We start from the raw sequence: 461,373 nt of genomic DNA, 5'->3' as shown, positions 1-461,373 counted from the left end.
AGGTGGAGAACTTCGAGGGCATGATCGTCTTCGTCCGCACCAAGCAGGCCACCGAGGAGGTCGCCGAGAAGCTGCGGGCCCGCGGCTTCTCCGCCGCGGCGATCAACGGCGAAGTGCCGCAGAACCAGCGCGAGCGTCTGGTGAAGTCGCTGCGTGAGGCCAAGCTGGACATCCTGGTGGCGACCGACGTCGCTGCCCGAGGTCTCGACGTGGAGCGCATCACGCACGTCGTCAACTTCGACATCCCCACCGACACCGAGTCCTACGTGCACCGCATCGGGCGTACGGGCCGCGCGGGCCGCGAGGGCGACGCGATCAGCTTCGTGACGCCCCGCGAGCGTCACCTGCTCCGCATGATCGAGAAGGGCACGCGGCAGTCGATCACCGAGATCGCCATGCCGACCGCCGAGGACGTCAACGACTCGCGCGTCCGCGGCTTCACCGAGGCGATCTCCACGGCGCTGGAGTCGCCGCAGGTGAGCTCCTTCCGCGACCTGATCGCGGCGTACGTGGACGAGCGCGACGTGACACCCGTCGACGTCGCCGCGGCGCTCGCCGTGATGGCACACGACGGTCAGCCGCTGCTCCTCGAGCCCGACCCGCCGCCGGCGCCGAGGGCCAAGCGGGCCGACCGCCCGCCGCGTACGGACCGGGACGACCGGTCGCCCCGGGGAGACAGGGGAGCCAAGGGGTCCAAGCCGCCTCGGCAGGTGCCGTCGGGGCTGGCGCGCTACCGCATCGAGGTCGGCAAGCGTCACCACGTGCAGCCGCGTCAGATCGTCGGCGCGCTGGCCAACGAGGGCGGCCTGGGCCGCAACGACTTCGGGCACATCGACATCCGGGTCTCCTACAGCCTCGTCGAGCTGCCCCGCGACCTGTCGGCGGAGACCGTCGACCGGCTCCGCGGCACGCGCATCTCGGGTCGCCTCATCGAGCTGAAGCCCGACGCCGGGCCGGCACCGCGCCGTGACGGCGACGGCGGGCACCCACACCGCTCCAAGAAACCGCGCCACAAGGACTGAGCGGTCCGGCGAGGGTCATGCTCCGGGCCCTTCCACGCGAGGGTGTCCGGGGCCGTTCCGCCCATTCCGCTGGTCAGGCGCGACCCCGTACGTCACAATGGTCGGACACAACTCCATCACCGCAGGTCCGGACGCCCAGGTGTCCCTCCTCCCGACGAGCCGCTGGGGAAGGCGTTGCTCGACGCCGGGATCAAGGAGGAGCCACTCATGACGCGTACGACCACCAGGGGCGTGCTCTACGTCCACTCCGCGCCGTCTGCGCTGTGCCCGCACGTCGAATGGGCCGCCGGCGGCGTCCTCGGCGTGCACGCACAGCTGTCGTGGACGCCCCAGCCCGCGCAGGTCGGCACCTACCGCACCGAGCTGTCCTGGACGGGCGCCCCGGGCACCGGTGCCGCGCTCGCCTCGGCCCTGCGGGGGTGGGACCGGCTGCGCTACGAGGTGAGCGAGGAGCCGACCAGCTCCACGGAAGGCAGCCGCTACGCCTTCACCCCCGACCTCGGGGTCTTCCACGCGGTGACCGGTCTGCACGGCGACGTGATGGTGCCCGAGGACCGCATCAAGGCGGCCGTGCTGCGCGCGCGTCTCGGTGAGTCCGACCTGACCGCCGAGCTCGACAGGCTGCTCGGCAAGGCGTGGGACGACGAGCTCGAGACCTTCCGGCACGCTGGCGACGGTGCGCCGGTGCGCTGGCTGCACCACGTGGTCTGAGCCGACCTGCGGGTGAGGTCGCCTGCCCAGGCGCGGCACCCCGGCGGAGACTGCGTACGGCACTAGGCTCGGACCGTCCGCGGACGATGGCCCGAGGAGGAGCACGTGCGAGCAGTCCGTTCCGGCGTCGGGATGCGTCGGCGTACGGCGGTCCTCGTGTCGACCCTCCTCGTCGGCGCAGGCGGCCTCGTGGCCGCCGGACCCGACGTCGCGCCCGCCGTCGCCACCGAGACGGATCCGCCGCTGGACGCGCGCTGCGCCGACAGCACCGTCATCGACCTCGCCGACGCGGTCGGGGACCGGCGGCTCCGCCAGGTGGCGAGGGACTTCCCTCGACGTGCCACCGTCAAGGTGCTCACCTTCGCGGACCGGGCGGACGGCATCGACGTCGACCTCGCGCTGCGTGACGCGGCCGACGCCTGCGGGGACTGGGGCTACGAGCCCGGCGAGCGACGCTCTCTGTTCGTGCTCGGCCTCGACACCGCTGCCGGTGCGATCGGCACCGTGTTCGACGGCCGCCTGATCATCCCCTTCGAGGCGACCGAACCCCTCGCCGAGGCCGCCGCGAGCGAGGCCCTCGCGCAAGGACGCGACACAGCAGCGCTGCTGCAGGCGCTCCGCACCTACCGCGACGCGGTGGAACCTCAGGGCGAGTTCCGGGACGGGGAGGGCTCACCGGGACCCGCCGAGCAACCGACCCCGCCTCCCGCGGCGGACGACGGGGCCGAGGACGGCATCGACGCGGCCGCAGCGGACACCGCCGACTCCACGGACTCGGGGTCGATCTGGGGCCCGGTGCTGACGGTGCTGCTGGTGCTGGCCCTCGTCGCTCTCGCCGTGGGCGGACTGCTGATGTCGCGTCGCGCGGCGCGGACGCGTGCGCAGCAGGCGCGCGCCGAGCTGCGCGCAGCCCGCAGCGCGGCCGCCGCCGAGATCTCCTCCCTCGGTGTGGTCGCCCGGGCCACGGCGGACAGGGTCGCCACGCTCCCCGATCACGAGGACCCCGCACTCGAGCAGGTACGCACCGCGCACCGCGCGGCGGTCGCCCAGGTCGAGGCCGTCGACCGCAGCTGGCGTCAGCTCGCGCTCGAGCACCCCGCTGCGCCGGCCGTCGACGCCCCGCCCTCGACGACGGCGACACGGCCACCGGAGGCAGGGCAGCCCACGCCGCAGCAGGTGAGCGCGGCCGCCACGGCGTACGCGACCCTGCGGCTCGACGTCGCCGAGGCCTCGACCGCCCTGGCCGAGGTCGAGCGGCGGGTCGGCGACCTCGACCACGAGGCGGCGATGCTGCCCGAGCGCCTGGCCTCGGTCCGGCGCCGGGCCGACGACCTCACGCAGGACCTGCACGACCTGCGGCAGCGCGGCTACCGCACGGCCGACTTCGACCACGTGCCGGACGCCGTACGAGCCCGGCTCGACACCGCCGCCGACCTGGGCGCCCAGCGCCGGGTGGGAGAGGCGGTCGGTCTGCTGACGTCCGCCGAGCAGGACCTCGTCGAGGCCGACCGCCGGCTGGGCAGCCTCGATGCCGAGCGGGCGGAGCTCGAGCGTGACATCGAGGCGGTGGGCCGCCGCACGCCGGCGCTCGACCGTGACCTCGACGCGGCGTACACGCTGCTGGAGGAGCTCGAGGACTCGCTCGCCCCCGTCGTGACCGAGGGCCTGCGCGCCGGCCTCGACGAGGGGGCCGAGGCGCGCGCGGCCGTGCCTCGCCTGCTGCGAGCGGCCACGCAGGAGTGCTCCGTGGAGGTCCAGCAGCTCGACCGGGCCAGGCGGCACCTCGAGGAGGCCGAGGTGCTCTGCGACACCGCCCGCATCGCCACGAACCAGGTCGCCGCTCGACTCGCGGAGCTGCGGCAGGTCGCCGAGCAGCTGCCGCTCAGCGCCGACCGTGCTGCCGCGCGTGCCCAACGGCTGGCCGAGCGGGTCGAGCAGCAACGTCCCGCGGTCGAGGGAGCGGTCGCGAGCGGGGAGTGGCACGACCCGCACGCCCTCGGCGAACGCGCACGGTCACTGGGCGACGAGGCGCGGGGGCGTACGCCGGACCTGCTCGACGTCGCCGAGCGGCTCGACGGGCTGCGGTCCGAGCTCACCGCCGCCGAGCAGCGGGTCGAGGACCTCGTCACCGCCTACGCCGGCCGCCGGCTCGCCCTCTCAGCCGCGCAGGAGGCGCTCGCCGCCGCCGGGCGCAGCGACGATGCCGACGCGGCCAGCCTCGAGCAGGCCGCCGACCTGCTCAGCCGTGCCGAGCAGGAGCCGGACCACGAGGTCGCGCGGCAGCTGGCCGCTCAGGCCGAGGCGCTCGTGGCGCCGCGCACGTAGCTCTCGACGTCACCGACGCGACGGAACGTACGCACCGCCTCGGTCGGGATGCGCAGACCGTGCTCCTCCTCGAGCATGACCACGATCTCGATCATCGCCAGCGAGTCGACGCCGAGGTCGGCGACGAACTCCTTCTCGGCGGTGACGGTCGAGGGTTCGATCTCGTCCGCGACCTCGCTGACGACACGGCGGATCGAGTCGGTGACCGAGTCGGTGACCGGGTCGGTGGTCGGGTCCTCGGTGGTCACGGATCCTCCGGCGGGCTGGGGAGACGACGATGGCGAGGCCCAGCATGACAGCGGGTGCGACACAGGCCGTCGTCCTCGACACGCAGACGGTTGCGCGGCACCATCGTCACCAGTTGTCCGCCTGCGCGTCACCTGCCGGTGTCGCGCATGCCACACTGAGGTCCAGACAGACCCCAGCATCGCCGTCCGTTCCGAGGGGTACGGACGTCGCACCCCACTGTCAGGAGCGGCGCATGCCCAGCACCTCGCTCGAGCTGCAGCACGTCACGATCCACGGTCATCGTCGCGCCTACGTGAAGGCGGGCTCCGGTCCCGCGCTGCTGCTGCTGCACGGGCTGGCGTGCGACCACACCACCTGGCTCCCCGTCATCGAGCAGCTCGCGAAGAAGTACACGGTGATCGCTCCTGACCTCCTCGGCCACGGGGAGTCCGCGAAGCCGCGCGCCGACTACTCCGTCGGCGGCTACGCCAACGGCATGCGCGACCTCCTGACCGTGCTCGGCATCGAGCAGGCCACCGTCGTGGGGCACAGCCTCGGCGGCGGGGTGGCGATGCAGTTCGGCTACCAGTTCCCCGAGCGCACCTCACGCATGATCCTGGTCGCGCCCGGAGGCATCGGCCCCGAGGTGACCGCAGCGATCAGGCTGCTCACGGTGCCCGGCGCCGAGTCGTTCCTTCGGCTCGCGACGATGCCGGGCGTACGCCACCTCGGGGTGCACGCGATCCGCCGCCTCGCCTCCGTGCGCTCGGCGCACTCGCGTGACCTGGCGGAGGTGGCCGACATCTTCGACTCCTTCAAGGACCGCCACGCCCGGGCGGCCGTCCGGCACGTGATCCGCGCCGCCATCGACTGGCGGGGCCAGGTCATCACCATGGCCGACCGTGCCTACCTCACCTCGGCGATGCCGATGTGTGTCATCTGGGGCGCCGACGACATGGTCATCCCCGTGCGGCACGCGGCCATCGCCCGCGAGATCGCCCCGTCGGCCCAGGTCGAGGTGATTGCCAACGCCGGCCACTTCCCCCACAAGGACCACCCCGAGCGCGTCGTGAAGATCATGAAGGACTTCATCCGCAGCACCGAGCCCGCCGTGCACGAGCGCGAGATGTGGCGCGACCTGCTGCTGCACGGCCCCGGTGCGCCCGCGGTGCGCGAGGGCGCGGGCGACCGCCCGCTGACCCCGGTCAGCCCCATCGCCGCCCGGCGCAGCGGCGTCACCGCCTGACCCCGGAGAGCACCCCTCCCGGCATAGGCTCGGTACGAAGAACGCCCCTCCCGGTCCGAGGACCGGGAGGGGCGTTCTGCTGTGTTGTCAGACGTCAGCCGACGGGCTGCACGTCCGGAATGCCGTTCTCCGGCGGGGCGTCGTTCGCCTGCTCGGACGCGTCGGCCTCGATCGGGGTGCCCTCGCCGAGGTCGGTCGTGAGCACCGGGGTCAGCTCGTTGCTCTCGGTGCCCTCCAGCTCGATCATCCGCATGCCGCCGATGCCGAGGTGGGAGTCGGCGGAGTAGCGGAAGGGCGCCAGCTGCGGCCCCTCGAGGCTGCCTCCGACCTCCTCGAGCGCCGAGACGATGCCCTGACGCGTCAGGTCCTCACCTGCGGCCTGCAGGGCCTGGACGAACGCGTACGCCTGGCTCATGCCGTAGATGCGGTAGTTGGTCAGCTCGCCCTCACCGCCGTGCTCCTCCCACACGCGCTCCCACAGCTGCACCCACGGGTCCTCGGGGGTGTCGACACCGGGGATGTACGCGGTGGTGAGCACGCCGTCCAGGGCGCTCGCGCCCTCGTCGACCGCACCTTCGGAGAAGTTCGCCAGCAGACCGCCGACGAGCGCCGGGTCCGACCCGACGTTGGTGTAGATCCACTGCGGGTCGAACTGCGTCTGCAGAGCCACCAGCTGGCTGAGCGCGGTGTAGGACGGCGTGTTGAACCCGATGACCAGGTCTGCGCCGTCGGACTGCAGCTGGGTGATCTGCGGCGCGACGTCGGTGTTGCCGGAGGTGTAGCGGGCCACCGAGACGATCTGGTCGTCGATGAACTGGCGCAGGCCGATCTCGCCGTCGGCACCCAGGTCGTCGTCCTGCAGGAACAGGCCGACCTGCGCGTCGGGGAAGTTCTCCGCGACGTACTGACCGATGATCTTGCCCTCGATCTCGTAGTCGGGCTGCCACCCGAAGGTGTACGGCTTGGCCTGCGGGTCGTCGCCCCAGGCGATGGAGCCCGAGGACACGAAGAGGTCGGGCACCTCCTGCTCGTTGAGGAAGTCGACGACGGCGCCGTGCGTCGGGGTGCCCAGGCCGCCCATGATGCCGAAGACCTGGTCCTGCTGGACGAACTCACGCACGACGTTCGTCGTGTTCGTGGGGTTGTAGGCGTCGTCCTGCACGGCGTACTCGATCGTGCGGCCGTTGACGCCGCCGTTCTCGTTGACGAAGTCGAAGTAGGCGGCCGAGCCGGTCGGGATCTCGGAGTAGCCCGGTGCGGCGACGCCCGTCAGCGGCATGTGCGTGCCGATGGAGATGGTCGAGTCGGTCACGCCGGTGGTGTCGCCGGCCTCGCCGGAGTCGGTGCCGGAGCCTCCGCCCTCCTCGCGACCGCCGGCGCCGCAGGCGCTCAGCATCAGGCTTCCGGCCAGGAGGCCGGCAGCCACCATGGTCGGACGGGTCGTTCGCTTCATTGTGTCTCCCTTGGTCGCGGCGGCGAGGATCGTCCGCCGTTGGTGGGTTCGGGGGTGGTGGTCAGGCGGTCTTCGGGGTCTCGGCGGCCTTGGCGCGCTTGACGGCTCGGCGTACGGCGCGGCGTCGCAGCACCTCTCCCATCAGGCCCGAGGGCGCGAGCAGGATGACCACGACCATGACGGCGCCGAAGACCAGCGGGGCGATCTCTGCGGCCTTGAGCGAGCTGAGGCCGAGCGCTGCGCCGGCGTCGGTGGCGTAGCCGGGAAGGTAGGTCAGCAGCGCGGCGCCGATCAGAGCACCCGAGAGCGTGCCGAGCCCGCCGAGCACGATGGCGGTCAGGAGCAGCAGGCTGAGCTCGAGGCGGAAGTTGCCCGGTGCCGCGAGGCTGGTCGCGAGGGCGAGGAACGCGCCGGCGATGCCCGCGGCGCCGCAGCTGACGACGAAGGCGACGACGCGGTCCTTGCCGAGGTCGATGCCGACGAGCTCGGCGGCGACCTCGTCGTCGCGGACGGCGGCCCAGCGGCGGCCGACGCGGGAGGACTTGAGGTTCGCCAGCATCACGAAGACCACGATGAGCACGATCCAGGTGAGGTACGCGAGGTACTGGTTCGTGCTGAGCTCGCGGCCCAGGATGAAGAAGTGGACGTCGGCGACCCAGGTCGGCACGTCGACGGAGCCGAGCGTGAGGCCCTGCTCGCCGCCGAGGGACCGGACGGCCAGGGGCACCTGGGTCGCGGCGATCGCGAGGGCGAGGGTGGCACCGGCGATGTAGGGCCCCGACAACCGGGCGGCGGCCACGCCCACGAGGGCGCCCACGACCAGGGTGGTGAGCACCGAGGCGACGAGCACCAGCAGCAGCGGCGTCGCGCGGTCGTCGGTCAGCAACAGCGCCGCGGTGTACGCCCCCACGGCCATGAACGCCCCGTGGCCCAGGGAGAGCTGTCCGTTGATGCCGGTCAGCACCGTCAGTCCGGCCGCGGCGATCGCGTAGTAGCCGAAGCGCGTCATCTCGAAGCTCGCGAAGTCGCTGGTCGACTCGATCACGACGACCACCACGACGAAGGCGGCCAGGGCGAAGATCAGGTGCCGTGCGCCCGTGTGCGCCATGGCGCGCGCCCACAGGGCGCGGCCCCGGTCGGCCACGGACCGGTCGCTGTCACCCGAGGTCTGCTTGCGCTTCTGCTCGGCGCCGGAGACGACGGGCGTCTCCTCGGTGGTGTCCTGGCTGGTGCGCTGGCTCATCAGACCCGCCTCGCCTTGGTCGTGGAGAACAGTCCGCCGGGCTTGAGCGTGAGCACCAGCATCAGGATGACCAGCGCGGTGAGGGCCTGGTAGCTGTCGTTGAGGTAACCGCCGACGAAGCTCAGCGCCATGCCGAGGATCAGTCCACCGACCACGGCGCCGAAGGGGCTGTCGAGTCCGCCCAGCACCGCGGCGACGAAGCCGAAGACCACGATGGCGTCCATGTAGTGCGGGAACACCAGGCCGCCGCCGGCGATGAGGATGCCGGCCAACGAGCCGACCATCGCGGCCAGGGCCCATCCCAGCGTCAGCATCGCGCCGACGCGTACGCCGAGCAGCCTCGCCGTCTCCTGGCTGAAGGCCGAGGCACGCATCCGCAGGCCGATGTCGGTGAAGCGGAAGAGCGCGACGAGCGCGACGAGCACCACCATGACGGCGATGATCGAGAAGATCTGGAACGGGGTGATCGCGATGATCAGGTCACCGGCACGGAATCCCCGGACACCGAACGGGCCGGTCGGGAACGACCGGTAGTCGCTGCCGAAGATCACGCCGGCGAGGGCCGTGAAGGCGATGAAGAGCCCGAGGGTGAGGATCACCGCGTTGATCTCCGGACCGCCCTCGACGTGTCGCACGATCAGCCGCTCGGTCACGGCGCCGATCGCGAGACCGCCGAGGAGGGCGGCGACGAAGGCCAGCCACCACGGCAGGCCCGCGTCGAGCACGACGAACGCCAGGTAGGTGGTGAGCATCGCCATCGGGGCCTGCGCGAAGTTCACGATGCGCGTCGAGCGCCAGATGAGCACCAGGGCGAGGGCGAAGGCGGCGTACACGGCACCCAGCACGATGCCGTTCAGGGACAGGGTCAACAGCTGTTGCACGGGTGTCTCCTCAGAATCCCAGGTAGGCGCGGCGGAGCTGGTCGTCGTCCGCCAGGTCGGCGGCGGGCGCGTCGGCGACGACCTCGCCGAGGTTGAGCACGACCCCGTGGTCGGCGACCGAGAGGGCACTCTTGGCGTTCTGCTCGACGAGCAGCACGCTCAGGCCCTGGTCGTCGACCAGCCCGCGGAGGATGCCGAAGATCTGGCTGACGATGCGCGGCGCGAGGCCGAGCGAGGGCTCGTCGAGCAGGAGGAGAGTGGGGGAGGCCAGGAGGGCGCGCCCGATGACGAGCATCTGCCGCTCACCGCCCGAGAGCGTGTGCGCGGTGTAGCTGCGCCGTTCGCCGAGGATGGGGAACTGCTCGTAGATCTCGTCGAGCGACCGGGCGTCGGCACCCTTGCGGCGGCCCAGGGCTCCGAGCCGGAGGTTCTCCTCGACCGTCAGCTCGGTGATGACGCCACGGCCCTCGGGCACCTGCGAGAGACCCATGCCGGGCAGACGCTCGCTGCTGGTGCGGGTCACGTCCTCGCCGTCGAAGGTGATCTCCCCGGACGCCGGTCGGACGAGGCCGGAGATCGTACGCAGCAGCGTCGTCTTGCCCGCGCCGTTCGCGCCGAGCACCGCCGTGAGCTGACCGGCGGGCACCTCGAGCGAGACGCCCTTGAGAGCGCGGACGGGCCCGTACGCGACGGTCAGGTCGCGCACGTGCAGCGAGCCGGCCGCACCGGTGGCGGCGGATCCGTCTCCCGACGTGTGGGTCGTGGGAGTGCTCATGCGGCCGACTCCCCGAGGTAGGCGGCGATGACGGCGGGGTCCTCGCGGACCTCGTCGGGGGTGCCGGTGGCGATGACCTCACCGAAGTTCAGCACGACGATGCGGTCGCACACGCGCATCACCAGGTCCATGTGGTGCTCCACGAGCATCACCGCGGTGGTCTCCTTGACGGCGAGGATGCGGTCGCCCAGCGCCTCCATCTCGTCGGAGGAGAGGCCCGAGGCCGGCTCGTCGAGCAGCAGCACGTCGGGGTCCGAGACCAGCGCCCGCGCCAGGGCCACCTGCTTGCGCACGGCGTACGGCAGGGAGGGCGGGTACGCCTCGGCGTACGGGAGGATCTCGAGCTGCGCCATCACCCGGTGCGCCCGCTCGCGGAGTGCGGCCTCGTCCGCGCCGCTGCGGGCGAACAGGGAGGACCAGAAGCCCGCCGTGCCGTGACGGTCGGCGCCGAGCGTGACGTTGTCGAGCACGGTCAGGTGGTCGAAGAGGCCGAGGCCCTGCAGGGTGCGGGCGATGCCGTGGCCGGCGAGCTGGTGCGGCTTGACCCCGGTGATCGCGGTCCCGCTGCGGTGCAGGGTGCCGGCGTCGGCGGTGACGAAGCCGCAGGCGACGTTGAACAGGGTCGTCTTGCCGGCGCCGTTGGGGCCGATGATCCCCACCACGGTGCGGTCGGGCACCTCGACGGTCACGCCGTCGAGGGCGGTCACCCCGCCGAAGCGGACGGTGATGTCGCGCAGTGCCAGCGCGGCGGAGTCGGTCGGCACAGAGTTCTCCTGGGTGGGGGAGGAAGAAGACGAGACGACACAAGCCGTGACCGGAGTCACGGCCTGTGGTGCGCCGCACACTACGCAGACGTATGCGTGACGTCCACCTCGCCACGACCGCCCCCGTCAGTCCGCATCGAGTTGCGACACACTCGTGACATGCCACGGCGCGAACGGCGCGGGCGCACCTACCACGACGCACAACGGCACCCCGCCGTCCTGACGGGGTGCCGTGGGGCGGTGTGGACCGGGTCGGTCTCGGTCCGACTCAGGCGTCGGCGCCCTCCTGCTTCACACCCTGCATCGCCGTGGGGTCGTCGATGCGGTACTGCTCGAACGCCTTCACGACCACCTCGCGGTCGATGTCACCCTGGTCGGCGAGCGCGCGGAGCGTACGCACCACGAGGGACTCGGCGTCGATGTGGAACCAGCGCCGCGCCGCCGCACGGGTGTCGGCGAACCCGAAGCCGTCGGCGCCGAGGGCTGCGAACGGGCCCGGCACGTACGGCGCGATCTGCATCGGCACCGCGGTCATGAAGTCGCTGACCGCGACGGCGGGGACGCCCTCGTCGGCGAGTCCCTGCAGCTGGGTCGTGACCCACGGCGTACGCGGCTCCTCGCCGGGGTTCAGCAGGTTCCAGTCGCCGACCTCCTCGGCCTCGCGTCGCAGCTCGTTCCAGGACGTCACCGACCAGATCTCCGCGGCGACCCCCCAGTCCTCGGCGAGCATCTGCTGGGCCTCCCGGGCCCACGGCAGCGCGACACCGGAGGCGAAGAGGGCGGCCCGGGGTGCTGCGCCGTCCCCGTTGCGGGCCTCGACCTGCGGTGCGTCGGCGAAGTGGTACATGCCCTTGAGCAGGGCGTCCACGTCGAGGTCCTCGGGCTCGGCCGGCTGCTGGACCGGCTCGTTGTAGACCGTCATGTAGTAGATGAGGTCCTCGCCCTGCGGGTGCGCGTCGGTGACGGAGTACATGCGCTCCAGGCCCGAGCGCACGATGTGCGCCACCTCGTACGCCGTCGCCGGGTCGTAGTGCACGACCGCCGGGTTCGTTGCCGCCAGCAGGGGGGAGTGCCCGTCGGCGTGCTGCAGGCCCTCGCCGGTCAGCGTGGTGCGGCCCGCGGTGGCGCCGATGAGGAACCCGCGCGACATCTGGTCGGCCATCTGCCAGATCGAGTCGCCGGTGCGCTGGAAGCCGAACATGGAGTAGAAGAAGTAGAACGGGATCATCGGCACGCCGTGGGTGGCGTAGGAGGACCCGGCCGCGATCGTCGAGGCCATCGCCCCGGCCTCGCTGATGCCCTCGTGGAGGAGCTGCCCCTTCTCGGACTGCTTGTAGTTCAGCAGCAGCTTGCGGTCCACGGACTCGTAGCGCTGGCCCTGCGGGTCGTAGATCATCGCCGTCGGGAACAGCGAGTCCATGCCGAAGGTGCGGTACTCGTCGGGTGCGATCGGCACGATGTGCTGACCGAAGTCGTCGGCCTTCAAGAAGTCACGCAGCAGGCGTACGAGCGCCATCGTGGTGGCGACCTTCTGCTTGCCCGACCCCTTCTTCAGGGCGGCGTACGCGTCCTCCTTCGGCAGCGTGAGCAGCTTGGAGACCTTGACGCGGCGCTCGGGCAGCGGCCCGCCGAGGGACCGGCGACGCTCCTTGAGGTACTCGAGCTCCCTGCTGTGCTCGCCCGGGTGGTAGAAGGGCGCGATCGGCGAGTCCTCGATCTGGGCGTCGCTGATCGGCAGCCGCAGCCGGTCGCGGAACTTCTTCAGGTCGTCCTTGCTCAGCTTCTTCATCTGGTGGGTGGCGTTCTTCGCCTCGAGGGCGTCGATCGTCCACCCCTTGACGGTGTGCGCCAGGATCACGCTGGGCTGCCCGACGTGCTTGCTGGCCGCCTTGAACGCGGCGAAGACCTTGCGGTAGTCGTGGCCGCCGCGGGGCAGCGCCTCGAGCTGCTCGTCACTCATGTGCTCGACGAGCTTCTTCAGGCCCGGGGAGTCGAAGAAGTGCTCTCGGATGTAGGAGCCCGACTCGGTGGCGTAGGTCTGGAACTGGCCGTCCGGCGTCGCGTTCATCTTGTTGACGAGCTCGCCGTCGACGTCCTTGGCGAGCAGGTCGTCCCACTCACGGCCCCACACGACCTTGATGACGTGCCAGCCGGCACCGAGGAAGATCGACTCCAGCTCCTGGATGATCTTGCCGTTGCCGTGCACGGGTCCGTCGAGCTGCTGCAGGTTGCAGTTGATGACGAAGGTGAGGTTGTCGAGCTCCTCGCGGGCGGCGAGGTGGATCGCGCCGAGGGTCTCCGGCTCGCTGGTCTCGCCGTCGCCGAGGAACGCCCACACGTGCTGGTCGGAGGTGTCCTTCAGGCCGCGGTTCTGCAGGTAGCGGTTGAAGCGCGCCTGGTAGATCGAGCCGATGGCGCCCAGCCCCATGGAGACGGTGGGGAACTCCCAGAAGTCGGGCATCGATCGCGGGTGCGGGTAGGAGGAGAGTCCCTCGCCCTCACCGTGCTGCTTCTCCTGGCGGAAGCGGCCGATCTGCTCGGTGGTGAGGCGACCCAGCAGCCACGCGCGGGCGTAGATGCCCGGCGACGCGTGGCCCTGGATGTAGACCTGGTCGCCGCCGCCGGGGTCGTCCTTGCCGCGGAAGAAGTGGTTGTAGCCGACCTCGTACAGGCTCGCCGCGGAGGCGTAGGAGGCGATGTGACCGCCGACCTCGAGGCCTTCGCGGTTGGCGGCGGAGACCATGACGGCGGCGTTCCACCGGATGATGCGGCGTACGTTGCGCTCGAGCTCCTCGTCGCCGGGGAACCACGGCTCCTTCTCCGGCGGGATGGAGTTGAGGTAGTCGGTGCTGCGCAGCCCGGGCACCCCGACGCTGCGCTCGCGGGAGCGCTGCAGGAGCTTCAGCATCACGTAGCGGGCCCGCGCCGGACCGCGCTCGTCGACCAGCGCCTCGAGAGCGTCGAGCCACTCCTCGGTCTCCGCGGGGTCGATGTCGGGAAGGCCGGTGGGCAGGCCGCCGGTGATGACCGGGGGGCCGGCGACGAGGTTCTTGCCGGACGAGGACTCGTTCTCGGACAAGGCGAGGTCTCCTAAGCGTGGTCACGAAGGCCTGGGATCACGGTGGTGACGAGGCCGTGTGCGGGCGGGCGAGGTGGCCCGTCGCACCCTCCTTCCTACCCCGTAGGGCCACCTACTGCCCAGTCACAAGCGGGGCAGTCGCGGCCGGTCGGCGGGGCAGGGTTGCCAAGCCGCCGCGACTCCGCTGGACTGGCCGTGCACACGAACGCAGAGCGTGGCCGCATCGCGCGGCCGCTGACGGATCCGGAGGGTGACACGTGAGCGCGACCGCGGGTGGGGACACCACCCACACAGTCGGTGAGAAGCTGGGCCTGAAGAAGGGCATGCTCGTCCAGGAGCTCGGTTGGGACGAGGACGTCGACGACGGCGTACGACGCGAGGTCGAAGACGCGATCGACGCGGACATGATCGACGGCGGCGACGGTTCGGTCGTCGACGTGGTGCTGATGTGGTGGCGTGACGGTGACGGGGACCTGGTCGACGACCTGGTCGACGCGCTCACCGACCTCGGCGAGGGCGGCGCGGTCTGGCTCGTGACCCCCAAGGTCGGGCGGCCCGGCGCGGTCGACCACGCCGACATCACCGAAGCGGCTCCCGTGGCGGGTCTGTCGACGACCTCGACGGTCGTGGTGAGCGACGGCTGGTCGGCGACCTGCCTGGTCGCCCCCAAGCAGGGACGCTGAGGAGCATCCTTCCCGCTGCCCGCTGATCCGTCCGACGTGAGCGCGGATGGTTGCGTACGCGTGGACGGGGCAGTCAGTGGTGCACGGGTGTGCTCCCCGGACGCCCCCGCTGAGTCAGAGCAGTGCGGCGCGGCCGCGTGAGCAGAACAGGAACTCGATGTCGAAGATCAGCGAGACCGTCAAGGTCCAGGTCAACACCCTCGTCTCGCTGGGTCGCGCCGGCGTCGTGCGTCCGTACGGGCCGAAGACGCTGGCCGGCCTGGCCAAGGTGCTCACGCAGCACGGTGTCGGCTTCGCCGGCGGGTTCGGCTCGATGGCGCTGCGCGGATCCGACGAGACGGCGGTCATCGACGAGCTCGGCTCGCTGACCTGGGGCGAGATCGACGAGCGTACGACGCGGCTGGCCAACGGGCTGCTGCGTCATGGGGTGCACGAGGGCGACTCGGTCGCCGTGCTCTGCCGCAACCACCGCGGTTTCATCGACATCTCGGTGGCGCTGGCAAAGATCGGCGCCGACATCCTCTATCTCAACACCGCGTTCGCCGCGCCCCAGATGGGCGAGGTGTGCGCGCGGGAGAAGCCGGTCGCGATCGTCTACGACGAGGAGTTCACCCAGCTCGTCGACGACTCCGGCGTCGAGGTGAAGCGCGTCGTCGCGTGGGTCGACTCCGCCGCCGACGACCTCGACATCCCGACGCTCGAGGGCCTCATCCAGAACGGCTCGACCGACGCCGTGCCGGTGCCCCAGCACACGACCGCGCCGGTCATCCTCACCTCCGGCACCACGGGTACCCCCAAGGGCGCCCCGCGCAGCGAGGCGGGCATGGACGCCGCCGGTGCGATCCTGTCCAAGATCCCGCTCAAGTACGGCTGGACCTGCCACATCGCCGCGCCGCTGTTCCACACCTGGGGTTGGGCGCACCTGAACCTCGCGATGCTGCTCGGCACGACGATGGTGCTCACGCGCAAGTTCGACCCCGAGCACTGCATGGAGCTCGTCGAGCAGCACGAGTGCGACTCGCTCGTGGTCATCCCCGTGATGCTGCAGCGCATGATGCGTCTCGACGACGCCGTGCTCGACAAGCACCCCATGAAGAGCCTCGAGGCGGTCTGCGCGTCCGGGTCGGCGCTGCCGGGCGACTTCGCGATGGCGTGGATGGACCGCTTCGGCGACAACCTCTACAACATCTACGGCTCCACCGAGGTGGCGTGGGCGACGATCGCCCAGCCCTCGGACCTGCGTACGGCACCCGGCACCGCCGGCAAGCCGCCGTACAACACGGTCGTGAAGCTCTTCGACGAGAGCGAGAACGAGGTGCCGCAGGGCGAGGTGGGACGCATCTTCGTGGGCAACTCGATGCTCTTCGCCGGCTACACCGGTGGCACGGAGGAGTCCAAGGAGGTCATCGACGGGCTGATGAGCTCGGGCGACCTCGGGCGCTTCGACGAGCACGGGTTGCTGCACATCGAAGGCCGTGACGACGAGATGATCGTCTCCGGCGGTGAGAACGTGTTCCCCAAGGAGGTCGAGGACACCCTCAGCCGCCACGACGCGGTCGACGACGTGGCCTGCATCGGCGTCGACGACGAGGAGTTCGGCAAGCGGCTGCGGGCGTTCGTCGTACGCAAGGGCGAGGTCGACGAGGACACGCTGAAGAAGCACGTCAAGGACAACCTGGCGCGCTACAAGGTGCCCAGGGACTTCGTGTTCATGGACGAGCTGCCGCGCAACGCCACCGGCAAGATCCTGAAGAAGGACCTCAAGGACCTCGACGAGAACGGCGAGCAGAAGGAAGAGGCGTCGGCCTGAGCTCGCCACCCGAGACCGGCGGACTGCCGCCGGCGGTCGGTGAGCGGGCGCCCGTGCTGGACCTGCGCGACCAGCACGGTCTGGCGCGGTCGCTGGCCGGGCTGTCGGGTCCGGGCGGCCTGCTGCTGGTGTTCGTGCCGTTCGCGTTCTCGCCGATCTGCAGCGACGAGGTGGGCTCGCTGGACGAGCTCGCCCCCGCCGTCGCGGACGACGGCGTCGGCGTCGCGGTGGTCTCCTGCGACTCGACCTTCGTGTGGCGCGCCCAGGCGGACGCACGCGGATGGTCTCTGCCGCTGCTGAGCGACTTCTGGCCGCACGGGGCGGTCAGCGGGGCGTACGGCGTGCTCGACCCGGCGCGGGGCGCACCGCGGCGGTCGTCGTACGCCATCGACCCGGGCGGCACCGTGCGCTGGTCGCTGCACCACGGGGTGGGTCGGCCACGCTCGGTCGAGCAGCACCGCGAGGGAGTCGCGGCCCTGCTGGCGTCGGGCTCGTCCTGAGGCTGTCGTAGGGTGCTGCCGCGTCGGGGCGTATAGCTCAGCGGTAGAGCACCTGCCTTACAAGCAGGTGGTCGCAGGTTCGATCCCTGCTGCGCCCACCGATCTTTTGAACCCTCGGACCTCGGGCGAGCGAGCACAGCGAAGGCGGGCGCCGGACCCACTCCAACGCCCGCCCTGTGCCGCTCGGCGGCGCGACATCCGTCCTGTCAAGCGGTGTCGCGAAGCCGATCGAGCGCTGACCCGACCGGCGACCTGTGAGCGACAACCTATTCCAATACCTGTGGGATCACAAGACCTTTAGCCCGACTTGTCCGATTCGGGACCTTTGGGCATCGATGCGGTCAGACCAGGAGCCGGGCCGTGGTGCGGGTCACATCGATGGGACTAGGGTGAGGTCGTCCGTCGAGTGCCCCTGTCGAATCCTGGCCCCGGGAGGTTCTGTGTTCGTCCCCCTGACCCTGCGTGACTTCCTGCACCGCGCCGAGACCGTGTACGGCGACCGCGTCGGCATCATCGACGAGCCCGACCAGCCGGCCGCACCGCTGCCGGAGATGACGTACGCGGAGGTCGGCCGCCGCGCTCGGGCCCTCGCCGCGAAGCTCGACGAGCTCGGTCTCGAGCCGGGCGACCGGGTGGCGTTCGTGACGCAGAACTCCGCGCGGTTGATCACTGCCTTCCACGGGGTCTGCGGCTGGGGTCGGGTGCTGGTGCCGATCAACTTCAGACTTCGACCCGACGAGGTGCGCTACATCGTCGAGCACAGCGGCGCGCGCGTGCTCTTCGTCGACCCGGAGCTCGACGAGGCGCTGGCCGACGTGACCTGCGAGCACCGCTACGTGCTCGGTCGCGACGAGGACCTCTACCTCGACGACACCGCACCGCGCGACTGGGAGCCGGACGAGAACGCCACCGCCACCATCAACTACACCTCCGGCACCACCGCTCGCCCCAAGGGCGTGCAGCTGACGCATCGCACGCTGTGGGTGAACGCGACGACCTTCGGGCTGCACGTCGCCGGCACCGACCGTGACGTCTACCTGCACACGCTGCCGCAGTTCCACGTCAACGGGTGGGGCTTCCCGTTCGCGGCGGCGGCCTTGGGGATGAAGCAGGTGATGCTGCGCAAGATCGACGGCGCGGAGATACTGCGACGCGTACGCGACCACGGCGTCACGATGATGTTCTGCGCGCCGGCCGTCGTCGCCGCGGTGCTCGAGGCGGCATCCGAGTGGGAAGGCGAGATCCCGGGGCGGGACCGCGTACGCGTCGTCGTCGCCGGCGCCCCGCCCCCCACCAAGACGATCATGCGCGTCGAGGAGGAGCTGGGCTGGGAGCTCATCCAGATCTACGGCCTGACCGAGACCTCGCCGCTGCTGACGGTCAACCGTGCGCGCGCCGAGTGGGACGACCTCGACCCCGAGGAGCGCGCCGGCCTCCTGTCGCGGGCGGGGGCGCCCGCGCTCGGTGTGCAGCTGCGCATCGACGACCACGGCGAGGTGCTCGCGCGGTCGAACGTGGCGCTGGAGGGCTACTGGGACAACCCCGAGGAGTCCGACCGGGCGCTGGCGGGCGGCTGGTTCCACACCGGCGACGGGGGCGAGATCGGTCCCGACGGCTACCTCACCATCAAGGACCGTAAGAAGGACGTGATCATCACCGGCGGTGAGAACGTCTCCTCCATCGAGGTCGAGGACGCGATCTTCTCCCACCCCGCCGTCGCCGAGGTCGCGGTCATCGGGGTGCCCGACGAGAAGTGGGGCGAGACCATCAAGGCTCTCGTGGTGCCGGCGGCGGGGGAGTCGGTGACCGAGGCGGACGTCATCGCGTGGTGCAAGGAGCGGCTCGCGGGCTACAAGGCGCCCACCAGCGTCGAGGTGCGCGAGGAGCTGGCGCGTACGGCGACCGGCAAGCTGCAGAAGTTCAAGCTGCGGGCGCCGTACTGGGAGGGCCACGACCGCCTCGTCAACTGACGCAGCCGGTGGTGGGGGTGCCAGGCGCCGGCCGAGCGTCTCGACACCACACTCGGCATCAGTCGCGCGCGACGGCGTACCGGGTCGAGGTCATGCCGGCGTCGTTCGTCGACGTGCCGAGGTGGACGAGCCGCGCCTCGCGCTCGAGGTCGTGGAACAGCGGCAGGCCTCGACCCAGGATCACGGGCGCACGGTGCAGGTAGAGCTCGTCCAGCAGGTCGGCCTCGAGGAACGCGCTGACGACCCGCCCGCCGTCGACGTACACGTCGGTGGCTCCTGTGTCGTCGAGTGTTGCCACGGCCTCGGACAGCGACCGGACGACCGAGATGCGTGGGTCGTCGTCGCTCATCGTCGTGCTGAGGACGACCACGGCGAACCGGTCGTACGGCCAGGCGGGGAACGAGGCGACCTTCTCGTACGTGCCGCGCCCCATCACCAGGTGGCTGACGGGCGCGGTGAACTCGTCGTAGTCGGCCGGCGGCGTCGGTCCGGCGTGGCCGGCCACATGGCGCGGTTCCGCCGGCGGGTCGGTCAGCCACTCGATGTCGCCGTCGGGCCGGGAGATGAAGCCGTCGAGGCTGGTGGCGATGAAGGTGCGGGCGCGCCAAGCGCGCGTGGTCGTCATGGGGCGATCTTGACCCGTACGTCTGACAGGTCGCTGGTCTCCGCGAGGTGACAGGCGCACGGGCGAAGGCGCCCAACCGCCGAGAGGGCACAAAGTTCCGCCGAGAGGGCACAAAGTTCCGCCGAGAGGGCACAAAGTTCCGCCGAGAGGGCACAAAGTTCCGCCGAGAGGGCACAAAAAGACGCAGTTCTGTGGCCCCGCGGCGGCCGTCGCAGTTCTCGTTCTCGAGCTGGACGACGGGAGATTCGACGAGCTGGCCCGAGGCTCAGAGCCCAGGCGGTGCAGGTGCGATTCGCGGGACGCGGTGCTTGCCCGACTCGGACAGCTCGGCGACGCGCCGCTGCTGCATCTGCAGTTGTGAGGCAACCCGGCGCCGCGTTCGCGACTATCTAGGGCATGGGAGGTCGGGAGCGCGCGGGGTTCGACGCGTGGGTGGACGCGGACCGCGTACGCCTCCAGCGCCTCGCCCGTGCCCTGACGCGCGACGACCACGACGCCGAGGACCTGCTCGCCGAGACGTGGTCCCGGGTGTTCGACGCGTGGGGACGCATCGACGGACGCGGGCCGGGGGCGTACGCGACCACCGTGATGGCGCGCCTCGCTCAGCGGTGGCGGGTGCGGCACGCGATGGGGCAGGTGCGCGTACGCGATCGCGCAGTGCTCGACGGGACCGGCGTGACCGCTGGCGACCGTGAGGACCACCTCGTCGTACGCGCCGGCGTGCGCGACCTGCCGCCGCGCCAGCGCGCCGTGGTGGTGCTGCGCTACCTGTGCGACCAGTCCGTCGAGGACACCGCCGCGGCGTTGGAGATCTCCGCCGGCACCGTCAAGAGCCAGACCAGCAAGGCGCTGCGGACGCTCGCGTCGCAGCTGGCCGCGCTCGATCCTGCGTACGAGAGGGAGCACCGATGAGTTCAGAGGATGCCAGCCTGGCCGAGATCGAGCGGGTCGAGCGCGTGCTACGCGAGGGGGAGTGGGTGCGCCCGGAGACCGGACCCGACACGTACGCGGCCGCCGCCGACGTGAATGCTCTCGACGATCGGCGACGGCCGGCGCGTCTCGCCCTCGCCGCTGCGGCAGCTGCCGTCGCGGTCGTGAGCGGCGGCATCGGTCTGGCACAGATCGTCGGGCCGCAAGACAGCGAGGTAGCCGGGCCGCCGCCGACTTCGACGCAGCGCTCGAACGAAGACAGGGCCGATCGTCCGATGCCGGACGCCGAGCCGGGTCGATCCGGAAAGCTTCTGGTCCGCAACGTGCGTGACGTAGAGCTGGGAAGGGCCATGAACTTCAGCGAGGGGACGCGCAGCATCTCGTTCGGGGCAACTATCGAGAACCGGTCGTCGGAAGCGGTCCAAGGCACGAGCTGCACTACGGACGTCACTCGCGTGGTACGTCCCAGCCAGCGCGGCGGACAGGAGTCGGCAAGGATCGAGAGCAGAAGCGACTGCGCCGAGTTCGAGCCCATGCTGGCGTTCGGGGCGAGCAGTCTCTCTGCGAGTGCGAAAGTGCCCTCGGCGGGGCGGCTTTACGGCTCCTCCATCCAGTGGTCGCTGGCCGATCACCCGGAAGCCACGGTCACGTTCGTGATGTCCACGAGTACGCCGCTTCGCGTGGTCGGGGTGTTGACGGTCGAGGCGCCGCCGACAACAGCGGACGACACGTTCGTTCTCACGTACGAGAACCTCGACGACCGCACCTCGCCGGGTTTCCCTTGCTCGCCGGCTGTCGTGCAGCCGGGCGGCGCTGCCGGACTGGTAGTCGGCGAGGCCTACGTGGACACCCCTCCGAACGCACGATGCTCCGGATCGGCGGTGCGCGCCGGCGGGCTGGACGTCAGCGAGTTCGACCTCGATCTGCCCGACGGCACCGATCGCGTACGCGTCGTCGGTCCTCTCGGCAGCGAGATCACCGTGCCGGTGACACAGCCCGCCGACGAGCAGACGGCGCGCGCCGAGGGCATGGATGCCGGACACGTGGTCTTCGACGACGTCGAGCGGATCTCGGTCGAGCCCGGTCCCGCGACGACCGTCGGCTTCTGGGCCTCGATGCGCAACATCACAGAGCTGCCGATTGCGAGAAGCTCGTGTGCCGACACGACGACCGAGGTCGTGAACATCAACGGGCGCCGGGTCCCGAGCCAGACTCCTCCGCTGGACTTCGCGGGTCGCTGCGGCCTGCTTCCCATCGCCCCCGGAGCCACCTCCGTGTATGCGTTCTTCTCAGCAGACACGGGCCTGTCCCTACCTCGGCTGCTCGGCACCAGCGTCCGTGTCGTCGTCGACACCGACCCCGGGGCGACGGCGACCTTCGTGATGTCTCAAGAGGCCCCCGTGCGCGCCATCGGCGTGCTGACGATCGAACAACTCCCGTCGGCGGGCGACGACTCGTTCGTGCTCGCGTACGAGAACGTGAGCGACATGCCGACCGAGGGCTTCAGCTGCAGGCCGACGGTGCAAGAACCGCCGGACGGCCCCTCGTCACCGGGCGAGGCCTACGTCGACAGCAGCCCGTTCGTCGACTGCGTTCCGACGACCGTCGCGCCCGGCCAGCGGGTGCGTACGCGCTACGACCTGAACCTGCCGCCCGGCGCCGAGCGCGTACGCGTCGTCGGTCCTCGTGGCAGCGAGATCGTCGTGCCACTGGCGTGATGGCAATGCGCGGCACCCGGAGAGCCCTTTCCCGCTGACCAGTGCGGACGGCAGCCTTGACTGGTGCGTACGTCAGCCATGGAGACGCCGTGGCCTGACGTACGCACCAGTCAAGGGCTGCCTCTGCGAGAAGTGACCCCTCGCGAGAAGTGACCCTTCGCGGGGAGTGACCTCTGCGGGAAGTGACCCCTCGCGGGAAGTGACCTCTCGGCGGTGGGGGGCGTGCGGAGGCGTACGCGTAGGTTGCGGCCATGCAGCTGCGTGACGTGCTCCGCCAGATCGAGAGCTGGTACCCGCCGGCCACCGCCCACTCCTGGGACAAGGTGGGCCTCACTGTCGGCGATCCGACCGCGGACGTACGCACGGTCCTCCTCGCGGTCGACCCCGCCCCGGCCGTGGTCGACGAGGCGCTCGCCATGGACGCCGACCTGGTCGTCACCCACCACCCGCTGCTGCTCCGCGGGGTCAACTCGGTCGCCGCGACCGGTCCCAAGGGACGCACCGTCCACCGCCTGATCCAGGGCGGCTGCGCCCTCTACACCGCCCACACCAACGCCGACGTCGCCCCCGGGGGCGTCAACGAGGCCATGGCCCAGGCGCTGGGTCTGACCGACACCACGCTGCTCGACGTCGACGACCCCGCGCCAGGGGACCGTCCCGACAAGCTCGTCGTCCTCGTCCCCGTCCCCGATGCCGAGCGCGTACGCGAGGCCATGGCAGACGCGGGGGCCGGGTCGATCGGCGAGTACGACCGCGCCAGCTTCTCGAGCACCGGCCAAGGACGCTTCCGCCCCTCCGCGGAGGCGGATCCGCACATCGGTCGGGCCGGGGTGACCGAGACCGTCGAGGAGGTCCGCATCGAGGTGCTCGTGCGGCGCCGCGACCGCACCGCCGTCATCGCCGCGCTCCTCGGCGCACACCCGTACGAGGAAGTGGCCTACGACCTCTACGAGCTCGTGCAGCTGCCGTGGCGCGCCGACCGCGGCATCGGACGCGTCGGCGAGCTGCGTACGCCCCTGACCCTGCGCGACTTCACCGCCCATGTCGCAGCCGCCCTCCCGGCCACGCAGCGAGGGGTCGCAGCCGGCGGCGACCCCGACCGGATGATCCGCACGGTCGCCCTCTGCTCGGGCGCGGGCGACTCCCTCCTCGACGTCGCCCGCCGCACCGGTGCCGACGCGTACGTCACCTCCGACCTGCGCCACCACGTCGCCTCGGAGTTCCTCGAGCACCCCGGCGCGCCCGCCCTGCTCGACGTCTCCCACTGGGCTGCGGAGTGGACCTGGCTGCCGGTGCTCGCCGACCGTCTCACCGCTAGGTTGGGGGACTTGGACGTGCGCGTCTCCACGGTGGTCACCGACCCCTGGACGGTGCACGCCGCCTCGCCCTCCCACCCCGCCGCGCGTCCCCATCAGGAGCACTCATGAAGGCCGACCCCGCCGACCAGATGCGGCTGCTGGACCTCCAGGCGCTCGACTCCCGTCTCGACTCGCTCCAGCACAAGCTGGCCTCGCTGCCGGAGTCCGCGCAGCTCGCCGAGCTGGTCAGCCGGCGAGGGGACATCGACGCGCAGGCCCGTGACGCAGCAGTGCTCGCCGACGACCTCGAGCGGGACCGCAAGCGCGCCGACGCCGACGTCGAGCAGGCGCGTACGCGCCGCGAGCGCGACCAGCAGCGGCTCGATGCGGGGTCCGCCTCGCCGAAGGACCTCGAGCGCATCAGCCACGAGATGGTCAGCCTCAAGCGCCGCATCGACGAGCTCGAGGACGCCGAGCTCGAGATCATGGAGCGCCTGGAGGCGGCGACCACGATGCGCGACGACCTGGCGGGTCAGCGCGACGATCTCGACGAGCAGATCGAGGCGCTGCGCCGCAGCCGCGACGAGAAGGCCGGCGAGGTGCAGGTCGAGGCCGGTGCCGTCCAGTCCGAGCGCGCCCGCATGGTCGCTGAGATCCCCGACGACCTGCTCGCCCTCTACGTGAAGCTCCGCGAACGCCACGGCGGCGTCGGCGCCGCGGCCCTGCACCGCCGCGCCTGCGGCGGCTGCCGGCTGACGCTGAACTCCGCCGACCTCGCCGACATCGCCGCCGCAGCCCCCGACCAGGTCGTGCGGTGCGAGGAGTGCGACCGCATCCTGGTGCGTACGCCCGAGTCGGGGATCTGAGCGTGACCACCCCACGCGCTGCGGCCGCCGCGCGCGACGAGCGCGTCGTCGTCGAGGCCGACGGCGGGTCACGGGGCAACCCCGGGGACGCGGCGTACGGAGCAGTGTTGAAGGACGCCTCCGGCACGGTGCTCGCGGAGGCCGCGGAGAGGATCGGGCGCGCGAGCAACAACGTCGCGGAGTACCAGGGCCTCCTCGCGGGCCTGCGTCTCGCCCTCGAGCACGCCCCGGGCGCCGACGTCGAGGTGCGCATGGACTCCAAGCTCGTCGTCGAGCAGATGGAGGGCCGCTGGAAGATCAAGCACCCCGACATGCAGCAGCTCGCCCACGAGGCGCGCGGCCTCGAGAGCGACCTCGCCGGCCGGGTGTCCTACACCTGGGTGCCGCGCGCGGAGAACGCTCACGCCGACCGGCTCGCGAACGCCGCGCTCGACGGCGACTTCGAGGGCGTACGGGTGGCCTCGGGAGCCGACGAGACCCCGCAGACGGCGCAGACTCCCGCTCAGGCTGGGGATCAGACGCCGTCGCGCGGCTGGTCCGACGACACCGACACCGTGCTGACGACGGTGGTCCTCGTACGCCACGGGGTCACCGAGCACACCGCCGAGAAGCGCTTCTCCGGCGGGCTCGGCGGCCTCAACCCCGGGCTGACGGACGACGGCCGCGAGCAGGTGCGCCGCACCGCCCGCTGGCTCTCGCCGATGCTGGGCGACGTCGACGTGCTGCTGACCTCCCCCGTACGTCGGGCCCAGGAGTCCGCCGACATCGTCGCGGCCGTGCTGGGCGGCGAGGTCGACGGCGAGAAGGCGCTGGAGCCCGCGGTCGAGATGGGGCTGGCCGAGACCGAGTTCGGCGCGTGGGACGGGCTGACCTTCGGCGAGGTCGACGACCGCGACCCCGAGGGGATGCGTCGCTGGCTGGCCTCCCCGGACGTGCCCGCTGGCGGCGACGGGGAGTCCTTCGCGACCGTCGCTGACCGCGTACGCGCCGGCCTCGGCCGCATCCTCGCCGTCCACGCCGGCGGCACCGTCGTGGCGGTCAGCCACGTCACCCCCATCAAGATCCTCGTGGCCGAGGCGATGGGACTGGACCCGCTGCGCGGCGATCTGCTGCGACGCATGGAGCTCAGCCCGGCGTCGGTGTGCGTGATGACGTTCGTGACCGACGCAGACCAGCCCGGCACGGTCGTCTCGGGTTCGCTGCGGCTCTTCAACGCGACGCCGCCTGCCTGAGGAACCTGTCGCTGCGCAGAATCTCGACGAGGCGGGCAACCTCTGGCGCCGGTCGCGGCTAGACAGAGCACGTGAGGAAGCACAGCGACGCCATCGAGGCGTACCTCCGAGACGAGGAGGTGCGCTTGCGGCGCCTCGCTCACGCCCTCACACGCAGCCGTGAGGACGCCGAGGACCTGCTGCAGGAGACCGTCGTACGCCTCGGGCAGGCCTGGGACCGCATCGACGATCGGGGCCCCGGGCCGTACGCGACGACCACGATGGTGCGGCTCTCCCAGCGCACCTCGATGCGTACTCTCCGCCGCCGGCACCTGATGGTCGCCCAGGCGGGCGACCCGACTTCGAGTCCTGACGCTGCGATGCGTACGCACGACCACACCGAGTCGCTCGCGCTGCGGGAGGCGGTGCGGGCTCTCCCACCGCGGCAGCGCGCGGTGATCGCGCTGCGCTACCTGTGCGACCAGTCGGTGGAGGACACCGCAGCGACGCTCGAGATTTCCACCGGCACGGTGAAGAGCCAGACCAGCAAGGCACTACGGACGCTCGAGGCGCGGCTCGCGTACCTGCAGGCCGACGGTGGGTCCGCGGCTGATCGGCTGACGACAGAGGGGCAGCGATGAACGACAAGGGGCGAACGCAGGGCCTTGGCGACGATGCGTCGCATCTCGAGGAACTTCTGCGGCTGGGCGACTGGGCGGACCCGGGCGACGGTCGGGTGCCGCTGGAGCATTACCTGGATCGGCCCTCCCCACGCCGAGTCGGCGCGGATTCGACTCGCGAGCGGCGGTGGTCAGCGGCCGTCGCGGTTGCTGCGGTGGTGCTCGGTGTCGTCGGTGTTGCAGGTGTGCTGAGCGACAGCGTCCGCGACCGCCAGGTGGCGGGGCGTGGGGTCGATGGGGACGGTTCCCAGGACGCGGCAACCGGCCTGCTGCCCCCACAACTGTACGGATCCGTCGTGTCGGTCCAGGTGGACGATCGCAGCCCTCGGGCGCTGCAGATACGGCTCGCGCTGGTGAACGAAGGCGATCGCGGCATACGAGTTCCGGGGTGCCTGCGGCTCGTCATGCGGATCGGAGTGCGCCAGTCGCTGAGCAGCGGGACTATCGAGGGCGCGTCGTGCGTCGACCGACAATTCACCGAGCAGGGGCAACGCTCCCGTGTGCTCGCCCCTGGCGAAGAACTCGCGGCCGAGTTCACCGAGCGTGCATTCACCGAGGTCGAGCTGCGTCGCAGCGTGCTGAGCTACCGGCTCGACGGCTTCGATCTGGTCGCCGGGTTGATCGAGCTGGGTGAGGGCGCGGGATGGGTGACTGCTGCAAGCAGCTCGCTCGAGCTGAGCGGTCCCCCGAGCGTGGACGAGGACCGCCTCACTGTCCCGCTCGTTCGGCGCAACCTCACCGAGACCCTGCTGCCCGACTCGGCGTGTGACTGGCGGATTCTGATGCTGGCACCGAATCAGGTGGACGCGGTGCGGCAGGACTGTTCGGAGAGTGAGTCTGTGCCGGCATTCGAGTCTCGCGACGCGTCGATCGACGTAACTCGAGAGCGCGGCACGTGGCCCGACAACGTGCTGGTGAGGTTGCAGAAGAACGGAACCGCGATGCGGATGCCCGTCGCCCGTGATGAGACCGGGCTCGAGGAGTGCCGCGTGCTCGATCTGCGCTCGCTCAACGGCCTCGACCTGACCGTGGCCGGGGACGTGGATGCCTGCGTGGTGAATGCCGATGACGTCGAAGTCGAGTCGAACGGATTCAGCGGTCGGCGTGACCTGGCTCGGCCGGACATCCGAGGCAGTGAGCCGGGCGTGGACGAGGTGCGGCGTGCCGTGCTCACTCCTGGTGGTCGCCCGGTCCCGCTCGCGGTGGAGAGCTCATACGGCTGCGGGAGCGATGACAACCTCGCCCCCCCGATCTACGTGCTGTACGACGGGAGACGCGTACGCCGCCAAGGCTCCAATGTCATCGAGGGTTGCGACCCGACCTTTCGCGGCTTCTACGACTACGTCGACCTGCGGATCGGCGTCGGCGGCCTGAGCATGCCGCCTGAGCCAATGCTCGTCGTCTCAGGCGACAGCACGCTCACCGCCGTGCAGGTCGGAGTGGCCCGCATCGACGACGGCCGTCTGAAGGCCGCCGTGAGCGTACGCAACATCTCCGGCGGCAAAATCACCCTCGGCGGCACCTGTGGAACCTTCTTCGCGGCGCAGCAAGGGGAGACGGTGGTTACGGGTTACAACCCGGCGTGTCGCGGTCCTGCGCGCATCCTGCTGCCCGGCGACACCTACAGCGAGGAGGTCGACCTGATGCTGCCGTCTGGCGGGGAAGAACAACCCGTGGTGCTGCTCGGTCAAGCCGGCGGCGGTATTCGGCTGCCCCTGATTGTGCTCTGAGGCTGCGACGACCACTCCTGCGACCTCGATGCCTGTCGGTAGTCACGCGCAGGGCGGCCGTTTGACGGGTGCGTCAGTCCCTCTCGCATCATAGGTTGAGAGCATGCCGCGCAGACCCCTCGCCGCCCAGCCGGGCACGGCGGCCGAGCGGCTCGCCGCCGGGGTGCGCAGGCTCCGCGAGGAGCAGCGTCTGCCGGACGGGTTCGACCTCGACGTACGCCGCCGTGCGAAGGAAGCTGCCGCCTCACCGCGGATGCCTGACCGCGACCGCACCGACATCCCCTTCTTCACCCTCGACCCCGAGGACACCCGCGACCTGGACCAGGCGATGCACCTCGAGCGCGACGGCGAGGGCTATCTCGTCCGGTACGCCATCGCCGACGTCTCCGCCTTCGTCTCGCCGGGCGACCCGGTGCACGAGGAGGCCTGGCGCCGTGGCACCACCTGCTACGGCGCGACCGAGAAGATCCCGCTGCACCCGCCGGTCATCTCCGAGGACGCGGGCTCGCTGCTGCCCGATCGCGACCGCCCCGCCGTCCTGTGGACCATGCGCCTCGACGCCTGGGGACACCAGATCGCGGTGCACGTCGAGCGTGCCGTGATCCGCAGCCGTCGCGCGTTGTCCTACCCCGAGGCCGAGGACCTTCTCGATGCCGAGGACCACGGACTCCCGTGCGCACCTGACGACGAGATCCTGCGTCCCTGCCTGGACCTGCTGCGCGAGATCGGCCGGATGCGGCTCGCCCACGAGGCGGAACGGCGGGCGATCAGCCTGCCGATCCCGTCGCAGGAGGTCGAGGTGCAGGACGACGGCACCTGGTCGCTGCGCGTACGCCCGGCCCGTCCCGTCGAGCAGTGGAACGCGCAGATCTCCCTGCTCACCGGCATGTCCGCCGCGCAGATCATGATCGAGGGCGGGATCGGGGTGCTGCGTACGCTCCCGCCGCCGGTGCCGCCCGACGTCGACCGGCTGCGGCGTACGGCCCTCGGGCTCGGTCTCGACTGGCCTGCCGACATCGACTACCCGGCCTTCATCCGCACCCTCGACCCCGAGGACCCCGCCTCGAACGCGGTGGTCATCGCGGGCACCCGTCTGCTGCGCGGGGCAGCGTACGCAGCCTTCGACGGCGAGCTGCCCGAGTTGACCGTCCACGCCGCGATCGCCGCGCCGTACGCCCACGCCACCGCCCCGCTGCGCCGCCTGGCCGACCGCTACGTGCTCGAGACCTGTCTCGCCATCCGCGCCGAGGCGCCCGTCCCCGACTGGGTGCGGGACGGCCTGCCCGAGCTGCCCGCCGCGATGGCCGCGGCCGGCCGGCGTGCCGCGGCCTTCGAGAACGCCGTGATCGACCTCGCCGAGTGCCTGGTGCTCGCCGGCCGCGAGGGCGAGGTCTTCACCGGCGTCGTCGTCGAGCGCGACGACGACGCGCCGCACTGCGGACGCGTGCAGGTGCCCGACCCGGCGATCGAGGCGACGATCGAGTGCCCGCCCGGCGCCGAGCTGCCGCTGGGCCGTCGCATCGACGTACGCCTGGTCGAGGTCGACGAGACGCTCCGCCGGGTGCGGTTCGAACGCGCCTGAGGCGTACGCTTCTCCCGCAGAGAGGTGGGCCGGGCGGCCGCGTCCCCTCACCCGCGAGGGGGAGGGGCCGAGGAAGGTCCGGGCTCCACAGGGCGCGGTGGTGGGTAACGCCCACCCGGGGTGACCCGCGGGACAGTGCCACAGAGAACAGACCGCCACCGCAGCTGCGGTGGTGAGGGTGAAACGGTGGTGTAAGAGACCACCAGCACCCCGGGTGACCGGGGTGGCTAGGCAAACCCCACCGGGAGCAAGGTCAAGAAGCCGTCCGCAGCGATGCGGGCGGCGCGCGGATGATCGAGGGCGGCCCGCCCGAGTCCGCGGGTAGACCGCAGGAGACCGCCGGCGACGGCGGTCCGGAGATGGATGGTCGCCGAACCGGGAGCCGCGAGGCCCCGGGGAACAGAACCCGGCCTACAGGCCCACCTCTCTGCACCCCCGTGGTCGGGCCTTCCGGCCCGAGACGGCGACGGCGCTCCGGGCGTACGCTCCCGCCGTGCCGACGGACGCGACCGACTCCGGATCCCACCCCGCCGACGACCACGCGCTGATCCGCGTACGAGGCGCGCGCGAGAACAACCTGCGGGACATCTCGGTGGACCTGGCGAAACGTCGACTGACGGTCTTCACCGGCGTCTCCGGCTCGGGCAAGAGCTCCCTGGTCTTCGGCACGATCGCGGCGGAGTCCCAACGCCTGATCAACGAGACCTACAGCTCGTTCGTGCAGGGCTTCATGCCCTCGGTGGGTCGACCCGACGTCGACCTGCTCGAGGGGCTGACGACCGCGATCGTGGTCGACCAGGAGCGCATGGGCTCCCACCCGCGTTCCACGGTCGGCACCGCCACCGACGCCCACGCGATGCTGCGGATCCTCTTCAGCCGACTCGGTGAGCCCCACGCCGGACCGCCGAACGCGTACTCCTTCAACGTGCCCTCGGTGTCGGCCTCCGGCGCGATCGAGGTCAAGCGGGGCGACCGGACGATCAAGGAGAAGGCCAGCTTCGAGCGGCTCGGCGGCATGTGCCCCACCTGCGAGGGTCGCGGGCAGGTCAGCGACATCGACCTCACCGCGCTCTTCGACGAGGACAAGACGCTCGACGACGGGGCGCTCACGGTCCCCGGCTACTCGATGGACGGGTGGCAGGGGCGTCTCCTGCGCGGCAGCGGCGTCCCCACCGACAAGCCGATCAAGAGCTTCACGAAGAAGCAGCGCCACGACTTCCTCTACAAGGAGCCCACCAAGATCAAGGTCGAGGGCATCAACCTGACCTACGAGGGGCTGGTGCCGAAGATCCAGAAGACGATGCTCGCCAAGGACCCCGAGGCGATGCAGCCGCACATCCGGCGCTTCGTCGACCGGGCGGTGCGGTTCGGGGACTGCACGGACTGCGAGGGCACCCGCCTGGCCCCCGAGGCTCGGGCCTCGCGCATCGACGGCGTCAACATCGCCGACGCGTGCGCCATGCAGATCACCGACCTGGCCGCCTGGGTGCGTACGCTCCACGCCCCGTCGGTGGCGCCCCTGACCGAGGCGCTGCGTGACCACCTCGACGCGTTCGTCCAGATCGGGCTGGGCTACCTCTCGCTCGACCGGCCCTCCGGCACGCTGTCGGGCGGTGAGGCCCAGCGCACCAAGATGATCCGCCACCTCGGGTCGCCGCTCACCGACGTGACCTACGTCTTCGACGAGCCCACGATCGGTCTGCACCCCCACGACATCGGCAACCTCAACGACCTGCTGCTCGCATTGCGGGACAAGGGCAACACGGTGCTGGTCGTGGAGCACAAGCCCGAGACCATCGCGATCGCCGACCACGTCGTCGACCTCGGGCCCGGCGCCGGCACCGACGGCGGGGACGTGGTCTTCTCCGGGACGGTCGACGAGCTGCGCGCCTCGGGCACCGAGACCGGGCGCCACCTGGACCGGCGGGCGACGTTGAAGCCGTCCGTACGCGAGCCCTCGGGTCGACTCGAGGTGCGCGGAGCCTCGGCGCACAACCTCCGTGATGTCGACGTGGACCTGCCCCTCGGTGTGCTCTGCGTGCTCACCGGGGTCGCCGGGTCGGGCAAGAGCTCGCTGGTGCACGGGTCGGTGGAGGGCCGCGAGGGGGTCGTGGTCGTCGACCAGTCGCCGATCAAGGGGTCGCGGCGCAGCAACCCGGCGACGTACACGGGGATGCTCGACGGCATCCGAAAGGCCTTCGCCAAGGCGAACGGGGTGAAGCCGGGCCTGTTCAGCGCGAACTCCGAGGGCGCCTGCGCCGCGTGCAACGGCGCCGGCGTCATCTTCACCGACCTGGTCACGATGGCCGGGGTCGCGACGACGTGCGAGGCGTGTGGCGGGCGACGGTTCCAGGCCGAGGTGCTCGACTTCCTGCTCGCGGGACTCTCGATCGCCGACGTGCTGGAGATGCCGGTCGCCGAGGCCGCCCGCTTCTTCGGCCCGGACCAGGAGCAGGCGGAGGCGCGCATCCCCGCCGTCGCGAAGGTCCTCGGCCGGCTGCTGGACGTGGGCCTGGGGTACGTACGCCTCGGTCAGCCTCTGACCACGCTGTCGGGCGGTGAGCGGCAGCGCCTGAAGCTGGCCGACCAGCTCGGGAAGGAGAGCGGCCTCTACGTGCTCGACGAGCCCACGACCGGCCTGCACCTGGCCGACGTCGAGAACCTGCTCGGCCTCTTCGACCGCATGGTCGACGCGGGAACGTCGCTGCTCGTCATCGAGCACCACCAGGCAGTCATGGCGCACGCGGACTGGGTCGTCGACCTGGGGCCCGGGGCCGGTCAGGACGGTGGCCGCGTGGTCTTCGAGGGCACCCCGGCGCAGCTGGTCGAGGCCGACACACTGACGGGGCAGCACCTGGCGGCGTACGTCGGCCACGGGGTCTGATCAGCACGAGGTCGTGCGTGTCACGACGACCTATGGCTCGTCGTGACACGCACGACCTGTGCGGGGGACCCCGTTCGCGCTGAGATCGTGGGCAAGCTGATCCGGGTAGTCGCGGATCTCGCGCGCGGTGGCCCGCAGCACGATGCGTGTCGGCGTGGTGAGTGCGCGCTGTCGCTGGATGTCGTCCTCCCACTGCTCCGCAGACATGTGGAACGCGCCGTCCACCTCGAGCACGAGCACACGGCCATCCGGCAGGTCCCACTCGCAGTCGGTGTAGCGGAGACGCCCCGCGGCATCACGTCGCCGCGTCTGTCGTCGAGGGCGCGCGAAGCCGAATCGGTCGCAGAGACGCCCGATCTCGACCTCGCTGAGCGACTGCGCGCCCTCGGCCAGCTCGCACACCAGCCGTCGGAACAGGCGGGCGCGACGCAGAGGCGAGAGCCGGTCCAGCTCGCCCGCGAGACGCTCCGGCGTGGTCAGACGCTGCTGGACGCAGGCGGCGAGGAGTCCCTGGGCGGACCTCTCGGACGGAGCCGTGGACGCCCAGAGCAAGGCCGCCGGCTCGACGCGCAGCGTGGGGAGAGACCAGCGCCTCGTGCACAGCGATCGGAGGTCGCGACGGGTCCGGGTCACAAGCACCCCGGGGAGCGCACCGACAGTGCAGGAGGCGTGGTGCACGATCTCGATCTGCTCCCGGTCCCACCCCCGCAGTCCGTGTCTGGCGGTGGCGCTCAGACCCGCCACCGCGGCCGTCGATCCGCCATGGAGGACGGCGAGCCACTCGCGCTGCGGCCGAATGAGCTCCCCGGTGGAGAGTGAGATGACCGTGGGACTCCGAGCGCTCCATCGCCCTGTACGGATGCGGTGGCGGACAGCGTCGGAACTGACGCCGGCCTCTCGGAGCTGTCGGCGCGTCAGAAGTCCGGCTTGGGCAGCGGCCAGGTCCCGAACGTCCATGCGGACACTCTGGGCGATGCCGGGACGGCGCTGCCTCCGTCATCCACAGGGGAGGAGTCAGGGGAGGGTGAGGATCTCCGCACCGTCGTCGGTGATGAGAATCGTGTGCTCGAACTGCGCGGAGCGACGACGGTCCTTCGTCACGACGGTCCAGTCGTCGGACCACATGTCCCACTCGTGGGTGCCGAGGTTCAGCATCGGCTCGATCGTGAACGTCATGCCGGGCTGGATCACGGTGTCGTAGTGCGGGTCGTCGTAGTGCGGCACGACCAGGCCGGAGTGGAAGCTCGGACCGATGCCGTGGCCGGTGAACTCACGGACGACGCCGTAGCCGAAGCGGCGGGCGTACGTCTCGATCACCCGACCGATCACGTTCAGCTGCCGCCCGGGGCGCGCGGCCTTGATGCCACGCATCATCGCCTCGTGGGTGCGCTCGACGAGCAACCGGGACTCCTCGTCCACGTCGCCGGCGAGGAACGTCGCGTTGTTGTCGCCGTGCACCCCGCCGATGTAGCCGGTGATGTCGATGTTGACCAGGTCGCCGTCCTGCACGACGCGGGAGTCGGGGATGCCATGGCAGATCACCTCGTTGGCGCTGGTGCACAGCGACTTCGGGAAGCCGCGGTAGCCCAGCGTGGAGGGGTACGCCCCGTGGTCGCACAGGAACTCGTGCCCGATGCGGTCGAGCTCGTCGTGGGTCACGCCCGGCTGCACGGCCTTGCCGCACTCGGCGAGTGCCTGGGCGGCGATGCGTCCGGCCGTGCGCATCCTCTCGATGGTCTCGGCGTCCTTGACCTCCGGGCCGGGGTCGCCGGTGGGTGCGGGCTTGTCGACGTACTCGGGGCGGACGATGTGCGAGGGCACCGGACGGCGCGGGGAGATCGTCCCCGGCTCGACGGGCGCGGTGGCGGTGCTGGAAGCCATGCCTGCGAGTGTAGGAGCCTCACCGCGCGGGGACGGGGACGGCGAGACGCCCGTCACGGGCACGCGAGAGGAGACGGTCGTGAGCGACGACTACGAGTCGGACAAGAAGTGGTACTACTGCACCAAGCACGGCACCGTCGAGCCCCGCAAGGGCTGCAAGGCCATCCATCGGCTGGGTCCGTACGACACCCGCGAGGAGGCCGCCCGGGCCCTCGAGATCGCCGAGAAGCGCAACGAGGCCTGGGACGACGACCCCGACTGGAACGACGACGTCGCACCCTCGGGTGACGACCCGGGCGACTGAGGTCAGCCCGCCGGCGACGGGCTCGAGGACGGGCTGGGCGAGGGAGTCAGCGACGGTGGTGGCGTCGGCGGGTCCGGGAACGGGTCCACGGTGGGCTGCTCGCGCAGCTGCCCGGTGAACGCGAGCACGAAGACCACCGCGAACCACGCCAGCAGCAACCACGCCGGAGCCAGGAGCACTCGCCGCGGGTGGGTCGTGAACCAGACCGCCCCGCCGGCGCGCATCAGCACCAGCCACACCAGCACCAGCGGGACGACGGCCCACCACGGCACGAACGTCAGCGACGCGAGGATCACGAAGCCGACGGCGGTCAGCAGCGCCATGCCGAGGAACGAACCGCGCAGGCGGCGTACGTTCTCCGGCGTCAGACGGTCGCGTCGCGGGACGCTGCCCGGTTCGTCGTCCTCGGGCCGCCGGGACGGGTCGAGGTCGCTCATCGAGAGCGGCTCACTGGCTGGAGAACGTGTGGTCGGGTCCGGGGAAGGTGCCGGAGCGGACGTCGTCCGCGTACGCGACCGCCGCGTCGCGCAGCACCGAGCGCACGTCGGCGTACTGCTTCACGAAGCGGGGCATGCGACCCGCACGCAGCCCGAAGGCGTCCTGCCAGACCAGCACCTGGCCGTCGCACCCCGCACCGGCGCCGATGCCGATCGTCGGGATCGAGAGCGCAGCCGTCACCTCCGCGGCCACGTCGCCGGGCACCATTTCCATCACGACCGCGAACGCGCCGGCGCCCTCGACCGCCTTCGCGTCCGCCATCAGCTTCTCGGCGCCCGCCCCGCGGCCCTGGATGCGGTAGCCGCCCAGGCTGTGCTCGCTCTGCGGCGTGAAACCGATGTGGGCCATCACCGGGACGCCGCCGTCGACCAGCTTCCGGATCTGCGGAGCCATCTCCGCGCCGCCCTCGAGCTTCACGCAGTGGGCGCCGCCCTCCTTCATGAAGCGGACGGCGGTGTCGTACGCCTGCTCCGGTGAGCCCTGGTAGCTGCCGAAAGGCAGGTCGGCGACGACGAGCGCGTACGTGCTGGCGCGTGCGACCGCCCGTGTCAGCGGGATCAGCTCCTCGACGGTGACGGGGAGGGACGTCTCGTTGCCGAGCACGTTGTTGGACGCGGAGTCTCCGACCAGCAGCACCTCGACGCCGGCCTCGTCGAAGATCTCGGCAGTGAGCATGTCGTAGCTCGTCAACATCGCGAACCGCTCGCCGCGCTGCTTCATCTCGCGCAGGTGGGCGGTGCGGACACGGCGTCGTCTCGGGGTAGCCGTCGCGCCCGCGGGCACCCCCGGGTCGGGCACCGCGTTGCCGCCGTAGGGGGCAGGCTGCTCGCTGCTCATGTCCTCAGACTAGGCCCGCTTGCCGTAGGCGCGAGTGACTGTGGCGACGCGCACGCGGTAGTCGGCGTACCAGTCCTGGCGGCCGCGCTCCTGCGCGAGGAGGTGCGCGGTGACCTGCTTCCAGGCGACGGCCGCGGCGTCGTCGACCCAGTAGGAGCACGTGATGCCCTCGAGGTCGTCACCGCGGGCCGACTCGACGCCGAGGTAGCCGGGCTGCTCGGACGCCAGGATCTCCATGCGCGCCGACATACGGTCGTAGGCCGCCCGCGCGTCGTCGTCGAGATCGCTGCGCAGCCGCGAGGTGAAGACGACCACCGTGTACGGCGGCTCCGGCAGATCGATCGGGCTCACGCAGCCATCCTCGCCTGAGCGTGACCACGCGCCTGACGTGCGAGGATCGTGTCGTGGACTTCACCAACGTGTACGCCCACGGGTTCGCCCGGGTCGCCGCGTGCGCGGTCCCGGTCGCGATCGCCGACCCGGCGACGAACGCCGAGGCGGTGCTGGCGCAGGCGCGCACCCACCACGACGACGGGGTCGCCGTGGCGGTCTTCCCCGAGCTGTGCCTGACGGGCTACGCGATCGACGACCTGGTCCTGCAGGCGACCGTGCTGGACGCCGTCGACGACGCGCTCGACCGCATCGTCGGGGCGTCCGTCGACCTGCGTCCCGTGCTCGTCGTCGGCGCCCCGCTGCGCCACGGGATGCGCCTGCTCAACTGCGCCGTCGTGATCCACCGCGGCGAGGTGCTCGGTGTCGTCCCCAAGAGCGCGCTGCCGACCTATCGCGAGTTCTACGAGCGTCGCCACTACGCGCCGGGCGACGACCGACGCGGGACCACGATCACCGTGGCCGGGCGCGACGTGCCGTGCGGACCGGACCTGCTCTTCGTCGCCGACGACGTGCCCGACCTCGTGCTCGGTGTCGAGATCTGCGAGGACATGTGGGTCCCCGTGCCACCGTCGGCCGAGGCAGCACTCGCCGGGGCGACGGTGCTCGCCAACCTGTCCGGGTCGCCGATCACGGTCGCCCGCGCCGAGGACCGGCGTCTGCTGGTGCGCTCGGCGTCCATGCGGTGCCAGGCGGCGTACGTCTTCGCGGCCGCGGGTGAGGGCGAGTCGACCACCGACCTCGCCTGGGACGGGCAGGCGATGGTCTACGAGTGCGGTGACCTGCTGGGCGAGACCGAGCGGTTCCCCGACGGCCCGCGCGCGACGGTCGTCGACGTCGACCTGGGTCGCATCGCTGCGCAGCGCGTACGCCAGGGCACCCTCGACGACAACCGGCGTACGCACGCGGCGCGCACCGAGGACTTCCGTCGCGTCGGGTTCACGCTCGACCCGCCCGCCGGCGACGTGGGCCTGCGTCGTGACGTGGCGCGGTTCCCGTTCGTGCCCGACGACCCGGCGCGCCTGGCCCAGGACTGCTACGAGGCCTACTCGATCCAGGTCTCGGGACTCACCCAGCGACTCGGCGCGATCGGCGGTCCCGACGTGGTGATCGGCGTCTCCGGCGGCCTGGACTCCACGCACGCCCTGATCGTCGCGGCGCGTGCGATGGACCTGCTCGGGCGGCCGCGCAGCGACATCCACGCCGTGACCATGCCGGGTTTTGCGACGGGAGCGGAGACGAAGGACCGCGCGACCCGGCTGTGCGCAGCGCTCGGGGTGCGCTTCGAGGAGCTCGACATCCGTCCGGCGGCGCAGCAGATGCTCGCGGACCTCGACCACCCCTTCGCGGGCGGCGAGCCGGTCTACGACGTCACCTTCGAGAACGTGCAGGCCGGGTTGCGCACCGACTACCTGTTCCGGATCGCCAACCACCGCGGCGGCATCGTGCTCGGCACCGGCGACCTCTCCGAGCTCGCGCTCGGGTGGGCGACGTACGGGGTGGGCGACCAGATGAGCCACTACGCGGTGAACACCGGCGTGCCCAAGACCCTGATCCAGCACCTGATCCGCTGGGTCGCCGACTCAGGTGAGCTCGGTGCAGCGGCAGGCGACGACGAGGTCGCCGACGTGCTGCGCGAGATCGTCGCGCAGGAGATCACCCCCGAGCTCGTGCCCGCGGGTGAGGACGGCTCGGTGCAGTCCACCGAGCAGCAGATCGGCCCGTACGCCCTGCAGGACTTCACCCTGTGGCACACCCTGCGCGACGGTGCGAAGCCGTCGAAGATCGCCTTTCTCGCCCTGCACGCCTGGGGCGACGCGACCGCGGGCCGGTGGCCTCCGGGCTATCCCGAGGACAAGCGGCAGGCCTACGACCTCGCGGGGATCCGCCGGTGGCTGGAGGTCTTCTGTCGGCGGTTCTTCGGGTTCAGCCAGTTCAAGCGCTCGGCGCTGCCGAACGGCCCGAAGGTCTCACCCGGCGGGTCGCTCAGCCCTCGCGGTGACTGGCGGGCGCCGGCCGACGGCAACGCGAGCGTGTGGCTGGCGGACCTGGACCGTGTGCCCGACGACGCGGGCGTCGAGTGGCACGCGTAGAGGCTCGCTGCTCAGCCGTCCGAGGGTGTCTGGGTGTAGAGCGCCAGGCGCCACGGCCCGGCGCCGGCCGGTGAGGTGCGTACGTACGTGCTGCTCATGCGAGCCGTGAATGTCTCCTCGCCCCGGTGGCCGACACCGAGGTAGACCAGCACGGCGACGTCGGCCCCGGGCGTCACGAGCTTCTCCTCGCTGATCTCGAAGGTGTCCCAGTGGCTGACCTCGCCGAGTGAGCCACGCACCTCCTCGCGGTCCATCACCCGGCCGCCGGCGAGCACCATGAGCCCGTCCTCGGTCATGAGGTCGGCGTAGAAGTGGCCGCCGGAGCCGCCGCACAGGGCCCGCCACCCCCGGTGCTCGAGGTCGCTGATCTGCTCCCAGAGCAGGTCGCGCTCGTGCTCGGTCAGGACCTGTCCACGCTCACCCATGCCGCCACGCTAGGTCGTCGACCGGCCGCCGTCACGCGCCCGCAACCTGCTCGCGATAGCGTCGGGCCGTGCCAGCAGGTGGCACGGCTGTTCCCCTCGTCCGGCGACGGCGCCGGCACCGTCAGGAGGCACCAGATGGGCAAGCAGGAGGACTTCGTCCTGCGGGCGCTGGAGGAGCGCGACGTGCGCTTCGTCCGGCTGTGGTTCACCGACGTGCTCGGTTTCCTCAAGTCGGTCTCGGTGGCGCCCGCCGAGCTCGAGGGCGCGTTCACCGAGGGCATCGGGTTCGACGGGTCGGCGATCGAGGGATTCGCGCGCACCAACGAGTCCGACATGCTCGCCCACCCCGACCCGAGCACCTTCCAGATCCTGCCGTGGCGCGGCGAGGGCCCCTCGACGGCCCGCATGTTCTGCGACATCCGGATGCCCGACGGCTCCCCGTCGTACGCCGACCCGAGGTTCGTGCTCAAGCGCACCCTGGACAAGGCGGCCGAGCAGGGGTTCACCTTCTACACCCACCCCGAGATCGAGTTCTACCTCTTCAAGGACGTGCCGAGCCCCGGTGAGGACCCGCGCCCGGTCGACCGCAGCGGCTTCTTCGACCACACCGCCCAGTCGCGCGGCTCGGACTTCCGCCGCGAGGTCATCACCATGCTGGAGTCGATGGGCATCAGCGTCGAGTTCAGCCACCACGAGGGCGGCCCGGGCCAGCAGGAGATCGACCTGCGCTACGCCGACGCACTCAGCATGGCCGACAACATCATGACCTTCCGCACCGTGGTGCGCGAGGTGGCGCTGGGCCAGGACATCTGGGCCAGCTTCATGCCCAAGCCCTTCACCACGCACCCGGGCTCGGGCATGCACACGCACGTCTCGCTCTTCGAGGGCGACAACAACGCGTTCTTCGCACCGGGGCAGCAGTACTCGCTCTCCGACACCGGGCGCCACTTCATCGCCGGTCTCCTGCACCACGCCAGCGAGATCACCGCGATCACCAACCAGTGGGTCAACTCCTACAAGCGCCTCATCGGCGGTGGCGAGGCCCCGGCGTACATCTGCTGGGGTCACAACAACCGTTCCGCGATGGTGCGGGTGCCGATGTACAAGCCCAACAAGGGGCAGTCCACGCGCGTCGAGGTGCGCACCATCGACCCGGCCTGCAATCCCTACCTCGCTTTCGCGGTGATCCTCGCCGCCGGCCTGAAGGGCATCGAGGGCGAGTACGAGCTGCCGCCGGAGGCCGAGGACGACGTGTGGGCGCTCAGCGAGGGCGAGCGTCGCGCGCTCGGCATCAAGCCGCTGCCGACGAACCTGTCCCAGGCCATCGAGGTGATGGAGGAGTCCGAGCTGCTCGCCGACTGCCTCGGTGAGCGGGTCTACGACTTCTACCTGCGCAACAAGCGCACCGAGTGGAACGAGTTCCGTCAGTTCGTGACCAGCCACGAGCGCGACATGATGCTGCCGGTGATCTGAGGCGGGTCGACGCATGGACGAGGTGCGACCGACGGTCCTCGTGGTCCAGCACGAGGACGCCGTGCCGCTCCGCCTGCTCGGCGACTGGTTGGGCGCGGAGGGGTGCGACCTGGCCGTCGTACGCCCCGACCGTGGCGAGCCGCTCCCGGGTGAGGGGGCTCCCGAGGTCCTCGAGGCGTACGACGCGCTCGTCGTGCTCGGCGGCACGATGGACAGCTGGGACGACGCGGGGCACCCGTGGTTCGCCGGCACCCGCGCGCTGATCCTCGCGGCGGGGCGCCTGACGATCCCCACCCTCGGCGTGTGCCTGGGCCACCAGCTGGCCGTCCAGGCGTACGGCGGGCAGGTCGGCCGCAACCCGCACGGCCCCACGGCCGGCGTCGTGCCCGTCGGGTGGAGCGACGCGGCCACCGACGACGCCCTGCTGGGCCGGATCGCCCGACGGTCGGTCGACGACTCCGCGCAGACCGTGGCCGTGCACCACAACAGCGACGTCGCGACCCGCCTCCCCGACGGCGTCGCCCTGCTGGCAGAGGCCCCGGACGGCAGCCCCGAGGCCGTACGGTTCGCACCGTCGGTGTGGGGTGTGCAGTGCCATCCCGAGGCGGACGCCGGGCTCGTACGCCTCTGGGAACGGGTGCGCGAGGGCGACCCCGACCCGGTCGTCGTCGCCGAGGTGCTGGCCGCCGAGAAGACGCTGGTGGAGACCTGGCGGCCGCTGGCCACCGCGTTGACCGACCTGGCGCACGCCCGGCGTGCCGCTCGCCTCAGCGAGGCGCTCGACCTGCCCGAGCCGCGCCCGTGAGCCCGCTGCGACAGGTCTCGCCGCGCATGGCGCTGACCCGGCTCGGCTTCACCGACACCGAGGCCACCCTGACCGCGATGGAGCGCATCGGCGTCGAGGTCAGCTCACCGCTCGCGCCGATCCTCGGGCTCGCGGCCGACCCGGACCTCGCCGCCCGCCGCCTCGCGGACCTGGCCGACGCGGTCGCGGCGTCGTACGCGGAGATCGACGGCCCCGGGGACACCTCGACCGAGGCCGAGCGCGAGGAGCTGGCCGCGAGGTGCCGGGCCGAGTTCCTCGACGCCGTGGCGGGCGACGAGGGCACGGCGATGCGGCTGAGCGCGGTGCTCGGGGCCTCCGACGCCCTGGGCGAGCACCTGCTCCGCCACCCCTCCCACTGGCGCGAGCTGACCGACCCGACGCTGGGGCGTACGCGGGCCGCCCGCTGGTACCTGCGCGCCTGCCTGCTGCTCGCCGTGGGTGCCGACCCCGACCACGAGTCCGCGATCGCGACCCTGCCGGACGCGGAGGCGGTCGACGCGCTGCGCGTGGAGTACCGCCGGCTGCTGCTGCGCCTGGTCGCCCGCGACCTGGCCCACCAGGTCGCCCTCGACGACGTCGCGGCCGAGATCTCCGACCTGGCCACCGGCACGCTCGAGGCGGCCCTGGCCGTCGCCCGGGCCCGGGTGGCCGAGGGTGCGCACACGTGCCGGCTCGCGGTGATCGCGATGGGCAAGTGCGGGGGACACGAGCTGAACTACGTCTCCGACGTCGACGTCGTCTTCGTGGCCGAGCCCGTCGAGGGACAGCCGGAGCAGGTCGCGATGCGGGCGGCCACCCAGCTGGCGAGCCACCTGATCCGCATCTGCGGGGACCACACGGCCGAGGGCACGATCTGGCCGGTCGATGCCAACCTACGGCCCGAGGGCAAGCACGGCCCGCTGGTGCGCACCCTGGGCTCCTACGTCGGCTACTACGAGAAGTGGGCACGCACCTGGGAGTTCCAGGCGCTGCTGAAGGCGCGGCCGGTCGCGGGGGACGCGGCCCTGGGGCAGGCGTACGTCGACACGCTCCGCCCCCTGGTCTGGAAGGCCTCACGACGGGAGAACTTCGTCCGGGAGACCCAGGCGATGCGCCGTCGCGTGCTCGAGCACATCCCCGCAAAGGAGCGGGACCGCCAGCTCAAGCTCGGCTCCGGTGGACTGCGGGACGTGGAGTTCGCCGTGCAGCTGCTGCAGATGGTGCACGGCGCCGGGGACGAGGACATCCGCGAACCGACGACGCTCTCGGCGCTCGACGCGCTCACCAAGGGCGGCTACGTCGGGCGCGAGGACGGGGCGGCGCTGCACGACGCGTACGCGTTCCTCCGGTCGGTCGAGCACCGGCTGCAGCTGGTGAAGCTGCGCCGCACCGCGCTCATCCCCACCGACACCGACGAGCTGCGCCGCCTCGCGCGGTCGTTGGGGATGCGCCGCGAGCCGGTCGAGCAGCTGACCGAGGCCCTGCGCGAGCAGCGGGTGGTGGTGCGGCGACTGCACGAGAAGCTCTTCTACCGCCCGCTCCTGGACTCGCTCGCCACCGCCGGCCACGACGCGGCGCTGCTGAGCTCGAACGTGGCGACCGACCGGCTCGCGGCGCTGGGGTTCGCCGACCCGGCGGCGGCGATGAGGCACCTCGATGCGATGACCACCGGCTTCTCGCGCAGCGCGAGGATGCGCCGGGCGCTCCTGCCCGCGATGCTCGCGTGGTTCGCCGACACCCCCGACGCCGACGCGGGCCTGCTCGGGTTCCGCTGGCTGTCCGAGGAGCTCGGCGGCTCGCCGTGGTACCTGCGGATGCTGCGCGACGAGGGCGAGGTCGCCCAGCGGCTGGCGCTCGTGCTGGGGTCCTCCCGGTACGCGGGCTCGCTGCTGCGCCGCGAACCCGAGGGCGTACGGCTGCTGTCCGGGCAGGGCCTCGAGCTGCTCGGCCGGGAGACGCTGCAGATCGAGATGCTCGCGACGGTCGGTCGGGCGGGCGACGCCGCAGCCGCGAGCAGCGCCGTCCGCGCGATCCGTCGGCGCGACCTGGTGCGCGTCGCGTGCGCCGACCTGTGCGGCCTCGTGGACGTGGTGGAGGTGGCCGAAGGCCTGACCGACCTGACGCACGCGACGCTGGAGGCGACGCTCGCCGCCGCCACGCGGGCGGTCGAGGCCGAGCGCGGCGAGGAGCTGCCGACTCGCATGGCGCTGGTCTCGATGGGGCGTCTCGGCGGCCACGAGATCGCGTACGGCTCCGACGCCGACGTGATGTTCGTCCACGACCCCCTGCCGGGTGCGGACCCGACGAAGGCGTCGCGCGCGGCGACCGCGGTCGCGAACGAGATGCGCCGCATGCTCGCACAGGCCGGCCCCGACCCGTCCCTGGAGCTGGACGCCGCGTTGCGTCCGGAGGGCAACCAGGGCCCGCTGGTGCGTACGCTCGATTCCTACGCCGCCTACTACGGCAGGTGGTCAGCGGTCTGGGAGGCGCAGGCGCTCCTGCGCGCCGAGGCCGCCGTCGGCGACGCGGACCTGTGTCGCCGGTTCACCGAGCTGGTGGACCCGCTCCGGTGGCCCGCGGCCGGGCTCTCCCCGGCCGAGGCCACCGAGGTGCGACGCATCAAGGCACGCGTCGACAACGAGCGGATGCCCCGCGGCGCCGACCCGAAGATGCACCTGAAGCTCGGCCGCGGCGCGCTCACCGACATCGAGTGGACCGTGCAGCTGCTGCAGATGCAGCACGCCCACGACGTGCCGGGCCTGCGGACCACCCGCACGCTGCCGGCGCTCCGTGCCGCCCGCGAGGCGGAGCTGGTGACCCCGGAGCAGGCCCGCTGCCTGGAGGAGTCCTGGCTGTGGTGCAGCAGGGCCCGCAACGCCGTGGTGCTCGTACGCGGGACCCCCGACGACCAGGTGCCGCGCGAGGTGCGCGACCTCAGCGCCGTCAGCGAGGTGCTCGGCTACGAGCCGGGCGAGTCCGAGGACATGCTCAACGACCTGCGGCGGGCGCTGCGTCAGGCCCGTGGAGCCGTCGAGGAGATCTTCCGGCCTTGACCCGGGTGCCGTACGCCGCGGCGGGTAGTGCCCCTGCATGACGACCACGAACCAGGGGAGCGACGGCGGCGGAGAGATGCCCGCGCGGGGTCTGGTCGCGCGCGAGGTGCGCGTCCACGGCACGGTGCAGGGGGTCTTCTTCCGCGCGACCTGCGTCGAGGAGGCGCAGCGGGCGGGCGTACGCGGATGGGTGCGCAACGAGCCCGACGGCACGGTCAGCGCCCACTTCGAGGGCGCTCCGGACGCGGTGGAGCAGATGGTGCGCTGGTGTCGGGAGGGCTCACCGCAGGCCGAGGTCACCGGGGTGGAGGCGACCCAGGCGACCCCCGAGGGTCTCGAGAACCTCGAGAGCTTCGAGCAGCGGGGATGACTCCGGTGCGGGTGGGGACGGTGAGGACATGACTGAGGCATCGACCCCCGGGACCGAGATCGACCTGTCGGAGACGCACGCCCGCCAGGTGCGCGTCAGCGGCCCGCGGGTCCAAGACGTGCACTTCCGCGAGCACTGTGCCGAGCGTGCCGCTCAGGCCGCGGTGACGGGGTGGGTGTCCAACGAGCTCGACGGCACCGTCGCTGCCCGCTTCGAGGGCACCCGGGGCGCCGTCGAGGATCTCGTGGCCTGGTGCCGCGACGGGTCGCCGGAGGCCGAGGTCGCGGAGGTGTCGGTGGAGACCGTCGAGCCCGAGGGCCTCACCGAGTTCACGGTGCACGACGGCGTGGCCTGAGCTGGCCGGTCACACGACCTGGTTCTCGCCGCCCGTCCGCGCCGCACGGAACGGCCGCCTGGGACGGCCGACCTCCCCGAGCCCGGCACGCCAGCGCACCGTCTCCTCGTCGTCGACGGCGACGAGCACACCGCGCAGCGCCATCAGCAGCGACCCGTACGTCGGCCACAGCAGTCCGGGGAGGTCCTGGGTGGACATGTCCTCGGCCAGCCGGTCGAGGTCGTCGCGTACGGCGGTGACGCTCTCGTCGAGGTCGGCGACGCGTCGTCCCGTCTGGTCCAGGAGCACCAGCCACCGGTCGCGGAAGTCCTCGTCCCACGCCTGGCTGGTGCCGACGCCGCCCGCCACGACGCGCGCGATCGTGCGGGTCTGACCGACGGCGTCCTCGAGGCCGGCGAGCAGGTGGTCGTACACCGCGGGGGCGCCCGCGTGTCCGGAGATCAGACGGCGAGGGTTCAGCGTCTGGGTCTCCCGGGTCCACCGCACCTGCTGCCGGGCTCGGTCGAGGTCGTCGTCGAGCGTCCGCGTCACCTGGCTCCAGTCCGTCGCGGCCTCGTCCTCGGCCGGACCGCTCTCGAGCTCGGCGGCCATGCGGCGGAGAAGTCCGCCGAGGTCCCCGAGGATCCCCTGCAGGGTGCGCCCGGCGGCCCGGTCGTCGAGCGGGGGGAGCAGGACGGCGTTGACCGCCACCCCGATGCCGGTGCCGAGCACGACGGCGCCGAGCCAGCTGATCACGGTGTCGGTGCTCGTCGGGTCGGCGGCGACGAGGATGAAGATCGCGTACGTCGCCACGGCCACGCCCTCGAGCCGCAGCACCGGGACCCGGGAGGCGAGGAGCCCGACGACGACGCCGACAGCCAGTGCAGGGGCACCCGAGAGCGGGGACAGCGCGATGCCCGCGGCGAGCAGGATCCCCAGGGAGGTCGCCACCACGAACTGCGCGCCGCGCACCATCGAGCGGTGCACGGTGGCGTGCACGACGAGCAACGCCGACCAGGCGGCCAGGAACGGCTCCGCGAGGTCGAGCACCGCGGTCGCGACCAGCCATGCGGAGGCCGTCGCGAGCGCGGCCTTGACCACCTGAAGCAGATCGGTGCGCACCTCGGGGAACCGCATCAGGGTCGGCAGCCGCCGCACCGCGGCGCGTGCCCTGCGCGCGGCGTCCCGTACGCGCGCGGACGCCGGGGCACTCATCCGGCCGGGTGCGGCCGGGCCGCCTCGGGGATCTCGTCGAGCAGGTCGGGGTGACCGAGCAGCCCCGGCAGCCCACCGGAGTGCAGCAGCACGACGGGGCCGTCCGGGAGCGTCCCGGCGCGTGCGGCCGCGGCCAGTCCCGCGGCGGCGCGGCCGACGTACGTGCCGTCGACGATGACCCCCTCGGTGCGGGCGAGGAGGCGTACGGCGTCGTGGACGCCGTCGCTCAACCTGCCGTAGCCCTCACCGACCTGGTCCTCCACGAGGCGCAGGTCGTCGGCGTCGACGTGGTGACCGGCGGCATCCAGGAGGCGGTGGACGGCGGCGCGGCCGTCGGAGGTCGCACCGGTGTCGACCCCGACGACGCGCGCGGGGCCGAGCACGGACACGAGCCCGGCCATCGTGCCGCCGGAGCCGACGGCGCACCAGACCTCGGCGAGGTCGCGGCGGGTGGCCAGCAGCTCGTGGGCGCAGATGGCGTAGCCCGCGATCGAGGTGGCGCTCGAGCCGCCGTACGGGACCAGGAACGGCCGCGCGTCCTTGACCGCCAGCGCCGCGACCGCCTCGTCGGCTGCGACCGCGAGCGACCGCTCGCCGGCCCAGAGCACGGTCGCGCCGCAGAGCTCGTCGATGAGGAGGTTGCCGCGGGCCGGGTGCTGCGGGGGGTGCCCCGCCAGCACGAGCACGACGTCGAAGCCGAGGCGCGCGCCGACCGCGGCGGTCGCCCGGGCGTGGTTCGACTGCGCGGCACCGGTGGTGACCAGCGTGCGGGCGCCCGCGGCGGTGGCCTCGGCGCAGAGGACCTCGAGCTTGCGCAGCTTGTTGCCGCCCGCGCCCACCCCGCCGAGGTCGTCGCGCTTCAGCAGCAGCTGGTCGGGGGCGAGCCCGAGCGCGGCCGCCAGCCGGGGGGCCTCCTCCAGCGGTGTCGGGGTGGCCATCAGGCGGACGGGCCCCGGGGTCGTGCCGGGCTGCAGGTCCGTGTCGTTCGTGCCGTTCATGGTCGCGCTCCTACCCGCGTACGGGACGGGGCCGAACGCCCCCCTGCGGGCCCCCGGGCTCGCGTACGCGGCCCCTGAACGCCCGCACCTGCGCGCGTACCCGTGCTCCTGTGGGCCTGCAGTCCCGCAGATGCACTGGAAAGCCCGCATGTGCGGGCGTTCAGGGGGCCGAACCGGGAGGCGGAGGCGAGAGGGAGGGGGGTCCGGGGCGGCGGGGCTCAGGCGTCCTGGATTCGCCGGAAGGGTCGTTCGGCCTCCAGCTCGTACGCCAGCTCCAGCAGGGTGCGCTCGTCGCCGTGCGCGGCCGAGAGGTGTACGCCGATGGGCAGGCCGGTCGTCGTCGCGCCCAGCGGCAGCGAGATGCCGGGTCCGCCGGAGGCGTTGTTGGCCGGGGTGAACGTGGCCCACTGCGTGAGCCGCTCGAGCTGCTGCGCGGCCGGCTGGTCGGGGCCGAGGAAGCCCAGCGGCGGGGCGGGGTGCGCCAACGTGGGGGACAGGATGGCGTCGACCCCGGCGAAGGCCTCGGCGTAGACCGCCGCCGACCGCCGCAGTGCGAGCAGTGTGCCGGGCAGGCAACGCCAGCGGCGGCCCATCTCTGCTGCCAGCGTCGTCGTCAGCTGCTCGGTGGCCCGCGCGTCGAAGCGACGACCGGTCACCACCCGCCCGGCGTGCTGCACCCCCCACGCCAGCATGGCCCAGTAGGTGAGGAAGTGCTCCCGGAAGTCCTCGTCGACGGGCGGGTCGACCTCGACCACCTCGTGCCCCAGGCTCTCGAGCAGGTCGGCGGTCCGCTCGACCGTGGCCCTGGTCTCCGCCTCGGTGGGGTCGCTGGCGGGGGCGTCGAGCACCAGCCCGATGCGGCGGCGGGGGCCCGGTCCCTCGACCAGGCCGACGTCGGGCAGGGTCGCGTCACGCTGTCGACCGTCCAACCAGGCGACCCACGCGGCGGTGTCCCGCACGGTGCGGGTGAGGACGCCGTTGCCGACGATGTCGACCGGCAGGCCCTTCGCGGCGAGGCCTGCTGCCTCGCGGCCGCGGGTGGTCTTCAGGCCGACGAGACCGCAGCACGCCGCGGGGATCCGGATCGACCCGCCGCCGTCGTTGCCGTGCGCCAGAGGCAGCGCACCCGAGGCGACCAGGGCGGCCGACCCGCCCGAGGACCCGCCCGGCGTGTGGTCGAGTTGCCACGGGTTGCGGGTCGCGCCGTGGGCTGACTCGGTGCTCGCGTTGAAGCCGTACTCCGGCAGCGTGCTCTTGGCGAGCACCACGAGCCCGGTCTCGAGCAGCTGGCGTACGACCGGCTCGCTCGCCCGGGCCGGTGCGGCGGTGAACGCGGCCGATCCGTGCTGGGTGGGCACGCCCGCCAGGTCGACGTTGTCCTTCAGCACGGTCGGGACGCCCACGAACGGGCCGTGCCCGCGGTCCCGGCCCGCGGTCGTGGCGCGGTCGATCTCCTCGGCCCGGGCGTACGCGTCGGCGTACGTCGTGAGCACCGTCGCCCCGAGATCGGGCTCGACCGACCGGATGCGGCGTACGGCGGCGTCGACGACCTCGTGGGCGGAGACCTCACCGGCCGCGATCGCGGCGGCGACCCCCGTGGCGTCGTGGTCGCCCAGCGCGTCGTCGGCGACGGCGCAGACCCGTGTCCGCCCCGTGCTACCCGCGCTACCCGTGCTCCGGGTGCTCCCAGTGCCCATCGGCTCAGCGGCGACCCGAGGAGAACGACGAGGCGCTGTGGGAGCCGCCGGAGCCGCTCGTGCTGCGCCGGCGCTGGCCGGACGGGCCGCCCTGCTTGCCCCGACCGCCGGCGCTGCCGCCCTGGCCGCCGCGACCACGCGAGCCCTGCGCGCCACCGGCCGAGCCGGCGCCCGAGCCCGACCCCGAGCGCCGACGCCGTCCCTGGCCGGGCTTGCCCTGCTTCTGCGGCCGCGGCTGCGCCACGGGCTCGACCGGGTCGCCGTAGACCCGCTCGCCGGGCGCGATCTCGGCCAGCAGCGGGTGGGTCACGGTGACCGACGTCGTGGTCGGCTTGATGCCGGCCTTGCGCGTCAGGTCGCGCACATCGCGTCGCTGGGCGTCGGTCATGATCGTGACGACGGTGCCCTCCGAGCCCGCGCGGGCGGTGCGACCGGAACGGTGCAGGTACGCCTTGTGCTCCACCGGCGGGTCGGCGTGCACGACGAGGCCCACGTCGTCGACGTGGATGCCGCGGGCGGCGATGTCGGTCGCGACCAGCGTGCCGGCGGTGCCGTCGGAGAAGGCGGTGAGGTTGCGCGTCCTCGCGTTCTGGCTGAGGTTGCCGTGCAGGTCGACGGCCGGGACGCCGGCCGCGTTCAGCTTGCGGGCCAGCGCCTTCGCGCCGTGCTTGGTGCGGGTGAAGACCACGGTGCGACCGGGGGCGGCCGCGAGGTCCTTGACCACGGCGAAGCGGTCGGCGTCCGCGACGTGCAGCACGTGGTGCGTCATCGTGGTCACCGCCGAGGTGCCCGGGTCCACCGAGTGGGTCACCGGGTCCTTGAGGTACCGCTTGACCAGCACGTCGATCGCGTTGTCGAGCGTGGCGGAGAACAGCATGCGCTGACCGCGCGAGGGCGTCTTGTCCAGGATGCGCTTGACCCCGGGCAGGAAGCCGAGGTCGGCCATGTGGTCGGCCTCGTCGAGCACGGTGACCTCGACGGCGTCCAGGTTCACGTGGCCCTGGCCCATGAGGTCCTCGAGGCGACCGGGGCAGGCGACGAGCACGTCGACGCCGTTGCGCAGCGCCTTGACCTGCGGGTTCTGGCCGACGCCACCGAAGATGGTGAGCGTACGCAGCCCCAGGGCCTCGGCCAGCGGCTTCACGGTCGCATCGATCTGGGTGGCGAGCTCGCGGGTCGGTGCGAGCACGAGGGCGCGCGGCCGGGTGGGCGTACGCCGGGCGCCCGAGGCGCTCAGCCGTGCGACCACGGGGAGCGCGAAGGCGACGGTCTTGCCGGAGCCGGTGCGCCCTCGGCCGAGCACGTCGCGACCGGCGAGCGAGTCGGGCAGCGTGGCGGACTGGATCGGGAAGGCGGTGGTGATGCCGTCGCGGGCCAGCACGTCGGCCAGCGCGGCGGGGACGCCGAGGGAGGTGAAGGTGGGAAGGGTCGCGGAAGAGGGGGATGCAGTCATGGTGGTGGCACCGCGAGTCGCGGCGCGCGTCTCCTGAGGAGTCGAAGGGGTCGTCCTGCCCGGCGCGAGCGGAGCTCGCGGCGCACGGTCCGTGACGAGTCACGCCGGCCCGAGGCAGAACGGATGGGGCCGGCTCGTGAGCACCAGCCTACGGGCTGGGGGCCTCGGTCAGCGAACCGACGAGGCCTTCGGCGGTGTCGCGTGCGGCACGTCCGACGCCGATCAGGGTCGCCGAGGCGGGACCGCACCAGTCGCCGTACCCGAGGAACCAGACGTCGGGGTCCGACGCCGACCGGGTCGGGTACGCGCCGGAGGCCCCGGTCGTCTCCGGTCTGCCGTCCCGGTGGGCCAGGTCGAGGTGGCGCAGATGACGCAGCGCGGGCCGGAAGCCGGTCGCCCACACCACGGTGTCGAGCCGCACCTCCTCGCCGTCGGCGAACCGCGCGCCGTGCGCGGTCAACGCCGTCAGGCCGACGCGGGCGGTCATGCCGAGGTCGTCGCGGGCGTGACGCACCGCGGGCGTCGCCACGATGTCGCCCAGCGAGGCGACACCGCGGGCCTCGCGTCCGGCGGCGCGGTCCGCGAGTGCCTGCGTGGCCGTCTCGAAGAGGACCCGCCCGTCGACGTCGTCGGCGAGGTAGCACGGCGCCCGGGTGGTCACCCAGTGCACGGCGTCGGGCGCGGGGCCGCCCTGCTCGCGTGCGCGCTCCTGCGCCTGCAGGAGGTCGGCGGTCACCTGGGCCCCGGAGTTGCCGCCGCCGACGACGAGCACGGACTCCCCGGCGTACGCGGAGGGGCGCCGGTGGTCCACGACGTGCAGCTGCCGGCCGCCGAAGGAGCCGGCGCCGCGCACGGCCGGCACGAACGGCTGCTCCCAGGTGCCGGTGGCGTTGACGAGATGTCGCGTGGCGAGGGTGCTGCCGTCGTCGAGGTCGAGGCGCAGCACGCCCTCGTCGCGCTTGTCTCGGTGCACCGCGGTGACGCGTACGCCGTGCCTCACGGGCAGGTCGTAGCGACGCTCGTAGTCGGTGAGGTAGTCCACGACGGCCGAGGCGGGAGGGTTCGCCCCGTCCGCACCGCCCGCACCGCCCGCTCCGGATGGCATGCGGTGCCCGGGGAGCGAGGAGAACGCGGCAGGGCTGAACAGCCGCAGGGAGTCCCAGCCGTCCCGCCACGCGCCGCCGGGGTGGTCGCGGGCGTCGAGCAGGACGAGGTCCAGCGGGCGCCGGCCGTGCCTGGAGACGTCCCGGTTGTGGCGCCACAGGTGGTAGCCCAGGGCGAGGCCGGACTGGCCCGCCCCGACGACCACCACGTCGAGAGCCGCTGTCGTCACGTCATCCTGTCCCCGACTGGTCTAGGCGTCTACCGTGGCGGTATGTCGTCGCGCGAGGCCGCCGTGCGCGCGGTCGTGCGCGCGATCACGGTCATCGTGCCATTCCTGCTGCTGGTGGCGGTCGGTGTGGGCTGGTGGCTCAAGGGCGCCCAGCCGCCGTCGCGGGTCGGCGCCCTCGGGGTGCAGGTCAGCGGGCTGCGCGTCGTCACCGTGCCGGACCCCGACGACGAGAGCAGGCTCGAGCGGGCCGCTGCGCGGGTGGCGCCGGGGCTCCGGGACGGGCGGTTCTCCCAGATGGACCACCGCCGCGCCCAGTACGCGGTGGCCCGCGTGACGGTGCCGAAGCGCGCCGAGGTGCCCGAGGGGTCCCACCTGTTCCTGGCGGTGACGCAGCAGGGGACGGCCGACGGGGAGCCCGGGCTGCTGACGTCGTCGTGGACCTGGGTACAGGACGGGGCGAGCGCCGGGACCCCCGGCACGACCATCGGGTGGTCCGACGAGCTGGGGGAGGCCACCGACGCGGTCGGGTGGCTGAGCGCACGGAGCACCCAGGGCACCGCGAGCCCCGCGGCGGTGGAGCTGCACCCGGGCGACGACCTCTTCGTGTACGCCGGCCTCGCCGAGGGCGCCCGCGTCGCGGCCGAGGAGGTCACCGTGGGCCTGGTCTGGCTCGGCCCCGGCGGCGGCCTCTGGGACAGCGCGCCCCTGGCCTGATTCCGTCCCGCCCGCCCCGGCCTGAACGCCCGCGTACGCGGGTCACCCCGTGCTTGCGCGGGTCTGCAAGCCCGCAGAAGCACCCGGATACCCGCGTACGCGGGCGTTCAGGGAGGAGCGGCCTCAGGTGAGCTGCACCGAGCGCTTGGAGTTCGTCAGCTGCGTGCCCTCGATGACGGTGCGCGCCGGGGCGCCGGCGTCGTCGGCCGCACCGAGCGCGACGAAGAGCGGCACGTAGTGCTCGACGGTGCGGTGCGCGTACGCGACCCCCGGTGCCCGCCGGAAGTCGGCGAGGGCGTCCACGTCGCCCGCGTCGAGACCTGCCGCGGCCCAGGCGTCGAACTCGGCGTTGAAGGCAGGCAGCACGTCGAGCGGCGCGCCGGTGGCGAAGCCACCCATCCAGTGGGTGAGGAAGCCCGACCCGACGACGAGGTACCCCTCGGCCCGCAGGGAGCGGAGCCTCCGCCCGAGAGCGAGCAGCTCCTCGGGCCGCAGGCTCGGCATGCTCACCTGCAGCACGGGCACGTCGGCGGCGGGGTACATCGCCATCATCGGGATGAACGCCCCGTGGTCCAGACCCCGGGCGACGTGCTGGTGCACCTCGGTGCCCTGCGGCAGGGCGCCGACCACCCGGCGGGCGAGGTCGCTGCTGTCGGGCGAGGGGTAGCGCAGCCTGTAGTAGGCGGGATGGAACCCGCCGAAGTCGTAGAAGAGCGGAGCCGCCGCGTCCGTCGCGGCGACCGCGAGCGGCGCGTTCTCCCAGTGCGCCGAGACGACCACCACGCCTCGCGGCTTCGGCATCGACAGCGACCAGTCGTGGAGCTGGCGCAGCCACACCGGGTCGTCCAGCAGCGGCGGCGCGCCGTGGGCGAGGTAGAGCGAGGGCGTCGGCCCGTCGGCGGGGGTCCAGGCGCGGTGGGCGGCCGTGAGCGTACGGCGCTCGGCGACCAGGTCGGCGTACGCGCCGGCGGGGACGGCGGGGTTCATCAGGTCGACGGTCATGGTGGTCCTCTCGGCGGTCTCACCAGGGCAACGCTTCACGCGTGAAGTGTATTCCGAGACCCGCGACGGGCGGGAGGAGGCGTACCGTTCTCCCGTGGCCGAAGAACCGCGGTGGCTCGACGACGACCAGCAGGATGCCTGGCTCCCGTTCGTGCAGATGCTGATGCGGCTGCCGGGGGCCCTGGACTCCCAGCTCCAGCAGGGCGCGTCGATGAGCCACTTCGAGTACCTCGTGCTGGCCGTCCTCTCGATGCGCGAGGACCGTCGCTGCCACCTCCGCGACGTCGCGCGTATGGCCGGCAGCTCCCTTCCGCGTCTGTCCAACGTGGTCACCCGGCTCGAGCAGCGGGGCTGGGTGGTGCGCGAGGGCGACCCGGTCGATCGACGCAGCACGTACGCGGTGCTCACCGACCAGGGGGCGGCGCAGCTGGAGGCTGCCGCGCCGGTGCACGTGGCCGGCGTACGCGCCCTGGTCGTCGACCGTCTCACCCCCGCTCAGCTGCGGACGCTGGGCGAGGCGGCCGAGGCGATCCTGGCGGCCGTCGACGGCTCGGTCGATGGGGCCGGCTGAGCCCGGCTGAGCCGGCTCTGCCAGATGAGGCGGCCAGGACCTACGAGGCGCGTGAGCCCGGTGGCTCGCTCAGCACCCGCAGGGCGAGGTCGGTGGTCTCGGGACGGCCGAGGAAGCCCACGACGCGGGCCACGGTGACGGCGTCGAGCGGCAGCAGCCCGGCCGAGCCGGGCACCTCGGGGGTCAGCCCGAGGTCGACGTCGGTGTGCCCGCGCATCAGTGCGTGGTTGAACTCGAAGCGCTCCCGGGCGTCCGGCGCAGCCAGGTGTGAGACGACCGTGCGGCCGGCCCGGGGTCGCCCCAGCTCCGCGCAGAGGTCGTCGACCGCCGCGGCGACGGTCGCGCCGTCGCAGGCGGCGAGGTCGGCCCAGACCTCGGTCATCGGACCGACCGCGGCCACGAGCAGTGCCGCGGTCTTCTCCCCGAGTCCGCGGACGCCCGGCAGGTTGTCGCTGGCGTCACCGCGCAGGGCGGCGTACGTCAGGTAGTGCTCGGCCGGCACGCCGTACATGCTCTGCAGCCGCGGCGGCGTCAGGAGGGGTGAGTTTGCGATGCCGCCGGAGATCACGCGCAGCACGCGGCAGTGGTCGGAGACGTGGGCGAAGGCGTCGCGGTCGGAGGTGACGAGCACGCAGTCCCAGCCCTGGCGCCCGGCCCACACCGCAGCGCTGGCCGAGACGTCGTCGGCCTCGAGTCCCGGCGGGGTGACCGCGTGCAGGCCGAGGGCGCTCAGCAACGCCTGGGCCCGCTCCAGCTGCTCGACCAGGGTGTCGTCCTTCTCGGCACGTCCCGCCTTGTACGCCGGATAGGCGTCCTCGCGCACGGACGCGCGGCGGTCGTCGATGCCGAACACCACGGCGTCGGGAGCGAACCGGTCGAGCACCTCGAGGATCTGCCGCAGCATGCCGTGCAGCGCCCACGCTGGGCGTCCTGCGGTGTCGCGCAGGTCCGAGGAGCGTCGGGCGTGGTGGTTGCGGTGCAGCAGCGAGGGTGCGTCGACGCAGAGCAGGAGCCGTCGACGTGCCGTCGTCCCCCCGCCGTTCACGCGAGCACCGTACGCTCACCGAGCGTGACGGACTCCGCCCGGTCAGAGGTTCCCCAGGTCGTCTTCGCCTGCGTACGCAACGGTGGCCGCTCGGTCATCGGACGGGTGCTGACCGAGCACTACGCGCAGGGTCGGGTCGCGGCCGTCTCCGCCGGGACGCAACCGGGGGAGCACATCCATCCCGAGGTCGCGGACGCCCTCGGGGCGCTGGGTCTCGACACCTCGGCCGAGACGCCGGAGAAGCTCACGCGGGAGACGATCGAGGCCTCGACGGTCGCGATCACGCTCGGGTGCGGCGAGGAGTGCCCGTACGTCCCGGGCGTCCGGTACGTCGACTGGCCCGTCGCCGACCCCGGTGGTCAGGACCCCGCGACCGTGCGTGCGGTGATCGCCGACATCGACGCACGCGTACGCGACCTGCTCGTAGAGCTGGTGCCGGGTCTCGACCTGCCCCGTTCGGTGCTGGGCTGAGGTGACCGGACCGCCTCAGGTGTGCGCGCGTCGTCGCTGATGGGCCGCGCCCTCGAGGCCCGCGGCGACCAGCAGCGCAGCCACGCCGGTGAGCGCGAGAACCATCGGCAGGCCCAGCGGTCCGAGGGCCGCACCGGCCACCGTCGGGGAGGCGATGGACACGATCGCGCCCACCACGAGGGCAGTGGTGAACGACTCCTCGGGCACGTCCGGTGAGGCCTCGGCCGTCCAGACCGACAGCACCGACGAGCCCACCATCAGGGAAATCCCGAACACCACCGCGCCCCCGAGGACGGCCACGAGGGAGTCGCCTCCCCACGACAGGGCCAGCAGGGCGACGCCGCTCAGGGACAGGCTCAGGCTGCCGACACGCCCCGTGCCGAGGCGGCCTGTCAACCGCGCGGTGAGGAGTGCGACGAGTCCGCCGAGACCCACGAGCGCGAAGAGGATCGGCGCTGCCACGGCCGCCAGACCCCCTTGTCGCGCGGCGTCCGCGGCGTAGGTGAGGTAGACGGTGACGGCGGTGAAGAAGGCCGCGGAGAATGCCAGTGGTGCGATGAGACCTCGTCTGCGGACGACGTCCCGGGTGCGTACCGGAGCCCTCGAGCCCGACTCGGCGCCGGCGTCCACGAGATCCTGGGGCGCCGAGGCCGGCCACGGGTCTCCCGGCTTGAGCCGCGGCACGAGGCGCAGGTTCACCAGTGCGCCGACGAACGCCGCCACCGCGATGCCCGCCCAGGTCGCCCGCCAGGACGTGGCGGCCCCGACGAGCCCGAGGCCGGCGACGAGCAGCAGGCCCGCACTGGTGCCCGTGGTGATGACGGCCAACAACGTGTTCTGGTCGCGCCGGGGCGTCGAGCTGGTCACGATGTCGGAGTACGGCGCCCACACCCATCCGGCGGCCGCACCGCTGAGCACGGCCCCGACGCCCAGCACGAGCCCGTTCGGTGCCGTCGCCACCGTCGCGCAGCCGAGCACGGCGCAGCCCGCCCCGATGGTCGTGGGCGCTCGCGGGCCTCTGCGGTGGGCCAGCGGGGGCACCGCGAGGAGCCCGAGCAGGTAGCCGACGAAGGTGCCGCTCGCGATGAGGCCGAGGAGCACCTCGGAGAGGTCGAACTCCTCCCTGAGATCGGGGAGGGTCAGGCCGTACGCGTAGCGCGCCATGCCGAAGGCCACGCCGACGACGGCAGCGCCGCCTACGCCGACCTTGATCGAGTTGCGGTCCACTGGTGCCCCCCTGTCGTCCTTGTGTCTCGGAGCCCGGGTTCCCGGGAGCGGACGTGTCAACCGGTGAGTTCCACGCCGGACCCGCGACTCGCGGGCCGATCGGTCGAGATCTGTCGGTGGTCGGGCGCAGCATGGAACCCATGAGCACCTCACCTCTCGACACCGACCCGGCGATCACCCTCACCGCCGACCTGGCTGCGCTGAGCCGCTGCGAGTGCGTCCTGTGTGACCACTCCGACTCGGCCGCCCACGACGACGCGGCGACGTGGCGGCTCGTCTGGGAGTTCAGTGACGACGCCGGCGACAGCCTCGGCGAAGACACCCTGCTGCTGTGCGAGCACTGCTGCGGCGAGTGGTTGCAGACCCCGGAGACCTTCGGCGGTCAACCGCTGCGGGTGGTCCCGGCATGATGCCTGATTGAGACAGGCAAGTCTCGTGTGAGACATTGGTGTCTCACACGAGAGGAGTCGCCATGTCGCACCGTGACGACGTGCTGTCGGCCTGCCTGCAGGCGCTCAACCGGGACGCGACAGCCTCGATGGCCGACCTGGCCTCTGCAGCGGGCATCAGTCGGGCCACCCTCCACCGGCACGTGGACTCCAGGGACGCCCTGCTCGTCGAGCTCGGCACCCGTTCGCTCGACCGGTGGGAGCAGCGACTCGACACCGTCGGCGTCGAGCAGGTCGCCGCGAGCGGCGACGCCGACACGGTGGTCGCGGCGCTGGAGTCCCTCGTGCTGGCGTACGTCGAGGACGCCGACGACTACGGCTTCGCCCTGACCGACCAGGTGATCCTGGCCAATGCCGACCTCGAGCGCCGCACCCAGCATCTCGCCGATCGTGAGACCGCTCTGTTCCGTGCTGCCCAGGCCGTGGGGGTGCTCCGCGCCGACCTGCCCGCGGCCTGGATGGGCCACGCCGTGTACGGCCTCCTGGTCGCCGTGCGCGAGGCGCGCCGCGTGGGCGACGTCGCCCCGCGCGGCGCCGGTGCCCTGGTGCTCGAGACCTTCCGCCGGGGGGTGGGGGCATGACCAGCCTGCAGCCGGGTCGTCCAGCGGTCGAGGCCGCGGACCCGCGCCGCTGGTGGGCGCTGGCCGTGCTCGCGAGCAGCCTGCTCGTGGTCGTGATGGACATGACGATCCTCAACGTCGCGCTGCCCGCGATGGTGGCCGACCTCCGGCTCGACGCCGTCGCGCAGCTCTGGGTCGTCGACGTCTACGCCCTGACCCTCGCTGCGTTCCTGGTGCCGGTGACGGCACTCGGCGACCGATGGGGACGCCGGCGCATGCTCGTGGCCGGGTACACGGCCTTCGCCGTCGGCTCCCTGGGCATCCTGCTCGCCGACTCCGCTGCTGCCGTCGTCGCCGTGCGTGCCGTGCTGGGCATCGGCGGCGCGATGATCATGCCGTCGACGCTCTCGCTGATCCGGTCGACCTTCGCCGACCCCCGGGAGCGGACGCTCGCCCTGAGCATCTGGGGCGCCACGGCGGCGCTCGGCGCCGCCGTCGGGCCCGTCGTCGGAGGCGCGCTGCTCGCCGCCTTCAGCTGGCACGCGGCGTTCCTGCTGAACGTGCCGCTGATGGTCGTCGCCGCCCTGGGTGCGCTCTGGCTGCTCAGGGAGAACAGGTCGAGCCGTCCCGGGCGCCTGGACCCCGCCGGCATCGTGCTCTCGGCCGGTGGTCTCACGGCCACGGTCTACGCGATCAAGCTGCTCGGCAAGGAGGGTCCGACGCTGCCGGTGCTCACGGTCCTCGCCGTGGGCGCGGCCGCCCTCGCCGTGTTCGCCCGGCGCATGCTCACCTCGCAGCGGCCGATGCTCGACGTACGCCTGTTCGGGTCGCCCGTGCTCCGCGCGGGCGTCATCGCGGCGCTGGCGAGCTCGGCCGCCATGGTCGCGGTGCTCTTCGTGGGTAGCCAGTGGCTGCAGTTCGTGCAGGGCTGGACGCCGCTGCAGGCGGGTCTGGCGCTGCTGCCGTTGGCGGTCGGCGCCCTGGTCGCCTCACCCTTCGCCCCCGCGCTGGCGGCGCGCACGAGCCCACGGCTGGTGCTCACCGGCGGTGTCGTGGTGCTCGCGGTCGGGCTCACCCTGCTCGCGGTCGTGCCCGCGGTGTACGTCTGGGTGGCCGCGGCCTTCGCCGTCATCGGTCTCGGCACGTCGGCGCTCGGCCTCGGCTCGGCGCTGATCATGGGTGCCGCCGACGACGCCCGGGCCGGCACCGCGGCGGCGATGGAGGAGATCACCTACGAGCTCGGCGCGGTGCTGGGCATCACCGTGCTGGGCAGCGTGCTCGGCGTGGTCTACCGGGCGTCGCTGCCCGAGGCCACCGACGCCGCCGTGCGCGAGTCCGTCGCGGGTGCGATCGGCACCCCCGGCTTCGACGCGGCCTCCGACGCGTTCGTGAGCGGCTTCGCTGCCGTGGGGCTCGCGGGGGCGGTGCTGACCGCGGCGGCGGCGTACGCGGTCTGGAGGCTCGTGCCCGCCGACCTGACGATCGACGACGTGCAGCACTGAGCGAGCTCGCTGCCCAGCGGTCGGACCAGCCGGATCAGCCGGGGCCGCACGCGGCCCGTGCCACCACCGTGCCAGGGATCGTCGTGCGTGCCGTCGCCCGCGCGGGGCCGCGGCAGGTCAAGCGGGCCGGCTCGCTCGTGCCCACCACCACCTCGACCTCCACCTCGAGGTGGTCCGCCTCGAGGAGCACGACCGCCGTGCCGGGCACGCGCTGGGACACCTCCCGCACGCTGAGTGCATCGCGTCGGGGCAGGTCGAGCTGCTCGTGGGCGGCGACCAGCGCGGTCTGCACGACGGGCGGCAGTCCCATGCGCCCGCGCAGCCACCGGGTGGCCACCTCGCCGCGTTCGACCGCGGAGACGAGCGCGGGGGAGTCCTCGGGGCGTACGCGGCCGTAGGTCTCGCCCTGCGGCACGACCAGCACGTTCGCGGCGAAGCGGTCGCCCCCGATGTGCGTGGTCTCCCAGACCTGGCCGGGGCGCACCCTGTGCAGGGCCTCGGCCAACGGGCGGCCCCGGATGGCGCAGCAGGCGTCGTGCCGGCCGTGCGTGCAGACGAGGTAGAGGGGCTGGTCGAGGTCTCGCACGTCGTGCCCGGCGGGCACCAGACGTTCCCGGGCGAGGGCCGGATCGGGATCCGCGGCGGCACGCTGGGAGTCCCGCAACGCGCTCAGCGACGGCACGGTCCAGGACCGCACCCGGCCCGTCACGGTGTCGACGACCGCCACGAAGTGGTCGCGGTCCCCGTCGTCCGCGTGACGTCGCGGGCGGCGTACGCCCTGCAGACGCAACCCGGCCGCCGCCGCGAGGTGGTCGATGTCGTCGGCCACCTGCGGGTCCGCCCGGCTCTCCACCAGACCCCGAGGCCCCCAGGGCCCGGGCTGCTCGACCAGCAGCAGACGAGCGTGGGAGAGCGCCGTGCCCGCGAGCGGCTCCTCGCGCAGCTCGGCGACGACCGAGCACCGGTCGGCCGCCTCGCGGGGCACGGGACGCGCGCTCACGCGTGCCCCGCCGGCACGACGAGCCCCTCGCGGAGAAGACGGGCGACGAGCACGCGTGCGTCGGCCTCGTCGAGGCCGGGCACCGAGGCGGGGGTGAGCACGTCGCCGCCGAGCAGGTGGCGGACGCCGTCCTCCACGGCGCCGGGCACACGGAGCGTACGACCTAACGCGCGCACGGCAAGACGTCCGTCGCTCTCGGCAGCCGCGGTCCACCGCAGCCCGGCCCGCACCCTCACCCGGGTGCCCGCCTCGACCGAGGTGCCCGCGCGCAGCTGGGCGAGGGGGCTGATCGGCTCGGGGCGTACGCGGGACGCCACGTGGCGGGCCAGGGCGTCCGCGACCGCGGAGACCTCGAGCCGGTCGACGGCGGCGTGCAGGGCCTCGCGCGTCGCGGCGAGGTCGTCGGCGACCGCAGCGGGGTCGCCGAGGTCCACCCCGGCGGGCAGGGACCGCCGCAGCTCGCGATCCTCGCCGAGCAGGTCGAGCACCTGCGAGGCCACCGTGGCGCGCGTGACGGCCTGCACGCCCACGGTCAGGTGCGCCGACACCTCGCCCAGGGCGGTGGCGGCGTGCAGGTAGCCGCGCGGCAGGTACAGCGCGTCACCCGGCTCCAGCGTCACGTCGAGGAGCGGCTCCTCGGCCGCGCGAGCAGCGACCTCGTCGGCGCGTGCGTCCCACGGCTGGTCGCGGAGCGGGTCCACCAGCACGGGCTCGTGCACGCGCCAGCTCTTGCGCCCCGCGAGCTGCAGCACGAAGACGTCGTGCACGTCGTAGTGCGGCGCGAAGCCCGTGCTCTGCGCCGGCGTGACGTACGCGTTCACCTGCGTCGGGTGCCCCAGCGCCCGGGCGAGTCCGCCCGCGAGGTCGACCACCGGCGGCCACACCCGGTGCAGCCCCTGGAGCACCAGCGTCGCGCCGGACCCGATCTCCGCGAGCACCTTGTCGTCGGCCAGCTGGTCGGCGATCTCGGCGCCCGCTCCGCCACCGCCGGTGAAGCGGGTGGTGGCGAGGACCTGTCCGTCCTTGGCCATACGGGCAAAGGGGGTCCGCAGGCCGCGCATGGAGACGAGCTCGTCGACCGCGTCGAGGTCGAGCAGGTCGGCGAAGCCGACGCCCGGCAGCTCGTGCGCCCGCCGTAGCAGGGGACGCCGCGACCAGGTGGTCGAGGCGAACTCGGCTGTGCTCATGCCGGAGACCCGGAGCAGCGGGTCGACGGGATCACGGGGCGTGCTGGTCATCGTCCTCCTCTGCGGCGCTCGCCCGTCGGTGACGGGGTGGTGCGGGCAACGGAAGGACGGGGCGGCGGACCCGAGTCCGCCGCCCCGTCCGGGCGTGTCGGCGTCAGGCCTTGTCGGCGCCACCGTCCGCGCCACCGTCCTGGACGCCCGGGGTGCCCGAGGCGCCACCGTCGGCGGGACCCTCGGCGCCACCGTCGGCGCCACCGTCCTGGACGCCCGGGGTGCCCGAGGCGCCGCCGTCGGCGGGACCCTCGGCGCCGCCATCGGCGCCACCGTCCTGGACGCCCGGGGTGCCCGAGGCGCCGCCGTCGGCGGGACCCTCGGCCCCGCCGTCGTTGCCGGTCGTCATGTCGTCGTCGTCGAGCATGTCGCTCCTCTGCTGGTCGAGTCTGCTGGTGTGGACGGCGGAGTGCTCCGCCGCCCGGTCGTGCGCTGGCAGGTGAGGGAACCCTAAGTTCCCCTCGTCCTCACGTTGCCCAGCCTCGGGACGAGCCATGCCCGCCCCGCCCGGTCGAGGACGACCAGGGGGACGGGCACGGTCCGGTTGGGGCGGGGCGGCGTCAGCCCAGGTTGACCGCCAGCTCGTTCGGTGCCGCGTCGAGCGTCACCGAGGCGGTGACCTCGCCGGTGGTCAGGTCCACGGCGTGCACCTGGTTGCGGGCGGGGTCACCGACGTACGCCGTGTCGTCGTGCACCGTGAGGCCAGGGTGCGGCACCTGCCAGTCGTCGGGGCCCTCCCAGGCCTCGATGACCGGCCAGGACTCACCGAGCTCGCCGGTGGCGGGGTCCATCACGTGGATGCTGCCGTCGGTGCCGAGCACGAACGCCTGGTCCGCGGGGCCGCGCACCACGCCCCGCCAGGTGTAGGCGACGCCGTCGGGCAGCTCGGCGGTGGAGAAGCTGCCGGACTCGGTGTCGATGAGCGCGACCTCGGTGAGCTCGTAGCCCTCGTAGTCCGGGTCGGCCTGGTAGTCGCCCACGACCAGCGGGCTGGACTCCGAGACGTACGCGTTGCCCATGCGGCCGTACTCGTCCTCGGCCTGCAGCTTCTCGAAGGACCCGTCGCGGTAGAGCAGCGCGCCGTCCTCGCAGCCGAAGACGACCGCCTCGCCCGCGGCGGTGCCCTCACCGTGGACGCCGGGGCACTTCTCGTTGCGAGCGATCTCGCTCCACGAGCCGTCCTGCTCGGCCAGGGCCATGGCACCGGAGCGACTGTCCTCGTCACCGAGGGTGGTCAGCAGGGTGCCGTCCTCCAGGACGATGGACACGCCGTGGTGGGCCTCATCGGCCTGGTAGGTGGCTGCGCCGGCGTCCTGGGCGTCCTCCGGGTCACCGTCGCCCTCCAGGAGGGCATCGGTGTCGAGGATGGTCGTCTCGCCCGTACCGTCCGCGAAGAGCACCGTCCGGTTGGCGTGGCGGACGACGTGGCCCGCCGCGTCGGCCGCGAAGACGGTCTCGGTCAGGGCCGGCTCGACGGTGTCGACGACCTGGAACCCCTGGCTCGTGGTCAGCAGCAGGTGCCGGCCGTCGCCGAAGGCGTTGAGGCGGGTGAACTCCTCGGTGTCGTAGGTCTCGAGCACCTCGAGGGTCTCGCCGTCGAGGATGGCGCCGCCGTCCTCGTAGGTGACCGCGACGCGGGACGGCGTGGCCTCGGTGGCGGAGCTGGTGGTCTCCTCGGCGGACTCCGAACCGGTGCCGGTCTCGTCGGACTGACCGGCGGTCGAGCCGCCTCCGCAGGCGGCCAGCGTCATGCCGAGCGCTGCGCTGACGGCGGCGGCGGCCAGCCCGTGCCGGCGGTGTCGGCTCCGGCGACGTACGGGGGAAGGGGACATGTGCTTCCTTTCGGGTCGGGGCCTCACGGGGCGAGGCCCTGGGTGATGCGTCGGGTGTCGACGCGCTGCATCTGCAGATAGGTGGGGGCGTCGCCGTCGGCGGCGGTCAGCGACTCGGTGAACAGGGGCACGACGTCGACGTCGACGCCCGCCTCGTCCGCGAGCACCTGCACGAGGCGGTCCGGGGAGGAGGACTCGGCGAAGATCGTGGGTACGCCGGCCTCGCGCACCGCCGAGGCGAGACCGTCGAGGTCCGACGCGCTCGGGGAGGCCAGGGTGGTGCCACCGGGGATCACCGCACCGACGACGCTGAAGTCGAACCGCTCGGCGAGGTAGCCGAACACGTGGTGGTTCGTCACGAGGTCACGTCCCTCGTCGGGGATGGACGCGAACGACGTCGTCATCGCCGTGTCGAGGTCCTCGAGCCGTTCCCGGTAGTCGGCGACGGACCGGTCGACGAGGGCGGGGTCGACACCGGGCATCCCGGCGAGCTCGGGAGCGAGGGCGTCGACGACGTCGAGCATGCGCGCCGGGTCCGTCCAGAAGTGCGGGTCGGGCGAGCCCGCGTCGGCGCCGGGTGTCTCGGAGACCTCCGGCCCGTACGCCAGCACGTCGACGTGGTCGCCCGCGACGAACTGCTCCGTACCGGACTCCGCGGCCCGGTCGAGGTTCTGCTGGAGCCCCTCCTCGAGGCCGAGGCCGTTGGAGACCACGAGGTCGGCCTCGGCCATGAGCGCGGCCTCCTGCGCCGAGATCTCGAAGGAGTGCGGGTCGGCGTTCGGGCGCATCAGCACCGTCACGTCCGCGGCGTCGCCGACCAGCTCGCCGACGACGTCGCCGAGGATGTTGGTGGTCACCACGATCTGCGGGTGGTCCGACGTGGGTCCGCCGGCACCGCAGCCGGTGGCGAGCAGCACGAGGGCCGCGGCGAGCACCGCGACGGGCCGGTGGGCGATCATCGTCCGGTCTCCACGACGAAGGCGGGGGAGGTCGGCGTACGCAGCTCACGGGCCACCCGTGCGCCGTCGGCGTAGTCGATCTCCAGCACGAGCCCGCGGCCCGGTGCGTTCAGGTAGGCGCGCTCGCGGTCGACGGTGAGCTGGACCTCTCCGTCACCTCTGCCGCCATCGTCGACCCCGCCTCCCAGCAGCGGTGGGCTCTGACCGACGCGTTCGCCGTCCTCGGCGGAGTACACCCGGACGCGGCCGTCGCGGCCCAGCGCCACGACGTGGCCGTCCTCGTCGTCGGAGGCGACGACCTGGCGCATGGGCTCCTCGACCCGCCGCAGCGCCCACGTGCCCTCGCGGGTGTCGAGCAGCCAGAACGCCCGGGGGCCCGCCAGGGCTGAGACGGTGGGTCGCCCCTTGCGGCCGGTGAACTCGCGGGCGGGCGGGGCGTCCGCCCGCTCGGGGTACGGGATCCGCTCGACGTCCGGGCCGTCCTCGTCCCCGTCGCCGCCCGTCCACAGCAGGGCGCCGTCGGCGCAGCCGACCACCAGGCCGACGACGGTGATGATGGTGCCGGCGGCGTCGCGGCACCGCGTACGGCTGCCCGGCACGGGGTCGCCGTCGGCGTCGAGCCGGCGGACAGCCGCCACGTCCCCGTCCGGGTCGGGGATGCTGACGACGGCTCCGTCGCCGAGTGGCGCCAGCAGTCCGTCGTGCGGGGTCGTGCGGACGCGGAAGCGCTCCTCGATGCGTCCGGCGGCCAGGGCACCGTGGTCGAGCAGCACGGCCTCGCCGGTCCGCCGGAAGAACACCCCCGTGGCCCCTGCGGTCGACAGGGCGGTGTACTCCAGCGTCACGGGACCCTCGCCGGGCAGCGTGCCGACCAGGCGGGGCTGGGCGTCGTAGTAGTGGGAGTGGTCGCCGTGCGACCACGTCCAGGTGCCCGAGTCGAGCACGGTGAGGCCGCCGGGCACGGTGACGAACGCAAAGCGGCCCTCGCTGGAGATGCTGCGCGGCGCCTCGACCGCCTCGAGCCGTCGGGTCTCCTCGGTCAGCAGGTCGAGCAGTCCCACGGACCCGCTCGCGTCGACGCTGAGCAGCTGCAGCTGGGGCTCGGCCACCTCGCGGGCGCCCGCGACGGCGCCGTGGTCCTCGCCCGTCGCGTCCTCGGAGGTCTCCCCGGACGGCTGGGGGGAAGGCGCGGGGGCGGGCGCGGAGGTCGCTCCCGCGGCCGGGGTGCCGGCACCGGGTTCCGAGCACGCCGAGGTGAGGAGGAGGGCTGCGCCGAGGAGCAGGGGGGCGGGGCGGGGGATCACGAGGTCCTCTCGGGAGTGGATGTAGACGTGAGCCGTGCGGCGAGGGCGGAGACCGCAGCGGTCGTGACGGCGGCGTACGCGATCGTCGGTCCCGCCGCGGTGCCGCCGTGCCAGGAGACGAGGAGCCCCACCAGGACGCTCACGGCCCCGAGCGCCGAGGCCAGCGCCATCGTGGTGGGGATGCGGTGCGTCCACTGCCCTGCGGCCACGGCCGGCGCCAGGAGCAGGCCGAGCACCAGCAGCGTGCCGACCGCCTGGTAGGAGGCGACCACGGCGAGCGTGACGAGACCGACGAGTACGGCCTGCGCGAGTCCGGGCCGCAGGCCCAAGGTCGTCGCGACGCGTGCGTCGAAGGCCGCGGCGACGAACGCGCGGTGGAAGACGGTCGTCGCCACGAGCGTGACGACGAGCGCCACGGCCAGCGTCAGCAGGTCACGGCCGCGGACGGCGAGCACGTCGCCGAAGAGCAGGCTGGTGGCGTCGGTGGCGAAGCTCCCCGAACGCGAGACGATGATGACGCCGAGGGACAGCATCGCGACGAAGAGCAGGCCGATGGCGGTGTCGTAGGACAGTCGTCCGCGGCGCGACAGTGCGCCGATCGTGGCGCTCATCAGCACGGCGCTGAGCGCTCCGCCGAGCAGCACGGGAGCGCCGAGGAGGGTCGCGGTGGCGACGCCGGGGAGCATCCCGTGACCGACGGCCTCACCGAGGAAGGCCATCCCGCGGATGACCACCCAGGTGCCGACGACGCCGCAGATGACTGCGACGATCGTCCCGCCCGCGAGGGCGCGCTGCATGAACCCGATGCTCAGCGGGTCCAGCAGCAGGTGGGACAGCCAGGCCATGCCGCTGACGCTAGATGAGATTGATAATCATTCGCAAACTGGCATGATGTCGCCGTGTCCTTCTCCTCCACGCGGCTCCGCGGCCGCGGCCTCTGTTTCGCGCACGGCCATCACGAGGTCCTCCACGGCGTCGACGTGGACGTCGCACCCGGGGCGGTCACGGTGGTGTGCGGTCCCAACGGCGCCGGCAAATCGACGCTCGTCGAGCTCCTCGCCGGGGTGCGTACGCCCCGTGCCGGTCGGGTCGAGCGCGACGGCTCTCTCGCGCTGGTCGTGCAACGACCCACGGTGCCCGACGCGCTCCCGGTGACCGTGCGCGACGTCGTCGCGATGGGCACCTGGTCGCGCTCGACCCGCACGACGCGAGGGCGCCGTAGCGCGCACCGTGCCGCGGACGACGTGCGCCGCACGATCGACCTGGTCGGCCTCGCCGACCTGGCGGACCGCCCCCTCGCCGCCCTGTCGGGCGGCCAGCGTCAGCGTGCGCTGCTGGGTCAGGGGCTGGTGCAGGACGTGGACACACTGCTCCTCGACGAGCCCGCGGCGGGGCTCGACGCCGACAGTCGCGCCACGGTGCGCCGGCTGCTCGCCGAGACGGCCCGCGAACGGGGCACCGCCGTGCTCTGCGTCAGCCACGACGAGCAGAGCATCGCGGCGGCCGACCACGTGGTGCGGATCGTCGACGGGCGGGTGCGCGCGCCCCGGCCGCTCTGACTTAGGCTCGCCTTACCCGCGTCGCGCCTCCTCCGTCCCCGAGGCCTGCCGACGCACCGCCGAGACCGAGGAGCGAGCGTGCCCGACGCGGCCGACCGTCCGTTGCGCGCGCTCTGGGAGCGCCACCGCCGCTACCGTCGACGCTTCGTCGGCGCCGTGACCGCCTCGACCGTCAACAAGGTCGCCGACGTGGTGCCCGAGCTGCTCATCGGCGCGGCCGTCGACGTGGTGGTGCGCGGCGACGACTCCTTCGTCGGCGCGATCCTCGGGGTGGACTCCCGCTTCGCCCAGCTCGCGTGGCTCGCGGTCATCAATGTGGTCGTCTGGATCGTGGAGTCGATCTCGGAGTACGTCGCCGACGTGCTGTGGCGCGGCCTCGCCCAGGGCGTCGAGCACGAGATGCGCGTGGAGGCGTACGACCACGCCCAGCACCTCGACATGGCCTGGCACGAGAGCCGCGGGGGAGGACAGACGCTGGCGACCCTCAACGACGACGTGAACCAGCTCGAGCGGTTCCTCGACGTCGGGTTCCCGAGCATCCTGCAGACCGCGCTCAACGTGGTGCTCGTCGGCGTCGTCTTCGCGGTCGCGTCCTGGCAGCTGCTGCTCTTCGCGTTCCTGCCGATCCCCGTCATCGTGGTCGGGTCGCTGATCTTCCAGCGGCGGCTCGAGCCGCTGTACGACCGGGTGCGGGAGACGGTCGCCGACCTCTCCGAGGCCCTCTCGGCCAACATCGCCGGCGTCGAGACCATCAAGGCGTTCACCGCGGAACGCCGCGAGCGCGACCGCATCGCGAAGGCCTCGACGGCCTACCGCGAGGCCAACCTGGCCGCGATCCGGTCCTCGGCGGCGTTCGTGCCCCTGGTGAGGGTGGCGATCCTCGCCGGGTTCACCGCCACGCTGCTGCTGGGCGGCTTCGCGACGCTGCGGGGAGACCTCGAGGTCGGTCTCTACTCGGTGCTGGTGTTCATGACCCAGAGACTGCTGTGGCCGCTGACCGCGGTGGCCGAGGTGCTGGACCTCTACCAGCGCGGACGCGCCTCGACCGTACGCATCCTGTCGCTGCTCGCCGTGCCCGTCGCGGTCCCGGCGGGTGACCGTGCACTTCCGGCCCCGGTGCGCGGCCGGGTCGAGCTGCGGGGCGTCCGCGCGGGGTACGCGGACGGACCCGACGTGCTGCACGACCTCGACATCACGGTGCCGGCGGGGGAGACCCACGCGATCGTCGGGTCGACCGGGGCGGGCAAGTCCTCGGTGCTGCGGCTGGTGCTGCGGTTCGACGACCCGCGCGCCGGCACTGTGCTGCTCGACGGGGAGGACGTGCGCGACCTGCAGTGGGAGTCCCTGCGCGGGTCGATGGGCTACGTCGCGCAAGACGTCTTCGTCTTCGCCGGCACGATCGGCGAGAACATCGCGTACGGCCGCCCCGAGGCGACGCGCGAGGAGATCCGCGAGGCCGCGCGGGCCGCCGCGGCGCTGGACTTCATCGACGCGCTGCCCGACGACCTCGACGCCCGGGTCGGCGAGCGCGGCGTGACGCTCTCAGGCGGTCAGCGCCAGCGCCTGGCCCTGGCGCGGGCGCTGCTGCGCGACCCCGCCGTGCTGGTGCTCGACGAGGCCACGAGCGCGGTGGACAACGAGACCGAGGCGGCGATCCAGGAGTCGCTGCGCGACGCGGCGGCCACGCGGACGGCGATCGTCGTGGCGCACCGCCTCTCCACCGTGCGCCACGCGCACCGCATCTGGGTGCTCGACGCCGGCCGGGTCGCGGAGGCGGGCACGCACGAGGAGCTGCTGCAGCGCGACGGGGCGTACGCCGCCCTGTGGCGCGTGCAGACCGGCGACGCGCGATCCGAACGCGCCGGCTAGAGACCGGCCGCGGGCACCTCGACCGGGATCGCGAGGATCGAGGCCTCAGTGGCCTCGCGACGCGCGTGCTCGAAGAAGTCCGGCGCGCAGCAGGCGAAGAGCGTACGCCCGTCGTCGCCGCCGAGCGTGCAGGCGAAGACGCCGGTGCCGGGCTGGATCTCGGCCTGGACCTGCCCGTCGACGACCCGGACGAGGCGGCCGTTGACGGCGTCGGCGACCCACCAGCCGCCGGCGGCGTCCAGGGCGCCGCCGTCGGGCGCGAGCACCACCTGGGCGAGGGCCTTCTCGAACTCCCGCTCGGTGGGCGTCGGTGCGAACTCGGCCCAGACACGGTGGTTGCCGAGCGACCCGTCCGCGGCGACGTCGAAGGCGGAGACGCGGTTGCCGACCGTCTCGTTGACGAGAAGCGTGCTGCCGTCGTCGGTGAGGGCCATGCCGTTGGGGAACCAGAGGCCCTCGGCGACCACCGAGACCGAGCCGTCGGGGTCGACGCGTACGAGCGGCGCGAGCTCGATGGGTGCGCCGCCCATCAGGTCGAAGCCGAAGCAGCCGACGTACGCACGCCCCTCGGCGTCGACGACCATGTCGTTGGCGTGACCGCGTACGTGCCCGCTGAGGTCGGCGTGCTCGACGAGGGTGCCGTCGTCCTCGCGGCGCAGCACCAGCTGGTCCCGCATCGAGACGATCAGCAGGCGGCCGTCGGGCAGCCAGCCGAGGCCCGAGGGTTGGTTGTCCACGAGCGCCTCGACGCGGAAGTCGGAGCCGTCGGCGCGCACCGAGGAGACCCGACCGAGGTAGAAATCGGAGAACCACAGCCGACCCTGGTGCCAGCGGGGGCCCTCGGTGAAGGAGTGGTCGGTGACGACAGGCGTGATCTGTGGCATGGGTCACCGTCCAACGCTGTGGCCGTGGTGTCAAACGGGACCTCCCCGTCGGCGTCGCCGCATGATGGGCGTGTGAGAGATGCGTTGAGACCCGCCGCCGGCGACGTGCAGTGGCGCCGCCTCGAGCTGTTGCGGCTCGCATGGGGTGTGGCGATGCTGACCAGACCTGAGCCGGTGCGAAGCGCGGTCGAGACCGGTGGCGACCGCACCATGATCGTGGTGGGCCGCGCCCTCAGTGCGCGTCACCTCACCCAGGCGGTGCTCTCGGGCGCCCGCCCCACCCCCGAGGTGCTGGCCATCGGCGTCTGAACCGACGCGGTGCACGCGCTCTGCGCCGCCGGTCTGGCGGCGGCGTCGCCCAGTCGCACCGGCGCCGGCCTGGCCGACGCCGTGGGCGCGCTGGGGTGAGCTGCCTTCGGCTACCACGACCTGGTCAACCCGCGCTCGGTGGTGCCCAGCAACACACGGCGTCGCGACGCCATGGTTCGCTGGATCCTCGCGACGCTGCCCGGCGGCGGCGCACTGCGCCGTCGGGTGAGCACGAGCGGTCGCGTACGCCGGGGTGACCACCCGGCCGTACGGATGTCCGTGCTCGTCACCGGAGGCTTCGCCGGATCTCTCCAGGGGGAACGCCCGTTCCGCCACGCCGTCGCTGCGCCCGATTTATCCTCATCCCATGGCATCCGGGACGTGGCGCGCCCTGTCGGCCGCCGCGCTCGCAGCCGTCCTCACGGCCTGCTCGTCACTGCCGGGATTCGAGCCGTCGCAGCGTCCGACGAAGCACCTGGACGCGGCGCCGGTCGACGACGTGTCGGTGCCGGCGCGCGGCACCGCGTGGTTCGGGGCCTCGATCGACTGGGGCGAGGACTCCCTGGCTCGCTACTCGCGACGGCTCGGTCACCGACCGGCCATCGCCGTCGCCTTCGCGGGCTTCCCGATGACAGCCCAGGAGCGCGTGTGGACCGATCAGGCCGTCGACCAGGCACGCGAGGAAGGGAGCCGCATCCTCCTCACCCTGGAGCCGCACGACGGCTTGGCAGCGGTCACCGTGGCCCGGGCACGTTCCCTGGCCCGCCAACTGGCGGGCTACAACCGCAGCGGTGTCCCGGTCGTGGTCCGTTTCGCGCACGAGATGAACGGGTCCTGGTACCCGTGGGGACAGCAGCCGGAGACGTACGTCGCGGCCTTCCGTCGGGTCGCAGCGGCCATCCACACGCACGCGGCCGGGACAGCGGTCATGTGGGCTCCCAACTACGGCGGCGGCTACCCCTTCGCGGGCGGCGCCCATCAGGCCGATCCCGGATCCGGCGACGCGATGGCTCTCGACACCGACGGCGATGGCTCGGTCACCGAGGAGGACGACCCGTACGCGCCCTACTGGCCGGGACGCCGGTACGTCGACTGGGTCGGCATGTCCCTCTACCACTGGGGCGCGACCTACCCGTGGGGCGAGAACGAGGTGTCGGAGCAGGGCAAGTTCGTCGACATGCTGCGAGGCACCTATGACGGCACGGCCGGCGACGAGCTGGCGGTCCCGGACTTCTATCGCACCTACGGATCCGCCAAGCGGCTTCCCGTCGCCATCACCGAGACCGCAGCCCTGTACGTCCCGGGCGGAGACGGCGCCGACGAGCTGGAGATCAAGCAGAGCTGGTGGGAGCAGGTGCTGGCGCCCGGCAACGCCGCAGAGCTCCCGTGGCTCCGCATGGTCAACTGGTTCGAGTGGCGAAAGGTCGAGCCCGAGGTCGGTGGGGTCGTCGACTGGACCGCGACCAGCAGGGCGGATGTGCGGGCTGCCTTCACCTCGGCCCTGCCCGACTGGCTGCGCTACGGCCGGCCGCGAGGCTGAGCCTCGCTACACGACGAGAGCGGCCCCCGATCCCGCGTCTCCGCAGGTCAGGGGCCGTTCAACGACTACGACGCTCGCTCAGCCCGGATCCACCACCGTTGATTTGTGGTCGGTGATTCCGGTGGAGCCTTCGCGTCGCTTGGTCTCGGGGCGTGGCTGATCTGCCGGTCGGTGCCGGCTTTTCCACTTCGAGGTCCTCGGTCGCGCCGTCTCTGGCTGGGTGGTCAGGTCGTGACAAGGGCTGGTGGCCCGGACGCGGTCGACCACAACAGTTTCCAGCGCGATGCCCACGGCCAGTGGGTGGGAAGGTGCAGGACGAGGCGCCGGCCGGTGGTCGCGATCCGGCCGGGGATGTTGATGATCCGGGTGCGCAGGGTTGCCCAGCGGGCGGTGCGCATCGAGGCAGCGACCGCGGTAGCGCGGGCGATGTTGAACGCGATCACGGCATGGGAGACCCAGGCGGCGTTGGCCGCGTACTTCCCCGACGGCAGGTGCGCGAGCGGACCATCCTTGAGCTCGGCGATGACCTGCTCGACCAGCGCGTGGTCACGATGACGTTGATCAGCCTCGACGGTCGAAAGTGTGCTGTTGGTGATGAAGGCGTGGTGGCGGTAGGTCGCGAACAGCTCGCCCTGCTCGGTCCCGTCCGATGCCAGGGGCTGGAGTCGCTTGACCCGGCGCACGACCAGACGACACCGGACGTGCTCGCGCTTGCGGCGGCCGGTGAACGCCACGAAGGGAACTTCGGCGACCTCGGCGTCGCTGACCCAGCGTTGCTCGTCCTCGTCGTAGACCGCGTTGGGGTACTCGATCGGCTTCCAGGCACCTGCGTCGATGCTGGTGATCGCCGCGGTCACGCTCGGCGTCATCCGCGCGGTCACCGAGAACCACGTCTTGTGCCGCAGGGCGGTGCCGACGAACGCGTGCCCGTAGTAGGCGGAGTCCGCACGCGCCAGGATCCGACCGGTCACGCCAGCGGCGCGGGCGGTCGTGATCACCTGGGCCAACAACCTGCCGGCGCCCCTCGCGGAAGCGGTGTTGCCCTTGCGGAGCCGGGCGCGGGCGATGACTGGTGCTGCGGTCGGAGTCGAGATCGCCGCCAGCTGGACGTTGAGACCGCGCTGGCCGGTGTACCCGAACGCCGCTCCCTGCTTGGCGTAGCCGTGGACCTCGCGGACGGTGTCGTCGACATCAACGAACGCAATCCCGTCCGCGTCCGAACCGGCGAGCAGGCCGGGCACCCGGGTCGCGAGTCCGGCCAGCAGCCCGGCGTTGATCTTGTCGAGCTGCTGCACGTGCCCGTGGGTGAACGAGCGCAGGAACGTGCCCAGCGTCGACGGTGCCCGGACCCCGGCGAACAGTCGGCCCATCCCACCGTGGCGCAACAGGTCGAGGTCATCGATGGAATCCGCACCGGCGAGCATCCCGCCGACCACCGACGCGGTCTTCGCAGCAGCGTTCGGCGAGGCCACCGTCAGGTCGTCGAGAAGGTCGTAGAGCCCGGCCGACTCGGCCAGCCGCAGCGCCGGGACCAGACCGGCTGCCGACACCAGGTTCGGGTCATCGAACACAGGCCGGATCGTGTGAGAAGGTTTCACTTACGAGGTGCCCCTCTTGAGTGGTTCGGATCGGACGTCGCAATCCAGATCCTCCCTGCTCAGGAGGGCATTCTCGTTCTACGCCACGCTCACGCCACCACTCGACATCGGTGGATCAGGGCTCAGATGTCGTGCTCGGAGCTTCGCTCCTACGACGACATCATCGCTCGCGCCACGAACGAGCAAGCTCGCTCGGGCGCTCGCTCAGATGTCGTAGTTCTGACAATGGACCCGGTCTGACCTGCGCAAAGACTGCAACTCGCGCCGCTGGGGCCGCGCGTGGGCCGCACACCGTCCGCAAAGGGCGGAAGGTGTCGAGGTCAGGTCCAACCATTTCGAAGGTGCGATCCGAACGCTGGGCGGCATGGTGTTGGTCGCGGCGGAGCACCTGGAAGGTGTCAGCGCCATGACGCGAAGCTGGGGGACGACGGCAATTCGTCGGTCCGGTCGCACCTCACCGAGCTGGAGGACCTTCCGATGCCCGACGCGCGCCCTGTCGCCAACCCCGCCGCCAAGGGTGGCTCCCCGGCACGGTCCCCGCACTGCACCTGCGCGCACGAAACCCGGGGATGTCGTGGCAGAGGCCGTGGTGCGATCCAGCGCAGATGCGCGACCGCGCCACAGCACTCGCGGGCAGGCTCGAGTCGGCAGGGGATCAGTAGGTGGTTACGTGAACATGGTCGTAGTGGTTGGCCGTGACAGAGCCGCGGTCCTCCATGAATCGCCAGCCCTCTGAAGCCCGATCCACTGACCAGATCCGCTGCGCGTGGATCACATAGTTGACGCCGAGGTTGGAGAAGTTGGCCCGCACGAAGTCGGCGACTTCCTGTCCCCGGGACCCGCTGACGATGATGTCGACGGCAATACCTTGGGCGTGCTCGCCATCGCCGCGAAAGGTGCCGTACGTCGTGATCTCGGGAAAGTTGGCACACACGGCCTGGTGCACGGCCGCGATGTTGGGGCTGACCCCGCTCGGGAGCAATGATCAGAACCTGTGGATGGCTCTCGGCGGGGTGACGTGAAGCGGGCGCACCTCCCGAGCAAGATCGGAGCCGATGCTCAAGTTCGGATCAGGGTCGGCGTTGGCGCGCCGGCTCGGGAAGGTGCACCCAATGCTCAAGGTAGTTCACGACGCCGCGGCGTCCAATGAGGCGGCCGGTGGGTCGCTGCTTGATGAGATCGTCCGCGACGGCGCCCGGCAGATGCTCGCCGCGGCACTGCGGGCCGAGGTCGCTGCCTATGTCGAGGCGTTCGCCGACGAGGTCGACGAGCACGGCCGGTGTCTGGTGGTCCGTAACGGCCACCACAACGAACGACAGGTGACCACGGCAGCGGGTGCGATCACGGTCCGCGCGCCGAGGGTCAACGACAAGCGCACCGACGAGACCACCGGCGAGCGCAAGCGGTTCGCCTCGGCGATCCTGCCGGCGTGGGCCAGGAAGTCGCCGCGGGTCGCCGAGGTGTTGCCGCTGCTCTACCTGCACGGACTCTCCTCGGGCGACTTCGCCCCGGCGCTGACTCAGTTCCTCGGCTCGGCGCAGGGACTTTCGCCGGCCACGATCACGCGGCTGACGAAGGACTGGCAGGACGAGGCGGTCGCGTTCAACCGACGGTCGATGGGCGGCACCGACTACGTCTACGTGTGGGTCGACGGGGTCCACCTCAAGGTCCGCCTCGAGCAGGACAAGGTGTGCCTGCTGGTGATGATCGGTGTCCGTGCCGACGGTTCGAAGGAGCTGATCGCGCTCGATGACGGACACCGGGAGTCGACCGAGTCGTGGGCCGACCTGCTCCGCGACTGCAAGCGCCGCGGGATGCGGGCACCGGTCCTGGCGATCGGTGACGGAGCGCTGGGGTTCTGGGCCGCCGTGCGCACCGTGTTCCCCGAGACCCGCGAGCAGCGGTGCTGGTTCCACAAGATCGCCAACGTCCTCAACGCGCTCCCGAAATCCGCCCAGCCCGGCGCGAAGGCTGCTCTCACGGAGATCTGGAACGCCGAGGACAAGGATCACGCCACCGCCGCGGTGAAGGCGTTCGCCGCCGACTACGGGGTCAAGTGGCCCAAGGCGGTCGCGAAGATCACCGACGACCTCGACGTGCTGCTGGAGTTCTACGACTACCCGGCCGAGCACTGGGTTCATCTGCGGACCACGAACCCGATCGAGTCGACGTTCGCGACCGTGCGGCTGCGTCAGCGCGTCACCAAGGGCCCCGGCTCGCGCGCCGCGGGTATCGCGATGGCGTTCAAACTCATCGAGTCCGCACAAGCCCGGTGGCGTGCCGTCAACGCACCTCACCTCGTCGCGCTTGTCCGTGCCGGCGCGACGTTCAAGAACGGGGTCCTGGTCGAACGAGACGACGACCCGGCCGCCGAATCAGGAGGTGATCAACAAGTCGCGTGAACACGCCGTCCACAGGTCTTGACTATTGCTCACGACCGGCACCGGTGTCCCGCTTGTGGCTAGTGGCCACCGCGCTGATCCTTCGCTGTTGCTGACGGGGGTAGCCGCCGAGGCTCAAGGCCGTCGACGCCCGAGAAGTCACCGAGTGAAGCACTGACAGATGGAGACGTCAACTATGCGAGGTAGTAGATGCCTCAGGTCTGGCGACTGGTGGCCGATTCCGAGGTCGGGGGAGACGCATCACCGAGTGAGTCATCAGCCGGAAGTGGGAGAGAAATGGTCGACGCACAAGAGGCCGCAACTGAGGGGCGAAAGGGACTTCTGCGCAAGAAGCTGATCGTCGCGATGCTGCTTGTCGCCGTCGTCGGGGGAGCGGCGTACTGGCTCCTGCTCAGGCCGACTCCCGAGGTGGCCCCCGAGCCGGGCGAAGTGGTGGCCTTGGAGCCGATCCAGGTCAACCTGGCGGATGGTCATTACCTGCGAGTGGCGATCGCTCTGCAGGCCACCTTGGACGTCGAGGAGGAGGTCGACGGCAGCCCTGCCCTCGACGCGACCATCGAGGTCTTCTCGGGGCTGCCCGTCGATGAGGTCGCCAACACCAAGTCTCGAGACGCCCTCAAGTCGGAGCTGAAGGAGCGGATCCTGGAGCTGTACGAGGGGGAGCTGATGGACATCTACTTCACCGAGTTCGTCACGCAGTAGCGCCGAGGTGGCCAGCAGGCGCTGAAGACGGCTCCGCTGACGGGAGCCTCCGCTCCCCGGACGGGTCAGCGGTTGCTGACCGATCCTGCCCGCATCTATGGTCAGCGTGTGCTGACCATAGCTTCGAGGGTCGAGGTGATGACTCGTCTAGGGCGAGCCATGGCCGACCCGACACGTGCCCGGATCTTGATGAAGCTCGTGGAGGAGCCGGCTTACCCAGCCCTCCTGGCGGAGCAGCTGAGCCTGACGAGGACCAACGTCTCCAACCATCTGGCGTGCCTGCTGGGATGCGGCCTCCTGCTCGCGGAGCCACAGGGCAGGCGCACGAACTACCGCATCGCGGATCCCCATCTGGGTGAGGCCATCTCGCTGCTGCTCGATGTGGTGGTCGCGGTCGACGACGGTTCCGGGTGCTTGGGCGAGACCTGCCCGCTAGGCTGCTGCAGCCTGGAGGCAGAGGCATGAGCCGCGAGTGCTGCGGACCCGACGAGCCAGCTCGCTCGTCCGACGGGCGTCCGACCCTCTCGCTTCTTGAGACCCCGTCGACCAAAGCGGGGCGCTCCGACGTCGCGTCGGGGCACACGCCGGACGACGACTGCTGCGGGCCGCGGGCGGTCTCACCCGAGGAGCCGCTGACCTACGAGGAGCTCACGCCGTGGTGGCGTGACCGGACGCTCCTGCTTCCCGTCCTGTCCGGCGTGCTGCTCGTAGCCAGCCTGATGGTCGGCCGCCTCGACGCCGAGCGGGTGCAACTGTCTCTCGAGATCGGGTCCCTCGCGGCCGGGGCGTGGACGTTCGTGCCGGGCGCTCTCCGACGGCTGCGGAATCGCCGCCTCGGTGTCGGCCTGCTGATGACGATCGCCGCTGTCGGTGCCGTGGCGCTGGGGCGCTTCGGCGAGGCCGCGGCCCTGGCCTTCCTGTTTTCGATCGCAGAGGCGCTCGAGGAACGTGCCATGGACAAGGCGCAGCACGGCCTCCGCGCACTGCTCGCGCTGATCCCGGACACCGCGAAGATCGAGCGCCGCGGCCACGAGGAGTTTGTGAAGGCCGTCGACCTCGAGATCGGCGACATCCTGGTCGTCGGTGCGGGCGAGCGCGTGTCCACGGACGGTGTCGTTGAGGAGGGCGCCTCGAGCCTCGACACCTCCGCCATCACCGGCGAGTCGATCCCGGTCGCGGTCGGGCCTCGGGATGAGGTGTCCGCCGGATCCGTCAACGGCTCCGGCACGCTCCGGATCCGCGCCACCGCCGCCGGTACGGACAACTCGCTGACGCAGATCGTGCGGCTTGTCGAGCAGGCCCACGCCCGGAAGGGCGACCGAGCGCGCCTGGCCGACCGCATCGCCCGGCCGCTGGTCCCCGGCGTGCTACTCCTGTCGGCGAGCGTCGCGCTCCTCGGTCTGCTGACCGATGCCCCAGGCATGTGGTTGGAGCGGGCGCTGGTCGTGCTGGTGGCGGCGTCGCCGTGCGCCATGGCCATCGCGGTGCCGGTCACCGTGATCTCGGCGATCGGTTCGGCGAGCAGGCTCGGTGTGGTCATCAAGTCCGGACAGGCCTTCGAGCAGCTGGGAACCGTCACGACGGTGGCGCTGGACAAGACGGGTACCCTGACCCGAAACCAGCCCGAGGTCGTCGCCGTGGCCACGGCAAAGGGCTTCTCGCGCGACCGGGTGCTCGGCTACGCCGCGGCGCTCGAGGCGACCAGCACCCACCCGCTCGCCGAGGCGGTCCGTGTTGCCAGCAGCGCGGCCGCGCCGGCGACCGGCGTCGAGGAGCGCGCGGGGCACGGGGTCGTCGGCACCGTCGAGGGCCGGGTCGTACGGGTGGGCAGCCCGCGCTGGGTTGCCCCGACGGGCCTCCAGCAGAACGCCGAGGACATGGCAGCGCAGGGGATGAGCATCGTGGTCGTCGAGGTCGACGACCAGATCGCCGGCGTGATCGGCATCCGCGACGAGCTGCGCCCCGAGGCCGCCGAGGCGGTCTCCATGCTGCGGGAGCGCGGCATCGACGTTCTCATGGTCACCGGCGACAACCAGCGGACCACGGAGGCGCTGGCCCGCGAGGCCGGTATCACCGACGTACGCGCGGAGCAGCTTCCTGCGGACAAGGCGAACGAGGTGGCGGCACGCGCGGAGGGAGTCCCGACTGCCATGATCGGCGACGGCATCAACGACGCCCCGGCCCTGGCTGCCGCCACCGTCGGCATCGCGATGGGCGTCACCGGATCGGCCGCGGCGGTTGAGTCCGCCGACGTGGCGTTCACCGGCCATGACCTGCGACAGATCCCGCTCGCCCTGGACCACGCCCGCCGCGGGCGCCGGATCATGACCGGCAACATCGGCCTCGCCCTCGCGATCATCGTCGTCCTGGTCCCGCTGGCGCTGGTGGGAACCCTCGGGCTCGCCGAGGTCGTCCTGGTCCACGAGCTCGCCGAGGTCCTCGTCATCCTCAACGGCCTGCGCGCGGCCCGGGTACGCCGCGACGCCGCGACGGCCCGCCCGGCGATGCCAACAACACCCGGAGCCCCGCAACCCGCGGCGACCAGTGGAGCGCGGCGATGAGCCGGCCTGACGCCGGCGCTGGCGTGCCACCGCTGGGATTGTGCCTGGCAGCGGCGCTGGCGCAACGCCTCCTCGGACGACCGGCCTCCCGCAGGGGGCGCAGTGCGCGGCGCACAGTGGCGGCTGCCACCACTGTCGCGTCTGCGGGCGTCCTCGTCGCACCGGTGCTGCGGTTCCGTGCGCGGCGCACGACCGTAGACCCGCGCCCCGGCGCCGCACCCTCCGCACTGGTCACCGACGGGCTGAACGGTCGCACCCGCAACCCGATGTACGTCGGGATGGCCGGCGTACTGCTCGCGCACGCGCTGTGGTCGGGTCGAGCGCGCACCATCGTTCCGCTGGTCGGGTTCGTGGCCTGGATGGACCGGGTCCAGGTCCCGGACGAGGAGGCCGCGCTTCGAGCGCGGTTCGGCGCCGACTTCGAGGCCTACGCCTCGCGGGTGCCGCGCTGGTTGGTCACGCGTCGGTAGCCCCCTTGCGACGAGCGCGCCAGCCGGCCGCGAGCAGGCTCGCAATGCCGAGGGCGTAGACAGTGCGCGCCGGCCACGCACCCAGCCGGACAGCGAGCGTGGTACCACTCTCGACGGGTACGGAGGCGACCGCGCCCCCCGACCGCGCCGTGGGAAGGCGAACGATCACACGGCCGTCGGGCGCGATCGCCCCGGAGATCCCGTTCATCGACGACACGACGACCGACCGGCCCAGCTCGATCGCGCGGGCCCGGGTGAGCATCCACTGCTGCTCTGGCTGCGCGGTTCCCAGGAACATGGCGTTGCTGGTCTGGACGACGGCAAGCTGAGCGCCCTGGGCCACCTGCTCGCGCAGGACCTCGTCGTAGGCGACGTCGAAGCACAGCGCTTCGGCCAGCGCCAGGTCATCGACCACGAGCGGCGAGGGCGCGGTGCCGGGCACCATGTCCCGCTCGATCTCGGCCACGCGGGCGGAGATCCGCGTCGCGAGCGGGCGCAGCGGAACGTACTCCCCGAACGGCACGAGGTGCTGCTTGGTGTAGCGACCCGCGGGGCCCTAGCTGGTCCACACAATGGCCTGCTTCAGCGCCGTCGAGGTCGTCGGGCCGTCGACGATCGAACCGGCCAGCACTGGGGCGCCAGAGACCTGCACCGCGGTCAGAAGCGCGTCCCTCGCGGTGCCGTCGGTGGCGGGGTCCACGGCCGTGGCGTTCTCCGGCCACACGACCAGGTCCGGAGCCGGACCGGCTGCGCCCCACGTGCGAGCCAGCCGCCGGGTCTCGAGGAGCATGGTGCTGGTGATCTCCCGGTGATGCGCGGCGACGTCCGTGCCGTCGCCGGGCACCTCTGCCTGGACCACGGCAATGCTGACCGACCTCGGCCGAGATGAGGCAGCCTCGGCGCGCTCCTCCGGAAGCCACGCCACCGACACCAGCAGCAGCACCCCGCCGGCGACGCACCCGACGAGCACCGGCCGAGTCACGACCACGACGGGACGTCGGGCACGGACGGCCTCGACAGTTCCCGCCACGGCGGCGCCGGCCAGAGCCACCACGGCGCTGGTCCCAGCCACGCCCACCAGGGCGAGCGAGACGGCCCAGGGGGTGTCCACGGCGGTGTAGCCCAGCCGCCCCCAACGGCAGGCCACCCCAGGGGACGGCCGACCGGACGCCCTCGACCAGGGTCCAGAGCGCGGCCGCCCAGACCGGCCAGAACGACAAGGGCCGCACTAGTGCCGTCCCCGCCCCCAATGCGGCGAGCCAGGCCGCCTGCAGCAGCACGAGCGCAGCCCACGCCCCGGGCGCGATCGACGCACTCAACCACTACAAGGCCGGACCGACAAACGCCAGGCCGAAGCCGAACCCGGTCACCGCGCCACTGCGAGCACCACGCCCGCTCACCGTGAGGAAGAAGGCGCCCACCCCCAGCGGCGCCACCAGGGGGACCGACCACGGTGGGAAGGCAGCCGCGAGGGTGAGCCCACCGACCACAGCTGCGACCATCGCCTCGCCTCGCGTGACCATTCCACCTCCTGACCCTGCACCTACTATGCCGGATAGTATGTCGGGGTGGAGTCGCAGGAACCGCGTGCATCGGGCGCCCAGGGCGTCGCGGAGCGTCCCCTGCCCAACTCCGACCTGGGTGCCCCGTCGGAGCGGCCGTCCGAACTGGTCGCCTGGGCCCGCTGGACCTGGCGCCGGTTGACCGCCATGCGCACGGCCGTCGTGCTGCTGATCCTGCTCGCCTCGGCCTCGGTCCCTGGGTCGCTTCTGCCGCAGCGCGGAGTGGCCAGCGATCCCTCGGCGGTCCCCAACTACTACCGCGAGCACCCCGACCTGGCGCCGTGGCTAGATCGACTCTCGCTCTTCGACGTCTACAGCGCACCGTGGTTCGCCGCCATCTACGTGCTGCTCCTGATCTCCATGACCGGCTGCGTCGTCCCCCGGTGCGCTCGACTGTGGCGCGAGGTCCGCTCGGCCCCGCCGGCTGCGTCGCGCCGCCTGAGCAAGGAGGACGGATACGCCCGCGGAAAGGTGGACGAGGTCGAGGACGCCCTCGAGGCGGCGGTCCGCCACCTGCGTCGCCGACGGTTCCGGGTGGTGCGCCACGGCGACGAGGTCCGAGCCGAGAAGGGGCAGGTACGCGAGCTGGGCAATCTGGCCTTCCACCTGTCCCTGCTCGTGCTCCTGGTCGGCGTCGCCGGCGGCCGTCTCTTCGGCTACGAGGGGCGCGTCGCGGTGGTCGAGAGGTCCACCTTCGCCAACGTCGCGTCGTCGTACGACGCGCTCACCCCAGCACCGTGGGCCGACCTCACCGCCCTCGAGCCGCTGGAGTTCACTCTCGAGGACTTCGCCGCCGAGTACGAGACCGACGGCCCCCGGTTCGGGGAACCCCGTGGTTTCGACGCCACCGTGTCCTACCGCAGAGCCGAGGCGGGTGAGGGCACCTACGCCGTCCGCCCCAACCGGCCGCTGGACATCGGCGGCACGAAGTTCTTCCTGACCGGCCACGGCTATGCGCCCGAGCTGACCGTGCGGGACGGCAACGGCGACGTGGCCGCGTCGGGACCGACGATCTTCCTCCCGGTGGACCAGACCTTCACCTCCGACGGTGTGGTGAAGGTTCCGGACGCCCGGCCGACCTCGCTGGCGCTCCAAGGACTGTTCCTCCCCACGGGAGTCGAAGGACCGGAGGGGATGGGCGTCTCGGCCTTTCCGGGCCTGGTCAACCCGATCGTCCAGCTCAGCGCCTACACCGCCGACCTGGGCCTCGACGACGGCAGCCCCCAGTCGGTCTTCACCCTCGACTTCACCGACCTCGACCGGGTCGAGCGTGACGGGAAGCCGTGGCGAGTGTCGCTGGCGCCCGGCCAGACCGTGCGGTTGCCCGACGGACTCGGCTCGGTCACGTTCGACGGCGTGTCCCAGTTCGCCAACTTCCAGGTCGCCCGCGATGCGGGCAAGGAGATCTCACTGGTTGCCGCGATCCTGCTGCTCGGTGGTCTGACGACGTCACTGGCGGTACGCCGCAGGCGGGTCTGGGTGCGGCGGGGCGACGACGGCTTGCTCGAGCTGGCCGGGCGTTCGCTGTCCCGCCGGCCGCTTCCCCCCGATGAGCTGGCGGTGCTGGCCACGGCCGTTGGACTGTCGGGCGCCCCAGACAGACGACGAGAAGAGGAGCGATGACGCAGCAACTCGACCTGGCAGGTGCCTCCGATGCCCTGGTCACCTCCGCCCTGGCGGTGCTCTCCCTGGCGCTCGTCCTGTACGCCACAGCCGCGGCCCTCGCGCGGACCTCCGCCGCCCGGGAGTCGCGGGTCCTGGCCGGGGTCGGTGGCGTGCCGAGTGACGCCGATGACACGGGCCGGCCTGCCGGGACGACCTCAGGGCGCGCTGCCAGCACCGGCCGCGCGGCCTTGGCCCTCGTGGTGTTGGGCACGGTCCTGGTGTGCCTCGCGGTCCTGGCACGCGGACTCGCTGCGGGACGGGCGCCGTGGGGCAACATGTACGAGTTCGGGCTCACCGGCTCGGCCGCCGCTGCCGTCGCCTTCCTCCTCTACCAGCGCGGTCGCGACGTTGGCGCGCTCGCGGCGTGGCTCGTCGCCGTCGTGCTGGTACTGCTCGGGGTGTCGGTCACGTCCCTCTACACCCCCGTCGACGACCTGGTGCCCGTGCTGAACTCCCGATGGCTGGTCGTCCACGTGGCAGCGGCGATCATCTCCGGAGCTCTCTTCACCGTCGGAGCCCTCGCCACGGCGGCCCACCTGGTGCGCCGACGGCGTGGTGACGGCGACGATGACCCGTTCGCCGACCTGGCCCACACGGTGCACCTGGTCGCCTTCCCGATCTGGACCTTCGCGGTCATCGCCGGCGCGGTCTGGGCCGAGAACGCCTGGGGACGCTACTGGGGGTGGGATCCAAAGGAGACCTGGGCCTTCATCACCTGGGTTCTCTACGCCGCACACCTCCACGCACTGTCCACGGTGGGTTGGCGTCGCGGGGCGTCACTGCTCGCGGTGGCGGGTTTCCTGGCCTTCCTGTTCAACTTCTTCGGGGTCAACTTGTGGATCCCGGGCCTTCACTCGTACGCAGGGGTGTGACGGATGGACGTCTCCGGGCTCTCGACGATCGTGATCGGCCTCTTCACGCTGGTCGCCACTCTGCTGGCGCTCTACCTGATCTCAAGGGCGCACTGGTGAGCCGCGGGAGAAGGCGCTCGCCGGCCTCGATGACATGGACCGCGATGCTGGCGATGACCTGCGGCGTGCTCACCGTCGTCCTCCTCGGCGCGCCCGCGGCAGCCCACACCGACCTGATCTCGGTGGACCCCGCCGACGGCTTGCGGCTCGACCGGGCGCCGCGCCAGCTCGTCCTGGAGTTCTCCGAGGAGATGAACCCCCGACTCAGCACCGTGACTCTCGCCGTCGACGGTGGCGACCCCACCCAGCTGGAGCTGGCCAACGGCCGCTCGCCCAGCACGCTGGTGGCGACCGTCCCGGCCTCCCAGGCTGCTGAGCCCGGCGACGCTTCGCGATGGCGCGCCGCGTTCCGGGTGGTGTCCACGGACGGCCACCCCGTTGCGGGGGAGACCTCCTTCACGGTGCTCCCCGCCGACAACCCGGACGAACAGGGAGCCAGGCCGACGTCGCCGACCCCGCAAGGTCAAGAAGCCGAGACGATGGAGCAGATCCCGGAGACGGACGAGGAGGACGGCGGCGTCCCATGGCTGTTGGTCGTGGCTCCCGCAGTCGTGCTTGGAGTGCTCCTCCTTGTTGTGATGGCTGCGATGAGGCTCCTCAGACGGGACGAGGAAGATCAGTGAGCACGGCGGACGTGGCCCGTCGGCCGCGGGCAGCGTCGATGGTGGCGCTGGCCTCTCCGGCGTGGGCCATCGGGGTGGCGCTGCTCGCTGCCGGCCTGACCGGTGCCCTGGCTCCCCTGGGCGTCGAGGGTCTGCCCGATCCCGGGGCTGTGACCAGGGTGGGGCTGCCGCTCATCCAGGCGCTGAGGGACGTCTCGGCGATGGCGACCGTCGGATCTCTCGTGCTCGCCGCCACCTGCATCGCCCCGGCCCCCGGCAGCGACGAGAAGAAGCTCACCGGCGCCCGCCTTCGGCTCGTGGCAGGGGCCCAGCTCGCCGCCGCCGTCTGGGCCGTCACCAGCGGCGCGCTGGTGGCACTGGCCTACTCCGACGCCTCCGGCGCCGCGCTGGGCTCTGCCGATTTCCTCGAGCAGGCCACGTACTTCGGCACCAGCTTCGAGCTCGGCCGCTACGCACTCTGGGGAGCCGGCCTTGCCGCCTTGGTGGCGCTCTGCGCTGCCCTCAGCCGTCATCCGTCGGGGTTGGGTCTCACCACTGTCCTCGCGCTGGTCGGGCTGTGGCCGATCGCCCTCACGGGACACGCGGCCGGGACGCTCGACCACGATGCGGCCGTGAACCTGCAGATGTTCCACCTGCTCGCGATCGCCGTCTGGGCGGGCGGCCTGCTGGCGCTGGTCGTGGTACGACGGCAGCTGGGCCAGCAGCTGGGTCCCACCGTCGCGCGGTACTCGACCCTGGCCGGATGGTGCTTGGTCGTCGTGGCTGCCTCGGGTCTGGCGGGGGCCTGGCTGCGGCTGCCCGCGTGGGACTCCGTGGTCTCGTCGTACGGGCTGCTCGTCGGGTTGAAGGTCGCTACGGTGGTGGCCCTCGTCGGGGCCGGGTGGTGGCACCGCCATCGGACGCTGGCGAGCCTCGACGCTGGCGCGCCCGGCGCGTTCTGGCGGCTGGTGGGCGTCGAGCTGGCCGTGCTCTTCGGCGCGGCGGGATTGGGCGTGGCGCTGAGCAGGACTGCCCCCCCTGCACCGCCGGGGAGTCAACGTCCGCTCACCACGGCGGAGTCGTTGCTCGGACGCCCGCTTCCGGGCCCACTGGACGCCAGCGGCTGGTTCACGTCCTGGGAGACCGACACCCTGTTCCTGCCGCTCGGGCTCGCCGGTCTCGGGTGGTACCTCTGGTCGGTCCGGCGGCTGCATCGGCGCGGGGTGGCGTGGCCGTGGTTGCGCACAGCGTGCTGGGTCCTCGGATGCGTGCTGTTCCTGTGGGCGACCAACGGCGCACCGGGGTCCTACGGCCGGGTGCTGTTCAGCATGCACATGGTCCAGCACATGACCATCGCCACCGCCGTGCCCGTCTTCCTCGTCCTGGGCACCCCGGTGACCCTCGCCTTGCGCACGCTGCGCCGTCGCGACGACGGCTCCGACGGACCGCGTGAGTGGGTGCTCCGACTCGTGCACTCGCTGCCGGTCCAGCTCCTCGGTCACCCGATCGTGGCAGCCGGGATGTTCGTGGTGAGCATGGTCGCGTTCTACTACTCCTCGCTGTTCGAGACCTCGCTGGAGTCCCACACCGCCCACGTCCTGATGATCCTGCACTTCCTGTTCGCGGGCTACCTCTTCGCCGAGGTCGTGGTGGGCGCTGACCCCGGTCTGCCGCGGCCGGCCTATCCGCTGCGGGCCCTGCTCCTGATGGTGACCTTCGGGTTCCACGCGCTTTTCGCCGTCAGCCTGATGGCCAGCAACACGGTGTTGGCCGAGGACTGGTTCAGACTCCTCAACGGGGGCGGGGGAGCCGCCCTGCTCGAGGACCAGTACCTCGGAGCGTCGCTGGGATGGGCGCTGGGGGAGTACCCGCTGGCCGTCGTGGCCGCCGCTCTGCTCGTGTCGTGGGTACAGGCGGATGGTCGGGAGCGGCGTCGTTTCGACCGCCGGGAGGCACGAGAGCAGGATCGACAGTTGACGGCGTACAACGAGTATCTACGCGGGCTCGGCAACGCCGATCCCGCGCGACGACCGCCTCCGCCTACGATGGTGCCTCGTAGCCCCATCGACAGCGACGCAGACAGTGGAGAACCGGGAGGCCGCTCGTGAGGCAGCTGGGCCAGCTCGAGGCAGCGGTCATGCAGCACCTGTGGGGGCTGGATCACCCCGCCCTGGTGCGCGAGGTGCTCGAGAACATCAGCCACGACCGCCCTCTGGCCTACACCACGGTGCTGACGGTCCTGGACCACCTGCACTCCAAGGGGCTGGTCCAGCGGGAGAAGGTGGGCAAGGCCTACGCCTACGCGCCGGTCTCCTCGCGTGAGGAGCACACGGCCGCGATGCTGCAGGAGGTGCTGGCCGAGAGCGATGACCGCACTGCGGCGCTCATGCACCTGGTCGGGCGGATGGAGTCCGAGGAGGCGGCCGAGCTGCTCGCCGCGCTGACCGAGCGAGCGGACGAGTCCTCGTGATCGCGGCCCTTCTCCTGGTCGCCTACGCCTCGACGGTCGGCGGTTTCGGTGCCCGATTTCTCCGTCGAGGGTGGTCCTCACGGGCGCCCCGCGCCGCGATCGTGGGCTGGCAGGCGTTGTCCACCTCCGTCGTCCTGGCGATCCTGCTCGCCGCGGTGGCCCTGGCCCTACCGTTCCTGCCAATGAGGTTCTCGCTGGCCTACGTGCTCGACGCCCACACCATCACCGTCGTCGAGCACTACGAGACCCCGCTCGGGATCTGGCCGGGGGTCGCCGGACTTGGCATGGTCGCGGTCTGGGCGGGACTGCTGGCGGTCACGACGGCACGAGCCTTCCGCCGGACGGGCCGGTTGCGGCGATCGCAGCGCGCAGCGCTGCGTCTGGTGGGCAACCGCCATCCCGAAGGGTTCACCGTCGTCGACCACGCCGTCCCGGTGGCCTACTGCCTGCCCGGTGGATCGGGCACCGTCGTACTGTCGACGGCGGCCCTGGAGATCCTCACCGACCATGAACGCGAGCTCGTTCTCGGTCACGAGCACCGACACCTGCGTGCCCGGCACCACCTCGCGCTCGCCTACGCCAACGCGCTCCGGCGGACGTTCCGCTGGGTCCCGCTGTTCGCCGAGGCCCACGACCAGGTGACCGTGCTCCTGGAGATGACCGCCGACGATGCGGCGTCCAGCGTCGACGACCGTCGCTCCTTGGCACATGCCTTGGTGGCCCTCGGCACGGGCGTACGCCCCGAGGCCGCCCTGGCGGCCAGCGACACCGCTGCCCTGCAGCGCGTGCGGCGGCTGACTGCCCCGCCCGAGCGACCGCGCCGGGGGATGGGCCTCCTGGTGGGTGCGGCCGCGGTGGCTGCCCTGTCCGTCCCGGTCGGGCTCGCCCTGGCCCCGGCGATCGAAGCGGCCACGCGGGACTGCTGCTCGCTGGCGGCACCTCCAACTCGGGGCTAAAAGCCTCCTCCGGACGTTCAGGGCGACCGTCGTCCAGGGTCTTACCCGACCCGGTCGACGGGCCCGTGGGAAGAGCGCGCGACGCCGAGGTGGCTCGCGGCTCGAACACGCGTCGGACCGCCGGTGACGAGTCGGCATGGAGTCGAGCCGAGGTAGGGACGGGAGGCTGTCAGCCGCTGTCGGCGGCTCTTCGTCCGAAATGACTCCGCGGTCGAGGCACGGCAGTGCCCACGTGACGGCGTAGGCGACCAGCCCCTCTATGAACTACCCGCGCCACCCGTGCCGCCGGCGAGCAGGATGGGGCCGCGGGCGGTGCGCAGCCCTCGAGAGGTCAACTCGAGGAGCCGTCGGAGGGTGTCGCGGACGACTGGAGCACGTCGTTGACCAGACCACGCAGGGTAGAGCCATCGACCTGCCCCACCACGCGCGCGGCGATGCGACCGTTGCCGTCGAGCACGACCGTCGTCGGCACGGCGGTGGCTGTGAGGGAGCCGCCGAAGGCGAGGATCGCACGAGCACTGTCGTCAGGGTGCACGCTGGGGTAGGGGACCTCGAAAGCCCGCTCGAACGCGCGCGCCGCGTCGGGACTGTCGCGGACGTTGAGCCCCAGGAAGCGGACCCGGCCCTCGAAGTCGCGGGCCACGCGCGCGAGGATCGGCGCCTCGGCCCGGCACGGACCACACCACGAGCCCCAGACGTTGACCACTACGGGTCGACCGCGCAGGTCGTCGCTGTCCAATTCCGTGCCATCCAGCAGTTGCGCGGTGAACGGCGTCAGGGGACGCCGGTTCTGCGGCTCGTACTGCTGCACCACGTCAGTACTGTCGAAGCTTCCGGAGCCGGGGGTGGATGTCTCAGACCGAGACAACGACGTCCACCACACGACCGCGGCGAGAGTGAGGCCGATGGCAGCGAGAAAGATCGCGAATCTCGTGACTGCCTTCATAACGGAGCCTGCCAGCCAGCAACCAGGGTCTGGGCGGCGGCCACGATCTCTGACCAGACGGCGGAGACCTGCAGTACCCCGACGGCGACCAGCAACAGGCCGCCCCCGCGTGTGATCCAGAGGGAGCGGTGTCGCACCCAGGCGAACACGCCCATTGCGCGCGTCAGCGAGAGAGCGGCGAGCAGGAAGGGCACCCCGAGACCCAGGGCGTAGGCGAGGGACAGGACAGCTCCTCTTTCGGCGGTGGCAGACGTCGTGGAGAGAGTCAGCACGGCGGCCAGGGCGGGACCGATGCAGGGCGTCCAGCCGACCGCGAACACCGCGCCCAGCACGGGTGCGCCGGCCAGCCCGAGCCGCGGTGTCAGCCGTGGTCGAACCGTTCGGCCGAGCAGTGGGAGCCGATCCGCGCCAACGGCGAAGAGCAGGCCCAACACGATGGTGATGCCGCCGGCGACCCGCCAGATGGTCTCCTGGTGGGCCAGCAGCAGCGAGCCCAGTGAACCGAACGCCACGCCGTAACTGGTGAACACCACGGCGAACCCCAGCACGAACAGGGCCGCTCCCAGCACCGTCCGGGAACGGCGCGCGGGCTGGCCCCCGCGCAGCTCGCGGGTCACCTCGGACTCCGCGCCGGCCATCCCCGCGACGTAGGAGAGGTAGCCCGGCACCAGCGGCAGAGAGCACGGGGTGAAGAAGGATAGCAGTCCCGCGGCGAGCGCGATGGGCAGCGCGGCCAGCAGGGAGCCGTCGAGGACAGTCCCTTGCAGATCGTCGATCATGATCGGTCCCCAGGCGTCACAGCAGCGTGGACCAGTAGGACCAGAACCGGACCGCGATGAGGACGACCACCAGCAGGTAGGCCGACAGCAAGACCGGCGCGTGCCACTCCCGCACCACGGTGGTCCCACGGGCTGACGCTGCCTTCTGCCCGAACGCCCCGCTCGCGAGGTTGCGCAGCGTCACGTACCAAAACGTCGGGATCACCACCACCCACACGACCATGCAGTAGGGGCACAACGCCCCGATCCGGTACAGGCTCTGGAACACGAGCCACGCCACCAGCCCGAGCGCCGCGGTCACGCCGGCCTGGAGGCCGAGCCAGTACCACCGGGCAAGTCGTCCGCCGGCCAGCAGCGCGGCGCCGGTGGCTACCACCACCGGGAAGGCGGCGACCCCGATCAGCGGGTTTGGGAAGCCGAGCAGCGCGGCTTGCGCCGATTCCATGATCGAACCGCAGCTGATGATCGGGTTGATGCTGCAGGTGGGGACGTACTCGCTGTCCTCGGCCAACCGGATCCGTTCGATCAACAGCACCGCGGAGGCCACCAGACCCACCAGCCCGGCGACGACGAGCCCCGCGGCGAGTCGGCGCTCCTGCCTCACTCCGCGAGCGCCTCGTCGAGAGCGGCCGAGAAGTCGTCCACGGTCTCGGGCTGGAACAGCTCTCCGTCGAGGTAGAAGGTCGGCGTCCCCTGGACACCGAGCGTGGTGCCGTCCTCCAGGTCGCGCGCCACCCGGTCCGCGACCTCCTCGGAGGCGTAGTCAGCGTCGTACTGCTCCATGTCGAGGCCGATCTCCTCGGCGAAGCTGCGGAAGAGCTCGTCGTGCGGCTCCTGGGCCTCGCCCCAGCTCTCCTGCGTCTCGTACATCTTGCTGTACATCGCCTCAAGCTCTCCCTGACGGGCGGCAGACTCCACGGCCCGCGCGGCCCGCTCGGAGTTGAAGTGGCCCGGCAGCGGGAAGTAGCGGATCACGAAGGTCACCTCGCCCGCGTACTTCTGCCGCAGATCTTCCACGATCGGGTACGCCGCGCGGCAGGCCTCGCACTCGAAGTCGAGGAACTCCACGAAGGTGACGTCGCTCGAACCTTCCTCGCCGAGGACGCGGCTGTCCGAGCGGACCAGGGCGCTCTCCTGGGTCGACGTCTCCACCGCGGCTGCGCCGCCGTCGTCCTCACGAGTCTGACCCACGAGCAGCAGGGTTGCCAGCACCGCCACCACGATCGCGCCGGCCCCGAGGGCTCCCTTGGTCTGCTTCCGCACTGGTCTCCGCCTCTCCTTGGTCTACTATGCGCGATAGTAGCAATCCGGTCGGAGTGCGTGGACATCGGCAACTCAATGGCCTTAGCATCGTGGCATGACGATGATGTCGCCAATAGGCGATACTGCAGTTCGGAAGGTGGGCCGGGGGGACTCGGAGGCGTCCGCGGCGCTGTTCCGTGCCCTGGGTGATCCCTCGCGGCTGGCGATATTGGGCCACCTTCACCTGGGCCCCCACCGGGTGGTCGACCTCGTGGACCACCTCGGCCTCGCGCAGTCCACCGCGTCCAAGCATCTGGCGTGCCTGCGCGACTGCGGGCTGGTGCAGTCTCGGCCTCGCGGGCGCGCTTCCGTGTTCTCGCTGACCCCGGGAGTCCCGGTGCGCGACGTGCTGGCGGCCGCCGAACGCGTCCTCGCGGTCACTTTCGAGGCCGCCACCGACTGTCCGACGGCCGGGGATGACCTCTGATGGGCGCCGGGCACGGGCATGGACACGCGGGCGGTCGTCACCGGTGGCGCCTCGCCCTCGCCTTCGGTCTCGTCGCGAGCTTCTTCGTGGCCGAACTGACCGTCGGACTTGTCAGTGGTTCGCTCGCGCTGATCTCCGACGCGGGCCACATGGCCGCGGACGTGGTCGCCTTGGGTGCGGCGCTGGTGGCCACCAAGATTGCCACTCGACCCGATGCGTCGGGACGTCGCACCTACGGCTCCTACCGGGCCGAGGTGTTCGCGTCCGGACTGACCGTCCTGATCATGCTCGGGGTTGCCGCCTACGTCGTGGTGGAGGCGATCAGTCGCATTGGTGAGCTCGTCGAGCCGGCCTTCGGTCCGATGATGATCGTCGGTGCCATCGGTCTCGCGATCAACCTTGCCTGCCTCGTGCTGCTCCGGGGCGGTGCCCAGGAGTCGATCAACGTCAAGGGCGCCTATCTCGAAGTGATGGCTGACGCGGCCGGCAGTGTCGGCGTCCTCGTGGCCGGCGTACTCGTAGGCCTCACCGGCGACGGCCTGTGGGACACCCTGGTTGCCGTGGCGATCGGCGTGTTCGTCGCCGTCCGTGCCGTGATCCTGGGACGTGAGGTCCTGGCTGTCCTGGGCCAGCACGCACCCCACGACGTTGACCTCAAGGCCGTCGTGCACGACCTTGAGAACTTGCCGGGGGTGGCCGAGATCCACGACCTCCATGCTTGGACGCTCACCTCGGGCATGAACGTCGCCACGGCCCACCTCGTGGTGAAGGACAGCGCCGACACCCAGACCGTGCTGAGCGGCGCCCAGGCGGCCCTGCGCGACGGACACGGCATCGAGCATGCGACCCTCCAGGTCGAGGTCGACCCCGCCCGCGAGTGCCACGAAGCGACCTGGTGACCCTCAAGTACGCCGTCGCGAGGGGCAGTGCAGGTGTTCGTGGAGTCCTTCACAAAGTCTGGTGCGGCGGGCCCCGGACCGTAGCGTTGATGAGGTGCTGACTCCGGAGATCGTCCTCGAGACCGTCGTCCAGGCCGCCACGGCGGCCGAACCTGCAGGTCTGCTCCCGGCCCGTCAGCAGATGGCGCTGTCACTGGGTTGGCACATCGTGCTGGCGTGCTTCGGCGTCGCCTTCCCGGCGATGATCTTCGTGATGCACCTGCGGGGAATCCGACGCCAGGACCCGGTCGCGCTCACCCTCGCCCAGCGGTGGGCGAAGGTCTCGGCGGTGCTGTTCGCGATCGGCGCGGTGTCGGGCACGGTCCTCAGCTTCGAGATGGGGCTGTTGTGGCCCGGCCTGATGGGGACCTACGGTGACGTGCTCGGCCTGCCCTTCGCCTTCGAGGGCCTCGCCTTCTTCCTCGAGGCGATCTTCTTGGGCATCTACCTCTACGGCTGGGGCCGCATGCCCCCCAAGCGGCATGTCCTGATGGTGCTGCCGATGGCGGTGACGGGCGTCGTCGGCGCCTACTGCGTCGTCGCGGTCAACGCCTGGATGAACGTGCCGACCGGCTTCCGGCTCGTCGACGGCGAGGTCACTGACGTCCAGCCGTGGGCGGTGCTGTTCAACCAGCACGCGTTCCTCCAGTTCGCCCACATGTGGGTCGGCGCCTACATGGTGGCCGGCTTCAGCGTCGCCGGTGTCTACGCGGTCGGGATGTTGCGTGGTCGTCGCGACACCCACCATCGGCTCGGCTTCCTGGTGCCGTTCGTGTTCGCCTCCGTCGCCGCGCTCACCCAGCCGTTCGTCGGGCACGTGCTCGGCGCAGGTCTCGACGAGCGGCAACCGGCGAAGCTGGCGGCGTTCGAGCTCGCGGAGACGACCGAGAGTCCGTCACCGCTGCGGCTTGGCGGTGTCCTGGTCGACGGCGAGGTCGTGGGCGCGATCGACATCCCGGTCCTGGGCTCGCTGATCGCGATGAACTCGCTCGACGAGCCGGTGCCCGGCCTCGACACCATCCCCGAGGAGGACCGGCCACCGGTCAACATCACCCACCTCGCCTTCCAGACCATGGTCGGGATCGGCACCCTGCTCGCCGCCGGCGTCGCCTGGTTCTGGATGCAGCGACGGCGAGGCCGCGACCTGCTGACGAAGAAGTGGTTCCTGCGGTCCGCGGCGGCCGCGGGGCCGCTGGCCGTGATCGCCCTCGAGGCGGGCTGGGTGGCCACCGAGGTGGGCCGGCAGCCGTGGGTGGTGTACGGCGTGATGCGCACGCCCGAGGCGGTCGGCGACTACAGCTCGTCGCTGTGGTGGCTGCTCGGGATCTCGACGGTCATCTACGCCGCGATGACGATCGGCGCCGTCGTGGTCCTGAGGTCGATGGCACGCCGGTGGCGAGACGGCGAGACCGACCTGCCCAGCCCGTACGCCCCCGAGACAGAGGCGGTCAGTCGATGAGCCTCGAGGTCGCGGTCGCCGCCGCGATGTTCGCCGGCGTCGTCGCCTACGCCGTGCTGGGCGGCGCCGACTTCGGGTCCGGGTTCTTCGACCTGACCGCCGGCGACAGCCGCCGAGGTGCAGAGCTTCGCACGCTGGTGGACCACAGCATCGGCCCGGTGTGGGAGGCCAACCACGTGTGGCTGATCTACGTGCTGGTCATCTGGTGGACCGGGTTCCCGGAGTCCTTCGCCGCCGCGATGTCGACCCTCGTCCTGCCAATGCTGTTCGCGCTGATCGGCATCGTGCTCCGCGGCGCCAGCTTCGCCTTCCGCAAGTACTCCGCCACCCTCGGCCAGGCGCGGCTGTTCGGCGTCGTCTTCGCCGTGTCCTCGATCATCACCCCGTTCTTCCTCGGCACCGTCGCAGGTGCCATCGCCTCCGGCCGGGTGCCCGCGGACGGGTCGGGTGATCGCTGGGCGTCGTGGCTCAACCCGACCTCGCTGTTCGGCGGGGTGATCGCCATCGGGACGTGCGCGTTCCTAGCAGGCGTCTTCCTCGCCGCCGACGCCTATCGCAGCCGTCGAACCCGCCTCACCGAGGACCTGCGGAGACGAGCGCTAGCCGTGGGCGTCGTCACTGGGTCGGTCGTCTTCGCGGCGCTGATGCCGATCCTCCAAGACGCCCCCGTGCTCAGTGACGGGTTGACGGGGCGTGCCGCTCCGCTCGTGGTGCTCTCGGCCATGTCCGGCGCCGCGACGCTGGTGCTGCTGTGGCGCCGGCGCTACGCCGCAGCCCGCTGGCCGGCTGTGGTAGCGGTCGCCTCCGTGGTCTCCGGGTGGGGCGTCGGCCAGTACCCCTGGCTGCTCGTCGGTGAGGTGACCATCGGCGAGGCCGCCGGCGCCCCGGCGACGATGCAGGGACTGCTCGTCGCCGTGGGCCTCGCGATAGTCCTGGTCCTCCCGCCGCTGGCCTACCTGCTGCGCCTCACCCAGAGCGACGCGTGGGCGAACTCGTAACCTGGCAGCCCTCCTGCCGTCCCGCTGAAGAGATTCAGTCAGGAGGCGGCGCGAGCGCGAGTACGAGCAGGATTCCCTCTACCACTGGAAGCCCTCGCGGGGTGTGGACGCAAACGCGATCAGCCGCGCCGACCCCACCAGCGCCGCGTCCGACGGCAGTAGTCGCTGTAGTCCCTCCCGTACAGCCGGGACATGTGCTGCTCCTCCACCGGTATCCATGCCGAGTACGCGAAAGCCAGGACTGCGGTAGAGAGCAGAGCTGCACCGCTGCGCCGGCTCAGACCCGCGCCGGCTAATGCGGCCAGATACCCGAGGTACTGAGGGTTGCGTGAGAACCGGTAGACGCCGGCTGTCAGTAGCGCCTGGTTGCGGGTGCCCGTGAGCTCCTCGACTCCGGCGAACCGCCTCATCCCCGCGATGCAGAGGCCAAACCCCGCCGCGGAAATGGCCGCACCGGCGACCTGAGCCGGTCTCGCAGGGATACGAAGGCGCGCAGGCTGACGGCCCAATGACCATGTGACAAGGGCCGTGTGGGCCGAGTAAGCAGCCCACATGCCAGCCGCTGTCGAGCGGCGCAGTGACCCGTGGTGACTCATGTCATTCGCCATCCTCGCCAGGAGTGGCAAGCGCAAAGCGGGGTTCCCGCCGGGCGTCATGGGGTGTCTCCTTCCTGCAGGGCACAATCAATTGTCCAGGTCCAGCTTCCTGGTGGCGGTCAACGCGCTCCTGTTCAAGCGTCTGCGGTTGAAGGCCGAGTGGCGCGCGCTGGCGATGACGACTAGACCCAGTTCGGCCCTTTCAAGACTCTACCGATGGCGAAGCTCAAGCCGCACGTGCTCAGGCGTCGTCGTCCTTCGCGTCGGGCTCAACGTCGTCCACGAGGTCATCGTCAGGTCCTGCACGGTCTGAGGCGGGCTCCGGCGTACCGTGCCCGAACACGGCGTCGACTGCTCGCTTCGTGCGCTCGGCGCTGTCCTCGACGAGGTGGGTGTAGGTGCGCAGCGTGAAGCCGGGGTCGGCGTGACCGAGGTACTCACTCAGGGCCTTGATCGACTCACCTTCGTGGAGTGCTGTACTGGCGTAGAAGTGCCGCAGGGCGTGGCTGCCGTTTTCCCGCGTCATCGGGACCCCGGCTCGCTTCAACGCGGGCTTCCAGATGAACGTGTTGATGTAGTTCCGTCCCAGCGCCTTCCTCTCGCGGCTGTACAGGAGAAGCGAAAAGGTCGTGGGCTTCCCGTCCGTCCGGTCCCAGGGAAGGGTCACCTCGATCGGCGGGTAGGCGGTCATGTGCGCATTGATCGCCTCCAAGACCGCATCGGGCAGTGGAACGTACCCTTGGTCGTCCTTCGGGCTTGCCGATACTGGGGGCTGTCTTCCCGTCCCAAACCACCCTTGGGCCGCACTGGGGCCGCAGACGAACGAGAAACGACCCCTGACGCTGGAAGACGTTGAAAGGTGTCTTCGCAGGTCAGGGGCCGTTCTCAGGCACTCAGCCGGTGGGCTTGACCCACGCGGGACTAAATGTCGTAGTACAGCTCGAACTCGTGCGGGTGCGGCCGCAGCTGCACCGGGGCGATCTCGTTCTCGCGCTTGTACTCGATCCACGTCTCGATCAGGTCGGGGGTGAACACGTTGCCCTGGGTCAGGAAGTCGTGGTCCTCCTCGAGCGCGTCGAGCACGGCGCCGAGCGAGGTCGGCACCTGGTCGATGTCGGCCATCTCGTCCGGCGGCAGCTCGTAGATGTCCTTGTCGATCGGCGCGGCCGGCTCGATCTTGTTCTTCACGCCGTCCAGGCCCGCGAGCATCAGCGCGGAGAACGCGAGGTAGGGGTTGGCCGACGGGTCCGGGAAGCGGGTCTCGACGCGCTTGGCCTTCGGGTTCGCTCCCGTGATCGGGATACGGACCGAGGCGGACCGGTTGCGGCTGGAGTACACCAGCGAGATCGGGGCCTCGTAGCCCGGCACCAGACGGTGGTAGGAGTTCACCGTCGGGTTGGTGAACGCGAGCACCGCCGGCGCGTGCTTGAGGATGCCGCCGATGTAGTGGCGCGCCATCTCCGAGAGGCCGCCGTAGCCGGTCTCGTCGTAGAACAGCGGCTCGCCGCCCTTCCACAGCGACTGGTGCACGTGCATGCCCGAGCCGTTGTCGCCGAAGAGGGGCTTCGGCATGAAGGTGACGGACTTGCCGGCCTGCCAGGCGGTGTTCTTGATGAGGTACTTGAACTTCATCACGTCGTCCGCGGCCTTGAGCAGCGTGTCGAAGCGGTAGTTGATCTCCGCCTGACCGCCGGTGCCGACCTCGTGGTGGGCGCGCTCGACGAGCAGGCCGCAGGTCTCGAGGTTCTTGACCATGTCCGCGCGCAGGTCGCTCTGGTGGTCGTACGGCTCGACCGGGAAGTAGCCGCCCTTGATCCGGGTCTTGTAGCCCAGGTTGCCGCCCTCCTCCTCGCGGCCGCGGGTCCACCAGCCCTCCTCGGAGTCGAGGAAGAAGAAGCCGTGGTTGGCGTCGGTGGAGTAGCGCACGTCGTCGAAGACGTAGAACTCCGCCTCGGGAGCGAAGAAGGCGGTGTCGGCCACGCCGGTGGAGTCCAGGTGCGCCAGCGCCTTGCGCGCGATGTTGCGCGGGTCGCGGGAGTAGGCCTCGCCCGTGATCGGGTCGTGGATGAAGAAGTTGACGTTCAGCGTCTTGTTCTTGCGGAAGGGGTCGACGTACGCCGTCGTCACGTCCGGGAACAGCGACATGTCGGACTCGTTGATGGCCTGGAAGCCACGGATGGACGAGCCGTCGAAGTTCAGACCGTCCTCGAAGACGGACTCGTCGAACGAGCTCACCGGCACCGTGAAGTGCTGCATCACGCCGGGAAGGTCGCAGAAGCGGACGTCGACCATCTCGACGCCCTCGTCCTTGATGAACTTCAGCAGCTCTTCTGAGTTCTGGAACATTCGTCCTCCTTGGCCGCGCGTGCGACCGTCATTGGGCAAGGCTCGGTGGGCGTGGCGCTCTGCCGGCTGCGGGGAGGACAGCGTCGTGGGCGCCGTGCCCAAGCGCTCTCACGCTAGGCAGGAGCGGTTTCTCGACCGTATCCCGACTGTTTCAGGCATGTAACACGGGTCACCGGCGGCGGCGCAGGTGGGCGGGGTGCCGCTGGCTACCGTGGTGCCATGAGCAGCGCGTACGCCGCCGGCGATCCCCGGGACCCGCGGGACGTCGACCTCTACCCGGGACAGCGTCTGGGTCTGCCGGAGGCGGGCAGCGGTTCCCTCGCGAGCTGGCGACAGCGCATCCTGGCGCTGTTCATCGACTGGGCGGCTGCATCGCTGCTCGCGATCGGTGTCGTCGGCTACGACAACACCGGCTTCTGGCCTCTGGTCATCTACTTCGCCGAGGCGAGCATCCTGACCGCCACCATCGGTGGCTCCTTCGGGCAGTCGATCGTGCGCATCGGGGTCATCAGCGTCGACCGGCGTCCGCTGAACCTGATCGCCTCGCTCGTACGCCACCTGCTGATCTGCCTGGTGATCCCGGCCGTGATCTGGGACCGCGACCGCCGCGGCCTCCAGGACCTCGCGGTGCGCAGCGTGGTCGTGCGCCGCTGAGCGCGAGCCGGAAGACGGCCTCAGCGCTCCATGCGGATCTGGGCGACGTCGAGGTAGCCCGTGCGGAAACCCGCCTCGCAGTAGGCGAGGTAGAACTCCCACATGCGACGGAACTGCTCGTCGAAGCCGAGCGGCGCGATCTGCTCCCAGTTGGCGAGGAACTGCTCGCGCCACAGCCGCAGCGTGTGCGCGTAGTGCTGGCCCATCGAGAAGTTCTCGGTGACCCGCATGGTGGTGTGCTCGCCCAGCACACCGGCGATCGCCTCGGTCGAGGGGAGCAGCCCGCCGGGGAAGATGTACTTGTGGATCCACGTGTAGGTGTTGCGCGTGGCCACCATGCGGTGGTGCTCGAGCAGGATCGCCTGGATCACGACCTTGCCGTCCGGTGCGAGCACCTCGTCGATCTTCGCGAAGTAGGTCGGCCAGTACTTCTCGCCCACGGCCTCGATCATCTCGACGCTCACGACCGCGTCGTACTCGCCGACGACGTCGCGGTAGTCCTGCAGGCGGATGTCGACGAGGTCGGTGACCCCGGCGGCGTCGACGCGCTCCTGCGCGAGCTCGGCCTGGTGCTCGGAGATCGTCACGGTGACGACCCGTGCCCCCCGCTGCGCGGCACGGATCGCGAGCGTGCCCCAGCCGGTGCCGATCTCCAGCACCCGTGAGCCCTCACCTACACCTGCGCGGTCCAGGATCCGGTCGATCTTCTCGGCCTGCGCGGCCTCGAGGTCGGCGAGCGTCGGCGGGGTGCTGAGGGAGTCGAACAGGGCCGAGGAGTACATCATCGACGGGTCCAGGAACTGCGCGAACATGTCGTTGGAGAGGTCGTAGTGCCGGTGGATGTTCTCCCGGGCACCGGTGACCGTGTTCTCCTCGCGGCTGCCGAGCTTCGGCATCACCACGTGCCGCATGCGGTAGAACGTCGGCGGGATCAGCTCGGTGAGCCGAGCGGCGAACGGCGCCAGCACGTCGGCGAGGTCCGACCCGGGCGCAGGGTTCCAGTCGCGCTCCATGTAGGCCTCGCCGAGCCCGATCATCGGGGAGTCGGCCAGCCGCGCGAAGAACTGCCGCGGCTTGAGGATCTGGATCTCCGGCCGGCCGGGTCCGACCGGCCCGAGCGGCTCGCCGCCGGGCAGCGACACGTTGACCGGCACCTTGCGCAGGATGCGCGAGAGCACCTTCTGGGCCAGCGTGCCCTTGATCCCGTACGCGGGAGCGGGCGGCGCGAGCCGGGCGCGAGCAGTCTGCAGAGTGGTCACGTCATGCCTTCCTGGGTGGCGTGGGGGCGGCGGCGGACGACCGGGAGCCGCTTGATCCAGAGCGTGATGCCGTGCCAGCGGATCAGCGCGGCGACCCGGAGGGCCGGGGCCGGGTCCCGCAGCACGGCGCGGAGGGTGTCGAGCCGGGAGCGCACCGGTCGCAGCGCGCCGGCCTCGGAGCCGGTGAAGACGACCTCGCCGTCCTGGCTCAGCGAGATCGCGACCGCGACACGGTCGGAGTCGAGGCGTACGCGGATGTCGTAGCGGCCCTCGACGGTGAAGAACGGGGAGACGTAGAAGTCCTTGTCCACCGCGGCGCGGCCGCGCTGGATCGGCAGGGGATAGGTGTGACGCTCGCCGTAGGTGTTGTGCACCTCGGCGAGCACACCGGTGGGCTCGCCGTCGGCATCGAAGCAGAACCAGACGCTCAACGGGTCGAAGACGTGACCGAGGCTCCGAGCAGCGCACAGCCCGACCACACGGTCGGTCGCCCACCCCAGGCCCTCGGCGGCGACGAAGCGCCGCACCTTCTCCTGCAGCGAGGCGTCACCGTCGCCGAAGTGGTCGCGCGAGCGGATGCGTGCCAGCGGTCGCAGCCACCGGGGGAACGCCGCCTCGGGGTCCGCCGCGTCGACGACCCAGGCGGTCGTGTGGTGGGTGAAGCCGTAGGAGAACGGCTTCGTCCGCCGGTGCGTCACGCGGGTGCGTACCGACGCGGGCAGCGAGGCGGGCAGGGAGACGTACGCGCGCTCCGGGGTGGGCGCCGCCTGAGCCGCGTGGTCGTCCAGCTCGTGGGCCGCGCTCACCAGTCGACCCCCAGGGAGGCGGCCGCCGCGACGCCCGAGCGCGCGCCGTCCTCGTGGAAGCCCCACCCGTGGTAGGCGCCCGCGAACGCCGTCACGCCGTCGCCGAGCTCACCCAGGCGCGCTTGCGCAGCCACCGACTCCGCGGTGTAGGTGGGGTGCTCGTAGGTCATCTCCGCGATGACCTCGGCGGGCGCGTCGTCGGGGTTGAGCGTCACCAGCAGCGGGCTGGACTCGGGGTGCCCCTGCAGGCGGTTCATCCAGTACGTCACCCGCGTGCGGTCCGTCGTCGCGTCGCAGGTGTCGAGGCGGTAGTTCCACGCGGCGCGCGCCCCGGGCACGGACGGCATCGTGGTCATGTCGCGGTGCAGGAAGGTCTGGTTGGTCGAGTAGCCGAAGGCGCCGAGCAGCTCCTTCTCCTTCGGCGTCGGGTCGCTCAGCAGCGCCAGGGAGGTGTCGGCGTGCGTGGCGAGCACGACCTTGTCGAAGCGGCGCGTACGCCCCGAGCCGTCGGTGACCTCGACACCACCGTCGACCCGGGCGACCGCCGTCACGCCGTTGGCGACCTCGACCCCGTGGCCTGCGTCGGAGCGCAGGCGCTGCAGGATCGTCTCGACGTAGGTGCGGGAACCCCCGACGACCGTGTGCCAGGTCGGCGAGCCCGAGACCGACAGGAAGCCGTGGTGGCGCAGGAAGGCGAAGAGGTACGCCGCGGGGTAGCCGCGGGCCTCCTCGTACCCCATCGACCAGACGCACGAGACGACCGGCATGGCGTAGTGGGCCACGAAGTAGTCGCCGAAGCCCTCCTGGGAGAGGAAGTCCCCGTAGGACAGCGGGTGCTCCGCGAGCCCGGTCTCGCCGCCGGCCTCGGCGCCCTCGAGCAGAGCGAGCGCCGTGCGCTGGAAGCGCTTCACGTCCAGCAGGAACCGCAGGAACCGCGGGTCGAGCAGCCGGCGACGCTGGGCGAAGATGCCGGGCAGCTTGCGGCCGCCGGCGAAGGAGAGACCGCAGCCGTCGCAGGTGATGCTCATCGACATCTCCGTGGGCCGGGTGCGCACCCCGAGCTCGGCGAAGAGCCGGTTGACCACGGGGTAGGTGCGGTCGTTCAGCACGATGAAACCGGAGTCGACCGCGGCCGGTGAGCCGTCGGCCAGATCGACGTCGTGGGTGTGGGCGTGTCCGCCCGCCCGGGGCTCGCTCTCGAACAACGTCACGTCGTGGTCCCCGCGCAGCAGGTACGCCGCGGTCAGCCCCGAGATGCCGGCGCCGACGACGGCGACGGAGGGGCGGGCTGCGTCTGAGGAGGTCACGTGGTGGGTTCGCCTCGCTGGGCCTGGCGGATGGGTCCGGGAGGCCCGTGGCGGGCCACCGCACATCCTGACACGCCGCGGTGACCGGTCGATGTCGAGTGTTCCTCCACACCCGGGGTATGCAGGTGCCATGCGTCGACTCCCCGCTGCCCTCACGACCACCACGGCCGCCCTCGCGCTCGCACTGACCGGGTGCGGCTCGGACGGCGACACGGACCCGGCCGCCGGGTCGGGCGACGCCTCGGCGAGCGCCTCGCCCAGCCAGTCCCCGAGCGAGTCCGCCGAGGAGAGCCCGAGCGAGTCCCCGGAGGCCTCAGGGTCCTCGGGCGGCGACAGCGCCGCGCAGCAGGAGTACGTCGACCTGGTGCAGCAGGCAGCCGAGGAGGAGGACACGAGCGTGCGTACGCGCGTCGTCAGCACCGTCGACACGCCCCAGGGGCCGCTGGAGACGGTCGTCCGGGGCGTCACCCAGGTCGAGGACGGCGAGCTCAGCGCCCGGCTCGACACCGAGTTGCCGCAGAGCGCCGGGGGCGGCACGCTGCAGACGCTGATCGTCGACGGGGTCTTCTACGTGCAGGCCCCGGGCATCCCCCAGGGCAAGTACGCCCGGGTCGACCTCGCCGAGGCCGGCGGTCAGATCGGCGAGCAGCTGCAGCAGCAGATCGACCAGATCGACCCCCGCGCGCAGGCCGAGGCCACCATCGCCTCCGTGCAGTCCGTCGAGAAGCTCGGCGAGAGCAGGGTCAACGGCGCGGACGTGACGCGCTTCCGGGTCGTGCAGGACTTCCGCGAGTTCGCCGATGCCCAGCAGAACCCGCTGTACGACCAGCTGCTCGCCTCCGGCGCCGCCCCCGAGCAGCTCACCTCGGTGGTCGCCATCGACGACGACGGGCGCGTACGCCGCACCACGGCCGACCTGGAGGTGCAGGGCACCTCGGTACGCACCGTGGCCGACTTCCTCGCCTACGACGTCGACGTCGACATCACCGCACCGGCGCAGCGCGACGTGGTCGAGCAGCCGACGGGCTGACGGGCGGTCTGGGGCCGTCAGCGCGGGACCGACCGGGAGGTCAGCGGCCCCGCATCTGGCTGCGCATGCCCTTCATCGACGTCGGCAGGGGGCCCTTGGGCAGACCCACCGGCGGACGGTGCGCGTCCAGCGCGCGCAGCCGTGAGAGCACGTCGGTCATCTCGGCGGGCTTGAGGGTGCGCTTCTGCTTGGTGATGCGCTTGCGCAGGTCCGGCAGCGGCACCTCGCCCTCACCCCGACCGACGACGACGGTCGAGAGCGAGACGTCGGCGGAGATGCGCTCGTGGCGCCTCCGCTCGGAGGCCAGCAGCTGCTTGAGCCGGTTGCCGTTGCCCTCGCCGACCAGCACGATGCCGGCCGGTCCCACCACGCGGTGGACGATGTCCTGCTGCTTGGTGAAGGCCACGGCGGTGTCGGTCTTGTAGCCACGCTTCAGCGAGTCCAGCACCGCGGCCGCCGCGCCGGGCTGACCCTCGATCTGGGCGTACGCACCCCGCTCCGCGCGACGTCCGAAGACGATCAGACCCGCGAGCAGACCGGCGAAGACCGCCAGGACGATGCTCACCGCGAGGATGCCGGGCAGCAGGACCCCGAAGACGAGGAAGGTCACCGCGGCGACGCCGACCGCCCAGGCCGCCACGACCAGCGGCATCCTGGGGTCGACCTTGCGGGTCATCGTCCAGCTCTGCCTCAGCTGGGCGATGCGCCCCTGACCCTTCGGCTTCTTCGCCTTCTTCTGCTTCTTCTCGCGCGCCATGACGTCATTGTCCTACAGGGCGCCAGGGGCCGGGCGTACGCCTCAGACGGCAGCGGGCGCGACCGGCGAGGCCGGGCGCTCGATGTCGACCGTCTCACCGCGCGCGGCCATCGCCTGCTGGTAGAGACGCCCCGCCCGGTAGGAGGACCGCACCAGCGGCCCGCTCATCACACCGGAGAACCCGATCGCGTCGGCCTCGTCCTTGAGCTCGACGAACTCCTCCGGCTTCACCCACCGCTCGACGGGGTGGTGGCGCGGCGAGGGGCGGAGGTACTGCGTGATCGTGATCAGCTCGCAGCCCGCCTCGTGGAGGTCGCGCAGCGCCTGGCTGACCTCCTCGCGGGTCTCGCCCATGCCGAGGATGAGGTTGGACTTGGTGACCAGGCCGAAGTCGCGTGCCTGGGTGAGGACCCCGAGGGACCGCTCGTAGGTGAACGCCGGGCGGATGCGCTTGAAGATGCGGGGCACGGTCTCGACGTTGTGCGCGAGCACCTCGGGACGGCTCTCGAAGACCTCGGTCAGCAGGTCGGGCTTGCCGTTGAAGTCGGGGATGAGGTTCTCCACGCCGGTGCCCGGGTTGAGCTCGTGGATCTTGCGGACCGTCTCGGCGTAGAGCCACGCGCCGCCGTCGGGCAGGTCGTCGCGGGCGACGCCGGTGATCGTGGCGTAGCGCAGCTGCATCTGCTGCACCGACTCGGCGACGCGACGCGGCTCGTCGCGGTCGAGCTCGGCGGGCTTGCCGGTGTCGATCTGGCAGAAGTCGCAGCGTCGGGTGCACTGCTCGCCGCCGATGAGGAAGGTGGCCTCCCGGTCTTCCCAGCACTCGAAGATGTTGGGGCAGCCCGCCTCCTGGCACACGGTGTGCAGGCCCTCGCCCTTCACGAGCTGCTGCAGCTCGCGGTACTGCGGACCCATCGTGGCCTTCGTCTTGATCCAGGCCGGCTTCTTCTCGATCGGGGTCTCGGCGTTGCGGACCTCCAGACGGAGGAGCTTGCGGCCGTCAGGTGTGGCTGCCATGGCTCCAGCGTACGCCGCGGGCATGGTGCGGGCGCGGCGCTTCCGGCGGTGACGGATCTGGGCCAGGATGCTGCGGTGCTGACATCTCGGGAGTCCACTCGTCGGTTGCCGACCGCCCTCGCGGTCGGTCTCGTCCTGGTGCTGGGTCTCCTCGCGCCGTCGGCCCTGCCGGCCGCCTCCGCGGCGTCGGGCGAGCCGCGGAGCCCGGTGGCAGCAACGCCGTCTGCCGGGCGTCCGGAAGCCGGCACACGGACCCCGCCGGCCCGGCGTACGCGCATCATCCTCGCCGTGCTCCCGCGCCGCCCCGTCGCCGGTGAGCAGCTGCTCGCCCGCGGCGCCGTCGGCGCCCCCGGCCGCAGACCCGTCCGGCTGCAGCTGCGCGTCACCGACGCCGAGGGCGAGAGGCGCTGGCGGACGGTCGAGAGGGTCCGGTCCTTCCCGGGCGGTCGGTTCCGCGTACGCCTGGTCATGCCCGGCACGCCCACCTCGCTGCGGGCGGTGGCGCCGCGCACCTGGGTCGGGGGTCGACCCGCCCGTCGCGAGGTCAGCCCGGCCAGGAGACTCGTGCCGGTCCCGCAGACGATCGACGCCACGTTCCCGGCCCTGGTCGTCCCCGGGAGCGAGGCCACGATCGCCGGTGCCGCGACGCCCGCCCGGCGGGGTCGGCTCATGGGCCTGCAGCAGCGGACCGTCGGGGGGCCCTGGGAGTTCGTCTCCTTCGACCGTCAGGACCGCCGCGGCAGGTTCGCGCTCGACCTGCCGACCGAGGACGCGGGGCTGGTGGAGGTGCGCGTGGTCGCGGGACGGTTCAACGGTGCGCCGCTGGTCCGCACGGCCCCGAGCGAGGTCGAGATCGGCCGGGAGGGGATCGAGGCGACCCTGCGCGTCACCCGCGGTGCCGAGACCACGACCGACGACGGCCGGCCGGCGCTGAGCGGTCGGCCCGAGGTGGTCGTACGCCCGGCGGAACCGGTCAGCGCCGTGGAGATGTACGTCGACGCCCAGCCGGCCGGCAGCGCGACGGAGACCGAGGACGGCACCTGGGTCTGGACCTGGGACACCGTGCGCCTGGCCGACGGCCCCCACGACGTGGTGGCGAGGCTCGAGAAGGGCGTACGCCGCGGGGTGTCGCAGGCCGTGCGGGTCGACACGCAGCAGCCCGCGTCGCCGGCGGCGTTGACCGGTCTTCCCGAGGGGTTCCGCGCCGAGACGCTGGCCGCCGGCCTGTTCCTGCCCACGACGTTCGAGGTGCTGGACGCACGCCGCGTGCTGGTGGCCGAGAAGAGCGGTCTCGTACGCCTGGTCGAGGACGGCGTCGTGGCCCCGGAGCCGGTCATCGACATCTCCGACCACGTGCTCGCCCGCGACGACGTCGGGCTCATCGCGATGACGCTGGCGCCTGACTTCGACCGGCGTACGACGACCGGCGAGGTCTACCTCGGCTACACCTACCTCGAGGACCCCGCACAGGCGGACCGGTTCGAGCAGACCCACCGCGTGACGCGGGTCGTGCTCCGCGACGGCGTCCAGGCCGGGGCGGAGGAGGTCGTGCTCGGGACACCGGACGTGGCCGCCTGCCCGGTCCCCGAGACCCCCGGCTGCCTGCCGTTCGTCGGCACCGGCCACGCCATGGGCGAGCTGCTCTTCGACGACAGGGGCGCCCTGCTGGTCACCGTCGGCGACGGCGCCCTGTACGCCGGGCAGTCGCCCGAGGCCGTCCGCGCCCAGGACCTCGACGTGCTGGCCGGCAAGGTGCTGCGCGTCGACCCCGACACCGGTCTCGGCCTGCCCGACAACCCCTACTACAGCGGTGCGGGGGCGGCGTCGCAGAACCGCGACCGGATCTGGGCGTACGGGCTGCGCAATCCGTTCCGGCTCGGTGTCGACGCCGAGGGCGACGTCATCCTCGGCGACGTCGGCGAGGACGCCGCGGAGGAGCTGGACCGTCTCGAGCGCGGCGCGAACTACGGCTGGCCGTGCGTCGAGGCCGACCGCCCCGGGCCCTCGTTCCTCAGGGAGGCCGGACGCGAGCCGTCGTGCCCGTCGCTGGCCGAGCCGCCGGAGGTGCCGACCGCGCCGACGCCGCCGATCCACGTCTACCCGCACGACCCGCAGGCGGGCGGGTCCGTCTCCGGCGGTGTCGCGCTCGCCGGGGCCCCGGCGTACCCGGCCGCCTACCGCGACCGCTTCCTCTACAGCGACTACGCGCTGGGGGAGATGCGGCTGATCGACACGGCCTCCCTGGACCCGACCGACGATGCCGCGGAGCGGGCGGCGTACGAGTCCTTCGCGACCCGCGAGGCCGTCGCGACGCCGGTGCGTACACGGATCGGGCCCGACGGCACCGTGTGGTTCCTGACGATCTTCCCCGGTGAGCTGCGGCGGATCGTCCACGACACCGACGGTGCGACGACGTGCGACCTCGGCACCTGGCGTGCTTCGTGGTTCGCCGACGGCGAGCTCACCGGCACCCCTGACGCCGTGACCTGCGAGCAGACCGCCGAGGCCTTTCCCCGACCCCCCGGCATCCCCGACCAGGGCAGCGCGGTGAGCTTCGAGGGCAGGTTCCGCTTCGCCGGCGGGGCGTACGAGTTCGTCGCGACCGGTGCGGGGCCGACGCGCTTCGTGCTCGACGACGAGGTCGTCCTCGACACCTTCGGGGTCGGCGGCGACTCCGGCGAGCGGTTCGTACGCACTCTCGTGCCGGGCATCCACCGCGCGCGGCTGGACTACGTCGACGAGCGCGGGATCGCCGCTTCCCGGGCGACCTGGGAACCCACGACGGCCTTCCCCGAGGTCGCGGTGACGGTGCCCGACGGCACCTTCCACGCGCCCGGCGACGAGGTCTCCTGGCAGGTCACGGCGACGGACGCAGCAGGGGCCGACATCGCCGACTCCGCCACGACGACGCTGCAGATCCTGCACTACCCGGGCGAGGTGCCCCACCTGCACCCGGCGGTGCGCGAGCAGGGGCGTACGGGCTCGGCAAGGCTGACCCAGGATCACGCCGAGGGGCGTACGGCGTACCGGCTCACCGCCTCGGTCACCGACAGCGCGGGGCACCCGGCCACGTCGGCCCCCGTCTACCTGTGCCTGGAGGGCAATGCGGTGGGGGTCTGCTCGTGAGGGCGCCCGGGCGGCTCGCCGTGCTCGCGGTTGCGGCGACGCTCGCACTCCCCGTCGCCGCCGCACCGGCGCAGGCGCGAGTCACGCCGTTCCCGGTGGGCGCGGAGGCGGACTACCAGCTGGGCGGGGCGTACGAGGTGCCCGGGGCGGTCGTCGTGGTGCGCGACCGCACGGCGCCGCCGGCGGACCCCGACGGGAGCGGCGGCGGCTTCGACGTCTGCTATCTCAACGCCTTCCAGACCCAGCCGGGGGCGCTGGGCTGGTGGCGTACGCACCACCCGGGCGCGCTGCTGCGCGACCGCGACGGACGTCTGGTGCGCGACCCGGGATGGCGGCAGGAGGTGCTGCTCGACACGCGTCGCCCTGCGGTCCGTGCGGAGGTCGCCCGGGTGGTCGTGCGGTGGGCCAGGGGCTGCGGCCGGGCCGGCTACGAGGCGGTCGAGCTCGACAACCTCGACTCCTTCCTGCGCTCCGGGCGACAGCTGCGGCGCGCCGACAACCTCGCCCTCGCCCGCCGCATCACCCGCGGCGTCCACCGGGTCGGCCTCGCGGTCGCGCAGAAGAACCTCGCGGGGCTCCGCCCCCGTGCCGTACGCCGGGTCGGGTTCGACTTCGCGGTCGTGGAGGAGTGCCGGCGCTACGACGAGTGCGACCGCTACGCCGCTGCCCACGGGCGGCGCATCGTGCAGATCGAGTACAGGCGCGCCGACTTCGACGCAGCCTGCGCGAGGCACGGCGACCGCTGGTCGGTGCTGCTGCGGGACCGCGCCGTGAGACCCGCCGGGGCGCGAGGGCACGTACGCGCCGAGTGCTGAGGTGCCCTGCCGGGCGGTGGAACCGTTCGACGGCATCCTGCGTCCAAGCACCATGAGACTGCCCACCTGGCACACGACCGTCCTGTCGGTGGTCGTCGTGGCCATCGGCCTGCTCATCGGCCTGTCGGTCGGTCTCGCCGGTGTCGCCACCGCTGCTGCGCACGGTGCCGTGCTGAGTCCTCGCTACGTCGACGCCCGCGTGCCCGTCGACGGGCTGCTGTCGGGACGGGAGGGCGTCGGGGCGAGGCGTACGGACGGCTGTGGCTTCGTCGCACCACCCGGTGGGGCGACCGGGACAGCCGCAGGGCCTCGGGTCAGGGTCCTCACCGGCGAGCCCGCTCGGACGTACGCCGTGTGCGAGAGCGCGCCGACGGGGTCCCCGCCGGTCGGGATGCCCGGGGCCGGCGGTCCCGCGCGCGAGGTGCCGCTCACCAGCTCGCGGTGATCCAGGCGCCGGCGACGTCGAGCACGTCGACGGGCAGCAGGAGGCTCGCGCCTCCGAGGAGACCGACGACGAGGACCGCGGGCGCCGCGCCACCCAGGCGCCGACTCGCGTACGCACCGATCCCCGACGCGAGGGCGGTGAGCAGGCCGACACGGGTGACCTGCAGCAGCGGCACCGCGACGTCGCCGGTCTGACCGCGCGCGAGCAGCGCCACCGCCACGACGACCCAGACCGAGCCCGCGGCGGTGAGACCGACGGCTGCGCCCGCGACCGTCGCCCGCAGCGGCCGGACCGTCCTCCCGAGCACGAGCCCACCGAGGCCCGCCACGGCGGTGAGCAGGAGACCGAGCAGCAGCATGTCGTACGCCGCGACGGAGGCGACCCGCAACGGCGGCCGTCCGAGGTAGGCCGTGGGTGGCGGTGTCATCGCCCCGAGGCAGGCGGCCCGACGACTCGCACCCGAGGTGCTCGCCGGCACCCCGTACGCCACCGGCGCCTGCACGCAGTCCGTCACGGCCGCCTGCAGCTGCGGCGAGGCGATCTCGGTCGACGCGAGCTCGGCCGCCCGCGCGCGTTCAGCGGAGGACGGCGGGCCGGTCCCGGTGACCACCAGTCCGGCGACCAGCGTCGTGACGAGCACCGCACCGAGCGCGAGGAGGACCAGCGCGAGGCGCGCGGCCCACGACAGGTGCCGAGGCGGCGCCTCCGGACCAGCCGGCGTCGTCCGGTCGCTCACGCCCCCGCGGACGGCGCGAGCACCGTGACCGCGGGGCCGAGCGGCTTCGCCGGGTCCGGCCGGGGCTCGTAGTCGGGCGTGCGGTCGTACGGCTGCCAGGCCAGCAGCGCCTGGAGGTGCCGCTCGACGATCGGCAGCACGTCGCTGCACGTCACCTCGCGCCCCAGCTCGGCGCTGAGGGTGGTGACCCCGGCGTCGGCGATGCCGCAGGGCACGAAGCGGTCGTACCAGGCCAGGTCGACGTCGCAGTTGAGGCTGAAGCCGTGCATCGTGACCCCGCGCGAGACCCGGATGCCGATGGCGGCGATCTTGCGCTCGGGGCCGCGGTCGTCGGCGCGCAACCAGACGCCCGAGCGACCCGGCACGCGGGCGGTCGTGACGCCGAGGTCGCGGCAGGTGAGGATCAGCGCCTCCTCGAGCCGGCGCACGTAGTCGACGACGAGCACGTGCTCGGGCAGCCTCACGATCGGGTAGCCGACCAGCTGGCCGGGGCCGTGGAAGGTGATCTTGCCGCCGCGGTCGACGTCGACGACCGGGGTGCCGTCGGTCGGTCGCTCGTGGGGTTCGGTGCGCTTGCCGGCGGTGTAGACGGGAGGGTGCTCGAGCAGCAGCACCTCGTCCGGTGCCCCCTCGGCGACGCCCGCGTGCACCGCGCGCTGCAGCTCCCAGGCGTCCTCGTACGCCACGGCGTCGGCGCCCAGGCCGACGACTCGGATGACGGGGGAGTCCTGGCTGCTCATGCGTCCGAGCCTACGCCCGCCCGCGGGGCCGGCTCAGACGTCGCGGCGCCGGAAGGTGAGCAACGACAGCCCGATCACGACGGCCACCAGGACCACGAGCACGGGGACCGCGTCGGCCTGGGTGATCGTGACGGCCTCCTGGCAGCGCCCGACCGCGCCGAGGCACCGGTCGTAGTCGTAGTAGGTGAAGCTGCCGTTGAGCCAGGCGAAGACGTTGGTCGAGATCGCGTATCGCTGCCCGTCGAACGGCAGCAGGTTCAGCACCAGGTCACCGACCACGGTGTACGCGAACAGCACCCCGAGGGTGGCGACGGTGCTGCGGAGCAGCATCGTCAGGGCGTACGCGCCGAGAGCCGCGAACCCGGCCAGGGCCCCGGCCCGCACGATCTGCCACCCGATGTCGGCCAGCAGGGGACCGCCGACCCCGATGTCGCGCAGCCGGGCCGTGACCAGCACGGCCGTCCACCACCCGGCGAGCGTCACCAGCGTCACCGCGGTCGAGACCACCGTGACGGGGAGGGCCTTGGCGACCCAGAGGCGTACGCGTCCGGGCACGGCCAGCAGCTGGTTAATCAGCGACCCGGAGTTCCAGTCGGCGCCGGCGAACGTCGTGGCCGCGAGGATCAGCGCCATCACCAGCATCGTCGCGACGCCCAGGGCGCCGCCCTGCAGCTGCTCGCGGGGGCGGAGCTCGGGCCGGTAGAGGTACCACTCGGCCGTCGGCAGCACGAACTCCTCGCAGCGTTGCTGCACGTCCGGGTTGTCGGGCCGGATGCCGTAGGTGCGCGGCCGGTTCACGCAGCGCCGCAGCTCACGCTGAATGTACGGCTGCTCGGCCTCGGCGGCCGCCTGCTGCTCGGCGCGCTGGATGTCGGCCCGGTCGAAGGGCCGGGTCTGGAAGATCAGGACCGCGGCGATGACGGCGGTGAGCACGAGGGAGACCACCACCAGGAAGGCGATGGCGCGGCGGGAGCGGTACCGCGTCAGCTCGACACGGCTCAGGCGCAGCAGGCTCATCGGGACTCTCCGCTCGGTCGGCTCGGGTCGGCTCCCCGCGACGGGTCCCCTGTCATGCCGGGGCTCGGACGCCCGGGTCCGGCGCCGGCGGTGAGCTCGAGGAAGACGCCCTCGAGGTCACGGCGCACGGGTGTCAGCTCGCTCGCCCAGATGCCGGCCTCACCGAGCAGCCGGTTGGCCTCACCGGGGTCGACGTCGTCGAGGAGCAGGGCCTCGCCCTCCCGGCGTACGGCGTGCCCGGAGTCGCCCAGCAGCTGTGCCGCGCGAGCCGTGGCCTCGGTGTCGCCCACCACGAGACGGGTCGTCCGCGTCCCGGCGACGAGCTCGGCCACGCTGCCCTCGGCCAGCCGACGGCCTCGCCCGATGATGGTCACGGTGCGGCAGACCTGCTCGACCTCGGCGAGGATGTGCGAGCTCAGCAATACGGTGACGCCCTGCTCGCCGAGGGTGCGGATGAGGTCGCGGATCTCGCGGATGCCCGCCGGGTCGAGCCCGTTCGTCGGCTCGTCGAGGATCAGCAGGTCGGGCTCGGTCAGCAGGGTCGCGGCGATCGCGAGCCGTTGCTTCATGCCGAGCGAGTAGCCCTTGAACCGCTCGGACTCGCGTCCGCTCATGCCGACCTGCTCGAGCGTGCGGTCGACGGCACGGTCGTCGACCCCGTGGGTGCGGGCGAGCAGCTCGAGGTTGCGGCGTCCGGTGAAGGTCGGGGTGAACTTCGGCTGCTCGACGACGGCGCCGATGCGGGGCATGACCGTGGGCAGCTGCCGGGGCACGGGCTCGCCGAAGAGGCGGATCGTGCCGTCGGTGACGGAGGCCAGGCCGAGCATCATGCGGATGCTGGTGGTCTTGCCCGAGCCGTTCGGGCCCAGGAAACCGTGGACGCCGCCGGCCGGCACGGCGAGGTCGAGTCCGTCGACCGCGACGACGGACCGCCCGCGGCGCGTACGGAAGACCTTGCGCAGCCCCTGGGTCTCGATGACCGGTGCTCCTGCAGCCGAGTTCGTGCTCATGTGCCACCTCCGACCGCAGGATGCCGGAGGGATCGAGATCTGCGTGGGCGCCACGCGGAGGCCGTGCGCACCCGCACCTGTGGACAAGGGAGCACCGAGGGGACGTCGAGGCCTCAGGCTGGTCGGATGCGCCCGTCCCTCGTGCTGCTCCTGCCGGTCCTCCTCACGGCCCTGGGCTGCTCGTCACCGCCTGCCGCACCGGCGCCCGCAGCGGCGCCCGGGCCGCCGTCGTCGAACGCAGCGACACCCCGCGCCCTCGCGACGTCCGACGCCGCACCACCCCGAGCCGCGCCGGCTCGCGACGCCCCGGCCACCGCCGTGGTGGCGTGGTGGGACGACCGGCGTGCGCAGGCATGGCGGGGCGGGGACGTCGGCGCGCTGCAGGAGCTCTACCTCCCGGGGTCCCGGGCCGGCGCCGCGGACGTCGCCGCGCTCCGGGCGTACGTCTCGGCCGGGGTCGCCCTGACCGGCTGGCAGACCGCCCGCCGCGCCGTCACCGAGGTGAGGCGTACGTCGGACCGCCTCGTCGTCGACGTGCGCGTGCAGCAGCGCGACACCCGGGCTCGGCTGGCGGCCGTCCGCGACGGCGAGCAGCGCACCCTGCCCGCGTCCGCCCCGCGCGACCTCCGGCTGAGCCTGGACTGGGCCTGGCCGCTGGGCGGCTGGGCCGTGCAAGAGGTACGGGAGGTGCGGCCGATCGCAGGCGCAGGGAGCCTCAGCGTCCGGCGTTGAGGGCGGCGCGCAGCACCGACTCGACCTCGGGGTGGGCGAAGGTGAAGCCTGTGTCGAGCAGAGCCCGGGGGACGGCGCGCACCGATCCGAGCAGCTCGGGGGAGAGTGGTCCGGCCGCCTTGTCGATGACGAAGGCGGGCACCTTGAGGAACGCGGGCCGGTTCAGCAGGTCGGCCAGCGTGGCGGTGAACTCCGCGTTCGTCGTCGGCTCGGGGATGACCGGGTTGACGGGTCCCGCGAGGTCCTCGTTGGTCAACGCCTCCACGACGACCCGCACCCAGTCGTGGGTCGAGACGATCGGGAAGTACTGCTGCCCGGACCCGAGCGGGCCACCGAGCCCGGTCTTGAAGATCGGCAGCATCGCCTTGAGTGCGCCGGAGCGGCGGTCGATCACGGGCGGCGTACGCAGCACCACGACCCGGGCCCCCGCACGGTCGGCGGGCTGCGTGGCGCGCTGCCAGTCACGGGTCACCGAGGTCAGCAGCGCGTCGCCGCGGCTCTCGGTGGTCTCGGTGACCACCTGGTCGCCGTGGTCCCCGTAGTAGGCGATCCCGTTCGCAGCGACGAAGGTCGGAGCGGCTGCGTCACCGTCGGCGCCGGCCACGGACGCGATCGCCTCGGCGAGCGTGGTCGTGGTGTCGACGCGGGACTGGCGCAGCTCGCGGCGGTACTTCTTGCTGTGCGGGTTGCCGATCAGGGGGGAGCCGCCGAGGTTCACGACGGCGTCGGCGCCTCGGACGTCCTCGACGTCGACCTGGCGGGACGAGGGGTCCCACCGACGCTCGTTCGGTGCACCGGGCTCGCGGCGCACGAGCTGGACCACCTCGTGGCCGTCTGCGTCCAGACGTTCACGGAGGCGGGTGCCGAGGAAGCCGGACGCACCGGCGACGAGGACGCGCATGTCTGTGGTGTTGCCCGCCGAACCAGCGCGGCAACCGTCGTGCGGACGGTGGGTCGTGCGGGGAGCGTCACTGGAATAGGGTCGGGTTCGTGAGCCACTACGACCTCGTTGTCCTCGGTGCCGGCCCCGGTGGGTACGTCGCTGCCATCCGCGCCTCCCAGCTCGGCCTGAAGGTCGCTGTGATCGAGAAGAAGTACTGGGGAGGCGTCTGCCTCAACGTGGGCTGCATCCCCTCGAAGTCGCTGCTGCGCAACGCCGAGCTGGCGCACATCCTCGAGCACGAGAAGGACAAGTTCGGCATCACCGGCGACGCCACGATGGACTTCGGCAAGACGCACTCGCGCAGCCGTGAGGTCAGCGACTCCATCGTCAAGGGCGTCCACTTCCTCATGAAGAAGAACAAGATCACCGAGATCGACGGGTGGGGCACCTTCACCGGCCCGAAGACGATCTCGGTCGAGCTCAACGACGGGGGCACCGAGGAGGTCACCGGCGACCACGTCGTCATCGCCGCCGGTGCCACCACCCGTCTGATCCCGGGCACCGAGCTCTCCGAGCGCGTCGTGACCTACGAGGAGCAGATCCTCACCGACGAGCTGCCCGACTCGATCATCATCGCGGGCTCCGGTGCGATCGGCGTCGAGTTCGCGTACGTCATGGCCAACTTCGGCGTCGACGTCACCGTCGTGGAGTTCCTCGACCGCATGGTGCCGACCGAGGACGCGGAGGTCTCCAAGGAGCTCGCGAAGCACTTCAAGAAGCTCGGTGTGAAGGTCATGACCGGCACCAAGGTCGAGTCGATCGACGACTCGGGCGACCAGGTGACCGTCGTGGTCTCCAAGGACGGCGACGAGCAGAAGCTGCAGGCCGACAAGGTCATGCAGGCGATCGGCTTCGCGCCGCGCCTCGAGGGCTACGGGCTCGAGGAGATCGGTGTCGAGACCACCGAGCGTGGCGCCATCGCGGTCGACGCCCGCGGGCGTACGAACGTCGACGGCGTCTGGGCCATCGGCGACGTCACGGGCAAGCTGATGCTGGCCCACACCGCCGAGATGATGGGCATGGTGTGCGCCGAGACGATCGCGGGCGCGGAGACGATGGAGATCGACTTCGACATGATCCCGCGCGCGACGTACTGCCAGCCTCAGATCGCCTCCTTCGGCTACTCCGAGGAGCAGGCGAAGGAGAAGGGCTACGACGTCAAGACCGCCAAGTTCCCCTTCAGCGCCAACGGCAAGGCCAAGGGTCTCGGAGAGACCGCCGGGTTCGTCAAGATCGTCGCCGACGCCACCTACAACGAGATCCTCGGTGCCGCCATGATCGGCCCCGATGTCACCGAGCTCCTGCCGGTGCTGACCCTCGCGCAGAAGTGGGACCTCACCGCCGACGAGGTCTCCCGCAACATCTTCGCCCACCCGACGCTGTCCGAGGTCGTCAAGGAGGCCGTCGAGGGCATCGCCGGGCACATGATCCACATGTGACTCCGCGTCCACCGGTGCGGACGGCACCCGGCGCGCCGATCCCGGGTGCCGTCCGTACCGGTGAGGCAGGCTGACGCACGACGCCCCGGCCCCTCGTGGGGACCGGGGCGCTGCGCTGTGCCCGGGAGGCGCTCAGACGTCCCAGTTGCCGTGCTCGAGCCGCTCCTTGACGTCGGAGAGGAAGCGGGCCGCGTCGGCGCCGTCGACCAGGCGGTGGTCGTAGGTCAGCGCCAGGTAGACCATCTGCCGCACCGCGATCGTCTCGCCGAGGTTCGGGTCGTCCATGACGACGGCCCGCTTGACCACCGAGCCGGTGCCGAGGATGCCGACCTGCGGCTGGTTGATGATCGGGGTGTCGAAGAGCGCGCCGCGGCTGCCGGTGTTGGTCAGCGTGAACGTGCCCCCGGACAGCTCGTCCGGCCCGACCTTGTTGGTGCGGGTGCGCTCCGCGAGGTCGGCGATCTTCTTCGCCAGACCGGCGATCGACAGATCGCCCGCCTCCTTGATCACCGGGGTCAGCAGACCCTTCTCGGTGTCGACCGCGATCGCGAGGTTCTCGTGGTCGTAGTAGGTGATCTCGCCCGACTCCATGTCGATGGAGGCGTTCAGGGAGGCGTGCTCCTTCAGCGCGTCGGTCGCCGCCTTCGCGAAGAACGGCATGAACGACAGCTTGACGCCCTCGCGGCGCTGGAAGTCCGCCTTCTCGCGGTCGCGCAGCCGTGCGATGGCCGTGACGTCGACCTCCACCACCGTCGTGAGCTGCGCCGAGACCTGCAGCGACTGGTGCATGCGCTCGGCGATGACCTTGCGCAGCCGCGACATCTTCTCGGTCTTGCCGCGCACGTCGGCCGGCTTCGGGGCGGCCGGGGCGGGCTTGCCGCTGCCGGAGGGGGCTGATCCGGAACCCGATTCCCTCGCGGCACCGGACTCGGCGGCACCGGACTCAGCGGCGCCGGAGCTCTTGGCCTTCGCCGCGTCGAGCACGTCCTGCTTGCGGATGCGGCCGCCGACCCCGGAGCCCTCGACCGAGGACAGGTCGACGTCGTGCTGCTTGGCGAGCTTGCGCACGAGCGGGGTGACGTACGCGTCGGAGTCCCCGCCCTCGGTGGCGCGCGAGGCGGGCTTGTTGGGGGCCGCGTCGTCGGAGGCCTTGGCGGAGCCGGCGTCCTGCGACGGCTTCTCCTCCTCCTTGGTCGGCTCGGGGGCCTTCTCCTCGGCCTGCTTCTCCTCGACCGGGTCCTCGACCTCCTCGGGCTCCGGCTCGTCGGCGCTGCCGCCGGCGCTGTCGGAGTCGGCGGCGGCGTCGCCGCCGCCGGAGGCCGATCCGTCACCGATGACGCACAGGACGTCGCCGACCTCGATGGTCTCGTCCTCCTCGACGCGGATCTCCTGGAGTGTGCCGGCCACGGGGGAGGGGATCTCGGTGTCGACCTTGTCGGTGGAGACCTCCAGCAGGGGCTCGTCCATCTCGACGGTGTCGCCGACGGACTTCAGCCAGCGCGAGACGGTGCCCTCGGTGACGGACTCGCCGAGCGCCGGGAGCTCCACCTCGGTGCCGCCACCACCGCCACCGCCGCCGCCACCACCGCCACCGCTGCTGCTGCCGCTGTCGGAGGACTGGTTGTCGGCGCCACCCTCGGCGGGCTCGTCCGGGCCGTCCTGCTCGGGCTCCTCCTCGGCGTCGGGCGCTTCGGCGGTCTCCTCCTCGGGCTCCTCGTCGGCGCCCTCGTCGCTGTCGTCGCCGCCGGAGCCGCCGCCCTCGGCCTCGGACTCGTCACCGACGGTGCACAGCACGTCGCCGACCTCGACGGTCTCGTCCTCCTCGGCGTTGATCGACAGGACGGTGCCGGCGACCGGCGAGGGGATCTCGGTGTCGACCTTGTCGGTGGAGACCTCGAGCAGGGGCTCGTCGACCTCGACGGTGTCGCCCACCGACTTCAGCCACCGGGACACGGTGCCCTCGGTGACCGATTCACCGAGTGCCGGGAGTTCGACCTCTGTCGCCATGGGGTTCCTTCGCTCTGAGGAGGGGTCCGTACGTCAGGTGCCGCGCGTCGCGAGGCGCCGTGAGCATCCTTGCACTCCCTGGTCTTGTGTCCACCGACGCGTGGACCATTCCCATGACGCGCCACCGCTTGCCGGAGGACCGCGACCCACGACGGGCGCGCGGATGCGCAGGCTGCTTCAGCCGGTGGGGGACAATGCACGCATGGGCATGTTCGACCGACTCCGACGCCGCGGCTCCTCCAGGAGCGGCGCAGGTGACGGCGGCGGTCTGTCGGTCCGGTCCTCACCGAGCGCGGACGAGGAGCACCTCACCGAGTGGGCGGCGCAGCGACGCGGCGTCGAGGGCTTCGTGGAGCCGCGCACGACGGTCAGCGAGATCACCCTCCTGCTCGTGGCGCACGACGGCGAGTGGACCCGGCGGCGTGTGAGAGACGTGAAGTGGGCGCACGCGTTCTGCAACCGACTCTCGATCCCGTCCTACGACGCCGCCGTCGTCGGCATCCCGCAGCGCATGCGCGACTACAACCGTCGGGTCGCCGCGGAGCAGAAGCAGGCACGGCGCCGCGCCCTCGAGGACTGAGCCCGGCACGGGCCGGCCTGGTGCCGCGTTCGTGCCGGATCGGGTGCCGGGTGGAGGACCCGCCCCGGGTCAGTCCTCCGTCACGCCGTCGACGCCGCGCTCGGCCAGGTCCTCGGCCAGCGCGATCAGGGTCGCGGCGGCGGCCCCGGTGCCGCCGGGCGTCACGTGCCCCCAGGCGGAGCCGTCGTTGAACGACGGCCCGGCGATGTCGAGGTGGCCCCAGGGAACGTCCTCGGCGAACTCCCGCAGGAACGCCGCCGCGTAGAGCGCGCCGCCCCACCGCTCGGTGTTGTGCTGGGCGAGGTCGGCGATCTTGGAGTTGCCCCGCACCTTCTCGGTCATCTCCTCGGGGATGGGCAGCGGCCACATCTGCTCACCCGAGCGACCTGAGGCGTCCAGCACCCGGTCGACGACGCCCGGGTCGCCCATGACTCCGGTGACGCGGTTGCCCAGGGCCACCACGCAGGCACCGGTGAGGGTGGCGACGTCGACGATGAGGTCGGGAGCCGCGGCGACCGCGCGGGTCAGGCCGTCGGCCAGCACCAGTCGCCCCTCCGCGTCGGTGTTGAGCACCTCGACCGTGCGGCCCGAGAGCGTCGTGTAGACGTCCCCGGGGCGGGTCGCGGCGCCCGAGACCATGTTCTCCGCCATCGGTGCGAACGCGGTGACCTGCACCGGCAGACCGAGCTCGGCGATCGCGTACGTCGCGGCGATGACCGCGGCCGCACCGCCCATGTCGGACTTCATCGTCGCCATCGAGCCGGCCGGCTTGATCGACAGACCGCCGGAGTCGAACGTGATGCCCTTGCCGACGAGCGCCAGGTGCGCCACCGGCTTCTTCGGCGTGTAGGCGATCTCGACGAGCCGGGGCCCTGCGGCGCTGCCCTTGCCGACGGTGATGAGTCCGCCGTAGCCGCCCTCGCGCAGCTGGTCGTCGTCGAGCACCGTGACCTCGACGCGGGACCCGCGCCCCGACGGGGCCGCGTCGCGGGCCTCCTCGGCGAAGACCGGGGGGGTGAGGTCGCCGGGAGGGCAGTTCACCCAGTCCCGCGTACGCGCCACGGCAGCGGCGACCACCCTGCCGACCGCCTGGGCCGTGGCGGCCTCCTTCTTGCGTGCGATGGGGCTGAGCACCGTCACCGACGACAGCGCCGAGCCGCTGCCGCCGGCCGGGTCGTCGCTCTTGAAGCGGCGGTAGCGGTAGCCGCCCAGCTCGAAGCCCTCCACGACCGCACGCACGTGGTCCGCGTCCTCCGCGGGCAGCGCGAGCGCGACGGACGTGACGTTGCCCAGATGGCGGGCGGCGACGCCGGCGCCGCGGCGTACGGACTCGGGGTCGAGCGCGTCGGCCGGGCCGAGACCGACCAGGAGCAGCGTGCCGGCCTTGAGCGTCTCGGTGGGCAACCTCGTCGCGGTGCCGGGCTTGCCGGTGACCTCGAAGGAGCTCACCAGCGCGGCGAAGCGCTTCTCCCCGTACGCCGCGACGACCGCCTCGCCGCCCGGGGCGACCCGGGGCCCGTCGTCGGTCTGGACGACCCCGACGACGACGACGTCGGCGCGGGACTTCTCCGGGCTCGTGGTGCTGAGCTGGTGGTCGGTCACGGGGAACGGGTCTCCTCAGGAGTCGCGGGACGGTCGGACGGACGGCCGAGCGGGGCTTGCGCCGACAGGGCCGGGGACGCGTAGGTTGCGGTGCGTGAGCACCTCCGGCGAACCTACCCCGCTGCGGCAGTCACCCCTCCACGACCGGCACGTCGCCCTCGACGCCAAGCTGGCCGAGTTCGGCGGCTGGTCGATGCCCCTGGAGTACGCGGGTGTGGTGGCCGAGCACACCGCGGTGCGTACGTCGGTCGGCGTCTTCGACGTCAGCCACCTCGGCACCGTGCTGGTCCGTGGCGAGGGTGCGGCCGGCGTCGTGGACCGCTGCCTCACCAACGACCTCGGCCGCATCGCGCCCGGGCAGGCCCAGTACACGCTGTGCTGCGACGAGAGCGGTGGCGTCGTGGACGACCTCATCGTCTACCTGCGCTCGCCCGAGGACCTCCTGCTCGTGCCCAACGCCGCGAACGCGGCCGAGGTGGCGCGACGTCTGACGGCCGAGGCCCCCGAGGGGGTCGAGGTGGCCGACGTGCACGCCGACCACGCCGTGCTCGCGGTGCAGGGCCCTGACAGCGACGCGGTGCTCGCGCGGGTCGGACTGCCCACCGGTCACGACTACATGAGCTTCACGGAGACCACGTACGAGGGCGCCGACGTCGTCGTGTGCCGCACGGGATACACCGGCGAGCGCGGCTACGAGCTCGTCGTGCACCCCGCGGCCGCGGCCGGGCCCCTGTGGGACGCGCTCGTCGACCGGACGGCGTCCCCGCCGGCGGCGCCGTGCGGCCTGGGGGCACGCGACACGCTGCGCACCGAGATGGGCTACCCGTTGCACGGACACGAGCTCGGCCCCGACATCACGCCGGTGCAGGCCCGGTCGGGGTGGGCCGTCGGGTGGAGCAAGGAGCAGTTCGTCGGGCGCGAGGCGCTGGCCGCCGAGCGCGAGCGCGGACCCGAGCGGGTGCTGCGAGGGCTCCTCGCGCAGGGACGCGGCATCCCTCGGCCGGGCATGGCGGTGCACGCCGGCGACGAGCCGGTCGGCGAGGTCACCTCGGGCACCTTCTCGCCCACGTTGCGGCAGGGCATCGCGCTGGCCCTCGTACGCCCGTCGGTGGCGGTCGACGACACCGTGGAGGTCGACGTACGCGGTCGGCGCCAGGCCTTCACCGTGGTGACGACCCCCTTCGTGGAGTCGTCGGTCCGCTGAGGTCCAGGACGTCCCCTCCACGACCTCCCCTGCGTACGCTCCTCGCATGACTGCACTGCCAGGACGACCCGACCCCGCCGGCACCTCCGAGGGCCCCGCGGGTGGTGCTGCCGCCGACGCGCCGTGGACGTGGCGTTACGAGACCGCCGACGGTCACGTCACCGGGCACAGCGAGACCTTCGACTCCCAGTCGGACGCGGAGACCTGGCTCGGGACCGAGTTCGAGGACCTGCTCGAGCACGGCGTCGACAAGGTCACCCTGCTGGAGGGCGAGCGGGTCGCGTACGGCATGAGCCTGCACGAGTCCTGACCCCCTCCGTGGGGTCAGTTCTCGCGAGGGGTCAGTTCCCGCGAGGGGTCAGTTCCCGCGAGGGGTCAGTTCCCGCGGATCAGAAGTCGCGGGTGCGGGGCGACGTCGTCTTGGCGGGGTCGGTGATCGTCAGCCCGTCGAAGATCTCGTCGATGCGGTCGAGCACGTCGTCGTCGAGCTCCACCCCGGCGGCGGCGACGTTGTCGGTGACCTGCTCGGGCTTGGAGGCACCGATGATCGCGGCCGAGACGTTCGGGTTCTGCAGCGTCCACGCCACCGCGAGGGCAGCCATCGACAACCCGTGGTCGGCGGCGATCGGCTCGAGCTCCTGCACCGCGGTGAGGATGTCGTCGTCGAGGTAGCGCTTGATCATCTCCGCGCCGCCACCCTTGGTGTCGGTCGCGCGCGATCCCTGGGGGAGGTCGGCGCCGGGCTTGTACTTGCCGGTGAGGACTCCCTGGGCGATGGGGGACCAGACGATCTGGCCGATGCCCAGCTCCTCGCAGGCCGGGACGACGTCGGACTCGATGACGCGCCACAGCATGTTGTACTGCGGCTGGTTCGACACCAGCGGGATGCGCATCTCGGTCGCCAGTGCGTGCGCCCGCCGGATCTGGTCCGCGGTCCACTCCGAGACGCCGATGTAGTGCGCCTTGCCGGCGTGCACGACGTCCGCGAAGGCGGACATCGTCTCCTCCAACGGTGTCTCGTGGTCGAAGCGGTGCGCCTGGTAGAGGTCGACGTAGTCGGTCTGCAGCCGCTGCAGCGACGCGTCGATCGAGTCCATGATGTGCTTGCGGGACAGGCCGTGGTCGTTGTGCTTGCCGGCGTTGGTCGGGAAGTAGACCTTGGTGAAGATCTCCAGGCCCTCGCGGCGTTCACCCGCCAGCGCCTTGCCGAGCACCTTCTCGGCCTTGGTGTTGGCGTAGACGTCGGCGGTGTCGAAGGTCGTGATGCCCTCGTCGAGGGCCTGGCTGACACAGGCGAGGGCGGCGTCCTCCTCGACCTGCGAGCCGTGGGTGAGCCAGTTGCCGTACGCGATCGCCGAGATCTTCAGGCCGCTGCGTCCGAGGTTGCGAATCTCCATGGCCGACCTCTGCCCGCTGGTTGAAGCCTCAACCTCGGATCAGTCCCGGTAGTGCGCCGGCAGCTTCTCGCCGATGGAGTACTGCGGCTTGGGCAGGCGCAGGAACCGCAGCTGCAGCGCACGCAGCAGCAGGTACCCCCACCAGCCCTTGTGGGAGGTCGCGGGGAAGCGCTGACGCAGCTCCTTGCGGACGCTGACCAGCAGCCAGGTGGTGTCGACGATCGTCACGGCCATCGTCGCCAGCCAGATCGTGTTGCCCAGGCTGATCATGGAGTCGTTGGAGGAGTAGGTCAGGAACATGACGACCAGCAGCAGCGGCAGGATGAACTCCGCCGCGGAGATGCGGGTGTCGACGCGGTCGCGGAGGAACCGGCGTACGCCACCCCGGTCGCGCGGCAGCAGGAAGGACTCGTTCCCGGCCTTCATGCCCTCACGGATCTTGCGCCGCTGCTCCTTGCGGGCGGCACGGTCGGCCGCGATGCCGGACGTCTTGCCCTGCGCCACCTTGGCCCGCTGCCTGGCCGCCTCCTGCGCCTCCCTCCGGGTCGGGGTCGGACGCCCCTTGCCCCCGTCGGCCGTCCGTGAGGGGTCCGCGGAGGGCCCGAGGGAGGTGGCCGCGCCGGAGGGATCGGCGGGCGAGGTGGGCTGCTTGGACCGTCCGAACACCGTCGAACCTCCTGAGGTCTGGCTGCGTGCGCGCGGTGGCGCCGGCTCCGTCGCCGTGCCCCAAGACTAGCCGCGGTCGCCCGCCACGCCCGACTCGTAGGATGGTGGGGAGCACACACCCGCCGAGGATCCGCAAGGATCCGCCGAGCATCCGCCGAGGAGCACCGACGATGGGCATGATGAAGCGGCTGAGCATGATCCTGCGCAGCAAGGCAGACAAGGCCCTGGACAAGGCCGAGGACCCGCGCGAGACCTTGGACTACTCCTACAAGCGCCAGGTCGAGATGCTGCAGAAGGTGCGTCGGGGCGTCGCCGACGTCGCCACGAGCCGCAAGCGCGTCGAGCTGCAGATGAACCAGCTGCAGCAGCAGTCCGACAAGCTGCACGGGCAGGCGCAGCAGGCGATCGAGGCGGGCCGCGAGGACCTGGCCCGGGAGGCGCTCACGCGGCGCTCCGGCCTCGCCGGTCAGATCGCGGACCTCAAGACCCAGCACGACGCCCTGGTCGCGGAGGAGGAGAAGCTCACCGTCGCCTCGCAGCGGCTCTCGGCCAAGGTCGAGGCGTTCCGTACGCGCAAGGAGACGCTGAAGGCGACCTACACCGCGGCGCAGGCCCAGACCCAGATCAGCGAGGCGTTCACCGGCCTCTCCGACGAGATGGGCGACATCGGCTCCGCGGTGACCCGGGCCGAGGAGAAGACCGCGCAGATGCAGGCGCGTGCCGGCGCCGTCGACGAGCTCCTCGCCTCCGGCGCGCTCGACGAGCCGGGCTCCCTCGGCGGGGGTGACGACATCGCCCGCGAGCTGGAGGCGATGAGCTCCCAGTCCGACGTCGAGTCCGAGCTCGCAGCACTGAAGGCGAAGTCCACGCCCGAGCTCGGCAGTGGCTCGGGAGACGCCGGCGACGCGGGCGACCCGGGCTCCTCGAAGGGGGTCTGACGCGCCGGTGGCGACCCGCTTTCGCTCCGACGCCGGGCTGACCGCCCGGATGACGCTGACGATGTTCCTGCTCGGCGCGCTGTTCGTCGGGCTCGTCGTCGTGCTGATGTACGCCTTCCCGGGCTTCGCGGTGATCATCGCCGTGGTGGCCGTCGGCATGGCGTTCTTCCAGTGGTACAACTCCGACACCGTGGCGATGAAGGCCATGCACGCGCGCGAGGTGTCGCCGGAGCAGGCGCCCGAGCTGCACGCCATGGTCGACCGGCTCTGCGTCCTGGCCGACATGCCGAAGCCACGCGTGGGCGTCGCCGACACCGACCTGCCGAACGCCTTCGCCACCGGCCGCAGCCCCGACCGCGCGGTCGTCGTGGTGACCACCGGCATCCTGAACCGCCTCACGGTCGAGGAGCTCGAGGGCGTGATGGCGCACGAGCTCTCCCACGTGGCGCACCGCGACGTGCTCGTGATGACGCTGGCGTCCTCGGCGGGCATCATCGCCGGCCTGGTGACCCAGGGATTCCAGTTCGGCGGCCTGCACGCGGTCGGTCGCAGTCGCCGCGACGGAGCCGGGGCCGCCCTGGCGATCGCCCTGGTGGCGAGCATCGTCACCTACGTCATCAGCTTCGTGCTCATCAGGCTGCTCTCGCGCTACCGCGAGCTGTGCGCCGACCGCTCCGCGGCGTACCTGACCGGCCAGCCGGCGGCGCTGGCCTCGGCGCTGCGCAAGATCAGCGGCGAGATGGCGACCATCCCGCAGCGCGACCTGCGCAGCGTGGAGACCATGAACGCCTTCTTCTTCGCCCCGGCCATCCGCAACGTCGACGTCGCGCAGCTGACCTCGACCCACCCCTCGCTCGAGCAGCGTCTCGAGCAGCTCGCACGCATCTCCGCCGATCTCGGGCGTCCGCTGTGAGCGCCCGTCCCGAGCCAGTCGTCTGATGGGGTGGCTGGACGCGCTGCGCGGTCGCCGGACCCCGCCGGCGCCTCGGCTCGACGCTCTCTTCTCGGTCCCGGGCGCCGCGGTCACCCTCGAGGTCGAGGGCTGGAAACCCACCGGCACCGGCGGTGTCTGCTACCGCGCGACCGACGGGCGGGCCTTCGCCGAGCTGCAGGCCGACGTCCGGGCCCTCCTGGACGCCGACGACGGCCCACCGGTCGAGGTGACGCGGGACGAGTTCGGGTTCACCTGGCTCGTGGTGACCGGCGCACCGGACGTCGGCGCGGTGGTGACCGACCTCCACGCGGTGAACGTCAACCTCGCCGAGCACGGCTTCGACAGCGGCCTGCTGTGCACGACGATCGGGTTCTCCGACGGCCGCGGCGGTCGGCTCGCGCTGGTGTACCTCTACAAGCAGGGCACCTTCTACCCGTTCGTCCCCAGCCAGGGCTCGGGCGGCCGGCAGCGGGACAACCTCGCCGAGCTGAGGGTGCGGGACCTCGTGGCGGGCGACGTGCCGTTCGAGACCGATCTGAACCGGTGGATGGCGTTGTACGATGCGCCAGGTTTCTGAGTCGACCCCCGGCCAGAGGCCACTCGGAGGCTCTCGTGGACGGCAACCACGTCTTACGACAACAGGTCGTCGACGCCTACCTCGCCGCTCATCCACCCTGCGAGCCGCTGCCGGGCCACGAGGACCTCGTGGCCCTGGCCGTCCACATCGCCGCCGTCCCGGGTGCCGCGATCAACCTGCTGACCGAGCACGAGCAGGTGGTGGTCGCGAGCTCGTCCCTGGAGGCGGGTGAGACGTTCCCCCTCGAGGACTCCCTGTGCCACCGCGTGGTCGAGGGGGGTCTCGGCGAGACGCAGGTGCCCGACCTCGCCGCCGATGCACGGTTCGCCGACAGCGGCTTCGTCTCCGGCCGCCTCGCCGAGCTGCGGTTCTACGCCGGGTTCCCGCTGCGTACGCCTGGCGGGGTCGACGTCGGCACCCTGTGCGTCTTCGACGAGCAGGAACAGGCTCTCGACTCCGGTCAGGTCGAGGCCCTGACGATGCTGGCGCGACGTGTGGTCGACCTGTACGAGCTGTCGGTGCGCGAGCGTGAGCTCAGCTCGGCCGCCGAGGCCCTCACCGCCCAGGCCGAGGCCCTGAGCCGCACGAACCGGACGCTCGACGCCTTTACCGGCCAGATCGGCCACGACCTCAAGGGGCCGGTGGCCAGCCTGCGGATGTCGCTGGGCATGCTCGCCGAGAACGACGCCGTCCTCTCCGACTCCGATGCCGCCTGGCTCTCCGACACCGCCGTCATCGCTGCCCGGCGACTCGGCACCATGGTGGAGGACTGCCTGGAGTTCGCGCGGCACGGAGGACGGCTCCAGCGTCGGCCCGTCGACCTCGCAGCCCTCGTCGCCGGGGTCGAGAGCGACCTCTCCGCCCAGCTCGACGGCATCGACCTCGTCCGCGGGCAGCTGCCGGTCGTGCACGCCGACGCGTCCCAGCTGGTGCCGCTGGTGCAGAACCTGGTCGCGAATGCGGCGAAGTTCCTCGCCGGTGTCCGCGAGCCCGTCGTGCGGGTCTCCGCGGTCACGACCGGTCGCGACGGCTTCCGGCTCGAGATCGCCGACAACGGCCCCGGCGTGCCGGAGGCCGATCGCGCCAGGGTCTTCGACACGCACTGGCAGGGCAGCCACGAGGTGCCGGGACTCGGCCTGGGTCTGGCCACGTGCCAGCGCATCGCCGAGGCGCACGGAGGTCGCATGACCGTCGGTGCCGCGCCGGAGGGAGGCGCCCTCTTCGCCCTGGTGGTGCCCCCGCGCGCCCGGACCACGGCCCAGGTGCCGAGCCAGCCCACGGGCTGACCGGGAGCGCTCAGTCCTTCGCGGTCCTGCCGGGCAGGTCGAGCATGCGTTGCAGCGCGACCTGAGACCACTGCTGGGTCTCGGCGTCGACCTCGATGACGTTCGGCACGCGGCCGGCCACGAGCTCCTCCAGCGCCCACACGAAGTGGGGGAGGTCGATGCGGTTCATCGTCGAGCAGTAGCAGACCGTCTTGTCGAGGAAGGTGATCTGCTTGTCGGGGTGGGCGTCGGCCAGACGCTTCACGAGGTTGAGCTCCGTGCCGATGGCCCAGGCGGAGCCGGGTGCGGCGGCCTCGATCGTGGCGATGATGAACTCGGTCGACCCCACCTGGTCGGCCTTGGTCACCACCTCGTGGCGGCACTCGGGGTGCACCAGGATGTTGATGCCCGGCACCTCGCGGCGCAGGTCGTCCACGCACTCCGGCGAGAAGCGACCGTGCACCGAGCAGTGGCCCTTCCACAGGATCATCCTCGCGTCCGCCAACTGCTGGGCGGTGAGCCCGCCGTCGGGTCGGTGCGGGTCCCACACGACGCAGTCCTCGAGGGAGAGCCCCAGCTCGAGCACGGCCGTGTTGCGACCGAGGTGCTGGTCGGGGAGGAAGAGCACCTTCGCGCCGCCGTCGACGTCCGGCTTCTGTGCGTACGCCCACTCCAGGGCCACCTCGGCATTCGAAGAGGTGCAGACCGAGCCGCCGTGCCGGCCGCAGAACGCCTTGATGTCCGCCGAGCTGTTCATGTAGGTCACGGGCACGACGGCGTCCGCGATGCCGGCACGCTCGAAGGCGTCCCACGCGTCCTCGACCTGCGGCAGCGCGGCCATGTCCGCCATCGAGCACCCGGCGGCCAGGTCGGGCAGCACGACGCGCTGGTGGTCGGCGGTGAGGATGTCGGCGGACTCGGCCATGAAGTGGACGCCGCAGAAGACGATGAACTCGGCCCCGGGCCTCGCCGCGGCCTCCTTCGCCAGCTTGAAGGAGTCCCCGGTGACGTCGGCGAACTCGATGACCTCGTCGCGCTGGTAGTGGTGGCCGAGCACGAAGAGCCGCTCGCCCAGCGCCGCCTTGGCCGCACGGGCACGCTCCACCAGACCGGGGTCGGAGGCGGGAGGCAGCTCGCCGGGACAGGTGACCCCGCGCTCGGAGCCTTCGTCGGTGCCCGTGCCGAGCACCAGCAGGGGCAGCGAGCTGGCGCCGGGCGGTGCCGCGGCGGGGGAGATGTCGGTGGTGCTCATGGTCCGATCCTCTCACCGGCACCCGAGCCGTCCCGGCGGTGGCGGTGCCCGGGGCCGGAGGCGGGCAGACTGGACCCCATGCGTGTGGTCGTGGCCCCCGACAAGTTCGCCGGCACCCTGACGGCCGTCGAGGCCGCCGGGGCCATCGCCGAGGGGTGGGCGCGCCGTGCCCCCGACGACGAGCTCGTCGTCGTCCCGATGTCCGACGGCGGGCCGGGCTTCCTCGACGTCCTGCACGCCACGCTGGGCGGCGAGGTCGTCGCCTGCACCACCACGGACCCGTACGGACGTGACGTGCCCGGCGCCGTCCTGCTGCACGAGGAGCAGACGCCCTCCGGGACCCGGGTGACGGCGTACGTCGAGAGCGCCCAGGCACTCGGCCTGCACCTGACCCCGGACACGGAGCGCGACGCCGAGCGGGCCGGGTCCGCCGGGCTCGCGACGCTGCTGCTCACGGCCCGCGCCCGGGGCGCCGACCGCGTCGTCGTCGGCCTCGGGGGCAGCGCGGTGAACGACGGCGGCGCAGGACTGCTGCAGGGCCTCGGCGCGGTGGCGTACGACGCCTCGGGCGCCGTGGTCGACGTCGCCGGCGGCCCCCGGTCGCTCCCGTCGGTGCACCGCCTCGATGCCTCCGCGGCCGTCGAGGCCGTGGCGGGACTGGAGCTGGTCGTCGCCTCCGACGTCGACAACCCGCTGCTGGGTCTGTTCGGGGCCACGAAGACGTACGGGCCGCAGAAGGGTCTCGCGGAGGACCGGCTGCCGTGGGTCGAGGGCCGGCTGGTCGACCTGGTCGACGCCGTCGACCGCGGGGCCGGGCCCGAGGCGGCCGACAAGCCCGGCACGCTCTCCTCGCGACGAGAGGGGGCGGGCGCTGCGGGCGGCACAGGGTTCGCGCTCCTGCTGCTCGGAGCCACGCGTACGCCGGGGCTCGACGTCGTCGCCGACGCCGTGGACCTCACCGGGGCGCTGCGGGGCGCCGACCTCGTGGTCACCGGAGAGGGCGCCTTCGACTTCTCCTCGCGGTCGGGCAAGGTCCCCTACGGCGTCGCCCGGGCGGCCGAGGCCGTGCTGGCGCCGTGCATCGCGCTGGCCGGCCAGGTGCTCGTGGGATCGCGCGAGACGCGCGCCCTCGGCATCGATGCGGCGTACGCCCTGGTCGACCTCGTCGGTGAGGAGCGCGCCTTCGACGACCCACGGGCCGCCCTGGCCGACCTCGCCGAGCGGACAGCACGGACGTGGTCGCGGCGTCGATGAGTCTCGATGGGTGCCGATGAGTCCGCAGCCCACGGCAGGTCCACCCTCCGACACCACGCGACCGACGAGGAGCCCCCGATGACCGCGCCCACCCACCCCGCCCACGCCGCCCACGCCGAGCCGAGGCTCCGCACCTGCCTGTGGTTCGCCCGCAAGGACGCGCGGGAGGCAGCCGAGTTCTACGCCTCGGTCTTCCCCGACACCCACGTCGACGGGGTGCAGGACTCGGCCGCCGACAACCCCAGCGTCTCCGCGGGCGAGGAGCTGGTCGTGGAGTTCACCCTGCTGGGGCAGCCGTTCATGGGCCTCAACGGAGGCGACGGCCCCGGTGGCCGACCGAACGAGTCGGTCAGCTTCGTGGTGACCACCGCGGGACAGGCCGAGACCGACCACTACTGGGACGCGCTCGTCGACAGCGGCGGGGCCGAGAGCATGTGCGGGTGGTGCACGGACCGCTGGGGCTTCTCCTGGCAGATCACCCCGGTCGAGCTGCTCGACGGGCTGGCGGACCCCGATCCGGAGGCGGCGCGACGGGTGATGGAGGCGATGCTCGGGATGCGCCGCATCGACGTCGCCGCCGTCGAGGCCGCCCGTCGGGGACCGGCGCCCGACTCCTCGACTCGGGAATAGCAGCAGGAGCGCGTACGCTTGCCCCACCGACAGCATCCGCACCCGAGCAGCCAGGGAGCACCCATGACCGAGCAGGTCGAGACCACCGAGCGCCGCACCGACGGCATCAACCTCTCCGACTTCGCGGCCGAGAAGGTCCGCAGCCTCCTGGAGCAGGAGGGTCGCGACGACCTCTCGCTGCGCATCGCCGTGCAGCCGGGCGGCTGCTCGGGCCTGCGCTACCAGCTGTTCTTCGACGAGCGCAGCCTCGACGGCGACCAGGTCACCGACTTCAACGGTGTGAAGGTCGTCGTCGACCGCATGAGCGTCCCGTACCTCCTGGGCGCCCAGATCGACTTCAAGGACACGATCGAGGCCCAGGGCTTCACGATCGACAACCCGAACGCGACGGGTTCCTGCGCCTGCGGCGACTCCTTCCACTGAGTCGCGGCGCCGGACCCACGACGAGACCCGCATCCCCTGACGGGGGTGCGGGTCTCGTCATGTGCGCGGGTGGTGCGTCGATCAGCCCAGGTGCAGCTCGAGCGCCGCGGCGAGGTGGGCGGTGGCGGCGTCGACGCTGATGTCGCGCTTGGACACCTCGCGGGGGAAGTCCTCGTAGCGCAGGCTCGGCGCCGGCGTGGTGAGGAAGGCCCTCGTCCGCAGCGGCAGGTGCATGGTGCGGGCGACCGCGGCGCAGTCGCCCGCCATCGTGGCGGCGGTGTCGGCGTCGTCGTAGGCCAGCCGTGAGGTGGGACGTGAGGTCTGCATGGTCTCGACGCTAGGGGCTACCGCCGGGTAGGCGAACCGCTACGCGGCGGTAACCTTCGCACGACCCACGACGTTCACACGCGCGACGCTCGCGCACGACCCTGGAGGCCTCGTGGCCCTGCTCGTGACCGGTTCCATCGCCACCGACCACCTGATGACCTACGGCGGCACCTTCGCCGAGTCGCTGGTCGTCGACCAGCTCGACAAGCTGTCGGTGAGCTTCCTGGTCGACGACCTCGAGGTGCGCCGGGGTGGTGTGGCGGCCAACATCGCCTTCGGTCTCGGCGTGCTCGGCCTGCAGCCGGTGCTGCTGGGGTCCGTCGGCGAGGACTTCCGCGACTACCGTTCGTGGCTGCGTCGACACGGCGTCGACTGCGACTCGGTGCACTTCTCCGAGACCAAGCACACTGCGCGGTTCGTGTGCACCACCGACCGCACGATGGCCCAGTTCGCGAGCTTCTACCCGGGCGCCATGTCCGAGGCGCGCGACATCGAGCTGGAGCCGGCGGCCGAGCGGCGGGGCGGTGCGGACTACGTGCTGATCGGGGCGAACGACCCCGAGGCCATGCGACGGCACACGCACGAGTGCCGGCAGCGGGGCTACCGCTTCCTGGCCGACCCGTCCCAGCAGCTCGCCTTCTCCGACGGGGAGCTGATCCGCGACCTCGTCGACGGCGCCCACATCCTGTTCTCCAACGAGTACGAAGCGCACCTGACCGAGCAGAAGACCGGGTGGGACACCACCGAGCTGCTGGGTCGGGTCGGCACCGTGGTCACCACGCTGGGCAAGGACGGCGTACGCGTCTCCCGGGCCGGCGAGGAGCCGATCGTCGTCGCAGCCGTCGCCGACGCCGACGCCGTCGAGCCGACGGGCGTGGGCGACGCCTTCCGCGCCGGCTTCATCGCCGCCCTCACCTGGGACCTCACGCTCAAGCGTGCGGCCCAGTTCGGCTGTCTCGTCGCGGCGTACGCGCTGGAGCAGGTCGGCACCCAGGAGTACGAGCTGCAGCGCGAGGCCGTGCTGACGCGCATGGCGACGGCGTACGGCGCGGACGCCTCCGCCGAGCTCGCCCCGCACCTCGCCGGACTGGCCTGATCCAGCCGTGCCCGAGGGCCACACGATCCACCGCCTGGCGCGGCGGCACTCCCGGCTGGTCGGCCGCGGCACCACGGTCTCGGCGTCCACGCTGCAGGACCGCTTCGCCGCGGGCGCGGCGCGGCTCGACGGGGCGTCGTTCGCGAGGGCGGAGGCGTACGGCAAGCACCTCTTCCACCGGTACACCGCGGCCGACGGTGAGCCCCTGCGTCTGCACGTTCACCTCGGCCTGTACGGCAAGTTCACCGACGGCACGGCGCCGGCTCCACCTGCCCGCGGTGCCCTGCGCCTGCGGCTGCTGACCGAGGAGCGCTGGTTCGACCTGCGTGGTCCGATCGCGTGCGAGCTGGTCACCGACGAGGAGGTCGCTGCCATCGCGGCGCGGCTCGGGCCGGATCCGCTGGCACGGCGCAGGGACCCGGCCCCCTTCCTGGACCGCGTCGCCCGGTCCCGCGCCCCGATCGCTCGTCTGCTCATGGACCAGGCCGTCGTCGCAGGCGTCGGCAACGTCTACCGGGCCGAGGTGCTGTTCCGGCAGCGGGTGCCGCCGATGGCGCCCGGGCGCGACCTGGACGGTGCGACGCGGGAGGCGATCTGGGAGGACCTCGTCGGGCTCCTGGCCGCCGGGGTGCGGTCGGGCCGCATCGTCACGACGCTGCCCGAGCACCGGGCACGTCCCAGCGGCCGGCCCCGGTCGGTCGACGCCCACTACGTCTACCGCCGCGACGGGCAGCCGTGCCGGCTGTGCGGCACGCCGGTGGCCCGCGCGGAGCTGGACCACCGCAACCTCTTCTGGTGCCCCCACTGTCAGGCGGGTTGACGCCGCCGCACGAGGTAGCGCGGTGTGCCGTCCTCGCAGACGTCCTCCCCGACGTACTCGTGCCGCCTCATGCGGCACCAGGCAGGCACGTCGTGCCGGGTCGCGGGATCGGTGGCCGCGACCGCGACGAGGCCGCCGGGCGGCACGTCGTCGATGGCGTTCGCCAGCCTGATCACCGGCAGCGGACAGCGCAGGCCCCGGCAGTCCAGCTCCAGCACCCCGTCATCGGACCGGTCCGCCACCTCAGACCCCCACCCGCGCACGCACCTCGGCGACGACCCCGGGGAGCACGGCGAGGAAGCGGTCCACGTCGGCGTCGCTGACGTCGCGGTCGAGGCTGAGGCGTACGTTGCCGTGCGTGAGCGCGCCCATCGCGGCGAGCACGTGGCTGGGCTCGAGCGTCGAGGCGCTGCAGGCGGAGCCCGAGTCCACCGCGAAGCCGTGCCGGTCCAGAGCGGCGACGAGCGCCTCGCCCTCGGCGTAGAGGCAGCTGAAGGTCACCACGTGGGGCAGGCGGTCGACCGGGTCGCCGACGACGTCGACGTCGTCGACCAGGCGCGGGACCTCCTCGCGGATGCGGGTGATCAGCGCTCGCTGGCGGCGGTCGAGCTCGGCCCGTTCGGCGACGCGGGCCTGGAGGGCTGCCGCCGCGGCCAGCGCGGCGGGCACGTTCTCGAAGCCGGTCGTCCGCGGGTCCGCCCGGTCGTCGGGCACCTCGGGGTCGCGCCAGCGCACGCCCTTGGGGACCACGAGCACGCCCACGCCGGCAGGGCCGCCCCACTTGTGGGCGCTCAGCGCGGCGACCCAGCCACGGGGGAGCGGCTCGCGTCCGGCGGTGGCGCAGGCGTCGGTGAACAGCAGGGGCGCGGGCCGGTCCGCCCGGTCCTCGGCCAGCAGGCGCTGCTCGAGGGCCACCAGCGCCTGGCGCGTGCCCACCTCGTGGTTGGCGGTCTGCAGGGCGACCACGTCGGGCCCGGCGGCGAGCACGCGCTCGACGTCGACGCGACCGGTGGCGTCCACCCCCACCTCGGTGGCCTCGCCGCCGGCGGCGCGGTGGGCGGCGAGGAGGTGGCGTACGCAGGAGTGCTCGACCGCGCCGGCGACCAGGTGCGCGGGACGGCGCCGCCGTCGTTCGTGCGCGAGCAGCAGTCCGCGGAGCCCGCGGTGCACGGCGTGCGTGCCCGAGGGGGTCAGCACCACCTCGTCGGGGCGTACCCCCAGGCTCTGCGCGATCGCCGCGCGGGCGTTGTCGAGCATCAGCCGGGCGTCCCGCCCGGCGCCGTGCAGCCGGCGGGGGTCGCCGTACGCGGGTCCCAGCGCTGCCAGGAGCGTCTCGCGCGCCGCCGGGTGCAGGGTCTCGCCCGAGGCGGCGTCCAGGTGGACGCGCGCGGTTCCCGCCGCGGACGGCGGCGGCTGCGCCGTGTCGGGTGCCTGCTGCGTCACACCCCGACGGTAGCGGGGATCTGAGAGACGCTCAGACGGAGTGGTCCGGTAGTCTCAGGTTGTTCGTGCGGCCCCGACAGAGAGGCTCGAACTCGTGACCAGGCTCCACCTCTTCGGTGCGCGACCGCGGCGCATCGCAGCGGGCGTCTCGTTCGGCGCCCTCGCCCTCCTCCTGGCGGGCTGCTCCGCGGCGGATCAAGAACAGGTCCGTCGCCTGGCGTTGCCGAACAACGTCACCAACGAGTCGCAGATGGTCTACGACCTGTGGATGTGGATGTGGGCGGCGGCAGCCGTCGTCGGCATCGGCGTCTGGGGCCTCATGGCGTACGTCTCGGTCCGCTACCGCCGTCGCAGCGACGACGAGGTGCCGGTGCAGACGCGGTACCACCTGCCGCTCGAGGTCTTCTACACGATCGTCCCCGTCGTGATGGTCGTCGCGATCTTCTACTGGACCGTGAAGTACCAGGACGCGATCCTCGACGACCCGCCGCCGGACGAGACCGTCGAGGTCGTCGGCTTCCAGTGGCAGTGGGCGTTCAACTACGAGAACCCCGAGGACCCCGACACGTTCGTCGTCGACGGCGGCGCCGGCGGCGGGGTCATCCCGACGCTGTGGCTGCCCGTGGACGAGACCGTCCGCATCGACCTCCGCAGCCCCGACGTCATCCACGGGTTCTGGGTGCCTGCGTTCCTCTTCAAGATGGACATCATCCCCGGCAAGGACAACAACTTCACGTTCGTGCCGAACGAGGAGGGGCTGTACGCGGGCAAGTGCACCGAGCTGTGCGGCACGTACCACTCCCGCATGCTCTTCAACGTCAACGTGGTCTCGCGTGCGGAGTACGACGCGCACTTGCAGGACCTCGCTGACCAGGGCAGGGTCACGACCTCGACCTTCGCCGAGTTCAGCGAGACCAGCGCCGGCACCGAGGGCATCGTCGGCACCGGCAACCCCGAGGAGGGTGAGCAGTGAGCACCGCCAGCAGCTCAGACGGCTTCGCGCAGAGGTCGTCCGTCGTCGCTGACCGCAAGCCGATCGGTGAGCAGGTCGTCCGCGTCCTGACCACCACGGACCACAAGCTGATCGGCAAGCTGTACCTCGGCACGTCGTTCGTGTGGTTCCTGCTGGCCGGACTCATGGCGCTCCTGATCCGGGCCGAGCTCGCCTTCCCGGGCACCCAGGTCGTCAACGACGAGACCTACAACCAGCTCTTCACGATGCACGGCACCATCATGCTGCTGCTCTTCGCGACGCCCCTGTTCTTCGGCTTCGCGAACCTCATCATGCCGCTGCAGATCGGAGCGCCCGACGTCGCGTTCCCGCGGCTCAACATGTTCAGTTACTGGCTGTTCCTCTTCGGTGGCCTGATCACCGCCGGTGGCTTCCTGACCCCGAGCGGTGCGGCCAGCTTCGGCTGGTTCGCCTACACCCCGCTCTCGACCGGTGTCTACTCGCCGGGCGTCGGTGGCGACCTGTGGGTCATGGGTCTGTGGATGTCCGGTCTCGGCACCATCCTGGGTGCGGTCAACTTCGTCACGACCATCATCTGCATGCGCGCCCCCGGCATGACGATGTTCCGCATGCCGATCTTCGTCTGGAACGTGCTGGTCACGAGCCTGCTCGTGCTGATCGCGTTCCCGATCTTCGGTGCCGCGCTGCTGAGCCTCGCGGCCGACCGCATGCTGGGCGCGCACGTGTTCGACCCCGCGCACGGCGGCCCGATCATCTGGCAGCACCTGTTCTGGTTCTTCGGTCACCCGGAGGTCTACATCATCGCGCTGCCGTTCTTCGGCATCGCGACCGAGATCCTCCCGGTCTTCAGCCGCAAGCCGATCTTCGGCTACGTCGGTCTGGTCGGGGCGACGCTCGGCATCGCGATCCTCTCGGTCGCGGTGTGGGCGCACCACATGTACGTCACCGGGTCGGTGGACCTCGCGTTCTTCTCGGGCATGACGTTCTTGATCGCCGTCCCGACAGGCGTGAAGTTCTTCAACTGGATCGGCACGATGTGGGGCGGGTCCCTGTCGTTCGAGACACCGATGCTGTGGACGCTGGGCTTCATGACCACGTTCCTCTTCGGTGGTCTGACCGGCGTCATCCTGGCCTCGCCGCCCCTGGACTTCCACCTCTCGGACTCCTACTTCGTGGTCGCGCACTTCCACTACGTCGTCTTCGGCACGGTGGTGTTCGCGATGTTCGCCGGCTTCTACTTCTGGTGGCCGAAGATGACGGGTCGCATGCTCGACGAGCGCCTCGGCAAGATCCACTTCTGGCTGCTCTTCATCGGCTTCCACACCACCTTCCTGGTGCAGCACTGGCTGGGCGTCGAGGGGATGCCGCGCCGGTACGCCGACTACCTGCCGGCCGACGGGTTCACGACGCTGAACCAGATCTCGACCGTCGGGGCCTTCCTGCTGGCTCTCTCGATCCTGCCGTTCCTCTGGAACGTGTACGTCACCGAGAAGTCCGCACCGCAGGTCGAGGTCGACGACCCGTGGGGCTGGGGTCGCTCACTGGAGTGGGCGACGTCCTCCCCGCCGCCGCGTCACAACTTCCACACCCTGCCGCGCATCCGCTCGGAGTCCCCGGCGTTCGACCTCCACCACCCGGAGATCGCCGCGCTGGAGCTCGACCAGAACGAGATCGAGGACGAGAGCACCCCCTCGGACGCTCCGCAGATGTACGGCCGACGCAGCGCCCTGTCCGACCAGTCCCGCCGCAACCACGAGGAGAGCTGAGCGATGAAGGTCGAGGCATGGGTCTTCGGCGTCACGGCCGCGTTCGTCTGGCTGTTCAGCCCGCTGTACTGGTTCCTGTCCGGTGACTGGACGGGCACCACCGCGCTGGTGATGACGGCGCTGCTGGCGTCGATGGGGTTCGGCTACCTGTACTTCCACGCCTCGCGCATGACGCCCCGCCCCGAGGACAAGCTCGACGGCGAGATTGCCGAGGGAGCCGGTGAGCTCGGGTTCTTCCCGCCGTTCAGCTGGTGGCCCCTGTGGTGTGCGGCATGCCTGGGCGTCATGGTGCTCGGCACCGTCTTCGGCTGGTGGCTCTTCGGCGTGGGCTTCATACTCGGCGGCGTGGCCACGGCAGGGCTCGTCTTCGAGTACTACCGCGGGGAGTTCGCCCACTGACGGCTGCTCCACGCCGCCGCGTTTCGTCGCCCGTGAAGTCACGGGTGACCATCGACACCGACCGAGGATTCTCGATCGGTGTCGTGCGTTGCTACTCTCGGTACTGGTCGATCTGAGTAGGAGTGCCATGTCTCGCAGCCCCCGTCCTACCCGCGTGACCCTCGCCGCTGCCGCCTTGACGGCTCTCGGTCTCACTGTCAGCGGTTGCACCGGCGCCACGACGGGCGCCGGCACCGACGGCAGTGCCGCGGACGGCGACGCCACGAGCGCCGGTGCGGAGGGCCAGGCGGCACCCGAGCCGCAGGCTGTCATCTCGGCGAACCTGCCGGAGTCGGGCAGCGTCCCGGTCTCGCGCTTCGTGAAGCTCTCGGTGCAGGACGGCAGCCTCGACCGCGTCGCCGTCCGCGCCAAGGGCGTCAAGGGCGCGAAGGGACTGGTGTCCGGTGCCATGACCGACGACGGTGCCTCCTGGCGCGCCGACGAGCGGCTGGAGGCCGGCACGACGTACGTGATGCGGGCCAAGGCCACCGACCACCAGGGACTCGTCACGACGCAGAAGCGCCGCTTCAGCGCTGACGACCTCGCGCTGTCGGAGCAGACGTACGCCTCGATCGCCCCGCTCGACGGTTCCACCGTCGGCGTGGGCATGCCGGTGATCGTGAAGTACGACATCCCCGTGCAGCGCAAGAAGGCCTTCGAGAAGCGCATGAACGTCGAGAACTCCTCGAACCAGGCCGGCGCCTGGCACTGGCTCAGCGACTACGAGGCCCACTGGCGTCCGAAGACCTACTGGAAGCCCGGCACCACCGTCGACGTGAGCGTCGACGTGAACTCGCTGCCCGCCGGCAACGGCATCTACGGTCAGATGGACCGCGAGGCGTCGTTCACCGTCGGTGACCGCCGCATCATGAAGGTGGACCTGGCGACCAAGCAGCTGACCTACGTCGTCAACGGCACCGTCGAGGCCACCATGCCGTTCTCCGGAGGCAAGCCCGGCTTCGAGACCCGGTCGGGCACCAAGGTCATCATCGAGAAGTTCCGCGAGAAGCGGATGGATGCCGCGACGACCGGCATCTCCGAGGACGACCCGGAGTACTACAACATCGAGGATGTCGAGTACGCGATGCGCCTGACGTACACCGGTGAGTTCATCCACGCGGCCCCGTGGTCGGTCGGTTCGCAGGGCTACAGCAACGTGAGCCACGGGTGCACCGGTCTGTCGACGGAGAACGCGGGCTACCTCTACGACAACACGATCATCGGCGACGTCGTCGAGACCACCGGCTCGAGCCGTCAGATGACGCTGACCAACGGCTACGGCGACTGGAACGTCTCCTTCAAGGAGTGGAAGCAGGGCTCGGCCCTCGCGGGCTGATGTCGCTGCGCGACACCCTCGCAGCTGAGGTCGGTGATCTCCTGGGGCACGAGACGCCCGGAGTCTTCGGGCCCCCGTCGTGCGGAGGTGGCCCTGAGTGGCAGGTGATCTGCTGCGCTCCCACACATGAGCTTCTGCGGCTCCTGCCGTCGGCCTACCGGGACGTCGTGACGTCCTCTTACGGCGAACACCAGCCACCGTGCCTGGATCTCGTCCTAGACGGCCGCGAGGCGCCTGCGGCGATTACGCGTGTCGATCTCGACGTGATGCCGCTGCACGAGGCTGCGCACATGGTCGGCGCGCGCCGCGAGGCGCGAGACCTGCTCAAGGCGCTCGAGAACGGGGCCCCCGAGCTCGTACGCCCCGCGGTGCTCGCCGCGCTCCGAGCAGTCTTCGCCGTCCGCTGAGACCACGAGGGGCCCCGGGCAGAAGCCCGGGGCCCCTCAAAATGGTGAGGCTCCGTGCTCATGCATCGATCGCGACCCACGCCACGTCCTGCGGCGACGGGACCAGTCCCGCGGCCCACTCGGACTCGCCGTCGATTTCAGGACCTCCCGGCTCCGCGATCTCACTGCCCCATGCGGCGCTGGCCAGGTCAATCGGGTCGCTCGTGCCTTGGCGTCGCGACAACGAAGTCAATCGCCATCGTCGACCCAGCACGGGCCCGTCGACCTCAGCTCTCACCAAGACAGTGCACCACTGACCGTCATCGATTCGTGCCGCCACGAACGTTATCTCCGGCGCAATGCAAGGGGTCTCGCTGATGACGTCTTCGAGCGCTTCAACAAGAGTCTGACACCAGCGCGGGTCAAAGGTGACATCGCCCGTATTCATGTCGCAACCATCTCATCTCGGTCGAGGTCGCCACCTCAGGAATACAGAGCGAAGGCAGAGGCGCCGTGTAGCGCACGGGCCCCGACGCGGGGGAGGCTTTAACACGCACGAAGGGCCCCGGGCGGCTGCCCGGGGCCCTGCGTCGCGAGGACGCTGGAGTCAGCCCTTCTTGACGTCGTAGCGGTCGAGCATCATGACCTTGTCCCACACGGCCACGAAGTCGTGCACGAAGCGCTCGTGACCGTCGGAGGCGGCGTACACCTCGGCGACGGCGCGCAGCTGCTGGTTGGAGCCGAAGAGCAGGTCGTTGCGCGAGGCGTCGTACACCTTCTCGCCCGTCTCGCGGTGGTGACCGGTGAAGGTCGTGCCCGCCTCGTTGACCTTCTTCCACTCCAGCTCCGTCGTGGTGACGGCGTCGAAGAAGTCCGTCGACAGGACCCCGACGCGGTCGGTGAAGACGCCGACGCTGGACTCGTCGTGGTTGCAGCCCAGCACGCGCAGACCGCCGGTGAGGGCGACCCACTCCGGCGCCGAGAGGCTCTTCAGGGCCGCGCCGTCGAGGAACATCTGCTCCGGCGCCACGTGCGAGACCTCGGAGAAGTCCGGGATGATGTAGTTGCGGAAGCCGTCGACCACGGGGGCGAGCCACTCGTGCTGCTCGGGGTCCGTCTGGTCCTGGAGGGCATCGACCCGACCCGGCGTGAACGGCACCGACACCTCGACGCCGGCGTCCTTCGCCGCCTTCTCGACCGCGACGCAGCCGCCGAGGACGATGAGGTCGGCGAGGCTGACGTTCGCCGAGGTGGCGTCCTTGATCTCGGTGAGCTTGTCGATCACGTCGCCGGTGCGGACGTTGACCTTCCAGTTCTTCTGGGGCTCCAACGCGATGCGGGCGCCGTTGGCGCCGCCGCGCTTGTCGGAGTCGCGGTAGGTCGCCGCCGAGGAGAACGCGGTGTACGCCAGGTCCGAGACGCTCAGTCCGGAGTCCAGGATCGTCTGCTTCAGCTCGGCGATCTCGCTGTCACCGACCACGGGGCCCTCGTGCTGCGGCAGCGGGTCCTGCCACAGGAAGTCCTTCTCGGAGACCTCGGGACCCAGGTAGCGCGACTTCGGACCCATGTCGCGGTGGGTCAACTTGTACCAGGCCTCCGAGAAGGCCTTGGTGAAGTAGTCGAAGTCGCCGAGGAACTTCTCGCAGATCTCGCGGTAGACCGGGTCGACCTTCAGCGCGATGTCCGAGGTCATCATCATGAGCTCGTCCATCTTGCCGTCGATGTGCGCGTCGGGCGTCTTCGGCGCATCGGGGTCCTTCGGCTTCCACTGGGTGGCGCCGGTCACGGGGTTCTCGATCTTCTCCCAGTCGTACCTGAAGAGGTTCGTGAGGTAGTCGTTGTCCCACTGCGTGGGGTTCGGCGTCCAGGCGCCCTCGATGCCGTTGGTCATCGTGTACTCGGCGAAGCCCTTGCCCTCGGGGTTGTTCCACCCCAGGCCCATGTCCTCCATGGGGGCGATCTCCGGCGGCGGGCCGATCTTGTCGGCCGCGACCTTGCCGTGGCTCTTGCCGAAGGCGTGCCCGCCCGCGATGAGCGCGACGGTCTCCTCGTCGTTCATCGCCATGCGACCGAAGGTGATGCGGATGTCGATCGCGGAGTCCTGGGGGTTGCCGTTCTCGTTCGGGCCCTCGGGGTTGACGTAGATCAGCGCCTGGTGCGACGCGGCGAGAGGCTGCTCGAGCTCGTAGTCGGCGTCGCCGGGCTCGCCGTTCCAGCGGCGGCTGCGCATCACCATGGCGTCGAAGGACTCGGGGTTGGAGTTCTCGATCCACTCCGCACCCCAGTACGTCGCGTCGTCGGCCTCCCACGCGTCACGTCGTCCGCCGGCGAAGCCGGTGGTGGGGAAGCCCATGATCTCCAGGGCGCAGTTGCCGGTGAGGATCATGAGGTCGGCCCAGGAGAGCGCGTTGCCGTACTTCTTCTTGATGGGCCACAGCAGCCGCCGCGACTTGTCGGTGTTGCCGTTGTCCCACCAGGAGCTGACGGGGGCGAAGCGCTGCAGCGCCTGCCCGGCGCCGCCGCGGCCGTCGGCGATGCGGTACGTGCCGGCCGAGTGCCAGGCCATGCGGATCATCTGGGGGCCGTAGTTGCCGTAGTCGCTGGGCCACCAGTCGACCGAGGTGGTGAGGAACTGCTTGATCTCGCCCTTCAGCTCCTCGAGGTCGATCGCGTTGAAGGCGGCCTCGTAGTCGAAGTCGCGCAGCGGGTTCGCCACGGCGCCGTCCGTGTGCAGCTGCTCGACGCGCAGCCGGTCGGGGTACCAGTCCGACAGCGTCGGCTTGGAGGTGTACGCGCCACCGACGTTGTTGCCACCGAAGGGGCACTTCCCTTCGAGCACCTCGGTGTAGTCCTCGTACGCAGTCATGGTCTTCCTCCCGGTCGGATCGCTCGGCACCGACTCCCCGGCACCCCCCATCCTTTAGCCCCCCAGGGGTCTGGCCATGCCTCCCTGGACGCACGAGAGCCCCCGGGGATTCCCCCGGGGGCTCTCGTGCGTGGTCTCAGCCGGTCAGTTCTTCTTCTTCTTGACCGGCACCGACTGCTCCGAGGACGAGCCCGACAGCTGACGTGTCTCGCTCTCGTCGTCGTGGCCGCCCTCGAGCTCGTGACGCAGGTGCTCCTGCGCCTCCTCGAGCTCGGCGCGCGTGGGGGGCTGCACGTTGTCGGCGTACCAGTAGACCGAGAGACGCTCCCGCAGCTTCTGGGCGGGGGAGAGGGGAGCACGCGTCCCGTTCTCGTCCTCCACGGCCTCGGCGCTGTAGATCTTGCCGAGGTCCTGCTCGCGGGCCGTGAGGGTGTAGGCCGACTCCAGGCCGATCGGGAGGTGCCGCTCGCTGTAGGCGCCCTCCGAGGACCGCATGATGACGCCGGACTCGTAGCCGTGCAGCAGCTTCTCCTCGTCGGCACGCTGCAGCGCGATGCACCAGCGCCGGGTGATCCAGAAGGCGATCAGCGGCAGGACGAACACCGCGACCCGGTTGAAGTAGGTGATCTCGTTGATCGACAGGCCGAAGATGACCGCGACGATGTCGTTGCCGCCCGCCATCCACAGGATGCCGTAGAAGGCCATGAAGGCGACCAGCAGCGCGGTGCGCGTCGGGTTGTTGCGCGGCCGCTGCAGCAGGTGGTGCTCACGGTTGTCCTTGGTGATCCACTGCTCGATGAACGGCAGCATCAGGACGGCCGCGAACACGATGCCGGGCAGCACGATGATCGGCAGGAAGATGTTCCAGCTCAGCGTGTAGCCGAACAGCTCGGTCTCGATGCCGGGCATGATCCGCAGCGCGCCGTCCGGCCAGCCCATGTACCAGTCCGGCTGGGAGCCGGCGGTCACCTCGGCCGGGTTGTACGGCCCGTACCGCCAGATCGGGTTGAGCTCGATGATGGCGCTCATCAGGGCCGTGAAGCCGAAGACGATGAAGAAGAAGCCACCGGCCTTGGCCATGTAGACGGGGAGCAGCGGGAAGCCGACCACGTTGTCGTTGGTGCGGCCCGGGCCAGGCCACTGCGTGTGCTTGTGGAAGACCAGCAGCAGCATGTGGGCCGAGATCAGACCGACCAGCAGCGCCGGCAGCAGCAGCACGTGGGCGGTGTAGAGCCGCGAGATGATCGCGTCGCCCGGGAACTCGCCGTCGAAGAGGAAGAACGAGCCGTACGTGCCGATCACCGGGATCGACTTCACGAAGCCGTCGGCGGCGCGGATGCCGGTGCCGGAGAGCAGGTCGTCGGGCAGCGAGTAGCCGGTGAAGCCCTCGAGGATGCCGAGCAGCATCAGCAGCATGCCGATGACCCAGTTGAGCTCACGCGGTTTGCGGAACGCGCCCGTCAGGTAGACGCGCATCATGTGCACGAACATCCCGGCGATGAACAGGTGCGCCGCCCAGTGGTGGATCTGCCGCACGAGCAGACCACCGCGGATGTCGAAGGAGATGTTGAGCGTGGACGCGAACGCCTCGGACATCTCCAGACCGCGGAGCGGCGCGTACGAGCCGTCGTAGACGACCTCGGTCATCGACGGCCTGTACCACAGCGTCAGGAACGTGCCGGTGAGGAGCAGGATGACGAAGCTCCACAGGGCGATCTCGCCCAGCATGAAGGACCAGTGGTCCGGGAAGACCTTGCGGAGCTGCTTCTTGCCGAGGGTGCCGAGGCCGAGACGCTCGTCGGCCCAGTTGGCCGCCTTGCCGGTCGGCGTGGACTTCTGGACCGCGGCTGCTTCGCGTCCGTTGGTGTTCGCGGCTGTCGTCGACATGACGGATCAGCCCCTTTCCCAGTAAGAGGGTCCTACAGGCTCCAGGAAGTCGCTCTGCGCGACGAGGTAGCCCTGCTCGTCGACGGTGATCGGCAGCTGCGGCACGGCGCGGGCAGCGGGTCCGAAGACGACCCGGCCGTTGTCGGCGAGGTCGAAGGTCGACTGGTGGCAGGGGCACAAGAGGTTGTGGGTCTGCTGCTCCCACAGCGAGATCGGGCAGCCCACGTGGGTGCAGATCTTCGAGTAGCACAGGATGCCGTCGACGCCCCAGTTCTCGCGCCCGGGAGCGGGGGTGATCTCGGTCGGGTCCATGCGCACGATGACGATCGCCGCCTTGGCCTTCGCCTGCAGCAGCTCCGCACCGTGGTAGAGCTTCTCGCCGTCGGGCCCCTCGGCGAAGAAGACCGCGGGCTCACCGTTGACGAGCTGGCCGATCTCGATGTCGCTGGGCGTGAGCGGCATGCCGGAGATGTCGTTGACCAGACGCATGCCCCGCCGCCACACCGTCTGCTCGAGCTTGTCGCCGGGCAACGGGCCCAGGTCGCGCAGCAGCACGACCGCGGGCAGACCCAGCGCACCGAGAGCGCCGAGCAGGGAGTTGCGGATCAAGGGGCGGCGGCCGATGCCGGACTCCTCGATGCCGGTGTTGAGCTTGCCCACGGTCTCCTCGCGGTCCGCGTCGGAGGACCGTGCGGGGTGACGCATCTCGACGATCTCGGCGTCGGCCATCAGCTTGCGCGACCACTGCACCGCGCCGGCGCCGATGAGGAGGAGCGCCATGCCCAGGCAGATGCCGAGGAAGAGGTTCGAGGCGTTGAAGCCGAGGACGACGTCGAGGTCTTCGCCGATGTCGAAGAAGAAGTAGGAGAAGACGAAGAGCACGGTGAACACCGTGGACAGGCCGAACATCGTGGCGACCTGACGCTCCGCACGGCGGGCGGCGTCCTCGTCGACGTCGGTGGGTCGCCAGGTGTGCGCCGGCAGACCCGGGTCGTCGACCGCGGACTGGGCGGGAGGATTCGGGTTCGGGTCCTCCGGGTGAGAGAGGGTCACGCCTGCTCCTCCTTCTTCTTGCGGTTGGTGCGGGCGGTGTGCGAGGCGATCCACACGCAGAAGGCGACCAGGCCGCCGATGCCCACGACCCAGGCGGCGAAGCCGTCGGCGACCGGACCGTACGAGCCGAGACCGAAGCCGCCGTAGGACGGCATCTCGTCGGTGTACTTCAGGTAGGCGATGATGTCCTTCTTCTGCTCCGGGGTGATCACCGCGTCGGAGAAGACGGGCATCTGCTGCGGGCCGGTGACCAGGGCCTCGTAGATGTGGACGGGCTCGACGCCGACGAGCGAGGGGGCGTACTTGCCCTCGGGGAGCGCACCGCCGCTGCCCGCGAAGTTGTGGCAGGCGGTGCAGTTGGTGCGGAAGAACTCGCCACCGCGGACGATGGCCTCCTCGCGCTCGGCCTCGGGGATCGTGTTGGGGTCGTACATCTCCTCGGTCGGGATGGCCGGACCGGGGCCGAGCGAGGCGACGTAGGCGGCCAGGGCGCGCGTCTCCTGATCGGTGTAGATCGTCTGCTTGCGCGGTGCCTGCACGCCCGGCTGGGCCATCGGCATGCGACCGGTGCCGACCTGGAAGTCGACTGCGGCGGCACCGACGCCGACCAGCGGCGGACCGTAGTTGTTGCCGGATGCCTGCTCGAGGACGCCTTCGCCGTTCTGCCCGTGGCAGAAGGAGCAGCCGTACAGATACAGCTCACGCCCCTGCTCGATCAGCTCGGTGTCGACGGTGCCCTCCGTGGCCTCGGCGGGCATCACGAACGAGGCGCCGGCGCCTGCCATCACCAGGCCGGCGAGCAGGACGGCCAGCCCGGCCAGCGGGCTGCGACGGCGGCGGGAGAGGCAGCCGGAGATGCGGGTTGCGAGAAGTCGCACTGCGGAGATCCTTTGCGTGGGGAGGTCCGGGGCGCCGGTTGCTGCAGCGCGGCTCTTATTGGATGACGTAGACCGCGGCGAACAGTGCGATCCACACGACGTCGACGAAGTGCCAGTAGTACGAGACTACGACGGCACTCACGATCTGTTCATGGGTGAACTTCTTGGCCAGGACGGTGCGCCCCAGCACGAAGAGGAAGGCGACCAGACCACCGATCACGTGGATGCCGTGGAAGCCCGTGGCGAGGTAGAAGAGCGAGCCGTACGCGGAGGCCTGGATGGTCAGCCCCTCGTGCACCAGCTCGGCGTACTCGAAGGCCTGACCGGCGACGAAGACCGAGCCCATCAGGTAGGTCAGCACGAACCACTCGCGCAGTCCCCACTTGCCCATCTGGAGCATCCCGCCGGAGCGGCCGACCTGGCCGCGCTCGGCGGCGAAGACGCCCAGCTGACAGGTGAGCGAGGAGGCGACCAGGATCGCGGTGTTCGTGGTGGAGAACGGGATGTTCAGCGCCTGGGTCTCCGCGGCCCACAGCTCGGGGGAGACCGAGCGCACCGTGAAGTAGGCAGCGAACAGGGCCGCGAAGAACATCAGCTCGCTGGACAGCCAGATGATGGTGCCCACGCTGACCATGCTCGGACGGTCGTGCTGACCGTGGAGCCTGGATGCCGGAAGGGAAGCCTGTGCAGTCGCCACACGCTCAGTATGACGTGGCTGAGGACCAGACGCACGCCCACCCGGCGCCGCAGTCGGGATCGGCACTGAGTCATCGCCCACACGACCCCCGACGCACTCGGGTGACGGCTGCCCTCGTGCCTACCCTGGGACCGTGCTCGACGTCGTGACAAGCCTCGCAACCGGCCCTGCGCGCGGCCTCGCGCTGGGTCCGCGGCTGCACCCCGGCGACGACCTCGCCCCGCTGCCCCCGCTGGAGGGTGCGCGCTGGCTGACGGGGTGGACCGTCGAGCCCTGGGTCGTGCTGGGGGTCGCCCTGGTCGGCGGCCTCTACCTCCTGGGCGTACGCCGGCTGCGCGCTCGCGGGGACCGGTGGCCGCTGGGCCGCAGCGCCGCCTTCGTCCTCGGCGGACTCGGCCTGTTCGTCGTGGCGACGATGTCGAGCCTGGCGACGTACGACACCACGCTGCTGAGCGTCCACATGATCCAGCACATGATCCTGTCGATGGCCGTGCCGATCTTCCTCGCGCTCGGGGCGCCGGTCACGCTGGCGCTGCGGACGCTGCCGCCCTCACCGCGGCGGCTCCTGCTCACGGTGCTGCACTCGCGGGTCGTGAAGGTGCTGTCCTTCCCGCCCCTGGTCTTCGCGCTGTACGTGCTGAGCCCCTGGGCGCTCTACTTCACCGGCTGGTACGACGCGACGCTGCACTCGGTGCTGGTCCACGAGCTGATGCACATCCACCTCGTGGTGGTCGGCTCGCTGTTCTTCTGGCCGCTGCTGGGCCTGGACCCGGTGCCGGGACGGGTGTCGTACCCCCTGCGCCTGCTGCTCATCTTCCTGACGCTGCCGTTCCACGCCTTCCTCGGCGTGACGATCATGGGTCAGTCGACGCTCGTCGCGGGGCAGTACTACCCGACGCTCCCGATGGCGTGGCTGCCCGACGCGTACGACGACCAGCGCTTCGCCGGCGCCCTGCTGTGGGGGTCGGGCGACCTGGTGGCACTGCTGCTGTTCGCCGTCTTCTTCACCCAGTGGGTGCGGTCGTCCATGGCCGAGGCCCGCCGCGAGGACCGTCGGCTGGACCGGATCGAACGCCGCGAGGCCGCCGCGGCGCGGGGGCCGGGACCGGGAGCGGGGTAGCCCGGTAGCATCCCGCGGGTGAGTAGAGCGCTGCGCATCCTGGTCTACAGCGACGACATGACCGTCCGCGAGGACGTCGTGCTCTCCCTCGGCAAGCGACCCCACCCCGACCTGCCGGAGCTCGAGTTCGTCGAGGTGGCGACCGAGCCCAAGGTGCTCCAGCACATGGACGGCGGGTCGATCGACCTCGCGATCCTCGACGGTGAGGCCGCCCCGACCGGCGGCATGGGGGTCGCGAAGCAGCTGAAGGACGAGATCTTCCGCTGCCCGCCGCTGCTGGTGCTGCTCGGTCGACCGCAGGACGCCTGGCTCGCCACCTGGTCGCGAGCCGACGGCGCCGTCGCGCACCCGATCGACCCGGTCCAGCTCACCGACGCCGTCGTACGCCTGCTGCTGCCCGCCGAGGCCGGCGACGCGCGCGGCAGGCCGACGGCGCGCTGACCGTGGCAGCCGGCCACAGCTGGCCCGACCTGCTCTCGCGGCTCGTCGCCGGCGAGGAGCTCGACGGGGCGAGCACGGCGTGGGCGATGGAGCAGGTGCTGGGCGGCGCCGCGACCCCCTCGCAGATCGCGGGCTTCGTCGTGGCCCTGCGCGCCAAGGGCGAGACCGTCGCCGAGGTCGAGGGTCTCGTCGCCGCGATGATGGGCCACTGCGTGCCGCTCGAGGTGCCGGGGCGCTGTCTCGACGTCGTCGGCACCGGCGGCGACCGCTCGATGTCGGTGAACATCTCCACGATGGCCGCGATCGTCGCCGCCGGCGCGGGCGCGCGGGTCGTGAAGCACGGCAACCGCTCCGCCTCCTCCAAGACCGGCACCGCGGACGTGCTCGAGCACCTGGGCATCGGGCTCGACCTGCCGGCCGCGGCCGTGGGACGGCTGGCGACGGAGGTCGGCATGACCTTCTGCTTCGCCGCGGCGTTCCACCCGGCCATGCGTCACGCAGCGATCCCGCGTCGTGAGCTGGGCATCGCGACGACGATGAACTTCCTGGGGCCCCTGGCCAACCCGGTGCAGCCGGCGGCCCAGGCGATCGGGTGCGCGGACGCGGCGATGGCGCCGGTGATGGCCGGGGTGCTGGCCCGCCGCGGCGTCGACGCCTGGGTGTTCCGCGGCGACGACGGTCTCGACGAGCTGACCACGACCACCACGTCACGCCTGTGGGTCGTCGAGGACGGTGTGGTGAGCGAGACCGTGGTCGACCCGGCCCGCCTCGGCCTGCCACCCGCGACCGCCGAGGACCTCCGCGGCGACGACGTCGCCTTCAACGCCGAGGTCGTCCGCCGACTCGTGGCGGGTGAGCGGGGTCCCGTACGCGACGCGGTCGTGCTCAACGCCGGCGCCGCCCTCGCCGTGCACGCCGCCGATCAGGAGTCGGCCGCGACCCAGGACGTCGAGGAGCGGCTGCGGCACGGCATGGCCAGGGCCGAGAGGTCCCTCGACGACGGAGCCGCCGCGGACCTGCTGGCCCGCTGGATCACCGCGAGCCGCGCCGCCTGAGCCCGTTCGGTCGGGCTGTCAGTCCAGGCCGAGGGAGAAGGCGGCCTCCAGGTCGGTGCGGGAGTACGCGCGGAACGCGATGTGCGTCTCGGTGCGCTCCACGCCGTCGACCTTGTCGAGGTGCTCGGTGATGACCGTGGCGATCTCGTCGTGCTCACGGACCCGCACGATCGCGATCAGGTCGACCCCGCCGGTGACCGAGTAGACCTCCGAGACCCCCTCGATGCCGGCGATCGCCTCGGCCGTCTCCGGGACGCGCCCGGACCGGGCCTGGACGAGGACGATCGCGGTCATCATGGGAGCAACCTAGCGTCCGCCGATCAGCTGTCCGGCCGTGCCGTACCGTCCGAGAGCCTCAGGAACTCCAGGTGGCGCTCGTACTGGTCGAGGACGTCGTCGATGAGCTGCGTGCGGCTGTAGCCCATGACGTCGTAGCCCTGTCCGCCGTCGTGCAGGTGCACCTCCAGCCGCGAGTAGGTGTCGTCGCCGCGCGGCACCATGCCCCCGTAGGAGGGGATCGGTGCCGAGGAGTGCTGCACGGCGTACTCGAAGGGCTGCTCGCCGAGTCCCGCGCGCAGCCGGATCGCCGGCTGGTCGTGCTCGTCGACCACGCTCTCGACGTCGACCTCGACCCCGGTGGCGCGGAGCTCGCTCGCGACCTGCTCCAGAGCGGGCGTGACCGTGCTCGCCAGGAAGTCACCCGCCTCGGCCTGGGTCGGGAAGGACATCGCGCGACGCAGTCGCGTCTGCCACGGGATGCCGGGACGCTCGGGCTCACCGACCACGGTGCTGCGTCCCGACAGGGCGCTGGGCAGCGACCCCGCTCTGCTGTCGGCCATGCGCCCCTCGACCGAGAGCGCCTTCCACAGGCCCCACATCACGCCGAGCATCACGATCGCGAACGGCAGGCCCACGATGATCGTGGCGTACTGCAGCGCGTAGATGCCGCCGACCGACAGGATCGACAGCGTCAGGACGCCGGTCGCCACCGCCCAGAAGATGCGCAGCGGGGGGCCCGAGTCCGTGTTGGCGGTGCGCAGCGTGCTCGACAGGTTCGCCATCACCAGCGCACCGGAGTCCGCGGAGGTGACGTAGAACAGCAGGCCGATGAGGATGAACAGCGCGGCGACCACGCCGGAGGCCGGGTACTGCTCCAGCAGCGACCACAGCGCCGTGTCGGGCCCCGAGGCGTCGTTGACGATGGAGGCGAAGTCGCGGTTGCCGGAGCGCAGCTGCTCCAGTGCCGCGTTGCCGAAGACCGTCACCCACATGACGATGTAGCTGAACGGGATGATCATGGTGCCCGCGACGAACTGCCGGATCGTGCGACCGCGCGAGATGCGTGCCAGGAACAGGCCGACGAAGGCCGCCCAGGCGATCCACCACGCCCAGAAGAACAGGGTCCACAGGCTCATCCAGTCGCCGGTGTCGGTGTAGGCGAACGTCTCGTTGGTGAGTCCGGGGAACATGCGGACGTAGTCGCCGACGTTCGAGACCAGCCCGTTGAGGAGGTAGGCGGTGCGACCGGTGACCAGGATGTAGAGCACCAGGGCGATCGCCAGCAGCACGTTGAACTGCGAGATGCGCTTGATGCCCTTGTCGACGCCGGCGACCGCCGAGACCGTGGCGATCGCGATCGCCAGCACGATCAGGGCGATCTGGGCCGGCAGCCCGACCCCGATGCCGAAGATGACCTCGAGGCCGACGTTGAGGCTCACGACCCCGATGCCGAGGGAGGTCGCGACGCCGAAGATCGTGCCGAGGATGGCGGCGGTGTCCGCAGCCGTGCCGATCGGCCCGTCGATGCGCTTGCCGATGAGCGGGTAGAGCGCGGAGCGCACCGCCAGCGGCAGCCCGACGCGGTAGGCGAAGAACGCGAGGCTCATGCCCATCAGCGAGTACATGCCCCACCCCGAGATCCCGTAGTGGAACAGCGTCCACACGGTCGCCTCGCGGGCCGCCTGTACCGTGCCGCCCTCGATCACCGGCGGGTTGAGGTACTGGTACGCGGGCTCGTACACGGCGTAGAAGATGAGGTCGGTGCCGATGCCGGCAGCGAACAGCATCGCCGCCCAGGCACCCGTGGAGTACTGCGGCCGCGAGTGCTCGGGGCCGAGCCGCACCGAGCCGTACCGGCTGAAGCCCAGGAAGATCACGAACAGCAGCACCGAGGTCGTCAGGGCGATGTAGTACCACCCCAGTCCGCTCGAGACCCAGCCGACGACGGCACCCAGCGTCGACTCGGCGTTGTCGGGAGCGCTGACGCACCAGATCGTGACGGCGAGGGTCACGGCCGCCGCGGCGCCGAAGACCGCGCGGTTCAGGGTCCAGTCGGGGCCGTCGTCCTCGGCCGGGAGACCGCTGAGGGGGGTCTCCTGCGTGGGTGCGCTCATGCTTCCTCCTGGTGGGTCAGCCGATGTGGACGGTGCCGGGTCGTGCGTCGTTGCGCGGGTCGCCCTCGGGCCACAACGGCATGCCCGCGCCGTGGCGGTAGAAGGGCGCGTCGAGCGCCGGGAGCGGGGTGTTGCCCGCGATCAGGTCGGCCGCCTTCTCGGCGAGCATCATCACCGGCGCGTAGATGTTGCCGTTGGTGACGTACGGCATGGAGGACGCGTCGACGACCCGCAGCCCCTCGACGCCGTGGACACGGAGCGAGGCGGGGTCGAGCACGGCGTCCTCACCCGTGCCCATCTTGGCGGTGCAGGACGGGTGCAGTGCGGTCTCGGCGTCCTGGGCGACCCAGTCGAGGATCTCCTGGTCGGTCTCGACCGAGGGACCGGGGGAGATCTCTCCCGCGGAGAACGCGGCGAACGCCGGCTGGGCGAGGATCTCGCGGGCGGCCCGCACCATCTCGATCCACTCCCGGCGGTCGTTCTCCGTGGAGAGGTAGTTGAACTGCATCGCGGGGTGCTCGAAGGGATCGGTCGAGCGGATCCGCAGCCAGCCGCGCACATCGGAGTACATCGGACCGATGTGCACCTGGTAGCCGTGCTCGGCCGCGGGCTGGGACCCGTCGTACCGGATGGCGATCGGCAGGAAGTGGAACATCAGGTTGGGGTACGCCACGTCGTCGTTGCTGCGGATGAATCCGCCCGCCTCGAAGTGGTTGGAGGCGCCGACCCCGCGCCGCGGGAAGAGCCACTCGGCACCGATGCGCGGCTTGTGGTGGTGCTTGAGCCAGGGGGCGATCGAGACCGGCTGCTTCGCGGCGTGCTGGACGTACACCTCGAGGTGGTCCTGCAGGTTCGCGCCGACGCCCGGGAGGTCGGCCTTCACCTCGATGTCGAGGCGCTTGAGCAGCTCGGGGTCACCCACGCCGGAGAGCTGCAGCAGCTGCGGGGAGTTGATCGCGCCGCCGCACAGGACGACCTCGCCGGCCTCGACGCTGCGCTGGACCTTGCCGGCGCGCACGTAGTCCACGCCGGTGACGCGAGGCGCCGGACCGCCCACCGCAGGCCGGTGACCTGGCTGAGCGTGTGGACGGTGAGGTTGCTGCGGCCGCGGACCGGCGCGAGGTACGCCTGGCTCGCCGAGAGCCTGCGACCACGGTGCACGTTGCGGTCGAAGGGTGCGAAGCCCTCCTGGCGGTAGCCGTTCACGTCGTCGGTGAGCGGATGACCCGCCTGCTGGACGGCCTCGAAGAACGCCTGGAACAGCGGGGAGGTGGCCGGTCCCCGCTCGAGGGCGAGGGGTCCGGACCCGCCGCGCCAGGCGTCGGCGCCGGCCAGGCAGCTCTCCATGCGCTTGAAGTACGGCAGGCAGTGCGCGTAGTCCCAGGCCTCCATGCCCGGGTCCGCGGCCCACCGCTCGTAGTCGAGGGGGTTGCCGCGCTGGAAGATCATGCCGTTGATCGAGGAGGACCCGCCGAGCACCTTGCCGCGGGCGTGGTACACGCGTCGGCCGCCCATGTGGGGCTCGGGCTCGGACTCGTACTTCCAGTCGTAGAGCCGGTTGCCGATCGGGTACGGCAGCGCCGCCGGCATGTGGATGAACGGGTCCAGCTTGGTGTCGGGCCGACCCGCCTCCAAAAACGAGCACCGTTGTGCCGGCGTCGGAGGACAACCGGTTGGCCAGGGCGGAGCCGGCGGACCCGCCGCCGACGATCACGTAGTCGTAGCGCTTCACGCGTCCTCCTCCGGTGCCGCTGCGGTGCTCGTCCCGCTCCCGAACCAGCCCGTGGGCGCCGGTCGGGTGTTGTGCCAGACGTGCTTGGTCTCGCGGTACTCCGCGAGCCCGGCCAGGCCGAGCTCGCGGCCGATGCCGCTCTGCCCCATCCCGCCCCACTCGGCCTGCGGGACGTAGGGGTGGTAGTCGTTGATCCAGATCGTGCCGTGGCGCAGCCGGGCCGCGACGCGCTCGGCGCGACCGGCGTCGGAGGTCCCCCCCGCGCCGGCGAGCCCGTACACGGTGTCGTTGGCGATCGCGACGGCCGCGTCCTCGGTGCTCTCGTCGTCGACGCCGGAGAAGGTCTCGACGGTCAGCACGGGGCCGAAGGACTCGTCGTGGACGCAGTCCATCTGCTGGGTGCAGCCGTCGAGCACGGTCGGCCGGTAGAACCAGCCCTTCTCGTACGCCTCGCCGTCGGGGCGGCACCCGCCGGCCCGGAGGGTGGCGCCCTGCTCCAGGGCGCGGGCGACGTACGCCTCGACCTTCGCCCGGTGGTCCTCGCTGATCAGCGGCCCGGTCTCGGCCTGGGTGTCGAAGGGGCCGCCGAGGCGGATGCGGTCGGCGCGCTGCGCCAGCTCGGCCACGAACTCCTCGGCGATGGACTCCTCGACGACGAGGCGGGCGCCGGCGGAGCAGACCTGGCCCGAGTCGAGGAAGATCGCCGTCAGGGCGTTGTCCAGGGCCGCCTCCCGGTCGGCGTCGGCGAAGACGACGTTCGGGTTCTTGCCGCCCAGCTCGAGAGCCACGCGCTTCACGCCCTCGGCGGCCGAGGCCATGATGCGGCGGCCGGTGACGAGGCCGCCGGTGAAGGACACCAGGTCGACGGCCTCGTGACCCGTGAGCGTCGGGCCGACCCGGTCGCCCGCGCCGAGCACGAGGTTGGCCACGCCGTCGGGCAGGCCGCAGTCGGCGAGCGCCCGGACCAGTCAGATGGCCGAGCTCGGGGTGAGCTCGCTCGGCTTGAGCACGAAGCTGTTGCCGGCGGCCAGCGCGGGGGCGACCTTCCAGGAGGTCTGCAGCAGGGGGAAGTTCCACGGCGTGATCAGCGAGCAGACGCCCACGGGCTCGTGGACCACGCGGCTGCGGACGTGGGGCATGCCGGTGTCGACCACGCGGCCGGCGTCGGCCTGCGCGACCGAGGCGAAGTGCCGGAACACCGAGACGACGTCGGCGACGTCGATGCGTCCCTCGGCGAGACGCTTGCCGGTGTCGAGCGACTCCAGGCGGGCGACCTCCTCGGTGTCCGCCTCGAGGCGATCGGCCAGGCGCAGGAGCAGCGCGGCGCGCTCCGGGGTGGGCGTGTGGCGCCACGGTCCGTCGTCGTACGCGGCGCGCGCGGCGCGGACGGCGGCCTCCGCGTCGCTCGGCGACGCCTCTGCGACCACCGCGACGACCTGGTCACGGTCGGCCGGACAGCGGATCTCCCGGGTCTCGCCGTCGGACGCGGCGCGCCACGTCCCGTCGATGCACAGCGTCTCGCTCACACCAGCATCCTGGTGCACTCGTCACCGCAAAGCGAGAGGGTGACGCTTGTCTGCGCCTCACCGGGCCGGCTGGTGGGCGACCGGCAGACGACGTCGCTCGTCGAAGGGCACCAGCTGCTCCTTCGACGCCGCGGCGGCGTCGAGCGAGGCGAGGTGGCGGCCGCCGCCGGTGACCGGGGAGGTCCAGTCGCCGTCGACGGACACGAGGCGTACGCCCTCCTGCTCGAGCCAGCGCAGCAGGCGCTCGCTCTCCTCGGCCGTCGCGGCCGGCGTCGGACCGGGCCCGGGCCGCACGGTCTCGGCGGACGCGCGCAGGTCGTCGACCCAGACCGTCGCGTCGACGGCGCCGCGCATCACGCCGGCCGCGCAGAGGCGCCCGTGGCGTACGACGTGCACCTGCCAGGCCCCGTCGGCCTCGCGCCGGGCGCCCACCAGCTCGGGCAGGCGGGTCAGCGCGACCAGCCGCTGGGCCCGCGAGGTGGCGCGCACGAAGGCGAACAGGCGGTCGCGCTGGGCTGCGGCGTCCTCGAAGCGCTCCTCGGCGGCGAGGTCGCGCATGCGGTGGGTCAGCCGCTCGACCACGGCGTCGCCGCTGGCGGCCAGGGCGGTGCGTACGCCGTCGACGACCTCGGCGTACGCCTCCGGTGACGTCGACCCGTCGCACGGCGACAGGCAGCGTCCCATCTCGGCCAGCACGCACGCCGACCCCGAGGGTCGTCGGGCCAGCCGCCCGGTGCACTGCCGGATCGGGAAGGTCTCGTGCAAGGACCCGGCCACCGCCTCCGCGGCGCGCCGGTTGCGGAACGGGCCGAGGTAGGTGCCGCCGTCCTCGGCGACCGTGCGCACGTACGACAGGCGCGGCCAGGCCTCGTCGGTGAGCTTGAGCCAGGTGACCTTCGTCGGTCGTCGCGACCGCCGGTTGTAGCGCGGCTCGTGGGCGCCGATCAGGCGCAGCTCGCGCACCTCGGCCTCGAGCGCGGTCGCGCACTCGACGTGGTCGACCCGCGAGGCCACCGCGACCATCTCGCCCATGCGGGACCGGGTCTCCGAGGCGGTGAAGTAGCTGCGGACGCGGGTGCGCAGGTCCTTGGAGGTGCCGACGTAGAGCACCTCGTCGCGGGTGTCGCGGAAGAGGTACACCCCCGGGGCGTGGGGGAGGTGCTCGGCGAGGTGCCGCTTGCGGCGCTGGGCGGCGGAGACCTTGGCCGAGAACGTCGAGAGCTCCTCCATCGTGTGCACGCCGAGACCCCCGAGACGGTCGAGCATGCCGTGCAGCACGTCGACGGTCGCGCGGGCGTCGGACAGCGCCCGGTGGTTCGGTGTCGTCTTCGCGCCGAAGTAGCCGGCGAGGGTCGACAGCTTGCAGTTCGGTGTCTCGTCACGATGGAGCACCCGGCGCGCCAGCTTGGCCGTGTCGAGCACCTCGAAGGCCGGCCACGGCAGCTGCTGCACGCCGGCGAAGTGCTTGAGGAACCCGACGTCGAAGGGCGCGTTGTGGGCGACCAGCACGCAGCCCTGCGCGAACTCGAGGAAGGCGGGCAGCACCTGCTCGATCGTCGGCGCCGTCGCGACCATCTCGTCGGTGATGCCGGTGAGGACCGAGATGAACCGGGGGATCGGCTCACCGGGGTCGACGAGGCTCTGGAGCTCGCCGAGCACCTCGCCGCCCCGCACCTTGACGGCACCGATCTCGGTGATCATCGCGCCCTTCGCCGCCGAGCCGCCGGTCGTCTCGAGGTCGACGACGCAGAAGGTCGTCTCGCGCAGGGGGCGCCCGAGCTCGTCGAAGCTGCGCTGCTGGCCCCAGCTGGGGGTGCGGGTCGGTGCGGTGGTGCTCATGGGCCGGGACGCTAGGCGCGGCCACCGACAACCGGGTCCCGCCACGCGGGCCGGGCGGTTCTGTCGGTGGGCGGTGGTCTGCTGCTGCGCGTCCCTGGTTCGCCTTCCCCGACCTCCTGGAGGTACCGATGTCCGTCCACATCGACTGCGACAGCTGTGTCGTCCGCGGGCTCGCCTGCTCCGACTGCGTCGTGAGCGTCCTGCTCGGCATGCCCGACGCCGCCGGCGCGGGCGGCACGGGCGGGACCGGTCCCGACGTGATCGCCGACGACGAGCTGCGGGCGCTCGACGTGCTCGCCGACTCGGGCCTCGTGCCGCCGCTGCGCATGGTGGCGGCCCAGGATCCGCCGCAGGGGCTCCGCGTGGAGTCGGCGTAGGGCGCGGCCGCCTACGATCGACGCCGTGCAGCCGGACAGGACGCGGGCCCCCCTCCTGGTGGGAGTGCTCGCCCTGCTGCTCGTGGTCGTGGCCGCGGGCTGGTGGACGCTGCGCGACCCCGCGACGACGCTCGACGTCGACGCCCTGGATCCCGGCCGGGGCGGTGGCAGCAACGAGGGCGCCGCCGCGACCGGCGACGTCGGTGCCGGTCGCGCCGCGGCGACGACGAGCCTGCTCGAGCGTGTCGAGCAGGCGCTCGAGGACGGCGACGACACCGCGTTGGGCGGACTCGCCGCGGGGTCGTCGCGGTCCCGGGCGGTGCTCGACCGGTGGGCCGACAACGTGGCCGCCATCGGGCTGGAGGACGTACGGCTGCGCTACGTCGCGGCGACGCTCGACGCGCCGAGCCGGTGGACCGCCGAGGTCGAGGTCTCCTACCGCGACCCCTTCGCGGGGGCGCGGCGCGTACGGGTGGCCGCCGCGGTGTCGTTCGCCGACGTGGGTGGGCAGTCGGACGCGGGCGCACCACAGGTCGCGCTGGTCGGAGCGGGCGCCGCGGGCGCACGGACGCCGCTGTGGATGAGCGCCGACCTCGCCGTACGCACCGTGGACCGCGTCTCGGCCCGGGTGGACGAGGCCTCGACGCTCGGCGTGGAGCGCGTGCTCGCCCTGGGGCGCACCGCGGTGCGCGAGGTGACCCGCACGTTGCCGGCATGGGACGGTCCGCTGGTGATCGAGGTGCCCGACGACACCGTCGAGGTCGCGCACGTGCTGGGGGAGCCCGAGGGCGCGTACGACGCGGTCGCCGCGGTGACCACGACCATCGACGGCAGTGCCTCGCCCGGGGCGCCGGTGCACGTCGTGGTCAACCCCGTGGTGCTGGGCACGCTCGGCAACCGTGGTGAGCAGGTGGTGATGACGCACGAGGCCGTGCACGTCGCGACCGACGCGTCGACCTCGCCCGAGCTGCCGCTGTGGCTGATGGAGGGCTACGCCGACTGGGCCGCCCTGCGTGTCACGGACCTTCCGGACGACGTCGCCGCGGGCGCGATCCTCGAACGGGTCCGCGAGCAGGGCCCGCCCGGACGGCTGCCGGGCGAGCTGGAGTTCGACCCGGCGGGTGAGCAGTTCGGCGTCTCCTACGAGGCGGCCTGGCTGGCGGTGCGGCTGATGGCGGAGCGGTACGGGCCCGCAGCGACGATCGCGTTCTACGAGCAGGTCGACGGTGGGGCCCCGGTCGCGCAGGCGTTCTCGACGCTCGGCACCACGGAGCGGCAGTTCACGCGGGCGTGGCAGCGCTACCTGCAGCGGCTCGCCGGAGTGCCGGTGGGCCGGGGGCTCGTCAGCTCGTGAGCACCGCCGGACAGCCCAGGGCACCGGGCAGGGTGCTGGTCGTCACCAACGACTTCCCGACGCGACGCGGCGGCATCGAGACCTTCGTGCTGAACCTGTGCCGCGGCCTCGAGGCGCTCGCGCCGGGGTCCGTCGTGGTGCACACGGCGTCGATGGACGGCGACGCGGCGTACGACGCGCAGCTGCCGTTCCCCGTCGTGCGCGACCCGACGTCGATGCTGGTCCCGAGCCCCGCGGTGCGGCGCCGCGTCGTCGGGACGTTCGAGGCGTACGGCTGCGACCGCGTGCTCTTCGGGGCCGCTGCGCCGCTGGGGCTGCTGGCTGACGCGCTGCGCACGGCCGGGGCGGAGCGGATCGTCGGCATCACCCACGGCCACGAGGTCTGGTGGGCGCGGGTGCCGGGCAGCCGGGCGATGCTGCGACGCATCGGCGCGGGCTGCGACGTGCTCACGTACGTGAGCGAGTGGTGCCGCGAACGGATCGCCGCCGCGCTCGACGACGAGGCCGCGGCCGCGATGCGGGTGCTGCGGCCGGGCGTCGACCTCGACCGGTTCCGCCCGGGCTGCGGCGGGGACGGCGTCCGCGAGAGCCTCGGGCTCGCCCCTGAGGTGCCGGTGGTGGTGTGCACGGCACGGTTCGTGCGGCGCAAGGGGCAGGACCGGCTGGTCGAGGCGTGGCCGGAGGTGCTGCGTACGCACCCCGACGCCGTGCTGCTGCTGGTGGGTGACGGGCCCGACCGCGAGCGCGTCATGGGGCTGGTCGCCGACCGCGGCCTGCAGCGCTCGGTGCTGATGCCCGGCTCCGTGCCGTGGGAGGAGGTGCCGGCGTGGACCGACGCGGGCGACGTCTTCGCGATGCCCTGTCGTACGCGGCGGCTCGGGCTCGAGGCGGAGGCGTTCGGCATCGTCTACCTCGAGGCCGCCGCCTGCGGGCTGCCGGTGGTCGGGGGACCGTCGGGCGGGGCGCCGGAGGCCGTCGAGCTGGCCGGGGGAGTCGTGGCGGTGCCGGGTGAGCTGGCGCGGGTGCTCGTCGAGGAGCTCGGTCGGCGCGGGAGGCGTGAACGGGGTGAGGGCTTCGATCCGCCCACGTGGAGCGGGGCGACGGGGCAGGTCGCGGGACTGCTGGGGCTCGTGAGGGCCTGAGAACGACGAAGGGCCCGTCCGCCGAAGCGAACGGGCCCTTTCGTGAGTCTTGGAATCAGCTGCAGGTGCCGGTGATAGCGGTCGACTGGGTGTCGATGGACGTGCAGGTCGACGAGAAGATGCCCTTGACGAAACCGCCGAAGAGAAAGACGACGGCGACGATCAGCGCCGCGATGCCGGCGACGAGCAGGCCGTACTCCACGGCGGAGGCGCCACGCTCGGACTGGCGGCGGGCGTTGAGCATGTTGAGCTGGATGACGAGAAACTCGAGCATTGGGTGGTCCCCCTCAGGATTCGGTCCGGGGTGGGCTCCCAGACGCTGGTCGGTACAACAAGGGTGCGCGTGACGTAAGGCCTTAAGTCCGTGAACGGACATTCCTTAACCAACGGGCCCGACTCTTTACCGAGCCGGCCGTGACCTCGACGAGGTCACCCGTCACATACCGCCGAAGCTGTCCATGATCGAGATGCCGGCGGGGCCGAGCACGACGATGAACAGGCATGGCAGCACGCAGAAGATCAGCGGCACCATGATCTTGACCGGCACCTTCTGGGCGGCCTCCTCGGCGGCCTGCCGGCGCTTGACGCGGATCTCCTTGCTCTGCACCCGCAGCACGTTGCCGATGGGGATGCCGAAGGCGTCGGCCTGCACCATCGCGGAGACGAACGAGCGCACGTCGTCGGCGTCGACACGTTCAGCCATCGCCCTCAGTGACGCAGAGCGGCCGTTGCCGATCTGCATCTCGTGCAACACGCGCGCGAACTCCTCACCGATGGGTCCGTCGGTATTGCGCGCGACCTGCGCGAGCGCGGCGTCGAAGCCGAGCCCGGACTCCACCGAGATCGTCAGCAGGTCGATCGCGTCGGCGAGCTCGCGCTGCAGCTTGTGCCCGCGGTCGTACGCCAGCTGGTAGAGGTAGAGGTCGACCGCCTGGTAGCCGATGACCGTCGCACCCACGACCAGCACGAGGGTCACCGGAAAGCTCAGCCCCATGAGCCGCGTCAGCAGCAGTGAGACCGTCAGGAAGGCGAACAGCCCGATGACCTTCATCGAGGTCACCCGGTCGACGGTCAGCCCCTCGGGACTGCCGGCCTTCGCCAGCTTGGTGCGGATGCGGTCACCGTGGTCTGCCGGCGTGAGTCGGCGGCCGAGCGCCAGCGACCTGCCCAGCAGCGGCTCCCAGACCCGGTCCTTGAAGCCGGTCTCGGGGTCCTGGCCGGTGGTCGACGTGGCCGACCCGGCCATGCTGTCGACCAGGGAGAGCGTCTTGTCCATCCCGCGGTCGTTCGCGGCGAACCCGCCCTGGGCGATGACCAGCACGAGCAGCGCGCCGAGGAACAGACACAGGAGTCCGACGACCAGTCCGGTCGTGCCGAGGGTCGTCATCACAGCTCCACGTCCACGATCTTGCTCATCCAGAGCATGCCGACGGCCAGCAGCACCACGGCGCCGCCCATCATCAGCCAGCCCAGTTGCTCGGTGAACATGACCGAGACGTACTCGTAGTTGGTCAGGGTCAGGTAGAGCAGGAACACCGGCGGCAGGCCCGCGAGCACGTACATCGAGAGTCGTCCCTCGGCCGAGAGCGCCTTGATGTGCCGGCGCAGGAACTCCCGCTCGCGCAGCGTGCTCGCCACGGTGACGAGCAGCTCGGAGAGGTTGCCGCCGACCTCGCGCTGGATCCGGACGGCCATGACGACCCAGCCGAAGTCCTCGGACTCCATGCGCTCGGCGACCTCCTCCATGGCGTCCTCGATCGCGATGCCCAGGCGGGACGCGACGAGCACCCGGCGGAACTCGGAGGTGATCGGCTCCTGGCCCTCGCGCACGACGGTGTCGATCGACTGCGCCAGCGACTGGCCGGCCTGCAGGCTGCCGGCCATGAGCTGCAGCGTGTCCGCGAGCAGCGCCGAGAAGGCCGCGCGGCGACGTCCGGCCCGCAGGCGCAGGTAGACGGGCGGGGCCACCGCACCGAGCACGCCGAACAGCAAGGCGACGAGGATGCTGAACCCGCCGACGAGGAAGCCCAGGACAGCGGCGACCAGCGCGACGCCGGCGTGCACCAGCACCCACTCCGACGGCTTCAGGCCCGACCCGGCGGCGTCCAGCCGCTGGGCGATGCGGGCCTCGCGGTCCTTGTCGGCCGAGACCGCACGCTGGGCGAACTGCTTCGCCGAGGTCGCGAGGCTCGCGGTCGAGGCAGCGCCGCCGCGACCGGCGGCCGACTCCTGGCTCTCCGGCGCCAGCTGTCCGGCGATGCGTTGCTCGAGGGAGAGGCGACGGCGCCGGGGTCCGCCCGCCGAGGCCAGCACCGGGCTCAGGAACGCCAGCAGGATACCGACGCCGATGGCCGCGACGGCTCCCAGCGCGACCGCCCGCGGCACCTGCCACCCGGCGCCGACCACCTCGTAGGAGGCGGGCCCGGCCGACTCCGGCTCGACGTCGGCGACCGGCCCCTGACGCACCAGCGTGAGGGCGCGGTCCTCGTACGTGGTGCCGTCCGCGACCAGCGACACCTCGACCGAGACCTCCTCGGCGGCCGGGTCGGGGAGCGGAGCGGCCAGGGAGACCTGCTCCCGCAGGGCGTCGCCGCTCGCGGCGAATGCCTCGGCGAGCGAGGAGGGGTCGGCCTCGAGCACCTCACCGGAGCCGGCGCGGGCGAGCTTGCCGAGCAGCGTCGCCGGCTGCTTCTGCTGCGAGGGACCACTGAGCGCGACGACGTCGACGCGTACGTCGTCCGCGTCGAGGCTGGCGAGCAGCTCGCCGACCGGCAGTCCGGTGGTGTCCTTGCCGTCCGAGAGCAGCAGCACCTGCCGCTGGCCGGCCGATCCGACGACCTCCAGCGCCTGCTCGGCGCCCTCGATGAGCCGGGTGTCCCTGGAGAGCTCCAGGTCGGCGACGACCTCGCGTACGCGGTCGGGGTCGGCGACCGGCTCCAGCAGGGTCTCGACGGTGTCCGCGAAGGAGACCACGCCCACCCGCAGGTCGGCCGGCGCGGCGTCGAGGAAGGCGGAGACCGCGTCCACGGCCGCGGCGATCTTCGCGCCACGCATGGAGTTGCTGCTGTCGATGAGGAGCACCGCCGTGCGGCGTACGCCCGGCTCCTCCTCGGCGTCCTCGACCGTGACCTCGACCGGCTCACCGTCGACCTGCACGACGACCGAGTCGGGGTCGACAGCCGCGCCGTCGGTGGAGACGAGCAGACGGACGCCGTCGGGCCCGGCCTCGACGTAGTCGATGAGACCCCCGGCGTCGGGAGTGTCGGCCGCCACCACCACGCCTGCCGGCGCGAGGGCGAGCAGGAGCGTCGTGAGCAGGGCCGCCGGCGCGCGGCGCAGCGAACCGGGCAGGGGCCGCACGGTCAGATCACCGCGTCCGGGGCGAAGGTCGAGGCGTCGACCGTGACGTTGCTGTGGGCCATCTTCTCGAGGAACTTCGGCCTAAGGCCGGTGCTGCGCAGACGGCCCATGCTGCGACCCTGGGCGTCGAAGCCGGCGGAGTGGTCGTAGACGAAGACGTCCTGCAGGGTGATGACGTCGCCCTCCATCCGCTCCACCTCGGTGATGTGGGTGATGTGGCGCGAGCCGTCTTTCAGGCGCGCCTGGTGCACGATCAGGTCGACCGCCGAGGCGACCTGCTCGCGGATGGCGCGCATCGGCAGGTCCATGCCGGCCATCAGCACCATGGTCTCCATGCGCGAGAGCGTGTCGCGGGGCCCGTTGGAGTGCAGCGAGCAGATGGAGCCGTCGTGTCCGGTGTTCATCGCCTGGAGCATGTCGAGCGCCGAGGCGTCGCGCACCTCTCCGACGATGATGCGGTCGGGCCGCATGCGCAGCGAGTTGCGCACCAGATCGCGGATGCTGACCGCGCCCTTGCCCTCGATGTTGGCGGGCCGGGACTCCAGGCGTACGACGTGCTCCTGCTTCAGCTGGAGCTCTGCCGCGTCCTCGATGGTGACGATGCGCTCGTCGGCCGGGATGAAGGAGCTCAGCACGTTCAGCGTTGTGGTCTTGCCGGCACCGGTACCGCCGGAGACGATCATGTTGAGGCGTCCGCGGACGCACGCGGCGAGGAAGTCGGCGGTCGCAGGACTCAGGGAACCGAAGGAGATGAGGTCGTCGACCGTCAGCGGGTCGGCGGCGAACTTGCGGATGGTGAGCGCGGAGCCGTCCAGGGCCAGGGGTGGCACGACCGCGTTGACGCGGCTGCCGTCGGGGAGACGGGCATCGACCATCGGGCTCGACTCGTCGACGCGGCGGCCGATCTGGGAGACGATCTTGTCGATGATGCGGCGCAGGTGCGCCTCGTCCTTGAAGCCGGACTCGACCTGCTCGAGACGGCCCCTGCGCTCGAGCCAGATGCTGCGCGGACCGTTGACCATGACCTCGGAGACCTCGTCGTCGCGCAGGTACTCCTCGATCGGCCCGTAGCCGAGGATGTCGTCGGATATGGCCTGGGTGATGACGGCCCGGTCGTTGCCCGAGAGCGGGGTCTCGGTGCGTCGCATGACGTCGCCGAGCACACTGCGTACGCGACCCTCGAGCTCGGTCTGGTCCATGCCGGCCTCGTAGAGCTCGGGTCCCAGCATCGAGAGCAGCTCGCGGTGCACCTTGTCCTTGATCTCGACGAGCCGGTCCTTGGCCCGGGTCGCAGACGCGCTGGCGCGGGCGGCGGCCGCGTCCTGCTGGGCCGTGGCCTGGGCCGCCTGGGCCGCCTGGGCCGCCTGGGCCGTCCCCTGCGCAGCCGCCTCAGGCGACGCCTGGGCAGGCACCTGGGCCGCGGTCGACCGCTCGGCCGCCTCGACGTCCGCCGTGGTCGCGGTCGCGGCGTCGGGGCTCGTCGGGGACGAGGCGCCGTCGGCTTCCGGGGTCGCGGGGCCGGGACGGCGTGCGGTCGTCCGCGTGGCGGCGGCGATGCGGTCCGAGAGGCTGCTCACCGGCGGCCCCCGAGCAGCTTGCCCCACCGGCTGCGTGCGGTCGGGGTCTCGGTGCCGTCCTGGGTGCCGACCGCGCTGAAGCGTCCGGCCAACGCGCCGAAGGCCGCGGTCACCGGGTGGTCGAGCCGACCGGAGAGGCGGTCGTCGCCCTCGTTGACCGAGCGGACGACGTCGGGGGAGACGGGCACCTCGACGGTGACCGACTGCCCGAGCAGCGCCTCGACCTTGTCCTTGGGGACCCCGTGCAGCTGGTCGGCCTTGTTCAGCACGAGCCACCGGTGTCCCGGCGCGATGTTGAGCAGGTCGAGCGTCTCGAGGGCGACCTTGAGGTTCTTCAGCGCCAGCACGTCCGGGGTGGCGACCAGCAGGCACTCGTCGCAGTCGTCGAGCGCCTGCAGCACCTGCTCGTCGAGCAACGGTCCGGTGTCGACGACGACGAAGTCGAACTGGTCCTTCAGCGTCGAGATCACCCCGGCGACAAGACGCGCGGAGATCTGGTCCTTCGCGTCGAGGCGCGGCGGGGCCGCCAGGACCGCGAGGTGGTCCGAGACCTTGGTCAGCAGCGGCTCGACGAGGTTCCAGTCGACGTGCGCCTCGGCGAGCACGGCGTCGAAGAGAGACCGCGTGGGCAGCTGGCCGAGAGCCAGCGCCACGTCGCCGAAGGACAGGTCGAGGTCGAGCACGACCACCCGCGACCCCGACCCGGCGAGCGCGGTCGCGACACCGGTGGCGGTGGTCGTCTTGCCGACCCCGCCCTTCGGCGAGTAGACGGTGAGGACGCGACCGGACCGTAGAGCGCGCTCGGAGCTCGCGCCGTGCAGGGAGGCCCACAGCGCCCGCGACCGCTCGACGGCCCGTTTGAGACCCGGGACGTCCTCGGTCTCGACGACCTCGCGGATGCCGGACTGCATGGCACCGGCCAGGGTGCTGGTCAGCGCGGACTCACGGACGAGCACCACGCTCAGCGCAGGACGCGAGAGGCGCAGCGAGTCGGCGAACATCATCGCCGCGCCCATCTCCAGGCCCGGCCCGAGCACCACGCAGTACTCGTCGGGCCGCTCCGAGAGCAGCGACAGTGCCGCGTCCAGCTCGTGGAGCACCGGGGCGCCCATCGGGAGGCCGGCGGACAGGGATGCCGCGACCGGCTTGGCGGGTTCGACCAGGATCGGCACGGTTCAGCCCCCCTCGGTCAGGGTCTCGTCGGAGGAGGCCGGGTCCGTGCCGGCGGCCTCGGTGTCGGTGTCGGTGTCCGTGTCGTCCTCGGTGTCGCTCTCCTCGCCCGCGGTGTCGACCGGTCCGAACCTGCCGCTGTCGCGCTTGGAGACCCGGAAGACGTTGTCGGAGTCCACACCCGAACCGGCCTCGACCTCGGAGTCCTCCGCGAGCAACGCGAAGGCCAGCTCGCCCATGCCCTGGGCGAACAGCAGCGTCTCGGCCTGGTCCTGGTCGACCGACAGCGTGAAGAGCGTGCGCGGCAGCTGCTCGGTCGTCGTGGCGCCGGTGCCCTCGGCGGTCACCGTCTGGGAGACCAGGGTGGTGGCGCCGACGGCCACGACCTCGACGTCGGGCAGCAGCAGCCGCGAAAAGCGCTCCCCGGTGTCCTCGGTGCCGGTGAGGAAGACGGCGACGCGGGCGCCGGGGTTCACGAAGCCGGCGACGCGGCCGGTGTCGGAGAGGTTCAACGAGATGGCGACGTGGCCGTCGCTGAGGGCCAGGCCGTTGCTCGTGGCGGCCGTCGTCGCGAACTTCGAGGCGAGGATCTGCTCACCGGGCGCGATCGGCACGACCGCGACCTGCCCCGACAGGGACGTCACGGCGTCCAGCGCGCCCGGGACGACCTGTCCCACGGGCACGGTCGAGCGCTGCACCTTGCCCGCGGTGACGGCGGCGTCGACGCTCTCACCGACGGCGATGGTGTCGACGGCCTTGAGCACCTGCACCTGCTCGAAGCCGGCGGCGGCACGGGCGTCGGCGCCCTTGACGTAGAGGAAGATCAGCAGCGTGCCGGCTCCCGCGATCGTCGCGGCGACGAGCATGAGGATCTTGCGACGGTCCATGGTGGCCTTCGTGGACGGAAGAGACCGACGGGTCTGCCGGTCCGGGACCTCCATGCTGAACGCGGAGCGCTGCGGCCGGGGGGAAACGACCGAATCGCCCCTGGCACGCGGGTAAAGATTCGACGGACCGCTGCCGGGGGCCCGGGTCGGCTCAGGGTGCGAAGAGCGCCTCGACCTCGGCGCCGTGGGCCTGGCTCACCCGCGTACGCCGCAGCTTCTGGCTGGCCGTCAGCTGACCGCCGTCCTCTGACCAGGTCACCGGCAGCACGGTGAAGCGGCGGACGGCCTCGGCCGGGGAGGACTCGGCGTTGAGCTCGTCGATCGCGCGTTGCAGCTCGGCGCGCAGCTCGGGTCGGCGCACCAGGTGTCGACGTCTGGTCGGCAGGTCCCGCTCGCGCGCCCACGCCACCACGGCGGGCTTGTCGAGGGTGAGCAGGGCGCCGAGGTAGGGGCGGCCGTCGCCGACGACCAGGCACTGGTCGACCAGCGGGTGCTGTCGCAGCTGGGACTCGAAGGGCTCGGGGGAGACCTGCTTGCCGCTGGCGAGCACGAGCAGCTCGCGGCGCCGACCGATGATGCGTACGTGCCCCTCGTGGCCGATCTCGGCCAGGTCCCCGGTGTGCAGCCATCCTGAGGACAGCACCGCGGCGGTGGCCTCCTCGTCGTGCCAGTAGCCGGCGAAGACCTGGGGGGCGGCAACGAGGAGCTCGCCGTCCTCGGCGACCCGCACCCTGACGCCCGGCAGAGGTCGGCCCACGGTGCCGATCCGCACGTCGCCCGGCACGTTCGCCGTCACGGCGGCAGCGGTCTCGGTGAGGCCGTACCCCTCGAGCACGGTGATGCCCGCGCCGTCGAGGAAGCGTGTGAGCCGCTCGCCCAGCGGGGCGCCGCCGCACAGCGCCCACCGGAGCCTGCCGCCCAGTGCGTCGCGGAAGCCGCTGAAGACCGCGCGCTCGTACCAGGCCTCGCGCCCGCGCAGCCACAGCGGGACCTCGCCGTCCTCCCGCGCCCGTGAGACGTCGATGGCGACCTGCACACCACGGTCGAAGCGACGCCCGTGACCGTCGGCGGTGGCGCGCTGGGAGACCGTGGTCACCAGGCGCTCGAAGAGGCGCGGGACGCCCAGCAGGAACGTCGGCTGCAGCGTGGCGAGGTCCTCGACGAGGCGGCGCACGTCCGAGAGGTGGGCGACAGGGGTGCCCGTACGCAGGGCGACCAGCTGCACCGTGCGGGCGAACACGTGGGCCAGCGGCAGGGCGATGACCGTCGCGGCCTCCGGGCCGGTGAGCGCCTCGAACTCGGCCGCCTGCACCTGCACCGAGGCGCACAGCTGCCGGTGGGTCAGCACGCACCCCTTGGGCGATCCGGTGGTGCCCGAGGTGAAGATCAGCGTCGCGACGTCCTCGGGGCGTACGGCATCGCGGCGCCGGTCCAGCTCGGCGTCGTCGAGCGGGGTCACCGCGACGTCGCGCTCCAGCCGCCCGGAGTGCCAGGACCAGCGGGAGAAGTCCGGGAGCGCCGAGGCGCCGCCCTCGGCGTCGAGCGTCGCGCTCCGGGAGGGGTCGTCGACGATCACGGCCCGCGCCCCGGTGCTCCTCATCACCGACGCGATCGTCGCGGCGTCCGCGGTGTCGAAGACGGCGACGGAGACGGCGCCGAGGTAGGACAGCGCCAGGTCGGCGACGGCCCAGCCGTAGCTCGCCCGTCCCCAGACCACGACGCGGTCCCCGGCGTCGATCCCGGCTCCGCCCAGCAGGGAGGCCGCCGCACGCACGTCGTCGTGGAAGGCGCGGGCGGTCACCTCGCTCCACCCGCTCGGGGCGGGGCGGCGGTAGAGCACCCGGTCCGGTGTCGCGCCCGCGACCAGCAGCAGGTCGTCGTGCACCCGCGCCCGCTGGTCGACGGCGGCGGTCTGGGGGCTGGCGAACTCGCGCACGCGGGCGCTCCTGGTCAGGTGCGGGGCGGGACGTCGGCCGGTCCGGTGCCGGGCCGGCCCGCCGAGATTAGCGGGTTCGCAGGCCTACGAGCGGGCAGGAAGGCAGGGACGGGCACGAGTTCTGCGTGGCGCCCCGGTGGCGTCCACGCGGCGTCCACGTGGACTAGGCTCCTGCCCCATCGATCAGGCCCGGACTTCACGCCCAGACTGGAGGCAGCACGTGGCTGAGCAGACGACGTCGAGCATCGTCATCGACGCGCCGCCGGAGGCGGTCATGGACGTCATCGCCGACTTCGAGTCCTACCCGCAGTGGGCGCACGGGGTGAAGAAGGCGGAGGTCGTCGAGCCCGGCTCGGACCCCAGCCGCCCCGACCGCGTCTACTTCGAGCTCGACGCGACCGCGGTGAAGGACCAGTACACGCTGTCCTACGACTGGTCCGAGCAGCAGGTCACCTGGCAGCTCGTCGAGGGCAAGATGCTCAAGGCGATGGACGGCGCGTACGTGCTGCGGCCCCGTGGTGAGGGCTCGGCGCAGAGCACCGAGGTGACGTACCGGTTGAAGGTCGACATCTCGATCCCGATGATCGGCATGATGAAGCGCAAGGCCGAGAAGGTCATCGTCGACACCGCTCTGAAGGGTCTGAAGAAGCGCGTCGAGGGGCGCGGCTGACCGGCGTGCGCACCATCCTGTTCACCGGCAAGGGCGGGGTGGGCAAGACCACCGCAGCCGCCGGCGCGGCCGCGCTCGCCGCCGAGCGGGGCAGCCGTACGCTCGTGGTCTCCACCGACGCCGCGCACTCCCTGGGGGATGCGTTCGGCTGCTGCGTGGGCCCGGAGCCGCTGCAGGTGGCGCCGGACCTCTTCGTGCAGCAGATCGATGCGCAGTCACGCTTCGAGCGGTCATGGGCGGAGGTGCAGAAGTACCTGCTCGCCGTGCTCGACGCCGCAGGCGTCGACCGCATCACCGCCGAGGAGCTGACCGTCATCCCGGGCGCCGAGGAGGTGCTGGCGCTGCTGGAGGTGCGTCAGCACGCTGTCTCCGGTGCGTGGGACACCGTCGTCGTCGACTGCGCCCCGACCGCGGAGACCCTGCGCCTGCTCGCGTTGCCCGAGGCGCTCAGCTGGTACATGGACCGGGTCTTCCCCGCCGAGCGCCGCCTGGTCAAGGCGCTGCGCCCGGTGCTGGTGAAGGCCACCGGGGTGCCGATGCCGGAGGACTCGGTCTTCGACGCCCTCGAGCGCCTCCACCGCGACCTGGAGCAGGTGCACGCCCTGCTGACCGGGCCCGACTCGAGCGTACGGCTGGTGCTGACCCCCGAGAGCGTCGTCGTCGCGGAGGCCCGGCGGGCCTTCACCTCGCTCTCGCTGTTCGGCTACCGCGTCGACGGCGTCGTGGCCAACCGCGTCTTCCCCGCCGACGGCGCCGACCCGTGGCGTGCCCGCTGGGTCGACGCGCAGCGCACCGTGCTGGAGGAGGTGCGGCAGTCCTTCGGCGGGCTCCCGCTGTGGAGCAGCCCCTACCTGCAGGCCGAGCCGTTGGGCGCCGAGGCGCTCGCGGACCTCGCACGCACCGTCTACGACGGCGGCGACCCGTTCGTGCCCGCCGGGCCGAGCCCCCTGGGCGTACGCAGGTCCGAGGGCGGCGCGGAGCTGCGCCTGGCCCTGCCCTTCGCCCAGCGCGGCGACGTCGACCTGGCCCGGCACGGCGACGAGCTGGTCGTGACGGTGTCGGGCTACCGGCGCCTGCTGACCCTGCCGGCCTGGTTGTCCAAGCAGCGCATCGTCGGAGCCGGGGTGGAGGGCGGAGCCCTGCGGGTTCGCTTCACCGAGGACGCCGCCGCTCCTCCGCGGGCGGCCGACGAGGGGAGGCCGGCGTGAGCGACGGACCCCCCGGACCGGACGGGACCGAGCACCCCGAGGTCGGCTCGGTCTCCGAGGAGGCCGCCAAGCTGATCGGAGCGCTCGGCGACTGGGCGAAGGACCATGGCAGCACGTACGCCGGTGCCGCGGCGGCGGGCGCCGGAGGCATGGGCGACGCGCTCCGCGAGGTCGACAGGCACCTGGCCACCGGGGCCGAGGAGTGTCGCTACTGCCCTGTCTGCCTCGTCGTCGCCAAGGTGCGCGCGACCTCTCCCGAGGTGCGCGAACACCTCTCCAGCGCCACGACGTCGTTGCTCGCGGCCGTCGCCGGGATGCTCGCCACCCCGGTCCCCGAGGACGCAGGCCGCCGGGGACCGGTGGAGAAGATCGACCTGGGCGGCGACGTCGACGGGAACGACGGGGGCGACGACTCCACAGGCCGTGACGGTGCGCCCTGGTGGGCCTCGCCGGGCACGAGCCCGCACGAGGAGGACGAACCGGGGCGACCGCCCACGCGACGGACGCGTCGAGCCTGCACCGACGAGGAGGAGTCGCCGTGACCGCCATCGGTATCGACGTCGGGGGCACGAAGATCGCCGGTGGCCTCGTCACCGCCGACGGGCAGGTGCTGGCCACGGGCCGCCGCCGCTCGCCGGCCAGTGACGTCAGCGCCATCAGCGACACCATCGCGGACCTGGTCCGCGAGCTGACCGAGCAGACCGAGGACGACGTCGTCGCGGTCGGTGTCGCGGCGGCCGGCTTCGTCGACCGCGACCGCACCACGCTCGTCTTCGCGCCGAACCTCGCCTGGCGGGACGTGCCCCTCAAGCAGGAGATGCAGGACCGGCTCGGGTTGCCCGTGGTGCTGGAGAACGACGCCAACGCCGCGGCCTGGGGCGAGTTCCGCTTCGGTGCCGCCGAGGACGCGGACGACCTGCTGCTGCTCACCGTCGGCACCGGTGTCGGCGGTGGCATCGTGCACGACGGTGTGCTGCTGCGCGGGGCGCGTGGCTTCGGCGCCGAGGTCGGACACGTGCAGGTGGTGCCCGAGGGGCGACCGTGCCCGTGCGGCGTACGCGGCTGCCTCGAGCAGTACGCCAGCGGATCCGCCCTGGTCACCGGGGCTCGCACCCGTGTCGCGGCCGGAGGGGACGGAGCCGCGGAGGTGATGTCCCGGCTCGCTCCCGGCGAGTCGCTGGACGGACCGTTCGTCACGACCCTCGCCCACGAGCGCAACCCGCTCGCGCTGGCGGCCTTCGACGACCTGGGTCACTGGTTGGGCGTCGGTGCCGCGACGATCGCGGCTGTGCTCGACCCGAGCGTCGTCGTGATCGGCGGGGGCGTCGTCGAGGCGGGCGACCTGCTCCTCGACCCGACCCGGCGAGCGCTGGCGTCACACCTGACGGCGTCGGACCACCGACCGGCCATCGAGGTGCGGCCGGCGACCCTGGGCAACGACGCCGGTGTCGTGGGCGCGGCGGACCTGGCCGCACGCAGCACCGACGGCTGAGCCGGGGCCGGGGCCGGGGCCGGCGGCGTCAGTCGATCAGCCGGACGATCGTCGGCAGGCCCGACTGCAGCGGGGCGGTGCCGTAGCGCTCCTCGGGTGCGATGGCGTACGGGCTGAAGATGAACGCCTGGATGCGGTCGATGGAGTTGCAGTTGCCGCCCTTGCCGTTGCAGGCGACGCCGTTGGTGCTGTCGAGGCTCAGCGAGACCGTGGCCCCCAGCGCGCTGACGCCGAGCACCTCGCTGGTGATGAAGGCGGGCACGAAGCGCAGCACCGGCTGCCAACCGTTGGACTTGTCGGGCACGACCGGCATCCAGATGAAGCGCGGTGAGTTCACGATGTCCTGGTCGAGCAGGGCCGGGCTCGCGAGCACGTCGTTCGTCAGCTGCTGCAGCGCGACGCCGTCGCTCAGGGGGTTGCCGTTCAGGTCCAGGCCGGTGAGGTAGCAGGAGAGCAGGTCGTTGTTCAGGGTGTGCCCGCCCAGCACGATGTTGGTGCCGCCGTTGCAGCCTGGTTTGGTGTCGCGCCGGGCCGCGTTGATGCGTCCGGTCAGCGAGCTGCTCCCGAGCAGGCCGTCGGCCACCTTCGGACCGTCGTTGCCGTTGCCGGACTTGTCGCCGGTGATGCAGTTGTTGCCGTCGCGTGGGGTGTCGTCGAGCAGCTCCCCGACGCGCGGGGTGGGCAGGCAGGTGAGGGCCGCGTACGCCGGGCCGAGCGGGTCGATGCGGTGGTCGAGTCCCTCGGAGATGTTGATCGGGAACGCCTTGGGGCCGTTGGACTCGTCGCGGCGGGGAGAGTTGAGCTGGCCGAAGTTGCCCTGGACCTGACCCAGGCAGGAGGTCGGGCGCGGGCTGACCACGAACTCGACGGGGTCGGAGACCGAGAAGGACGCGTTGCTCGCGATCGGGACCACGCGCACCTGCCAGGACCCGGGGACGTCGATGACGTCGCCGCCGGGGACGAGGGTCGCGGCGGGGCCGGTGAAGGGACCGTACTCGCGCACGGTCGCGCCCAGGGTGAAGCGCAGGCGGTAGGCCTGCCCGCCGGTGCCCGAGACCACGGCGACCACGGGCGTGCCGACGCCCTGCAGACCCGTGGGCGGAGTGAGGGAGACCAGGGTGGCGGGGCTCGGAGCGGGGGCGGGCGGGGTGGTCGGGTTCGGGGTCGGGCTGGGGGTCGGGCTGGGCGTGGGGCTCGGGGTGGGTGTCGGTGTGGGACGGGGCGTGGGAGACGGGGTCGGTGTCGGGCTCGGCGTGGGGGTCACCGGGGCGGTCACGGCCAGGGTGGCCGAGGCCATCGGCAGCAGCCCGGGGACACCGAGGTCGGAGACGCGGTAGACGTGCACGTCCCAGACGCCGGCGTTGTCGGTGACACGCCGGGGAACCGCGATCGTCTGCGACTCGCCGTTGTTGCCTCGCGCCTCGTAGGTGTTCGTCGCCGACGGGTAGACGGCGTCGCTGAGCAGTCCGCGTCGCAGGACGATGCGGTAGTTCTCCTTGTTGCCGAGCCCGTCGATGTCGACCTGGACCGAGGGCGTCGACCCCTGAGGCACGGACGCGGGCGTCACCACGACGCTGTCCCCGGCAGCGGCTCGGACGGCCCAGGCGGGCGCCGCCCGGTTGAGCCCGACGCCGACACCCAGACCGTCGCCGAGCCCCCCGAGGATCCCGCCGGCGAGGCCCTGGGCGCCGAAGATCGTCGTGGAGCCGTACCCGCAGCCGTCGGGCACCCAGAACGGCACAAGGGTGTCGCCGGGCGGCACTGCGGCGAAGGCCTGCACGGTGGCGTCGGCGGCGACGTCTGCCCCCGAGGAGCCGGCGACGCGGGCGAAACCGAAGTCGACCCGCGCCTGCGGGCTGCTGACGTGCATGACCTCACCGTTTGCGGTGAACCACACCGCCCCGCGGTCCCGCAGGGCCGTCGTCTGTCCGTTGGTCAGCAGCTCGGCGCCGCTGAGGTCGGTCTGGCCGGTCACGTCGTTCTCTGCGCGCGAGAGGTACTCGGCGACCTTGTTCGCCATCGCCGTGCGGGCGGCCGACGTGCGTGCCGGGAAGACCGCGGGCCGCTGTGCCGCACCCCATCCCGCCGCGGAGATGGCGGCCACGTCCACCTGAGTCTGTGCGCGACTCTGCCGCGACCACATGTTGCCCAGGTCGACCACGAGAGCGGCGACGACGAAGAGCAGCGAGGCCAGGATGGCGACGAACACCGCGACGGCGCCGTGCTCGTCGGAGGCTCGTCGCCCGCGGAGGTGGTCTCTCGCGTGTGCGCGAGCGGTGAGCCGATGGGGCATCAGCAGTTGCCGATCGTCGAGTCTGGCACGTAGTCGACGCGAGCCGAGGCGCGTTGGGTGATGCGGCCCCCGTCGATGAACGGGACGACCGGGATGTTGAGGTCGTGGCTGTCGAAGGCGACCCGGACGACCACGTTCGAACCGGGCTGGGGAGGCACGGTGGAGAAGGTGCGGCTGATCGTCGCGTCCCCGGATGTCAGGCCGTCCAGGTTCGCCGACACCGCGTTCGCGAAGGCGACGCAGGACGTCGGTTGTCCGACGGAGGCCCGGCGGGCGGCTTCGCGAGCCGCGGAGGCGCCCCCCTGCAGCGACCAGAAGTAGAAGCCGTACTGGATCATCCCGAGCACCAGCAGCAGCAGCAGCGGCACGATGAGGGCGAACTCGACCGCGGCCGCACCGGTCTGGTCCGTCCGTCTGCCTGCCCATGTCCCTCGCACACAACCCATCGTCGGAGGCGATTCGTCCGGGAGGCGCGGAAATTTCGATTCTTTACCGGGCATCCCGTGCCGCCGGTCGGCGCTCTGGGAGGGTGAGCCCCGTGAGGAGGGCGGGCGGCGCGGGGAACGGGACCGCGAGCGACGGAGTGGTCGTCGGCGTCGACGTGGGCGGCACCAAGACACTCGCCGCCGTCGTCGAGCCCGACGGACGCGTCGTACGCCGGGTGCGGGTGCCGACCCCGGCACGCGACGGTGACCCGGCCGAGCTCGAGGAGGCCGTCGCCGGTGCGGTCTCCGCCGTACTCGACGGTGAGACGTTGCTCGCGCTGGGGCTGGCGGTGGCGGGATTCGTGGACGCGCAGGGCGAGACGGTCACTTTCGCCCCTCATCTGAGCTGGCGCGACGCCCCGGTGCGGCGCACGTTCGAGCGGCGCTTCGCGGTGCCCGTACGCATGGACAACGACGCCAACGCCGCCCTGTGGGGCGAGCACCGCGTCGGGGCCGCCGCCGACGTCGCCGACGCGGCCCTGGTCGCGCTCGGCACCGGGATCGGCGCCTCCCTGCTGCTGGGCGGCCGTCTGGTGCGGGGTGCGGGTGGCATGGCCGGGGAGCTCGGGCACGTACGACTCGTGCCCGAGGGACGGGCGTGCCCGTGCGGGCTGCGGGGCTGCTGGGAGGAGTACGCGAGTGGTCGCGCCCTGCAGCGCGTGCACGGCGAGCGCACGGGCTTAGCGCTCGAAGGACCCGAGGTGACCGACCTCGCCCTGCGGGGCGACCCGGCTGCGGTCGCGGCGTTCACGGAGATCGGCGAACGCCTGGGTGAGGGCCTCGCGGCGCTCGTGGCCGCGTTCGACCCGGGCCTGCTGGTCATCGGCGGCGGTGTCTCAGCAGCCGGTGAGCTGCTGCTGGAGCCGGCCCGTCGTCGGCTGCAGGAGTTCCTGCCGGGTGCGGCACACCGTTCCCAGCCACGCGTGGTGGCCGGTGGCCTCGGGTCCGAGGCGGGTTGCGTCGGGGCGGGGCTCGGGGCGTACGCGCTGCTCTCCGGGACCTGACCGGTCGGGCTCAGACGCGGGCGCCGTCGTCCCAGCCGTCGCCCGGGTCGTCGCGCATCGTGCCCACGAGGTAGCCGAACGAGCCGATGAACCACAGGAGCAGCAGCAGCCCGCCACCGGAGACCAGGCGTACGTCGAGGATCGTCAGGACCAGGAACAGCAGCGGGACGCCGATCACCCCGACCCACGCGAAGCCCTTGGCCCCGCGAGGCCGGGGCAACGGTGGCGGTTCGGGCGGCACGTAGCGCTCGTCGGACTCGTCGTGCTCGGGCGGGCTGTCGTCCTCGGCCCTGCGGCCGGCGTGCTCATCGGGTCGACCTGTCTCACGACCGGTGTCACGGTCGGGACGGCGCAGGCCCGCGTCGCGGCGCCAGGCACGGCGCGCGTCGTACGTCGGACGGTCGAAGATCGTCAGCCGGTCGGCATCGGCCCCGGGGGTGCCGGAGGCAGCCGGGCCGGCAGGGGGAGTGGGCTCGTCCTGCTCCACCGGGTCGTCCTCGGGGTCGCCGAGCACCCGGTCGCCGTAGCCGGCGACGATGGCGGCCCAGGCGGCGTCCTGGTCGAGGGCCTCGTCGGAGGTGCCGTCGACACCCTCGACGCTGTCGTCGGCGCTGTCCTCAGGACTCATCGCGGGCTCCCGACGGTGCTCGCGCCCCGGTGGGCGTCTCGGTGGGCGTCTCGAGGGGCGTCTCGAGGGGCGTCCCGAGGGGGGAGCCGGTCACGCGGCGTACGAAGTCCAGGCTCTGCTCGAAGATCGTCGGGGCGTCGTGGTCGAGTGTCGCCACGTGGTAGCTGTCGCGCAGCAGCACCTCGCGGGTGTCGTCGCTGCCGACCGACTCCAGGATCAGCCGCGCCGAGCTCGGGTCGACGACGTGGTCCTCCACGGACCTGAACAGCAGCACCGGGCAGGTGACCTCCGGCAGCAGCGCCCGCACCTGCGGCCAGGCCCGCACCATCGAGTCCAACGACCGCAACGGGGTCTTGGCGTACCCGCCCTCGTCGCCGCCGGCCTTGATGTCGTTGCCGATGCCGGGGAAGGCGCGGACGACATGCTTGAGCACCGGAAGGGCCTTCAGCTGCTTGTTCGTCGAGGCGACCGCGGGGTTCACGACGACGACGCCCGCGACCTCGTCGGCCCGGCGAGCAGCGAGCTCGAGGGTCAGGCAGCCGCCCATCGAGAGTCCGCCGACCACCACCACGTCGCACCGGTCCCGCAGGTCCGAGAAGGCCCGGTCGACCTCCTCGCGGTAGTCGTCGTACCGGGTCGGGATCATGTCCTGCCACCGCGTGCCGTGCCCCGGCAGGAGCGGCACCGAGACCGCGAGCCCGGCCGTCGCCAGGTGCTCGGCCCAGGGCCGGATCGAGACGGGTGAGCCCGTGAAGCCGTGGCTGAGCAGGACGCCGACGGTCCTGCCGTCCGCGCCGGGCCGACCGGGACTGGACCAGGCGGAGCGGGCGGAACCGGGGTGGGACGACGTCACCACCTCATCGTCGCACGCGCCCGGTGGAGGGGCTAGGGTCTCCCTCGTCCTGGGTCCGGCCGGTACGGGAGGAGCCGCGTTGTTCTACTGGCTGCTGAAGTTCGTGCTCCTCGGGCCGATGCTCAAAGTGGTCTTCCGACCTCGTGTCGAGGGTCTGGAGAACGTCCCTGGTGAGGGTCCCGCGATCCTCGCGAGCAACCACCTCTCCTACGCCGACTGGCTGTTCGTGCCGCTGAGCCTGCGGCGCCGCGTGACGTACGTGGCGAAGGCCGAGTACTTCACCTCGCCCGGTCTGAAGGGGTGGCTGCAGAAGCAGTTCTTCACCGGCGCCGGTCAGGTGCCCATCGACCGCGGCTCGGCATCGGCGGCGGAGGGGGCGCTGGTCAGCGCGCGGCGCATCCTGGGTGAGGGAGAGCTGTTCGGCATCTACCCCGAGGGCACGCGCAGCCACGACGGCAACCTCTACCGCGGCCGCACCGGCGTCGCACGCCTCGCTCTGGAGACCGGCGCCCCGGTCATCCCGGTCGCCGTGCTGGGCACCGACGACGTCGCGCCGCCCGGCAAGACCTTCGGCCGCGTCGTGCGCCCGGTGGTGCGCTACGGCCGCCCCCTGGACTTCAGCAGGTACGAGGGGATGCAGGACGACCGCTACGTGCTCCGGTCGATCACCGACGAGATCATGTACGAGATCATGACGCTCTCGGACCAGGAGTACGTCGACCTGTACGCCCCCACCGCGAAGGCGCGCGCCGAGGAGACCCGGCGCCGCGAGGGTTCAGCCGGCCCTTCATGACGATCCACGGCGAGCACCCCTTCGCCGACGCAGGCGGCGAGAAGGACCCTGCCCGGCGTCTGCGCGGCCGGCTCGCCGGCAGGGTGACGCTGTGGACCAGCGGCGCCACGGCCCGGTCTCCTGACCGGGCGGGACTGACGATGTCGTCGGTGATGGTGGCCACGGGCGACCCCGCCGAGTTGCTCGGCCTGGTCGACCCCGACTCCGCGCTGGGGGAGTCCCTGGAGGTCGGGAGCCCGCTCGCGGTGACGGTGCTCGACTGGAGCCACCGGCAGCTCGCCGACGCCTTCGCCGGTCTCACCCCCGCCCCCGGTGGGCCGTGGCGGCTCACGAGCTGGCGCGGTGAGGACCACCCGCCGGTGCCGCACGACGCCTCGGCGTACGCCCTGGCCGAGGTCGTCGACCTGCAGGAGGTCGGCTGGTCCACGCTGGTGCGGGCACGGCTGGACCACCTGAGCGTCCGTGAGGACGCCGAGCACGACCCAGCCGAGCTGGTGCACCACCGCGGCCGCTACCGGCGGCTCGCGCCGCCCGGCGGCTCGTGAGCCGAGAGGGTCGCGCGGTGCCGCTGCGTCCGGCGACCCCCGACGACGCAGCGGCACTCACGGAGCTGGAACGGCGCACCAACACCGTCGCTCTCGCCCACGTCTTCGACCCGGCGGACCACCGCTTCCCCGTCCAGGACGTACGCCTGCGCTGGGACCGTCTGCTGCTCGGAGCCGCCGCCGGGGAGGGGGCGGTGGTGCTCGCGCAGACCGCACGCGGCGAGGAGGTGGTCGGCGTGGCCAGCACGGCCGGCGTACGCCTCGGGCACCTGCTCGTCGACCCCCGGCACTGGGGCACCGGCCTCGCGGTCGGGCTGCTGGAGCAGGGCGAGCGAGACCTCGGTGCCGCCGGCGTGCGTCGCGGCGAGCTGACCTGCCTCGTCGCGAACGCCCGGGCACGCGCCTTCTACCGACGGCAGGGCTGGGAGGAGGCCGGGGACGACGGCCGCGCGCCCTGGCCCCCGTACCCGCGTCAGCTGAGGTACGAGAAGGCGCTCGGGAGCTCCTGAGGCCTACTCGCGCGAGCCCGTGGACTCCGCGGTGAAGGGCCCTGCCGGCGTCGGCGCGCCGCGCGGCACGTCCACGACGAGGGTGACCTGCACCGGTTCGAAGACCCTGATGCGCGAGTAGCGTCGGCCGCCCGCGCGGCCCGGCTCCCAGGCGACGACGTGGAGGTCGTCGACCACCGCGGTGCCGCGCTGCACCGAGACCAGCGGGCGGACGGAGTCGGCGCCCTCCGGCGGGATCGTGTCCAGCCGCAGCACGTCGCAGGGACCCCGGGCCGAGCCGAGGGGCACCGAGTCCTCACCGACGACCGTCCCCCCGTCGAGCCACTGCAGGGTCAGGCGACCGGTCAGCGGGCGCTGCTCGGCGTCGACCGCCATCGAGACCGTCATGCCGCGCACGCGGTCGGTCGGGATCGTGCCCGCGGGGAACAGCGTGGCCGGACGGTCGCCCGCGGAGGTCATCCGGACGGCGACCGAGCCCTGACACACACTGTCGGTCTGGTCGGTCTGGTCGGTCTGGTCGGCGCGGACGAGCTCGGCCCCCGGGCTGAGGAACCAGCCGATCGCCCCGTCGGTGGCGGGGTCGGAGTCGATGTCCTCGAAGGTGCCGGTGGGGGTCAGGTCGTAGCCGGCGGTCACCCCCTGCTGGCCTGCGGGCGGCAGCCACCAGCCGCTCTCCAGCTCCAGGGGGGCGCCCTCGTCGTCGACGCGGGCGGGCACGGTGGTCTGGTCCACGGTCCAGGTGTCGAGGCTGACGACGGCCATGTCGTCGGCGAGCACCAGGGGACCGTCGTCGATGTCGGCGGCGGCGATGCGGGAGATCTCCTGGGCCAGCTCGCCGGTGACCATCGAGGGCACGCCGTTGCTCCGTGTCAGGGGCTCGGCGCTCACCGAGACGGCCTGCACGCCGTCGACGTCGGTGCGCAGAAGGAAGCCGTCACGCGTCTGCCACGCGGGATCGTCGGTGAGCAGGTCGCCGAGGCTCTGCACCGCCGTGGCGTTGCCGAAGTCCCAGACCTCCCCGGCGACGTGGGTGCCGCCGCCGACGATCACGGTGGCGCCCGCGCGGACGGCGGCCTTGACCCGGCGGGCGAAGGTGTCGCCGACCGAGCGTGCGTACGGGCGGTCGTCGCGCACGAAGACCACGACCGAGTCCGCGTCGCGACCGGCGGTGCGAATGGCCCGTTGCATGGGTCCCGGGGTGCACGGCGCCGCGCCGGCGCGGTCGCGGGTCGCCGCCCACGGGGCGTCCGCGGCCCCGACCTGGCAGCCGACGTACGCCACGCGCTGCTGACCCGCCTCGATGACGGCCGGTGCCCAGGCCCGCGCCAGGTCCGGGCCGGCGCCGGCCGCGGCGAGGCCCGCCTCGTCGAGGATCTCGAGCGTCGTGGCGACCGCCGGCCGTCCGGCGTCGAGGATGCGGTCGGTGGCGAGGTTGACGACGTCGACACCGGTCGTCGCGAGCGCGTCGGCGAGCCTGCCGGAGCTCGCGTCGCGCTGGTCGCGCCAGGGGTCGGGCAGGAGGGGGCCGGCCAGGGTCACCGCCGAGGCCTCGGCCATCGAGAGCAGGGGCTCGACACCGGCGAGGGCGCCGACGTAGGCCTCGGTGTCCGCCGAGCGGGGCAGCAGCGAGCGGCCCGTACGCACCTCGCCGCCGAAGCGCAGGGTGTCGGCGGTCACGGGCGCGGGGTGCACGGTGACCTGCAGCGGCTCGCTGCCGTGCGCGTCGACCGGGGTGTAGCCGTACGCGCCGGAGGTGGTGACCACCGCGAGCCCGTCCCGCGCGGGACGGTCGAGGACGAAGCGTCCCTCGGCGTCGGAGACGGCGCCCGCCCCGCCCAGGGCCACCCGCGCACCGAAGACGGGATCACCGGACTCGGTGAGGACGGTGCCCATGACCTGGTCGGGCCCGGGCGTCCCCGTCGACGAGCCGGGCGTGCCCGTGGGGGCCTCGTCGGCCGGTCCTTCGCCCAGCAGAGAACACGCCGGCAGACCCAGGAGCAGGGCAGCGCCGAGCACCAGCGCAGGGGCGGAGCGGCGTGGCGGCACGGTGTTCCTCGATCGGTCTGGTCCGCCCGTGGGCCCGGGACGGGGCGAGGGACGGGCGGGACGGGTGAGACGTCGAGGCTACCGACCCGACAGGTGCCGCGTGGCACGGTTCGGCCGGATTGCGCGCGACTCATAGGATGTCGAGGTCGCAGCGTCGGACCCGACGTCGTCCCGAGCGCAGGAGAAACCGTGCCCCTCGTCCCGTCCGGTGTCATCGGAGTCATGGCCGCCGAGCAGTCCTCCGGGGGCCTGGGGCCCTCGGTCGGCACCCCTGTCCTGTGGGGCGGCCTGATCATCGGCGTGATCGTGCTGCTGGCCCTCGACTTCCTCGTCACCCGCAAGCCGCACGAGGTCTCGATGAAGGAGGCGACCTACTGGTCGATCTTCTACATCGCGCTGCCCCTGCTCTTCGGGGTGTTCCTCTGGGTCGACCTCGGCAGCCAGATCGGCCTGGAGTTCCTCACCGGCTACGTGGTCGAGAAGTCGCTGAGCGTCGACAACCTCTTCGTCTTCATCCTGCTGCTCAGCGCCTTCGCGGTCCCGAAGGAGCTGCAGCAGCGGGTGCTGCTCTACGGCATCATCGGTGCGCTCGTGCTGCGCGCGATCTTCATCGCGCTGGGCGCGGCCGCCCTCAGCGCGTTCGACTGGGTCTTCCTGGTCTTCGGCCTCATCCTCGTGGCGACCGCGATCAAGGTGCTGCGCGACGCGATGAGCGATGACGAGGAGGAGGTCGTCGTCGACGAGATGCGGGTGGTCAAGGCCGTCCGCAAGGTGGTGCCGGTGACCTCGGACTACGAGGGGCCGAAGGTCCTCGGCAAGGTCGACGGCAAGCGCGCCATCACTCCCTTCGCGCTCGTGTGCATCGTGGTGCTCGCGACGGACGTGGTCTTCGCCGTGGACTCGGTGCCGGCCGTCTTCGGCATCACCGGCGACGCCTATCTCGTCTTCGCCACCAACGCCTTCGCCCTGTTGGGACTCCGCGCGCTCTACTTCGTGCTCGAGGGTGCGCTGAGCCAGCTGGTGCACCTCGGCTACGGACTCGCCGCGATCCTGGCCTTCATCGGCGTGAAGCTGGTGCTGCACTGGGGCCACCTGGTCAACCCCTCGGTGCCGGAGATCCCGACGCTGGCGTCGCTGCTGGTGGTGGTCGGCATCCTGGTGCTCGTCACCATCACGAGCCTGATGAGCAACAAGCGCCGCGACGCGAAGGTCGAGGAGGGCGAGGCGCTGCCTCGCTGACCTCTCCGCCTGTCCACAGGTGGTTCCGCCGCGTCCGCGACGGTCGGTGCCCGCCCCTACTGTCGTAGCCATGACGACGGACACGGTGCGAGGGACGACCCGGGGCGACGCGCCCCGACTCACCGACGAGCGGGCCGCGGTGGCCCGCCGGCTGGTGCAGTCGATGGCGGGGCCCGAGGCCGAGCTGCGCGAGGACCAGGCGACGGCCGTCGCCGCCCTCGCCGAGGCGGGCGCGAGGGTGTTGGTCGTGCAGGCGACGGGGTGGGGCAAGTCGGCGGTCTACTGGGCGGCCACCGCCGTACGCCGCGCCGAAGGTGCCGGGCCCACGCTGGTGGTCTCCCCGCTGCTGTCCCTGATGCGCGACCAGGTCGCTGCCGCCGGCCGGGCGGGACTGCGAGCGGCCACGTTGAACTCCGGCAACGTCGACGACTGGCAGGCGATCGAGTCCTCGCTGCGCGACGGCGACATCGACGTGCTGCTGGTGAGCCCCGAGCGGCTGGCCAACCCGACCTTCGGGGCGAGGGTGCTCGACGGGCTCTCCGGGCGGCTCGGACTCGTGGTCATCGACGAGGCGCACGCGGTCTCGGACTGGGGTCACGACTTCCGTCCCGACTACCGCCGCGTCTCCGACGTGCTCCAGCGCCTCGACCCCGGCACCCCGGTGCTGGCCACCACGGCGACGGCCAACGCCCGCGTGACCGAGGACGTCGCGGCCCAGCTCGGCGAGGCCACCCTGGTGCTGCGGGGTCCGCTGGCCCGGCGCTCGCTGGCGCTCGCCGTGGTCGACAGCCTCAGCCCGCTCGAGCGGTACGCGTGGGTCGTCGACCACCTCCCGCGCCTGCCTGGCGCCGGCATCGTGTACGCGCTCACCGTCGCCGACGCCCACCGCCTCGCCGACGTGCTCACCGCCGCCCACGGCGAGGAGCTGCGGGTCGCGGCGTACACGGGTCAGCTGTCGGCCGACGAACGCGCCCGCCTCGAGGACGACCTGCGGGAGAACAGGTTGAAGGCCCTGGTCGCGACCTCCGCCCTGGGCATGGGCTACGACAAGCCCGACCTCGGCTTCGTGGTGCACCTGGGGTCCCCGCCCTCGCCGGTGTCGTACTACCAGCAGGTCGGCCGCGCCGGCCGGGCCATCGACCACGCCGTGGCGGTGCTCCTGCCCTCGGGCGCCGACTCGGGGGTGTGGGACTGGTTCGCGACCGCCTCGATCCCCCGGGAGGAGGAGGTGCGCCGGGTGCTCGCCGAGCTGCCGCGCGACCCCGATGCCGCGATGAGCGTGCCGGCGCTGGAGGCCCAGGCCGGGGTGCGGCGCACGCGCGTGGAGCTGCTGCTCAAGCAGCTCGCCGTTGAGGGTGTCACCGAGCGGCTGCCCGGCGGCTGGGTCGCCACGGGGGAGCCGTGGGCGTACGACGCCGAGCACTACGACGGGGTGCTCGCGACCCGGCGGCGCGAGGCCGACTTGATGCGCGACTACGTGGCCGGGCGGCGCTGCCTGATGCAGGTGCTGCAGGAGTCGCTCGACGACCCGGCGGCCGAGCCCTGCGGACGGTGCTCGGTGTGCCGGGAGGCCCTGCCGGACGGGCTGTCCTCGCAGGCCTCGACCGAGACCGTGGCCCGTGTGACCGGAGCGCTGCGCGGCGAGGTCAGCGAGGTCGAGCCGCGCAAGATGTGGCCCGGCGGTGAGTTCGGCACCCGGGGCCGCATCGACCCCGGCGAGATGGTCGAGGTCGGCCGGGCGCTCATCGACCGCGACGCCCCGCAGTGGCGCGAGGAGGTCGCGACGATGGAGCGCGGCGACGCCGAGGTGGCCCCGGCGGTCGCCGAGGGCGCCGTACGCCTGCTCGGGCAGTGGAAGTCGTCCTGGCGGGGGCGTCCCGAGGTCGTGGTCGACCTCCCCGCGGCCGGGCGGTCGCGGCTGGTCCGCAGCCTCGCCGACCACCTCGCCGAGGTCGGGGGTCTCGGGCGTGCCGGCCTGGCGGTGGCCGAGCCGTTGCTCGACACCCGCGAGACCTCGTCGGGCGCCGAAGCGGCGCACTGGCAGGCGCAGGTCCGGCAGAACCCGCCCCCGGAGGTGGCGGGCCGTCGGGTGCTGCTGCTCGTCGACGCCACGTCGAGCCTGTGGCCCGTCACGGTCGCCGGGGCGATGCTCCGCCAGGCCGGCGCGAGCGCCGTGATGCCGCTGGTGGTGCACCGCCGTCCGTGAGGCCCACGGGCGCCCGTAGGCTTGTTCGGTGAGCACCTCGATCCCCGACCTCGCCGCGCTGCACGCGATGGGAGCCAAGCAGCAGCCGACGTATCCGGACACCGAGGCCGTCGACAAGGCCGTCGACACGCTGCGCGCGCTGCCGCCGCTGGTCTTCGCCGGCGAGTGCGACGACCTCACCGCGAAGATCGCGGCCGTGACCCGGGGCGAGGCGTTCCTGCTCCAGGGTGGCGACTGCGCCGAGACGCTCGCCGGGGTGACCGCCGACAACGTCCGCAACAAGCTGCGGGTGCTGCTGCAGATGGCCGTCGTGCTGACGTACGCCTCCTCGGTGCCGGTCGTGAAGCTCGGCCGGCTGGCGGGGCAGTACGCCAAGCCCCGCTCCAGCGACACCGAGACCCGGGCCGGGGTCACGCTGCCCGCCTACCGCGGCGACGCGGTCAACGGCTTCGAGTTCACCGAGGCCTCGCGGGTGCCGGACCCGCAGCGGCTCGTCGACGTCTACAACGCCTCCGCGGCCACGCTGAACCTCGTCCGCGCCTTCGTCACCGGCGGCTACGCCGACCTGCGCCAGGTGCACACCTGGAACACCGACTTCGTGCGCGACAGCCCCGCGGGCGCCCGCTACGAGAAGCTGGCAGGCGAGATCGAGAAGGCGCTGACCTTCATGCGCGCCATCGGTGCCGACCCCGACGAGTTCCACCGTGTGGACTTCCACTCCAGCCACGAGGCGCTGGTGCTGGAGTACGAGCACGCCCTGACCCGCATCGACTCGCGTACGGACCGTCCGTACGACGTCTCCGCGCACTTCCTGTGGATCGGTGAGCGCACCCGTCAGCTCGACGGCGCCCACGTCGACCTGCTCAGCCGCATCGCGAACCCGATCGGCTGCAAGCTCGGCCCGAGCACCTCACCGCAAGACGCGATCGACCTGGCGCGCAAGCTGAACTCCGACAACATTCCCGGCAAGCTGACCTTCATCACCCGCTTCGGGGCGAAGAAGATCCGTGAGGGGCTGCCGCCGGTCGTCGAGGCCGTCCGCGACGCCGGCCTGCAGGTCGCGTGGGTGACCGACCCGATGCACGGCAACACCTTCGAGGCGTCCTCGGGCTACAAGACACGGTCCTTCGACGACGTGCTCGAGGAGGTGCAGGGCTTCTTCGACGTGCACCGCGAGCTCGGCACCTGGCCCGGGGGTCTGCACGTCGAGCTCACCGGCGACGACGTCACCGAGTGTGTCGGCGGCGGCGAGATGCTCGACGAGGAGTCGCTGGCCAACCGCTACGAGTCGGTCTGCGACCCGCGCCTGAACCGGGTGCAGTCGCTCGAGATGGCGTTCCTCGTCGCCGAGATGCTCGGCAAGCACTGACGAGAGGGCACAGAATCACGCCCAGAGGGCACAGATTCACGCCCAGAGGGCACACAATCACCGGACGTGCGGTGATTGTGTGCCCTCTCGCGGTCATTCTGTGCCCTCTCGGCGTGGTAGGGATGGTGGGTGACTTCGTCAACCGATCCTCTGCACGACCTGGCCTCGTACGTCGCGCTGCCGCGACTGTCCGGCCTGGTGCTCTCGCCCGACGGCACCCGTCTCGTCACGGGCGTCTCGGAGCTGAGCCCTGACGGCGCCGCGTACCGCACCGCCCTGTGGCAGGTCGACACCGCGGCCGAGCAGCCAGCCCGTCGACTGACCCGCGGCGCGAAGAGCGAGAGCGCCGCCGCCTTCACCCCCGACGGGGACCTGCTCTTCACCTCGGCCCGCCCCGACCAGACGGCCGAGGCCGCCGACGGCGACACCCCCGCAGCGCTCTGGCGGCTGCCGGCGAGCGGCGAGGCGTACGTCGTGGCCACCCGCCCCGGTGGCGTCGGTGGCATCCGTGTCGCCTCGAGCTCCGGTCGCGTGCTGCTGGCCTCGGACACCTTCCCGGACTCGACCGACGCCGAGCGCGACCAGGAGGTGCGCACCGCCCGCAGCGACCGGAAGATCTCCGCGATCCTGCACGACGCCGCCCCCGTGCGGCACTGGGACCACGACCTCGGCCCGGGCTGGCCGCGGCTGTTCCTCGCCGACAACACCGACGACGCCGACGACTCGGGCGCCCCGGGCACCGACGAACGACTGGACCTGCACGACCTGACGCCGACGGCCGGGCGCGCCTTGCACGAGGGTGGCCACGACGTGAGCCCCGACGGTGCCACGGTGGTGACCACCTGGAACCTGCCGGAGCCGGGCGGGTACCGCACGGTCGTCGTCGCGATCGACACGAGCACGGGGGAGCGCAGGAGCCTCGCGGGTCAGGATGACCCCGAGGTCGAGTACGGCAGTCCGGTCATCAGTCCCGACGGAGCATGGGTCTGCCTGACCGAGCACGTGCGCTCGCGTCCGGACCGCACCTACGACGTGCAGCTCGTGGTCGTGCCGATCGACGGGTCGGCCTCCCCGCGGCGCATCGCGGAGGACTGGGACCGCTGGCCGTCCGGCCCCGTCGCGTGGACTCCCGACGGCTCGGCCCTGCTGGTGCCGTGCGACGAGGACGGTCGCGGCCGCATCCACCGGATCCCCGTCGACGGCGGCGACCCCGTGCGGCTGACCGGTGACGACGCGACGTACACCGACGTCTGCGTCTCGCCCGACGGGCGTACGGCGTACGCGCTGCGGACCTCCTACGCCGCCCCGGCCCACCCGGTGCGGCTCGACACGACCACGCCCGACCAGACCCCGGTCGCCCTGCCCGCACCGCACCCCGACCGTCTCCTGCCCGAGCTCCCGGGCACGCTCACCGAGGTGGAGACGACCGGCGAGGACGGAGCCCGGGTCCGCAGCTGGCTGTGCCTCCCTCACGGTGCGAGCGCCGCGACGCCGGCACCGCTGCTGCTGTGGATCCACGGCGGCCCGGTGGGCTCGTGGAACGCGTGGTCGTGGCGGTGGAACCCGTGGCTCGCGGTCTCCCGCGGGTACGCCGTGCTGTTGCCCGACCCGGCCCTCTCAACCGGGTACGGCCGCGAGTTCGTGCAGCGCGGGTGGGGGCAGTGGGGCGGCGCGTCGTACACGGACCTGATGGCGGCGACCGATGCCGCCCTCGAGCGCGACGACCTCGACGCCGAGCGCACGGCCGCCATGGGCGGCAGCTACGGCGGCTACATGGCCAACTGGGTCGCCGGCCACACCGACCGCTTCGACGCGATCGTCACGCACGCCAGTCTCTGGGCCCTGGACCAGTTCGGTCCGACCACCGATGCGCCCTTCTACTGGCGCCGTGAGATGACCGAGCAGATGGAGCGGGCCAACTCTCCGCACCGCTTCGTCGATGACATCGTCAGCCCGATGCTGGTGATCCACGGCGACAAGGACTACCGCGTCCCGATCGGTGAGGGGCTGCGCCTGTGGGCCGAGCTCGCCGCCCGGGCCGAGCCGGACGGCACGATGCCGCACCGCTTCCTCTACTTCCCCGACGAGAACCACTGGATCCTGACGCCGGGCAACGCGCAGGTCTGGTACGAGTGCGTCTTCGCGTTCCTCGACCAGCACGTCCGCGGGGAGGCGTGGCGTACGCCCGAGCTGCTCGCCTGAGGGGCGCAGTCGACCGGGCCCGCGCGGTCCGCGTGGTCCGTCGTGGACAATGGTCGCGCCGACGACCCTGCAACACCCCGAAACAGGGCCACGACGTCGGCGCCCCCCAGCCCGAGGAGCCTGCGTGAGCCGCGAGACGCCGCGTCGTCCCGACGCCGACCCGGCTCCGCTCGGACCCACGTTCGAGCCCGTCGACGAGCCGCTGCCCACCCGCGCGCGGGAGCGGCGGCAGCTCGGCTTCCTCGGCGCGACGGTCGTCGTGCTGCTGGGCATCGGGGTGCTGCTGACGATTCTCTACCTGGCGACCTCCCCGCCCGTCGACATCCCGCGGCCGCAACCTCCCGCGTTCAGCTCGGACGACGACGACGCCCCCGCGCCGGCCGACGTGCAGTGGCCGCGGCTCGTGCCCGGCGACAGCGGCCGTCCGGTGCGCGCGGCCCAGCTGCTGCTGCGCGCCTCGGGCCAGGAGCTACCGATCACGGGCACGTACGGCAGTGCCACCGGGGCCGCCCTCAACCGGTTCGTGGCGCAGCGAGAGCTCGACACCCGCACCCTCGACGGGACGGTGTGGCCCTTCCTGGCCCAGCCGTTGGGACCGCGGAGCGAGGGTGCCCGGGTCCGTGCGATGCAGGTGCTGCTGCGCGGCAACGGCTTCGACGTGGCGACCGACGGCCAGTTCGGCGGCGCGGTCCGCGGTGCGATACGGCTGTTCCAGGTGCAGAGCGGGCTCCCGGGCTCGGGCATCGCGGGGCGACCGACGTGGAAGCTGCTCGCGGTCTCCGCGGAGCCCTTCGACGCACCTCGGATCGGACGCTGAGGGTCGCTGTTCCTAGGATCGGTCGAATGGTTGCCACGATCGACCTCCGCTCCGACACCCTCACCGCTCCCACCGAGGCGATGCGGCTCGCGATGAGCCGTGCCGAGGTCGGCGACGACGTGTACGGCGAGGACCCCACGGTGCTCGCACTCGAGGAACGCGTCGCGGGTCTGCTGGGGCACGAGGCCGCGCTGTTCACCCCGACGGGGTCGATGGCCAACGTGCTGGCCGTCCGCAGCCTCGTGGGCCCCGGTCAGGAGGTGCTGTGCGAGGCGCGCGCGCACATCGCGCGCGCCGAGCTGGGCGCGCACGCGGCGTACACGGGGCTCACGATGCGTACGTGGAGCCGCGAGGACGGTCTGGTCGACCTCGGCCAGGTCGCCGACATGTACGCCCCCGACATGGGCCCGTTCTTCGTGCCCACCGCGGCGATCTCGGTCGAGAACACCCACAACTTCGCCGGCGGCACCGTCACGCCGCTGGGCGAGCTGCAGGCGCTGCGCTCCTGGGCCGACGAGGTCGGCGTCGGGGTGCACCTCGACGGTGCGAGGCTGTGGAACGCCCACGTCGCCACGGGAACGCCGCTCGCCGCGTACGGCGCGTGCGTCGACGTCGCGGCCGTGTGCCTGTCCAAGGGCCTCGGCGCCCCGATCGGGTCCCTGGTCGTCGGCTCCGCCGAGACCGTCGCCGAGGCACGGGTCTGGCGCAAGCGGATGGGTGGCGGCATGCGACAGGTCGGGGTGCTGGCCGCTGCCGGTCTCCACGCGCTCGACCACCACGTCGACCGCCTGGCCGAGGACCACGACCACGCGCAACGTCTCGCCGGGGCCTGCGGGCTCGACCCGGAGGAGGTGCACACCAACATCGTCGCCGTGCCCCACCGCGACGCCGCCGCTGTGGTCGCCGCGGCGGCCGAGCACGGCGTACGCATCAGCGCGGTCGGTCCGCGCACCGTACGCCTCGTGACGCACCTCGACGTCGGCCCCGAGGAGGTCGCCCGGGCGTGCGAGGTGATGGGACGCGTGCTGGAGCAGGTCCCGGCCGCCTGAGATGCCGGAGCTCTGGGCCCTCGTACGCTGAGGGGGTGTCAGAGCGCCCAGGAGCCCCCGATGGTCACGGGTGCGACCCTGCCGACGTCGACACCCAGGTGGCGGGGCCGTCGGAGCACACCGCCCACGCCGACGCGCTGCACCGCGACCGCTCCGACCCCATGGTCGGCATGGAGGTGCTCGGCTGCCGCCTGCTGGCCCCCGTCGGGTCCGGTGCCTCCGGCACGGTGTTCCGAGCGCGCCAGCTGCGGCTGGACCGCGACGTCGCCGTGAAGCTCGTTCCGGCCTCGTCGGCCGGGGTCGCCACCGTGGAACGGTTCCGTCGTGAGGTGCGCGCGATCGCCGCTCTGGACCATCCCAGCGTGGTACCGGTGCACGACGCGGGGGAGGAGGACGGACTCCTCGTCCTCGTGATGAAGCTGATCGACGGGGTCGACCTCCGTGCCCTGGTCGCTGAACGCGGTGCGGTCGACGCGGGGGCCGCCGTCGCCGTCGTGGCCCAGGTCGCAGATGCCCTCGACGTCGCCCATGCGGCAGGTCTGGTGCACCGGGACGTCAAGCCGGCCAACGTGCTGTTGAGCCGGGGTCGGGACCGCCGTGCCTACCTGGCCGACTTCGGGCTCGCCCGCTCGCAGCACGCCGAGGACACGGTCACGGCCGAGAGCAGCTGGGTGGGCACGCCCGCGTACGCCTCACCGGAGCAGCGGGCGGGGGCCGAGGTCGGGCCGGCCTCGGACCGGTACTCCCTGGCCGGCCTGCTGGCCTTCCTCGTCACGGGGGCCGCTCCCGGCGCCGAGGTCGACCGGGATCTGCTGGACCCGACGGCCGCGGCGGTGCTGCGGGTCGCCGACCGCGGGATGGCCGCAGCGCCCGCCGACCGCTTCGACTCCGCTGCGGCACTGGCCCGGGCGGCGCGCGCGGCGGCGGAGGAGGCAGCGGCAGGGGTCGAGGTCACCAGCACGCTGCCGAGGCCGCACGACGCACATCCCGTGGACGCGACGGACGCGGCGCACGAGGCGCGCGACCAGCGCAGGCTGACTGCTGCGCTCGTCGTCGCCGTCGTCCTGGTCGGTGCGGGGTTCGCCGCCGCGGTCCACGGACTCGTGGCGCCCGACCGCCAGGCCGACGATCCCGCCGGCGACCCGTCGGCGGCGGTGCCGACCGCCTCCGCGAGTGTCTCGTCGGGCCCCTCGCCGGCCCCGGGGTCGGACCCGGGGTCGGACCCGAGGCCGTCGGACAGCACCACCGCTGCCGCGGACGAGTCCCGTCTGCCGCCGGTGGCGGTCGGCGACGAAGGACCGGTCGTACGCGCCGCGCAGCTGCTGCTGCAGGCCCGCGGCCTGCAGGTCGCGGCCACCGGCACCTGGGACGCCGCCTCGGCCGACGGGCTCTCGCGCTTCACAGCGGCCCGGCTCGGCGTGCCGGCGGAGTCGGTCGACGACGCCGCCTGGTCCGAGCTGCTGCTGACGCAGGTGCGCGGTGACACGGGTCCGGCGGTGCAGGCGGTGCAGGAGCTGCTCGTCGCCTCCGGCGCCGCCCTCGAGGTCGATGGCCGCTACTTCGACGCCACCGAGGCGGCCGTGGAGTCCTTCCAGGCAGAACGCTTCCTCGAGACCGACGGCGAGGTCGGCGACAACACCTGGGCGGCGCTGCTGCAGGCGGCCGTCCCGGCCGGGGGATAGTGGGCACCGTGCCGTCCGACGTACCCCCCGCCCCGCTGAGCCCGCGCGAGGGCGCCGCCCTGCTGGCCGCGACGGCGGAGGGAGACCCGTTCGTGGTGTGGCGCGACGGTGACGGGGAGCTGCAGCTCCTCGGTCTCGCCGATCGCCAGGAGCCGCTCACCGTCGGACGGCACGGCGACCTCCCGGTCACCTGGGACTCGTTGGTCTCGCGCGTGCACTGCCAGCTCGTGCCGGTCGGGTCGGAGTGGACCGTGCACGACGACGGCCTCTCCCGCAACGGCACCTTCGTCAACGGCGAGAAGGTCACCACCCGTCGTCGCCTGCGTGACCGGGACGCCCTGCGGGTCGGGGGGACGGTGCTGCAGTTCCGCCGGCCCGAGGCGGGGTCCGGTGAGACCGAGGTCGACGCGGTGGCGGCCCAGGGTCAGGTGGCGGTGACACCCGCGCAGCACGACGTACTGCGGGCCCTGTGTGCCCCGTTCGACATCGCACGCGGGGTGCCACCGGCCAGCAACGAGGACATCGCGGGCGCGCTGTTCCTCTCCGTCGACGCGGTCAAGGCGCACCTGCGACAGCTGTACGCACGCTTCGACCTCACGGAGCTGCCACCACACCAGAAGCGGGACCGCCTCGCCCGCGAGGCGCTGCGCAGGGGGCTGGTCTCGACCGGCTGAGCCCGGGGACCCGGTCCGGGCGACACCTCGGTGTCGTACGCGCTCACCCCGGTGCCGACGACGACACCCGCGGCACCTCGTGGCGCGAGCGGGAGACACGGATGCTGGAGGGGTCAGCCACGTCGAGGAGGCAGCATGTCGTACGGCCGCTTGTCCACCACGAACCGTGCGCTGACGGTCCTGCTCGCCGTGCTGGTGGCGCTGACGATCGGTGCGACAGCGCTGCTCGTCGGTGGCGGGGGCGACGGGAACCGGGCGACCGACCCGCCCCGGACCGGCAGCGAGGGCAGCGCCCCCGTCGAAGCCGCCCGCCCGTCGACTCCTGACCCGGCGCCCCCGGACCCCCCGGACCCCCCGGACCCTCCGGACCCGTCGAGGACGCCGACGTCCTCCTCTGCACCCGAGGAGACCTTCGGTGAGCCGACCTTCGGCCCACGCGCGTACGTCGTCGCGTCGCGCGACGGAGTCGTGCGCCGCGTCGACGGCTCCGACACGACGGTGACGGACGTCGCAGCACGCGTCGCGCACGGCGTCGACGACCTGGTCGCGTACGAGACCGCCTCGTCACCGTCGAGCGACGGTGGGGAGGTGCGCGTGTGGTCGCCGCGCGAGGACCGCCGGGTGGCGCTGCCCGACGACGCCTCGGTGGCGCGCCTGCTCGGCGCCGGCGGCCTCGACGGCCGTCCCGTGGCGCTGGTCGCCGAGGACGTGCCGGGCGAGACCCGTACCGACCTCACCGACCGCCTCGTGGTCATCGACCTGCGCGACGGCGGGCGCGCCGTCCTGGACGAGGGCCGGTCCGCCTTCGAGGCGGGGTGGCTCTCCGCGCACCTGCTCGACGACGGGGACGTCGCGGCCGAGCGGCAGTCATCCGTCGTCACCACGCTGCACCGGCTCGACCCCGGCCGCGGCGAGCTGTGGAGCGTACGCGTCGCCGAGGACCAGGCGTCCACCTTCGCCGCGATCGGCGACCGGCTCGCAGTGGTGATGCCGCAGAGGGGGCCGACCCGGGCCCTCGACCGTCTGCGGGTGCAGACCTACGCCCCCGACGGCAGCCCGAAGAACTCCTCGCGGATCACCCTGGATGCGAGGGTGAGCGCTCGGCTGGAGTGCCCCGACTGGTACGACGCCGACCGGCTCGCGTGCACCACCGGACGAGGCCCCCGAGCGGTCACGGTGCGCGGTGACGACATCGGAGCCCTCGAGCAGCTTCGCGGCCCACCGGACGCGGTGGTGACCGCGGTCGCGACGAGCGGCTGAGCGCTCACCCGGGTGTGGGTGCTCACACCTCGGTGCTGCAGAACGAGCCCGAGGACGCCTGGAGCCGGGCCCGGGTCGCCGGGAGAGTCGAAGACGTCAGACAGACACCCGATGCCCACCTGAGGAGCGACCATGAGCGCCACCCGCACCCGCACCACCAGCACCACCAGCACCCGCACCGCGGCCGTGACCGTGGCCCTGGCCGGCGCGACCGCCGGACTGACCGCCCTGGGTACGTCGCCCGCCGCAGCCGCCGGGAACCCCGCGGCGTTCGTCGGTGACCGCGGCCTCGTCGTCGCCGGCGACCGCCACATCACCGTGCGTGAGCCCGGCGAGGGACGCACCGTGGTCCAGCGGAACGGTGCGAGGGTCGCGTACGCCGCCGGCCAGCGCGTCGTGTGGGAGACCGACGACGGTCGCGTGCTCACGCGCGACCTGGAGAGCACTTTCCGGCTCGAGCCCGGTCGCGGCGTCGACAACCAGAAGCTGCTCGGCCTCGGCCAGGTCGGACGCAGCACCATCGCCGTGTTGGAGGAGGAGCGGGTGCCCACGGACCGGGGCGACGCCGGGGCCTACCGCTCGGACCTGGTCACCTACGACGTGAACACGGACGAGCGCACCGTGCTGCGGCGCGGCCTCTCGTCCTTCGAGGGTGGCTACACGAACGCGCACGTCTTCGACGACGGGTCGGTGGTCGCGAGCAGCTTCCAGTCGGTCGCCATCGTTCTCGAGCGGTACGCCGCAGACGGCGCCGAGCTGTGGACCAAGCGGGTCGGCTCGGACGAGGTCGCCGAGCTGGCCGTGATCCGCGACCGGGTGACCGTCATCCGCACCCGTTCCCGCGGCGGCGACACGTTCCTGCGGATCGTCCGGCTCGACGCCGCCACCGGCGAGCGCCGCAACGCCCGCGGCGTGCGGGTGCCGGACGCGGCTGCCGTGCCGTTCTGCCAGGACTGGCGCACGACGCAGCGACTGCTCTGCCAGAGCGCTGCCGGCCCCGTCGTCATCGACACGATCGGCTCGGACGCCGGCGACGTCGTGAACCGCGTGAGGGCGCCCCGCGGCGCGTTCGCGTCCGTCATCGGCGGGCGCTGACACCAGGGCGCCGCCGGCCGGTCGCCAGGCCGCGTCGAGGGCGTCGCTCAGGCCGCGCGCAGCTGCTGCAGCAGCCGCACCTGGGCGGCCTCCTTGTTGCTGTCGGGCGTCTCCAGCACCAGCGGCACCCCGTCGGTGCTCCGGTGCGCCAACAGCTCGGTGAAGGCTCCGACACCGATGGTGCCCTCGCCGATCCGCTCGTGGCGGTCGCGCATCGAGCCGCGGGGGTCCTTGGAGTCGTTGGCGTGCACCAGGACGAGCGGCACCCGGACTCCGTCGCGTGCGGTGACCTCCCACAGGCGGTCCAGGGTCGCGGTGGTGCCGCCGACCTCGTCGAGCGGTGCGCCCGCGGCGTACACGTGGCAGGTGTCGAGGCAGATGCCGAGCGCGGGGTGGAAGTCGAGCGCCTCGAGGTACGCCCCGAGGTCCTCGACGCCGGCGCACAGCGAGCGGCCCTGGCCGGCGGTCGGCTCCAGCAGCAGGCGGGGGACCCCGGGGGTCCCTGCCGAGGCGTACGCCCCCTCGCGGTCGGCCTGCCCGGCGAGCGTGTCGAGGAGCGGCAGGAGGCCCTCGCGCACCTGCCGCAGCCCGGACTCGAAGCCGCCCTCGGCGACGCTGGAGCCGGTGTGCACGACCAGTCCCTCCGCCCCGATCGCCGCGGTGCGCCCGAGGTTGTGGGCGACCGCACCGACGGACTTCTCGTACGTCGCGGTCGTCGGTGACCCGAGGTTCACCAGGTACGGCGCGTGCACGAAGGTGCGGACGCCCGCCTCCCGGGACGCCTGCGCGTACGCCGCGTCGACCGCCGGGTCCCCGGCGGAGGCCTTCCAGCCGCGAGGGTTGCCCAGGAAGACCTGCACCGCCTCGCAGCCGAGGTCGGCGGCGGTGCGCAACGTGCCCTTGACCAGGCCCGCACCGACGGGGACATGACTGCCGATCGGGTTCCTCACCGGTCCACCCTGACAGCCGGCTCCCTCAGACGAGGACGAGGGTGATCAGCGACCCCCGAGGCGCCATCGAGCCCTCGCCGGGGTCGGTGGAGAGCACGTACTGCAGGCCCACGTAGACCGCGCTGTTGCGGGTCGCCACGCGGAAGCCGGCGGCCTCCATCTCGGCCCGCGCGTCGGCGACCCCGGCGCCGGTCACGTCGGGGACGGCGACCAGCTCGGGCCCGTCGGAGACCACCAGAGCGACCTCGTCGCCGCGGAAGAGCGTGCCGTCGGCAGGGGTCTGGCTGATGACCTGGCCCCGCGGCACGTCGTCGTCGTTCTGGCGGGTGGTCGTGGCGGTGAGGTTCGCGTTGTCGATGCGCCGCTCCGCGCGCTGCTGCGGCAGGCCGGTGACATCGGGGACGTCGATGGGCCGCTGCCCGCGCGAGACCACGAGGTCGACCGCCGACCCGGGGCGCAGCGAGGTCAGGACGACGGGGTCGGAGCTGATGACGACGCCCTCGGCGACACGGCCGGAGAACCGCTCGGTGACCCCGCCGACCTGCAGGTTCGTCTCCTCCAGCAGCGCGGTCGCGTCGGCCTGCTCGAGACCGGAGAGCTCGGGCACGAGGTAGCGCTCGGGGCCCCGGGAGATGACCACCGACACCCTCTCGTCGGACAGGGCGCGGTCGCCGGCGCCCGGTGTCTGGCGCAGCACCTGACCCGCGGGCACGGTCTCGGACCAGTCCCGGCCCGAGACCGTGAAGGACAGCCCGGCCTCCTCCACGCGGTCCTCCGCCGCAGCGGGCGTCAGCGTCACCAGGGCCGGGGTGGTGGTGTAGCGGCCGAGGCCGAACCACCAGGCGAGCCCACCGACGACCATCGCGAGCACGAGCGCGACGGGCAGCAGCGCCCGGCGACGCCGGGAGCGCCGCGCGGCCGAGGTCACGGCCGACGACGCCTGAGGGGTCGTGGGAGAGGTGTGCTCCGCGACCCGGCGTACGTCGCTCGTCGACAGCGTCGTGGTGAGCTCACCGTCGGCCGCGGCGTCGGCCGGAACGCCCTCGGACACCGCGACGACGTACCCCTCACGGGGGAAGCGCGTCGGTCGGTCGGCCTCCTCGAGCTCGTCGGTGGCGTCGGGTCCCTCGAGCGCGTCGCCGAAGCCGTCCTCGACCGGCACGACGTCGCGCACCGGGGAGAGGTCGGCGGTCAGCTCGCTGTCCTCGGCCAGGCCGTGGGCGAGCGCGTTGCGTACGCGACGCAGCTGGTGCAGCAGCACGGACGCGTCCGCCGCCCGGGCGTCGGGGTCGCGCGCGGTGGCCCGGGCGACCAGGGCGTCGACGTAGTCCGGCAGGTCGGGGACGAGCCGGGAGGGGGCGGGGACGTCCTCGTGCACGTGGCGCCACGCCACCTGGATCGGGGAGTCGCCCTGGTGCGGCTTGACGCCGGTCAGCAGCTCGTGGAGGAGGACGCCCGCGGCGTACACGTCGGCACGGGCGTCGCCCTTGCCGTCGGTCAGCAGCTCGGGGGCCAGGTAGGAGACGGTGCCGATGAGCACCGCGCCCGTGGCGGTGTGCTGGGTCTCGCCCGAGACGGTGCGAGAGAGTCCGAAGTCGGCGACCTTGAGCTGGCCGTCGTCGGAGATCAGCACGTTCTCGGGTTTCACGTCGCGGTGCACGACGCCGGCGCGGTGGGCCGCGGCCAGCGCCGAGAGCACGGGCTCCGCCAGGGCCAGGGCCTGCTTCGGACTCTGCGCCCCCTGGCTGCGGATGAGGTCGCGCAGGGTGCGACCCGGCACGTACTCCATGACGAGGAAGAGGGTGCCGTCGTCCTCGCCCTGGTCGAAGACCGCGACGACGTTCGGGTGCACCAGCCGGGCGGCCGAACGGGCCTCGCGGTTGAAGCGGCGTACGTAGTCGGCGTCGTCGGCGAGGCCGGCGTGCATCACCTTGATCGCGACGGGACGGTCCAGGCGCAGGTCCAGGCCCTCGTAGACCGTGGCCATGCCGCCGCGGGCGATGCGCATGCCGACCTCGTAGCGGCCGTCGAGGACACGCCCGGTGACGGGGTCGTCCAGGGTCCGCTCCACGTCGTCTCCTCACCGTCCTCGGCGCCGGCGACCGTGTCCCTCACGCCCCGGGAACGGGACGAGGTGGACAGACCCCGACAGCGCGATCTTAGGTCGGCGTACGCAGCAGGCGGCCCTCCCGGGCCCGGCGTGGCGCGCAGGAACGGCGATGCGCAGGTCGGGAGACGCCTGGCAGAGTGGCGCCGTGAGCGACGCAGCAGACCCCCAGGCAGACCTTCAGGCAGACCCTCAGGCGCACCTGCACGACGGCGAGAACCCGGCCGAGGGTGTGCCGAGTGCCCTCGGGGCCTCGGACGCCGTCGACCCCTCCGCCCGGGGACGTGCCTCGGAGGACCTCGGTGCGCTGGTCGGGCAGTGGTGGACCTGGGGCGACGTCGCCGACGAGCTCGGCATCCCCGCCACCCGCGTACGCCAGCTCGTCAAGGACCACCACCTCGCAGCGGCGGTGCCGGAGGCCGGCGCCGGGCAGCAGGTGCCGGCGCTCCTCATCGACGGCGACGAGATCGTCAAGGGCGTGCCGGGCCTGATCACGATGATGCACGACAACGGGTTCGACGACCGCGAGATCCTGACCTGGCTCTTCACCGACGACGACACCCTGCCCGGTCGCCCGATCGATGCACTGCGGGAGAACCGGGGTCGCGAGGTCAAGCGGCGGGCGCAGGTGATGATGGCGTTCTGAGGTCGGTCCGGGGCCGCTCTGGTGATGGCCGGTCCCGGTCAGCTGGTGCGCTGGGTCGTCGCGACGAGCAGCTCCTCGAGCACCCCGCGCGCTGCATCGCCGATGCGCGGCGATCCGAGCGCTGCGCGCGCCTGGCGGGTGAGGTCGCCGATCATCGCCTCGACGCGGTCGGCGGCGCCGGAGTCCAGCACCACCCGACGCAGCCGCTCGACCTGCTCGGGGGAGAGGGCGGTGCCCAGCCCCGCGTCCAGCGCCGCGGCGTCCTCGGGTCGGGCCTGCGCGATCGCGTACGCCACCAGCACCGTGCGCTTGCCCTCGACGAGGTCGTCCCCGGCGGGCTTCCCGGTCACGGCCGGGTCGCCGAGCACACCGAGCAGGTCGTCGCGCAGCTGGAACGCCTCGCCGGTGGGGAGGCCGTACGCGCTGAGGGCCTCGAGCTGGTCCGGTGTGGCGCCGGCGAGCGCGGCACCGACGTGCAGGGGCCGCTCGACGGAGTACTTCGCGGACTTGAAGCGCACCACCCGCATCGCGGCGCCGAGCGGGTCGGGGTGGTCGCCGCCTTGTGCCTGGGCCGAGACGTCGAGGAACTGGCCGGCGACGACCTCGCTGCGGGTGAGGTCGAAGAGGTCCAGGGCGGCGGCCCCGCGGTCGGCGGGCAGGCCGCAGCGCCGCAGCAGCTCGTCGGCCCAGGTCAGCAGCAGGTCGCCCAGCAGGATCGCAGCGGACGCGCCGTACGTCTCGGGGCTGCCGCGCCAGGCCGCCTCGCGGTGGCGGTCGGCGAAGGCGACGTGCGTGGCGGGGCGACCGCGCCGCGTGGCCGAGGCGTCCATGTAGTCGTCGTGCACCAGGGCGCTCGCGTGCAGCACCTCGAGCGCCGCGCAGGCCCGCAGCAGGCCCGGCTCGTCGGCCGGGTCGACCCCGCCGTGGACGCTGCCGCCGATGCTGCCGCCGACGGAGACGTACCCCCACCAGCAGAACGCCGCCCGCAGCCGCTTGCCGCCCGCGAGCAGGGCCCGCGCCTCGTCCACGAGCAGGGCCACGTCAGGGCCCAGCGGGGCCAGGCGCCCGGCGAACTCGTCGAGGGCCTCCGTCAGCGTCGCAGCGACGCGGTCGCGGAAGGCGGCGGCGTCCCAGCTCGAGGTCACCGGGCGAGCCTACGGCCGGGTCGGGTTCGTCTCATCCGGCGGTCGGGAGGTCCAGTCCGCGGACCGCGCGCCTATCGTGGAGCCCATGACGGTCCTGGATGCCTCGGATCCCACGCGGCCCGCACGGCGCTCGTTCTCCTTCGAGTTCTTCCCCCCGAAGGACGAGGCGGGCGAGGAGCAGCTGTGGACGGCGATCCGTGAGCTCGAGCCGCTGCAGCCCACCTTCGTCTCCGTCACCTACGGCGCCGGTGGCACGACCCGTGACCGCACCGTGGGCGTGACGGCCCGCATCGCGCGCGAGACCTCGCTGACGCCGATGGCGCACCTGACCTGCGTCGGCCACTCCGTCGAGGAGCTGCGCACGATCCTGGGGCAGTACGCCGACGCCGGCGTACGCCACGTGCTCGCCCTGCGCGGCGACCCGCCGGAAGGCCCCGGTGCGGAGTGGGTGGCTCACCCCGAGGGCCTGCAGTACGCCACGGAGCTGGTCGAGCTGGCCAAGGAGGTCGGCGACTTCCACGTGACCGTGGCCGCGTTCCCCGAGAAGCACCCACGCTCGGAGTCCCTCGCGCGCGACGCCGAGGTGCTGGCCGCCAAGGCCCGGGCCGGCGCCGACCTGGCGATCACGCAGTTCTTCTTCCGAGCCCGCGACTACGTCGAGCTGGTCGACCGCGTCCGCGACCAGGGCGTCGACATCCCGATCATCCCGGGCATCATGCCGGTGCTCAGCCTCCGCTCGGTCGAGCGCATGGCCGAGCTCTCGGGCGCCGAGATCCCCGCCGAGGTGCGGGCGCGGCTCGCGCCCCACGAGGACGACCCGAAGGCGCTGCGCGCGGAAGGCATCGCCATCGCCACCGAGCTGTGCGAGGAGCTGCTCGCCGGCGACGTGCCCGGCCTGCACTTCATCACGCTCAACCGCTCGACGGCGACACGCGAGATCTGGTCCGGACTCGGCACGCTGGTCTGAGCGGGTGCCGTCCCCGCGCCGGGGCTTTTCGTACGCGCTCGTGGGTGGAATGGTCGGGAGGACCCCCCGAGGACGACTCGGGCCCGACCGGAGGAGCGACCCAGCATGGCGACCCAGCACGACGAGTCCGTGATGATGGCCGACGTCGAGGGCGTGAACGCCACCGAGCAGCCACAGCGTGATGTCATCCCGTTCGTCGGGGGCCTCGTGCAGGCGCTCGAGCGTGACGGGGCGCTGGAGGAGCTGGACCTGCCGCGCGCCGAGTCCTGAGACCTGCCACGTGAGGTGGCGGGCTGCCCGTTAGGTTGCCCGCATGTCTCGCGTCGTCGTCATCGGGGGCGGGCTGGCAGGGTGCGCCTCCGCCGCGCGGCTGGCGAAGCTGGGTCACGAGGTAGTGCTGCTCGAGCAGTCGCCACGGCTCGGCGGGGCGATCGGCACCGTCGTACGGCCCGGGTTCCGGTGGGAGGCCGGACCGCGGACGACACTGCTGCCCGCGGTGCTGCGCGACCTGTTCCGCAAGTCCGGGCGGCCGTTGGACCGTGAGCTCGAGCTGGTGCCGCTCGATCCGCCACGACGGCACCGAGCCGTCGACGGCACCTGGTTCGAGCTGCCCACCGGCAACCGGTCGGTCCAGCACCAGGCGCTCGCGGGGACGCTCGGGGAGCGGTCGGCCGACGCGTGGCTGGCGTGGACCGCGTCGTACGCCGAGACCTGGGAGCGGCTGCGTGACGCCTGGTTCGAGCACGTCTGGGACCCCGACCACGTCGACCCGGCCACGCGCCGGCTCCTGACCTCCCGGGTCGTGCTCGACCGCGCGACCCGCGGCGCGTTCCGCGACGACCGGTTGCGCGCGTTGGCGCTGTGGTCCTTCGCGATGGACGGCCAGTCCGCCCGCGACGTGCCGGCCTGGTGCGGGCTGCGCGACTACCTCGAGCAGCAGCTGGGCGTGTGGACGGTGCCCTGGTCGGCCGGGGGCTTCGGAGCCCTGGCGGGCGTGCTCGCGGCACGGCTGGAGCAGCGCGGTGTGCAGGTGCGGCTCGGGGAGGTCGTCCGCGACGTCGAGGTGGTGGGCGGGCGGGCGGTCGGCGTACGCACCGACGACGAGGTGGTCGCGGGCGACCACGTGGTGCTGTGCGTGGACCCCCGGTCGATGCCCGCCACGGCGCCCCTGGTCAGACGCACCTCCCCGGTGGTCCCGCCGTTCGTGGTGCACCTCGGCCTCGAGGGCGACGTGCCGGACGTACCGCCCCAGACCGTGCTGCACGGCGACCCGCTGCTGGTCCTCACCCGCGGGCACGCCGCCGGGGAGGACGAGGGCGGCGACCGGCGGGCCTGGACCGTGCAGGCCCGCGGCGCCGGGACGCTCGAGGACGTGCTGCGACGCCTCGACGAGCTCGACCTCGGGGTACGCGAACAGATCGTCACCACCGTCGTGCGGAGTCCGGTGGACCAGGTGCGGGACCTGCGCGGATCGGCGTACGGGGTGCAGTGGCAGGGCCGCGCGACGCTGCGGCACCGGCTGGTCACGCGGACCCCGGTGCCCGGTCTGCTCGCCGCCGGCGCCCATGCCGGTCCGGGGTCGGCGACGCCGTTCGTCGGTCTCGGTGCCGCCCTCGTGGCCCAGGAGATCGGCCGGGCCTGAGGCGCCGACCCAGCCAGTCCCGGCCCAGTCCCGGCCGCCCCAGGCGTCCCTGAACGCCCGCGTATGCGGGCGTTCAAGTGCTCCTGCGGTGCTGCAAGCCCGCGCAAGCACGAGGACGGCCGCACATGCGGGCGTTCCGGGGGGGGCGCGTACGCGGGCGTTCCGGGGGGGCGTACGCGGGTGTCCGGGAGAGGGCGCGGCGTGTCGCGGAGGCGAATCGCCGGAACCCCTGGCGGTTGTCGGTGGGCGGGGTTACGTTCTCCCGTGTTCGAACAGGTGTTCGAACACGGTCCTCCGGGGAGGACCTCTGACACCGACACGAGGAGGGGCCGACAGTGAGACGGTACGACGAACCGGTCGAGGTGCGGAAGAGCGGACTGGGCGAGACCGGTGGCACCGGGCAGCTGGACAGGGTCCCGGGGGTCGGTGGCGAGGCGGCGCCCGCCCAGTTCCTCCTGCGCGGGCGGCTGTGGCAGGTGCGTCAGGTGGTCGCGCACTGGGTGGAGACGGGCGCCTGGTGGCAGGGGGCCGAGGCCCAGCAGGTGCTCGGCCACGACACCGGCCGTGCCGAGGGGCAGGTGCTGGCCCGCGACCTGCTCTGCGAGCAGGAGGTGTGGCGGGTCGAGGCCGTCCGCGGTCGCGCGGCCGCCCTGGCGACGCTGGCCGGCTGCGACGGGCAGGACCCGGGCCTCGGTGTCTTCGATCTCGTCCTCGACCACGGCACCGGGCGCTGGCGCCTGGCCGGCTGCTGGGACTGAGCGCGATGACGACCCCGATCCAGACCTCGAGCCAGACCTCGGCGCCGTCCGGGCTCCTCCGCGACGCCCACGACGTGCTCGAGCGCGCCCGGCTCGAGCCCGGCACCAGCGCGCGGCTGGCGCTGTGCCAGGTCGCCGCGGTGCGTGCGGCCGGGGCGGTGCTCGCCTCGCGTGCCCGCCCCGTCGCCGTCGGCACCCGTCGCCGGCAGCGCAGCGTCTGGGAGGTGCTCGCGCGTCGGGCGCCCGAGCTGGGTGAGTGGGCCGACTACCTGGCCGTGCCCGTCGACCTCGGCGCGGCCGCGGCCGGGGAGGCGTCGCCGGTGCGGGTGGCCGACGACCGGCTCCGTGACGCCGAGCGGTTCCTCGCCGCGGTGGAGCGGGTCGTGGCACGGCAGGCCGGACGCGGTCGGGGCGCCCCGTGAGCGACGCCTTCGTCCACCTCCACGTCGCCTCGGGCTACTCCCTGCAGCACGGCGCCTCCTCGCCCGCCACGCTGGTCGAGCGGGCGGTCGAGCACGGCATGGACACCCTCGCGCTCACCGACCGCGACGGCACCTACGGGGCGGTGAAGTTCGCCAAGGCGTGCCTGGCCGCCGGGGTCCGGCCGGTGCTGGGCGTCGACCTCGCCGTGGCCCGCACGATGCCCTGGGACGCCGAGGGGCGTCGCGTACGCCCCGGCGGCGTGCAGACCGCCCCGGCCCCGGTGCGCGGCGGCGCCTACCGCGACGACCGGCTGCCCCGCGTCACGGTGCTGGCCGCCGGCCGTGCCGGGTGGGGTGCGCTGTGCCGGCTGGTCTCCGCGACCCACCTGACCGGGGAGCGCGGCACCCCCGTCGCGACGCTGGCGACGATCGCCGAGCACGCGGCCGACGGCGACCTGCTGGTGATGGTCGGTCCCGCCTCCGAGGTCGGGGAGGCCGTGACCCGGCGCCGCGCCGACCACGCCGAGGCGGCTCTCTCGCCGTGGCTGGAGGCGCTGCCGCGGGAGTCGGTGCTGGTCGAGGTCGTCTCCCACCGGCTGCGCGGCGACGGGCCGGGGTCGACCACCCACGCCGCCCGCACCCTGTCGCTGGCCCACCGCCTGGAGGTGCCCTCGGTGCTGACCAACGTGGTGCGGCACGCCGACCGCCGCGACGCCCCCACCGTCGACGTGCTCGACGCCGCCCGGCGGCTGGTGGCCCTCGACTCCCGGCACGTCGACCGCGGCAACGCCGAGGGGTTCGTGAAGTCGGGCAAGGAGATGGCCGACGTCGCCGAGGACGTCGCGATCGCGAGCGGGCTGGAGCCGCGGACGACCGCGCAGCGGCTGCTCGCCCGCACCCGGCTGGTCGCCGACCGCTGCGCGCTGGACCCGCGCGCCGACCTCGGGCTGGGTGAGGTGCACTTCCCCGAGTTCGAGCTCGCGGCCGGTCCGCCGTACACCGGCCCGGGCGCTCCGCCGCCGGCCTGGGGCGCTCCCGCCGACGTCGCGCTGCGGCTGCGGTGCGAGGCCGCGGTCGGCGACCGGTACGGCTCGGTGCCCCGGCAGCGCATCTGGAAGCGGCTCGACGACGAGCTGGAGACGATCCGCACGCTGGGGTACGCCTCCTACTTCCTCACCGTCGGCGACGTCACCGACCTGATCCGCGACATGGGGGTGCGGTGCGCCGCGCGCGGGTCGGGTGCCGGGAGCCTGGTCACCTACCTGCTCGGCATCTCCGGTGTGGACCCGCTGCGCCACGGGCTGTTGATGGAGCGCTTCCTCTCCCCGCTGCGCCAGGCGCTGCCCGACATCGACGTCGACGTGGAGTCCGCCCGGCGCACCGAGGTGTACGAGAAGATCCTCGCCCGCTACGGCGGGGAGCGGTGCGTGTGCGTGTCGATGATGGACACCTACCGCGTCCGTCACGCCGTCCGCGACGTCGGCGCCGCGCTGGGCATGCCGCCCGGCGAGGTCGACGCGATCGCCAAGGCGTTCCCGCACGTCCGTGCCCGCGACGCCCGCACCGCGCTGGGGGAGCTGCCCGAGCTGCGTGCCTCCGGTCTGGCCGAGCGTCGCCTCGACCTCTTCTTCGACCTCGTCGAGCGGCTCGACGGGCTGCCCCGCCACGTCGCGGTGCACCCCTGCGGGGTGCTGCTCTCCGACGCCACCCTGTTGTCCCGCACCCCGGTCGAGGCGAGCTACGCGGGGTTCCCGATGAGCCAGTTCGACAAGGACGACGTGGAGGACCTCGGCCTGCTCAAGCTCGACGTGCTCGGCATCCGCATGCAGTCGGCGATGGCGCACGCCGTCGAGGAGGTCTCCCGCGTCGAGGGCGAGCGCATCGACCTCGACGACGAGTCCCAGGTGCCCTTCGACGACCCCGCGACGTTCTCGATGATCTCCGCGGCCCGCACCCTGGGCTGCTTCCAGATCGAGTCGCCGGGCCAGCGCGAGCTGGTCGGCAAGTCCGGCATCGACTCCTTCGCCGACATCGTCGCCGACATCTCGCTGTTCCGTCCCGGCCCGGTGAAGTCGGACATGATCACGCCCTACCTCGAGGCCAAGCAGGGGTGGCGGCTGCCGTCCTACCTGCACGAGGACCTCCGTCCGATCCTCGAGGGCACCCAGGGCGTCGTGGTCTTCCACGAGCAGGTCATCGAGATGATCGCGACCCTGACCGGCATCACCAACGCCGAGGCCGACGAGGTGCGCCGCTCCCTGGGCGACGCCGAGGGCATGGCCGAGGCCGAGCGTTGGTTCATCCCCCTGGCGCTGGAGCGCGGCTACCCCCTGCCCGTGGTGGAGCGCGTCTGGTCGGTGCTGCGGTCCTTCGCCTCCTTCGGGTTCTGCAAGGCTCACGCCGCCGCGTTCGCGCTGCCGACCTACCAGTCGGCGTGGCTCAAGGCGCACTGGCCGGCGCACTTCCTCGCCGGGGTGCTGACCCACGACCCGGGCATGTACCCCAAGCGGCTGATCCTCGACGACGCCCGCCAGCTCGGCGTCACCGTGCTCGGTCTCGACGTCGACGCCAGTGAGCAGCACTACCGCGTCGAGCGGCTGCGCACCGGTGCGGAGGTCGCCGAGCTCGACCCGGCGACCCATCCCGGGGAAGGACTGCCCGACGGCCGCGCCTGGGGCATCCGGATCGCGATGTCGGAGGTCAAGGGCATCTCCGAGGCCGAGGTCGCCCGCATCGTCGCGGCCCGGCCCTACGACTCGCTCACCGACTTCTGGCAGCGGACGCAGGTCTCCCGGCCGGTGGTCGAGCGGATCGTGCTCGCCGGCGGGTTCGACGGCGTGTACGCGATCGGCTCCGCGGCCGGTGTCGGCCGTCGCGCCGCGGTGACCCGACGTGACCTGCTGCTGCAGGTCGCCGAGCTGGACCGTCGGTCCCGTGTCGACGCCCGTGCCTCCCGGGGCAGGGCGCGCGGGCTGGCCGGGATGCGTGCCCGCAGCGCGCCGACGCCTGCCTCCGTCGCAGCGCAGCGGGCGGGCGAGGCCGCCGAGCGGTGCAGCACCGAGGCCGGGATCAGGGAGCGCGCCGCCGCACAGTCCCGTGCGACCCGGCCGGTGGTGCCCGTGGACTCGGTGCAGCTCGCGCTCGGGCTGGGCGACGACCCGGTGGACCGGGACCCCGACGCCGACGCGTCCTCCGTCGAGGGCGCCGGGCAGGCGGGGTCGGTCGGTCTGGGTCACGGCCTGCCCGAGATGGACGCGGCGGACCGGGTCGGCGCCGAGCTCGAGATCCTCGGACTGGACGCCAGCGAGCACCTGCTGACCTCCTACGCCGACTTCCTGGCCGCGCTCGGCACGACCGGCTCCCAGCAGCTGCTGCAGCGCCGCAGCAAGGCGGAGCTGCTGGTCGCCGGGGTCAAGGTCGCCACCCAGACCCCGCCGATCCGGTCGGGTCGCCGCGTCATCTTCCTGACCCTCGACGACGGCACCGGTCCGGTGGACGCGACCTTCTTCGAGGACGCGCAGGGACCGTACGCCGCCACGGTCTTCCACTCCTGGCTGATGGTGGTGCGCGGTGAGCTCCGGCGCACCGGCAAGCGGGGGGTGAGCCTGCGCGCCACCGGCTGCTGGGAGCTGCCCGCCCTGCACCGGCTCTGGGAGTCCGAGGGCATGGACGCCGTGCTCGCGGTGATGGCCGAGCGGCCCCTCGGCTTCGCGGCAGGCCCCGGAGAGATCGACCCCGAGGCGGTCGCAGGGGCCGCCAGCAGCCGCAGTCCCCGCCCGGTGATGGCCTCGCCGTCGGCGATGGGTCGCCACGACCGCAACGGTCTCCCGCCCGGCGCCGGCGGCTCACCCGAGCAGCGGCCCGCCGCCGGCGGGATGGGTCGGCGTCGGGTGCTGGTGCACTCCAACGGTTTCAAGGTCTCCCCGTACGCCGACATCAAGCCGGCCGGTGAGTCCACCAGGTCAGCCCCCCGCAAGCTGTGGCACTCCTCGGGCGGGAGCGCGGGCGCATGAGGGACCGGGCGACGCGCCCCCGGGGCGCCGTACGGGGGTCCGGGGGTGACCTAGGGTGGCGCCCATGGCTGACGGCCCAGAGCACCCAGAGCGCCCGGGGCACGCAGGACTCACCCCGTCAGGGCGCCGCTACGCCGCACGCACCGCGGTGCTGTGGGACTCCCTGCTCGCCGCGGTGGCCGCTCGCGGAGCCGGGCCGTGCCACGTCGTCGACGTCGGCGGCGGCACCGGACAGCTGGCGGTGCGGCTCGCCGAGCAGGGGCACCGGGTCACCGTCGTCGACCCCAGCCCGGACGCCCTGGCCGCGTTGGGTCGTCGGGCCCGTGAGGCCGGCGTCGACGACCGGGTCACCGGTCGGCAGGGCGACCTCGTCGACACCCCCGACCTGGTCGCCGCGGGCGACGCCGGTCCCGCCGAGGTGGTGCTGTGCCACGGCGTCCTCGAGATCGTCCGCGACCCTGCTGCCGCCCTGGACACCCTGCGCGCCACCGCCGGCGACGACGGGCTGCTCAGCCTCCTCGTCGCGCAGCGCCACGCCGCCGTGCTGGCGCGGGCGATGGCGGGTCACCTGCAGCAGGCGCTGTCCCTGCTCGACGAGGTGGGTCCGGTGCGAGAGCTCGCCGAGGGCGGGCGTACGCCGCAGCGCCGGTTCACCGCGGAGGAGATCACCACGCTGCTCACCGACCACGGTTTCGCCGTGCATGAGGTGCACGGCGTCCGGGTCTTCGCCGACCTGGTCCCAGGGGCCCTGCTGGACGCCGAGGCCGGAGCGACCGAGTCGCTGCTGGCGCTGGAACGGGCCGTGGCGCACCGCCCGGAGTTCCACGCTGTCGCGACCCAGCTGCACCTGCTCGCCCGACCCGTCTGAGCACGCCGGGCCCGCGGGAGCGGTCCGGTGACCGGTCCGACCCGGCCAGGTGCTGTGGACACCGCACGCCGGGTGCTGCTGCACGTCGACATGGACGCCTTCTACGCCTCGGTGGCCCTGCGGGACCGCCCCGACCTGGTGGACACGCCCGTCGTCGTGGGCGGAGGACAGCGCGGGGTGGTGCTCTCGGCGAACTACCTGGCCCGGGAGCGCGGGATCTCCTCGGCGATGCCGATGACCCGGGCGCGGCGGCTCTGCCCGGGGCTGGTGGTGCTGCCGCCGGACTTCGCTGCGGTGGAGGCGGTCTCGGCGTCGGTGATGCAGCTGTTCGAGCGCTACACCCCGGCGGTGCAGGCGATGTCGCTGGACGAGGCGGCCCTCGACGTCACCGGGTGCCTGAGGTCGCGCGGCCCGCGTGAGATCGCCGAGGAGATCCGTGCCCGCGTGCACGACGAGCACGGCATCACCTGCTCGGTCGGGGTGGCCTCGTCGATGACGGTGGCGAAGATGGCCAGCAACCTCGCCAAGCCCGACGGGGTGGTCGTCGTGCCGCCGGAGCGGGTCACCGCGTTCCTCCACCCCCTGGAGGTCGAGCAGCTGTGGGGGGTGGGGGAGAAGACGGGCCAGGCGCTGCGTCGGCTCGGGCTGACCACGGTCGGCGCCGTGGCCCACACGCCGGTGGAGACGCTGCGCCGTGCCCTGGGGCCGGCCCAGGGCGGCCAGCTCCACCGGCTGGCCTGGGGGCGGTGCGACCGCCGGGTCGAGCCGCGCCGTGTCGACCACGCCCCCGACCGCAGCATGGGAGCCAACGAGACCTTCGGCCGCGACACCGACGACGCCGAGGTGGTGCTGCGGGAGCTGCTGCGGCTCTCGGGCAGGGTCGGGTCGAGGATGCGTACGGCCGGGGTGGTGGGGCGCACCGTCACCCTCACGGTCCGATTCGCCGACTTCACCACCATCACGCGGTCACGCACTCTGGCCGAGCCCACCGACGTCACCCGCGAGATCCACCACGAGGCGAGCAGGCTCTTCCGCGCGCTGGGTCTGCAGCGGGCCCGGGTGCGACTGGTGGGGGTGCGGGTCGAGAGGCTGCGTCCGCGGGAGGGCGCCGACCGACAGCTGCTGCTGGGGGAGCGGGAGCAGGGCTGGGCCGAGGCCGACCAGGCGGCGGACCGGGTGGTGCGACGGTTCGGTCGCACCGCACTCACCCCGGCGAGTCTCCTGGCGGGCGACCCCCGCCGGCACGGGCTGTCGCGTCCCGTGGCGTGAGGCACCGGTTGCGCGTGGAGACTGAAGGTCGGGGAAGAATTGTGATCGGCGCTACCGCGCTACCCGGGGCCCGCCTAGAATCGGCAGCACCACGCCCGGGACGGGCGACACGAGTGGGAGGAGGAGCCGTTGCCACTGTCGGAGGAAGAGCTGCGACTGCTCGACCAGATGGAGCGCGCGCTCGCCGCTGAGGACCCCAAGTTCGTCTCCACCATCCGTGGCACCTCGGTGCAACGGGCGGCGCGCCGTCGTGCGTACGCCTCGGGAGCGGTCCTCGTCGTCGGCATGGGCATCCTGCTGCTCGGCGCGGTCATGTCGACCTCGCCCGACTCGGGCACCAACCCGGTCGGCATCGCCGTGGGCGTCGTGGGCTTCGCGATCATGGTGGGCGCGACGTACGTCGGGCTCACGGCGTGGCGCAGCCAGTACGAGACCCCGGCCCAGGACGACGAGCAGGGCTCCCCGGGCGCCGAGGAGGCATTCGGGTTGAACCTCATCCAGGGCGGCAAGAGCGCCCGGTCCGGCAAGTCCGGCAAGTCCGGTGGCAAGGCGCCGAAGCGTCCTCGTTCCCGTGGTGCGGGTTCGTCGGGGGGCAGCTTCTTCGAGCGCATGGAGCAGCGCTGGCAGCGTCGTCGCGACAACGGCGACTTCTGACCGCACGCTCGCGCACCCCGGCCCAGCCGGACGTGCGGGTCAGCTCCTCAACGACGCCGGCCACCACTGCGCCCGACGCTGCTGGCCAGGAGTCGCCCGGTCGGTGAGCTCCTGCGCGGCGGTGTCGAGCGCAGCCAGCAGGCCCGCACCGTCGGCGGTGCGCGCGCCGGGCGCGTAGCGCGCCCGCTCGACCTGACGCGCGAGGTGGTCGACGGCACCCGCGACGGTCGCCGGTGACGCAGCCTCGGTGATCACCGCCGTGCCGCCTGTGCCGCCTGTGCCGCCTGTGCCGCCCCCGCCACCGGCGTACGGCGGCAGCCCGAGCCCGCGTCGCAGCTGTGCGGCGTTGTGGCGCACCGTGGCCGTGGGCTGCACGGTGACGCCCAGGTCGACGGCGTGGTCCACCAGCTCGGCCCACGCCGCCTCGACGTCACCCGCGGCGGCCGCGGCACGTCGCGCCGTACGCCGTCTGCGACGCAGCAGCGCCGGCGTCGCGGACGCGAGCAGGAGCAGCACCACGAGTCCCGCGACCACGAGAGCGGCGGTGTTGCGCTGGGCCCAGTCCCCGAGCCGGGTCAGCAGGGCCGGCTCCGGCTGCGCGGCAGGGTCCTGCTCGGGCAGTGCACGAGTCGGCGAGGGCTCCGCCGGCGTCGGCGAGGGGGCGGCCGAGGGGGTCGGCTCGGCGGTGGCGGACGGCGCGGGGTCCGGTGCGGCCCGTCCGATGCCGCGCGTCCACGGCGGGGCCGCAGCGGTCTGCTCGGCCGGGGTCGGCTCGAAGCGCACCCAGCCCGACCCCGGGAAGTAGAGCTCGGGCCACGCGTGCAGGTCCTGTCCGCTGAAGCTCCACACCCGGCCGCGGCCGTCGTACGTCGCGCTCTGGGTGCCGCGGAGGAAGCCCACGGAGACCCGGGCGGGGATCCCCAGGGTGCGCGCCATGACCGCCATGGCGGCGGAGAACTGCTCGCAGTACCCGATGCGGGAGCCGGGCCGACTGGCGTCGAGGAAGTCGACCAGCCCGTCCTCGCCGGCACCCTGCGCGGCGCTGAGGTCGTACTCGAAACCACCGTCCTCGCGGAACCATCGCTGCAGGACCGCTGCCTTGTCGTAGTCCGAGGCGTCGGCGGGGAGGTCTCCCACCACCTCCTGCGCCTTCTCGGCGACGAAGGGGGCGACATCGTCCGGCAGCGCGGTCCACCGCTCGGTCAGGGGCACCGACGGCAGGCCGGCCTCGCGCATCCGGGCCGCGGACCACCCGGGACGCAGGGCCGTCGCGGACCAGCTGGTGCCGGCGACCGTGCCGCCCTCCCGAGGTGTCACGGCGTCGAGCGTCGACTCGTCGTAGACGAAGCCCGGGTCGCCGGCGGTGGCGCGGAGCGCGGGGAACGGGAGCGGCAGCCACGGCGAGTAGAGGTCGCCGGCTCTCAGCTCCCAGTCCTGCGGGTCCGTGGGCACCGAGTCGTACAGGCCCTGGGGCTCGGGGAAGGGCCCATCCACCCGGTTCTCGGTCGGCAGCTCGCGCTCGCCCGGCATCCAGGTGTCGCCGTCGTACACGTCGAGCACGGTGGTGCGGACGTAGCTCGGCTGGTCGCGCGGGTCGGTGCTGTCGACGGTGATCGTCAGCACCTCCTCCGAGGAGCTCTCGAGCAGGTCGCGACGCAGGTCGACGATCGGGTTCCCGAGGTCGACCCGGGGCCCGCCGCTCGAGCGCGGCGCCGAGAACCCTTCCTCGCGGGCCGGCACGACGGGCGTCGCGACGACGGCCACCGCGATCGCGACGGCCGAGACGAGCACCGCGGTGCCGCCGCCGGCGGCCACGCCGCGGCGCACGGCCGGCCCCGAGGCCCAGTCGGCGACCTCGCCGACGTGCTGGGCGGCGAGGAGGGCCGCGTACGCGAGCGCCGTGAGGACGGTGGGAGCCAGCGGCAGCGGCCCGTCGAGGACGGCGACCGGCACCGTGAGCACGACCAGACCGGGGAGGGCGACGAGTGCGGGCCGCCGGAGACCGACGGCGAGGAGGTCTGCCAGCAGCAGGGCGACGACGCCCAGCGCGAGCGGGAGCGCGGGGAAGCTCATGGCGTCCACCGACACCGGCGAGGCGTACAGCTGGGACTCGCCGGCCGCCCGGTCCAGCAGCGCGTACGCCGTGCTCAGCGTCTCGGGCGTCGGCACCAGCCCGAGCACCGCGGTGCCGGGCGCCCACCGGGCGGACAGGGTGACCGTCACCGCGACCAGCTGGGCCAGCAGCACCAGGGCGAGCGGCACCCTGAGGGCCCGCAGCAGGACCGCGGGCACGATCACCACGGCAGCCAGCAGCAGCTGGGGCACCAGGAGCCGGGACTCGTACGCGTCCAGCAGCGGCTGCCAGCTCGAGAACGCGGCCAGCACGACGAGGGCGGCCAGGCACGTCAGCACGGTGTCGCGCCACCACGACCGATCGAGTCGGCGCTCGCCGGTCACCGGGCCGCCCCCGCGACAGCGGCTGCCCGGTCGGTGTCCTCGAGCCAGGTCGGGCGCAGGTCCTCGGCGCCGCGGAGCGTACGCACGACCCAGCCCTGGTCGTCCAGCGGCGAGGTGTCGGCGGTGCGGGCACCTCGGGCGCCGGCACCTGCTCCCGTCGCGAGGGACGAGACCCGGTCCACGTCCTCGGCGACCAGTGCGAGCGCACTGCACCGGCTCGCCACGACCGGCAGCGACGAGGCGAGACCCCGGAGGTCCGCGCCGCTGCGGGTGCAGAGCACCACGACGTCGCCGCCCCCCAGTCGCAGCGCGGCCCCGGGGGAGGCGGAGAGTGCGGTGGAGGCGTCGCCGGCCTCGATCGAGGACAGGCGGGCGAGCAGGTCCGCGGGCGTGGCGCATCGCATCGTGGCGAGCACCTCGCGGCCGTCGTGCAGCGCGAGGTCGAGGTCGTGGTCGAGGGAGAGCAGGTGCGTACCGACGGAGGCCGCCAGGTCGACCGCGGCCTCGAAGCCCGGGCCGGGCGTCCGCGACACGTCGAGCACGACGATGCTGCGCGGCACGCGCAGGTCGACGCCCTCACGCACCTGCAGCTCCCCGCGTCGGGCCGAGCTCCGCCAGTGCACGAGCCGCAGGTCGTCGCCGCGGCGGTAGGGACGCACCGACGCGTCCTCGGTGGGCGCGCTGCCCGGACGCCGCGGCCGGTGGCCTCCGACGGAGCGGGGCTGACGCAGGCCGCGGGCCACCGGCAACGGCACGACCCGGGGCGTGACGACGACGTCGGTCGTGCCCGGCACGGCGACGCGTCGGTCGCACAGTCCCAGGGGGCTCAGTGCGCGGGCCCGGACCGGGCCGAGCGAGATGGTGCCGCGTCGCAGCGGCACCAGGGTGTACGTCACCTCGGCGGTGGCCCGGGAGCCGCCGAGCAGCATGCGCGGCGGGCCCGTCCGGCGGGAGACCCCCGGCGGGAGGAGGTCCTCGGCCAGCACCGTGCCGCCGCGGGCGCCGTGTCGCGTCAGCGTGAGGCGGACGGTGACCGGCGTGCCCGTGGCGACCTGCGGCGGGTCGACGTGGCGGTGGACGACGAGGTCGCCGAGGCGGCGCTCGGCTCGCAGCAGGGTCCACGCCAGGGACGCCAACGGCAGCGCGGCGACGAAGATGCCCATCCGCAGCAGGTCGGGCTCACCGAGCACCGCGGCCGCCAGGGCCGCCGAGGCGCCGCCGGCGAGCAGCACGACGCCGCGGGTCGACCACAGTCCTCGGGGTCGGCGCTCCGAGGGCCCGGATGGCTGCGACACGGTCAGCGCGGGCCGGGCACGGGGACCGACGCGACGACCTCGGCGAGCACCTCGCGGACGTCACGCCCCGACGCGAGCACCCGGGGGGAGACCGAGAGCCGATGCGCGAGCACCGGGACGACGAGCGCCAGCAGGTCGTCGGGCACGACGAAGTCGCGGCCCTCGAGCGCCGCGACGACCTTGGCGGCACGCACCAGGTGCAGCGTGGCGCGCGGTGAGGCGCCCAGCACCAGGTCGGGCGTACGCCGCGTCGCCGCCACCAGCTCGACGGCGTGCTGCCGGACGGCGGCTGAGACGTGCACACGGCGTACGACCTCGCACAGGTCGCGCACCTCCGCGGGGTGGGAGACGGCCACGACGTCGGCGAGCGGGTCGGAGGAGGCGTGCACGTCCAGCATCCGCGCCTCGGCGGCGGCGTCGGGGTACCCGAGCGAGAGGCGCGCGAGGAACCGGTCCCGCTGGGCCTCGGGCAGCGCGAAGGTGCCCTCCATCTCCACCGGGTTCTGTGTCGCCACGACCAGGAACGGCGGCGCGAGGGGGTAGGTCTCGCCGTCGACGGTGACCTGCTGCTCCTCCATGCACTCCAGCAGCGCGGACTGGGTCTTGGGGGAGGCGCGGTTGATCTCGTCGCCGAGCACGACGTGGTGGAAGACGGGGCCGGGACGGAACTCGAACTCACGCGTCTCCGCGTCGAAGATCGACACGCCGGTGACGTCGGAGGGCAGCAGGTCGGGCGTGAACTGGATCCGCCCGACGTCGCAGCCGAGTGCGGCGGCGAGCGCCTTCGAGAGCATCGTCTTGCCGACCCCGGGCACGTCCTCGAGCAGCAGGTGACCCTCGGCCAGCAGCACCACGAGGGCCAGCCGCGCCACGTCCGGCTTGCCCTGCACGACCTTCTCGACCTCACCGAGCAGGCGACCGGTCACCCCGCCGACGTGTGCGAGCTCGTCGGGCGACGGGGTCCCCGGTGCGACTCCTCCGGTCTCGAGGTCGGTGGTGCTCAGGGACACGGCTTCTTGCTCCTGGGTCGTGGGGTGCGAGTGCTCAGCCTCGCACGACCGGCCGAATCGAGGGCCCCGCCGCGGGCTGACGGCCCGGCGACCCGCGCGCTCCCTCCGTCCCCCACTTCCCCCCACGATCGGCCACCCGAGGGCCTGGCGGGCCCGGATCCGCCCGGTGGCGCGGCCTCCGGCGCGACGCCCAGGACGTACGCAGATGCGCCACACGCTGCACGAATACGCGAACATGGTTGCCAGGGGCGGCTGGTGGAGTAGAGTGGGGGACAGTGGAGGACGAGGGGACTCCTTGGAGCGGGACGCGGAATGAGGTGGGCCGATGTTCTTCGGCACCTTCACGCCGCGCCTCGACGACAAGGGCCGCCTGATCCTCCCCGCGAAGTTCCGGGAGGGACTGGGCGAGGGACTCGTGGTCACGCGGGGGCAGGAGCGCTGCCTCTACGTGTGGTCCGCGGAGGAGTTCGCGCAGTTCACCCGGCAGCTCCAACAAGCACCGATGACCGTGAAGGGATCACGGGACTTCGTCCGCATGCTGTTCGCCGGCGCGTCCGACGAGCAGCCCGACAAGCAGGGCCGCATCACCATCCCGCCGATGCTGCGCGACTACGCCTCCCTCGGGCGCGACTGCGTGGTCATCGGGGCGATGAACCGGATCGAGATCTGGGACGCCGACGCCTGGGCGCGCTACACCGCCGAGCAGGAGTCGCAGTTCTCGAACCTGTCCGAGGAGCTCTTCCCCGGGGCCTGAGCACCACCAGCAGCACCCAGCACGACCCGCAGGACCGCACGACCTGGTCTCACGCCCGCCCGACGTCACTCTGGCGCACCTTCCCCGGTGCCAGATGGACGACTTCCCCCCCTCGGGCGGGCGGGGACCAGGACGTACGGCCCGGCAGCGCACGAGACCAGCCGAGACCAGCCGCGATCCGCGCACGATCACAGGAGGCCCGATGAGCAGCATCGCCGGGCTCCCCGACTCCCGCGCCGACCAGCTTCCCCCGCGCCGCGTACGCCACGAGGTGCGCGACGGCGCCGTGCTGATGGCCTTCTCCGCCGCCGTGTCCTGCGGGGCGGCCGGCGGGCTCCTGCTGCTCTCGAAGGTGCTGGGCTGACCCGTGGCCGACGCCGACCTCCACGTGCCGGTGATGCTGCAGCGCATGGGCGACCTGCTGGCGCCCGCGCTGGAGCGACCCGGCGCCGTGTACGTCGACGCCACGCTCGGCCTCGGCGGTCACGCCGAGTCGATGCTGCAGCGTTTCCCGCAGGCGTCCCTGGTCGGCATCGACCGGGACCCCGAGGCGCTGACCCGCGCCGGTGCCCGCCTGGAGCCCTTCGGGGACCGGGTCAGCCTGGTGCAGGCCGTCTACGACGAGATCCCGGGCGTGCTCGACGACCTGGGGCACGGCAGCGCCGACGGCATGCTCTTCGACCTCGGTGTCTCCTCGATGCAGCTCGACGTCCGCACGCGGGGCTTCGCGTACGCCGTCGACGCCCCGCTCGACATGCGCATGGGCGACGAGGGCCCGACGGCCGCCGACGTGCTGAACACCTACGAGGCCCCCGCGCTGGCGCGGGTGCTGCGGGAGTACGGCGAGGAGAAGTTCGCCCGACGCATCGCCGACCGGGTCGTGGCGGCGCGCGAGGTCGAGCCCTTCACCACCTCCGCGCGGCTGGTGGAGCTGCTCTACGACGCGATCCCGGCCCCGGCCCGGCGTACGGGCGGCCACCCGGCCAAGCGCACGTTCCAAGCGCTGCGCATCGAGGTCAACGACGAGCTCGCGGTGCTGCGCCGAGCGGTCCCCGCGGCGCTGTCGCGGCTCGCGGTCGGCGGCCGGGTCGTCGCGATGAGCTACCACTCGCTCGAGGACCGCATCGTCAAGCGCGCCTTCGCCGAGGTCACCACCCTCGACGTGCCCCCCGGTCTGCCGGTCGTGCCCGAGGAGGCGCAGCCGAGCCTGCGGCTGGTCACCCGCGGCGCGGAGAAGGCCGACGAGGCCGAGGTCGCCGCGAACCCGCGCGCCGCCTCGGTCCGCGTCCGCGCCGTCGAGCGCACCGCCCCCGACCGACCCGACCGCCCCGGTCGCTCGCGCAGCGCCGGCGCCACGCGTACGCCCCGCGGCGGCGGCCGTCGCGGATCGCGTCGCGGCGTCGAGCCGCACCACCCGCTCGACCTCCTCAGGCCGAGCCACTCGTCACCGTCCCACCCGATGTCCCACCCGCGAGAGGTCGTCGCATGAGTGCTGCACAGCCCGGACCCGTCCAGGACGAGCCGCGCGAGGCCACTCGCGTCCAGCAGCTCGCCGACGCGCTCAGCGAGCACGTCGCACCCCGCGTGCCTCTTCGTCTCGCCCCGCCCGCGCGGCGTCGCGCACCCCGGGTGCCGTTCGTGGCGCTGGTGGGCTCGGTGCTGCTGGCCGGCATCGTCGGTCTGCTCCTGTTCAACACCTCGATGCAGCAGGGGTCCTTCACCGCGTCGTCCATGGAGACGCGGGCGGCGGCCCTCGAGGCGCGCCAGCAGACCCTGCAGATGCAGATCGAGGACCTGCGCAACCCCCAGCGCGTGGCCCGGCAGGCGCGACGCCTCGGCATGGTCAGCGCCGGCAACCCGGCGTTCCTGGACCTCTCCGACGGGTCCGTCCTCGGTGACCCCGAGGAGGCCGCCGCGGTCGACGGGCTGCGCATCGAGCCGAAGCGGGCCGCGGTGCCCGAGGCCCTCCAGCCCGAGCGGATCGTGGTCGTGGACAAGTCCCTGGTCGAGGGCGCGGCGTCCCGCCGTGGGGACGCGGCGGGAGGTAGAACGGACCAGCGCGGCGACGAGGGGTCGCCGCAGGCCCGCGAGGGCGACGAGGGACAGGACGTCGACGAGTGACTCCAGAGGCGAGGGGCACCGATCCGCGCCGACGCGTTCCCGCCCGCCGCCCGCGGGCGGTCGTCTCCACCGCGGTGCGGGCCCGGTCCACCACGCGACTGCGGGCAGGTCTGCTGCTGGTGGCGATGGTGCTGTCGCTGTTCGCCGCGCGGCTGATCCAGATCCAGGGCATCGACCCCCGCTCGTACGCCACGATGGCCGCCGAGGCCGGTGTCGTCACCGAGCCGCTGCCCGCACTGCGCGGCCGCATCCTCGACCGCAACGGCGTGCCGCTGGCCGACTCGGTGGCCGGCAAGATGATCGTGGCGGACCCGGTGCTGACCGTCACCAACGCACCCGAGATCGCTCGCATCCTCACCGACACCGTCGACGCCAACTACTTCGAGGTGCTGACGGACCTGCGCGACACCTCCACCCGCTTCCGCTACCTGGCGCGACGCGTTCCCGCCCCGCTCGCCGACAAGGTCGTCTCGCAGCTCGAGGAGGCCGAGTACGACGGCGTCGTCGCGATGGACGACCCGGTGCGCGACTACCCGGCCCGCGACATCGCGGCGAACCTCGTCGGTGTGATGGGTGACGACGCCGACGAGGACTTCGGTGCCGGGCTGGAGTTCGCCTTCGACGACCAGCTCAGCGGTCGCGACGGGCGCGCGACGTACGAGGCGGGCTCCGGCTACCGCTTGCCGCTCGGGGACACCTCGGTGACCGAACCGGTCGACGGGCGCGACCTGCGGCTGACCATCGACCGCGACGTGCAGTGGTTCGCCCAGCGTCGGCTGCGGCAGACCGTGGACGCGAGCCGCGCCGAGTCCGGCTCGGTGGTGGTGCAGGACGTGCGAACCGGCGAGATCCTCGCGCTGGCCGACTACCCGACCTTCGACGCCGCCGACCCCGCCACCGCCGACCCCGACGACATCGGTGCCCGGTCGGTCTCCGACGTGTACGAGCCCGGCTCGGTGCAGAAGGCCCTCACCGCGGGGGCGCTGGTCGACGCCGGCCTGGTCACGCCGTACACACAGCTCACCGTGCCGAACGAGCTTCCGGTGATGGGGGAGTCGATCGGCGACTGGTTCGACCACGGCCGGCTGCGGCTGACGATGGCGGGCGTGATCGCGAAGTCCTCCAACATCGGCACCGTGCAGGCCGCGGAGCAGATGACCCCGAAGCAGCAGTGGGAGTACCTGCGCGCGTTCGGTCTCGGCAGCAAGGACAGCACCGGTCTCGCCGGCGCCTCGCGCGGCCTCGTGCCCGACTGGTCGACGTGGACCGATCTCTCCCAGGCCACCATCAGCTACGGCCAGGGCATCTCGGTGACGGCGCTGCAGATGGCGACGGCCTTCAACACGATCGCCAACGGCGGCGTACGCGTCTCGCCGAGCATCGTCGAGGGCAGCGCCACGACCCGCACCGGGCAGAAGGTCGGCACCGACCACACGACGCGGACGCGCGTGATCTCACCCGAGGCGGCCTCCTCGACGACCAGCATGCTCGAGCAGGTGACCAACCCCGAGGGGGGCACCGCGCCGTCCGCGGCGATCCCCGGCTACCGCGTCGCGGGCAAGACCGGCACCGCCAACCGCGTCGGCGAGTCCGGCTCCTACGACAGCTTCACCGTCTCCTTCGCGGGCTTCGCCCCCGCCGACGAGCCGCGCTTCACCGTCTACTGCGTGGTGCAGGCCCCGCAGAACGGCGGCGGTGGCGGCTCGACCTGCGGGCCCGTCTTCCACGACGTCATGAGCTACCTGCTGCGCAAGTACAGCGTCCCTCCGACGGGAGCCGCCCCGGCGTGGCTGCCCATCGAGTGGCGGCCCTAGAGTCCCGGTCGTGGTGAGCCCAGGACCGACCCCGTCGTTGCGGCCGGACCCGCCCCCGCGCGTCGGCCTCGAGGCCGTGCGCGACCTCGCGGCGCGGGTGGCACGCGACGTGCTGGGCGACGCCGCACCCGCCGCACGACTCACCGGCGCCGACGCGTCGGGCGTCGCGGTCTCCGGCGTCACGCTGTCCTCCCAGCGGGTCCGGCCCGGCGACCTGTACGCCGCTCTCCCCGGCGCCCGCACGCACGGGGCCACCTACGCCGCGGGCGCGGTCGAGGCCGGTGCGGTCGCGGTGCTGACCGACGAGGCCGGGCTGACGCAGCTGGACGGGGCCGGTGCGCCCGGGGGCGTGCCGGTGCTCGTCGTGCCCGAGCCGCGCCGCCTCCTCGGGCGGCTGGCCGCGGAGCTCTACGACCACCCCGCCCGCCGCCTCACCGTGATCGCGGTGACCGGCACGCAGGGCAAGACGACCACGACCAGGCTGCTCGACTCGGCGCTGGCAGCCGCGGGCACACCCGCCGCCGTCATCGGCACCGTCGGCACCCGCGTGCGCGGACAGGACCTCGCGACCAGCCTCACCACCCCCGAGGCGCCGGACCTCCACGCCCTGTTCGCCGCGATGGTGCAGACCCGGGTGGAGGTCTGCGCGATGGAGGTGTCCTCCCACGCCCTGGTGCTGGGACGCACCGACGGGCTCGTCGCCGACGTCGCCGCCTTCACCAACCTCGGCCGCGACCACCTGGACTTCCACGACACCGTCGAGGACTACTTCGCCGCCAAGGCCTCGCTCTTCACCCCCGCCCGGAGCCGCCGCGGGGTGGTGAACTCCGACGACGAGTTCGGACGCCGACTGCTCGCCGAGGCGAGCGTGCCGTGCGTACGCTTCGCGCTCGACGACCCCGAGGCGGAGTGGCGGGCGGTCGACGTGCAGCTCGGTCGGGCCGGGTCGACCTTCACGGTCCTCGGCCCCGGCGGCGTACGCGTCGAGACCGCCGTCGGCCTGCCCGGCCGGTTCAACGTCGCCAACGCCCTCTGCGCGATCGCCGTCGCCGGCGAGGCCGGCCTGGACGTCGCGCGCATCGCGGAGCACCTGGGCGAGGCCGGCGTGCCCGGCAGGCTCGAGGAGGTGCCGGCGGGCAGGGACCTCGGCGTGCTCGGGGTGGTCGACTACGCCCACAAGCCGGACGCCGTCACGGCGGCGATCGAGGCGCTGCGCACGGTGACCGTCGGGCGTGTCATCACCGTCATCGGCGCCGGCGGCGACCGGGACCGCGGCAAGCGCCCCGTCATGGGCCGCATCGCCGCGTCGCTCTCCGACGTCGTCGTGGTCACCGACGACAACCCGCGCAGCGAGGACCCGGCCACGATCCGTGCCGAGGTGCTCGCCGGCACCCGGGAGGCCGAGGGAGCCGAGGACCGGGCGGTCGAGGTGGTCGAGGTCGGGGACCGCGCCGAGGCCATCGCGTACGCCGTCTCCCTCGCCGCCGCCGGCGACACCGTCCTCGTCGCGGGCAAGGGCCACGAGACCGGTCAGCTGGTCGACGGCACCACCCACCCCTTCGACGACCGTGACGTGCTGGCCCGTGCCTTCCGTGCCGCGGCGACCGACCGGGGTGCCTCGTGATCGCTCTGACGCTCGGCGCGATCGCCGACGCGACGCGGGGCACCGTCGTGCCGGCCGACGCCACCGACCTCGTCGTCGACGGACCGGTCGACGTGGACTCCCGACGCCTGGGAGCGGGCGGCCTCTTCGTCGCGGTCGCGGGTGAGCGTGTCGACGGCCACGACTTCGCGGATGCCGCCGCCGAGCGCGGCGCCGTGGCCGCGCTGGGGTCGCGTCCGCTCGACCTGCCCACCGTCGTCGTCCCGGACCCCGTGGTCGCCCTCGGGGACCTCGCTCGCGAGGTGCTGGCGCGCCGTCGCGCGGGCACCCAGCCGATCCGGGTGCTGGCCCTGACGGGGTCGGCGGGCAAGACCTCCACGAAGGACCTCATGGCGGCCGTGCTCGCCGACCCCGACCCCGGACCCGACCACGCGGCGTCGGCCGTGGTCGCGACCGCCGGCAACTTCAACAACGAGATCGGGGTGCCGCTCACGGTGCTCCGGTTGACCGACCGCACCTCCCACCTGGTGCTCGAGATGGGGGCCCGCGGCATCGGGCACATCGCGATGCTCTGCCGCATCGCCCGCCCCGACGTCGCCGCCGTGCTCAACGTGGGCAGCGCGCACCTGGGCGAGTTCGGCAGCCGGGAGGCGATCGCGCAGGCCAAGGGCGAGATCGTCGAGGCCCTGCCCCCGGCCGAGCAGCAGGGCGTCGCCGTGCTCGCGGCCGACGACGTACGCGTCGCCGCGATGGCCCCTCGCACGCGTGCCCGGGTGCTGACCTTCGGCCGTGACGCCGCGGCCGACGTACGCGCCGTGGACGAGCGCGTCGACGACGTCGGCCGGGTCTCCTTCACGCTGACCCACGGCGCGGAGAGCGCCGAGGTGGCGCTGCGGGGGCCGGGTCGCCACCAGGTGCTCAACGCCCTCGCGGCGGCCGCCGCGGCCCTCGCCGTGAGCGTGCCCGTGCCCGAGGTCGCCGCCCGGCTCTCCGAGGCCCGCGGTGGCTCGCCGTGGCGCATGGAGGTGACCGACGTCGACGGCATCACGGTCGTCAACGACGCCTACAACGCCAATCCGGAGTCGATGCGCGCCGCCCTCGACGTGCTGGGCGGTCTGGGAGGTCGTCGGGCCGTCGCGGTGCTCGGGGCCATGGGCGAGCTCGGCGACGACGCGCCGACGGCGCACGCCGAGGTGGGGGCGTACGCCGTGCCCCGCGTCGCGGCCCTCGTGGTCGTGGGCCCCCAGGCGCGGCAGATCGCCGAGGGCGCACGCGAGGCCGTCGCGCGCGGCGCAGGGGACTGTGAGGTGGTCGAGGTTCCGGACCACGCCGCGGCGCTGCACTGGTTGCGCACCGAACTGCGAGACGATGACGTCCTGCTCGCCAAGGGGTCCCGCAGCGCCGGCATGGAGGTCGTCGCGCTGGACCTGGTCGAGCACGGGTGGAGGGGCGCGCCGCAGGCGCCCGGGCACGGACGAGCAGCGGAGGACGACGCGTGAAGGCCATCCTGATGGCGGGCGGGGTCTCGCTGCTGCTGACCCTGTTCGGCACCGCGTGGGCGATCCGCCTCTTCGTCAAGCAGGGCTACGGCCAGCTCATCCGCGACGACGGGCCGACGACCCACCACACCAAGCGCGGCACCCCCACCATGGGCGGCCTGGTGATCGTGCTGGCCGTGGTCGTCGGCTACTTCACCGCGAAGCTGGTCTTCCTCGAGACGCCCAGCGCCTCGGCGCTGCTGCTGCTGTTCCTCTTCATCGGGCTCGGCTTCGTGGGGTTCCTCGACGACTTCATCAAGATCCGCAAGCAGCGCAGCCTGGGGCTGCGCAGCAAGGCCAAGCTCGTCGGCCAGACCGGGGTGGCGTTGGTCTTCGCGATCCTCGCGCTGGGTCCGTGGCTGACCGACGACCGCGGTCAGCGGCCCGCGTCCAACGCGATCAGCTTCCTGCGGGACATCTCCTGGCTGAGCCTGCCGCTCGCGCTGGCCGTGGTGTTCATCCTGCTGATGATCGCCGGCGCCTCGAACGGCGTGAACCTCACCGACGGCCTCGACGGTCTCGCCACCGGCGCCTCGGTGATCGTGTTCGGCGCCTACCTCCTGATCAACATCTGGCAGAACAACCAGGCGTGCGAGGTGGCTCCCTCGGCCGCCTGCTACGAGGTGCGCGACCCCCTCGACCTCGCCGTCGTCGCGGCGGCGATCTGCGGTGCCTGCATCGGGTTCCTGTGGTGGAACGCCTCGCCGGCGAAGATCTTCATGGGTGACACCGGCTCGCTCGCGCTCGGCGGGGCGCTCGCCGGCTTCGCGATCCTGACCCGCACCGAGCTGCTGCTGATCATCCTCGGCGGCCTGTTCGTCATGCAGACGGTCTCGGTGATGCTGCAGGTCGGCTGGTTCCGGCTCTCCGGGGGCAAGCGGCTGTTCCGTATGGCGCCCCTGCACCACCACTTCGAGCTGAAGGGCTGGGACGAGATCACCGTCGTCATCCGCTTCTGGATCATCACCGGCCTGTTCGTGGCCGCCGGGCTCGGCATCTTCTACGCCCAGTGGGTGGCGCGGGTATGACCGACGTCGAGGGGCTGGGCCGGCACAGCGACTGGTCGGGCGTGCGCGCGGTGGTCGCGGGCTTCGGCGTCTCCGGCTTCGCCGCCGCCGACACGCTGGTGCACCTCGGCGCGCAGGTCGTCGCCCTCGACGAGAGCGAGGCCGGGGGCCGCGGCGACAAGAGCGAGCGCGCCGAGCTGCTCACCGTGCTCGGGGCCGACGTACGCCTCGGCCCCGGCAGCACCGCGACGCTGCCCGAGCACGTCGACCTGGTCGTCACCTCGCCGGGCTGGCGCCCGGACGCGCCGCTGCTGGCCCAGGCCGCGGAGCGCGGGGTGCCGGTGTGGGGCGAGATCGAGCTCGCCTGGCGCGTCCGCGACCTCGCCCGCCCCGCGCCGTGGCTCGTCGTGACCGGCACCAACGGCAAGACCACCACCGTCCGCATGCTCGCCTCGATCCTCGAGGCCGCCGGGCTGCGGGTCGCCGCGTGCGGCAACGTCGGGCGGCCGGTGCTCGAGGCCGTGATGGACCCCGAGCCGTACGACGTGCTCGCCGTCGAGCTCTCCAGCTTCCAGCTGCACTGGTCGAGCTCGGTCGCGGCGGAGTCGGCGGCGGTGCTGAACGTCGCCGAGGACCACGTCGACTGGCACGGCACCTTCGAGGAGTACGCGGCCGCCAAGGGCAAGGCGTACGAGGGCGTGCAGCGCGCCTGCGTCTACAACGTCGCCGACGCCCGCACCGAGCAGCTGGTCCGTGACGCCGACGTCGTCGAGGGGGCCCGCGCCGTCGGCTTCACCCTCGGGGTGCCGGCTCCGGGCATGGTCGGGGTCGTCGAGGACGTGCTCGCCGACCGTGCCTTCGTGGCCGCGCGCCGGGACTCCGCCGCCGAGCTGTGCCAGATCGGCGACCTGTTCTCCCCGGCGCCCCACGTGGTCGCCGACGCCCTGGCCGCGGCCGCCCTGGCGCGCGCGCACGGGGTCGAGCCGGTCCACGTACGCGACGGGCTGCGCTCCTTCCGCCCCGACGCCCACCGCATCGCCCTGGTCGCCGAGCAGCACGGCATCACCTGGGTCGACGACTCCAAGGCCACCAACCCGCACGCGGCGTCCTCCTCGCTGGGCGCGTACGAGCCGGTCGTCTGGGTCGCCGGCGGGTTGGCGAAGGGCGCGACGTTCGACGAGCTCGTGGCCACGCACGCGGCCCGCCTGCGGGGCGTCGTGCTGCTCGGTCGCGACCGCGCGGTGGTGGCCGAGGCTTTACGACGACACGCTCCCGACGTCCCGGTCTTCGACACCGGCGACGGCGAGGATGGGGTGATGGAGCGTGTGGTCCGGGCCGCGGCCGACCTCGCCGAGGCAGGTGACACGGTGCTGATGGCCCCGGGCTGCGCGTCCATGGACCAGTTCGCCGACTACGCCGACCGCGGCACCAAGTTCGCGAGCGCCGTGCGGCACCACCTGGGTGTCGCGGGCGACCCGGGAGCCTCAGGAGGGACGTGACCCGTGGCCGAGACTGACGCCACCACCACCCGGGCTCCGAGGGCCGGCCGCGGTGTGCTCGCTCCGGTGCGCACCTGGTCGGCCTCCACGCGGCGTACGCTCGACCACCCGCTCGCGTCGTACTACCTGCTGCTCGGGTCGACCGGCCTGCTGCTCCTGATCGGGCTGCTCATGGTGCTGAGCGCCTCGAGCGTCGCCTCCTACCGTCTCTACGACACGAGCTACTACTACTTCACGCGGCAGTTCACCTGGGTCCTCGTCGGGCTGCCGCTGGCGTGGGTGGCCACGAAGCTGCCGCAGGTGCTGCTGCGCCGGTTGGCGTGGGTCGGCGTCGGCGTCACCTTCGCGCTCATCGTGGCCTCGACCACTGGCCTCGGCGTCGAGGTCAACGGCAACACCAACTGGGTGGCGCTCGGGCCCGTCCAGCTGCAGCCCTCGGAGATCGCGAAGTTCACGATGGTCGTGTGGGCGGCGGACGTGCTCGCCCGCAAGGAGCCGCTGCTGGTCGACTGGCGCCACACGCTGGTGCCGGTCGTGCCGGTGATGCTGCTGCTGACTGCCATGGTCGTCGTCCTCCAGCAGGACCTCGGCACCGGTCTCGTGCTGTTCGCCATCACGCTCGGCGTGCTCTGGGTGGCGGGCGCCCCGGGCAAGCTCTTCGCGATCGCGATGGGCACGGGCGCCGCGGCGGCCATGACGCTCGTCGCGACGGACCTGGAGCGCATGGAGCGCCTGACGACCTTCGTCGACCCCTTCAAGGACTTCGAGGGCGGCGGGTGGCAGGCCGCCCACGGCCTGTTCGCGATGAGCTCCGGCGGATGGTTCGGCAAGGGCATCTCGGCGAGCCAGCAGAAGTGGGGAACGCTCCCCGAGGCGCACACCGACTTCATCTTCGCCGTGCTGGGCGAGGAGCTCGGGCTCGTCGGCACCCTGCTCGTGCTCGGCCTCTTCGGTCTCATCGCCTTCGCGGCGGTGAGGCTCGCGGTGACCACGGCCGACCCGTTCGTGCGCTACCTGACCTCGGGCGTGATGATCTGGCTCCTGGCCCAGATGATGATCAACGTCGCGATGGTGCTGACCCTGCTGCCGGTCATCGGCATCCCGCTGCCCCTGGTCTCCTACGGCGGCTCGGCGCTCGTGCCGACGCTCGTCGCTCTCGGCCTGCTGGTCGGGTTCGCCCGCCGCGAGCCGCGGGCCCGTGCAGCGCTGGCCCTCAAGCGCGCTGCGCGCACCGAGCGCCTGCGCGAGCTGCGTCGTCAGCGTGGCGAGGCGAGGCACCAGGTGTCCACGCAGGGGCCGACCCAGCCGCACGCCGGGCACGCGCAGGAGGAGCCCGTGGGGGCCGGCCGCTGATGCGCGTCCTGCTCGCCGGCGGCGGCACCGCCGGCCACACCTCACCCCTGCTGGCGACCGCGGACGCGCTGCGTCGGCTCGACCCGAGCACGCAGGTCACGGCCCTGGGCACGCCCAAGGGGCTGGAGACGCGCGTGGTCCCCGAGGCGGGCTACCCCCTCGAGCTGGTGCCCCCGGTGCCCCTGCCGCGCTCGCTGAGCGCCGACCTGGTGCGGGTGCCGGGCCGCGTACGCCGCGCCGTGTCCGAGACCCTCGCCGTGATCGACCGGGTCCGGCCCGACGTCGTGGTCGGGTTCGGCGGGTACGTCTCGGTCCCCGCCTACCTCGCCGCCCGCCGTCGTCGGCTGCCGCTGGTCGTGCACGAGGGCAACGCCCTGCCGGGCATCGCCAACAAGCTCGGCGCGCGCCTGACCGAGCACGTCGCGACGAGCTTCCCCGACACCGTGCTGCGCGGGGCCACGTTCACCGGACTGCCGATCCGCCGCATGATCTCCACCCTCGACCGGGCGGCGCTCCGGGCGGAGGCCGCCGCGCACTTCGGGCTGGACCCGGCACGCACGACCCTGCTGGTCACGGGCGGCTCCCAGGGCGCCCGCCGGCTCAACCAGACCGTCCCGGGCGTCCGCGCCGAGCTCGCCGCCGCCGGTGTGCAGGTGCTGCACGTGACCGGCGCCCAGGGAGGCGTCGACGCCGACGCGATGGCCGCGGCCGACCCCGGCGGGCCCGCGTACGTCGTGCGCGACTACGTCGACCGCATGGACCTCGCGTACGCCGCCGCCGACGCCGTGGTGTGCCGGTCGGGGTCCAACACGGTCACCGAGGTCGCCGCCGTGGGCCTGCCCGCGGTGTTCGTGCCGCTGCCGCACGGCAACGGCGAGCAGGCGCTCAACGCGGCCGGTGTCGTGGACGCCGGTGGGGCGCTGCTGGTCGCCGACGGCGAGTTCGGCCCGACGTGGGCCGTCCAGCACCTGGTGCCGCTGCTCGCCGACCCCGAGCGACTCACGCGCATGGGCGCCGCCGCCACCGATCTCATCCCGCGCGACGCCGACGAGCGGCTCGCCGCGATGGTGCGTGAGGCCGTGACCGCAGCGGGCGCAGCGGGGACGGGACGCTGATGCGGGTCGACATCCCCGACCGCATCCTCGCCGTCGGCGAGCTCGGCCACGTGCACTTCGTCGGCATCGGTGGCGCCGGGCTCTCCGGCATCGCCCGGGTCATGGCGGCCCGGGGCGTACGCGTCTCCGGCAGCGACGGCGCCGACTCCGCGACCCTGGCGGCGCTCGGCGAGGCGGGCATGACCGTGCACGTCGGGCACGCCGCGGACCAGCTCGGCGACGCCGACACCGTGGTCGTGTCCACGGCGGTCAAGGACGACAACCCCGAGGTCGTGGCGGCCCGGCAACGCGGGCTGCGCATCTGGCCGCGGTCGGCGGCGCTGCAGTCGGTGCTGCTCGACAAGCGCGCCCTCGCCGTCGCCGGCACCCACGGCAAGACCACGACCACCTCCCTGCTGACGATGGCGCTGCGCGAGGCGGGCGTCGACCCCTCCTTCGCGGTGGGTGGCGACCTCGCCCAGCTCGGCACCAACGCCGCCGACGGCGCCGGACCGGACTTCGTGGTCGAGGCCGACGAGTCCGACGGCGCGTTCCTCGTCTACACCCCCCACGCCGCTGTGGTCACCAACGTCGAGGCCGACCACCTCGACAACTGGGGCACCGAGGAGGCGTACGCGCGTGCGTTCGTCGCGTTCCTCGACCGCGTCGAGCCCGGCGGGTTCGTCGTGCTGTGCATCGACGACCCCGGCGCCCGGGCGCTGGCGGCGCCGGCGATGCAGCGCGGACTCCGCGTGCTGAGCGTCGGCGAGGCCGAGGACGCCGACCTGCGCGCGGTCGACGTCCGCGTCACCGGGGGCCGCTCCTTCTTCACCGTGACCGCTCGGCCCGACGTGGGCGTCCCCGACGTCGCGGTGGCCCTGCAGATCCCGGGCCGCCACTACGTGCTCGACGCGCTCGCGGCGCTGGCGTGCGGTGTCGGGCTCGGCTACGACGTGGAGGCGCTCGCCCGCGGGCTCGAGGGGTTCACCGGCACGCGGCGGCGCATGGAGCGCAAGGGTGAGGCCGGCGGCGTCCGCGTCTACGACTCCTACGCCCACCACCCCCGTGAGATCACCGGGGACCTGGATGCGGCGCGCAGCCTCCTCGAGGAGGGGCAGCGCCTGATCGTCTGCTTCCAGCCGCACATGGTCTCCCGGACGCGCCTGCTGGGACCCGAGATGGGTGCTGCCCTGGGGGCCGCGGACGAGGTCGTCATCCTCGACACGTACGCCGCCCGCGAGGAGCCTGACCCGGAGGTGGGGCCGGCCCTGGTGGCCTCGGGCTGTCCGCTGCCGAGCGGGTCGGTGCACCTGGGACCGGAGCCGGCGGTCGTCCCCTCGCTGCTCGCGGAGCTGGCGCGGCCCGGTGACGTGGTGCTGACCCTCGGCGCGGGGGACGTCACGCGTCTCGGTCCGTTGGTGCTGGACGAGCTCGCCTCGACGGTGACGGGGGAGGGCGCATGACCGCGACCCGCCCGGTGCAGGCTCCTCACGGCCCCGACCACCGGCGGCGCTTCAGCCGGCGGTCGTGGCAGCGTCGGTGGCGTCGTGCCCGTCCGCTGCTGGCCCTGGCGCTGGTGCTGGCGGCCGTCGGCGGCGTGGTCTGGCTGTTCTTCTTCTCCACCACCTTCGCCGCGACGACGGTGGAGGTCGAGGGGAGCGCCGCCGTGGACGACGCCGCGATCCGGGCCGCCGCCGAGGCGCCGCTCGGCGGGCCGCTCGCCCGTGTCGACCTCGACGCCATCGAGCAGCGCGTCGCGGAGCTGCCGGCGCTCGCCGAGGTCCGGGTCAGCCGCGGCTGGCCCGACGCGATCCGTGTCGTCGTGACCGACCGCGTGCCCGTGGCGGCCATCGAGACCAACGGGCGGTGGCGCATGGTCGACGCCGACGGGTTCGTCTGGGGCCGGTCGGCGACCGCCCCGCGCAACCTGCCCGTCGTCCGCGCCGGGGGAGAGGTGCGGCAGTCGGCCGTCGCCGAGGCCGCGCGGGTGGTGACCTCCCTGCCCGGGTCGCTGGCGCAGGACGTGTCGGAGGTGCAGGTGCGCACCATCGACCAGATCTCGTTGCAGATCCAGGACGGCCCGCTCGTGCAGTGGGGCAGCGCCGAGCAGTCGCAGCTGAAGGCCGAGGTGCTCGCCACCATGCTCGGCAGCGACGAGGCGATGCTCATCGACGAGGAGCCCGCGGGCGAGGTGGACGTGTCCGTCCCCGCCCAGCCCACCATCTCCCGCTGACCGCCGAGAGGGCACAAAATCACGGCGAGAGGGCACAAAGTTCCGCCGAGAGGGCACAAGATCACGGCGAGAAGGCACAGAGTTCGGTCCCGACCGGCGGGGTTGCCCCATCGACGACCCGCGGCCATCATGGAGTCGGGCGTACGCGACGAAAGGCCAGGTCAGCGTCCTGACCAGGGCGTGATCGCAGGGACGAGCCCCTCCGATGCCTGGACCTGAAGTGCAGGTCGAGAGACAGCGGATTATCGACATCGACTCGGCGTGTCGGCGCGTGTCACATGGATGTAATTACGTGACCCGACTACCGTCCTGGGACATCGAGCAGTTGACATAACTATAACCCTCTACTTGAGGGTGAAGGTCAATGCTTCGACTTCCCCGGACAACACACCAGTCAGCAGGAGGCCGCCCAGCAGGGCGACCCGAGAGCGAGAGGCATCCGCCGTGGCAGCACCGCAGAACTACCTGGCCGTCATCAAGGTCGTGGGTATCGGTGGTGGTGGAGTCAACGCCGTCAACCGCATGATCGAGGTCGGTCTCAAGGGCGTTGAGTTCATCGCAGTCAACACCGATGCGCAGGCACTCCTGATGAGTGACGCCGACGTCAAGCTCGACATCGGTCGCGAGCTCACCCGCGGTCTCGGCGCCGGCGCCGACCCGTCGGTCGGCGCGCAGGCCGCCGAGGACCACGCCGAGGAGATCGAGGAGGTCCTCAAGGGGGCCGACATGGTCTTCGTGACCGCGGGCGAGGGCGGCGGCACCGGCACCGGTGGTGCTCCGGTCGTGGCTCGCATCGCGCGCTCGCTGGGTGCGCTGACGATCGGTGTGGTCACCCGCCCGTTCGCCTTCGAGGGTCGTCGCCGCTCGAACTCCGCCGAGGACGGTGTCGAGCTGCTCCGCGAGGAGGTCGACACCCTCATCGTGATCCCGAACGACCGGCTGCTGTCGATCTCCGACCGCAACGTCTCCGTGCTCGACGCGTTCAAGCAGGCCGACCAGGTGCTGCTGCAGGGCGTCTCGGGCATCACCGACCTGATCACGACCCCGGGTCTGATCAACCTCGACTTCGCCGACGTGAAGTCCGTGATGCAGAACGCCGGGTCCGCACTCATGGGCATCGGCTCGGCCCGCGGCGAGGACCGCGCCGTCGCCGCCGCGGAGATGGCCGTCAGCTCGCCCCTGCTCGAGGCGTCCATCGAGGGTGCCCACGGCGTGCTGCTCTCCATCGCCGGTGGCTCCGACCTCGGCCTCTTCGAGATCAACGAGGCGGCGGCGCTGGTGGCGGAGTCCGCGCACGGCGAGGCCAACATCATCTTCGGTGCGATCATCGACGACGCCCTCGGAGACGAGGTGCGGGTCACCGTCATCGCCGCAGGCTTCGACGGCGGCATGCCGAAGCGTCGCGACGAGGTCGAGGCCCGCAAGAACGCCCCGGTCGAGACGCGCGCGTCCTCCTCGAGCGCCCGTCGCGAGCCGACGGTGACCCCGGCGTCGCGTCCCTCGAGCACGCCGCGGCCCTCCGAGCGTCCGGCGGAGCGTCAGTACGCCGAGCGCTCCGAGCGTCCGGCCGAGCGCACCGAGCGCACCGAGCGCACCGAGCGCTCCGAGCGCTCCGAGCGGCCCGCCCCCGAGCGGTCGCCGGAGCGTCCCGAGCGCCAGGAGCGCCCGCTGCAGCCCGCGTCGGTGCAGCCGGCGAGCCGGCCGACCAGCTCGCCGTCCTTCGAGGACGACCTGGACGTGCCCGACTTCCTGAAGTGAGGCGCTGAGACCCCACGTCCGGCCCCGAGCCGCCCTGCTCCGGCGGTGGCGCTCGGGGCCGCGCACGTCGGAGGCACGACCGCACCACACCGCCACAGCACCACCACGGCCACAGAATCGGCCACAGCACGGGGGAGGTTCTCGATGCTCGACGTCCACACGCGTACGCCCGTGCTCGCGGCCTTCACCGACCGCGACGGCGGCGTCGCACCCGCGCCGTACGCCTCGCTGACCCTCGCGCGCCCGACGGCACCCGTCGCCGAGTCGGCGGGGGTCGATTGGGCCTCGGTGCTGACCGCGAACCTGACCCGTGTCGCGACCTCGCTCGCCGAGGAGGCGGGCGCGCCGGGTGCGCCACGGCTGGCGTTCATGCACCAGGTGCACGGCGCCGAGGTGGCCGTCGTGGACGCCGACTACCCGACCCGGGCGCCGCTCGACAGTCCCGGCCCCGAGGGGCTGCCGCACGTGGATGCACTGGTGACCACGCGCACCGACGTGGCGCTGGTCGTCCGGGTCGCCGACTGCGTCCCCGTGCTGCTCGCCGACGCCGAGGCCGGCGTGGTCGCAGCCGTCCACGCAGGCAGGGCCGGCGTGCAGGCCGATGTCCTCGGCGCGGCGCTGGACGTCATGACCGCCCTGGGTGCAGGTCAGGTGCAGGCGTGGGTGGGTCCGAGCATCTGCGGCGCCTGCTACGAGGTGCCCGCTGCCATGGCCGAGGAGGTCGCGACCGTCGCCCCGGCCGCACGGGCGACGACCCGAGCCGGCACCCCGGGGCTCGACCTGCCCGCCGCGGTCGAGGCGCGTCTGGTCGAACGCGGTGTGGGCATCGCCCACCGCTCGACCCGCTGCACCCTGGAGGACGAGACGCTGTTCTCCCACCGCCGCGACGCCGCCGCGTCCGGTCGCTTCGCCGGCATCGTCTGGCTGCACCGGGAGGTCACGCCGTGAGCGCACGGCGCGCGGAGCTGGCCGCGGGGCTCGCCGCCGTCCGCGAGCGCATCGCCCGCGCGTGTGAGCACGCCGAGCGCGACCCCGGCGAGATCGACCTGGTCGTCGTCACCAAGTTCTTCCCGGCCTCCGACGTACGCCTCCTGGCCGACCTCGGCGTGACCGACGTCGGCGAGAACCGCCACCAGGAGGCCGAGGCCAAGCACGCCGAGCTGACCGAGCTGACCGACCTGTCCGAGGCGGGGCTGCGCTGGCACTTCCTGGGCGGCATCCAGTCCAACAAGGCGGCCGCGATCGCCGCGTACGCCGACGTCGTGCAGAGCCTCGACCGCGTCAAGGTGCTGCGCAAGCTCGCCGCCGGTGCGGTCGAGGCCGGCCGCGAGGTCGAGGTGCTGGTGCAGGTCGACCTCGACCCCGGCGACGGCAGCCAGTCGGGCGACCGCAGCGGCGTCGCCCCCGGCCAGGCGGCCGAGCTCGCGACCGAGGTCGCCGGCACCGACGGCGTACGCCTCGGCGGCGTCATGGGCGTCGCCCCGCTGGGTCAGGACCCGGCCCCCGCTTTTGCACGACTGGCCGAGGTCGCCGCAGCGATCCGGTCGGACCACGCTGCCGCGACGACCCTGTCGGCCGGCATGAGCGGCGACCTCGAGGCCGCCATCGCAGCCGGGGCGACACAGCTTCGCGTCGGCAGCGCGATCCTCGGAGAGCGACCCTCTCCGCAGTAGAGTCAACCAACGACGGAGCCGCCCCAGGCGGCCACCGCTGAGCACACCAAGGACGTGGGTCATGAGCGCGATGCGCAAGATGGGTGTCTACCTGGGCCTCCTGGAGGACACCGAGCACCAGTACCGCTACGACGAGTACGACACCCCCGAGCAGGAGCCCGAGGCGCAGCGCCAGCCCGCCGCCGCTCCCGCCCAGGGCAGGGCCCCGGCTCCCGAGCACGCCGCGGCGCCGACGCGTCAGCCCGCGCCTCGTGCCGCGCAGGTGGCCGACCTCGCAGAGCGCCGGCGTCCGACGCCGACGCCGGCGGCCCCGTCGGTGGCCGAGCTCTCGCGCATCGTGCCGGTGCACCCGCGCACCTACAACGAGGCTCGCACCATCGGCGAGAACTTCCGCGACGGGTTCCCGGTCATCATGAACCTCTCGGAGATGGACGACGCCGACGCCAAGCGGCTCGTCGACTTCGCCGCCGGTCTCGTCTTCGGTGTGCACGGCACGATCGAGCGCATCACCAACAAGGTGTTCCTGCTCAGCCCGCCCAACGTCTCGGTGGCCGCCGAGGACAAGCAGCGCATCGCCGAGGGCGGCTTCTTCAACCAGAGCTGACCGTCACCCCCGCGTCCACCTCCCCGGTCCGGCCGAGCGCCGCGGCCGGGGAGTGCTGCGTATCCGCTTGCTGCGTACGCTGGAGCCGCGCCACCCTTCCCTGACCCACGAGCTCGAGGAGCAGTCATGCAGGCGATCGCCGGCATCCTCTACACGTTGCTGACGCTCTTCTTCTTCCTGCTCATCATCAGGCTCGTGGTGGGGTGGATCCAGATCTTCGCCCGTGACTGGACGCCCCGCGGGCCCGTGCTGGTGGTGCTGGAGGTCGTCTACTCGATCACCGACCCGCCGATCAAGGCCGTACGCCGCGTCATCCCGCCCCTGCGTCTCGGCGGCATCGCCCTCGACATGGGCCTGCTGGTCGTCTTCATCATCGTGTGGATCCTGCAGAGCATCCTGGCCGGCCTCGCGACCTGACGCCGAGCAGTCGTCCGCCTCCCTCGCGCGGGCGGGATCCTCGCGCCGTCGGGTGAGGAACGGGCCTCGTACGGGTGTGCATCGGGTCCGAGATCGGTAACGTGCGTACCGAGCAGCGACCGCTGCGACTTCCCGGGACCGCTCCGCCGGTCGTACGACTGAAGGTGACCTATGCCGTTGACCCCTGAAGACGTCTCCTCCAAGCGCTTCACTCCCGTGCGCCTGCGCGAGGGCTACGAGATGGGCGAGGTCGACCAGTTCCTCGACGAGGTCGAGGCCGAGCTGCAGCGGTTGATCCGCGAGAACGACGACCTGCGCAAGCAGGTGGAGGCCGCCGGTGGCGAGGCGCCGACGCAGCAGCCCGCCGACGACGAGAAGCAGAAGAAGGCCGACGAGCAGGCCGAGAAGAAGGCTGCGGAGGAGAAGGCCGCCGCCGAGAAGAAGGCCGCGGAGGAGAAGTCGGCTGCCGCAGCCAAGGCCGGCGACCGCGAGCCCCGCGTGCTCGAGGAGATCACGGTGACGACCTCCTCCGAGGCGTCCCGGGCGGCGTCCCGACTGCTCGAGCTCGCCACCAACAACGCGGAGATCCTCGTCGACGAGGCCCGCGAGGAGGCCGAGGGCATCCTCTCGGAGGCCAAGAGCGAGGCCGAGGAGATCACCTCCAACGCCGAGCGCCGCAAGAACTCCCTCGACGAGGAGACCGAGAAGCGCCGCGAGGAGCTGACCGCCGGTCTGCAGAAGGAGCAGCAGGAGCTCGACCAGCGGGTCTCCAACCTGCGCCAGTTCGAGCAGTCCTACCGCGACAACCTCAAGAACTACTTCGCCGAGCAGCTGAAGCAGATCGAGAGCACGCGCATCGAGCCGCAGGGCTCACCGTCGGCCGGTTCCAACGGGGCGGGTGCGACGACTGTCGACGTGGAGACGAAGCCGAACGGCTGAGAGCCCCGAGAGCGTCGAGAGCCCCGGCGGCCCGCGAAGGACCACCGGGGCTGCTGCGTTCTCGCGGCTGCTCAGGCGCGGGTGAGGCGCAGGCGTACGCCCAGCTTCTCGGGCTCCACGACGCCCTCGCCGGTGAGCTCGCCCGCCCCGACCTCGGTGAACGCGGTCGCGAGCACCTCCTCGGCGATCTCGCCCTGGTGGTCGCGGACGGCCCGGGCCACGTCGGCGTCCGCCTCGTCGGCCGCCCAGGTCAGCGCGATGCGGTCGGAGACCTCGAAGCCGGCGTCCTTGCGGGCCTCCTGCACAGCCCGCACCACCTCGCGCGCCAGACCGGCGCGCACCAGCTCGGGCGTGAGCTCGAGGTCCAGCGCGATCGTCTCGCCCTGCTCGTTGACCACGGACCAGCCCGCGCGCGGACGCTCGGAGACGATGACCTCCTCCGCCGTGACCTCGACGGTCTCGCCGTCGACGATCACGGGCGCCGAGCCGCCGTCGCGCAGCGCCGCCTGCAACGCCGCCGCGTCGGCCTCGGCGATCGCCTTCGCGACCACGGGCGTCTGCTTGGCGAACCGACGGCCCAGCTCGCGGAAGTTGCCCTTCGCGCTCACGTCGACCAGCTCGGCGCCGTCGCCGCCGGCGGCGCCCAGCGGCTCGAGACCGCCCAGGTTCAGCTCGGTGGCCACCTCCGCACGCAGCTCCGGGCCGAGCAGGTCGTACGCCGACCCGGCCACCAGCGCCCGGCGCAGCGGCTGACGCGTGCGCACCTTCGCCTCCGCCCGCGCGGCGCGGCCGAGCTCGACCAGGCGCCGGGCCACGCGTACGCCCGCCGCCAGCTCCCCGTCGACCAGCGACAGGTCGGCCGCCGGCCACGCCGACAGGTGCACCGAGTCGGCCGCCTCGGGGACGACGGGGCGGACCAGGTCCTGCCACACCCGCTCGGTGATGAACGGCGTCATCGGCGCCATCAGCTGGGTGACGCGTACGAGCGTGTCGTGCAGCGTCGTGAGAGCCGAGACGTCGCCGTCCCAGAAGCGGCGCCGCGAGCGGCGGACGTACCAGTTGGACAGGTCGTCGACGAACGTCGCGAGCAGCGACCCGACGCGCTGCGTGTCGAAGGCCTCGTACGCCGCGGTCACCTCGGCGGTGATGCGCTCGGTCTCGCTGACCAGCCACCGGTCGAGCACCGGTCGCGCCGCGGGGGCGGGGGCGGCCTCATCGACGCCCGGGGCCCAGCCAGACGTGCCGGCGTACAGCACGTGGAAGGCCACGGTGTTCCAGTAGGTCAGCAGGACCTTGCGCACCGTCTCCTGGATCGTCGTGTCGCCGACGCGGCGCGCCGACCACGGCGACCCCGAGGCGGTCATGAACCAGCGCACGGCGTCGGCGCCGTGGGTGTCCATCAGCGGCAGCGGCTCGATGATGTTGCCCAGGTGCTTGCTCATCTTGCGGCCGTCCTCGGCCATGATGTGGCCCAGGCACAGCACCGACTCGTACGCGCTCTTGTCGAAGACGAGCGTGTTGACCGCCATCAGCGTGTAGAACCAGCCGCGGGTCTGGTCGATCGCCTCGCAGATGAACTGCGCCGGGAACGCCGCCTCGAACTTCTCGACCGAGCCGGGCACGTGCGGGTAGCCCCACTGCGCGAACGGCATCGACCCGGAGTCGAACCACGCGTCGATCACCTCGGGCACCCGGGTCGCCTGCTCCCCGCACTGTGCCCCCTCGACCCCAGGACAGGCGAAGGTGACCTCGTCGATGTACGGCCGGTGCGGGTCCAGGTCGGACTGGTCGGTGCCGGTCAGCTCGGAGAGGTGCGTCAGGGACTGCACGCACGTCTGGTGCCCGGCCTCGCACCGCCAGATCGGCAGCGGCGTGCCCCAGTAGCGCGAGCGCGACAGCGCCCAGTCGATGTTGTTCTCCAGCCAGTCGCCGTAGCGGCCGTGCTTGACCCGCTCGGGGTGCCAGTCGGTGCGCTCGTTCTCGCGCAGCAGGGCGTCCTTGACCGCGGTGGTGCGGATGTACCACGACGGCTGGGCGTAGTAGAGCAGCGCCGTGTGGCAGCGCCAGCAGTGCGGATAGGTGTGCTCGTACGCCTGGTGGCGGTACAGCAGGCCGCGCTCGTCCAGGTCCTCGACCAGCAGCGCGTCGGCGTCCTTGAAGAAGACCCCGCCGACCAGGTCGATGCCGGCCTCGAACTCGCCCTGCGGCGTGATCGGGTTGACGATCGGCAGCCCGTACGCCCGGCACAGCGCGAAGTCCTCGGCACCGAACGCGGGCGCCTCGTGCACGACCCCGGTGCCGTCCTCGACGGTGACGAAGTCCGCGGCGAGCACGGTGTGGACGGGCCCGTCGGTGCTGCCGGCCACCGGCTCGGGGAAGTCGATCAGCTCGAAGGGTCGGCTGTAGGAGAGCCCCACCAGCTCCGAGCCCTGCATGGAGGCGACGACCTCGGAGTGCTCGCCGAGCACCTGCTCACGGAGCGCCTCGGCGAGCACCAGCAGCTCGCGCTCGCCATCGGGGTCGTCGGCGGAGACCGGCGAGGAGGCCACGACGTAGGTGACGTCCGCGTTCACCGCGGTCGCGGTGTTGGAGACCAGGGTCCAGGGCGTCGTCGTCCAGGCCAGCAGCGCGGCCTTGCCGGCCCACTCCCCGGAGGTGAGGGGGAAGCGTACGTACACGCTGGGGTCGGTGACCGTCTCGTAGCCCTGGGCCAGCTCGTGGTCGCTCAGGCCGGTGCCGCAGCGGGGGCAGTACGGCGCGACGCGGTGGTCCTCGACCAGCAGTCCCTTGCCGTGGATCTGGCTCAGCGCCCACCAGACCGACTCCACGTACGCCGAGTCCATCGTGCGGTACGGGTCGCTCATGTCGAGCCAGAAGCCCATGCGGTCCGTCAGGGTCTCCCACAGGTCCACGTGGCGCTGCACGGACTCGCGGCACCGGGCGTTGAACGCGGCGATGCCGAACTCCTCGACCTGCGCCTTGCCGGAGAAGCCGAGCTCCTTCTCCACCGCGAGCTCGACGGGCAGGCCGTGGCAGTCCCAGCCGCCCTTGCGGGTGACCTGGTAGCCCTGCATGGTGCGGAAGCGCGGGAAGACGTCCTTGAAGGACCGGGACTCCACGTGGTGGGTGCCGGGTCGGCCGTTGGCCGTCGGCGGGCCCTCGTAGAAGGTCCAGCTGTCGTTGCCGGCGTTGCGCTCGACCGATCGCGCGAAGGTGTCCTCGGCGCGCCAGAGGTCGAGGATCTCGCGCTCCATCGCCGGCAGGTCGACCTGCGGCGGCACGGGCTTGTAGCGGGGCGCGTCTGGTGCTGGGGTGCTCACGGGGACTCTCCGACGGACAGGTCTCGCCGGAGGGACGAAGCGCGTCGGCGACGCGGTCCGCGGTACCACCCTCCTTGGCAGCCCGGCACGTGCCGCGGCCACCCACTCGTACGCTCCGCGCCTGCTCGGGGGTGATCTCCGCCGCGGTCGTACCCCCGGGCTCGCACCGTCCCCGAGTCGCTCCTGGCCGTGCCGCGACGTACCTGGTCCCGTCGTCGCCGTGCGGAGCCTCCAGCGTACGCGCGTGGGTGCTTGCCGGGCCACCCGGAGGTCCCTATCCTGCCCGCGTCGAACCTCGTCCCGGCCGGGATCACCCGAGGTCGCGACAGGGCCCGATGGGGCCCGTTCCCCGCAGAGGAGAGCGCCATGGTGCGTGCCACGACCAGGGTCATCGCCGGTGCCGTCGGCGCGGCGGGCGCCGTGGCGCGGACGGCCCTCGCCGCCGCTCCGCTGGTGGGGAAGACCGCAGAGACCCCAGAGACCCCAGAGACCCCAGAGACCCCAGGGACAGAGGACGGCACCGTGACCGAGATGGCGGCACCCGAGGACCTCGTCACCCGCGAGGGTGAGGACCCGTGGACCGAGGCCGAGGTCGCGGAGGTGCACGAGGAGCTCACGCGCCGCGCCGAGGAGCTGCGTGCCGAGCTCGCCGAGCTCGACGCCGACCTCGACGGCCTGATCCGCGGCGGCGGCGAGGGCACCGGGCAGGACTCCGCTGACGTCGGGTCGGCCTCCTCCGAGCGTGACCAGGAGATCTCGCTGGTCAACAACGCGCGCACCATGCTGCACCAGACCGAGCGGGCGCTCGAGCGGCTGGCGGCCGGCAGCTTCGGTGTGTGCGAGGAGTGCGGGGAGCCGATCGGCAAGATGCGGGTCATGGCTTTCCCGCGTGCCACACTCTGCCTGTCATGCAAGCAGCGCGAGGAACGCCGCTGACCGACGGTCAGCCAGGAGACGGCTCAGGGGACGGCTCGGGGGACCGCGTACGCCCGCGACGTCGCTGGCTGCTGTTCGGGATCGTCGCGGTCGTGGCGTACGTGACCGACGTGGTCACCAAGATCGTCGCCGTCGCGACCATCGACCCGGGCGAGCGCATCGAGGTGCTCGGCCCGGTGCTGAGCCTGACGATGGTGCGCAACCCGGGGGCCGCGTTCTCCACGGGCACCGAGTTCACCATCGCGCTCTCGCTGCTCTCGATCGCCGTGCTGGTCGCGGTGCTGTGGATCTCCCGGCGCATCGGGTCGCCGCTGTGGGCGGTCGGGCTGGGCGCGCTCGCCGGCGGGGTCGGGGGCAACCTGACCGACCGGCTGCTCCGCTCCCCGGGACCCCTCGAGGGGCACGTCGTGGACTTCCTGGCCCTGCCGAACTGGCCCGTCTTCAACGTCGCCGACATGCTCATCAACGTCGCCGCGGTGACGATCGTGGTGCAGAGCCTGCGGGGCGTACGCCTCGACGGCACCCGCGACACCGGCGAGGACGACGCATGAGCGACCTGCCCGAGATCCGCAGCGTGCTCGTCCCCGACGGTCTGGCCGGGGAGCGGGTCGACGTGGCGATCGCGCGCATGTTCGGCCTGTCCCGGACGCGGGCGGGGGAGCTCGCCGCCGAGGGGCACGTCGAGCTCGACGACGTCCGCGTCGCCAAGTCCGAGCGGGTGCACCCCGGCTCGCGGCTCGACGTGCGCATCCCGCCGCCGGTCGACCCGGTCGCCGTGCGGCCCGAGGTGGTCGAGGGCATCAGCATCGTCCACGACGACGACAGCCTCGTGGTCATCGACAAGCCCGTCGGCGTCGCCGTGCACCCCAGCCCCGGCTGGACCGGCCCGACGGTCGTGGGGCACCTGGTGGCCGCCGGGTTCCGCATCTCCACCTCGGGGGCCTCGGAACGGCAGGGCATCGTGCAGCGCCTCGACGTCGGCACGTCCGGGATCATGGTGATCGCGAAGTCCGAGCACGCGTACTCGGTGCTGAAGAACGCGTTCCGGCACCGCACCGTCTCCAAGACCTACCACGCGCTGGTGCAGGGGCATCCGGACCCGATCGAGGGCACGATCGACGCGCCCGTGGGGCGCAACCCGCGTCACGACTTCAAGTTCGCGGTGATGGCCGACGGCAAGCACGCGGTCACCCACTACGCGACGCTGGAGGCCCACCGCTTCGCGAGCCTGTTGGAGATCGGGCTCGAGACGGGGCGTACGCACCAGATCCGGGTGCACATGAGCGCGGTGAAGCACCCGTGCGTGGGCGATCCGCTCTACGGCGGCGACCCGCGGCTCGCGGCGCGGCTGGGCCTGGACCGGCAGTGGCTGCACGCCGTACGCCTCGGCTTCGACCACCCCGAGACCGGGGAGCGGGTGGAGTACGAGTCCGGCTACCCCGACGACCTCGCCGCGGCGCTCGAGACGATCCGTCATGCCGTTGAGTGACAGAGCGTGGAGTGACAGGGCGTCGGTCGAGACGCTGCTGCTGCGGCCGGCGACGCCGGCGGACCTGCCGCAGGTCGCCGACGTGCTGGTCGCGAGCCGTGCCGCTGCCTCACCCTCGATGCCGCCGTTCGCACGCCCCGTGGAGGAGGTGCGTGAGGCCACCGCGGCCCTGGACCTGACCGACGGCCGTGAGGTGTGGGTCGCCGACCGCGACGGCGCGGTCGTCGGGTTCGCCGAGCTCCGGCAGGACTGGCTCGACGACCTCTACGTGCACCCCGACCACGCGGGGACGGGGGTGGGCACGGCCCTGGTCGACTGCGTCCGCGGGCTACGGCCCGGCGGGGTGTCGCTGTGGTGCTTCGCGACCAACGCGCCGGCTCGTGCCTTCTACGCCGCGCGGGGCTTCGTCGAGCTCGAGACCACCGACGGGTCGGCGAACGAGGAGGGCGTGCCGGACGTACGCCTCGTCTGGGCGGGTGCCGACCCCGTGTGGTGGCTGCGCCGGGAGATCGACGACGTGGACACCCACCTCGCGCGGCTGGTCGCCCAGCGCGTCGCGCTGACGGCGGCGGTGCAGCCGCACAAGCCCGTGCCCGGCCGGGCCGGTCGCGACCCCGAGCGGGAGGCGGCGATCGCGGCGCGCATGGTCGAGGTCGCCCCGGGCGTCGACGCGGCGGCGTACGCGCGGGTCGTGGACCTGCTGGTGGACCTCGGCCTGGAGCAGTTCGAGCGTACGGCGGGCGGCTCGTGAGCGGTCGGGGGCGGAGCGGGCGAGCACCTCGCCTCGCAGCCGTCGCGGTCATCGGCCTGACCCTGGTCGCCAGCGGGTGCAGCGGGAGCGAGGACCAGGACGGTGCGGCACCGCAGGCGTCCGCCTCGTCGAACCCCCCCTCGAGCCCGCCGGACCCGTCGGCGTCCCCGAGCCCGGCCGAGACCCTCGACCCCGACGTGATCGCACGCGCCACCGCGGTGCAGGCCGCGCAGCAGGCGCTCGGTGAGACCGGCCGCGGCACCTTCACGGTCGAGCTCGTCCGCGGCCTGCCCGCGGGTGTCCTGCCGACGGTCGAGGGGGCGTACGACTTCACGGTGCCCTCGGGGCGCTTCACCGCCAGGACCGAGGAGCCGGGTCGCACCGTCACACTGCGCTACCGCACGCGCGGCGGCCTGGCGTGGTCCCAGGTGCTCTACCCGGGTTCGCCGTTGGCGCCGGACTGCTGGTACCAGCTCGAGATCGAGCAGGGAGGCGTCGCGCTGCCCTCCCAGGCCGCGGCCCTGCTCTACCTCCGGCCCGGACCCGACCCGGACGCCGACACGGCCGTCGCCGAGCTCGGCGACGTGCTCAACGCCGTGGGACTGACCCGGCTCGCGAACCTGCTCACCGTCGACGCGGCGGCGACGCCGACCACCGTCGACGTGCTCCTGCGCGGCGAGGGCGACGACGCGAGGTTCACCGGGTGGACGGTCGACGGACAGGACGTGCTCGACGCGGTCGGCGAGGCCGACCTCGCGCCCGGCGGCCCGGGGGAGCTGGCGGCCGTACGCTCCGCGGTCGCCGCCGCGACCTGGCGGATCACGCTCGTGGACGCGGAGGAGTCCGGGGGCTCCGTCGGCACGCGACCGCCCCCGCCGGACCGCCTGCTGGTGGCCGGAAGAAGGTGCACCTGAGGCGTTCCCGACAGCCCCGGGCGGCGCGCCGAGTGCCTTTCACGGAGTGTCGGAGCGCTGTCCTAGGGTTGAGCACCTGCCCCTGGACCCGGCCATCCCGGGCTGCTCGATCGACCTCTGGTCGACCCCTCTTTTCCTCGCTCTGCGGAAGGTGAGACCACCCCCGATGCCGGCTGGCCAGCAGGACTCCTTCGTCCACCTGCACGTGCACACCGAGTACTCGATGCTCGACGGCGCCGCCCGCCTCGGCGACCTCGCGAACCGGGCCGCGGAGCTCGGCATGCCGGCGGTCGCGATGACCGACCACGGCAACGTGTTCGGGGCGTACGAGTTCTACTCCAAGTGCAAGGCGGCCGGCGTGAAGCCGATCGTCGGCATCGAGGCGTACTTCACGCCGAACTCCTCGCGTTTCGACCGCAAGGGCGTGAACTTCTACGACGGCGGTCCCGACGACGTCTCGGCGCGGGGTGCCTACACGCACATGACGCTGCTGAGCGAGACCACGGCCGGCATGCACAACCTGTTCCGGCTCTCCACCGGCTCCTGGCGCGACGGGTTCTTCAAGAAGCCGCGCATGGACCGTGAGCTGCTCGCCCGGCACGCCGACGGCATCATCGGCACCACCGGGTGTCCCTCGGGCGAGGTGCAGGTGCACCTGCGCTACGGGCAGTACGACGCCGCCCGCAAGGTCGCGGCGGAGTTCCAGGACATCCTCGGGCGCGACAACTACTTCCTCGAGCTGATGGACCACGGGCTCTCCATCGAGAAGCGCGTGCGCGACGACCTGCTCAAGCTCGGTCGCGACCTCGACATCCCGTTGCTGGCGACCAACGACTCGCACTACGTGCACCAGGCCGACGCCGCCTCCCAGGAGCACCTGCTCTGCATCAACTCCGGCTCCACGATGGACATCCCGGCCGGCGACGGCCCCGGGGAGCGGTTCGCGTTCTCCGGTGACGGCTACTACCTGAAGTCCGCCGCGGAGATGCGCACCCTGTGGGGCGAGACGTACGGGCTGCGCGAGGCGTGCGACAACACCCTGCTGATCGCCGAGCGGTGCGACGTCGAGTTCACCGAGGGCAACGGCACCTACATGCCTCGCTTCCCCTGCCCCGAGGGGGAGAACGAGGACTCCTGGATGATCAAGGAGATCGAGCGGGGGCTGCAGTTCCGCTACCCCGGCGGCATCCCCGACGCGGTGCGCAAGCAGGCCGAGTACGAGGTCGGCGTCATCACCTCGATGGGGTTCTCCGGCTACTTCCTCGTCGTCGCCGACTTCATCAACTGGGCCAAGGAGAACGGCATCCGCGTCGGCCCGGGCCGCGGGTCGGGCGCGGGCTCGATGGTGGCGTACGCGATGCGCATCACCGACCTCGACCCGTTGCGCCACGGCCTGATCTTCGAGCGGTTCCTCAACCCCGACCGCGTCTCGATGCCCGACTTCGACATCGACTTCGACGAGCGTCGTCGCGGCGAGGTCATCAAGTACGTCACGCAGAAGTACGGCGACGAGCGCGTGGCGTACATCGTCACCTACGGCACGATCAAGGCGAAGCAGGCCGTCAAGGACTCCAGCCGTATCCTCGGCTACCCCTTCGCGCTGGGCGACCGCATCACCAAGGCGATGCCGGCTGCGGTGATGGGCAAGGACGTGCCGCTGCCGAAGATCTTCGACCCCGAGCACGCGCGCTTCGGTGAGGGCGGCGACTTCCGCAACCTCTACAACTCCGAGGTCGACGTCAAGAAGGTCGTCGACACCGCGATGGGCATCGAGGGCCTCAAGCGCCAGTGGGGCGTGCACGCCGCCGGCATCATCATGAGCTCCGAGCCGTTGCTCGACGTGATCCCGATGCTCAAGCGTCCCGCTGACGGCGCGATGATCACCCAGTTCGACTACCCCACCTGTGAGGGCCTCGGCCTGATCAAGATGGACTTCCTGGGGCTGCGCAACCTCACGGTGCTCGACGACGCGATCCGCAACATCGAGGCCAACCGCGGTGAGCAGGTCGTGCTCGAGGACCTCGAGCTGACCGACCCGAAGACGTACGAGCTGCTGCAGAAGGGTGAGACCCTCGGGGTCTTCCAGCTCGACGGCGGCCCGATGCGGGCGCTGCTGCGCTCCATGCAGCCCGACGAGTTCGAGGACATCTCCGCGGTCGGCGCGCTGTACCGCCCGGGCCCGATGGGTGCGGACAGTCACAACAAGTACGCCCGCCGCAAGACCGGCCGCGAGCCCGTCGAGCCGCTGCACCCCGACCTCGCGGACGCGCTCGAGCCGATCCTGGGGGAGACCTACGGCCTGATCGTGTACCAGGAGCAGGTCATGGCGATCGCCCAGCAGCTCGCGGGCTACACGCTGGGCCAGGCCGACCTGCTGCGTCGCGCGATGGGCAAGAAGAAGAAGGAGGAGCTCGACAAGCAGTACGTCACCTTCTCCGGGGGCATGAAGGAGCGCGGCTTCTCCGACGCCTCCATCAAGGCGCTGTGGGACACCCTGCTGCCGTTCTCCGACTACGCGTTCAACAAGGCGCACTCCGCGGCGTACGGGGTGGTGTCGTACTGGACGGCCTACCTCAAGGCCAACTACCCCGCCGAATACATGGCGGCGCTCCTGACGTCCGTGAAGGACGACAAGGACAAGATGGCGATCTACCTCAACGAGTGCCGTCGCATGAAGATCCAGGTGCTGCCGCCCGACGTGAACCTCTCGGCGGCGAACTTCACCCCGGTCGGCACCGACATCCGGTTCGGCCTGACCGCGGTGCGCAACGTCGGCTCCAACGTCGTCGACGGCATCGTCGCGGCGCGGGAGGAGAAGGGCGCGTACGCCGACTTCAACGACTACATGGGCAAGGTGCCGGCGGTGGTGTGCCACAAGCGGGTCACCGAGTCGTTGGCGAAGGCGGGGGCGTTCGACTCCCTGGGCCACCGGCGCCGCGCGATCGTCGCGGTGCACGAGCGGGCCGTGGAGCAGTTCGCGGAGGCGAAGAAGAACGAGGCGATCGGTCAGGACTCCCTGTTCGCCGGGCTCGACGACGACGCCGGCGGCGGCTTCGGGGTCGGCGTGGACCTGCCCGACATCCCCGAGTGGGACAAGTCGCTGCTGCTCTCCCACGAGCGCGAGATGCTCGGCCTCTACGTCTCCGACCACCCGCTGCTGGGGCTCGAGCACGTGCTCAGCCAGCACGCCGACTGCACCGTGGGACGGCTGCTGACCGACGAGGAGCGCCCCGACGGCGCCCAGGTCACCATCTGCGGGCTCATCACCTCGGTCTCGCGCAGGATCACCAAGAAGGGCGACGCCTGGGCGACGGTCACGGTCGAGGACCTCGAGGGCGCCATCGAGGTGCTGCTGTTCCCCTCCTCCTACCAGCTCGCCGCGCCGCTGCTGGCCGAGGACGCTGTCGTGGCGGTCAAGGGCCGGTTGTCGCGCTCGAAGGACACGCCCGAGCTGATGGGGCAGGAGGTCACCGCCCCCGACGTCTCCGAGGGCCCGAGCGGTCCGGTGGTGATCGTGATGCCGTCGACGCGGTGCACCAAGCCGGTCGTCGACGAGCTCAAGGAGGTGCTGCGTACGCACCCGGGCACCACCGAGACCCACCTGCGGCTGCAGACCCGGGAGGCGACGCGCCTGATGCGACTGGGCGACAACCTGCGCGTGAGCCCCTGCCCTGAGCTGTTCGCCGACCTCAAGCACCTGCTGGGGCCCGGGTGTCTGGCGTGACGACGCCGCGACGGTCGGCGGCGACGACCTTCGTCGCGCTGGTGCTGGCGGGTGTCGTGGGCGGGGTGGTCTGGCGGCTGGTGTGGACGCCGGACGTCTACGTCGTCAGCGACGGCGCCGCCGGCCTCGGCGAGGTCGAGCTGGCGCGCACGTTCACCTCCGACGCCTGGTACCTCGTCGTCGCCGCCCCCCTGGGTCTGCTGGTCGGGCTGGCGCGTCGGCGCACGAGCAGGCCCTCGGGCATGCTCGACCTTCTCGCCGCGGTGGTCGGGTCGGCGGTGGCGGCGTACGTCATGCTCGGCGTCGGTCGCCTGCTGGGCCCGAGCGTGCTCTCACCCGCCGAGCTGTCAGGCGTCGCCGACGGCACCCGGCTGGACGGCCCGCTGCAGCTGGCGACGGCGGTCAGCAGCGAGGGCCTGGGATCGATCGTCTTCGTCGTGATGCTGGCCTGGCCGCTCGGGGTGCTCGCAGGGTGGGTCGCGGAGCTGATCATCCCCTCGCTGGAGCCGCGGGAGGTGCGTGAGCGACGCCAGGTCGGCGCGCCGGGATCTGCTGATCACGACCAGTCCGGCGCTCTATCCTGAGGCGTACGCCCCGACGCCACCTGTCGCTCGGGAACGACGCGACGCGGAGAGGCGCCAGGCATGAGCACGTACGAGGGTCCTGCTGACGAGGCTGCACCGACCGACCGCGGCACGGGGAGGCGCACGGCCTTCCTCGTGGCCGGCGCTCTCGCGCTCGTGCTCGTCGGGGGCGCCGTTGCCCTGGGGCTGCGGTTCCTCGGTGGCGGTGGCACCCAGCCCGCGGCAGTGGTGCCGGACGACGCGATCGCCTACGTCGGCATCGACTTCGACCCGCCGGCGGGCCAGAAGATCGAGGCGTACCGGTTCCTGCGGGCGTTCCCCGACCTGCGCGAGCGCGCACCGGAGGACCAGGAGGACCTGCGTCAGTTCCTCATCGAGCTGGCCCTGGACGAGGCTCCCGAGTGCGACCTGACCTGGGCCGACGACTTCGAGCCGTGGCTCGGCGACCGGGCGGCGATCGTGCTGCGTCCCGGTGAGGAGGAGCCGCAGGTGCTCGGCACGGTCCAGGTCACCGACGAGCAGGGTGCCCGCGAGACGGCTGCGGCGCTGGATGCGTGCGGCAGCGGCGCCGGGGCGGAGCCGACCGGCATCGCATTCGCCGACGGCTACGCGATCCTCGCCGAGACCCAGGCCATCGCCGACGGCGCGGTCGCAGCTGCGGGTCAGAGGTCGCTGGAGGACCTCGCGGAGTTCGACGAGATCACCGCGCTCAGCGGCCAGGACGGCATCGTCGAGGCGTGGTTCGGCAACGGCGTCGTCGAGGAGTTCCTCAAGCTGGCCGGCTCGGACCTGCCCGAGGGTGAGGAGGACTTCTTCACCGACCTCTACGACGGCGACCTGAGCGGCGCCTTCACCCTCCGGTTCGCCGAGGGTGGTCTGGAGGCGGTCGCCGCCTTCCGCTCCGACCAGCCCAGCACGGGCGCGCCCGCGGAGACGATCCGACTGGAGGACTTCCCGGCGGACACGGCGGTGGGCTTCACGGCGGGGGTCTCGGAGAACTACGAGCAGTTCCTCACCGAGCAACTCGACCTCTTCGCCGACTTCACCGGGGACCCGCGCCTGGTCGAGCGGTTCGAGCGGCAGAGCGGGCTGTCGCTGCCTGAGGACGTGCTCACGCTCGTCGGTGACGAGTTCGGTCTCGCGGTGCGTGAGGACGTCGTCTCGACGTTCTTCGAGCAGGACGTCCCGTTCTCCGAGGGCTCGGCTTCCCAGCCGCCGTCGCTGTCGCTGCCGGTGGCGCTGCTGACCAGCTCGGACGAGGCCGCGGTCTCCGACGTGCTGGACGCGCTCCGACCCCTCATCGCTCCGCTCGAGCTCTCCACGGCGTCCGGCGCGCTCGGCACGGCGTACGGTCCGGACGCGGACTGGAACGCTGCCGTCGCGGACCCGCAGGACCGGCTCGGCGACCTGGAGGCGTTCCAGGCCGTGCTGCCGGAGCTCGACGGCACCGACGGGGCGCTCTTCGTGAACTTCAACGGGGGGATCGCCGACGACATCCGCGGGTCCCTGTCCGGTCGGGACGTCCAGGAGTTCGACGACATCGTCGGTCCGCTGTCGGGCCTCGGCGTCTCGATCAGCACCGAGGGCGACGCCCAGGTGGCGCGCGTACGCCTCGGCACCGACTGACGCCGACCGACCCCGACTGATCCAGCCACTCACACCGAGGAGCCCGCATGTCCCAGGAGCAGTCCGAGCACAACGTCGAGTTCGCGACCAACGGCACGACGGCGTACGGCTACCTCGAGACGCCCGAGGGCGGCTCCGGGCCGGGCGTGATCGTGATCCAGGAGTGGTGGGGCCTCACGACCCACATCGCCGACGTCACCCGGCGCCTGGCGGGCGAGGGGTTCGTCGCGCTCGCGCCCGACCTGTACGGCAACCGCGTCGCCCACGACGGCGAGGAGGCGCAGCAGATGATGTCCGACCTCGACGCCAACGCGGCCTCGAAGATCCTCTCGGGCGCCATCGACTACCTGACCGGCCTGGACGCGACGACGTCCAGCACGGTCGGTGCGATCGGCTTCTGCATGGGTGGCGGGTTCGTGCTGTCGCTGGCCGAGCAGGCCGGCGATCGGGTCTCGGCGGCGGTCCCGTTCTACGGGTTCCCGCAGGGCGTCGAGCTGGAGCGGATCGCCGCCGACGTGCAGGGGCACTACGCGCGCGGCGACGAGGCGATCGACATCGCGGACGCGCGGCAGGCCTTCGGCCGCCTCAGCAGCCGCGACGGGGCGACGACGGAGCTCTTCGAGTACGACGCCGGCCACGCGTTCTTCAACGACGAGGACCTGATCGGCACCTACGACGCCGACGCCGCGGCACAGGCGTGGCAGCGCGCGACGAGCTTCCTGAAGGACCGCGTGCGCTGACCCCGGTGGTCGATCTGCCCCCGGTGGTCGAGGAGTGAGGCGCTAGCCGAGCTGCCCCGGTGGTCGAGGAGTGAGGCGCTAGCCGAGCCGCCCCGGTGGTCGAGGAGTGAGGCGCTAGCCGAGCCGCGAGACCCCGTGAGCCGTGAAGCAGGCCCACCCCCCCTCACCCAGCGGCGATCACCGCCACCCCCGCGCCGGTGAGACCAACGAGATCAGCCGGCCTCAACTCGACATCCAGCCCACGCCGACCGGCGGAGACGAGCACGGTCGCGTACGCCTCGGCCGAGCGGTCGACGACCGTGCGCAGCCGCTTCTTCTGCCCCAGCGGTGAGATGCCGCCGACGACGTAGCCGGTCGTACGCTCGGCCGCCTTCGGGTCGGCCATCGTCGCCTTCTTGCCGCCGAGGGCGGCGGCGAGTGCCTTGAGGTCCAGCCGGCCGGTCACCGGGACCACGGCGACGACGAGTTCACCGTCGAGGTCGGCCAGCAGGGTCTTGAAGACCCGGGCGGGGTCGACGTCGAGAGCCTGGGCAGCCTCGAGTCCGTAGTCGGTGACGGCCGGGTCGTGGTCGTACGCACGCACCTCGTGGGGGACGCCGCTCCGGGCCAGCAGGCGCAGGGCGGGCGTCGCGCCGGACTTCGCGGAGGCCATGACGTGGTCGGGGTGCCGGTCGCTAGTCCGGCACGACGCTCAGCTGCCAGGACACACCGAATCGGTCGTCCACCCATCCGAAGGGCCCGAAGCCGTAGTCGTCGAGCGGCATGTGCACCGTGCCGCCCTCGGCGAGGCCGGCGAAGACGTGTCGCAGGTCGGCGTCGGTGTCGAGCTCGAGCCACAGCGACGTCGCCGGGCTCGGACCCCAGGCGTGCTCGACGAAGCTGTCGCTGAGCCGCAGCGGGTGCCCGGCCAGCTCGAGCTCCGCGACCATCACCGACCCCTCGGGGCCGGGGCCCTCCGCGCCGTGGCGGACGTCGGAGACGACCCGGCCCGCGGGGAAGAGCCTGGTGTAGAACTCGATGGCCTCGCCGGCGTGCTGCCCCTTGCCGGCCTGGAACGTCAGGAACGGGACGAGTCGGCTCATGGCCTCTCCTTGGTGTGGTGCGCGTCGGATCCCGACGAGAAACCTAGTTGGGTGACCAGCCAGAGCGGGCGATCTCGGTCGCCGGCAGGGAGGGGAGCGCGCGCATGGAGCGCATCTCGTCGGTGAGGTAGGTGCGCAGCAGACGCAGCCGGTCCGCGGCGGTCTCGGCCTCGAGCAGCGACTGCCGGTGGTGCATCGGCAGCAGCGCTGTGGCCGAGAGGGCGTAGGAGAGGAACGACGGGTCGGACCCGAAGGAGCCGGACCGCACGATCTCGCCGCGCATCTCGGCGAGGCGGCCGCGGTACTGCTCGAAGGTCTCCAGCGCCCGGTGCGCCTCCTCGTCGGCGTCGGCGAGGTCGGGCTCGTCGTCCTCGAGCAGCTCGACCTCACCGGAGGGGAACCCGTCGGTCGTGCCCATCTGCAGCAGCTGCATCCGCTGCCGGGCGAGCACCTCGATCTCGAAGCCACCGTCGGAGTGCGGGGTGCACTCGGTCATCTGCAGCAGGACGCCGGTGGTGTGCACGGCCTGTGCGCCGTGCTCGCCGACCTCGTAGCCCGCGCGGATCGCGACGGTGCCGAGCAGCCGGTTGCGGGGCATGTCCTCGGCGAGCAGGTGGCGTACGAGCGCGCGGTAGCGCTTCTCGAAGACGTTGAGCGGCACCCGCATACCGGGGAAGACCACCGTGTTCAGCGGGAACATCGGCAGCTGCTGGGACATGCCTCTCAACCTAGTACGCCGCCGGTGGCCCACCGGTGGTTGACGGGCGAGGCGGTGACGCGGGCGCGTCTGATCTCACGCGTACGCCGTGCGGGGGCCACTCGCCGCGCACCTAGAATGAGGTCATGATCCGCCGACTCGACCTGCGCGACGCAGGACCTGACCTCGACTACCGCGCCGCGGTGCCGCGCGCCGAGTTCGACGTCGAGTCCGCCGTGCATGTCGTTCGTCCGATCTGCGCCGAGGTGCGCGCCCGTGGCGTGGAGGCGATCACCGAGTACTCCGCTCAGTTCGACGGCGTCACCCAGACCGAGATCGCCGTGCCGCGCGAGGCCCTGCGCGACGCGCTGGCCAACCTCGACCCCGACGTACGCGCCGGGCTGGAGGAGTCCATCCGCCGCCTCCGCGCCACGTGCGAGGCCGAGATGGAGCACGACACCACCACCGAGGTCGCCCCAGGCGCCGTGGTGCGCAACCGCATGGTGCCGATGGGCCGCGTGGGCCTGTACGTGCCCGGCGGGCTCTCCCCGCTGGTCTCCTCCGTCGTCATGAACGTAGTCCCCGCCCAGGTCGCCGGCGTCGGCTCCATCGCGCTGACCTCCAGCCCGCAGAAGGCGTTCGGCGGCCTGCCGCACCCCACGATCCTGGCTGCCTGCGAACTGCTCGGCATCGACGAGGTGTACGCCGTCGGCGGCGCCCAGGCGATCGCGATGTTCGCCTACGGCGCCGGTCCGTGCCGGCCGGTCGACCTGGTCACCGGCCCGGGCAACATCTACGTGGTCGCGGCGAAGCGCTACCTCAAGGGTGTCGTCGGCATCGACTCCGAGGCCGGCCCGACCGAGATCGCGATCCTCGCCGACGACTCCGCCAGCGCCCGCAACGTCGCCGCCGACCTGCTCAGCCAGGCCGAGCACGACCCGATGGCCGGGTCGGTGCTGGTCACCCCGAGCGACGACCTCGCCGCCGCGGTCGAGGCCGAGCTCGAGCTGCAGGTGCCGCAGACCAAGCACGAGGAGCGCGTACGCACCGCCCTCGGTGGTCCGCAGTCGGCGATCGTTACGGTCACCGACCTCGACCAGGGCATGAAGGTGGTTAACGCGTACGCCGCGGAGCACCTCGAGATCCAGACCGTCGACGCCGACGAGAGAGCGATGACGGTGCAGAACTCGGGCGCGGTGTTCGTCGGGTCGTTCACGCCGGTGTCGCTGGGCGACTACTGCGCGGGATCCAACCACGTGCTGCCCACCGCCGGCTGCGCGTGCCACTCCTCGGGTCTCTCGGTGCGGTCGTTCCTCAAGGCGGTGCACGTGGTGACGTACACGGAGTCGGCCCTCAAGGAGGTCGGCACCCACGTCATCAACCTCGCGCACGCCGAGGACCTGCCCGGTCACGGCGCGGCGGTGCGGGCGCGGCTGGCGCCGGAGACGTTCGACGCTGCTGCCGATCAGGCTGACGCCGGGGCGAACCAGTGACCTGGCCCCCGCTGCGGGACGAGCTGCGGGGGGTCGAGCCGTACGGGGCGCCGCAGCTCGACGTGCCGGTGCAGCTGAACGTCAACGAGAACCCGTACGCCCCCGACGAGGCGTGCGTCGCCGACATCGCAGCCTCGGTCGGTGAGGCGGCGACGACGCTGAACCGCTACCCCGACCGGGAGCACATGGGGCTGCGTGAGCAGCTCGCGGCGTACTTGAACGCCGACACCCCCGCCGGCCTGACGGCCGCGAACACGTGGGCGGCGAACGGGTCCAACGAGGTGATGAGCCAGATCCTGCAGGCGTTCGGCGGCCCGGGGCGTACGGCGGTGAGCTTCGCGCCGACGTACTCGATGTATCCGGAGTACGCCCGCAACTCGCTGACGACGTGGGTGGCGGGGCACCGAGCGGAGGACTTCACGCTCGACATCGCCCACGCGGTGGCGACGGTGAAGGAGCACGAGCCGACGGTCGTGCTGCTGCCGAGCCCGAACAACCCGACCGGCACGGCGCTCGCGCCGGAGGCCGTGGTCGCGATCGCGGAGGCGCTGGCGACGCAGGAGCTGCCGGGTGTGCTGGTGATCGACGAAGCGTACGGCGAGTTCCGTCGCGAGGGCACTCCGAGCGCGCTGGCGCTGCTGGGCGAGCACCGCAACCTGGTGGTGACGCGCACGATGAGCAAGGCGTTCGCGCTGGCCGGTGGCCGGGTGGGCTACCTGGCGGCGGCGACCGAGATCGTGGACGCGCTGCGGGTGGTGCGGCTGCCGTACCACCTCTCGGCGGTGACGCAGGCGATGGCGCTGGCGGCGCTGCGGCACGCTCCGAGCCTGCTGGGCAAGGTCGACGAGCTGCGGGCCGAGCGTGACCGCACCGTGGAGTGGCTGCGCGGGCAGGGTCTGACGGTGGCGGACTCGGACGCGAACTTCGTCTTCGTCGGCCGGTTCGAGGATCGTCACCAGGTCTGGCAGGGTCTGCTGGACCGAGGTGTGCTGGTGCGGGAGACCGGGCCGGACGGATGGCTGCGCGTGTCGATCGGCACGGGCGAGGAGATGGCGGCGTTCAAGGACGCCCTGGTGGAGGTGCTCTCATGAGCGAGCAGGCTGGCGCAGCAAAGCGGACTGCGACGATCGAGCGCGCGACGAAGGAGTCGAGCGTCTTCGTCGAGGTCGACCTCGACGGGTCCGGCAAGGGCGAGATCTCGACGGGCGTCGGGTTCTACGACCACATGCTCAACAGCCTGGCGCGGCACGCGCTGCTCGATCTGACGGTGCGCACCGAGGGCGACACCCACATCGACGCCCACCACACCGTCGAGGACACCGCGATCGCCCTGGGAGACGCGCTGAAGATCGCGTTGGGCGACAAGAAGGGCATTCGCCGGTTCGGCGACGCGCTCGTGCCGCTGGACGAGGCGCTGGTGCAGTGTGCGGTGGACGTCTCCGGGCGGCCGTACTGCGTGCACGTCGGTGAGCCCGAGGGCCAGATCTACGTCGCGATCGGCGGCGACTACCAGGGTTCGCTGACCCGCCACGTGTTCGAGACGATCGCGTTCCACGCCCAGATCGCGCTGCACATCCGCGTGCTGAGCAGCCGCGACCCGCACCACCTGGTGGAGGCGCAGTTCAAGGCGTTCGCGCGAGCGCTGCGGGATGCGGTGGCGTTCGATCCGCGTGAGGGCGGGGTGCCTTCGACGAAGGGCACGCTGGCCGACTGATCTCTGTCTTTCTGGAGGCTCTGGGATGAGCAAGCCTGATGTGGTGGTGCTCGACTACGGGTCGGGCAACACCCGCTCGGCCGTGCGCGCGCTGGAGCGCGCCGGCGCGAACGTCGAGCTGACCGCGGACCGGGACCGTGCGCAGCACTGCGACGGTCTCGTGGTGCCGGGCGTCGGGGCGTACGCCGCGTGCGTGGCGGGGCTGCTGCAGGTCAAGGCGGGTGAGGTCATCGGTCGTCGGTTGGCGGGTGGTCGTCCGGTGCTGGGCATTTGTGTCGGCATGCAGGTGCTCTTCGAGACCGGGATCGAGCACGGCGTGCGCACCGAGGGCCTGGGGGAGTGGCCGGGGTCTGTCACGCGTCTGGAGGCTGAGGTCGTGCCGCACATGGGCTGGAACACCGTCGACGTGCCGGCTGGGTCTCAGCTGTTCGATGGTGTCGAGAGCGAGCGGTTCTACTTCGTGCATTCCTACGCGGCGCGTACGTGGGACCTGGTCACCCACGGCAAGACCAAGGAACCGTTGGTGACGTACGCCGAGCACGGTGGCGACAGGTTTGTGGCGGCGGTGGAGAACGGGCCGTTGTGTGCGACGCAGTTCCACCCGGAGAAGTCGGGGGATGCGGGTGCGCGGCTGCTAAGCAACTGGGTCGCCACCCTCTAAGGTTCACCCGACAGGGTTCGGGGCCGGACGAAAAGTTCGAGTTCGCGCGCGTAGGCGGCGAGGTCGTGCGCGTCATGCTTTTCCCGGATGGCGGGGAATGACATTAAAGCGTTATAGCCGCTTGGATCCGGCCAGGTGGGTGCGAGCGACGCTCCTGACCTCGGGGTCTCGACCCACTGGCGCGCCGAACACTCGCGGGGAATTGCGGTCGGATCGTGTTCCGCGCGCTCGGATCAAAAGCTCAAAGCGTCGCTGCATGACAGCGGTTACGGGCGGCGGAGTTGGCGAAGAATGAGATCGTATTCGTGTCCTTACTCTGGACTACCGGGCTCTTCGTTGGTTTTTCCTTGAGCTAACAGAGGGTCAACTACTTGCGCCGAGGGGGGACTCACGGCGGGCTCCAGACTATCTGTCCCAGTCGACGTCGGACGAGTGCGAAGCTCACGTTCGACGAAGGGACGGATTACCGGACGGCCTGCGTCGTCTAGATCGACGAGAGCATCGAAAGCAGCTGCGCGGTCTGTCGTTGGCAACGCTTGAAAAGTTTGCCAGTCATTAGCGAGACGATCGATCACAAAACTTGGGAAGCGCGCAAGCAGCTTAGCGCCACTGTCTAGTTCGAGAATGCTTTCATATCTTCGGATCTCCTCGTCCTCGCCAGAGCCAACCGAGACGACTCCGGCTGTCTCGCGGAGCATCTCCCAGAAGGGCGCCTGCGAGTCAACGACCGCCTCTCTCATCGGTTTATGCGGACTGGGAAGCTGGCGCAGAAAATCGAGTAGGCGCCGGTAGCGAACAACTGCTCGTGCGGCGGCCCGGCTTCCCGCGTCGCCAAATGAGGCTAGGAGTGCAGCCTTGAGATCCTCAAACTGGTCCGCCAACCGGTCAATGCGCACACCCTCGTCTCGGCCCGTTCTCGACTCGGCAAGCATTCGCTGGAAGAGGCCTGCCCACTGCTTTTGTAGGTGTTCCATCACCTCTTCCATGCGATCAAAAGCAATGACCGCATTATTGTAAGATCTTCCTTGTAGAAAATCGATGAAATTGAATATATACTCTGCATTGCCTGCCTGAGCGATCGAAGGATAGACGATCTTACTGGCGAACTCAAGATTCTTGTTCCGTTGAAACACCGAGTAGTCGTGGTGCACGCCCGCCTCAACAAAGGCGAATATAGGGATTCCGCAGTTCGCGGCGGTGAGCGCCTCTGCCTGGGTGATCGAGATTTTCTGCTCGCTCGAGTCTTCGAGGAAGCGCATGACATCTTGGTCGGTCACTTTCTCCAGAGAATCAATTTGAATGTCACTTCCAAATCTCGAGCCAATTACAAGAACGACCATGTCGCAGGTTTGCACTTCTGCGATGCAACTCTTGTGGGCATGTTCTCGAGGATCGTAGACGACGTCCGAATAATCACTAAGAACGGGGTCGTAACCGAGTCCCTGAATGAAGCCCCTCAGTGCCGAGCGTAAGACTCCTAGGTCGTAAGCAGTACTAGACACGAAGACTCTCAAGTTCGCCATGCAGCTTCCTTCGCAAGATGAATATCGACGGGCCTGACCAGTGACAGTACAAGCGTGCAGTTTGACCAGCAACGGAGATGCCGTTGCGAGCGGTGGCGAGACCTTCGTCTCACCACTTCTGCGGAAACGAAGGCCCTCATGGACGTAACCATGTCGGCGTGGACAGCTGTCCTCGCCGTCATCGTCGCGATGCTCGCGGTCGACCTGTTCATGCACCGCGACGCGCACCGCATCGGCCGCGGGGAGAGTTCGCGCTCGCCGGTGCCGGACTGGAAGCCGACGAGTAGGTGCCCGCCGGGTCGCAGCACGCGAGCGACCTCGCGATAGATCGTCGGCTGCTCGGGCCGCGGGGTGTGGATGGTCGAGTACCAGAGCAGGACGCCATCGAAGGTCCCCGACCCGAACGGCAGTTGATTCAAGCTCGCAACCGAGAACGCGACGCCCGGGACGCTGCGGCTCGCCTCGGCGACCATGCCGGGGGACAGATCTATCCCGCTGGCGTCGAGGCCTCGGCCGACGAGGTGACGGCTGAGGCGTCCTGTGCCGCAGCCGGCGTCGAGCACGTTCGCGGCGGGCCCGACCGTGTCGATGAAGGCGTCGAGCATCGCCAGATCGAGCGGTGCCTCTGCCCGTAGGTCCGGCAGCCGTGCTGCGTACAGGTCGGCGACGGTGTCGTACGCCGCGCGTACGGACTCTGGCGACTGCCCCGGGACCTCTGCCATGCGCCGAGTATCGCCCGTGCGGGCGGAGGTCGATCGAGAGCGAGCCGCGAGGCCCGGACGCCTAGCTGGGGTCGGTCGACGCGCTGGACTGCACGTCGCCGCGCTTGCTCGTGCCCTCGGCTCCGCCGGTAGTCAGCGAGCGGCACAGCGCTTCGGCGACGCCGGTGAAGGTGAAGTCGTCGTCGATGAGCTCGCCGCGCACGGTGTTCTCACCGCAGACCATGTCGTGGCGCAGGCTGGCGACGAGCGCGGTGACCTCGATCTTCTCGAGTCCGCTGATCGCGGCGCAGGCGCGGCCGACGAGCTTGGCGGAGAGGCCGGGAACGAGCACGGTGCGTCGTCGGAGGCCTGCGACGACGGCGAAGGTGGCGAGCAGGTCGCGGTAGCTGAGGACCTCGTCGCCGCCGACGTCGAAGTGCCCGTCGGCGGCGGTCGATGCGATGGCGTACTCGATGAGGTGTACGACGTCCTCGACGGCGACGGGCTGGATCTTGTTGTCCATCCATCGCGGCACGGGCGTCAGGAGCGGGATGCGCTCGCTGAGGCGGCGCAGCAGCTCGTACGAGGTGGACCCGGATCCGATCACCATCGCGGCGCGCAGCACGACGGCGGGTACGGGGGAGTCAAGGAAGACCTCTTCGACCTCGAGGCGAGAGCGCAGGTGGTCCGACAGCTCGCCGTCGGGCACGAGGCCGGACAGGTAGACGACCCGAGTGACGCCGGCGGCCTCGCAGGCGCGGGCGACTCGCTCGGCGGCCTCACGGTCCTTGCGTACGAAGTCCTCGTCGTCCATGGAGTGCACGAGATAGACGACGACGTCGACGCCCTCGATGGCTGACGCGATGAGGTCCTCGTCGGCGATGTCGAATTCGCGGGTCTCGACGCCGTCGTCCCACGGGTAGTCCTCGGTGCCGGACCGGCTCGCTGCGACGACGCGGTGACCCGCTTCGAGGAGCGCAGGCACGAGTCGGGAGCCGACGTAGCCGGTGGCGCCGGTGACAAGGACCGTCTTCGGATCGTGCGTGGGCATGCGGCTCCTGCCGTGGGGGTGCGCCTCGCGGCACGGCGACTCGTCGCCCGGATCTGCAGCGTCCTCTGCATGGTGCCCGGCGGACGAGGCCGTGATGCGCCCGGGCGGTTGCTTGTCCGCGTTCACGGCTCACGCCTGATGCGGTGCCTCAACGCGGTTGATCGGACACAGCATGTGTGTCTGATCCACCGCGCTGATCCGAAGAGGAGGCGTCGCTGTCAGCTGGCTGCGGCGCGCTCCGCGTCGTAGAGCGCGTACGGGTCGTGCAGCTCGACGCCGAGCGCGTCGGCCAGCCATCCCGCGTCTCGTGCCGCCGCCCGCTGGGACGCGTCGGCCTTGCCGTCGCTGGTGAGGTTCGAGGCGAAGATGCCGGCGGCCGACTTCGGGAGGAAGTCCTCGTACACGACCGGCGCGAGCCCCGACGGCGAGTCGGGGTCGGGCACGTAGTAGGCCAGGTCGTGCTCGTGCAGGTCGCGCTCGGTCATCGGCAGGGCCTTGATGCCGCCCTCGTCGTACGCCGCCCTGCCGGCTGGGGTGAGGGCGACCCCGCGGGCCTCGACCTCCCCGAACCGCACGCGCAGCTCGCCCTGGCGTAGAGAGCCATCGGCGTCGCGGAACGTACGCGGCTCCGCCAGTGCCCGGAACGACGTCTGCCGCAGCAGCACGTCCGGCCGACCCGACTCGCGCGAAGAGGGAGGACCTTGGATGCGGTCGATCATCTCGATTCCGCGCTCGCCCATGCGGCGGTACAGCTCGTCGATGTCGAGCACCCGCGGCGTGAGGTGGTTGATGTGCGTCGAGGCGACGCCGCCGATGTCGGCGGCGACAGACGAGATGGACTCGAGGTGCGCGTACCACTCGGCGTCGACCGGTTCGGGGCTCAGCGCGAAGGCCGCCGTCGCCAGCTCGAGGAAACGCGAGCCGTCCGCGTCCGCCAGCGAGCCCCACTCGACCATCCGGTCCGCGAGACCCAGGAGCTCGCCGGAGAACAGGGTCCGCGCCCCGAGGAACTCCTCCAGCCGACCCTGTGTCGGCTCGTCGAAGAACCGCCGGTCGTCGGTGACCAGCAGCGATGTGAACACCCGGAACGGGTTCGCCGCCAGCTCGTCGCGATCGATCGGGCGGAACGCAGTCGAGACGACCGGGATCGGCGGGTTTGCCGCCCGTAGGTCGTAGAAACCCACCGGGTGCATCCCGCACGCCGCGAAGATGCGTGCCACCTGGCCCAGTTCCTCAGGAGTGCCGAGCCGGATCGCCCCGTGCCGCTCGGCCGTCACCCGCGAGAGCGACCCGAGCCGCTGCGCCGCGTCGCCCTCCCGCTCGATCACCTCAGCGTTGATCTCCTCGCAAACCTCTACCAGCGTCGTGTACGCCGGCACCTCGCCGCCGTAGAGGGTCGAGAGCGAGCGCGCGAAGGCCGCGCGGAGGTCGGTCGGCTTCCACGCGGTTGGTGATTGCTGGAATCCCGACATGCTGCCTCCCTTGCGAGTAGATCACTCGAATGCCATCTCGATCCGCCACTCTCGCGCCTCTTGGGCGCCGCCTACAACTTCCGGTCTGGCTTGTCGTGATCACGTGCAACCTCGCCGACGTAGGCATGGACCACCTGCACCTGCTGCCGACGTACGACCTGAGCTCGGTGCTTGAGGTCGACCAAGGCGACGACGGACTGCGACGTCGCGTCTTCCGGGCCGGCGTCGACGGAGCAGCAGGAATGCACCGCGGAGACCAGGGCTGACGACGGCTTCAACTGGGGCTACGACCCCTTCCACTACACGACGCCGGAGGGGTCGTACGCGACCGATCCGGACGGGCCGCTGCGCACGCTGGAGTACCGCGAGATGGTCAAGGCGGTCAACGGGCTCGGGATGCGGCTGGTGACGGACAACGTCTACAACCACACCTACGAGGGCGGACAGAGCGAGAAGTCGGTGCTCGACAAGATCGTGCCGGGCTACTACCACCGCCTGACGCCGGACACCGGTGAGATCGAGACGTCGATCTGCTGCTTCAACACCGCGACCGAGCGGACCATGATGGAGAAGCTCATGGTCGACTCGGTGGTGACGTGGGCGCGGGACTACAAGGTGACGGGCTTCCGGTTCGACCTGATGGGTCACCACAGCCTGGCGACGATGCAGGCCGTACGCGCGGCGCTCGACGAGCTCACCGTGGCTGAGGACGGGGTGGACGGTCGCTCGATTTACCTGTACGGCGAGGGCTGGAACTTCGGCGAGGTCGCCGACGACGCTCGGTTCGTGCAGGCGACCCAGGGCAATCTCGCGGGGACCGGGATCGGGTCGTTCAACGACCGGATGCGCGATGCGGTGCACGGCGGGTCGCCGTTCGACGAGGACCCGCGCGGGCAGGGGTTCGCGACGGGGCTGTTCACGGAGCCGAACGGGTCGGGCGTCGGTGGCAGTGCCGCTGATCAGGAGAACCGTCTGCTGTACCTGCAGGACCGCATCAAGGTCGGGCTCGCCGGAAACCTGCGCGACTACGTCTTCACTGACTGCACGGGGCAGCAGATCTCGGGTGGTGACTTCGATGCCACCGGGTACGCCGGTGACCCGTCGGAGACGGTGAACTACGTCGACGCGCACGACAACGAGACGCTGGCCGACATCCTGACGCTGAAGCTGAATCCGGACCTGTCGCCGGCGGAGCGGGGTCGGATGAACACGGTGGCGCAGGCGACGACGGCGCTGTCGCAGGGCGTCTCGTTTTGGCACGCGGGCACGGACTTGCTGCGGTCGAAGTCGCTCGATCGGGACAGCTACGACTCGGGGGACTGGTTCAACCGGGTCGATTGGAGCTGGCAGGAGAACACGTTCGGCAGCGGGCTGCCGGGGGCGTGGCGCAACGAGGACAAGTGGCAGTACATGCGGCCGCTGCTCGAGCGGGCTGACGAGCTGCGTCCGAGTGCGGAGGACATAGCGGCGGCGAAGGGTCGGGCGCTGGACCTGCTGCGGATGCGTACGTCGTCCCCGCTGTTCCACATCGGTGACGCGGAGGGGATCCAGCAGCGGGTGAGCTTCCCGGATGGCGGGCCGGATCAGGCGCGGGGTGTGATCACGATGCAGGTCTCCGACGACGGGGCGACGGACCTGGACCCGGATCTGGAGGAGATTGTGGTGGTCTTCAACGCGACCCCGGACGAGGTCTCGCAGACGGTGGCTGGTGCAAGGAACGGCTTCCGGCTGCACCCGGTGCAGGCGGACGGTTCGGACCCGGTGGTGAGGGGCTCGTCGGCTGAGCCCTGATCCACCGATGTCGAGTGGTGGCGTGAGCGTGGCGTAGAACGAGAATGCCCTCCTGAGCAGGGAGGATCTGGATTGCGACGTCCGATCCGAACCACTCAAGAGGGGCACCTCGTAAGTGAAACCTTCTCACACGATCCGGCCTGTGTTCGATGACCCGAACCTGGTGTCGGCAGCCGGTCTGGTCCCGGCGCTGCGGCTGGCCGAGTCGGCCGGGCTCTACGACCTTCTCGACGACCTGACGGTGGCCTCGCCGAACGCTGCTGCGAAGACCGCGTCGGTGGTCGGCGGGATGCTCGCCGGTGCGGATTCCATCGATGACCTCGACCTGTTGCGCCACGGTGGGATGGGCCGACTGTTCGCCGGGGTCCGGGCACCGTCGACGCTGGGCACGTTCCTGCGCTCGTTCACCCACGGGCACGTGCAGCAGCTCGACAAGATCAACGCCGGGCTGCTGGCCGGACTCGCGACCCGGGTGCCCGGCCTGCTCGCCGGTTCGGACGCGGACGGGATTGCGTTCGTTGATGTCGACGACACCGTCCGCGAGGTCCACGGCTACGCCAAGCAGGGAGCGGCGTTCGGGTACACCGGCCAGCGCGGTCTCAACGTCCAGCTGGCGGCGATCTCGACTCCGACCGCAGCACCAGTCATCGCCCGCGCCCGGCTCCGCAAGGGCAACACCGCTTCCGCGAGGGGCGCCGGCAGGTTGTTGGCCCAGGTGATCACGACCGCCCGCGCCGCTGGCGTGACCGGTCGGATCCTGGCGCGTGCGGACTCCGCCTACTACGGGCACGCGTTCGTCGGCACCGCCCTGCGGCACAAGACGTGGTTCTCGGTGACCGCGCGGATGACGCCGAGCGTGACCGCGGCGATCACCAGCATCGACGCAGGTGCCTGGAAGCCGATCGAGTACCCCAACGCGGTCTACGACGAGGACGAGCAACGCTGGGTCAGCGACGCCGAGGTCGCCGAAGTTCCCTTCGTGGCGTTCACCGGCCGCCGCAAGCGCGAGCACGTCCGGTGTCGTCTGGTCGTGCGCCGGGTCAAGCGACTCCAGCCCCTGGCATCGGACGGGACCGAGCAGGGCGAGCTGTTCGCGACCTACCGCCACCACGCCTTCATCACCAACAGCACACTTTCGACCGTCGAGGCTGATCAACGTCATCGTGACCACGCGCTGGTCGAGCAGGTCATCGCCGAGCTCAAGGATGGTCCGCTCGCGCACCTGCCGTCGGGGAAGTACGCGGCCAACGCCGCCTGGGTCTCCCATGCCGTGATCGCGTTCAACATCGCCCGCGCTACCGCGGTCGCTGCCTCGATGCGCACCGCCCGCTGGGCAACCCTGCGCACCCGGATCATCAACATCCCCGGCCGGATCGCGACCACCGGCCGGCGCCTCGTCCTGCACCTTCCCACCCACTGGCCGTGGGCATCGCGCTGGAAACTGTTGTGGTCGACCGCGTCCGGGCCACCAGCCCTTGTCACGACCTGACCACCCAGCCAGAGACGGCGCGACCGAGGACCTCGAAGTGGAAAAGCCGGCACCGACCGGCAGATCAGCCACGCCCCGAGACCAAGCGACGCGAAGGCTCCACCGGAATCACCGACCACAAATCAACGGTGGTGGATCCGGGCTGAGGGGAACGTGTTCACGGTGCCGTCGAGGACGGTGGCGGTGTTCGTGCGGTGATCGACCCTCAATGGGACCGATAGCCGGTAGGCGAGCTTGCGGCGGTCGCGGTCGTTGCTGCGGATATCTGGATGAGCGTCAGTCCAAGCGGAATGACGCGCCTTAGGTCGGGCGAGTGTCGGCGACCTGCGCGTTACCCAAACTGGCCGTCGGTGACCTCGGCGCTCGGGCACAACGTGTCACAGCGTGCGCTGCAGAACCGCCAAGGCTCAATGCGGTGCGATAGAAGTAACTCATGACAGTGGATGATTTTGATTGGCGTCAAGCCTTCCGTGACGCTGATGCCTTGCCCTCGACCGCGTCAGGCAAGGAGAAAGCGGCACGTGGGCGTAATTTTGAGCGCATCCTTGCGGCCATGTTCGCCGAAGAGGGCTTGGAACCGCGGTTGAGCTACCGGCCGAAGGGTGAGGAGATCGACGGTTCGATCTGGTTCCACGGCCGCACGATCCTTGTCGAGGCGAAGTGGACCGGCGACCCCCACCCGGCGTCGAGCATCTATCAGTTTAAGGGCAAGGTAGACGGAAAGCTCGTCGGCACACTCGGCCTCTTCATTAGCATTGGCGGGTTCAGTAGCGCTTCAGTTGACGCTCTTGTCGCAGGCAAGGAGCTGAACCTGATCCTTGCCGACGGTGATGACTTGCGGGCGATCATCGACCAGAAGGTGACGCTAGTAGAAGCACTTGAGCGAAAGCTGCGCGCAGCCGGCGACGAGGGGACACCGTTCCTGCCACTGACTGCACCGGTCATTGCACAGACGGCGGCTGCAGGACAGCATTTAGTCGTGGTCGAGGGCCGCTCGGACGTCCGGTTCTTCGAGTCGGTGCGTCGGGTCTACATGGCTTCGAGGCCCGTAACGTTCGTTCCTGCCTCGGGCCCCATGAACATGATTCCGGTCACGCGGCTCATGCTCGAAGTCGCCGAGTCTGTCGCGACTCTTACCGTCGTTGTGGACGGAGACGTCGAAGGGCCGCAGGCAGACCGATTGCGTGCCGACCTCGATGAGCTAGTCGCTGAATACGAAGTGTCGCTAGACAGCGTTGAGGTGATCGTGGCCCAGCCGGACACAGAGGTCGCACTGGGATTGGCGGATCCAGAGACGCCATGGCGGGACCGAAGGCACCTACGCAACGTGTCGGATGCGACCCTGGACGCCCTAGTCGCGGACGCTGACCTGCCAGGTCGAGCCGCCGCAAATCCGACGATTGCCAGGCTGCTGACCTCGATCGGCGTCCGCCACGAGTGACTGGACTCATCGCCAAGAACCGGTCCGGTGGCTAGGCAGCCAACGCGCTCGAGCTTAAGCGACCTGCAACCCAACGCCTGGGCCTCTCCGCTCGATTCCTAGCGACAAAACTCTATTGCCTTCAGCAGCGTCTGCTGGTCGCTGGTCGTTAGTGATCACGAGTGTTCCATGACTTCATGCTGGTGTGCTATCGGCATTCGGCGAATCTGTCTACCGGGTGGCTCTGCCCCCGGCGGACGGGGCACCTCGATCCGCAGTTGACGTCAACGACGCCCGTTTCTTGTATGCCGTCGGCGGCGAAAGCAAGGGCATGGAAGACCATCCGTGCCTACGTCGGCAGGCCGCCTGGGAGTTTCGGCTACCTACCGATCGGCCCTCGCAACCTCGCGCCGCGCAACGGCGCCGGGGTAGAGAGTCGGGACGCGGCGTCGACAGTCCAACGCGAGGGTTCGATCAAGACTAGCAACGGGAGCTGGTTTTAGGTCGTCCTGATACGGCTGCGGGACATAGCCGGCGGTCATCACAATCTGGTTGCTGGACAACAGCGAGATGCGCCCTGGCAGGACGAAGAAGGCTCCAGCAAGCGCCTTCATCGACTTGAATCTTTTGCTGAGACGCACGCGGTGATCCCCTTTTTCCCGCTTTGTCTCCGAAGCCCATCAGTAGGTCGTCGCGCGGCGGTGTCATCAGCTCAAGAATGATTGGCTGCATCCTGCTCTTGACCTATGCGGTCTTGTAGTCGAGCCAGGTCGCCATGTCCTCACGGAACGCGCAGGAAGTGAGGACAAAAGCGGCGGTCCGCCGTACGACCTTTGTCGCCCAATCTAGTGTGCTCAGGAAGGGGTGAGACGACCCGCGCGATGCTCTCTTCCATCCTCAGCCGAGCTGTGCGTTGACCCGGTCGAACAATTCGCTGGCCGATTGCAGCGTCGAGTCGTTCAACCTTGGCAGCATCTTCACCTGCTCACGCAGGAAGTACGCCGATGGCTTGTAGTGGTTGAGACGACCTTCGGCGATGCCGGTCTCTTTGAAGTGCTTCTCGACACGGCCAACGATGCGACCGTGCTTAGCCGTCAGGTCACCTACTTTGATCTTTGTCTTGTAGGCGCCGTTGATTAGTTCGAGGTAGAACGACGGCGTGAACAGATCCTCGACGTCGGCGTCTGGCTGCCCGGTGATCTCGCTGATGAGAATGAGCGACTTCTTCCCCAGATAGCCGTTTGCCTGCAGGCCCGCGACGCGGGCCCTATCCTTGCTGTTCGCGTCCATGACGACAACGGTGTTCAACTGGCTGCTGCCGAGCAGGCTTACGAAGGTGGATACCTTGTCAGCGCCACCAACCGGCGTGATCGTCCAGCGATCGTCCAGCGTCGTCTTCCCGGCCGCCTCGCAGGCCTGGGACAGCAACTGAAGGTAGAGCATGTCGCTCGGTCCCTCCACCAGTAGGCAGTCGGGGCCAACGAATAGCGTCTGAGCGAGGTCGTAGCCAAGGGCACCCTGAAGCGGGAACACGGTCTCGCGGTCGGTCTGGAAGACCTCCGAGGTGACCTTGGTGCCCTCGTTGTCGACATCGGTTACCGTCCGCACCCGGCCGATGCGTCGCGGGTCGATAAGAAACGGGGAGTGGGTGGTGTAGATGACCTGATGCCCCTGCTCATCGGCGAGCCGCTCTTCGATGAAGCGAAGAAAGTCTCCCTGGGCCGTGGCGTGCAAATTCAGGCCTGGCTCGTCGAGCAGGATGATCGTGGCTCGGTTTTCATCAACTTCAATGTCGGAAAAGTACGCGAAGAAGGAGAAAAACCAAACAAAGCCGCGCGAGCGCTCGTCGAACGGGACGGTGACTCGGTGTCGTGGGTTGCGAATGCGGACGTGAACCACTGGTCCGGCGTTAAGAGGCGGCTCGTCCTTCGGGTCCGAGCCTGCAACATCGATGACGACCTCAAGACCCTGGTTCTGGGACCAATACCGCATCACGTCGTCGGTGATCCCGTTGGCGGCGCCTTCGAGTTCGCGGATCAAGGCCTCGTAGTCGGTGTTTTCCAGGTCGTCTAGTTCGGCCTGCACCGTTGAGAGCAGTGCCAGGAAGGTCTCCTCGGACGGGTCGAGGGCGTCGGCGGCCATGCGAGCCTTCAGGTGCGGAAGGGAAACCTTGCCCTTCATGACGTTGTAGTCGTCGAAGTAGAAAAACCGGGGCAGCCAAGGTGAGAGGTATGTGTCGACCAGGTGTAGGCCGAACCGCAGCTCACGCCAGTCCTTGGTCTCGTCGATCAACTCAGTGACCGTGGAGTGCGGCTCCGGTACCTCCTTCAGAGCAGTCAGGAGTGACTTGAAGTCCTTCGACGCGCCGACGGTCTTCGCGGCCGCGGAGGGCAGTTCCAGGCCCTTGATCCGATGCGCGACAGCCGCGGCTTCGTTGTATCCCGAGATGTAGTTCGTCGTGCTGCCGTACCCCTTCTTCACGATGATCTCGTCGTTGTCGAGGACGTCGTTTCCGAAGTCGCGCTTGAGGGTCGCGACCTCGTCGTCGTCGAGACGAAAGGTCGCCGTCAGGACCGGAGCCGGTCCGCTCTTGTCCTTACTCCGCTTGTAGGCGGAGTAGTGGCGGCTCGGATAATCCATTACCTCGTCATAGGTTCTCTTGCCCTGGACCGGATTCAGTGGATTGAGGAGGTGGAGGGCCTGAAGCACCGCCGTCTTGCCCGACTCGTTCTTGCCGACGAGGCAGGTGACATCATCCTCGAAGAAAATCTCTCCGGAGTCCTCCACGCTGCGGTAGTTCTGGACACGCGCCTTGATTAGCCGCACGACTTTCCCCGTTCCGGCAAGTCTCGCTCGTCGAGATCCGCCTAGGTCTCGTTCTGGCCAGCACCGTACCCCCGGCAACCGACACCAGCCCGGAGTCGGGCCACCTGCCGTTCTCCCAGGCTGCAACGCAACCAGCCGCCCGACTGACTGACCCGAAGATCCCTAACAGCGGTGGAGCCGATTAGAACGGCCGAGGCCGTACGCCCACCACAAGGGCCCGAACAGGATTCGAGCCCGCATCTTGGTCGGGGTCAACGAACGGTGCCGCCGCATTCCTTCGGCACTCCGCCGCCGGAGAGGTATGCGCGCGTACCACCCGCTCAAGAGCGAGACCGGCAGGGCACTGGTGCCGCAAGGTCGTGATAAGGGTGGGGGATGCGCCTTCAGTCTGTAACCACCACGAATGTAGGCGGCTTGGTGGATGGCGTGACGGAGATTCCGTTGGAGTCTTTTGTCGCGCTGGCCGGCGGCAATGGCACCGGGAAAAGCAAACTCCTCGCGTGCATGCTGGGCCCGTGGTCCGGGTTCATCCCCACGGCTCGGGCTGGAGTCGAGGCTCGTGTGGACATCGCGTTGCAGTTCAACGAGCGTGAACAACTTGCCTTACGCGATCTTAGCGAGGCGCGAGGCTGGGGTGCAGTGGAGGTGCCGGAGGCTGCGACGATCTCCTTCACACAGCACCCGACAGCAGGAATGCGTAGAGCGAGCACCCCGAGACTCGCGGTGCTCGATCACGCTTTTTCACTGGGTGACTTTATTCAGACCCAGCCGAGTCTGAACGTTGTCTATCTGCCGGCCGAGCGGCGTCTGCTGCCGGCTGGTTCTAGCGCAATCGACTTAGCGCAGCTCAGTGAGTTGATGGCGTTCCAGAAGACCGCCGAGCCACTCAACGCTTTGCATGACTATGGCAGGTTGGATGATCAGGAATTTGAAAGCTTTGCTCGGGCTCTATGTGTTGCTGCCTCGCTTCCAAACGAGCCGGGCGAGGACGGCGAGGCGATGAGGGCGCGCGCGGACTGGGAGGGCTTCCTGCAGACCGTGAACGAGATGATCGCGCCGAAGGAACTGTTGCCGCTTACTCGACAGAATCCGGAGCAACTGCGCATACGTATTCCCGCGGGCAGTGTGCACGACGTCCAAGAACTGTCCAGCGGGGAGCGGCAGGCGCTCATCATCATCAGTCGAGTACTTCGTGCGGGAGCAGGTCACTCGCTGGTTCTTATCGACGAACCTGACGCCTACCTCCACCCTCAACTGAGCCCGGATCCACCACCGTTGATTTGTGGTCGGTGATTCCGGTGGAGCCTTCGCGTCGCTTGGTCTCGGGGCGTGGCTGATCTGCCGGTCGGTGCCGGCTTTTCCACTTCGAGGTCCTCGGTCGCGCCGTCTCTGGCTGGGTGGTCAGGTCGTGACAAGGGCTGGTGGCCCGGACGCGGTCGACCACAACAGTTTCCAGCGCGATGCCCACGGCCAGTGGGTGGGAAGGTGCAGGACGAGGCGCCGGCCGGTGGTCGCGATCCGGCCGGGGATGTTGATGATCCGGGTGCGCAGGGTTGCCCAGCGGGCGGTGCGCATCGAGGCAGCGACCGCGGTAGCGCGGGCGATGTTGAACGCGATCACGGCATGGGAGACCCAGGCGGCGTTGGCCGCGTACTTCCCCGACGGCAGGTGCGCGAGCGGACCATCCTTGAGCTCGGCGATGACCTGCTCGACCAGCGCGTGGTCACGATGACGTTGATCAGCCTCGACGGTCGAAAGTGTGCTGTTGGTGATGAAGGCGTGGTGGCGGTAGGTCGCGAACAGCTCGCCCTGCTCGGTCCCGTCCGATGCCAGGGGCTGGAGTCGCTTGACCCGGCGCACGACCAGACGACACCGGACGTGCTCGCGCTTGCGGCGGCCGGTGAACGCCACGAAGGGAACTTCGGCGACCTCGGCGTCGCTGACCCAGCGTTGCTCGTCCTCGTCGTAGACCGCGTTGGGGTACTCGATCGGCTTCCAGGCACCTGCGTCGATGCTGGTGATCGCCGCGGTCACGCTCGGCGTCATCCGCGCGGTCACCGAGAACCACGTCTTGTGCCGCAGGGCGGTGCCGACGAACGCGTGCCCGTAGTAGGCGGAGTCCGCACGCGCCAGGATCCGACCGGTCACGCCAGCGGCGCGGGCGGTCGTGATCACCTGGGCCAACAACCTGCCGGCGCCCCTCGCGGAAGCGGTGTTGCCCTTGCGGAGCCGGGCGCGGGCGATGACTGGTGCTGCGGTCGGAGTCGAGATCGCCGCCAGCTGGACGTTGAGACCGCGCTGGCCGGTGTACCCGAACGCCGCTCCCTGCTTGGCGTAGCCGTGGACCTCGCGGACGGTGTCGTCGACATCAACGAACGCAATCCCGTCCGCGTCCGAACCGGCGAGCAGGCCGGGCACCCGGGTCGCGAGTCCGGCCAGCAGCCCGGCGTTGATCTTGTCGAGCTGCTGCACGTGCCCGTGGGTGAACGAGCGCAGGAACGTGCCCAGCGTCGACGGTGCCCGGACCCCGGCGAACAGTCGGCCCATCCCACCGTGGCGCAACAGGTCGAGGTCATCGATGGAATCCGCACCGGCGAGCATCCCGCCGACCACCGACGCGGTCTTCGCAGCAGCGTTCGGCGAGGCCACCGTCAGGTCGTCGAGAAGGTCGTAGAGCCCGGCCGACTCGGCCAGCCGCAGCGCCGGGACCAGACCGGCTGCCGACACCAGGTTCGGGTCATCGAACACAGGCCGGATCGTGTGAGAAGGTTTCACTTACGAGGTGCCCCTCTTGAGTGGTTCGGATCGGACGTCGCAATCCAGATCCTCCCTGCTCAGGAGGGCATTCTCGTTCTACGCCACGCTCACGCCACCACTCGACATCGGTGGATCAGGGCTGAGTCATCGACTCGTCCGGGCGTTGGAGAAGGGCGTCGGCAGTGCTGGTCAGTTGATCGTTGCAACGCACAGCCCGGCAATTCTGGACGCACTTCCTCCATCCTCCATCGTTCGCATGAGCCACGAATCGGCACCGCGGCTCATCGCAGATGAGGCCGAGCGGCTTGAGCTCTATCGATCGGCCGGTTTTCGAGTCAGCGCACTCACTCAGGCTGATCTTCTCGTCGTCGTCGAGGGGAAGAACGACTCGCCGCTCCTAAAACTTCAGTTCTCGGAACTCGGCCGTGCATCGGTCAACAGCGCCGGCGGGCGATCGCGCGTTCTGAGGGAAGTTGAACAACTCGCCCCGTATGAACTCCCCATCATCGGCGCGGTAGACAGAGACATCGACGCCCCCCCGCCGGCAGGGTCTATCGCCGACCGCATCACGGTGTGGCCCACCGGAGATGTCGAGGGCGTCTACCTCTCTGATGACGTTGCCTTGCAAGTGATGATCGACAAAGGCCTCATCAAGGCGGAGTTCGCGCACGTTCGACAGCTGCGTGGTCTCTTGAACCAGCTAGTGGCGGGTCAAAGGGACAACGTGGTTGCTGAGATGGCGCAGCGCTGGCTTCGACAGCAAATGGCATGGGAGTGGCCAAGCCCGAAGGGGAGCGAACCGATTGATCGCCTCATGAGCGCAGTGGACACGATGCAAACGCTGACAAGATCGGATGCCGAGCGGGCCGTTAGGCGTGCAGAGGCGACCTGGGAGGGCTTGGACGAAGCCGAACTCTGGAGCGTGGTCCGCGCGAAGGCGATCACCAATCAGTTCGCCAGCCAGGCGTCGCACATGCGCTCGGGCCAAGCTCTCCTAGAGGCAGTGGCTCGAGAGCAACCTCAGCTCGACGGTTTCGCCGAGTTCGCAGCCAAGCTGTCCACCGCTCTCGCGTGATTGCGGGGCCCCGTCGCAATACAGAACTGTCGGGCCGCCTGGGTTCGGCCTCGATTGTCGAAGGGAGTGGTCCGTGGGGGAATCTGACATGGGGCCCTGAGCCAGAGTTGGCTGACTTGTGCGCGGCCGATTGGCGCTAGATCGCGCTGATCAGATGTCGCAGTGGATGGAACTGCCAGCGCGCGCACGCGGCTGATTTGCGCAAAGCCGCAATCAGCCCGTCCAGGGACGATCGACAGAAAAAATCCTCGTTGTGCCGGTCGCGGACCTCAGCCAAACGACACCCCCTGCGTCAACGGCAGCTCCGTCGAGTAGTTCACCGTGTTCGTCGCCCGCCGCATGTAGTTCTTCCACGCGTCCGACCCCGACTCTCGGCCGCCGCCGGTCTCCTTCTCACCACCGAACGCGCCACCGATCTCGGCGCCCGAGGGGCCGATGTTGACGTTCGCGATGCCGCAGTCCGATCCGGTCGCGGAGACGAACCGCTCCGCCTCGCGTACATCGAGGGTGAAGATCGAGCTCGACAGTCCCTGCGGCACGTCGTTGTGCAGCGCGATCGCCTCGTCGAGCGTCTCGTAGGTCATGACGTACAGCAGCGGCGCGAACGTCTCCTCGCGCACCACGTCGGTCTGTCCCGGCATCCGCACGATCGCCGGCTTCACGTAGCAGCCGCCCTCGACCGCGCCGTCCTTCGCGGCAGCACGCGAGCCGCCGACGATCAGCTCGCCACCGTCAGCCTGCGCTCGCGCGATCGCCTTCTCGTACGCCTCGCCGGCTGCGTCGTCGACCAGCGGACCGACCAGCGTCCCGTCCTCCAGCGGCGACCCGATCGGCAGCGTCCGGTACGCCGCCGCCAGCTTCTCGACCAGTTCGTCGGCGATCGAGGAGTGCGCGATCACACGGCGCAGCGACGTACACCGCTGCCCGGCCGTGCCCACCGCGGAGAACACGATGCCGCGGGTCCATCGCCGCAAGGCTTCATCGGAGCGCCGGCTGCGAAGATCGCAGCCATGGGGACGGAGATCACGCTGAGTCTCAACGACATCGACATTGACTACGGCAAGAACAGGTACTGGAAAAGCCACTACTGGCTGTTTCCACCCGGAAGCGAAGCGAACGTACCGACCGAGTACGTGAGCGGAGTCCGGCTCCGGCCCGGGTACGAGGCGTCGCTGGCCGACGTCCATTTCCGCCTCTGTCACCTCGGATGCTCGCATGTGGAGACCAGAGCCAAGTTCGAGACCTATGTGCACCGCTGGCAACGCACCGACGACGATCTGCAGATCACCTACGACGAGTTCCACGAGACGATGACTGGCATTAGGTTCGCAACGCTAACTTCCGAGGATCTGAAGCCATACACCTGGGATTTCAGAGACTTCGTCATCGATCGGCTCACAACGACGCAGCGCGATAAGTACATGCTCGAGGACTTTATCTACGGCCTGGACTTCCTCATCACCCTCCGCACGCTGTGCGACCGGCCAGACAACCTGCAACTGCCGGTGAGATGGCAGCCCCAAGACCTTATCGAGAGTGGATGGGTGACGCTTGAGGACCTCAAGGACATCGATCGACAGATGTATATCACCAATCACACGTTGCTGTGCGGACGTATCCAAGACCAGGTCGGCATCAACGGACTCAGAGCTTTCGACGACTGGTTGCACGCGCAAGGTCTGCCAAAAGGGACGACGTACACGCGGTCACACCCCGGCAGCAGTCCAATCCACGAGACCCTCACGCTCCCCGTCGCTGTTCGCCACAAGATCCATCACCCCGAGAACACTCACAACTCTCTCGCGGACGAAGAACTTCGAGAAAGCACCGAACTCCTCCTCGGCATCGTCAAACGACTGCCACCTCCTGGCCTTGGCCTGGCCTGACTCGGCAGACATCCGTGGACCCTTGAAGTGTCTTCATGGGGGACCGGCGAAAGCGAAACGGGCCCTCCAGTCTGCGTGAGCTCAGCGGACCCTGCTCTAGCGTCATGGCACAAGTCCCCCGCTGGTCGAGGCGAAGCCTTCGGACGAACCGCGAGCTGGTTGCGCTGACGAAAGTCATTCTGGGCGGAGTGACGCAGGAAGCCGTTCGTCAGACGCCTCGCGGCTTCACCCGAACGAAACCCCCTGCGCCAGCGGAAGCTCCGTCGAGTAGTTCACCGTGTTCGTCGCCCGCCGCATGTAGTTCTTCCACGCATCCGACCCCGACTCTCGGCCGCCGCCGGTCTCCTTCTCACCACCGAACGCGCCACCGATCTCGGCGCCCGAGGGGCCGATGTTGACATTCGCGATGCCGCAGTCCGACCCGGTCGCGGAGACGAACCGCTCCGTCTCGCGTACATCGAGCGTGAAGATCGAGGACGACAGTCCCTGGGGCACGTCGTTGTGCAGCGCGATCGCCTCGTCGAGCGTCTCGTAGGTCATCACGTACAGCAGCGGCGCGAACGTCTCCTCGCGCACCACGTCGGTCTGCCCCGGCATCCGCACGATCGCCGGCTTCACGTAGCAGCCGCCCTCGACCGCGCCGTCCTTCGCGGCAGCACGCGAGCCGCCGACGATCAAGTCGCCGCCATCGGCCTGCGCTCGCGCGATCGCCTTCTCGTACGCCTCGCCGGCTGCGTCGTCGACCAGCGGACCGACCAGCGTCCCGTCCTCCAGCGGCGACCCGATCGGCAGCGTCCGGTACGCCGCCGCCAGCTTCTCGGTCAGTTCGTCGGCGATCGAGGAGTGCGCGATCACGCGGCGCAACGACGTACACCGCTGCCCGGCCGTGCCCACTGCGGAGAACACGATGCCGCGCACCGTCAGGTCCAAGTCCGCCGACGGCGCCACGACGGCCGCGTTGTTGCCGCCCAGCTCCAGCAACGTCCGCCCCAGCCGCGCCGCGACCCGGGGAGCGACCTGCTTGCCCATGCGCGTCGACCCGGTCGCCGACACCAGCGGCACGCGTACGTCATCCGCCAGCGCCTCGCCGACCTCACGACCGCCGACGATCACCTGGAGCAGATCCGCCGGCGCGCCGACCTTCTCCGCCGCGCGACGGAACAGCGCCTGGCAGCCCAGCGCGGTGAGCAGCGTCTTCTCTGACGGCTTCCACACCACCGCGTCGCCGCAGACGAACGCGAGCGCCGCGTTCCACGACCACACCGCTACGGGGAAGTTGAACGCGCTGATCACGCCGATCACCCCCAACGGGTGCCACTGCTCCATCATGCGGTGGCCCGGCCGCTCCGAGGCGATCGTCAGCCCGTGCAGCTGACGCGAAAGGCCGACCGCGAGGTCGCAGATGTCGACCATCTCCTGCACCTCGCCGAGGCCCTCGGAGCGGATCTTGCCCGCCTCGATGCTCACCAGCGTGCCGAGATCGTCCTTGTGCTCGCGCAGCAGCTCGCCGAGCTCGCGCACCAGTGCGCCCCTCGCAGGAGCAGGCACCGAGCGCCAGGTCTCGTACGCCGCGTGCGCCGCCCCGATAGCCGCGTCGACGTCGTCGGCGGTGTGCGACCGCACAAGGCCCATTGTCGTCCCGTCGATGGGGGAGCGGCACTCCAGGTGGCCGCCAGCTGAGCCATCAGCGGCGTCGGTGAACGGGTCGCCGGCACCGAGACGCTCCAGCGCCTCACGTGCGATCTGAGCAACAGAAGCAGTGGTCATCGGGCGACCTCCTCGGCCTTGACGAACAGCGCACCTGCGCTGGTGGCGAACAGGTCGGCCAGCCCGATCTGCTCCTGACGGATGAATCCCTCACCGGGCAGCACACCACGGCTGACCAGCTCCACGACAGCCACGGCCGACGCGGCGGTCGTCCACGAAATCGCCCGCCACTCCGTCGCGCCGATCATCTGCGGGGGATAGGCCCGCACGTGGTTCTCGCGGAACGGCTGACCCGCGCGTACGCCCTCGACGGACGCGTGGATGTAGACCACGTCGTCGTTCACCGGCGGCTTCGCGTCGACCAGGATTTGTCCGACGAGCTCGGGCTTCTCGGCGAGGTTCAGCTCGTCGAAGAGGAAGTGCATCTGCTCGAAGTGCCCGGGGTAGCGCAGCGTCTTGTAGTCCAGCCGCCGCACCCGCCCCTCGTACGTCTCGCAGAGCGTCCCGAGCCCGCCGGAGGTGAGCGCCGCCTCGAGCTCGAGCCCGCCGATGACGACGCGCTCCTTCTCGGTGAGTGCCGGGACCATCTGGCGCCGGCCGCTGCGCAGCACCTCACAGTCCTTCAGGTACTCGTTCACGACGCCCTCGGCCGACCAGTTGAACGCGTACCCCAGCAGCCCCGTCGGGTTCTGCGGCAACGCGCCGACCTTCAGCTCGATGGAGCGGATCTCGTCGAAGTGGCCCGCCAGATCCGCCCCGATCATGCCGATCAGACCCGGCGCGAGACCGCACTGGGGCGCGAAGACCACCCCCGGCGTCGAGTCGGCGAGCTCGCGCACCCGGGAGGTGGTGGCGACGTCCTCGGTGAGGTCGAAGTAGTGCGTACGACTGACCGCGGCCGCCTCCGCAATGGCCCGGTTCCACGCCACCGGCAGGCATGCAACGACGGCATCGACCTTCGCGAGCGCGCCCTCGAGGGCGGCGGTGTCGGCGACGTCGAGCGCGGCGGTCTCCAGTGACCGGCCGTCGTCGGTGGCGAGGCGGCGTACGTCCCGGTCCAGGCCGAGCACCTCGAAGCCGGCGTCGGCGAGGAGGCGGGCGACGAGCTCCCCGACCTTGCCGAGACCGATGACGGCCACTGATGAGATGACGGGTTGCATGCGTGCCTCCTCCACGAGCGCCGGATCGGCGTCGATGGTGCGTACGCCGGCCGCGGGTGTGCGGCCGACGTCGGGTGGTGGTGCGGTGGGGCGTACGGATGGTCGCCCTGAGCCGCACCCTAGGGGTGGGCCAGGTCACGTCGCCAGTCGACGCACGGGGCGTACGCGCCGGTCTCGACCGGCCTGCGGGACGGCCGTCCAGCATGAACGCGGCGCCCGGGCCGAGCTGGGTGCGGTGCATCCGCCGCACTGATGCGTGCCGCGGTCGACCCGCCCCGCGTACGCCCCCCGGCTCTCGGCGAGAATGACCCCGTGAGCCAGACATCTGCCGACTCCTACCTCGAGCTCCTCCCCGCCGTCGACATCGCCGGGGGCCGCGCCGTGCAGCTCGTGCAGGGCGTCGCCGGCTCCGAGAAGCACTTCGGCGACCCCGTCGAGGCCGCGCTGGCCTGGCAGGAGGCCGGGGCGGAGTGGATCCACCTCGTCGACCTCGACGCCGCCTTCGGACGCGGTTCTAACGCCGAGCTGCAGGCGAAGATCGTCGGCACCCTCGACATCGACGTGGAGATGAGCGGCGGCATCCGCGACGACGCCTCGCTGAAGGCCGCGATGGACGCAGGCTGCCGTCGCGTCAACATCGGCACCGCCGCGCTCGAGCAGCCCGAGTGGTGCGCCAAGGCGATCGCGACCTACGGCGACCGCGTCGCGGTCGGCCTCGACGTGCGCGGCCGTACGCTCGCCGCCCGCGGCTGGACCCGCGACGGCGGCGACCTGTACGAGACCCTCGCCCGCCTCGACTCCGAGGGCTGCGCCCGCTACGTCGTCACCGACGTGAACAAGGACGGCATGCTCCAGGGCCCCAACCTGCAGCTGCTGCGCGACGTGTGCGCCGAGACCGCCGCGCCGGTGATCGCGTCCGGCGGCATCACCGAGCTGGCCGATCTCGAGGCGCTCATGGGGCTGGTGGACGCGGGCCCCAGCAGCACCGGCGGCGTCGAGGGAGCGATCATCGGCACCGCGCTGTACGAGAAGCGCTTCGAGCTCACCGAGGCGCTCACCCTGACCCGCGGCGACCGGGCGCCCCGACGCAAGGGCGAGAAGTGACCCTCGCCGTCCGCGTCATCCCCTGCCTCGACGTTGACGCCGGCCGGGTGGTCAAGGGCGTGAACTTCCAGGGTCTGCGTGACGCCGGCGACCCGGTCGAGCTGGCGCGGCTCTACGACGCGCAGGGTGCGGACGAGCTGACGTTCCTCGACATCTCCGCCTCCGCCGAGGGGCGCGGCACCACGGAGGAGATCGTCGCCGCGACCGCGGAGCAGGTCTTCATCCCGCTGACCGTCGGCGGAGGGATCCGCTCGGTCGCCGACGTCGACCGCATGCTGCGCGCCGGGGCCGACAAGGTCGGGGTCAACACCGCCGCGATCACCCGGCCCGAGCTCGTGGCCGAGATCGCGGACCGCTTCGGCAACCAGGTGCTGGTGCTCAGCGTCGACGCGCGGCGTACGGGTCAGGTCGAGGGGTCCGCCCCGACCGACTCCGGCTTCGAGGTCACCACCCACGGCGGACGACGCGGCACCGGCATCGACGCCGTCGAATGGGCCGCGCGAGCCGCGCGCCTGGGAGCGGGGGAGATCCTGCTGAACTCCATGGACGCCGACGGCACCAAGGACGGCTTCGACCTCGAGCTGCTCGGCCTCGTCCGCGCCGCCGTCACGATTCCCGTCATCGCCTCCGGCGGAGCAGGCGCGGTCGAGCACTTCGCCCCGGCCGTCGAGGCCGGCGCCGACGCGGTGCTGGCGGCGTCGGTGTTCCACTTCGGCGAGATGACGGTCGGCGACGTCAAGGAGTCGCTGCGTACGCACGGCCACCCCGTGCGCTGACCCGACGCATCCGCCCGCCGCATGTAACCCCATGTTGTGGTCGCTCCGGGCGCCGCCGGCGCCCGTCGGAGCAACCACAACACCGTCGGAGTGCAGGCTGCTCGATTCCCACCCATCGGTCGGCGCGCGAAAACCCGGCGATCGCTCCCATCATCTTCGACGGTGCTGTGGTCGCTCCGCGCGCCGCCGGCGCCCATCGGAGCGACCAGAACATGGAGTTACATGCGCGGTCAGAGACCGAAGTCGGTCGCCCTGAGGGCAGCGACGTCCTCGGGAGTCCCCTCGAGCTCGACGCGCGACTGCTCCGTACGCCCGTAGAGGAACATCGCCACCTCGCTCGGCGGGCCCGTCATCACGACCGACGGCTCACCGCCGCGCAACCGGGAGGTCGACTCGCGGTCCGTGCGCTGCACGATGATGCCGACCGGGGCGCGCCGGGTCAGCAGACGCGAGATCAGCGAGAGGGGCAACCAGATCGCCTGCTCCTCCTCCTCACTCAGGTCGCGGGGCTCCCAGCCGGGCTGGGCGCGGCGTACGTCCTCGTGGTGCACGAAGAACTCGAGGGTGTTCACCGCGAGGTCGAAGGGACGCCACCCCATCGGCGAGTACCCGGGCGGCCCCTGGCGCACCTTGTCGACGAGGTCCTCGAAGTCGTTGCGCGCACGGCTGCGCTCGGCGCGGTGCGTCAGGCCCTCCAGCGCCGGCACGAACATGCCCGGCAGCCCGGTCAGGTCGCGCTCGCGGACCAGCAGGTGCACGACGAGATCCTTGACGGTCCAGTCCCCGCACAGCGTCGGAGCATCGCCGCCCGCGGCGAGAGCGGTCTCGCACAGCAGGTCGCGCTCGGAGCGGGCCAGGATCGTCACGGCGGCAACACTAGGTGCGTACGCGCCGACGAGCCGCCTCTGCACGGCCAATGGTGACCAACCGCACGGGCGTTGAACGAACGCTCAGTTACGTTCCGTCAGCCGCCCACCCCGCGCCGCCCCCGTGCTTGTCACCGTCAAGCACGATGGACCGGTGAGCCACCACCAGTCCCGCCCCGCAACAGCCCAGACGGCGAGACTGCGTGACGGGCTGCGCGTGCTCGGCATCGGCATCCGCCGCGAGCCGCGCGTCTTCACGATCGCCGTGGTCGGGTCCGCCCTCTTCGGCGCGCTGACAGTGGCCGACGCCTGGGTGCTCGGGTACGCCACCGAGAACGCACTGACCCCCTCCCTGCGCGAGGGGGAGATCCAGACGAGCGCGCTGCTCGTCGCGTGCGCCCTCTTCATGGGCGTGGCGCTCGTCCGCGCGGTCGGCATCGTCGTACGCCGTCTCGCCGCCGGCATCATGCAGCTGCGGATGGAGGCGCACGACCGCAAGGCCGTGACCCGGCAGTACCTCGCCCTGCCCATGAGCTGGCACCACCGCCACCCCACCGGTCGGCTGCTCTCCAACGCCAACTCCGACGTCGAGGCCGCCTGGACCCCCATCGCCCCGCTGCCCATGGCCGTCGGCGTGCTGGTGATGATGGTCGTCGCGATCGGCCAGATGCTGCTGACCGACCTCGTGCTCGCCCTCGTGGGCCTGGCCGTCTTCCCGGCCGTCATCGCCACCAACCTCGTCTACCAGCGCTACGCCTCCCCGCTCCAGCGCGACGCCCAGCGTCTGCGTGGTCGTGTCGCCGAGGTCGCCCACGAGTCATTCGACGGGGCGCTGGTCGTCAAGACGCTCGGCCGCGAGGCCGAGGAGACCGCCCGCTTCGCCGAGCAGACCTCGGCCCTGCGCGACGCCCTGGTCAGGGCCGGGCGCGTGCAGGCCGTCTTCGACCCCGTGATGGAGCAGCTGCCGAACCTCGGCGTGCTCTTCACCCTCGGCATCGGCGCCCTGCGCGTGCAGTCCGGTGACGCGAACGTCGCGGACGTCGTGACGGTGGCGTACCTGCTGGTCATGGTCGGCTTCCCGATCCGCGCCATCGGCTGGCTGCTCGGCAGCTTCCCGCGCAGCGTCGTCGGGCACGAACGGGTCTCGCGCGTGCTCGCCGAGCGCGAGGACATGGGGCACGGCGTCGGACGTCTCGCCGACCGCGGCGCCTCCGGCCACGGCATCCGCGTCGAGGTCGACGCCCTGACCTACCGCTACCCCGACGCGTCCCCGGACGCCGACCCCGTGCTCGGCGACCTGTCCTTCGACGTCGAGCCCGGGCGTACGGTCGCGCTCGTCGGCGCCACCGCGTCCGGCAAGTCCACGTTGACGACGCTGCTCACCCGGCTGGTCGACCCGACCGGCGGGGAGATCCGCTACGACGGCGTCCCCCTCCCGGCCCTCGCCCGCGGCGCGCTCGCCGAGCAGGTCGCCGTGGTGCCGCAGACCGCGTTCCTCTTCGACGGCACCGTGCGCTTCAACGTCGCCCTCGACGCCGAGCACGAGCTCAGCGACGAGGAGATCTGGGACGCTCTGCGCGCGGCCCAGGCCGACGGCTTCGTCGCCGCCCTCCCGCGCGGCCTCGACACCGCGTTGGGCGAGCGGGGCACCAGCCTCTCCGGCGGCCAGCGGCAGCGCCTGGCACTGGCCCGGGCACTCGTACGCCACCCCCGGCTGCTCGTGCTCGACGACGCCACCTCCGCGGTCGACCCGGAGGTCGAGCAACGCATCCTCGCCGCCATCCGGGGTCGCGAGGGCGGCGCGACGCTCGTGCTCGTCGCCTACCGGCTGGCCACCATCGCGCTCGCCGACGAGGTCGTGCACCTCGACGGGGGCCGCGTGGTCGACCGGGGGACGCACGCCGAGCTGCTGGCCCGCGACGCCGCGTACGCCGACCTCGTCACCGCGTACGCCGAGGACGCCCCCGAGGCTCTCGACCCCGAGGCCCCGGAGGTCGTGCGATGAGCGGCGCGCGTGCCATGCCCGCCGACAGCAGCGAGGTCGACGGCCTGACCAGCCACGAGCACACCGGCGCGATGGAGGTGCTGCGTCGCGGACGCGAGATCTCCCCGCAGCTCACCGAGGGCATCCGCTGGACGCTGGTCGCCGCGGTCGTGGCCTCCCTGGGCAGGGTCGTCGTGCCGGTCGCGGTGCAGCAGACGATCGACCGTGGGCTCGGCGGGGCGGAGTCGGCCACCGCGAGCCTCGACGTGTCGTTCCTCGTGCTGATGGCGGTGCTCGCGACGCTCGCGATCGGGGTGACCGGGTACGCCTCGTACGTCATGACCGCGCGGCTCGTCGGCGCCGTCGAGACCGGCCTCGCGGTGCTGCGCGACAAGGCCTTCCGTCACGTGCACGACCTGCCGGTGCTCGCGCAGGACACCGAGCGGCGCGGCGCCCTGGTCTCCCGGGTGACCGGCGACGTCGACCAGATCAGCCGCTTCCTCTCTTTCTCCGGCATCCTCGCGGTCGTCTCGGTCGGGCAGATCCTGCTCGCGACCGTGGTGATGGCCGTGTACGACTGGCGGCTGACGCTGGTGGTGTGGCTGTGCTTCGCGCCGCTGTTCGCCTCGCTGCCACGGTTCCAGGCGAGGCTCGCGGCCGCGTACACCGTGGTCCGTCGCCACATGGGCACGATGCTCGCCCAGATCGCGGAACCCGTCGTCGGCGCGGCGGTCGTGCGCGCGCACGCCATCGAGGAGCACACCCAGCGGCGCATCGACACCGCCATCGACGACTACCGCGCCGCATCGATCTCGGCGCAGGCCACGACGGCGGTGACGTTCTCCCTCGGTGGGGTCGCGGCGGGCGTGGCGAACGCCGGTGTCATCGCCGCCGGTGTCGCCCTCGGGGTGCTCGGAGAGATCAGCGTCGGTGAGGTCATCGCCTTCGCGTTCCTGGTCAACCTCTTCGTCGGCCCCGTGCAGATGGGCACCCAGGTGCTCACCGACGCCCAGAACGCCCTGGCCTCGTGGCGTCGGGTCATCGGCATCCTCGACACCCCCGCCGACGTCGTCGATCCCGCGTCGACCGGGTCGGTGCGCGAGGACGCTGCGCGGGCGGACCTGCCGGCTGCGCCGGTCGACATCCACTTCGACACGGTGACCTACGCATACCCGGGCGGACCGCCCGTGCTGCGCGAGGTCGACCTGACCATCGCCGCCGGCACCCGTGTCGCCGTGGTCGGCGAGACCGGGTCCGGCAAGTCGACGCTCGCCAAGCTGCTCGTCCGCCTCATGGACCCCGACGCCGGTGCCGTGCGGCTCGGCGGCACGGACCTGCGCGACGTGCCGTTCGCGTCCCTGCGCCGGCGCGTGGTGATGGTGCCGCAGGAGGGCTTCCTCTTCGACTCCACCCTGGCGGCGAACCTGCGCTACGGCCGCACCGACGCGACCGACGACCAGCTGCTGCAGGCCGTCCACGACCTCGACCTGCAGGCGTGGCTGGACTCCCTGCCGTCCGGACTCGACTCGCGTGTCGGACAGCGCGGAGAAGCCCTGAGCGCGGGGGAGCGGCAGCTCGTCGCCCTGCTGCGTGCGCATCTCGCCGACCCGACGCTGCTCGTGCTCGACGAGGCCACCAGCGCCGTCGACCCGCGTCTGGAGGTGCGACTGGGGAGGGCGCTGGAGCGTGTCATGAGCGGCCGCACGTCGGTGACGATCGCCCACCGGCTCTCGACGGCCGAGCGTGCCGACGAGGTGGTCGTGGTCGACGCCGGACGGGTCGTGCAGCGGGGCCCGCACGCCGACCTGGTCGCCGAGGGCGGGGTCTACGGTCGCCTGCACTCCAGCTGGGTCGCCCAGCAGGCCGGCTGAGCCGCGGGCACAGGCGGGTGGACGTGCACAAGCCGCCGAGGTGATGGCTCACGAGCTCTTCGAGCTGCTCACGCACGTCCGTCGAACGGCGAGGGAGCCTGTGGATGACCGGAGTCCTCCAGGCGCGCCGTCGCGCATGCTGGGGTCGTGCATCCGTGCGAAGCAGTCCGCCTCCTCGGGGGTGTCGCATCGCGCTCGCAGCTGGAAGTGGTGTGCGACCCCTCCGACGTCCGGCGGCTGATCCGCTCTAGGGACCTGACGCGCGTGGCACGCGGACGCTACGCGACGGCGGACATCGACGAGGCAGGACTGACGGCAGGCGCCCTGCAGGGCGTGCTGTCCCACACGAGTGCGGCGCCCCGCCGCGGCTGGGAGGTGTTCCGCGCACCCGAGAAGCCGCACGTGACCGTGCGACGGAGCCGCAAGCTGACACCGGCGCAGCGGGCGTCGGCGACGGTGCACCACGTGGACCTGGCCGATGACGATGTCGTCGATGGAGTCACGAGCGTGCGGCGCACCCTGGCCGACTGCCTGCGGTTGCCGTTGGAAGAGGCAGTGGCGGTCGCCGACTCCGCTGTGCGCGCGGGTGACGTCGACGAGTTCACCGTCCAGAGGATCGCGGCCGATCTCCGCGGTCCCGGCGCGGCGACGGCACGTCGCGCCGCCTCGCTGGTGGATGCGAGGTCGGCCAATCCGTTCGAGTCGGTGCTCAAGGTGCTCGCCTCGCAGGTCGCGGGTTTGGACGTGACCCCGCAGGTGCCGATCGAGCTGCCCGGTCTGTTCGTACGGCCCGATCTCGTCGACGTGCGGCGCAGGATCGTGCTCGAGGCCGACTCCCACGCCTGGCACAGCACACGTTCCCAGCTGCGGCGTGACTGCGTTCGCTACACGCTGCTGGCAGCAGACGGGTGGCTGGTGCTCCGCTTCAGCTGGGAAGACGTCATGTTCCGCGCCGACTACGTGCGCGAGGTCCTCGCACGCGCCGTCGCTCTGTCCGACGAACGTGCACAACAGCGTCGAAGGGCTGCCTGACGTCGCGTCCGCACGGTTGTGCTCGTCGGTCTGACGCGACCGGGGCGGGTGAGGCGCGCCGACGTGGGAACAGGCCGCCCATGCCCATGCACTCCCTGGAGCTCCTCTGCGACCCCGACGGCGACGAGGTGGTGCGAGCCCAGTGGCAGGCGCTGCGCGACGCCGACCTGCCGAGTCAGCTCGACCACGCCGGGTCCTCGAACGCGCCGCACCTGACGGTGGTCGCCGCGCCGATCCTCGGCGAGGACGCCCTCGCGGTCGCGCGGGTCCGGCTCGGCAACCTGCTCCCGGTCACAGGACGCACCGGTGGCCTGGTCCTCCTGGGCGGCGACCCGGTGACGATCGCCCGGTCCGTCGAGCTCGACGACGACGCCGTACGCAAGGTGCTCGCCGTGCGCACGCACGTGCCCGACCGTCGTCACGACGGGTGGCTGCCGCACGTGAGCCTCGTACGCCGCCTGCCCCGCGAGCAGCTGGGCCGCGCGCTCGAGGTGCTGCACGACGTGGCCGCGGACGAAGTGGCGGAGCTGCGTTTCACCGCGCTGCGGCACTGGGACCCCGACGCCGAGCAGACGACCCTCCTCGCCGGCCCCGGCCTCTGACCGCGAGGGGTCACTTCCGGCGAGGGGTCACTTCCGGCGAGGGGTCACTTCCCGCGAGGGGTCACTTCTCGCGAGACGTCGATTCCCGCGGGAGGGCGCAATGGGGTGGCCTGGGACCATGGGCCTCGTGACCGACCGTGTGCCCGCGACCGACTCCGCGCTCGACCCCGCGATCGCCTCGCGCCTCAAGCGCGACGCCGACGGGCTCGTCGCCGCGATCGTGCAGGCGGTCGACACCCGCGAGGTGCTGATGCTCGGCTGGATGGACGACGAGGCCCTGCACCGCACCCTCACCACCGGGCGGGGCACCTACTGGTCTCGGTCGCGCGGGGAGTACTGGGTCAAGGGTGAGACCTCCGGGCACGCCCAGCACGTGCGCGAGGTGCGGCTGGACTGCGACGGCGACACGGTGCTGCTGCTCGTCGAGCAGGACGGCGCGGCCTGCCACACCGGCGACCGCACCTGCTTCGACGCCGACCTGCTCCTCGCGCAGGGCTCGCGGCGATGACCGACGCGACCCCCGGGACTCCCACGAGCGCCCCCGAGGCCGACCGGCGCCGACGTACGTTCGCGCCGGTCGTTCTCCTCGGCCTGGCCGGCGCCGCCCTGGCGGTGGCCGGCGCGACCCGCCCCTGGATCACCACGGCCGGTGACACCGGTGCCGACGCACCCGCCCCCCTGGACCCCACCCCGGGCGGGACGACGGTCGACCTCGTCAGCGGCACCCTCAGCGGCACCGACCTCAACCCCCTCGTCGGCGCACTCGCCCTGGTGGCCCTCGCCAGCTGGGGTGCGGTGCTGGTGCTGCGCGGGCGCGTACGCCGTGTGGTCGCGGTGCTGGGCGTGCTCGCCTCGCTCGGCGGTGTCGCGGCGTGGGCGAGCACCGAGCTCGACCCGGCCGCGCTGCAGACCGGCCCCGCCGGCGGCGGCACGACCACGGCGTGGCCGACGATCACCGCGATCGCGCTGGCCGTGACCGCCGTGGCCTTCGTGCTGGCGGTGCGCGACGCCGCCCGCTGGCCGAGCATGAGCAGCCGCTACGACACCCCCACGGGCGCGTCGGCACCGCAGCCGGCACGCGTGGATCCCTCCGACGAGGACCCCCGTGAGGTGTGGCGCGCCATCGAGGACGGGGACGACCCGACGGCGTGAGAAGTCCCTCGCCCCCCAGCGCCCCTGCAGCACCCCGGGTCCCTGCGGGCGCACCTAGACTGAGGACGAGACGTCACCACGGTCGCTCCCCGCGACCACGAGAGGAGCGCATCCCATGGCCCACCACGGCAGCAGCCCGGCCGCCTGGACCGCCGTCGTCATCGGCCTCGTCGGCGCGGTCGTCGCCGGTGTCGGATCGGTGATCCCCGACCTGATCATCACCCTCATCGGTGTCGTGATCATGGTCGCGGCCGGTCTCGTCGGCTACTTCATGGGCCGCATCGTCGAGTCGCGCTCGGCCGGCACCAGCACGAGCCGGACTGCACACTGACCCACGCGCTCCTGCCTCCGGTCACGTCGGGCGCTCCGCGTCCGACGTCCGGGCCGCGCCACCACGTGGGCGCGCCGCTGGCCGTGGCGGCAGGAGGCGTCGCCGGGCTCCTCGCCCTGCACCTGCGCGACCCCCACGCGGGAGGCGCCTGGGGCGTGTGTCCCGTGCTGCTGCTCACCGGCTTCAGCTGCCCGGGGTGCGGCGGGCTGCGCGCGGCGTACGACCTCTCCCACGGCGACGTCCTCGGCGCCGTCGCGTCGAACGCGTGGCTGACGGCGCTGCTGCCCCTGGCCCTGGTGGCCTGGGTGCGGTGGCTGTGGCGGGGCGTACGCCGCTCGCCGCGCCGGGGTCTCTCCCGCGTCGACCTGGCGCTCTGGACGGCGGTCGCGGTGAGCGGACTCGCGTTCGCGGTGGTGCGCAACACCCCGTGGGGCGCGGGTCTCGCCCCCTGACCGATCCCGCACCGCCCCCTGACCAGCCGGCCCGGACGCCGGGCTGGCGACGCGTGAGAACCTGACCGGTGGCCCCCGCGCACTTCCCGGCGGCCCGAACCAGAACCAGGAGCGATCCATGAGCGTGCTCGACGACATCATCGTCGGCGTCCGCGAGGACATGGCGACCAGGCAGGAGCGTACGAGCCTCGCCGACCTCGAGCGTGCGGTCACCGACGCCGGGACGCACGCCCCGCCGCTGCCGGTCATGGACGCCTTCCGAGCCCCCGGTGTCTCGGTCATCGCGGAAGTCAAGCGGGCCAGCCCCTCCAAGGGCGAGCTCGCCGACATCCCCGACCCCACGGTGCTGGCGGCCGCGTACGCCGCGGGCGGCGCCGACGCCATCAGCGTCCTGACCGAAGAGCGTCGCTTCCGCGGGTCGCTGGCGGACCTCGAGGCCGTCCGTGGGGCCGTGCGTACGCCGCTGCTGCGCAAGGACTTCGTGGTCAGCCGCTACCAGCTGCTCGAGGGCCGCGCCGCAGGAGCAGACCTGGCGCTATTGATCGTCGCGGCACTGGACCAGCCGACGCTGGTCGACCTGCTCGGCTTCACCCGCGAGCTCGGCATGACCGCGCTGGTCGAGGTGCACGATGCCGAGGAGCTGCGGCGGGGCCTGGACGCCGGCGCCGACCTGCTCGGCGTCAACGCCCGCAACCTCAAGACCCTCGAGGTCGACCAGCACGCCTTCGCACGGCTCGCGGGGCAGGTGCCGGACGGCGTCGTCCGCGTCGCCGAGTCCGGCATCTCCGGCCCCGAGGCCGTGGCCCGCCATGTCGACGAGGGCGCCGACGTCGTCCTGGTCGGCGAGGCGCTGGTCAAGCACGGCGACCCCCGCGACGCGGTGGGTCGTATGAAGTCCGCGGGGCGTCACGCCCCGGCCCGTCCGTCGATGAGCCACTCCCACAGCGAGGCCCGATGACCAAGGCACTGCCCGAGGACGCCGCCGAGATCCTGGCGAGCGCAGGACCCGACGACGCGGGCCACTTCGGCCGCTTCGGCGGCCGCTTCATGCCCGAGGCGCTGATGGCGGCCCTCGACGAGCTGACCGCCGCGTGGCGGGAGGCGATGGCCGACGAGGCGTTCACGACCGAGTTCCACGGCATGCTGCGCGAGTACGCCGGGGTCCCCAGCCCGCTGTACGACGCCGAGCGCCTCTCCGAGCACGCCGGCGCGCGCATCCTGCTCAAGCGCGAGGACCTGCTCCACACCGGCGCCCACAAGATCCGCAACGTGCTCGGGCAGGCGCTGCTGACCAAGCGCATGGGCAAGACCCGCATGATCGCCGAGACCGGCGCGGGCCAGCACGGCGTCGCCACCGCGACGGCCGCCGCGTACCTCGGACTGGACTGCGTGGTCTACATGGGCGAGGTCGACACCGAGCGCCAGGCGCTCAACGTGGCCCGCATGAAGCTGCTCGGGGCCGAGGTCGTGCCGGTCACCAACGGCGCCCGGACGCTCAAGGACGCCATCAACGAGGCCATCCGCGACTGGGTCGCGAGCGTGGACCACACGGCGTACTGCTTCGGCACGGCTGCCGGCCCACACCCGTTCCCCGCCATGGTCCGCGACTTCTGCCGAGGGATCGGTGACGAGGCGCGCGAGCAGGTGCTCGAGCTGACCGGTGCGCTGCCCGACGCCGTCACCGCCTGCGTCGGCGGCGGGTCCAACGCGATCGGCCTGTTCACCGCGTTCCTCGACGACCCGGGCGTACGCGTCGTCGGTGTCGAGGCCGGCGGCGACGGTGTCGACACCCCGCGTCACGCCGCGACGATCGGCGCGGGTGGCGTCGGGGTGCTGCACGGCGCCCGCACGTTCGTGCTGCAGGACGACGAGGGCCAGACCCAGGAGTCGCACTCGATCTCCGCCGGGCTGGACTACCCCGGGGTCGGACCCCAGCACGCCCACCTCTCGGCGACCGGTCGTGCGGAGTACCGCTCGGTCACCGACACCCAGGCCATGGACGCCCTGGCCGTGCTCGCCCGCACCGAGGGACTCATCTGCGCCATCGAGACCGCGCACGCGGTCGCGGGAGCGTTGCAGCTGGCGCAGGAGGCACCGGGCTCGACGATCCTGGTGAACCTGTCGGGTCGCGGCGACAAGGACATGAGCACGGTCACCGGCTGGTTCGACGAGCACGGGATGCCCGAGGCCCCGACGCGTACGGACGGGGAGGACGCGTGAGCGTCGCCGAGACCTTCGCGCGGGCCCGGTCCGAGGGACGCGCGGCGCTGGTGGGCTACCTGCCGGCGGGCTTCCCCGGCATCGAGGCCGGTCAGCGCGCCATCCGCACGATGGTCGAGCACGGGTGCGACGTCATCGAGGTGGGGCTGCCCTACTCCGACCCCGTGATGGACGGGCCCACGATCCAGGCCGCCGCGCAGACCGCGCTGGAGCACGGCACCCGCATCGCGGACGTGCTCCGCACGGTCGAGGCCGCCGCCGAGGCGGGGGCGGCGACCGTGGTGATGACCTACTGGAACCCGGTCGAGTGCTACGGCGTCGACCGGTTCGCGCAGGGGCTCGCGGACGCCGGCGGGGCCGGGTTGATCACCCCCGACCTGACGCCGGACTCCGCCGACGAGTGGGTCGAGGCCGCCGACGCGCGCGATCTCGACAAGATCTTCCTGGTCGCGCCGTCCTCGACCGACGAGCGCATCGCGATGACGACCAAGGCCTCCCGCGGGTTCGTGTACGCCACCGCCGTCATGGGCGTCACGGGCGCGCGTACGACCACCTCGGACCTGGCCGGTCCGCTGGTGGCGCGTACGAAGGCCGTCACCGACCTCCCCGTGGGGGTCGGTCTGGGCGTCTCGACCGGCGACCAGGCGGCCGAGGTCGCGGCGTACGCCGACGGCGTGATCGTCGGCTCCGCGTTCGTCCGCGCGCTGCTGGACGCGCACGAGGAGAAGGCCGGGCTGGACGCCCTGGCCCGTCTGACAGAGGAGCTCGCGGAAGGAGTCCGTCGTGGCTGATCACGGCAACCGTCCCCGTCGCGTACGCCGGGTGCTCGCCTCGGCCCTGACCGCCGGCGCCCTCGCCGCGACGGCGGCGTGCGGCGGCGCGGCCGCGGGCGACACGGCGATCGCCGACGACGGTCTGCACGGCACCGCGATCAACGGTCTCTACCAGCTGCCGCCCGAGCAGCTGACGGACACCGCGGGGCAGGCGTACGACCTGCGGGCCGACACCGACGCGCCCCTGACGCTCGTGTTCTTCGGCTACACCCAGTGCCCCGACATCTGCCAGACGACGATGGCCTTGCTGGCCGGGGCGATGACCCGTCTGGGTGAGGAGGACAGGGCCGACACCTCGATGCTCTTCGTCACCACGGACCCGGCCCGTGACACCGCCCCGGCGCTGCGCGCCTACCTCGACCGGCTCGACCCGAGCTTCGAGGGCGTCACGGGCCCGCTGCCGCGCATCGTGGCGGCCGCCGACGGCATGGGCGTGGACATCACCAAGGGCACCGAGCTGCCCTCGGGCGGCTACGAGGTCGACCACTCCACGCAGGTGTACGCAGTGGACGCCAGCGGCACGACCCGTGCGGTGTGGACCGCCGGCGGCCTCTCCTCCGCTGATGTCGCCGAGGACGTCGAGGTGCTGCTGGGCGACGTCCGGGCCGCCTCGTGACCGGTCTCCTCGCGGCGGGGTCGGCGCTGGTCCCGGCGTCGATCCCGAGCCCCGACCAGGGGGTCTGGTACCTCGGGCCGGTGCCGCTGCGCGCGTACGCGCTGTGCATCATCGCCGGCGTCGTCGCCGGTGTCGTGCTGGGTGAGAGGCGCTGGAAGGCGCGCGGCGGCGAGGCCGGGCAGATCCAGGACCTGGCGCTGTGGGCCGTCCCGTTCGGCCTGGTCGGCGGCCGGCTGTACCACGTGATCACCGACTGGCGCCTGTACTTCGGTGAGGGCCAGCAGCCGATCCGTGCCCTGTACGTGTGGGAGGGCGGCCTCGGCATCTGGGGCGCGGTCATCCTCGGCACGATCGGCACGATCATCGGCGCGCGGCGCATGGGTCTGCAGATCCGCCCGCTGGCCGACGCGCTCGCCCCGTCGCTGCTGCTCGGACAGGCGATCGGTCGGTGGGGCAACTACTTCAACTCCGAGCTCTTCGGGCGCCCGACGGACCTGCCGTGGGCGCTGGAGATCGACCCGGCGTTCCGGCCCGACGGTTACGCCGACGTCGCGACGTTCCACCCGACGTTCCTGTACGAGTCCCTGTGGGGTCTGGCGGGGGTGGCCCTGCTGTTGTTCCTCGACCGTGGGCAGCGGGTCGGCGGCGGGCGGCTGTTCGCGGCGTACGTGATGATCTACACCGCTGGCCGTGCCTGGATCGAGTACCTGCGCATCGACGACGTGCAGCTCGCCGACGTGTTCGGGCTGCGCCTGAACGTGTGGACCTCCCTGGTCTTCTTCGCCCTCGCCCTCGCGTACGTCGTCCTCACCCGACGCCGCGACCGGGCCGAGGTCGCCGAGCGGCCTCGTTCTGCAGCGAAGGAGACGAGGGAGCCTGCGACCGAGTCGACGAGCGAAGAACGAGGCTCAAAGCGAGGCGGGCCTCGGCCCAATTAGCAAAGCCTTTCCTTCGGTGAAATCGGCCTGATCCAGGCGTACTTTCACCTCCATGACGCTCGACGCCCACCCTGCTCCGACACCGGATCGTCCCGGCGCCCCGATCCGCACGGCGAAGGACGGCCGGCACGGTGCGGGCGAGGGTCACGAGCACGCTGATGTGACGGGCGGCTGGCTGCGTCCGGCCGTGTTCGGTGCGATGGACGGGCTGGTCTCGAACGCATCGCTCGTGGCGGGTGTCGCAGGCGGTGCTGCCGCGACGGCGTCGGGCACGAACCCGGTGGTGCTGGCGGGTCTTGCGGGGCTGGCGGCGGGTGCGTTCTCGATGGCGGCGGGGGAGTACACCTCGGTGGCGAGCCAGGCCGAGTCGGCGCAGCACGAGATCGACAAGGAGCGCCGGGAGATCCTGGCGCACCCCGACCACGAGACGGCCGAGCTGGCGGCGATGTACGAGGCGAAGGGGCTGGAGCCGGCGCTGGCCCGGCAGGTCGCGGAGCAGCTGCACCGCGACGTGGACCGCGCCGTGGCGGTGCACGCCCGGGAGGAGTTCGGGGTGGACGCGGAGGACCTCGCCTCACCGTGGGTCGCGGCGGGTGCGTCGTTCGTGTCGTTCGCGCTGGGCGCGGTGGTGCCGTTGCTGCCGTACTTCCTCGGCGCCACGAGCGTGCTGCCGGGCATCGCGCTGACGCTGTTGGCCCTGTTCGTGTGCGGCGCGGTGGTCACCTCGGTGACCTCGAAGCCGTGGTGGTTCGGCGGTGGGCGTCAGCTGGTGCTGGGTGCCGCCGCGACGGCCCTGACGTACGCCGTGGGCTCGGCCGTCGGCGCCGGGATCGGGTGATCCTCGCCCCACCGCCGCCCGGTGGGCTGCCCCGTCGGGGCATGTAAACTCAGGGCCACGCAGGCCAACGTCGTCCTGCGGCATCGCACAACGATCCGCACCGTTCGTCCCTCCGCCCACGGGCGCCCTCCCCGTGAGGCGCTCCGAGGGCACGGTCCAGCAGTCGAGGCCGCGGGCCGTCACGGTGCTCGCAACGACGGGAGATCCGCCATGGACGCGTACCCAGCGGCTCAGGGGCTCTACGACCCGGCCTTCGAGCACGACGCCTGTGGTGTCGCCTTCGTCGGCACGCTGACCGGTGAGCCGAGCTCGCAGATCGTGCAGCAGGCGCTGACCGCGCTGCGCAACCTCGAGCACCGTGGCGCCTCGGGCGCCGAGCCGGACTCCGGTGACGGCGCGGGCATCCTGCTGCAGGTGCCGGACGCGTTCCTGCGTGAGGTCGCGGGCTTCGAGCTGCCGACGCAGGGCGCGTACGCCGTGGGCACCGCCTTCCTGCCGGGCGGGCCGGGTCAGGTGTCCTCGACGGTCTCGAAGATCGAGCAGATCGCGGCGGAGGAGGGCCTGGAGGTCCTCGGCTGGCGCGAGGTCCCCACGGACCCGTCGGTGCTGGGTGTGACCGCCCGTTCGGTGATGCCGACCTTCCGTCAGCTCTTCGTGGCGCCCGGCGAGGGGTCCGACGTGGCCCCGTCTGGTGACCAGGCGGGCGACCAGATGGTCCTGGAGCGTCTCGCCTTCTGCCTGCGCAAGCGGGCCGAGCGGGAGACCGAGGTGTACTTCCCCTCGCTGAGCAGCCGCACCATCGCCTACAAGGGCATGCTCACGACCGCGCAGCTCGACGAGTTCTTCCCCGAGCTGCGTGACGAGCGGGTCGCCTCGGCGATCGGCGTCGTGCACTCGCGGTTCTCGACGAACACGTTCCCGAGCTGGCCCCTGAGCCACCCGTTCCGCTTCATCGCGCACAACGGCGAGATCAACACCGTCAAGGGCAACCGCAACTGGATGCGGGCCCGTGAGGCGTTGCTGGCCAGCACCGAGATCCCCGGCGACCTCGAGCGGCTGTTCCCGATCTGCAGCCCGGAGGCGTCGGACTCCGCGTCGTTCGACGAGGTGCTGGAGCTGCTGCACATGGGCGGCCGTCCGCTGCCGCACGCGGTGCTGATGATGATCCCGGAGGCGTGGGAGAACCACGACGCGATGGACCCGCAGCTCAAGGCGTTCTACGAGTTCCACGCCTCGATGATGGAGCCGTGGGACGGTCCTGCCTGCGTCGTGTTCACCGACGGCACCCAGGTCGGCGCGGTGCTGGACCGCAACGGTCTGCGTCCCTCGCGCTACTGGGTCACCGACGACGGCCTGGTCGTGCTGGCCTCCGAGGTCGGCGTGCTCGACATCGACCCGGCGACGGTCGTCCGCAAGGGCCGGCTGCAGCCGGGCCGCATGTTCCTGGTCGACACGGCCGAGGGCCGCATCGTCGAGGACGAGGAGATCAAGGGCGAGCTCGCGGCCGAGCACCCGTACGCCGACTGGCTCGAGCAGGGCCTGCTGCGGCTGCCGGACCTGCCCGACCTCGAGCACGTGGTGCACACCCACGCCTCGGTGACCCGCCGGCAGCAGATCTTCGGCTACACCGAGGAGGAGCTGCGCATCCTGCTCACGCCGATGGCGAACACCGGCGCGGAGCCGATCGGCTCGATGGGCACCGACACCCCGGTGGCGGTGCTCTCGGAGCGACCCCGGCTGATCTTCGACTACTTCACGCAGCTGTTCGCACAGGTCACGAACCCGCCGCTGGACGCCATCCGCGAGGAGCTCGTCACCTCGCTGAACGGGTCGATCGGCCCCGAGGGCAACCTGCTGGAGCCCACCGCGGAGTCGTGCAAGCACATCACGCTGCCCTTCCCGGTCATCGACAACGACGAGCTGGCCAAGATCCGCCACGTCAACCGCGACGGGTCCCACCCGCTGTTCCAGGCGTACGTCGTCCGCGGCCTCTACCCCGTCGCCGGTGGCGGCGAGGCGCTGCGTGAGCGGCTGGACGAGATCCGCGTCGAGGTCTCCCAGGCCATCGCCGACGGCGCCCGTGTGCTGGTGCTGTCGGACCGTCACTCCACCGCGGAGATGGCGCCGATCCCGTCGCTGCTGCTCACCGGAGCGGTGCACCACCACCTCGTGGCCGAGAAGACGCGTACGCAGGTCGGCCTGCTGGTCGAGGCCGGCGACGTGCGCGAGGTGCACCACGTGGCGCTGCTGATCGGCTTCGGTGCCGCGGCGGTGAACCCCTACCTCGCGATGGAGACGGTCGAGGACCTCGCGCGCGACGGCTCCTACGTCACCTCCGAGCCCCAGCAGGCGGTGCGCAACCTCGTGTACTCCCTGGGCAAGGGCGTGCTGAAGGTGATGAGCAAGATGGGCGTCTCCACCGTCGCGTCCTACACCGGTGCGCAGATCTTCGAGGCGATCGGGCTGTCCCAGGAGCTGGTGGACGAGTTCTTCACCGGCACCACCTCCAAGCTCGGCGGTGTCGGGCTGGACACCATCGCCCGCGAGATCGCGTCGCGGCACGCGACGGCGTACCCGCGCGGCGGCATGGCGCCGGCGCACCGGGGCCTCGAGATCGGCGGGGAGTACCAGTGGCGCCGCGAGGGCGAGCCGCACCTGTTCAACCCCGAGACCGTCTTCCGGCTGCAGCACGCCACGCGGCAGGGCCGCTACGACGTCTTCAAGGACTACACGAAGCTCGTCGACACCCAGTCCGAGCAGCTGATGACGCTGCGTGGCCTGTTCCGTCTCAAGGGCGCCGGGGAGACCGGGCGGCAGCCCGTGCCGATCGAGGAGGTCGAGCCGGTCTCGGCGATCGTGAAGCGGTTCTCCACCGGCGCGATGTCCTACGGCTCGATCAGCCAGGAGGCGCACGAGACCCTGGCGATCGCGATGAACCGGCTGGGCGCCAAGTCCAACACCGGTGAGGGCGGCGAGGACCCCGAGCGGCTGTACGACCCCGAGCGCCGCAGCTCGATCAAGCAGGTCGCCTCAGGTCGCTTCGGTGTCACCTCGGAGTACCTCACGAACTCCGACGACATCCAGATCAAGATGGCCCAGGGCGCGAAGCCCGGCGAGGGCGGCCAGCTGCCCGGTCACAAGGTCTACCCGTGGGTGGCGAAGACCCGGCACTCCACGCCGGGCGTGGGCCTGATCTCCCCGCCGCCGCACCACGACATCTACTCCATCGAGGACCTCGCGCAGCTGATCCACGACCTGAAGAACGCCAACCCCTCGGCGCGGGTCCACGTGAAGCTGGTCTCCGAGGTCGGCGTCGGCACGGTCGCGACGGGTGTCTCGAAGGCGCACGCCGACGTGGTGCTGATCTCCGGTCACGACGGGGGCACCGGCGCCTCGCCGCTGACCTCGCTGAAGCACGCGGGCGGGCCCTGGGAGCTCGGTCTGGCCGAGACCCAGCAGACGCTGCTGATCAACGGGCTGCGCGACCGCATCGTCGTGCAGGCGGACGGTCAGATGAAGACCGGCCGCGACGTCGTCGTGGCGGCGCTGCTGGGCGCGGAGGAGTTCGGCTTCGCGACCGCACCGCTGGTGGTCTCGGGCTGCATCATGATGCGCGTGTGCCACCTCGACACCTGCCCGGTGGGCGTGGCGACGCAGAACCCGGTGCTGCGTGAGCGTTACTCCGGCAAGGCCGAGTACGTCGTGAACTTCTTCGAGTTCATCGCGCAGGAGGTGCGCGAGATCCTGGCCGAGCTGGGCTTCCGCAGCATCGACGAGGCCGTCGGTCGGGTCGAGGTGCTCGACCGTGAGGCGGCGGTGGACCACTGGAAGGCCTCGGGCCTGGACATCGCGCCGATCCTGCACATGCCCGAGTTCGACGAGTCCGTGCAGGACCGTTACTGCACCAAGGTGCAGGACCACGGCATCGACAAGGCGCTGGACCAGCAGCTGGTCAGCCTGTGCAAGCCGGCTCTGGAGTCCGGCGAGCCCGTACGCGCCCGGCTGCCCATCCGCAACGTCAACCGCACGGTCGGCACGATCCTCGGTCACGAGGTCACCAAGGCCTACCGCGGCGAGGGACTGCCCGACGGCACGATCGACCTGACCTTCACGGGCTCGGCCGGTCAGTCCTTCGGTGCCTTCGTGCCGCGCGGCGTCACGCTGCGCCTGGAGGGCGACGCCAACGACTACGTCGGCAAGGGTCTCTCGGGCGGCCGCCTGGTGGTCCGTCCCGACCGGTCCGCCGGCTTCGAGGCCGAGCAGCAGATCATCGCCGGCAACACCATCGCGTACGGCGCGACCTCGGGGTCGATCTTCCTGCGCGGCCAGGTGGGCGAGCGGTTCGCCGTACGCAACTCCGGTGCCGACCTCGTCGTCGAGGGGGTGGGCGACCACGGTTGCGAGTACATGACCGGCGGCCACGTCGTCGTGCTCGGCCCGACCGGCCGCAACTTCGGTGCGGGCATGAGCGGCGGCATCGCCTGGGTGCTCGACCTCGACCCCGACGACGTCAACAAGCAGCTCGTCGAGCTGAACCCGGCGGACACGATGGACGCCGACGTCCTCGAGCGCATGGTGCGTGAGCACGCGGAGGAGACCGGCTCGCCGGTCGCCGCAGCGCTGCTGGAGGACTGGGAGGCGGCGACCACCCGTCTCACCTGCGTGATCCCGACCGACTTCCGCAAGGTCCAGGAGGTGAGGGCGAAGGCCGAGGCCGACGGCCTCTCCGAGGACGACACCGCCCGCGCGATGATGGAGGCACTCCATGGCTGATCCCAAGGGATTCCTGAAGCACGGCCGCGAGGTCGCGACCCGACGGGTCGTGGAGGAGCGCGTCAACGACTGGAACGAGGTCTACCCCGACGGCATCGGCCGCGCGCTGCTGCCGATCATCGACACCCAGGCGAGCCGCTGCATGGACTGCGGCATCCCGTTCTGCCACCAGGGCTGCCCGCTGGGCAACCTGATCCCGGAGTGGAACGACCTCGTCTACCGCGACGACTGGGACGAGGCCATCGAGCGCCTGCACGCGACGAACAACTTCCCGGAGTTCACCGGGCGGCTGTGCCCCGCGCCGTGCGAGACCGCGTGCGTGCTCGGCATCAACCAGGACCCCGTCACGATCAAGAACGTCGAGGTCGCGATCATCGACCGCGCCTGGGAGGAGGGCTGGGTCAAGCCGGCCCCGCCGGAGTGGCTCTCGGGCAAGACGATCGCCGTCGTCGGGTCCGGCCCCGCAGGCCTGGCCGTCGCCCAGCAGCTCACCCGCGCCGGCCACACCGTCGCGGTGTACGAGCGCGACGACAAGATCGGCGGTCTGCTGCGCTACGGCATCCCCGAGTTCAAGATGGAGAAGCGCCACGTCGAGCGTCGCATCGACCAGATGCGCCGGGAGGGCACCGTCTTCCGGGCCGGCGTCGACGTCGGCGGGGCCGGTCTCAGCGGCAAGCAGTTGCGCGAGCGCTACGACGCGGTCGTGATCGCCACCGGTGCCACCCTCGCCCGCGACCTCGACGTCGAGGGTCGCGACCTGGAGGGCATCCACCAGGCGATGGAGTTCCTGCCGCAGGCGAACCGCACGGCGCTCGGGGAGGAGGTCGAGGGTCAGATCACCGCCGAGGACAAGGACGTCGTCATCATCGGCGGCGGCGACACCGGCGCCGACTGCCTCGGCACCTCCATCCGACAGGGCGCGCGGTCCATCACCCAGCTCGAGATCATGCCCCGGCCCTCCGAGGAGCGTCCCGAGGCGCAGCCGTGGCCGACGTACCCGATGACCTACAAGGTCTCCTCCGCCCACGAGGAGGGCGGCGACCGGGTCTACGCCGTGTCCACCGAGAGGTTCCTCGGCGACGACGAGGGTCGCGTACGCGCCCTGAAGCTCGTCGAGGTCGAGATGCGCGACGGCCGGTTCGAGCCCGTCGAGGGCTCGGAGAAGGAGATCCCGGCCCAGCTGGTGCTGCTCGCCATGGGCTTCACCGGCCCGCAGCGCAAGGGCCTCGTCGAGCAGCTCGGCGTCGACCTCGACCAGCGCGGCAACGTCGTGCGCGACAAGTCCTACATGTCGAGCGTCCCCGGGGTCTTCGTCGCCGGCGACGCGGGCCGCGGCCAGAGCCTGATCGTCTGGGCACTCGCCGAAGGACGTGCATGCGCGGCCGGCGTCGAGAAATACCTGACCGGCTCGACCAAGCTGCCCGCGCCGATCCCGCCGACGGCGCGTCCCCTCACGGTCTGACGGCAGCCCTCCGCTGCGCGTCGGGCTGCGTGCCACCCGCGGCTCGATCATCTAGACCGAGGTGACTGGCTGTTCTTGCGTACGGTTGTTCCCATGCCGCGCGCGAAGATCGTCTGCACCCTCGGGCCCGCTACGTCCTCCTACGAGCAGATCCGGGCGCTGGTCGACGCCGGGATGAACGTGGCCCGGCTGAACTTCTCCCACGGTGACCCTGCGGACCACCAGGCCGTCTACGACAACGTCCGCAAGGCCTCCGACGACTCCGGCAAGGGCGTCGGCGTGCTCGTGGACCTGCAGGGCCCGAAGATCCGCACGGGACGCTTCGCCGACGGGCCGGTCGACCTGGCGCACGGCGACACCTTCACCATCACCACCCGCGATGTCGCCGGGGACCAGCAGATCGTCTCGACCACCTACGAGGGCCTCCCCGGCGACGTCTCGTCCGGCGACGACATCCTCATCGACGACGGCCGCGTACGCCTGCGCGTCACCGAGGTCGACGACACCGACGTGACCTGCGAGGTCGTGGTGGCCGGCACGGTCAGCAACAACAAGGGCATCAACCTGCCGGGCGTCGCGGTCTCGGTCCCGGCGATGACGGAGAAGGACGTCGCGGACCTGCGCTTCGCGCTCGGACTCACCGCGGACTTCGTGGCCCTGTCGTTCGTGCGCTCCGCCGACGACGCCGAGGAGGTCCGCGCGGTGATGCGCGAGGAGGGCGTCTTCCTCCCGGTGATCGCGAAGATCGAGAAGCCGCAGGCGCTGGAGAACCTCGACGCCGTCATCGAGGCGTTCGACGGCGTCATGGTCGCGCGCGGGGACCTCGGGGTCGAGTGTCCGTTGCAGGACGTGCCCTTCCACCAGAAGCGCGTCATCGAGGCGACCCGTTGCGCCGGCAAGCCCGTCATCGTCGCCACGCAGATGCTCGACTCGATGATCCACTCGCCCGCTCCCACCCGCGCCGAGGCGACCGACGTCGCCAACGCGGTGCTCGACGGTGCCGACGCCGTGATGCTGTCGGGCGAGACCAGCGTGGGGGAGTACCCCGTACGCACCGTCGCGACGATGCAGTCCATCCTCGACGCCGCCCACCACCAGGGCCGCCACGAGGTGGCCGGCATCGACTGGGACCCCACCGAGCGTCCCGAGGTGATCTGCAAGGCCGCCGTCGAGGTCGCCGAGCGGGTGCAGGCGAAGTACCTCGTGGCGTTCACCCAGTCCGGCGCCTCGGCGCGACGGGTCGCCGCGTTCCGCTCCCACATCCCGGTGCTGGCGTTCACGCCTGTCCCCGCGGTGCGTTCCCAGCTGGCGCTCACCTGGGGCACCGAGACGTTCTGCACCCAGCAGATGTGGGAGACCGACGAGATGGTGCGCGACGTGGACGAGACGCTGCTGCGCATCGGCAGGCTGGCCGAGGGCGACCTCGTCGTCATCGTCGCCGGCAGCCCTCCCGGCATCCCGGGCTCGACCAACGCGCTGCGCATCCACTGCATGGGCGACGCCATCAACGCGGTCGCCAAGGCGTACGAGCGGGACTGACCCGGCGACGGCGCCGACGGCGGTGCGTACCCCGGGTCGGATTCGAACCGACACTGGACGGTGTTTGAGACCGTTGCCTCTGCCATTGGGCTACCGGGGCGGGTGGTGCGAGCTGCGGGAGGACCGTCACGACCAGATGACGGCGGCGTCACGCTACCCGTTGCGGGGCGCGCCGGGCTCGGACCCCTAGTAGCGTGCCGCCGGTGAGTCCCGCCCGCCGTGTCGTCATCGCCGAGGACGAGGCGCTGATCCGCCTCGATCTCGCCGAGATGCTCGCCGAGGAGGGGTACGACGTCGTCGGCCAGGCCGGTGACGGCGAGCAGGCCATCGCGCTCGTGCGCGAGCACCGTCCCGAGGTGGCCGTGCTCGACGTCAAGATGCCGCGCCTGGACGGCATCAGTGCCGCCGAGGTGATCGCCGAGGAGCGGCTGGCGGCCGTGCTCATGCTGACGGCGTTCAGCCAGCGCGAGCTCGTCGAGCGGGCGCTCGGCGCGGGCGCGATGGCGTACCTGGTCAAGCCCTTCACCCAGTCCGACCTGGTGCCCGCCATCGAGATGGCGGCGGCTCGCTTCGCGCAGATCCGGGCGCTGGAGGCCGAGGTCGACTCCCTGGGGGAGCGGCTCCGCGCCCGCACGATGGTCGACCGCGCCAAGTCGGTGCTGCAGCAGCAGCTGGGCCTGACCGAGCCCGACGCGTTCCGCTGGATCCAGAAGACGGCGATGGACCTGAGGCTCTCGATGAGCACCGTCGCCGAGTCCGTCGTCGAGCACGGACCAGCGGCCACGACGCGCCGTGACACGGGTGAAACCGATTGCCCCTAAGATGACGCGACCGTTCGACCCCTGCGAGGAGGATCACGTGCCCGAGCGTGTTTCGAGGACGCCCCACCGCGTCAGCGCCACGACCGTTCTGCTCGGTCTGCTGCTCGGGGTGATCGCTCCGCTCGCGGCGCTCACCTCCCCGGCGTACGCCAACGAGTCGAGCGCGGCCGAGGACCTGCCCCCCACCGCGCTCTGCTCGATTTCACCGGAGGCCCAGTGCCTCACCGGCACGCTGCGCACGGAGGAAGGCGTCGTGCCCGGCGTGAACCTCGCGATCACCGGGCCCGGCACCGACGAGACCGTGACGACCGCGGCCGACGGCAAGTGGGCCTTCAGCGTCGAGCAGACCGGCGACTTCGTCGTCGAGGTCGTCCCCGAGGGCCTGCCCGACGGTGTCGTGCCGCCGGCGCAGCCCACCACGGTGAACGTGACCGCGCTGGGCTCGCTCAGCGCCGTCGTCGTCCCGGTCCGCACCGGCGACTACGACGCGGAGCTGAGCAATGCCGACTACATCGCGCAGAGCCTGCTCTCCGGCGTACGCCTCGGGCTGCTGCTCGCGCTGGCCTCGGTCGGCCTGTCGCTGATCTACGGCACGACCGGCCTGTCGAACTTCGCGCACGCCGAGCAGGTCACGCTCGGCGGGATGCTCGGCTACGGCCTGGTCAACGTGGCCGGGCTGCCGCTGCTGGTCGGCGGTGCGATCGTGGTGGCGCTGTGCGCCTTCTCCGGCTGGTTCCAGGACCGCATCATGTGGACGCCGCTGAGACGGCGCAGCCTGAACCTCACCCAGATGCTGATCGTCACCATCGGGTTGTCGCTGGCGATGCAGTACGGCTTCCAGTACTTCGTCGGTGCCCGCACGGTGCGCGTCGTGCAGGACAACCCCGAGGTCGTCTCCTTCGGCCCCTTCACGCTGACGATCCAGTCGATCGCCGCGATGGCGATCTCGGTCGTGGTGCTGGCCGCCGTCGGCTTCGCGCTGCTGCGTACGCGCATCGGACGCGCCACCCGTGCCGTGGCGGACAACCGGGCGCTGGCCGCGGCCTCGGGCATCGACGTCGACAAGGTCATCCGGCTGGTGTGGACGGTCTCGGCCGGCCTCGCCGGCCTCGGTGGCCTGATGTACGCGCTCGTCGTCAACGGGATCAAGTGGGACTCGGGTCTGCAGATCCTGCTGCTGCTCTTCGCCGCCGTGACCCTCGGTGGCCTCGGCACCGCGTTCGGCGCCCTGGTCGGAGCGCTGATCATCGGGCTGGTCGTCGAGGTGTCGCCGGCGCTGGGCATGCCGGGCGACTTCAAGTACGCGACGGCGCTGCTCATCCTCGTCCTGGTGCTGCTGGTGCGGCCCCAGGGCATCCTCGGACGCGCCCAACGAGTGGGCTGAGAGGCAGACATGGACATCTGGACAAACATCCTCACCGGGATGCTGCGGGAGGCGATCTCCCCGCAGACCGCCGCCGTGGCCATCGCCGTCATCGGACTGAACGTGCACTTCGGCTTCACCGGCCTGCTCAACATGGGCCAGGCCGGCTTCATGCTGCTGGGGGCGTACGGCTTCGCGATCTCGCTGATCCAGGGCGCCCCGCTGATCCTGGCGATCCTGATCGGTCTGGCCTGCTCGATCGTCTTCTCGATCCTGCTCGGCATTCCCACGTTGAAGCTGCGAGGGGACTACCTGGCGATCGTCACGATCTCGGCGGCGGAGATCGTCAGATTCGTCGGACGGTCGTCGCTGCTCACCGACGTGACCGGCGCGGCGCAGGGGCTCCCCGGCTCGGAGTACCGGGACTCCTTCACCTCGCTGTCGTTCTTCGGTGACGGCAGCACCTCGGTCGGTCCCCTCAGCTACTCCAACACCGGTGTGAACGGCTGGTGGGTCCGCGCGGTCGCGTGGGCGCTGGTCGCGGTGTGCGCGGTCGGCGTGTTCCTGCTGGCCCGCAGCCCGTGGGGCCGCGTGCTGAAGGGCATCCGCGAGGACGAGGACGCCGTGCGCAGCCTCGGCAAGAACGTCTACCTGATCAAGATGCAGGCGCTGGTCATCGGAGGCACCCTCGGCGCGCTCGCCGGCATGATCTTCGTGCTGCCCGCGTCGGTGCAGCCCGACGCCATGAGCAAGACCCTGACCTTCTTCATGTGGACGGCCCTGCTGCTGGGTGGAGCCGCCACCATCTTCGGACCCGTGCTCGGCACCATGCTGTTCTTCGCGATCCGGGTGCTGGTCAAGGGAGGCGCCGACGTGGTCGTGCCCGACGCCATCATGAGCACCCAGCAGACCGAGCAGTTCTCCTGGGTCGTCGTCGGCGTCTCACTGATGCTGATCGTGATCTTCAGACCGCAAGGCATCCTCGGCAACAAGAAGGAGCTGGCGTTCAATGCCTGAGACCCCGGCGACGCAGAGTCGCAGCATGGCCGACCCGGCCGCCCGGCGCGCTCTCGTCGACGGCCTGGCCCCCGAGCCCGGCTCCTCGAAGCCCGACGCGATCCTCGAGGTCGACAACATCGAGCGACGCTTCGGCGGCATGACCGCGGTCGACGTGGACCACCTCGAGGTGCAGCGCGGCATCATCACCGCGCTCATCGGTCCCAACGGGGCGGGCAAGACGACGTTCTTCAACCTGATCACCGGCTTCGACACCCCCACCTCGGCCAAGACCGGGGCGTCGTGGGCGTTCGAGGGCAAGAAGCTGTCGAGGACCGGCGCCTCCAAGGTCGCGCGTGCCGGCATGGTCCGCACGTTCCAGCTCACCAAGGCGCTCAGCGCGATGACGGTGATGGAGAACATGATGCTCGGCGCGACCGGGCAGTCCGGGGAGAGCCTGGCGATGGCGCTGCTCTCACCTCTGTGGCGCAAGCGCGAGAAGGAGATCGAGCAGCAGGCCGAGGAGCTGCTGCACCGCTTCAAGCTGTGGGAGAAGCGCGACGACTACGCCGGGTCGCTCTCGGGCGGTCAGCGCAAGCTGCTCGAGATGGCACGCGCGCTGATGACGAACCCGACGATGATCATGCTCGACGAGCCGATGGCAGGGGTGAACCCAGCGCTGACCCAGTCGCTGCTGGGCCACATCCAGAGCCTGCGCGACGAGGGCATGACGGTGCTGTTCGTCGAGCACGACATGCACATGGTGCGGCACATCTCCGACTGGGTCGTGGTGATGGCCGAGGGCCGCATCATCGCCGAGGGCCCCGCGGACTCGGTGATGAGCAACCCTGCCGTGGTCGACGCCTACCTCGGCGCGCACCACGACACCGACCTCGGTGACGACGCGCTGCTCGAGGACGAGTCCCTCGCCGCGCTGCAGCGTGAGGCGCAGGCAGAGGCCGAGGCCGACGCAGCCACGAAGGAGACGCGATGAGCACGAGCACCAGCGCCAGCGGCACGGCCACGCCGGCCCCCAGTGGCACCCCCGTGGTCGAGGCGACCGACGTCGTCGCCGGCTACCTCCCCGGCGTGAACATCCTCAACGGCTGCTCCCTGGTGGCGCACCCGGGCGAGATGATCGGCATCATCGGTCCGAACGGCGCCGGCAAGTCGACCCTGCTGAAGGCGATGTTCGGCCTGGTGAAGGTGCACAGCGGCACCGTGCGCCTCAACGGCGAGGACATCACCAACCGCAAGACCAACCACCTCGTCGCCGACGGTGTGGGATTCGTGCCGCAGAACGACAACGTCTTCCCGAGCCTGACGATCGAGGAGAACCTCCGCATGGGTCTCTTCCTGAGGCCCAAGAAGGTCGAGGAGCGCCTCGCCCGCATGTGGGAGCTCTTCCCGGTGCTGCACGAGCGTCGCCACGGCCGGGCCGGCGGTCTGTCCGGCGGCGAGCGGCAGTCGCTCGCCATGGCCCGCGCCCTGATGATGGAGCCGTCGGTGCTGCTGCTCGACGAGCCGTCCGCAGGTCTCTCGCCGGTCCGGCAGGACGAGACGTTCCTGCGCACCCGCAAGATCAACCAGACCGGCGTCTGCGTCGTGATGGTCGAGCAGAACGCGCGCCGCTGCCTGCAGATCTGCGACCGCGGCTACGTGCTGGACCAGGGCCGCGACGCCTACACCGGGACCGGCCGTGAACTCGCGAACGACCCGAAGGTCATCGAGCTCTACCTCGGCACGCTCGCCCAGGACGTCGACAAGAAGTAGCCCGGCCCCCGCGAGCCTCTCCCGAGAAGCTCGGCCGGCGGCGGACACGCGGAGGGCCCCGGACCGTTCGGTCCGGGGCCCTCGCTGCTGCGTCAGGCGGTCAGGACGTCACTCGGACGAGCCCTCCTGGGTGGTGACCAGCTGCGGCGCGTTGTCGGCGTCGAACTGGTAGATGCCGATGAACGCCGAGGACGGGTCGTTGTCCTGGTTGATCGGGCCGATGCCGGAGGGACCGGCGTACCGGATCTCCTCACCGTTCGCGATCAGGTCGGCGCAGTCGGCGTACGTGGTGCACTCGGTGCCGTCGGTGGCCCCGGAGACGGCCGCGAGGTTGGCCTGGACGGTCGCCGAGTCGGTGGCGCCGCCCTTCAGCGCCGCGAGACCCGCGAGGATGGCGGCGTCGTAGGACTCCGCCGCGTACGCGAAGTCCGACAGGCCCTCGCCCTCGGCGGACTGGTACCAGCCGACGAGACGGTCCTTGAACTCCTGGGCGGCGTCGGCGCCCGGGATGGTGCCCTTCGCGCCCTCGAGCGTGCCCGCCTCCAGGTCCTCGCTGTAGTCCGCGGTGTTGCCGTCGGAGTAGTAGGTCTTCGCCATGTCCCAACCCTGCGCGGCGAGCTCGGGCACGATCGCCTTCGTCTCGTCGAACGCCAGGATGATGATGGCGTCGGGGTTGGTGTTCAGCGCGGCGCTCACGTCGGAGGAGAACGTGGTCTGGCCCGCGGGGAACTCGTCGCCGTCGCCCCGGCCGCCGTACACGACCTCGCCACCGGCGGCCTCGATGGCCTCCTGGGTGAAGTTGCGGAGGCCGGTGCCGTAGGTGTCGTTGAAGACGAGGAAGGCCACGCGCTGGAAGCCGTCGGAGGAGACCAGGTTGCCCAGCGCGTTGCCCTGGATGGTGTCCGGCGGTGCGGTGCGGAAGTAGTAGTCCGAGTAGCCGGACAGGTCCACCGCGGTGTTCGCGGGGGAGATCTGCACGATCTCCTCGTCGGTGAAGGTGTCGACGACGTTCAGCGAGACGCTCGAGGACGCCGCGCCGATGACCACCGACGGGTCGCCCGCGACCAGCGTGCCGGCCGAGGCGGTGGAGACGGACATGTCGGTGGAGTCGCCGGAGTCCTCGATGGCGTGGCACGCCTCGGTGCCGTCGACGCCACCCGCGGCGTTGATGTCGGAGACGGCCAGGCCGACGCCCGCGATCTCCGGCGGGCCGAGGAAGGCGAGGTTGCCGGTCAGCGGCAGGATGCCGCCCACCTTCAGGAAGTCGGCGGAGGTGGCGTTGGCCGAGCACTCGTCGTTGGTGAACTCCTCGGAGGAGCCACCGTCGGAGGAGGCGGAGTCGGAGCTGCTGGGGCTCGAGCTCTCGCCGCCGGCCTCGGGGCTGCTGCCCGAGTCGCTGCCGCAGGCGGTGAGGGACAGGGCCAGCGCTGCGCCGGCTGCCATCGCCTTCGCCCACGTGGTGGTGGGACGTGAGGTCACGTCGGGTTCCTCTCGTTGGGGTCCGGATCGGACCGTCGGTCGTGCTGTCCCGCATCCGGGGCCCGCAGAGGGCATGAATAGTCGGTGACAGTGCAGGGAATAGTGGGCGATGCGTGTAACGGCGTCAATGCAGCCACGCGACAAACTCGCTAACGATCGGGGCGAGAACGAACGCGGGAAGCAGATCGACGACCGAAATGCGGCGAATGTCCAGCAGGCGCAGCGCGACCCCGACCAGCAGCACCCCGCCGGTGGCCGTCAGGGCGGCGATGGCCGCCTCGGAGAGCACGTTGCCGATCACCAGCCCCAGCAGGGTGAGCGACCCCTGGACGGTGCCCACCGACAGGGCCGAGACCGCCACGCCCCAGCCGAACGCTGCCGCGAAGGCGATCGCGGCGAAGCCGTCGAGCACGGCCTTCAGGTAGAGCGCGTCGGCGCCGAGGCCCAGCCCGTCGTACAGCGAACCGAGCACGGTCAGCGGCCCGACGCAGAAGACCAGGCTGGCGACGACGAAACCCTCGGTGAAGCGGTCGTCGGAGCCGCCGAGGCGGCGCCGCAGCCGGTCCCCGAGGCCCTCCAGACGCTCCTCGAGCCGCAGCAGCGAACCCGCGATGCCGCCCAGCAGCACGCTGAAGAGCACGATCAGCATCGGTGCCGCCGTGCCGACCGCCGCCTCGAGCGCGGGATCGGCGACGGCAACCATCGCGCTGCCGGCGATCAGGAGCGTGACGAGCCCCAGCCCGTCGGTGACGACCCGGCGGGTGCGTTCGGGCATCCTGTGCCCCGCGAGCACGCCGAGGCCGCTCCCGAGCAGCACGGTCGCGATGTTGACCAGGGTGCCGAGACCGGGGAACACCGCCTCAGCCCCGGGACGGCGGCGAGCTCGGGGGATCGATCAGCGCGCAGGTGAGGCGGGCGGTGCACACGCGCCGGTCCTGGTCGTCGCGGATGACGACCTCGTAGCTGGTGCTCGACCGGCCGAGATGGGCCGGCGTCGCGGTCCCGGTGACCAGCCCGGACCGTGCGCCGCGGTGGTGTGTGGCGTTGATGTCGACGCCCACCGCGATCTTCCCGAACTGCTCGGCGTGCATGAAGGAGCCGATGGAGCCCAGCGACTCCGCGAGCACGACCGAGGCGCCGCCGTGCAGCAGGCCGTACGGCTGGGTGTTGCCCTCCACCGGCATGGTCGCCACCACGCGCTCGGCGCTCGCCTCGAGCACCTCGATGCCCATGCGGTCGTCCAGGGCGCTGCTCAGGGTGCTCAGGTCACGGGGCGTGTCGTCGCTCATGGGGCGATCATGCCCCCTGCAGGCCCTCCGCCTGCCGTCGGCCGGGCGCGGGATGTCCGCGGGTCGGGCTAGTGTCGGCGCGTGCCTGATGCCGCCGCCGAGACACCCGTACGCCTCCTCCTGCTCGACGGCCACTCGCTGGCCTACCGCGCCTTCTTCGCCCTCCCGGTGGAGAACTTCGCGACGTCGACCGGGCAGCACACCAACGCGGTGTACGGGTTCACCTCGATGCTCATCAACGTGCTGCGCGACGAGGAGCCGACCCACGTGGGCGTGGCCTTCGACCGGTCCCGGCAGACGTTCCGCCTCGAGGAGTACCCGGAGTACAAGGCGAAGCGCAACAAGACCCCCACGGAGTTCTCCTCGCAGCTGCCGCTGATCAAGGAGGTGCTCGACGCGCTCCACATCCCGCACCTGGACGTCGAGGGCTTCGAGGCCGACGACATCATCGCCACGCTGACCACGCAGGCGCTCGACGTGGGCTACGAGGTGCTGATCCTGACCGGCGACCGCGACTCGGTGCAGCTGGTCACCGACCGCTCGACCGTGCTCTACCCCAGCCGCGGCGTCTCCGACCTGGCACGGCTGACGCCGACGGCGGTGGAGGAGAAGTACCTGGTCACCCCGGCCCGCTACCCCGAGCTGGCCGCGCTGGTCGGCGAGACCTCCGACAACCTCCCGGGCGTGCCCGGGGTCGGTCCGAAGACCGCTGCGAAGTGGCTGGGCCAGTACGACGGCCTGGAGAACGTCATCGCCAGGGCGGACGAGATCAAGGGCAAGGCGGGGGAGAACCTGCGCGCCCACCTCGGCGACGTGATGCGCAACCGCCAGCTCAACGCGTTGGTGCGTGACCTGCAGCTGGAGGTGGCGCCCGCCGACCTCGTGCGCCGCCCGTGGGACCGCCAGCAGGTGCACACGCTCTTCGACGGGCTGGAGTTCCGGGTGCTGCGCGACCGCCTCTTCGCCACGCTGGAGAGCGAGGAGGAGATCGACGACTCCGGCTTCGAGCTGGACGGCGCACGGCTCGGCGACGGCGACGGCCTGGTGCCGGTCGCCGACTGGCTCACCGAGCACGCCGGCGGCCCGGACCGCGTCGGCCTCACGGTGCAGGGCACCTGGGGCGCCGGCTCCGGCGACGTACGCAGCCTCGCGCTCGCCACGGCCGACGGGTCCGCGGCGTACGTGGAGGTCGAGGGTCTGGGCTCCGACGCGGAGCAGGCCCTGGTCTCCTGGCTCGGTGACGCCGAGGTCCCCAAGGTCCTGCACGACGCCAAGGGCCCGCTCCTCGCGCTGCACGCGGCGGGGTGGCCGCTCGCCGGCCTGGTGCGCGACACCGCGCTCGCGGCCTACCTCAACAAGCCCGACCAGCGCTCCTTCGACCTGGCCGACCTCGCCGTGCGCTACCTCAAGCGCGAGCTGAAGGCGGCCGAGAGCACCGCCGGTGCGGACGAGCAGCTGAGCTTCGAGGAGGTCGACACCGAGGTGAGCGCAGGCGAGCTGCCGATGCTGCAGGCGCGGGCCGTGCTCGACCTCGCCGAGGCCCTCGACGAGCAGCTCGAGGAGCGTGGCGGGTCCGCCCTGCTCGCCGACGTCGAGCTCCCCCTGGTGCACGTGCTGGAGCAGATGGAGCGCACCGGCATCGCGGTGGACGTGGAGCACCTGGAGTCGCTGCGGGACCACTTCGACACCGAGGTCACCCGGGCGGCGCAGGACGCGTACGCCGTGATCGGCAAGGAGATCAACCTCGGGTCGCCCAAGCAGCTGCAGATCGTGCTCTTCGACGAGCTCGAGATGCCGAAGACCAAGCGGACGAAGACCGGCTACACCACCGACGCCGACGCACTGGCGACGCTGTTCGAGAAGACCGAGCACCCGTTCCTGCAGCACCTGCTGCGCCACCGCGACGTGATCCGGCTGCGGCAGACCATCGAGGGGCTGCTGAAGACGGTGGCCTCCGACGGGCGCATCCACACCACCTTCAACCAGACGATCGCCGCCACCGGCCGGCTCTCCAGCACCGAGCCGAACCTGCAGAACATCCCGATCCGCACCGAGGAGGGTCGACGCATCCGCGAGGCCTTCGTCGTCGGCGAGGGCTACGAGTCGCTGATGACGGCCGACTACAGCCAGATCGAGATGCGGATCATGGCGCACCTCTCCGCCGACGAGCTCCTGACCGAGGCGTTCGGCTCCGGGCAGGACTTCCACTCCATGACCGCGAGCCGGGTCTTCGGCGTCGACGCCGACGCCGTGGGTGTCGAGCAGCGGGCCAAGATCAAGGCGATGAACTACGGCCTGGCGTACGGGCTCTCCGCCTTCGGTCTCTCCGGCCAGCTGCGCATCAGCACCGGGGAGGCGAAGGAGCTGATGGAGGAGTACTTCGAGACCTTCGGCGGCATCCGCGACTACCTCGCGACCGTCGTCGACGAGGCCCGTCGCACGGGCTACACCGAGACGATCATGGGCCGCCGCCGCTACCTTCCCGACCTCACCAGCGACAACCGGCAGCGCCGCGAGATCGCCGAGCGCATGGCCCTCAACGCCCCGATCCAGGGGTCGGCGGCCGACATCATCAAGGTGGCGATGCTGAAGGTCGAGCAGGCGCTGGCCGACTCCGCCCTGCAGTCGCGCATGCTGCTGCAGGTGCACGACGAGCTGGTGCTCGAGGTGGCACCGGGCGAGGCCGAGCCCCTCGAGGCGCTGGTGCGCGAGCAGATGGCGGCCGCGGCCGAGATGACGGTGCCCCTGGACGTCTCGGTCGGCACCGGTCGCAGCTGGCACGAGGCGGCGCACTGACGGTCGACCGCGTGGCCTCGCGCCGCGGCGGCGGCCTCGTCGCCGCGCTCGGGGCGTACGCGGCGGTCAAGGTCGCGGCCCTCGCCGCCGTCGCGGTCGCGATCGCGCTGCGGGACCCCGACGGGGTCCCCGCCTCCCGGGGACTCATCGCGACGCTGCTGGCCTGGGACGGGCAGTGGTACGCCGGCATCGCCCGTGACGGCTACGGCGACGTGGTGGTGGCGGCCGACGGCCGGGTCCTCTCCGACTACGCGTTCTTCCCGCTGCTGCCCGCGCTCGAGAGGGTGCTCGGCGACCTGCTGGGCCTGCCGTACGCCCGGGCGGGGCTGCTGCTGGCCGTGCTGTGCGCGCCCGTCGCAGCGGCCGGCATCTTCGTGCTGACCCGCCGCGTCCTCTCGCCCCGTGCGGCGACGGTCGCGGTGCTGCTGTGGGCCTGCCTGCCGAGTGCTTCGGTGCAGACGATGGCGTACACGGAGTCGCTGTTCACCGCCGTGCTCGTCTGGTCGGTGTGGTTCGTGCTGCGGGGTCGGCTCCTCCCGGCGGCGACGCTGGCCGCGGCGGCGGTGCTGACCCGACCCACAGGGGTCGCCGTCGCGCTGGCGGTCGGTCTCGTCGCCGTGCTCGCCGTCGCAGGACGTACGACCAGCCCGTGGCCCGAGGCCCGTCGTCCTGGTCGTCCGGAGGCCCTGCTCGCCGGGCTGCTCCTGGTCGTCGCGACGCTGGCCCACCCGGCGTACGTCGCGGGGCAGGTGGGGCAGCCGCTGGGCTACCTCGAGGTGACCGAGGGGTGGCAGAACTCCTTCGACGGAGGGCTGGCCTACGTCGGGTTCCTCGGGGAGCGGTTCGCGGCGGGTCCCGCCGGTGTCGCCGTCGCGGTGGTCCTCCTCGCCGCGACGCTGGCGGTGCTCGTGCTGACGGCGAGGCTGGCGCGGCCGCCGTACCCGTGGCCCCTGCTGGTGGTGACCGCGGTGATCGTCGTGCTCGCCTTCACCACCTCGGGCTACTTCGGCTCCAAGCCGCGCTACCTGATCCCCGCGGTGGGGCTCCTCCTGCCGCCCGCGGCCTGGCTGGCGACCCGACCAGGGCGTACGCGATGGGCCGTGCTCGGTGCGGTCGCCGCGGCCCACGTCGCCTACACGGCCGTCTGGATGACCGGCACCGGCCCGCCGTGAGCGACGTCCCCGGCGCCCGCGCCCGGTCCGGCGGGGCCTCCGCTCACTCCTCCGAGGAGCGGGGAGCCGCCGGCGCAGGCTCCGGCTCGGGGGCCGCCGGGGCGCGTACGCGTCCGTGCTCCCCGCCGCGCGGCGGGGCGTCGGCCCGCACCACCAGCACGACCAGCAGCGCCAGCAGCGCCACGTCGACGCCCGTCACGAGCGCCACGAGTCCGGTCACCCCGCCGGCGGTGAGCGCGGCTGCGGGCGTCAGCACGGCGACGGCGGCCCAGATCAGCAGCACGCGACGGTGGGACCGCTGCGCCAGCACCTGGTAGACGATCAGCTGCAGCATCGCCAGCACGGTGCCGAGCGCCGCGAAGAGCCAGAGCAGGCCGCGCAGGTCGTCGTACGCCCCGCCGCCGACGAAGGTCACCGCGAGTCCCGGCAGCGCGAGCACCCCGAGGGTGGTGACCACCCCGATCCCGAGCACGGCGGTGAGCGCGGGCAGGAAGAGCCGTCGTCGTGACGCGGCGTCGGTCAGCGACGGGAACACCACCACGACGACGAACTGCGGCAGGAACAGCACCGCCTTGGTCATGATGAGGCCCGCGGCGTAGAGGCCGGAGAGCCGGTCGTCCAGCACGGCCCGCGCGATCACCACGTCGAGGTTGCTCAGCACGAAGAACGCGAGCAGGGCGTGGGAGGACTGGGTGATCTCGACCAGCACCTCGCGCGTCGCGGGGGGCTCTCCCGAGGGTGCGGCGTCGGCCTCGCGTGGCTGCCGCGCACGCAGCCCCCACCAACCCACGGCGACCGGGGCGAGCCCGCCCAGCGCGACGCCGGCCATCGCGCCTGCCGTGGTGCCGGTCAGCGCGACCCCGCCGAGCCCGAGCACCAGCCGGCCCGTGCCGGCGGCGACGTAGAGGAAGGACAGCGGCGCCCAGCGCTTCTCGCCCTGCAGCAGGCCCGCCTGACCGCCCATCACGGTGAGCGGCACGGCCGCCGCGGCCAGCAGCACCGCGCTGAGCGGGGTCTCCAGCCGCAGCAGGCGCTCCACCAGGGGGCTGACCACGAGCAGCGCGACGCCGAGCAGGGCGGCGGCCCGCCAGGTGGCGCGAACTACGGCGGACTCCAACGGGGCCGCCTGCTCGGGGTGGGCGGCGAGCCGTCGTGCGGCCGTGGCCTGCAGGCCGAGGGAGACGACGCTCAGCACCAGGAGCAACCCCATGAGGGAGCCGAGCTGGCCGTACTCCTCGGGCCCGAGGAAACGGGCGGCGAGCACGGTGAAGCCGTACGTCGTGAGGTTCATGACCGCGATGGCGGCGGCGATGGCCGAGCCCCCCACGAGCCATCGCCTCACCGCGGCGAGCGAGGGGGGAGCGGGGCGGGCGGGCACGCGCGCGAGCATACGGAGGAGACCGGCCGGCGCCGGGTGGCGGGACTCAGCGCCGCAGGTCGGCGACGAAGATCGCCGTGCCGGGGACTAGCGCCCCCCGCGTGGGCCCCCAGCCACCCCACTCGCGGTCCAGGCCCTCGGGCCACTCCGGCTCCACCAGGCGCAGCAGACCGAAGCCGTGGTCGGCCAGCAGGGCGACCCAGTCCCCGAGGGTGCGGTGGTGCTCGACGTACGTCGGCCGCCCCTGGTCGTCGGTCTCGACGTAGGGCGTGCGGTCGAAGTAGCTCATCGTGACGCGGAGGCCGTCGGCACCGGGGTCGTCCGGCATGGCCCAGCGGGTCGGGTGGGTCACGGAGAAGGCGAAGCGTCCGCCCGGTCGCAGCACGCGGGCCACCTCGCGCACCGCGGCGTCGGCGTCGGCGACGAACTGCAGCACCCCGAAGGCGGAGAAGGCCGCGTCGAAGGTCCGGTCGCCGAACGGCAGGTGGGTGCCGGTCGCCTCGACCAGCGGGACGACCGTCCCGGTCGCGTCGTCGAGTCGACGCGCATGCTGCAGCTGACGGCGTGAGAGGTCGAGCCCCACGGCGTACGCGCCCTGGTCGGTGAGCCACCGCGCGCACTGCGCGGCACCGCACCCGACCTCGAGGATGCGCCGGCCGGCCATCTCCGCGCGCGGTCCGAGCGTGCCGAGCTCGGCCTCGGTCACCCCCTCGGGCGACCACACGAACCCGGCGTCGCCGAGGAAGGGTCCGTGGAGCTGCTGGTACTCGTCGGCGTAGGCGTCCCACTCGCTGCGGTTCGCCCGCCGCGAGGTGGGCTCGTCGACGTCGGTGCGGGTGGCGTGGCCCGAGGGGGCGTACGCCTCGCTGCTGCTGCCCAGGGGGGTGCCCGGTGGGTCGCCGGGGGCCATCGGGACCGACCCGTCAGTCGCCGACGGCCTGCGGGCGTCGGCGGCTGCCCGGCAGGCGGTTGGCCAGGTCGCCGAGGGGGCCCACGGAGCGGCTGAGCACGTCGACGGAGTGGTGCAGGTCGGGGATCATCTCGGTGATCGCGTCGAGCTGGGGCTGGACGGCCTCGATCTTCTCGCCGAGCGCGACCAGCTGGTCGAGGGTGCCGCCCTCCGCGGTGAGCTTCTCGGCGAAGCCGTCCTCCTCGAGCAGGCGCTCGACGAAGCCACCGGGCTCGAGCAGCCGGTCGAGCAGGCCGTCGCGGGCGGTGATGCGGTCGAGGGCGCCGTCCTCCTCCAGCAGCCGCTCCAGGGGGCCGTCCGGGGCCATGAGGCGGTCGAAGGCGCCGCCCGGCTGCAGCAGCCGGTCGAGGGCGCCGCCCTCGGCGAAGAGCTGCTCGATCGTGCCGCCGGGCTTGATGAGGCGCATCAGGGTGCTGTCCTCGTCGAGGAAGTTGTCGAGCAGCCCGCCCTCGGCGATGAACTCGCCGACCGGTCGACCGGGCGCCAGGACGTCCGCGATCGTGTTGGCCAGGCGCATCGGACCGTTCGCGTCGGTGACGACCTGGGTCAGCTGCTCGAGCAGCCCGCCGCGACCGATGACGAGCATGGTGCGGTCGGCGTACCCGCCCGGACGACGGATCGGCCCCTCGGGCGCCGCGAGGGCGCCGAGCGCCAACGTCACGTCGCCCACGGCCCGTCCGACGCGCAGCGGCATCAGGGCGTAGTCGCGCAGTCGCGCGGGTGCCGTGGGACGCCGGTCCTCGGGGAGCGTGGCGGGGCGTCCGCGTGCGGGGGTGGCCATGGGCAGAGGCTATGCGACGGATCGTCCCGGCGCACCGGTCTGACCGTGCCCGCGCGGGGCCCGGGCGGCGTGCCAGCATCGCCTCCGTGGACGCGACGATGACGCCGATGCCTGCCGGCGAGAGCGGCGAGACCTTCCTCGCCGACGCGGGTGGCGTGCGCAGCGTGGTCCGGGTCTACGGTGCGGCCTCGGCGAGCAGGGGCCCGGAGGCGCCGCTGGTCGACGCCGCGGTGCTGCGGCTGGTGCGGGGACCGGTCCCGGTGCCGGAGGTCCTCGAGGTGCGTACGCCCGTCCCCGGCGCCCCCGGGCTGCTCGTCACCGGGGAGCTGCCCGGGACCCCCGGCGCGCACGTGCTGGACACCCTGGCGGGCAGCGAGCACGTGCTGCGCGCGGCCGGTGAGCACATGGGCGGGGCGGCGGCGCGCATCGCCGGGGTTCCCATGCTCCGGCGCGGCGTCTTCGCCGACGGCAACCTGCGGCTCGTCGACTTCCCGGACGGGACGGCTCCCGGCGAGGTCGTCGCGGCGGTGACGAGCGCGTACGAGCGCGGGGCGCTGAGCGACTGGCCGTCGGCACGGTTGCGCAGCCTCGGTCGCCTGGCCGGCAGGGCCCAACGGCTGCTCGAGGGCGCCGAGGACCACCTGGGGGGAGCAGCGTGCCTCTCCCACGGGGACCTCACGCCCGCCAACGTGCTGCTCGACGCCGCGACCGGCGACCTCACCGGGGTCGTCGACTGGGAGGCCGCCCACGCCGGCGTGCCGTGGAGCGACCTGGGCGCCCTGCTCCGCCAGACCGAGGGACCCGTCGCCGGCGCGTACGCCGAGGGCGTGCTGACCTCCTGGCGCGGCACCGTCAGGCTGGTGGACCCGCCCGGCGCGACGGAGCTGCTGGACCTCGCCCGCGCCGCGGACCTGGCGGCGCTCGTCGGTCTCGCGGACCCGGCGAGCCCCGCGGGACGGACGGCGTTGCGGCTGCTGGAGTCGATGGCCGGGACCGAGGACCTGCACGCGTCACCGCCCGCGCGGCCGCGCTGAGTCGGCGCTGAGCCGGCGCTGAGCCGGCGTCGAGGACGCCGGTTGGACTGCGGCCACCTGCGGACGTACGCTGGCTGGTGCGCCAGAAGTCTGCGCCGCCCCAGACGTAGGGGGCAGCGCTCTCCGTGCGGACCGTCTCGTCCTCCCGCTCAGCAGCAGCGGGAACGACGGGTCCGCCTCGTGCGGTGAAACCGACGCTCGGGCGCGCACGTACGACTCCATCCACCCTCGAGGACCATTCACTCCATGACGAGCACCCTCCCCACCTCCGACGCTCCGCAGGTCGCGATCAACGACATCGGCAGCGAAGAGGAGTTCCTGGCGGCGATCGACGCCACCATCAAGTACTTCACCGACGGCGACATCGTCGAAGGCACCATCGTGAAGGTCGACCGTGACGAGGTCCTCCTCGACATCGGTTACAAGACCGAGGGCGTCATCCCCTCGCGCGAGCTGTCCATCAAGCACGACGTCGACCCCAACGAGGTCGTCGAGGTCGGCGACGCCGTCGAGGCGCTCGTCCTCCAGAAGGAGGACAAGGAGGGGCGCCTGATCCTGTCCAAGAAGCGCGCACAGTACGAGCGCGCGTGGGGCACGATCGAGCAGATCAAGGAGGAGGACGGCGTCGTCACCGGCACCGTCATCGAGGTCGTCAAGGGCGGCCTCATCCTCGACATCGGCCTGCGCGGCTTCCTCCCGGCCTCGCTGGTCGAGATGCGTCGCGTGCGCGACCTGCAGCCGTACGTCGGCCGCGAGATCGAGGCCAAGATCATCGAGCTCGACAAGAACCGCAACAACGTGGTCCTGTCGCGTCGCGCCTGGCTCGAGCAGACCCAGTCCGAGGTCCGCCAGAACTTCCTCAACCAGCTGCAGAAGGGCCAGATCCGCAAGGGTGTCGTGTCCTCGATCGTCAACTTCGGCTCCTTCGTGGACCTCGGTGGCGTCGACGGCCTCGTGCACGTCTCGGAGTTGTCCTGGAAGCACATCGACCACCCCTCCGAGGTCGTCACCGTCGGCGACGAGGTCACCGTCGAGGTGCTCGACGTCGACATGGACCGCGAGCGCGTGTCGCTGTCGCTCAAGGCCACGCAGGAAGACCCGTGGCAGCACTTCGCCCGCACCCACCAGATCGGCCAGATCGTTCCCGGCAAGGTCACCAAGCTGGTGCCCTTCGGTTCGTTCGTCCGCGTCGAGGAGGGCATCGAGGGCCTGGTGCACATCTCCGAGCTGGCCGAGCGCCACGTGGAGATCCCCGAGCAGGTCGTGCAGGTCAACGACTCGGTGATGGTCAAGATCATCGACATCGACCTCGAGCGTCGCCGCATCTCGCTGTCGCTGAAGCAGGCCAACGAGACCGCCGTCGCCACCGACGTCGACGAGTTCGACCCGACGCTCTACGGCATGACCGCCACCTACGACGAGCAGGGCAACTACGTCTACCCCGAGGGCTTCGACCCCGAGACGGGCGAGTGGCGCGAGGGCTTCGAGGAGCAGCGCGCGACCTGGGAGGCGGAGTACGCCACGGCGCACGCCCGCTGGGAGCAGCACGTCCAGCAGCAGAAGGACGCCGCGAAGGCCGAGATCGAGGCCGGCGAGGCGACGTCCTACAGCTCGGGCGGCGACAGCGGCAGCACGAGCGAGCCCGAGTCGGGCTCGCGCCAGGCCTCCAGCTCCGGCTCGTCGTCCTCCAGCGAGGGTTCGCTGGCGACCGACGAGGCGCTGCAGGCGCTGCGCGAGAAGCTCACCGGCGGCGGTTCCTGAGCCACCAGCAGCACCTGAGCACCACCGTCCGCGGGGCGGCACCCACCCGGGTGCCGCCCCGCGGCGCGTCCGGGCCAGGCGGTGCGACTCAGTCCGGGAGTGCCAGGTGCGTCGGCAGCTGTGCTCGCTGCACCTTGCCTGTCGGCGTACGCGGGAGCTCCGCGACCCGGTGCCACTCCTTCGGCCGCTGCGCGGCGGCCAGACGCGTCCGCGCGTACGCCGTGAGGTCGCCGGCGTCGGCGTCGCCGACGTACGCCGCGCACACCCGCTGCCCCCAGCGCGCGTCGTCCCGTCCGAAGACGGCCACGTCGCTGACGCCGTCGTGCTCTCGCAGCGCCGCCTCGACCTCGGCGGGGTAGACGTTGACGCCCCCGGAGATGACCAGGTCCTCGCGGCGAGCGTCGAGGAACAGCCAGCCGTCCTCGAGCCGGCCGAGGTCGCCGACGGTGAAGGCGGGCCCCTCGGGAGTGTCCTTCCATGCCGCGGCCGTCTTCTCGGGGTCCCCGAGGTAGCTGAAGCGGGCGTGCTCGGGCACCGCGCACCAGACCACGGCGTCCTCGTCGACGCTGAGCGTACGGCCGGGCCGGGCGCGCCCCACGGTGCCGGGTCGCTCGAGCCAGTCCTCGGAGCGGCAGGCCGTGAACTGTCCCTCGGTGGAGCCGTAGAACTCCCAGGTCGAGCCCGCGGGGAAGGTCGCGATCAGCCGGCGCTTGACGTCGGGCGGGCAGGGCGCCCCTGCGTGGGCGAGCAGGCGGAAGCCCGACAGGTCCGGCGGCCCGTCGGGGAGCGCGTCCCAGTGCTCGAAGAGGCGCTGCAGGTGCGTGGGCACGCAGAAGACCGTCGAGGGACGGTCGCTCTCGATCGTGGCGGTGACGGCAGCAGGGTCGAAGCCGCCGCGCGGCTTCGGCGCCACCACCACGCGGCCGCCCGCCAGGGCGGTGCCGACGGCGAAGCGCAGCGGTGCGGAGTGGTGGAGCGGGGACACGACGAGGTTGACGTCGTCGGCCGAGAAGCCCCAGGTCTCGCGCTCCTCGGCGACCAGGGCCCGGGCCGCCTCCTCCTCGAGCAGGCCGGACCAGACGCCCTTCGGCACGCCGGTGGTGCCCGACGTGCAGTGCATCGGACGGTTCAGGGGGACCGGCGCGACCGCTCGCGCCCGCGCGGCGGCCAGCACGGCCGGCACGACCGCCGGGTCGTCGAGCGTGAGCACGGGACGGGTGACCTCGAGACGTACGCGCCGCTCCGCCTCGGGCATGACCGGGTCCAGCGGCACCGGGACGAGTGCCGCGCACTGCAGCGCCAGCACGAGGTCGACGTACGCCGCGCCGCAGCTCGGGCCCTGCGCGGGACCCGATGCGGCGGGCAGGTCACCCGGCAGCAGCAGCGCGACCCGGTCACCCGGCTCGAGGGCGGCGACGAGCGCGGCAGCATGCGTGGGGGTCACGCCCGCACGCTAGATGACCAGCCCCAGCGCGAACGGGCCGATCGTGACGGTGGCGAGTGTGATGAGCAGGACGCCGACGACGTTCAGCACGGCGCCGCCGCGAGCCATCTCGCGGATCGTGACCGCCCCCGAGCCGAAGACGATGGCGTTCGGCGGCGTGCCGACCGGAAGCATGAAGGCGCAGGTGGCGGCGAGCGCGGCCGGGATCAGCAGCGTCGTCGGGTCGACCCCGATGCCGACGGCCACACCGCCGAGCACCGGCACGAACGTGGCGGCGGTGGCGGTGTTCGACGTCATCTCGGTCAGCAGCAGCACGATGACCACCACTGCGGCCAGGATGAGGACGACCGGCAGCGCCTCGAGCCCCTGCACCTGCTGCCCGAACCACTCGTCGAGCCCCGTCGCGGCCACAGCGGCGGCGAGGCTGAGGCCACCGCCGAAGAGCAGCAGCACACCCCAGGGCAGGCCGCGCTCCGCGTCGGACCAGGCGAGCAGCCGGCGGCCCTCGCTGTCGCCGGGGATCAGGAACAGGGCGACACCGGCGGCGATGGCGACGACCGTGTCGTCGACCTGACCGAGCACGGGCGCGGCCTCGGCGAGACTGTCGACGTTGGAGAGCAGCCCGGGCACGATCCAGAAGAACGCGGCGCCTGCGAAGACGGCGAGCACGCTCTTCTCCCCGCGGCTCATCGGACCCAGCTCGGTGAGCTGTCGGTCGATCAGCTCCGCCCCGCCGGGCAGGGAGTCCAGCCCGAAGCGGTACAGGACCCGCGTGATCAGCAGCCACGCCAGCAGGAGGAAGACCACGACGAGCGGGACGCCGAGCAGCATCCACTGCGCGAAGCCGACCGGCTTGTCGAGCTCGCTGGCCAGGTAGCCCGCGACGATCGCGTTGGGCGGGGACCCCAGCAGGGTGCCGAGACCGCCGATGGACGCGGCCCACGCCACCGACAGCACGAGCGCCACGCCGAAGACGCGGACGTCGGGGTCGGAGACGACCTCGCGCACGGCCTCGCCGTCCTTGATGCGCGACCCGGCGTCACCGTCCTCCTCCGCGGCGGAGTTGTCGATCACCAGCGTCAGGACCGACAGGGCGATGGGCAGCATCATCAGGGTGGTCGCGGTGTTGGAGACCCACATCGACAGGAACGCGGTCGCGATCATCATGCCGAGCACGATCCGGCGCGGGGCGGTGCCGACCCGCCGCAGGGTGAGCAGCGCGATCCGCCGGTGGAGGTCCCACTTCTGCATGGCGATGGCGATGAGGAACCCGCCGAGGAAGAGGAAGACGATCGGGTCGGCGTACGGCGCGGCGGAGTCGTCGATGGTCTGCTGCGTCAAGGCCGGCACGACCACCAGCGGGAGCAGGGCGGTCGCGGCCAGCGGGATCGCCTCGGTCATCCACCACACCGCCATCAGCACGCCGAGGGCGGCGGTGACGCGGGCGCCGGGGCTGAGGTCGGCCCCGAGCAGCGCGGCGTACGTCGCGCCTCCGAGGAGCACGCCCAGACCCAGGAGGCCGGCGGTCAGCACGGGGGAGCGGCGGTCCTCACCGGAGGTGTCCTGCCCGCCGTCTCCGTCACCGTGCTCCCCGGCGGGCGTGCGGGCCGTGGTCGTCTCGCTCATGGGTCCTCCGACGGGTCTCCGCACGTGGTTCCGCGCCTCCTACCCACCGCGGCGAGGGTGATGCGCCTCACCCGTGAGGGGGTTCGGAGCACCTGTGCCGCCAGGGCCGGGGCCGGCCGTCCCCGGCGTGCAGTCCTAGGGTCGGACCATGCGCATCGGACTCACGGGCGGCATCGCCTCGGGCAAGAGCACCGTCTCGGCCATGCTGGCCGAGCACGGGGCGTACGTCATCGACGCCGACCAGCTCGCCCGTGAGGCCGTGGCGCCCGGTACCGCCGGGCTCGCGGCCGTGGTCGAGGAGTTCGGGGAGCAGGTGCTCGACGCGGACGGCGCGATGGACCGTCCGGCGGTCGGGCGGATCGTCTTCGGCGACGAGGACGCCCGGCGACGGCTGGAGGCGATCATCCATCCTCGCGTCCGGGCCCTGGGCGCCGAGAAGGCGCGCATGCGCACCGACAGCGACCCCGGCGCACTGGTCGTGCACGACATCCCGCTGCTGGTGGAGACGGGCCAGGCGGGAGACTTCGACGCCGTGCTCGTCGTGGACGTCGACGAGGCCACCCAGGTGCGGCGCATGGTCGAGAACCGCGGGTGGACCGAGGACGAGGCCCGGTCGCGCATCGCCGCCCAGGCCTCCCGCGAGGAGCGTCTCGCCGCGGCGACGCACGTCATCGACAACTCCGGGACGTACGACGACCTCCGTCACCGGGTGACGGAGGTCGTCGCGGAGCTGCAGGGCCGGCACTGAGACCGGCACCCGGGGACCGGGCTGCTCAGGCCGCCAGGTCGGGGTCGGCGAACCCGCGCAGACGGGCCAGGGCCTCACGCTCGAGCTGGCGTACGCGCTCGGCGGAGATGCCGTGCTTGGCGCCGATGTCCGCCAGCTTGTGCTGGCGACCGTCACCGAGGCCGTAGCGGGACCGGATGATGTCGGCCGACCGCTCGTCGAGCTGGTCCACCAGCGCGTTGAGCCGGTCGCGGGACTCGGTGTCGAGCACCGCGAGGTCCGGCCCGGGCGAGGCGTCCTGGGCGATCAGGTCACCCAGGGAGGTGTCACCGTCCTCGTCGACGGGCGTGTCCAGGCTGACGTGGTCACGGCCCCAGGCGAGCAGGTCGAGGACCCGGTCGATGTCCATGCCGAGCTCGGCCGAGATCTCCTCGGGGTCCGGCACGTGCCCGAGCTGACGCTCCAGGGTGCGGCGCACGGCGTTGACCTGGTTGAGCTCCTCGACGACGTGGACGGGGAGCCGCACCACGCGTGCCTGCTGCGCGATGCCGCGGGTGATGGCCTGACGCACCCACCACGTGGCGTACGTCGAGAACTTGTAGCCCTTGTTGTAGTCGAACTTCTCGACCGCGCGGATCAGGCCGGTGTTGCCCTCCTGCACCAGGTCGAGCATCGGCATGGCCGAGCGGCCGTACTTGCGGGCGATCGACACGACCAACCGCAGGTTGGCCTCGATGAAGCGCTGCATGGCGCGCTCCCCCTCGGCGGCGACCCACTCGAGCTCCTCGCGGGTGGCGCGCTTCGGTGCGCCGCCCTTCGCGCGGCCGACGCGGCCGGCCTCGAGCAGCTTCGCGGCGAGCAGGCCCGCCTCGATGGTCTTCGCGAGCTCGACCTCGGTGATGGCGTCGAGCAGGGGGGTGCGGGCGATCTCGTCGAGGTACAGCCCGACGCTGTCGCGACCCTCGATCTCGCGCTGTGTGCTGGCGCCCGCGGTCTTGGAGGCGCTCTGGGTGGCGGTGCTGGTGGCAGTGCTGGTGGCCACGATGCTCCCTTCTCGGTGGAGCGACGCCCGGGGGAGTGTTCGACCGGCACGCGCTCCTGCTGTGCACAACGCTTCGGGAAACCACTGGATTCCCGCCTCGTCCTTGCCCGCTTGAACGGTCGGGCATGCTGGATCGTTTCGGGTTCCGGGAACTCTCAGGGAGTTCTCATCGAGAGGGTCGACGGCTCACCCGGGCGTGTCCACACACCGCCTCACGTCGTGGTCGGCGCCGAGCGGGTCAGCGGTGCGAGAGCCGGGTCGTCCAGGGCGAAGGTCCGGACGGGACCGGGCCCCGTCAGCGCGGTCTCGAAGCGCACCGTCACCCGTCCGAGCCCTGACCCCCACACCCAGCCGGGGCCGTGCTCGTCGTGCACGACGTCGGTCCCGGGCGCGTACGCCGGTTCCTCCGTCGGCTTCACGGACTCCTCCGCCGTTCCGGCGGGGGCGCCCGCGGGCGCTCGTGTCTCGTCGGCCGCCACCTCGGCCGGGACGGGGTCCGGCTCGGGCCCGGTGGCGAACAGCTCGTCCTGGATCCAGTCGGCGAGACCGGAGATGCCGACCCCGAGCAGCCGTACGCCGGACGCGGTCTCGACCTCCCCGAGCAGGGCCCGGGCGTGGCGGCTGATGACGTCGGGGTCGTCCGTGGGCGTCGCGAGGGTCTGGGAGCGGCTGTGCACCGAGAAGTCGTGCAGCTTGACCTTGGTGGTGACCGTCCGGCCGGAGATGCGCTTGGCGCGCAGCCTCGCCGCGACCCGGCGGGCGTGCTGGTCGACGAGCCCGGCCAGCACCCTGGGATCGGCGATGTCGGTCTCGTAGGTGTCCTCGTTGCTGACCGACTTGGCCTCCCGGTCGCTGACCACCTCGCGGTCGTCGCGGGCCAGCGCCAGGCGCGCGAGGTTGTGCCCGGCGGCCTGTCCCAGCAGGGCCACGAGGTCGTCCTCGGCGGTCGCCGCGAGGTCCCCGATCGTGACGACGCCGGCGCGGCGGAGCCGGTCGGCCGTCGCCGGTCCGACGCCCGGCAGCGCCGTCGCGGGCATCGGTCGCAACAGGTCGATCTCCGTCCCAGCCGGCACCACGGCCAGCCCGTCGGGCTTGTCGAGCTCGCTCGCGATCTTGGCGACCAGCTTCGAGGAGGCGATCCCGACCGAGCAGGTGAGACCCCCGGTCACCTCGGCGACATCGGCACGCAGCCGCTCCCCGACCTCCACCAACGCCGAGGCGCGCGTGACGTCAACCCCGGCCGCGGCGAGGTCGACGAAGGCCTCGTCGAGACTGAGCGGCTCGACCAGGGGCGACATCGCGCGCAGGACGCCCATCACCTGCGCGGAGGCCTCCCGGTAGACCTCGAAGCGGCCCCGCAGGTAGGCCGCGTGCGGGCACCGTGACCGTGCCTCCCGGGTGCTCATCGCGGACCGGACCCCGAAGACCCGGGCCTCGTACGACGCCGTCGCCACGACGCCGCGACCGCCCGTGCCGCCGACCACGACCGGTTTGCCGCGCAACGAGGGCTTGTCGCGCTGCTCCACCGCGGCGAAGAACGCATCGAGGTCCACGTGCAGGACCGAGGGCACCGGGCGCACGTCGGCATCGTGGCACGAGGGCGGGGAGTGCCGGGCCGGTTGTCCTCCCGGGAGCCACGCGGCGGGGGTTCTCCACCGCTGCCCGGGCGGACGGGTGCGTCGGGGGTTTGCCCGTCCGAGAGTCCTCGGCATGACCACAGACGACATGTCCCTGTCCGCCTCGACCCCCGTACGCATGACGGTGCGCAACCCGACGGACGCGCTCGCGCTGGCACCCGTGGTGCTGGGCTTCCACCCGGAGGACTCGGTGGTCCTGCTGACCTTCGGGGGTGAGGGCTTCCACGCCCGTGTCGACCTCCCGCTCGACCAGGCGGGCCGGGACGACGTGGTCGCCGTGCTCACCGACGCCCTGCACGCCAACACCTGTCGCGCCGCGATGGTGCTGGCCTACAGCGAGGACCCCCAGGCGGTGCAGGCCGTGACCGAGGCGCTCCTCCCGGCCCTCGTCGACGACCTCGGTCTCGTCGTCGTCGACGTGATCAGGGCAGATGGCCGGCGGTGGTGGTCCGTCGTCCCCCACGGTGAGGCCGGGGAGGTGGGTGAGGCCGGCGAGGGCACGGCGTACGACCTGCGCTCCCACCCCTTCACCGCGGACGCGGTGCTGCGGGGCAGCGTCGTCCGCGCCTCGCGCGAGGCCCTGGCCGAGCTGCTCGACGCGTACGACGCCGACGCGGTGGAGGCCGTCCAGCGTGCGCTCGACTCGCAGCCGTCGACATCGGAACCGGCCCGGGGCCCGGCGCGCCGGCTGGTCGCGTCCTGGCTGCGACGCACCGTCGAGCGCTGGGTCGACGACGGCGAGCCGGGTCCGGCCGACGAGGTCGCGCGGGTGCTGCTGCTCGTGGAGATGCCGAACCTGCGCGACATCGTCTGGGGCGGAGTCCCGCGCGCCGACGCACCCCGACACCTCGAGGTGTGGCTGCAGGTGCTGCGGCGCACCCCCTTCGAGTGGTCGGCGTCGCCCGCCGCGCTGGTCGCGCTCTTCGCCTGGCTCAACGGCGACGGCGCCCTGGCCTGGACCGCGGTGGAGAAGTCGCAGCACAGCGACCCGGACAACTCGCTGGCCGACCTCGTCGCCGAGGCGCTCGACCGGGCCGTGCCCCCGTCCTCGTGGCAGCCGTGGTCGGGCGAGCAGCTGTTGGAGGTGCACGGCTGAGCGGCGATACGCCACGAGCGTGCAGCAGGCGCCTACGCTGCGGCCATGGGCGCGGACGTCGAGCAGCAGCACTTCACGCGCGCCGATCGTGCGAGGCACCGCGCCAAGGTGCGTGCCTGTCTGGCCGCACTGCGCCTGATGGTGGCCGAGGACCGATTCGCCGTGGACCCGTGCACGGGCCTGGAGATGGAGCTGAACCTCGTCGACCCCACCGGGGTGCCGGCGCTGCGCAACGAGGAGGTCCTGCACCGCCTCGAGGACCCGGACTTCGTGACCGAGCTCGGCCAGTGGAACCTCGAGATCAACGTGCCGCCCCGCCCGATCGAGGGCGGTGGGCTGCGGGCGTACGAGGACGGGATGCGCGCCAGCCTCAACCGCGCCGAGGCCCACGCCGCCGAGCTCGACGTGCACCTGGTGACCATCGGCATCCTCCCGACGCTGGGCGAGGAGCACGTCGCGGGCACCACGATCTCCGCGAACCCGCGCTACCGCATGCTGAACGACGCCGTGCTCGCCGAGCGCGGCGAGGACGTGATCCTCGACATCACTGGCGCGGAGACGCTCCGGGTGACGTCGGAGACGATCATGCCGGAGGCGGCCTGCACCTCGGTGCAGGCCCACGTGCAGGTCTCACCGGCGCAGTTCGGGGACTACTGGAACGCCGCCCAGACGATCTCCGGCGCACAGCTGGCCGTGGGCGCGAACTCGCCGTTCCTGCTCGGTCGTCAGCTCTGGGCCGAGTCACGCATCCCGCTGTTCCAGCAGGCGACCGACACACGGTCCGAGGAGCTGCGGGTGCAGGGCGTGCGCCCGAGGGTGTGGTTCGGCGAGGGCTGGTGCGAGGGGGTGATGGATCTCTTCGACGAGAACGTCCGCTACTTCGCGGGCCTGCTGCCCGTCGTGGAGGAGGAGGACCCCCACCAGGTCCTGGCCGAGGGCGGCGTGCCCGGGCTCGGGGAGCTGCTCATGCACTCCTCGACCGTGTGGCGCTGGAACCGGCCGGTCTACGACGTCTCCGACGGTGAGGCACACCTGCGGGTGGAGAACCGGGTCCTGCCCGCCGGTCCCACGGTCATCGACACCACGGCCAACGTCGCCTTCTTCTTCGGACTCACCCGCGGCCTCGTGGACCTGCCGCGGCCGCCGTGGTCGCGCATGCCGTTCGCTGCAGCGGAGGAGTCCTTCAACGCCGGGGCCCGGCGCGGCATCGAGGCCGAGCTCTACTGGCCCGGTGTCGGAGACCTGCCTGCCACGGACCTGGTGCTGCGGCGACTGCTGCCCATCGCCCACGACGGCCTGCGCGCCTGGGGGGTCGACCGGGAGGTGGCCGAGCGCTACCTCGGTGTCATCGAGGGCCGCTGCACGACGCGCACCAACGGTGCGTCTTGGTTCGTCGCCGAGGTCGCGGCCGCGGAGCGGCGCGGGGTCGGGCGCGCCGACGCCCTGCGAGGTGTGCTCGAGGACTACCGCGCCGCGATGCACTCGAACGAGCCCGTCCACACTTGGGCCTGACCGGGCTCGACGGGACCGACAGGGCCCGGACGCGGCTACTCCGGCGGCAGGACGAGCCGCAGGCGGTTCCACCGCTGACCCGCGGCGCCGCCGACGTGCTGCCACCCGGTGCGGGTGACCACGAAGAGGTCGGGTGCCGGGAGGTCGTGGGCGCGGGCGGTGCCGCGCAACGTCGCCAGCCAGTCCGCGTCGAGATGGTCGGTGTCGGCGCTGCCGGGACGGGTCAGCCACACGTGGGGCGAGCAGGGCGTACGCCGGTCGAGCAGCAGGGCATCGGCGACGTCGACGGCCAGGTCCCGCGAGGGCACCCGGGGGACCTCGCAGGCGTGCACCTGCGCCGGCCAGGTGTCGAGCCGCCCCACGCGCAGGTGGCAGGGGAACTCCGAGCGGCGCGCATCGTCGCGCAGCATGCGGTACGCCTCACGCCGCAGGCCGCGGACCGTCGCACGGGTGGGCTGACAGATGGAGGACACCGTCCGATGATCCCCCGGTCACCGGGGTCCCGCGGTCCGTCATCCACAAGCGTCCGCGCGGCCGGACGCGGGTATGCCCGACTCCAGACAGCACCTGCCGGCCCGCGGCGGGGACGACCAGGAGGACCACCCGTGACCCGTACGCCGACCCGCCGCGCGCCGGTGTCGCTGACCTGCGCCGGTCTCCTCCTCGCCGGCACGGGCTGCAGCCTCGCCGAGGAGGTCAGCGAGGACTCCGCGAGTGCCGGCACCACCGCCGGCCCGACCCCCACCGCCGGTCCGACACCCAGCGCCGGCGCGACCGCGAGCGCCGGCGCCGGCCCGACGGAAAGCCCCACCGCGAGCCCCAGTGCCAGCCCGACGCCGACCGCGACGGCGACCGCGACGGATTCTCCGTCGCTCGAGCCGACGCCGTCCGCCACCGCGAGCGCGTCCGCGTCGCCCACGGGGGTCCCCGCGGCCGACGAGCAGCAGACCGACGACGAGGCAGCCACCGAGACGCGTCTGGCGGCACTGCGTCCGGGGGAGTTCTTCGTCGACGACACCCGTCTCGCGATCAGGGCGGTCTGCCGGACCGGCTCGAGCTCGTTCGAGCTCTTCCTCGCCGACGGGTCGCGCTTCTACTTCGACCTGCTGCGTGACGGCTCGGCGATCAAGGACGGTCGCGTCTTCGACCCCTCGAGCTACGAGGACGTCCGACAGGTGGCGCCCCTGGACGAGAACCGCGGGGAGGCGCCGCGGGTTCGCGTCGCCGGTGTCGAGATGCGCTCCGACACCGGTGACACCTTCGACGCCGCGTTCCTCGTCCAGACCGCCGACAGGCCCTTCTGTGGCGCATGAGACGAGCCTGAGGGGTTGCTGAACGCCCCGCGAGGAGCCCGCGCCCAGCCCCGTGGCAAGATTGCCGCTGCGGCTGTTGACGAGTCCCGGGTTTGTCGCGCCCGACTGCGATCACCACGAGAGGTCCTGCGTGTCGAACACCCCACGCCGACTCCCTGACGAGGCTGTCGCGCACCCCGCGGTCGCCTCGCTCCTGGACACCGGACGCCACGACGGCTTCGTCGTCGCGCACGACGTACGCGCTGCGGCCGAGGCCGTCGGGCTGGCGGGTCGAGACCTGAGGCTGCTGCTCGAGCTGCTGGCCGAGCAGGGCGTCCACGTCGAGGTCAACGCGCAGGCCCAGCGCGCCGTCGCGGCCGCACGGACGCGCACCGGCGTGAGCGCCGACGCCGCTCCGGCGAAGAAGGCCGCGACGAAGAAGGCGGCGACCAAGAAGGCCGCGACGAAGAAGGCCGCCTCCACGTCCACCGCGAAGAAGAGCGCGGCGAAGAAGGCCGCGCCCGCGAAGGACGAGGAGACCATCGAGGTCGTGGTCGAGGCCGGTGCGGCCGAGATCGGTCCCGACGGCAAGAAGGTCCTCCCCGACATCCCGGACGAGCAGTTCGAGAAGGACGTCAAGGCCGACTCCTCCATCAAGGAGGACGAGAAGCAGGCCGGCACCTTCGTGGTCTCGGCAGCCGACGACACCGACGAGCCCGAGCAGAAGGTCATGGTCGCCGGCGCGACCGCCGACCCCGTCAAGGACTACCTGAAGCAGATCGGCAAGGTCCCGCTGCTGAACGCGGAGATGGAGGTCGAGCTCGCCAAGCGCATCGAGGCCGGCCTCTTCGCCTCGGAGAAGCTCGCCAAGGGCGGGCGCCTCTCGGCCAAGACGGTCGAGGAGCTCGAGTGGATCGACCAGGACGGCAAGCGCGCCAAGAACCATCTGCTGGAGGCCAACCTCCGCCTCGTGGTCTCCCTCGCGAAGCGCTACACCGGCCGCGGCATGCTCTTCCTGGACCTGATCCAGGAGGGCAACCTCGGTCTGATCCGTGCGGTCGAGAAGTTCGACTACACCAAGGGCTACAAGTTCTCGACGTACGCGACGTGGTGGATCCGGCAGGCGATCACCCGCGCCATGGCCGACCAGGCGCGCACCATCCGCATCCCCGTCCACATGGTCGAGGTCATCAACAAGCTGGCGCGCGTGCAGCGCCAGATGCTGCAGGACCTCGGTCGTGAGCCCACGCCCGAAGAGCTCGCCGTCGAGCTCGACATGACGCCCGAGAAGGTCGTCGAGGTCCAGAAGTACGGCCGCGAGCCGATCTCGCTCCACACGCCGCTCGGCGAGGACGGCGACTCCGAGTTCGGTGACCTCATCGAGGACTCCGAGGCGATCGTCCCGGCCGACGCAGTCTCGTTCACGCTGCTCCAGGAGCAGCTGCACGCGGTGCTCGACACGCTGTCCGAGCGCGAGGCCGGTGTGGGGTCGATGCGGTTCGGCCTCACCGACGGCCAGCCCAAGACCCTCGACGAGATCGGCAAGGTCTACGGCGTCACGCGCGAGCGCATCCGCCAGATCGAGTCCAAGACCATGAGCAAGCTGCGGCACCCGTCACGCTCGCAGGTGCTGCGCGACTACCTGGACTGAGGCTAGTAGCGCCTAGCGGGTGAAACTGCAGGCCAGACCCGGTTTCCGGTGCCTGGCGACACGCACGCTACACCCGTACAGCGCTCTTAGTCCAGATATCGGCTAGGGTGAGTCGCGTGTCGACCCCTCCAGCCGCGCTCTCCGTGGACGAGCTGCGCGGCCTGGGGGAGTCCTGGCAACTGGCCCTGCGCGCTGAGCGGAAGAGTCCGCAGACGCTCAAGACCTACGGCGACGGCTTGCGGATGTACCTGGCGTGGTGCGAGAGCAACGCCGTGCCGCCGCTGGCGAAGTCGAGCCTGAACCTCTGGACCGCGCACCTGCTGGATGAGGGCGCGGCAGCGGCGACCGCGCGCGCCCGGCAACTGGCCGCCCGACGGTTCTCGGCGTGGCTGACCGACGAGGACGAGATCGCCGTCGACCCGTTCCTCGGCGTGAAGTCACCCAAGTTGGACGAGCAGGTGGTCGAGCCGCTGAGTGAGGACGAGATGCGCCGGCTGCTCAAGACCTGCACCGTCGAGCGCGGCACGTCTGCCAACGTCGCGTTGCGTCACCGTCGCGACGAGGCACTGCTACGGCTGATGTTCGAGACCGGCATGCGCGCCGGGGAGGCCGTGGCGCTCACCGTGCCGGCGCTGAACCTCGCCGACGGGCTGATCACCGTCGAGCGCGGCAAGGGAGGCAAGGGGCGCGTCGTCCCGGTCGGCCCCGAGATCGTCGCTGCGATCGACCGCTACCTGCGCGCGCGTCGTACGCACCGGCTCGCTGATTCCGACGTCCTGTGGCTGGGGGACCGCGGCAAGCGGTTCTCCTACGACGCCCTGCACAAGTCCTTCCGCGACCGCGCCGACGCGGCCGGGGTCGCCGGCTTCCACCCGCACCGCCTGCGACACACCGCGGCGCACCGCTGGCTCGAGAAGGGCGGATCGGAGACCGGTCTGATGGCCGTCGCCGGATGGACCCGGCCCGACATGCTGATGCGCTACACCAAGGCCCAGGCATCCGCCCGTGCGGCCGAGGAGGCCCGGCGTCTGAACCTGGGCGACCTCTAGGCGCGACACGCCGTGGTGAGCGTCGTACCGGCACAGCGTTTGGTAGCGTGTGTGTCACATCAGAACATCGAGTCGCTAGTCGGCTGAAAGTCTGCGCGCCCCAGGTGGGTCGGAAGGTCCGCAGACGAGTAGAGCCGGCGAACGGGCAAGAAGTCCCCAGGTGGGCCGCGCCGAGCAACGGGAGACCTAAGACAGGTCTGTCGTCTGCTCGGCGTTCGTGTTTCATCGGAGACGAAGATGTCCGACAGCGAGCTGTCCATCCTCGGTCGCATCGGCGCCCACGCATCGTGGGCGGCGACCCCTGACCGTGCCGCGCGCACCGCACCTGCCCGGGCCGCGCTCGACCAGAAGTTCCTCGACGAAGCCGGCGGCGATCCCGTTCGCGCCGCTCACCTTCGCAAGGCGTACTACGCCCGGCTGGCGCTCAAGTCCGCGCAGGCCCGACGCGCCCGTCGCCTGACGACCGCCGGCGGTGATGCCGCATGAGCGCACCCCCCACCAACGAACGCCGCCCCCGTCGGCTGCACGACGAGGGCGACAAAGAGATTCAGGCGGGCGGCCGGGTCTCTGCTGTCGATTCTACCCCGATCGGCCTCTCCGTCGCCGACCTCGACGCGTGGTGCCTCGATCTCGCCGGCCGCATCGTCGTGCAGGTCGTCGTCGACTCTGAGCGTGACCTGCGACGGACCTACCTGTACCGCTCGACGGGCGCCGCGCAGAACTGTGTGGCTCGAGCCCGCGAACGCGGACAGGTCGCGCACGTCTCTCTGGTGAAGCTGGTCCCGGTCGGGGTCATCACCGGCATGGAGGTGGGCCGATGACCGCTTTCGAGACCATCGTCGCCTCGCTCCGGGCCGCCGGTGTCGACGTGAAGCTGACCAAGGGGGGCGCCCGCGCACAGTGCCCAGTCCACAACTCCCGCGGCCTGACGCTGTCGGTTCGTCGAGGGGACGGCCGGGTGAGTGTCTACTGCTTCGCCGGTTGCGAGGACGTCGAGGTGCTGGACGCCCTCGGTCTCGTCGTCCGCGACCTGTTCGACGAGCCGCGCACGGACCGGACGTACGCGCCGCCTCCGACGCGGACGCCGTGGGAGCAGGCGCTGAAGGACGCCGGACTGCACGACGGGCCGAGCCTGGATCACCTGCTCGCTCGGATGCTGACCGAGCAGGCCAAGGAGCGCAACGCCGGCGGATCGGGGGACGCGGCATGAGCGAAGACGTCACCCTGGACTACCTCGACGAGCTGGCCGAGCTCCAAGCACAGCCGGTTCAGCCGGTTCAACCGGTTTCGCCGGTTCCCCAGAGAGGGGCGGGGGCCGCAGGACGGGCACTGAACAACACCCGCGCGTGGTTCGGCCGCTTCGTCTCGACCGTGCAGGACTCCGACCTGGATCTGCTGACCCTGTGGGCCGCGCACACGCACCTCGCCGTCGAGACGTACTCGACGCCGCGGCTGCTGATCGACTCTCCCGTGCCGGGGAGTGGGAAGACGACAACGCTTGAGCACCTCGAGCGTCTGTGCCTCAATCCGGTGCAGATGGCCACGGTCTCCTCGCCCGCGATGATCGTGCGTCTGCTCGACGCCGGACTGCGGACGATCCTCATCGACGAGGCCGACCGGTCGCTCTCGCCTGACAAGGAGGGCATCGGCGACCTGATCGCCGTCCTGAACTCCGGCTACAAGCGCGGCGCCACCAGGCCGGTGTCGGTGCCGTCCAAGGAGGGTGGCTGGCGCGTCGCGGAGATGTCGACGTTCTCCCCGGTCGCTATGGCCGGCAACCAGCCGAACCTGCCCGAGGACACCCGTTCTCGCTCGCTGCGGGTGCTGCTGATGCCCGACAACGAGAACCAGATCGAGGAGTCGGACTGGGAGTGGATTGAGGACGAGGCCCGCGGGATCGGCAAGCAGCTTGCCGCGTGGGCCGACACCGTCCGCGACGAGGTGCGTACGACGCGGCCGACCCTTCCCGAGAAGGTCCGAGGCCGAGCCCGCGAGCGCTGGGCGCCGCTGATGCGCGTCGCCGTCGCCGCCGGCGGTCGCTGGCCGGCGCTGGTCGAACGGCTGTCCGTCGAGGACGTCGAGGAGCAGGAGATCGCCCGCGAGGAGGGTGCAGTGAGCCAGAAGCCGCACGTCGTACTGCTGCAACACGTCGCCGAGGTCTGGCCGCCAGGGCAGACGTTCGTCACCGCGGAAGAGCTGATCGACGCTCTCGTCGCCGAGCATCCCGACATGTGGGGCGATTTCTCCACCTACGGCAAGCGACTCACGCCGCAGCGGATGGGACGGATGCTGAGCAACTACCGGGTGCTCACCTCACGCCCCGGTGGCCGAGAGCGCGGGTACACCGCCGCGACCCTGGCGACACCGCTGCGTCGGTTCGGTCTCGCCCTCCCAGGTGAACCGGCGAAACCGGCAACTACGGCCGAACCGGCTAGGTGCGCCGGCTGTCACGAGCCGATGCGCGACCTCGGCGACGGCGCCACCACGCACCCTTCCTGCGAGGCGGTCGCATGAGCACCGCAGGACAGATCGCACCCGGCGCGCTCACCGCCTGGCACGACCTCACTGCACGACTGATCGTCCTGGACGACGAGGGAGTGATGACGCCGTGCGCGGCTGATCCCGAGGCGTTCATCGGCGAGGACCGCGGCGACCGGGAGCACGCCGCCGAGGTCTGCCGGCGCACCTGTCCCGCACTCGACGCCTGCGCTCGGTTCGCTGACGCGCAGGGCGAGACATGGGGCGTGTGGGGCGGCACCGACCGCACCACCTACCCGTCCGGCCGAAAGGCCACCACGAGCACGACCACCACCGAGAGGACACCCGCATGACGCACCTGGACACCCGCGAGACCCGAGGGCTGTGGACGCAGCTCGAGGCGCTCAACCTGACGCAGCACCTCGACGCCACCGTCGAGACCTACCTGGACCGTGCCGACGCGCTTAAGGTCGCCTCGCAGACGATCGACCAGACCTTCGAGGGCGCACGGGATGGCATCGTCACCAAGCTGGCACGCGGCGAGCTCACCGAGGCCAAGGCCCGCGAGGCGCTGGTCAAGGCCCGCAACGCCGCCGATCACAGTGGGCTGACCTCACGCGCCCTGGCCGACGCCTCCCGCCGTGCCGGCGCCCTGGCTGGTCGGACCCTGGCCCGTGAGCGTGACGGGCTAGTGACCCGAGTCCTGGCACCCGAGGGTGAGCGGATCATCGAGCGGCTGCGTGAAGCCGACGCCACGCTCGGTCACATCGACAACGGCGACGCCGCGATCAGCGCCGGCGAGGACACCGCCACCGCATGGGTCGCGGTCGTGCAGTGCCACGAGAGGTGGGAGGCGCTGCTGCGGATCGTCAAGGCACTGCGACTGGCCGAGGTGCTGGACGGCCGGGCGGGTGATGACTTCCTCTACTACGGCGCACCCGAGCTGCGGCAGCCCACGCTCATCCAGTCTCTGCGTGCGGGTGCCGCACCGCGTCTGGTCACCGAGGCTCAGGCGCAGGAGCAGTACCGCGAGGCGCAGGAGGAAGCAGCACGGCAGGCCGAAGCAGCACAGGGTGTACGCCGAGTCGGAGGCCGTCACGACTGGGGCACCATCGACAGCCGGCGATCCGCACTCGACGCCGACGCTGCCGAGATCATGCGGCGCGAGGCGGTGGCGACCGATGCCTGAGTCCCACGTCTACGACGGCGAACGCTGGCGCATCGACTTGCGAGGCGGCACCGATCCGACCGAGCACCGCGAGCCGAGCCTGAGAGAGATCGCGGCGTCCATCCCGCGCGATGGCATCGGCACCCTGCCGGCGCGTCAGGCGGAGGACTACGAGACCCGGCCGCCTCCCCGATGAACTCCCACCGATCTCGGCGCGTGTCGGGTGCCCTGTGTCGCCACGGCGTGGCATCCGCGTGGCCTCGCGCCGGGGTCGGTGGGCCTGGGGGGCGACCCCCGACCCCGCACACCACCAAAACCGACGGAATAGCAGTCGCCACCATGCGTGCGCCGATCTGCTCGTTTTCCCACCGACTTACTAGACAAAGGATCACCGGAATGACCACCACATCACCCGCCGTGACAGCGGCAACCGACCAGCTGGTCGCAGCACTGGCCTCGACGAAGTCGCTGCGCGGCTTCCGCGTGGGACTACTGACGACCGTCGCCTACACCGAGCAGCACGCCGACCCGGCAGACCCGGCGCACGCCGAGGCGCTGGACGTCCTGAGCGTCTGGCAGGCGCTGGACAACCTCGCCGCGATGGTCGAGATCGAGGGAGGTCTGATCAATGGTTGATCGCGCTGTCTCCGTCAAGCTCCGCGCCGACGTCTCGGCATTTCAGCGGGGCATGCTCACCGCCTCTGCCTCCACCAAGGCGTTCGTGAAGGAACTGGACTCCGCCGACACCCGCCTGAGCAACGTCTTGCAGACCTCGCTAGCCCTCGGTCCGGCGCTGGTCCCGCTCGGCGCCCAGGCCGTCCCGATCATGGCCGGTCTCGCCGCCGGCACCGGGGCTGCCGCGGGTGCGGTGGGCACCCTGGCGCTGGCCTTCACCGGTATGGGTGACGCGCTCGGCGCCGTGAACGACTACAAGCTCGCACCGACGCAGGCGAACCTCGAGAAGATGCGCGAGGAGTTGCAGGGCTTCTCCGCCGAGGGCGCGTCGTTCGTGCGGTTCCTGTCCAACGCGGGGGAGGAGCTGTCGACGCTGCGCCTGACCGCTCAGGACAACATGTTCCCCGGCATGCGCGATGGCATCGTCGACATGCTGACCCTGCTGCCGCAGTTCGAGCGGATCGTCGCCACGATCGCCGGGACGCTGGGCGACCTCGCAGCAGACACCGGTGAGGCGTTCACCGAGGGGTCGTGGCTGGAGTTCTTCGACTACATCGAGCGCGAGGCCCGTCCGACGCTGGAGGCGATGGGTGCCACGTTCGGCAACTTCGGCACCGGTCTGGCCGAGATGATGATGGCCTTCGACCCGCTGGCCGACGACTTCTCCGCCGGCATGGTCTCGATGTCAGAGTCTTTCGAGCGGTGGGCGTCGGGGCTCTCGGAGTCCGAGGACTTCGCCGAGTTCGTGTCCTACATCCAGCGCACCGGCCCGGACGTGATGGACACCCTCGGCGCGATTGTCGACGCGTTCGTCGCCTTCACCGAGGCGGCCGCACCGGTCGGCGCTGCGGTGCTGCCGGTGATCGAGGGTCTGGCCGATGCGTTCGCCTCCGTGGCGCGCTCGGATGCCGGCCCCGTCCTGATCGGTGCCGCTGCGGGTCTCTCTGCCGTCAGTCGTGCCGTGGCCCTCTACAACGCCGCGAACGGCACCGCCCTCGCCGGGCTGCTCGGTGGGCTCAGCAAGCGCCCCAAGGGCGCCCTGACGGGTCTCAAGGCCGACGCCGCCGCGCTCACCGCGTTCGGGTCCGGCCTGGACTCCTGGGGGCAGAAGGCCGGCACCGTCACGACCACGAACGAGCGTCTGCGCCGGTCTTTCGGGCGCCTCGCGTTCGGTGGCGCCGCGGTCGGCGGTCTGGCGCTGATGCTCTCCGATCTCGACGACCAGGCCGGGCTGACCAACACCACGATGCTCGGTCTGGCCGGCACCCTCGCCGGACCCTGGGGTGCGGCCGCCGGTGCCGCGGTCGGCTTCGGCATGGACGTCGTGGACTCCAACGACGACATGTGGGAGTCCCTGGACCGTCTGGGCGAGGCTGCGCGGGACGCGAGCATGGCGCTGAAGGATCAGCAGGAGATCCTGCGGGCCACCCGTGAGGGCTTCGGTGACTGGTCCAAGGACATGGAGCTCTCGGTCGAGTCCAACCCCTTCAAGTGGTTCCTCGACCAGTTCAGCGTCGACAACTTCCGCGAGGTCAAGAACCTCGTCGAGGGCATCCTCGGCGACTCCGACGTCGAGGAAGCCGCCGCTGAGATGGAGTTGTACGCACGGCAGATCAACGGCGTGCGCGAGAGCAGCCTCCCGGCCGTCGAGGGTCAGCGTGCGCTCTCAGAAGCCGCCCGAGATCAGGCCAACGCAGCTCGAGAGGCTGCTGCTGCGAACCGTCGCGAGGCTGCTGCGCTGATGGAGACCGCGAACGCCGCACTGGCCGCGTTCGACGCTCGCACCGCCTACAAGCAGGCGCTCGCGGACGCGACCCGTCAGGCCCAGAAGAACACCGCCGGGGTCGACGCCAACACCGCCGCCGGTCGTAACAACCGCGAGGCGCTGTCACAGCTCGCAGCGGCATGGAACCGGCAGACCGAGGCAGCCGGCGCCACCGACGCCGCACAGGAGCGTGCTCGAGCCGCGTTCACCAAGACCGCCGTGCAGATGGGCGTCACGCGAGAGAAGGCGGGGAACCTCGCCGAGCGGCTGCTCGCGATCCCAGACGACGTGGAGACCAAGGCCGACCTCGACGACGCGCAGGCGAAGAACAAGACCCGCAGCCTGACCAAGGACATGCTGGACCTGGCATCGCCCCGCCTCGGGCTACCGCCAGTATCCACCGATCTACCGGAAGGACTGCGCGCATGACCATGATCGCCGTCTCCCACCAAGGAGACCACGCCCTCGTCTGCTCTGACACCCTCGCGGTCGCACGCAACATGACGCAGGTCTCGACCAACGTCGACAAGGTGCACCTGTTCCCCGCCCGCGGGATCGCGGTCTCGATCAACGGCAACGTCCGCAGAGGTGCCGAGGTGCTTGGATGGATGCACGTAGCTGCCGCGACCGGCGAGCACGAGCGGTTCGACGAGTTCTGCGCCTTCGCCTTCCTCGCCGCCGCGCGGGCGGCACCGAGCGAGTCAGGGGACAACTCCTGCGGCGTGTTCATCACAGGCCCCGACGACGACACGGGGCGCTACGTGACCGCCTACGCCGACGACACCAGCGACTTCACCGAGGTCGTCCGCACCGAAGATCACTTTTGCACGCCCTCACCGATCCGCCACGCACCGAGCGCCATCGAGGACCAGTGGCTCTCCACGGGCGAGGCGTACTCAGCCCCCGACGTCCGGCAGGCGCTGGACGACGGGCTCAGGGTTTGGCGCCGGCAGCCGCCGATGCCCTCGACGGTCACCCCGCAGGAGTGGGCCGACCTCGCCCTCGCCGTCCGGCACGACCGCGCCACCGACCCGCTGCTGCACGCCCCGATCGGCGGACGCATCCTGCTGACCAAGATCAGCCCCGGTCGGATCGCCACGCGCACGGTCCACACTTTCAGCGACCAGCCGGGCGGCACCGACTTTCGCAAGCTGATCGCGCGCAGCCTGCACCCCGACAACCTGCACGGGCCGTGCAGGTGCGACTCAGGTCGACCGGCGCTCGGATGCTGCGTCGACCCCGGCCAGCCGTGCCTATGCGGCTCGGGACAGTCGCTAGGGGAGTGTCATGCGGTCGAACGAGTCTAGGGTCAAGACTGCCGTCCGATGAGCAGAAGGGCCATGCTCTCCACAGCCTCGACGGCGGTAGCCGAAGGGTGACCCTCTGAGGACAGAGCAAGGGTTTCGCCGTCCGTGAAGTGCACTGTCCACGTCGCCCACAGGCGCTCGCCGTCGAGGTCAGACCCGTGCGCGTAGATGTTGTTCATCGAGACGCGCGCAATGCGAGACCGTCCCCAGATGCGTACGGTCAAGCCGGAACTGTCGTTGGACCCGTCCTTGGTAGTCCCCTCTAGGTGCGCCACGTGATCGTCCGACGCGACGACGATTGACCACGATGTCGAGCCGCTGCTGCGCTCGCATTTGAGGACGGCCAGGTGCTTAATCTCGCTCGGAATGCTGACCAGGGGGGCGAGCACCGTCCTTGGGATGACTCCTGGCGCATCGACACCGATGCGGTTGATCCACTTGGCTAGGTCTCGAAGGTCCGAGTTGTGAAGTTCCATGTGCGGCACCTTAGACACAGAACCGCCCCCCGACTACGGATCGGGGGGCGGTTCGTCGTACGCCCGTCGGTCAGGTCAACGCTCGCTCTCGGCGAGCTCGGCGAGCCGCAGCAGATGTGCCGCAAGCGACCGCGCCTCACTGGGAAGCATCGGCAACTCGACGAAGCCGGGGCAGTCCCTGGTGCCAGTCGACCTAAGCTTGACGATCGGCGGGCCAAACCAGTGCGGGTTTGTCGGAGTCGCAGTGAGGCCGACCTCGTACGACTGCCCACCCTCACGGATCGTCTCGTCGCTGTGAGCATTCACCGCGCGAGGCAGGCGTCCCGGGAAGTCAGGGCCAGTGTGGACCGAGGCGTCTTCCACCGGGCAGCCCTCCTCGAGCGCCTGCACGTGCTGACCCGCGCACCAGCTCGGGCAGGACGTGGGAAGCCGATCCCGGTCCTCGATGAACGTATTCAAGGCGTCACCCGCGGCGCTCACTGGTCGCCCTCGGTCATCCGCTGGACGGCGCCGGCGAAGTGCGCGCACATGGCCGCGTCGATCGCGGCCCACTGCTCATCGGTCACCCACGACGGGCGCACGAAGCGCATGCTGCTGCCTTCCGTGACCGATGACGCCTGGCGCTCATTCCAGCGCCGGGCAGCCTCACCCGCACGGACGATCGCCAGACCGAGCGCGTGCGCGTCCGCCGGGTGCATGTCCTCGGCCGCCGAGTCGTCGACGTAGACCTGCACCCGCGCGGGCAGCAGGCCGTCCGGCAGCTCGGTCGCACCGACGCTGACCGAGACGCCCCCGTGTGCTTCGGTAAGGGCGTGGTGGGGTCGGCTGGCCGGGTAGTTCTGCGACGGCACCGCCGGCTCCCAGGACTGGTACATCCGGCTGTCGTGGCCAGCACAGAACGGCGGGCAGATCGCCTCACGGGTGCGTTCGGGATGGTTGTGCAAGGTGGTCATGCGGGGACCTTTCTAGTCCAAGATATTGCACCGCACACCGCTCCTGACCTGCACGCTCATCCCGCTGAACCGCACAGCGTTCATGCGTCCTTAGTGCGCGACTACCTGGACTGAGTCCACGGCAGCCCACGGTTCGCAGACGAGCCGCCCGCCGGTGCCCGGTGGGCGGCTCGTGCGTTCGCGCCCGGTGCGCCCCCTCGCGCACATAACCTTCTCCGGTGAGCTCCTCGCGTCCTCCGTCCTACATCACGACACCTCTGATCGTGCTGGTCGCCGTCGTCCTGGCGAGCTCGGTGACGGCGGTGGCGCTCCGAGGGCCGGACGCGCTGGTCGGCGAGCCCGCCAGCAGTCGGGCCGCCGCCGACGGCTCCGAACGCTCCGATCGCGCCGGAGCGACGGACGGCCCTCCGCCGCGCCCGCCCGCCGAGCTGCTCGCGATGCGCACACAGTCCTGGGGTGTCACGATTCCTCGGGTGCCCGGTGAGCTCGATCGTCTCGACCGGGTCGTACGCCTCACGGGACGCGCACCCGACCGGGTGATGTGGTACGCCTCCTGGGCGGCTTTCGAGGACTTCCCGACGCAGCTCGCGCGACGCGTGGCCCGCCGCGGAGCCCTCCCCGAGATCAGCTGGGAGCCCTGGGACCCCGCAGGCGGCCGGCAGCAGCCGCGGTACGACCTCGCCGGCATCGCCGCGGGGGACAACGACCGGTACCTGCGGCGCTGGGCGCGGCAGGCGGAGGCGTACGGGAAGCCGGTGGTCATCCGCTTCATGCACGCCATGAACGGCGACTGGTACCCCTGGGGTGCGGGACGTCGCGGCGTCCGTGCTGCCGACCACGTCGCCGCCTGGAGACATGTGGTCGAGACCTTCCGCGACGTCGGGGCCCACAACGTGATCTGGTCCTGGTCGCCCAACGTGCCGTTCCCCGGCTCGGTCCCGCTCGACTCCCTGTTCCCCGGGGACCGCTGGGTCGACCGGGTGGCGCTGGACGGCTACAACTGGGCGGGGTTCCGTCCCGGCACCAGCTGGACGAGCTTCGCCGACGTCATGGGGGAGGGGCTGGACCAGCTGGCCGACCTGAGCGACCGCCCCGCCTACATCGGAGAGGTCGGGTGTCCCGAGCGCGGCGGTGACAAGGCCCGGTGGGTCCGTTGCATGTTCGCCACCGCGGCGGAGGACCCCCGCATCCGAGGGCTCACGTGGTTCGACTTCCGCAAGGAGGCCGACTGGCGCATCGACAGCTCGCCGGCGAGTGCGGCAGCGTTCCGGCAGGGGTTGCGTGACTACGGGGCCGCCGGCTCCGGAGCCCCTGCGGCGTAGTGCCGGACCATCCGCCACTGGTTCACCTCGCCGCGGCGCTCGAAGGTCAGCTCGTGCAGCGTGGCCTCGGCCATGGGCAGTCCTCGCCCCGCCTCCGCCCACTCGTCGGGCATCCCGGCGCTGGGCGGCCGCTCGTACTCCTCGCCGGAGTCGCTGAGCAGCGCGGTCAGGCTGTGCGCGGAGACCGTGAGGTCGAAGCGCCACAGCACCTGTCCGTGCGGCCGGCCGTGCTCGACGACGTTGCCGGCGATCTCCATCACCGCGGTCTCGAACATCATGAGGGCTTCGGCGGGTACCTCCGCGTGCTCGGCCACCGCCGAGCGGAGCAACTCGTGCAGCTCGTCGAGCTGCTCGGGCACCGCGAGGCCGGTGGCCACGTACGACGCCGGCAGCGCGCGGCCCTCACCAGTCACCGACGGCTCCCGCGACGTCGTCGTGGGAGCGCAGCACCCGATCCAGGTTCGTCAGGCGCAGTACGCTGCGGACCTGCTCCCCGGCGCCGGCGAGCCGCAGGTCGCCGCCCGCCTGACGCGCCGACTTCAAGCCACCCACCAGCGCGCCGAGGCCCGAGGAGTCCACGAAGTCGGTGGTGCTGAGGTCGACGACAACACGCGGGGGATGCTGCCGCACGATGTCGTCGACGGACGACTTCAGCCGCCCGGCCGAGGTCATCGTCAACCGCTCGGGGGCGGTCAGCACCACGTGGGTGGCCGCGACGTCGAGATCCCAGTCAGCCATGGACGGCCTCCTCCATCTGCTCGGCCGCGCCGAGTCCGGTCGAGGTGCTCGCCGGCTGCGCCGGGGGCTCCTGCTGCGGCCCGCGGTAGCGAGCCGCCTCGATGATGACACTGAGCATCAGCAGGTCGTAGACGACCCACAGAGAGTTCACGCCGGTTCCCACGACGCCGTTGGGACCCCCGGCGACCAGGCGTACGCATCCCACCAGCACGGCCACCACCAGCACAGCCATCGTCAGCAGCTGCGGCCAGATCAACCGCCACGGGAAGGGCTGCGCGCCCTGCGGGCTGGTCTTCGGGGTGACCACGAACCCGAGCGGCTTGCCGAACCAGACGTTCGCCGCGGCGGTGGCGCACGCCCTGATCCACAACGGGAAGAGGGCCAGGCTGTACTGCTGACCCCGCCACGTCGGGATCCCGCGACCCACGACGAGGAACATCAGCTGGTTCAGCAGGATGTAGGGCAGGAAGAAGGCGAGGAAGTCCCCGCCGTACGCCTGCACCGGCAGCACGCCGAAGCAGAGGTAGAGCACGGGTGCGACGAGGTAGACGACCGCGGCGAAGCCTGCGAGGTAGCTCCACATGGTCGCGAAGTACATGAGCCGCTGCACCACCGTGAGACCACGCTGCACCAGGGGGTTCTCGCGCAGCATGACCTGCACCGTCCCCTGGGCCCAGCGCAGCCTCTGCTGCAGCATGCTGCGGAGGTCCTCGGGGGCGAGGCCCTGCGCGAGCACCTCGTGGTGGTAGACCGTGCGCCAGCCCTGACCGTGCAGTCGCATGCAGGTGGCCATGTCCTCGGTCACCGAGACGGTCGCCAGGGGCATCAGGGGTTGGGCCTCGAAGCCGAGGTCGACGTCCACGGCGTCGACGAGCGCCTTGACCGAGGCGATGGCCCCCAACGGCGACCAGTCGCGGGAGGCCAACAGGGCCAGGGCAGCCGGATCGAAGCCCAGCTCCGGCGGTGCCTCGGAGCCGTCGGCATCGGTGCCGCTGCGGTCAGTCAGGTCCGCGAGGGCGGCGAGGTCCGCCTCGATCGCGGCGACGTCCGCCTCCACCATGCTGCGGGACACGGCATCGACGGTGCGCTGGAAGGCGTAGGTGACCTCGGCGAGCGGTGCTCCCGCGTCGAGGTCCGCGCGCGCCTGCGTGACGGCGTGGCGCACCTGTTCCAGCAGAGGCACCACCGCGGGCTCCTCGCGTCTGGCGCGCCGGGTCGCCGCGCTGAGGATCCGGCGGGAGGCGCGCAGCGCCTCGCGTACGCCGTGCTCGACGCCGCGGACGTAGCCGACGAGACCCAGCTGCATCAGCGCCTCGCGCCTGATGACGGCGTTGGAGCCGCAGAAGAACGCCGCGTTCCAGCCGTCCTTGCCCTGCTGGATGGGGCCGTAGAACAGCGGCGCCTGGCTGCCCAGGGGGTCGGAGTCCGGGACGTTGTGGAACCACTGCGGCGTCTGCACGAGCGCCACGGCCGGGTCACGGAAGTAACCCAGGGTGCGTTCGAGGATCGCCGGATCGGGGACCTGGTCGGCGTCGAGCACCATGAAGAACTCGGCGTCGGTGGCCATCAGGGCGTTGTTGAGGTTGCCGGCCTTGGCGTGTCGTGGACGGTCGCGCCAGTCGGCCGAGCGGGTCAGGTAACCGATGCCGGCCGCCTCTGCCACCGCCCGCAGCTCGAGCCGGTCGCCGTCGTCGAGGATCCAGGTGCGGTGCGGGTGACGCACCTCGAGGGCGGCCCGCGCCGTGGTCATCACGAGATCGATGGGCTCGTTGTAGGTGCACACGAACACGTCGACCGTCGCGTCGGGGTCGGCCGCCGGCGGCTCCTCGCGGGAGCGTGCGCGCCACACGCAGGTGCCGAAGAGGTAGGCGTCGACCAGGGAGTAGGTCTCGGCCAGGATCAGGGGGACCGCGATCCACCAGTTCACCCAGGCCACGGAGAAGAGCCAGCGCCACACGACGTACGCCGTGCCGCTCGTGAGAACGGCCAGCACGAGCAGACGCACCGCGAGCAACCGGCGTGGGCTCCAGGTCACCAGCGCGGGCGGCGTGACGCCCGTGGCGCCCGTGGCGCCCACGGCCCCCGCCCCGGCGGCCTCAGGCATCGTCACGACGGATCACCAGCGCGGTGATGTCGTCACGGGAGCCGCGGGGCGGTGCCAGGACGAGGGCGTGGTCGACGATCGTGTCCGCGATCTGCTGAGCCTCGGTGTGGGCGGTGATCAGGGGGACGAGCATGCGCTCGGCGTGCTCGAGATCGGTGTAGTTGTCCACCACACCGTCGCTGACGACCACCAGGGCCTCGCCCGGGGCGAGGTGCTCCGTGTGGCACTCCCAGCTGTCGTCGGGGAGCACTCCGACCGGGAGGCCGGTCGAGCTGAGGCGACGGGCCCGACCGTCGGGACCCACGATCGCCGCGAGACCGTGGCCCGCGTCGATCCAGCCCACCTGGCCCTCGGCGCCGACGCGGGCGAGGAACAACGTGACGAAGCTGCCGGCCGACCCCAGGTCGTCGGCGACGGCCTTGTCGACCCGCAGCATCGTGTTCTCGAGCGAGTTGAAGGGCGAGGCGCCCCGCAGCACCGCGCGGACGCCGGCCGCGGTCATCGCCGCCGGGACCCCCTTGCCCATGACGTCGCAGAGCACCACCTGGCAGCCGTCGTCGAGCGCGATCCAGTCGTACACGTCGCCCCCGACGCCCCGGGCCGGCGCGCAGCGACCTCCCACCCCGAAGCCGGGCATGTCGACCGGGCGGGAGGGGAGCAGGCGGCGCTGCGCTCCTTCGGCCTCCCGAGCACTGTGGTCGACGGCGAGCTCGTTCTCGACCCAGGAGCCCAGGTCGCGGAGCATGCGGCTCTCGCGGGCGTCGAGCTCGCGCGGCTCGGAACCGAAGAGGCACAGGGTGCCGACCCGCTCCCCGCCGCTGGTCAGCGGCTGGCCGGCATAGAAGCGCAGGTGCGGGTCCTCGGTCACCAGCGGGTTGTCGGCGAACCGACGGTCCTGCGCCGCGTCGGCGACCAGCAGCTGTCCCTCGCCGTCCACGGCGCGGGAGCAGAAGGAGACCTCGCGGGGGAACGGGTCCAGCTCCGTGCCCGCCACGGCCAGGGGCACCAGCATCTCGGTGCCGACGATGTTCACCGCCGCCGCAGGCACGTCGAAGAGCTCCTTGGCGAGCGCCACGACACGCTCGAAGCGACGCTGCCCGACACCGCCGTACGGCGCCAGCTCGTCCTCCACGGTCGACGTCGGCACGGTGCTGGTCACGACCCTCCTCGGGGAAGCAGGTGTTCCCTCCGAGGTTAGGAGAGAGCGGGGCGCAGGCGCTGCGATTCGCCGCAATCACCCGCGCACGTCCGGCCGAGATGTCGCGAACGTGCCGGTACGTCCGGACCCGGGACGTACGACCGGTCCGCTTCGGGACCCCTCGGCCGTCGCCCTCAGGGGGCTCGACGTGCCACGGCGAGCACCGTGATGTCGTCGACGTGGCTGCCGCCCGAGGAGAGGAGACCGAGGTCGACCACGCGGTCGACCAGCGCTGCGGGTCCGTCGACGTCCCGCCACAGGCTCGCGAGCTGTGGCGACTGGGCCTGGAGGTCGCTGAAGGGTCCCACGACCCCGTCGCTGACGATCAGGAGCACGTCGTCGGCCCCGAGCCGGTCCTCGTGCACCGTCCACGCGACGTCCTGGTCGACACCCAGCGCCGGCTCGCCGCTGGAGAGGATCCGCACCGATCCCGAGCGCGACAGGATGCAGGCCAGGCCGTGTCCGGCGTCGACCCACCAGACCCTGCCGTCGGGGTGCAGCCGGGCGGAGAACAAGGTCGCGAGGATCGGGTCCAGCCCGTCGTCCAGGTCCTCGGCCTCGGTGAGCAACGACTCCGAGAGGCGTACGAGCATGTCGTCGAGCGTGCTGAACCGGGCGGTGCCGCGAAGCACCGCGCGGAGCCCGGCAGCCGTGACAGCGGCCGAGAGGCCCTTGCCCATGACGTCGACGACGCCGACCTGCAGCAGCTCCTCCTGCTCGCGCTGCACGAGGCGCCAGTCGTACAGGTCGCCGCCGATGGCACGCGTCGGAAGACACCGGCCGGCGACGGACAGGCCCTCGATCGCCGGGGGACGGCTCGGGAGCAGCTTGGCCTGCACCTCGCGCGCCTCCTCGACCCCGCTCTCCACCTCGAGCTGGGTCTCGATCCAGGACGTCAGGTCCTCGAACATCCTGCGGTCGCCCGTGGACAGCGTGCGCGGCTCGCGGCCCCAGAGACACAGCGTGCCGATCGTGTGACCGGAGGGTCGGATCGGGCGCGCGGCGTAGAAGCGCAGGTGCGGGTCGCCGGCGACCGGGGCGAGGTCGCGCAGACGAGGGTCCTGCTTCGCGTCGTCGACGACGATCTCCCGACCGTCCCGCACGACCAGGGAGCACGGACCCTCGTCCCGGGCGACGCGCCAGGGGTCCTCGCCGTCCACGGCGAGGGGGCGTACGTCCTCGCGCCCGACCAGGTTGACGGCGGCGACCGGCACGTCGAGCAGCGTGCGCGCCAGGCGGACGAGGGCGTCGAGCCGTTGCGCCGTGCTGTCCCCGATCGCCCGAGCCTGCTCGACGGCGGCGAGACGCTGCGCATCGTCGAGGATGCCCGGTTGCTGCGTGCCCACCGGGCCTCCGTCCACTCAGGTCGCGGGGCGACGAGACCAGTCTAGGACCAGACACCGGGTCGGAGGGGAGAGACCGACTGATGTCCCGTTTCATCCGCGCCTTGGCTGGTCACCGGCGCTGCGATAGGAAGGGAACAGCGGCGGTCGCCGATGACCGTCCCCGCACCGACCCGCGGTCTCCTCGGAGGCCGGTCCGGACCTGGAGGGGAAGCATGGCGCCAGCACCAGCGACCGCGCCCGAACGACCACTGACCGTGGAGTCCGCGCGTGAGCAGGTCTCCCGCGCGACGTTCACGGCCTGCGACACCACGCGCGTGGGGCTCGAGCTCGAGTTCCACCTGATCGACCTCGACGACGTGGCCCACCGCCCCGGCTGGGAGCGCGTCGCCGCGCTCCTGGTGCCGGCGCCGGTCCTGCCGGGCGGCAGCCGTCTCACGGTCGAGCCCGGCGGGCAGCTCGAGCTCTCCGCCCCGCCGGCGCCCGACGTGGCGACCGCCGTGGCGATGCTCCACAGCGACGTCCGCGCCTTGCGTCGACACTGTCGCCAGGACCGCCTGGGGCTGCTGCCGTGGGGCGCGGACCCGGTGCGCGAACCCTGCCGGGTCAACCCCGGCCCGCGCTACGCGGCGATGGCCGCGCACTTCGCGGCGCGGGGCTGCGCCGAGGCCGGACGACGCATGATGACCTCGACCGCGTCCCTGCAGGTCAACCTGGACGTCGGCGACGGGGAGGTCGGCGTACGCCGGTGGCGGGCGCTCTCGGCGATGGCCCCCGTGCTCACCGCCCTCTCGGCCTGCTCCCCGCAGCTGGACGGCCACCGCTCCGGCTGGGCCTCGATGCGTCAGCAGACCTGGGAGGGGCTCGAGAGCAGCAGGTCCGGGGCGGTGCCCGCCGAGGGAGACCCCGGGGAGCAGTGGGCCTCCTACGCCCTGGCCGCCCCGGTGATGCTCGTCCCCGACCACGGCGGGGGCGCGGAGCCGGTGCGGCGCGGGACGAGCTTCGCCGACTGGCTCGCCCGCCCCGACCTGCTGGGACGGGCCGCCACCCCGGCCGACCTGACCTACCACCTCACGACGCTCTTCCCGCCGGTGAGGCCGCGAGGCTTCCTGGAGGTGCGGTGCCTCGACGCGGTGGACGGTCGTTACTGGCCCGCGCTGGTGGCGGTCACCGCCCTGGTGCAGCACGAGCAGGCGCTCTCGGAGCTGCCCGGGCTGTGCGCCGGGCTCCCCGACGTGGCCACCGCCGCACGCGCGGGCGTGCGCCACGAGGCGCTGCGGACGGCCTCCGCGGCGGTGCTCGCCCTCGCTGCCCGGCACCACGGTGAGGGGGCCGAGGTCGGCGACAGCATCGGTCGGCTCGCGGACCTCACGGCCCGCGGCCTCACGCCCGGCGACGAGGTGCGCGCGCGGATCGACGCGGTCGGGGCCGAGGCGGCCGTTCTCGAAGCGGCGCACCCGGCGCCCTCAGGGCAACCGCGGGCCGAGCCGAGCACCGACGAGGAACAGGAGACCCCGGATGCGTGAGCAGCTCGCGGCGGCGATGGAACGCGCCCGCGCCCGTACCGACGCGGTGACCGCGGTCGAGGAGGCCGAGCTCACCACGCAGCACCACGACCTGATGAGTCCGCTGGTCTGGGACCTCGCGCACATCGGGCAGCAGGAGGACCTGTGGCTGCTGCGCGGGGGTGACTCCCGGCGCCAGGGAGTGCTGTCGGCGCGGGTGGAACAGCTCTACGACGCGTTCGAGCACCCACGGGCGGGCCGTGGACGGCTGCCGCTGCTGACCCCGGCAGAGGCACGCAGCTACCTCGGCGACGTCCGCGGACGCGTGCTCGACACCATCGACGGCCTCGCCGGGTCCGACCCCGAGGACCCGCTCGCGGTGGAGCGGGCCTTCCACGTGCGCATGGTCGAGCAGCACGAGCTGCAGCACGTGGAGACCATGACCGCGACGCACCAGATCCGCCGGGGCGGACCCCTCCTCGGCCACGGTGCGCCGTTGCCCGCCGGACGGCCGCTAGCGGAAGACCCGGCCCGCGACGCGGCACTCGTGCCGGCCGGTGAGTTCGAGCTCGGTGTCGACGCGGCCGCCGAGCCCGGCGCCCTCGACAACGAGCAGCCGGCCCACCGGGTCCACGTCGACGCGTTCCGCATCGCCCGGCACCCGGTCAGCAACGCCGACTGGCAGCGCTTCATCGACGCGGGCGGGTACGCCGAGCCACGCTGGTGGTCCGCCCGCGGGTGGGAGCACCGCACCCGCACGGACCTCCGAGCGCCGATGTACTGGCACGCCGACGGCTCGCGCCGACGGTTCGGCATCGTCGAGGACGTGCCGCCCGCCGAGCCCGTGCAGCACATCAGCTTCTTCGAGGCCGAGGCGTACGCCGCGTGGGCCGGTGCCCGCCTCCCCACCGAGGTCGAGTGGGAGAAGGCCTGCGCCTGGGACCCGGTCGCCGGCCGTCGTCGGCGCTGGCCCTGGGGCGACAGCGAGCCGACCCGGGCCCTGGTGAACCTCGACGGCGCGGCCCTGCGGCCGGCCCCGGTCGGCGCCTATCCGGCCGGCGCGTCGGCGTACGGGGTGGAGCAGATGATGGGGGACGTCTGGGAGTGGACCTCCTCGGACTTCCACTCCTGGCCGGGCTTCCGGCCGATGCTGTACGCGGACTACTCGGCCCCGTTCTTCGGCGGGGACTACAAGGTGCTGCGCGGGGGGTCCTGGGCCGTGGGGCAGGGTGCCGTGCGCCCCAGCTTCCGCAACTGGGACCACCCGATCCGCCGTCAGATCTTCTCGGGCCTGCGGCTGGCCTGGGACGTCGACGGGTCCGGAGCCGGGGCCGCCGGTGTGTAGGCACCTGGCGTGGCTCGGCGCGCCGCGCACCCTCGCCGACCTGGTCCTCGAGCAGCCTGCCGGCCTGCTGCAGCAGTCGTACGCACCGCAGCGGCAGCTGCGCGGCGTCGTCAACGCCGACGGGTGGGGCGTCGGCTTCCACGCCGAGGACCGCCCAGGTGGTCACGGCGAGCCTGTGCGCTGGCGCTCGGCGCGACCGCTGTGGGGCGAGGCGTCCTTCGCCTCGGTCGCGCCGCAGCTGCGCAGCGGCTCGGTCGTCGCGGCGGTGCGCTCGGCCAGCGTGGGGATGCCGATGGAGGAGAGCGCCGCGGCGCCTTTCACCGACGGACGACGGCTGCTCTCGCACAACGGCCGGCTCGACCGCACGGTGCTCCCTCCCACCCACGCCGCCGAGTCGACGTGCGACTCGGCGGTGCTCGCGGCGTACGTCTTCGGATGCCTCGACGCCGGCGAGCAGCTGGCGGACGTGGTCGCGGACGTCGCCGGCCGCGACCCCACCGCCTCGCTGAACCTGTTGGTGCTGGAGCGCGACCGGCTCACCGCCGTGAGCTGGGTCGACCGGATGTCCTACCTGCACACCGAGCACGGCCTTGCCGTGGCCAGCGAGGCCTACGACGACGACCCGCGCTGGGTCGACCTCTCCACGCACCACCTGCTCGAAGCCGTCCGTGACGCGCACGCCGACGGCGGCGTACGCGTCACGACCCGTCCCCTCACGCCGTCCCCGGAGGACCCATGAGCACCGACCTCGACGTACGCCTCGACCCCGCCACGCTCGTCGACCAGATGGCCGACGACGTGCGCGCCGGACTGGGGGAGCGGCCCTACACCCTGCCGCCGAAGTACTTCTACGACGCCGAGGGCTCCCGGCTCTTCGACGAGATCACGCGGCTCGAGGAGTACTACCCGACCCGCACCGAACGCGCGATCCTCGTCGCGACCGTCGCCGAGATCGCCGCGGCGACCGGGGCTCGTACGCTCGTCGAGCTCGGCTCCGGCACCTCGGAGAAGACGCGGCTGCTCCTCGGGGCGCTGCGCGGAGCGGGCACGTTGGAGCAGTTCGTCCCCTTCGACGTCGACCCGGTCATCCTGGGCGTCGCGGCCGCCCAGGTCGACGAGGAGTTCCCGGGCCTGGTCGTCTCGCCGGTCGTCGGCGACTTCGACCACCACCTGCACGACCTCCCCGGTGCCGGGCCGCGGCTCGTGGCGTTCCTGGGTTCCACGCTCGGCAACTTCGACCCGACCGCACGGACGCGGTTCTTCCGCGACGTCCGGGGCTCCCTCGCCGCCGGCGACCACCTGCTGCTCGGCATCGACCTCGTGAAGGACTCCGACCGCCTGGTGGCCGCCTACGACGACGCGCGCGGGGTGACAGCCGCCTTCAACACCAACGTGCTGCACGTGCTGAACCGCGAGCAGAAGGCCGACTTCGACGTCGACGCCTTCGAGCACGTCGCCGTCTGGGACGCCGACAACGAGTGGATCGAGATGCGCCTGCGCAGCCTGCGCGACCAGACCGTGCGCATCGAGGCGCTCGACCTGGACGTCACCCTGGCCGCGGGCGAGGAGATCCGTACGGAGATCTCGGCGAAGTTCCGGCGCGAGCGCCTCGCCGCCGAGCTCGCCGCCGCGGACCTGCGCATCGAGCAGTGGTGGACCGACGAGTCCGAGGACTTCGCCCTCACCCTCATCGCCCCCGCCTGACCGCGGGCTGTGTCCCCGTGCTCGCCCGACCGTGGGACGCCGTGCCCGTCGAGGCTCAGCGCTGCTCGCGTCGGGCGCCGTGCTCGCGACGGGACTGGTCGCCACGGGCGGCTCCGCCGCGTCGGCCGAGGAGTTCTCCGGCAACGACGCGCGCCGGGATCTCGCCAGCGGCTCGAACCTGTACGCCGTGGACGTGACGCACGATCCCTTCGACATCACCGTGTCGACGAAGCACCGCCGCATCCCCAACACCCTCAACGGCACCATCAGCGTCTACCTCGACACCGACCGCACCCGACGAGGGCCTGAGTACGTCATGAACGGTGCGCTCGGCACGGCCGGATACGGCGCCTCCATGCTCCCGACACAGGACCGGCGTCCCTGGCGCGCGGTGAAGATCGACAGCCTGGACGACCGCGTCTGGTCACCGAGGCGGACTTCGGCGTCGAGGGTCGCTGGGACTCGAGCAGGACGACGGTGCCGCGGCGAGCGATCGGCGACCCCGAATCGGTCCGCGTGGCCGTGCGCGTGATGGCGTCGAAGGACGACGGATCCACCGCGGGGCGTGACTGGTTCCGCCAGCGCCGTGCCTTCACCCCGTGGGTCGACGCGAGCTTCCGCTGACGGATGCGCGTCCGGCGGCGACTCAGCCGCCGGACGCGACGAGCAGCACCGCGATCCCGCACACCCCGAGTCCGGCGCCCTGGGACGCGGCGATGCGTTCGCGCAGCACCGCCGCGGCCAGCAGCACGGTGACGGCCGGGTAGAGGGCGGTGAGCACGGCGGACACCGTGAGGAAGCCCTGCTGCACCGAGACCTGGTACGCGAGGTTGGCGCCTGCCGCCGCCGTGCCCGCGACGGCCCCGCCGACCCAGGCCGTACGGTCGGGGCGCCAGCCTCCACCGACGACGCCGGCCACCGCGACGAGCGTGAGGACGCCGACGAGCTGGGCGATGGCCAGGGGTGCGAACCCGGCGGCGTCGGTGACCTGGCCGAGCGCGATGAACAGCAGCCCGAACCCGGCGCCGCCCAGGAGCCCGTCGAGGAGACCGTCGGCCCATCGGGGCGCCGCCGCCGATCTCGTACGCCGGGCCTCGCGGCGCGCGGCCGCCGACCCGGGCTCGCGCGAGACCAGCAGGATGCCGGGCAGGGCGAGCACCACCCCGATCGTCGGCAGCAACCCCAGCCGCTCCCCGAGGGCGAAGCCGACCACCGCCGGCAGCACCGCGGCGCCGACCGCCGACACCGGCGCCACGACCGCCATCTGCCCGGCGGCGAAGCCCCGGTAGAGGAATCCGCCGCCGAGACCCGACCCCACCCCGGCCAGCACCGCCCAGGACGCGTCGGCCACACCGGGCAGCGCCGGGTCGAGGAGCACCACCGCGGCGACGACGACGAAGGCCGTGACGGCTCCGGCGACGGCGACACCCCAGGCCGACGTGCGCCGGGAGGTGACCCCGCCGGCGAAGTCCGAGAGCCCGTAGACGACTGCGGAGACCAGCGCGAAGCCGATCGCGGCCCCCATCAGGGCCCGACCGGGGTGTGGAGGGCGGCCACCAGCCACACGACAGCGACGGAGAGGGCCGTCGCCAGGTCGATGGCGATGTTGAGGGCGACGGCCTTGAGGGCCAGCACGGTGGACCGCCGCGACTCACCGGACCCGAGGCGCCGGGTCTCGGCGAGGTAGAGCCCCGCGACGAAGCCGATCGGCAGGCCGAGCACCGGCACCACGAAGAAGCCCACCAGGCCGGCCGCGGCTCCGGCCAGCAGCGAGGAGTTCGGGACGCCCGCCTGGGACAGGCGCCGGCCCGGCACCAGGTAGGACAGGACGAAGCCGACCACCACGATCGCCGCGCTCACCCCGAGCACGGCCCACCCGAGGGTCGTGGGCTCGAGGACGGACCAGGCGGCGACAGCGGCGACGGCGAGCACCGGACCCGGCAGCAGCGGCACCACCGCACCGACGACGGCGACCAGCATCGCCACGGCCACCAGCCATTCCAGCCCGCTCACGGGTCTCCTCCTCAGCGCAGGGGCTCACCCCCGCAGGGCCCGGCTCGTGACGACCGTCTCACGGGGGTCCGGACGCGACGAGGCCCCGGGGAGTCCCCGGGGCCTCGTCGAGCGTCGTCGGTCTGGCTTCTCAGCCGTCGAGCTTGTGGGTCTCGTCGTGGACTGACACGGCAACTTCCTGGATCTTGTCGTCGTGCTCACGGGCGTGGTGAGCGCAGAAGAGCAGCTCACCACCGGAGAGCTCGACGCGCAGGTAGGCCTGGGCGCCGCACCGGTCGCACCGGTCGAGCGCAGTCAGCTGTGGGCTGCTGGGAGCGACTGCAGTAGTCACGATTCGCCTCTTTCCTCACGTCGGTCCGAAGGGCCAACTTACATCGGCCAGCGAAGCCTTCCCCTCCGGTTCTGCTCCACACAACGATCCTGTGCTCCATAACCTTCCCGGCTCCGGAGCGAGCAGGAGACGCCCTGCGGGTGATCCCACCCACATCATCGGCCCCGGCGTCGACGACCTGAGGAAGCCGCGTACGCGTGTCGCGGAGGTGGTGATGCGCGGGAGCGGGGCGGTGCGCCGGTAGATTCTGACTGGTCCCGCTCGCGTACCCGACCAGGAGATCTCCGATCACTACGTACAACGCGCAGAACCTCCTCGTGCTCGAGGGGCTCGAAGCGGTGCGCAAGCGCCCCGGCATGTACATCGGGTCCACCGACACCCGCGGCCTGATGCACTGCCTGTGGGAGATCATCGACAACTCCGTGGACGAGGCGCTCGGCGGTCACTGCCGGCACATCGAGGTGCTGCTGCACGACGACGGCTCGGCGGAGGTGCGCGACGACGGCCGCGGCATCCCGGTCGACAAGGAGCCGAAGACGGGCCTGTCCGGGGTCGAGGTCGTCTTCACCAAGCTGCACGCGGGCGGCAAGTTCGGCGGCGGGTCGTACGCGGCCTCCGGCGGTCTGCACGGCGTCGGCTCCTCGGTGGTCAACGCCCTGTCCGCGCGCCTGGACGTCGCGGTCGACCGGTCGCCGGCCACCCGGCACATGTCCTTCCGCCGCGGTGTCCCCGGCGTGTTCGCGGGTGACGGGCCGGAGATCGGCTTCGAGCCCGAGTCCGGGCTGCACAAGGGCAAGCGGGTGGCGAAGGCCAAGACCGGCACCCGGGTCAGGTTCTGGCCCGACCGGCAGATCTTCACCCGTGACGCGACCTTCGTCTTCGACGAGCTGGTCACCCGCGCCCGGCAGACCTCCTTCATCGTTCCGGGACTCGAGCTGACGATCCGCGACCTGCGCGGCGAGGAAGAGCTCAGCGAGTCCTTCCTCCACGAGGGCGGCATCACCGAGTTCTGCGACTTCCTCTCCCGCGGCGAGGCGGTGAGCGACGTGCTGCGGCTGCAGGGCTCGGGGCACTTCACCGAGACGGTGCCGGTGCTCGACGAGGCCGGGCACATGAGCCCGCAGGACGTCGAGCGCGAGCTCGGGGTCGACGTAGCCCTCCGCTGGGTGAACGGCTACGAGACCGAGACGCGCTCGTTCGTCAACGTGATCGCCACCCCGAAGGGCGGCACGCACCTCGCCGGGTTCGAGTCCGCCATCACCAAGGCGTTCAACGACGCGATGCGCGGAGCCCGCGTGCTCAAGGTCAACGACGCCGACGTCATCAAGGACGACGTGCTCGAGGGCATGACGGCCGTGGTGACGGTGCGGCTGGCCGAGCCGCAGTTCGAGGGGCAGACCAAGGAGGTGCTCGGCACACCGGCGGCCCGCACGGTCGTCCGCAAGGTCGTCCTCGCCGAGCTCACCGACTGGCTCACCAGCAAGCAGCGCACCGAGAAGGCGCAGGCGAAGCTGGTCATGGAGAAGGTGCTCGGTGCCTCCAAGACCCGCATCGCGGCGCGGCAGCACAAGGAGACCCAGCGACGGAAGAACGCACTGGAGTCCTCCACCCTGCCCGCGAAGCTGGCCGACTGCCGCAGCAACGACATCGAGAAGTCCGAGCTCTTCATCGTCGAGGGCGACTCGGCGCTCGGCACGGCGAAGTCGGCGCGCAACTCCGACTACCAGGCTCTGCTGCCGATCCGCGGCAAGATCCTGAACGTGCAGAAGGCGTCGGTCGCCGACATGCTCAAGAATGCCGAGTGCGCCTCCATCATCCAGGTGGTCGGCGCCGGGTCCGGGCGCACGTTCGACATCGACGCCCGACGCTACGGCCGCATCATCTTCATGGCCGACGCCGACTCCGACGGCGCGCACATCCGCTGCCTGCTGACGACGCTGTTCTTCAAGTACATGCCCGAGCTCATCGCCGAGGGCCGCGTGTACACCGCGGTGCCGCCGCTGCACCGCATCGAGCTGTCCAACCCGAAGAAGGGCATGGACAAGTACGTCTACACCTACTCCGACGCGGAGCTGAGCCGGAGGCTCGCGGAGCTCACGAAGAAGGGTGTGCGCTGGAAGGACCCTGTGCAGCGATACAAGGGGCTCGGTGAGATGGACGCCGACCAGCTCGCGGAGACCACCATGGACCCGCGGCACCGCACCCTGCGGCGCATCACGGCCGACGACGCCGACGCCGCGACCCAGGTCTTCAGCCTGCTGATGGGCTCCGACGTGGCACCGCGCAAGGAGTTCATCGTCAGCAACCGCGGTCACCTCTCCGACGGCGACCTCGACATCTGATGGCGGGACCCGTGGGGACCAGCATCCCTGGCACCCTCGCGACGCTCCTGGGGTTCGCCGCGATCTTCGGCTCCCTGCAGCTGTGGCGAGGGGCCACCGGATCGTTCCCGTGGCTCGTCCTCGGGGTCCTCGTGATCACCCTGCTGGTCATCGGGCTGCTCGCGCGTGCCTCGGTGCTGAGGTCCGCCGCCCTGACGGGCACGTGGGTCGGAGCGCTGGCGGCGTTGCTCATCGGACTGCTGACGCGTACGCAGGTCAGCGCCGACCAGGACGCGACCTTCACCGTCACCCTCGTCGGCGCCCTGGCCGGTCTCGGTGCCGGGCTGCTCGTCATCGGCAGCCAGGTGCGCATGGCCCGCTACCGGGAGCAGCGTCCGCCCGGCTGACCCCGGCGGCGCGAGGACTGACCTGGGTCGGAGCGGGGACGCTTCGGTCATGACGACTCAGCAGCTGTTCCTGGCCGTCGCCGAACGTGACCAGGGGTTCGACCTCGGCGCGGTCCTCGGAGGACTGGCCTGGTTCGTGCTGCCCGTGCTCGCGTTCATGGTGACCGTGCGGCTCGGCATCCGCGCCCTGCGGGCCCGCAACGACATGACGGAGACCGACTCCTACTGAGGACCACCCCCAGGTGTGCCCCCGGCGGGGGGAGGGGATCAACCCCTCATGACCTGGGGACCCGACGACCTGCCCGACCTCTCCGGCCGCACCGCGGTCGTCACCGGTGCGAACTCCGGCATCGGCTTCCACACCGCTCGCCAGCTGGCCCGTCACGGCGCACGCGTGGTGCTGGCGTGCCGGGACGTCGCCGCCGGCGAGCAGGCCGCGGCTCACCTGCGCGACCTTTCCGACGTGGCGCCGGTGGTCCGCGAGCTCGACCTCGCCTCGCTGGACTCGGTGAAGCGATTCACCCGGGCCACCGAGGGGCCGATCGACCTGCTCGTCAACAACGCCGGGGTGATGACGCCACCGCGGCACACCACGACCGAGGACGGCCACGAGCTGCAGTTCGGCGTCAACCACCTCGGCCACTTCGCCCTCACGGGGCGGCTGCTCCCGCACCTGCTCTCCGCCGGCGACGCCCGGGTCGTGACGGTGAGCTCGCTGGCCCACAAGGGTGGCAGCGGACGGCTGCTCCAGGGCAACCCCAAGGACGGCTACAACCCGCAGCACGCCTACTCCAACTCCAAGCTCGCGAACCTGCTGTTCGCCACCGAGCTGCAGCGCCGGGCCACCGAGGCAGGCGTGCGGCTCACCTCCACCGCGGCCCACCCGGGCGTCTCGAACACGGGGCTGGTCACCGACGGCCAGGGCCTCGGGCGCATCCCGGGCGTCAAACAGCTCGCCCCGCTGGTGCTCGGTGTGCTCACCCAGTCGGCGTCGCGCGGTGCGGAGCCGACGCTGTACGCCGCCGTCGAGGGCGAGCCGGGTTCGTACGCCGGTCCGCAGCGGCTCTTCGAGACCCGCGGGCCGGCGGGGCCGGTCTCGACCGCCCCTCTCGTGCACGACCGGGAGCTCGCGCGCGCCCTCTGGGAGAAAAGCGAGGACCTCACGGGTGTGACGTTCACCTGGTCATCCCTCAGCGCCGCGGACTAGGCCCGCGCCGACGGCTGGGGTTACGCTGCGCTCGCGTCCCCGCCGGGGACGAGCACCACACCGACCCAGGTGGGGGAAGCCGGTCAGAGTCCGGCGCTGACCCGCAACCGTAGGTCGGGGCGAGAGCCCCGACGAGCCGGAGCACCTGCCCGGGATCGGATCCGCACACACGCTGTCGAGGTACGCAGCGGGCGGAGCCGGGGAGCAGCCCTCCCGGGGTCTCCTCCTGCTGCATGCAGCCGGAAGGAACCCATGACCCCCCGCACCTCCCGCCGTGCCGCGCGCACGGCATTCGTCGGCCTCGCCGCCGCCGCCCTCGGCGGCTCGCTCCTCGCCGCTCCGGCCTCGGCCGCCGGAGAGACCGACGCCGCCATCGCCTGGGCGGACTCCCAGCTCGTCGACGGACTCGTCGTCAACCAGCAGTTCGACTTCACCGACGTCGGCCTGAGCATCGACGTCGGGCTGCTGGCCCTCGCCGCGGGCGAGGACCAGGTCGCCCAGCGCGTCTTCGACGCCGTCGTACCCCAGATCGAGAACTACGTCGGCGGCGGCGAGGCCGGCGGCGACGGCGAGGTGTACGCCTCGTCGGTGGCCAAGGCCGCGCGCTTCGTGCAGCTGGCCGGCGGCGACCCGACCGACGTCAGCGGCCGCGACCTGATCACCGACCTGGAGGTCCTCACCGACGACGAGACCGGACGCATCGGCGACCAGTCGGAGTTCGGGGACTTCGCCGCGGTGATCGGTCAGTCGTTCGCCGCCGCCGCGCTGGCCGCGGCCGGATCGCCGGAGGCGGAGCGAGCGCTGTCCCTGCTGCTCGACCAGCAGTGCCCGGGCGGGGGCTTCCGCGCGGGTCTCGGCGGCGGTGACGCGGGTGCCACCTGCACCGACGACGACCTGGCCAACGTCGACAGCACCGCCCTCGCGGTGCAGCTCCTCGCCGGCGCCGACATCGCGGCCGAGGCTCGGGCCGCTGCCGCGGGATGGCTGACCGAGGAGCAGTCCGCCGACGGGTCGTACGCCGAGCTCGGCGCCGAGAACACCAACTCCACCGGACTGGCCGGCTACGCCCTCGCGCTCGAGGGTCGCGAGGCAGCCGCGACCCGGGCCGCCGACTACGTCCGCGGCCTGCAGGTGCGCGCACCCGGCGTGTGCACGGACCCGGACGAGGGTGCCGTCGCCTTCGACCGCGCCGGCTTCGACACCCAGAAGCTCGAGGGCATCTCCGAGTCCTCTGTCGACCAGTTCCTGCGGGCGACCGCGCAGGCCGGACTCTCGCTCGGCGCGGCCTCCGACCCCACCTCCGACCTGACCGCCACCGGCCCGAGCCGCTACGTGCGCGCCCAGACCCTGCAGCCCGTGCTCGTCAGCGGTCTCGCCTCCCGCGACACCGTGTGCGTGAGCAACAACGGCTTCGGCATCGACGAGGTCGCCGGCATCGACGGCACCAGCACGCTGCGCGTCACCACCGGACCGGGCACGGCCACCCGCACCTACACCGTCGAGGACACCTACGGACGTACCTCCGAGGTCTCGATGGACGTGCTCGGGCGTACGCGTCTCGACGTGACGACGCCCGACCGCCGCCGCAAGGGCGCGAAGATGCGCGTCGTCGCCACGGGCCTCGCGCCCGGCGAGCAGGCGTCGCTGGTCGTCTCGCGCGGCGACCGACGCACCGCGTCCGCCAACGACGCCGGTCGTGTCGTGTTCCGCGGCGTCGACGTGGCGCGACCGGCCGGCACGCGCACGTACGTCGTGCGCGGTGAGTTCGGCCGGATCCGCAAGGGCAGCGACACCGTCCGCGTGCTGCGGGCGCGTTCGTGATCGCTCAGCTCGTCCGCCTGGTCGTCGGCGTCGCCCTCGTGGTGGCGCCGACGGCCGGCGCCGTCGCGCTCGCCCCGGTCGCAGCCGCGGCCACGTGCAGCGGGCCCGGTGTCAGCGTCGTCGTCGACTTCAACCAGCTCGGTGGAGGCGTCACCTCCGGCTGCGACGGGGACGGCGGCGGCCGCCCTGCCTCCGAGGTCTTCCCGGGCGCCGGCTACCCGCTGACCTACGTGCAGACGCAGCCCGGCTTCGTCTGTCGCGTCTCGGGTGAGCCTGCGTCGACCTCGTGCGCGCGGACGCCCCCCGCGGACGCCTTCTGGTCGCTGTGGTGGACCGACGGCACCTCGGGACAGTGGACGTACGCCAACGAGGGCGTCGCGAGTCTCGACGTGCCCTCCGGCGGGTCGCTCGCCTTCTCCTGGCAGCAGGGCGGTGCGCGTACGCCGCCGTCCCTGGCCGCGCCGACCCGATCCTCGGGCGGAGCAACGTCCAGCCCGAGCCCGACCCGGGCTCCCACGAAGGCCCCCACCAAGAGTCCGACCAAGGCACCCACCAAGAGTCCGACCAAGGCGCCCACGAAGGCACCCACGAAGAGCCCGACGACAGCTCCGACCCCGAACCCCGGCGGGGGCACGGGCGGAGCGAACTCCGGCAGGTCCAGCGGGGGCGCCGCGACGGGGACGACCGGGGCGACCGGTGGCACCGGGGACGGAGAGGACCAGCGTCGCCGCGGCAGCGCGCCCGACGGTGATCGCAATGGGACCCCGGACCGGGGCCCGAGCGAGAGCCCTGACGAGAGCCCGACCGAGAGCCCGAGCGCAACGACAGACGCCTCGGAGGCGATCGAGCCCCCATTGCCGTCCGATGACGCCGACCCGGGCGACCCGCGGGTGTCGACCCAGGAGGCCAGCGCGGACGGCGACGGGGGCGTCCCCGGCTACGTGCTCGCGCTGGTCGTGCTGATGCTCGCCGGTGCCGCCGCGGCGGTCGCGCTGGTGCGACGCTCCCGGGCGGGCACCTGAGGTGAGCTCGATCCTGCCCGCCCGGGCGTCCGCCCTGCCTCGCGACCTGCACCCGGTCGCGTGGTGGGCGTGGGCGCTCGGGCTGGCAGCCGCTGCCTCGTCGACGACCAACCCCGTGCTCCTGCTGGGCATCGTCGCCGCAGCGTCGCTGGTCGTCGCGGCACGGCGCGGTGACCACCCGTGGTCGCGCGCCTTCCGTCTCTACCTCCTCCTCGGGGTGGTCATCGTCGTGATCCGGGTGGCCTTCCGGATCCTGCTCGGGGGAGGGGCGTACGCCGGCTCGACCGTCTGGTTCTCCCTCCCAGAGGTGCCGCTGCCCGACTGGGTCGCCGGGATCACGCTGCTCGGCGACGTCACGGCCGAGTCGGTGCTGGGTGCGGCGTACGACGGTCTGCGTCTGGCCACCCTGGTGATCTGCGTCGGGGCGGCCAACGCCCTCGCCAACCCCAAGCGGCTGCTGCGCTCGCTCCCGGCGGCGCTGTACGAGGTCGGCACCGCGCTCGTCGTCGCCATCAGCGTGCTGCCGCAGCTGGCGTCGAGCCTCGCGCGGGTACGGCGTGCCCAGCAGCTGCGAGGTGCGCCCCGGGGTCGCGGCATCGGCCTGCGCCGCACCGTCGTCCCGGTGCTGGAGGACGCGCTGGACCGGTCGCTGCTGCTGGCGGCGAGCATGGACTCGCGCGGGTACGGACGCAGCGACGCCGTGCACGGCCGCGGGCCGCGTCGGTCCACCTGGTGGCTGGTCGCCGCCCTGATGCTGCTGGGCGTGGCCACGTATGCGTTCCTCGACCGCACCGCGCCCTCCTGGCTCGCGTGGTCGACGCTGCTCGCCGGCGCGGCCACCGGTGGCCTCGGGGTGGTCGAGTCGGGTCGCGCCGTGCGACGGACGCGCTACCGGCCCGATCCCTGGCGCCTGGCCGAGACAGCCGTCACGGGGTGCGGGCTGCTGGTCCTCGTCGCGGTCGCGGTGTCCCTGCAGACCGCCGAGCTCGTCGTACGCCCCGACGTCACCGCGGCCCCGACGCTGACCGTGACCCTGCTGGCCGCGGTGCTGCTCGCCGCGGCTCCCGCCGCGCTCGCGCCGGCCCCCGCGTCCGCGCAGCGGCCGCACCGCGCTGCCCGTCCCCCGGCAGCGCCACGTGCCACGGCGTCCGCCGACACCCCGGTGGAGGTGCTGCGATGATCCGCCTCGACGACGTCGCCTTCGGCTACCCCGACGCAGCCCCCGTGCTCTCCGGCGTCGACCTGGAACTGCACGACGCCGAGCTGCTGGCGGTCGCCGGACCCACCGGGTCGGGCAAGTCCACGCTGCTGCGGGTGCTGAACGGCCTCGTGCCGCACCTGACGGGCGGACGTCTCACCGGCCGCGTCAGCGTCGAGGGGCGCGACGTCACCGGCCGCCCGCCACGCGAGCTCGCCCACCTCGTCGGGTACGTCGGCCAGGACCCCGTCGCCGGGTTCGTCACCGACACGGTCGAGGAGGAGCTCGCGTACGGCATGGAGCAGCTGGGCCTCGCGCCCGCCACCATGCGACGGCGGGTGGAGGAGACGCTGGACCTGCTCGGCCTCGCCGACCTGCGCGGGCGCGACCTGGTCTCGCTCTCGGGAGGTCAGCAGCAACGGGTCGCCATCGGGTCGGTGCTGACGGTGCACCCGCGCGTGCTGGTGCTCGACGAGCCGACCTCCGCCCTGGACCCGACGGCGGCCGAGGAGGTGCTCGCGACCCTGGCCCGGCTGGTCGACGACGTGGGCGTCTCGGTGGTGCTCGCCGAGCACCGCCTCGAGCGCGTGCTGCCCTTCGCCGACCGGCTCGCCTGGATCGCCGACGGTCGCCTGCTGGTGGGCGACCCGCGCGAGATCCTGTCGCGTCCCGAGGTCGTCGCCGCCGGTTCGGCACCGCCCCTGGTGCACCTGGGGCGGGCGGCCGGGTGGGACCCGCTGCCCCTGAGCGTGCGTGAGGCGCGGCGCGCTGCCCGCGACCTGCGCTCGTTGCAGCCCGCCGCCCTATCGGCGGACCTCGGTCCCCGGGCAGGGGAGGCACCGGTCGCGGTGGTCGAGCGGCTCGACGTACGTCACGGCGACATCACCGCGCTGGAGCGGGTGTCCCTCCGGCTCTCCGGCGGCGAGGTCACTGCCCTGATGGGACGCAACGGCGCCGGCAAGTCGACCCTCTTGTGGTCGCTGCAGGGCAGCGGACCCCGTCACGGGGGGCGCGCCACGGTTGACGGCATCGACACCGCGACGGTCAAGCCAGGTCGACGCCGTGAGCTGGTCGGCCTCGTGCCGCAGACGGCGTCGGACCTGCTCTACCTCGAGACCGTCGGGGCCGAGTGCGCGAGCGCCGACACCGTGCTCGGCCTCACGCCGGGCACCACGGCGCGCCTGCTGCACCGGCTCGTGCCGGGCATCCCCGCCGAACGTCACCCCCGTGACCTCTCCGAGGGCCAGCAGCTGGCGCTGGTGCTCGCCCTCGTGCTGGCGGACCGTCCGAGGACGCTGCTGCTGGACGAGCCCACGCGCGGGCTCGACTACGCCGCCAAGGAGCGGCTCGCCGTCGTTCTCGCGGAACTCGCGGCCGAGGGGATGGCCGTGCTCGTCAGCACCCACGACGTCGAGTTCGTCGCCCAGGTCGCCGACAGGGTGGTGGTGCTGGCCGAGGGGTCGGTCATCTCGGCCGGCCCCACCGTGCAGGTCGTGACCGAGACCCCCGCCTTCTCACCGCAGGTGACCAAGGTGCTCGGGCCGCCGTGGCTCACCCCCGCCCAGGTCCGGGCATCCCTCGCCGGGGTGGCGCCATGAGCCGGACCCACGCCCCGCCGGCACAGCGCCCCGCCGGTGACCGGTCGGCCGTACGCGTCGGGCTGCGCTCGGCCGTGACGCTGACGCTGGCGACGTTGCTGGGGCTCGCGTTCTTCACCTGGCCGCTGCTGCTGCAGACCGTGCCGGGGGAGCGCGTCGACCCGCCCTTCGTCTTCGTGCTGCTGCTGCCGATCGTGCTGGTGGTCGTGCTCGCTGAGATGTCCGAGGGCGGCGTCGACGCGCGTGTGCTCGCGGTGCTCGGACTGCTCACGGCCATCAACGCCGTGCTGCGCGGCGTGAGTGCCGGCGTGGCCGGCGTGGAGCTCGTGTTCTTCCTGCTGATCCTGGCCGGGCGGGTCTTCGGACCGGGATTCGGCTTCCTGCTGGGCTGCACGTCGCTGTTCGCCTCCGCGCTGGTGACCGCCGGGGTCGGCCCGTGGCTGCCGTTCCAGATGCTGGCCTCGGCGTGGGTGGGGCTCGGCGCCGGGCTCCTGCCACGCCGGGTCCGCGGACGGCGTGAGATCGCGATGCTGGTCGTCTACGGCATCGTCGCCGCGTACGCCTTCGGGCTCCTGATGAACCTCTCGACCTGGCCCTTCGTGCTCGGGATCGAGGTGCCCGGCCACACCGGCTCGCTGTCGTTCGCACCGGGCGCCCCGCTGCTGGAGAACCTCGAGCGGTTCGGCGTCTACACCCTGCTGACCTCGACCGGGTCCTGGGACACCGGCCGTGCCCTGACCAACTCGATCGCGATCGTCGCGCTCGGCCCCGCGGTGCTGGCCACCCTTCGCCGAGCCCACCGGCGCGTGGTCGTCGACTGAGTCAGGAGTCCTCGCCGGTGTCGACGACCAGGATGCGGTCGTCGGCGTCGGCGGGCGTGCCCCGGCCGTCGCGGTTGGAGGTGGTCACCCACAGGCGCCCGTCCGGGGCCACGGCGACGGTGCGGAGACGTCCGAAGTCCCCGACCAGGTGGGGCACGGGCTCCCCGGTGCCGCCCTGCGTCACGGGCACCTGCCAGAGCCGGTTGCCACGCAGGGCGGCCATCCACAGCGAGCCGTCTGCGTACGCCAGACCGGACGGGGAGGCCTCCGAGGTCGCCCACTGCCTCGCGGGGTCACGGAACTCCTCGGGGGCGTCCTCGCCGCCGCGGCCCTCCACGGCCGGCCAGCCGTAGTTCGAGCCCTTCTCCACCCGGTTCAGCTCGTCCCAGGCGTCCTGGCCGAACTCCGAGGCCCACAACCGGTCACGGTCGTCGAAGGCGAGGCCCTGGACGTTGCGGTGACCGAGGGTCCAGATCGGCGAGTCGGGTCGGGGGTTGCCGGGGGCCGGGTCGCCGTCGACGGTCAGCCGGAGGATCTTGCCGCCGAGCGACCCGCGGTCCTGCGCGAGGTCGGGCTGCCCGATCTCGCCGGTGGAGACGTACAGGAAGCCGTCGGGTCCGAAGGCCAACCGGCCTCCGTCGTGGATGAAGCCGTTGGGGATGCCGGTGAGGATCGGCTCGAGCTCACCGAGCGAGGAGCCGTCGAAGGTGGTGCGCAGCACCCGGTTGTCCTCGGCCGTGGAGACGTAGAGGAAGACCCGCTGGTCCTGCTCGAAGGAGGGCGAGACGGCGATGCCGAGCAGCCCCGACTCGCCCTCGGGCGCGGCCTGGTCGACCGTCGCGACCTCGCGCACGTCGTACCGCTGCTGACCCGGCTGCGGCACGAGGTGCAGCACCCTCGTGGTGTCACGCTCGGTGACCAGCGCGGACCCGTCGGGCAGGAAGTCCAGTCCCCACGGCGCCTGCAGCTGCGCCGCCGCTGTCGCCACCACCGTCGGCTCCGTCGGCCCGGTCGGATCCGTGGCCCCGTCGGTCGCAGAACCCCGGGACTCCGACGGAGCCTCGCTGGACGGCGCCGGTGCCTGCGAGGTCGTCGGGCCACCGGAGGCCGGTGGCGGGTCGGCACCGGCGTCGTCGTCGCCGCCGCAGGCGGCGAGAGACGTCGAGGTCATCGTCGCGACGGCGAGCGCGGCGTAGACCCTCCGTCGTCGGAGGGCGGACGACGTGCGGGGGTGGCCGGGGCGTGGCGTACGCATGCCTCGATCGTGGCAGGCACCCGGTCGCGCGGCGGCGGCCAGAGCTCAGGCAGCCTGCCGCCGCGACTGGCGTACGAGCTCGAGGAGGGCGGCGTGGACGGTGTCGGGGTGCTCCAGGGGCAGGAAGTGGCTGGCGGCCAGCTCGAGGTAGTCACCGTCGGTGCGCGCGGCGGCCGTCCTCATGTCGGCGGCCGAGGCCAGCACGTCGTAGGTGCCGGCGACGAAGCTGGTCGGCACGTCGATCTCGCTCAGCGACACCCGCAGGTGGAGCGAGGAGTGCAGCGCCAGGTGCATGTACCAGTCGATGGGCGTGGTGAGGAACTCCCGCACCGCGCGCTGCACCAGCGGTGTCTCACCCGTCGGCAACATGAAGCCGGAGTGCTGGAGGGCGGCCGTCATGTGGTGGTTGAACGGGAAGGTGCGGGCGAGCGTCGTCAGCGGCCCGCCGAGCTGCTTCATGAGGCGCGCCGCGTTGACGGTCATGTGCTTGCGCGCCGCACGTGGGACCCCCAGGGGCGCGAGCATGCTCGCGAAGGTGTCGCCGGGCACCCCGCCGACCGCGAACAGCCCGTCGACGCGGTCGGGATGGCTGACGGCCGCCTCGAAGATGGTGTTGACCCCCATCGACCAGCCCATCATCGGCGCCGAGGCGATGCCGAGGTGGTCCATGACCGCGACGGCGTCGCGGGCGAAGTCCTCGATGTCGACGGCGTCGGGGTCGGAGGGGCGTTCGGACCCGCCCACCCCGCGGTGGTTCCACGAGACGACCCGCACGCCGCAGTCCGGTCGCAGCAGGGCCGGCCAGCAGTAGGCGTTCGTGCCCAAGCCGTTGCACAGCACGACCGTGGGCCCCTCGGCGTCGTTGGTCCATGCCCGGAGGCGGGTGCCGTCGGCTGCGGTGACGTCGAAGAACCGCAGCTGCTCACCGGGGAGCGTGCGGTCGCGAGGGGTGTACGAACTCACCGGACCAGTCTGCCCGGTCAGCCGCCGCGGCGTCGCGCGGACGCGCGATCAGGGGTGCTGCGAGGCGCCCGGGGTCCCGGCCTCGGAGCGGCGCTGCTCGAGGTCGTGGAGGAAGGACTCGACGTCGTCACGCTCGATGCGACGCTCGACGAGCACCGTGGAGGCCAGCATCGCGTTGCGCAGCGAGCGGCGGTGGGACCGCGTCGGCCAGTCGAGGACGACGTCGGAGAGGCGGCGTACGCCCCACAGCGCGGCGGCGAGGCCGCCCTGCTCCCCGAGCGATCCGCGGACGAGCCGGCTGCTCTGCTGCTGCCGTGCGACGTGCTGCTCCAGGTGGGAGGACAGTGCAGGCGACACGCGGGGGTCGCCCGCGTCGAAGGCCCGAGTGGCTGTCATTGGTCCTCTTTCGTGCCAGGGAGAGGTATGTGTGCCTCGGCCCCATGTTTATCGAACTGTTGCAGAGAACGCTAGTGCCTCCAGACCGCCCTGCAGGTCACCGGGACGTTGCTTCCGTGTGAACTGTGCGACGCCCGCGTGGGAAGCGGGTTCTGGCGGTCGGGACGCAAACATGGCGTCTCGTCATGCGAGACGGGCGTGCGCGTCGTCCGCCGCGGCCTGGTCTCTGGGACGACGCGTCTCGGCGCGCGAGCGGGTGGCGCCGATCGACGCGGCGACCACGGCGGCGATCGCGACCCAGCCGAGCAGTTCCAGACGCTCCGAGAGCAGGACGACCCCGACCGCCGCTGCGACCGCGGGCTCGAGGCTGAGGAGCACCCCGAAGGTGCGCGGCGGCAACGACCGCAGCGCACGCAGCTCGAGCGCGTACGGGATGACCGAGCTGAGCAGGGCCGCGCCCGCGCCGGCGAGGAGCACGGTGGGGGTGAAGAGGTCGAGGAACGTCGACCCGGCGGGGAGCCCGGCCGAGCCGGCGGGCAGGAGCAGCGGAGGGACGACCATCAGCGCCGCCAGGGTGCTCGCCACGGCCAGACCGTCCAGGCCCTCCCAGTGGCGACCGGTGCCGGCGCTGGTGAGGATGTACGCCGCCCATGCCGCGGCGGCGAGCAGCGCGAAGCCCACGCCGGCGGGGTCGAGCTCGGTGGGGCCGAGACCCAGGGCCGCCACCCCCAGGCCGGCCAGCAGGGCCCACCCGACGTCGCGTACGCGCCGCGAGCCCAGCACGGCCACGGCGAGCGGCCCCAGGAACTCGATCGTCACCGCGATGCCGAGCTCGATCCGGGCGAAGGCCTGGTAGAAGGCCCAGTTCATGACGGCGAGCGCGGTCGCGTACGCCACCACCGTGCGCCAGGCCCGGGCGCTGTGACCGCGCAGTCGCGGTCGGACCAGCACCACCAGGATCACCGCGGCGATGCCCAGCCGCAGGAAGACCAGACCCGTGGCGCCGGCGGCCTCGAACCCGCTCTTGGCGACCCCGGCGCCGACCTGCACGCTGACGACGGCGCCGAGCACGAGCAGCACCGGGGAGGTCAGGGCCCGCCGGATCGGCGCGGGGACCCGGTCTGCCGCCATCATCGGACGATCACCTCCGAAGCGAAGCACAGCGGGTGTCGGTGCAGCACCGCCAGGTCCGGGCGCACCTACAGTGGCCGCGATGTCCGGTCCCAAGCAGTGGTTGCGCGAAGCCTCCGCCCTCGCGGGCTCGTCGGTGGAGACGGTCGAGGTGATCCGCGACGAGTCGGCGGGGGGACGCAACGACGTACGCCGCGTCGGTGACGGCGAACGCACCTGGATCCTGAAGTCCTACCTGCAGTCCAGCGGCAATCCCGTCGCCCGCGAGGCCGCGGGTCTCGTCGTCGCGGGCTCCGACCTCGCGCCCCGCCTGGTCGGTGTCGCCACCGACCCGCCGGTGCTGCTGATGGAGGACCTCGGCGGCGGACGCGCGCTCTCCGACCTGCTCCACACCGAACCCGTCTCCGCTGCGGCGGCTCACGAGGCCACCGATGCCGTCACCGGCTGGGCCGACACGCTCGGTCGGCTGCACCAGCACTCCTGGGGCCGGCGCGAGGACTTCGTCGAGGTCCTCGAGCGCCACGGCGGGTGCGGCAGCGCGTTCGACGGGCGGGTGGAGCCACCGGAGGCGGTCGACCAGCTCGTCGAGGCCGTCGGCGAGCTGCAGTCGCTGAGCGTCGAGCTCGGGCTCCCCACTTCGGAGGTGCTGGCCGAGCAGGTGCGCGCGGTGCTCGAGCCCCTGACCGACCCGGCCGACTCGGTGCTGAGCCCGGGTGACACCTGCCCCGACAACAACCGGCTGCTGCCGGGCCCCGACGGTGGCGGCGGGGCCGGGGTGGTGCTCCTCGACTTCGAGTTCGCCGCCTTCCGTCACCCCGCCTGGGACCTCGCCTACCTCCAGGTGCCGTGGCCCACCTGCTGGTGCTCGTGGCGCCTGCCCGCGCGCGTGGTCGACCAGGCGCACCGGGCGTACGCCGAGAGGCTCGGCCCCGAGGCGTGGCTGGCACGCGAGGACGCCGCCGACCTGCTCGACCGGGCGGTGCTCGCCTGGTGCCTGGCCAGCGCCGGCTGGTTCCTGCGCGGCGCGATGGACGGCGACGGGCCGGCCGGTGGCCCCGGTGGCGAGCCCGCGCCGGGACGACGCGCCCTGCTGCTCGACCGGCTCCGTCAGGCGGCCGCCCTCGGGCACGCCGGGCCGAGCGACGTCGCGGGCGAGCTGCGCGAGGCGCTCGTCGGCCGGTGGGGCGAGCACGAGCTCGCGCTCGCCCCTGCGTACGCGGACGGCTGAGGGGCACCACGCGGCACGCGTCTAGGCTGACCGGCATGACCGAGCACGACATGAAGCCCCGTTCCCGCGACGTCACCGACGGACTCGAGAGGGCGGCCGCGCGCGGCATGCTCCGCGCCGTCGGCATGGGCGACGAGGACTTCACCAAGCCGCAGATCGGCGTGGCCTCGTCGTGGAACGAGATCACCCCGTGCAACCTCTCGCTCGACCGTCTCGCGAAGGCCGTGAAGAACGGTGTGCACGCCGCCGGCGGCTACCCGCTGGAGTTCGGCACCATCTCGGTCTCCGACGGCATCTCGATGGGGCACGAGGGCATGCACTTCTCGCTGGTCTCCCGCGAGGTCATCGCCGACTCCGTCGAGACCGTGATGATGGCCGAGCGTCTCGACGGGTCGGTGCTGCTGGCGGGCTGCGACAAGTCGCTGCCGGGCATGCTGATGGCCGCGGCACGGCTCGACCTGGCCTCGGTCTTCCTGTACGCGGGCTCCATCATGCCGGGCAACGTCGACGGCCGCGACGTGACGATCATCGACGCCTTCGAGGCGGTCGGCGCGTGCCTGGCCGGCAAGATCAGCCGCGACGAGGTCGACCGCATCGAGCGGGCGATCTGCCCCGGTGAGGGCGCCTGCGGCGGCATGTACACGGCCAACACGATGGCCTCGGTCGGCGAGGCGCTGGGCATGTCGCTGCCCGGGTCCGCGGCCCCGCCGGCGGTCGACCGCCGCCGCGACGGTTTCGCGCACCGCTCCGGTGAGGCGGTCGTCGAGATGCTGCGGCAGGGCATCACCGCCCGCCAGGTCATGACCCGTCCCGCGTTCGAGAACGCCATCGCCGTGGTGATGGCGCTCGGCGGCTCCACCAACGCGGTGCTGCACCTGCTCGCGATCGCCCGCGAGGCCGAGGTCGACCTGACCCTCGACGACTTCAACCGCATCGGCGACAAGGTGCCGCACCTGGGCGACCTCAAGCCGTTCGGTCGCTACGTGATGAACGACGTCGACAAGGTCGGCGGCATCCCGATGGTGATGAAGGCGCTGCTCGACGCCGGCCTCATGGACGGCGACTGCCTGACCGTCACCGGCAGGACGATGGGGGAGAACCTCGAGGCGCTCACTCCGCCGGCCGTCGACGGCGACATCATCCGCGCGATGGACGCCCCGATCCACGCCTCCGGCGGCCTGACGATCCTGAAGGGCTCTCTGGCCCCCGAGGGTGCGGTCGTCAAGAGCGCCGGCTTCGACTCCGACGTCTTCCGTGGCACCGCCCGGGTCTTCGACGGCGAGCGGGCCGCGCTCGACGCGCTGACCGAGGGACGCATCGTCGCGGGCGACGTGGTGGTGATCCGCTACGAGGGGCCCAAGGGCGGTCCCGGCATGCGCGAGATGCTCGCCATCACCGGGGCGATCAAGGGCGCCGGTCTCGGCAAGGACGTGCTGCTCGTGACCGACGGGCGCTTCTCTGGCGGCACCACGGGCCTGTGCGTCGGTCACATCGCGCCGGAGGCCGTGGATGCCGGACCCATCGCCTTCGTACGCGACGGCGACCCGATCGTGCTCGACGTCGCGGGCCGCACCCTCGAGGTCGAGATGGACGACCTGGAGGCGCGCCAGGACGGCTGGGCGCCGCACCCGCCCAAGTACACGCGCGGTGTGCTGGGCAAGTACGCCAAGGTCGTGCAGTCCGCGGCCCACGGCGCGATCTGCGGCTGAGTCGCGCCTTCTACGTCGACCGCCTCGGCTGGGAGGCGGCGACGTACGTGCCCGGCGAGGTGCTGATGATCCGCGTCGGCGAGCTGGTGATGCTGTCGCTGTGGGCCGAGGCCGGCTTCGAGGCCGAGGTCGGGCCGCTGCGCCGTGGCTCCGGGCTGGCCCCGGTGACGCTCGCGCACAACGTACGCACCCCCGAGGACGTCGACCGGGTCCTCGCCGAGGCGCAGGCAGCCGGGGCGGAGGTCTCCGGGGCCGCTCACCGGGAGTGGGGCGGCTACACCGGCTACTTCGCCGACCCCGACGGCTACCGCTGGGAGATCGCGCACAACCCGGGGCCCGAGGGGGCGCTCGTCCTGCCCTAGGGGCGTGGCTCGCGCCCGTGCCAGGATCCGCGCATGCGCCTCGAGCTGATCCCGCTGCCGGTCACCGACGTCGACCGGTCGCTGGTGTTCTACCGCGACCAGGTCGGGTTCCGGCTCGACCACGACGTCAGCCCCGGCGACGGCGTCCGCGTCGTGCAGCTGACTCCGCCCGGGTCGGCCTGCTCGATCTCGTTCGGCACCGGGATGACGAGCCCCGACGCCCCGCGCGTGGTCGGCATGCACCTCGTCGTCGACGACATCGCCGCGACGCGTGCCGAGCTGGTGGCGCGCGGGGTGGAGGTCACCGAGCCGGTCGACGTCGGGGGAGTGCACTACGCGCAGTTCGCCGACCCCGACGGCAACTCCTACGCGTTGCAGCAGATCGACCGCTGAGCAGTTGAGCCCGATGTGAGGGGGAGCGGGGAGCATCAGACACACCATGTGTGTACAGAGCTCCCCGATCCTCATTACCGGCAGCGGGGGCAGCGACGAGGCTCGATGTGCAGAAGTCGAGCGATGAGCGCCGCGGTGCGGCATCCGCTGCCGAAGACTTGCCCCCACCCGAGCCTGACCGTGCGGCTGCCGGACGCGGCTGTCTCCAGATCCCGGTCCAGGTCCGCATCGCGCTGGCCGGCCGAGTCGTGGTGGAGTCGCCCGTCGAGCTCGACCATGAGCGCGCTGCCGTCCGCTGAGGCGTATTCGACGTCCCGATAGATGGCGCCGGAAGCCAGTCGGTCCCGCACCTGCCGACGGGCACGCCCCAGACCGTGGGCGCGCTCGACGCGATGCAGATAGCCGTGCTCGAGAGCCGAGCACGTGCCGTCCGCCACATCCTGGAGCACGTGCAGCAGCCAGGTGCGATCGGGCACGCGTGAACGGCGTCGGATCTCAGTTGTCAGCCGTTGCGCGGTCGTCCGCCGCTGCTGCACCGCACGGCTGAGTTCGGCGATCCGGTCCATACGCGTACGAGCGGCGAGGGCGACATCAATCACGGCAGCCTCGTAGGTGTCCCGTGGTGGAGCATGGTTCCAGCGGGCACGCACGTCGAAGTCACGGACGCGGTGGATGACGACGCCGTCGAGCGGACCGGGTCTGCGTTCCCACGGCACGAGCACGTGCACCGGGAGATCGTCGCGCCGGCGGCGGCCCGGTCCCTCGTGAGCGCGCAGCCCGGAATCATGCCCGAGCACAGCTGGGGCGCACGCGAGGACCGCAGCCCAGGCGCGCTGATTCCAGGTGAGCGGGCCCGTGTGGTCGACGTACACAGACTGATGCACGCGCACGAGCTCCCGCCTTCGGAGCATCCGCTGGATGTCCGCGCGCACGAGACCGAGCGTCAGGAGCTGAGGACGGGCTACCACGCCGTCCTGGTCGAGGAGCAGCGCACCCAGCGGTGATGCAGCAGTGTGATCGGGGAGCACCCGGCGAGCATCGTCGCGAGCGGATGCCTCACCAAGTGGCGAGGAGCCAGCCTGTGGAGAACCCTCGATCCCAACGGGGAGCAACAGACACGCCTGGTGTGTCCAGCGCTCCCCGATCTTGGACCGACCGTGAGTCAGGCGGGGCGCACGTCGACCTCGTGGGCGAGCATGATCGCCTGCCCGCTGACCGGCTCGAGGTGCTGCGTGCCGCCGGGGATCGCCTCGTTGACGTTGACCCCCGCCATGGACCGGGCCCGCTCGGCACCGTGCGAGGCGTGGCCCCAGCCGTGGGGGACCACCACGACGCCGGGTGCGACGTCCTCGGTCACCGACACCGGGAGCCGCACCGAGCCGGCCGCGCCACGCACCTCGACCTCGACGTCGACGTCGATGCCACGCGAGGAGGCGTCCGCGGGGTGCATGAGCGCGCGGTTGCCGTCGGGCTGCCGGATGTGGGGGTTGGCGTGCATCCAGGAGTTGTGCGAGCGACGGTCCCGGCGTCCCACGAGGCGGAGCACGCCGGGGCGTGAGAGCGCGGGCTCGTACGCCGCGAGCCGGTCCAGGTCCGCCAGGAGGTCGGGTGGGGCGAGGTCCACGAGACCGTCGGACGTCGCCACCCGCCTGCCCAGGAACGAGCCCGGCCCGGTCGGGGGCAGCAGCACGCCCTCGGGACGACGTCGCAGCTGAGCGAGCGTCGTACGCCGCCCCCACCGCAGCAGCGCCGCCAGCAGCAGCTCCGGGCCCACCTGGGGCACCGCGGGCACACGGCGGTGCAGCCGTCGCAGCACCGGTCCGACCGTGCGGTCCAGCAGCCCCATCAGGTGCACGGGGGTGGTGCCGACCACGCCGACCCCGCTGGCCCGGGCGAGGTCGGAGAAGATCCGCCACTCCGTCCGCCGCTCGCCCAGCGGCTCGACGACCCGGTCGGTCCACTGGGCGTGCGGCACGAGCTGCAACGGCTGATGCGAGGCGGGGAAGTCCGACCGCTCCAGCATGTCGGTCGCGGGCAGCACGTAGTCGGCGTACGCGGCCGTCTCGTTGCGGTAGATGTCGACGCACACCAGCAGGTCGAGCTGCGGCAGTGCCGTGGTCAGCTCCCCGCCGGGCACCGAGTGCACGGGGTTGCCGGCGGTGACGACCAGGGCGCGGACGCGCTCGGGGTGGTCGGCGGTGATCTGTGAGGCGAGCGCGCCGACCGGGAAGGTGCCGGCCACGCGGTGCCACCGGCCGTCCAGGGTGCGGTGCTCGTCGAAGCCGCCCAGGCCCGCCAGCGAGGCCAGCTTCAGCGCGTCGAACGCACCGCGGGGCACCAGCAGCCCGCCGGCGGCGTCGAGGTTGCCGGTCAGCAGGTTGAGCACGTGGATGAGCCAGGCGCACAGCGAGCCGAAGGGACCCATGTTCACGCCGGTCGAGCAGTACGCGGCGGCTCCCGGTCCGCCGGCGGCGACCGACGAGGCGGCGTACGCGCGGGCGAGCTCGCGGATGCGGTCGGCGTCGATCCCGGTGACGGCCGCGGCCCGCTCGGGTGTCCAGTCACGGACGGCGGCGACGGCCTCGTCGACACCGCGCGCGACCCGTCGGGCGCGAGCGAGGTCGAGCCCGGCGACGCAGGCGGGATCGCTCACCACCGTGTGCAGGATCGCCGCCAGCAGGTAGGCGTCGGTGCCCGGGCGGATCGGCACGTGCTCGCCGACGCGCTTGGCGGTCTCCGTACGCCGCGGGTCCACGACAACGACCCGGCCGCCGCGGTCGACGACCGACCCCAGCACACCGGCCGCGTCGGCCACCGTCATCACCGACATCTGGCTCACCAGCGGGTTCGAGCCCAGGCACAGGAAGAAGCCGGTGCGGGTCAGGTCCGGCACCGGCTGCGCCAGGGAGGAGCCGAACATCGCGGTGGAGACGTGGAACTTGGTGTTCACGTCGATGGAGTGGGAGGCGTACAGGTTCGGCGACCCCAGCGCCTCGAGGAACGCCGTCGACATCAGCGTGCCGGACATGGAGAAGAACGTCGGGTTGCCCTGGTACATCGCGATCGAGCGCGGGCCGTGCGCATCGACGAGCGCGCGGATGCGGCTGCCGATCTCCGCGTTGGCCTGCTCCCAGCTGATCGGCACGAGCTCGCCGTCGACGCGCTTCAGCGGCACGTCCAGGCGTGCCGGGTCGTGGTGCAGCGCACCCAGGCCGAGGCCCTTCACGCAGCAGTAGCCCTCCGAGACCGGGTGCTCGCGGTCGGGGTGCACCGCGACGACATGCTCGGCGCCACCGGGCGCCTCGGGCGGTGCGACCTCGGCGACGAGCCCGCAGTGCACCTCGCAGATGCGGCAGAAGGTGCGGACGCGGCGGGTTGCGGCCGTCGTGGCGTCGGTCGTCACCACGTGTCCACCGCGCGGCGGCTGGGCCGCAGACGGCCGTCGCGGGCGGCGGCGTCGAGCAGTCGGGCGATGACGCCACGGGTCTCGGCGGGGTCGATGACGTCGTCGATCTCGACGTATCGCGCCACGTTGAGCGCCCGCGCGCGGTGCTCGGCCTCCGCGACGAGCTCCGCGACGCGTGCCTCGCGGGCGTTTTCTCCCTGCTCCTGCGCGAGGGCGTCGAGCTCACGGCGACGGGAGAGGCGTACGGCCCCCTCCAGACCCATCGCGCCCAGGTGCGCGCCGGGCCAGGCGAGCGTCATCAGCGGCTCGTGGGTCGAGCCGCCGAGCATCGCCTGGGCCCCCAGCCCGTACGCCCGCCGCAGAACGACGCCGACCAGCGGCACCGTGAGCTGCGCACCGGCGACGAGCAACCGCGAGGTGTGGCGTACGAGCCCGGTGCGCTCGGCGTCCGGGCCGACCATCATCCCGGGCGTGTCGACGAGCGAGACCACCGCGATCCCGTACGCGTCGCACAGCTGCATGAACCGCGCCCCCTTGTCGCCGGCGTCGGCGGTGATCGCGCCGGCGGTGTGGCGGGAGTCGGTCGCGAGGACCCCGACGGTGCGACCCTCCAGCCGACCCAGCGCCGTGACCAGCTCGGGCGCGAAGTCGGGCCGGAGCACCACGACCGAGTCCTCGTCGAGCAGCGTCTCCACGATCGGCAGCGGGTCGTACGCCAGCCGCTCGCCCTCGGGGACGAGATCGCGCAGGACCGTCTGGTCGGTGGCCGTCCACGGTCCCGACGACGCGCCACCGGGGTCCGCGAGCAAGCCCAGCAGCTCGGCGGCGACGGCCGCGGCGTCGTCGGGGTCGCACGCCACGTCGACGACGCCGTTGGCGGTCATCACCTCCAGGGGCCCCACCTCCCCGGTCGCGACCTCGCCCAGACCGCCGCCCGCGATCATCGCGGGCCCGCCCATGCCCAGGGACGCGTTCGGCGTCGCCACGACCAGGTCGGCGCACCCCGCGACCACCGCGTTGCCGGCGAAGCAGGGACCGTCCACGACGGCGACGCGCGGCACGCGGCCCGACAGCCGCGCCCACCGCGCGAACGTCGTCACGTCCAGCGCCGAGACCAGGGGCATGTCGACGTCGCCGGGCCGTCCGCCCCCACCGGCGGCGAAGAAGACGCAGGGCAGCTCCAGCCGCTCGATGACGTCGAGCAGCCGGTCGGTCTTCACGTGGCCGCGCATGCCCTGGGTGCCGGCCATCACGAGGTAGTCGTACGACAGCACCCCGACCTGGCGCCCGTCGACGGTCGCCAGTCCGCCGACGATGCCGTCGGCGACGGTGCGGTCGAGCAGGTCGTCCTCGCCGCGGTGGGTCTCCTGCGCCGCGGTGACGAACCGGCCGTACTCGACGAAGGAGCCCGGGTCCACCAGCGCCGCCACCTGCTCCCGCGCGCTGCGCAGCCCCTTGGCGTGCAGCCGGTCGACCGCGTCGGGACGCGCCGAGTCCTCGGTCAGCGCCCGTCGGGCAAGCACCTCGAGCAGCTCGTCGCGGATGCCTGGCGGAGGTGACGCGGAGGCGGACATGCGGCTCAGTATCGCCCGGCGATTGACCCGGGTGCGGATACTGGGGCGCGTGCTCGGACGCGTACGCAGGTTGCTCGCGTCCGCGACCGCGGCGTCGCTGCTCGTGCCGCTGGCCGCCTGCAGCGACGGGCCGGGGCCTGGCCGAGACGACGCGGCGCCCGTCGCGCCACCGACCGCGACCTCGACCACGGGGCAGTCCGGCACCTCCGAGCCGCTCGAGATCGTGCCCGGGCAGGAGCTGCAACGCCCCGCACCCCTGCGCCCGGTCTTCGCGGACCGGCGGTTCCTCGTGGCGTACTACGGCACGGCGCAGACCGCCTCGATGGGTGTCCTGGGGGAGGCGTCGCCGCAGGACGCGTACGCCCGGCTCGCCGAGGCCGCCGCTCCCTTCGCCCGGCCCGGCAGCGACGTCGACCTCGTCTTCGAGCTGATCGTCACGGTCGCCGACCCGGTCCCCGGCGCCGACGGCGACTTCAGCCACGACATCCCCCGGGCGGAGGTCGAGCGCTACGTCGAGGCGGCGCGCGAGCTCGGCATCCGCCTGCTGCTGGACCTGCAGCCGGGACGCAGCGCCTTCCTGCCTGTCGCGAAGCGCTGGCGGTGGGCCCTGCGTCAACCGCACGTCGGGCTCGCGCTCGACCCGGAGTGGCGCACGGCGCCCACCGAACGCCCTGGTGAGGTGATCGGTCAGGTCGACGCGGCGGAGGTCAACCGCGTGAGCCGCTGGCTGGCGGACCTGACCACACGACGGCGCCTGCCGCAGAAGCTGTTCGTGCTGCACCAGTTCCGCACCGACATGGTCACCGGCATCGAGGGGGTCGAGAAGCGCCGCCGGCTTGCGATGGTCCAGCACGTCGACGGGTTCGGGCCTCCCGGACAGAAGATCGACACCTACCGCACGGTCGCCCGGCCGGGCACGTTCCGCATGGGCTTCAAGCTCTTCTACGACGAGGACGTCGACCTCATGAGCGCCGCGCAGGTGCGTGCACTGCGTCCGCGCGTCCGGTTCGTCAGCTTCCAGTGACTCCCGCGGGCGGGGCGGGGGATACTGCTGGGGTGCGTACGCCCCGACTCGTCCGATGCCGCGCCGCCCTCGTGGCGGGTGTCGTGGCGCTGTCCCTGTCCCCGGCGGCGCCGTCCGTCGGTGCGGCCGTCGCGCAGGCTGCGCACGAGCGCCGCGCGGGTGAGTCGACCACCGGGTCGAGCCAGGCCCCGTACGCCGTGCGGGCCGAGCGGCAGCTGCGCAGCCTGCAGTGCGCCCCCGGCCGCGCCGACGGCACCGTCGACGAGCGCACCCGCGCCGCGGTCACCCGCTTCCAGTCCGCCTCCGGCCTGAAACAGAGCGGACGGCTGAACCCCGCCACCCGGCAGGCGCTGCGCGCGCCCGGCGCCGCGGACTGCCTGGACCGTCCGGTCCCGGCGCGCTCCGGACAGGGCCGGCGCATCGTGGTCAGCCAGACCCAGAACTTCCTGTGGATGGTCGGCCGCGACGGCAACGCCTTCCACCGGGCACCGGTCGTGGACAACCCCGACGTGCTCAGCCCCGGCACGTGGCGTACGGGCTCCTACTGCGGCCGCGCCGCGCGCATCTGGCGCAACCAGGACCTCACCTACCGCGAGTGGCTCTACGGCTTCGTGCGCTTCGCGCCGTGCGGCATCGGGTTCCACCGCATCCCGATCTGGCAGTCCACGGGCAAGCAGATCCACCCCGACTGGTGGCTCGGCACCGACATGGACGCCTCCGAGGGCTGCATCCGCCTGGACCGTCGCACGATGCAGCGCGTCTGGGACTTCACCGCACGCGCGACCACGACGGTCGTCGTCCTGCCCTGACCGTGCCCTGACCTGCCCTGATCCCCGTCGGACCCGGACGTCACCGGTCGCGGGAGTGCATCGGGCCACGGCCGGGCAGGAGGGTGGCGTACGGATCCCGCCACCAGATCGCGACACAGGAGTCCCTCATGGCCGACGGCACCATCTCCCAGAGCACCTTCGACGACGCCGAGCTGGCCGACTGGACCTGGAAGGACGACCACCTCCTCGGCGCCTTCGAGCCCGAGGGCTTCTCCGCCGGCGCACGCTTCGCGCTGCAGGTCGCCGCGGCCGCCGACGCGATGAACCACCACCCCGACATCGACCTGCGCTACGGCGAGGTCACGATCCGGCTCACCAGCCACGACGTCGGCGGCGTCTCCGAGCGCGACACCACGCTGGCCCGTCGCATCAGCGAGATCGCGGACGAGCAGGAGCTCGGCGACAGAGCGGAGTGACCACATGACGAGACCGGTGTCACAGCCGGTTGAGTCACGGCGTACGCACCGGCATGATGTGACCGTGGCTATCACGCTTGTCGTACGCATCGGACGCGCGGGCTGACCGAAAGGTTCCCTTCGCGTCACCCCTCGCCTGCCTCGGGCCGAGGGGTTTTTTGTTGGCCACAACAGACCCACCAGTCCTCACCAGACCGCACCCAGGAAGCAGGCAGATGAGCGAGCAGCAGCAGGTCGCCGAGACCGTCACCGGTGCCCAGAGCCTCGTCAGGTCGCTGGAGTCCGTCGGCGCCGAGCACGTCTTCGGCATCCCCGGCGGGGCGATCCTCCCGGCGTACGACCCGCTCTACGACTCCCAGCGCCTGCGGCACATCCTCGTGCGCCACGAGCAGGGCGCCGGCCACGCCGCCCAGGGGTACGCCGCCGCCACCGGCAAGGTCGGCGTCTGCATGGCGACCTCCGGGCCGGGCGCGACGAACCTGGTCACGCCGCTGGCCGACGCGCACATGGACTCGGTGCCGATGGTGGCGGTGACCGGGCAGGTCGGCGCCTCGATGATCGGCACCGACGCCTTCCAGGAGGCCGACATCCGCGGCATCACCATGCCGATCACCAAGCACAACTTCCTGGTCACCGACCCGGCCGAGATCCCGCAGCGCATCGCCGAGGCCTTCTACATCGCCTCCACCGGCCGTCCCGGTCCGGTGCTGGTGGACATCGCGAAGTCCGCGCTGCAGGCGGAGTCGACGTTCCGCTGGCCCACGGAGCTCCTCCTGCCGGGCTACCGTCCCGTCACCAAGCCTCACGCCAAGCAGGTGCGCGAGGCGACGCGCCTGATCCTGGAGGCCCGCAAGCCCGTCCTGTACGTCGGCGGCGGCACCATCCGCGCCGCCGCGCACCGTGAGCTGCGCGAGCTGGCCGACCTGACCGGCATGCCGGTGGTGACCACCCTGATGGCTCGCGGGGCGTTCCCCGACTCCCACCCCGCCCACCTGGGCATGCCCGGCATGCACGGCACCGTGGCCGCGGTGGCGGGCCTGCAGAAGTCCGACCTGATCATCAGCCTGGGCGCGCGGTTCGACGACCGCGTCACCGGCAACCTCGACTCCTTCGCCCCGGGCGCGAAGGTGATCCACGCCGACATCGACCCCGCCGAGATCGGCAAGAACCGGGTCGCCGACGTGCCGATCGTGGGCGACTGCCGCGAGGTGATCGCCGATCTGGTGGCGTCGCTGCGCGCCGAGGCCGACGCCGGTCACACCGGCGACTACGAGGGCTGGGTGGAGTTCCTGGCCGGCATCCGCTCCAAGTACCCGCTGGGCTACGACACCCCTGCCGACGGGTCCCTCTCGCCGCAGTACGTCATCGAGCGGCTCGGCGAGATCTCCGGCCCCGAGACGGTCTTCAGCTCCGGTGTGGGCCAGCACCAGATGTGGGCGGCGCAGTTCATCTCCTACGAGAACCCGCGCACCTGGCTCAACTCGGGCGGTCTCGGCACCATGGGCTACTCGGTGCCCGCGGCGATGGGCGCGAAGGTGGGCCGCCCCGACGCGACCGTGTGGGCCATCGACGGTGACGGGTGCTTCCAGATGACCAACCAGGAGCTCGCCACCTGCACGCTCGAGGGCATCCCGATCAAGGTCGCCATCATCAACAACGAGTCGCTCGGCATGGTGCGCCAGTGGCAGACGCTGTTCTACAACCAGCGCTACTCCAACACCGACCTGCAGTCCAAGCGGGTGCCGGACTTCGTGAAGATGGCCGACGCGTACGGTGCGGTGGGCCTGTCGTGCGAGACGCCGGACGAGGTCGACGCGACGATCGAGAAGGCCATGGAGATCGACGACGTGCCGGTCGTGGTGGACTTCCGGGTGCACCGCGACGCCATGGTGTGGCCGATGGTCGCCGCCGGCTCGTCCAACGACGACATCCAGTTCGCGCGTGACCTCGCGCCCGACTACGACGAGGACGACCTCTGATGAGCAAGCACACCCTCTCGGTGCTGGTCGAGGACAAGCCCGGCGTCCTGGCCCGTGTGGCCGGGCTCTTCAGCCGGCGCGGCTTCAACATCGACTCCCTCGCGGTCGGACCGACCGAGCACGCCGACGTCTCCCGCATGACGATCGTGGTGGACGTCGAGTCGGTGCCGCTGGAGCAGGTCACCAAGCAGCTCAACAAGCTCGTCGAGGTCATCAAGATCGTCGAGCTCGAGTCCGGCGGCTCGGTGAACCGTGAGCTGCTGATGGTCAAGGTGCGCGCCGACCTCGCCACGCGCAGCCAGGTGCTCGACGCCGTGCAGCTCTTCCGCGCCAAGGTCGTCGACGTCGCCCCGGACGCCGTGACCGTGATGGTCACCGGCAACGCCGGCAAGCTCGCCGACTTCATGGCGGTGATGAGCCCCTTCGGCATCCGTGAGCAGGTTCAGTCCGGCATGGTCGCCATCGGGCGCGGCACCCGGTCGATCTCCGAGCGCAGCGCGCGCACGACCCCCGTGGCGGTCCCCTTACCGATCGGCGGCGAGATGCCCCAGCCGCCCCGCAGCGGCGACCCGACGCTGCCCCCGCCGGGGGAGACCCCCGAGACCCCGCGCCAGGCCATCACGGGCTGACCGGCACAATCCCCCCGAGCCCCGACCAGTCCCGACGGGCCCTCACCAGCCCTGTCCAGCAAACCGAGCAGCACCACCGAAGGAGCGCCCCCGTGGCCCAGATGTTCTACGACGACGACGCCGACCTCTCCCTGATCCAGGGCCGCAACGTGGCGGTGCTCGGCTACGGCAGCCAGGGGCACGCCCACGCGCTGAGCCTGCGCGACTCCGGGGTCGACGTACGCATCGGACTGCCTGAGGGCTCCAAGAGCCGCGAGAAGGCCGAGGCCGAGGGCCTGCGGGTGCTCACGCCGGCCGAGGCGGTCGAGGAGTCCGACCTCATCATGATCCTGGCGCCGGACCAGGTGCAGCGGAAGCTCTACGAGGAGTCGGTCAAGCCGCACCTCGTCGAGGGCGACGCGCTCTTCTTCGGCCACGGCTTCAACATCCGCTTCGGCTTCATCGAGGCGCCCGAGGGCGTCGACGTGTGCATGGTCGCCCCCAAGGGGCCGGGTCACCTCGTGCGCCGCGAGTACGTCGACGGCCGCGGCGTGCCCGTGCTCGTCGCCGTCGAGGAGGACGCCTCGGGCAACGCCTGGGACCTCGCGCTGTCGTACGCGAAGGCCATCGGCGGCCTGCGCGCCGGCGGCATCAAGACCACCTTCCCCGAGGAGACCGAGACCGACCTCTTCGGTGAGCAGGCCGTGCTGTGCGGCGGCGCCTCGCAGCTGGTGATGTACGGCTTCGAGACCCTCATCGAAGCCGGCTACCAGCCGGAGATCGCCTACTTCGAGTGCCTCCACGAGCTCAAGCTGATCGTCGACCTGATGTACGAGGGCGGCATCGCCAAGCAGCGCTGGAGCGTCTCGGACACCGCCGAGTACGGCGACTACGTCTCCGGCCCCCGCGTCATCGACCCCTCGGTCAAGGACAACATGGCCAAGGTGCTCGAGGACGTGCGCAACGGCAACTTCGCCAAGCGCTTCATGGACGACCAGGAGAACGGCGCGAAGGAGTTCATGGAGCTCCGCAAGAAGGGCGAGGACCACCCGATCGAGGAGACCGGTCGTGAGCTGCGCAAGCTCATGAGCTGGGTCAAGAGCCACGACTCGGACTACGTCGAGGGCAGCTCCGCGCGCAACTGATCCGCGCCTGATCCGCGCCTGATCCACAGCCGATGAGCTCGACGCCCGCTCCGCCGCCCGGCGGGGCGGGCGTCGTGCTCCCGGCGCGAGGAAGGGAGGGGCCGTGAGCGGTCCGCGCTACCCGCACGGGCACGACCCGTCCGTGCTGGCCTCGCACAGCAACCGCACGGTGGAGAACTCCGCGGCGTACCTCGTGCCGTTCCTTCGCCCCGGGCTCGACGTGCTCGACCTGGGCTCGGGTCCGGGCACCATCACCGCCGACCTGGCCCGGCGTACGGCCCCCGGGCACCTGATCGGGGTCGAGATGGGGGAGGAGTCCGCGGCGCTGACCCGCGCCGAGCTCGTACGTCAGGGTCTGGACGCCGACCGGTGGGACGTGCTCGTCGGCGACGGCGCCCGCCTCGACCTGGTCGGACCCGTGGGCCTGGCCGACGACTCGTTCGACGTGGCCCACGCGCACCAGGTGCTGCAGTACGTCGCCGACCCGCCCGCCGTGCTGGCCGAGCTGGCGCGTGTCGTACGCGCCGGCGGCGTGGTCGCGGTGCGCGACACTGACTACGGCGCCTGGACCTGGAGCCCGGACCTGCCGGAGCTGGATGAGTGGCGAGCGCTCTACCAGCGGGTCGCGCGCGCCGACGGTGGGGAGCCCGACGCGGGACGCCGGCTCCTCGGTTGGGCGCACGCCGCCGGGCTGGCAGCGTCGTCGACGCTGACCTGGAGCACCTGGTTGTACGCCGACCAGCCCTCCCGGGCCTGGTGGGGCGGGGTGTGGGAGCGGCGCATCCTCGAGTCGGGACTCGCCGCCAGGGCTCTCGAGGAAGGATGGGCCACCCGGGAGGACCTGCACCGCATCTCGGCGGGCTGGGCCCGGTGGGCGCGTACGCCCGCGGCGATGATGACCGTGCCGCACGGCGAGCTGATCATCCGGCTGTGACCGGTCGGGGAGTGGGGTAGGACGGCATCCGTGACCGCGCCCTCAGAACCCCTGACCCTCGTCGTGCCCTCCGACCGCGCCGCCGACCGGCTCGCGGAGCACGGCGGCGACCTGGCCGCGTGGCAGGTGGTGGTGTGGGACGGGGAGGGCGAGACACCGTCGGGTGCGGCGCAGGCGCAGGTGCTGCTGGGCGCGTACATGGGCGACCCGTGGCCCGCGGACTCGATGCAGCGGCTGCCGGACCTGCAGGCGGTGCAGCTGCTCTCCGCCGGCTTCGCCGGCTGGGACGATGCGCTGCCCGAGGGGGTCGCCCTGTGCAACGGACGCGGGGTGCACTCCGCCTCGACGGCCGAGCTGGCCGTGCTCGGCGTGCTGGGCTGGCGCCGTGAGCTGCTGCGGTTCCTCGAGCAGCAGGCGATGGAGCGGTGGGAGGACCAGCCGCGCACCGGCGACCTGGACGGGCTGCCCGTGCTGGTCCTGGGCGCCGGCGACATCGCCGGCTACGTCAAGGCGGGCCTGGAGGTTTTCGGCGCCGAGGTCACGATGGTGGGGCGTACGCAACGCGACGGCGTCGTGACCGTCGAGGAGGTCGATGCGCTGCTGCCGACCACCATGGCCGTCGTCGTGGCGTGGCCGCTGAACGAGCAGACCGAGATGTTCCTCGACGGCCGTCGCCTGGACCTGCTGCCCGACGGGGCCGCCGTGGTCAACGTCGCACGCGGTGCGCACGTCGACACCGAGGCGCTGCTCGGCCACCTGGAGAGCGAGCGCCTGCACGCGTTCCTCGACGTGACCGATCCCGAGCCGCTGCCCGAGGGGCACCCGCTGTGGGACGCACCGAACCTCACCCTCACCCCGCACGTCGGCGGGGGGACCCAGGGGTGGGAGCGACGCGGCTTCGGGCTGCTGGGGGACCAGCTCCGCGCGTACGCCTCGGGCGGCGTCGACGCCCTCACCAACCGCGTCCGCTGAGAGGGCACAAAATCACGCCCAGAGGGCAGGGCATCACGGCGAGAGGGCACAAAATGACGACCTCCACCGTCATTTTGTGCCCTCTCGGCGGCTAGGGCTTGGGCAGGGTCTGCTTGCCGCCGTGCAGCGCGGTGAGGATGCCGATCAGCTGCTGGTCGTTGGCCTTGCTGCGGCGGAACGAGGTCAGCGGGATCACCGACGGGAACCGCTCGCGAGCGATCGCCTTGGCGTAGGTGAACTCCTTCAGACCGTCCTCCCCGTGGATGCGGCCGAAGCCCGAGTCGCCCACCCCGCCGAACGGCAGCGACGGGATCGCCGCGAACGCGATCACCGAGTTCACCGCGGTCATGCCCGAGCGGATGCGCGAGGCGATCTCCATGCCCCGCTTCTTGGAGAAGACCGTCGAGGCGAGGCCGTAGCGGGTGTCGTTCGCGTACGCCACCGCCTCGTCCATGTCGCGCACCTTCGTGATGGTGATGGTCGGCCCGAAGGTCTCCTCCTGGATCGCCTCGGAGTCCTCCGGCACGTCCACGAGCACGGTCGGCTGCACGTAACGGTCGCCGACGGCCTCGGGTCCGCCCAGCAGGGCACGACCGCCCCTGGCGATCGCATCCTCGATGTGGCTCCTGATGACCTTCAGCTGCGAGGGCATCGTGATCGGGCCGATCTTCGACTCCGGGTGGTCCGAGGCGTCGAGCGCCCGGGCCTTGTCCATCACGGCGGCGACGAAGGCGTCGTAGACGCGCTCGTGCACGTACGCCCGCTCCACCCCGATGCAGGTCTGACCGGCGTTCGCCGCCGCCCCCCAGATCGCGGCGTCGGCGGCGGCCTCGACGTCGGCGTCCTCGTCGACGAGGATCGGGTCCTTGCCGCCGGCCTCGATGAGCACCGGGGTCAGGTGCTCCGCCGCGGCGGCCATGATCTTCTTGCCCGTCGCGGTCGACCCGGTGAAGGCGATCTTGTCGATGCCCGCGGAGCTGCTCAGGGCCGCCCCGGTCTCACCGAGCCCCGTCACGACCTGGAAGACGGGCTCCCCGACGACCTCCTGGAAGGTCCTGGCGAGCCAGACCCCGACGCCCGGGGTGTACTCCGAGGGCTTGAAGACGACGGCGTTGCCGGCCGCCAGCGCGTACACGATCGAGCCCATGGGCGTGAAGACCGGGTAGTTCCACGGCCCGATGACGCCGATGACCCCGAGAGGCTTGTACTCCACCGTCGCCGCGTAGTTCGCGGTCACGATGCCGGGCATCTTCTGGCGCCGCTTCATGATCTTCTCGGCGTGCGTGGCCGCCCAGTTCAGGTGGTCCACGGCCAGGGCGGCCTCGAGCGTGGCGTCGGAGTGCGGCTTGCCGGTCTCGCGGTGGACGACGTCGGCGAGCTGCGCCACGCGGCGCACGATCACCGACTTCCAGGTCTGCAGGTAGTCCTTGCGCTCGTCGAAGGACAGCCCCGCCCACCAGACCGAGGCCTCGCGTGCGGTGGCGACCGCGTGCTCGACGTCATGGGCGGTGTGCACGGGGTAGACGCCCACGACGTCGCCGTTGCGCGGGTCGAGCGAGTCGAAGGTCTCGACGTCGGGGGCGTCGAAGCCCTGGTCGAGCCCCACCGGGGGCGCCTGGACCTCGTCTCCGGTCGCGGGGATGGCGGTCTCGGTCATGCCTGGCTCCTGTCTGCGGCCCTGTCGGCCTTGATGAGGTCGGCGGCCTTCTCGGCGACCATGATCGTCGGGGCGTTCGTGTTGCCGCGCGGCACCTCGGGCATCACCGAGGCGTCCACGACACGGAGGCCGGCGACGCCGCGTACGCGCAGCCTCGCGTCGACCACGGCGTCCTCGCCGTCACCCATCGCGCACGTCGCGACCGGGTGGTAGAGCGTCTGCGTGTGCTTGCGCACGTGGGTCTCGAGGTCGGCGTCCGACGGGTCGGCGGGCAGCTCCCACGGGCTCGTCAGGTACTCGGCGACCGGACCGGAGGAGCAGATGTCCCAGACCGTGCGGCAGGCCGAGACCATGGCGTCGAGGTCGCGGGAGTCGTCGAAGTAGCCGGCGTCGATCGCCGGGTACCAGCTCGGGTCGGCCGAGCGCAGACGCACCGACCCGCGGCTCTCGACGTGCACCAGCGTGGGGGCTGCGGTGAACATGCGGGAGGTGGGCTCGTGCATGCCGTTGTCGAAGAACCCGGACGCGGCCACGTGCACCTGCATGTCAGGAGCGGGGAGCCCGTCGCGGGTGTGGAAGAACATGCCGCCCTCGCCGACGTTGGAGGACAGCGGACCGGTGCCGCGCACCTTCCAGCGCAGGAGGTTGAGCACGGTGGAGAACTGCGCGAGGTCGCTCGTGCCGCGCGTGTGCCAGATCATCGGGGTCGCCGGGTGGTCCTGCAGGTTGGACCCGACGCCGGGGGAGTCCATGACCACGAGGATGCCGTGCTCGGCGAGGTGGGAGGCGGGCCCGATGCCCGAGAGCATCAGCAGCTGCGGGGAGTTGATGGCGCCGCCGCACAGCAGCACCTCGCGGGTCGCCGTCGCGGTCCTCTCCTCGCTGCCCACGCGGTAGGCCACCCCGCTCGCGCGCAGACCGTCGGTGAGCACCTTCGTCGCCAGGGCGTGCGTGGCGATCGTCAGGTTCGGGCGCTCGCGCACCGGGTCGAGATATCCCTTCGCCGTCGACCAGCGCACGCCGTTCTTCGTCGTGGTCTGGTAGAGCCCCGCGCCCTCCTGGGTCTCGCCGTTGAAGTCGTCGGTGGGCTTGTGGCCGGCGGCCACGGCCGACTCGACGAAGGCGTGGGTCAGGTCGTGGGTGTACGTACGGTCCTCGACGTGCAGCGGCCCGTCCGTGCCGTGGTACGGGTCGCCCAGACGCGTGTTGCCCTCGGACTTCTTGAAGTACGGCAGACAGTCGTCGTACCCCCACCCCTCGGCACCGTAGGTGTCGCGCCAGGTGTCCTGGTCATGGCGGTTGCCGCGGATGTAGATCATGGCGTTCATCGAGCTGCAGCCGCCGAGCGCCTTCATCCTCGGCCAGTACGCCCGGCGGCCCTCGAGCTGCTTCTGCTCGGTGGTCTCGTAGTTCCAGTCCCACTTCGTCTTGAACAGCTGCGGGAACGCGGCGGGGATGTCGATCTCGTCGCCCTCGGCCTCCCCGCCGGCCTCGAGCAGGAGGACCGAGACGTCGGCGTCCTCGGTCAGGCGGTTCGCGAGCACGGCACCGGCGCTGCCGGCCCCCACGATCACGTAGTCGTACGTCGGGTCGGGCACGGGCGCTCCCTCGGGGTGGTGCGGCGGGTGTCGGCGGTCACGTCCAACCTACTCACTGTGTGAGGGAGACGACACCCCTGAGTCACCCCTGCATCACACCCTGGGTCACCCCCGACTCACCCCTTCCCGGGGTCCCGGTCGGGCGACGGCAGACTGGGCCGGTGACCGACGACCCGCGGGCGACACCGTCCCGACCTGCTGCCGGCGGCGGGCGGCTGACGCAGCGTACGACGCAGCTGGTGGTCGGGCTCGTCCTCTACGGCGTCTCGCTCGGTCTCATGGTGCGCAGCGGCCTCGGCACCGCACCGTGGGACGTGCTGCACGTCGGTGTCGCAGGCCTGGTGCCGCTGAGCATCGGGACCGTCGTCGTCATCACGAGCGTGCTCGTGCTGCTCGCGTGGTGGCCGCTGCGGGAGCGACCCGGGCCCGGCACGGTCGCGAACGCTGTGCTCGTCGGTGTCTTCGTCGACGTGACGCTGGTGGTGCTCCCCGAGATCGAGTCGCTCGGCGTACGCATCGTGCTGCTCGTCGCCGGGGTGCTCGGCAACGGGCTCGCCACCGGGATGTACATCGGGGCCGGATTCGGTCGCGGACCCCGCGACGGCCTCATGACGGGCCTGAACCGGGTCACCGGCCTCAGCCTCCGGCTCGTCCGCACCGGGTTGGAGGTGTCCGTCGTCGTGGCGGGGGTGCTGCTCGGCGGTCCGTTGGGCGTGGGCACCGTGGCGTACGCGCTGCTCATCGGGCCTCTGTCCCAGCTGACCATCCCGTGGTTCGACCACCGTCGGGCACGCCCCGCCGGGTCCGCCAGGGCGTCCAGGGCGGTGCAGACGCAGCAGGGCGCCCGTCGCTCGCGCGACGGACGCCCTGGGAGCAGCTGAGCCGGACAGGTCAGCTGATGAAGCCCTCTTCGCGGAGGAAGTCCTCGGCGATGACGGCCGGGTCGTCACCGCTGACGCTGATGCGCTCGTTCATGGCGGTCATCTTCTCGGTCGTGATCACCTCGGAGATCGGGTTCAGCACCTCGAGGATGCCCGGCGTCTGCTGGTTGGTCTCCTGCATGACGATCGGGGCGACGTTGTAGATCGGGAAGAAGTTCTGGTCGTCCTCGAGCACGGTCAGGTCCAGGGCGGCGATGCGGCCGTCGGTGGTGAACACCTCGCCGAAGTTGCAGTTGTTGCCGTTGGCCACCTGGTCGTAGATGACGCCGATGCCGTAGCTCTCGACCTGGTTGCCCGGGATGTCGATCTCATAGGTGTCGAGGAAGCCCGGGAGACCGTCGGGACGGCCCTGGAACTCGCTCTCCACACAGAGGGTGACCTGGCCCTTGTCGCTCTCGGACAGCTCGCCCATGTCGCTGTAGTTCTGCACCCCGGTCTGCTGCGCGAACTCGGAGTTGGTGGCGAAGGCGTAGGTGTTGTTCATCGGCGCCGGGGTGCCCCAGACGACGTCGTTCTCGGCGAGGTCCTGCTCCGCGACGGCCTCGTACTGCTCCTGGGAGTCGGCGATCGGCTCGTCGTTGCCGAGGTAGTTGATCCAGCCGGTGCCGGTGTAGTCCCAGTAGACGTCGAAGTCACCACCGAGCAGCGCGTTGCGGGTGGCGGTGGAGCCGGTGATGTCGGTGCGGTCCTCGACCTCGGCACCCGCGGCCTTGAGGGCGAGCAGGGCGATCTGGCCGAGCACGAGCTGCTCGTCGAACTCCTTGGAGCCGACGGCGACGGTCTGGCCCTCGAGGGCGCTGGCGTCGATGGAGCCGGCCTCGACGTCGGCGACGTCGGTGCTGTTGCCGCCCACGCCGCAGGCGGAGAGGCTGAGCGCGGCGGTCGCGGCGAGCGTGCCGAGAAGTGTCGTTCGCTTGGTCATGGGATTACCTCTTCGTGTGTCGTGTACGTGAGTCGTATCGGTCGCTGTGGTCAGGTCGCGGGGTCGGGTCGCGGGGTCGGGTCAGGCGATGCCGCGCGGGGTGATCAGACGCTGCGCGACGCCGGCGAGCCAGTCGATGCTGAGCGCCAGCAGCGCGATCAGGGCTGCGCAGGCGTAGATGACGACCTCTCGCTGGGTCTTCAGGCCGGTGAAGAGCGGCTCGCCCAGGCCACCGAAGCCGAGGTACTGACCGAAGGGCACGGTCGCGACCGCGAGCACCAGCGCGGTCCTCGCGCCGGCCGCGATGACCGGGACGGCCAGGACGAGCTCGACCCGGCGGAGCACCTCGCCGCCGCTCATGCCCATGCCGCGGGCGGCGTCCTTCACACCGGCGTCGACCTGCTCGATGCCGACGATGGTGTTGCGCAGCACCGGCAGCACGGCGTACGCGGTGAGCGCCAGCACCACGGCCCAGAAGCCCACGAAGGCCGCGGCGATGAGCGCGAGCAGACCGATGCTGGGGATCGCCTGGCCACCGTTCGCGAGACCGAGCACCCCCGGAGCCGTCCACTTGAACCGCGGGCGGGTCACCAGGATGCCGAGGGACACCGCGATGACCAGCACGATCCCCGCGATGACGAACGAGATCAGGATGTGGTCGAGCGCGCGGGCGCCGATGTTGCGGAAGGAGTTCTCCTCGATCTGGTCGAGGTCGGCCGTGTTGATGTAGATGAAGATCGCCGCCGTCGCAGCCACGACGAAGACCGGCGTCACCAGGTCGCGGATGCCGAACCGCGGCGCGAGGCCGCTGGTGTCCGCGGTGGGAGCCGCGGCCTGGGTCTCGGCCTCCGACTCGCTCGTGCGGCGGTCGGTGCTGTCGGTCGCGCTCACGACCCGCTCCCGGCCGGGTCGGCGGCCGTCGTGTCGGTCGTACGCCCTCCTGCGCGCTCCTGGAGCTCGCGGATCTCGCCCTTGATCATGTCGAGCGTGATGATGCCGACGACGTCGCGGCCCCTGGTCACCGACAGCTCGTCGACGCCGTAGCCCATCATCGAGTCCAGCGCGTCGTGCAGGGTGCGCTCGATGTCGATGCGGGGGAGGTCGGTGCCGGAGCCGGGGCGGCGCAGGTCCTGGTCCTCGAGCTGCTGCAGGTTGAGCTGCTTGAGCTTGGCACCGCGGCCGACGAAGCCTGCGACGAACTCGTCGGCGGGTGCGGCGAGGACGGCGGCCGGGGTGTCGTACTGCGCGATGCGCGACCCCTCCCGCAGGACGGCGATCTTGTCGCCCATCTTCACGGCCTCGTCGAAGTCGTGCGTCACGAAGACGATCGTCTTGCGCAGCTGCTTCTGGAGGTTGAGGAACTCGTCCTGCAGCTTCACGCGGGTGATCGGGTCCACCGCACCGAAGGGCTCGTCCATCAGCATGATCGGCGGGTCGGCAGCCAGGGCGCGGGCCACACCCACGCGCTGCTGCTGACCGCCGGAGAGCTGACGGGGGTAGCGGTCGGCGTAGCGCCCGGGCTCCAGCCCGACGAGGTTCAGCAGCTCCTCGACGCGGCTGGAGGTCTCCTTCTTGTCCCAACCCAGCAGCCCGGGGACGAGCGCGACGTTCTGCGAGATCGTCATGTGGGGGAACAGGCCGATCTGCTGGATGACGTAGCCGATGCGGCGGCGCAGCTCGGTCGCCTTCAGCTTCAGCACGTCGTCGTCGCCGATCAGGATCGTGCCCGAGGTCGGCTCGATGAGCCGGTTGATCATGCGCATCGTCGTGGTCTTGCCGCAGCCCGAGGGGCCGACGAGGCAGACGATGTCACCGGCCTCGATCTCCATGTCGATCTTGTCGACCGCCGGCTCGGTGGTGTTGGGGTAGACCTTGCTGACCTCGCGCAGCGAGATCGGCCGCCCTCCCTGGTTGGCGTTGCTGTTCTCAGACACGGAGTCCCCTCGGAGTCGTGAAGCGTCGGGCGAGCACGAAGAAGAGGTCGGCGACGACGGCGAGCACCGCCGTGAAGATCGTGCCGACGAGTGCGCTGTTGAGCGCGTTGAAGCTGCCCAGGTTGTCGAGCCCGTCGAAGACGAAGCCCCCCAGGCCGATGTTGGAGTTCACCAGGGCCGCGATGGCGGTCAGGCTGATCGTCAGGATCGCCGCGACGCGGATGCCGGTGAGGATGACGGGCCAGGCGATCGGCAGCTCGACCCGCAGCAGGATGGCGGTGCGGCTCATGCCCTGCCCGCGGGCGGCGTCGATGATCTTCTCGTCGACACCCTGCAGGCCGACCAGGGTGTTGCGCACCATCGGGATGAGCGCGTACACGACCAGCGGCACGAAGACGGTGAGCACCGAGAGGCCCGTCAGCGGCTGCATGATGGCGAAGAACGCGACGGAGGGCACGGTGAAGGCCACCACGGTGGTGTTGAGCAGCGAGTTGGACGCGAGCGCGCTGCGGTAGGTCAGCACGGACAGCACGACCGCCAGCAGGGCCGAGACGGCGAGCACCTGCACCGCCAGCAGCAGGTGCTCGATCGAGTCGGAGATGATGCGCGAGCTCTGCGCCTGCAGATACTCGAGAAATGGCGCGCCTTGCACGGTCCCCACGTCCTCTCGTCTGACCTGCGGCATTCGCTGCCGCTCCGGCTCGGGCCGGTGTCACGGTCGGGCGCAGGAAAGCTGGAGGTCACGCCCGTGGTCGCCTCAAGATAGACACATCGACCGGAGGAGTCCTACGTCAAGAACCCGGCGCGGCGGCTTCGTGACCTAAGCGAGACCTTGCGTGGAGACGTTTACTGCGGCGTGTACTCGTCGACACGCCGACTCAGGGCGCTCTGCGCGGCGCGCGCGCCGTCACCAGCTGGGTGAAGCCCTCCACCCGCCGGTGCACGTCTCCCGCACCGGCGGCCCGGACGAGGTCGACGACCTCCTGGTGGCCGAAACCGCGGATGCCGGACAGCTCACGGTTGACACGAGCCAGGGCGCGCACGGGCCCTCCGAGCACCCCCTCGTCGTGCACGTGGCTCGTCATCACCGCGAGCCTCCCGCCCGGCCGCAGGACGCGTACGGCCTCGGTCAGGACCGCCGCCGGGTCGTCGACGAGGTAGAGCGCGGCGAAGCAGGCGACGGCGTCCACGCTGGCGTCCGGGAGCGGGATGCGCGCGGCGTCGGCCTTCAGGAAGGTGCAGGCCTCGCCGGCCTGCTCCTCGACCGCCCGCGCGAGCATGGCGTCGGAGGCGTCGAGGCCGATGGCCAGTCCGCCGGGCGCCACGGCGTCGGCGAAGACCCCGGTGAAGTTGCCGGGCCCGCAGCACAGGTCGAGCACCGTGTCGCCGGGGGACAGGGTCAACAGGCGTACGGCCCGTCGCCGCTCCTCCTCCGCGGAGGGGGACCTGCCGATGCCGGCCACGCGGAAGAGTGCGGGCCGCACCACCCGGTAGGCGGTCGCGTACGCCCGGGACCTCATCAGCGACTGACCGCGGGTGGAGACGTCGGGAGCGGTGCCCGCGTCGTACCAGCCGCGCTCGTCGGGACGTGGTCGCCGGCACCGGTCCTGGTCGAGGAGTGCGAGGAGCCGGTCGCGCGCCGCCTGGTCGCGGGCGCTCATCGACGGCTCGCGATCACGACGGCGGCGTCCTCGGTGACCAGCACCTGGGACGCGACGAAGTCGGGGTGAGTGAGCCAGGCCTGGCGCAGCGTGTCGACGCGACCGTCGACCAGCGGTGGCCAGGTGGTCGTGGCGACGAAGTCGTCGACCACGACGACACCGCCCGGTTCGACGAGCTCGGCCAACGTGGCCGGGTTGGAGGCCTCCGCGAGCGAGGAGTCGCAGAACAGCAGGGAGAACGGGCCCCGCTCCACCAGTGACTGCCAGTCCGCGGCGAGCACCTCCACCTGCGGGTCCCCGGCGAAGACTCCGGCGGCGGTGTCGGCCAGCCGCGCGTCGAGCTCCGCGGTGACGAGATGGGCTCCCGGGGCCAGGCCCGAACGCAGCCACGCGGCGCCGACCCCCGTGCCGGTGCCGATCTCGGCGAGGGTCCCCTGCCGGCTCGCGGCCAGCGAGGCCAGCAGGCGTCCGGTCTCGTTGCGGCAGAACGACACGAACCCGCTGCGCCGGGAGAGGTCGAAGGCGCGCTGCACGATCGCCGGCAGGTCGTGGGGGCCGCTCACCCGGTCAGTCTAGGTGTCCCACCAGCTGGGATCCGGCGTCCGCCACTCGGACAGCGACGTCCTATCCTCGAGGTCATGCCCGACGCCACAGCCTCCCAGCCCGCCGCCGCCCACACCGGCCCCCTCCGTCTCGCCCACGTGCCCGGTGACGGCATCGGCCCGGAGGTCACCGCGGAGGCGCTGAAGGTGCTGCGTCAGGTGCTGCCGGGCGACGTGATGCTCGAGCAGACCGACTACGACCTGGGCGCGGAGCGCTACCTGCGCACCGGCGAGGTGCTGCCCGACTCCGTGCTGGCCGAGATCCGTCAGCACGACGCGATCCTCCTCGGTGCCGTCGGCGGCAAGCCCGGCGACCCGAACCTCCCACCCGGCATCCTCGAGCGCGGGCTGCTGCTGCGGCTGCGCTTCGAGCTCGACCACTACGTCAACCTGCGGCCCTCGCGCATCTTCCCAGGAGCCACCTCACCGCTGGCCGACCCCGGCGACATCGACTTCGTCGTCGTCCGCGAGGGCACCGAGGGTCCGTACGTCGGCAACGGCGGCGCGATCCGCGCCGGCACGCCGGCCGAGCTGGCGACCGAGGTCTCCATCAACACCGCCTTCGGCGTCGAGCGCGTCGTCCGCGACGCCTTCCGTCGCGCGCAGAAGCGCCGCGGCCGACTGACCCTCGTGCACAAGACGAACGTGCTGGTGCACGCCGGTGCGGTGTGGACGCGTCTGGTCCGCGAGGTCGGCGAGGAGTTCCCCGACGTCGAGGTCGACTACCTGCACGTCGACGCCACGATGATCTTCCTGGCCACCGACCCGGCACGGTTCGACGTCATCGTGACCGACAACCTCTTCGGCGACATCGTCACCGACCTCGCCGCCGCGGTCACCGGGGGCATCGGTCTCGCCGCGTCCGGCAACGTGAACCCCGACCGCACCGCGCCCAGCATGTTCGAGCCCGTCCACGGGTCCGCCCCCGACATCGCCGGGCAGGCCAAGGCCGACCCGACGGCGGCGATCCTCTCGGCGTCCCTGCTGTGCGAGCACCTGGGTCTCGACGAGGCCGCCCGCCGCATCGACGACGCTGTCGTGGCCGAGCTCGCGGACCGAGCGCCGGGCACGACGCTGCGTACGCCGGAGGTCGGCGACGCCGTCGCCGCGCGCCTGTCCTGAGGCGCCGCTCGCGCGGTAGGTTCCGGGCATGAGCGGCCCGCACCTCGACCTCCAGCCCCACCCCTCGCCGACCTCTGAGGAACGGGTCGCCGAGATCCTCGCCGCGCCCGGCTTCGGCACGAACTTCACCGACCACATGCTCACGCTCGAGTGGACCCCCGACCAGGGGTGGCACGCGGGGCGCATCACGGCGTACGGACCCCTCAGCCTCGACCCCGCCACCGCGGTGCTGCACTACGCCCAGGAGATCTTCGAGGGCATGAAGGCCTACCGTCACGAGGACGGGTCGGTCTGGATGTTCCGCGCCGAGGAGAACGCCCGGCGCATGGTCAGCTCCTCGGCGCGGCTGGCCCTTCCCGAGCTGCCGGTGGCCGACTTCGTGCATTGCGTGCGCGAGCTCGTGCGGGTCGACCAGCGCTGGGTGCCCGACGCCGCGGGGGAGAAGAGCCTCTACCTGCGTCCGTTCATGTTCGCCTCCGAGGCGTTCCTCGGCGTCCGCCCCTCCCAGCACGTCACCTTCATGGTGATCGCCTCGCCGGCGGGGGCGTACTTCGCGAAAGGGCTGCGCCCCGTCTCGATCTGGCTCACCGAGGAGTACACGCGGGCCGGCCGCGGGGGCATGGGCGCGGCGAAGACCGGCGGCAACTACGCCAGCTCGCTCGTGGCCCAGCAGGAGGCCGTCGCGCACGAGTGCGACCAGGTCGTGTTCCTCGACGCCGCCGAGGGGCGGTACGTCGAGGAGCTCGGCGGCATGAACATGTACTTCGTGCACGACGACGGGTCGATCGTCACCCCCGAGACCGGCACGATCCTCGAAGGCATCACGCGCTCGGCGATCATCGAGCTCGCCCGGGCGCGCGGCCACGAGGTCGTCGAACGGCGCATCTCGATCGACGAGTGGCGCGAGGGCGTCGCCTCGGGCCGCATCACCGAGGTCTTCGCCTGCGGCACGGCCGCGGTCGTCACGCCCGTCGGGACCCTGCGCTGGGACGGTGGCGAGGTCGGCACCGGTGAGGAGATCGGCCCGGTCACCACCGCGATCCGGCAGGCGCTGGTCGACGTGCAGTACGGCCGCGCGGAGGACCCCTTCGGCTGGATGACGCAGGTCTGCTGACCGCGCGCCAGGCTCGGGCGCGCCACGGGCTGGCGTACCGTCGCTGACCATGAGCGTGAGCGTCGACGACCGTCCCGGCGCGGGTTCCGGGCCCCGGCGTACGCACGTCGGCCCCTGGCGCCTGCAGTCCTGCATCGGCGAGGGCGGCATGGGAGTGGTGCACCTGGCCTCGGCCGCGGACGGCCGCCGGGTGGCCTTGAAGGTGCTGCGTCCCCACGTGGTCTCCGACACCGAGTCCCGCGAGCGGCTGGCCCGTGAGGTGGCGCTGCTCGGCCGGGTCGACTCCCCCCGGGTGGCGGCCGTGCTCGACGCCGACCCGTGGCACGAGGTGCCCTGGGTCGCCACCCGCTACGTGCCGGGCTGGAGCCTCCACGAGCACGTCCGTGCCGAGGGGCCGCTGACCGGCCGGGACCTGCGCTGGTTCGCCCGCTGCCTCGCGGAGGCGCTGAGCGTCGTGCACGCCGCCGGCGTCGTGCACCGCGACGTGAAGCCCGCCAACGTGCTGATGGAGGGCCGCTCGCCCGTCCTCATCGACTTCGGTCTCGCCCGGCTCGCCGACGACAGCCGGCTGACCCAGGCGGGCTTCCTGATGGGCACCCCGGGATACCTCGCACCCGAGGTGCTCACCGGGGACGAGGCGACACCCGCCGCCGACGTGCACGCCTTCGGCGCGTGCCTGGCGTACGCCGCGACGGGACGCGCGCCCTTCGGGTCCGGCCCCGCGGTCGCGGTGATGGACCGCGTACGCCGCGCCGAGCACGACCTCTCCGAGGTCGACCCCGGGCTGCGTCCGATGGTGCAGGCGTGCCTGGACCCCGACCCCGCCCGTCGGCCGAGCGCACAGACGCTGTTCACGGCGCTCGCGGCGATCCCCGACACCGACGCGGCGGCGTACGCCCCGGTGCGGGCCCCGCAGCAGGCCACGGCGGCCTCGACGCGCCCGGTGCCCGAGCCCGACCCGACGATGCCGCTCGTGGTGGGCGCGGCCGCCGTCCGCTCCGGACGCCTCACCTCGCTGCTGCGCGGTCCGGCGACGGCGCTGACCCGCCGGCTCGGTGACGCCGCACCCACGCGGCGGGAGACGGTCGTCGCTCCCGCCGCGCCTCCGCTGACGCGCAGGCTGCCCGTCGAGCCCCGTCCCGAGCAGGCCCCCGTGGCCCCTGCGGCTCCCTCGACCCCCAGAGACCGCGCGGGCGCGTACGCCCCGGGGCCCTCGCCGGCTCCCGGGCGCCGGAGCGAGGACCCGGGCGCCCTGGTCGGGTCCCTGCGGGTCGGCCTCCTCGCGGTGGCGGTGACGGCCTTCCTCGCCGCACCGTGGGTCGCACTGGGTGTCGTGCTCGTCGCGGCGCACGCGCTCCGCACGTGGTCGTGGACGTCCCAGGCCCGTCGGGAGAAGGTCTGGCGACGCGGTCGCAGCCGCTGGTACGACGGCCCCGCCGCCCTGCTCGTCTCGCCCTGGTTCGCGCTCGTCGCCCTCGGCGGCACCGCCGTGCTCGGGGTGTGGGTGGCGGCCGTGGTCGCCGTCGTCGGGACCGGTGCGGTCGTGCTCGGGGCGCCGGTGCAGGGAGGGCTGGTCCTCGCGGGCGCGGCGCTCGCGGTGGCCGTCACCCGCGGGCCGGGCGCGCGTCGCGTACGCCACCCCCTGGACCGCGCCGTCCGCCAGGTGGCGCGCTCCCGCGCGACGGCGCTGACGGTCGTCTGCGTGCTCGCTCTGGCGACCGCGCTGCTCGCCTTCGGCGCGGCGCCGGGGCCGGACTGGGCCCCCTTCGGGTCGCCGCGGGCGTGGGTGCGGTGAGATGCGCGACGGCCCGGGGCGCAGGCGCGTGGCACACTGAGCACGTGCCTCTCGCGAGCATCCTGATTCGCTAGCGCGTCGCGCTCCCGCCGGAGCCCGACGCGCCGACCTCTCGTCCGCTGACGGGAGGTCTTTTTCGTTCCCGTCCACCCGACCCCGCACCGATGGCAGACCGTGATGACTGAGACCCGTACTCCCGCGACCGCCGCCGCGTCCCTGGACCCGGAGCTGTTCCACGTCTACGACACGACCCTGCGCGACGGCGCCCAGCAGGAGGGCCTCTCGCTCTCCGTCGCCGACAAGCTGTCCGTGGCCCGGTCGCTGGACGACCTGGGCGTGGGGTTCATCGAGGGCGGGTGGCCCGGTGCGAACCCCAAGGACACCGCCTTCTTCGCCGCGGCGCGCGAGCAGCTCGACCTGCGGCACGCGACGCTCGCCGCCTTCGGGGCCACCCGTCGCGCCGGGGTCGCAGCCGCCGACGACCCGCTCGTCGCCGCGCTGCGCGACTCCGGGGCGAAGGTCGTCACCCTGGTCGCGAAGTCCCACGACCGCCACGTCGAGCTCGCGCTCCGCACGACGCTGGAGGAGAACCTCGCGATGATCCGCGACACGGTCTCGCACCTGCGCGGCGAGGGCCAGCGGGTCTTCCTCGACGCGGAGCACTTCTTCGACGGCTACCGCGACAACCGCGACTACGCGATCGAGGTGCTGCGTACGGCCTTCGAGGCCGGCGCAGAGGTCGCGGCCCTGTGCGACACCAACGGCGGCATGCTGCCCAGCTGGGTCGGCGACGTCGTGGACGACGTGGTCGGGGCGGTGGAGGGCAGCGGGGGTCGCATCGGCATCCACTGCCACAACGACACCGGCTGCGCCGTGGCGAACACCCTGTCGGCCGTCGACGCCGGTGCGACCCACGTGCAGGGCACGATCAACGGGTACGGCGAGCGCACCGGCAACGCCGACCTCGTCTCGGTCGTGGCGAACCTCGAGCTCAAGCTCGACAAGCAGGTGCTGCCACCCGGGCTGCTGGCCGACGCCACCCGCATCGCCCACGCGGTCGCCGAGGTCACCAACGTGCCGCCCGCCTCGCGACAGCCGTACGTCGGCACCTCGGCCTTCGCCCACAAGGCGGGGTTGCACGCCTCGGCGATCAAGGTCGACCCGAACCTCTACCAGCACATGGACCCCGCCGGCGTCGGCAACGACATGAGGTTGCTCGTCTCGGACATGGCGGGCCGCGCCTCGATCGAGCTGAAGGGACGCGAGCTCGGCTTCGACCTGTCGGCCGACAAGGAGCTGGTCACCGCCATCACCGAGCGGGTCAAGGGGATGGAGTCCCGCGGCTACACCTTCGAGGCGGCGGACGCCTCCTTCGAGCTGCTCCTGGAGGAGATGGTCACCGGGGAGCGGCCGAGCTTCTTCGACGTCGAGTCCTGGCGCGTGATCACCGAGACGATGCCCGCCTCCACGGCGGTCTCGGAGGCCACCGTGAAGCTGACGGCCTCGGGGGAGCGGTTCGTGGTCACCGGCGAGGGCAACGGCCCGGTGAACGCGCTCGACCAGGCGCTCCGCGGCGCGATCCGAGGGGCGCACCCGGCGGTGTCCCGCTTCGAGCTGATCGACTACAAGGTGCGCATCCTCGACCAGGGCCACGGCACCGACGCGATCACCCGGGTGCTCATCGAGACCTCCGACGGGGAGTCCTCGTGGGTGACCGTGGGCGTGGGCCCGAACCTGGTCGAGGCCTCGTGGGAGGCGCTCGTGGACGGGTTCACCTTCGGGTTGCGACGCGGCGGAGGTCACGCGCGGAACTGACCCTCTTGCCCCGCCGAGAGGCATGTCATGCACGCACGATGTGAAAATCCACCGCCTGTCTGCACAGGATGGGGAGATGCATCGACGACGCAGCGCCCGCAGCGACGCCCGCCACGCCGCCCCTCGGGGGGTCTCGCCCCGGCCGATGGGGCGTTCGACGAGGCGTTCGACGAGGCGTTCGACGAGGCGTACGGCGCTCCGTGTCGCCGTCACCGGAGCGCTCACCGCCGGGGTGCTCGTCGTGACCGGGGGACCGCTGCTCCCGGTGACCGCCGCGGGTCCCGGCACGGCGCCGACGTCGGTCGGATCGACGGGCGCCGTGGCCGGTCCGACCGAGGAGCTGAGGATGGTCGCGGCCGAGCGGCTCCGTCCGCGGCCCGCGCCCCGGCACGTCGAGCGCGGCACCGCCTACCGGGCGCGTACGCAGCTGCCCGCCCCGCCGCGGGTGCCCCTGGCCACGTGGGCGATCGCCGACCTGGACACCGGGGAGGTCCTCGCCGCGCACCGGCCGCGGACGCGTCGCCAGCCCGCCTCGACCATCAAGCTGCTCAGCGCCGTCACCGCCGCCGAGCGCATCGCCCCGCGGGCGCGCCACCGGGTGACGCGCAGCGAGGCGCAGCCCGCCTCGTGCGTCTGCGTCGGACTCGTGCCCGGCCGGCGCTACACCCGCGACGCGCTGATGCGGGCGACGTTGCTGGTCTCCGGCAACGACGCCGCGGAGGCCCTGGCCGGCGGTGACCCGCGGGGTCGTGCGGGCTTCCTGCGCGCGATGAACCGTGAGGCGCAGCAGCTCGGCGCCCACGACACGCGTGCGGTCAACCCCAGCGGTCTGACCGGTGAGGGCATGTCGAGCACCGCACGCGACCTGCTCGTGCTGTTGCGGGCAGCGCTCGCCGACCCGACGGTCGCGCCGATGCTCGAGCGGGACCGGGCGGCCTTCGGCCCGGTGCGCGGTCCGTCCCGTGCGATCTACCGGTCGAACCCGTACGTCGAGGCCAATCCCGGCTCCGAGGGCAAGACCGGCTACACCCGTGCGGCCGGCTTCAACCTCGTGGTCTCCACGACCGTGCGGGACGCGGACGGCACGACCCGACGCATCGGTGCCGCCGCGATGGGCGCGCCGAGCCGGGAGGCATCCGACCGTGCGGTGACGCGCCTGACGCGCTGGGTCGCTGCGCACCACGACCGGCTGGACGCCCTGGGCCGGCTGCCGCAGCCGCCCCCTGCGCGCGTGTCCTGAGCACCGACCCGGGTCGATTCGTGACCGATCGTCCCGATGTGCCCCCGACGGCGGCTGCGCTGATGCACCATGAGCGGCGTGAACCGATCGCGCTCCACGCGTCTCAGGCGCTCCAGACGCTCCAGACGCTCCAAGCGTCTCCTGCTCCCCGCCCTGGTCATCGGGCTGGTCCCAGCCGGCGTGAGCGTCCCGGCGTCCCAGGCCGCGACGCTGCCTCCGCCGGCGACGATCTCGCAGGCGGTGACCGCGGCCCCGGTGACCGCCCCGGTCACGGCGCGCACCGCCCGGGTGAAGCCGGTGCGGGTCTCGCGCAACGGCACGACCTTCCGCGCGGTCGCCCCGACCACGGACCCGCCCGCGGTCTCGCTGGCGACGTACGCGGTGGCCGATCTCGACACCGGCCGCATCCTGGCCGCGCGGGGCGCGAACGTACGCCGCCAGCCCGCCTCGACCATCAAGCTGCTGACCTCGCTGACCGCCGCCCGGCAGGTCGCCCCGCGACCGCGGCACCGGGTGACGTACGCCGAGGCGCACCCGGAGTTCTGCATCTGCGTGGGGCTGTCGGTGGGCAGGCGCTACTCCCGGGACGCGCTGATGTCCGCGATGCTGCTGCCGAGCGCGAACGACGCCGCGGAGGCGATGGCCGGCTCGGACCGCCGCGGTCGCACCGCGTTCCTCGGTTCCATGAACGCGCTGGCGGGCGAGCTGGGCCTGACCCGGACGCGGGCGATGAACCCGAGCGGGTTGACCGCGTACGGCGCCTCCAGCACCGCACGGGACCTGCTGGTGCTCCTGCGTGCTGCGCAGGCCGACCCGGTGGTGGCGCCCTTCCTCGGGATGGGCTCGGCGCTGTTCGGGCCGCTGCGCAACGAGACCCGCACCATCTACCGCGGCAACGCCTACATCGACCGATTCCGCATCGCCGAGGGCAAGACGGGCTACACCTCCGCGGCGGGCTACAACCTCGTGGTCGCCCACCCGGTGCGGGACGCGGACGGCGACGTGCGCCGCATCGGGGTGGCCGCGCTCGGCGCGCCGAGCCGTGACGCCAACAGCCGCTCGGTCGCCGCCCTGATCCGCTGGGTCGCCGACCACCACGACGTGCTGCGGCCGGTGGGCACGCTCCCGGCGGCACCCGGACCGGTGGTGAGCGCGCAGGCGCGCTGGGTGGCGACGGCGCCGTAGCCCACGAACGGACCGGCGGAGGCATGATGGGTCCGGTGCGACGACCAGCTGCCTTGCTCGCCGGGTGCGCGACCGTGCTCGCCCTCCTCCCCGCAGCCGGTCACGGCGCCACGCGGACCGTCGAGGAGCCACCGGCACGCAGCGTGACGACCGCTGAACCGTCGGCGCGCCAAGCGGGCGTCTCGGCGCGGCAGCGGACGACCCGGCGCACCACCTACCGGGCGCCGCGCTGGCTGACGCCGCCCCGCGTACGCGCCGCAGGCTGGGCCGTGACCGACCTCGACACCGGGCGGCTGCTCGCGGTGCATCGTCCGCGGACCGCTCGACAGCCCGCCTCGACACTGAAGCTCCTGACGGCGCTGACGGCGGTCAGGACGGTGCCGATCGACCCGCCCCACCGCGTGACGCGCACCGAGGCGCGGGCCACGTGCGTGTGCGTGGGGCTCCGGCCCGGCCGTCGGTACGGTCGCGGGTCGCTGCTGGACGCGCTCCTGCTCCCCAGCGCCAACGACGCCGCGCAGGCGCTCGCGGGCGCGCACCCCCGGGGTCGGCGCGGGTTCCTCCGCGCCATGAACCGTCGCGCGTCCTCGCTGGGGCTCACCAGCACCCGGGCGGTCAACCCGCACGGGCTCACCGCACCCGGCAACGGCACCAGCCCGCGCGACCTGCTCGTGCTGCTGCGGGCCGCGCAGTCGACCCGGGGGGTGGAGAAGCACCTGCGGCGTCCCTCCGCGCGGTTCGGCCCGGTCGGCGGTCCGAAGGAGACCATCACGCGCACGAACGCCTACCTCGAGCGGTATCCCCGCGCCCAGGGCAAGACCGGGTTCACCACCGCCGCCGGCTACAACCTGGTGATCGCCGTGCCGCTGCGTACGGGCCCTCGGGAGCAAGGGCGCGTACGCCTCATCGGGGCTGCCACGATGGGTTCACCGACGCGCGAGGCCTCGGTGCGGGCGAATCGGCGGCTCAGCGAGTGGGTGGCCAGGCACCACCGTGCGCTGCGTCCGGTCGGTCGGCTCCCGAAGGCTCCTGGACCTGTGGTCGGCAAGCATGCACGCTGGGTGAGATGACCTCCATCGACGGCCCGGTCGGCGACCGGCTGCACGACCTGACCGCCCTCGAGCTCGGCGCGGCGATCGCCGCGGGCGACGTCGGCGCGCAGGAGGTGTCGGCCCACTTCGCCGATCGCGTCGAGAGGCTCGGCTCGGAGCTCGGGGCCGTCGTCACGCCCACCACGGAGCAGGCGCGGGCTCGCGCAGCCGAGATCGCGCAGGGCGGATCCGCGGGACGCGGACCGCTGCACGGCGTGCCGACGGCGATCAAGGACCTGCACGCCACCGCGGGGGTCGAGACGTCGTTCGGCTCCCCGGCGTTCGCCGGCACGGTGCCCGACCACTCCGACGAGGTCGTGCTGCGGCTGGAGCGCGCCGGGTTGCCGAGCCTGGGCAAGACCTCGACGCCCGAGGTCGGGCTGCCCTGCTACACCGAGCCCGAGGGTCAGCCGCCGGCGGTGACCCCGTACGACACGACGCGCATGGCGGGTGGGTCCTCGGGCGGCGCCGCGGCGGCGGTCGCGGCGGGACTCGTGCCGGTCGCGCTGGGCAGCGACGGTGGCGGCTCGATCCGCATCCCTGCCTCGTGCTGCGGGCTGGTCGGGTTCAAGCCGAGCCGAGGGCGGGTCACCTCGGCGCCGATGCGCGGTGACGGGTCGTCGTTGGCGGCGATCGGCCCGCTGGCACGGACGGTGCGCGACGCGGCCGCCTTCCTCGACGTGATCGCCGGTCCGGCTCTCGGCGACCCGAGCTGGGCACCCGCACCGGCGGTGTCGTTCCTCGAGGCGTGCGAGGAGCTCGAGCGGCGTCCCCGTCGACTGCGCATCGCGCGCTTCGCCACCCCGGTGGTCGCGCAGACCGAGGTGCACCCTGACTGCCTGCACGCGTACGACGACCTCACTCAGGTGCTGGAGCAGCTCGGCCACGAGGTGGTCGAGATCGACGCGCCGCTGGGGGCCGACGCGGTCGCGACCTTCGAGACCGTCTGGGCCGTCGGTGCCGCCTCGGTGCTCACGCTGGTGCCCGAGGACCGTCGTCACCTGCTGCGGCCCCTGACGAGGTGGCTGGCCGAGCGTGGTCAGGCGGTCTCGGGGGTGGAGTACAGCCAGGCCGTGAGCGGGGTGCGTACGCACGCGGCCGCCGCGATCACGGCGCTCGACCCGTTCGACGCGGTGCTGACCCCGACCCTGTCCCAGCCGCCGCTGCCCGTCGGGGCGATCCGCGACGACGCGGACCCCGAGGCCGACTTCGAGGCGCAGAAGCGGTTCACGCCGTGGACGTCGCTGTGGAACGTCTGCGGCCTGCCGGCCGTCTCCCTGCCCGTGCACCGGACCGACGCGGGCCTGCCGGTCGGGGCCATGCTCGCCGGGCGCCCGGCCGACGACGCGGGCCTGTTCGCGCTGGCCGGGCGGGTCGAGCAGGCCTACGCCAACGACGGTCAGGTCTGGAAGGACGTCCACCCACCCTGCTGGTGAGACCGAGCAGCGACGCGCACTAGCGTCACGGCATGACCGCTGACCGCTCCGGTGCCGCACGACTCCCCACGTGGTTGCTCTTGACTGCGGCGGTCGCGGGCGAAGTCGCGGGCACGGCATCCCTGCGACTCTCGGAAGGTCTCACGAGGCCGGTGTTCACGCTCGGTGTCGTGCTTCTCTACGGGGCCAGCATCGCGATCTTCGGACGCGTGCTCGGCCGCGGCATGAGCCTCGGGGTCGCGTACGGGACCATCACCGCCTCGGGCCTGGTGGCCGCGACGCTGTTGAGCGCGGTCGCATTCGACGACCGGCTGAGCGTGGTGCACGTGATCGGCATCCTGGTGCTCGGGACGGGAGCGGTCCTCCTGCAGGTGGATCGCGCATGAGCGGTCAGGGATGGCTCCTCGTCGGCATCGTGCTGCAGTGCGGCGGTCTGGCTGCGCTCAGGGCGTCGGCGGGAATGTCGCGGCGGGCTCTCGCGGTGGGTGCGTACGTCGGGCTCGTGGGGTCCGTCCTGCCCGTGAGCCTCGCGATCGAGGCCGGCATCCCGCTGGCGGTGGCGTACTCGCTGTGGACGGGAGCAGGCATCGCCTTCGCGGCGATCGGCGGTGTCGGCTTCTTCGGCGACCGCCTCAGCCGGCGACAGGTGCTCGGGCTCGCCCTGGTGCTGCTCGGTCTGATCGCGCTGCAGACGGGTTAGTGCGTCGGCTTCACCGGTGCGTACGGCACCTCGATCGGGTCTCCGGGGTGCCGCACGCACCGGTCACGCCCGGGCCCGCGACGCGGACTGCGACTCGAGCATGCGACACGCGTCGAGCAGCCGCCGGCGCAACGGGGCGCCGCGCTCGCTCAAGTCGCGCTGACGCTCGACGTACGCCCGCTTGCCCTCAGGGGTCTCGATGCGCACGGGGGAGTGGCCGAGGTCGGCCAGGTCGTACGGCGACGCCTCCATGTCGAGCACCCGGATCTCGCGGGCCAGCTCGAAGCAGTCCGCCACCAGATCGCTGGAGACCAGCGGCCAGAGCCGGAAGGCGTGCTTGTAGAGGTCCATGCCGGCGTGCAGGCAGCCCGGCTGCTCGTACGCCTCCCGGTCCTCGGCCCGGGGCAAGTGCCGGTTGCGGGGCACGGCCGGCTCGGTGAAGAAGCGGAACGCGTCGAAGTGCGTGCAGGTCAGCTGGTGGGACTCCACGACCTCGTCGGTGCCGTCGTGGCCCAGCCGCAGCGGCCACGCCTCGTGCCGCTGCTGCCCGGGGAGGGTGCGGTAGACCATCGCCCACTCGTGCAGGCCCAGGCACCCCAGCTGCGCCGGTCGCGACGCGGTCGCGGCGAGCAGACGCCGCAGCGTCGTCACGAGCACCTCACGGCGTCCCAGCAGTCCGGGGTCGACGACGCACCAGCCGTCGACCAGCACGTGGTGCTTCGGCACCGGGCCGTCAACGCTGTGATCCCACTCCAAGGCGACGTCCCACCCCGGCGCCCACGTCCGCAGCTGCGCGGGGCGGTGTGCGTAGTAGTCGAAGAGGAAGTCCATCACCGGGTGCTTCTCGCCGCGACGGCGCCGCTCGAGGTGGGGCTCGAGCCAGACGTCGACGCGCGCCTCGTGGGCGGCGCGGCGCGTACGCCACTCCTCGCGCGGGAGCCTGGTGGGCGCAGGCGGGCGGTCGAGAGGCACCCCGTCAGCGTAGGTAGGCTCGGCCAGGTGCGTATCGCCAGGTTCACCGCAGGTGAGGAGCCCCTCTACGGCATCGTCGAGGGCGAGGTCGACGAGCACGGCCAGCCCGACGAGGACTCCCAGGTCATCGGTCTCGCAGGAGACCCGCTGCACGTCGGGTTCCACCCGTCGGGGGAGACGTTCCGGCTCTCGGGGGTGAAGCTCCTGGCGCCGGTGATCCCGCGCAGCAAGGTCGTCGCGATCGGCAAGAACTACGCCGACCATGCGGCCGAGATGGGTGGCGAGGCGCCGAGCGAGCCGTTGATGTTCCTCAAGCCGAACACCGCCGTGGTGGGCCCCGGCGACCCGATCTTCTACCCGCGTCAGTCGCAGCAGGTCGACTACGAGGGCGAGCTGGCCGTCGTCATCGGTCGCATCTGCCGCGACGTGCCCGCCGAGCGGGCGGCCGACGTGATCTTCGGCTACACGATCGCCAACGACGTGACGGCTCGCGACCTGCAGAAGAGCGACGGACAGTGGTCGCGTGCCAAGGGCTTCGACTCGTTCTGCCCGATCGGACCGTGGATCCAGACCGAGCTCGACATCTCCGACGCACGCATCCAGACCTACCTCGAGGGCGACCTCGTGCAGGACGGCACCACCGCCGACCTGATCCACGACGTGCCGAGCCTGATCGCGTACGTCTCCTCGGTGATGACGCTGCTGCCCGGCGACCTGATCCTCACCGGCACCCCCGCGGGTGTCGGCCCCATGAACGTCGGTGACGAGGTCGAGGTCTCGATCGCCGGCATCGGCTCCCTGACCAACAAGGTGACCTCCCGTGACTGACCCTGCTCCCGTCTCCGGCACGGACGTCCGCGTCCGCTTCTGCCCGAGCCCCACCGGCAGCCCGCACGTCGGTCTGGCGCGCACGGCGCTGTTCAACTGGGCCTTCGCCCGCCACCACGGCGGCACGTTCGTCTTCCGCATCGAGGACACCGACGCCTCGCGCGACTCCCAGGAGTCCTACAACACGCTGCTCGAGGTCATGCGGTGGCTGGGGCTCGACTGGGACGAGGGCCCCGAGGTCGGCGGCCCGCACGGTCCCTACCGTCAGAGCGAGCGCATGGACACCTACGCCGACGTCGCGGCGAAGCTGCACGAGGCGGGCAGGGCGTACCACTGCTACTGCTCGACCGAGGAGCTCGACGCCCGCAACGCGCAGGCTCGCGCTGAGGGACGGGCGCCGGGGTACGACGGTCACTGCCGTGACCTGACCGCCGACGAGGTGGCGACGTACGAGGCGGACGGCCGCAAGCCCGTGCTGCGCTTCAAGATGCCCGAGGTCGACACCACGTTCGACGACCTCGTCCGCGGCGAGATCACCTTCGGTGCCGACAACGTGCCCGACTACGCGCTCGTACGCGCCAACGGTCACCCGCTCTACACGCTGGTGAACCCGGTCGACGACGCCCTGATGGGCATCACGCACGTGCTGCGCGGCGAGGACCTGCTGAGCTCCACCCCGCGGCAGATCGCGCTGCACCACGCGCTGCGCGAGATCGGCGTGGTCGACGGGCCTCTGCCCGCGTTCGGTCACCTCCCGTACGTCATGGGGCAGGGCAACAAGAAGCTCTCCAAGCGTGACCCTGAGGCCTCGCTGCTGGGCTACCGCGACGTGGGCTTCCTGCCCGAGGGGCTGCTCAACTACCTCGCGCTCCTCGGCTGGTCGATCAGCGAGGACCGTGACGTCTTCACCCTCGCCGAGATGGTCGAGGCGTTCGAGATCTCGCGCGTGAACCCGAACCCGGCCCGCTTCGACATCAAGAAGTGCGAGGCCATCAACGGCGACCACGTACGCATGCTCAGCGCCGACGACCTCGCCGACCGGCTGGTGCCGGTGCTGGCTGACGGCGGGGTGCTGCCGTCCGAGCCCAGCGGGGCGCAGCGCGAGACCTTGGCGACGGCGGTGCCGCTGGTGCAGGAGCGCATGGGCAAGCTGACCGAGGCGGTCGACATGCTCGGGTTCCTGTTCGTCACCGACGACGACTTCACGGTCGACGCGACGGATGCGGCGAAGCTGCTCGATGAGAACGGTCGCGAGGTGGCGGGCGCCGCCCACGACGCGCTGGAGTCGCTGTCCGAGTGGACGACGCCCGCGATCGAGGAGGCGCTGCGCACGGCGCTCATCGAGGAGCGCGGGCTCAAGCCGCGCGTCGCGTTCGGCCCGGTGCGGTGTGCCGTGACCGGCCGCCGCGTCTCGCCGCCACTGTTCGAGTCGCTCGAGCTGCTCGGTCGCGAGTCAAGCCTGCGTCGTTTGGCCTCGGCCCGCTAGGGGCCTGTGGTGGGCTGGAGGCGTGGCCACCACGTCCCCAGCCCCTGACGCCGACTTCACCCAGCTGCTGCGCGGGCCGTCGTACGCGTGGTGGAAGCCTGTGCTCGCGATCCCGCTCGTCGCGGTGTTCATGCTCGTCGTCAGCCTCGTGGCGCTGCTCGTGGGCGCGGCGTTCGACCCGCGCGGCTTCGTCGAGGCCTTCAGCGACTACGGCAGCAGCTCACCGACGGTCACGCCGTCGTTCCTGCTCGCCCTGAACCTCTCGCTCGCGGCCGGCATCCCGGCGGCGTGGTTCTGCGTACGCGTCGTCCACGGTCTCGCGATCGGCTTCGCCAGCTCGGTCGTGGGACGCATCCGGTGGCGGCTGCTCGGCTGGTACACCGGCGCCGCGGCTCTGACGTTGCTGGTGACGCTGGGCGCGAGCTTCCTGCTGCCCGAGGAGGTCATGAGCAGTGGAGGGGCAGGCGGTGAGGTCGCCGGCAGCACAGCAGGCTCGACCCTGGCCTTCGTGCTCGTGCTGCTGCTGAGCACCCCGCTGCAGGCCGCGGGGGAGGAGTACATCTTCCGCGGCTACCTAATGCAGGCACTCGGCGCGTTGGGCCGCAGCAGCTGGTTCGCGGTGCTCGTGACGGCCGCCGCCTTCGCCGCGGTGCACGGACAGCAGAACCTGCCGCTGCTGGCCGACCGGTTCGCCTTCGGGATCGTCGCCGGCATCACCGTCGTGGTCACCGGCGGGCTCGAGGCCGCGCTGGCGATGCACGTGCTGAACAACCTCCTGGCGCTGGGCCTGGCGCTGGTCACCGGTGAGCTGGGCAGCGCGCTGACGGTCTCGGAGGTCTCCTGGTGGAACCTCCCGATCACGCTCGTGCAGTCGCTGGTCTTCCTGGCGCTGGTCGTACGCATCACCCGCGCCCAGGACGTCGCCGCGCGGACACCCCGGATTGGCCGGGCCGAGGCACGCCCTGTAGAGTCAACCCTCGGTTGAGGGGCTGAAGCCCAGCAGCCGGACACCCTTGGGGTATGGGGTAATTGGCAGCCCGACTGGTTCTGGTCCAGTTAGTCTAGGTTCGAGTCCTAGTACCCCAGCGAATGCTCCGAGGAGCTCGTGCACTAGCGTGTGCGACACGCTCGAGGAGCACTCGGGCCCCCGTTGTGTAGTGGCCTAGCACGCCGCCCTCTCAAGGCGGTAGCGCCGGTTCGAATCCGGTCGGGGGTACAGATCCGAATTGTGGGCCTGACCAGCGGGGACGCTGTTCGGGCCCTCAGTCGTTTCTGGCCCAGATGGGGGAGTTGGACGTTGAACCGCCCTGGGTCTGATGGCGGCTCTGGTCATTTGATCCCCACCAGGTGCCCCGACGTGATCGCGAGCAGGCTCCGCGCCGGCGCCGGCGCCGAGCCGTGCCGGCGCGACCGACCTCGGCGATCGTGACACGCCTGACGCGAAGGGCGGCTGCCTGGCCGCACCGCGCTCTTCGGTAAGTCGGGAACAGGACGAGGAGCCGGTACGTCCGGGTGACCACGGCGGCATCGCGGAGATCACCGACAGCGTGACCGGCGGTTGTCGGCAGTGGTTCGGTTTGCGGCACATCCCGGCGCAGCCTGATATCGTTAGATATCAGATGGAGAGGTGGGTCCAGATGGCCGACGTGTTGGTCCGTGACATTCCCGACGAGGTCCTGGCCGGTGTGGATGCCCACGCCGCGCGCCTGGGTCTCTCGCGCGCGCAGTACATCCGTCGTCGGCTGACGGCCGACGCCAGCGTCTCCAGCGACGGCGTCTCGCGCGATGATCTGAAGACCTTTTCCGACACCTTCGCTGACCTGGTCGACCCCGAGGTCATGGCTGCGGCGTGGCGTTGACCCACTGGCTCATCGACAAGTCCGCCCTGGTGAGACTTGGCGAGAGTCCTGATGCGGACGAGTGGGCCAACCGGATCGGTCGCGGGCTCGTCAGGATCACGACGGTGACGCGCCTCGAGATCGGCTTCTCGGCGCGGAACGCCGCTCAAGCTCGCACGGCGTTCAGCACCCCGCCTCTGTCAGCCATGCCCGTGGAGTACCTGACGCCGGCGATCGAGGATCGTGCGCTCGAGGTGCAACACCTGCTCGCCGCCCGAAGCCAACATCGCGCCCCGTCGATTCCCGACCTCCTCATCGCGGCAACAGCTGAGCTCGCTGGCCTCGCTGTTCTGCACCTCGACAAGGACTTCGACCTCGTCGCCCAGATCACTGGTCAACCTTGCGAACGGCTCCGAGGCTGATCCGATCGTCGGACAGTCCCTCATCGACGCCCGTGCGATGACTCTGCGGTCGAGCGATGACGAGGCCGAGGCGCTGCCTCGACGTGCGCAGCTGGATTCGCGCTCGATGCAGGAGGTCGCTAGGCGGGCGGTGCGTGAGTACGTCGAGGCGCACAGTCGGGCGGAGCTGCTGGACCGGGTCCTGGATGAGGAGCTGCCACGGTACGCCGAGGCGCTGGAGCGGCTCGGTCGGTGATCCACCCGAGCCTGTCCGAGCTGCTGCACGTGGCGGCCCGGGCGATCGGCCCCGGTTTGGAGGTCCGGGATGTCGGGTTGTCGGAGTCGGCGCTCGCGCGGCCGCGCGCGACGGCGTTCGGTGAGGACGCGTACGCCTCTCTGGAGGACCTGGCGGCTGCGCTGCTGCACTCGCTGGCCCGGAATCATGGCGTGGTCGACGACAGCAAGCGGCTGGCACTGTCGGGCACGATCGCGTTCCTCGGAGTCAGTGGCGTGCGCCTGACCCTGACCATGGGCGTCGCGCTCATCGTCGGCGCCCAAGGTCAGAACATGGCGCCGGTAGCTTGCTGACCGAGGTGTCCGCGGCGACGGATGCCCGCGGGTCGGAGTCTCAAAATGACCCGCTGAGATGTATCCGATCGGATACCATGCGCTCATGGGTCACGACAGCCTGATCGCACGCGCAAGGATCGATGCGGGCCTTTCGCAGGGGGAGTTGGCTGACCTGGCGGGCACGTCGCGTCCGACGGTGTCGGCCTACGAGCGTGGGCGGAAGTCTCCGACGTTGGAGACGGCGTCGCGCATCATCGCTGCAGCAGGTCACGAGTTCGATGTGAGTCCGGTGATCGAGTTCGAGCGCGTGCCGGTCGGTCGCGGACGCGACGTGTGGGTGCCGACCGCCTTACCGAGGTTGCCGGTGCGTCGAGCGATGGGGACGGTGGTGCTGCCACTGCACCTGAACTGGTCAGATGGCGGCCGAACCTACGACCTCCGTGACCGTCGTCAGCGCGCTCGGGTGTACGAGGTCGTCCTGCGTGAGGGTGTCCCGCACGACGTGCTCAGCTACGTGGACGGCGCGTTGCTAATCGATCTGTGGGAAGAGCTCGCCATTCCTCGGTCGGTGCGGGCCGCCTGGGACCCGGTCGTCACGAACGCAACCGCCAGCGACTCCCGCGGTGGACGATCTCGTGCAAACAGCGAGCAAGTCGCGTGAGCGACGAGTCAGGTGGCCTCGGGTCTGGTGGACCGCCCGACCGCGGACCTGGACCTGTTCGCCACCGGCATCGAGTCGGTCACTGCGGCGAGGGACGACTTCGTGCGGGAGCTGAGATCGCGTGGCATGGAGGTGCAGCTGATCCATGACGGTCCGACGTGCTGCCGGATGGTGGTCCTTCGTGCGGAGGAGGGCACCCTGATCGACCTCGCTGTCAACTCATCTCCGCTCGCACGGCCCACCCTCACGGTTCTGGGTCCCACTCCGGCGCCGCTCGAGCTCGCCGGGCGGAAGCTCCTGGCCCTCTTCGATCGCGCCGAGGCGCGCGACTTCGCAGATGTCTACCTCCTGGTCCGAGACCTGGGCCGAGCAGCTCGATCAACCGGGACTTTCGCGGTCTGAGAGTTGAAAATTGGACACGGATTGGACGCAGGAGGTCCGCTGTCGGTCGTCTGCGACCAACGGTCACCAACACTCGAAACTGGGTCTGACCAGCACGTTCATCGCCACCCGTCACTGACCGTCATCCTCCGTCGACCCCTCGAACGGCCTCTCAAGGCGGTAGCGCCGCAGTGCAAGCCCGCTGTTCAGGCCCTTCTGTCGTTCTCGAGGGCTTCCCTGCGAGAGGGTCACGCTCCGCCGGTGATCGGCAGCTCCTCGACGCCCGCGCGGCGGCGTACGAGGTCCTGGCCGGTCTCGTACGCATCGTCGCGCTCGTGCGCCAGCACCCCGACCACGGTGTCCCCGGCCAGGTACCAGACCGCGAAGGCGCCCTCCGCATCCGACCCTCCCTCGTCCACGCGCACGTCGTCCCAGCCGTCGCCCCACGCCGAGTACTTCAGGGTGTGGTCCCCGATCTCGCTCCAGAAGCCCGGCGCCTGGTCCCACGTGACCGTGCGTCCCGCCGCCGTCGCTCCCGCGACCTCGCCCTGGGTCATCGCGTCGCCCCAGTGCTCGACGGCCACACGACGTCCGGCGGCGTCGTTGTGCGCCAGGGCCACATCACCCGCGGCCAGCACCCGCGGGTGGCTCGTGCGCATCGCGGAGTCGACGACGACCATGCCGTCCTCACAGGTGAGCCCCGCGTCCTCGGCCAGCGCGGCGGCCGGCTGCACCCCGGCCGCGACGAGGACGACGTCGCCACGGTGCGTCGCGCCGTCCTCGGTGCGCACCGAGGTGGCATCCGGGAACTCCGTCACAGCGCGGCCCAGCTCGAGCCGCACGCCGGCGCCGCTGAGCCAGTCCGCGATCCTGCCGGCGGCGTACGACCCCAGCCGCTTCTCCTGCGGGGTGGACTCGTCGCTGACCAGCGTGACCTCGAGACCCAGGTGGGCCAGCGACGCTGCCGCCTCGCAGCCGATGAAGCCCGAGCCGACCACGACGGCACTGCGGCGACCCTCGGCGGCGACCGCCGCGCGGAGATCCTCGCCCTGACGTCGGGAGCGCAGCAGGAACAGTCCCGGATCCTCACCACCCGGGACCGGGAGCGGGACCGGGTCGCTGCCGGTGGCCAGCACGGCGACGTCGAAGCGCAGGTCGAGGCCTTGCCCCGTGGCACGTCCACCGTCCGGGTCGATCGCCTCCACACGGGTTCCGAGCCTCAGATCGATGCCCTGGTCACGGTAGAACGACGCGTCCTCCAGCTGGGTCTCCTCGGGCGCGGTCTCGCCACGCAGGTGGTCCTTGCTCAGCGGCGGTCGCGCGTACGGCGGGTGCTCGTCGGCGGACACCAGGTGCACGGGTCCACCGCCGCCGGCGTCGCGGTAGGCCCGGGCCGCCTCCAGGGCGGCGGGGCCGCCTCCCACGACGAGCAGCCCGTACGTCTCGCGCTCGTCCGCGTCGTCCTGCGTGCGTGTCGAGTCCTGTGTCATGACGGGCCCGTACCCATCGAGCGTGACCGGCGATCGGGGACCTCACCCGCCGACACAGTTGAATCTGAATCCGGATTCACCTTAAGCTCCGCGACATGGAGATCCAGGGAACTGTCGCCGTCGTCACCGGTGCCGCCGGCGGCATCGGCGCCGCCATCGCCCAGCGCCTGCTGGAGCACGGCGGCAGTGTCGTGGTCACCGACCTCGACGGAGCGCGGTTGGACGCGAGCGTCGCCGCGCTCGAGGCGTACGCGGACGGGCGCGTGGCCGGCCTCGCGGGTGACTGCAGCGACGAGAGCCACATCCGGGCGTCGATCGAGCTCGCGCAGGAGCGCTTCGGGCCCGTCGACCTGTACGTCGCCAACGCCGGCGTCGGCCTCGGCCAGGGTCTCGAGGCGCCCGACGAGGACTGGGAGACCGCCCTGGGCGTCAACGTCATGGCCCACGTCCGCGCCGCCCGCCTGCTGGTGCCCGGCTGGGTCGAGCGGGGCCGCGGCTACTTCCTGAGCACCGCCTCGGCGGCCGGCCTGCTCACGCAGATCGGCTCGCCGACGTACTCGGTCAGCAAGCACGCGGCCGTCGCCTTCGCCGAGTGGCTGCGGGTCACGTACGCCCACCGCGGCGTCACGGTGAGCTGCCTGTGCCCCATGGGCGTGAACACCGACCTGCTGACCGGCGGCTCGGACTCCGCTGACGACAACGCCCGCCGCAGCGCCCGGGCGGTCACCGACGCGGGTGACGTGCTCGAGCCGCTCGACGTGGCCGACGTCGTCGTCGAGGCCCTGGGCGAGGAGCGCTTCCTCGTGCTGCCCCACCCCGAGGTGCTCGAGTTCTTCCGCCGCAAGGCCGGCGACTACGACCGCTGGCTCGCCGGCATGGCGCGCTACCAGGACTCGCTCGGCTGACGCCGAGCTCCCACACCCCCGGCACGACCGACGTACAGGAGACACCAGATGGACTTCGCCCCCAGCGCCCGTTCCGTGGAGTACCAGGAGAAGCTCCAGGACTTCATGGACGCCCACGTCTACCCGGCCGAAGCGACCTACCACCAGCAGATGGCGGAGTCGGGCAACCCGAACCACCACCCCGCGGTGCTCGAGGAGCTCAAGGCCGAGGCGAAGAGCCGCGGCCTGTGGAACCTGTTCCACCCCCACGAGAACGCCGAGTGGGGCTCGCCGGGCCTGTCGAACCTCGACTACGCCCCGCTCGCCGAGATCACCGGTCGCAGCCCCGAGCTCGCCCCCGAGGCGATCAACTGCAACGCCCCCGACACCGGCAACATGGAGGTGCTCCAGCTCTTCGGCACCGACGAGCACAAGCAGAAGTGGCTCAAGCCGCTGCTCGCCGGTGAGATCGCCTCCGCCTTCTGCATGACCGAGCCCGACGTCGCCAGCTCCGACGCCACCAACGTGCAGCTGCGCATGACCCCCGACGGCGACGACTACGTGCTCAACGGGCGCAAGTGGTGGGCGTCGAACGCGCTGCACGCCAACTGCCGTGTGCTCATCGTGATGGGCAAGACCGATCCTCAAGCCCCCACCCACCGCCAGCAGTCGATGATGGTCGTGCCGATCGACACCCCGGGCATCACCATCGTGCGCGGTCTGCCGGTCTTCGGCTACCAGGACCGTGAGGGCCACGCCGAGGTGCTGTTCGAGGACGTACGCGTGCCGCGCACCGCCCTGCTCGCCGGCGAGGGCGACGGGTTCACGATCGCCCAGTCCCGCCTCGGCCCCGGCCGCATCCACCACTGCATGCGCACCATCGGCATGGCCGAGCGCGCCCTCGACCTGATGATCGAGCGCTCGCAGCGGCGCACCACCTTCGGCAAGCCGGTCGCCGACAACGCCAACATCCAGGACTGGATCGCCGAGGCGCGCATCGACATCGAGATGATCCGCCTGCTCACGATGAAGACGGCCTGGCTGATGGACACCGTCGGCAACAAGCAGGCGCGTACGGAGATCGCCGCCATCAAGGTGGCCGCACCGCAGATCGCGCTGAAGATCATCGACCGCGCGATCCAGGTGCACGGCGGGGGCGGCGTCAGCGACGACTTCCCGCTCGCCAGCTTCTACGCCCACCTGCGCACGCTGCGTCTCGCGGACGGACCGGACGAGGTGCACAAGCGCACCATCGCGCGCGGCGAGCTGCGCCGCATCGACCCGCAGTGGAAGAAGAAGTGAGGGGGCTGAGCGGGTCATGAGAGGCACCGACCTCACCGACCGCGTCGCGATCGTCACCGGCGCCTCGCGCGGCATCGGGCTCGCCACCGCCGAGGCGCTGCACGAGGCCGGCGCCCACGTCGTGCTCACCTCGCGGTCGCAGGAGTCCGCCGACGAGGCCGCCGCCTCGGTGGGGGAGCGGGCGGTGGGAATCGCCGCCCACGCGGCCGACGACGACGCGTCCCGCGCCTGTGTCGCGCAGGTGATGGAGCGCTTCGGCCGCATCGACGTGCTGGTCAACAACGCCGGCACCAACCCGGCGTACGGGCCGCTCATGGGTCAGGACCACGCCCGCGTCGCCAAGACAATGGACGTCAACCTCTGGGCACCCCTGCGCTGGACCCAGCTCGTCGTCGAGGCGTGGATGGGCGAGCACGGCGGCTCGGTCGTCAACAACGCGTCGCTCGGCGCGTACGCCGTCGACCCCGACCTCGCGGTCTACCACGCCTCGAAGGCGGCGCTCGTGCACCTGACGCGGCACCTGACCGTCGAGCTCGGGCCCGGCGTACGCGTCAACGCGGTCGCCCCCGGGGTCGTGCGCACCCGCCTGGCCGAGGCGCTCTGGCGCGACCACGAGGCCGCGGTGGCGGGGCGTACGCCGCTGGGCCGCATCGGCGAGCCCAACGACGTCGCCTCGGCGATCCTCTTCCTCGCCTCCGACGCCGCGGCGTGGATCACCGGCGAGACGCTCGTCATCGACGGTGGCCAGCTGATCGGTCGGCAGTCGGGGGAGGACTCCTGAGCACGACCGACTCGGGCGCGGCACCGACCACGGCGCGAGGGGCTCGTACGCGCTCGTCCCTCGTCGCGGCCGCACGCACCGTGTTCGAGCGCGACGGGTACCTCGCGGCGCGACTGGTCGACATCGCCGCCGAGGCCGGTGTCGCGACGGGCACGTTCTACACCTGGTTCGCCGGCAAGGAAGAGGTCTTCGCGGCGGTGCTCGACGCCGCCCGCGAGGACATGCTGCACCCGGGGGAGGCCCACGTCGAGGACACCGACGACCCCGTCGCGGTGATCGAGGCGAGCACTCGGGCCTACCTCGAGGCCTACCGTCGCAACGCACGGCTCATGGTGCTGCAGGAGCAGGTCGCGACCATCGATGCCGACTTCCGCGCACAGCGGCTGGAGCGTGGCGACGCCTTCATCCGGCGCAACGCCCGGAGCATCGAGCGCCTGCAACGACGCGGGCTGGCCGATGCGCGGCTGGACCCGGTGATGACCGCGACGGCGCTGTCCAGCATGGTCAGCCGGCTCGCCTACTCGGCCTTCGGCCTCGGCGCCGACTGGACCGTCGACCAGCTGGTCGAGACGTGCACGCTGCTGTGGGCAAACGCGCTCGGCCTGGATCGGGGCTGATTCTTTACCCGCGACCTGGTCTGAACCGCGGTGCGCAACCCTTTGCGCTCTCTAGTTTCGGAGGGCCGGACCACCGCTGCGAGCTCCGTCCTCGACGTCAGCAGGGTGTCCGCCCAGGACGAGACACCGCGAGGGAGCAGATGGACGCCGAGAGCAGCCGCCACCGCTCCTGGTGGCGCTTCCTCCCCCGCGGCGGCGGGCTACCGCCCGAGGTGTGGGCGGCACGGCACCGCGGGATCTCGGTCTTCGCGTGGCTGCACGTGCCGGTGTGCTCGCTCATCATGTCGCTGGAGGGGATCGCCGACCCGGTCGCGACCGCAGGTCTGGTGACCACGGCGCTGCTGGCCCTGGCCGGCTCGTTCGGCTCCCAGCAGACACGCGCCACCGCGGTGACCGGGAGTCTGCTGGTGAGCACCGCGCTGCTCATCCATCTCTTCAACGGCCTGATCGAGGTGCACTTCCATTTCTTCGTCGTCATCGCGGTGGTCGCGATGTACCAGTCGTGGACGCCGTACCTCGTCGGACTCGGGTACGTGCTCGCCCACCACGCGATCATGGGTCTCTGGATGCCGGAGATGGTCTACAACCACCCCCTCGCCATCGAGCACCCGCTGCTCTTCGCCGGCATCCACGGCGGGTTCGTGCTCGCCGAGGCCGTGGCGTGCCTGACGTACTGGAAGGTCAACGAGAACGCCCTCGACGCCGAACGCAGGTCGCTGCGTGACGCCGAGGCGGCCCGCGCGGGTCTCGAGGAGGCCAACGGGCAGGTCGCCGACCTGCTCGCGATGATGTCGCACGACCTGCGTACGCCGGTCGCGATCGTCTCCGGCTACGGAGACATGCTGCTGGACTCGTGGGAGGAGATCGACGAGGACTCCCGCCGCTCGTTCGTCGACAAGATGACGACAGCCGGACGCACGCTGGACCAGATGCTCTCCGAGACGCTCACCCTCGCCGCCCTCGACACCGACGGGTTCGCGCCGACGCCCACCGCGGTGGAGATGCCCGCGCTGGTGCGGGAGATCGTCGAGTCGACGCTTCCCGACGACGCGGATTCCATCGAGCTGGCACTCTCGCCCAGCACGGCGTACGTCGACCGCGGTCAGTTGCGACAGATCGTCGCGAACCTGCTGACCAACGCGGTCAAGTACGGGGCACTCCCGCTGGAGGTCTCCGTGGCACCCGCCGGCACCCTGGTCGAGCTGCGCGTGTGCGACTCCGGACCAGGCGTGCCGACCGAGTTCGTGCCCCAGCTCTTCGAGCGCTGGTCACGCGCCGACCAGGCACGCTCCAGCAGCGTCCGCGGGACCGGGCTCGGCCTCCACATCGTGCGTGAGCTGACGCTCGGCAACGGTGGGGACGTGCGCTACGAGGTGACCGCGTCCGGCGGCGCGTGCTTCGTCGTGACGCTGCCCGCGGCCAACCACACCTTCGGAGTGCCCGACCCCAGGCAGCGGTCGACCGCCGCCGGGCCCGCGTCTCAGCCCTCGGCGCCTGCGGCGTCGAAGAGCCCTTCGATCGAGAGGTAGCGCTCGCCGGTGTCGTAGCAGAACGCCAGCACCGTCGCGCCGTCCTCGAGGTCGGGGAGCTTCTGCGCCACCGCGGCGAGCGTCGCGCCCGAGGACGGGCCGACGAGGATGCCCTCGGTGCGGGCGAGGCGCTGCACGTAGCCGAACGCGTCCTCCTCGCTGACCTGGATGGTGCCGTCGAGGGTGTCGGTGTGCAGGTTGGCCGGGACGAAGCCCGCGCCGATGCCCTGCAGCTTGTGCGGGCCGGGGTCGCCGCCGGAGATGACCGGCGACTTCGCGGGCTCCACGGCGTACGTCTTCAGGTCCGGGAAGCTCTCCTTCAGCGCCTCGGAGGCACCCGTGATGTGCCCGCCGGTGCCGACGCCGGTGATCATGTAGTCGATGCCGTCGGGGAAGTCCGCGGCGATCTCCTTGGCGGTGGTGCGCTTGTGCACCTCGACGTTCGCGGGGTTCTCGAACTGCTGGGGCATCCAGGCGCCGTCACGCTCGGCGATGAGCTGCTCGGCCTTCGCGATCGCGCCCTTCATGCCCTCCTCCTTGGGCGTGAGCTCGAGCTTCGCGCCGTACGCCGCCATCAGCTTGCGTCGCTCGATCGACATCGACTCGGGCATCACGAGGGTGATCGGGTAGCCCTTGACGGCCGAGGCCATCGCCAGGCCGATGCCGGTGTTGCCGCTGGTCGGCTCGACGATCTCGCCGCCGGGCTTCAACCGCCCGTCGGCCTCCGCGGCCTCGATCATCGCCAACCCGATGCGGTCCTTGATGGATCCACCCGGGTTCTGCCGCTCGAGCTTGAGCCAGACGTCCACGCGGTCGCCGAAGAGCCGGCTGAGCTTCACGTGGGGGGTGTCGCCGATGGTCTCGAGGATGCTGTCGAACTTCACTGCGGTCTCCTGCTTCGTCTCGCTGCTGAGCGCTTCGGTGCGGCTCCCTCGGAGTCGTACCCGGGGGACTAGATGTGGAACTCCAGTGGCGGTCCGCTTTCTTCCCCGCCGGCACCCGAGCCGCTGCGGGATCGCCGCTTGTCGACGCCCGCGCTCGTCGCCACGAAGGACCCGGCCGGGACGCTACGGGTGAGCCACACGTTGCCGCCGATGCGCGAGCCGGCGCCGATGACGGTGTCGCCGCCGAGGATCGTGGCTCCGGAGTAGACGACGACGTCGTCCTCCACGGTGGGGTGCCGCTTCTCCGAGTGCATCGACTTCTCGACCACGAGGGCACCGAGGGTGACGCCCTGGTAGATGCGTACGCGGTCGCCGATCACGCACGTCTCCCCGATGACGACGCCGGTTCCGTGGTCGATCGCGAAGCGCGCTCCGATGCGTGCGCCCGGATGGATGTCGATGCCGGTGGCGCGATGGGCGATCTCGCCGAGCAGCCGGGGCAGCACGGGGACGCCCTCGCCGTAGAGGTGGTGGGCCAACCGGTGCACGGCGGTCGCGAAGAAGCCCGGATAGCTGAGGATCACCTCGTCGACTCCCTCGGCCGCGGGGTCGCCGGCCGCCGTCTGCTCGGCGTCGAGCAGCAGCGCGCTGCGGATGTCGGGCAGGGCGTCCAGCACCCCCGCCACGAGGTCACGCGGCTCGTGGTCCAGACCCGGCAGCGCCAGGGCCTCCTCGAGCAGGTCGACGAGCACACGGACGTCGGCGTCGACCTCACCCGCCCGGCAGCCCGCGTCCCGGGTGTAGTGGGGGAACAGCAGCGCGAGGTAGGCGTGGAGCACGCGTTCGGCCACGTCCGGCAGCTGCGTGGGCAGCGCGTACGCCGCGCGATCGGCGCAGATGCGCTGCACCAGGTCGTCGGAGAGCCGCAGTGTCGCCGCGGCCTTGTCACCGGAGTCGGAAGCGGAGTCGTTCACGGCTGCGACGGTACGCCGAGCCCGTCATGCCCCCCGAGCCCCCGACCCTGCCGCGTCCGATTCCCGCCAGCCGCTCTGGCGTGGAGACGTCAGGATGGTCGCGTGAGCACCGAGGCAGGCACGAGCGAGGACCCGCGCTACCGCGCCGTCCTCGGTCGTGACGCCCGCTTCGACGGCGTCTTCTGGACCGGGGTGCACTCCACCGGCATCTACTGCCGACCCTCGTGCCCGGCTCGCACGCCGCGTCCCGACGGCGTGAGCTTCCACCCCACCGCGGCCGCCGCGCAGGAGGCCGGCTTCCGCGCCTGCCGCCGGTGCCGACCGGACGCCGTCCCGGGGTCTCCCGCGTGGGACGTGGCGGGGGACGTGGCGGGGCGGGCCGTACGCCTCGTCAACGACGGCGTGGTCGACCGCGACGGCGTCGAAGGCCTGGCCGAGCGGCTCGGCTACTCGAGCAGACATCTCGGCCGGGTGCTGACCGAGCGGCTAGGAGCAGGCCCCCTGCAACTCGCGCGGGCCCGTCGCGCGCACACGGCCCGGCTGCTGCTCGAGACCACCGACCTGCCGGTCACGGACGTGGCGTACGCGGCCGGGTTCGGAAGTGTCCGGCAGTTCAACGAGACCGTGCGGGCGGCGTACGACGCCACCCCCGGTGAGCTGCGAGCGCGACGGCCGCGAGGAGCGGGCGGCGAGGTCACGGGCGACGTGCCCGAGCTGCGTCTCGATCTCCCGGTGCGGCTGCCGTTCGCCGCGCACGAGCTGTGGGTCTTCCTCGCGGCCCACCTGGTCGAGGACGTCGAGGACGCCGGACCCGGCTGGTACGCGCGCACCCTGCGTCTGCCCCAGGGTCCGGGCCTGGTGCGGCTCGAGCTCGACGACGCCGATCGCACGGGGCGGGTGTCGTGCCGGCTGCGGCTGAGCGACCTGCGCGACCTCGGACCGGCGCTGGAGCGCGTACGCCGCATCCTGGACGCCGACGCCGACCCCGTCCGCATCGACGCCGATCTCGGCGGTGACCCGCTGCTCGCACCGCTCGTCGCGGCGGCCCCGGGCCGCCGGCTGCCCGGCAGCCCCGACGGCGACGAGGCGGCCGTCCGCACGGTGCTCGGCCAGCAGGTCTCCATGGCCGGCGCGATCACGCTGGCGGGACGGCTCACCGCGGCGTACGGCGAACCCGGACTGCCCACGCCGGACGGACCCGACCGGCTCTTCCCCTCAGCGGCCGCGCTCGCCGCCGCGGACCCGGAGAGCTTCCCCATGGTCAAGGCCCGGGCCCGGGCGCTCGTAGGCCTGTGCGAGGCCCTCGCGGCGGGCGAGGTCGCCCTCGACCGCAGCCGACCCCGCGAGGAGGTGCGCGAGAGCCTCCTCGCGCTGCGGGGCATCGGGCCCTGGACGGCCGACTACGTCGCGATGCGAGCACTCGGTGACCCGGACGTGTTCCTGCCGGGCGACCTCGCGGTCAAGAAGGTGCTGGCGTCCCTCGGTGAGGACCCGGCGGCCGCCGCGCGACGGGTCGAGACCTGGCGGCCGTGGCGCTCGTACGCCGTGATGCAGCTGTGGGGCACCCTCGACCTCGCGCCCGCCTCCCACGCCACTGCTGCCCGTCCGACCACTGCCGCCCGCCCGACCACCGCCCGGCCCCGACCCCAGGAGAACCCGTGAGCACCCGCACCGTCGACAGCCCGATCGGACCGCTGCGCCTGGAGGTCAGCGACGCCCGCCTCAACGCGGTGGTCTTCGTCGACGCCGATGCCCCGGTCGTCGGCGACAGCTCGAGCAGTCCCGCCGACGAGCAGGTGCTCGGGCTCGCGGCCACGCAGCTGGCGGAGTACTTCGCGGGGGAGCGCCGCGACTTCGACCTCCCGCTGACCGTGCTGGCCGGCACGACCTTCCAGCACCAGGTGTGGGGGCACCTGCGTCGCATCGCGTACGGCGAGACATCCTCGTACGGACGGCTCGCAGGTGCGCTCGGGCTCACGGGGCACGGCTCCCGCGCCGTCGGTGGGGCAAACGGCCGCAACCCGCTCCCGGTGGTCGTGCCCTGCCACCGGGTGATCGGGGCCGACGGGAGCATCACGGGGTACGCCGGCGGCGTCGCTCGCAAGCAGTGGCTGCTCGCTCACGAGCGGGGGGAGGCCCCGGCGCCGCTGGGGTGACCGAGATCCGCTGCCGGCGGCGCGGCTCCGGCTGCGGCTACTCGCCCGAGCGTCGCAGCGAGTCGGCGAGCCGCTCGGCCGCGGCGAGCACGGCGGGGGCGTGCATCCGACCGGGCTGCCGGGTCAGCCGCTCCAGGGGGCCCGAGACCGAGACGGCGGCGACGACCTTGCCGCCGCCGGAGCGTACGGGGGCCGACACCGAGGCGACGCCCGCCTCGCGCTCGCCGATGGACTGGGCCCAGCCGCGGCGCCGGATGCCTGCGAGGGCGGCGGCGGTGAAGGCGGCGTTGGACAGGCCGCGCTGGATCCGCTCGGGGTCGTCCCAGGCCAGGAGCACCTGTGCGGCCGAGCCGGCGCGCATGGAGATCTGCGACCCGACCGGGATGGTGTCGCGCAGGCCGCTGGGACGCTCGGCGGCCGCGACGCAGACACGGACGTCACCCTGCCGTCGCCACAGCTGGGCGGACTCGCCGGTGATGTCGCGCAGCCGGGCCAGCACCGGGTTCGCGGCCGCGAGCAGCCGGTCCTCGCCGGCGGCCGCGGCGAGCTCCGGCACCCGCGGTCCGAGGATGAACCGACCCTGGACGTCACGGGCGACCAGGCGGTGGTGCTCGAGGGCCACGGCCAGCCGGTGCGCGGTCGGCCGGGCCAGTCCGGTGCTGGAGACCAGGGCCGCGAGCGTGCAGGGTCCGGACTCCAACGCCGTCAGCACGAGGGCGGCTTTGTCGAGCACCCCGACTCCGCTAGAGTTGTCCATAACCTGATATTGCCGTCTCAGGTCCTGAGATGCAAGGCCTGCTCGGCACAGATCCGAACTCATCCCGGAGGTTCACGTGGGACGCACGCTGGTCGACAAGGTATGGGACGAGCACGTCGTCCGCAGCGCCGAGGGACAGCCCGACCTGCTCTACATCGACCTGCACCTCGTGCACGAGGTCACCTCGCCGCAGGCCTTCGACGGGCTGCGCCTCGCCGGGCGCACGGTGCGTCGTCCCGACCTCACGATCGCGACCGAGGACCACAACGTCCCGACGCTGGACCTCGACAAGCCGATCGCCGACCCGGTCTCGCGTACGCAGGTCGAGACGCTGCGCCGCAACTGCGAGGAGTTCGGCGTCCGGCTGCACCCGCTCGGTGACACCGAGCAGGGCATCGTGCACGTCGTCGGCCCGCAGCTCGGCCTGACCCAGCCCGGCATGACGATCGTGTGCGGTGACTCCCACACCGCGACGCACGGCGCCTTCGGCTCCATCGCCTTCGGCATCGGCACCTCCGAGGTCGAGCACGTGCTCGCCACCCAGACGCTGATGCAGTCGCGGCCCAAGACGATGGCCGTGACCGTGAACGGCTCGCTGCCCGAGGGCGTCACCTCCAAGGACCTCGTGCTGACCCTCATCACCCAGACCGGCACCGGTGGCGGTCAGGGCTACATCGTGGAGTACCGCGGTCCGGCCATCGAGGAGCTCTCGATGGAGGCCCGCATGACGATCTGCAACATGTCGATCGAGTGGGGCGCGAAGGCCGGTCTCATCGCGCCCGACCAGACGACCTTCGACTACCTGGCCGACAAGCCCGAGGCGCCGAAGGGCGCGGAGTGGGATGCGGCGGTGGAGTACTGGAAGACCCTGCGCACCGACGACGACGCGAGCTTCGACGAGGAGATCGTGCTCGACGCCTCGACGATGACGCCGTTCGTCACCTGGGGTACCAACCCCGGCCAGGGCGTCCCGCTCGGCGGGGCGGTGCCCGACCCGCAGTCCTTCGAGGACTCCGACGAGCGCTTCGCCGCCGAGAAGGCGTTGGAGTACATGGCGCTCGAGGCCGGCACGCCGATGCGCGAGGTCAAGGTCGACACCGTCTTCGTCGGCTCGTGCACCAACGGTCGCATCGAGGACCTCCGCCTCGCCGCCGAGGTGATCAAGGGACGCAAGGTCGCCGCCGACACCCGGCTGCTCGTGGTGCCGGGCTCGGTGCGCGTACGCCTCCAGGCGATGGAGGAGGGTCTGGACAAGGTCTTCATCGAGGCCGGCGCGGAGTGGCGCGGTGCAGGTTGCTCGATGTGCCTGGGCATGAACCCCGACCAGCTCACCCCCGGTGAGCGCAGCGCCTCCACGTCGAACCGCAACTTCGAGGGCCGCCAGGGCAAGGGTGGGCGTACGCACCTCGTCTCGGTGCCCGTCGCCGCCGCCACCGCCGTGCGCGGCACCCTGTCGTCCCCCGCGGACCTGGACTGAGACCCGAGCGAGAGAAGAGCCGAGACAGCCATGGAGAAGTTCACCAGCCACACCGGCGTCGGCGTTCCGCTGCGTCGCAGCAACGTCGACACCGACCAGATCATCCCCGCCGTCTACCTCAAGCGCGTGACGCGCACGGGCTTCGAGGACGGCCTCTTCGCCGCCTGGCGCTCCGACCCGGAGTTCGTGCTCAACAAGGACGGCTTCAGCGCCGGCACCGTGCTGGTCGCCGGCCCCGACTTCGGCACCGGCTCCTCGCGGGAGCACGCGGTGTGGGCGCTGATGAACTACGGCTTCAAGGCCGTGATCAGCAGCAGGTTCGCCGACATCTTCCGCGGCAACTCCGGCAAGGCGGGGTTGGTCGCCGCCCAGGTCGACCAGAAGGTCGTCGAGCGGCTGTGGGCGCTGTTGGAGGCCGACCCGGGTGCCGAGGTGACCGTCGACCTGGAGGCCAGGACCGTTCGCGCGGGGGAGGGCCCCGACGCGGTCGAGGACTCCTTCGACATCGACGACTACACCCGGTGGCGGCTGCTCGAGGGCCTCGACGACATCGGCATCACGCTGGGTCACGACGACGACATCGCCGCGTACGAGGGCGGGCGACCCAGCCACAAGCCGGTGACCCGAGCGGCGGGCTGACCCGGACGCCGGCGGGGTCGGTAGCCACCCGGTCACGTTTCGTGCGCGCCTCCTGGCGGGCATCCTCTCGCGCACCTAGCGTGCGTGCCGTCAGGCGTCGTACGTGCCGAGTCGACCCCGAGCGAAGGAACCGCTGTGAACAAGTCCGAGCTGATCGAAGCGCTGTCCGAGCGGTTCGAGGGCAACCGCAAGCAGGCCGCGTACGCCCTGGAGTCCGTGCTCGACACCATCACGCGCGAGGTCGCGCGTGGCGAGAAGGTCGCGATCACCGGGTTCGGCTCCTTCGAGCGACGCATCCGCGAGGCCCGCTGGGTGCGCAACCCGCGCACGGGTGAGCGGGTGCAGTCCAAGGAGACGGCCGTGCCGCGCTTCAAGCCCGGCGCCGACCTCAAGGCCGTCGTCTCGGGCGCGAAGCAGCTGCCCTCGCTCGTCGCCGGCACCGTCTCGGACGCGGCCGCGGGTGTGGCGGCCGCTCCGGGCAAGGCGGCCGGTGCGGTGAAGACGATCGCGGGACGCGCGGGTTCGCAGGCCGACGACGGGCCCGTCAAGGATGCGGCCGCACGCGTGGAGAAGGCAGCCGGCGAGGTGCAGCGCCGGGCCGACGAGGCGACAGGCACCGCGAAGGCGTCGGAGCCGGCGAAGAAGGCTCCCGCGGCGAAGAAGGCTCCGGCCGCCAAGAAGGCGCCGACGAAGAAGGCTGCTGCGAAGAAGACGGCGGCCACGACGACCACGACGAAGAAGGCGACCGCGAAGAAGGCGCCGGCAAAGAAGACGCCTGCTTCCGACGCAGCCAAGAAGGCGACTCCGGCCGCCAAGACCGCGGCGAAGAAGACCCCAGGCTCCTCGGCCTCCACGGCATCGAAGGCGCCGGCGAAGAAGGCCCCGGCGAAGAAGGCTTCAGCCAAGAAGACGACTTCGAAGAGCGCTGCAGAGAAGACGGCCTCGGTCGAGTCCGCGCCCGCCGCGAAGGCGGCGGCCTCGAGCGGTGCCGCCCCGGCAGGTGACGCCGCCAAGACGTCGACCGCCAAGACGACGGCAAAGAAGTCGACGGCGAAGAAGACGACGGCCAAGACGACGGCGAAGACGACGGCCAAGACGACGGCGAAGAAGACGACGGCGAAGAAGACGACCGCGCCGTCGACCGCGACGACGTCGACGAGCTCCACCCCGTCCTCGACCGCCCCCGAGGCCGGGGCCACGACGGCGGGTCCGACCAGCGGGGAGACCAGCGCGCCCTCCTCGGAGTCCTGAGCAACGAGCCCTGACTGATCGGGGCACCGTGACGACCCGGCCTGCCGCGCGGGCCGGGTCGTCCTGCGTACGAGCGGGGCCGTCGGGCGTCGTCGGCGTGACCACGGCATGATGTGCGCACCAGCCGCCGGGACGCCCCGGCTGTCGTCGAGAGCGGGAGGTCGTAGATGGCGCGGGTAGCGGTGATGGGGTCCGGCTCCTGGGGCACGGCGTTCTCCCTGGTCCTGGCCGACGCGGGGCACGACATCACCATGTGGGCGCGGCGCGGGGAGCTCGCGACGGCGATCACCGAGACGCACCAGAATCCTGACTACCTGCCCGACGTCGACCTCGGCCCCGGTGTGCGTGGCACGACCGATCCCGCCGAGGCCTTGGCCGGCGCCGAGCACGTCATCCTCGCCGTGCCCTCGCAGAGCCTCCGCGACAACCTCGGCGACTGGGCCGACGCGATCCCGCCGCGGGCGTCGCTGGTCTCGCTGATGAAGGGTGTCGAGCTCGGCACCGTGCGTCGGATGAGCGAGGTCATCGCGGAGGTGACGGACGCGTCCCCCTCACGCATCGCGGTGGTCAGCGGTCCGAACCTCGCACGGGAGATCGCCGCCCGGGAGCCCGCGGCCAGCGTGGTGGCGTGCTCCTCGGAGGAGACCGCCCAGCAGCTGCAGCAGCTGGTGCACACGGCGCACTTCCGCCCCTACTGGTCCACCGACGTCGTCGGCTGCGAGCTCGGCGGGGCGTACAAGAACGTCGTCGCCCTCTGCGTCGGCATGGCGGTGGGTCTCGGGTTCGGTGACAACACCACCGCCTCATTGATCACCCGGGGTCTCGCCGAGACGGCGAGGCTCGGCCGTGCCGTGGGCGCCGACCCGATGACGCTGATGGGCCTGGCGGGGTTGGGCGACCTGGTCGCGACCTGTTCCTCGCCGCTCTCGCGCAACCGCACCTTCGGGGAGAAGCTCGGGCAGGGCATGACGACCGAGGAGATCTACGCCTCCACCCGGCAGGTAGCCGAGGGAGCGAAGTCGTGCTCGTCGCTGGTGCAGCTCGCCCACCGCGAGGGCGTGGAGTGCCCCATCGCCGAGCACGTCGACGCCGTGGTGCGCGGAGAGATCACCGCGACCGACATGGTGGGCAGCTTCGTCTCGCGCGACACCAAGCACGAGAAGGCCTGAGGGCCCGACCGGACCCGTTCAGGGCAGGCGGTCCAGCGCCCCGCTGACGTCGCGCCACAGGTCCTCGACGTCCTCCAGACCCACCGAGAGGCGCACGAGGCCCTCGGGGATCGTCTCGGCCTCCATCTTCCACCGGCGTCGGCGCTCCCAGGAGGACTCGACCCCGCCGAGGCTGGTGGCGTGGACGACCAGGGAGGAGTCGCGCACCAGCAGGTCGGCGCGGTCGGCGTCGGCGACCACGAGGGCGAGCATGGACCCCCAGCCGGGGTAGCGCACCTCGGTCACGGCCGGGTGGCCCGAGAGGCGTTCGGCGAGAGCGGTGGCGGTCTGCTCCGCACGGTCGAGCCGGACGGGCAGCGTACGCAGGCCGCGCAGCGCCAGCCAGGCCTCGAACGGGCCCGGCACCGCACCGATCAGGTCCCGGCGTCCCTTGAGCACGTCGAAGAGCTGGGGCCCCTCGCCCTCGGGGTCCTCGGGCACGACCAGCGCGCCCATCAGCAGGTCGGAGTGGCCGGCCACGAGCTTGGTGGCGGAGAGGACGACGATGTCCGCGCCCAGCTCGAGGGGACGCTGACGCATCGCGGTGGCGAAGGTGTTGTCGACGACCACCCGCGCCCCGGCGCCGTGGGCGACCTCGATGAGGGCCGGGAGGTCCAGCACCTCCATCGCGGGGTTCGAGGGGGACTCCAGCCACAAGATGGCGGCCTCCTCGCACGCGGCGCGTACGGCCTCGACGTCGGTGACGTCGACGAGATCGGTCTCGAGCCGGTCGCGGGCGGCGAGGTCACCCAGCTGGCCGATGGTGCCCGTGTACGCGTGCCGAGGGGCGACGACCTTCTCCCCGTTGCCGACGAGGTCGAGCACGCACGCGATCGCCGCCTGCCCGCTGGCGAACGAGAGGGCGCGTCCGCCTTCGAGGGCACCGAGGGCGTCCTCGAAGGCGGTCCAGGTGGGGTTGCCGTAGCGGCCGTACTCCGTCCCGCCGCCGGCGACGTACGTGCTCGCCATCGTGATCGGGGCGTTCAGCGGGGCGTCGGCGACCACGGCGGGGCGGCCTGCGGTCACGGCGAGGGTGTCGCGGTGCCGTGCGCCCGCGGCGGGGGTCGAGGAGGTGTCGCTCATGTCGCCACCGTAGGGAGGGACCGAGACCGCGCGGCGAGGCGGGGGAGCAGGCGCGCTCGCCGGTAGGCTGCGGCGCGATGGACGAGACCCCTCACCGCCCCCGTGTCGTCGTGGTCTTCGGCGGTCGTTCCGCCGAGCACGGCATCTCCTGCGTCTCCGCAGGCAACGTGTTGAAGGCGCTGGACCGCTCGGCGTACGACGTGGTCGCCGTCGGCATCGCACGCGACGGCACCTGGGTGCTGCTCGACGCCGACGGCGAGGGTCTGCAGCTCGGCGACGACGGGTCACTGCCCGAGGTGACGACCGAGGGTCGGCCCCGGGTGGCGCTGCAGCAGGGCACCGGCCACCTGGTGGCCGACGGCGCCGGGGTACCGGGGGAGGCCCTGGGGCCGATCGACGTCGTGTTCCCCGTGATGCACGGTGCGTACGGCCAGGACGGCACGCTCCAGGGCATGCTCGAGCTGGCCGGCGTGCGCTACGTCGGCGCGGGGGTGCTCGCCTCGGCGATCGGCACCGACAAGCACCAGACGAAGACGGTGCTGCGAGCCCATGGCATCCCGGTGCTGCCGTGGGAGCTGGTGCGTGCCGACGACTACGACCGTGACCCGGCGGGTGTCCGCGAGCGTGTGTCCGCGCTGGGTTTCCCCGTGTTCGTGAAGCCCTCGCGCGCCGGGTCGAGCTACGGGATCACGCGGGTGACGCACGAGGACGGGCTCGACGCGGCGATCGCTGCGGCGCGCGAGCACGACCCCAGGATCGTGGTCGAGGCCGCCGCGGCGGACGCGCGGGAGTTCGAGATCGGTGTGCTCCAGGGCCGGCGCGGTGCGCCGCCGGAGTGCAGCGTGCTGGCTGAGGTGCGTGTCGACGAGGGGTTCGACTTCTACGACTTCGAGGCGAAGTACCTCGCCGAGGAGCAGACCTCGCTCGACGTGCCCGCCGACGTGCCCGACGAGCTGGCGCTGGCCGCCCGCGAGTTGGGCGCGCGGGTCTTCACCGCCCTGGGCGTCGAGGGGCTCTCGCGGGTCGACTTCTTCTGCCTCGGCGAGGGTGAGCTGGTCGTGAACGAGATCGAGACCATGCCCGGCTTCACCTCGACGTCGATGTTCCCGCGGGTGTGGGACGCCTCGGGCGTGGACTACGCGACGTTGTGCGACCGCCTGGTGCAGCTGGCGCTCGAGCGCTCCGACGGGTTGCGCTGAGTCTCGTCGCGCGAGGCGAGCGGCGTCAGCCGACGAGCTGCGGGTGACCGCACTCCGGTGAGGCGACGCCGAGCAGGTCGGCCCCGGCGGTGCGTACGCCGAGCATCTTCGAGACCGGGACCAGCGCCTGGTTGACGTTGCTGACGACCGCTGCTGTCGAGGTACCGATGATGGATGAGCCCGCGGCGCTGAGGATCGGGTCTAGGTTGAGCTTCGCGAGATCTGCGTTCACTAGCGTCGTCTCCCTCGTGGACTCGAACAGTCCACCCAGGAGTCCGAGCAGCCTCGCCCGCACGATGACCTTCGCGGAACTGCCAGCTAGGTCGAGGCTGACGGACGGGATCGGTACTCCCACGGGGTCACCGCCTTCGCCGCTCGGCTGCACGGTCGTGTAGTCGTGAGGGGGCACCTCGTACCTGGTTGGCTCGGTCGCCGTATGAGGGGCCACGGTCAGGGACGCCCTGGCCGTAGCGCGCAGGTCGAGCTGCACCTCCACGGACACGACCGAGTTGACGACCCCGAAGAGGAGGCTGACCAATGAGTTCAGGGAGCTCGAAGGCAGGATGCTCGATGCTCCGCTGGTCGTGATGGTGCCTTTCACCCGGAACGGCAGCGACACGTTCGTCGTGAGCATCCGGGTGTCGATGAGCACGTCGATCCACTCGGAGTCCTCGGCGGTGCCGGCGCCGCACTTCGCGTCGACGAGCGTGCCCTCGGCCCCGGCGAGGCTGGCGTCGATGTGCAGCGTCGCGGCCTTGTTCGTGATGTCGTCGGGCCGCCCGACGTCGAAACTCGCGAGTTCGGCCAGAGACAGCTTGTTGGGCAGGTTGAAAGACAGGTCGGCGTTGAAGGCGACCTGCGCGGTGCTCGCCGTCGAGCCGATCGGGCCGCACGCCTGCTGCGGGGCCTCGATGGCTCGCAGGGCGATCTCGCCGTTCGCCACGTGCGGGGCCGACCACGCCACCCCGGTCTTGAGGAAGTTGTTGCCGTCGGAGACGAGCGCCTTGACGCCGAGCGCGACGGAGCCGAGCAGGTCGACGGCGTTGACGGTGCCCGCCAGCGCCGACCCGTCGCCGGCGCTGAGGATGTCGCCGAGGTTCACCGTGAGCCCGCTGGTGACCTGTCCTGCGAGCTGGGCCATCTGCCCCTGGGCGTACACGAGGCCGTTGCGGCCGAGCACCGTGGCGTACGCGCCGAACAGGTCACCGACGTCCAGCGCGTCCAGCGCCGCCAGCTCCTCCGCCGTGCCGGCGCCCAGCTCCGTGGCCAGCTCGCCGAGGCCGATCGAGCTGTTCAGCAGACCGTCGTAGCCGACGGCCTTCAGGTTCACGCCCAGCGCGTCGGAGATCATCGCGTTGAAGACGCCGATGACCGAGGAGTCTCCGGATCGCAGGGCGGCTGCGAAGGATCCGATCCTGAAGCAGGCGAACGTGGTCGCGCTGGCCAGGGAGGTACGCGCCGCCCCGCCGCGGGCGGTGGAGAACACGAAACCGACGACACCGCTGGCCACGACCTGCACGGCGTCCGGCACCTCGTCGTCGTCCACCTCGACGACGTTCCCTGCCCCGTCGACGACCGGAACGACGGCGCCCAGGGTGTCCTCGGTGAGCCGGACGAGCCGGCCCTCGAGCTCCGGGGTGTCCCCGATCGTGGTGTCGTTGCGGGCCACCGAGTCGGCGAGCACGTCGTCGAGCGGGTCCGGGGTCCCGGTGCCCAGCCGGATCTCGCCCGCCGTACGCCCGTCGAGAAGGCGAGCGGCATCCAGGGCCGCGACGTCGGCGAGCGCCTGCAGGTCGCTGCGCAGCACCCGCTGCATGCCCAGGTCCACCGCGAAGGACGCCGCGAGCACGATCAGGCTCATCAGGATGCCGACCATCACGGCCACACCGCCGCGCTCGTTCCGACGACGCGGTCGCCGCCGCCGCCGAGGTGACTGCGCCGGGCGCAGCCCCGCCCGGCTCACGAGGTCACCTTGGACACGGCCGTGTAGCTCAACGTGTCGGGGATCGCGAGGTCGGAGACCGGGAAGACGGGCTTGCTGGGGTCGGCGGTGTACGCGTACGTGACCGTCACGCAGATGCTGTCCGAGGGGCAGACCTCGGGGAGGGGCAGCGTGAAGCTGCAGGTGACGTACGCGCTGCCGCAGTCGGCTCCCAGCACGTCGGAGATGGCACGCGACGCGATGGCCTGGCGGTTGGCGGTGGGCGGGGCGACAGCGGCCGCGCGTGCCCCCTCGGCGGCGGCCTGGCTGACCGATTGCCGGAAGCTCAGCAGGAATCCGTAGCTGATGACGCCGAAGACGATGACGATGAGCGGGATCATGACCAGGGCGAACTCCACCGCGGCCGCACCCCGGTCCTGACCCGGTGCGGCGCGGCGTCGGTGGTCGCCCGTGCGTGCCATGTGGTGCCCCCCTCGCCAACCACCTGGCCGGTGGTTGGACTGCTCCGAGGGCCCCATCGGCAGATGACCGGCTGGCCTGAGGAGTTCGCGACCGGTGTGTCGGCCCGGACCAGACCAGTGGCTCATCCGGTCAGCCGGTCAGCCGGTCATCGGCAGGCAGGTCCGATCCGTCGCGTGTTGTCGGCGACGACGTCCGTGAGCTGGGCGAAGGCGGCCGCGGGTGGTCGCAGGTCGCCGGGCACGACGAGCTCGACGTACGGCGTGCGCGCGATCGTCGTCGCCACGACGTCGGCCCCGGTGTCCTCGATCGCGCTCTCGGGCACGTACCAGTCGATGTCGTTGACGGTCTGGCACGTCGAGAACGGGTCCAGCGCGGCCGGCTCGCGGACCCCGCAGCGCACGGTGATGCCCCCGTCGTACGCGGCCCCCGGCGCACCGTCCGCCTCGACGCGGGGCTGGTCGGAGAGCTCGTCGGGCAGGTCGGCGACGACGCCTCGGCACGCCTGGGCGGCGTCCGGCACGATCCCGTCACTCGGCAGGGTGACGGGGCCGCCGCAGCCGGCGAGGAGCACCACGACGAGGGCCGAGCCCGAGCACCTGCCTGCAGCAGCCTTCACGGAGGCGACGCTACAGGCGAGCCCGCGGCGTACGCGCCGTGGCGGCCTCGCCCGGACCCCGCTCGGATGAGACCATGCCGCTCGTGCCCGAGGAGACGAAGCAGACACCCAGTGCCGCCCAGACCGCGCCCCGATCGACGCTGCCGGAGACCGCGACGGTCCGGCAGATGGGGGAGTTCGGACTGATCGAGGCCCTGCGGGAGCGGTTCACCCAGGGCGAGCACGTGTTCCTCGGCCCGGGGGACGATGCCGCCGTCGTCCGCACCGCGGGCGGCCACGCGGTCGTGTCCACCGATCTGCTCGTCGAGGGCCAGCACTTCCGGCGGGACTGGGCCAGCGCCGCTGACGTCGGTCGCAAGGCCGTCGCCCAGAACGTCTCGGACATCAACGCGATGGGCGGTCGCGCGCACACGCTGGTGGTCGGGCTGGTGCTCCCCACGGACCTGCCCGCCGCCTGGGTCCTCGAGATGGCCGAGGGCATGGCGGCCGAGGCCGCCTCGGTCGGCGCGAGCATCGTCGGGGGCGACATCACGCAGGGTCGGGAGATCGTCCTCGCCGTCACCGTGCTGGGGGCGTGCGAGTCGGCTCCCGTCCGCCGCGACGGTGCCCGGGCCGGCGACGTGCTCGCGCTGGCCGGCCGGCAGGGATGGTCTGCCGCCGGCATGGCTGTGCTGGCGCGGGGCTTCCGCTCCCCGCGGGTCGTGGTCGAGGCGCACCGTCACCCGGAGCCCCCGTACGAGGCCGGTCCCACTGCAGCCCGTGAGGGCGCCTCGGCGATGATCGACGTCTCCGACGGACTCGTCGCGGACGTGGGTCACCTGGCCCACCAGTCCCAGGTGGCCATCGACATCCATGCCTCGTCCTTCGAGATCGACGAGCCTCTCCAGGCGGTGGGGTCGGCGCTCGGCTCGGACCCGCTGCGATTCATCCTCGCCGGCGGGGAGGACCACGCGCTCGTGGCGACTTTCCCGGCTGAGACGGAGCTGCCGGAGGGCTGGCGTCCCATCGGCCGGGTCATGCAGGGCTCCGGCGTCACGGTCGACGGTGAGGCGTACGCCGGCAGCGGCGGGCACCGCCACTTCTGACGCAGCTCCCAGGGCGCGAGACCCCGGTGGTCGGGGAGCGAGGCGCCGGCAACCCGGTGGTCGAGGTGCGAGGCGCCAGCCGAGCCGCGAGACCCGGTGACTTCTGAGACCGATCCACACACCCGTCTCATCATTCGAACACGCGTTCGAGAAACTGTCGGTGGTCGCACCTAGATTCATGCTCGTGACCAGCACCCACGACAGCGCCGAGGGATCAGGCGGATCGGGCACGCCCGCCGATCTGCTCGCGGCCGTGCGCGCCGGTGACCGGGCAGCTCGTGCTGGAGAGGTGGCCCGCGCCCGGGCGGTGCTGGCCTGGCTCGACGCTCACCCGGCGGAGTCGATCCGTGATGCGGCCGGTCACGGCCCGGACACCGGTGGCGCGCTCCACGGCGAACGTGCCCTGCTCCTCGGCGGGCCCGGGACCCCGATGATCGCCGAGTTCTGTGTGGCCGACCTCGGTGCCGCGCTCGGAACGACGACCGACTCCGCCCGGGTGCTGGCCTCGGACCTCCTCGAGCTGCGTCACCGTCTTCCCCAGGTCTGGGTGCGCGTCGAAGCGCTGGAGTTGCCGTTGTGGCGGGCCCGCCGCATCGCCACCCGCACCACCGTCCTCGACCTTGACCGGGCTGGTGCCGCGGACCGGTGGCTCGCTCTCAAGGCGCACCGGCTCGAGGTGCCCGCGGTGGACCGCACCCTCACCGGCCTGCTGCGCGTGCAGCAGGCCGAGGCGGAGCTTGTCCGTGAGGCCGGCGGTCTCGAGGCGCTGGCGCTGACCGACGCGACCACGGTGCACGAGCGTCTGCGCGAACAGACCCGCGCACTGTCCGAGGCGGCCGCAAAGCTGCGGAACCAGCAGCACGTGCGGATCGCGCTTCCGGTGCAGAACCGGTCCGGGTCACCCACCGCCGAAGACCTCGCCGGGCTGGCGTGGGTCGACGGGCGTATCGATGCTCTCGACGCAGCCGATCTCGACACCTCCCTGGACCTCATCGCCACCCGCCTCGCTGCCACCGCACCGGCTCACACCAGCGACGGGTGTCTCCGCGCCCAGGCGCTGGGGGTCCTCGCTCGCGGGGAACTCGTCCTCCCCTACGACACCAGCGACGCCGATGCCGCAGGGATGCCGACCGACGGTGCCGAGCGGATCATCGACCGCGAGCACCGCACTCGCGCGACCCGCGAGCTCGTGCTCCACGTCCACCTCTCCGCCGCCGCCCTCACCGGCAACAGCGCCCGTGCCGCCCCTGGCCCAGACGGGCTCATGCACGCGGCCGGGTTGGCGACCATCGAGTCCGGCCCCGTACGCCTGGTCGACGTCGAGACCGTCCGGGCCTGGGCCCACGCCGCCCTGACCGACACCGGCCCCACCGCCGGACAGACCCGCCTGACCATCCGGCCCGTCCTCGACCTCAACGAAGAACGCACGAGCACCGGGTACACCCCCGGGACCCGGCTCCGCGAGCAGATGATCCTGCGCGACCGCACGTGTGTGTTCCCGCACTGCCACCGCCCCGCCCGCGCAGCCGACCTCGACCACATCGACAGGTGGCGACCACCGGACCCCGGCGGCCAGGACCCCGACCCGCACGACATGCCTCAGACGTGCACCGACAACCTCGCCGCGCTCTGCCGCTTCCACCACCGCCTCAAGACCCACAGCGGCTGGACCTACCGGCGCACCGGACCACCCACGTCACCCACCTACGAGTGGCGCTCACCCACCGGCCGGATCTACCGCCGCGGACCCGACGGAGACATCGACGACCTCGGCCCCGCCAGCCACCCGGCCCACTCAAGCCACCGGTCTGACGTCTACCCGCGCTCGAGGTTCCGCGTCGGACGCACGGCTGACCTCGCAGACGTAGACCTGCAGTGACACGGCTCAGGCCCCCGTCCCGAATGGGGACGAGGGCCTGGAGGTGTGGTGCTGCGGTCGCGCGCTCTCAGAGCGCCGGCAACTCGATCAGCGAGTGACCTTGCCGGACTTCAGGCAGCCGGTGCACACGTTGAGTCGCTTGGGGGCGCCGTTGACGGTGGCGCGCACACGCTGGATGTTGGGGTTGAAGCGGCGCTTCGTGATCTTGCGCGACCACGGCCGGTTGTTGCCGAAGCCGGGCTTCTTGGCGCAGATGTCGCAGACGGCAGCCATGGAGGACTCCTGGAGATCGAGGTCGAGATGAGGGGGCCGGGCGCACCCGTCGGTGACGACGGCCCAGGCAACCGCACAAGACTAACCGATGCCGCACCTCCGGCACGAATCCTGGTCGTCCTCCACACGGGGGCGGCGTACGGGCTCGGCGCGACCTGTGAGCGTCGGTGCGGTTCGGTACGTTCGTGCCTCGTCCGCGGCCACGGGGCGTCGTCACGGTCCGAGGGTCCACGAGAGCCCACGAGAGCACAGGGAGGACATGGTGTCGACACAGCCCGGCGCACCGGTGTTCGCCCTGAGGACGGTCAGGGCGTTCTGCGACGCCGCTGTGGCGGATCTCGGTGCCGCCCGCGAGGAGATCGACGCGCTCAACATCTATCCGGTGCCGGACGGCGACACGGGCACCAACATGTTCCTCACCTTCCAAGCGGGTCGTGACGCGCTGCGCGCCCACGCCGAGGAGCAGACCTCCGCAGAGCCCGACGTCGGGGGCGCACTGCAGGCTCTCGGCCGGGGTGCACTGCTCGGTGCGCGCGGCAACTCAGGGGTGATCACCGCTCAGCTCGTGGGTGCCTTCGCACGCCGCGTGGCCCGCGGTCATGCCGACCAGGAGTCGCCGAACGTCTTCGCGGAGGCCATGGTCGAGGCCGCCGACGCGGCGTACGAGGCCGTCTCCGATCCCGTCGAAGGCACCATCTTGAGCGTGGCGCGGGCGGCCGCGGATGCAGCGAGGCAGACGGCCACGTCCGGGGCCGAGCTGTCCGAGGTCATCGCCGCGACCGCCGCGGCCGCGCGACAGGCGTTGCAACGTACGCCCGAGCAGCTGGAGGTGCTGTCCCGCGCGGGCGTGGTCGATGCCGGCGGACGTGGACTGTGCGTGCTGCTCGACGCGGCCGAGACCACGGTGACCGGCCGCCGGCCTCCCGAGGCGCCCGACCGTTTGCGCACCAGGTCGATCCCGGTGCCTCAGCACGCCGGAACCCCTGAGCACCCCGACGGCCACCGGCTCGGTGACCACGGTCCGGCGTACGAGGTGATGTACCTGCTCGACGCGGCCGACGAGGCGATCCCCTCGCTGCGCCGCGCCCTCGCGCCCTTGGGCGACTCCCTGGTCGTGGTCGGGGGCGACCGCCTGTGGAACGTGCACGTGCACGTCGATGACGTCGGCGCCGCGATCGAGGCCGGGATCGCTGCAGGCACGCCCCGACGCATCCGTGTCACGCACTTCGCCGAGCAGGTGGCCCTCGCCGCGCAGCGGAGCGAAGGACGCTCCGGCGGCACCGGCCGCCCCGGCGCCGGGAGCACCGGTGTGGCCCACGGGGCAGATCGCGCGAGCCGGCCCTCCGGCACACCGACCCGCGCTGTGGTGGCCTTCGCCTTCGGCGACGGTCTCGCCGCGCTGTTCGACGAGGCCGGGGCGCACGTCGTCAGCACCGTCGAGCACCGTCGCCCCTCGGTCGCCGAGCTGGTGGAGGCCATCAGGACCACCGGCGCCGGCGAGGTGCTGCTCCTGCCCAACGACAGCGACACGGTCGGGGTGGCGGACATCGCCGCCCGCACGGTCGAGGAGAGCCACGACGTCCGCATCAGCGTCGTGCCCTCGCGTACGCAGGTGCAGGGGCTCGCCGCCCTCGCCGTGCACGAGCCCGGCCGGGGCTTCGACGCCGACCTCGTCGCCATGGTCGCGGCGTCGCGGGCCGTACGCCACGGCGCCGTTACCGTCGCGGCACGGCAGGCGATGACCACCGCAGGACCCTGCGAGCCGGGCGACGCGCTGGGCGTCATCGGCGGTGACTTCGCCGTGGTGGGCGACCACATCGAGACCGTCGCCGTCGAGGTCGTCGACCGGCTGATCGGCGCCGGCGGTGAGCTGGTCACGCTGGTCGCGGGCGCCGAGGGAGAGGGTCTGGCCCAGCACTGCGCCGACCACCTCGCCCAGCACCACCCGACCGTCGACGTCGCGGTCTACGAGGGCGGGCAGCCGCGCTACCCGCTGCTGGTGGGGGTGGAGTGAGATGACCGCCGACCGGGCCGACGCGGGCAGGGGCGTCACGAGCAGGGGCGTCACGATGGACTCGCGCCTGGACACGGTCGCCGCGACGCTGGCCCGCAAGCTGCGCAAGGCGTACGACTGGAGCACCGTCGGCGACCTGTTGACCCACTACCCCCGCACCTACGTCCGCAAGGGCGACGTCTCCGACCTCGACCACCTGCGCGAGGGCGACCTCATCGCGTTCGTCGGCCGCGTCGTCTCGGCCACGGTGAAGAGCTTCTCCAACCCCCGGGGCCCCGGGCTCGCCTACCGCGTCGAGGCGTACGTCGAGGCCTCCGGCGGTCGGCTCGGTGTCACGTTCTTCGCCAAGCACGAGGGCCAGGCCGACTGGCGCGCCAAGGACCTGCTCAAGCACGAGACCTGCTTCGTCCAGGGCAAGGTCAAGCAGTTCAACAACACCTGGCAGCTGACCCACCCCGTGGTCGAGCCGCTGGGCGCCGACGGCACCTCCGAGGGCCTCGACGCCGAGCGTGAACGTGCCGACTACCCCGACCTGCGTCCGGTCTACCGGCTCGCCGGCGGCATCGACCACTCCGAGCTCGTCCGCACCGTGAAGTTCGCGCTCGACGTGCTCGATCCCGAGCCCGACCCGCTGCCGGAGCCGATCCGAGAAGAGCTCGGACTGGTCAGTCGCGACCAGGCGCTGCGCTGGATCCACCGCAGCGAGGACTGGCCCCAGCAGCGTGCCGCACGAGCCCGGCTGGCCTTCGACGAGGCGTTGACCGCGCAGACCCTGCTCGTGCAACGCCGGCGGGCCAGGGCGGCCAGCGCGGCGACGGCGCGCCCCGGTCATCCGGACGCCGGCCGGGGTGGGGGCATCCTCGCTGCCTTCGACGCGCGGCTGCCGTTCGAGCTCACCGAGGGACAGCGTCGCGTCGGCGCCCAGATCGCCGAGGAGCTCGCAGCCGCCTCACCGATGCACCGCATGCTGCAGGGGGAGGTCGGGTCCGGCAAGACCCTCGTGGCCCTGCGCGCCATGCTCCAGGTCGTCGACTCGGGAGGACAGGCCGTCCTCCTCGCCCCGACCGAGGTGCTCGCCCAGCAGCACGCCCGGTCGTTGCGGCAGATGCTCGGCGACCTCGCCGAGGGGGGACGGCTGGGAGCGGCCGAGGCGGCCACCCAGCTGGTGCTGCTGACGGGCTCCCTGTCGGCCGCGGAACGCCGCACGGCGCTGCTGGCAGCGGCCTCGGGCGAGGCAGGTCTGGTCGTCGGCACGCACGCGCTGCTCGGTGAGCAGGTGCAGCTGGCCGACCTCGGGCTCGTGGTCGTCGACGAGCAGCACCGCTTCGGTGTCGAGCAGCGCGCGGCGTTGGGCACCAAGTCGGACTCGACGCCGCACACACTGGTGATGAGCGCGACGCCGATCCCGCGCACCCTGGCGATGACGGTCTTCGGTGACCTCGAGGTCTCCACGCTCACCGAGCTGCCGGCGGGCCGGCAGCCGATCCAGACGGTCGTCATCGAGACGCAGCAGGGGGGCAACGGCCACTGGCTCGAGCGGGCGTGGCAGCGCATCCGCGAGGAGGTCGCGGCAGGACAGCAGGCGTACGTCGTGTGCCCCCGCGTCTCCGCCGAGACCGGCCCGGGAGGCGCTGCGGTCGAGACGTGGGCACCGCAGCTGGCCTCGGGACAGCTGGCCGACGTGCGCGTCGCGCCGCTGCACGGCCAGATGCCGGCCGCCGACAAGGACGCCACGATGAGCGCGTTCGCCGAGGGTCTGATCGACGTGCTCGTCGCGACCACGGTCGTCGAGGTCGGTGTCGACGTCGCCGCGGCCACGGTCATGGTCGTGCTCGACGCCGACATGTTCGGGGTCTCGCAGCTGCACCAGCTCCGCGGCCGCGTCGGCCGCGGCTCGCAGCAGGGCCTCTGCCTGCTGGTCACCGGGGCCGAGGGCACCGAGGAGACCAACCGGTCCCTGGCCCGCATCCACGAGGTGGCCCGCACCGAGGACGGCTTCGCCCTGTCCCGGTTCGACCTCTCCCAGCGCAGCGAGGGCGACGTGCTCGGCGCCTCCCAGTCCGGTCGCGCCTCCTCGCTGCGGCTGCTCAAGGTGCTCGACGACGAACCCCTGATCAAGGCCGCGCGGCGCGCCGCCGAGCGCATCCTCGACGCCGACCCGCACCTGACCGAGCACCCGGTGCTCGCCGCGCACGTGCGGGCCGTCGAGGAGGCGCAGGTCGCCGACTACGTGGAGCGGTCGTGACCCGGGTCATCGCCGGGACGGCCGGTGGGCGCCCGCTGCGTACGCCCCCCGGGCAGGGCACCCGCCCCACCTCGGACCGGGTGCGCGAGTCGTTGTTCGGATCGTTGGAGGCGCGTCTCGGGGGTTTCGACGGCCTCCACGTCCTCGACCTGTACGCCGGCTCCGGCGCCCTCGGGCTCGAGGCCCTCTCCCGCGGGGCGGCCTCCGCGACGCTGGTGGAGAAGGACCGACGGGCAGCCGAGGTGGCACGGGCGAACGTCCGGTCGCTGCGTCTGCCGGGCAGCGCCTCCGTCAGGCCGATGGGCGTCCGACGGTTCCTCTGCGACGACGCGGCCCGGCCCGAGGAGGTCGTGGCCGCGGGTGGCTACGACCTCGTGTTCTGCGACCCGCCGTACAAGCTGGAGGAGGACGAGCTGACCGCCGACCTCACGGCGCTCCGGCCACTCCTGGCACCCGAGGCCGTCGTCGTCGTGGAGCGGTCCAGCCGCTCCGCCGACCCGCAGTGGCCCGAGCGGTTCACCGCGGCGAAGGTCCGGCGGTACGGCGAGACGGCGCTGCACCTGGCAGTGTGGGAACCATGAGCGTCACCTCGCCCCGGGACGACCTCGACGGTGACTCCTCGGCGCGCACCGTGGTGTGTCCGGGGTCCTTCGACCCGGTGCACCTCGGCCACCTCGACGTCATCGAGCGGGCGAGCCGACTCTTCGACCGCGTCGTCGTGGCCATCGGCGTCAACCCCGACAAGCCGCAAGGACGCCGGCTGCTCGACGACGAGGGCCGCCTGGCGCTGCTCCGGGAGACGACCGCGCACCTGGACCGGGTCGAGGTGGCGGGCTTCACCGGCCTGCTGACCGACTTCTGCCACGACGTCGGGGCCCGCGCGGTGGTCAAGGGCGTACGGTCCGGCACCGACATCGAGGTCGAGACCCGCATGGCCCACATGAACCAGCACGTCGCAGGCATCGACACGCTGCTGCTCCCGACCGCGCCGCACCTGTCGTTCGTCTCCTCCAGCCTGGTCAAGGAGGTGCACGGGCTCGGGGGAGACGTCTCGCAGCTGGTGCCGCCGGCGGTCCTCACCGTGCTGCGGCAACGACTCGGCTGACATCGGTTGGCCCCGCCATCGTTTTGCCCGCCCGGGGCCCGGACCGGTAACGTGGTCCTGTTGCGGATCGCGCCGGCGCTGCTGCTCCTTCTCCGGAGCCTGTCGCCGCGGCGCGAAGTCGCCGCCCACCGTCCTCGATGAACGAACAGGCAGATGTCCACGCCGTCTCCGCTCGACCCCCGCGACCCGCTGGTGCTCGACACCAGCGAGCTCGGTCGCCGACCCGGCACGCAGCGCGAGCGCACGCTCACCGTGCCCGCGCCGGCCGACCTGGGCATCGAGGTCATCGGCGTGCCCGAGGGGTCACCGGTCGAGCTGCAGCTGCGGCTCGAGGCCGTCATGGAGGGTGTCCTCGTCACCGGTTCGGCGGCCGTGCACCTCGAGGGTGAGTGCGCACGCTGCGTCACCGAGATCAGCGACGACGTGGAGCTGGACTACCAGGAGCTCTACGTCTACGACCGCGACGACCGGCGTGACGACGAGGACGACGACGACACCCTCCCGATGGACGGCGACCTGCTCAGCCTGGAGCCTCTCCTGCGCGACACCGTCGTGCTGCAGCTACCCTTCCAACCGCTGTGCGAGCCCGACTGCCCAGGGCTGTGCGCCGAGTGCGGCGCCCGCCTGGCCGACGACCCCGACCACGACCACGGCGACGCGGTCGACATCAGGCTCGCCGGGCTGGCCGAGCTGAAGGACCGCCTGACCGGCGGCTCCTGAGCCGCACCCGCGCGGCACCCACCCCAGACACGCACCAGACGCACCAGACGCACCACTGCCGGACCACCGGCCCGACGAAGGAGAACACCATGGCAGTCCCGAAGCGGAAGATGTCCCGCAGCAACACGCGGCACCGTCGCTCGCAGTGGAAGGCCTCCGCCCCCCAGCTGGTCTCCTGCGCCAACCCGGCCTGCGACGCCAAGCACCTCCCGCACCGCGCGTGCGGTGAGTGCGGCAACTACGGCGCCCGTGGCGCCCAGCGCCAGGTCCTCTGACCTGTCCGCGCAGGTCGACCCGACCCTGAGCACCACCGAGGACCCGGTCCGTCAGGAGAGCCCCGGGCAGCCGTACGCAGCGCTGCGCGGGGCTCTCGGCGACCCCACACTCGAGCCGTCGCTGCTCGACCTGGCGATGACGCACCGGTCCTACGCGTACGAGAACGGGAACCTCCCCACCAACGAGCGGCTGGAGTTCCTCGGGGACTCCGTGCTCGGCGTGGTCGTGACCGAGACGCTCTACCGCACCCACCCCGACCTCTCCGAGGGCCGGCTGGCCAAGCTGCGGGCCGCCGTCGTGAACGCCGAGGCGCTCGCCGAGGTGGCCCGCGAGATCGGCCTGGGCCGGCACATCAAGCTCGGCAAGGGTGAGGAGTCCACGGGCGGGCGGGACAAGTCCTCGATCCTGTCCGACACCGTCGAGGCCGTGATCGGCGCGGTGTACCTGTCCGGCGGGTTCGCCTCGGCGACCGACCTGGTGCACCGTCTCTTCGACCCGACGATGGAGCGGGCGGCGAGCAAGGGTGCCGGGCTGGACTGGAAGACGAGCCTCCAGGAGCTGACCGCCAAGCACTCCCTCGGCGTGCCGGAGTACGTCATCAGCGACACCGGGCCCGACCACCGCAAGACCTTCACCGCCACGGTGCGGCTCGGCGACCGCCTGCACGGCCACGGCGAGGGTCCCTCGAAGAAGCGCGCGGAACAGCAGGCCGCCGAGTCCGCGTACGCAGAGATCGTCGCCGAGCACGACGAGCCCGAGCGGCACGCCCCCGCGTCGGACACCTGAGCCGGACGTGCCCGAGCTCCCCGAGGTCGAGGTCGTCCGCCGCGGTCTGGAGGCCCACGTCGTCGGGCGTACCGTGACCGACGTCGAGGTGCTGCACCCCAGGCCGGTGCGCCGTCACCTCGCCGGTCCGGAGGACTTCGCCCGGTCGTTGCGGGGGCTCACCATCGTCGCCGCGCGGCGGCGTGGCAAGTTCCTGTGGTTGCCCCTGGACTCCGGCGACGCCCTGCTGGCTCACCTCGGCATGAGCGGTCAGATGCTCGTGCAGCCCCCGACGGCCCCCGACGAACGGCACCTGCGCGTGAGGTTCGGCCTGGTCGACGCGACCGGGGCCCCGGCGGGGTACGAGCTGAGGTTCGTCGACCAGCGCATGTTCGGGGGAGTGTCGCTCTCCCACGGCGGGGCGGACCTGCCCGCCGAGGCGCGTCACATCGCCCGGGACCCGCTCGACCCCTTGTTCGACGACGACGCGTTCGCACGCACGGTGCGACGCCGCACCAGCGCCATCAAGCGTCTGCTGCTGGACCAGACGGTGGTCTCCGGGGTGGGCAACATCTACGCCGACGAGGCGCTGTGGGCCGTCGCCGTCCACGGCGAGCGGCGTGGCGAGCAGCTGACCCGACGTCAGGTGCTCGACCTCCTCGAGGCCGTCCGTGCGGTGATGCGCTCCGCGCTGGACCAGGGCGGCACCTCCTTCGACGCGCTGTACGTCAACGTCAACGGCGAGTCCGGCTACTTCGACCGCTCTCTCCACGCGTACGGCCAGGAGGGGCTGCCGTGCGAGCGGTGCGGCACCCCGATCGTCCGCACGACCTTCACCAACCGCTCGTCCTTCTGGTGCCCCGCGTGCCAGCCGAAGCCGCGGGCCCGCCGGCGTCCCTCCCGCTGACCACACGGCGTGTTGACCATCGCCCACCCACGGTGCGAAACTGGACGACGGCCCGCGCCTGGGCCCGTTCCCTCTCTCTCGCCGCCGCAGCACGACGGCGGCGCTCGTGCGCAAAGGTTGTGCGTCATGGCCAAGGCCCTCCACGGCTACCTCGTCGGCACCGACGCCCGCGAGCAGGCACGCCTGCTCGCGGAGAACAGGCGTCTGCGTCAGCGCGTACGCGACCTGGAGACCCAGCTCCTCGCCGTGCTGGAAGCCGGCGACGCGGCAACCGCGACGACGACCCCGACGACGACGGCCACGGCGCCCGCGTCGACGGCGACCACCCGGACGGGGCTCGCCCCCGTCTGACCCGGCGCCCGTCGACCGCGTGTGAGCCGTTCGGGCCCGCCCCGCCGCGTACGCGCCCGCGCGCCGGGGAGGCTCCTGGCATGAGCAACGCGTTGACCGGCCTCGCCGACCGTCTCCTCGACCTCACCATCGCGCCCGGGTACACCCGGGTGGGGATGACGCTGCGTCGTACGTGGTGGCCCGAGGACCCCGCACCCGACGCGCTGGCCGGACGCACCGTGGCCGTCACGGGCTCCAACTCGGGTCTCGGCGAGGCCACTGCACTCGGACTGGCCCGGCTCGGCGCCCGCGTCCTCATGCTGTGCCGCACCATGGACAAGGCCGAGGCGGCCAAGCGCCGCATCGAGGCCAAGGTGCCGGGCGCCGACCTGGTGCTGATCGAGACCGACGTCGCGGACCTCGATGCCGTCGAGCAGGTCGCCGAAAAGGTGCTCGCGGTCACCGACACCCTCCACGCCCTGGTGCACAACGCCGGCGTCATGCCACCGGAGCGGTCGACCTCTCCCCAGGACCACGAGATGACGCTGGCGGTCCACGTTCTCGGCCCGCACAAGCTGACCTATCTGCTGCGCCACGCCCTGGCCGCCGACGGCGACGGCCGCGTCGTGTGGATGAGCTCCGGCGGCATGTACTCCCAGAAGCTCCGCGAGGACGACCTGCAGTTCACCGACGGCGAGTACGACGGCGTCACCGCCTACGCCCGCACCAAGCGCATGCAGGTGCACCTGGCCGAGCGCTGGGCCCGCGAGCTCGCCGACCTCGGCGTCAGCGTCCACTCCGCGCACCCCGGCTGGGCCGACACCCCCGGCGTCCAGGACTCACTGCCCGGCTTCTACAAGATCACCAAGCCGTTCCTGCGGGACGCGGCCGAGGGTGCCGACACCGTCGTGTGGCTGGCTGCCTCTCCCCGTGCCGGCGAGGTCAGCGGGGAGTTCTGGCAGGACCGCGCGCCGCGACCCACCGCGTACCTCGGGCTCAACCAGCCCTCCGCCGACCAGACCGCCAGCCTGTGGCGGCAGGTCGTCGACCTGACCGGGGTGCCGAGCGACGCCTGAGGCACCGGACATCTAGGGTTCTCCGGTGAGAATCCTCGACCGGTTGCTCCCGTCCCGCCTGGGCACGGACTACCGGTGGCTGCTGGGGGCCAGCTGGACCGCGAACCTCGGCGACGGCATCGCGCTCGCGGCCGGGCCCCTGCTCGTCGCCTCGCTGACGCGTGACCCGTTGCTCGTCGGGCTCTCGACCTTCCTGCTGTTCGCCCCGCCGATGCTCATCGGCCTGTACGCCGGTGTCGTGGTCGACCGCTCGGACCGTCGTACGGTCGCGCTCGTCACCGACGCGCTGCGCGCCCTGCTGCTGGTGGCCGTCGTGGCGCTGATCGTCACCGACACCCTCACGGTCGGGGTGCTGCTGACGATGGTGTTCCTGATCGGGGTGACCGAGACCTTCGCCGACGGCTCCTTCTCCGCGATGCTGCCGCAGCTCGTCGGCCCGCGGGATCTCGGCGTCGCCAACGCCAGGCAGATGGCCGGGTTCGTGGTGGCGAACCGCCTGGCCGGACCCCCGCTGGGCGCCGCGCTCTTCACTGTCGGCACCGTGTGGCCCTACGCGGCCCAGGTCGTGCTCGCGCTGCTCGCGGTGGTGCTGATGTCACGCATCACCCTGCGTCGTGGTCGGGTCGACCGGGACCGTACCCGCGGCGCGGCGGCCCGAGAGGTCCGCGAGGGGCTGCGCTGGCTGCGTGGCCATGCGGCCCTCCGCACGCTGACGATCACGATCTTCGCCTTCAACGTCACTTTCGGGGCCACCCTGGCGGTTCTGGTGCTCTACGCGCTGGAGGTGCTCGAGATGGGTGAGGTGGGGTACGGCCTCCTCACCACGGCGAGCGCCGTGGGCGGCCTGATCGGCATGGTGGCGTACGACCGCCTCGAGGGCGCCCTGCCGTTGGGGGTGCTGATGCGCATCGGCCTGGCCGTGGAGACCGTCTTCCACTTCGTGTTCGCGCTCAACAGGCTGCCCGTCGTCGCGCTCGCGATGATGGTCGTCTTCGGGGTCCACGAGTTCGTCTGGGGCACGATCATGACCACCATCCGGATGCGCGCGGTCCCGGAGGCGCTCCAGGGCCGGGTCGGGTCGGCCTACCGGTTCGCGGGCACGGCGGGACTCGCCGCGGGCGCGGGCCTCGGGTCGGTGCTGGCCGGCGCCCTGGGGGTGGTGGCCCCGTTCTGGTTCGGCTTCGTCGGGTCGGTGCTGCTCCTGGTGTGGCTGTGGCGGCCGCTGATGCAGGTCGCGCACGCCGACGAGGTCAGCGAGGTCGGCGGGGTGACGGCGGCGGACGCCCCGCGCTGATCCAGCCGGCCGGGCGCGCCTCCCCGGCGTACGCCCCGGCGCCGCCTAGCCTGACGGCGCAGAGCGGCTTCCCCATGTCCCACCGCTGCGCGTACCCGACGTCCCCCGTCCGGGCCGTCACCAGGGAGGAGCCCCGTGTACCTCAAGACCCTCACGCTCAGGGGCTTCAAGTCCTTCGCCTCCGCGACCACGCTGGAGCTGGAGCCGGGCATCACCTGCATCGTCGGACCCAACGGCTCCGGCAAGTCCAACGTCGTCGACGCCCTCGCCTGGGTGATGGGGGAGCAGGGAGCCAAGAGCCTGCGCGGCGGCAAGATGGAGGACGTCGTCTTCGCGGGCACCTCCGGTCGCGCCCCGCTCGGCCGGGCCGAGGTGGCGTTGACCATCGACAACTCCGACGGTGCCCTGCCGATCGACTACACCGAGGTAACGATCAGCCGCACGATGTTCCGCAACGGCGGCTCGGAGTACGCGATCAACGGCTCGACGTGTCGGCTCCTCGACGTCCAGGAGCTCCTCAGCGACTCCGGCATCGGACGCGAGATGCACGTGATCGTCGGGCAGGGGCAGCTCGACTCGATCCTGCGGGCGACGCCGGAGGACCGTCGCGGATTCATCGAGGAGGCCGCAGGCGTCCTGAAGCACCGCAAGCGCAAGGAGAAGGCGCTGCGCAAGCTCGAGGCGACCGAGGCCAACCTGCACCGCCTCACCGACCTCCTCGCCGAGCTGCGTCGTCAGCTCAAGCCACTGGGCCGGCAGGCCGAGGTGGCGCGACGGGCCGCGGTGATCCAGGCCGACGTCCGCGACGCCAGGGCCCGCGTCCTCGCCGACGACGTGGTCTCGGCCCGGGCGACGCTGGAGGCCGAGACGGCCGACGAGGAGGCGCTGGCCGCCCGCCAGGCCGAGGTCACCGCGGCGCTCGAGGTCGCCCGGGAGCTCGAGGCGGCGTTGGAGGCCACGCTGCGGGAGAGCCTGCCGCAGCTCGCCCGAGCGCAGGAGACCTGGTTCGACCTCTCCGGCCTCGCCGAACGCTTCCGCGGCCTGCAGTCGCTCGCTGCTGAACGGCTGCGCCACGCCGAGGACGGCGCCGCGCAGCCCGTCGCGGGCTCCGGACGGAGCCCGGAGGAGCTGGAGGCGGAGGCCGAGCGCGTCGAGGCCGAGGAGCAGGCGATCGAGGCCCGCACCGCCGAGCTGTCCGCGGAACTCGAGGCGTCGGTGACGGCCCGCACCGCCGCCGAGGCCGAGGCGGCGGCCGAGGACAAGCGGGTCGCCGACCTGCAGCGCGCGGCCGCCGACCGTCGTGAGGGGCTGGCCCGGTTGAGGGGGCAGGTCGAGGTGGCGCGTACGCGAGCGCGCTCCGCCGCCGAGGAGGCCGAGCGACTCAGCGGCTCCCGCGAGGCCGCGCTGCAGCGCGCCGAGCGGGCGCAGCGCGAGTTCACCGCCCTGGAGACGCAGGTCGCCGGGCTCGACGCCGGCGAGGAGGACCTCGATGCCGAGCACGAGCAGGCCGCGGCACGCCTCGCGGCCGTGGAGGAGGAGCTGGCGCAGGTCCAGACCCGCACGGAGCAGGCCGAGCGGGACCGTGCGGCGCTGACCGCACGCCGCGACGCGCTCGAGACGGGGCTCCGCCGCAAGGACGGCGCCGGTGCGCTGCTGGAGCTGGCGTCCGACGACCCGCACGAGCCGGGCGGCCCGCTCGGCGTCCGCGGCAGCGTCGCGGCTCTGCTCGACGTCGACGCCGGGTACGAAGCCGCGGTCGCCGCAGCGCTGGGTCCAGCCGCGGACGCCGTCGTGCTGGCCTCGCTCGCCCACGTGCCGCCGACCCTCGAACGACTCCGCGTCGAGGACCTCGGCCGGGCGGACCTCCTCGTGGCCGGGGCGCCCTCGGGCTCGGCGACGGCCACGGCACGGGAACAGGCCGCTTCCGGAGCGGTCTGGGCGCTCGCCCACGTGAACGCACCGGACGACCTCACCACCGCCGTCGCCGCGCTGCTCGGCGACGTGCTGGTCGTCGACGACCTCGACGCCGCGTCGGCGTGGGTCGCGGCGGCGTCGGTCGACCGGCCCCGTCGAGCGGTGACCCGTGAGGGCGACCTCCTCGGGGCGTACGCGGCCCGCGGCGGCACCCACGACGGTTCGAGCCTGCTCGAGGTGCAGGCGGCCGTGGACGAGGCGGGCGAACGGCTCGCGGACGTGGTCGCGGAGACCGAGCGGCTCGGGTTCGCGCTCACCCGCCTCGAGCACGAGCGCGCCACGGCCCGGGCGGCCGTCGACGTGACGCTGGCGCAGCTCCACGAGTCCGACGCGACCCTGGCGGCCGTCGCCGAGGAGCTGGCCCAGCACGGCGCCGCCGCGCGCAACGCCCGGTCCGACGCCGAGCGGGCAGGAGCCGCCATCGAGGCGGCGCAGGCCGCCCACTCCGACGCGCTCGCCGCCGCCACCGCGCTGGAGGAGCGGCTCGCGACCGCCGAGCAGGCACCGGCCGAGGAGCCGGAGACCGCCGAGCGGGAAAGGCTCGCCGAGGCCGCCAGGGAGGCGCGCGCCGCCGAGACCCAGGCGCGGCTGGCGCTGCGGACGGTCGAGGAGCAGGCGAAGTCCGTGCTCGGGCGTGCCGCCGGCCTGCGGCGCCGCGCCGCGACCGAGCGTGAGCAGCGGGCCCGGGCCGAGGCCAGGCGGCAGCGGTTGCGAGCCGAGGCGACCACCGCGCGAGGGGTCCAGCAGGCGTGTCAGAAGGTGCTGGCCGCCCTGGAGGTCTCGCTCGGGGCCGCCGCTGCGCGACGTGCAGAGGTGCAGCAGTCGCGCGCCTCGGACGAGCAGGCGCTGCTCGACGTACGCGGCCGGCTGCGCGACCTCGCGCGCGACCTCGACGAGCTGCGCACCGACGCCCACCGCGACGAGATGGCGCGGGCGGCCCACCAGATGCGGCTCGACCAGCTCGCGGAGCGCGCCATGACCGACCTCGGTCTCGAGGTCGACGCCCTGGTCGCCGACTACGGCCCGGACCGACCGGTGCCCGACCTCTCCGTCGAGGTCGAGGACGGCGCGGACCCACCGACGTACGCCTTCGAGCGCGCGGCCCAGGAGAAGCGGCTGCGTCAGGCCGAGCGTGCGCTCTCCCAGCTCGGTCGCATCAACCCGCTCGCGCTCGAGGAGTTCACCGCGATGGAGGAACGGCACGCGTTCCTCTCCGAGCAGCTCGAGGACCTGCGCCGCACCCGCGCCGACCTCGCCGACATCGTCACGCAGGTCGACGAGCGCGTGGAGCAGGTCTTCACCGAGGCCTACCGCGACGTGCAGGTCGCCTTCGACCACGTCTTCGCCCGGCTCTTCCCCGGCGGCGAGGGACGTCTCGTGCTCACCGACCCCTCCAGCATGCTCACCACGGGCGTCGAGGTCGAGGCACGCCCGCCCGGCAAGAAGGTCAAGCGGCTCTCGCTGCTCTCGGGCGGGGAGCGGTCGCTGGTCGCCGTCGCGTTCCTCGTGGCGCTGTTCAAGGCGCGACCCTCGCCCTTCTACATCCTCGACGAGGTCGAGGCGGCGCTGGACGACACCAACCTCGGCCGTCTGCTCGAGATCTACGAGGAGCTGCGCGAGGACTCGCAGCTGCTCGTGATCACCCACCAGAAGCGCACGATGGAGGTCGGCGACGCGCTCTACGGTGTGACCATGCGCGGTGACGGTGTGTCCACGGTGATCTCCCAGCGGTTGCGCGAGAGGCAGCCGGCGTGAACCAGCAGCAGGGCAGTGGGCCACCGCCACGACAGCCACGACAGCCGCGGCCCACGCGGGCCGACTTCGTCGCCTGGCGCACGGTGACGACCCGGTGGCGCGACGACGACGCGTACGGCCACATGAACAACGCCACCTACTACGAGCTCTTCGACACCGCGGTCAACGCCCACCTCTACGAGGCGACGGGGCTCCCGATCCGCGACCTCGACGCGATCGGCATCGTCGCGGAGACCTCGTGCCGCTACTTCGCCGAGCTCGGCTTCCCCGACCCCGTCGAGACCGGTCTGGTCGTCGAGCGGCTGGGACGGTCGTCGGTGACGTACCGCATCGGCCTCTTCCAGGGGCCCGGTGACGAGGCCGCCGCCGAGGGGCGGTTCGTGCACGTGTACGTCGCGAACGGCGCCAAGGGGGACCGTCCGGTGGTGCCGGTGCCCGAGGAGATCCGGGCGGCCGTCGCACCCCTGGTCGCCGACGGCTGAGCCGTCGACTTCGCGTCGATCCCTTCCGGCCGGGCACCGGTCGTGCCAGAGTTGGGCGGGTTCGTACTCACCTGCCTTCCCCGGCACTTCCCCAGGTGGTTCCCATGGTCACAGCCCTGATGCTCCTCCTCGCCACGATGACCGGCGTCGTCGTCCTCGCCTCCTTGGTGCTCCTCGTGGTCGCCGCCCCGCACACCGGGGGTCGGCTGATGCGCGTGCCCGGCGTCCGCGGGGCCTCGCAGCTGCTGCACCGCTGAGGTCTGCCGGCGGCGGGTGATCGCGGCCGCCGCGCGTGATTGGATCGAGCCGTGGACATCGTCTCGAGCTTCCTCTTCCTGATCATCGCGATCGCCGGCGTCGCCCTGGTGACGATGGCGGGTCTCGTCACCTCGTTGCGGCGACGGCGGCGCAACGACCTGACCGTGTCGTCGGGCGACACCGAGGCCGCAGCGGGCCGCGCGACCGACGCCGCCGGGGTCGCGGCGCCCGAGACCTCCGCGCAGTCCCCGACCGAGGTCGACGAGGCGACGGCCGATGCGACCGTGGTGGAGGAACCGGGGCCGGACGCGCCCGGCCTCGAGCGGCCCGAGTCGACCCAGAGCCGGCTGCAGCGCCTGCGTGCCCGGCTGGCCGGCAGCCAGAACCTGCTGGGGCGCAGCCTGCTGGCGCTGCTCTCGCGCGACTCGGTCGACGAGGACACCTGGGAGGAGATCGAGGACCTGCTGATCTCCGCCGACGTCGGCGTTGGGCCCGCCCAGGAGCTCGTGGAGCGTCTGCGGACCCGGATTCGCGTCGAGGGCGGCGAGAGCGACGTACGCAGCGTGCTCCGCGAGGAGCTGCTCACCCTCGTCGGCACCGACACCGACCGCTCCCTGGCCCTGGACGGCGGCGACGGCAAGCCGGGCGTCGTGCTGGTCGTCGGGGTCAACGGCACGGGCAAGACCACCACCGTCGGCAAGCTGGCCCGCGTGCTGGTCGCCGAGGACAAGCAGGTCGTGCTCGGCGCGGCCGACACCTTCCGTGCCGCGGCGGCCGACCAGCTCTCGACGTGGGGCGAGCGGGTCGGCGTCGATGTCGTCCGCGGCCCCGAGGGCGGCGACCCCGCCAGCGTCGGGTTCGAGGCCGTGAAGGTGGGGGTCGACCGCGGGCTCGACGTCGTCGTGGTCGACACCGCCGGCCGGCTGCAGAACAAGGCGGGCCTGATGGACGAGCTCGGCAAGGTCAAGCGAGTCATCGAGAAGCAGGTGCCCGTCACCGAGGTGCTGCTGGTGCTCGACGCCACCACGGGTCAGAACGGCATGACGCAGGCGCGTGTCTTCCGCGAGGTCGTCGACGTCACCGGCGTCGTGCTGACCAAGCTCGACGGTTCGGCCAAGGGCGGCATCGTCGTCGCGGTGCAGCGCGAGCTCGGCGTACCCGTGAAGCTCGTGGGTCTCGGTGAGGGCGCCGACGACCTCGCGCCGTTCGACCCCGAGGGCTTCGTCGACGCCTTGCTCGACGCCTGATTCGTCCCCGTGCACGGCGTGCGTAACGCAGCCGAAACGCAATCGCACGACAGGCAACCAACCTGAAACACCGTCAGCAAGGCGGTGAAACCTCCGGGCCAGACAGTTGTCGGGACCTGGGGGACGGCTCCTCCGCGACAACGTCGTCGCGGTCGTCCTCCTCGCCCCTACAGCTCTCACTGGAGGTCCACACATGGACGGCTACAACGCCTTCATGCTCGTGGCCACGCTGCTGGTCGTCATGATGACCGTGCCCGCGCTGGCCCTGTTCTACGGCGGTATGACCCGCTCGAAGTCCGTGCTCAACATGATGATGATGTCGTACTCGGCGATGGCCATCGTCGGCATCATCTGGGTCCTGTGGGGCTACTCGATGGTCTTCACCGGCGACAGCCCCTTCACCGGCTCGCCGTTCAACTCGTTCGGGCTCTCCGGCCTCGACTACGGCGGCTACACCTTCATGATGTTCCAGCTGACCTTCGCGGTCATCACGACCGCCCTGATCAGCGGAGCCATCGCCGACCGGGTCAAGTTCTCCGCCTGGCTGCTCTTCGTGCCGCTGTGGGCGACGCTGTCCTATTTCCCGATGGCCCACATGGTCTTCGGCTGCGACAACGGCGGCCTCATCTGCGCCGACATCGGCGCGCAGGACTACGCCGGCGGCACGGCGGTGCACATCAACTCCGGCGTCGCGGCGCTCGTGCTCGTGCTCGTGATCGGCAAGCGTCTCGGCTTCGGCAAGAGCGCGATGCGACCCCACAACCTGACGCTGACGATGCTCGGCGCCGCGCTCCTGTGGATCGGCTGGTACGGCTTCAACGTCGGCTCGCTCGTCTTCGTCGACGGTATCGAGCCCAGCACCCAGTTCCTGAACGAGACCGGCCTGACCTTCGCGAACACCACGCTGGCCGCGATGGCCGCCATCATCGGCTGGCTCGTCGTGGAGAAGGCGCTGCACGGCAAGGTCACCACACTCGGCGCGGCCTCCGGCATCGTCGCCGGCCTGGTCGGCATCACCCCGGCCGCGGGTGCGGTCAACATCGTCGGGGCGCTCGCCATCGGCGCCATCACCGGTGCGGCGTGCTCCTGGGCGGTCGGCCTGAAGTACAAGCTGGGCTACGACGACTCGCTCGACGTCGTCGGTGTCCACCTGGTCGGCGGCATCGTCGGCACGCTGCTGATCGGTCTCTTCTCGGTCACCGCCGCGGAGGGCTCGGGCATCGCGGGAGGCGCCGTGGACGGCCTCTTCTACGGCGGGGGCTTCGAGTCGCTCGTCGCCCAGGCGCTCGGTGTGCTCGTCGCCATCGGCTGGTCCGGCGTCATGACCCTGGTCATCGCGCTCGCCATCAAGTTCACCATCGGCTGGCGCGTCGAGGAGGAGGCCGAGATCGAGGGCATCGACTACGACCAGCATGGCGAGACCGCGTACGACCTGGTCTCGCGGGGTGGCGGTTCGTCCAGCAAGTCCGGTCTCACGGGAGGTACCTCCGCATGAAGCTCATCACCGCAGTCATCAAGCCCCACAAGTGGGACGAGGTCCGCGAGGCCCTGGAGACCTTCGGGGTCACCGGCATGACCGTCAGCGAGGTCTCGGGCTACGGCCGCCAGAAGGGCCACACCGAGGTCTACCGCGGCGCGGAGTACGACATCGCGCTGGTCCCCAAGGTGCGCATCGAGATCGTCGTGGAGGACACCGACGCCGGCAACATCGTCGACGTGATCGTCGGCGCCGCCCAGACCGGGCGGATCGGTGACGGCAAGGTGTGGGTCTCCACGGTCGACGCGGTCACCCGCGTACGCACCGGCGACACCGGAGACGCCGCACTGTGAGCACCTGAGCTCGACCGGTTCGACGCGACAGGGGTCGCCGCCCACGAGGGCGGCGGCCCCTGTCGTCGTACACGCCCGCTCTTGCAGGGCAGTGATCAGCGCCACATGCGCACGGCGTGCCGGGGGATCGGAAACACAGGCGAAACAAAGCTGTCGGACTCTTCGGCGCATGACGCCGAACGCCGCGGCCGTGCTGCCGCCCCTCGCCGCCGCCGAGCTCGACTCCGGCAACACCGCCTGGCTGCTCGTCTCCACCGCGCTGGTGCTGATCATGGCGCCGGGTCTGGCCATCTTCTACGGCGGCATGGTGCGCTCCCGCGGCGTGCTGAACATGATCATGATGACCTTCGGCGCCTTCGCCGTGGTGCTGGTCGTCTGGACCCTCGTCGGCTACGGCATCGCCTTCGGCGACGACCTCGGCGGGGTCGTCGGCAACCCGGCAGGCCTCATCGGGCTCTCGGGCCAGATCGGCGAGCTCACCGACGGCGGCCAGCCCCTCCTGTTGTTCGCGGTCTTCCAGGCGCTGTTCTGCGTCATCACGGCGGCGCTGATCTCCGGGGCCATCGCCGACCGGGCCCATTTCGGGTCCTGGCTGGTCTTCGTGGCCCTGTGGACCGTGTTCGTCTACGCCCCGCTGGCGCACATGACCTTCGGCTCGGGGTTCCTGCTCGAGGACCTCGCGGTCATCGACTACGCCGGCGGTCAGGCCGTGGAGATCTGCTCGGGCGCCTCGGCGCTGGCGCTGGCCCTCGTGCTCGGCAAGCGGATCGGCTTCGGTCGCGACCCGATGCGTCCGCACAACCTCACCCTGGTGATGCTCGGGGCGGGTCTGCTGTGGTTCGGCTGGATCGGCTTCAACGCGGGCTCGGCCCTGACCGCCGACGGCTCCGCCGCCGCGATCCTTGTCGCCACCATCCTCGCGGGGTGCACCGGCATCTTCGGCTGGCTGCTGCTCGAGCGCTTCCGTGACGGCCACGCCACCTCGTTGGGTGCCGCCTCGGGCCTGGTCGCCGGGCTGGTCGCCATCACGCCGTCCTGCGGGTCCGTCACCCCGATCGGCGCCATGCTGGCGGGTCTCGCTGCCGGCGCGGTCTGCGCGTGGGCCGTGGGTCTGAAGTACCGGTTCGGCTACGACGACTCCCTCGACGTCGTCGGCGTCCACGGCGTCGGTGGCGTCGTCGGCATGCTCGCGATCGGACTCATCGGGTCCGCCGAGGCCCCGACAGGGGTCGCCGGGCTCCTCTACGGCGGCGGCGTGGACCAGCTCGGCCGTCAGGTCGTCGGCGTCGTCGTCGCCGCGGTCTTCGCCTTCGTCGTCTCCTACCTCCTCGCCGAGCTGGTGCAGCGCACGATGGGCTTCCGCGTCGCCGACGACGACGAGATCACGGGCATCGATCTGGTCATCCACGCCGAGAACGCCTACGACCTGCACTCCACCTCGGGGTCGCGCTCCTCCGGCGGCGGCTCCGGCGGCGGACCGACCATCCCGCGCGGCACGCTCGGGGGAGAGTCCTGAGGCCGTACGCCGACCGCCGCGACTAGGCTCGACGGCACGACCACCTGTTGACCACCAGTTCGACCACTGCTCGACCACTGCTCGACCACCCGCTCTGGAGGACGTCTTGAAGCTCGTCACCGCTGTCGTGAAGCCCCACAAGTGGGAGGACGTCCGCGGCGCCCTCGAGGGCATCGGGATCACCGGCATGACGGTGACCGAGGTCGCGGGCTACGGCCGCCAGAAGGGCCACACCGAGGTCTACCGCGGCGCGGAGTACGACATCTCGCTGGTGCCCAAGGTCCGCATCGAGATCGTGGTCGACGACGCCGACGCCGAGGAGGTCGTCGACACCGTCGTCGAGGCCGCCGCGACCGGCAAGATCGGCGACGGCAAGGTGTGGGTCTCGCCGGTGGAGTCCGTGGTGCGGGTCCGCACCGGCGACCGGGACGCCTCGGCCGTCTGACCCGGGGCCCCGATGACCGCCGAGGGGCGGGCGAGGCGTACGGCCGAGGCCGACGCCCTGTGCCGCGACGCGTGGAGGACCACCGACGTCCCCGAGACCGGGGTCGCGCTGGTCGCCGTCGGCGGCTTCGGACGGTCGGAGCTCTCGCCGTTCAGCGACCTCGACGTGATCCTCGTCGTCGACGAGGCCGAGCACCCCGAGCCGGGGTCGTGGGCAGGGGACATCTGGTATCCGCTGTGGGACTCGGGCAAGCAGATCGACCACTCCGTACGCCCCCTGGGCGCCGCCCGGGAGGCCGCCGAGGCGGACATCAGGGTCGCCCTGGGACTGCTCGACGCCCGCCACCTCGCGGGCGACCCGAACCTCACGCTGCGTCTGCGCAGCGACCTGCTGACGTCCTGGCGCCGCACGGCGCGCGAGAGGCTCCCGCAACTGCGCGAACGCACGCGCGAACGCGTCGACCGCGTCGGCGAGCTCGCGCACCAGAGCATCATCGACCTCAAGGAGTCCGAGGGGGGTCTGCGCGACGCGACCAACCTCAAGGCCCTCGTCGCGACCTGGCTCGTCGACGTCGACCACCAGGAGCTCGCCCGGTGCCGGCGGCGGCTGCTCGACGTGCGCGACGCCCTTCACGTCGTCACCGGACGTCGCGGCGACCGCATCGTCCAGGAGGTCTGGCCCGACCTGGCCGAGCGGCTCGCCTCCCACCCCGACCCGGACCTGGCCGTCGGCGACCCGCGGGCCGTCGAGCGACGCGTCCGCGCCGAGGGTCAGCGCCTCGCCCACCTGTCCCACCTCACCTGGCGCCGGGTCGACGCAGTGCTCCGCCAGCCGCCCCTCGCGACCCGGCCGCGCCGCCCGCGGCTGGAACGGGTCGGCGACGGCGTCGCGATCTCGGGGGAGGAGATCGTGCTCGACGCCGGCGCGCGCGTCGGTGAGGACCCGGGCCTGCTGCTGCGCTCCGCCGCAGCCGCCGCCGGGCGCGACCTCGTGCTCGCGCCCACCACGAGTGCGCGCCTCGTCCGCGCCGGGGCGTCCCTGCCGGACCCGTGGCCGCGGGAGTCGCGGGAGCAGCTGGTGCGGCTGCTCGCCGCGGGCGACCCGCTGCGCGAGGTGTGGGAGACGCTCGAGGCGACCGGTGCCGTGGTGGGGGCGATCCTGCCCGAGTGGCAGCGGGTGCGCCTGCTGCCGCACGCGACGACCGTGCACTCCTACACCGTCGACCGCCACAGCGTGGAGACCGTGATCGAGGCGTCCCGGTTGATCCGCCGCGTCAAGCGCCCCGACGTGCTTCTGGTCGCGGCGCTCCTGCACGACATCGGCAAGGGAGGACGCACCGACCACTCCGTGGAGGGGGCGCCGATCGCCGAGGCGGTCGTCCGCCGCATGGGCTTCGAGGACCCCGTGCCCGAGCTCGTACGCCGCCTGGTGCGCCACCACCTGCTGCTGCCCGCGACCGCCACGACCCGCGACCTCCAGGACCCCTCGACCATCGAGGCCGTGGCGAGCGCCGTGGCGGACGTCGAGACCCTCGACCTCCTGGCCGCGCTCACCGAGGCCGACGCGCGTGCGACCGGGCCCGCCGCCTGGACCGACTGGCGGGCGCGCCTGATCACCGACCTGGTGCGCCGGGTGCGCGCCCACCTCGGCGGCAGCCGGTCGGCCGCCGCGGCGGCGCCGGACGTACCCGCCGAGACCGACCTCGACGCCGAGCAGCGCGCCTCGCTCGAGGCGGGGGAGCCGGTCGTCGACATCACCGCCGCGACCGGCACCGAGCCCGACGGTGGCACCGTCGTCGTGGTGGCACCCGACCGCCCGGGTCTGCTCGCCGACCTCGCGACCGCCCTCGCGGTCGACCGGGTCTCCGTGCTCGCGGCCCGCGCCTGGACCGGCGGCGACCTCGCGCACTCGCGCTGGGAGGTCGAGGGCGTACGCCAGCCCGCCGTGCTGCGACGCAAGCTGCTCGAGGCGGCCCGGGGTGAGGCGGGGGGGTCCTCCGCGGCCGAGGAGGTGCTGCGACGTATCGGCGAGCAGCGCGAGGGGGCGCCCGAGCCCGTGGTCGTCCTGGATCCGGACGCCTCCCGTGGAGCGACCGTCCTGGAGGTGCGTGCCGACGACCGACGCGGCACCGTCGCCCTGGTGTGCCGGGCGCTCGCCGAGATCGACGTGATCGTCCGCTCCGCTCACGTGGCCACCGTCGGACCGCAGGCCGTCGACGTCTTCTACTGCTGCGAGGTCGGCGCCGGCGCCCTGTCGGAGACGCGCGCCGCCGACGCGGCGCACGCCGTACGGGCCGCCCTGATCGCGGCGGATACGCTGTCGAGCACGAAGAGGGCGTGACCGGCGCAGCCCGGCCCCGCCTGCGCACCGGCCCGGTGACCGGGCGCGTGCGCTGACGCCGCAGCCCATCCGGAGGAACCCGCGTTGTTCAGCACCCTGTCGGACCGACTTTCCGACACCTTCAAGAACCTGCGTGGCAAGGGTCGCCTCTCCGAGGCCGACATCGACCGCACCGCGCGGGAGATCCGCATCGCGCTGCTCGAGGCCGACGTCGCCCTGCCCGTGGTCAAGGAGTTCGTCGGCGCGGTCAAGGAGCGTGCGCGCGGCGCCGAGGTCTCCGGCGCCCTGAACCCGGCCCAGCAGGTCGTCAAGATCGTCGACGAGGAGCTCGTCGCGATCCTCGGTGGCGAGACCCGGCGGCTGCGCTACGCCAAGCAGCCACCGACGGTGATCATGCTGGCCGGCCTCCAGGGAGCGGGCAAGACGACGCTCGCCGCGAAGCTAGGACTGTGGCTCAAGGGCCAGGGCATGAGCCCGATGCTGGTCGCCTCGGACCTCCAGCGCCCCAACGCGGTGCAGCAGCTGCAGGTCAACGGTGAGCGCGCCGGCGTCACGGTCTTCGCCCCCGAGCCAGGCAACGGTGTGGGCGACCCCGTCGACGTCGCCCGGCGCGGGGTCGCCGAGGCCCGCCGTACGCTCCACGACGTCGTCATCATCGACACCGCCGGGCGCCTCGGTGTCGACGAGGAGCTGATGCGTCAGGCCTCCGACATCCGCGACGCGACGCAGCCGGACGAGACGCTCTTCGTGCTCGACGCGATGATCGGTCAGGACGCCGTCACCACCGCCCAGGCGTTCCTCGACGGCGTGGGCTTCGACGCGGTGGTGCTCTCCAAGCTCGACGGCGACGCCCGCGGCGGTGCGGCCCTGTCGGTGGCGAAGGTGACCGGCAAGCCGGTGATGTTCGCCTCCAACGGTGAGAAGCTCACCGACTTCGACCTCTTCCACCCCGACCGCATGGCCTCACGCATCCTCGACATGGGCGACATGCTCACCCTGATCGAGCAGGCCGAGAAGGCGTTCGACGCCGACAAGGCCGCGAAGGCGGCGGCGAAGCTCTCCGGTCAGGGTGGGGAGTTCACGCTGGACGACTTCCTCGAGCAGATGCAGCAGGTCCGCAAGCTCGGCTCGATCTCCAAGATCATGGGGATGCTGCCGGGGATGGCGCAGTTCAAGGACCAGATCGAGAACTTCGACGACCGGGAGATCGACCGCGTCGAGGCCATCATCCAGTCGATGACACCGGCCGAGCGGGCGAACCCGAAGATCATCGACGGCTCGCGTCGCTCGCGCATCGCCAAGGGCTCGGGCCGCACGGTCAACGACGTCAACACGCTGGTCGACCGGTTCTTCGAGGCCCGCAAGATGATGATGCAGATGGCCAAGGGCGGCGGCATGCCGGGGATGCCCGGGATGCCGGGCATGGGCGGCGTGGGCGGCGGCAAGCGCGCCAAGCAGAAGGCCGTCGCGAAGAAGGGCAAGGGCAAGCGGGTCTCCGGCAATCCGGCGAAGCGCGCGATGGCGGAGAAGCAAGCGGCACAGAAGGCCGCTGACCGTCCGGCTCAGAACCCGTTCGGACTGCCGGCGGGCCAGGACGACGACGTCGACCTGTCCGAGGTCGACCTGCCCGCGGACCTGTCCAAGTACCTCAAGTAGCGGGCAGCGGCGTCAGGGCGGCGGTGACCAGCTCGCGGACGACGTCGGTGGCGGCGAACAGCGGTGCGACGTCCCGGTGGATGCCGCCGACCGCGACGGCGCCCTCGAGCACCAGCACGACGTGCTCGGCGAGCCGGGCGGCCTCGGGCAGCGGCAGCCCGCCTCCGACGAGGACGGCGGTGATCTCCTCGCCGACGCGGTCGACCGAGGCCCGGATAAGCGCGAGGGCCGGGTCGTCGGCCTCCGCGAGCTCGGCGGCGGCGTTGATGAGCGCGCAGCCGCGGAAGAGGTCCTCGTCGGTCTGCCGGGCATACGCGTGGGCGTACGCGACGACCTGCTCGACCGCGTCGCCACCGGCGTCGGCGAGGAGACCGTCGAGCAGGCCCGTCCAGCGCTGCTCGCGTCGTTCGAGGTAGGCGGCCACGAGCCCGTCCTTGGAGCCGAAGTGGTTGTAGAGCGTGCGCTTGGAGACGCCGGCCTCCTCCGCGATCGCGTCGACCCCGGTCGCGGTGATGCCGTCGCGGTAGAAGCACGTCTCGGCGGCCTCGACCAGGGCCGAGTGGATCTCCTCGCTGCTGCGTGCCATGCGAACCACGGTAGTGGACGCCCTCGCGGGGGTGCACCGACCGGTGTTCACCTGGGGCTCGGTAAAGATTCACCGGTCGGTGTTTGACCTGACTGAACCGACCTGTGAACATGGAGTGCATGAAGTACACCGATCTGTTCACCAGCCGCCGCGGCCTCCGGTCGCTGCTCCGCCGACCCGCCTCGGCCCCCACTCGCACCGGCCGCGCCGCTCGCGCGCCGCGGTCGTCGAGGCCAGGCCACATGCCGATGCACCAGGCGATGGCACTCGGCATGGGGTACGACGAGCTCACCAAGCGCTGAGCTCGACCCGGTGCCGCGGACCGGCGCTACGGTGCCCCCATGAGTGGCAGCCGTGCGCAGTTGTTCCGTGGCCCCGTCCTGCCCGACGGTGAGGCGCACGACCTCTTCGTCGTCGACGGCCGCGTCACCTACGAGCCGCAGCGCGACGCCGAGCTCGTGGCCGAGGGGTGGATCGTCCCCGGCCTGGTCGACGCGCACTGCCACGCGGGACTCGACTCCCACGGGGCCGTCGACGAGGCCACGACCGAGGCCCAGCTCGTCGCCGACCGCGACGCCGGTGCGCTCCTGATCCGCGACTGCGGATCAGCGGCCGACACGTCCTGGGTCCACGACCGCGAGGACCTGCCCCGGCTGCTGCGCGCCGGACGTCACATCGCCCGTACGCGCCGCTACATCCGCAACTTCGCCCACGAGGTCGAGCCCGACCAGGTGGCGGCGTACGTCGCCCAGGAGGCGCGACGCGGAGACGGCTGGGTCAAGCTGGTGGGGGACTGGATCGAGCGTGAGGCCGGCGACCTGCGACCGAGCTTCCCGGCCGAGACCTTCGCCGAGGCCATCAGGGTCGCCCACGAGCACGGTGCGCGGGTGACGGCGCACGTGTTCGGCGAGGACGCCCTGCCGATGCTGCTCGATGCCGGCATCGACTGCCTCGAGCACGGCACGGGGCTCTCGGAGGACCTGATCGACCAGATGGTGTCGCACCAGGTCGCCCTCGTCCCGACGGTGCGGCAGCTGGAGAACTTCCCCACGTACGCCTCCCAGGCCGGTGAGAAGTTCCCGACCTACGCCGCCCACATGACCCGGCTGTTCGAGACGCGTCACCAGGTGCTGGGAGCCGCGCACGAGGCCGGCGTGCAGATCTACGCCGGCACCGACGCGGGAGGCGTGCTGCCGCACGGACTGATCGCCGAGGAGGTCGCGATGCTGCACCGCGACGTCGGCATGAGCCGCGCCGACGCGCTCGGCTCGGCGTCGTGGTCGGCGCGGGCCTGGCTCGGCATGCCGGCCGGTCTGGGCGAGGGCGACCCGGCCGACCTCGTCGTCTACGCCGCCGACCCGCTCGCGGACCTCGGTGTGCTCGCCGACCCGGCACGCGTCGTGCTGCGCGGGCGCGTCGTCGCCTGAGTCGCCGGACCGCCTCCGGGGAAGCCCCGATTCGGTCGTACGCACCGCGCGTGGCACACTTGCTCGCTGAGTCGTGCACGGCGGGCCCTCTCACCCGTCCGGCGCGCGCCCACGAGACCCCGCGGCCCGGACCCCACCCGGTGGCCGCCGGCTCACCACCACCTGATCCTCAAGGAGACACCACCCACGTGGCCGTCAAGATTCGCCTGAAGCGCCTCGGCAAGGTGCGCAGCCCCCACTACCGCGTCGTCGTCGTCGACTCCCGCGCCCGTCGTGACGGACGCGTGATCGAGGAGATCGGCAAGTACCACCCGAAGGAGGAGCCCTCCTTCATCGAGATCACCTCCGACCGCGCCCAGTACTGGCTCGGCGTCGGCGCCCAGCCGACCGAGGCCGTCGAGGCCCTGCTCAAGGTGACCGGCGACTGGCAGACCTTCAAGGGCCTTCCCGGCACCGAGGGCACACTGCGGGTCAAGGACGCCAAGCGCGACAAGCTCGAGATCTTCAACGAGGCGCTCAAGGAGGCCAACGCCGAGCCCCGTGGCGAGGCC

421 protein-coding genes, 4 tRNA genes, 1 other RNA gene, 5 pseudogenes and 1 riboswitch (2 of these 432 only partly in view) are annotated in these 461,373 nt (G+C 72.0%); of the genes and pseudogenes, 279 read left to right on the top strand and 152 right to left on the bottom strand.

Going from position 1 to position 461,373, the window contains the following annotated elements; translation table 11 throughout:
- The 3 genes from KLP28_03255 to KLP28_03245 all read left to right on the top strand — a co-directional run.
- Positions 1–1,022 carry the 3' portion of a DEAD/DEAH box helicase gene (locus KLP28_03255; GenBank protein ID QWC85784.1) on the top strand. 853 nt of this gene lie to the left of the window's left edge, so the window shows 1,022 of its 1,875 coding nt (coding positions 854–1,875); its start codon lies beyond the left edge, outside the window; it ends in the stop codon at positions 1,020–1,022.
- A gap of 207 nt (positions 1,023–1,229) precedes the next feature.
- A complete protein-coding gene (locus KLP28_03250) occupies positions 1,230–1,733 on the top strand; it encodes a DUF3145 domain-containing protein (GenBank protein QWC85783.1) in 504 nt (167 codons plus the stop codon).
- A gap of 105 nt (positions 1,734–1,838) precedes the next feature.
- The gene (locus tag KLP28_03245) at positions 1,839–4,058 is read left to right on the top strand and encodes a hypothetical protein (GenBank protein ID QWC85782.1); all 2,220 of its coding nucleotides are present in this window, start codon (positions 1,839–1,841) and stop codon (positions 4,056–4,058) included.
- On the opposite strand, the gene KLP28_03240 is transcribed toward KLP28_03245, so the two are convergent.
- Entirely contained in the window at positions 4,025–4,306 is a 282-nt protein-coding gene (locus tag KLP28_03240; protein ID QWC85781.1) for an acyl carrier protein, read from the bottom strand. The two genes, KLP28_03245 and KLP28_03240, sit on opposite strands and share 34 nt — an antisense overlap.
- A gap of 233 nt (positions 4,307–4,539) precedes the next feature.
- Here KLP28_03240 and KLP28_03235 point away from each other — a divergent pair, with 233 nt between their 5' ends.
- A complete protein-coding gene (locus tag KLP28_03235) occupies positions 4,540–5,532 on the top strand; it encodes an alpha/beta fold hydrolase (GenBank protein QWC85780.1) in 993 nt (330 codons plus the stop codon).
- A 94-nt stretch (positions 5,533–5,626) separates the two neighbouring features.
- Here KLP28_03235 and KLP28_03230 read toward each other — a convergent pair whose 3' ends face one another.
- From KLP28_03230 to aceE, 6 genes are all read right to left on the bottom strand, one after another.
- The gene (locus tag KLP28_03230) at positions 5,627–6,985 is read right to left on the bottom strand and encodes an ABC transporter substrate-binding protein (GenBank protein ID QWC85779.1); all 1,359 of its coding nucleotides are present in this window, start codon (positions 6,983–6,985) and stop codon (positions 5,627–5,629) included.
- 61 nt (positions 6,986–7,046) lie between these two features.
- Positions 7,047–8,228, bottom strand: a complete 1,182-nt coding sequence (locus KLP28_03225; protein QWC85778.1) for a branched-chain amino acid ABC transporter permease — start codon at positions 8,226–8,228, stop codon at positions 7,047–7,049.
- Positions 8,228–9,109, bottom strand: coding sequence for a branched-chain amino acid ABC transporter permease (locus KLP28_03220; GenBank protein QWC85777.1), 882 nt, complete (start codon positions 9,107–9,109; stop codon positions 8,228–8,230). The genes KLP28_03225 and KLP28_03220 overlap by 1 nt, the downstream gene beginning before the upstream one ends.
- 10 nt (positions 9,110–9,119) lie before the next feature.
- Positions 9,120–9,884: an ABC transporter ATP-binding protein gene (locus KLP28_03215; protein ID QWC85776.1), complete on the bottom strand. Its 765-nt coding sequence runs from the start codon at positions 9,882–9,884 to the stop codon at positions 9,120–9,122.
- A complete protein-coding gene (locus KLP28_03210; GenBank protein QWC85775.1) occupies positions 9,881–10,708 on the bottom strand; it encodes an ABC transporter ATP-binding protein in 828 nt (275 codons plus the stop codon). Before KLP28_03210 ends, KLP28_03215 begins: the two co-directional genes overlap by 4 nt.
- A gap of 208 nt (positions 10,709–10,916) precedes the next feature.
- Positions 10,917–13,673 carry a pyruvate dehydrogenase (acetyl-transferring), homodimeric type gene (aceE, locus tag KLP28_03205; protein ID QWC86771.1) on the bottom strand — a complete coding sequence of 919 codons (2,757 nt, stop codon included), beginning with the start codon at positions 13,671–13,673 and terminating at the stop codon, positions 10,917–10,919.
- 311 nt (positions 13,674–13,984) lie between these two features.
- Between aceE and KLP28_03200 the strand changes: the two genes are divergently transcribed.
- From KLP28_03200 to KLP28_03180, 5 genes are all read left to right on the top strand, one after another.
- Positions 13,985–14,410 (top strand): DUF3052 domain-containing protein, encoded by a 426-nt coding sequence (locus KLP28_03200; protein ID QWC85774.1) that lies wholly within the window; start codon positions 13,985–13,987, stop codon positions 14,408–14,410.
- Between the two features lie 157 nt (positions 14,411–14,567).
- On the top strand, positions 14,568–16,220 hold the full coding sequence (locus tag KLP28_03195) for an AMP-binding protein (protein QWC85773.1): 1,653 nt from the start codon (positions 14,568–14,570) through the stop codon (positions 16,218–16,220).
- 53 nt (positions 16,221–16,273) lie between these two features.
- Positions 16,274–16,720 carry a redoxin domain-containing protein gene (locus KLP28_03190; protein ID QWC85772.1) on the top strand — a complete coding sequence of 149 codons (447 nt, stop codon included), beginning with the start codon at positions 16,274–16,276 and terminating at the stop codon, positions 16,718–16,720.
- 26 nt (positions 16,721–16,746) lie between these two features.
- Positions 16,747–16,818, top strand: a tRNA-Val gene (locus KLP28_03185).
- A gap of 342 nt (positions 16,819–17,160) precedes the next feature.
- A complete protein-coding gene (locus KLP28_03180; protein ID QWC85771.1) occupies positions 17,161–18,690 on the top strand; it encodes an AMP-binding protein in 1,530 nt (509 codons plus the stop codon).
- A 58-nt stretch (positions 18,691–18,748) separates the two neighbouring features.
- Here the strand turns inward: KLP28_03180 and KLP28_03175 are convergent, their stop codons facing one another.
- Complete coding sequence (locus KLP28_03175; GenBank protein ID QWC85770.1) at positions 18,749–19,315, bottom strand: dihydrofolate reductase family protein; 567 nt, start codon at positions 19,313–19,315, stop codon at positions 18,749–18,751.
- A gap of 396 nt (positions 19,316–19,711) precedes the next feature.
- Between KLP28_03175 and KLP28_03170 the strand changes: the two genes are divergently transcribed.
- From KLP28_03170 to KLP28_03125, 10 genes are all read left to right on the top strand, one after another.
- On the top strand, positions 19,712–20,227 hold the full coding sequence (locus tag KLP28_03170) for a sigma-70 family RNA polymerase sigma factor (GenBank protein ID QWC85769.1): 516 nt from the start codon (positions 19,712–19,714) through the stop codon (positions 20,225–20,227).
- Positions 20,224–21,963, top strand: coding sequence for a hypothetical protein (locus KLP28_03165; GenBank protein QWC85768.1), 1,740 nt, complete (start codon positions 20,224–20,226; stop codon positions 21,961–21,963). The genes KLP28_03170 and KLP28_03165 overlap by 4 nt, the downstream gene beginning before the upstream one ends.
- A gap of 251 nt (positions 21,964–22,214) precedes the next feature.
- On the top strand, positions 22,215–23,390 hold the full coding sequence (locus tag KLP28_03160; protein ID QWC85767.1) for a Nif3-like dinuclear metal center hexameric protein: 1,176 nt from the start codon (positions 22,215–22,217) through the stop codon (positions 23,388–23,390).
- A gap of 20 nt (positions 23,391–23,410) precedes the next feature.
- Positions 23,411–24,127 (top strand): hypothetical protein, encoded by a 717-nt coding sequence (locus tag KLP28_03155; protein ID QWC86770.1) that lies wholly within the window; start codon positions 23,411–23,413, stop codon positions 24,125–24,127.
- Between the two features lie 2 nt (positions 24,128–24,129).
- Positions 24,130–25,359 (top strand): bifunctional RNase H/acid phosphatase, encoded by a 1,230-nt coding sequence (locus KLP28_03150; GenBank protein ID QWC85766.1) that lies wholly within the window; start codon positions 24,130–24,132, stop codon positions 25,357–25,359.
- 71 nt (positions 25,360–25,430) lie between these two features.
- Positions 25,431–25,979: a sigma-70 family RNA polymerase sigma factor gene (locus tag KLP28_03145; protein ID QWC85765.1), complete on the top strand. Its 549-nt coding sequence runs from the start codon at positions 25,431–25,433 to the stop codon at positions 25,977–25,979.
- Positions 25,976–27,748 carry a hypothetical protein gene (locus KLP28_03140; GenBank protein QWC85764.1) on the top strand — a complete coding sequence of 591 codons (1,773 nt, stop codon included), beginning with the start codon at positions 25,976–25,978 and terminating at the stop codon, positions 27,746–27,748. Before KLP28_03145 ends, KLP28_03140 begins: the two co-directional genes overlap by 4 nt.
- 103 nt (positions 27,749–27,851) lie before the next feature.
- A complete protein-coding gene (locus KLP28_03135) occupies positions 27,852–29,330 on the top strand; it encodes an RNB domain-containing ribonuclease (protein QWC85763.1) in 1,479 nt (492 codons plus the stop codon).
- A gap of 21 nt (positions 29,331–29,351) precedes the next feature.
- An RNA gene (gene rnpB / locus KLP28_03130) (RNase P RNA component class A) lies at positions 29,352–29,760 on the top strand.
- Between the two features lie 63 nt (positions 29,761–29,823).
- Entirely contained in the window at positions 29,824–32,214 is a 2,391-nt protein-coding gene (locus KLP28_03125) for an excinuclease ABC subunit UvrA (GenBank protein QWC85762.1), read from the top strand.
- A 30-nt stretch (positions 32,215–32,244) separates the two neighbouring features.
- Here the strand turns inward: KLP28_03125 and KLP28_03120 are convergent, their stop codons facing one another.
- Positions 32,245–32,766: an endonuclease domain-containing protein gene (locus tag KLP28_03120; GenBank protein QWC85761.1), complete on the bottom strand. Its 522-nt coding sequence runs from the start codon at positions 32,764–32,766 to the stop codon at positions 32,245–32,247.
- A 462-nt stretch (positions 32,767–33,228) separates the two neighbouring features.
- Positions 33,229–34,095 carry a type I methionyl aminopeptidase gene (gene map / locus KLP28_03115; protein ID QWC85760.1) on the bottom strand — a complete coding sequence of 289 codons (867 nt, stop codon included), beginning with the start codon at positions 34,093–34,095 and terminating at the stop codon, positions 33,229–33,231.
- A 79-nt stretch (positions 34,096–34,174) separates the two neighbouring features.
- Between map and KLP28_03110 the strand changes: the two genes are divergently transcribed.
- The gene (locus KLP28_03110; protein QWC85759.1) at positions 34,175–34,399 is read left to right on the top strand and encodes a hypothetical protein; all 225 of its coding nucleotides are present in this window, start codon (positions 34,175–34,177) and stop codon (positions 34,397–34,399) included.
- Between the two features lie 2 nt (positions 34,400–34,401).
- Here the strand turns inward: KLP28_03110 and KLP28_03105 are convergent, their stop codons facing one another.
- Genes KLP28_03105 through KLP28_03095 form a run of 3 tightly spaced genes read right to left on the bottom strand, consistent with a single transcriptional unit; the run spans position 34,402 to position 36,085 of the window.
- Complete coding sequence (locus KLP28_03105) at positions 34,402–34,836, bottom strand: hypothetical protein (GenBank protein QWC85758.1); 435 nt, start codon at positions 34,834–34,836, stop codon at positions 34,402–34,404.
- 10 nt (positions 34,837–34,846) lie between these two features.
- Positions 34,847–35,734, bottom strand: coding sequence for a 3-methyl-2-oxobutanoate hydroxymethyltransferase (gene panB, locus KLP28_03100; protein ID QWC85757.1), 888 nt, complete (start codon positions 35,732–35,734; stop codon positions 34,847–34,849).
- 9 nt (positions 35,735–35,743) lie between these two features.
- Entirely contained in the window at positions 35,744–36,085 is a 342-nt protein-coding gene (locus tag KLP28_03095) for an antibiotic biosynthesis monooxygenase (GenBank protein QWC85756.1), read from the bottom strand.
- Between the two features lie 53 nt (positions 36,086–36,138).
- Here KLP28_03095 and KLP28_03090 point away from each other — a divergent pair, with 53 nt between their 5' ends.
- On the top strand, positions 36,139–38,217 hold the full coding sequence (locus KLP28_03090) for an NAD(+) synthase (GenBank protein QWC85755.1): 2,079 nt from the start codon (positions 36,139–36,141) through the stop codon (positions 38,215–38,217).
- Between the two features lie 11 nt (positions 38,218–38,228).
- On the opposite strand, the gene KLP28_03085 is transcribed toward KLP28_03090, so the two are convergent.
- Complete coding sequence (locus KLP28_03085; GenBank protein ID QWC85754.1) at positions 38,229–38,642, bottom strand: nuclear transport factor 2 family protein; 414 nt, start codon at positions 38,640–38,642, stop codon at positions 38,229–38,231.
- A 168-nt stretch (positions 38,643–38,810) separates the two neighbouring features.
- Here KLP28_03085 and KLP28_03080 point away from each other — a divergent pair, with 168 nt between their 5' ends.
- The 5 genes from KLP28_03080 (at position 38,811) to KLP28_03060 (ending at position 44,698) form a co-directional block, all read left to right on the top strand.
- Positions 38,811–40,115 (top strand): glutamine synthetase family protein, encoded by a 1,305-nt coding sequence (locus KLP28_03080; protein ID QWC86769.1) that lies wholly within the window; start codon positions 38,811–38,813, stop codon positions 40,113–40,115.
- Positions 40,116–40,128: 13 nt separating this feature from the next.
- Positions 40,129–40,920 carry a type 1 glutamine amidotransferase gene (locus KLP28_03075; GenBank protein QWC85753.1) on the top strand — a complete coding sequence of 264 codons (792 nt, stop codon included), beginning with the start codon at positions 40,129–40,131 and terminating at the stop codon, positions 40,918–40,920.
- A 26-nt stretch (positions 40,921–40,946) separates the two neighbouring features.
- Positions 40,947–43,973: a bifunctional [glutamine synthetase] adenylyltransferase/[glutamine synthetase]-adenylyl-L-tyrosine phosphorylase gene (locus tag KLP28_03070; GenBank protein QWC86768.1), complete on the top strand. Its 3,027-nt coding sequence runs from the start codon at positions 40,947–40,949 to the stop codon at positions 43,971–43,973.
- 76 nt (positions 43,974–44,049) lie between these two features.
- Positions 44,050–44,343, top strand: coding sequence for an acylphosphatase (locus KLP28_03065; GenBank protein QWC86767.1), 294 nt, complete (start codon positions 44,050–44,052; stop codon positions 44,341–44,343).
- Between the two features lie 28 nt (positions 44,344–44,371).
- Positions 44,372–44,698 carry an acylphosphatase gene (locus KLP28_03060; protein ID QWC85752.1) on the top strand — a complete coding sequence of 109 codons (327 nt, stop codon included), beginning with the start codon at positions 44,372–44,374 and terminating at the stop codon, positions 44,696–44,698.
- Between the two features lie 9 nt (positions 44,699–44,707).
- On the opposite strand, the gene KLP28_03055 is transcribed toward KLP28_03060, so the two are convergent.
- From KLP28_03055 to KLP28_03035, 5 genes are all read right to left on the bottom strand, one after another.
- Positions 44,708–45,892 carry a hypothetical protein gene (locus KLP28_03055; protein ID QWC85751.1) on the bottom strand — a complete coding sequence of 395 codons (1,185 nt, stop codon included), beginning with the start codon at positions 45,890–45,892 and terminating at the stop codon, positions 44,708–44,710.
- Positions 45,889–46,890 carry a pyridoxal-phosphate dependent enzyme gene (locus KLP28_03050; GenBank protein ID QWC85750.1) on the bottom strand — a complete coding sequence of 334 codons (1,002 nt, stop codon included), beginning with the start codon at positions 46,888–46,890 and terminating at the stop codon, positions 45,889–45,891. The genes KLP28_03055 and KLP28_03050 overlap by 4 nt, the downstream gene beginning before the upstream one ends.
- A gap of 218 nt (positions 46,891–47,108) precedes the next feature.
- Positions 47,109–48,587: an amidase gene (locus KLP28_03045; protein ID QWC85749.1), complete on the bottom strand. Its 1,479-nt coding sequence runs from the start codon at positions 48,585–48,587 to the stop codon at positions 47,109–47,111.
- Between the two features lie 4 nt (positions 48,588–48,591).
- Positions 48,592–50,040 (bottom strand): DEAD/DEAH box helicase, encoded by a 1,449-nt coding sequence (locus tag KLP28_03040; GenBank protein ID QWC85748.1) that lies wholly within the window; start codon positions 50,038–50,040, stop codon positions 48,592–48,594.
- Positions 50,041–50,188: 148 nt separating this feature from the next.
- Entirely contained in the window at positions 50,189–51,349 is a 1,161-nt protein-coding gene (locus KLP28_03035; GenBank protein ID QWC86766.1) for an NAD(P)/FAD-dependent oxidoreductase, read from the bottom strand.
- Between the two features lie 66 nt (positions 51,350–51,415).
- Here KLP28_03035 and KLP28_03030 point away from each other — a divergent pair, with 66 nt between their 5' ends.
- Positions 51,416–52,087 (top strand): hypothetical protein, encoded by a 672-nt coding sequence (locus tag KLP28_03030; GenBank protein ID QWC85747.1) that lies wholly within the window; start codon positions 51,416–51,418, stop codon positions 52,085–52,087.
- Positions 52,088–52,210: 123 nt separating this feature from the next.
- Here KLP28_03030 and KLP28_03025 read toward each other — a convergent pair whose 3' ends face one another.
- A complete protein-coding gene (locus KLP28_03025) occupies positions 52,211–53,074 on the bottom strand; it encodes a dioxygenase (GenBank protein ID QWC86765.1) in 864 nt (287 codons plus the stop codon).
- Positions 53,075–53,183: 109 nt separating this feature from the next.
- Here KLP28_03025 and KLP28_03020 point away from each other — a divergent pair, with 109 nt between their 5' ends.
- A complete protein-coding gene (locus KLP28_03020; protein QWC85746.1) occupies positions 53,184–53,660 on the top strand; it encodes a MarR family transcriptional regulator in 477 nt (158 codons plus the stop codon).
- Positions 53,661–53,700: 40 nt separating this feature from the next.
- Here the strand turns inward: KLP28_03020 and KLP28_03015 are convergent, their stop codons facing one another.
- Positions 53,701–54,705: a 5'-3' exonuclease gene (locus tag KLP28_03015; GenBank protein QWC85745.1), complete on the bottom strand. Its 1,005-nt coding sequence runs from the start codon at positions 54,703–54,705 to the stop codon at positions 53,701–53,703.
- A gap of 24 nt (positions 54,706–54,729) precedes the next feature.
- On the opposite strand from KLP28_03015, the gene KLP28_03010 reads away from it, so the two are divergent.
- Complete coding sequence (locus KLP28_03010; protein ID QWC85744.1) at positions 54,730–55,176, top strand: heat-shock protein HtpX; 447 nt, start codon at positions 54,730–54,732, stop codon at positions 55,174–55,176.
- A 15-nt stretch (positions 55,177–55,191) separates the two neighbouring features.
- Here the strand turns inward: KLP28_03010 and KLP28_03005 are convergent, their stop codons facing one another.
- Complete coding sequence (locus tag KLP28_03005; protein QWC85743.1) at positions 55,192–56,403, bottom strand: MFS transporter; 1,212 nt, start codon at positions 56,401–56,403, stop codon at positions 55,192–55,194.
- A 140-nt stretch (positions 56,404–56,543) separates the two neighbouring features.
- Between KLP28_03005 and KLP28_03000 the strand changes: the two genes are divergently transcribed.
- The 3 genes from KLP28_03000 (at position 56,544) to KLP28_02990 (ending at position 58,914) form a co-directional block, all read left to right on the top strand.
- Complete coding sequence (locus KLP28_03000; GenBank protein ID QWC85742.1) at positions 56,544–56,813, top strand: hypothetical protein; 270 nt, start codon at positions 56,544–56,546, stop codon at positions 56,811–56,813.
- A gap of 62 nt (positions 56,814–56,875) precedes the next feature.
- A complete protein-coding gene (locus KLP28_02995) occupies positions 56,876–57,433 on the top strand; it encodes a TetR/AcrR family transcriptional regulator (protein QWC85741.1) in 558 nt (185 codons plus the stop codon).
- On the top strand, positions 57,430–58,914 hold the full coding sequence (locus KLP28_02990) for an MFS transporter (protein QWC85740.1): 1,485 nt from the start codon (positions 57,430–57,432) through the stop codon (positions 58,912–58,914). Before KLP28_02995 ends, KLP28_02990 begins: the two co-directional genes overlap by 4 nt.
- Before the next feature lie 34 nt (positions 58,915–58,948).
- Here KLP28_02990 and KLP28_02985 read toward each other — a convergent pair whose 3' ends face one another.
- The 7 genes and pseudogenes from KLP28_02985 to KLP28_02955 form a co-directional block, all read right to left on the bottom strand.
- Positions 58,949–59,914, bottom strand: a complete 966-nt coding sequence (locus KLP28_02985) for a hypothetical protein (protein ID QWC85739.1) — start codon at positions 59,912–59,914, stop codon at positions 58,949–58,951.
- Positions 59,911–61,152, bottom strand: a complete 1,242-nt coding sequence (locus KLP28_02980) for a cupin domain-containing protein (protein ID QWC85738.1) — start codon at positions 61,150–61,152, stop codon at positions 59,911–59,913. The genes KLP28_02985 and KLP28_02980 overlap by 4 nt, the downstream gene beginning before the upstream one ends.
- Positions 61,153–61,264: 112 nt before the next feature.
- Positions 61,265–61,441, bottom strand: a pseudogene (locus KLP28_02975) (BatC protein).
- Between the two features lie 271 nt (positions 61,442–61,712).
- Positions 61,713–62,984, bottom strand: coding sequence for a hypothetical protein (locus KLP28_02970; GenBank protein QWC85737.1), 1,272 nt, complete (start codon positions 62,982–62,984; stop codon positions 61,713–61,715).
- 23 nt (positions 62,985–63,007) lie between these two features.
- Complete coding sequence (locus KLP28_02965) at positions 63,008–63,943, bottom strand: metal ABC transporter substrate-binding protein (protein ID QWC85736.1); 936 nt, start codon at positions 63,941–63,943, stop codon at positions 63,008–63,010.
- Positions 63,940–65,247 carry an ABC transporter gene (locus tag KLP28_02960; GenBank protein ID QWC85735.1) on the bottom strand — a complete coding sequence of 436 codons (1,308 nt, stop codon included), beginning with the start codon at positions 65,245–65,247 and terminating at the stop codon, positions 63,940–63,942. Before KLP28_02960 ends, KLP28_02965 begins: the two co-directional genes overlap by 4 nt.
- Positions 65,244–66,092, bottom strand: a complete 849-nt coding sequence (locus tag KLP28_02955) for a metal ABC transporter permease (protein QWC85734.1) — start codon at positions 66,090–66,092, stop codon at positions 65,244–65,246. Before KLP28_02955 ends, KLP28_02960 begins: the two co-directional genes overlap by 4 nt.
- A gap of 54 nt (positions 66,093–66,146) precedes the next feature.
- On the opposite strand from KLP28_02955, the gene KLP28_02950 reads away from it, so the two are divergent.
- Together KLP28_02950 and KLP28_02945 are read left to right on the top strand one after the other, a co-directional pair.
- Positions 66,147–66,806, top strand: a complete 660-nt coding sequence (locus tag KLP28_02950) for an ATP-binding cassette domain-containing protein (protein QWC85733.1) — start codon at positions 66,147–66,149, stop codon at positions 66,804–66,806.
- A 45-nt stretch (positions 66,807–66,851) separates the two neighbouring features.
- Positions 66,852–68,675 carry an ABC transporter ATP-binding protein/permease gene (locus tag KLP28_02945; GenBank protein ID QWC86764.1) on the top strand — a complete coding sequence of 608 codons (1,824 nt, stop codon included), beginning with the start codon at positions 66,852–66,854 and terminating at the stop codon, positions 68,673–68,675.
- Here the strand turns inward: KLP28_02945 and KLP28_02940 are convergent.
- Positions 68,672–69,559: an SMP-30/gluconolactonase/LRE family protein gene (locus tag KLP28_02940; protein ID QWC85732.1), complete on the bottom strand. Its 888-nt coding sequence runs from the start codon at positions 69,557–69,559 to the stop codon at positions 68,672–68,674. The genes KLP28_02945 and KLP28_02940 overlap by 4 nt on opposite strands.
- 72 nt (positions 69,560–69,631) lie before the next feature.
- On the opposite strand from KLP28_02940, the gene KLP28_02935 reads away from it, so the two are divergent.
- Both KLP28_02935 and KLP28_02930 read left to right on the top strand, forming a co-directional pair.
- Positions 69,632–69,868 carry a hypothetical protein gene (locus KLP28_02935; protein QWC85731.1) on the top strand — a complete coding sequence of 79 codons (237 nt, stop codon included), beginning with the start codon at positions 69,632–69,634 and terminating at the stop codon, positions 69,866–69,868.
- Positions 69,869–70,235: 367 nt separating this feature from the next.
- On the top strand, positions 70,236–71,408 hold the full coding sequence (locus KLP28_02930; protein QWC85730.1) for a hypothetical protein: 1,173 nt from the start codon (positions 70,236–70,238) through the stop codon (positions 71,406–71,408).
- A gap of 224 nt (positions 71,409–71,632) precedes the next feature.
- On the opposite strand, the gene KLP28_02925 is transcribed toward KLP28_02930, so the two are convergent.
- A complete protein-coding gene (locus KLP28_02925) occupies positions 71,633–73,006 on the bottom strand; it encodes an IS1380 family transposase (GenBank protein QWC85729.1) in 1,374 nt (457 codons plus the stop codon).
- A gap of 655 nt (positions 73,007–73,661) precedes the next feature.
- Positions 73,662–73,952 carry a hypothetical protein gene (locus tag KLP28_02920; GenBank protein ID QWC85728.1) on the bottom strand — a complete coding sequence of 97 codons (291 nt, stop codon included), beginning with the start codon at positions 73,950–73,952 and terminating at the stop codon, positions 73,662–73,664.
- A gap of 166 nt (positions 73,953–74,118) precedes the next feature.
- On the opposite strand from KLP28_02920, the gene KLP28_02915 reads away from it, so the two are divergent.
- The 5 genes from KLP28_02915 (at position 74,119) to KLP28_02895 (ending at position 79,141) form a co-directional block, all read left to right on the top strand.
- Positions 74,119–75,408, top strand: a complete 1,290-nt coding sequence (locus KLP28_02915) for an IS256 family transposase (GenBank protein ID QWC85727.1) — start codon at positions 74,119–74,121, stop codon at positions 75,406–75,408.
- 276 nt (positions 75,409–75,684) lie between these two features.
- Entirely contained in the window at positions 75,685–76,110 is a 426-nt protein-coding gene (locus tag KLP28_02910; protein ID QWC85726.1) for a flagellar basal body-associated FliL family protein, read from the top strand.
- Positions 76,111–76,218: 108 nt separating this feature from the next.
- On the top strand, positions 76,219–76,575 hold the full coding sequence (locus KLP28_02905; GenBank protein ID QWC86763.1) for a metalloregulator ArsR/SmtB family transcription factor: 357 nt from the start codon (positions 76,219–76,221) through the stop codon (positions 76,573–76,575).
- Positions 76,572–78,671 carry a cadmium-translocating P-type ATPase gene (gene cadA, locus KLP28_02900; GenBank protein QWC85725.1) on the top strand — a complete coding sequence of 700 codons (2,100 nt, stop codon included), beginning with the start codon at positions 76,572–76,574 and terminating at the stop codon, positions 78,669–78,671. The genes KLP28_02905 and cadA overlap by 4 nt, the downstream gene beginning before the upstream one ends.
- Before the next feature lie 164 nt (positions 78,672–78,835).
- Positions 78,836–79,141 carry an isoprenylcysteine carboxylmethyltransferase family protein gene (locus KLP28_02895; GenBank protein QWC85724.1) on the top strand — a complete coding sequence of 102 codons (306 nt, stop codon included), beginning with the start codon at positions 78,836–78,838 and terminating at the stop codon, positions 79,139–79,141.
- On the opposite strand, the gene KLP28_02890 is transcribed toward KLP28_02895, so the two are convergent.
- From KLP28_02890 to KLP28_02880, 3 genes are all read right to left on the bottom strand, one after another.
- Complete coding sequence (locus KLP28_02890) at positions 79,128–79,664, bottom strand: hypothetical protein (protein ID QWC85723.1); 537 nt, start codon at positions 79,662–79,664, stop codon at positions 79,128–79,130. The two genes, KLP28_02895 and KLP28_02890, sit on opposite strands and share 14 nt — an antisense overlap.
- A gap of 33 nt (positions 79,665–79,697) precedes the next feature.
- Entirely contained in the window at positions 79,698–80,252 is a 555-nt protein-coding gene (locus KLP28_02885) for a hypothetical protein (protein ID QWC85722.1), read from the bottom strand.
- A 211-nt stretch (positions 80,253–80,463) separates the two neighbouring features.
- Positions 80,464–80,664 carry a hypothetical protein gene (locus tag KLP28_02880; GenBank protein ID QWC85721.1) on the bottom strand — a complete coding sequence of 67 codons (201 nt, stop codon included), beginning with the start codon at positions 80,662–80,664 and terminating at the stop codon, positions 80,464–80,466.
- Positions 80,665–80,850: 186 nt separating this feature from the next.
- Between KLP28_02880 and KLP28_02875 the strand changes: the two genes are divergently transcribed.
- The 6 genes from KLP28_02875 to KLP28_02850 all read left to right on the top strand — a co-directional run bounded on the left by KLP28_02875 (position 80,851) and on the right by KLP28_02850 (position 87,367).
- The gene (locus tag KLP28_02875; protein QWC86762.1) at positions 80,851–82,326 is read left to right on the top strand and encodes a cytochrome c biogenesis protein ResB; all 1,476 of its coding nucleotides are present in this window, start codon (positions 80,851–80,853) and stop codon (positions 82,324–82,326) included.
- Entirely contained in the window at positions 82,323–83,240 is a 918-nt protein-coding gene (gene ccsA, locus KLP28_02870; GenBank protein QWC85720.1) for a cytochrome c biogenesis protein CcsA, read from the top strand. Before KLP28_02875 ends, ccsA begins: the two co-directional genes overlap by 4 nt.
- A 128-nt stretch (positions 83,241–83,368) precedes the next feature.
- Positions 83,369–83,962: a copper resistance protein CopC gene (locus tag KLP28_02865; protein QWC85719.1), complete on the top strand. Its 594-nt coding sequence runs from the start codon at positions 83,369–83,371 to the stop codon at positions 83,960–83,962.
- Positions 83,959–86,049 (top strand): bifunctional copper resistance protein CopD/cytochrome c oxidase assembly protein, encoded by a 2,091-nt coding sequence (locus KLP28_02860; GenBank protein ID QWC85718.1) that lies wholly within the window; start codon positions 83,959–83,961, stop codon positions 86,047–86,049. Before KLP28_02865 ends, KLP28_02860 begins: the two co-directional genes overlap by 4 nt.
- On the top strand, positions 86,046–86,411 hold the full coding sequence (locus KLP28_02855) for a BlaI/MecI/CopY family transcriptional regulator (GenBank protein QWC85717.1): 366 nt from the start codon (positions 86,046–86,048) through the stop codon (positions 86,409–86,411). The genes KLP28_02860 and KLP28_02855 overlap by 4 nt, the downstream gene beginning before the upstream one ends.
- Positions 86,408–87,367, top strand: a complete 960-nt coding sequence (locus tag KLP28_02850; protein QWC85716.1) for a M56 family metallopeptidase — start codon at positions 86,408–86,410, stop codon at positions 87,365–87,367. The genes KLP28_02855 and KLP28_02850 overlap by 4 nt, the downstream gene beginning before the upstream one ends.
- A gap of 331 nt (positions 87,368–87,698) precedes the next feature.
- On the opposite strand, the gene KLP28_02845 is transcribed toward KLP28_02850, so the two are convergent.
- The 4 genes from KLP28_02845 to KLP28_02830 are packed head-to-tail and all read right to left on the bottom strand — an operon-like array spanning position 87,699 to position 90,355.
- Positions 87,699–88,313: a TlpA family protein disulfide reductase gene (locus tag KLP28_02845; protein ID QWC85715.1), complete on the bottom strand. Its 615-nt coding sequence runs from the start codon at positions 88,311–88,313 to the stop codon at positions 87,699–87,701.
- On the bottom strand, positions 88,310–89,092 hold the full coding sequence (locus KLP28_02840; GenBank protein ID QWC85714.1) for a cytochrome c biogenesis protein CcdA: 783 nt from the start codon (positions 89,090–89,092) through the stop codon (positions 88,310–88,312). The genes KLP28_02845 and KLP28_02840 overlap by 4 nt, the downstream gene beginning before the upstream one ends.
- A 16-nt stretch (positions 89,093–89,108) precedes the next feature.
- Positions 89,109–89,696, bottom strand: a complete 588-nt coding sequence (locus tag KLP28_02835) for a vitamin K epoxide reductase family protein (protein QWC85713.1) — start codon at positions 89,694–89,696, stop codon at positions 89,109–89,111.
- The gene (locus tag KLP28_02830; GenBank protein ID QWC85712.1) at positions 89,693–90,355 is read right to left on the bottom strand and encodes a DsbA family protein; all 663 of its coding nucleotides are present in this window, start codon (positions 90,353–90,355) and stop codon (positions 89,693–89,695) included. The genes KLP28_02835 and KLP28_02830 overlap by 4 nt, the downstream gene beginning before the upstream one ends.
- A gap of 94 nt (positions 90,356–90,449) precedes the next feature.
- Between KLP28_02830 and KLP28_02825 the strand changes: the two genes are divergently transcribed.
- The 4 genes from KLP28_02825 to KLP28_02810 all read left to right on the top strand — a co-directional run bounded on the left by KLP28_02825 (position 90,450) and on the right by KLP28_02810 (position 94,216).
- Entirely contained in the window at positions 90,450–90,821 is a 372-nt protein-coding gene (locus KLP28_02825) for a metalloregulator ArsR/SmtB family transcription factor (GenBank protein QWC85711.1), read from the top strand.
- On the top strand, positions 90,821–91,720 hold the full coding sequence (locus KLP28_02820) for a cation diffusion facilitator family transporter (protein ID QWC85710.1): 900 nt from the start codon (positions 90,821–90,823) through the stop codon (positions 91,718–91,720). Before KLP28_02825 ends, KLP28_02820 begins: the two co-directional genes overlap by 1 nt.
- A gap of 181 nt (positions 91,721–91,901) precedes the next feature.
- Positions 91,902–93,218 carry a cytochrome ubiquinol oxidase subunit I gene (locus KLP28_02815; protein ID QWC86761.1) on the top strand — a complete coding sequence of 439 codons (1,317 nt, stop codon included), beginning with the start codon at positions 91,902–91,904 and terminating at the stop codon, positions 93,216–93,218.
- Positions 93,215–94,216: a cytochrome d ubiquinol oxidase subunit II gene (locus KLP28_02810; GenBank protein ID QWC85709.1), complete on the top strand. Its 1,002-nt coding sequence runs from the start codon at positions 93,215–93,217 to the stop codon at positions 94,214–94,216. The genes KLP28_02815 and KLP28_02810 overlap by 4 nt, the downstream gene beginning before the upstream one ends.
- A gap of 119 nt (positions 94,217–94,335) precedes the next feature.
- Here KLP28_02810 and KLP28_02805 read toward each other — a convergent pair whose 3' ends face one another.
- The 3 genes from KLP28_02805 to glnA all read right to left on the bottom strand — a co-directional run bounded on the left by KLP28_02805 (position 94,336) and on the right by glnA (position 97,158).
- Positions 94,336–94,812 carry a phosphatidylethanolamine N-methyltransferase family protein gene (locus KLP28_02805; protein ID QWC85708.1) on the bottom strand — a complete coding sequence of 159 codons (477 nt, stop codon included), beginning with the start codon at positions 94,810–94,812 and terminating at the stop codon, positions 94,336–94,338.
- Between the two features lie 241 nt (positions 94,813–95,053).
- Positions 95,054–95,503 (bottom strand): tyrosine-type recombinase/integrase, encoded by a 450-nt coding sequence (locus tag KLP28_02800; GenBank protein ID QWC85707.1) that lies wholly within the window; start codon positions 95,501–95,503, stop codon positions 95,054–95,056.
- 230 nt (positions 95,504–95,733) lie between these two features.
- The gene (gene glnA, locus KLP28_02795) at positions 95,734–97,158 is read right to left on the bottom strand and encodes a type I glutamate--ammonia ligase (protein QWC85706.1); all 1,425 of its coding nucleotides are present in this window, start codon (positions 97,156–97,158) and stop codon (positions 95,734–95,736) included.
- A 219-nt stretch (positions 97,159–97,377) separates the two neighbouring features.
- Between glnA and KLP28_02790 the strand changes: the two genes are divergently transcribed.
- Positions 97,378–97,812 carry an RDD family protein gene (locus KLP28_02790; GenBank protein ID QWC85705.1) on the top strand — a complete coding sequence of 145 codons (435 nt, stop codon included), beginning with the start codon at positions 97,378–97,380 and terminating at the stop codon, positions 97,810–97,812.
- Positions 97,813–97,832: 20 nt separating this feature from the next.
- Here the strand turns inward: KLP28_02790 and KLP28_02785 are convergent, their stop codons facing one another.
- The 3 genes from KLP28_02785 to KLP28_02775 are packed head-to-tail and all read right to left on the bottom strand — an operon-like array spanning position 97,833 to position 101,250.
- Positions 97,833–99,071 (bottom strand): cyclopropane-fatty-acyl-phospholipid synthase family protein, encoded by a 1,239-nt coding sequence (locus KLP28_02785; GenBank protein QWC85704.1) that lies wholly within the window; start codon positions 99,069–99,071, stop codon positions 97,833–97,835.
- Entirely contained in the window at positions 99,068–99,877 is an 810-nt protein-coding gene (locus KLP28_02780; GenBank protein QWC85703.1) for a DUF1365 domain-containing protein, read from the bottom strand. Before KLP28_02780 ends, KLP28_02785 begins: the two co-directional genes overlap by 4 nt.
- Positions 99,874–101,250: an FAD-dependent oxidoreductase gene (locus KLP28_02775; protein QWC85702.1), complete on the bottom strand. Its 1,377-nt coding sequence runs from the start codon at positions 101,248–101,250 to the stop codon at positions 99,874–99,876. The genes KLP28_02780 and KLP28_02775 overlap by 4 nt, the downstream gene beginning before the upstream one ends.
- A 64-nt stretch (positions 101,251–101,314) precedes the next feature.
- Between KLP28_02775 and KLP28_02770 the strand changes: the two genes are divergently transcribed.
- Entirely contained in the window at positions 101,315–102,214 is a 900-nt protein-coding gene (locus KLP28_02770; GenBank protein ID QWC85701.1) for a hypothetical protein, read from the top strand.
- 40 nt (positions 102,215–102,254) lie between these two features.
- Here KLP28_02770 and KLP28_02765 read toward each other — a convergent pair whose 3' ends face one another.
- On the bottom strand, positions 102,255–102,971 hold the full coding sequence (locus KLP28_02765) for a DUF4191 domain-containing protein (GenBank protein ID QWC85700.1): 717 nt from the start codon (positions 102,969–102,971) through the stop codon (positions 102,255–102,257).
- Between the two features lie 42 nt (positions 102,972–103,013).
- Entirely contained in the window at positions 103,014–103,988 is a 975-nt protein-coding gene (gene lipA / locus KLP28_02760) for a lipoyl synthase (GenBank protein QWC85699.1), read from the bottom strand.
- A 105-nt stretch (positions 103,989–104,093) separates the two neighbouring features.
- On the opposite strand from lipA, the gene KLP28_02755 reads away from it, so the two are divergent.
- The 3 genes from KLP28_02755 to KLP28_02745 are packed head-to-tail and all read left to right on the top strand — an operon-like array spanning position 104,094 to position 108,374.
- Positions 104,094–107,114, top strand: coding sequence for a PQQ-dependent sugar dehydrogenase (locus KLP28_02755; protein QWC85698.1), 3,021 nt, complete (start codon positions 104,094–104,096; stop codon positions 107,112–107,114).
- Entirely contained in the window at positions 107,111–107,929 is an 819-nt protein-coding gene (locus KLP28_02750; protein ID QWC85697.1) for an endo alpha-1,4 polygalactosaminidase, read from the top strand. Before KLP28_02755 ends, KLP28_02750 begins: the two co-directional genes overlap by 4 nt.
- 52 nt (positions 107,930–107,981) lie before the next feature.
- A complete protein-coding gene (locus tag KLP28_02745; GenBank protein ID QWC85696.1) occupies positions 107,982–108,374 on the top strand; it encodes a hypothetical protein in 393 nt (130 codons plus the stop codon).
- Here KLP28_02745 and KLP28_02740 read toward each other — a convergent pair.
- From KLP28_02740 to KLP28_02725, 4 genes are read right to left on the bottom strand one after another with little or no spacing between them, the layout of a single operon-like run.
- Positions 108,358–109,110 carry a hypothetical protein gene (locus KLP28_02740; GenBank protein ID QWC85695.1) on the bottom strand — a complete coding sequence of 251 codons (753 nt, stop codon included), beginning with the start codon at positions 109,108–109,110 and terminating at the stop codon, positions 108,358–108,360. The two genes, KLP28_02745 and KLP28_02740, sit on opposite strands and share 17 nt — an antisense overlap.
- The gene (lipB, locus tag KLP28_02735; protein ID QWC85694.1) at positions 109,107–109,850 is read right to left on the bottom strand and encodes a lipoyl(octanoyl) transferase LipB; all 744 of its coding nucleotides are present in this window, start codon (positions 109,848–109,850) and stop codon (positions 109,107–109,109) included. Before lipB ends, KLP28_02740 begins: the two co-directional genes overlap by 4 nt.
- Positions 109,851–109,883: 33 nt before the next feature.
- Positions 109,884–110,867 carry an ABC transporter permease gene (locus KLP28_02730; protein ID QWC85693.1) on the bottom strand — a complete coding sequence of 328 codons (984 nt, stop codon included), beginning with the start codon at positions 110,865–110,867 and terminating at the stop codon, positions 109,884–109,886.
- Entirely contained in the window at positions 110,864–111,877 is a 1,014-nt protein-coding gene (locus KLP28_02725) for an ABC transporter ATP-binding protein (protein ID QWC85692.1), read from the bottom strand. The genes KLP28_02730 and KLP28_02725 overlap by 4 nt, the downstream gene beginning before the upstream one ends.
- A gap of 126 nt (positions 111,878–112,003) precedes the next feature.
- Between KLP28_02725 and KLP28_02720 the strand changes: the two genes are divergently transcribed.
- Positions 112,004–112,609: a hypothetical protein gene (locus tag KLP28_02720; GenBank protein ID QWC85691.1), complete on the top strand. Its 606-nt coding sequence runs from the start codon at positions 112,004–112,006 to the stop codon at positions 112,607–112,609.
- On the opposite strand, the gene KLP28_02715 is transcribed toward KLP28_02720, so the two are convergent.
- Positions 112,593–113,510 (bottom strand): TIGR01777 family oxidoreductase, encoded by a 918-nt coding sequence (locus KLP28_02715; GenBank protein QWC85690.1) that lies wholly within the window; start codon positions 113,508–113,510, stop codon positions 112,593–112,595. The two genes, KLP28_02720 and KLP28_02715, sit on opposite strands and share 17 nt — an antisense overlap.
- Positions 113,511–113,599: 89 nt before the next feature.
- Between KLP28_02715 and lpdA the strand changes: the two genes are divergently transcribed.
- A complete protein-coding gene (gene lpdA, locus KLP28_02710; GenBank protein QWC85689.1) occupies positions 113,600–114,991 on the top strand; it encodes a dihydrolipoyl dehydrogenase in 1,392 nt (463 codons plus the stop codon).
- Positions 114,992–115,123: 132 nt separating this feature from the next.
- On the opposite strand, the gene sucB is transcribed toward lpdA, so the two are convergent.
- Entirely contained in the window at positions 115,124–116,998 is a 1,875-nt protein-coding gene (gene sucB, locus KLP28_02705; GenBank protein QWC85688.1) for a 2-oxoglutarate dehydrogenase, E2 component, dihydrolipoamide succinyltransferase, read from the bottom strand.
- A gap of 268 nt (positions 116,999–117,266) precedes the next feature.
- Between sucB and KLP28_02700 the strand changes: the two genes are divergently transcribed.
- Positions 117,267–117,578, top strand: coding sequence for a hypothetical protein (locus KLP28_02700; GenBank protein QWC86760.1), 312 nt, complete (start codon positions 117,267–117,269; stop codon positions 117,576–117,578).
- Between the two features lie 69 nt (positions 117,579–117,647).
- Here the strand turns inward: KLP28_02700 and KLP28_02695 are convergent, their stop codons facing one another.
- Positions 117,648–119,180, bottom strand: a complete 1,533-nt coding sequence (locus KLP28_02695; GenBank protein QWC85687.1) for a leucyl aminopeptidase — start codon at positions 119,178–119,180, stop codon at positions 117,648–117,650.
- Positions 119,181–119,301: 121 nt separating this feature from the next.
- Between KLP28_02695 and gcvT the strand changes: the two genes are divergently transcribed.
- Together gcvT and KLP28_02685 are read left to right on the top strand one after the other, a co-directional pair.
- Complete coding sequence (gcvT, locus tag KLP28_02690; GenBank protein ID QWC86759.1) at positions 119,302–120,384, top strand: glycine cleavage system aminomethyltransferase GcvT; 1,083 nt, start codon at positions 119,302–119,304, stop codon at positions 120,382–120,384.
- 55 nt (positions 120,385–120,439) lie between these two features.
- Positions 120,440–120,694 carry a hypothetical protein gene (locus tag KLP28_02685; protein ID QWC86758.1) on the top strand — a complete coding sequence of 85 codons (255 nt, stop codon included), beginning with the start codon at positions 120,440–120,442 and terminating at the stop codon, positions 120,692–120,694.
- 79 nt (positions 120,695–120,773) lie between these two features.
- Here the strand turns inward: KLP28_02685 and KLP28_02680 are convergent, their stop codons facing one another.
- Positions 120,774–121,781, bottom strand: coding sequence for an aldo/keto reductase family protein (locus KLP28_02680; GenBank protein ID QWC85686.1), 1,008 nt, complete (start codon positions 121,779–121,781; stop codon positions 120,774–120,776).
- A 39-nt stretch (positions 121,782–121,820) separates the two neighbouring features.
- The gene (locus KLP28_02675) at positions 121,821–122,447 is read right to left on the bottom strand and encodes a DUF3043 domain-containing protein (protein QWC85685.1); all 627 of its coding nucleotides are present in this window, start codon (positions 122,445–122,447) and stop codon (positions 121,821–121,823) included.
- 170 nt (positions 122,448–122,617) lie between these two features.
- Between KLP28_02675 and KLP28_02670 the strand changes: the two genes are divergently transcribed.
- From KLP28_02670 to KLP28_02655, 4 genes are read left to right on the top strand one after another with little or no spacing between them, the layout of a single operon-like run.
- Positions 122,618–123,385: a PspA/IM30 family protein gene (locus KLP28_02670; GenBank protein QWC85684.1), complete on the top strand. Its 768-nt coding sequence runs from the start codon at positions 122,618–122,620 to the stop codon at positions 123,383–123,385.
- 49 nt (positions 123,386–123,434) lie between these two features.
- Positions 123,435–124,298: a zinc metalloprotease HtpX gene (gene htpX, locus KLP28_02665; GenBank protein QWC86757.1), complete on the top strand. Its 864-nt coding sequence runs from the start codon at positions 123,435–123,437 to the stop codon at positions 124,296–124,298.
- A 25-nt stretch (positions 124,299–124,323) separates the two neighbouring features.
- Positions 124,324–124,896, top strand: a complete 573-nt coding sequence (locus tag KLP28_02660; protein ID QWC85683.1) for a hypothetical protein — start codon at positions 124,324–124,326, stop codon at positions 124,894–124,896.
- A gap of 35 nt (positions 124,897–124,931) precedes the next feature.
- Positions 124,932–126,182, top strand: coding sequence for a HAMP domain-containing histidine kinase (locus KLP28_02655; protein ID QWC85682.1), 1,251 nt, complete (start codon positions 124,932–124,934; stop codon positions 126,180–126,182).
- A gap of 10 nt (positions 126,183–126,192) precedes the next feature.
- Here KLP28_02655 and nadA read toward each other — a convergent pair whose 3' ends face one another.
- The gene (nadA, locus tag KLP28_02650) at positions 126,193–127,413 is read right to left on the bottom strand and encodes a quinolinate synthase NadA (GenBank protein ID QWC85681.1); all 1,221 of its coding nucleotides are present in this window, start codon (positions 127,411–127,413) and stop codon (positions 126,193–126,195) included.
- 78 nt (positions 127,414–127,491) lie between these two features.
- Here nadA and KLP28_02645 point away from each other — a divergent pair, with 78 nt between their 5' ends.
- The 3 genes from KLP28_02645 (at position 127,492) to erpA (ending at position 129,720) form a co-directional block, all read left to right on the top strand.
- On the top strand, positions 127,492–128,667 hold the full coding sequence (locus tag KLP28_02645; protein ID QWC85680.1) for a glycerate kinase: 1,176 nt from the start codon (positions 127,492–127,494) through the stop codon (positions 128,665–128,667).
- A gap of 78 nt (positions 128,668–128,745) precedes the next feature.
- Positions 128,746–129,297 carry a VOC family protein gene (locus tag KLP28_02640; protein ID QWC85679.1) on the top strand — a complete coding sequence of 184 codons (552 nt, stop codon included), beginning with the start codon at positions 128,746–128,748 and terminating at the stop codon, positions 129,295–129,297.
- 63 nt (positions 129,298–129,360) lie between these two features.
- A complete protein-coding gene (gene erpA / locus KLP28_02635) occupies positions 129,361–129,720 on the top strand; it encodes an iron-sulfur cluster insertion protein ErpA (GenBank protein ID QWC85678.1) in 360 nt (119 codons plus the stop codon).
- Positions 129,721–129,801: 81 nt separating this feature from the next.
- Here the strand turns inward: erpA and KLP28_02630 are convergent, their stop codons facing one another.
- Positions 129,802–130,047 (bottom strand): hypothetical protein, encoded by a 246-nt coding sequence (locus tag KLP28_02630; protein ID QWC85677.1) that lies wholly within the window; start codon positions 130,045–130,047, stop codon positions 129,802–129,804.
- A gap of 112 nt (positions 130,048–130,159) precedes the next feature.
- Between KLP28_02630 and KLP28_02625 the strand changes: the two genes are divergently transcribed.
- Entirely contained in the window at positions 130,160–131,143 is a 984-nt protein-coding gene (locus KLP28_02625) for a carbohydrate kinase family protein (GenBank protein ID QWC85676.1), read from the top strand.
- A 7-nt stretch (positions 131,144–131,150) separates the two neighbouring features.
- Positions 131,151–131,963: an Fpg/Nei family DNA glycosylase gene (locus tag KLP28_02620; GenBank protein QWC85675.1), complete on the top strand. Its 813-nt coding sequence runs from the start codon at positions 131,151–131,153 to the stop codon at positions 131,961–131,963.
- Here the strand turns inward: KLP28_02620 and KLP28_02615 are convergent.
- Together KLP28_02615 and KLP28_02610 are read right to left on the bottom strand one after the other, a co-directional pair.
- Entirely contained in the window at positions 131,951–132,178 is a 228-nt protein-coding gene (locus KLP28_02615; protein QWC86756.1) for a sulfurtransferase TusA family protein, read from the bottom strand. The two genes, KLP28_02620 and KLP28_02615, sit on opposite strands and share 13 nt — an antisense overlap.
- A 28-nt stretch (positions 132,179–132,206) precedes the next feature.
- Complete coding sequence (locus KLP28_02610) at positions 132,207–133,406, bottom strand: aminotransferase class V-fold PLP-dependent enzyme (protein QWC85674.1); 1,200 nt, start codon at positions 133,404–133,406, stop codon at positions 132,207–132,209.
- Positions 133,407–133,656: 250 nt separating this feature from the next.
- On the opposite strand from KLP28_02610, the gene coxB reads away from it, so the two are divergent.
- The 5 genes from coxB (at position 133,657) to KLP28_02585 (ending at position 138,326) form a co-directional block, all read left to right on the top strand.
- Positions 133,657–134,379 carry a cytochrome c oxidase subunit II gene (gene coxB, locus KLP28_02605; GenBank protein ID QWC86755.1) on the top strand — a complete coding sequence of 241 codons (723 nt, stop codon included), beginning with the start codon at positions 133,657–133,659 and terminating at the stop codon, positions 134,377–134,379.
- Positions 134,376–136,145 (top strand): cytochrome c oxidase subunit I, encoded by a 1,770-nt coding sequence (ctaD, locus tag KLP28_02600; GenBank protein QWC85673.1) that lies wholly within the window; start codon positions 134,376–134,378, stop codon positions 136,143–136,145. The genes coxB and ctaD overlap by 4 nt, the downstream gene beginning before the upstream one ends.
- 3 nt (positions 136,146–136,148) lie before the next feature.
- Entirely contained in the window at positions 136,149–136,544 is a 396-nt protein-coding gene (locus tag KLP28_02595; GenBank protein ID QWC85672.1) for a cytochrome c oxidase subunit 4, read from the top strand.
- Positions 136,545–136,671: 127 nt separating this feature from the next.
- On the top strand, positions 136,672–137,919 hold the full coding sequence (locus KLP28_02590; protein QWC85671.1) for a L,D-transpeptidase family protein: 1,248 nt from the start codon (positions 136,672–136,674) through the stop codon (positions 137,917–137,919).
- A 263-nt stretch (positions 137,920–138,182) separates the two neighbouring features.
- Positions 138,183–138,326, top strand: coding sequence for a hypothetical protein (locus KLP28_02585; GenBank protein QWC85670.1), 144 nt, complete (start codon positions 138,183–138,185; stop codon positions 138,324–138,326).
- A 58-nt stretch (positions 138,327–138,384) separates the two neighbouring features.
- Here the strand turns inward: KLP28_02585 and KLP28_02580 are convergent, their stop codons facing one another.
- The 6 genes from KLP28_02580 to KLP28_02555 all read right to left on the bottom strand — a co-directional run bounded on the left by KLP28_02580 (position 138,385) and on the right by KLP28_02555 (position 145,686).
- On the bottom strand, positions 138,385–138,753 hold the full coding sequence (locus KLP28_02580) for a hypothetical protein (GenBank protein QWC85669.1): 369 nt from the start codon (positions 138,751–138,753) through the stop codon (positions 138,385–138,387).
- A gap of 159 nt (positions 138,754–138,912) precedes the next feature.
- On the bottom strand, positions 138,913–141,171 hold the full coding sequence (gene katG / locus KLP28_02575; protein ID QWC85668.1) for a catalase/peroxidase HPI: 2,259 nt from the start codon (positions 141,169–141,171) through the stop codon (positions 138,913–138,915).
- A gap of 144 nt (positions 141,172–141,315) precedes the next feature.
- Positions 141,316–143,058, bottom strand: a complete 1,743-nt coding sequence (locus KLP28_02570) for a cytochrome bc complex cytochrome b subunit (protein QWC85667.1) — start codon at positions 143,056–143,058, stop codon at positions 141,316–141,318.
- 6 nt (positions 143,059–143,064) lie between these two features.
- Entirely contained in the window at positions 143,065–143,967 is a 903-nt protein-coding gene (locus KLP28_02565) for a Rieske (2Fe-2S) protein (protein QWC86754.1), read from the bottom strand.
- A 140-nt stretch (positions 143,968–144,107) separates the two neighbouring features.
- On the bottom strand, positions 144,108–144,896 hold the full coding sequence (locus KLP28_02560) for a cytochrome c (GenBank protein QWC86753.1): 789 nt from the start codon (positions 144,894–144,896) through the stop codon (positions 144,108–144,110).
- A gap of 148 nt (positions 144,897–145,044) precedes the next feature.
- Complete coding sequence (locus tag KLP28_02555) at positions 145,045–145,686, bottom strand: heme-copper oxidase subunit III (protein ID QWC85666.1); 642 nt, start codon at positions 145,684–145,686, stop codon at positions 145,045–145,047.
- A 196-nt stretch (positions 145,687–145,882) separates the two neighbouring features.
- Here KLP28_02555 and KLP28_02550 point away from each other — a divergent pair, with 196 nt between their 5' ends.
- The 3 genes and pseudogenes from KLP28_02550 (at position 145,883) to trpD (ending at position 148,302) form a co-directional block, all read left to right on the top strand.
- Complete coding sequence (locus KLP28_02550) at positions 145,883–146,806, top strand: cytochrome c oxidase assembly protein (protein ID QWC86752.1); 924 nt, start codon at positions 145,883–145,885, stop codon at positions 146,804–146,806.
- A gap of 57 nt (positions 146,807–146,863) precedes the next feature.
- A pseudogene (locus KLP28_02545) lies at positions 146,864–147,184 on the top strand (hypothetical protein).
- Complete coding sequence (trpD, locus tag KLP28_02540; protein QWC86751.1) at positions 147,124–148,302, top strand: anthranilate phosphoribosyltransferase; 1,179 nt, start codon at positions 147,124–147,126, stop codon at positions 148,300–148,302. Before KLP28_02545 ends, trpD begins: the two are co-directional and overlap by 61 nt.
- Positions 148,303–148,320: 18 nt before the next feature.
- Here the strand turns inward: trpD and KLP28_02535 are convergent, their stop codons facing one another.
- The 5 genes and pseudogenes from KLP28_02535 to KLP28_02515 form a co-directional block, all read right to left on the bottom strand.
- Entirely contained in the window at positions 148,321–148,599 is a 279-nt protein-coding gene (locus KLP28_02535; protein ID QWC85665.1) for an Lrp/AsnC ligand binding domain-containing protein, read from the bottom strand.
- A 23-nt stretch (positions 148,600–148,622) separates the two neighbouring features.
- The gene (betT, locus tag KLP28_02530) at positions 148,623–150,695 is read right to left on the bottom strand and encodes a choline BCCT transporter BetT (protein ID QWC85664.1); all 2,073 of its coding nucleotides are present in this window, start codon (positions 150,693–150,695) and stop codon (positions 148,623–148,625) included.
- Positions 150,696–150,711: 16 nt separating this feature from the next.
- Positions 150,712–152,427: pseudogene (betA, locus tag KLP28_02525) on the bottom strand (choline dehydrogenase).
- A pseudogene (locus tag KLP28_02520) lies at positions 152,424–153,953 on the bottom strand (aldehyde dehydrogenase family protein). Before KLP28_02520 ends, betA begins: the two co-directional pseudogenes overlap by 4 nt.
- Positions 153,954–154,010: 57 nt before the next feature.
- Positions 154,011–155,792: a DEDD exonuclease domain-containing protein gene (locus tag KLP28_02515; protein QWC85663.1), complete on the bottom strand. Its 1,782-nt coding sequence runs from the start codon at positions 155,790–155,792 to the stop codon at positions 154,011–154,013.
- Positions 155,793–155,920: 128 nt separating this feature from the next.
- Between KLP28_02515 and KLP28_02510 the strand changes: the two genes are divergently transcribed.
- From KLP28_02510 to KLP28_02500, 3 genes are read left to right on the top strand one after another with little or no spacing between them, the layout of a single operon-like run.
- Positions 155,921–156,169, top strand: a complete 249-nt coding sequence (locus KLP28_02510; GenBank protein QWC85662.1) for a hypothetical protein — start codon at positions 155,921–155,923, stop codon at positions 156,167–156,169.
- 25 nt (positions 156,170–156,194) lie between these two features.
- The gene (locus KLP28_02505; GenBank protein ID QWC85661.1) at positions 156,195–157,523 is read left to right on the top strand and encodes a hypothetical protein; all 1,329 of its coding nucleotides are present in this window, start codon (positions 156,195–156,197) and stop codon (positions 157,521–157,523) included.
- Positions 157,520–158,665 carry a glycosyltransferase family 4 protein gene (locus KLP28_02500; protein ID QWC85660.1) on the top strand — a complete coding sequence of 382 codons (1,146 nt, stop codon included), beginning with the start codon at positions 157,520–157,522 and terminating at the stop codon, positions 158,663–158,665. Before KLP28_02505 ends, KLP28_02500 begins: the two co-directional genes overlap by 4 nt.
- A gap of 55 nt (positions 158,666–158,720) precedes the next feature.
- Here the strand turns inward: KLP28_02500 and KLP28_02495 are convergent, their stop codons facing one another.
- From KLP28_02495 to KLP28_02465, 7 genes are all read right to left on the bottom strand, one after another.
- Positions 158,721–158,939, bottom strand: coding sequence for a Flp family type IVb pilin (locus KLP28_02495; GenBank protein QWC85659.1), 219 nt, complete (start codon positions 158,937–158,939; stop codon positions 158,721–158,723).
- Between the two features lie 162 nt (positions 158,940–159,101).
- Positions 159,102–160,052, bottom strand: a complete 951-nt coding sequence (locus KLP28_02490) for a type II secretion system F family protein (protein QWC85658.1) — start codon at positions 160,050–160,052, stop codon at positions 159,102–159,104.
- Positions 160,052–162,025 (bottom strand): type II secretion system F family protein, encoded by a 1,974-nt coding sequence (locus KLP28_02485; protein QWC85657.1) that lies wholly within the window; start codon positions 162,023–162,025, stop codon positions 160,052–160,054. Before KLP28_02485 ends, KLP28_02490 begins: the two co-directional genes overlap by 1 nt.
- A 2-nt stretch (positions 162,026–162,027) precedes the next feature.
- Positions 162,028–163,581, bottom strand: a complete 1,554-nt coding sequence (locus tag KLP28_02480) for a CpaF family protein (GenBank protein QWC86750.1) — start codon at positions 163,579–163,581, stop codon at positions 162,028–162,030.
- 17 nt (positions 163,582–163,598) lie between these two features.
- A complete protein-coding gene (locus KLP28_02475) occupies positions 163,599–164,774 on the bottom strand; it encodes an AAA family ATPase (GenBank protein QWC85656.1) in 1,176 nt (391 codons plus the stop codon).
- 3 nt (positions 164,775–164,777) lie between these two features.
- Positions 164,778–165,659 (bottom strand): Flp pilus assembly protein CpaB, encoded by an 882-nt coding sequence (gene cpaB / locus KLP28_02470; GenBank protein ID QWC85655.1) that lies wholly within the window; start codon positions 165,657–165,659, stop codon positions 164,778–164,780.
- A gap of 151 nt (positions 165,660–165,810) precedes the next feature.
- A complete protein-coding gene (locus tag KLP28_02465; GenBank protein QWC85654.1) occupies positions 165,811–167,595 on the bottom strand; it encodes an AMP-binding protein in 1,785 nt (594 codons plus the stop codon).
- Positions 167,596–167,815: 220 nt separating this feature from the next.
- Between KLP28_02465 and KLP28_02460 the strand changes: the two genes are divergently transcribed.
- The 4 genes from KLP28_02460 to KLP28_02445 are packed head-to-tail and all read left to right on the top strand — an operon-like array spanning position 167,816 to position 170,965.
- Positions 167,816–168,265 (top strand): SRPBCC family protein, encoded by a 450-nt coding sequence (locus KLP28_02460; GenBank protein ID QWC85653.1) that lies wholly within the window; start codon positions 167,816–167,818, stop codon positions 168,263–168,265.
- Between the two features lie 5 nt (positions 168,266–168,270).
- Positions 168,271–169,473: an ArsA family ATPase gene (locus KLP28_02455; protein ID QWC85652.1), complete on the top strand. Its 1,203-nt coding sequence runs from the start codon at positions 168,271–168,273 to the stop codon at positions 169,471–169,473.
- On the top strand, positions 169,470–170,015 hold the full coding sequence (locus KLP28_02450; protein QWC85651.1) for a hypothetical protein: 546 nt from the start codon (positions 169,470–169,472) through the stop codon (positions 170,013–170,015). Before KLP28_02455 ends, KLP28_02450 begins: the two co-directional genes overlap by 4 nt.
- Entirely contained in the window at positions 169,988–170,965 is a 978-nt protein-coding gene (locus tag KLP28_02445; GenBank protein ID QWC86749.1) for an ROK family glucokinase, read from the top strand. The genes KLP28_02450 and KLP28_02445 overlap by 28 nt, the downstream gene beginning before the upstream one ends.
- 28 nt (positions 170,966–170,993) lie before the next feature.
- On the opposite strand, the gene KLP28_02440 is transcribed toward KLP28_02445, so the two are convergent.
- Complete coding sequence (locus KLP28_02440; GenBank protein QWC85650.1) at positions 170,994–173,174, bottom strand: Tad domain-containing protein; 2,181 nt, start codon at positions 173,172–173,174, stop codon at positions 170,994–170,996.
- Positions 173,175–173,257: 83 nt separating this feature from the next.
- Positions 173,258–173,695 (bottom strand): pilus assembly protein, encoded by a 438-nt coding sequence (locus KLP28_02435; GenBank protein QWC85649.1) that lies wholly within the window; start codon positions 173,693–173,695, stop codon positions 173,258–173,260.
- Here KLP28_02435 and KLP28_02430 point away from each other — a divergent pair.
- Complete coding sequence (locus tag KLP28_02430; GenBank protein QWC85648.1) at positions 173,683–174,747, top strand: ROK family protein; 1,065 nt, start codon at positions 173,683–173,685, stop codon at positions 174,745–174,747. The two genes, KLP28_02435 and KLP28_02430, sit on opposite strands and share 13 nt — an antisense overlap.
- A 10-nt stretch (positions 174,748–174,757) precedes the next feature.
- On the opposite strand, the gene KLP28_02425 is transcribed toward KLP28_02430, so the two are convergent.
- Together KLP28_02425 and KLP28_02420 are read right to left on the bottom strand one after the other, a co-directional pair.
- A complete protein-coding gene (locus tag KLP28_02425; protein ID QWC85647.1) occupies positions 174,758–175,375 on the bottom strand; it encodes a hypothetical protein in 618 nt (205 codons plus the stop codon).
- Positions 175,365–176,228: an alpha/beta fold hydrolase gene (locus KLP28_02420; GenBank protein ID QWC85646.1), complete on the bottom strand. Its 864-nt coding sequence runs from the start codon at positions 176,226–176,228 to the stop codon at positions 175,365–175,367. The genes KLP28_02425 and KLP28_02420 overlap by 11 nt, the downstream gene beginning before the upstream one ends.
- Before the next feature lie 118 nt (positions 176,229–176,346).
- Between KLP28_02420 and KLP28_02415 the strand changes: the two genes are divergently transcribed.
- From KLP28_02415 to KLP28_02405, 3 genes are read left to right on the top strand one after another with little or no spacing between them, the layout of a single operon-like run.
- Positions 176,347–177,021 (top strand): 1-acyl-sn-glycerol-3-phosphate acyltransferase, encoded by a 675-nt coding sequence (locus KLP28_02415; GenBank protein ID QWC86748.1) that lies wholly within the window; start codon positions 176,347–176,349, stop codon positions 177,019–177,021.
- A complete protein-coding gene (locus tag KLP28_02410; GenBank protein ID QWC85645.1) occupies positions 177,018–177,566 on the top strand; it encodes a flavin reductase family protein in 549 nt (182 codons plus the stop codon). The genes KLP28_02415 and KLP28_02410 overlap by 4 nt, the downstream gene beginning before the upstream one ends.
- Before the next feature lie 17 nt (positions 177,567–177,583).
- On the top strand, positions 177,584–178,075 hold the full coding sequence (locus KLP28_02405) for a GNAT family N-acetyltransferase (GenBank protein ID QWC85644.1): 492 nt from the start codon (positions 177,584–177,586) through the stop codon (positions 178,073–178,075).
- Positions 178,076–178,078: 3 nt separating this feature from the next.
- On the opposite strand, the gene KLP28_02400 is transcribed toward KLP28_02405, so the two are convergent.
- Positions 178,079–179,968 (bottom strand): CapA family protein, encoded by a 1,890-nt coding sequence (locus KLP28_02400; protein QWC85643.1) that lies wholly within the window; start codon positions 179,966–179,968, stop codon positions 178,079–178,081.
- Positions 179,969–180,370: 402 nt separating this feature from the next.
- Between KLP28_02400 and KLP28_02395 the strand changes: the two genes are divergently transcribed.
- From KLP28_02395 to KLP28_02350, 10 genes are all read left to right on the top strand, one after another.
- Entirely contained in the window at positions 180,371–181,360 is a 990-nt protein-coding gene (locus KLP28_02395) for a TerC/Alx family metal homeostasis membrane protein (GenBank protein ID QWC86747.1), read from the top strand.
- Positions 181,361–181,430: 70 nt separating this feature from the next.
- Positions 181,431–183,566 carry a DEAD/DEAH box helicase gene (locus KLP28_02390; protein QWC85642.1) on the top strand — a complete coding sequence of 712 codons (2,136 nt, stop codon included), beginning with the start codon at positions 181,431–181,433 and terminating at the stop codon, positions 183,564–183,566.
- 67 nt (positions 183,567–183,633) lie between these two features.
- Entirely contained in the window at positions 183,634–184,935 is a 1,302-nt protein-coding gene (locus tag KLP28_02385; protein QWC86746.1) for a 3-deoxy-7-phosphoheptulonate synthase class II, read from the top strand.
- Between the two features lie 150 nt (positions 184,936–185,085).
- Complete coding sequence (locus tag KLP28_02380) at positions 185,086–187,137, top strand: alpha/beta fold hydrolase (protein ID QWC86745.1); 2,052 nt, start codon at positions 185,086–185,088, stop codon at positions 187,135–187,137.
- Between the two features lie 124 nt (positions 187,138–187,261).
- Positions 187,262–187,954: a peptidoglycan-binding protein gene (locus KLP28_02375; GenBank protein ID QWC85641.1), complete on the top strand. Its 693-nt coding sequence runs from the start codon at positions 187,262–187,264 to the stop codon at positions 187,952–187,954.
- A gap of 26 nt (positions 187,955–187,980) precedes the next feature.
- A complete protein-coding gene (locus KLP28_02370) occupies positions 187,981–189,003 on the top strand; it encodes a threonine aldolase family protein (protein QWC85640.1) in 1,023 nt (340 codons plus the stop codon).
- Between the two features lie 35 nt (positions 189,004–189,038).
- Entirely contained in the window at positions 189,039–190,685 is a 1,647-nt protein-coding gene (locus KLP28_02365; GenBank protein ID QWC85639.1) for a protein kinase, read from the top strand.
- Between the two features lie 8 nt (positions 190,686–190,693).
- Positions 190,694–191,359 carry an FHA domain-containing protein gene (locus tag KLP28_02360; protein QWC85638.1) on the top strand — a complete coding sequence of 222 codons (666 nt, stop codon included), beginning with the start codon at positions 190,694–190,696 and terminating at the stop codon, positions 191,357–191,359.
- Between the two features lie 135 nt (positions 191,360–191,494).
- Positions 191,495–192,619, top strand: coding sequence for a hypothetical protein (locus tag KLP28_02355; GenBank protein QWC85637.1), 1,125 nt, complete (start codon positions 191,495–191,497; stop codon positions 192,617–192,619).
- A gap of 132 nt (positions 192,620–192,751) precedes the next feature.
- Positions 192,752–193,714, top strand: coding sequence for a hypothetical protein (locus tag KLP28_02350; protein QWC85636.1), 963 nt, complete (start codon positions 192,752–192,754; stop codon positions 193,712–193,714).
- Positions 193,715–193,761: 47 nt separating this feature from the next.
- Here the strand turns inward: KLP28_02350 and KLP28_02345 are convergent, their stop codons facing one another.
- Both KLP28_02345 and pknB read right to left on the bottom strand, forming a co-directional pair.
- Complete coding sequence (locus tag KLP28_02345) at positions 193,762–194,664, bottom strand: deoxyribonuclease IV (GenBank protein ID QWC85635.1); 903 nt, start codon at positions 194,662–194,664, stop codon at positions 193,762–193,764.
- 25 nt (positions 194,665–194,689) lie between these two features.
- Positions 194,690–196,672, bottom strand: a complete 1,983-nt coding sequence (gene pknB / locus KLP28_02340) for a Stk1 family PASTA domain-containing Ser/Thr kinase (GenBank protein ID QWC86744.1) — start codon at positions 196,670–196,672, stop codon at positions 194,690–194,692.
- Between the two features lie 211 nt (positions 196,673–196,883).
- On the opposite strand from pknB, the gene KLP28_02335 reads away from it, so the two are divergent.
- Positions 196,884–197,417 carry a hypothetical protein gene (locus KLP28_02335; protein ID QWC85634.1) on the top strand — a complete coding sequence of 178 codons (534 nt, stop codon included), beginning with the start codon at positions 196,884–196,886 and terminating at the stop codon, positions 197,415–197,417.
- A gap of 38 nt (positions 197,418–197,455) precedes the next feature.
- Here the strand turns inward: KLP28_02335 and KLP28_02330 are convergent, their stop codons facing one another.
- Positions 197,456–198,562: a polyprenyl synthetase family protein gene (locus KLP28_02330; protein ID QWC85633.1), complete on the bottom strand. Its 1,107-nt coding sequence runs from the start codon at positions 198,560–198,562 to the stop codon at positions 197,456–197,458.
- 85 nt (positions 198,563–198,647) lie between these two features.
- Here KLP28_02330 and metF point away from each other — a divergent pair, with 85 nt between their 5' ends.
- The 9 genes from metF to KLP28_02285 all read left to right on the top strand — a co-directional run bounded on the left by metF (position 198,648) and on the right by KLP28_02285 (position 209,155).
- On the top strand, positions 198,648–199,529 hold the full coding sequence (gene metF / locus KLP28_02325; protein ID QWC85632.1) for a methylenetetrahydrofolate reductase [NAD(P)H]: 882 nt from the start codon (positions 198,648–198,650) through the stop codon (positions 199,527–199,529).
- 105 nt (positions 199,530–199,634) lie between these two features.
- Positions 199,635–199,799 (top strand): hypothetical protein, encoded by a 165-nt coding sequence (locus tag KLP28_02320; GenBank protein ID QWC85631.1) that lies wholly within the window; start codon positions 199,635–199,637, stop codon positions 199,797–199,799.
- 43 nt (positions 199,800–199,842) lie between these two features.
- Positions 199,843–201,171 carry an NAD(P)/FAD-dependent oxidoreductase gene (locus tag KLP28_02315; protein ID QWC85630.1) on the top strand — a complete coding sequence of 443 codons (1,329 nt, stop codon included), beginning with the start codon at positions 199,843–199,845 and terminating at the stop codon, positions 201,169–201,171.
- A gap of 335 nt (positions 201,172–201,506) precedes the next feature.
- Positions 201,507–201,929, top strand: a complete 423-nt coding sequence (locus KLP28_02310) for a hypothetical protein (protein ID QWC85629.1) — start codon at positions 201,507–201,509, stop codon at positions 201,927–201,929.
- A gap of 5 nt (positions 201,930–201,934) precedes the next feature.
- Positions 201,935–202,351 (top strand): chromosome segregation protein SMC, encoded by a 417-nt coding sequence (locus tag KLP28_02305; GenBank protein ID QWC85628.1) that lies wholly within the window; start codon positions 201,935–201,937, stop codon positions 202,349–202,351.
- Entirely contained in the window at positions 202,348–206,364 is a 4,017-nt protein-coding gene (locus KLP28_02300) for a DNA polymerase III subunit alpha (GenBank protein QWC85627.1), read from the top strand. Before KLP28_02305 ends, KLP28_02300 begins: the two co-directional genes overlap by 4 nt.
- Positions 206,365–206,428: 64 nt before the next feature.
- Entirely contained in the window at positions 206,429–207,232 is an 804-nt protein-coding gene (locus tag KLP28_02295; GenBank protein QWC85626.1) for a methyltransferase domain-containing protein, read from the top strand.
- A gap of 90 nt (positions 207,233–207,322) precedes the next feature.
- Positions 207,323–208,501: a DNA polymerase IV gene (dinB, locus tag KLP28_02290; GenBank protein ID QWC86743.1), complete on the top strand. Its 1,179-nt coding sequence runs from the start codon at positions 207,323–207,325 to the stop codon at positions 208,499–208,501.
- Between the two features lie 129 nt (positions 208,502–208,630).
- Entirely contained in the window at positions 208,631–209,155 is a 525-nt protein-coding gene (locus KLP28_02285) for a DUF3040 domain-containing protein (protein QWC85625.1), read from the top strand.
- Positions 209,156–209,194: 39 nt separating this feature from the next.
- On the opposite strand, the gene KLP28_02280 is transcribed toward KLP28_02285, so the two are convergent.
- Genes KLP28_02280 through KLP28_02270 form a run of 3 tightly spaced genes read right to left on the bottom strand, consistent with a single transcriptional unit; the run spans position 209,195 to position 214,154 of the window.
- The gene (locus KLP28_02280; protein QWC85624.1) at positions 209,195–211,612 is read right to left on the bottom strand and encodes a hypothetical protein; all 2,418 of its coding nucleotides are present in this window, start codon (positions 211,610–211,612) and stop codon (positions 209,195–209,197) included.
- The gene (locus KLP28_02275) at positions 211,609–212,907 is read right to left on the bottom strand and encodes a DUF58 domain-containing protein (protein QWC85623.1); all 1,299 of its coding nucleotides are present in this window, start codon (positions 212,905–212,907) and stop codon (positions 211,609–211,611) included. The genes KLP28_02280 and KLP28_02275 overlap by 4 nt, the downstream gene beginning before the upstream one ends.
- A 2-nt stretch (positions 212,908–212,909) precedes the next feature.
- A complete protein-coding gene (locus tag KLP28_02270) occupies positions 212,910–214,154 on the bottom strand; it encodes a MoxR family ATPase (protein ID QWC85622.1) in 1,245 nt (414 codons plus the stop codon).
- 88 nt (positions 214,155–214,242) lie between these two features.
- On the opposite strand from KLP28_02270, the gene mraZ reads away from it, so the two are divergent.
- The 19 genes from mraZ to KLP28_02175 all read left to right on the top strand — a co-directional run bounded on the left by mraZ (position 214,243) and on the right by KLP28_02175 (position 234,324).
- Positions 214,243–214,671 carry a division/cell wall cluster transcriptional repressor MraZ gene (mraZ, locus tag KLP28_02265; protein QWC85621.1) on the top strand — a complete coding sequence of 143 codons (429 nt, stop codon included), beginning with the start codon at positions 214,243–214,245 and terminating at the stop codon, positions 214,669–214,671.
- Positions 214,672–214,873: 202 nt separating this feature from the next.
- Positions 214,874–215,035 carry a hypothetical protein gene (locus tag KLP28_02260; protein ID QWC85620.1) on the top strand — a complete coding sequence of 54 codons (162 nt, stop codon included), beginning with the start codon at positions 214,874–214,876 and terminating at the stop codon, positions 215,033–215,035.
- Positions 215,036–215,068: 33 nt separating this feature from the next.
- Complete coding sequence (gene rsmH, locus KLP28_02255; GenBank protein ID QWC86742.1) at positions 215,069–216,160, top strand: 16S rRNA (cytosine(1402)-N(4))-methyltransferase RsmH; 1,092 nt, start codon at positions 215,069–215,071, stop codon at positions 216,158–216,160.
- A complete protein-coding gene (locus KLP28_02250; GenBank protein ID QWC85619.1) occupies positions 216,157–216,792 on the top strand; it encodes a hypothetical protein in 636 nt (211 codons plus the stop codon). The genes rsmH and KLP28_02250 overlap by 4 nt, the downstream gene beginning before the upstream one ends.
- Positions 216,793–216,917: 125 nt before the next feature.
- Complete coding sequence (locus tag KLP28_02245; protein ID QWC86741.1) at positions 216,918–218,606, top strand: penicillin-binding protein 2; 1,689 nt, start codon at positions 216,918–216,920, stop codon at positions 218,604–218,606.
- Between the two features lie 76 nt (positions 218,607–218,682).
- A complete protein-coding gene (locus tag KLP28_02240; GenBank protein ID QWC86740.1) occupies positions 218,683–220,230 on the top strand; it encodes a UDP-N-acetylmuramoyl-L-alanyl-D-glutamate--2,6-diaminopimelate ligase in 1,548 nt (515 codons plus the stop codon).
- 5 nt (positions 220,231–220,235) lie between these two features.
- Positions 220,236–221,708 carry a UDP-N-acetylmuramoyl-tripeptide--D-alanyl-D-alanine ligase gene (locus KLP28_02235; GenBank protein QWC86739.1) on the top strand — a complete coding sequence of 491 codons (1,473 nt, stop codon included), beginning with the start codon at positions 220,236–220,238 and terminating at the stop codon, positions 221,706–221,708.
- On the top strand, positions 221,705–222,775 hold the full coding sequence (mraY, locus tag KLP28_02230) for a phospho-N-acetylmuramoyl-pentapeptide-transferase (protein ID QWC85618.1): 1,071 nt from the start codon (positions 221,705–221,707) through the stop codon (positions 222,773–222,775). The genes KLP28_02235 and mraY overlap by 4 nt, the downstream gene beginning before the upstream one ends.
- Positions 222,772–224,253 (top strand): UDP-N-acetylmuramoyl-L-alanine--D-glutamate ligase, encoded by a 1,482-nt coding sequence (locus tag KLP28_02225; protein ID QWC85617.1) that lies wholly within the window; start codon positions 222,772–222,774, stop codon positions 224,251–224,253. Before mraY ends, KLP28_02225 begins: the two co-directional genes overlap by 4 nt.
- 3 nt (positions 224,254–224,256) lie before the next feature.
- Positions 224,257–225,606 (top strand): putative lipid II flippase FtsW, encoded by a 1,350-nt coding sequence (ftsW, locus tag KLP28_02220; protein ID QWC85616.1) that lies wholly within the window; start codon positions 224,257–224,259, stop codon positions 225,604–225,606.
- The gene (gene murG, locus KLP28_02215; GenBank protein QWC85615.1) at positions 225,606–226,721 is read left to right on the top strand and encodes an undecaprenyldiphospho-muramoylpentapeptide beta-N-acetylglucosaminyltransferase; all 1,116 of its coding nucleotides are present in this window, start codon (positions 225,606–225,608) and stop codon (positions 226,719–226,721) included. Before ftsW ends, murG begins: the two co-directional genes overlap by 1 nt.
- Positions 226,721–228,163, top strand: coding sequence for a UDP-N-acetylmuramate--L-alanine ligase (locus KLP28_02210; protein QWC85614.1), 1,443 nt, complete (start codon positions 226,721–226,723; stop codon positions 228,161–228,163). The genes murG and KLP28_02210 overlap by 1 nt, the downstream gene beginning before the upstream one ends.
- Positions 228,160–228,933: an FtsQ-type POTRA domain-containing protein gene (locus KLP28_02205; GenBank protein ID QWC85613.1), complete on the top strand. Its 774-nt coding sequence runs from the start codon at positions 228,160–228,162 to the stop codon at positions 228,931–228,933. Before KLP28_02210 ends, KLP28_02205 begins: the two co-directional genes overlap by 4 nt.
- A gap of 444 nt (positions 228,934–229,377) precedes the next feature.
- Entirely contained in the window at positions 229,378–230,691 is a 1,314-nt protein-coding gene (gene ftsZ, locus KLP28_02200; protein ID QWC85612.1) for a cell division protein FtsZ, read from the top strand.
- A 144-nt stretch (positions 230,692–230,835) separates the two neighbouring features.
- Positions 230,836–231,639 (top strand): peptidoglycan editing factor PgeF, encoded by an 804-nt coding sequence (gene pgeF, locus KLP28_02195; protein QWC85611.1) that lies wholly within the window; start codon positions 230,836–230,838, stop codon positions 231,637–231,639.
- On the top strand, positions 231,636–232,364 hold the full coding sequence (locus KLP28_02190; protein ID QWC85610.1) for a YggS family pyridoxal phosphate-dependent enzyme: 729 nt from the start codon (positions 231,636–231,638) through the stop codon (positions 232,362–232,364). The genes pgeF and KLP28_02190 overlap by 4 nt, the downstream gene beginning before the upstream one ends.
- Before the next feature lie 61 nt (positions 232,365–232,425).
- A complete protein-coding gene (locus tag KLP28_02185; protein QWC85609.1) occupies positions 232,426–232,968 on the top strand; it encodes a cell division protein SepF in 543 nt (180 codons plus the stop codon).
- A gap of 126 nt (positions 232,969–233,094) precedes the next feature.
- Positions 233,095–233,385, top strand: coding sequence for a YggT family protein (locus tag KLP28_02180; GenBank protein QWC85608.1), 291 nt, complete (start codon positions 233,095–233,097; stop codon positions 233,383–233,385).
- A 171-nt stretch (positions 233,386–233,556) separates the two neighbouring features.
- Positions 233,557–234,324, top strand: a complete 768-nt coding sequence (locus tag KLP28_02175; GenBank protein ID QWC85607.1) for a DivIVA domain-containing protein — start codon at positions 233,557–233,559, stop codon at positions 234,322–234,324.
- A gap of 71 nt (positions 234,325–234,395) precedes the next feature.
- On the opposite strand, the gene ileS is transcribed toward KLP28_02175, so the two are convergent.
- Positions 234,396–237,578 (bottom strand): isoleucine--tRNA ligase, encoded by a 3,183-nt coding sequence (ileS, locus tag KLP28_02170; GenBank protein QWC86738.1) that lies wholly within the window; start codon positions 237,576–237,578, stop codon positions 234,396–234,398.
- A 597-nt stretch (positions 237,579–238,175) separates the two neighbouring features.
- On the opposite strand from ileS, the gene KLP28_02165 reads away from it, so the two are divergent.
- The 9 genes from KLP28_02165 to KLP28_02125 all read left to right on the top strand — a co-directional run bounded on the left by KLP28_02165 (position 238,176) and on the right by KLP28_02125 (position 248,408).
- Positions 238,176–238,580, top strand: coding sequence for a TraR/DksA family transcriptional regulator (locus tag KLP28_02165; protein QWC86737.1), 405 nt, complete (start codon positions 238,176–238,178; stop codon positions 238,578–238,580).
- Complete coding sequence (gene lspA, locus KLP28_02160) at positions 238,553–239,131, top strand: signal peptidase II (protein ID QWC85606.1); 579 nt, start codon at positions 238,553–238,555, stop codon at positions 239,129–239,131. The genes KLP28_02165 and lspA overlap by 28 nt, the downstream gene beginning before the upstream one ends.
- On the top strand, positions 239,128–240,069 hold the full coding sequence (locus tag KLP28_02155) for an RluA family pseudouridine synthase (protein QWC85605.1): 942 nt from the start codon (positions 239,128–239,130) through the stop codon (positions 240,067–240,069). The genes lspA and KLP28_02155 overlap by 4 nt, the downstream gene beginning before the upstream one ends.
- On the top strand, positions 240,056–240,820 hold the full coding sequence (locus KLP28_02150; protein ID QWC85604.1) for a GNAT family N-acetyltransferase: 765 nt from the start codon (positions 240,056–240,058) through the stop codon (positions 240,818–240,820). The genes KLP28_02155 and KLP28_02150 overlap by 14 nt, the downstream gene beginning before the upstream one ends.
- Positions 240,817–241,734: a hypothetical protein gene (locus KLP28_02145; GenBank protein ID QWC85603.1), complete on the top strand. Its 918-nt coding sequence runs from the start codon at positions 240,817–240,819 to the stop codon at positions 241,732–241,734. Before KLP28_02150 ends, KLP28_02145 begins: the two co-directional genes overlap by 4 nt.
- A 166-nt stretch (positions 241,735–241,900) precedes the next feature.
- On the top strand, positions 241,901–245,458 hold the full coding sequence (gene dnaE, locus KLP28_02140) for a DNA polymerase III subunit alpha (protein ID QWC85602.1): 3,558 nt from the start codon (positions 241,901–241,903) through the stop codon (positions 245,456–245,458).
- A complete protein-coding gene (locus KLP28_02135; protein QWC85601.1) occupies positions 245,455–246,042 on the top strand; it encodes a hypothetical protein in 588 nt (195 codons plus the stop codon). Before dnaE ends, KLP28_02135 begins: the two co-directional genes overlap by 4 nt.
- A 60-nt stretch (positions 246,043–246,102) precedes the next feature.
- On the top strand, positions 246,103–247,668 hold the full coding sequence (locus KLP28_02130; protein ID QWC85600.1) for a DUF3352 domain-containing protein: 1,566 nt from the start codon (positions 246,103–246,105) through the stop codon (positions 247,666–247,668).
- 47 nt (positions 247,669–247,715) lie between these two features.
- Positions 247,716–248,408 carry a dienelactone hydrolase family protein gene (locus KLP28_02125; GenBank protein QWC85599.1) on the top strand — a complete coding sequence of 231 codons (693 nt, stop codon included), beginning with the start codon at positions 247,716–247,718 and terminating at the stop codon, positions 248,406–248,408.
- Positions 248,409–248,571: 163 nt separating this feature from the next.
- Here the strand turns inward: KLP28_02125 and ybaK are convergent, their stop codons facing one another.
- The 3 genes from ybaK to KLP28_02110 are packed head-to-tail and all read right to left on the bottom strand — an operon-like array spanning position 248,572 to position 250,208.
- Positions 248,572–249,060 (bottom strand): Cys-tRNA(Pro) deacylase, encoded by a 489-nt coding sequence (gene ybaK, locus KLP28_02120; protein QWC85598.1) that lies wholly within the window; start codon positions 249,058–249,060, stop codon positions 248,572–248,574.
- Positions 249,061–249,082: 22 nt separating this feature from the next.
- Positions 249,083–249,490 (bottom strand): VOC family protein, encoded by a 408-nt coding sequence (locus tag KLP28_02115; GenBank protein ID QWC85597.1) that lies wholly within the window; start codon positions 249,488–249,490, stop codon positions 249,083–249,085.
- Between the two features lie 43 nt (positions 249,491–249,533).
- Complete coding sequence (locus KLP28_02110; GenBank protein QWC85596.1) at positions 249,534–250,208, bottom strand: LON peptidase substrate-binding domain-containing protein; 675 nt, start codon at positions 250,206–250,208, stop codon at positions 249,534–249,536.
- 125 nt (positions 250,209–250,333) lie between these two features.
- Between KLP28_02110 and hisD the strand changes: the two genes are divergently transcribed.
- The 4 genes from hisD to hisH are packed head-to-tail and all read left to right on the top strand — an operon-like array spanning position 250,334 to position 254,055.
- Positions 250,334–251,680, top strand: coding sequence for a histidinol dehydrogenase (gene hisD / locus KLP28_02105; protein QWC85595.1), 1,347 nt, complete (start codon positions 250,334–250,336; stop codon positions 251,678–251,680).
- A complete protein-coding gene (locus KLP28_02100; GenBank protein QWC85594.1) occupies positions 251,677–252,771 on the top strand; it encodes a histidinol-phosphate transaminase in 1,095 nt (364 codons plus the stop codon). Before hisD ends, KLP28_02100 begins: the two co-directional genes overlap by 4 nt.
- Positions 252,768–253,394 (top strand): imidazoleglycerol-phosphate dehydratase HisB, encoded by a 627-nt coding sequence (gene hisB / locus KLP28_02095; protein QWC85593.1) that lies wholly within the window; start codon positions 252,768–252,770, stop codon positions 253,392–253,394. Before KLP28_02100 ends, hisB begins: the two co-directional genes overlap by 4 nt.
- Before the next feature lie 25 nt (positions 253,395–253,419).
- Positions 253,420–254,055: an imidazole glycerol phosphate synthase subunit HisH gene (hisH, locus tag KLP28_02090; GenBank protein QWC85592.1), complete on the top strand. Its 636-nt coding sequence runs from the start codon at positions 253,420–253,422 to the stop codon at positions 254,053–254,055.
- 311 nt (positions 254,056–254,366) lie between these two features.
- Here the strand turns inward: hisH and KLP28_02085 are convergent, their stop codons facing one another.
- The 4 genes from KLP28_02085 to KLP28_02070 form a co-directional block, all read right to left on the bottom strand.
- Positions 254,367–255,578, bottom strand: a complete 1,212-nt coding sequence (locus tag KLP28_02085) for a DUF4062 domain-containing protein (protein ID QWC85591.1) — start codon at positions 255,576–255,578, stop codon at positions 254,367–254,369.
- Positions 255,566–256,300, bottom strand: coding sequence for a methyltransferase domain-containing protein (locus KLP28_02080; protein QWC85590.1), 735 nt, complete (start codon positions 256,298–256,300; stop codon positions 255,566–255,568). The genes KLP28_02085 and KLP28_02080 overlap by 13 nt, the downstream gene beginning before the upstream one ends.
- Positions 256,301–256,361: 61 nt before the next feature.
- Positions 256,362–257,330 carry an NAD(P)H-binding protein gene (locus tag KLP28_02075; protein QWC85589.1) on the bottom strand — a complete coding sequence of 323 codons (969 nt, stop codon included), beginning with the start codon at positions 257,328–257,330 and terminating at the stop codon, positions 256,362–256,364.
- Between the two features lie 218 nt (positions 257,331–257,548).
- Positions 257,549–258,802 (bottom strand): VOC family protein, encoded by a 1,254-nt coding sequence (locus tag KLP28_02070; protein ID QWC85588.1) that lies wholly within the window; start codon positions 258,800–258,802, stop codon positions 257,549–257,551.
- Positions 258,803–258,973: 171 nt separating this feature from the next.
- On the opposite strand from KLP28_02070, the gene pulA reads away from it, so the two are divergent.
- The 3 genes from pulA (at position 258,974) to KLP28_02055 (ending at position 263,523) form a co-directional block, all read left to right on the top strand.
- Positions 258,974–260,593: a pullulanase-type alpha-1,6-glucosidase gene (gene pulA / locus KLP28_02065; protein ID QWC85587.1), complete on the top strand. Its 1,620-nt coding sequence runs from the start codon at positions 258,974–258,976 to the stop codon at positions 260,591–260,593.
- A gap of 115 nt (positions 260,594–260,708) precedes the next feature.
- Positions 260,709–262,082, top strand: coding sequence for an IS1380 family transposase (locus tag KLP28_02060; GenBank protein QWC85586.1), 1,374 nt, complete (start codon positions 260,709–260,711; stop codon positions 262,080–262,082).
- A 553-nt stretch (positions 262,083–262,635) separates the two neighbouring features.
- Positions 262,636–263,523, top strand: a complete 888-nt coding sequence (locus KLP28_02055) for a restriction endonuclease (GenBank protein ID QWC85585.1) — start codon at positions 262,636–262,638, stop codon at positions 263,521–263,523.
- 876 nt (positions 263,524–264,399) lie between these two features.
- Here the strand turns inward: KLP28_02055 and KLP28_02050 are convergent.
- On the bottom strand, positions 264,400–266,328 hold the full coding sequence (locus KLP28_02050) for an AAA family ATPase (protein QWC85584.1): 1,929 nt from the start codon (positions 266,326–266,328) through the stop codon (positions 264,400–264,402).
- 375 nt (positions 266,329–266,703) lie between these two features.
- On the opposite strand from KLP28_02050, the gene KLP28_02045 reads away from it, so the two are divergent.
- A complete protein-coding gene (locus tag KLP28_02045) occupies positions 266,704–267,621 on the top strand; it encodes an ATP-binding protein (GenBank protein QWC85583.1) in 918 nt (305 codons plus the stop codon).
- Between the two features lie 108 nt (positions 267,622–267,729).
- Here the strand turns inward: KLP28_02045 and KLP28_02040 are convergent, their stop codons facing one another.
- Positions 267,730–269,103, bottom strand: a complete 1,374-nt coding sequence (locus tag KLP28_02040) for an IS1380 family transposase (protein QWC85582.1) — start codon at positions 269,101–269,103, stop codon at positions 267,730–267,732.
- Positions 269,104–269,341: 238 nt separating this feature from the next.
- Between KLP28_02040 and KLP28_02035 the strand changes: the two genes are divergently transcribed.
- The gene (locus KLP28_02035; protein ID QWC85581.1) at positions 269,342–270,160 is read left to right on the top strand and encodes a hypothetical protein; all 819 of its coding nucleotides are present in this window, start codon (positions 269,342–269,344) and stop codon (positions 270,158–270,160) included.
- A 269-nt stretch (positions 270,161–270,429) separates the two neighbouring features.
- On the opposite strand, the gene KLP28_02030 is transcribed toward KLP28_02035, so the two are convergent.
- Complete coding sequence (locus tag KLP28_02030; GenBank protein ID QWC85580.1) at positions 270,430–271,245, bottom strand: aldehyde dehydrogenase family protein; 816 nt, start codon at positions 271,243–271,245, stop codon at positions 270,430–270,432.
- Between KLP28_02030 and KLP28_02025 the strand changes: the two genes are divergently transcribed.
- Positions 271,171–272,046, top strand: coding sequence for a hypothetical protein (locus KLP28_02025; GenBank protein QWC85579.1), 876 nt, complete (start codon positions 271,171–271,173; stop codon positions 272,044–272,046). The genes KLP28_02030 and KLP28_02025 overlap by 75 nt on opposite strands.
- Before the next feature lie 225 nt (positions 272,047–272,271).
- On the opposite strand, the gene KLP28_02020 is transcribed toward KLP28_02025, so the two are convergent.
- The gene (locus KLP28_02020; GenBank protein QWC85578.1) at positions 272,272–273,813 is read right to left on the bottom strand and encodes an aldehyde dehydrogenase family protein; all 1,542 of its coding nucleotides are present in this window, start codon (positions 273,811–273,813) and stop codon (positions 272,272–272,274) included.
- Positions 273,810–274,913 (bottom strand): saccharopine dehydrogenase NADP-binding domain-containing protein, encoded by a 1,104-nt coding sequence (locus KLP28_02015; GenBank protein QWC85577.1) that lies wholly within the window; start codon positions 274,911–274,913, stop codon positions 273,810–273,812. The genes KLP28_02020 and KLP28_02015 overlap by 4 nt, the downstream gene beginning before the upstream one ends.
- Positions 274,914–275,165: 252 nt before the next feature.
- Between KLP28_02015 and priA the strand changes: the two genes are divergently transcribed.
- Both priA and hisF read left to right on the top strand, forming a co-directional pair.
- Positions 275,166–276,017: a bifunctional 1-(5-phosphoribosyl)-5-((5-phosphoribosylamino)methylideneamino)imidazole-4-carboxamide isomerase/phosphoribosylanthranilate isomerase PriA gene (priA, locus tag KLP28_02010; GenBank protein QWC85576.1), complete on the top strand. Its 852-nt coding sequence runs from the start codon at positions 275,166–275,168 to the stop codon at positions 276,015–276,017.
- The gene (gene hisF, locus KLP28_02005; GenBank protein ID QWC85575.1) at positions 276,014–276,793 is read left to right on the top strand and encodes an imidazole glycerol phosphate synthase subunit HisF; all 780 of its coding nucleotides are present in this window, start codon (positions 276,014–276,016) and stop codon (positions 276,791–276,793) included. Before priA ends, hisF begins: the two co-directional genes overlap by 4 nt.
- A gap of 230 nt (positions 276,794–277,023) precedes the next feature.
- Here hisF and KLP28_02000 read toward each other — a convergent pair whose 3' ends face one another.
- The gene (locus tag KLP28_02000) at positions 277,024–277,659 is read right to left on the bottom strand and encodes a TIGR03085 family protein (protein ID QWC85574.1); all 636 of its coding nucleotides are present in this window, start codon (positions 277,657–277,659) and stop codon (positions 277,024–277,026) included.
- Between the two features lie 199 nt (positions 277,660–277,858).
- Here KLP28_02000 and KLP28_01995 point away from each other — a divergent pair, with 199 nt between their 5' ends.
- The 17 genes from KLP28_01995 to pyk all read left to right on the top strand — a co-directional run bounded on the left by KLP28_01995 (position 277,859) and on the right by pyk (position 298,302).
- The gene (locus KLP28_01995) at positions 277,859–279,664 is read left to right on the top strand and encodes an ABC transporter ATP-binding protein/permease (GenBank protein ID QWC86736.1); all 1,806 of its coding nucleotides are present in this window, start codon (positions 277,859–277,861) and stop codon (positions 279,662–279,664) included.
- 14 nt (positions 279,665–279,678) lie between these two features.
- Entirely contained in the window at positions 279,679–281,514 is a 1,836-nt protein-coding gene (locus KLP28_01990) for an ABC transporter ATP-binding protein/permease (protein QWC86735.1), read from the top strand.
- Positions 281,515–281,661: 147 nt separating this feature from the next.
- A complete protein-coding gene (locus KLP28_01985) occupies positions 281,662–282,546 on the top strand; it encodes a DUF559 domain-containing protein (GenBank protein ID QWC85573.1) in 885 nt (294 codons plus the stop codon).
- Between the two features lie 80 nt (positions 282,547–282,626).
- Positions 282,627–283,148 carry a hypothetical protein gene (locus tag KLP28_01980; protein QWC85572.1) on the top strand — a complete coding sequence of 174 codons (522 nt, stop codon included), beginning with the start codon at positions 282,627–282,629 and terminating at the stop codon, positions 283,146–283,148.
- Between the two features lie 118 nt (positions 283,149–283,266).
- Entirely contained in the window at positions 283,267–283,656 is a 390-nt protein-coding gene (gene hisI, locus KLP28_01975; protein QWC85571.1) for a phosphoribosyl-AMP cyclohydrolase, read from the top strand.
- Complete coding sequence (locus KLP28_01970; protein ID QWC85570.1) at positions 283,653–284,300, top strand: Trp biosynthesis-associated membrane protein; 648 nt, start codon at positions 283,653–283,655, stop codon at positions 284,298–284,300. Before hisI ends, KLP28_01970 begins: the two co-directional genes overlap by 4 nt.
- Positions 284,301–284,415: 115 nt before the next feature.
- Complete coding sequence (locus KLP28_01965) at positions 284,416–284,631, top strand: hypothetical protein (protein ID QWC85569.1); 216 nt, start codon at positions 284,416–284,418, stop codon at positions 284,629–284,631.
- A 65-nt stretch (positions 284,632–284,696) separates the two neighbouring features.
- On the top strand, positions 284,697–285,083 hold the full coding sequence (locus KLP28_01960) for a DUF2752 domain-containing protein (protein ID QWC85568.1): 387 nt from the start codon (positions 284,697–284,699) through the stop codon (positions 285,081–285,083).
- Between the two features lie 118 nt (positions 285,084–285,201).
- Positions 285,202–286,041 carry an indole-3-glycerol phosphate synthase TrpC gene (gene trpC / locus KLP28_01955; GenBank protein ID QWC85567.1) on the top strand — a complete coding sequence of 280 codons (840 nt, stop codon included), beginning with the start codon at positions 285,202–285,204 and terminating at the stop codon, positions 286,039–286,041.
- The gene (gene trpB, locus KLP28_01950) at positions 286,038–287,303 is read left to right on the top strand and encodes a tryptophan synthase subunit beta (GenBank protein ID QWC85566.1); all 1,266 of its coding nucleotides are present in this window, start codon (positions 286,038–286,040) and stop codon (positions 287,301–287,303) included. The genes trpC and trpB overlap by 4 nt, the downstream gene beginning before the upstream one ends.
- Positions 287,300–288,094, top strand: a complete 795-nt coding sequence (locus KLP28_01945) for a tryptophan synthase subunit alpha (protein ID QWC85565.1) — start codon at positions 287,300–287,302, stop codon at positions 288,092–288,094. Before trpB ends, KLP28_01945 begins: the two co-directional genes overlap by 4 nt.
- Positions 288,087–288,752 (top strand): SCO family protein, encoded by a 666-nt coding sequence (locus KLP28_01940; GenBank protein QWC85564.1) that lies wholly within the window; start codon positions 288,087–288,089, stop codon positions 288,750–288,752. Before KLP28_01945 ends, KLP28_01940 begins: the two co-directional genes overlap by 8 nt.
- Positions 288,749–289,690 (top strand): prolipoprotein diacylglyceryl transferase, encoded by a 942-nt coding sequence (gene lgt / locus KLP28_01935; GenBank protein ID QWC85563.1) that lies wholly within the window; start codon positions 288,749–288,751, stop codon positions 289,688–289,690. Before KLP28_01940 ends, lgt begins: the two co-directional genes overlap by 4 nt.
- Positions 289,691–289,850: 160 nt before the next feature.
- Entirely contained in the window at positions 289,851–290,528 is a 678-nt protein-coding gene (locus KLP28_01930) for a VIT1/CCC1 transporter family protein (GenBank protein ID QWC86734.1), read from the top strand.
- 210 nt (positions 290,529–290,738) lie between these two features.
- Complete coding sequence (gene gltB, locus KLP28_01925; protein QWC85562.1) at positions 290,739–295,301, top strand: glutamate synthase large subunit; 4,563 nt, start codon at positions 290,739–290,741, stop codon at positions 295,299–295,301.
- On the top strand, positions 295,294–296,763 hold the full coding sequence (locus tag KLP28_01920; protein QWC85561.1) for a glutamate synthase subunit beta: 1,470 nt from the start codon (positions 295,294–295,296) through the stop codon (positions 296,761–296,763). The genes gltB and KLP28_01920 overlap by 8 nt, the downstream gene beginning before the upstream one ends.
- Before the next feature lie 93 nt (positions 296,764–296,856).
- Positions 296,857–298,302, top strand: coding sequence for a pyruvate kinase (gene pyk, locus KLP28_01915; protein QWC85560.1), 1,446 nt, complete (start codon positions 296,857–296,859; stop codon positions 298,300–298,302).
- 27 nt (positions 298,303–298,329) lie between these two features.
- On the opposite strand, the gene KLP28_01910 is transcribed toward pyk, so the two are convergent.
- Positions 298,330–298,402 (bottom strand) — tRNA-Leu (locus KLP28_01910).
- A 112-nt stretch (positions 298,403–298,514) separates the two neighbouring features.
- Here KLP28_01910 and KLP28_01905 point away from each other — a divergent pair.
- The 5 genes and pseudogenes from KLP28_01905 (at position 298,515) to KLP28_01885 (ending at position 303,255) form a co-directional block, all read left to right on the top strand.
- Positions 298,515–299,123 (top strand): annotated as a pseudogene (locus tag KLP28_01905) (response regulator).
- A gap of 37 nt (positions 299,124–299,160) precedes the next feature.
- Positions 299,161–300,507 carry a branched-chain amino acid ABC transporter permease gene (locus tag KLP28_01900; protein QWC85559.1) on the top strand — a complete coding sequence of 449 codons (1,347 nt, stop codon included), beginning with the start codon at positions 299,161–299,163 and terminating at the stop codon, positions 300,505–300,507.
- 9 nt (positions 300,508–300,516) lie between these two features.
- Complete coding sequence (locus tag KLP28_01895) at positions 300,517–301,503, top strand: branched-chain amino acid ABC transporter permease (protein QWC85558.1); 987 nt, start codon at positions 300,517–300,519, stop codon at positions 301,501–301,503.
- Positions 301,504–301,528: 25 nt separating this feature from the next.
- Positions 301,529–302,476, top strand: a complete 948-nt coding sequence (locus KLP28_01890; GenBank protein ID QWC85557.1) for an ABC transporter ATP-binding protein — start codon at positions 301,529–301,531, stop codon at positions 302,474–302,476.
- Positions 302,473–303,255 carry an ABC transporter ATP-binding protein gene (locus KLP28_01885; GenBank protein QWC85556.1) on the top strand — a complete coding sequence of 261 codons (783 nt, stop codon included), beginning with the start codon at positions 302,473–302,475 and terminating at the stop codon, positions 303,253–303,255. The genes KLP28_01890 and KLP28_01885 overlap by 4 nt, the downstream gene beginning before the upstream one ends.
- 108 nt (positions 303,256–303,363) lie before the next feature.
- On the opposite strand, the gene KLP28_01880 is transcribed toward KLP28_01885, so the two are convergent.
- The 3 genes from KLP28_01880 to KLP28_01870 form a co-directional block, all read right to left on the bottom strand.
- Complete coding sequence (locus KLP28_01880; protein ID QWC85555.1) at positions 303,364–304,734, bottom strand: ABC transporter substrate-binding protein; 1,371 nt, start codon at positions 304,732–304,734, stop codon at positions 303,364–303,366.
- A gap of 124 nt (positions 304,735–304,858) precedes the next feature.
- Complete coding sequence (locus KLP28_01875) at positions 304,859–305,590, bottom strand: DUF554 domain-containing protein (protein ID QWC85554.1); 732 nt, start codon at positions 305,588–305,590, stop codon at positions 304,859–304,861.
- A gap of 4 nt (positions 305,591–305,594) precedes the next feature.
- Complete coding sequence (locus tag KLP28_01870) at positions 305,595–306,023, bottom strand: hotdog fold thioesterase (protein QWC85553.1); 429 nt, start codon at positions 306,021–306,023, stop codon at positions 305,595–305,597.
- Positions 306,024–306,104: 81 nt separating this feature from the next.
- On the opposite strand from KLP28_01870, the gene polA reads away from it, so the two are divergent.
- Positions 306,105–308,819 carry a DNA polymerase I gene (polA, locus tag KLP28_01865; protein QWC85552.1) on the top strand — a complete coding sequence of 905 codons (2,715 nt, stop codon included), beginning with the start codon at positions 306,105–306,107 and terminating at the stop codon, positions 308,817–308,819.
- Between the two features lie 11 nt (positions 308,820–308,830).
- Positions 308,831–309,991 (top strand): glycosyltransferase family 39 protein, encoded by a 1,161-nt coding sequence (locus KLP28_01860; GenBank protein QWC85551.1) that lies wholly within the window; start codon positions 308,831–308,833, stop codon positions 309,989–309,991.
- 43 nt (positions 309,992–310,034) lie between these two features.
- On the opposite strand, the gene KLP28_01855 is transcribed toward KLP28_01860, so the two are convergent.
- The 3 genes from KLP28_01855 to KLP28_01845 are packed head-to-tail and all read right to left on the bottom strand — an operon-like array spanning position 310,035 to position 313,120.
- Complete coding sequence (locus tag KLP28_01855; GenBank protein QWC85550.1) at positions 310,035–311,369, bottom strand: polysaccharide biosynthesis protein; 1,335 nt, start codon at positions 311,367–311,369, stop codon at positions 310,035–310,037.
- 46 nt (positions 311,370–311,415) lie between these two features.
- The gene (locus KLP28_01850; GenBank protein QWC85549.1) at positions 311,416–312,279 is read right to left on the bottom strand and encodes a class I SAM-dependent methyltransferase; all 864 of its coding nucleotides are present in this window, start codon (positions 312,277–312,279) and stop codon (positions 311,416–311,418) included.
- A gap of 13 nt (positions 312,280–312,292) precedes the next feature.
- Complete coding sequence (locus KLP28_01845; protein QWC85548.1) at positions 312,293–313,120, bottom strand: hypothetical protein; 828 nt, start codon at positions 313,118–313,120, stop codon at positions 312,293–312,295.
- An 86-nt stretch (positions 313,121–313,206) separates the two neighbouring features.
- Here KLP28_01845 and KLP28_01840 point away from each other — a divergent pair, with 86 nt between their 5' ends.
- Both KLP28_01840 and rpsA read left to right on the top strand, forming a co-directional pair.
- Entirely contained in the window at positions 313,207–314,154 is a 948-nt protein-coding gene (locus tag KLP28_01840; GenBank protein QWC85547.1) for a phosphotransferase, read from the top strand.
- Between the two features lie 246 nt (positions 314,155–314,400).
- Positions 314,401–315,915, top strand: coding sequence for a 30S ribosomal protein S1 (gene rpsA / locus KLP28_01835; GenBank protein ID QWC85546.1), 1,515 nt, complete (start codon positions 314,401–314,403; stop codon positions 315,913–315,915).
- Between the two features lie 88 nt (positions 315,916–316,003).
- Here the strand turns inward: rpsA and KLP28_01830 are convergent, their stop codons facing one another.
- Together KLP28_01830 and KLP28_01825 are read right to left on the bottom strand one after the other, a co-directional pair.
- Complete coding sequence (locus tag KLP28_01830) at positions 316,004–317,170, bottom strand: AMP-binding protein (GenBank protein ID QWC86733.1); 1,167 nt, start codon at positions 317,168–317,170, stop codon at positions 316,004–316,006.
- 198 nt (positions 317,171–317,368) lie between these two features.
- Positions 317,369–318,985, bottom strand: coding sequence for a DASS family sodium-coupled anion symporter (locus KLP28_01825; protein ID QWC85545.1), 1,617 nt, complete (start codon positions 318,983–318,985; stop codon positions 317,369–317,371).
- A gap of 148 nt (positions 318,986–319,133) precedes the next feature.
- Between KLP28_01825 and coaE the strand changes: the two genes are divergently transcribed.
- On the top strand, positions 319,134–319,733 hold the full coding sequence (gene coaE, locus KLP28_01820; protein QWC85544.1) for a dephospho-CoA kinase, long form: 600 nt from the start codon (positions 319,134–319,136) through the stop codon (positions 319,731–319,733).
- A gap of 25 nt (positions 319,734–319,758) precedes the next feature.
- Here coaE and KLP28_01815 read toward each other — a convergent pair whose 3' ends face one another.
- Positions 319,759–320,679, bottom strand: a complete 921-nt coding sequence (locus KLP28_01815; GenBank protein QWC86732.1) for a sigma-70 family RNA polymerase sigma factor — start codon at positions 320,677–320,679, stop codon at positions 319,759–319,761.
- Positions 320,680–320,966: 287 nt separating this feature from the next.
- Positions 320,967–322,334, bottom strand: coding sequence for a DNA polymerase IV (locus KLP28_01810; GenBank protein ID QWC85543.1), 1,368 nt, complete (start codon positions 322,332–322,334; stop codon positions 320,967–320,969).
- A 130-nt stretch (positions 322,335–322,464) separates the two neighbouring features.
- On the opposite strand from KLP28_01810, the gene KLP28_01805 reads away from it, so the two are divergent.
- Complete coding sequence (locus KLP28_01805) at positions 322,465–323,487, top strand: DUF4192 domain-containing protein (GenBank protein ID QWC85542.1); 1,023 nt, start codon at positions 322,465–322,467, stop codon at positions 323,485–323,487.
- 45 nt (positions 323,488–323,532) lie between these two features.
- Entirely contained in the window at positions 323,533–324,999 is a 1,467-nt protein-coding gene (locus tag KLP28_01800; GenBank protein ID QWC85541.1) for a glutamate--cysteine ligase, read from the top strand.
- A 35-nt stretch (positions 325,000–325,034) separates the two neighbouring features.
- On the opposite strand, the gene KLP28_01795 is transcribed toward KLP28_01800, so the two are convergent.
- On the bottom strand, positions 325,035–325,472 hold the full coding sequence (locus KLP28_01795; GenBank protein ID QWC85540.1) for a hypothetical protein: 438 nt from the start codon (positions 325,470–325,472) through the stop codon (positions 325,035–325,037).
- 132 nt (positions 325,473–325,604) lie between these two features.
- On the opposite strand from KLP28_01795, the gene KLP28_01790 reads away from it, so the two are divergent.
- The 13 genes from KLP28_01790 (at position 325,605) to KLP28_01730 (ending at position 336,384) form a co-directional block, all read left to right on the top strand.
- On the top strand, positions 325,605–326,312 hold the full coding sequence (locus KLP28_01790; GenBank protein QWC85539.1) for a hypothetical protein: 708 nt from the start codon (positions 325,605–325,607) through the stop codon (positions 326,310–326,312).
- Positions 326,313–326,442: 130 nt separating this feature from the next.
- Positions 326,443–327,942 carry an RNA polymerase sigma factor gene (locus tag KLP28_01785; GenBank protein QWC85538.1) on the top strand — a complete coding sequence of 500 codons (1,500 nt, stop codon included), beginning with the start codon at positions 326,443–326,445 and terminating at the stop codon, positions 327,940–327,942.
- A 152-nt stretch (positions 327,943–328,094) separates the two neighbouring features.
- Positions 328,095–328,991: a tyrosine-type recombinase/integrase gene (locus tag KLP28_01780; GenBank protein QWC86731.1), complete on the top strand. Its 897-nt coding sequence runs from the start codon at positions 328,095–328,097 to the stop codon at positions 328,989–328,991.
- Between the two features lie 237 nt (positions 328,992–329,228).
- Positions 329,229–329,477 (top strand): hypothetical protein, encoded by a 249-nt coding sequence (locus KLP28_01775; GenBank protein ID QWC85537.1) that lies wholly within the window; start codon positions 329,229–329,231, stop codon positions 329,475–329,477.
- Positions 329,474–329,812 carry a hypothetical protein gene (locus KLP28_01770; GenBank protein QWC85536.1) on the top strand — a complete coding sequence of 113 codons (339 nt, stop codon included), beginning with the start codon at positions 329,474–329,476 and terminating at the stop codon, positions 329,810–329,812. The genes KLP28_01775 and KLP28_01770 overlap by 4 nt, the downstream gene beginning before the upstream one ends.
- Positions 329,809–330,201: a hypothetical protein gene (locus tag KLP28_01765; GenBank protein ID QWC85535.1), complete on the top strand. Its 393-nt coding sequence runs from the start codon at positions 329,809–329,811 to the stop codon at positions 330,199–330,201. The genes KLP28_01770 and KLP28_01765 overlap by 4 nt, the downstream gene beginning before the upstream one ends.
- A complete protein-coding gene (locus KLP28_01760; protein ID QWC85534.1) occupies positions 330,198–331,505 on the top strand; it encodes a DUF3631 domain-containing protein in 1,308 nt (435 codons plus the stop codon). Before KLP28_01765 ends, KLP28_01760 begins: the two co-directional genes overlap by 4 nt.
- Entirely contained in the window at positions 331,502–331,822 is a 321-nt protein-coding gene (locus KLP28_01755; GenBank protein QWC85533.1) for a WhiB family transcriptional regulator, read from the top strand. Before KLP28_01760 ends, KLP28_01755 begins: the two co-directional genes overlap by 4 nt.
- Positions 331,819–332,658 (top strand): hypothetical protein, encoded by an 840-nt coding sequence (locus KLP28_01750; protein ID QWC85532.1) that lies wholly within the window; start codon positions 331,819–331,821, stop codon positions 332,656–332,658. Before KLP28_01755 ends, KLP28_01750 begins: the two co-directional genes overlap by 4 nt.
- Positions 332,651–332,833 carry a hypothetical protein gene (locus KLP28_01745; GenBank protein QWC85531.1) on the top strand — a complete coding sequence of 61 codons (183 nt, stop codon included), beginning with the start codon at positions 332,651–332,653 and terminating at the stop codon, positions 332,831–332,833. Before KLP28_01750 ends, KLP28_01745 begins: the two co-directional genes overlap by 8 nt.
- Positions 332,834–333,033: 200 nt before the next feature.
- Positions 333,034–333,273 carry a hypothetical protein gene (locus KLP28_01740; protein QWC85530.1) on the top strand — a complete coding sequence of 80 codons (240 nt, stop codon included), beginning with the start codon at positions 333,034–333,036 and terminating at the stop codon, positions 333,271–333,273.
- Between the two features lie 52 nt (positions 333,274–333,325).
- Positions 333,326–335,506, top strand: coding sequence for a hypothetical protein (locus KLP28_01735; GenBank protein ID QWC85529.1), 2,181 nt, complete (start codon positions 333,326–333,328; stop codon positions 335,504–335,506).
- A complete protein-coding gene (locus KLP28_01730; protein QWC85528.1) occupies positions 335,503–336,384 on the top strand; it encodes a hypothetical protein in 882 nt (293 codons plus the stop codon). Before KLP28_01735 ends, KLP28_01730 begins: the two co-directional genes overlap by 4 nt.
- 2 nt (positions 336,385–336,386) lie before the next feature.
- Here KLP28_01730 and KLP28_01725 read toward each other — a convergent pair whose 3' ends face one another.
- From KLP28_01725 to KLP28_01715, 3 genes are all read right to left on the bottom strand, one after another.
- On the bottom strand, positions 336,387–336,860 hold the full coding sequence (locus KLP28_01725) for a hypothetical protein (GenBank protein ID QWC85527.1): 474 nt from the start codon (positions 336,858–336,860) through the stop codon (positions 336,387–336,389).
- Between the two features lie 75 nt (positions 336,861–336,935).
- Positions 336,936–337,340, bottom strand: a complete 405-nt coding sequence (locus tag KLP28_01720) for a hypothetical protein (protein ID QWC85526.1) — start codon at positions 337,338–337,340, stop codon at positions 336,936–336,938.
- Positions 337,337–337,813, bottom strand: a complete 477-nt coding sequence (locus KLP28_01715; protein QWC85525.1) for a hypothetical protein — start codon at positions 337,811–337,813, stop codon at positions 337,337–337,339. The genes KLP28_01720 and KLP28_01715 overlap by 4 nt, the downstream gene beginning before the upstream one ends.
- Positions 337,814–338,031: 218 nt before the next feature.
- Here KLP28_01715 and KLP28_01710 point away from each other — a divergent pair, with 218 nt between their 5' ends.
- On the top strand, positions 338,032–339,135 hold the full coding sequence (locus tag KLP28_01710) for a hypothetical protein (GenBank protein ID QWC85524.1): 1,104 nt from the start codon (positions 338,032–338,034) through the stop codon (positions 339,133–339,135).
- On the opposite strand, the gene KLP28_01705 is transcribed toward KLP28_01710, so the two are convergent.
- The 5 genes from KLP28_01705 to KLP28_01685 form a co-directional block, all read right to left on the bottom strand.
- Positions 339,099–339,548 carry an ATP-binding protein gene (locus KLP28_01705; GenBank protein QWC85523.1) on the bottom strand — a complete coding sequence of 150 codons (450 nt, stop codon included), beginning with the start codon at positions 339,546–339,548 and terminating at the stop codon, positions 339,099–339,101. The genes KLP28_01710 and KLP28_01705 overlap by 37 nt on opposite strands.
- Positions 339,538–339,873, bottom strand: a complete 336-nt coding sequence (locus KLP28_01700; protein ID QWC85522.1) for an STAS domain-containing protein — start codon at positions 339,871–339,873, stop codon at positions 339,538–339,540. The genes KLP28_01705 and KLP28_01700 overlap by 11 nt, the downstream gene beginning before the upstream one ends.
- Positions 339,866–341,977, bottom strand: a complete 2,112-nt coding sequence (locus KLP28_01695; protein ID QWC86730.1) for a glycosyltransferase — start codon at positions 341,975–341,977, stop codon at positions 339,866–339,868. The genes KLP28_01700 and KLP28_01695 overlap by 8 nt, the downstream gene beginning before the upstream one ends.
- Positions 341,970–343,136 carry a SpoIIE family protein phosphatase gene (locus tag KLP28_01690; protein ID QWC85521.1) on the bottom strand — a complete coding sequence of 389 codons (1,167 nt, stop codon included), beginning with the start codon at positions 343,134–343,136 and terminating at the stop codon, positions 341,970–341,972. Before KLP28_01690 ends, KLP28_01695 begins: the two co-directional genes overlap by 8 nt.
- A gap of 173 nt (positions 343,137–343,309) precedes the next feature.
- Entirely contained in the window at positions 343,310–344,521 is a 1,212-nt protein-coding gene (locus KLP28_01685; GenBank protein QWC85520.1) for a SpoIIE family protein phosphatase, read from the bottom strand.
- A 212-nt stretch (positions 344,522–344,733) separates the two neighbouring features.
- Here KLP28_01685 and KLP28_01680 point away from each other — a divergent pair, with 212 nt between their 5' ends.
- The 5 genes from KLP28_01680 (at position 344,734) to KLP28_01660 (ending at position 349,604) form a co-directional block, all read left to right on the top strand.
- Positions 344,734–346,044, top strand: a complete 1,311-nt coding sequence (locus tag KLP28_01680) for an ergothioneine biosynthesis glutamate--cysteine ligase EgtA (protein QWC85519.1) — start codon at positions 344,734–344,736, stop codon at positions 346,042–346,044.
- A complete protein-coding gene (gene egtB / locus KLP28_01675; protein QWC85518.1) occupies positions 346,037–347,368 on the top strand; it encodes an ergothioneine biosynthesis protein EgtB in 1,332 nt (443 codons plus the stop codon). Before KLP28_01680 ends, egtB begins: the two co-directional genes overlap by 8 nt.
- Positions 347,361–348,107 (top strand): ergothioneine biosynthesis protein EgtC, encoded by a 747-nt coding sequence (gene egtC, locus KLP28_01670; protein ID QWC85517.1) that lies wholly within the window; start codon positions 347,361–347,363, stop codon positions 348,105–348,107. The genes egtB and egtC overlap by 8 nt, the downstream gene beginning before the upstream one ends.
- Entirely contained in the window at positions 348,104–349,072 is a 969-nt protein-coding gene (gene egtD / locus KLP28_01665) for an L-histidine N(alpha)-methyltransferase (GenBank protein ID QWC85516.1), read from the top strand. Before egtC ends, egtD begins: the two co-directional genes overlap by 4 nt.
- Positions 349,073–349,151: 79 nt before the next feature.
- Positions 349,152–349,604, top strand: a complete 453-nt coding sequence (locus KLP28_01660; protein ID QWC85515.1) for a hypothetical protein — start codon at positions 349,152–349,154, stop codon at positions 349,602–349,604.
- A gap of 114 nt (positions 349,605–349,718) precedes the next feature.
- Here KLP28_01660 and KLP28_01655 read toward each other — a convergent pair whose 3' ends face one another.
- From KLP28_01655 to KLP28_01645, 3 genes are all read right to left on the bottom strand, one after another.
- Positions 349,719–350,597 carry an EamA family transporter gene (locus KLP28_01655; protein ID QWC85514.1) on the bottom strand — a complete coding sequence of 293 codons (879 nt, stop codon included), beginning with the start codon at positions 350,595–350,597 and terminating at the stop codon, positions 349,719–349,721.
- Positions 350,597–351,085 (bottom strand): DUF456 domain-containing protein, encoded by a 489-nt coding sequence (locus KLP28_01650; GenBank protein QWC85513.1) that lies wholly within the window; start codon positions 351,083–351,085, stop codon positions 350,597–350,599. The genes KLP28_01655 and KLP28_01650 overlap by 1 nt, the downstream gene beginning before the upstream one ends.
- Positions 351,086–351,215: 130 nt before the next feature.
- Complete coding sequence (locus KLP28_01645) at positions 351,216–351,416, bottom strand: hypothetical protein (protein ID QWC85512.1); 201 nt, start codon at positions 351,414–351,416, stop codon at positions 351,216–351,218.
- Positions 351,417–351,667: 251 nt separating this feature from the next.
- Here KLP28_01645 and KLP28_01640 point away from each other — a divergent pair, with 251 nt between their 5' ends.
- The 9 genes from KLP28_01640 (at position 351,668) to KLP28_01600 (ending at position 361,811) form a co-directional block, all read left to right on the top strand.
- Entirely contained in the window at positions 351,668–353,758 is a 2,091-nt protein-coding gene (locus tag KLP28_01640) for a type IIA DNA topoisomerase subunit B (GenBank protein ID QWC86729.1), read from the top strand.
- Between the two features lie 11 nt (positions 353,759–353,769).
- Positions 353,770–354,144: a hypothetical protein gene (locus KLP28_01635; GenBank protein QWC85511.1), complete on the top strand. Its 375-nt coding sequence runs from the start codon at positions 353,770–353,772 to the stop codon at positions 354,142–354,144.
- 49 nt (positions 354,145–354,193) lie between these two features.
- On the top strand, positions 354,194–354,373 hold the full coding sequence (locus KLP28_01630) for a hypothetical protein (protein ID QWC85510.1): 180 nt from the start codon (positions 354,194–354,196) through the stop codon (positions 354,371–354,373).
- Positions 354,374–354,421: 48 nt separating this feature from the next.
- The gene (locus tag KLP28_01625; protein QWC85509.1) at positions 354,422–355,351 is read left to right on the top strand and encodes an SDR family oxidoreductase; all 930 of its coding nucleotides are present in this window, start codon (positions 354,422–354,424) and stop codon (positions 355,349–355,351) included.
- Positions 355,352–355,424: 73 nt separating this feature from the next.
- A riboswitch (cobalamin riboswitch) is annotated at positions 355,425–355,497 on the top strand.
- Between the two features lie 106 nt (positions 355,498–355,603).
- Complete coding sequence (locus KLP28_01620) at positions 355,604–357,172, top strand: hypothetical protein (GenBank protein QWC85508.1); 1,569 nt, start codon at positions 355,604–355,606, stop codon at positions 357,170–357,172.
- The gene (locus tag KLP28_01615; protein ID QWC85507.1) at positions 357,169–358,194 is read left to right on the top strand and encodes a hypothetical protein; all 1,026 of its coding nucleotides are present in this window, start codon (positions 357,169–357,171) and stop codon (positions 358,192–358,194) included. The genes KLP28_01620 and KLP28_01615 overlap by 4 nt, the downstream gene beginning before the upstream one ends.
- Position 358,195: 1 nt before the next feature.
- Entirely contained in the window at positions 358,196–359,374 is a 1,179-nt protein-coding gene (locus tag KLP28_01610; protein ID QWC85506.1) for an energy-coupling factor transporter transmembrane protein EcfT, read from the top strand.
- Positions 359,371–360,990 carry an ATP-binding cassette domain-containing protein gene (locus KLP28_01605; GenBank protein QWC85505.1) on the top strand — a complete coding sequence of 540 codons (1,620 nt, stop codon included), beginning with the start codon at positions 359,371–359,373 and terminating at the stop codon, positions 360,988–360,990. Before KLP28_01610 ends, KLP28_01605 begins: the two co-directional genes overlap by 4 nt.
- Positions 360,987–361,811 carry an ECF transporter S component gene (locus KLP28_01600; GenBank protein QWC85504.1) on the top strand — a complete coding sequence of 275 codons (825 nt, stop codon included), beginning with the start codon at positions 360,987–360,989 and terminating at the stop codon, positions 361,809–361,811. The genes KLP28_01605 and KLP28_01600 overlap by 4 nt, the downstream gene beginning before the upstream one ends.
- Before the next feature lies 1 nt (position 361,812).
- Here the strand turns inward: KLP28_01600 and KLP28_01595 are convergent, their stop codons facing one another.
- The 4 genes from KLP28_01595 to KLP28_01580 all read right to left on the bottom strand — a co-directional run bounded on the left by KLP28_01595 (position 361,813) and on the right by KLP28_01580 (position 365,559).
- Positions 361,813–363,066 (bottom strand): PQQ-dependent sugar dehydrogenase, encoded by a 1,254-nt coding sequence (locus tag KLP28_01595; protein ID QWC85503.1) that lies wholly within the window; start codon positions 363,064–363,066, stop codon positions 361,813–361,815.
- A 45-nt stretch (positions 363,067–363,111) separates the two neighbouring features.
- Entirely contained in the window at positions 363,112–363,984 is an 873-nt protein-coding gene (locus KLP28_01590; protein QWC86728.1) for an alpha/beta hydrolase, read from the bottom strand.
- A gap of 93 nt (positions 363,985–364,077) precedes the next feature.
- On the bottom strand, positions 364,078–364,425 hold the full coding sequence (locus tag KLP28_01585) for a hypothetical protein (GenBank protein QWC85502.1): 348 nt from the start codon (positions 364,423–364,425) through the stop codon (positions 364,078–364,080).
- Between the two features lie 183 nt (positions 364,426–364,608).
- On the bottom strand, positions 364,609–365,559 hold the full coding sequence (locus KLP28_01580) for an EamA family transporter (GenBank protein QWC85501.1): 951 nt from the start codon (positions 365,557–365,559) through the stop codon (positions 364,609–364,611).
- 79 nt (positions 365,560–365,638) lie between these two features.
- On the opposite strand from KLP28_01580, the gene KLP28_01575 reads away from it, so the two are divergent.
- The 4 genes from KLP28_01575 to KLP28_01560 are packed head-to-tail and all read left to right on the top strand — an operon-like array spanning position 365,639 to position 369,248.
- Positions 365,639–366,784 carry a phosphotransferase gene (locus tag KLP28_01575; protein QWC85500.1) on the top strand — a complete coding sequence of 382 codons (1,146 nt, stop codon included), beginning with the start codon at positions 365,639–365,641 and terminating at the stop codon, positions 366,782–366,784.
- Between the two features lie 35 nt (positions 366,785–366,819).
- Positions 366,820–368,493 (top strand): dihydroxy-acid dehydratase, encoded by a 1,674-nt coding sequence (ilvD, locus tag KLP28_01570; protein QWC85499.1) that lies wholly within the window; start codon positions 366,820–366,822, stop codon positions 368,491–368,493.
- Complete coding sequence (locus tag KLP28_01565; GenBank protein QWC86727.1) at positions 368,400–368,855, top strand: VOC family protein; 456 nt, start codon at positions 368,400–368,402, stop codon at positions 368,853–368,855. The genes ilvD and KLP28_01565 overlap by 94 nt, the downstream gene beginning before the upstream one ends.
- 33 nt (positions 368,856–368,888) lie before the next feature.
- Positions 368,889–369,248, top strand: coding sequence for a VOC family protein (locus KLP28_01560; protein ID QWC85498.1), 360 nt, complete (start codon positions 368,889–368,891; stop codon positions 369,246–369,248).
- A 74-nt stretch (positions 369,249–369,322) separates the two neighbouring features.
- On the opposite strand, the gene KLP28_01555 is transcribed toward KLP28_01560, so the two are convergent.
- Complete coding sequence (locus tag KLP28_01555; GenBank protein QWC85497.1) at positions 369,323–369,976, bottom strand: hypothetical protein; 654 nt, start codon at positions 369,974–369,976, stop codon at positions 369,323–369,325.
- 57 nt (positions 369,977–370,033) lie between these two features.
- Between KLP28_01555 and KLP28_01550 the strand changes: the two genes are divergently transcribed.
- Positions 370,034–370,252, top strand: a complete 219-nt coding sequence (locus KLP28_01550) for a hypothetical protein (GenBank protein QWC85496.1) — start codon at positions 370,034–370,036, stop codon at positions 370,250–370,252.
- Positions 370,253–370,410: 158 nt separating this feature from the next.
- Here KLP28_01550 and KLP28_01545 read toward each other — a convergent pair whose 3' ends face one another.
- Both KLP28_01545 and KLP28_01540 read right to left on the bottom strand, forming a co-directional pair.
- Positions 370,411–372,651 carry a molybdopterin-dependent oxidoreductase gene (locus tag KLP28_01545; protein QWC85495.1) on the bottom strand — a complete coding sequence of 747 codons (2,241 nt, stop codon included), beginning with the start codon at positions 372,649–372,651 and terminating at the stop codon, positions 370,411–370,413.
- On the bottom strand, positions 372,648–374,228 hold the full coding sequence (locus tag KLP28_01540) for a biotin carboxylase (protein QWC85494.1): 1,581 nt from the start codon (positions 374,226–374,228) through the stop codon (positions 372,648–372,650). The genes KLP28_01545 and KLP28_01540 overlap by 4 nt, the downstream gene beginning before the upstream one ends.
- On the opposite strand from KLP28_01540, the gene KLP28_01535 reads away from it, so the two are divergent.
- The 8 genes from KLP28_01535 (at position 374,227) to KLP28_01500 (ending at position 382,136) form a co-directional block, all read left to right on the top strand.
- Positions 374,227–375,252, top strand: a complete 1,026-nt coding sequence (locus tag KLP28_01535) for a hypothetical protein (GenBank protein QWC85493.1) — start codon at positions 374,227–374,229, stop codon at positions 375,250–375,252. The genes KLP28_01540 and KLP28_01535 overlap by 2 nt on opposite strands.
- Positions 375,253–375,284: 32 nt before the next feature.
- Complete coding sequence (locus KLP28_01530) at positions 375,285–376,061, top strand: L,D-transpeptidase family protein (GenBank protein QWC85492.1); 777 nt, start codon at positions 375,285–375,287, stop codon at positions 376,059–376,061.
- Between the two features lie 128 nt (positions 376,062–376,189).
- A complete protein-coding gene (locus KLP28_01525) occupies positions 376,190–376,498 on the top strand; it encodes a 4a-hydroxytetrahydrobiopterin dehydratase (GenBank protein ID QWC85491.1) in 309 nt (102 codons plus the stop codon).
- 215 nt (positions 376,499–376,713) lie between these two features.
- Positions 376,714–378,477: an acetolactate synthase large subunit gene (locus tag KLP28_01520; protein ID QWC85490.1), complete on the top strand. Its 1,764-nt coding sequence runs from the start codon at positions 376,714–376,716 to the stop codon at positions 378,475–378,477.
- A complete protein-coding gene (gene ilvN, locus KLP28_01515) occupies positions 378,477–379,106 on the top strand; it encodes an acetolactate synthase small subunit (protein QWC85489.1) in 630 nt (209 codons plus the stop codon). Before KLP28_01520 ends, ilvN begins: the two co-directional genes overlap by 1 nt.
- A 101-nt stretch (positions 379,107–379,207) precedes the next feature.
- Positions 379,208–380,230 (top strand): ketol-acid reductoisomerase, encoded by a 1,023-nt coding sequence (gene ilvC, locus KLP28_01510; protein QWC86726.1) that lies wholly within the window; start codon positions 379,208–379,210, stop codon positions 380,228–380,230.
- Between the two features lie 103 nt (positions 380,231–380,333).
- Positions 380,334–381,164 (top strand): methyltransferase domain-containing protein, encoded by an 831-nt coding sequence (locus KLP28_01505; GenBank protein QWC85488.1) that lies wholly within the window; start codon positions 380,334–380,336, stop codon positions 381,162–381,164.
- Between the two features lie 30 nt (positions 381,165–381,194).
- Positions 381,195–382,136 (top strand): dihydrofolate reductase, encoded by a 942-nt coding sequence (locus tag KLP28_01500; protein ID QWC85487.1) that lies wholly within the window; start codon positions 381,195–381,197, stop codon positions 382,134–382,136.
- Positions 382,137–382,227: 91 nt separating this feature from the next.
- Here the strand turns inward: KLP28_01500 and KLP28_01495 are convergent, their stop codons facing one another.
- Both KLP28_01495 and KLP28_01490 read right to left on the bottom strand, forming a co-directional pair.
- The gene (locus tag KLP28_01495) at positions 382,228–383,793 is read right to left on the bottom strand and encodes an aldehyde dehydrogenase family protein (protein ID QWC85486.1); all 1,566 of its coding nucleotides are present in this window, start codon (positions 383,791–383,793) and stop codon (positions 382,228–382,230) included.
- The gene (locus KLP28_01490; GenBank protein QWC85485.1) at positions 383,790–385,391 is read right to left on the bottom strand and encodes a GMC family oxidoreductase N-terminal domain-containing protein; all 1,602 of its coding nucleotides are present in this window, start codon (positions 385,389–385,391) and stop codon (positions 383,790–383,792) included. Before KLP28_01490 ends, KLP28_01495 begins: the two co-directional genes overlap by 4 nt.
- Positions 385,392–385,552: 161 nt before the next feature.
- Between KLP28_01490 and KLP28_01485 the strand changes: the two genes are divergently transcribed.
- A complete protein-coding gene (locus KLP28_01485) occupies positions 385,553–386,272 on the top strand; it encodes a hypothetical protein (protein QWC85484.1) in 720 nt (239 codons plus the stop codon).
- A 10-nt stretch (positions 386,273–386,282) separates the two neighbouring features.
- Here the strand turns inward: KLP28_01485 and KLP28_01480 are convergent, their stop codons facing one another.
- The 6 genes from KLP28_01480 to KLP28_01455 form a co-directional block, all read right to left on the bottom strand.
- Positions 386,283–387,254: a glycine betaine ABC transporter substrate-binding protein gene (locus tag KLP28_01480; GenBank protein QWC85483.1), complete on the bottom strand. Its 972-nt coding sequence runs from the start codon at positions 387,252–387,254 to the stop codon at positions 386,283–386,285.
- A gap of 81 nt (positions 387,255–387,335) precedes the next feature.
- Positions 387,336–388,145 carry an ABC transporter permease gene (locus KLP28_01475; protein ID QWC85482.1) on the bottom strand — a complete coding sequence of 270 codons (810 nt, stop codon included), beginning with the start codon at positions 388,143–388,145 and terminating at the stop codon, positions 387,336–387,338.
- The gene (locus KLP28_01470; protein QWC86725.1) at positions 388,142–389,083 is read right to left on the bottom strand and encodes an ABC transporter ATP-binding protein; all 942 of its coding nucleotides are present in this window, start codon (positions 389,081–389,083) and stop codon (positions 388,142–388,144) included. The genes KLP28_01475 and KLP28_01470 overlap by 4 nt, the downstream gene beginning before the upstream one ends.
- 97 nt (positions 389,084–389,180) lie before the next feature.
- Positions 389,181–389,849: an ABC transporter permease gene (locus KLP28_01465; GenBank protein ID QWC85481.1), complete on the bottom strand. Its 669-nt coding sequence runs from the start codon at positions 389,847–389,849 to the stop codon at positions 389,181–389,183.
- Positions 389,850–390,066: 217 nt separating this feature from the next.
- Positions 390,067–390,849 (bottom strand): methyltransferase domain-containing protein, encoded by a 783-nt coding sequence (locus tag KLP28_01460; protein ID QWC85480.1) that lies wholly within the window; start codon positions 390,847–390,849, stop codon positions 390,067–390,069.
- Positions 390,846–391,412: a class I SAM-dependent methyltransferase gene (locus KLP28_01455; GenBank protein ID QWC85479.1), complete on the bottom strand. Its 567-nt coding sequence runs from the start codon at positions 391,410–391,412 to the stop codon at positions 390,846–390,848. The genes KLP28_01460 and KLP28_01455 overlap by 4 nt, the downstream gene beginning before the upstream one ends.
- A gap of 75 nt (positions 391,413–391,487) precedes the next feature.
- On the opposite strand from KLP28_01455, the gene KLP28_01450 reads away from it, so the two are divergent.
- The 10 genes from KLP28_01450 to KLP28_01405 all read left to right on the top strand — a co-directional run bounded on the left by KLP28_01450 (position 391,488) and on the right by KLP28_01405 (position 402,949).
- Positions 391,488–392,573 (top strand): 3-isopropylmalate dehydrogenase, encoded by a 1,086-nt coding sequence (locus KLP28_01450; GenBank protein QWC85478.1) that lies wholly within the window; start codon positions 391,488–391,490, stop codon positions 392,571–392,573.
- Positions 392,574–392,601: 28 nt separating this feature from the next.
- Entirely contained in the window at positions 392,602–393,687 is a 1,086-nt protein-coding gene (locus tag KLP28_01445) for a branched-chain amino acid aminotransferase (GenBank protein ID QWC85477.1), read from the top strand.
- 49 nt (positions 393,688–393,736) lie between these two features.
- Complete coding sequence (locus tag KLP28_01440) at positions 393,737–395,482, top strand: protein kinase (protein ID QWC85476.1); 1,746 nt, start codon at positions 393,737–393,739, stop codon at positions 395,480–395,482.
- A 177-nt stretch (positions 395,483–395,659) separates the two neighbouring features.
- Entirely contained in the window at positions 395,660–397,297 is a 1,638-nt protein-coding gene (gene cimA, locus KLP28_01435; protein QWC85475.1) for a citramalate synthase, read from the top strand.
- A gap of 76 nt (positions 397,298–397,373) precedes the next feature.
- On the top strand, positions 397,374–398,537 hold the full coding sequence (locus KLP28_01430) for a serine hydrolase (protein QWC85474.1): 1,164 nt from the start codon (positions 397,374–397,376) through the stop codon (positions 398,535–398,537).
- 180 nt (positions 398,538–398,717) lie between these two features.
- Complete coding sequence (locus KLP28_01425) at positions 398,718–399,722, top strand: hypothetical protein (protein QWC85473.1); 1,005 nt, start codon at positions 398,718–398,720, stop codon at positions 399,720–399,722.
- 35 nt (positions 399,723–399,757) lie between these two features.
- Positions 399,758–400,792: a hypothetical protein gene (locus tag KLP28_01420; protein QWC85472.1), complete on the top strand. Its 1,035-nt coding sequence runs from the start codon at positions 399,758–399,760 to the stop codon at positions 400,790–400,792.
- A complete protein-coding gene (locus tag KLP28_01415) occupies positions 400,789–402,249 on the top strand; it encodes an amidase (protein QWC85471.1) in 1,461 nt (486 codons plus the stop codon). The genes KLP28_01420 and KLP28_01415 overlap by 4 nt, the downstream gene beginning before the upstream one ends.
- Before the next feature lie 32 nt (positions 402,250–402,281).
- Positions 402,282–402,635, top strand: coding sequence for a QacE family quaternary ammonium compound efflux SMR transporter (locus KLP28_01410; protein ID QWC85470.1), 354 nt, complete (start codon positions 402,282–402,284; stop codon positions 402,633–402,635).
- Positions 402,632–402,949 (top strand): hypothetical protein, encoded by a 318-nt coding sequence (locus tag KLP28_01405; GenBank protein ID QWC85469.1) that lies wholly within the window; start codon positions 402,632–402,634, stop codon positions 402,947–402,949. Before KLP28_01410 ends, KLP28_01405 begins: the two co-directional genes overlap by 4 nt.
- A gap of 63 nt (positions 402,950–403,012) precedes the next feature.
- On the opposite strand, the gene KLP28_01400 is transcribed toward KLP28_01405, so the two are convergent.
- Complete coding sequence (locus KLP28_01400; protein ID QWC85468.1) at positions 403,013–403,921, bottom strand: 3-methyladenine DNA glycosylase; 909 nt, start codon at positions 403,919–403,921, stop codon at positions 403,013–403,015.
- Between the two features lie 27 nt (positions 403,922–403,948).
- Here KLP28_01400 and KLP28_01395 point away from each other — a divergent pair, with 27 nt between their 5' ends.
- The 11 genes from KLP28_01395 to KLP28_01345 all read left to right on the top strand — a co-directional run bounded on the left by KLP28_01395 (position 403,949) and on the right by KLP28_01345 (position 410,107).
- Positions 403,949–404,749 (top strand): fumarylacetoacetate hydrolase family protein, encoded by an 801-nt coding sequence (locus KLP28_01395; protein ID QWC85467.1) that lies wholly within the window; start codon positions 403,949–403,951, stop codon positions 404,747–404,749.
- The gene (locus tag KLP28_01390) at positions 404,742–406,235 is read left to right on the top strand and encodes a glutamate--tRNA ligase (protein ID QWC85466.1); all 1,494 of its coding nucleotides are present in this window, start codon (positions 404,742–404,744) and stop codon (positions 406,233–406,235) included. The genes KLP28_01395 and KLP28_01390 overlap by 8 nt, the downstream gene beginning before the upstream one ends.
- A 22-nt stretch (positions 406,236–406,257) precedes the next feature.
- On the top strand, positions 406,258–407,220 hold the full coding sequence (locus tag KLP28_01385) for a CPBP family intramembrane metalloprotease (GenBank protein ID QWC85465.1): 963 nt from the start codon (positions 406,258–406,260) through the stop codon (positions 407,218–407,220).
- A gap of 29 nt (positions 407,221–407,249) precedes the next feature.
- Positions 407,250–407,321 (top strand) — tRNA-Gln (locus tag KLP28_01380).
- A 57-nt stretch (positions 407,322–407,378) separates the two neighbouring features.
- A tRNA-Glu gene (locus KLP28_01375) sits at positions 407,379–407,451 on the top strand.
- Positions 407,452–407,872: 421 nt separating this feature from the next.
- Positions 407,873–408,094, top strand: a complete 222-nt coding sequence (locus KLP28_01370; protein ID QWC85464.1) for an antitoxin — start codon at positions 407,873–407,875, stop codon at positions 408,092–408,094.
- Positions 408,085–408,495, top strand: a complete 411-nt coding sequence (locus tag KLP28_01365; protein ID QWC85463.1) for a PIN domain nuclease — start codon at positions 408,085–408,087, stop codon at positions 408,493–408,495. The genes KLP28_01370 and KLP28_01365 overlap by 10 nt, the downstream gene beginning before the upstream one ends.
- 37 nt (positions 408,496–408,532) lie before the next feature.
- On the top strand, positions 408,533–408,730 hold the full coding sequence (locus KLP28_01360) for a hypothetical protein (GenBank protein QWC85462.1): 198 nt from the start codon (positions 408,533–408,535) through the stop codon (positions 408,728–408,730).
- Entirely contained in the window at positions 408,727–409,062 is a 336-nt protein-coding gene (locus tag KLP28_01355) for a hypothetical protein (GenBank protein ID QWC85461.1), read from the top strand. Before KLP28_01360 ends, KLP28_01355 begins: the two co-directional genes overlap by 4 nt.
- Before the next feature lie 85 nt (positions 409,063–409,147).
- Positions 409,148–409,705 (top strand): helix-turn-helix domain-containing protein, encoded by a 558-nt coding sequence (locus KLP28_01350; protein QWC85460.1) that lies wholly within the window; start codon positions 409,148–409,150, stop codon positions 409,703–409,705.
- 27 nt (positions 409,706–409,732) lie between these two features.
- Complete coding sequence (locus tag KLP28_01345; protein QWC85459.1) at positions 409,733–410,107, top strand: hypothetical protein; 375 nt, start codon at positions 409,733–409,735, stop codon at positions 410,105–410,107.
- Between the two features lie 227 nt (positions 410,108–410,334).
- Here KLP28_01345 and KLP28_01340 read toward each other — a convergent pair whose 3' ends face one another.
- Positions 410,335–411,576 (bottom strand): NAD(P)/FAD-dependent oxidoreductase, encoded by a 1,242-nt coding sequence (locus KLP28_01340; GenBank protein QWC85458.1) that lies wholly within the window; start codon positions 411,574–411,576, stop codon positions 410,335–410,337.
- A gap of 95 nt (positions 411,577–411,671) precedes the next feature.
- On the opposite strand from KLP28_01340, the gene KLP28_01335 reads away from it, so the two are divergent.
- From KLP28_01335 to KLP28_01315, 5 genes are all read left to right on the top strand, one after another.
- Positions 411,672–412,481: an SDR family oxidoreductase gene (locus tag KLP28_01335; GenBank protein QWC85457.1), complete on the top strand. Its 810-nt coding sequence runs from the start codon at positions 411,672–411,674 to the stop codon at positions 412,479–412,481.
- A gap of 48 nt (positions 412,482–412,529) precedes the next feature.
- Positions 412,530–413,762, top strand: coding sequence for an acyl-CoA dehydrogenase family protein (locus KLP28_01330; GenBank protein QWC85456.1), 1,233 nt, complete (start codon positions 412,530–412,532; stop codon positions 413,760–413,762).
- A gap of 16 nt (positions 413,763–413,778) precedes the next feature.
- Positions 413,779–414,543 (top strand): SDR family oxidoreductase, encoded by a 765-nt coding sequence (locus KLP28_01325; GenBank protein ID QWC85455.1) that lies wholly within the window; start codon positions 413,779–413,781, stop codon positions 414,541–414,543.
- Complete coding sequence (locus tag KLP28_01320; GenBank protein ID QWC86724.1) at positions 414,540–415,160, top strand: TetR/AcrR family transcriptional regulator; 621 nt, start codon at positions 414,540–414,542, stop codon at positions 415,158–415,160. The genes KLP28_01325 and KLP28_01320 overlap by 4 nt, the downstream gene beginning before the upstream one ends.
- A 140-nt stretch (positions 415,161–415,300) precedes the next feature.
- The gene (locus KLP28_01315) at positions 415,301–416,689 is read left to right on the top strand and encodes a HAMP domain-containing histidine kinase (protein QWC85454.1); all 1,389 of its coding nucleotides are present in this window, start codon (positions 415,301–415,303) and stop codon (positions 416,687–416,689) included.
- On the opposite strand, the gene cysK is transcribed toward KLP28_01315, so the two are convergent.
- Both cysK and KLP28_01305 read right to left on the bottom strand, forming a co-directional pair.
- Entirely contained in the window at positions 416,641–417,573 is a 933-nt protein-coding gene (cysK, locus tag KLP28_01310; GenBank protein ID QWC85453.1) for a cysteine synthase A, read from the bottom strand. The genes KLP28_01315 and cysK overlap by 49 nt on opposite strands.
- A 68-nt stretch (positions 417,574–417,641) precedes the next feature.
- Complete coding sequence (locus KLP28_01305) at positions 417,642–418,079, bottom strand: serine acetyltransferase (GenBank protein QWC85452.1); 438 nt, start codon at positions 418,077–418,079, stop codon at positions 417,642–417,644.
- Between KLP28_01305 and KLP28_01300 the strand changes: the two genes are divergently transcribed.
- Both KLP28_01300 and KLP28_01295 read left to right on the top strand, forming a co-directional pair.
- Complete coding sequence (locus tag KLP28_01300) at positions 418,047–420,209, top strand: helix-turn-helix domain-containing protein (GenBank protein QWC85451.1); 2,163 nt, start codon at positions 418,047–418,049, stop codon at positions 420,207–420,209. The two genes, KLP28_01305 and KLP28_01300, sit on opposite strands and share 33 nt — an antisense overlap.
- Positions 420,206–420,703: a methylated-DNA--[protein]-cysteine S-methyltransferase gene (locus tag KLP28_01295; protein QWC85450.1), complete on the top strand. Its 498-nt coding sequence runs from the start codon at positions 420,206–420,208 to the stop codon at positions 420,701–420,703. Before KLP28_01300 ends, KLP28_01295 begins: the two co-directional genes overlap by 4 nt.
- A 37-nt stretch (positions 420,704–420,740) precedes the next feature.
- Here KLP28_01295 and KLP28_01290 read toward each other — a convergent pair whose 3' ends face one another.
- Positions 420,741–421,460, bottom strand: a complete 720-nt coding sequence (locus KLP28_01290; protein ID QWC85449.1) for an IclR family transcriptional regulator — start codon at positions 421,458–421,460, stop codon at positions 420,741–420,743.
- 76 nt (positions 421,461–421,536) lie between these two features.
- Here KLP28_01290 and leuC point away from each other — a divergent pair, with 76 nt between their 5' ends.
- From leuC to KLP28_01270, 4 genes are all read left to right on the top strand, one after another.
- Positions 421,537–422,937, top strand: a complete 1,401-nt coding sequence (leuC, locus tag KLP28_01285) for a 3-isopropylmalate dehydratase large subunit (GenBank protein ID QWC85448.1) — start codon at positions 421,537–421,539, stop codon at positions 422,935–422,937.
- Between the two features lie 30 nt (positions 422,938–422,967).
- Positions 422,968–423,576 carry a 3-isopropylmalate dehydratase small subunit gene (leuD, locus tag KLP28_01280; GenBank protein QWC85447.1) on the top strand — a complete coding sequence of 203 codons (609 nt, stop codon included), beginning with the start codon at positions 422,968–422,970 and terminating at the stop codon, positions 423,574–423,576.
- 135 nt (positions 423,577–423,711) lie between these two features.
- On the top strand, positions 423,712–424,827 hold the full coding sequence (locus tag KLP28_01275; protein QWC85446.1) for an HU family DNA-binding protein: 1,116 nt from the start codon (positions 423,712–423,714) through the stop codon (positions 424,825–424,827).
- 167 nt (positions 424,828–424,994) lie between these two features.
- Positions 424,995–425,996, top strand: a complete 1,002-nt coding sequence (locus KLP28_01270) for an NAD(P)-dependent glycerol-3-phosphate dehydrogenase (protein ID QWC85445.1) — start codon at positions 424,995–424,997, stop codon at positions 425,994–425,996.
- A gap of 18 nt (positions 425,997–426,014) precedes the next feature.
- Here KLP28_01270 and KLP28_01265 read toward each other — a convergent pair whose 3' ends face one another.
- On the bottom strand, positions 426,015–427,118 hold the full coding sequence (locus KLP28_01265; GenBank protein ID QWC85444.1) for a PLP-dependent transferase: 1,104 nt from the start codon (positions 427,116–427,118) through the stop codon (positions 426,015–426,017).
- 77 nt (positions 427,119–427,195) lie between these two features.
- On the opposite strand from KLP28_01265, the gene KLP28_01260 reads away from it, so the two are divergent.
- Positions 427,196–428,317, top strand: coding sequence for a D-alanine--D-alanine ligase (locus KLP28_01260; GenBank protein QWC85443.1), 1,122 nt, complete (start codon positions 427,196–427,198; stop codon positions 428,315–428,317).
- Between the two features lie 25 nt (positions 428,318–428,342).
- Here the strand turns inward: KLP28_01260 and KLP28_01255 are convergent, their stop codons facing one another.
- The 3 genes from KLP28_01255 to KLP28_01245 form a co-directional block, all read right to left on the bottom strand.
- Complete coding sequence (locus KLP28_01255) at positions 428,343–430,202, bottom strand: hypothetical protein (GenBank protein QWC85442.1); 1,860 nt, start codon at positions 430,200–430,202, stop codon at positions 428,343–428,345.
- A gap of 74 nt (positions 430,203–430,276) precedes the next feature.
- Positions 430,277–430,720 carry a pilus assembly protein gene (locus KLP28_01250; GenBank protein QWC85441.1) on the bottom strand — a complete coding sequence of 148 codons (444 nt, stop codon included), beginning with the start codon at positions 430,718–430,720 and terminating at the stop codon, positions 430,277–430,279.
- Positions 430,721–430,866: 146 nt separating this feature from the next.
- Positions 430,867–431,337 (bottom strand): DUF3515 domain-containing protein, encoded by a 471-nt coding sequence (locus KLP28_01245; GenBank protein QWC85440.1) that lies wholly within the window; start codon positions 431,335–431,337, stop codon positions 430,867–430,869.
- A gap of 74 nt (positions 431,338–431,411) precedes the next feature.
- Here KLP28_01245 and KLP28_01240 point away from each other — a divergent pair, with 74 nt between their 5' ends.
- Both KLP28_01240 and KLP28_01235 read left to right on the top strand, forming a co-directional pair.
- Entirely contained in the window at positions 431,412–432,422 is a 1,011-nt protein-coding gene (locus KLP28_01240; GenBank protein QWC85439.1) for a thiamine-phosphate kinase, read from the top strand.
- Positions 432,423–432,606: 184 nt separating this feature from the next.
- The gene (locus tag KLP28_01235) at positions 432,607–434,301 is read left to right on the top strand and encodes an HNH endonuclease (GenBank protein QWC85438.1); all 1,695 of its coding nucleotides are present in this window, start codon (positions 432,607–432,609) and stop codon (positions 434,299–434,301) included.
- Between the two features lie 87 nt (positions 434,302–434,388).
- On the opposite strand, the gene rpmB is transcribed toward KLP28_01235, so the two are convergent.
- A complete protein-coding gene (gene rpmB, locus KLP28_01230) occupies positions 434,389–434,574 on the bottom strand; it encodes a 50S ribosomal protein L28 (GenBank protein QWC85437.1) in 186 nt (61 codons plus the stop codon).
- Between the two features lie 259 nt (positions 434,575–434,833).
- On the opposite strand from rpmB, the gene KLP28_01225 reads away from it, so the two are divergent.
- The 21 genes from KLP28_01225 (at position 434,834) to ffh (ending at position 458,809) form a co-directional block, all read left to right on the top strand.
- On the top strand, positions 434,834–436,588 hold the full coding sequence (locus KLP28_01225; protein ID QWC85436.1) for a DAK2 domain-containing protein: 1,755 nt from the start codon (positions 434,834–434,836) through the stop codon (positions 436,586–436,588).
- A gap of 55 nt (positions 436,589–436,643) precedes the next feature.
- Positions 436,644–438,833 carry an ATP-dependent DNA helicase RecG gene (locus KLP28_01220; protein QWC85435.1) on the top strand — a complete coding sequence of 730 codons (2,190 nt, stop codon included), beginning with the start codon at positions 436,644–436,646 and terminating at the stop codon, positions 438,831–438,833.
- On the top strand, positions 438,830–439,414 hold the full coding sequence (rsmD, locus tag KLP28_01215) for a 16S rRNA (guanine(966)-N(2))-methyltransferase RsmD (GenBank protein ID QWC85434.1): 585 nt from the start codon (positions 438,830–438,832) through the stop codon (positions 439,412–439,414). The genes KLP28_01220 and rsmD overlap by 4 nt, the downstream gene beginning before the upstream one ends.
- A complete protein-coding gene (coaD, locus tag KLP28_01210; GenBank protein QWC85433.1) occupies positions 439,411–439,938 on the top strand; it encodes a pantetheine-phosphate adenylyltransferase in 528 nt (175 codons plus the stop codon). Before rsmD ends, coaD begins: the two co-directional genes overlap by 4 nt.
- Positions 439,939–440,091: 153 nt before the next feature.
- Positions 440,092–440,658 carry a DUF177 domain-containing protein gene (locus KLP28_01205; GenBank protein QWC85432.1) on the top strand — a complete coding sequence of 189 codons (567 nt, stop codon included), beginning with the start codon at positions 440,092–440,094 and terminating at the stop codon, positions 440,656–440,658.
- Positions 440,659–440,747: 89 nt separating this feature from the next.
- Positions 440,748–440,933, top strand: a complete 186-nt coding sequence (gene rpmF / locus KLP28_01200; protein ID QWC85431.1) for a 50S ribosomal protein L32 — start codon at positions 440,748–440,750, stop codon at positions 440,931–440,933.
- Positions 440,884–441,720 carry a ribonuclease III gene (gene rnc, locus KLP28_01195; protein ID QWC85430.1) on the top strand — a complete coding sequence of 279 codons (837 nt, stop codon included), beginning with the start codon at positions 440,884–440,886 and terminating at the stop codon, positions 441,718–441,720. Before rpmF ends, rnc begins: the two co-directional genes overlap by 50 nt.
- Before the next feature lie 7 nt (positions 441,721–441,727).
- Positions 441,728–442,606, top strand: coding sequence for a bifunctional DNA-formamidopyrimidine glycosylase/DNA-(apurinic or apyrimidinic site) lyase (gene mutM, locus KLP28_01190; protein ID QWC85429.1), 879 nt, complete (start codon positions 441,728–441,730; stop codon positions 442,604–442,606).
- A 126-nt stretch (positions 442,607–442,732) separates the two neighbouring features.
- A complete protein-coding gene (locus KLP28_01185; protein QWC85428.1) occupies positions 442,733–442,957 on the top strand; it encodes a hypothetical protein in 225 nt (74 codons plus the stop codon).
- Positions 442,958–443,037: 80 nt separating this feature from the next.
- Positions 443,038–444,012, top strand: a complete 975-nt coding sequence (locus tag KLP28_01180; protein ID QWC85427.1) for an SDR family NAD(P)-dependent oxidoreductase — start codon at positions 443,038–443,040, stop codon at positions 444,010–444,012.
- Positions 444,013–444,037: 25 nt separating this feature from the next.
- Entirely contained in the window at positions 444,038–445,306 is a 1,269-nt protein-coding gene (locus KLP28_01175) for an MFS transporter (GenBank protein ID QWC85426.1), read from the top strand.
- A 135-nt stretch (positions 445,307–445,441) separates the two neighbouring features.
- Positions 445,442–449,035: a chromosome segregation protein SMC gene (smc, locus tag KLP28_01170; GenBank protein ID QWC85425.1), complete on the top strand. Its 3,594-nt coding sequence runs from the start codon at positions 445,442–445,444 to the stop codon at positions 449,033–449,035.
- Positions 449,036–449,157: 122 nt separating this feature from the next.
- Entirely contained in the window at positions 449,158–449,517 is a 360-nt protein-coding gene (locus KLP28_01165; GenBank protein ID QWC86723.1) for an acyl-CoA thioesterase, read from the top strand.
- A 104-nt stretch (positions 449,518–449,621) separates the two neighbouring features.
- Positions 449,622–449,774, top strand: a complete 153-nt coding sequence (locus KLP28_01160; protein ID QWC85424.1) for a hypothetical protein — start codon at positions 449,622–449,624, stop codon at positions 449,772–449,774.
- 114 nt (positions 449,775–449,888) lie between these two features.
- Positions 449,889–451,022, top strand: coding sequence for a signal recognition particle-docking protein FtsY (gene ftsY, locus KLP28_01155; GenBank protein ID QWC86722.1), 1,134 nt, complete (start codon positions 449,889–449,891; stop codon positions 451,020–451,022).
- 193 nt (positions 451,023–451,215) lie between these two features.
- Positions 451,216–452,517, top strand: a complete 1,302-nt coding sequence (locus KLP28_01150; protein ID QWC85423.1) for an ammonium transporter — start codon at positions 451,216–451,218, stop codon at positions 452,515–452,517.
- Entirely contained in the window at positions 452,514–452,852 is a 339-nt protein-coding gene (locus KLP28_01145) for a P-II family nitrogen regulator (GenBank protein ID QWC85422.1), read from the top strand. Before KLP28_01150 ends, KLP28_01145 begins: the two co-directional genes overlap by 4 nt.
- Positions 452,853–453,021: 169 nt before the next feature.
- Positions 453,022–454,368: an ammonium transporter gene (locus KLP28_01140; protein ID QWC85421.1), complete on the top strand. Its 1,347-nt coding sequence runs from the start codon at positions 453,022–453,024 to the stop codon at positions 454,366–454,368.
- A 106-nt stretch (positions 454,369–454,474) separates the two neighbouring features.
- Positions 454,475–454,813 carry a P-II family nitrogen regulator gene (locus tag KLP28_01135; protein ID QWC85420.1) on the top strand — a complete coding sequence of 113 codons (339 nt, stop codon included), beginning with the start codon at positions 454,475–454,477 and terminating at the stop codon, positions 454,811–454,813.
- Between the two features lie 12 nt (positions 454,814–454,825).
- Positions 454,826–457,153, top strand: coding sequence for a [protein-PII] uridylyltransferase (locus tag KLP28_01130; protein QWC85419.1), 2,328 nt, complete (start codon positions 454,826–454,828; stop codon positions 457,151–457,153).
- Between the two features lie 84 nt (positions 457,154–457,237).
- Positions 457,238–458,809 carry a signal recognition particle protein gene (gene ffh / locus KLP28_01125; protein QWC85418.1) on the top strand — a complete coding sequence of 524 codons (1,572 nt, stop codon included), beginning with the start codon at positions 457,238–457,240 and terminating at the stop codon, positions 458,807–458,809.
- On the opposite strand, the gene KLP28_01120 is transcribed toward ffh, so the two are convergent.
- A complete protein-coding gene (locus tag KLP28_01120) occupies positions 458,802–459,395 on the bottom strand; it encodes a TetR/AcrR family transcriptional regulator (GenBank protein QWC85417.1) in 594 nt (197 codons plus the stop codon). The two genes, ffh and KLP28_01120, sit on opposite strands and share 8 nt — an antisense overlap.
- Before the next feature lie 119 nt (positions 459,396–459,514).
- Between KLP28_01120 and KLP28_01115 the strand changes: the two genes are divergently transcribed.
- The 3 genes from KLP28_01115 to rpsP all read left to right on the top strand — a co-directional run.
- Positions 459,515–459,697 carry a hypothetical protein gene (locus KLP28_01115; protein ID QWC85416.1) on the top strand — a complete coding sequence of 61 codons (183 nt, stop codon included), beginning with the start codon at positions 459,515–459,517 and terminating at the stop codon, positions 459,695–459,697.
- A gap of 39 nt (positions 459,698–459,736) precedes the next feature.
- Positions 459,737–460,822 (top strand): amidohydrolase family protein, encoded by a 1,086-nt coding sequence (locus KLP28_01110; protein ID QWC85415.1) that lies wholly within the window; start codon positions 459,737–459,739, stop codon positions 460,820–460,822.
- A 188-nt stretch (positions 460,823–461,010) separates the two neighbouring features.
- Positions 461,011–461,373: the 5' portion of a 30S ribosomal protein S16 gene (gene rpsP, locus KLP28_01105; GenBank protein ID QWC85414.1), read on the top strand. 129 nt of this gene lie beyond the right edge of the window; the window shows 363 of its 492 coding nt (coding positions 1–363); it begins with the start codon at positions 461,011–461,013; the stop codon falls past the right edge of the window.

It is taken from the genome of Nocardioidaceae bacterium (assembly GCA_018672315.1).
GTDB lineage: Bacteria > Actinomycetota > Actinomycetes > Propionibacteriales > Nocardioidaceae > TYQ2.
The sequence above is the reverse complement of the archived record's forward strand: the minus strand, read 5'-3'. Positions and strand labels throughout refer to the sequence as shown.

Coding starts and splice junctions, on each gene's coding strand:
- KLP28_03250 (QWC85783.1), top strand. CDS start 1,230: ATGACGCGTACGACCACCAGGGGCGTGCTCTACGTCCACTCCGCGCCG.
- KLP28_03235 (QWC85780.1), top strand. CDS start 4,540: ATGCCCAGCACCTCGCTCGAGCTGCAGCACGTCACGATCCACGGTCAT.
- KLP28_03230 (QWC85779.1), bottom strand. CDS start 6,985: ATGAAGCGAACGACCCGTCCGACCATGGTGGCTGCCGGCCTCCTGGCC.
- KLP28_03225 (QWC85778.1), bottom strand. CDS start 8,228: ATGAGCCAGCGCACCAGCCAGGACACCACCGAGGAGACGCCCGTCGTC.
- KLP28_03215 (QWC85776.1), bottom strand. CDS start 9,884: ATGAGCACTCCCACGACCCACACGTCGGGAGACGGATCCGCCGCCACC.
- KLP28_03195 (QWC85773.1), top strand. CDS start 14,568: ATGTCGAAGATCAGCGAGACCGTCAAGGTCCAGGTCAACACCCTCGTC.
- KLP28_03175 (QWC85770.1), bottom strand. CDS start 19,315: ATGACGACCACGCGCGCTTGGCGCGCCCGCACCTTCATCGCCACCAGC.
- KLP28_03170 (QWC85769.1), top strand. CDS start 19,712: ATGGGAGGTCGGGAGCGCGCGGGGTTCGACGCGTGGGTGGACGCGGAC.
- KLP28_03165 (QWC85768.1), top strand. CDS start 20,224: ATGAGTTCAGAGGATGCCAGCCTGGCCGAGATCGAGCGGGTCGAGCGC.
- KLP28_03160 (QWC85767.1), top strand. CDS start 22,215: ATGCAGCTGCGTGACGTGCTCCGCCAGATCGAGAGCTGGTACCCGCCG.
- KLP28_03155 (QWC86770.1), top strand. CDS start 23,411: ATGCGGCTGCTGGACCTCCAGGCGCTCGACTCCCGTCTCGACTCGCTC.
- KLP28_03140 (QWC85764.1), top strand. CDS start 25,976: ATGAACGACAAGGGGCGAACGCAGGGCCTTGGCGACGATGCGTCGCAT.
- KLP28_03135 (QWC85763.1), top strand. CDS start 27,852: ATGCCGCGCAGACCCCTCGCCGCCCAGCCGGGCACGGCGGCCGAGCGG.
- map (QWC85760.1), bottom strand. CDS start 34,095: ATGGCTTCCAGCACCGCCACCGCGCCCGTCGAGCCGGGGACGATCTCC.
- KLP28_03105 (QWC85758.1), bottom strand. CDS start 34,836: ATGAGCGACCTCGACCCGTCCCGGCGGCCCGAGGACGACGAACCGGGC.
- panB (QWC85757.1), bottom strand. CDS start 35,734: ATGAGCAGCGAGCAGCCTGCCCCCTACGGCGGCAACGCGGTGCCCGAC.
- KLP28_03085 (QWC85754.1), bottom strand. CDS start 38,642: ATGGGTGAGCGTGGACAGGTCCTGACCGAGCACGAGCGCGACCTGCTC.
- KLP28_03075 (QWC85753.1), top strand. CDS start 40,129: ATGGACGAGGTGCGACCGACGGTCCTCGTGGTCCAGCACGAGGACGCC.
- KLP28_03070 (QWC86768.1), top strand. CDS start 40,947: ATGGCGCTGACCCGGCTCGGCTTCACCGACACCGAGGCCACCCTGACC.
- KLP28_03065 (QWC86767.1), top strand. CDS start 44,050: ATGCCCGCGCGGGGTCTGGTCGCGCGCGAGGTGCGCGTCCACGGCACG.
- KLP28_03060 (QWC85752.1), top strand. CDS start 44,372: ATGACTGAGGCATCGACCCCCGGGACCGAGATCGACCTGTCGGAGACG.
- KLP28_03055 (QWC85751.1), bottom strand. CDS start 45,892: ATGAGTGCCCCGGCGTCCGCGCGCGTACGGGACGCCGCGCGCAGGGCA.
- KLP28_03050 (QWC85750.1), bottom strand. CDS start 46,890: ATGAACGGCACGAACGACACGGACCTGCAGCCCGGCACGACCCCGGGG.
- KLP28_03045 (QWC85749.1), bottom strand. CDS start 48,587: ATGGGCACTGGGAGCACCCGGAGCACGGGTAGCGCGGGTAGCACGGGG.
- KLP28_03040 (QWC85748.1), bottom strand. CDS start 50,040: ATGACTGCATCCCCCTCTTCCGCGACCCTTCCCACCTTCACCTCCCTC.
- KLP28_03030 (QWC85747.1), top strand. CDS start 51,416: ATGTCGTCGCGCGAGGCCGCCGTGCGCGCGGTCGTGCGCGCGATCACG.
- KLP28_03025 (QWC86765.1), bottom strand. CDS start 53,074: ATGAACCCCGCCGTCCCCGCCGGCGCGTACGCCGACCTGGTCGCCGAG.
- KLP28_03000 (QWC85742.1), top strand. CDS start 56,544: ATGAGCACCTCACCTCTCGACACCGACCCGGCGATCACCCTCACCGCC.
- KLP28_02995 (QWC85741.1), top strand. CDS start 56,876: ATGTCGCACCGTGACGACGTGCTGTCGGCCTGCCTGCAGGCGCTCAAC.
- KLP28_02990 (QWC85740.1), top strand. CDS start 57,430: ATGACCAGCCTGCAGCCGGGTCGTCCAGCGGTCGAGGCCGCGGACCCG.
- KLP28_02980 (QWC85738.1), bottom strand. CDS start 61,152: ATGACCAGCACGCCCCGTGATCCCGTCGACCCGCTGCTCCGGGTCTCC.
- KLP28_02970 (QWC85737.1), bottom strand. CDS start 62,984: ATGTCCCCTTCCCCCGTACGTCGCCGGAGCCGACACCGCCGGCACGGG.
- KLP28_02965 (QWC85736.1), bottom strand. CDS start 63,943: ATGATCGCCCACCGGCCCGTCGCGGTGCTCGCCGCGGCCCTCGTGCTG.
- KLP28_02955 (QWC85734.1), bottom strand. CDS start 66,092: ATGGCCTGGCTGTCCCACCTGCTGCTGGACCCGCTGAGCATCGGGTTC.
- KLP28_02940 (QWC85732.1), bottom strand. CDS start 69,559: ATGCCACAGATCACGCCTGTCGTCACCGACCACTCCTTCACCGAGGGC.
- KLP28_02930 (QWC85730.1), top strand. CDS start 70,236: ATGGCATCCGGGACGTGGCGCGCCCTGTCGGCCGCCGCGCTCGCAGCC.
- KLP28_02915 (QWC85727.1), top strand. CDS start 74,119: ATGCTCAAGGTAGTTCACGACGCCGCGGCGTCCAATGAGGCGGCCGGT.
- KLP28_02910 (QWC85726.1), top strand. CDS start 75,685: ATGGTCGACGCACAAGAGGCCGCAACTGAGGGGCGAAAGGGACTTCTG.
- cadA (QWC85725.1), top strand. CDS start 76,572: ATGAGCCGCGAGTGCTGCGGACCCGACGAGCCAGCTCGCTCGTCCGAC.
- KLP28_02880 (QWC85721.1), bottom strand. CDS start 80,664: ATGGTCACGCGAGGCGAGGCGATGGTCGCAGCTGTGGTCGGTGGGCTC.
- KLP28_02875 (QWC86762.1), top strand. CDS start 80,851: ATGCGCACGGCCGTCGTGCTGCTGATCCTGCTCGCCTCGGCCTCGGTC.
- ccsA (QWC85720.1), top strand. CDS start 82,323: ATGACGCAGCAACTCGACCTGGCAGGTGCCTCCGATGCCCTGGTCACC.
- KLP28_02865 (QWC85719.1), top strand. CDS start 83,369: ATGACATGGACCGCGATGCTGGCGATGACCTGCGGCGTGCTCACCGTC.
- KLP28_02845 (QWC85715.1), bottom strand. CDS start 88,313: ATGAAGGCAGTCACGAGATTCGCGATCTTTCTCGCTGCCATCGGCCTC.
- KLP28_02840 (QWC85714.1), bottom strand. CDS start 89,092: ATGATCGACGATCTGCAAGGGACTGTCCTCGACGGCTCCCTGCTGGCC.
- KLP28_02825 (QWC85711.1), top strand. CDS start 90,450: ATGACGATGATGTCGCCAATAGGCGATACTGCAGTTCGGAAGGTGGGC.
- KLP28_02820 (QWC85710.1), top strand. CDS start 90,821: ATGGGCGCCGGGCACGGGCATGGACACGCGGGCGGTCGTCACCGGTGG.
- KLP28_02815 (QWC86761.1), top strand. CDS start 91,902: ATGGCGCTGTCACTGGGTTGGCACATCGTGCTGGCGTGCTTCGGCGTC.
- KLP28_02810 (QWC85709.1), top strand. CDS start 93,215: ATGAGCCTCGAGGTCGCGGTCGCCGCCGCGATGTTCGCCGGCGTCGTC.
- KLP28_02805 (QWC85708.1), bottom strand. CDS start 94,812: ATGAGTCACCACGGGTCACTGCGCCGCTCGACAGCGGCTGGCATGTGG.
- KLP28_02800 (QWC85707.1), bottom strand. CDS start 95,503: ATGACCGCCTACCCGCCGATCGAGGTGACCCTTCCCTGGGACCGGACG.
- glnA (QWC85706.1), bottom strand. CDS start 97,158: ATGTTCCAGAACTCAGAAGAGCTGCTGAAGTTCATCAAGGACGAGGGC.
- KLP28_02790 (QWC85705.1), top strand. CDS start 97,378: ATGAGCAGCGCGTACGCCGCCGGCGATCCCCGGGACCCGCGGGACGTC.
- KLP28_02775 (QWC85702.1), bottom strand. CDS start 101,250: ATGTGCGGTGGCCCGCCACGGGCCTCCCGGACCCATCCGCCAGGCCCA.
- KLP28_02770 (QWC85701.1), top strand. CDS start 101,315: ATGCGTCGACTCCCCGCTGCCCTCACGACCACCACGGCCGCCCTCGCG.
- KLP28_02765 (QWC85700.1), bottom strand. CDS start 102,971: ATGGCGCGCGAGAAGAAGCAGAAGAAGGCGAAGAAGCCGAAGGGTCAG.
- lipA (QWC85699.1), bottom strand. CDS start 103,988: ATGGCAGCCACACCTGACGGCCGCAAGCTCCTCCGTCTGGAGGTCCGC.
- KLP28_02745 (QWC85696.1), top strand. CDS start 107,982: ATGAGACTGCCCACCTGGCACACGACCGTCCTGTCGGTGGTCGTCGTG.
- lipB (QWC85694.1), bottom strand. CDS start 109,850: ATGAGCAGCCAGGACTCCCCCGTCATCCGAGTCGTCGGCCTGGGCGCC.
- KLP28_02730 (QWC85693.1), bottom strand. CDS start 110,867: ATGAGCCTGCTGCGCCTGAGCCGTGTCGAGCTGACGCGGTACCGCTCC.
- KLP28_02725 (QWC85692.1), bottom strand. CDS start 111,877: ATGAGCACGAACTCGGCTGCAGGAGCACCGGTCATCGAGACCCAGGGG.
- KLP28_02720 (QWC85691.1), top strand. CDS start 112,004: ATGCGCCCGTCCCTCGTGCTGCTCCTGCCGGTCCTCCTCACGGCCCTG.
- KLP28_02715 (QWC85690.1), bottom strand. CDS start 113,510: ATGCGCGTCCTCGTCGCCGGTGCGTCCGGCTTCCTCGGCACCCGCCTC.
- sucB (QWC85688.1), bottom strand. CDS start 116,998: ATGGCGACAGAGGTCGAACTCCCGGCACTCGGTGAATCGGTCACCGAG.
- KLP28_02680 (QWC85686.1), bottom strand. CDS start 121,781: ATGGAGATTCGCAACCTCGGACGCAGCGGCCTGAAGATCTCGGCGATC.
- KLP28_02670 (QWC85684.1), top strand. CDS start 122,618: ATGGGCATGATGAAGCGGCTGAGCATGATCCTGCGCAGCAAGGCAGAC.
- htpX (QWC86757.1), top strand. CDS start 123,435: ATGACGCTGACGATGTTCCTGCTCGGCGCGCTGTTCGTCGGGCTCGTC.
- KLP28_02660 (QWC85683.1), top strand. CDS start 124,324: ATGGGGTGGCTGGACGCGCTGCGCGGTCGCCGGACCCCGCCGGCGCCT.
- nadA (QWC85681.1), bottom strand. CDS start 127,413: ATGAGCACCACCGACATCTCCCCCGCCGCGGCACCGCCCGGCGCCAGC.
- KLP28_02645 (QWC85680.1), top strand. CDS start 127,492: ATGCGTGTGGTCGTGGCCCCCGACAAGTTCGCCGGCACCCTGACGGCC.
- KLP28_02640 (QWC85679.1), top strand. CDS start 128,746: ATGACCGCGCCCACCCACCCCGCCCACGCCGCCCACGCCGAGCCGAGG.
- erpA (QWC85678.1), top strand. CDS start 129,361: ATGACCGAGCAGGTCGAGACCACCGAGCGCCGCACCGACGGCATCAAC.
- KLP28_02630 (QWC85677.1), bottom strand. CDS start 130,047: ATGCAGACCTCACGTCCCACCTCACGGCTGGCCTACGACGACGCCGAC.
- coxB (QWC86755.1), top strand. CDS start 133,657: ATGGTCTACGACCTGTGGATGTGGATGTGGGCGGCGGCAGCCGTCGTC.
- KLP28_02595 (QWC85672.1), top strand. CDS start 136,149: ATGAAGGTCGAGGCATGGGTCTTCGGCGTCACGGCCGCGTTCGTCTGG.
- KLP28_02590 (QWC85671.1), top strand. CDS start 136,672: ATGTCTCGCAGCCCCCGTCCTACCCGCGTGACCCTCGCCGCTGCCGCC.
- KLP28_02580 (QWC85669.1), bottom strand. CDS start 138,753: ATGAATACGGGCGATGTCACCTTTGACCCGCGCTGGTGTCAGACTCTT.
- katG (QWC85668.1), bottom strand. CDS start 141,171: ATGACTGCGTACGAGGACTACACCGAGGTGCTCGAAGGGAAGTGCCCC.
- KLP28_02570 (QWC85667.1), bottom strand. CDS start 143,058: ATGTCGACGACAGCCGCGAACACCAACGGACGCGAAGCAGCCGCGGTC.
- KLP28_02565 (QWC86754.1), bottom strand. CDS start 143,967: ATGTTCGGCCTGTCCACGGTGTTCACCGTGCTCTTCGTCTTCTCCTAC.
- KLP28_02560 (QWC86753.1), bottom strand. CDS start 144,896: ATGGCAGGCGCCGGCGCCTCGTTCGTGATGCCCGCCGAGGCCACGGAG.
- KLP28_02535 (QWC85665.1), bottom strand. CDS start 148,599: ATGATGACCGCGATCGTCCTCGTCCAGGCCCGGTCCGGGCGCGTCCCG.
- betT (QWC85664.1), bottom strand. CDS start 150,695: ATGAGCGCACCCACGCAGGAGACCCCCCTCAGCGGTCTCCCGGCCGAG.
- KLP28_02515 (QWC85663.1), bottom strand. CDS start 155,792: ATGAGCACCACCGCACCGACCCGCACCCCCAGCTGGGGCCAGCAGCGC.
- KLP28_02510 (QWC85662.1), top strand. CDS start 155,921: ATGTCCGTCCACATCGACTGCGACAGCTGTGTCGTCCGCGGGCTCGCC.
- KLP28_02495 (QWC85659.1), bottom strand. CDS start 158,939: ATGCTCGAGTTTCTCGTCATCCAGCTCAACATGCTCAACGCCCGCCGC.
- KLP28_02490 (QWC85658.1), bottom strand. CDS start 160,052: ATGACGACCCTCGGCACGACCGGACTGGTCGTCGGACTCCTGTGTCTG.
- cpaB (QWC85655.1), bottom strand. CDS start 165,659: ATGGACCGTCGCAAGATCCTCATGCTCGTCGCCGCGACGATCGCGGGA.
- KLP28_02430 (QWC85648.1), top strand. CDS start 173,683: ATGTCCCTCGCACACAACCCATCGTCGGAGGCGATTCGTCCGGGAGGC.
- KLP28_02425 (QWC85647.1), bottom strand. CDS start 175,375: ATGAGTCCTGAGGACAGCGCCGACGACAGCGTCGAGGGTGTCGACGGC.
- KLP28_02415 (QWC86748.1), top strand. CDS start 176,347: ATGCTCAAAGTGGTCTTCCGACCTCGTGTCGAGGGTCTGGAGAACGTC.
- KLP28_02410 (QWC85645.1), top strand. CDS start 177,018: ATGACGATCCACGGCGAGCACCCCTTCGCCGACGCAGGCGGCGAGAAG.
- KLP28_02400 (QWC85643.1), bottom strand. CDS start 179,968: ATGGGCACCGTCCTCACCGAGTCCGGTGATCCCGTCTTCGGTGCGCGG.
- KLP28_02390 (QWC85642.1), top strand. CDS start 181,431: ATGACGACGGACACGGTGCGAGGGACGACCCGGGGCGACGCGCCCCGA.
- KLP28_02385 (QWC86746.1), top strand. CDS start 183,634: ATGGGAGCCAAGCAGCAGCCGACGTATCCGGACACCGAGGCCGTCGAC.
- KLP28_02370 (QWC85640.1), top strand. CDS start 187,981: ATGGTTGCCACGATCGACCTCCGCTCCGACACCCTCACCGCTCCCACC.
- KLP28_02355 (QWC85637.1), top strand. CDS start 191,495: ATGTCGTACGGCCGCTTGTCCACCACGAACCGTGCGCTGACGGTCCTG.
- KLP28_02350 (QWC85636.1), top strand. CDS start 192,752: ATGAGCGCCACCCGCACCCGCACCACCAGCACCACCAGCACCCGCACC.
- pknB (QWC86744.1), bottom strand. CDS start 196,672: ATGCGCATCGCCCGCGGCGGCATGGCCACGGTCTACGAGGGCCTGGAC.
- KLP28_02335 (QWC85634.1), top strand. CDS start 196,884: ATGCGCAGGTCGGGAGACGCCTGGCAGAGTGGCGCCGTGAGCGACGCA.
- metF (QWC85632.1), top strand. CDS start 198,648: ATGACGGTCCTGGATGCCTCGGATCCCACGCGGCCCGCACGGCGCTCG.
- KLP28_02320 (QWC85631.1), top strand. CDS start 199,635: ATGGCGACCCAGCACGACGAGTCCGTGATGATGGCCGACGTCGAGGGC.
- KLP28_02315 (QWC85630.1), top strand. CDS start 199,843: ATGTCTCGCGTCGTCGTCATCGGGGGCGGGCTGGCAGGGTGCGCCTCC.
- KLP28_02305 (QWC85628.1), top strand. CDS start 201,935: ATGACGACCCCGATCCAGACCTCGAGCCAGACCTCGGCGCCGTCCGGG.
- KLP28_02295 (QWC85626.1), top strand. CDS start 206,429: ATGGCTGACGGCCCAGAGCACCCAGAGCGCCCGGGGCACGCAGGACTC.
- dinB (QWC86743.1), top strand. CDS start 207,323: ATGGACGCCTTCTACGCCTCGGTGGCCCTGCGGGACCGCCCCGACCTG.
- KLP28_02270 (QWC85622.1), bottom strand. CDS start 214,154: ATGTTCGCGTATTCGTGCAGCGTGTGGCGCATCTGCGTACGTCCTGGG.
- mraZ (QWC85621.1), top strand. CDS start 214,243: ATGTTCTTCGGCACCTTCACGCCGCGCCTCGACGACAAGGGCCGCCTG.
- KLP28_02260 (QWC85620.1), top strand. CDS start 214,874: ATGAGCAGCATCGCCGGGCTCCCCGACTCCCGCGCCGACCAGCTTCCC.
- rsmH (QWC86742.1), top strand. CDS start 215,069: ATGCTGCAGCGCATGGGCGACCTGCTGGCGCCCGCGCTGGAGCGACCC.
- KLP28_02250 (QWC85619.1), top strand. CDS start 216,157: ATGAGTGCTGCACAGCCCGGACCCGTCCAGGACGAGCCGCGCGAGGCC.
- KLP28_02245 (QWC86741.1), top strand. CDS start 216,918: ATGGTGCTGTCGCTGTTCGCCGCGCGGCTGATCCAGATCCAGGGCATC.
- KLP28_02225 (QWC85617.1), top strand. CDS start 222,772: ATGACCGACGTCGAGGGGCTGGGCCGGCACAGCGACTGGTCGGGCGTG.
- murG (QWC85615.1), top strand. CDS start 225,606: ATGCGCGTCCTGCTCGCCGGCGGCGGCACCGCCGGCCACACCTCACCC.
- KLP28_02210 (QWC85614.1), top strand. CDS start 226,721: ATGCGGGTCGACATCCCCGACCGCATCCTCGCCGTCGGCGAGCTCGGC.
- KLP28_02205 (QWC85613.1), top strand. CDS start 228,160: ATGACCGCGACCCGCCCGGTGCAGGCTCCTCACGGCCCCGACCACCGG.
- pgeF (QWC85611.1), top strand. CDS start 230,836: ATGCTCGACGTCCACACGCGTACGCCCGTGCTCGCGGCCTTCACCGAC.
- KLP28_02185 (QWC85609.1), top strand. CDS start 232,426: ATGAGCGCGATGCGCAAGATGGGTGTCTACCTGGGCCTCCTGGAGGAC.
- KLP28_02180 (QWC85608.1), top strand. CDS start 233,095: ATGCAGGCGATCGCCGGCATCCTCTACACGTTGCTGACGCTCTTCTTC.
- KLP28_02175 (QWC85607.1), top strand. CDS start 233,557: ATGCCGTTGACCCCTGAAGACGTCTCCTCCAAGCGCTTCACTCCCGTG.
- ileS (QWC86738.1), bottom strand. CDS start 237,578: ATGGAGCGCGAGATCCTCGACCTCTGGCGCGCCGAGGACACCTTCGCG.
- KLP28_02165 (QWC86737.1), top strand. CDS start 238,176: ATGGCGGCACCCGAGGACCTCGTCACCCGCGAGGGTGAGGACCCGTGG.
- lspA (QWC85606.1), top strand. CDS start 238,553: ATGCAAGCAGCGCGAGGAACGCCGCTGACCGACGGTCAGCCAGGAGAC.
- KLP28_02155 (QWC85605.1), top strand. CDS start 239,128: ATGAGCGACCTGCCCGAGATCCGCAGCGTGCTCGTCCCCGACGGTCTG.
- KLP28_02150 (QWC85604.1), top strand. CDS start 240,056: ATGCCGTTGAGTGACAGAGCGTGGAGTGACAGGGCGTCGGTCGAGACG.
- dnaE (QWC85602.1), top strand. CDS start 241,901: ATGCCGGCTGGCCAGCAGGACTCCTTCGTCCACCTGCACGTGCACACC.
- KLP28_02130 (QWC85600.1), top strand. CDS start 246,103: ATGAGCACGTACGAGGGTCCTGCTGACGAGGCTGCACCGACCGACCGC.
- KLP28_02125 (QWC85599.1), top strand. CDS start 247,716: ATGTCCCAGGAGCAGTCCGAGCACAACGTCGAGTTCGCGACCAACGGC.
- ybaK (QWC85598.1), bottom strand. CDS start 249,060: ATGGCCTCCGCGAAGTCCGGCGCGACGCCCGCCCTGCGCCTGCTGGCC.
- KLP28_02115 (QWC85597.1), bottom strand. CDS start 249,490: ATGAGCCGACTCGTCCCGTTCCTGACGTTCCAGGCCGGCAAGGGGCAG.
- KLP28_02110 (QWC85596.1), bottom strand. CDS start 250,208: ATGTCCCAGCAGCTGCCGATGTTCCCGCTGAACACGGTGGTCTTCCCC.
- hisD (QWC85595.1), top strand. CDS start 250,334: ATGATCCGCCGACTCGACCTGCGCGACGCAGGACCTGACCTCGACTAC.
- hisB (QWC85593.1), top strand. CDS start 252,768: ATGAGCGAGCAGGCTGGCGCAGCAAAGCGGACTGCGACGATCGAGCGC.
- hisH (QWC85592.1), top strand. CDS start 253,420: ATGAGCAAGCCTGATGTGGTGGTGCTCGACTACGGGTCGGGCAACACC.
- KLP28_02085 (QWC85591.1), bottom strand. CDS start 255,578: ATGGCGAACTTGAGAGTCTTCGTGTCTAGTACTGCTTACGACCTAGGA.
- KLP28_02080 (QWC85590.1), bottom strand. CDS start 256,300: ATGGCAGAGGTCCCGGGGCAGTCGCCAGAGTCCGTACGCGCGGCGTAC.
- KLP28_02075 (QWC85589.1), bottom strand. CDS start 257,330: ATGCCCACGCACGATCCGAAGACGGTCCTTGTCACCGGCGCCACCGGC.
- KLP28_02070 (QWC85588.1), bottom strand. CDS start 258,802: ATGTCGGGATTCCAGCAATCACCAACCGCGTGGAAGCCGACCGACCTC.
- KLP28_02055 (QWC85585.1), top strand. CDS start 262,636: ATGTTCGCCGAAGAGGGCTTGGAACCGCGGTTGAGCTACCGGCCGAAG.
- KLP28_02045 (QWC85583.1), top strand. CDS start 266,704: ATGCGCCTTCAGTCTGTAACCACCACGAATGTAGGCGGCTTGGTGGAT.
- KLP28_02035 (QWC85581.1), top strand. CDS start 269,342: ATGAGCCACGAATCGGCACCGCGGCTCATCGCAGATGAGGCCGAGCGG.
- KLP28_02025 (QWC85579.1), top strand. CDS start 271,171: ATGGGGACGGAGATCACGCTGAGTCTCAACGACATCGACATTGACTAC.
- KLP28_02020 (QWC85578.1), bottom strand. CDS start 273,813: ATGACCACTGCTTCTGTTGCTCAGATCGCACGTGAGGCGCTGGAGCGT.
- KLP28_02015 (QWC85577.1), bottom strand. CDS start 274,913: ATGCAACCCGTCATCTCATCAGTGGCCGTCATCGGTCTCGGCAAGGTC.
- priA (QWC85576.1), top strand. CDS start 275,166: ATGCGTGCCGCGGTCGACCCGCCCCGCGTACGCCCCCCGGCTCTCGGC.
- KLP28_01990 (QWC86735.1), top strand. CDS start 279,679: ATGCCCGCCGACAGCAGCGAGGTCGACGGCCTGACCAGCCACGAGCAC.
- KLP28_01980 (QWC85572.1), top strand. CDS start 282,627: ATGCCCATGCACTCCCTGGAGCTCCTCTGCGACCCCGACGGCGACGAG.
- hisI (QWC85571.1), top strand. CDS start 283,267: ATGGGCCTCGTGACCGACCGTGTGCCCGCGACCGACTCCGCGCTCGAC.
- KLP28_01970 (QWC85570.1), top strand. CDS start 283,653: ATGACCGACGCGACCCCCGGGACTCCCACGAGCGCCCCCGAGGCCGAC.
- KLP28_01965 (QWC85569.1), top strand. CDS start 284,416: ATGGCCCACCACGGCAGCAGCCCGGCCGCCTGGACCGCCGTCGTCATC.
- trpC (QWC85567.1), top strand. CDS start 285,202: ATGAGCGTGCTCGACGACATCATCGTCGGCGTCCGCGAGGACATGGCG.
- trpB (QWC85566.1), top strand. CDS start 286,038: ATGACCAAGGCACTGCCCGAGGACGCCGCCGAGATCCTGGCGAGCGCA.
- gltB (QWC85562.1), top strand. CDS start 290,739: ATGGACGCGTACCCAGCGGCTCAGGGGCTCTACGACCCGGCCTTCGAG.
- KLP28_01920 (QWC85561.1), top strand. CDS start 295,294: ATGGCTGATCCCAAGGGATTCCTGAAGCACGGCCGCGAGGTCGCGACC.
- pyk (QWC85560.1), top strand. CDS start 296,857: ATGCCGCGCGCGAAGATCGTCTGCACCCTCGGGCCCGCTACGTCCTCC.
- KLP28_01895 (QWC85558.1), top strand. CDS start 300,517: ATGGACATCTGGACAAACATCCTCACCGGGATGCTGCGGGAGGCGATC.
- KLP28_01890 (QWC85557.1), top strand. CDS start 301,529: ATGGCCGACCCGGCCGCCCGGCGCGCTCTCGTCGACGGCCTGGCCCCC.
- KLP28_01885 (QWC85556.1), top strand. CDS start 302,473: ATGAGCACGAGCACCAGCGCCAGCGGCACGGCCACGCCGGCCCCCAGT.
- KLP28_01870 (QWC85553.1), bottom strand. CDS start 306,023: ATGAGCGACGACACGCCCCGTGACCTGAGCACCCTGAGCAGCGCCCTG.
- KLP28_01850 (QWC85549.1), bottom strand. CDS start 312,279: ATGGCCCCCGGCGACCCACCGGGCACCCCCCTGGGCAGCAGCAGCGAG.
- KLP28_01845 (QWC85548.1), bottom strand. CDS start 313,120: ATGGCCACCCCCGCACGCGGACGCCCCGCCACGCTCCCCGAGGACCGG.
- rpsA (QWC85546.1), top strand. CDS start 314,401: ATGACGAGCACCCTCCCCACCTCCGACGCTCCGCAGGTCGCGATCAAC.
- KLP28_01830 (QWC86733.1), bottom strand. CDS start 317,170: ATGCCCGAGGCGGAGCGGCGCGTACGTCTCGAGGTCACCCGTCCCGTG.
- KLP28_01825 (QWC85545.1), bottom strand. CDS start 318,985: ATGAGCGAGACGACCACGGCCCGCACGCCCGCCGGGGAGCACGGTGAC.
- coaE (QWC85544.1), top strand. CDS start 319,134: ATGCGCATCGGACTCACGGGCGGCATCGCCTCGGGCAAGAGCACCGTC.
- KLP28_01805 (QWC85542.1), top strand. CDS start 322,465: ATGACCACAGACGACATGTCCCTGTCCGCCTCGACCCCCGTACGCATG.
- KLP28_01800 (QWC85541.1), top strand. CDS start 323,533: ATGGGCGCGGACGTCGAGCAGCAGCACTTCACGCGCGCCGATCGTGCG.
- KLP28_01775 (QWC85537.1), top strand. CDS start 329,229: ATGTCCGACAGCGAGCTGTCCATCCTCGGTCGCATCGGCGCCCACGCA.
- KLP28_01770 (QWC85536.1), top strand. CDS start 329,474: ATGAGCGCACCCCCCACCAACGAACGCCGCCCCCGTCGGCTGCACGAC.
- KLP28_01765 (QWC85535.1), top strand. CDS start 329,809: ATGACCGCTTTCGAGACCATCGTCGCCTCGCTCCGGGCCGCCGGTGTC.
- KLP28_01760 (QWC85534.1), top strand. CDS start 330,198: ATGAGCGAAGACGTCACCCTGGACTACCTCGACGAGCTGGCCGAGCTC.
- KLP28_01755 (QWC85533.1), top strand. CDS start 331,502: ATGAGCACCGCAGGACAGATCGCACCCGGCGCGCTCACCGCCTGGCAC.
- KLP28_01750 (QWC85532.1), top strand. CDS start 331,819: ATGACGCACCTGGACACCCGCGAGACCCGAGGGCTGTGGACGCAGCTC.
- KLP28_01745 (QWC85531.1), top strand. CDS start 332,651: ATGCCTGAGTCCCACGTCTACGACGGCGAACGCTGGCGCATCGACTTG.
- KLP28_01740 (QWC85530.1), top strand. CDS start 333,034: ATGACCACCACATCACCCGCCGTGACAGCGGCAACCGACCAGCTGGTC.
- KLP28_01735 (QWC85529.1), top strand. CDS start 333,326: ATGCTCACCGCCTCTGCCTCCACCAAGGCGTTCGTGAAGGAACTGGAC.
- KLP28_01730 (QWC85528.1), top strand. CDS start 335,503: ATGACCATGATCGCCGTCTCCCACCAAGGAGACCACGCCCTCGTCTGC.
- KLP28_01725 (QWC85527.1), bottom strand. CDS start 336,860: ATGGAACTTCACAACTCGGACCTTCGAGACCTAGCCAAGTGGATCAAC.
- KLP28_01715 (QWC85525.1), bottom strand. CDS start 337,813: ATGACCACCTTGCACAACCATCCCGAACGCACCCGTGAGGCGATCTGC.
- KLP28_01700 (QWC85522.1), bottom strand. CDS start 339,873: ATGGCTGACTGGGATCTCGACGTCGCGGCCACCCACGTGGTGCTGACC.
- KLP28_01695 (QWC86730.1), bottom strand. CDS start 341,977: ATGCCTGAGGCCGCCGGGGCGGGGGCCGTGGGCGCCACGGGCGCCACG.
- KLP28_01680 (QWC85519.1), top strand. CDS start 344,734: ATGGCGCCAGCACCAGCGACCGCGCCCGAACGACCACTGACCGTGGAG.
- egtB (QWC85518.1), top strand. CDS start 346,037: ATGCGTGAGCAGCTCGCGGCGGCGATGGAACGCGCCCGCGCCCGTACC.
- egtD (QWC85516.1), top strand. CDS start 348,104: ATGAGCACCGACCTCGACGTACGCCTCGACCCCGCCACGCTCGTCGAC.
- KLP28_01655 (QWC85514.1), bottom strand. CDS start 350,597: ATGGGGGCCGCGATCGGCTTCGCGCTGGTCTCCGCAGTCGTCTACGGG.
- KLP28_01630 (QWC85510.1), top strand. CDS start 354,194: ATGACGACTCAGCAGCTGTTCCTGGCCGTCGCCGAACGTGACCAGGGG.
- KLP28_01625 (QWC85509.1), top strand. CDS start 354,422: ATGACCTGGGGACCCGACGACCTGCCCGACCTCTCCGGCCGCACCGCG.
- KLP28_01620 (QWC85508.1), top strand. CDS start 355,604: ATGACCCCCCGCACCTCCCGCCGTGCCGCGCGCACGGCATTCGTCGGC.
- KLP28_01605 (QWC85505.1), top strand. CDS start 359,371: ATGATCCGCCTCGACGACGTCGCCTTCGGCTACCCCGACGCAGCCCCC.
- KLP28_01600 (QWC85504.1), top strand. CDS start 360,987: ATGAGCCGGACCCACGCCCCGCCGGCACAGCGCCCCGCCGGTGACCGG.
- KLP28_01595 (QWC85503.1), bottom strand. CDS start 363,066: ATGCGTACGCCACGCCCCGGCCACCCCCGCACGTCGTCCGCCCTCCGA.
- KLP28_01585 (QWC85502.1), bottom strand. CDS start 364,425: ATGACAGCCACTCGGGCCTTCGACGCGGGCGACCCCCGCGTGTCGCCT.
- KLP28_01580 (QWC85501.1), bottom strand. CDS start 365,559: ATGATGGCGGCAGACCGGGTCCCCGCGCCGATCCGGCGGGCCCTGACC.
- KLP28_01575 (QWC85500.1), top strand. CDS start 365,639: ATGTCCGGTCCCAAGCAGTGGTTGCGCGAAGCCTCCGCCCTCGCGGGC.
- ilvD (QWC85499.1), top strand. CDS start 366,820: ATGACCGAGCACGACATGAAGCCCCGTTCCCGCGACGTCACCGACGGA.
- KLP28_01560 (QWC85498.1), top strand. CDS start 368,889: ATGCGCCTCGAGCTGATCCCGCTGCCGGTCACCGACGTCGACCGGTCG.
- KLP28_01550 (QWC85496.1), top strand. CDS start 370,034: ATGCCCGAGCACAGCTGGGGCGCACGCGAGGACCGCAGCCCAGGCGCG.
- KLP28_01535 (QWC85493.1), top strand. CDS start 374,227: ATGCGGCTCAGTATCGCCCGGCGATTGACCCGGGTGCGGATACTGGGG.
- KLP28_01540 (QWC85494.1), bottom strand. CDS start 374,228: ATGTCCGCCTCCGCGTCACCTCCGCCAGGCATCCGCGACGAGCTGCTC.
- KLP28_01525 (QWC85491.1), top strand. CDS start 376,190: ATGGCCGACGGCACCATCTCCCAGAGCACCTTCGACGACGCCGAGCTG.
- KLP28_01520 (QWC85490.1), top strand. CDS start 376,714: ATGAGCGAGCAGCAGCAGGTCGCCGAGACCGTCACCGGTGCCCAGAGC.
- ilvN (QWC85489.1), top strand. CDS start 378,477: ATGAGCAAGCACACCCTCTCGGTGCTGGTCGAGGACAAGCCCGGCGTC.
- ilvC (QWC86726.1), top strand. CDS start 379,208: ATGTTCTACGACGACGACGCCGACCTCTCCCTGATCCAGGGCCGCAAC.
- KLP28_01495 (QWC85486.1), bottom strand. CDS start 383,793: ATGACCGAGACCGCCATCCCCGCGACCGGAGACGAGGTCCAGGCGCCC.
- KLP28_01480 (QWC85483.1), bottom strand. CDS start 387,254: ATGACCAAGCGAACGACACTTCTCGGCACGCTCGCCGCGACCGCCGCG.
- KLP28_01470 (QWC86725.1), bottom strand. CDS start 389,083: ATGGAGATCGAGGCCGGTGACATCGTCTGCCTCGTCGGCCCCTCGGGC.
- KLP28_01460 (QWC85480.1), bottom strand. CDS start 390,849: ATGAGCGCCCGCGACCAGGCGGCGCGCGACCGGCTCCTCGCACTCCTC.
- KLP28_01450 (QWC85478.1), top strand. CDS start 391,488: ATGCCCGACGCCACAGCCTCCCAGCCCGCCGCCGCCCACACCGGCCCC.
- KLP28_01445 (QWC85477.1), top strand. CDS start 392,602: ATGAGCGGCCCGCACCTCGACCTCCAGCCCCACCCCTCGCCGACCTCT.
- KLP28_01440 (QWC85476.1), top strand. CDS start 393,737: ATGAGCGTGAGCGTCGACGACCGTCCCGGCGCGGGTTCCGGGCCCCGG.
- cimA (QWC85475.1), top strand. CDS start 395,660: ATGACTGAGACCCGTACTCCCGCGACCGCCGCCGCGTCCCTGGACCCG.
- KLP28_01430 (QWC85474.1), top strand. CDS start 397,374: ATGCATCGACGACGCAGCGCCCGCAGCGACGCCCGCCACGCCGCCCCT.
- KLP28_01415 (QWC85471.1), top strand. CDS start 400,789: ATGACCTCCATCGACGGCCCGGTCGGCGACCGGCTGCACGACCTGACC.
- KLP28_01410 (QWC85470.1), top strand. CDS start 402,282: ATGACCGCTGACCGCTCCGGTGCCGCACGACTCCCCACGTGGTTGCTC.
- KLP28_01405 (QWC85469.1), top strand. CDS start 402,632: ATGAGCGGTCAGGGATGGCTCCTCGTCGGCATCGTGCTGCAGTGCGGC.
- KLP28_01370 (QWC85464.1), top strand. CDS start 407,873: ATGGCCGACGTGTTGGTCCGTGACATTCCCGACGAGGTCCTGGCCGGT.
- KLP28_01360 (QWC85462.1), top strand. CDS start 408,533: ATGACTCTGCGGTCGAGCGATGACGAGGCCGAGGCGCTGCCTCGACGT.
- KLP28_01350 (QWC85460.1), top strand. CDS start 409,148: ATGGGTCACGACAGCCTGATCGCACGCGCAAGGATCGATGCGGGCCTT.
- KLP28_01340 (QWC85458.1), bottom strand. CDS start 411,576: ATGACACAGGACTCGACACGCACGCAGGACGACGCGGACGAGCGCGAG.
- KLP28_01335 (QWC85457.1), top strand. CDS start 411,672: ATGGAGATCCAGGGAACTGTCGCCGTCGTCACCGGTGCCGCCGGCGGC.
- KLP28_01330 (QWC85456.1), top strand. CDS start 412,530: ATGGACTTCGCCCCCAGCGCCCGTTCCGTGGAGTACCAGGAGAAGCTC.
- KLP28_01325 (QWC85455.1), top strand. CDS start 413,779: ATGAGAGGCACCGACCTCACCGACCGCGTCGCGATCGTCACCGGCGCC.
- KLP28_01315 (QWC85454.1), top strand. CDS start 415,301: ATGGACGCCGAGAGCAGCCGCCACCGCTCCTGGTGGCGCTTCCTCCCC.
- KLP28_01300 (QWC85451.1), top strand. CDS start 418,047: ATGGGCGATCTCGCCGAGCAGCCGGGGCAGCACGGGGACGCCCTCGCC.
- KLP28_01290 (QWC85449.1), bottom strand. CDS start 421,460: ATGGACAACTCTAGCGGAGTCGGGGTGCTCGACAAAGCCGCCCTCGTG.
- leuD (QWC85447.1), top strand. CDS start 422,968: ATGGAGAAGTTCACCAGCCACACCGGCGTCGGCGTTCCGCTGCGTCGC.
- KLP28_01270 (QWC85445.1), top strand. CDS start 424,995: ATGGCGCGGGTAGCGGTGATGGGGTCCGGCTCCTGGGGCACGGCGTTC.
- KLP28_01265 (QWC85444.1), bottom strand. CDS start 427,118: ATGAGCGACACCTCCTCGACCCCCGCCGCGGGCGCACGGCACCGCGAC.
- KLP28_01260 (QWC85443.1), top strand. CDS start 427,196: ATGGACGAGACCCCTCACCGCCCCCGTGTCGTCGTGGTCTTCGGCGGT.
- KLP28_01250 (QWC85441.1), bottom strand. CDS start 430,720: ATGGCACGCACGGGCGACCACCGACGCCGCGCCGCACCGGGTCAGGAC.
- KLP28_01240 (QWC85439.1), top strand. CDS start 431,412: ATGCCGCTCGTGCCCGAGGAGACGAAGCAGACACCCAGTGCCGCCCAG.
- rpmB (QWC85437.1), bottom strand. CDS start 434,574: ATGGCTGCCGTCTGCGACATCTGCGCCAAGAAGCCCGGCTTCGGCAAC.
- KLP28_01225 (QWC85436.1), top strand. CDS start 434,834: ATGGTGTCGACACAGCCCGGCGCACCGGTGTTCGCCCTGAGGACGGTC.
- KLP28_01220 (QWC85435.1), top strand. CDS start 436,644: ATGGACTCGCGCCTGGACACGGTCGCCGCGACGCTGGCCCGCAAGCTG.
- coaD (QWC85433.1), top strand. CDS start 439,411: ATGAGCGTCACCTCGCCCCGGGACGACCTCGACGGTGACTCCTCGGCG.
- KLP28_01205 (QWC85432.1), top strand. CDS start 440,092: ATGTCCACGCCGTCTCCGCTCGACCCCCGCGACCCGCTGGTGCTCGAC.
- rpmF (QWC85431.1), top strand. CDS start 440,748: ATGGCAGTCCCGAAGCGGAAGATGTCCCGCAGCAACACGCGGCACCGT.
- KLP28_01185 (QWC85428.1), top strand. CDS start 442,733: ATGGCCAAGGCCCTCCACGGCTACCTCGTCGGCACCGACGCCCGCGAG.
- KLP28_01180 (QWC85427.1), top strand. CDS start 443,038: ATGAGCAACGCGTTGACCGGCCTCGCCGACCGTCTCCTCGACCTCACC.
- KLP28_01165 (QWC86723.1), top strand. CDS start 449,158: ATGAACAACGCCACCTACTACGAGCTCTTCGACACCGCGGTCAACGCC.
- KLP28_01160 (QWC85424.1), top strand. CDS start 449,622: ATGGTCACAGCCCTGATGCTCCTCCTCGCCACGATGACCGGCGTCGTC.
- ftsY (QWC86722.1), top strand. CDS start 449,889: ATGGCGGGTCTCGTCACCTCGTTGCGGCGACGGCGGCGCAACGACCTG.
- KLP28_01150 (QWC85423.1), top strand. CDS start 451,216: ATGGACGGCTACAACGCCTTCATGCTCGTGGCCACGCTGCTGGTCGTC.
- KLP28_01145 (QWC85422.1), top strand. CDS start 452,514: ATGAAGCTCATCACCGCAGTCATCAAGCCCCACAAGTGGGACGAGGTC.
- KLP28_01140 (QWC85421.1), top strand. CDS start 453,022: ATGACGCCGAACGCCGCGGCCGTGCTGCCGCCCCTCGCCGCCGCCGAG.
- KLP28_01130 (QWC85419.1), top strand. CDS start 454,826: ATGACCGCCGAGGGGCGGGCGAGGCGTACGGCCGAGGCCGACGCCCTG.
- KLP28_01120 (QWC85417.1), bottom strand. CDS start 459,395: ATGGCACGCAGCAGCGAGGAGATCCACTCGGCCCTGGTCGAGGCCGCC.
- KLP28_01115 (QWC85416.1), top strand. CDS start 459,515: ATGAAGTACACCGATCTGTTCACCAGCCGCCGCGGCCTCCGGTCGCTG.
- KLP28_01110 (QWC85415.1), top strand. CDS start 459,737: ATGAGTGGCAGCCGTGCGCAGTTGTTCCGTGGCCCCGTCCTGCCCGAC.